Below are 461373 nucleotides of genomic sequence, written 5' to 3'. Positions count from 1 at the left end.
GCCAGTTCCGCGTGCCGATCGGTGAACGGCAGATCCAGCAGGTCCCGCCCGTCCACGGACAGGGCGTCGAAGAAGACGGGGGAGACGGGCACGGTCCGCGCGGCCGCCACCACGTCCACGCGGGACCCCACCCGCGCGGCCGTCTCCTGGAAGGAACGCGGCCGTCCCCGGTCGTCCAGCGCGATCACCTCGCCGTCCAGGATGAACCGCTCGCCCCGCAATTCCATGGCCGCTGCGGTGAGTTCGGGTAGTCGGTCGGTGATGTCGTCGAGGGTGCGGGTGTAGACGCGGACGTCCTCGCCGTCCCGGTGCAGCTGCACCCGGATGCCGTCGAGCTTCTCCTCGACCGCGCAGGCGCCGAGTTTGCCGACCGCCTCGGAGACCGAGGCGGCGGAGTGGGCCAGCATCGGCAGCACCGGGCGGCCGACGGTGAGCCGGAAGCCGTCCAGTGCGCCCGGACCGTCCGCGAGCAGGGCCCGCGCCACCGCCCGCAGGGAACCCGCCAGCATCACCGCCCGGCGTACGTCCCCCGCGGGTGCGCCGGTCGCCTCCGCGAGTCCCTCCACCGCGAGCGCGTCCAGCGCGCCCTGGCGCACCTCGCCGGTGAGCAGCCCGAACAGGAAGCGCTGTTCCTCCTCCGTGGCCGCCTCCATCAACTCGCCCACCAGGCGGGCCCGTTCGGCTTGCGAACCGGTGCCGGAGACCTTGCCGAGCGTGGTGAGCCGGGCGTCCACCTCGCGCACGGTGAGGGTGGGTTCGGCGGCGGGCGCGACCTCTGTGCTCAGCACCTTCCAGCCGACGCCGAGGCGGCCCTGCGGCAGCCGGCCCGCCAGATACGGGATCACGATCGGCGCGTCGTCCGCCTCGGCGTCCCGGAACAGCTCCGCGAGCAGAGCGGTCTTCCGGGACCGCGCCGAGGTGGCGGCGACCTCGTGGGACACATGGGCGAGCCTGCTCAGCAGCATGCAGCCATCGTGCAACGCGAGCGCCCATTTCACACCCGTACGGGATCCGGTGCGCGCCCCCGGCCGACGTGTTTCAGCCCTGCCCGCGCGCGATCGCCGCGTCGAGGTCCGCGAACAGGAGTTCGCCGTTGAGCGTGGCCGCCGCGCGGTATCCGCCGCTCGCCGCGTTCACCACCTGCTCCGCGAAACCGGCGGCGTTGCCGGCCGCCCAGACGCCGGGCACGCTGGTGAGCCCGGTCGGGTCGACGACCGGGTAGCTGCCGAACGGCGTCTCCCGCAGTTCCGCGCCCAGCCGTTCGAGCAGGCCGGTCCGCGGTACCGGGCGCGGCGCCACGAACAGCACCGAGCGGTCGTGCGCGGTCCCGTCCGCGAGCCGTACGCCGGTCAGCCGGTCCCCGGCGACCACCAGCTCCGCCACCTCGCCGGGCACCACGGCGACCCCGGCGGCGGCGAGCCGGCGCAGGTCGTCGTCCGTGAGCTCGTCCTCGGCCACCGTGTGCAGGAACAGCGTGACGTCGTTCGACCACTGGCCGACCATCAGCGCCTGGTGCACGCTCATGGGCGTCGTGGCCAGCACGCCGAAGGCCTCGTCGCGGACCTCCCAGCCGTGGCAGTACGGGCAGTGCAGCACATCGCGCCCGAAGCGCTCGGCGACGCCGGGCACCGACGGCAACTCGTCGGCCAGACCCGTCGTGACGATCAGCCGGCGCGCGTGGACGGTGTCCCCGGACCCGAGCGTGACGTCGAACTCGCCGGCGCCGTCCCGGACGACGTCCACGACGCGGCCCCGGACGATCTCCACGCCGTACCCCTCGACCTCCCGCCGGCCCTCGGCGAGGAACTCGGCGGGCGGCATGCCGTCGCGGGTCAGATAGCCCTGCATGTGCGCGGCGGGCGCGTTGCGCGGCGCGCCCTCGTCGACGACGAGCGTCCGGCGCCGCGCCCGGCCGAGGACGAGGGCCGCGGAGAGCCCCGCCGTGCCGCCGCCCACGACGACGGCTTCGTACGTTCCGGCCGATGTTCCTGTCGTTGTCCCGGTCATGGTGACCACCTCCATGGAGAAGGTCGCCCCGTACCCTCCGGATTGACAAACGTCTTTGCCGATTCTGCAATAGAGGGATGAGTGACGCGGCCCGTGCGGGCGAGAGCGACGGCGGCGGGCGCGGGGTGACCGGCGACGCGGCGACGGACGAGGTCCTGGCCGAGGTGGGTCCGCGGCTGCGCCGGATCAGGAAGGAACGCGGGGCGACCCTGGCCGGGCTGTCCGAGGCGACCGGCATCTCGGTGAGCACGCTCTCGCGCCTGGAGTCGGGGCTGCGCAAGCCCAGCCTGGAGCTGTTGCTGCCCATCGCGCGGGCCCATCAGGTCCCGCTGGACGAACTGGTCGGTGCCCCGCCGGTGGGCGATCCCCGGGTGCGGGCCGAGCCGATCGTGCGCCATGGCCGCACGTACTGGCCGCTGACCCGCCAGCCCGGCGGACTCCAGGCCTACAAGGTGCTCGAACCGAAGCGGACGACGGAACCCGATCCGCGCACGCACGAGGGCTACGAATGGCTGTACGTGCTCTCCGGGCGGCTGCGGGTGGTTCTCGGCGAGCACGACGTCGTGCTGGAGGCCGGGGAGGCGGCGGAGTTCGACACGCGTGTGCCGCACTGGTTCGGGTCGGCGGGGGAGGGGCCCGCGGAGTTCCTGAGCCTCTTCGGCCCGCAGGGGGAACGGATGCACGTACGGGCGCGCCCCAAGGCCCGGTCCAAGGAGCTGTGAGAGGGGGCGGCGGCGCGGCAGCGGGCGCCGGCGCCGGGGCTCGGCGAAGACGCGGGGCGTCCGCTGTTCCCAGGGCGGCAAGCGACCGCTTAGTATGCGATGGACCCCGGTCAGCCGACACAGTCCCCTGGAGGCCCGCATGCAGGCATGGCAAGTGCACCAGAACGGCGAGCCCGCAGAGGCGATGCGCCTCCTGGAGGTGGATCGGCCGACGCCCGGTGACGGCCAGGTCCTGCTCAAGGTGCGCGCCGCGAACATCAACTTCCCGGACGCGCTGATGTGCCGCGGCCAGTACCAGGTCAGGCCCCCGCTGCCGTTCACGCCGGGAGTGGAGATCTGCGGCGAGACCGAGGACGGCCGCCGGGTGATCGCCAACCCCGCCCTGCCGCACGGCGGCTTCGCCGAGTACGCGGTCGCGGACGCCGCCGCCCTGCTGCCGGCCCCCGACGCCCTCGACGACGCCGAGGCCGCGGCCCTGCACATCGGCTACCAGACCGGCTGGTTCGGCCTGCACCGCCGGGCCCGCCTGGAGGCCGGCGAGACGCTGCTCGTCCACGCGGCCGCCGGAGGGGTCGGCAGCGCGGCCGTGCAGCTCGGAAAGGCGGCGGGCGCGCGGGTCATCGGTGTCGTGGGCGGCGCCGACAAGGCCGCCGTGGCGCGCGGGCTGGGCTGCGACGTCGTCGTCGACCGGCGCGCCGAGGACGTCATCGCCGCCGTCAAGGAGGCGACCGGCGGACGCGGCGCGGACGTGATCTACGACCCCGTGGGCGGCGAGGCCTACACCCAGTCCACCAAGGTCGTCGCCTTCGAGGGCCGGATCGTGGTCGTCGGGTTCGCGAGCGGTTCGATCCCGAGCCCCGCGCTGAACCACGCCCTCGTCAAGAACTACGCGATCCTCGGCCTGCACTGGGGCCTGTACAACACCAAGAACCCCAAGCTCGTCCTGCACTGCCACGAGCAGCTCACCGAACTGGCCGCACGGGGCGCGATCAAGCCGCTGGTGAGCGAGCGGGTGCCGCTGAGCGGGGCCGCCGCCGCCGTGCAGCGGGTCGCCGACGGAGTCACCACCGGACGGATCGCCGTGGTGCCCACACTGGAGAACGGAGCCGCCGCATGACCGACGCAGCCGAACTGCGCCGCCGCACCCAGGAGCTGCTGGCCGCGTACCCGCCCGGGGAAACGGACCGGCTCGACTTCCTCGGGGCCCGCTTCGACGCCGGCCTCGCCTGGGTGCACTACCCCGAGGGCCTCGGCGGACTCGGCGCCCCGCGCCGTCTCCAGGCCGTCGTGGACGCCGAACTGGCGGCCGCGGGCGCACCCGACAACGACCCTCGGCGGATCGGCATCGGCCTCGGCATGGCCGCCCCGACCATCCTCGGCTTCGGCACCGAGGAGCAGAAGCGGCGCTTCCTGCGGCCCCTGTGGGTCGGCGAGGAGGTGTGGTGCCAGCTCTTCAGCGAGCCCGGCGCGGGCTCGGACCTCGCCGCGCTCGGTACCCGCGCCGTCCACTCGGACACCGCCGGGGCCGGGAGCGGGGGAGAGTGGGTGATCAACGGACAGAAGGTGTGGACCTCCAGCGCCCACCTCGCCCGCTGGGCCATCCTCATCGCCCGCACCGACCCGGACGTGCCCAAGCACCGGGGCATCACCTACTTCATCTGCGACATGACCGACCCGGGCGTCGAGGTGCGGCCGCTGCGCCAGATCACCGGCGAGGCCGAGTTCAACGAGGTCTTCCTCACCGGCGTCCGCATCCCCGACGCACACCGCCTCGGCGAGGTCGGCGACGGCTGGCGGGTCGCGCAGACCACCCTGATGAACGAGCGCGTCTCCATCGGCGGCATGCGCATCCCGCGCGAGGGCGGCATGATCGGCCCGGTCTCCAGGACCTGGCGCGAGCGGCCCGAACTGCGCACCCACGACACGCACCAGCGGCTGCTGAGGCTGTGGGTCGAGGCCGAGGTCGCCCGGCTCTCCGGCGAACGGCTGCGCCAGCAGCTCGCCCAGGGCCAGCCCGGCCACGAGGGTTCCGGCATGAAGCTCGGCTTCGCCCGGCTGAACCAGGAGATCAGCGGACTGGAGGTCGAACTCCTCGGCGAGGAAGGCCTGTTGTACGAGGACTGGACGATGCGCCGGCCCGAACTGGTCGACTTCACCGGCCGGGACGCCGGATACCGCTACCTGCGCTCCAAGGGCAACAGCATCGAGGGCGGGACCAGCGAGGTCCTGCTGAACATCGTCGCCGAACGCGTCCTCGGCCTGCCGTCCGAGCCGCGCACCGACAAGGACGTCGCATGGAAGGACCTCGCCCGATGAGCCAGGTGAGCACCGAGCCCGATCTGCTCTACACCGAGGAGGAAGAGGCGCTGCGCGCCGCCATCCGCGACCTCCTCACCGACCGCTGCGCCGCGGCGGACGTCATCACCCGCGGCGAGTCCGGCGCTCCGCACGACCCCGAGCTGTGGAAGGCCCTCGCGGAGAGCATGGGCCTCGCGGGCCTGCTGGTGCCCGAGGAGCGGGGCGGCCAGGGTGCCACGCACCGCGAAGCCGCCGTGGTCCTGGAGGAGTTGGGCCGCGCGGTCGCCCCCGTGCCCTATCTGACGAGCGCCGTGGTCGCGACCGAGGCGCTGCTGGCCTGCGAGGGACCGGTCGCGGCCGACCTGCTCGCCGCACTCGCCTCCGGCCGGACGGTGGGCGCCCTCGCCGTCCCGCTGAACGTCGGACCGGGCGGCGCCTACCAAGCCGTACGGCTGGAGAACGGCTCCCTGCACGGGGAGCTGACGGGCATCGCGGACGCGGCGGCAGCCGATGTCCTGCTGGTCCCGGCCGAGGACGGCGGGCTGTACGCCGTCGACGCGGACGCCGTCACGATCGTCCCGCAGGTCAGCCTCGACCAGACCCGGCCGCTCGCCCGCGTCACCTTCGACTCCGCGCCCGCGCGGCAGCTCTCCGCGGACGCGCCCGCGGCCGTACGGCGTGCGCTGCGGGCCGGCGCCGGACTGCTCGCCTCCGAGCAGCTCGGGCTCGCCGACTGGTCGTTGACGGAGACGGTCCGCTACCTCAAGGAACGCAAGCAGTTCAACCGGCCGGTCGGCGGATTCCAGGCGCTCAAGCACCGGCTGGCCCAGGTGTGGCTGGAGGTCGTCAACACCCGTGCCGCCGCGCGGAACGCCGCCGACGCGCTGGCCACCGGCAGCGCGGACAGCGACGTGGCCGTCGCCGTCGCCCAGGCGTACGCGGCACCCGTCGCCGTGCACGCCGCCGAGGAGGCGCTCCAGCTGCACGGCGGCATCGGCATGACGTGGGAGCACCCGGTCCACCTGTATCTGAAGCGCGCCAAGGCCGACTCGATCGCCTACGGCACGGCGGGCGCGCATCGCGCGGCGCTGGCCGAACTGGTCGATCTCCAGGCGCCCTGACACCGCTCCGAGCCAAGCCCGCCCCACCTGGGGCGGGCTTTTTTCGTGCGCCCGCGACACACGCGGAGGGGAGGGGAGGGGAGGGGAGGGGAGGAACGCCCCGGTCCCGCCCGGATCCGGTGAAGTGAACGCGCAGCGTCGGTCCGGCCAACTCCCCTGAGAGCACGGTTTCTTGAGCCCCACCGGCCGCATACTCCCTGAGGTCCCGTACGGCACCCTCAAGGGAGGCGGAGCATGGCCCCAACCACCCGTCGCAGAGCCCTCACCACCTTCGGCGCCGCCCTCGCGGGCTCGGTCGCCCTGCCCGCGTCGCGGGCCCTGGCAGGCGAGGCGAAGCCCCGAACGCGCCCCCAGTGGCGCGCCCACGCGCACAACGACTACGAGCACCCGCGCCCCCTCCTCGACGCGCTCGGCCACCGCTTCGGTAGCGTCGAGGCCGACATCTACCTCGTCGGCGACCAACTCCTGGTCGCCCACGACCCGGTGGACCTCGACCCCACCCGCACGCTCGAATCCCTCTACCTCGAACCGCTGGCCGCTCGCGTCAGGGCCAACCACGGCTCGGTGTACCGGGGATATCACGAGCCGCTGCAACTGCTCGTCGACATCAAGACCGAGGGTTCCTCGACGTACCTCGAACTCGACCGTCATCTGCGCCGCTACCGGCACCTGTTCACGAGGTACGCGCACGGCCGGGTGCACCGCGGCCCGGTCACGGCCGTGATCTCCGGGGACCGCGCCGCGCGCGTGCCCATGGAGGCGCAGACCGAGCGGCTCGCCTTCTACGACGGCCGGCTCGCCGACCTCGGCAGCGCCGCCCCCGCCTCCTTCATCCCGCTGATCAGCGACAACTGGACACTCAACTTCAGCTGGCTGGGAGAGGGCCCGTTCCCGGGCGCCGAGTGCGAGAAACTGCGGGGCATCATGGCGGCCGCGCACGCGCGTCGGCAGAAGGTCCGGTTCTGGGCCACCCCCGATCTTGCGGGTCCGACACGCGAGGCGCTCTGGCGCGAACTTCTCGCCGCCGACGTCGACTACCTCAACACCGATGACCTGGGCGGTCTCGAAGAGTTCCTGGACGCCCACGACCGACGGTAGAAGACCACCCGTTCGGGGGACACGTCAGCCGCCCGGGCGATCCCTCCGCTACGCCACACTTACGGCCGAACGCCGCGAAGTGGACGTGGCGGAGGAGGTTGACAATGGCCATTTCCATCTCTGCGGTGCTGTTTCTCCTGGTGCTGGCGGTGATCTTCCTGCGCAACGGTGGGCTGAAGATGTCCCACGCGCTGATCTGCGCCCTGCTCGGGTTCCTGCTGGCCAGCACGAGCATGGCCCCGACGATCCACAGCGGTCTCACCGCGACCGCGGACATCGTGGGCAGTCTGACGCCATGACGTGCCGCCGTTTCACGGGCGCGTGAACACCCCGATACCGTTCGGGACGGGACGCTCGGCGCCGCCGCTCGGGTGGTTGAGGACGCTGACGGTGTCCGCCCCCGCCTGCCGGGCGACCATCGTGGTGGATCCGCCGCCGTCCAGACTGAAGGCGTCCTGTGACCCCAGCTGCCCCATCGCCGCGGTCACTTCGGCGATGGTGAGACCGCCGCGGAACTCCGGGGCTCCGTCGAGGGCGAGGAGCTGCATCCGGCGCCCGTGGTCGGAGAAGCCCACCGCGGTCCGTACGGCGGAGGTCCTGTCGTCCAGACCCGGCAGCGGCACGCCGCCGGTCATCATCGGATAACCCCCGACCGCGAACCGGTACGGCACCCGGGAGGACTTGGCCACCAGCCGGTGCCGCACCCCGACCCACTCGCCCACGGACAGCTTCCGCAGCTGCTGGGCGCCCGCCTCGCGGCCGACCAGCACGGTGGTGCCGGGTGCGATGGCTCCGCCGCCCGGAGTGCCGGCGGCGGACACGACCCGCCCGCGGCTGACCGTCACCTCGTAGGTGTCGGTGCTGCACGGCGCGGCCCGGTCCGTGTCCGTACCGCAGGTCGCGCGCACCCGCGAGGCGCTGCCCCAGTCCGCGGTGAACGCGCCGACGGAACCGACCGGCAGCGCGTACTGGTTGAACCCGCCGAGCGGCCAGGTGCCGTCGGGGCTGCGGACGGACCCGTCGAGGGCCACGCTGTCCAGCCGGGCCCGGCGGTCGACGCCCACACCGAACACGTCCTCGGTGGTCGTGCCGGGCGGCAGCGCGGGTCCGAACCGCTGGCCGTTCGGGACCGCTGCCTTGAGCCCGCGGCCGCTCGCGATCGCCGGACCCACGGTCGCGCCCGTCGCCTCGACGCCCGGATGCTGGGTCTCCGTGATGTTGAAGAAGTCGCCGTTGACCCCGGCGACCGCGCCCCGGGAGCCGGCCAGCTCGGACACGGGCTCCCGGGACGCCACGGCGCCGGGGTAGAGGAGATCGACGCGCACATGGGGATTGCGCAGATCGACGTTCAGCACATGCGCGTGCGCCACTCCCTTGGCCGCCGGGATGTCCAGCTGCGTGTACTCGACGCCGGGCGCGATGTCCGTCGCGCTCTCCGCGCCGTCGGCCGGTGCCGCCCCCGTCAGGGCCGCACCGGCCAGCGCTCCGGTTGCCGTGAAGACCGTCAGTGCCGTTCTGAACCGTCTGCCAAGACGCGTCACGGTGCCCCCTGATGTCTCGTCAACTGTGCCAGGACCCAGGGGAATTGCACCAGAGACAGGGACCCGGGCCGGTGGCTAGGCGCCGACGACGCGGGAACGGATCAGAAAACGCACTCCTTCGGGTGCTTCGAGGGAGAAGCCGCTGCCCCGGCCCGGCACGACGTCCACGATCAGGCGCGTGTGGCTCCACAGCTCGTACTGGCTCTTCGAGATCCAGAACGTCACCGGCTCCTCGACACCCTCGATCTCCAGCTCGGCCAGCAGCACGTCGGAACCGCCGGTGCGGAACTCGCCCTCCGGAAAGCACATGGGCGCGCTGCCGTCGCAGCAGCCGCCCGACTGATGGAACATCAGCGGTCCGTGCTGGACGCGCAGACGCCGCAGCAGTTCGGCGGCCGCGGGCGTCAGCTCCACGCGCGGGACGACGACGTCCATCGGCTCTCCCCCTCGGGTCTCACGGCTGTCGCGGACCAGCCGACCAGACCGGACGTTGCGAGAGGGTTGCACGCCCCGGACGCACGAGAGGCCGGCCCCCGGTGACACCCCGCTTGGTGCGGGTCGTCACCGAGGACCGGCCTCGGGAGCGTTCGTGCCGGCCGGCGAGGTGTCAGCCGTGGGCGCGGACGCGGTGGGTCAGCAGATGCGCGGAAGCTGCTCGCCGAGCGGCATGTCCACCACCCGGGTGCCGCCCAGGCCGGTGGCCGCGACCACCATGCCGGGATGGTCCGGGACGCATTGGCCGATCGCCACGGACTCCTTGCCCAGCGGGTGGGCGCGCATCGCCGCGAGCACGGCGTCGGCGTGCTCGGCCGCCACGAACGCCACCAGCTTGCCCTCGTTGGCCACGTACAGCGGGTCCAGACCGAGGAAGGCGCAGGCGTTGGCGACCGTCTCCGGGACGGGCAGGGACCGCTCGTCGAGCGCGATGCCGACCCGCGCCGCCGCGGCGATCTCGTTCAGGGAGGTGGCCAGACCGCCGCGGGTCGGATCGCGCAGCACATGCAGGTCGGGGCAGACCGCCAGCATGTCCGCGACCAGACCGGCCAGCGACGCGGTGTCGCTCTGGATCTCGACGCCGAACTCCAGTCCCTCCCGCACGCTCATGATCGCCACCCCGTGCACGCCGATCGGCCCGCTGACCAGCACCACGTCACCGGGGGCCGCGCGCTGCGGGCGGATGTCGACGCCGTCCGGGATCAGGCCGATCCCGGCGGTGTTGATGAAGATGCCGTCGCCGTGGCCCGCGTCGACGACCTTGGTGTCACCGGTCGCGACCACCACCCCGGCGGTCCGGGCCGCCTCGCCCAGCGCCTCGGCCACCCGCCCCACGACGGAGAGCTCGACGCCCTCCTCCAGGATGAACCCGCAGGAGAGGTAGGCCGGTACGGCCCCCGCCATGGCCAGGTCGTTGACCGTGCCGTTGACGGCGAGGTCCCCGATGCTGCCGCCGGGGAAGAACAGCGGCCGTACGACGAAGGAGTCGGTGGAGAAGGCGAGCCGGGCCCCGCCCAGCAGCAGATGGGCGGAGTCGCCGAGCTCGGCGAGCACGTCACTGCCGAAGGCGGGCGCGAACAGGTGCTCCACCAGTTCGGCGGAGAGCGTGCCGCCACCACCGTGCCCCATCACGATCCTGTCGTGGTCGCGCAGCGGCGCCGGGCAGGTCCAGGAGGAGAAGTCGACGGGAGCGTATGCCGAGTCAGCCAACGGAGCTCGCCTCCTTGTCCGGGGTCTCCAGCCGCCGGTAGAGGTAGTAGGCGGCACACGCGCCCTCGCTGGAGACCATGGTCGCGCCCAGCGGATTGCGCGGGGTGCACTCCTTGCCGAACGCGGCGCACTCGTGCGGCTTGATGAGGCCCTGGAGCACCTCGCCGCTGCGGCAGACGGTCGACTCCTCGGTGTCGATGCCGGTCACCGAGAAGCGGTGCTCGGCGTCGTACTCGCGGTACTTGGGCGACAGCCGCCAGCCGCTCTGCGGAATCATGCCGATCCCGCGCCAGGCCCGGTCGGTCACCTCGAAGACGTCGGAGAGCATGGCGCGGGCCGCGGGGCTTCCCTCGGCCTGCACCGCGCGCGGATAGGCGTTCTCCACGGTGTGCTGTCCCGCCTCCAGTTGGCGTACCGCGCGGCGGATGCCCTCCAGGATGTCGAGCGGTTCGAAACCGGTCACCACGATCGGCACCCGGTGGCGCTCGGCCAGTTCGGGGTACTCGCCCATGCCCATCACGGTGCAGACGTGCCCGGCGGCGAGGAACGCCTGCACCCGGCAGTCGGGCGAGTTCATGATCGCGTCGATGGCCGGGGGCACCTTGACGTGCGAGACCAGCAGGCTGAAGTTGCCGATGCCCAGCTTCTTGGCCTGATAGACGGTCATCGCGTTGGGCGGCGCCGTGGTCTCGAAGCCGATGCCGAAGAACACGACCTGCCGGTCGGGGTTCTCCTGCGCGATCTTCAGCGCGTCCAGCGGCGAGTAGACGACGCGTACGTCCGCGCCCTCGCTCTTGACCTTGAACAGGTCGCGTCCGCTGCCGGGCACCCGCAGCATGTCGCCGAAGGAGCAGAAGATCACGTCCGGGCGGGAGGCGATCTCCAGCGCCTTGTCGATGATCTCCAGCGGGGTCACACAGACCGGGCAGCCCGGCCCGTGGATCAACTCGATCTCCTCAGGGAGGAGTTGGTCGATGCCGTGGCGGATGATCGAGTGCGTCTGTCCGCCGCAGACCTCCATGATGGACCAGGGCCGGGTGGTGACCGCCCTGATGTCGTCGAAGAGCCGCTTGGCGAGGACCGGGTCGCTGAACTCGTCCAGGTACTTCATGACCGCGCCTCCTTCTCGGCGCCCTCCAGGGGCGGAAGTCCGGTTCCGGCGGGGCGTTCGGCGCCGGCGTCCCGGGCGGCCTTGCCCCAGGCGTCGCCGAACTCCTCCTCCAGCACCCCGAGGTTCTCGAAGAGTTCCAGGGTCTGCTTCGCCGATTCCTCGTCCAGTCGCTGCAACGCGAATCCCACATGGACGATGGCGTAGTCACCGACCTTCATGTCCGGCACGTACTCCAGACACACGTCCTTGACGACGCCGCCGAAGTCCACCTTGGCCATCCGCGTCGCGTCGCGTTCCTCGATCTCCAGCACTCGGCCGGGTACGGCCAGACACATGACTCGCTCCTGACTCGCTCCAGCGCTCCTGTCGCGCTAGTCCCGTGCTCGGGCGGCGACGATCAGTTGCCCGAGGGCCAGACCGCCGTCGTTGGGGGGAACCCTGTGGTGCCTCAGTACGGTGAAGCCGTCCCGTTCCAGGACGGCGCCGCAGCCCTCGGTGAGCAGGGCGTTGCAGAACACCCCGCCGCTGAGGGCCACCGTGCGGATGCCGGTCCTGACTCGTGCCACCGTGCACACCTCCAGGACCAGATCGACCACGGCCCGATGGAACCGACGGGCCACCGGCCCGGCCGTGACACCGGCCCGGACGTCCGCGACGGCGGCGGCCAGGACCGGCGCCGGATCGGCGATCAGCGGCACCTCGGGGTCCTGACGGACCGCTCTCAGCATGAACCGGTACGCGTCGTTCCGCTCGTCGTCGGCGAGCGGCCCCGCCAGGTCCGCCAGTGCCGCGTTCTCCAGCTCCATGGCCGCCTGCGCCTCGTACTCCACCCGGTGGCAGACGCCCGCGAGGGAGGACACCGCGTCGAAGAGGCGTCCCATGCTGGACGTGGGAACGCAGTTGAACCCCCGTTCCAGCTGCCGTTCCAGCAGCCGCCGTTCCTCCGGGGTGGCCGCCGCCGCGCACGGCAGCCCGTCCCGCCAGGGCAGTCCCGCGGCCCGCAGATGCGACAGCGCCATCCGGTAGGGGTTGCGTACGGCCGCGTCGCCGCCCGGCAGCGGGACATAGCCCAGATGGGCGAACCGCCGGTATCCGTCGTAGTCGGCGAGCAGCACCTCACCGCCCCACACGGCACCGTCGTCGCCGTAGCCGGTGCCGTCGAAGGCGACGCCGATCACCGGCTCCGAACCGTCCAGACCGTGCTCGGCCATCGCCGAGGCGACATGGGCGTGGTGGTGCTGCACCTGGCGCAGGGTCAGTCCGCGGGCCGCGGCGGTGCGCCGTGCCCACAGGGTGGCGCGGTAGCCGGGATGCCGGTCGGCGACGAGCAGGCGCGGCGCGACGGCGGTGAGGTCCGTCAGATGGCCGGTGGCCCGCTCGAAGGCGTTCAGGGTGGCCAGGTCGTCCATGTCCCCGACGTGCGCGGACAGCCAGGCGTAGCGGCCGTCCCCGGCGCAGAAGGTGTTCTTCAGGTCCCCGCCCACCGCCAGCGCCGGGACCACCGGCACCGGCAGCGCGATCGGGAAGGGGGCGTAGCCGCGGGACCGGCGCACCGGCAGCTCGGCTCCCGCGCACACCCGGACCACCGAGTCGTCACAGGGCACATGAACGGGCCGGTCGTGGGCGAGCCAGGCGTCGGCGAGCCCCGCCAGCCGGGTCAGCGCCTCGGCGTCGTCGGTGACGATGGGCTCGCCCGAGCGGTTCCCGCTGGTCATCACGAGGACGGCGGGACCCGGCGGATCACCGGGCAGACCGAGCAGCAGCCGGTGCACCGGCGTGTACGGGAGCATGAAGCCGAGGTCGGGGCTGCCCGGCGCGACCCCCGCCGCGATCTCCTCGCCCGCCCCCGCCCGCCGCCGCAGCAGGACCACCGGCTTGCGCGGCCCGAGCAGCAGCTCCCGCTCCTCCGGACCGGCATGGGCCAGCCGTTCGACGGTCTCCAGCGAATCCGCCAGTACCGCGAAGGGCTTGCCGCCGCGGTTCTTGCGCTTGCGCAGGGTGCGCACGGCCGAGGGATCGCCCGCGTCGCACGCCAGGTGGTAGCCGCCGATCCCCTTGACCGCGACCACGGCGCCCTCGGCCAGCAGGCGGCGGGCCTCCGCGAGCGCCTCGCCGTCGCGCAGCTCGCCCGGATCGCCCGCCCCCGTGCGCAGCGTGAGCCGGGGACCGCACGCCGGGCAGGCGATCGGCTGGGCGTGGAAGCGCCGGTCGGCCGGGTCCGCGTACTCACGGGCGCAGTCCGCGCACATCGGGAAGCCCGCCATGGTGGTGCTGTCCCGGTCGTACGGTAGCGAGGTCACGATCGTGAACCGCGGACCGCAGTGCGTGCAGGTGATGAACGGGTGCCGGTACCGCCGGTCGGCGGGGTCCGCGAGCTCGCGCAGACAGTCGTCGCAGGTCGCGGTGTCCGGGGAGACCAGGGTGCGGCCCGGCCCGCCGGAGGAGGGGCGGATGGTGAACACCGAGCCGTCGTTCTCCAGGGGCACGGCCCGGTGCTCGGCCGACTCGACGACCGCGAGCGGCGGCGGACGCGTCCCGATCCGGGCGCAGAACTCGGCCACGTCGGCGGCCGGTCCCTCCACCTCGGCCTCGACGCCCCGCGCGTTGTTGGTGACCCAGCCGGTCAGCCCGAGTTCCTGCGCGAGGGTGTAGACGAAGGGCCGGAACCCCACTCCCTGGACGACGCCCGTGACGGTGATGTGCCGGCGCTCGCGCCCCGGGGCCCGCTTCACCGCTCCTGCCCCCGGGCCCGCTCCTGCTCCCCGCCCGGCCCGGCCCCGGCCTGTCGCGCGCCGGGGTGCGGGTGGACGTCGGCACGCGGGTGTTCGTGGCCGTTCCCGTGGCTGTGCAGGTAGCGCTCGTGCTGCCGGGCAAGGACCGGTACGTGCGCCTCCTCGCCGGCCGCGCAGCGCAGGACGTGCGCGAGCAGGGCGTCGACCCCCTGGCCGGTGCGCGCCGAGGTCTCCAGGACCGGCACCCCGGGGTTGACCTGCCGGACACCCCCCAGGAACGCCTCCCGGTCGAAGCTGACGGCGTCCGCGATGTCGGTCTTGGTGACCACGACCAGGTGCGCGAGCCCGAAGGCGGTCGGGTACTTGACCGGCTTGTCCTCGCCCTCGGTCACCGAGGCGAGCGCGATACGCAGGGTCTCCCCGAGGTCGTAGGAGGCCGGACAGACGAGATTGCCGACGTTCTCGACGAACAGCAGCCGGGTGCCCTCGGGCAGCCAGCCCTCCAGCCGCCGCTGGAGCATGCCCGCCTCCAGATGGCACAGGCCGTCGGTGAGGATCTGCCGCACCGGCGCGCCGGAGCGGGCCAGCCGGGTCGCGTCGTTCTCGGTCGCCAGGTCGGCGGTGACGGCGGCGGCCGGGGTGCCGCCCGCCACGGCGCGAGCGAGCAGCTGTTCGAGCAGGGCCGTCTTGCCGCTGCCCGGACTGGACAGCAGGTTCACCGCCACCGTGCCGCGGTCACCCAGATAGCCCCTCAGCGCCAGCGCGTTCTCGTCGTTCTTGGCGAGCACGGCCTGATGCAGGTCAACGGTGCGGCACATGGCTCGCCTCCTCGTCGCGTACCGGCAGCCCGGACGGCGCGGGCCGCGGCCCGTCGTCCGCGCCCTTCCCGCCCGGGGGCCCGGCACCCTTCCCGTCCACGGTTTTCCGCGCGTCCAGGGGTTCGTCGGCCAGCGTCACCCGGACGATCTCCAGCTCCCGGCCGCTGAGCAGGGTCAGCGGCCGCCCGCACCCGGCGCACCACAGCACCGGAGGCATCCCGGTCGGCGCCTCGCGGCCGCAGCCCTCGCAGCGGCCCCGTGCCTCGACAGTCTCGATCAGCAGGCGTGCCCCCGCCAGCGCGGTGCCCTCCGTGGCGAGCCCGAACGAGAAGTCCAGCGCCTCGGGCACCACCCCCGCCAGCTCGCCGATCCGAAGGGTCAGCGACGCCACCGCGCGGCCCTGTTCCCGCACGGCCTCCTCGACCTGTTCGACGACCGCCACGGCGATCGACAGCTCATGCACGGCCCTCACCTCCCGCCGCCGACCCGTCGCCCGGCGCCGTCGCGCCCGGATGTGAGGCCCGCGCATGGCTGGTTACCCTGAGAGCACGATGACCGGGCAAGAGGTCGAGCGACGCGCTCTGCTCACCCCGGTGCTGCTCCTGTTGCTGGCCGAACGCCAAGGTCATGGCTATGAACTGGTGCAGCGCCTGGGCGCTTTCGGCTGCGGCGACGCGGATCAGGCGCATGTGTACCGGCTGCTGCGGGGCATGGAGAGCAGCGGTGAGGTCACCTCGCACTGGCGCGCCTCGGAGAGCGGCCCCGCGCGCCGTGTCTACGCGATCACCCAGCAGGGCGCCATGAACCTCGCCCTGTGGTTCGTGCGCCTGGGTGAACTGCACGGCGCCCTGCATCTCTTCCTGGAGCGGTACGTCCAGCTCGAGGACGTCGGCGGCCGCGCGGGCCGCGACGGCGGGAGTCCGCGCGCCGACGGGCGTCCGCCGGATCACGAGCGTCCGCCGGATCACGGGCGTCCGCCCGATCATGCGCGTCCGCCGGATCACATGCGCCGCATGCGCAAGTAGCGGCGGACGTCCGACAGGTTCCTCGCGACTCCGTAGGCCAGTACGAGGCCCGCGGCCAGGCCAACCCATTGCCATTCCATCCTTGCCTCCATCGGTGTCAGCTCCTCCGGGCTACGGAGGGAGCGCGGCGTACCAGGTCGAGCACCAGGTCGGCGGCGGCGTCCACGGCACCGGCCACCGGGGGAGTCAGGCCCATGCCCTCGCCCGTGTCGCGGGGTTCGCAGCCGATGACGTACACCTCCTCCGGGAGGGTGCCGCCCGCGCCGGCGTGCAGATCGTGCAGCAGGGCCAGCACACTGGCCGGGTCCATGGCGTGCGTGTCCAGCGGGCCGGGTGCGGACCGTGCCGTGGGGGGTCCGGGGCCGACGTCGATCGTGTAGAGCGTGCCCGGCGGACCTTCGCGGCTGACGAGGTCCACCAGCACGAGCGTCCGGTAGCCCTCCAGCAGCCGGTAGGCGAGGTGCACCCCGCGGATGCCGGCGTCCATCAGCTCGACGCCGGGCGGCAGTTCGGGCGTGCGGGCGGCGAGCCGTCGTACGGTCTCCACCCCGAAGCCGTCGTCCTGGAGGAACACGTTGCCGACCCCGGCGACGAGAACCCGGCCGGTCCCGTGCTCCTCGGCAGGACGGGACGCGCCGGTGCGGACGGGTCCGGTCATGTCGCCTCCTCCTCCCGCTCGTTCAGCGGTGCCACTTCGTCGGGCTTGAAGTAGAGGAAGCGGCCCTGGGCCCGGCGTACGTCGGTGCCGGGGTCGTCGTCCACGACGACGGCGAGATGCGTCTCGCCGTCGAGGTCACCGACCACGGCCTCGACCGTGGCGCGCCGGCCGCGGAGGAAGGAGTCCTGGGCGTCGGAGCGCCGGGCGCCGGGGGTGAGTCTGACCCTGCTGCCGGCCCGTACCGTCTCGCCGTCGATGACGACGGCGGCGGGCACCTCGGCGGCCCCGGCGTCCTGCTCCGGGTCCCACCAGGGATGCCCCGGGCCCCGGGGCAGACTCGGGCCGGTGTCGGGGGCGGCGGGGAGCGGCTCGCCGGCGCCGTCCTCGCCGGTGATCTCGCGCAGCCCCCGGATCGCCCCGTGCAGCCGCTCGCGGACCGCGTCCGGCATGTCGTCGACCAGGTCGATGACCCCGGCGGCCCGGGCGTCCGTGCCGCGGGCCTCCCGCTTCTCCCGGTCGGTGAGCGCGGCCGTGCGCAGCGAGAGGATCTCGTCGATCTCGGTGGCGTCGTAGAGGGGCCCCGGGCTCTCCTCGGCGACGGCGGGATGGTCCTCCAGGATGATCGGCGAGGACAGCATGACGTCGTCCGTGCCGGGCGGGCCCGCGAGCACGGGCCAGGTGCGGTCGTTGCGGCAGCTCGCGGCGGCCGGGCGGGCCCACTCCGGCGGGTCCGTCAGCGACAGGAACCGTCCCCCGGGGACGCCGAACAGCAGATGGGTTCCGATCAGGCTGTGGGCGAGCGCGGTCTCGCGGTCGGCGTCGGCGTCCTCCGGTACGACGGTGGTGTTGTGCACGCTCACCGTGAGCCGCAGCACCCGGTAGGGCCCCGGCAACTCCTCGACGCGCGGGCGCAGTTCGCCGGTCAGCCGCAGCCTGCGCCGCACGAGTCGGCCCAGCGTCCGGCCCTCGGCGTCGGCCACCGGCTCGTACTCGACGGCGTCGGGGAGGTCGAACCGTACGGCATGGAGCGATGCCTGATCGCCCGTCAGTTCCTCGAGCGACTCATGGATCAGGACGCGTTCCTCGTGCCCTTCGTCCCAGGGCACCAACACCCGGTCGGGAAGGTCGAGTTCCGGAACCTCCGTGTATCCGCCGTCGGCGTCGAGCCGTTCGACCGTGCGCCGCCGGACGTGCAGGAAGCGCAGTTCGGCGTGGAGGCGGTCGCCCTTGCGGGGCTCCAGCAGACACTCGGTGCGCTGGACGGAGTGTTCCCCGGTCGTGGCGGTCCAGGCGGGCGGCACCAGGACGCCGAACTGCCAGCGGAGCTGGTTCTTCGCGGCGGAGGCGCGGTAGGGGTAGAGGACGTATCCCTCGAACAGGACGGCGTCCGCCACCGTGCGGGCCTGCTCGAAGCGGTCCTCCAGGGGATTGCTCATCTCAGTCGGCCCCCTTCTTCGCGTCGGCGGTGGCGAGGAGTTCGTCGAAGACCCGCTCCCAGGACGGCAGGGCGCGCGCGGACCGGTAGCGGCGCAGCGCGTCCAGGACGTCCAGCCGGACGCGCAGCCAGCCCGAGTTGGGGAAGTACTCCTCGATCATGTTCCGCCACACGTCCACCGGCATCCGGTACGACGTCTCCTTGTGCCAGGGCACGGGCTCGGCCCGGAAGCCGTCGTGGCCGGTGAACACCGTGCCGGAGAAGAGGAGGAGCAGCGGGACCTCGCCGCGGGACAGCGCCCGGAAGTACGAGGCGGACGCGACCTCGGTGTCGTAGGTGCAGGGCACCGGGAGATCGACCTCCGTCGAACCGGTGAACCCCGGGACCGTGATGGAGGTGTGGGCGAACTGCAGCGGCTTGAGCGTGCTGCTCCAGCGGCTCGGCTCGCCGAACAGGTCGCCCAGCATGCCGACCTCCTCCGGCTCGTACGAACGTCCGGCGGGCTCGATACGGATCTGGCAGCGCAGCGCGACGGCGTGCACCGGCCGGTGGTCCGCCTCCTCGATACGCAGCCCGAACAGCAGCGTGGGCCCGGCTCCGTACGGTTCGGGGCGCACGCCGGTGCAGGTGAACCGGAGATCGGTCACGGGGCGCCCCCGGAGTTCTCCAGTGGCCGGGCGGCCGTCGTGATCCGTTCCAGGAACTCCGCGATGTCCGCGCGTGCCTCGGCACCGCCGTCGAAGCCCTTCCAGTGCAGCCGCATCCGGCCGACCAGTTCGTAGCAGACGTCGACCGGGACGAGGGTGCAGGTCACCGAGCCGTCCCGGCCGCGGTGCAGCAGCAGCGCCTCCACGTCGGGTTCCAGCAGCTCCGCCAGCCGGCTGCGGCCGAGCACCGAGTCCCAGGTCTGCGGATCGAGTTCGCTCTCGGTGGCGCCCGCCGGGCTCGGATAGAAGGCCGCGAGCCGGCCGAGTTCGGAGTTGCGGAAGAAGAAGGCGAGCGCGACGGGGATCTGGAGCCGGTTCCAGTCGGCCTCGTCCAGGACGAACCCGGGATCGGCGAGATACCGGTCAGGGACCGCCCGGAAGCGGCCCTGCCCCGCGCCCGGCCGGGTGAAGAGCAGATGGCAGGGCGGGCAGGAGCACTTGAGGGATCGCCGGGAGGTGTCGACGAGATGCCGGTGCTCGGCGGGCAGCGGCTCCCCGCACAGGTCGCAGCGCTCGCCCTCGGGCGGCGGCCTGCGGGTGAACTGCCTGAGGACGTCGGCGGTCATGGCCCCGCCCCCAGCAGCTCGCCGGGCAGCGCCACCCGCACCGACCCGTTCTCCTCCAGCAGCGGTACGGGATCCAGGTGGCCCCGGTCGCCCCGGCCGGCCCGGCGGACGTCGAACGCGGCGTCGCAGTCCGCGCAGCGCAGGAGTTCGCCGTCCAGGACCGCGGGCGCGAGGCCCGCGGCGCACAGGGGGCAGCGGTCGCGGTAGGCGTACAACTGGCCGGGCAGACGGACCAGCAGCAGGGCGCGGCCCGAGACCTCGGTGACCCCGGTGGCGCCGTCGTCCGCCGGCAGCGAGCGCGGGCCGAGTTCGTACCAGCGCGCCGCCTCACCAGGTTCCCCGGACGGCGCCGCCTCGCCCGGAGCGTCGTCCGGGCGGTGCGGCAGGATCTGGAGCAGTGCGGGCTGCGGGCTCTCGGCGGCCATGCCCTCGACCTCGATGTGCGCGACCTCGGGGGCGATCCGGGCGACCGCCTCCTCGATGGTCCAGCGCACGGTCTGGGTGGAGGACGGACAGCCGTCGCAGCTGCCGCGCAGCCTGAGCCGCAGCGTCGGGCCGTCGGCGGCCTCCATGTCGAGCCCGGCCACCTCGACGTCGCCCGCGTGCGAGCCGAGGTAGGGGCGGACCTTGTCCAGGGCCCGGCCCACCCGGGTCGCGGTGTCCTCGGGGTGCAGATCGTGCAGGATCAGCAGATCGCTGACCAGTTCGTCGGCGGTGAGGACGGCGAGAGGATCCGCACCCTTCGGGGCGGAGCGCAGCAGGCGTACGGTCCGGGCCAGGCCCTCGCCGTAGAACTCCACGAGACAGCGCACCAGTTCGTCCGCGACGTCGCGCGCCTCCGGTCCCGCCTGCCGCGCCAGCTCGTCGAGCAGTGCGCCTATCCGCTCACCCGTCTCCTGTCCGGCCATCGGCAGGCCCCTCTCCTGAGGAAGGTCGATCGCGAGGAAGGTCGGTCGCGATGAACGTCGGATCCCGGGAAGGTCAGCCGGCCAGTCCGCTCAGCCCCGTCGGCATGTGCGTCTGCTCGACGGTCTTCCCGCCGCCGACGTACATGTGCACGCCGCACGGCAGACACGGGTCGAAGCTTCGGACGGCCCGCATGATGTCGATGCCCTTGAAGTTCTCGGGCGGGTTCTCCTCGAAGATGGGGGTGTTCTGCACCGCGTCCTCGTACGGGCCCGGTGTGCCGTAGGAGTCGCGCACGCTGCCGTTCCACGGAGTCGGCGGGTACGGGTGGTAGTTGGCGATCTTGCCGTCCCTGATCACCATGTGGTGGGAGAGCACACCCCGGACCGCCTCGGTGAAGCCGCAGCCGATCGACTCGTCCGGCACGTCGAACTTCTCCCAGGTCTGGGTGCGTCCGGCGCGCACCTCCTCCATCGCCTGCTCGGCGAAGTGGAGGGCGGCCGCGGCGGCGTAGGCCTGGAAGTAGGTGCGGGCCCGGTTGCGTTCGAGGGCGTTGCTCCACTGCGGGATCTTCCACTCCAGCGCCATCTCCGGCTTGGTCATCGTGCGCGGCAGGTTGATCTGCACGCTGTGCCCGGTGGCCTTGATGTATCCGATGTCGACGAGTCCGGACAGCGCCGTGGACCACAGCCGGGCGATCGGGCCGCCTCCGGTGTCCAGGGCCAGATGGTCGGTGCCGTCGAACCAGCGCGGCGACATGACCCAGCTGTACTTGTCGTCGAAGTCCCGCTTCTGCGGGGCCGGGATGGTGTGCTGGTTCCACGGGTGCCGTTCGTCGATCGGGTTCCCGAGCGGGTCCTGTTCGACGAACTTCTCCATGCCCGACCAGTCCTCGTAGTACGAGCTGCCGAGCAGGATGCGGATGCCGAGGTTGATGTCGACGAGGCTGTTGGTGACCAGCTTGCCGTCCACGATGACACCCGGGGTGACGAACATCCGCCGGCCCCAGTTCTCCATGTTGGCGTACTGGAAGTCGCAGTACTCCGGGTCGTTCAGCGCGCCCCAGCACCCCAGCAGCACCCGGCGCCTGCCCACTTCCTCGTAGCCGGGCAGTGCCTCGTAGAAGAAGTCGAAGAGGTCGTCGTGGAGCGGGACGACCCGCTTCATGAACTCCACGTAGCGGGTGAGCCGGGTCAGGTAGTCGGTGAAGAGCTGGATGGTCGCGACGGTGCCGACCCCGCCCGGGTAGAGCGTGGAGGGGTGCACATGACGGCCCTCCATCAGACAGAACATCTCCCGTGTGTAGCGGCTCACCTGGAGCGCCTCACGGTAGAACTCGCCCTCCAGCGGGTTGAGCGAGCGCATGATGTCGGCGATGGTGCGGTAGCCGTGGTCGGCCGCGTGCGGGGCCTCGGTGCGCTCGGCGAGTTCGAGCACGCCGGGGTTGGTCTCGTGGACCATCCGCTCGCAGTAGTCCACGCCGACCAGGTTCTCCTGGAAGATGTTGTGGTCGAACATGTACTCCGCGGCCTCGCCGAGGTTGATGATCCACTCGCCGAGGTGCGGGGGTGCCACGCCGTACGCCATGTTCTGGGCGTAGACCGAGCACGTGGCGTGGTTGTCGCCGCAGATTCCGCAGATCCGGCTGGTGATGAAGTGCGCGTCGCGCGGGTCCTTGCCGCGCATGAACACGCTGTACCCGCGGAAGACGGACGAGGTGCTGTAGCACTCCGCGACCCGCTTCGCCTTGAAGTCGATCTTGGTGTGGATACCGAGACTGCCCACGATGCGGGTGATCGGGTCCCACGACATCTCCGTGAGGCCGTCACCGGCCGGCTTGTTCGTCGCCGTCGCCATGGTGCCGCGCCACCTTCCTGTCGAGTGTCCTGCTCAGCGGGTAACCGTGGTCACCACGGGGCCTTGTAGCCGGTCGTGAGCTCCTCGCTCCTGCCGCGCCACTTCGGTTCCTTGTCGACGGTCTTCGCGGTGATGTTCCGCAGTCGTCGGATGACGGATCCGTAGATCCCGCTCGCCGTCGCGGACACATGCCCGCCCGGCGGCTCGTCCATGAACGGCATGAACTTGTCGGGGAAGCCCGGCATCGTGCAGGCGATGCAGATCCCGCCGACGTTCGGGCAGCCGCCCACGCCGTTGATCCAGCCACGCTTGGGCACGTTGCACTTGACCACCGGGCCCCAGCAGCCGAGCTTGACCAGGCACTCCGGCGATCCGTACTCGCTCGCGAACTGCCCCTGCTCGTAGTAGCCGGCGCGGTCGCAGCCCTCGTGCACCGTGGCGCCGAACAGCCAGGTCGGCCGCAGCTCCTCGTCCAGCGGGATCATGGGCGCCGCGCCCGCCGCCTGGTACAGCAGGTAGAGCAGCGTCTCGGAGGCGTTGTCCGGGTGTACGGGGCAGCCCGGGATGCAGACGATCGGAATGCCCGCCTTGGACTTCCACTCCCAGCCCAGATAGTCCGGCACTCCCATGGCGCCGGTCGGGTTGCCCGCCATCGCGTGGATACCGCCGTACGTCGCACAGGTCCCGATGGCGACGACGGCGAGCGCCTTGGGGGTGAGCCGGTCCAGCCACTCACTGGTGGTGATCGGCTGACCCGTCTCCGGATCGTCCCCGAAGCCGCACCAGTAGCCCTCGGGCTTGACCCGCTCGTTCGGGATGGACCCCTCGACGACCAGCACGAAGGGCTCCAGCTCGCCCCGGTCGGCCTTGAAGAACCATTCCACGAAATTGTCGGCGCCCTCCACGGGCCCGCACTCGAAGTCGATCAGGGGCCAGTGCACCGCCACCTTGGGCAGTCCCGGCAGGGCACCGAGCGCCAGTTCCTCGATGCTCGGCTGGGTCGCGGCGGTCAGCGAGACCGAATCCCCGTCGCAGCTCAGCCCGGCGTTGATCCAGAGAATGTGGACGGTCGGGTCCTCCTGCGCGTCGTCCTGCGCGGCCGGGCCCGCCGTCGTCGCGGTCGGGGCGTTCATGAGCCCTCCTGGAGTCAGCTCATTCAGGTCATAACTGGCCAAACAGCCTCTCCCATGGTTACCGCCCGGGAGCGTCGGCGGTAAGTGCGAACGGGCCCTATCGCCGCCGCGCACCCTCATGGGCCTGGGCCTGTGCGTGGCCTGTGCGTGGGTGTGCGTCGGCGCCGCCGGGATGGCGCGAAATGTTTGCAAAATTGCTGGGTATTTTGTTAACAATCTTGTAGCGTGCGTGACGCCTTGGGCCCGAGGTGTCAGTGGATCACTCGGTACGCAACAAGACTCGGTACACAACAAGAGGAGACCCCATGCAGTGGCTCTCGGAGTCCTCCGATCGAGCAGCCTCCGCCCGTCCGGCGGGTGAACGGGCACAGCGCGCCCCCGGCCGCGGGCGCCGGGTGAGGGGCATGGCGATAGCGGGCTCCCTCGCCCTGACGGCGCTCGCGGTGCCCTCGTCCGCGGTCGCGGCCCAGGGCCCGTCCGCGTCGCACGCTCATGTCGTGGACCCGGAGGACGCCGCCCTGACCTTCGACGCCGGCGCCTACACGACGCTCACCGTCACGGTCGACGGCCAACCGGTCAAGGTTCGCTCCTACAAGGAACTCTGCTACGTCGCCGCCCCGGTCGCCGCGGCCGCGCAGCAGTCCGGCATGTCCGGTACCACCACGATCAGCAACACCCGCTGCGGCTACCAGAGCATGAACGTCTTCGTGCCCGAGAGCGCCTTCGACGACCAGCGTGCGCCGGTGTACTTCGCGGTGAACAACGCGGGCTGGATGGCCAGTTACATCAAAGCGAGCGTCACCGACGGCTCGTCCTACAACAGCGCGACGAGCAACGTCGGAGCGGCGCTGAAGGCCGGCTTCGTCTTCGTGGACGTGGCCAACCGCAGCCGTGGGCTGATCGGCGCCGACGGCTCCTCGCCGGGCAAGGCCCCCGCCGCGGTGGTCGACGCCAAGGCCGCGGTCCGCTACCTCCGCCTCAACGACGCCACCATGCCCGGCAGCGCGGAGCGGATCGTCGTCAACGGCACCAGCGGCGGCGGTGCGCTCTCCTCGATCCTGGGCGCCTCGGGCAACAGCGCCGAGTACGACTCCTACCTCGCCGCGATCGGCGCGGCGGGCGTCGGCTCCAACGGCCGCAGCACCCTGCGCGACGACGTGTTCGCAGTCGACGCGTACTGCCCGATCACCGACCTCGGCAACGCCGACGCTGCCTACGAATGGCTCTACAACGTCCTCGGCACCCGTGACGCGACCGGCTCGAACGCCACGCCCGGGGACGCCGCCGAGATCGCGGCACAGTTCCCGGCGTACGAGAAGAGCCTCGGGCTCCGCAACCCGGACGGATCCAAGCTCACCGCCGACGCCATGCTGGACACCATCAAGAAGGAGGTCGTCCGCTCCGCCGAGACCTACATGAAGGCCGACCCGGCCAACGCCGTGCCCGCGCTCGGCGCCACCTTCGACATCACCTCCGGCGGGCCCGGCGGGTCCACCACGAAGTCGTACGTGAACGACTGGATCGACGTCGACAACGCGGCGGACAAGGTGCTGTCGGTCGACATGGCGAAGTACCTGAAGTTCGTGGCCACCCAGGCCACGTTGAAGACGACGCCCGCCTTCGACGCCGTGGGCGTGCACGGGAGCACCATCAGCCGGACGGAGACCAACCTCTTCGGCCCGTACACCCAGACGTACATGAACTACACCGAGTGGAGCTGGAACCACAACGACGTCGCCGGTGACGGCAGCGGCCTCGACGACACCGGGCTGACCTGGGACCAGTACACCAGGGAGAAGAGCACGGACCTCGACGACCAGATCCACCTGATCGACCCGATGGACTTCGTCGGCACGAGCGCCGACACCGCGCCCAACTGGTACGTGCGCAACGGCACGCGCGACCGGGACACCGCGTTCATCATCTCGATCAACCTGGACCGGGCGCTGGAGGCGGACAAGCAGGTCAAGAACGTCGACTACCGGCTCGCCTGGAACCAGCCGCACGCAGGCAACTACGACGTGCCGGAGGCCATGGCCTGGATCGCCGACGTGGTCAGGAAGGCCGGCGACCCGCTCGCCACTCCTCACCACGGCTCCGCCGGACGCTAGCGCCGTGGCGGGCGACGTCCGCCCGGCGGTGCCGGGCATCGCCCGCCACGGCGCCGGCCGCACCGCGTGAGCGATCGCCGAGCGCGGGGTCCCGTCCTGGCGGGCGGGGCCCCGCACCGGACGGAGCCGCCGTTCCCGCGTGCCCCTACTCGGGCACGGAGCCGTCGGCTTCCCTCCGCTCGCTGTCCGTCGGGCCCGAGGTCATCGGCTGCGTCCGGATCACCATGTAGCCCTCTCCCTTCCCGGGAGGCCGTGTCCAGGAGCGGGTGGTGAACGTGTGCAGCCGCCCTCGCACGATCGCGTGACGCGGCAGACGGACGCCGAACTCCGCGGCCACCGCTTCGAGCAGCGGCCGTTCCGCCTCGGCGCTGTCCTCCACGGCACCGAAGAACCGGTCCGGGTCGAGCGCCTCCGGTATCTCCCCGCTCCGTCGGACCTCTCCGTCCGTGTACGTGAAGGCGTATTCCTCGGCACCGCCCCGCGCCACCGAGAGATGGAAGAACGGCTCGCCGTGCCCCGTCCTCAGGCCGCTCCACACCACCACCGAGCGGGTGCCCGTACTGGCGCCCGGGGCGGGGGAGACGAAGCGCTGCCGGCCGAACGGGGCCGGAACTCCGTCGAAGGCGAAGCTCCAGCCGCTGCCGGCCCGCCCGACGGCCATGAGGGCCCTGTCGTCGTAGGAGGAGAACTCCCGCTTGCCCCGCAGCGCTCTGCCGCGCGCCTCCCAGAGGGTCAAGGGTTCGGTCAGCCCGGTGCCGTCCCCGCCCCCGGTGCCGTTCCCGTCCCCGCCTCTGGCGCCGGCCCCGTTCCCGTCCCCGTTCCCGTCCGCGTCCGCCAGGCGCCCGGGCAGCTCCTGTGGCTCCACTCCTTCCACCAGGACGAACCGGTACGACGTGCGGTTGTTGCCCCTGTCCGGCTCCGCGAGCCACGCGAGGCCGCCCGGGTCGAGCCCGGGTGTCGGACGCGGTGCCTCACCGGTCTGCCCGCCCCTCGGCGTGGACAGCAGTTCCTGGCCCCGCTCCGGGGTCAGCAGTGGCCCGAGCACGGGGTCGGCCACCCACCCCAGCGGCGCCAGGTGGTCGGGCCCCAGCGGCTCCCACAGCGGCACGGCGTTCATCAGCGTCCGCCACGCCTCGTCGCCGTCTCCCCAGCGCGCCAGCTCCCGCGCCCGCTCGACGGCCTCCCCGAACGGCCCGGCCGGCGCGTACCGGTAGGTGCCGTTCCGTACCTGCTCCAGCGTCGCGTGGGCAAGGGACTCCAGGTCGTCGTCGGCGCCCCGAAGGCGGAACTTCAGCGTGGAGTCGTCGTGGTTCGAGTGCGCCGCGTGTTCGGCGACCAGCGGCGGCAGCAGATCGGGCGCGTACCGCGGATCCGTCACCAGGTCCTCGAAATACACCGTGGAGGTCTTCCCGAGCAGACGCCGTATCTGGTCACCCAGCCCGGCGGCCCCTGGCCTGCCGTACTCCTTGGCCTCGTCCAGCATCTCCACGGCCCGCTGCCAGCCGCCGAGGAGAGCCTCCCGGCGGGCCTCCTCCACCCGGGAGTCCTGCTCGCACGTCGTGTCGTTGACGAACGCCGGCTCGCCCTCGCCCCGTCGTGCCCGCAGGTTGTGGAACTCCCGGTGCATCTCCCGCATGAACTCCAGGAAGTTCGCGTGCCGCTCGGGTGGCTCGGCCCGCCAGCCCGCCCATGTGTACACGGCCCACTCGCCGTTCTCGTCCACGTCCTCGGGATCCATGAGGACGTAGGTGGCGTCGGACTCCACGTCGAGCTGCAGCCCTCGCCGCCAGATGTCCACCTCTCGCCGCTCCTCGGGCCCGGCGTCCTCGTCCAGATACTCCTCGAGCGAGTCCCCGAGGCCCGACGCGTCGTTGTGCCAGCTCGCGTCCTGGGTCCCCGCCAGCAGCCACACGAATCCACCCGCGTGCCGCCACCCGTCGCTGACCTGGAGGAACTCCCGGTACGAAGGGGGCATCCGCCGGCCCAGGCGTGCCTCCATGGCGGCGATGCGCTCCTCGGACGCGGGCGGGAACCCCAGCCACCGTGCCTGCCGGGCGGCCTCGTCGTCCTCGCCCCGCGACTCGTCGTCGGGCAGGGAATCCGCCCACTCCCGGCTGCACTTGAGCAGGAAGGAACGCCAGTCGAATGCCGTGGATTCGCTCATGGACACGATGCTGCCACCCGCCACTGACAACGCTCCGCCCCTCACGGCCGAGCGGCCGCGGAGAACCGGCGGGCCCCGGGCCGACATGGGCGGTGAGCCTTCGGTCACCACCATTGCCGACCGCATCGCACCTCGCTATGTTAATCGAAAATCACATCTGCGTGACATGGTTCATCGCGCATTGATCATGCAACTGGCAAGGCTGTCACGGCACTTGGAACTGTCTGGCCCTTCAGGGAAGCAGGTAAGTCAATGGAGAACCTCAGCAGGCGGAAGGCTCTGTCGCTCGGTGTCGCACTCGGCCTCGTGGGCGTGACGAGCCCGGCCCAGGCGTGGGCGTCGACGGGCTCGGCGACCGGAGCCGCCGCGGCGACCGGTCCCGAGTGGATCTGGGACAGCGCGGCGGACCCTCTGATGGCCTCGATGCTCGACAACGGGCACGTGCCGGCGATCAACTCGGCATGGGCGTCATGGGTGAACAACGACGACCCGCTGCCCAGCGGTGTGCCGGCCGAATTCGCGGCCTATCTTCGGCAGGTCAACGTACTGCCCTCCTGGGCCGACCCCGCCAAGCTGGCCCGTGCCGCCGACTTCAACCGGCGCAGGGACACGTACCTGTTCATGCTGTACGGCCTCGGCAGCGGAATCATGAGCACCGTGATCCCGCGCGAGGCGAAGAGCGTCTACTGGTCCGCCGGCGGCGCCAACATGCAGGACCGCGCCGCCAAGACGTTCACGTTCGGCTACGACCTGTCCCAGCTGGGAGCCTTCGAGCCGACGGGACAGTTCGTCGTCACCGCCAACAAGACACGCGTGGTGCACGCGGCGGTGCGTCACCTGCTGCCGCAGTCGCCGCACTGGAGGGCGGTCACCGACGAGACCACTCCGATCAGCGCCGCCGACATCCTGGTCACCTTCCACAGTCTGGGCACCTACGTGCACCGGAAGCTGCTCGACTGGAAGATCCCGTTCCCGGCCGCGGACCAGGAGGCGTTCCTGCACTCGTGGCAGGTCGCCGTCCACCTGCTCGGTGTGCCGGACGAGCACATCCCCCAGACATGGGCCGCCGCCGAGAAGCAGTCCGCGCAGGTGCTCACCCCGATCCTCACCCCGACGACCGAGGGCATCGCCCTGGCCGAGGACCTCCTCGGCCTGACCGCGCAGGTCGACCTCGGCGTCACGCGCGGGTTCCTGAACGAGTTCGTGCGGTACGTCCTCAGCGACGAGGTCGGCGACTGGCTGGGCCTGGCGCGCGACTACGCGTCGGCGGCCCTGATCCGCACCGCGTGGCCGGCGTACGTCCTGTTCCGTGAGGGCCTGTCGCCCATCATGCCCGGCAGCTTCTACGTGTTCGACCAGTTCATACGCGCCCTGGCGATGCTGTTCCTCAACAAGGGCGCCTCCGGGAGCACCACCCCCATCACGATCCCCACCGCGAACAGGGCGGCCTGAGCCGTCGATCGGGTACCGCCCGGTACCCGCCCCGCGGCAGACGCCCCACGGGGCGGGTACCGGGGGCGCACTCGCAGGAGGAGACCGTTCAGAGGCCCAGAGCCCCCACGACCAGAGCGGTGACGGCCTCACGATGGGCGGGGCCGTCCTGCCACCGCAGTCTGCGTCCCGCCTCGACCACCACGCCGAACCCCGCGTGCACCAGTACCCGGGCCTGGCGCGGATCGAGCTCCGGACGGGCCAGCCGCAACTGCTGCTCCCAGACGGCGATGTGCTCCCGCTGCGCGAGGACCAGGGGCCGCCGCAGGTCCGTCGGCAAGCCGGCGAGCTCCGCCTCGGCGACGCTGTTGAGCTCCGTGCACTCGAAGCTGTAGGCCACATACGTCGAGGCCAGCGCCACGACTGCCTCGTGCGGGCCGGTCACCTCGTGCAGACTCCGCTCCACTCCCTGGGCCAGCAGTCCGGCCGCCTGGAGGCAGGCGGCCGCGAGAATGTCGATCTTGCCGGGGTAATGGCGGTAGAGCGCGGACGGGGTCAGTCCCACCGCCTCGGCGATCTGTCCGTTCGTGACGTTGGCGAACCCGTCCCGGGCGAACAGCGGGACGGAGGCCGCGAGTATCTCCGCGCGTCGCGTGCGCGGCACCGGCCGGGCGGGCAGCTCGACGGGGCGCGCCCCGGCCGGGCCCGCCGCCGGATCCGTCGCGGCCACGCGCAGCGCGGACGCCAGCAGCAGGTCCTCGGCCCGGCGCCCGGCGATGGAGGTGTGATGCATCGTGATGGACCCGATCGCACCGAGGGCCGCCATGGCCCGCAGGCGCCGGTCGGACAGGGGGTGTTCGCGCTGCACGGCCTCCTCGACCCGCTCGACCAGGCGACCGAACTTCACCGCGAGACGTCGGCGGTCCTCGCGGTCGAGGTACCGGGCCTCCCATCGGTACACGCCGCCCGACGCGCGATGAACGACGGTGATCCGGGTGACGGCGGTGAGTACCTCCGTCAAGGACGCCTCGGCCGGCACCTCGTCGAGCGCGGCGACCAGTCCGTCCACCATGACGTGGGCGCACGCGGCGAACAGCGCGTACTTGTTGGGGAAGTGCCGGTACAGAGCGGCCGCCGTGATGCCCACGCCGGCGGCGACCTCCTCCATCGACGCGTTGTGGTAGCCACGCTCGCTGAAGACCCGCCCGGCCGCGTCGAGGATGAGCTGCTTGCGGTTGCGGGGCCGGGTCGCCGCGGCCGGTCTCGCGGTCGCTGCCGAACGGGCGGACGAGGAGGCGGGAGCCATGCGGATCAGTGAATCACACGCCGTCACAAGGCCCGGCCCCCTCGTCGGGCACCGCCGTCCCCGAGCTGGATCGGTGCCGTCGTCGCGGCCACCGGAGAAGTTCCGGTCCCGCGCGGCGCGGCAGTAGGCGGGGTGGTTCCCCCGCGCACTGCTCGCCGGCGCCCGCAGCCGGCGAGGGTGAGGCGTCCGCGTCCCGGACGGTGAACGGGATGCCCGGTGCCTCGGCGATCGCGGCACGGACGCGTCTCACGAGGCATCTCCGGCTCCCGGGCCCCCGCGCGGGTCCCCGGACGGCGCCTCGGGGGCGCGCTCGAGGAAGAAGTAGAAGAAGGGGCCCTCGGCGGGGACTCCCTTGACGTTCATGATCCCCATCAGGGTGGTGTCGTCCACCTGCTTGAAGTGGTCGAGGACCGGCTGGCCGTCGTAGATCATCGTGGCCGTCGGCTCGCCGCGGAACTCGACGGTCCACAGGCCGGCCTCGCCCTTGCCGAGCTCGCGGTTCGAGTACAGGGCGCCCGTGGCGTCACGGCAGATCAGCGGTTGGGCGTCGTACACGGAGTTGAACGTCTTGCCGTACCAACCGGCCTTCTCCAAGGCGCCGTTGAGGGGGTGGCCGGTGCGGAACTCGCCGCCCTTCCACGCGCCGAGTATCTCCTCGGGGCGGACGGTGGCCAACGCCGCCCAGATCTCGTCGAGTTCGGCGGGGTCGACCATGCCGTCCCGCTTCCGGAGTTCACGGAACCGGGCGCGGGCCTCGATCACGTCCATGCGGGTGTCCTCTCGTCGGGGCGGGCACCGTGGAAGGGGAACGTCGGGACGGTGGCCCGCCGCGTCACCCCGAGGTGCGTGGTGCGGACCGCCGGGAGACGGAGGTCCGGACAGCGGAGAAGCGCCGGGGGAACGGCAGCGGAGAGTCGCCGGTGACCGTGCCGGGGTGGCCCACGGTGCCGAGGCTCAGCAGCACGTGGCGTTCGGCGACCTCCTCCGCGGTGAGCGGGCCGTCGTCACGGAACCAGTTGGCGACCCCCTGGCACATGACGAGCACCGAACGGACCGCGTCCGCCGGGATCGGCGTGGTGAACACGCCCTGGGCGCGGCCCGCCTCGACCGTGTCCAGCAGCATGTGCTCGAGATAGTCGCGCAGGGCGACGTAGCGCGCCCGGTTCGAGGGCTCCAGACTGCGGATCTCCGTGTCCAGGAAGGCCAGTTGCCGACGGTGGGCCATAGAGAGAACGATCGACTCGACCATGCCGCAGAACCGCTCCAGCGGATCGTCCCCGGCCTCCCCGGCAGCGGCCCGGCAGCGGTCCAGGACGTCCTTGACGGACGTCTCCAGCAGGGTGGCGAGCAGGGCCTGCTTGTTCTCGTAGTGGTAGTACAGCGCGGGCACGGTGACTCCGACCCGGCCGGCGATGTCGCGGACCGAAGTGCCGTGGTACCCGTGCTCGTTGAAGGCTTCCATGGCGTGCGTCAGGATCGGGTGCAGTCCGAGCGGTCCGTACGAGCGCCAGTGCTCCGCCGGGGGCGTGGTGTCCTGGCTCGGCGCGGTGTTCAACGACTCTCCTCGGGACAGGCGGCGATCGGCGGCATCGTACGGCCGTGCGTCCGGTACGCGTTCTTCGGCCGCTTAGCGATCGATCAGGGAAATCCGGCATCCGGCGTCCGACGTGATGTCCCTTCCCCGGTGTGGATCCCCAAAAACTATTGCTGCACGCAGAGTTGACCGCCCGGTTCGGCACTCCTACGTTCTTTAGCGAACGATCGGTAAGCCGCCGGTCGACGGCAGTGAGTTCGTCCTGTGCCGAGATAAGGAACCCGGACGTTTCCCTTCCGGCCCGCAAGGAGGCCCCGATGACATCGGCACCCCGCACCACCGGCGACCTGCCCGACGACCCGGCCGACCGGACCCTGCCGCAGCTGCTGGTCCGCAACGCGGGGGACCACCCCCGACTCCCGGGTCTGTCCTGGCAGTCGGCGGCCCCGGACGGTGAGTGGACGACACTGAGCTGGGCGGAGATCCACGAGCACACCCGCAGCCTCGCCGCCGGCTACCGGGCCCTCGGCGTCGGCCGCGGCGACCATGTGCTGATGATGATGGCCAACCGGCCCGAACACTGGCTGTCGGACCTGGCGTTGGTCCGCCTAGGCGCGGTCCCGGTCAGTGTCTACGGCACCGCGGCCCCGGAACAGATCACCCACATCGCCCGTAACTGCCGGGCCCGCCTCGCCGTGGTGGAGGGGGCGGCCCAGGTGGCGGTGTGGGAGCCGTTGCTGGCCGACGCCGGAACCCCGCTGGAGCGTCTCGTGGTGGTCGAGCCGGACGCGCAGGAGGGCCACTTCCCGTACGAGGCCCTGCTCCGCGAACCGGTGCCGGAGCAGTTCGCCAAGGAGCTGGACACCGCCCGCCCCGAGGACCCGCTGACCGTCGTCTACACCTCGGGCACCACCGGCGAGCCCAAGGGCGTCGTCCTGACCCACCGCCAGGTGATGTCCAACGCCCTGGCGCTGGACGCCGTGGTGGAGCTGCCCCCGCACGTCGACCACATCTGCTACCTGCCCTTCGCCCACATCGCCGAGCGGATGCTGGGCATCTATCTGCCCTGCCACCGCGCCTCGCACGTACGTCTCTGCGCCGATCCGGCGCGCGTCGGCGAGGTGGTCCGCGAGGTGCGCCCCGCGCAGTTCTTCGGCGTGCCGAGAATCTGGGAGAAACTGTCCGCCGCCGTACGGGCCGTCCTCTCGCTGATGCCCGCCGAGCAGCGGGCGGCCATCGACCGGGCCTTCGAGATCGCCCGCGAGCACGTCGCGTACCGCGAGCGAGGCGAGACACCGCCCGCCGGGCTCGAGGAGCGCTATCTCCGTGCCCGCGAGGACGTGCTGCTGCCCATGCTGGCCGCGGGCGGTCTGGACCGGGTGACCTGGTCGGCCAGCGCCTCGGCGCCGATGCCGCTGGACGTGGTGCGGTTCTGGGCCGGTTTCGGCATCGTGATCATGGACGCCTGGGGGCTGACCGAGACCACGGGCGTGGCCACCGCGAACAGCCCGAAGACCGGCTTCCGGCTCGGCTCGGTGGGACGCCCGGTCGAGTCCGTGGAGATCCGCGTCGCCGAGGACGGCGAGATCCTGGTGCGGGGCTCGACCGTCTTCTCCGGCTACCTCCGTCCGGACGGCTCGGCGCGGTCCGCTCTGGACGCCGACGGCTGGCTGGCCACCGGCGACATCGGCCGGATCGACGAGGACGGTTACCTCTGGCTCACCGACCGGAAGAAGGAGATGATCATCACCTCCACCGGCAAGAACGTCTCGCCGGCCCTGGTGGAGAACGCGCTCAAGGAACACCCGCTGATCGGCCAGGCGATGGTGCACGGGGACAACCGCTCCTACCTGGTAGCCCTTTTGGTGCTCGACGCGGAAGCCGCCCCCGCCTGGGCCGCGGCCAACGGCGTCGAGGCGCAGGGGGGACCGGCCGGGCTGGCGGAACACCCCGCCGTCCGGGCGGAGCTGGACCGCGCGGTGGCCGCCGCCAACACCCGCCTCAACCGCACCGAGCAGGTCAAGCGCTACGCGTTGCTGTCGCAGGAGTGGGGTCCGGCGACCGGCGAGCTGACACCGTCACTGAAGATGCGGCGCCGGGTCATCCGGGACAAGTACACCGACGAGCTGTCCGGGCTCTACGAGGACTGACCTCGGCCACGTTCCCTCCGTACCCCCGCCCCCGTACAGCCCACTGCTTCCCGTGCACCGGGCCGGCCGCCCACCCTCGCCTCGGGGTGGGCGGCCGGCCGCTTTCCCGCCTCTGTGAGTTACAAAGACATGTGGGACGTATCAGAGACTCTCGGGGAATCCTCTGCCGGTATCGTGTGGAGCACCATGAGAGCTGACACGAACGACTCGTGGCTCGCCCGGGCCCTCGCCCAGCCGGAGCCGGAGGACCGTACGGAGCGCCGGATCCTCGACGCGGCCCTGGAACAGTTCACCCTCCTGGGGCTGCGCCGCTCCTCCGTGGACGACGTGGCCAAGCGGGCCGGCGTCTCCCGGGTCACCGTCTACCGGCGCTTCCGGACCAAGGACAAGCTGGTCGAGGACACCCTGCTGCGCGAGCTCAGCCGGTTCTTCCAGCGGCTGGACTCGGCGGTGGCGGCGCTGCCGACCATGAAGGAGCGGGTCGTCGAGGGCTTCGTGGTCGCGCTGCGCCACACCCGCGCCCATCCGCTCTTCGGCGGCCTGCTGCGCCTCGAACCCGAGGTGGTGCTGCCCTATCTGACGGTGCAGGGCAGTTCCTCGCTCTCCGCCACCGTCGAGTATCTGACGGTCCATCTGCGCCGCGCGCAACAGGTCGAGGGGCGTCCCGACGACGACCCGCGTCCGGTCGCCGAGCTGATGGTCCGGGTCGCCGTGTCCTTCCTGCTCAACCCCGCCGGCTGTATCGAGATGGAGGACGAGGACCAGGCTCGGGCCTTCGCCCGCCGCTATCTGGCCCCGCTGCTGGACGCCTGACCGGCCCCCGGACCGGACGGGCCTGCGAGCGGCCGTTCAGCGGCGCTTGTGCAGTGCCTGGGCCAGCCGCACCGCGCGCTCCCGCGTGGCGGCCGGAACCGTGAAGGACGTCAGCACGATCGGCGGGGTGAACCGCTGCACCGTCGTCGACTGCACGGAGGTGAAGGCGCGCAGCCCTTCCTCGCCGTGGATCCGTCCGAAACCGGAGTCCTGCGAACCGCCGAACGGCAGCGCCGGCACCGCGGCGAAGCCCAGCACCGAGTTCACCGACACCGCCCCCGCGCGCAGCCGCGCCGCGATCGCCGCACCGGCGCGCCCGTTGCGGCAGAACACCGCCGCACCCAGGGCGTAGCGCGAGGAGTTGGCCCGCTCCACCGCCTCGTCGACGTCTGCCACCTGGTTGATCGACACGACGGGACCGAAGGTCTCCTCCGCCATCGCCGCCGCGTCCTCCGGAACCCCGGTCAGCACGACCGGCGCGACATACGGGGCGCGAACCGACTCGGGCCCGCCGAGCAGGGCCCGCGCGCCCGCCGAGACCGCGTCGGTCACATGGCGCTCGACGACCGAAACCTGGCCCGGCAGGGTCATCGGGCCGTAGGGGGCGTCCGCCCCGGCACCCGGGCGCAGCGCCCCGGCCCGCTCGACCACCCGCTCGCACAGCGCCCCGTGGATCTCACGCACCGCGTAGACGCGCTCCACCCCCGCGCAGGTCTGTCCCGCGTTGCTCAGCGCTCCCCACACGATCGCGTCGGCGGCCGCTTCCAGGTCCGCGTCCGCGGTGACGATCACCGCGTCCTTCCCGCCGCACTCGGCGAGGAACGGTGTCAGCGTCTCGGCGCACACCGCCATCACCTTGCGGGCCGTCCCCGGTGATCCGGTGAACGCCAGCTTGTCGACCCCGGACCGGGCCAGGGCGTCGCCGGTGGAGGCCGCGCCGGTGACCGTGGTGAGCAGCCCCGCATGCCCGGGCACGGCGGAGTCGAAGAGTTCTGCCAGCAGGACGCCGGTGCCGGGGGTCAGCTCGGACGGCTTGAAGACCACGGCGTTCCCCGCGGCCAGGGCGTAACCGATGGAACCCATCGGGGTGTACAGGGGGTAGTTCCAGGGGCCGATCACACCGACCACGCCCAGCGGCCGGTGCACCAGCGAGGCCCGCTGGTGGACGGCGAACAGCCCGGTGCGGACCTTCCGCCGGCGCAGCACGCGATCGGCGTTGCGGGCGGCCCAGCCCAGGTGCTCCAGCGTGAGGACGACCTCCAGCGCGGCGTCGCCGGCCGGTTTGCCGGTCTCCTCGGCGATGACCCGGGCCACGGCGTCCAGGTCGGAGGCGAGCGCCTTCTTCCAGCGCAACAGGTGGTCACGGCGCCGGGACCCGGGCAGCGCCGCCCAGGCGGCCTGGGCGCTCCGGGCCCGTGCCACGGCGCGGGAGACCTCCGCCGGCCCGTTCACCGGGTGCGAGGCGATCGGTTCACCGGTCGCGGGGGAGTGCGTGGTGAAGGTCGCGGCGCGTGGTGCGGCGGCCGGGGTGGTGTCGGTCATCGGGTCTCCTGACGGGGAGCGGGGGGAGCGGACGACTGCGCCGGAGCGGAGGCCTGTCCGGGCGGCGCCTCGTCCGGGAGCGGGGCCGGCGGACGGGAGTGCGCCCAGTGCGGACCCAGGTCGTCCAGGGTCCAGCCGAAGGGGTAGGTGCGCGCCTTGGGTTTGCGCGGGAACCGCTCCGGACGCCCGGGCAGCAGCCTGATCAGCACGGCCCGGATACGGAACGCGCGGTGGACGGCGGCCCGCACCAGGCGCGGCTCCCGGGGGAAGCCGAGTGCCTTGAGCAGCGGTTCGTCGAGGACGGCGAGGGCGACCCGGGACGCCAGGCGCCGTGCCGGTGCCGGGTACCACGAGGCCATGATCCGCAGGGTGGCGGCGGCGACCCTGCGGTTGGCGGGGTCGTAGGCGAACATCTCCCGCTCGTAGTCGTCGTGGAGTCGCTCGAACGCGGCGTAGGTGTCGGGCACGCCGGAGATGCCCATCAGGTCGCCCATCCGCCGGCCCACCAGTGCCAGACTCTCGGTCTCCTGCTCGGACAGGCGCCGCCAGCCGAACCGGTCGATCCATCGCTTGGGCCCCACCACCGTGGTGGCCAGGACGTACAGGAAGTCCTCGTTGGCGATCCGGTAGCGGCCGTGTATGCGGTTCAGATGGCGGGCTGCCGCCCGGCCGTGCTCGGAGTCCATCCCCTCGCGGACCATCTCGTACGTGATCAGGACCGTGTCGTCGTACCGCTTCTGACCGGCGCGTTCGAATTCCTGGGTCCGGTCCAGGAGCCGTGAGATGCGCGGGATGCCGTAGTCGCGCAGGAACGCGATCGATGTCCCGTGGAGATAGTCGCGGGGGAACTCGTAGTGGATGACCCACCGGTAGATCTGCTCGAAGTCCTGCTGCGGATCCATCTGCCGGATACGGCGTAGCCGGCTGTAGCGGCCCATGGGGGATCCCTCCTGCCGGAATCGCGGCGTGAGCGGTCGGATCTGCGGACTGCTGGCGTTCGGGTCGGGGCGACGAAGCGAGTGCCCCCAGGGTGAGTCGATGATACTGAAACTATTGAATTGTTTCATCGGGCGTCAATACTCCGGACGTAACGGAGGGGCCGAGGTGGCCGTGGGTATGCCGCCGCTTTGGTCCGAGCTGCCAACTTCCTTGCGGGCGAAGGGAGATGGCGGCACGTCCGGGGGTGGCTCAGGTGTTTCCGGCGCCCCGTGAGGGGTGCGCGTCACGCGCCGCGGCCGCTCTCGCCCCGGGGCGGTGACTCGGGAAGGTGCTCACTGGGCGTCAGATCCCACCAGTAACGTGCGATTTGATATATATGACCGAATTATCCCCATGCGTGTCGGACGTCACTGGGCCCGGCCCGACGTGGCCAACTCGGTTGCGGGACAAGAATTTCCAGGGGATATGGGCGCGCTTCGGCGCCGGCAAGGCACTTGCGGATCGAGTTTGCCTCGCGCAGAGTCCATGACCGTTCGGTCCGCCATTGCTCACGTGTTCTACGAATGGTCCAGCTGTCGCATGGGGGCGAAAGGTCACGCGTACATGCCAATGAATTGCACAACTGATAATCGGAAACACCGTCGTCCTCGCGCCATGCGAACAAAATTGGGTGTGCTGGCGGTCACCACCGCCGCGCTCGCCGGAGGCGTCCTTACGCAAACCGATCAGGCGGAGGCCGCCACTCCCGGCGTCGTGGTCGATTCCCTGTCCGTGTCGGCGGCCCCGAACGGACAGTCCAAAGCCACTGCTACCGTCCACAGCGCCAAAACGATCAAACTGCAGGCGCTGACTGTCGCCGTGCGATCCGCCGACGGTGGCAACTACGACTTCCCCGGAGCCGCCGCGGCCACGCTGGGAACCCGGTCCACCTCATACACCTCGGGCTCCCGTGCATTCCCGGCCGGCACCTATACGTATTTCGTGGCGTACAAGTTCCACGACCGCTGGCACAGCCTCTCTCCGGTGAAATCCCTCACCACCGGATCCGACACCGGCGCCACCGCGGCACCGACGCCCACCGCGACACCGACGCCCACCGCGACACCAACACCGACGGCCTCGACTCCCGCGGGCACGACCACACCGCCCGCATCCCCCACACCGGCGGCAACGACAACGCCACCGTCGACTTCGACGCCGACGTCCTCCGCGCCGTCCGCGACCGCCACCGCGCCTGTCGGTATCCCCGGCACCTGGCACCAGGCGTTCAGCGACGAATTCAACGGCACCGCTCTTGACGGTTCCAAGTGGAACTCGAACTGGTTCGGTTGTTCCGGGTGTGCCACCAAGCCGGTGAACTCTGCCGAGGGGTCCGCCTATTCTCCGTCACAGGTCACGGTCGGCGACGGATCGCTCCACCTCAAGCTCATCCAGCAGCCGACCACCGTCGACGGCAAGACGTATTCCAACGTTTCCGGCCTGGTGACCAGCAACGGAAAGGCCCAGTTCACCTACGGCGCTTTCGAGGCCCGCATCTACACACCCTCGTCCGGGACGCAGATGGCCAACTGGCCCTCCTTCTGGCTGGACGGGCAGAACTGGCCGACGGATGGCGAGCTGGACGTCCTCGAAGGCCTGGGCGGCTCCGCCTGCTATCACTTCCATTCCACGGCGGGCGGTCCGGGAGGCTGCGCTTCCGGTACCTACTCCGGCGGCTGGCACACGTTCGGCGCCGAATGGAAACAGGGTTCCGTCACCTACTACTACGACGGCAAGCAGGTCGGTCAGATCACCTCCGGGATCACCTCCGCCCCGATGTATCTGATCCTCAACAACGCCATCAACCCCAGTCACAGCGGAACCAACGTGGTTCCCGCGGACATGATGGTCGACTACGTGAGGGCCTGGCAGCACTGACCCCACCGATATGTCAGGGCGCCGGCCGCATCATGCGGCCGGCGCCCTTCGGGCTGTCGGCCCCCGGGCAGCCGACTCCCCTGTGGCGGCGCGGCTTTCGAGGCGCGCCGTCCTACGTCATGACGGCCCGGCGGCGACGGCCCGCTCCGGCGGTCGCGCGCAGGCCCGCGCCTCCGCCACGAACCAGTCGACGGTGTGCCGAAGCCCCTCTTCCAGGGGCACCCGAGGCTGCCAGCCGAGTGCCTCGCGGGCCCTGGTGATGACAGGACGCCGGCGGACCGGGTCGTCGACAGGCAGCGGGAGGTGGCGCAGCTCGCCGCTGGAACCGGTGATACCCGTCACGAGTTCCGCCAGTTCCCGCACCGTGTGCTCCTCCGGATTGCCGAGATTGATCGGTCCCGGCTCGGCGGAGTCGAGCATGGCCACCAGGCCGCGGACCAGGTCGTCGACATAGCAGAAACTCCGCGTCTGGGAGCCGTCGCCGAAGATCGTCAAAGGCTCCTCGTCGAGTGCCTGCCGGATGAAGCTGGAGATCACGCGGCCGTCGTACGGGCGCATGTGAGGGCCGTACGTATTGAAGATCCGGACGATCCCCACGCCGACCCCGTGGCTGCGCCGGTACGCCATGGAGAGGGCCTCCGCGAAGCGCTTGGCCTCGTCGTAGACGCTGCGGGGGCCGATGGGATTGACGTGTCCCCAGTAGTCCTCGTCCTGCGGATGCACCGCCGGATCCCCGTAGACCTCGCTGGTGGACGCCAGGACGAAGCGCGCTTCCTGGTTCTCGGCCAGCCGCAGCATGTTCTCCGTCCCCCGGCTGCCGACCGCCAGCGTCTCGAGCGGATGGCGGTGGTAGTCGGCCGGGGAGGCGGGAGACGCGAGGTGTGCGACGGCGTCGACGGTCCCGGGGAAGCGGAACCGCTCCGTGACGTCGCACGGCACGCAGTGGAAGCCCGGCCGGTCCAGCAGGCGGGCGATGTTGGCCTTTCGGCCCGAGGAGAAGTTGTCCAGGCAGTAGACGGTGTCACCCCTGCGGAGCAGTTCCTCGCACAGATGGGACCCCAGAAAGCCGCTGCCACCGGACACCGCCACACGCATGAGATTCGTCCTTCCGCTCGGCCGAGCCGTGGACCGCCATTCCGTATATTTACGACGTATACGTACATGGTCGCCCCAGGACGGGCTGAGGTCAACGCGGGCCGAGGACGGATCCATGAACCCGGCGGCCGCACGGCCCGGCCGGTCGCGGACGGAAACGCCCCGTCGGCCATGGCGCCGACCCGGCGCCGGTGAGATCTCCGGTCAGCGGCACCCGGCCGGGCCGGAGCGCTCCGGCCGCAGCAGGCGCCAGGTCACCAGCCCCGTGAACCGGAGCGCCTCGGCCGCGGCCGGCAGGGGATCGTCCCAGGAGAGCCAGGCCCGCTCGGTGGCCCGCACGTGCAGCAGATCGGACGGCAGCCGGCGCTCATGGCGCAGCCACGCCACCGTCGACGCGAAGTCCAGCTGGCCGGCGACGAAGACCCGCCCCTCGGCCTGGGCGCCGTCCGGCACGGCCCGGCCGGTCAGGTCGAGATGCATGGCGCGGACGACATCGACTCCGTGGACGCTCTCGAAGAGGCGGAACTGGGCGCCGGCGCGCGGGTTGAAGTCGACGAGTTTGTACTGTCCGTCCCGGCGGTCGTAACGCCAGTCGAGATCCGCCAGTCCGCTGTAACCGGTACGGCGGCACAGCCGCTCCGCCAGGCGGGCCAGTTCGGGGTTGCGCAGTCCCACCGCCCGGGCGGTCATCCCCGCGTACGGAGGCCAGGAGCGCAGCTTCAGGCCGGTGAACAGAGCGCGCGGAACACCGCCCGTACCGCAGTACATGTGGGTGATCCAGTCCTCCGCCTGCTGTCTGGGGATGTACTCCTGCACGAGGACGGGCGGCGGACGGCCCGTCGGGAAGCGGTCGAGCAGCGCCCGTTCGGTGGGTACGACGGTGGTGGTGCCGCTGACGGCCGGGGTGCGGAGTCTGCTGAACGGCGCCAGATTCTTGAGCACGAGCGGATAGCCGAGCTCGCGGCCTGCGTCGACCAGCTCGTCGCGGCTCTCCGGAGCCCTTGACGACGGCGAGGGCACACCTGCCTCGGCGCAGATCCGGTGCAGGCTCGCCTTGCAGGCCAGCAGGCGCGGCAGGTGGGCCGGCACGGGCGGAATCAGGAAACACTCCTCCAGCCGGTGCGCGTACTCCGCGAGCAGGATCGCCGCCTCGTCGTCGGTCGGCACCGCCACGCACCGGGCGCCGATCGCCCGGCCCATGGACAGCAGACCGTCCGCGAGTTGCTCCGGTTCCTCGCAACCGGTCGTCGGCCACACGAATCTGCTCGTCAGATGGCGCGAGAGGGCGACCGGGGTGAAGCGGTCCTCGACAACGGCGTGGACCGGGACGCCCAGCCGTCCGACCGTGCGCACCACGCCCAGACTGCCGTGGTGCAACGGATAGTTGCCGATTCTGGCGAGGAGTACGGGTACCTCGGTGTCCAGCAAGACGACCACCCGCACCACTCCGGGACGCTTCTCCTGAAAGGAACTAACATGGACGAAGCTCGCAGATCCACTCGACAGTGGTGAATCGCCCGCATTCAGTATCCCCGACAATCAGGGGTCGTGCCGCTGACAGCCCGGCAAGGTCTGGTATGAAGACACCCGCCAAGATGTCCTCGCTCTCCGGTTTGCTGCCCCTCTACTTCCCGCGCGCTCTGGCCGGTCTCGACGACCGCCTCCGGGCTCACTGGCTCGTACCCGGCGCCGGTCCCAGGGACATCACCGTGGTCCGGCGCCCCTCGCTGCCCAAGGCGGGCCTGCTGGTGTTCGAGCTGCGGCACGGCGGGGAGAGCCTGGTGATCAAACACCCCAGGGACGAGGCCGCCGCCGCCGTCACGGCGCGGGAGTGGGAGGTCCTGCGGGAGCTCGCCGCCGACAGCCGGCTCGCCCCATGGCGTGCTCTCCTGCCTCGGGTCGTCGGCTCGCCCGGGCCCGAGGGGACCTTTGCCCAGACCGCGCTCCCGGGCGTCCCGGCGGAGCGGCTGATCCTGGACACCTCCGGGGACCCGTATGCCGCCATGGCGCCCGCCATGCGGCTGCTGGCGGACATACGGTCCGCCACCGGGCGTCCCCGCAAGGCGGCCGACCGGGCCTCCGCCTGGTGCGAATCGCAGCTGACGGCTCTGTCCGCAGGAATGCCCCGTTACCGGTCCGGCCGTCGAGCGGTCGAATTCGAGGCCCTGCGCCACCGGCTGGACGCGGCCCTGACCGGTGCCGTGCTGACGGAGGGCTGGACCCATGGCGACTACCACCCCGGCAACGTGCTGCTCGACCGCGTCCCCCTCCGGGTGACCGGTGTCTTCGACTGGAGCAGCGGCCGCGCCGACGGGCCGTGCGAGATCGACGCCTACTCCTTCGTCCTGGCCCTGCGCAGTACCCTCACCGGCCGCCCGCTGGGTCGCCTGGTCGCCGAGACGCTGCGCGCCGGCCGGATACCGGACGCCGACCGCGCCCTGCTCGCGCTGGCCGGGCTGGACCCGGACGACGGTGTCGCCGATCCGGTGGCCGTTCCCCTGCTGAGCTGGCTGTGGCACGTGGTGAACAACGTCTGCAAGTCTCCGAGGTTCGGCCACAGCTACGGGTGGCTCACCCACACGGTCGCCCCCGTGCTCGACGAATGCGCGCGTTGGGCCGGTACGCGGCCGTGACGGCCGCGGCGCCACCCGAGACGAGAGGGAGCGACCATGCCCATGAACACCCGGTTCGGCGCCCGGCACGGAGCGGCCGGGAGCAGGGGCATCCATGACGCTCCGCAGCGGCTGCCCACGGTCGTGATCGGGGCGGGCCCCTACGGGCTCGCCACGGCCGCCTGGCTGAGCGCGGCGGGGACACCGCGGCGGGTGTTCGGTGAACCCATGGAGTGCTGGCACGCCAACATGCCCGAAGGCATGTTCCTGAAGTCCGTCCCCGCCGCTTCCTCCCTCTCCGCGCCGGAGTCCGGATACCGTCTGGAGGACTTCCGTACCGCGCGGGGACGCGGCCCCGTCGGCGACCGGTACCCCATCCCCGGCGAGGAGATGATCGCCTACGGGCGGTGGTTCCAGGAGCGCCGTGTACCGGAACTGGAGCGCCGCAGGGTCCGTACCGTCGTGCCTGTCGACGGGCTGTTCGGCGTCACCCTGGACTCCGGGGAAGAGTTCCTCGCCGAGAACGTGGTGATGGCCACCGGACTGGTCCCGTTCGCCCACGAGCCCGCGGAACTGGCCGGGCTCCTCCCGGCAGAGCGGGTCTCCCACACCAGCCGGCACCGCGATCTGGGCCGGTTCTCGGGACAGCGGATCGCTGTCCTCGGCGCCGGGCAGTCGGCCCTGGAGAGCGCCGCGCTGCTGCACGAGGCCGGGGCCTTTCCCACAGTGATCGCCCGCGCGGCGTCCGTCGCCTTCGGCAGCCCGCCCGACACCGACCGTCCCCGCGACCGGCCGCGTCCGGTACGGATCCTCAAGCCGGGTTCCCCGCTCGGACCGGGCTGGTCGCTGCTGGCGTGCAGCCACGGCGGCCGCGCGATTCGCCGGCTGCCGCAAGGGCTGCGGCTGCGGCTGCTGCACAACGTGCTCGGTCCCTCCGGCGGCTGGTGGCTGAAAGAACGCGTCGACGACCGGATCCCGGTGCTGTGCGGCCGCACGGTCCGCTCCGCGGGGGTAGAGGACGGCATGGTGCGTCTTGAGCTCGGGGGCATGGACACCGGCGGACGTACGGAGACCTTGCGCGCCGACCATCTGCTGCTGGCCACGGGGTACCGGGTGGACGTCGACCGGCTCGAGCTGCTGGCACCCGAACTCCGCCGCGAGGTCGAGACGTTCCACGGCGCACCCGGGCTGTCGTCCGGGTTCGAGTCCTCCGTGCCCGGACTGTTCTTCACCGGACTGGCCGCCGCTCCCACCTTCGGACCCGTGCTGCGGTTCGTCGCCGGCACCGGATTCGCCGCGCGCCGTCTGGCCGGCTCGGTCGCGGCCGGGACCCGTGCCCGCCCATGACGTCACGGGGCGCGGTGCTCGGCGTGCTCATGCTGTTGCTGGTGGCATGCGGTGCCTGCGGATCCCCGCCCGGAACGGCGGTCCCCCGGCCCGTGGTGCCCGGCGACTGGCGACTGGTCTTCCACGACGACTTCGACGGATCGCGTCTCGACAAGGGCCGCTGGACCACGTGTTACGACTGGAACGAGCGCGGCTGCACCATCAGCACCAACAACGAACTGGAGTGGTACCAGCCCGGTCAGGTCACCGTGAGCGGAGGGAAACTGAGCCTCACCGCCCAGCGCCGGGCCGTCCGCGGCAGCGACGGAAAGGTCTACCCCTGGGTGTCCGGCATGATTTCCACCGGCCGGGACGACTGGTACGCCCAGCCCCGAAAGACCTTCACCTACGGCTACTTCGAGGCGGCGGTCCGTATCCCGGAACAGGGCGGGATGGCACCGGAGTTCTGGATGATGCCCGCGAACCGCTACACCCCGCCCGAGGTCGACATCATGGAGTTCCTCGGCACCACGCGCAGGCTGTCGATGTTCGTGCACTGGAGGAACGCCGAGGGTGCCGAGAGGAAGGAGCGGGGGACCTTCACCGCGTCCGGTTTCCCCGACGGCTACCACCTCTTCGGGCTGCTCTGGGAGAAGGACAGACTCGTCTGGTACGTCGACGGGGTCGAACGGTTCCGGGTGACCGCCCCCGAGCGCATTCCCCACGTGCCCATGGAAGTCATTCTGAACCTGGCCGTCGGCCTCCCCTACACTCCGCCGCCGGGCACCGACTCGGCGCGCATGCTCGTGGACTGGGTCCGGGTCTGGCAGCGTTGACGGGCCGTCAGCGGTCCGCGCGTTCGTGCTCTTTGGCCGGCAGTCGGGTCAGGCGGGTATCGCCCGGTAGGGCAGCCCGGTCATCGCTCTCGTCCGACGGTAGGCACGCCAGCCCCTGGTCCGCAGTCCTTCGGCGAACGGTGCCACAGGTGCCCCCTCGCCGCCGGTCCAGAGCGCGAAGCGGTTGCGGCCGGTGTCGGCCCGGACCATGAGCCGGGCGAACCGCAGCGGGTCGTCCCCTTCCGAACTGAAGGCCGAGTCCGCCCGGATGGCGGCGGCCGAGGTCCAGCCGGCCTCCCGCACCAGCGCGCGAACGGCGCGGCTGGAATAGCCGTGTGGGTAGGCGAAGGCGTCGACACGGTGCCCGAGCGTGTCCTCGATCCGCTGCTTGCACCCGGTCACCTCCTCCCGCACCGAGGTCCGGGGCAGCGTGTCCAGTTGCGGATGCGTCACGGAGTGTCCGCCGATCTCGACCCCGGCCGCGTCCAGCTCCCTGACCTGGTTCCATTCGAGCGTCGCCACGGACGGGAACGGCCCGCCGCCCGACGGCCGGCCGGCGGCGTTCAGAGCGTCCGTGGTCACGTACAGGGTCGAGGGAAGTCCCCGTGCGGCGAGCAGCGGAGCCACCGTGGAGGCGAAGTCCGCGTATCCGTCGTCGAAGGTCAGCACCGCGGACCGCGGTGGCACCGGAGGACCGCCGAGCAGGGCGGCGACCAACTGCCGCAACGGGACGACGCGCAGTCCGCTGTCGGCGATCATGTCCAGGTGCTCCGCGAACGTGCGTGGACTCACCGTGAACGGGGCCAGCCACGGCGGTGGGTCGTCCGACACCGCGTGGTAAAGGAAGACGGGCACGACGCTCATGACGGGGCCGTCGTCGTCGGCGTCGCCACTCCGCGGCGACGCCGGGAGAGGGCCGGGGAGCCCAACGGCCGGATCGATCCGACGAGGTAACCGGTGACGGTCGCGCACACACCTCCGGACAGCGCTCCGATCGTGCGCAGCGCGCCGGGTCGCCGGATCCGGCTCACGTTGCGGGCGAGGGCCCGCGAGATGGTCGACCGCACGTACACGCGCTCGTTGGCCAGGGCCGGCCCGCGGCCGCAGCGCCGTGCCACCAGCGCCTTGGACAGTCCTTCGATGTAGCAGCGGTTGCGGAAGTAGGACCAGCTGGTACGGGACTCGGGGACCCGGTGCCGTATCTCGGCGGCGGGCTCGTACAGCAGGACGGCCTCCGGGTCGCGGGCGGCGAGCCGCAGACACAGGTCCGTCTCGTCGCAGCTCGCCGCCGGACGGCTGCCCACGCGTCCGAGGGCGTCGAGAAAGCCGCCGACGGCGAGCAGTTCGCTTCTGCGGAAGGACATGTTGGCGCCGATGAAGTTGCGGACGGGGGCGGCCTGCCGGGGCTGTCCCCGGTAGGAGCAGCCCACCACCCAGTCGAATTCAGGGGGGAACCACACGGGGCGCGCGGTCGCCCACCACGGCCGGACGAACCCGCCGACGCCCACCACACGGGGGTCGCGGTAGGGCGCCAGCAGACGGCCCGTCCATCCCGGTTCCGCGGTGGCGTCGTCGTCGAGGAAGGCGACCACGTCGGTCCGCGACACCGACACTCCGGTGTTGCGGCCCCCCGACAGACCGCGGCGCCGCTGGTTGGGCACCACGTGGACGCCGGACAGTTCGCGTTCGGCGCGTTCCAGGAGGGCCTGGTTGTGGTCGACCACCAGCACGACCTCGTCGGCGGGCGGGTCCTGGACCAGCACCGACCCGATCGCGGCCCGCAGATCCTCCCAACGGTCGAGGGTGTAGGCGCAGATGACGACCGACAGGGTAAGGACGGTGCGCCCGGTGGAGAGTGCGCTGTTCATGATGACCCTTCAGTGACGGGGACGAGCCAGCGGGACCAGGACACGAGCAGGAACACGGCGATCACACATTGCGCGACGAGCCAGGCGAGGCCCGCGCCCGCGACGCCGAACTCCGGCAGCAGCAGCCGGGTGAGCCCGAGCACCAGGACGCACATCGCCGCCTGCAGCCACACCGCCCAGTGCAGACGCCGCCGCGCCCGGGCCACGTCGATGGCCACGCTCAGCAGCAGGTTCGGCAGCGCGGACAGGGCCAGCAGCCGCAGCAGCGTGGTTCCTTCGGCGGCGTACGAGGCACCGAAGATCGACAGGATCTGCGGGGCCGCGGCGACCAGGACGACCGTGATGCCGCCCAGCAGCAGACCCGAGTGACGCAGGACGCGCAGGGAGTGCCTCACGAGTCGTTCGGGCCCGCGCACGGACTCCGCGAGCAGCGACGTTCCCATGTTGCGGGCGATCAGGTAGGGCACGTACGCGACGCCCCAGGCGACCGAGTAGAAGGCGCTCGCCTCGGCACCGCAGGTGTTCAGCACGATGAGCGGGACCAGGGTGTAGCCGGCGACCCGGAACAGGGAGCCGGCCCAGTCGGCCGCGGCGTACCCGAGCATGCGCGGCGGTGGCGGCGCGGTCGTCGTCGTCCGCTCGTGCCGGGGAACGCCTCTGCGCATCAGGACGTAGTTGGCCACGACCAGCGACACCACGAGAGCTCCCGCCCAGGACAGCAGTATCCCGGAGAAGAAGCCCAGAGCGGCGGCCAGAGCGAGCAGCACTATCTTCACGACGGCGAATATCAGGTTCTCGCCCACGACCCAGCCCGGCATGCGGACCGCGGTCAGCGCGCCGTCCTGCAGGACGAATACGGCGTAGCCGGCGGTCGCCACCACGAAGCAGATCGCGGTGACCGGTGTCAGCAGGAAGCCGAGCTCCGGTTCGACCACCGGTATCAGCGCGAGGAATGCCACGGCCACCACCACGCTGAAGGACGTGCTCGCCGCATAGCAGGTGAGGACCAGACGGCGGGTGCGGCGGCCGGCGGTCGGCACGAACCGCACCAGGAAGTCGTTCAGGTTGAGCTGGCCGATGCCCGTGAGCAGGAGGGACGCCATGAGTGCCGAGTAGCCCAGGCCCACGGTCCGCTCGTCGTACCAGTGCGTCGCGAAGGTCCAGAAGAAGAAGCCGAGGCCCGCGTTGACGAGGGAACTGACCGCGAGGACGTGTCCCGTGCGGAGTACGGGCTCACCCGGGAGCGCGGCGGCGACACCGGCGCGCAGCATGTCCAGGGGCCGTCGTCGCATACCGGCGCCTCCTGCTGCCGATTCGGTCACCCGACGGGTGTACAAGCCGCTCACCTCGTCATCAGGTTCCGGCGCCGGCGCCGGTGAGGCGTCCGCGGAGATAGCCGCAGGGGCCGTAGACCATCCCCCGCACTTCGAGAAGCGCCAGGTGCCGGGACCAGTCGGCCTCGGGATCGGCGCCTCGGTCGCGTGATCGGGTCATGGCGTAGCGGATGCCGCGGGGCAGCCGTCGTAGCAGGGCGGGCAGCCGGCGCGGGTTGCTCAGCAGCGCGCCGGTGAGATAGGCGCCGAGGCCAGCGCCGTAACCGAAGGCCTGTGCGGCCACGGCGTCCATCGTGCGGCGATGACAGTGCCAGACGATGGCGTTCGGCTGGTAGGCGAGTGTGTGACCGGCCGTCAGGATCTCGAAGAAGGCGAGCAGGTCGTCACCGCCCCGGCCGGGGGTCCCGGCACCGGTCGCCGTGTCGAAGCCGCCCAGGGCGCGGAGCACGGTGGTACGGAACGCCATGTTGGCGCCCGAGCCGAAGCGTCCGGCGGTGAACGGGAACAGCGGGTCCGCCGGCGGATCGCACAGGGACCAGGTGCGCGGCACGTACCCTTTCGCGAATCCGCCCTGACGTTCGAGGGCGGTCTGGGCCTGGGTCTCCAGTTCGGCGGGCACGATCAGCCCGGTGACACAGCCGATCCGCGTGTCGTGTGCGAACGTCTCGGCCAGCGCCGAAAGCCATCCGGGGTCGACGAGCGTGTCGTCGTCGGTGAAGGCGACGACGGATCCGCGCGCCCGGCCGAGCCCGAGGTTGTGGGCGCGGGCCAGCCCGGCGACGGGTTCGCGGACGTAGCGGACCCGCCCGGTGAACTCCGAGCGGACCAGGACTTCGGCCGTGTCGTCCGCCGGGGCGTTGTCGACCACGATGATCTCGAACTCGGGATATGCCGAGCGCAGCAGCGAGTGCAGGCAGTGCCGCAGCTTCTCCGGACGGTCGCGCGTGGCCACGACCACGCTGATGACGGGTGTCTGCCGGAGTGTGTGGCGCCGGTCGCCACCGTCCGCGGGTCCGGTCCGGTCCATGGCACGGTGCCGGGCGAGCTGCCCGGCCAGTTCCAGGTGGGCGGTGTCGGCCAGCGCCCGCCACAGGTCCTCGGATCCCGAGGCGTCGGCGGCGCTGACCATGCCCAGGGGGCGACCGTGCAGGCGTACGAGCGCCCTGGCCTGTTCTCTCGGCCGGGCGGGTCCCCGGTCACCGGGCAGCCGGAACTCGCCCGGACGGGCCAGGTCGATGTCGACCACCGGCATCGGGGGCCGGACGAGAGGGGAGCGGACCGGGGCGGAACTCACGATGCGCTCCGCGCGGGTCGCGCGGGTCGCGCGGCGGAGGACCGGGCACCCGGCCGTTCCGAGAACAGGGTGCGCAGCACCCGGCGCCCGTCGGATATGGCGTGGAGGTTCGAGCAGCCGCTGCGCCGGGGCAGTTCCAGGCTCGGGACCTCGGCGATGCGCAGACCGGAGCGCAGCGCGTGCACGATCATCTCGGCCTCGATCTCGAAACCGGCGGCGTGCAGGTCCAGCTGGTCGAGGAAGCTGCGCCGGAAGGCGCAGAAGCCGTAGCACAGATCGGTCAGGCAGGCGTCGTACAGCCGGTTGGCGGCGAGCAGGAGCACCTGGTTGCCCATCTTGCGGATGGGGGTGATGTCGAGCGAACCACCGCCGGCGACGAACCTCGAGCCCTTGACGAAGTCGTAGCCGTGGTCGAGGAAGTGCACGAAGTGGGGGATCTCCGCCGGTGACATGCTGCCGTCGGCGTCCATCATCACCACGTAGTCCCCCTTGGCCTCGAGGAAGCCGGTGCGCAGCGCGTTTCCCTTGCCGGGGCCGTTCTGCCGCACGTTGCGGACGGTTGGCAGGCAGTGCTGTGCCATGGGGACGGTGGCGTCGGTGGAGTTGCCGTCGACGAGGATGACCTCGTCCACACACGCCGGGATCTGTTCGAAGACCCATGCGATGTTGCGCGCCTCGTTGAGGGCGGGGACGACCAGGCTGACGGTGGCCTGTGCCCCGGCTTCACGCTCGTTACCGGTGATCGTGTCGTTGTACATGATCATGCATCTCCGAGTGCGCCCATACGGCATATGTTTACGACGTATATCTACACCTTTACCCGATTTGTGAGCGACGTCAAGCGAGCGGCGGAGTTCTCCGGGCGACTCGGATCCGCCCAGGCCGGGCAGGGCAGGGCGGAGATGGCGTTTCCGGGAGTGTGGGATCGCCGCGAAGCCCCCACCTGGACCGCAGCGGCACCCGGCGAGGCCGCCGCGGCATCTCACTCGGAGGTCGGCGGCTCGGATCGGCCGTTGTCGGCCGTCGGCGGGTCCGGGTCCGGGGCGCCACGCGGCTTCTGGCGCCGGGCTCCGCCGGGCCGGGGCAGCAGGGCCAGGGCGGAGGTGACGGCGGCGAGTGCGAGCAGCGCCCGGGTGACGGTGAACGCGCCACCGAGGAACAGGGGCTCCACGACGAGTACCGCCATCGACAGGCTGAGCACCAGGGCCAGGACACCCGTCTCCAGAACCGCGGTGCGGTCCGTGAGACGCCGGACGCCCGACCGGGCCCACCGCGAGGCCGCCAGGCCGGGGCAGGCGAGCAGGAACGCCGTTGTCACCGTGGCACGCAGGACCAGGGCGTCCGGCAGGAAGGTGATTACGGCCAGGGCCACCCAGCCGGACAGCGCGAGTCCCCAGCGCAGGGAGGCCATGGCCCGCTCAGTTCCTCGCGCCCTGATACCGGTAGACCACCGCGTCCTTGCTCCGGTAGACGGGGATGTAGCCCGGGGTCTTCGACAGGGCCGAGTCCAGGCGCTGCACCGTACCGCCGGGCAGGATCCCCCTCTGGTAGAGGTCGGCGGCCTGAGCCCGGCTCAGGATGATGTAGGCGGGCTGTTGCGGGCTGGCCCGCTGGATGAATCCCTCCAGGCCGTTCACCGGATCGTTCACCAGGCGCCGCCGGTCGCGGATGTCCTGCTCGTCCAACTGCAGCTGGGGGTTCTCGTCGTACCGCAGGTACAGGCCGGGCACGGCCGACGTCAGGGAGACGATGGTGGACCCCGGAGGAGCGGTGGCCGCGACGAAGCGGCCGGCCGCCACCTCGTCCTTCGTGAAGTAGTTCGCCGACTCCTTGCCGTAGTAGCCGAACATGAGTCCCCCGAGCAGGGCGAGCATCAGCGGAAAGACGGCCAGCATCTGAACGCGCAAACGTCTGCTCCGCTCGAGAAGGAGGACGGCGATCAGGAGCGAGGCCGCGGGCAGGGCGAACAGATAGGCGCGAAAGATCATCTCTCCGCCGTAGGCGTTCGCCACCAGCAGCGGCAGCGGAGCCACGACGAGCAGCGGCAGGCCGGTGCGGCGGACCCAGGGATGGGTCAGGAAGGCGACGGCCGCCAGAACGAAGACCGCGGCGGACAGGCCCCGGTCGACCCAGGACACCACGATCTGACCCGGGGCCGCGGCGCCGAGGGCGGCCAGCCCGGAGACGACGTTGGTGTCGGGTTTCAGCAGGGAGCCCACGAAGTCGTTCAGGTTTTCCGAGAGGTAGGGGCGGGCGACGGTGGCGTCCCAGACCACGGCCAGCACCACCGTGCCGGCCAGGACGGGCAGGACGACCCGCCGGTTGCGGCGCGGGAGCGACAGCGCCACCAGTGCGCTGACCAGCATGAGCGGTGTCAGCGGGTGTGAGGAGATGATGACGGCCGCGATCACCATGACCGCCACGAAGCGGCCGACGGGCCATCGGCCCGCGCGTGTGTCGCCCGTCCGGTACAGCGTCGAGGTGGGCAACTGCCCCATGACCAGGGCGATCATCGTCACGAAGAGCAGGAACGCGAAGGCCTGGGGGGCGAAGTAGTCCTGCCCCACCCAGGAGCACGAGTAGTAGACCCATGCCGCCCCCCAGATCAGCCGGCGGTCATGCGTCACCGTCCGGAAGAACAGCAGCAGAGGGGCGAGCAGCACGGCGTTGAACACGGGCGGGGTCCACGTCGCGTAGCCGAGCGCCGAATGCAGACCGGTGGCCTGCAGGAAGAACGCGTTGAGGTCGAAGAATCCGGGCCACTGGTTGTAGATGGCGAGCTTGTCCGCGTGGGGCACCTCGCCGTGATGGCGGATCACCGCGTCGACGACCGCCACGTGTTTCCACGCCCAGCTGTAGCGCAGTGTCGGGTAGAGCAGTGTGGGGGTCGCGTGGATGACAGCGATCAGCCCCAGGACGTATCCCGCGAACCATCCACCGCCGGTTCGCCGGACGGTCAGTGCCAGGCAGAAGCCGAGGGTGAGCAGGACGACGGCGACCCAGAAGAGCACCGGCAGCACCTGCAGCAGACCGTAGTCGCGCATTCCGGCGAGATCCACATGGCGCAGGGACAGCAGCCAGAGGGCGAGGGCCGAGGGAAGGATCAGGCGTGTCGCCCACTGGAGCACTGTGGCCCGGTCGGAGGGGCGCCGCTCGCCGGCGGCGGCACCGGGCCGCCGGGCCACGGCGTTGGTGAAGGACGCCACGCGCCCGCCTGTCAGCGTCTGGAGCTTGCCCATGAAGAGGTCTCCCGGGGAACCCGTGTTCCCGTGACGGCTCTCAAGACGCGGAACGCCGACTCCTCGAAGGGGCCGGCCGTCCTCCCACCGCGGCCGGCAGGGGCGTTGACTCGACGCATGTGGCACCTTCCGGATCCGGCCTGTCGGTCTCCCGCCCCGGCGTGGCGGCCATGGGCGACACGGCCGTCGACTCCCGCTGGTCGGTCCACATCAGCGCTGGATGTCGACCAGGAAGAGGTATCAATACCGATTGTGACGGTATTTCCGATTGCTGCAAGTGGCAGTTCGCGGCGGTCACGCGCGGCGCGCGTCGAAACGGTCCCCGGACAGAGAGCGGAGAAGCACAAGTGAGAGGCGTACGACTGAGGCCGGGCCGTCGTCCGGCGAGACGGCTCCTCGCGTGGGCGGCCGTGATGGCGACGCTCCTGACGACAGCGGGCTGTGACGATTCACCGGCTCGAACCGGGCTTCCCCGGCCGGACCACATCGTCGTGGTGATCGAGGAGGACCAGTCGTACGACGCCGTCATCGGAAGCGCGGAGGCCCCGTACCTCAACCAACTGGCCCGGCAGGGCGCCTCGCTCACCCAGTTCTACGCCCTCACCCACCCCAGTCAGCCCAATTACCTGGCGCTCTTCGCGGGCTCCTTCCTGGGGGTCGACGACGACTCCTGCCCGCACAGGCTCACGTCGCGGAATCTCGGCACTCAACTCCTCCAGTCCGGCCTGACCTTCGTGGGCTACGCGCAGAGCATGCCGCGCGTCGGGTTCACCGGCTGCGCCGACGGCGCCTACGTGCGCCGGCACACCCCGTGGGTGAACTTCACCAACCTTCCCGCGTCCGTCAACCGCCCGTGGACCGACTTCCCTCGCGACTTCACGGATCTGCCGACGGTCTCGTTCGTCGTCCCGGACCTCGAACACGACATGCACGACGGCGGTGTGCGGCAGGCGGACACCTGGCTGCGGAACAATCTCGGCGGCTACGCGGACTGGGCGATGACCCACAACAGCCTGCTGGTCGTCACCTGGGACGAGGACGATGCGAAAGGACCCAACCATGTCCCCACCGTCCTGGTGGGTGAACATGTCCGGCCGGGCGACCATGACCAACCGAACAATCAGTTCGGACTGCTGCGCATGATGCTGGACGCGTACGGCCTGAAACCCCTCCACCACAGCGACGACGTGGAACCCGTCGACGTGGGGTGACCACGGGAGGGAGGCGACCTCAGGGGTCCTGAAAGCGGATCAGGCGTTTGACGGCCGTGCGCAGACGGCGATCGGCCGCAGAGACGGGAAGCCGTTCCCGGAGGAGGCGCGGGGAGGAGAAGCTCTCCGCTCCGAACCCCGCCTTGAACTCGGCGAGGGAGGACCCCGGGGCGGACTCTCCCATGTCGAACGTCCGGCAGCCCGCCTCGCACGCGTCCTCGATCGCCAGCCGGTAGAGCAGGGGGACGGCGCGGACCGGATGAGCCAGTTCCCGGTCCATGGCGCTGCGCCACATCTTGGCGTGACCACCGTGGCGCAGGACGATGGACGCCCCGGCGGGCTCACCGGCGCGCCAGGCCATCCAGATCGCGCACCCGTCACCGAGCCGGGCAGCCACCTCTTCCAGCCGGCTCAGGGGGAACTCCCGCGTTCTGCGCCAGCGGGCCAACGCCAGCGGCTCGTGCTGCTGTTCGGCCCAGCGCACGATCGACTTCCGGTACAGGTGGTAGAAGGCGGGAACGAGCCGGCCGCTACGATCCACCTCGACGTCGACGTCCGAGCGCTCGGCCCGGCGGATCTCCCGTCGCATACGACGTCCGAAGCGCTGCTCCCAGACGGTGCCGAAGCCGCCGTCGAGGTTCACCATCTGCGTCATGTGGGGCTCGAGGCCGAAGCCGGTCGCGGCGCTCGCCCATACGGCCTGGTCCGCCGGCCGAAGCCGCACGCCGACCCGGAGCGCGCGCAGCCGCGCGAGGTCGGCGAAGACCGCGTGTGCCTCCGCCGGACTCACGCTTTCCGGAGACACCGGCCCTCCTATGCCCCATTGGGCGGGCCAGGACTCCTCCGTGCCCAGGATCCGCGGGCGGTGCCTTCTGGCGACCAGGGGGAGTACGAGCCGTCGGCCTCGTTCGAACTCGTAGAGGCGGCTCGCGTCCCGGTACGGCCCTGTGGCGCACAGGCAGTCCAGCCAGAGCGGGGTCTGACTGGGGTTGGTGTCCGGATCCTTGCCCGCCAGCTCCCACCAGACGGCACGTGGAGCCGGGGTGGTGATGTGCGCGAGACCGGCCGGAGTGTCGATCAGGAGCTCAGCAGGTGCGTTCACGGGCCTCTCCCGCCCGGCGCAAGGGCCCCGCGAGGACGACGCTCGCGGACCGAGGACCCACGTGCCCACCACCGATGCTAGGTGGGGCATCCGGGCCGGGCATCTCGGTGGGACCGGGTGTCACTCGTCCTTGAAACCGATGAGACGCTTCACCGCGCTCCGCAGCAGCTGATCGCCCGCTGTCAGGGGAAGCACTTCCCTGCGGTAGCCGAACGACGGGTAGCCGTGAGCGCCGAGCCGTTCCTTGAAAACGCTGACGGAGGAATCGGGGGCGGAGTCGCCGAAGTGGTAGAAGCGGCAACCGGCCGCACAGGCATCCTCGATGGCGAGCTTGTGCAGCAGCGTGGTGGCGCGAATCGGATGAGCCAGTTCTTTCACCATGCCACTTCGCCAGTACTTGGCGTGAGGCCCGTGGCGGAGCACCATGATGGCCGCCACGGGCTGGCCTTGGTACGAGGCCAGCCACACGGCGCAGGACTCCGCGAACGTCTCCGCGACGTTCTGGAACTTGCGCAGCGGGTCGATCCGATTCCTGCGCCAGTGAGCGAGCACCGGCGGCTCGTTCGCCTGCTGTGCCCAACGGGCGACCGAGTGCTGGTAGAGCGCGTAGAAGGTTGGCACCAGGCGCCCGGTGCGGTCGACCTCCACGTCGACCCCCGCCTTCTCGCCCTTGCGTACGGCGGTTCTGACCGATCCTTTGAAGTGCCCCCAGACATCGCCGAAGCCGCCGTCGAGGTCCAGGATGTACGTCGTGTGGCGCGAGGTGGTGAAGCGGGACGGCACCGACGACAGCCACACGGGGTCCGTGTTCGGCCCGAACCGCACGGACACGCGATTCGAGGGAAGCCGGGCCAGATCCTCGAAGACGGCGCGCACGTGCCGCGGGTCGGGCGCCTCGGCGGTGACCGGAGCTCCGATGCCCCACTCGGAGGGCCAGGCGTCCTGGGCGATCAGACGGCCGGGCCAGCCGCGTCGGCGGGCCAGCGGCACGACGATCCCGCCGGAATTTCCGAATTCGTAAAAGCGGCTGGCGTCGTCATAGGAATCCGTCGCGCAAATGCAGTCCAGCCAGCCCGGGGTCTGGGTGATCAGCGCTTTGTCGCTATGGTCGACCAAGCGCTGCCAATTCTCCCGGGGCGCCGGAGTCGTCACGTCGAGAAAATCCCGGCTCGACGAGGTTCGAGAGCCCGAAAAGCGCATGGCGCCAGTTCCTCACGCGTCGCGAACGGTAGGCGTTCTGAACCTTCACCCGTCAAGGGTGCTCTGTCGCTGACCAGGCCGCATCCCGGGGGCGTCCGCAGACCGTCCGACTCCGCGGGGTCAAATTGTGGAACATCGGGGCAAAAGCTATTATTGATTCGATGTGGCAATGCGAGTGCCCGAATATCGCCAGTCGATAGAGGTATCCGTGGACCAGTTGGCCGGAACTCAGACCTCCACGCGCATGGTGCGCGTCCATCAGCGATTCCCCTCGATTCGTTTGATGCGCGGCGCTCGTCGCAAACTCGACGACGGGATCGATCTGCTCCGCCTCAAGCTCGACGCGCTGCCCGACGGCATCTATCAGCCGGTCCCGGGCATACGCGTGCGCAGGGCCAAGCGATCCGTCGGTACCGGGTCGCGATGGGCGGCGATGGAACCGGTCGTCGAGCGGCTCGGAGTCGAGAGCGCGCTGGACGTGGGCGCGAACGTCGGTTACTTCCCGATCCGGCTCGCCCAGCGCGGAGTACCCTCCGTCGCCCTGGAGTCGGATCCGAAATGTGTCCGGACGGCGACGACGGCCGTGCGACGGAACCAGCTGGACAACGTGGCGGTGATGAGCCTCGAGTTCCGCCCCGACACGCTCGCCCTTCTGCCGGCGACCGACTGCACCCTCCTGCTGTCCCTCTGGCACCACCTGGTGCGGGAGCTGGGTTTCGACACCGCCACCGACCTGCTGCGAGGGCTCTGGGCCCGGACCGGCAAGGTGATGTTCTTCGACAGCGGCGAGGACGAGATGCCCGAGTCGTTCGGGCTGCCGCGCATGGTGCCGACGCCTGATGTCTGGCTCACGGAGTATCTGCGGAAGAACTGCAGCGGCGGGCGGGTCGAACACCTCGGCCGGCACCGCGCCTTCGACGCCGGCGGCCTCCCCACGGACCGGGCGTTCTTCGCCGTGATCCGGGAAACGCCGCATGAATAGGCGCTGTTGACCCCTTCGTTCAGGTGGGGCGCAGTCCTCGCCCTCCCGCTGCAGGTCCGCCTCGCGCATCCGCCCGGGGCCGATGGCTTATGGTCGAGTTCGCTACGTATGCGAGGGTCATCGGCGTGGAGGACGAGGCGATGAACGAGGGGGAACGGCCGGCGCGCCGCGCCAGCGACCGTGGGCACTACGGCCGGCTGAGCCGCGAACGGGTGCTCGCCACCGCGCTGGAACTGGTGGACCAGGAGGGCCTGTCGGCGCTCAGCATGCGGCGGCTGGGATCCGAACTCGGTGTTGAGGCCATGGCGCTCTACCGGTATGCGGCCGGCAAGGACGCCCTCCTCGACGGGCTGGTGGAGGCGCTGTACCTCGAGTTGGAGGAGAAGCTGGGGGCCGTGCCGGAGGCCGCGGCCGAGGAGCCGGACTGGCGTGCCCGACTGCACCGGGCCGCACGGGCGACCTACGAGGTGTGCCTCGCCCACCCCCAGGCGGTTCCCCTGCTTGCCACGCGCATGCTGGCGGTCCCGCTGGCGCGACGGCCGGGCGCCGTGCTGCGGGAGCACGAGCGGGTGCTCGCCCTGCTGCGGGCGGCGGGATTCGACCCGGCCCGCACGGTGGCCGTCTTCCGCGCCTACTCCGCCTGGCTGCTCGGTTATGTGTCCGTCGAGCTGCAACCCATGGTCGACAACCCGGACGAATCCGATCCTGCCTTCCGGCTCGGTCTGCACCACCTGTCGCCGCGGGAGTTGCCGACGCTCCGGCAGATCGCGCCCTCGCTCGCCGACCGGGGTGGACCGGAGGGTCTGGCGGCAGGCCTCGACGCGCTGCTCGACCGCTTCATCCTCCCGGAGTAGGGGTGCTGGCCCGCCCGGGGCTACGGGGAGGTGGGCGGGTGCGGGGAGCGGAGTACGAGGAGGGTGATCTCGCTGGGGGCGAAGACGCGGAACGGCGGGCCCCAGAAGCCGGTGCCGCGGCTGGTGTAGAGGAGGGTGCGGGTGCCGTGGTGGCTGAGGCCGGCGACGGCGGGCTGGTCGATGCGGACCAGGTGGTGGAAGGGCCAGATCTGGCCGCCGTGGGTGTGGCCGGAGAGCTGGAGGTCGATGCCTTCGGCTGCCGCCCGGTCGACGAACTTGGGCTGGTGTGCCAGGAGCAGGACGGGCAGGTCGGGGTCGGCGCCGTTCAGGGCTCCGGCGAGGTGGGCGCGGTGGCCTGCCAGGCCGGAGGATTCGGCGGTGACGTCGTCCACGCCGGCGACCACGAGGGTGTCGCCTCCGCGTTCGAGCAGCAGATGGCGGTTGCGCAGCGGCTCCCAGCCCAGCTCGTCCATCAGGTCGACCCAGCCCTGGGCCTCGCTGTAGTACTCGTGGTTGCCGGTGACGTAGACGCGGGCCCGGGTGGCCCGCACGGTTGCGAGCGGGGCGGCCTGGGCTCGGCGGCGTTCGGCCGTGCCGTCCGCGATGTCGCCGGTGTGGCAGACCAGGTCGGCTTCCAGCGTGTTCACCGTCTCGCACACCCGTGCCGACCAGCGGGCGCGATCGAGCGGTCCGTAGTGGGTGTCGGTGATCAGGGCGACACGGAGGCCGTCCAACCCGGCACCCAGCCGCGGGAGTTGAACGTCGAGACGGCGCACGCGTGGCACGCGGCGGGCCTCGGCGTACCCCCAGACGAGCAGCACGGCGGTTACGCCGAGGACGGCCCACGTGACGATTCGGGCCCGGTCCTGACTCTCGCCGACGCCGGCCAGGGTCAGGGCGAGACGCAAGAAGACGCCGAGCAGAACGGACCAGGTGAACAGAACCCAGCCGGCGCCCAGCAAGCTGTCACCGACGATCGCCGCCCAGTCCTGCTGACGCCGGCCGTGGCCGCGCATCATCGCGAGCGGCATCCCGACGAGGCCCAGGGCGAACAGCGCGGTGCCGACCGGAGCGACGGGCAGCGGCCAGTGCTGGCCGGTGTACAGGAGCACCCAGCAGGGCACGGCCCAGAGCAGGACGGGGGCGATCAGGGGGATGTAGCGCATCAGGCGGTGCAGTCGGCTCGGCCGCGGCTCTTGCGCTTCGCTGTCGGCGGGTCGGGTGTTGCTGATGTCGGTCACGCTTCCCCTCCTTGACCAGGCTGCCGTCCCGCGCACTGTATCCGGTCGTCCTCGGGCTGCCCGGAGGGGAGTTCACCGGATGGGCGTTCATGAGTGCGGCCCCAGGTGACCACAGCCGGGCAGGGCGTCCTGCGACGTCACGTGCGGGCGTCCTCGACGGCGACGCGGCGCACTGTCTTGAGGAGGCGTGCGCCGCTGACGCCGTCATCGTCGGGAGCGGTATCGCCACCCGCGAGGAGGAGTACATCGAGCGCGCCTGGCGAAACGTCGCCCCTTGCCTGACGGGGTGACGGGCGGGACGGGCTCGGTCGTGAGGGGGCTGATGGAAAGGCGCCTGACAGGGGGAAACCCCGGTCAGGCGTCCTGTCGTAGACGGCGTCTGCTGGTGGTACGGGGACGTCAAGCCACCCCGACGCCGCCGACGGCCTCCTTGTCGGCTTCCCCATCCGGGGTGGCGGGGGCGGCCGTGCGGGCGAGCCACCATGTGGAGACTCCGCTCAGCAGAACCACAGCGCAGACCAGAAGCCAGCCCCAGGACCTGTACGTCATGACAAGGGCGGGAAGGACCGCCGGCCCTACCACTCGCTCCGCCGTGTTGCTGAGGTTGAACGTGGACAGATACTGTGCGCGATTGCCCTCGGGAGCGAGATCCATGGAGATCTGCCACGAGGACGCCGCCTGCCACATCTCAGCCGCTGTCAGCGCGAGCACGCCACAGAGCAGAACAGGCACTGCGCCGGCCGGATCGTTCCACCACGCGGAGAACGCGAAGAAGCAGCACGCCGCGGCCAGGAGCGCCGCCGACGCGAGTGCGGCTCGCCCCGCCCCGCGAAGACTGACGATGTGCCGCGTAGCCGGTAGCTGCAGGACCGAGACGATCACGGTGTTGAGGATCAACGGGAACGCGACGAACGATTCGGGGATCGCGGGCACCGAGAGGATCCACAGGGGCAGCAGCACGTTGAGAGTGGTGACGTGCAGGGCGAGGAACACGTTCAGGCCCGTGAACGCCAGGTACCGGCGGTCCCGGAAGGCCCATGTCCTCTTGGTCCGGACGGGCACCCGCCCGGCGTCCGCGGTTCTGAGCCGCGCAAGCAGGGCCGCACACAGCACATAGAAGAGTGCGATGCCGAACAGTGTGCCCCGGAAGACCCAGGAACTGTCGATGGCGATCGCGACACCGGCGGCCAGTCCCCCGACCGCGTAACCCACGTTCCGGACGGAACGCATGATCGCCATGAGCCGGACACGTCTGTCGTCACCGGCCACGTCGGCCACAATGGCCTGACCGACCCCGCCGGCGGTCCGGTCGGCGATCGCAGTCAGCAGCACGACGACGAGATAGGCGGGGAAAGAAGTGACGAAGGCGTAGCAGGCGAAACCCGCGGCCCGCCAGAGGTTGAGCACGATCAGCGTCCGGCGTGCCCCGAAACGGTCGCCGACCACGCCGACCGGGATGGTGAGGACGAACCCGACCGCTCCGGCGAGAGAGAGACCGAGCGCGAACTGAGAGGCCGTCAGGCTACTGATCCGTGTGAAGAACACCGCTGCCAGGGCGGCGAAGAGTCCCGTCCCCATGGAGTCGGACAGCGCGCTGACGACGAGCGTACGTTCTGCGGCCGGGCTGCTTCTGAGGGAGGTACCGAGTCTGCTCAGAACCGAACCGCGCGCACCGGGCGTCATCCGACACGGCCCGGTATTGCGACGATGAACTGCAGGTCCGCCACAGCGCTTTGCGCGATGTTCAGCGCGGCCTCGGGGCTCTCCGCGACGGCCCAGACATGGGCCGGTCGGTCACCCGAGCAGGTGATGGGCCCGAGGCGGTCGCCCGGCGCGCTGCGGACGACGACGTCTCTCACGCCCGGACGCGCCTTGATGTCCTCGGTCCCACGTACCTCCAGGACCTCGCCGGCCGCCTGCGGTACCGCGTACCAGATGGCGGCGGACGTGAGGTCGTCGGCGGCCTTCTCCAGTTCGGCGCGTGCGTCACCAAGTGAGGGAACGCCGATGCTCTGCCGCGCGAGGACGGCCACGATGTCGGAACCGCGGGCCGCGCGAAGCAGGTAGGGGATCCGGTCGCCCCCCTGCCTGAGGTGGGTCTCGACGATCCTGACCGCACGGTCGTTCACGATGACCTCGGTGTGGGTGGCGCCCTCCGTGATCCCCAGCGCGTCCAGAGCCGCCGTCACGGTCCGCAGGATCCGCTGTTCGTCGGACACGGAGAGAGGGGCCGGGAGTACGTGGCCCAGCTCCACGAACTGGCCGGGGACGAGGAACTTCTTGGTGACGCACAGCAGGAGGTGCTCTCCGGCCTCGCTCACGCACTCGACGCTGTATTCCTCGCCGTCGTGGAACGGCTCGACCAGCACGTCGGAATGACGTAGTCCAGCCGCTGCCGAGAACGTGGCTTCGAGCTTCGCCGCGACGTCGTCGGGTCCCTCGAGGCGCACCACGCCCTGGCTGCCGGCTCCCTGCCCCGGCTTGCAGATCAGTGGGTAACCCACCCGGTCGGCGAAGGCGGTGACCTCTTCGGCCGTTGTCGCTTCCAGACAGGGTGTGTCGTCGACCCCCGCGTCCGCCAGGCGTTCCCGCATCAGACGCTTGCTGTTGACCGCCCGCACCGTCTCGGGGGAGTGCCACTGCAGGCCGAGTTCGATCGCGATGAACGCGGCGGGCTCTTGGCCCTCCTCGCCGTAACTCACCACCCTGTCCACGGGATCCATCGAGTGGATGAAGCGTGCCGCGGCGACCCACTCGTCGACCGGGGCATCGTCCCCGACGATGACAACCCTGCGGTGGGCATCCGTGGTCCGCATCTTGCGAGCCTCCTGATGCGTACACAGGACGCTGGTCATGAGGTCGGGCTGGAGCTCCCTGGCATACGCGACGATGTCCCGCTCGTCACCGACGACCAGCAGGTGACGGACACGTTCGTGCGCCAGGTGGTTCGAAGACATCTGTGCTGCACTCCAAAGGTGATGTTGACGAGGGACCTCAGAACGAACGCCGTTGTCGCACGGCGCTGATCCGGCGCCCGGTGGCGAAGAGTGGCAGCCCGGCTGCCGGCGCGACCTGCGGGCGCGGCGGATCACCAGAAACTTCTCGGTCCCGGCGGCGTCGGCGACCAGGCAACCGATGGTGACTGTCTGCCACGCGATCCTAGCGACCGCAGGCATGCCCTCCGGCTTCAGGTGCTCGACCCGGCCGGCCATGAACGGGCGACGCCGACGACAGCGAACTGCGTGATCAGGGACGGAATTTGGAGCGGCACCACCGAACACGTCGATCAGGACAGGACTTTGACCAGCCAGTCCTGGTCGCCGTGGGTTCGGCTCCTCACCGCGGACGCGTTACGCCGTGGTCGAGCGCGCGACCGGGCCGGCGGACCCGTCCCGCACCAGGAGCCCGTCCACCGAGGCCACCAGCAGGATCCCCCGGCCGCTGCCCAGGAAGACCGGCTCCGCCGGCAAGAGCTCGGTGCGGGCGGCCTCGCGTTCAACGACCGTGCGGCCGTCTGCCGCAGCGGAGTCGGACACGCGTCACGGGTGAGGCACTCCAGGGTTTCCGCCGGTGGCCGACGGAGTGATCACTTCTCCGTGACGGAGAGGTCCGGCCGGAGTACCCGGCGCAACGCCCCGGTCATTCGCCGCCCTCGGCTTCCGGCCGTATGACAGTGGAACGCTCGAACCAGCTCAGGGCCTCCTCCAGGGCCGTCTCGACCTCGCTGCGGGTGTCTCCGGTGGCCAGCACGGAGCCGATCTTGTCCACGCTCGTGCGGGCAGCCGTGAGGGCGGTTCCCGGCTCGACATGCCGGCGGTACCGGGTGACGCCGGGGACGGGGCAGTCGGCGGGGATCTCGGTCACGGTGCCGGCTGTGGGCGGGAACAGCGACCAGCCGGCGATCTGAACGGGCTCGGCGGGGATCTGCGGCGGCTTGTTGCCGCTCAGGGCTCCGACGTAGACCTCGGGCAGCGTGATGCCGAAGCCCAGCTGCAGCACCCCTTCGATCAGGCCGCCGCCCATCCGGCTGGCGATCTCGTTGAACACCAGTTGACGGTCCGCATCGAGGAAGACCTCGGCGTGGAACATGGAGGTGTCCGGGGTCGGCAGCGCGGCCAGGGCCTGGCGGGTGAGATTCCGTACGGGGGCCAGCAGCGGGTCGGCCGGATCGAGAAGGGAGCTCTGCAGGACTTTCCCGTGCTTGAAGTCCATACAGGTGGTACTGCCATGCGTCGAAGGCCACATCAGCAGTGTTTCACCGGCCACGACGATGCCGTCGACGTGGATGAGCTCGTGCTCGATGTACTTCTCGGCGAGCAGCTGGGCGCCGTCGTCGGTGCCCAGGTCGCGGTGGGTGGTGAGGAGGTCTTCCACGTCCTGCTGGTCGTTCAGGACGTGGACGTCGATGGAGCCGCCGCCCCACCTCGGCTTGACGACGACGGGATATCCCTGCCGGTCGATGAATCCGAGGAGGTCGGCGAGGTTGGCCACCGGAGCATAGGGGGCCAGGGGGACTCCGGCCCGCTCGAGTATGCGTTTCATCGTCAGCTTGTCCCGGAACGCGGTGGCGCTGGCGACGTCCTGCCCGGGCACACCGAAAAGCTGACGCAGGCGGGCAGCACGCATGATGTCGAACTCGGAGAGCGCGACGACCCGGTCGAATTTCCATTTCTGATGGAGCGTCAAAGCCTGGTTCTCCACCAGGGGGTTGAAATGGAAGTCGTCGACGATGTCGACGTGCGCGTAGCCGGCGAGTTGGGCGGAGCGCACCTGCGGGTCGGAAGAGACGGCGGCCGCATCGGTCAGGAGAACGACCTCGTGATCGGCGCCGAGCCAGTCGGGGAAGCGGCGCCCGGTGAGCGGGGTCCGGTTGAGCACCAGGTATCTCATCGGACCTCCACCGTGATGGCGTCGCGAAACTCGTGGAATGCCGCGTCAACGGCCTCAGGGGCGGTGGCGGAGAAGACGATGTGTCCATGGGCCGCCGAGGCGTGCGGCGGAACGAGAACCTGGTCGCCGGGCTGTCCGTACAGCATGATTTCGCTGACCCGGCTGTCGGTCTCCAGCGTGTTCAGGCCCGATACGCCCACCAGTTCACCGGCCCGTTCGGCGAAGAAGAGGTAGAAGCCGGTGGGAGTCGGTTCGTTCGGAAGGTCGAGCCGCGGCTCGCGTCCGGTGGCGACGTCGAGCACGGCATCGACCATGTCGATGCCCGTGCTCAGAAGAACGGACTGGTATACGGGCCCGCCGCCCAGGCGCGCCGCCGTTTCGAGAATGTACGGTTCCCCGTCCGCGGTGATGCGGAACTCGGTGTGGGTGGCGCCGGCGCGTATTCCGAGCGCGTCGTGAGCGGCTTCGACGGCTGTGGTGATGCGCTCGACCAGTTCCGCGGCCAGCCGCGTCGGCGTCGTGTAGTAGACCTCTTCGAAGTAGGGGCCTTCCATCGGGAGTGGCTTGTCGTGGATGGCCACGACCCTGGTCCCGCCGTCGACGACGACCGATTCGACGCTGATCTCGGAACCGGGGACGTATGCCTCCAGCAGCACGGCGTCGTTGTACTGCTCCCGGGTGCGGGTGTGCAGCGGGTCGTGGGTGAAGCCGGTCCAGGCGCCCTTCTGGATGGTCCCGAAATGCTCGGCCAGCTCCGCGTCGCTGTTCACCCGGCGCACGTACTTGCTGCCGCCCCCGATCAACGGCTTCAGCACCAAGGGGTATCCGAGCTGTCCCGCGCCTTCGACGGCTTCTTCCAGAGTTGCGGCGAGGCGGAATCCCGGCTGCACGAGGCCCGCTTGGTCGAATGCGGAACGCATCGCGTACTTGTCGCGAGCGAGATACGCGGCCTTCTCGTCGTTGGACGGAAGGTTCAGTTCCGCGGCCACCGCGGCCGCCGCCGGCACGCTCTGCTCGACGAAAGTCACCACCCCGCGTACGGGTTCGTCCTCCTCGGCGACGAGCGAGCGGACCGCGGCCACTGTCTCTTCGATGCTGGTTGTATCCGCGGAAACCACGCGATCGACGTAGGAGCTTTCCCATGTCGCGTCCTTCATGACCATCAGAAGGCGCTCGCCGTGTTCTCGGGCGTAATCCCGCACTCGAGCCAGGTGATTGCGGCGACTGAGATTCCTGGTATGGAGAAGAATAATGCTCATGATTCCGTCTCTCGATCGGTGGAAGTGCCGCGCGGCATCGAGGTGACGGAAGGGGCTTGGGCCGCCTCGATGATCGAGCGCGTTCAGCTCTGGACGATGCATCGCCGCACAGGCCAACTGAGCGTACGGCAGGGGCAATTGGAGCGAGGCGGATGCGTTCCGGCCATGATCAAATCATGCTAACGTTCGGTCGGTCAATCGTCCGGGGGGCGAGATGTGCACTTTGTCTCGTCGATCGCCCGGGGTAATACGCACGATAGGAAGCGCATACCCATGTCTCGCGATATCACTGTCGGTGGCAACCTCGTCACTGACAGTGCAAGTGCCTACGTCATAGCCGAGATCGGACACAACCATGGCGGTGACGTGGAGAAAGCGGCCGAGCTTATCCGCATGGCCGCGGAATCCGGCGCAAGCGCCGCAAAGCTTCAGAAGCGTGACAACAAGGCCCTGTTCACCAAGGCGATGTACGACGAGCCCTACACGGGCCGGAACAGCTTCGGTCCGACGTACGGTGCGCACCGTGAGGCAGTGGAGTTCGGGGTCGCCGAATATCAGCAACTCGCCTCTCTGTCGCGCGATTTGGGAATAGATTTCTTCGCGACTGCCTTTGATTTGCCGAGCGTTGACTTCCTTGCGGAACTCGGTATGCCCGCCATCAAGATTGCCTCGGGCGATCTGACCAATACGCCCCTGCTCACCTACGCCGCCAAGACGGGCATCCCCCTTATCGTGAGCACCGGCGGTGCGGACATGGACGAGGTCCGCAGGGCGGTCGACACCGTCGCGCCGATCAACGACCAGCTCGCGCTGCTCCAGTGCACCGCGGCCTACCCCGCCACGCCCGACGTACTGAACCTCTCGGTGATCAACACCTACCGCGAGGAGTTCCCGGACGTGGTCGTCGGCCTGTCGGGTCACGACATCGAGACCGAGTCGAGCGTCATCGCCTACGCGCTGGGCGCGCGCGTGATCGAGAAGCACGTCACCATGGACCGCACCCTGCCGGGCAGCGACCACCACTTCTCGCTGGAGGCCGGCCACTTGCGTGAGCTGGTGGACAGCCTGGACCGGACCCGCCGTTCCCTCGGCAGTCCCGAGAAGCGTCAACTGCCCGTCGAGGCACCGGCCCTGCGCAAGATGGCGAAGAAGATCGTCGCTGCCCGGGACTTGAGTGCCGGTCACGTCCTCACCGCCGAGGACATCGCCATCAAGTCCCCCGGAGACGGCCTGCGTCCGTACCTCATCGACCAGGTGCTCGGCCGCCCGCTGCTGGCTCCGCTCGCCGCCGACGGCGCCGTCCAGTTCGACAACCTCGGCTGAGCGCCGGGTGAGTACGCACATCGACCTCAGCGGACAGGTCGCGGTGGTGACGGGCGTGCTGGGCCGTCTCGGCGGGATCTGGACCGATGCCCTCCTCGAGGCGGGTGCCGTCGTGGTGGGCCTCGACCGCACCCTGACGGTTCCCCAGGAGTTCCGGGAACGGCTCGCCCGTCATCCCGGGGACCGCTTCCATCTCGTCGAAGCCGATGTCACGGACACGACGAGCGTGCGCAGGGCCCTGGAGACGTGCCTGGCCGAGGCGGGATCCCCCACGGTCCTCGTCAACAACGCCGGGATCGACCAGCCGCCGAGCGCGACAGGCGGCGGCTGGCTCTTCGGCGACATCCCCACCGAGGTCTCCCAGGCCGTCCTGGACGTCAACGCCCTCGGAGTGCTGCGGGTCTGTCAGGTGTTCGGCGCGGAGATGGCGCGCAACGGCGCCGGGTCCGTCATCAACATCGGTTCCCTGTACGGCAGCATGGCGCCGGATCCGCGGCTGTACGAACACCTGCCGCAGGATCCGCCGTTCCTCAAGCCGCCGGCCTACGGGATGTCCAAAGCGGCCGCCGCCGCGCTCACCCGGTACCTCGCCGCGCTGTGGGGCCCGCAGGGCATACGAGTCAACACCCTTTCGCCGGGCGGGGTGCTGGGAAACCAGGACCCGCTCTTCCGCGGCAAGTTCAGCGATCGTGTCCCGCTGCGGCGTATGGCCGAGGCCGCGGACCTGACCGGGCCGCTGCTCTTCCTCGCATCCGACATGAGCAGCTATGTGACCGGCACCGAGCTGCTGGTCGACGGCGGCTACGTCTGCTGGTGAGCCGACCTGTCGCCCGTACTTCTGGAGAAGTCATGAACATCTCTCTCGCCTGGCTGCCCGCCGACGAGTTCACACGCATCCTGGACGGCATCGACGATCCGCACGATCGCAGTCGAGCCTTCGCGGACGCCTCACGGATCAACACCCTGTACAGCATCATGCGCGCCGGATCCGGGCACCTGGGATCGAGCTTCAGCGCGGCCGACGCCGTCGCCTGGCTGATGCTGCACGAGATGCGCTCGCCCTTCGAGCCCGACGGAGACGTCTACTTCTCCTCCAAGGGGCACGACGCTCCCGGCCTGTACGCGTCCCTGATCGGGCTCGGCGCGCTGCCCGAGGAGAAGCTGCACCAGCTCCGCAGGCTGGGTGGTCTGCCCGGCCACCCCGACGTGAGCATCCCGCACATGCACGCCAACACCGGTTCCCTCGGAATGGGGATCTCCCGGGCCAAGGGCATGATCCTCGCCGACCGGCTGGCCGGGGCGAGCCGTCGTGTCTACGTCCTGACCGGCGACGGCGAACTGCAGGAAGGGCAGAACTGGGAGGCGCTGGCCGGCGCGGTCCACCACGGCATGGGTGAACTGACCGTCATCGTCGACCACAACAAGATCCAGTCCGACACCTGGGTCACGGACGTGAGCGACCTGGGCGATCTGGAGGGGAAGTTCCGGTCCTTCGGCTGGGGTGTCCTGCGCTGCGACGGAAACTCGGCGCGGGAGCTGGACACCGCGTTCCGGTTGCGGCACAAGGAGCACTCCGGATCACCTGCCGTCATCATCGCCGACACGGTGAAGGGGGCCGGTGCCAGCACCTTCGCGGCCACGTCGATGCCCGAGGGGGAGTGGCGCTACCGCTTTCACAGCGGCGCGCCTTCCGTGGAGGACTACCGCAGCGCCCACCAGGAGCTGCTCACTTCGCTGAACGCGCTGCTCGGCAGGCACGGTCTCGTTCCGGTCGAGCCGGCCACGGCCGATGTCACCCTGCCGGCCAAGGCGACGGGCCCCCAGCTTCCGCAGGTCTACGGCCGTGCCCTGGTGGAGCGCGCTCTGCGTGACGAGCGGATCGTGGCCCTGGACGCGGACCTGGTGCTCGACACCGGCCTCATCCCGTTCTCCCAGACGCTGCCGCAGCGGTTCATCGAGTGCGGAATCGCGGAACAGGACATGGTGTCGATGGCCGGCGGTCTGGCCTCGCGCGGCCTGCTGCCTTTCGTGCACTCGTTCTCCTGCTTCCTGCACGCCAGGCCCAACGAGCAGATGTACACCAACGCCTCGGAACACCGGAAGATCGTCTACGTGGGCTCGCTCGCGGGTCTGATCCCGGCCGCTCCCGGCCATTCCCACCAGGCGGTACGGGACATCAGCGCACTGGGCGCCATTCCCGGCCTTGTCGTACTGGAGCCGGCCAACTCGGCCGGGACCGAGGCGGCGCTCGACTTCTGCATCGCCCACGAGTCGAGCACGTACCTGCGACTCGTCAGCACTCCGGTCTCCGCGGAGGCCGAGGCGCTCGGCGCGGAGCCGCTGACGCTCGGGCGCGGCCGCGTTGTGCGCTCTGGCGGCGCGACGGTCGCGATCGGCTCCGGGCCGATCGTCCTCACCCAACTGATCCGCGCCGCGGAGTTGTTGGCGGGACGAGGCATCGAACTGACCGTCGTCGACCTGCCCTGGCTGAACCGCGTCGACTCCGACTGGCTGGCGGACCTGACCGCCGGGGCGGACGAGCTCTTCGTCGTCGAGAACCACTACACCCACGGCGGCCAGGCGGACCTGATCGCCAGGGCACTGCTGGAGCACAGGGACGACAGGATCCCCGCCTTCACCGGAATCGGCCTGACCGAGGTGCCGAAGTGCGGCACCGAGGCGGAAGTCCTCGATGCCCACGGACTGAGCGCCGAACGGCTCGCCGAGCGGTTCCTGGCCCGGATCCGCCCGAACGAGCACCACTGACCCACCTGCCAGGACCGCCTTTTCACCAGAACAGGAAGACCTCATGGACACCATCTACAACGACGTGACCCGCCCCCCGCAGGAGATCGTCGACGGCTTCCGGGAGCTGTTGGCCGAGTACAGCCCCAGCTGTGTGGTCACCGACGGGCAGCGCCGCGCCGGCGCCATCGGCGGATTCCAGGTCGTACGGAACGACCAGAAGATCGCCGGTCCCGCGTTCACCATCAACCTCTCGATCGACGACTGGGTGAACACGCTGCCGATCCTGTCCCGTGCCCAGCCCGGAGACGTCATCGTCATGGCCTGCCACGGTTTGGCCACCACGGCGATGTGGGGTGGCCTGACCGCAACGGTCTCCCACAAGTTCGGCGTGGCTGGGGCCATCATCGACGGCGCCGCACGGGACATCGACGAGATTCGCGACATCGGCTTCCCCCTCTGGTACCGCACCACGTCGCCGCGGCAGTCGCCCGGGGCCGTCCACGACCGCATCGAGCCGGTCCAGGTGAACGTGCCCGTGTCGGTCGGCGGCCAGGTCATCTTCCCCGGCGACATCATCGTGGCCGACGAGAACGGCGTGGCGACAGTGCCGTCGGCGAGCGCCAAGGACGTGCTGGAGAGCGCCCGCGACGTGGCGCGCCGGGAGAACGAGATCCGCGACCGCATCGCCTCCGGTGCGACCGCCGCGGACCTGCGGGCCGAGTTCGGCAACCTCTAAGGAGAAACGGTGCGCCTCTACATAACCGGTGCGGACGGAAGTCTCGGCAAAGCCCTGGCACAGGAGCTGGGCGTCGATGCCCGTACGGTCGACTGGACCGTCCAGGGCGTCTCCGTCCACGACTTCGACATCGCCGACGAAGCCGCGGTCGCCGCATCCATCGACAGCTTCCGCCCCGACATCGTCCTGCATCTGGCCGCCATCTCCATCGTGGCCCCCTGCGAGACCGACCCCGCACTAGCTCTGCGCGTCAACGTCTCGGGCGTCCACCAGGTGGCCGAGGCCTGCCGCAGGAACGGCAGCCGGATGGTCTACATGTCCAGCGACTACGTCTTCGACGGCGTCAAGGCCTCGGCGGACGGATACCGGGAGAACGACGTTCCCAACCCGCTGAGCGTGTACGCCCTGACGAAGCTCGCCGGCGAGCAGATCGCGGCGCATGTTCCTGAGCACCTGGTGATACGTACCTCGTGGCTCTTCGGCGGCGCCGCCGAGAACAACGACGACGTCCTGGCCACCATCAGGGCGGCCGAGCGCGGCGAACAGCAGGAGCTGATCGACGATCAGTACAGCCGCCCGACCTACACGGTGGACCTGGCCCGCGCGATCATCCACCTGATCACACAGGACGAGTTCCCGACCGGCATCGTGCACGCCGCCAACGAGGGCAGGGCGACCCGCTACGAACTCGGCGCCTACGCCCTGATGCAGTACGACCCGAAGCTCAGCGCGGACCACCCTCCGACCGCGATCTCCTTCGACGACTGCGAGTTCGTCGGAGGCCGGCCCAAGGTCTCCGCCTTCAACACCGACCGACTGGCGCAGCTCGGCTTCGCCATGCCCGTATGGCGGGACGCCGTGGACCGGCACTGCACTGTGCTGGCCGGTCGGGCTGCATCCGAAAGGACCACCGCATGAGACTGCTGACCAGGGGCTCACGTGCCACGGATGTGTGGCGCAACTGGGCCGGCTCCGCCCAGTGCACCCCGCATCGTCTGGTTCGTGCGACCGACGAGGGCGACATCGTCGACGCCGTGCGGCAGGCCGCGAGCCGCGGCCTGACCCTGAGGGCCGCGGGGACGGGGCACTCCTTCAACCCCATCGCGACCACCAGCGGTGTGCTCCTCGATCTCACGGGCTACACCGGAATCGTCGCGCTCGACCCCGCGGCGCCCTCCGTGACCGTCCGGGGCGGGACCCTGCTCAGAGAGCTCAACTGGGCCCTGGACAAGGCCGGTCTGGCACTGTCCAACATGGGAACCCTGGAGGAGCAGACCATCGCGGGAGCCATCTCCACGGGCAACCACGGCAGCGGGCTGCACCACCGTCCGTTCTCCGGCCAGGTGCTGGGGCTCACCCTGGTGACCGCGGACGGCAGCGTCCGCTCCTGCAGCCTCGAGGAGAACCCGGAGCTTTTCCGGGCGGCGGCCACCTCCCTGGGAGCGCTGGGTGTGATCTCGACCGTCACCCTGCGCTGCGTTCCCAAGTTCAACCTGCGGGTGACGGAAGGCAGTCAGCCGCTGGAGAGCATCCTTGAAGACATCGAGGCGTACGCCGGCAGCGCGGAGCACGCCACGTTCTCCCTCAAGGGGTGGAGCGACAACGCGTCGACCCTCAAGCTCGAACCCTCCGACGCTCCCGTCTCCGCCGACGCCGCGCGCCGCCGGCGCGCCAACACCCTCGGCGAGGTGCGGTGCGCCACCGCCGGCCTGGTGGGGAGGCTCGACCAGCGGGCCGTACAGCGCGTCATGACCGCTCAGCTGGGCGGCAGTTCGGGACCTGCCGACTACGTCGACGTCAGTTACAACGCGTTCACCTTCCCGCAGCCGGTCAAGTTCCTCTCCCTCGAATACGCCCTGCCGCTGGAGAGGGCCACCGACGCGGTGCGCCACGTCCACGAGGACGTCAAGCGCTTTGGACTGCGGACGCCCTACTCGATCACCGTGCGCTTCGGTGCCGGTGACGACTACCTGCTCAGTCCTGCTCAGGGACGTACGACGGCCTATGTGAACATCACCGTCCCGCGCACCGTCGGCTACACCGAGCTCCTTCGCGTCTTCGAAGCTGCCCTGCGGGAGCACGACGGACGGCCGCATTGGGGCAAGGCGCACACTGCGACGGTGGACACCCTTGCGGACCTGTATCCGGGCTGGAAGGCGTTCCAGGACATCCGAGCCGAACTCGACCCCGAGTCCATGTTCACGAGTGACTACCTCAGGCGTGTGCTCGGCGGTACACGCCACGCGCGTTGATGCCCACCGACACGCTGCTGTGGGACTTCGACGGTCTCATCTGCGATACCGAGAGGGCCGCGTACCGGTCCTGGGAACTGCTCTACGCCCGGCACGGCCAGGTCTTCCCCGACGAGGTATGGGAAGCGATGGCCGGCCGGGCCACCGGGGAGTCGCACGCCGCACAGGACCTGGCCGGACGTCTCGGCCGGGACCTGTCCGTCGAGGAGATGACCGAGCGACGCGCCGTGAAGGCCCGGCTCGCGGATGCCGAACCCCTGCGGCCCGGGGTGGCGCGGCTGCTGGAGAACGCCGGACGACGGGGGATCCGGTGCGCCGTCGTCTCCAGTTCTGACGGGGACTGGGTACGCGGCCACCTGGAGCGGCTGCGGGTGCTCGACCGGTTCACCTTGGTGGTCACGGGCGAGCAGGTCGAGGCCCGCAAGCCCGCCCCGGACCTGTATCTGCGTGCCCTGGACCTGCTGGGCACCGGCCCGGACACGGGCCTCGCCCTGGAGGACTCGCCGATCGGTGTGGCGGCGGCGAAGGCAGCCGGACTGACCTGTGTGGCGGTGCCGGGGGCCCGAGGGGTGCGGACCGAGCTGATCAAGGCCGACATGGTCCTCGACAGTCTGGAACAGCTGGAGCGGTTCGACGTTCCGCGTAAGACGACAAAGGTGATGGACGCATGACGATGGAACAGGAACTCGGCCTTGGAGACATGTCCATCATGGACTCCTTGGTGCGAAACGATCGCGCCCGCCCCGAATGGCTGTGGCGCAGTGGTTCGCTCGTTCCGTGGGCGGAGGCGAACGTCCACATCAACGCGGTGGGCCACGCTTCGGTTGCCGCTGTCTTCGAGGGCATCAAGGCATACGTGTCCCACGACGGGACCAAGTTGCTGGCATTCCGTCTCGACGAGCATCTGCGGCGTCTCTACGAGTCCGCACGCATCGTCCGGCTCGACATCCCGTACGAGTTCGACACGCTGCGCGCCGCGGTGCTCGATGTCCTCCGGGCGAATGCCTATCGGGAGGATGTCTATCTGCGGCCCTGGGCCTTCCCCGCGGGCATCATCCAAGAACAGATGGTGCCCGCGGGCGTGGTGTGCGAACTGGTCGTGGACAGCTGGACGTTCCAGAGCGGACTCGGTACCGAGCGCGGCTGCCGTGCCGCGGTGAGCTCCTGGACCCGCATCAACGAGGCATCGATGCCACCACGGGTGAAGGCGTTCTCCAACTACCACAATGGCCGGCTTGCCATGATCGAGGCACGGGAGAACGGTCATGACTGGCCCATCCTCCTGAACGAACGGGGGAAGGTCAGCGAGGGCCCGGGGGCGTGCATCGCCGTCGTCCGCGGCGGTGTGGTCTCGACGCCTTCCACCACCAGCGGAATCCTCGAGAGCCTGACGCGTGACACGTCGATCACGCTGCTGCGGGAACTCGGGTACACGGTCGTGGAGCGAGACGTCGACCGGACCGAGTTGTACCTCGCGGACGAAGTCTTCTTCATGGGCACGGGATGGGAGATCCTCCCGGTGAACTGGGTCGACGGACTCAAGGTGGGGGAAGGGAGTGCAGGGCCGGTCACCCGCGCGCTGGACGAGGCGTACGCCCGGGTGGTGCGGGGGGCGTCCGAGGACCACGCGGACTGGCTGACGGAGATATCGTTTTGACCGGGCTTCTGCTCTGACCGAGCGGGCGCGGTCCGGGTGCTGCTCCTGGACATGCGACCCCGTGATGTCCTTAGCGATACTTCAAGAGGCCGCCCGCATCCGGGCCCGGACGACTGTCACCCCTGTCGATCAGATGACGTGGAGGTGGTGTCACCGGGCCCGGAGGCGTTGCCGGAGACGCTGATGAGAGGTCCGGTCGCCGTCCGGTCCGGCGCAGTGCCGGGCGGTTCACGGGAGCGGACTTGCTTGACAAAAGGCGTGGAGGCACCCTCGGTCCCCGAGGCGGTACCCAGACCCCGGCTGCCGTTACCTTCGCTCTACTGCAATGATGCTCGCCACTGGTGACTGTCAGCCAGAGTCGTACGTAGGAGAGAACTTTGACCCTCATTGAACCCGAGATGTCACCATCGTGGGCTGAAGAGCCCCCCGTGGAGGCAACACGCCAGCCGTCTCCGTCGAGACTGTCGGTCGCTGATGTGCTGACGCTCGGCAACGCGGTCTGCGGATTCTCCTCGATCTACTTCATCACGACCGCCGTTCTGGTCCCGTACCTCACGAACGGTCGTGGCGACGGCTCGGTGAGGCATGGTGCGGCCGCTGCGGTGATGCTCATTCTGATGGCCTCGCTCTTCGACCTGTGCGACGGGCTGGTCGCGCGGAGATTCCGCAGCTCCGGGATGGGGGCGGAGCTCGACAACCTGTCGGACCTCGTGAGCTTCGGCCTCGCGCCCGCATACTTCGTGTTGGTGTGGGGACTCGTCAGCGACGATGCCCATCTGGGACTCGTGGTCGTGGCCGCCGTCGCGGTGCTGCTGAGTGGTCTGCTGCGGCTCGCACGATTCTCTGTCACCACGATGCAGCACGGCATGTTCCAGGGCATGCCGATCCCGTTCGCCGCGCTTACCGTCGTCTCCATCGTCCTGCTCGAACTGCCCTTCGTGGTCACGCTGATCGCGGTCCTCGGTGTCGCCTGGCTCATGGTGAGCAGGGTCGAGTACCCCAAGCCCACGGGCCCGATGGCCGTCGCGACGGTGGCGTGGGCGGCCGTCAATATCGGTTGCCTGGTTGCCTGGGCCGCGGACATCCCCGGCGCCGAGATCCTCCTGGTGACCGGCTGCGCTCTCCAGCTCACCCTCGCAGCGGTGCTTCCCCTGTTCGCAACAGCGCGTCGCATCAACGGGGTACGCCACGCACGCTCTGCCGGGACAGTCTGACCGAGACGAAGGGGCAGCACGAAACCTCCCCAGGTCAGACATGCTCTGACCTGGGCCCGCCCGGGCAAGACGGCCTCGGTCGTCCTCTGACCTGCGCGAGTGCGCCTGTCAGGGGCTTTCAGCTTCATCTGGTGTCACGCGGTTCGTTCTCCCCATGCGCTCCCCAGCAGCTGTCGTACTCCCCGGATTCTCCCCACAGGAGGTCACACCGGAGACGCGGAGCCACAGATTGTCCGGGGCCGCCTACGAGGCAAGGTGGTCACGATCAGTGCTCGTTGGTAGCGGGAGAGCAGTGGGCCAGTTGACGGTCTCCTGCTGGACGGGGCGCGCTCCTGACCTCTCCGCAGTACTGGCGGGCCACCCCGACCGACTCCTTTCCGCAGTTGGGGAACGACACATTGCCGATCACCCATACCCTCGGCCTGACAACTCCGGTCAGCCGCCGTGCGATCCGCTGCCTGATCGGCAGCGGGTCGCACGGCGCCTGGTATCACGAACTGCTGCAGGACCCGCATGTTCCCGTGCGGCAGACGCTCGGTTGTCGGCTGGATCGACTCGCGCCGACCGTCGTGGCGCAGGTGGATCCCGTGCTCGTGCAGGTGCGAGAGACTCCCACGTCGGTGGGGAGCCGGCGTGCTTGCCGAGCACATCAACGACCGACCCCCACGCTGATGGCAGGGCTCGTGCGTCGGCAACGGCAGCGACCAGTGATGTCTCGGCACTCTGCCCTGTACCCAAGGGAATTCAGACATTGTGCGTAGGTGCGTGACACGGCGCGACATCTGAGGCTCACGTGAAATGAGAATTTCACGTTCCACTTCTTTCTGTGTCCCTGTATGCCGATTCTCAAGATCCGAATGTTTGCGTGGCTGAAAAATCTGGGTGTGCTTGCTGTTCGCATAGTCCAGGACTACCCTCTCGTCATGTCGGACCCGCTGCCGCCCACACCGCTCTTCGAAGCGATACCGGGCATCCTGTTAAAATGCGAATTCCTGCACCCTGGGCGCAGCCATAAGGCGAGGGTTGCCCGCGCATTGATCAGTGACGCGGAAGAGCGCGGCCACCTGAAGCCCGGAGATCGTAAAGTCCTGCTTGAGCGAACCGGAGGGAATCTCGGCATCGGCCTTGCCGCCGAGGCGAGGATCCGGGGATATGAACTCGTCCTTGTCACGGACCCCGGGTACTCCAAGATAAAGAAGGAACTGGCTGCCCGGTTGGGTGCCACTGTGGTAGACCGGGGTGCTTCCTATCCCGAGTGTGAGGACAACGAAGCCGCCGTTCAAATGCTCCTGCGCAAGCAGCCGGGGAAGTTCCTCTACCTGAACCAGTTCGGCAACACGGCCAACCCATTAGCCCACGAACAGGGCACGGGGGCCGAGATCCTCGCGCAGCTCATCGCCCGTGGATACGGGCGGAGCACTCCGCTGGCGCTGGTCAGCGGCCTCGGGACGGGGGCGACCGCTCGAGGTGTCTCCTCTGTGCTCCGGCAGTGGTTCCGCCGGGTCATGGTGATCGGGGTCGAGCCCCCCAACTGTGATCTGAGGGCCGGTCGCCACGGCATCCACGCTCTCCAGGGATTCTCCGTTGGGCAACCCGCCCCATTTTTCCCGAGCGCGGAACTCGACGAGATAATTCCCGTCACCGACGCTGAAGTCGCCGACGCCGGGCGGGAACTCGCCGAAAAATACCGGTTCTTCGTCGGCCCCAGTAGCTGCGCAAATTATGCTGCCGTCCAAAAATTTCGTTCTTCAAGAACCGATGCCTCGCTGTCCGATGCGGTATACGTTTCCTTTCTCTTCGACCGTGGAGAGGACTACGAGTGAAGGGCACGGTACCTATCCGGCGGATCCAGGCGGACATGCGGACGATTCTGCAACCGGTGTCGAAAGGACTCGCTCGTGCCGGACTCACTCCGGCCAGGGCGGTGGAGCTGATGCCCGGCGTTCCGCTGACGGTGCTTGAGGATCTGTACGCACTCACCACCAGGGATCCGGCAGCTCGGTCGAGTGCCGTCTATGCCTACGAGAGTTACCTCAGTTTTCGGGCATTGGTAGCCCACCGCGTTGCTCATGAACTGCACCGGCTCGGTGCCGGCATGCCAGACAGGCAGGGCGTCGGACACAGTCTCGCCACAGCCGCTCGCTGCATCGCTGAGGCGGCGAAAGTGGAAACGGGCGTCGAGATCCATCCGGCTGCCATGATCGGCAGCCGGATGGTCATCGACCATGGCTATGGGACGGTCATCGGTGAGCAGGTACGCGTCGGCGCCGATTGTTACCTGCTGCAGAACGTCGTCCTCGGCGCGCGCGCGATCAGGAGCACGCCCGACCAGTGGACCGGCCGACGGCATCCGCGCATCGGCAACCGGGTGGAGATTGCGGGAAACGTCGCCGTGTTCGGGCCGGTGACGATTGGGGACGACTGTCGTATCGAGGCTGGCGCGCGAATCGTCGAAGACGTTCCCGCGGGGTCTAAGGTCCGAGTCGTCTCCGTGGTCCAGGTGACGACGAGAAGATCCGGCATACAACCCGAGTCCGAGGCGTGCGCTCACGAGGCCGGTCATGTGATGTTGGGAGCGAACGGTGACACGCCTGGTCGCGCTGTCTGACGAGCAGTTGCGGGCCGGGCCGGGCCTGAAATGGGGCCGGGCACGCCCCGAAGTGATCCCGGCGGATGTTGCCGAACTCGACTTCGCGGTGGCGCCGGCCATACGCGCGGCCCTGTGGGATGCCGTGGACCGGTCCGACCTGGGCTATCCCGATTACACGACCGGCGCGCCGACCCAGCTGGCCGAACTATTTGCACATCGCAGCGAAGAGCAATGGGGGTGGCGCGCCAATCCCGCGGCAACGGAGGTCTGCGCGCAGATCACGCAGGCTCTGTGCTGCGCGATTTTGGCATTCACTCGGCCTGGTGACCAGATACTCACACACAGCCCGACGTATCCACCCTTCATCGAGGCGATCCGGTCACTCGGTCGGCGCCCGGTGCTGGTGCCGGCGGGAAACCTGAGCGAGGAAGCTGTGGCGACTGCGTGGGCCAAAGCCGCAGAAGAACGAGATATTCGGATGATAGTTCTCTGTCAGCCACACAATCCGACTGGCCACGTATTCGACTTCGGCACCCTGGAGGAGATTGCCAGGCTGGCCGTGGGTCGCAACGCTGTCGTATTTTCCGACGAAATTCATGCAGATATACTCTATGCCGGAACGGAGTTCCGTTCGATTGTTTCTGTCGGTGCCGCGGCCGACCGGACCATAGTGTTTACGTCCGCCGCGAAGAGCTTCAATATCGCCGGACTCCGCTGCGCCGTAGGGCACTTCGGGACCGCCGAGCTGCATGCGAGGTTCCGGAGGCTGCCGTGGCACCTGCGCAGTGGTGCGAGCGCTTTGGGTCTTGCCGCAACGATCGCAGCCTGGGAATCGTGTGACGAGTGGCTGGAACAACTGCGCACACAGTTGAGCGCGAATCGTGCCCGATTGTTGGAATTCTTGTCGAATTTCGATCAAGTGCATGTTCGGCCGCCGGCTGCTACCTATCTTGCCTGGATCGATCTACGTGCTGCGGGGATCGGTCCTGACGCGGGGTCGTTCCTGGAGAGCGCCGGGAGGATTGCGCTTTACCCTGGTAGCCTCTTCGGAGCCTCTCTGGGTGAGTTTGTCAGGCTCAATTTCGGCACCTCTGCGGCGCGCCTCGAAATCATACTCGAAAGACTGGGTGACGCCCTGGAAGGGTGTCACAGGAAAGGGAGTAAAAGGTGAAGGTCATCGGTTTGCTGGGTGGTATGAGCTGGGAGTCGACGGATTACTACTACCAGCAACTCAACCGGGGAGTGCGGGAGCGGCTCGGCGGCCTGCACTCTGCCAAGATTCTTCTGCATTCCGTCGATTTCGCAGAAATCGAGGCACTCCAGGAGAACGGGGCCTGGGAAGAGGCCGGAAAATACCTCGGCCAGCGTGCACGGCAGCTCGAACTGGGTGGTGCCGACTGCGTTCTGATCTGCACGAACACCATGCACCGTGTCTACCCCGATGTGCAGGACAGTGTCGGTATTCCCGTCCTGCACATCGCGGATGGCACTGCGGACGCGCTGGAGCGGGCCGGCATCGAGAAGGTCGCGCTTCTCGGCACGCGGTACACGATGGAACAGGCCTTCTACCGGGACCGTCTAACGGCGCGGGGGCTCGAGGTTCTGGTCCCGGAGCCGGAGGAGCGGGCACGCGTTCACAAGATCATCTACCACGAGCTGTGTCTCGGGCAGGTACTCGACTCCTCTCGGGACACCTACCTGCGGATCGTCGAATCGCTCGCTGTCCGAGGAGCCGAGGCAGTCATCCTCGGGTGCACAGAGATCGGCCTGCTGATTGACGAGCACACCAGTCCGCTGCCCGTCTTCGACACCACTCTCATCCACGTCCAGTCGGCATTGGACTGGGCCCTGAGGGCATGACCGGGTCGGCTGTCACGGAGTCGCTCGATCGACTGGACGCCACACTGGCAGCCCGCCCGGGACTTCGCCTTCGTGTCGTATGCCCGTCCCAGGAGTTCTCCGCCGAGGAGATGACTTTCGGCCTGGGGCGCTGGCTGTCATCCTCGCGGGGTTTGTGGGAGTCGCTCAGGGTCGCATCGGAGCCTGACGCCGCCCTCGTCGTGCTTCAGGCTCCGCCGGTGGGGAGGGCGGTCGAGGGCTATCTTCTGGGACTCGTGCGGCCGGGTGCCACGTCCCGTGCCGACCGCCGCGCCCGTCATGCCCTGGTGGAGATCGACGATGACAGTGAGCGGCATCTGAGCGAGAAGGTACTTGCGGACGCTCGGCTCGTCGGGAGACTGCGACGAACTATCCAACTGGCCAGGCGGGCAGGCCATAGGGTTGACGGGCTGGCGTGCTTCGCTTCAAGCCGGCGCATGGCGGCCCTGGCCGACGTGCTCGGCCTCGGCCTCCTGGAGGCCGATCCCCGGCTGCTCGGCTGGGGTGACAAGTCGGGGAGCAGGCAACTGTTCCGCGCCGCTGGTGTGCGCCATCTGCCCGGCTCCTACATGGCAGACCGCGACGTCCCGTCTCTGGCCGCGCGACTGGCCACGCTGGTACGCGAACACGGTCCCGGTCAGTGGGTCGTCAAGCTGGATCGCGGATTCGGCTCGGGGCATGGCAACGCCTTCGTGGACCTCCAAAGCAGCTCGCGGGCCGGCATCGAGCAGGAGTTGCTCACCTCTCTGCGCCCAGCCGGCGCCGGCGTCCGCCGTGAGCAATTCCTCGAGTGGCTCCAGAGGGTGGGCGCCATCGCGGAACGGCGAGTGCAGTACCCCCCAGGCACCAGCGTCGGTGCGCCCAGCGCCCTGGGCCATCTCAGCGTCGGCCCTACCTCTGAGGCTCGTATGGTGTTACTGGGGATACACGACCAACTCGTGGGAGCCGCAGGGGACTACCTCGGGTGCCGCTATCCGGCGCGGTTCGACTATCGGGCCCAAGCGGCTGATCAGGCGGCCAAGGCGTTCTCGGCGCTGGCCGCGCGTGGCGTCGTGGGCCACGTGGGCGTCGATTTCATCGCCGCCCCGCCTCTGGACAGGAGCGGGATTCCCGTCCTCTACGCCACGGAGATCAACCTGCGCCAGACCGGCAGCACCCACCCGAACCGCACCGTCCGAGCCGTAGTCCCGCACGCCTTCGGAGCTGCGGGGGAACTCGTGGCGCTGGACGGACATGAGATCTTCTTCAGCGCGACCGACAGTGTCCTGATCCCCTCATGCCGCGGTCTGCCAGCGGCACATCTCATCTCGGCACTGCGTCGCTCCCCACGATTGTCTCTCGACACCAAGCAGGGGCGGGGCGTTGTCCCGCACCTCTGGCCGGCTCTCGACCGCTTCGGAAAGATCGGGGTGACTGCGATCGGCCGCTCGGCCACTGAATGCGATCAGCTCACGAACGAGTTCACCGAACTGCTCGTACGCCTCGGTGAATCCGTACCTCGCTCCCGCATCCTTCTCTGACTGCGCGGCCGTCTTCAACGACGACGCCTCAGTTGTCGCATCACCTCCTGGGCGCGCACAGTTCGGGGATGATCACGCCCCAGCACACGCATAAAGCCGTCCAGGACGGTCTGGTGCTCAGCCTCGGCCTCGGTGACCAAGCCCAGGGAGTGCAGCACAATCGCAAGATTCGACCGGCTCGTCAAAGTCGACGGATGCAACGAGCCGCGCAGCTGCGTGAAGCCGTCCAGAGCTTCGGTGTGCTCCGCCCTGGCCTCAGAAAACCGCCCAAGACCGTGCAGCACCACACCAAGATTGCCGCGACTGGTGAGTGTTGATGAGTGTCCAGGGCCAAGGATCCGTCGAAAACCCTCCAGCACAGCTCGCTGTTCGTTCTCAGCCAGTGCCGTCCTGCCCGACAACAGAAGCAGGGCTGCGAGAAAGTTGCGGCTGGTGAGAGTGGAGGGATGGTCGGGCCCCAGAACTCTGGAGAAGTCGGCTACGACCGCCGTGTGCTCCTTCTCTGCCTCCGTCGTCCGGCCCAGAGCCTGAAGGACGACGGCCAGGTTGGAACGGCTGGTCAGCGTGGACGGATGATCGGGACCGAGCACCCGGGCGAATCCGTCGACGACGGCACGGTGCTCCTCTTCTGCCTCCCCCACCTTGCCGCGTGCTTGTAGCACCACGGCAAGATTCTCGCGGCTGGTGAGCGTCGAGGGGTGGTCGGGGCCCAGCACGCGCGCGTAGCCCTCGTACACCGATCGGTGCATCTCCTCGGCATCGTCCAGGCGTTCGACCGCGTGGAGGACCAGCGTCGGGCTGCCGCGGCTGGTCAGCGCATCTGGATGATCCGGGTCGAAGACCCGCGTGCTCGTGTCGAGGACAGTCCGGTGTTCCGCTTCGGCGTCCTCCAGCCGGCCCAGCGATCTCAGTACCGCGGCGGTATTCGGCGAACCCGCGGTCAGTTCGGCTTCTGCGGTAGTGAGCAGCCGCTGGTACGCCGCCATGACGGCGCAGTGCTCCGCCTCGGCTGCGGCAACCTGCCCGAGGTCGTGAAGGACGAACGCGTGGTTGTTGCGGTTGGTCAGTGTGGCCGGGTGATCCTCGCCCAGGTCCCGCTTGCGGATGTCGCTGACTATCCGATGTTGCGCCTCCGCCTCCTCCAGCCTGTCCAGGTCGTGCAAGACGAGGGCCAGGTTGTTACGGCTCACCAGCGTGGCGGGGTCGTCCATGCCCAAGACCCGTATGCGGGCTTCGAGCACGGCCCGATGTTCGGCCTCGGCCTCCCGCAGTTTGCCCAGCACCCGCAGCACGGCAGCGTAGTTGCCGCGACTGGTGAGGGTCTCCGGGTCGTCCTCTCCCAGCGAGGCGATCCTGGCATTACGAACGCTCTCGTACGCTCTCAGCGCGATGACGTACTTGCCATGGGCGCGGGCGATGGTTCCGATTCGCATGGAATCCGCTGCATCCGCGAAGCCCAGGGCCGCCGTGAGCACGGCGTCGGAAACCGGTGAAGCGGCGGTCCGAGTCGTCTCGTCCACGAGGTAGTCGTAGACATCCACCGAGTCGTGACCCACCGGCGTAAGCAGAGCCGTTGTCGTGCGGACCTCCGTCGCCCACTCCCAGGCCTGGTTCAGCGTTTCGCCCTGGAAGGGAATGCCGCCCCGGTTGGGGACGTAGAGGGCGGCGAGTTCTTCGAGTTGCATCCGCGGCAGGGGAGCGGTTACACCGGCACGGCGGCAGTCGACCGCTGCGGAGACGAGTGCTGCGCCGCGTACGTGCTCTCCGCCGTCCCGTGCCGCGTGCCACAGGTGCAGCAGCTCTGGGCCGGCGGACAGGTACTCTGCGATACCGAATCGGTCCGCCTGGTTCAGCGCCGCCGTGATGCGCGGATCCCAGGTGCGTGTCGCGGCTCGGTCCCGCTCTGCGGGGGAGAACATCCGCGGCAGATCGATGCGGTGGGCCAGCGCCAAGGCATCCATTACATCGCGGTGAAGCGGACGAGAGGCATTGTCCGCCCGCAAATAGGTGTCGAGCTCCGAGGCCCTGATCGTAGCCAGGACGACGCGGTGCTGCCCGTTCGAGTCCAGGAACCTGGTGATCAAGTTGCGTGAGACTCCGCCGTCGCCGAGGAACCGCTCCAGGTCATCGAGCCAGAGCACGGCGCGCGGCGTGCCGCTGGTTTGCTCTATCGCATACGGCAGAGCGGTCCGCTGCTGCGGGGCGACGAGCGTGTGCTGAGGCAAGGTCGCGGTAAGTGCTTCGTAGGCGGCACGCGACTTGCCCGCCGTCGAGTCACCAACGATGAGCACGAAGGCTCCAGCGGCCAACTGCTCCTTCAGTTCATCATCGATATCGCGTGGAACGTAGGGGGGCTGGCTGGTCGTGGTCCGGCCCGTCGTGCGGCGCGCCGCGTGCACACCGAGCCAGGTGGGCTCTACCACTTGACGCACGAGCGGCAGATTCCCCTTGGTGGTGAGGCAGCCGTCTCTTACGAAGGTCGCATTCTCCCGGTCCTGCTGGAACCTTTCGAAAAGGCTGTCCTTCCAAAAACCGGCGAAAACAGCTACCACTGCGGCCAGTCCCAGGGCACTGGCGACGATCACCGGCGACTTGAATCGAGCTGCCGCCAAGATCCCCGGCAGCGCTAGGACGGCAGCTCCTCCCGTGGCGAGTAGAACCAGCTTGAGATGCTTGGCCATATTCCCCCGAAGTGGCGACACTCAGTCGTGGTTTCCGACTAAACCATCGAGCGCCGTTCTTGCCTAGGGCCCCTGCGGGCCCGTCCTGATCCCTTCCGCCGCCCCGGTACCACAAAGCATGTGCTGCACTTTTAGTAACAGGGGCACATTCGAATATCGTGGCCAGGAAATTACATAGGGTTTGGCGTCGATGACGTAGGGACCGCGTCAGATGTCCCCGGCACGCTGCCGGACCCGGGATCGCCGCCGCACCCGCCCCCGGCGCGGCGCCGGTCCTGCCCGTGGGTACGTCCATCGCCGTGGGCCCGGACGTACACGCGGTCGGTCCGGGCCGGGGCGAGGGCTGTCGGGCGAGGCCGGGGAGGGCTACCGGTTCGCGATCTGTGATCGAGGCGGCGGCCGCTCTGTTTCACGGCATCCCGGACCCGCGATCGAACAGCCCACTTCACTGCCGGCCTGCATGGGTTCGGCATTCGCCCGCATGCCTACTTCTGGGGTGAGTGGACGGAACGGGTTCTCGAAGTCCCGTATCGCGGAGGGACGTATGATGCGACCTTCTGGTGTCGCACAGGCAGCGACATACCGTTCCAGCCGAACGGCTGATGGCAGGAACCGGCCGGAACAATCCAACTCCACGTACCCCGCCCCATGGTCAGCTCAACGGCCAACTCGCCATGCAGGACATGGTCCGAGGAAGTTCTCCATGTTTCCAGGGGGCTGACGAGCGAGGGTATGCCCTCGCGGCGTAAGCATCGAGTGTCCGGCATCGCGGGAAGTCCACTCGCTGTCAGGCATCGTTCCCGGGCAGGGCCGAGAGGAACGCGTCGATGTCCTGGCGGACGTAGCGTGAGATGTCGGTCAGGACGGCGACGGTTTCCTTGAGTTCGTGAGCCAGCTCCGGGGCGGTGGCCCAGACCTCCGGCTTCCTGGTGATGGCCGCGTACAGCAGGTCATCGTCGAACCAGCCGCCCTCGGCTTGCTTCGACGCGGTGTCCCGCAGGATTTCCACGGCCAGGAGCAGGAGCCAGGGCAGCCCCGCATCCTGTCCGATCAGCCGGGCCAGCTCGTGCGGCTCCAGGGTTGCGACCGGTCGACGCCGCAGCTCGTACACGTTCCGGACCATGGGGGTCGTGTCCGAGGGAGGAGCCGGCCAGCGCAGGCCCTCCAGCTCTTCGAGGGAGCAACCGCGGTCGAAGTCTTCGGGCATTGTCGGGTCCTTCCGTGCTCCGCAGTCGTCGGTGCGAAGGCTTGACTTCTGGAGTGCGTCTCTGCGTCCGCATTGTTCAGGGTACGGATCGGCGTCATCCGCAGCTGCCCTCACCCATGGCCGATGGACTTCAGGAAGCGGTTCAGCCGTTCGAGCTCGACGATGGCGTCTTCCGCTTCCGGCTCAGCACTTCCATGCCGCGCGGAGTGATCGTCTCCGGTGGCTTCTGCAATTCCTTTGTCAGAATCCTGCGGATGCCCTCCAGGCCATTTCTGGCCTGCTTCAGGTCGCTGATGTGGCCGAAGGGGGTACCGTCGGGCTTTCGGGCCACGACTTCTCCTCTGGCCTCGCGGCGAGCGGCGCTGTAATGGTTGTGATTCGGCTGGGGGTTGATGGACCCGATCGGGTCTTTCTTGATGTTCTCAAGCTTGGTGATGGCATTCAGTGAGTCGTCGCGCGGCCCCAGTTCGCGGCATTCCTCGGGCGCGAACCCCAGGGGGTCGGTCCACCGGTGAGGGTTGTCTACGTACGTGTTGGGATTCGGTGCCGGGACCAGCCCGAGAGGGTCGGGGCTGAGATAGCGGGCGGTCTCGGCGTCGTAGTAGCGGAAGTAGTTGTAGTTCAGGGCGGTTTCGGCGTCGTGATACTGCCCGGGAACCTCAGGGGTGTGCAGGCGGTGCTGTTCTCCGCCCATGCGGTACCGCCCCAGACTGTGGAGCCGTCCGCGAGGGCGGCTATCGGATCGCGCTCCCGTGATGCGCCGCACGCTGCGCGGGCGGCTGACCCTTCTGTACGGCAGCGTGTTCTTCGTCTCCGGCACGATCCTGCTTGCCTTCGTCTTCGGACTGTTCTGGACCGGACGCTCGACGCGCGAGACGGCACCTGTACTGGACGGCAGGCAGGTGCCCGGCGGCGCGGCCATCGCTGACCGCCAGCCCGGCAACGACCTCCACACGCTGCTGGTCTCCTCCGGGATCGCTCTTGCGGTGACGGGTGTGGCCTCGGTCGTCCTCGGCCGGATCATCGCCGGTCGGGCCTTGAGGCCACTGCGTACGATGACGACGACCGCCCAGGCGATCTCGGTCAGCAACCTGCACTCGCGGATCGGGCTGGACAGTCCCTACGAGGAGTTCAAGGAACTCGGCGCGACCCTCGACGATCTGTTCGAACGGCTCGACGCGGTGTTCCAGTCGCAGCGCCATTTCGTCGCCAACGCCTCCCACGGGCTGCGGACACCCTTGACCGTGGAGCGGGCGCTGCTGCAGGTGGCGCCCGCCGATCCGGACGCGAGCGCGGAGGCGCTGAGGTCGACCTGCGAGGAACTCCTGATGCTCGGCGCGGCCCAGGAACGCCTGGTCGAGTCACTGCTGACGCTGGCCAGCAGCGAGCAGGGCATCGAGGAGTGGGAGCCGCTGGATCTCGGCGTGATCGCCGCACCGCCACCACCTGACGGGGGCCGCACCCCCTCGGCTCGTGGACAGTTCCGAGCGGATGTGCTGGCCCGCCCGGGGCTACGGCGAGGTGGGCGGGTGCGGGGAGCGGAGTACGAGGAGGGTGATCTCGCTGGGGGCGAAGACGCGGAACGGCGGGCCCCAGAAGCCGGTGCCGCGGCTGGTGTAGAGGAGGGTGCGGGTGCCGTGGTGGCTGAGGCCGGCGACGGCGGGCTGGTCGATGCGGACCAGGTGGTGGAAGGGCCAGATCTGGCCGCCGTGGGTGTGGCCGGAGAGCTGGAGGTCGATGCCTTCGGCTGCCGCCCGGTCGACGAACTTGGGCTGGTGTGCCAGGAGCAGGACGGGCAGGTCGGGGTCGGCGCCGTTCAGGGCTCCGGTGAGGTGGGCGCGGTGGCCTGCCAGGCCGGAGGATTCGGCGGTGACGTCGTCCACGCCGGCGACCACGAGGGTGTCGCCTCCGCGTTCGAGCAGCAGATGGCGGTTGCGCAGCGGCTCCCAGCCCAGCTCGTCCATCAGGTCGACCCAGCCCTGGGCCTCGCTGTAGTACTCGTGGTTGCCGGTGACGTAGACGCGGGCCCGGGTGGCCCGCACGGTTGCGAGCGGGGCGGCCTGGGCGCGGCGGCGTTCGGCCGTGCCGTCCGCGATGTCGCCGGTGTGGCAGACCAGGTCGGCTTCCAGCGTGTTCACCGTCTCGCACACCCGTGCCGACCAGCGGGCGCGATCGAGCGGTCCGTAGTGGGTGTCGGTGATCAGGGCGACACGGAGGCCGTCCAACCCGGCGGGCGCCGCGGGGGCCAGACCGGGCCAGTCGGGTCCGAAGGGCTCGGTCCCCTCGCCCAGTTCGTCCTCCGCGTTCTCCTCCCAGAACTCCGCGAGCACCTCGTCGGCGTCGTGGTCACCGGGGTAGGACGTCTCCTGCGGTTGCAACTCCCGGTCCGCCGGGCCGCCTTGACTGCCACCGACGTCCACGAGGACCGGCAGCAGCCCGGCCCGGGCGGCCTGTCCGCCCAGAGCGCTCCAGTTTCCGGGCGCGGCGGACTTGCCGGAGTGTCACAGCCGGGGCTTGTCCGACGGGTCGTCCGCCGAGGCCTCGATCAGTCTCCCGGGCGGGAGCCGCAGGCCCAGGGAACGGCCGCTCGGGTCGGTCGCCGGTGTGGGCAGCGGATTGGGAAGAGTCGCCGTATCGGTGACTGTAGGGGCAGGCACTGACAGCGGACGCTGGTCCACCTCGCTTTCGAAGCATTCCCTCCCGCCGCCCGTCGCGGGCAGGAAGCAGGCCTGGACTACGGTTCCCGGGCGGGTCGCCGTCATGGGGGTGTGGACGTAGGTGTCCGCCTCGGCACGGTTGTTCACCCGGGCGACGCGGCCCCGCAGTTCGACCCCGTCGCCGATCCGCGTACCCCACATCCGTGCCCAACTGGTCCCGCACACCCTGCTGTACCGCAGTTGCACCGAGGCTCCCGTGGAGGTGAGGTGCTCGGTCAGGGTCTCGGGCGCGGCGCTGCACTTCGTGACCGCCGGATCTCTGCCCTCGCAGTCGGTGTCCCGGCAGCTCGGGCCGGTGGCGGACGGGGACGCCGACGCCGACGGCCGTGCCGGATCGCTCCGGTGGGGGACGAGGAGAAGGCTGAGCAGGACCGCCCCGAACACCAGGGCGGAAACCGCCGCGAGGACCGCCGCGGCCGTCGCCCCCCGTTGGCCGGAGGACGGGGATGCTTCAGGCGTAGGCGTGGGCGCAGGGGTGGGACCAGGAGTCGGGGGCGGGGCGGTGAGCTGTGGTTGTGCCGGCTCCTTCGGCCCGCTGTTCTCCGACCTCGCGATCTCCCACAGCGCCAGACACCGGCCGTTCGGTTCCCCGGCGAGGCGGCACAGCTCCTGTATCGCCGGGCGCGGTGGCAGCGTCCTGCCCTTGAGGTAACGCTCCCAGGACGACTTGCTGAACGTGGTCTTCGCCGCGAGCCCCGCCAGACTCAGGCCGGTGCGGTCCTTCAATTCCCTGAGTCCGGCGGCCAGTCTGGCACTCTCCGGTGACGGCTCGGGCCTGGTCATCCGCGCAGGGCCTGCCAGGTGCGCGGTCCGACCATGCCGTCCACGTCCAGACCGGCGCGCTTCTGCATGGCCATGACCGCTCGGTGTGTCAGCGGACCGAACATCCCGTCGATGCCGCCCGGTGAGATGCCCGCCCGGCGCAGCAGGCACTGCGCCTCGGCCACGTCGGAACCGGCGCCGCCGTAGGCGAGTTCGGCGTCCCGGGTGCGGCTGATGCCCGCGTACCAGAGACCGTCGATCTGCTGGATCCTGCACGTGTACACGAGCGGTGCGGACGCCGAGGCGGCGGCCGGGACGGGGGAAGTCACCGACGGCCCGTTCTCGTGGGCGTTGAGACGCAGGACGAGCAGGACGGTCGAGGTGACGGCCAGTACCAGGGCGACCGCTCCCGCCACGAGCGCGATGCGCAGCGAACGACCGAGGGAAGGCCTGGGTCCGGCTCTTGTCGCCAAGGTGTCCGACACCACCGGAAACCCGGGTTGCGCCGGCTCCTCCGGCGAAGGCGAAGGCGCTGGAGTCGGCGTGGGTGCACGGCCGCCGTTCCAGGTGTCGGCGGCGACCTCGTGCAGCGCGAGCAGCCGGACCGGATCGACGCCGCCGATCCGGGCGAGCGCCTCCACGGCTTCCCGGGGCGGGAGCGACCTGCCGCCCAGATACCGCTCCCACGACTTCTGGCTGTACCCCGTCTTCGCCGCCAGTTGGAGCATGTTCAGCTCGCTGTGATCCTTCAGCCGGCGTAGCTGCGTCACCAACTGCCTCACACGCGGGTCCAGTTCGGCGGGCAGCGCTTTGCGGCGCGGCATGTTCCCCCCAGATGCGGTCATGACCATGATCAGCGGTCTCCCGCTTCGTCGCATTCTGCATGAGCAGTACGACGTCTGCCACAGCCGTCCCGCCGAACCGTCCCCGTGGATGGCGTTCGCGCAGGTCAGCGGGTGATGTGTCCCAGGTGACCGTCACTTGGGCAGAGGCTGTGGCGGCCGTCGCCGACCGCCCCGCACTATCGAGTCGTCACCTGCTCCTCCGTCGGGCCAGGTGCTCACCCACGATCCGAAAGAGGAACACATGCGATCGCACGTCCTGGCCAGGACCATCGTCAGCCTCACCGCCGTCGCCGGCATCGCGGCCGGGAGCCTGGCCGCCGCGGGCACCAGCTACGCGGCGTCCGCGCCGGCCGCCCAGTCGGCGGTGACCTCTCAGTCCGCTGCCGCCACGACGACCAACCTCGGCCTGTCCACCGCGGAGGCCAAGAAGGTCCAGACCTGGCTGAAGCAGTACTGGGGCTACACCGACGACATCGACGGAAAGCTCGGCACCAACAGCTGGAAGGCGTTCCAGCGCGAACTCAAGCAGTACTGGGGCTACACCGGCGACATCGACGGCATCGTCGGCACCAACACGATCAAGGCGCTTCAGCGCCAACTGGCGAACAACTGGGGCTACACCGGCGACATCGACGGCATCGCCGGATCCGGGACCCAGGACGCGTTCGCGCGGTTCGCCAACGGCTGACTGAGCGGCTGCGGCCCGTCCTCCCTTCCGGGCGGACGGGCCGCAGCCTGTCGTCTCAGAGACGCTCGGGCGTCCGGATGCCCAGGAGTGCCATGCCCTGGTGGAGTGTGCGGGCCGTGAGGTCGACCAGGAGCAGGCGGTTCTCGACGGCCTCCGGCGTGTTGCCGGGGGACAGCACGTGGCACTGGTCGTAGAACGTCGTCAGGTGCGAGGCCGGTCGGTACAGGTACGACGCCGGTTTGTGCGGCTCGTACACCGCGGCGACCTCGTGCACCGTGGGCCCTGACCCCGGAGTTTGGACACCGGAGAGACTTGGATCTTGATGGTCCAGGAGAACGGAGTCCCTGTGGGGATGAAGCACACTACCCCGCCGAGTTCAAAGCGGATGCGGTCGCGTTGTACCGGTCTCGTCCTGGAGCGACGGTCAAGTCGGTCGCCGCTGATCTCGGAGTGAACACCGAGACGCTGCGGAACCGGATCCGGGCCGCCGACGGACGCAGGTCCGGCGCTTACTCCACACCTGCGGTGGCGCCGCGGCCTGGTGATGACACGGTTCAGAGTGAATCGCTGCTGACGTGTCGAAACGAAATCAGATGACATTAAAACCGGGGTGTTCTTTCGGCTCCGGTTCGGATACCGGCCCGGACGGTCCACCTTGGATGCGGTGGGGAAACGGCTCGCGGCCAATGGAAGGCACTTGTGAAGCTGCAGGAAATCGCCCGGCGATATCCTCGCATGTTCGCGCACTGGCGCCTTGCCCCAACAGTGAGCGCCGTACTGGTTTGATGATCAGGACGACAAGAGCTATGTAACGGGAGACTGTTGAGCAAGGTTCTGTGAGGGCCGAGGGGCGAAATCCCCCTCGGTTGCTCGGCGACGTGCTGGTGAACTGCTGCCAGTTCGTTGAGGACCACCAGCACCGGTTCGGCGTCAAGCGGCTCTGCGACATCCTGGGCATCGCCCGCTCGAGCTTCTACCCTGACCCGAGCCGCATGGACGTGTTCAAATCCGGGGTCGAGGCCCGCCGCCGATTTTCCTGTTTCCAAGACAGCGAAATTCGGCCATTTGTGTCGCACGGCATTGTGCGTATGGGGTGGGCTGTCACCGTCGTGCGCGGAATGGAAATTCGATCACGATATTCGACTGCCTCGACTCCGTTGTCGAGCGCGGTAGACGTCGGCTCGCAAATACGCCACTACGGAACGAAACGCCGACTTCGCCATGATTTACCGACCCCGGCCCGAAGGGGGCGTCTGCTGGCGTGTGAAATCTTCCATGACCGGCAAATCCGGCGCCACCGACAATCCGTAGATCCATTGAAGAGGATATTTCGTACCCATGAGAAACACAGTGGTTTCACCTGCCGGTACATTCCATGTCCGGAATCGCCACAGGATCGGGGTTTTCCTCGCTACTGCGGCGGTCCTTTCGACGGCCACTCTGCTCGGTGCCGGTCCGGCGGTGGCCGCGCCGGCGGCGATCAAGCTGACCTCCGCCTCCTGTCCCACCGAGATCCTGCAGGGTCAGTCGAGCGGCTGCGTCACCGAGCTGCAGAACCTGCTCAACGCCCACGGCGCCGGGCTGACGGTGGACGGCAGCTTCGGTGCCGCCACCCTGTACGCGGTCCGCGTGTACCAGTCCTCCGTCGCCATCGCCGTGGACGGGCGGGTGGGCCCCGGCACCAAGGTCAAGCTCTACGCCACCGGCGGCTCGGCGCCCGCGCCGATCAACCTCCTGTCCTCCTCGTGCCCGGCGAACGTCGTCCAGGGCAACAAGAGCGGCTGCGTCACCGAACTGCAGCGGCTGCTCCGCCACTTCGGCTACAGCGTCGACGCGGACGGTGAGTTCGGGGCGGGCACCCTGGCGGCGGTGAAGTCCTTCCAGTCCGGGCACGGCCTGACGGCCGACGGCCAGGTCGGGCCGAGCACCAAGGCCGAGCTCTACAACACCGACGAGTCCGGGTCGACGGCTCTGGACCTGCGCTCGGCGGCCTGCCCGGCGACCATCACGGAGGAGCAGAGCGGCGGTTGCGTCCTGACCCTGCAGGCCCTGCTCAACGGTCAGGGGCAGCACGTGGCCGTCGACGGCCAGTTCGGCGCCGAGACCTTCGTGGCCGTGCAGGCGTTCCAGACCGCGCACGGCCTGGAGCCCGACGGCGACGTCGGCCCGGCCACCAAGGCCGCCCTGTACGCCAACATCAGCGGTGGCGGCGGCAACGGCGCCCCGTCGCCGATCAACCTGACCTCGGCGTCCTGCCCGAACGAGATCGTCAAGGGCCAGAAGAGCGGCTGTGTCACCGAGCTGCAGAGCCTGCTCAACCACCACGGCGCCGACCTCGCCGTGGACGGCGAGTTCGGGGCGATGACCGACTCTGCGGTGCGGGACTTCCAGTCCGAGAAAGGCCTCACGGTCGACGGCAGGGTCGGGCCGGGCACCAAGTCGGCCCTGTACGGGGCGGTCACCCCGCCGGCCACGACCCCGCCCGGCGGCGGCTACAGCAAGATGCTCGACGTGGCCGCGGCCGAGGTCGGCACGCTCCAGGGCAGCGCCCGGGCGAACAGCTACGGCTCCGCCGTGGGCATGTCCAAGTCCACCAACGGCTATGCCTGGTGCGCGACCTTCGTGAGCTGGGTGGCCAAGCAGACGGGGGCCACCACCTTCAACGACACCTACGTCTCGGGCTGGGTCAACAAGGCACGGGCCGGCCAGCGGCACCTCTCGGTGACGACCGACCCGCAGCCCGGCGACATCGTGGCCTATGACTGGAACGGCGGCAACGACTACACCGGCGGGCATGAGCACATCGGCATCGTGCGCACGGTGAGCGGCGGCTCCAGCTTCACCGCCGTCGAGGGCAACACCAGCGATCCCAACGGCAACGGGCCGGACGGTGTCTACATCAAGAACCGCACCACGGCTTCGACCTACGACGTGGTCTTCATCCGCGTCCGCTGACCGGGTACCGGACCGAGGCGCCGTTTCCTCCGGGCACGTGATCCCGTGGCACCGGCAGACAGCCGCCCCGTCGACACGACGCCGGCCCGTGATCCGTCCGGCACGACCGGACGGATCACGGCCTAGGGCCTGTTCCAGGTTCAGATCATCGGTTTCTGGATTTGCCGATGTGCGGCAGCCTGGGCCTGGTGGTTGTCGAGGATGGCGAGTGGTGATCTCTCGGATGCCGAGTGGGAGTTGGTCGAGCCGTTCTTGCCGGTGGGTGAGCGTGGCCCGATCCCTGACCTGCGGCGGCAGTTCAACGGTGCGATGTGGCGGTTCAGGGCCGGGAGCCCCTGGCGTGACGTGCCGGAGGAGTACGGCTCCTGGTCGACCGTCTACGGCGCGTTCCAGCGCTGGGCGGTGGCCGGGACCTTCCGGATGCTGATGGACGGGATGATCGCCGAGGCCGCGGCCCGCGGGCAGGCGGATCTCGACCTGGTCAGCGTGGATTCCATGGTTTCGCGCGCTCATCATCACGCGGCCGGGATGGTGGTCGACCCCGAACTCCTCAAGGACCTGGATAAGGCCGTCGCCGAGGAAAAGGGGCTCCTCGAAAGGGGCAAAGCGCCCCGATAGCCCCGCTTGGAGAGGAGGACGACCAGGCAGCGCGCGAGGAACGCCGCCGAACACGCCGACGTCACAAAGCCCGGCTCCGCGCGGCCGAACTGGGTCGCTCGCGCGGTGGTCTGACCACCAAGACCCACCTCGCGGCCGACCGCCGGTGCCGGCCGCTGTCGTTCGTCGTCACCCCGGGTCAGGCCGTCGACAGCCCCCGCTTCATCCCGGTGCTGGAGGGCGTCAGGGTTCGCGGACCGGTCGGCCGCCCGCGCACCCGGCCCGGCGCGGTCGCCGCCGACAAGGCGTACTCCTCCCGCGCGAACCGCGCCTACCTGCGGCGACGCCGCATCCGCAGTGTCATCCCGGAGAAGGTCGACCAGGCAGCCAACCGCAAGAAGAAAGGCTCGCGCGGTGGCCGCCCGGTCGGGCATGATCCCGACCTGCACAAGGACCGCAACACCGTCGAACATAGAGGACTCGATGCGACGGTGGGAGGGGCCCGATGTCCCACCGCAGGACGTGTGAACCGCGCCTTGGCCCGGAAATGCCCCGGAACAGCTGGTCAGGGGATAGAAGTGGGAGATATCGGGAGGAACCTTGTATCTCACTCCGCGGCCCGGACGTGGGCCAGGAAGGGCACCTGACAGGTGAAGTACCTGTTCAGGCGCCCTTCTTCTGTCTCTAGAAGAACCCCAGCTTCTTCGGTGAGTAGCTCACCAGCAGGTTCTTCGTCTGCTGGTAGTGCTCCAGCATCATCTTGTGGTTCTCGCGGCCGATGCCGGACTGCTTATATCCGCCGAATGCGGCATGTGCCGGATATGCGTGGTAGCAGTTCGTCCAGACGCGGCCGGCCTGGATGGAACGGCCCGCCCGGTAGGCGGTGTTGATGTCCCGCGTCCACACGCCGGCGCCGAGCCCGTACAGCGTGTCGTTCGCGATCTTGATGGCGTCGTCGAAGTCGTCGAACGACGTCACCGAGACGACCGGGCCGAAGATCTCCTCCTGGAAGATCCGCATCCGGTTGTCGCCCTCGAAGATCGTCGGCTGGACGTAGTAACCGCCCTTCAACTCGCCGTCGTGCTCGATGCGTTCACCGCCGGTGAGCACCTTGGCGCCCTCCTGGCGGCCGATGTCCAGGTAGGAGAGGATCTTCTCCAACTGGTCGTTGGACGCCTGGGCGCCGATCATCGTGTCCGTGTCGAGCGGGTTACCGGGCTTGATGAGCTCGGTGCGGGCGACCGCCGCCTCCATGAACTCGCGGTAGTGGCCTCGCTGGACGAGGGCGCGCGAGGGGCACGTGCACACCTCGCCCTGGTTGAGCGCGAACATCGTGAAGCCTTCGAGCGCCTTGTCGCGGAAGTCGTCGTCCTGCGCCCACACGTCGTCGAAGAAGATGTTCGGTGACTTGCCGCCCAGCTCCAGCGTGACCGGCTTGATGTTCTCCGAGGCGTACTGCATGATCAGCCGCCCCGTGGTGGTCTCACCCGTGAACGCGACTTTCGCCACCCGCGGGCTGGACGCCAGGGGCTTGCCCGCCTCCACGCCGAAGCCGTTGACGATGTTCACCACACCCGGCGGGATCAGGTCCGCGATCAGGCTCATCCAGTAGTGGATGGACGCCGGTGTCTGCTCGGCCGGCTTGATGACGACCGCGTTGCCGGCCGCCAGGGCCGGAGCGAGCTTCCACACCGCCATCAGAATGGGGAAGTTCCACGGAATGATCTGCGCGACCACACCGAGCGGCTCGTGGAAGTGATACGCGACGGTGTCGTCGTCGACCTCGCCGAGCGAACCCTCCTGAGCGCGGATCGCCCCGGCGAAGTAGCGGAAGTGGTCGATGGCGAGCGGGATGTCCGCCGCCAGCGTCTCGCGGACCGGCTTGCCGTTCTCCCAGCTCTCCGCGACCGCCAGCTTCTCCAGGTTCGCCTCCATCCGGTCGGCGATCTTGAGCAGGATGTCGGCGCGTGCGGTCACGGAGGTGCGCCCCCACGCGGGCGCCGCCGCGTGGGCCGCGTCCAGTGCGCGTTCCACGTCCTCGGCCGTGCCTCGCGCGACCTCGGTGAACGGCTGCCCGTTCAACGGGCTCGGGTTCTCGAAGTACTGACCGCGAGCCGGCGCCACGTACTCCCCGCCGATGAAGTGGTCGTACCGCGCCTGGTAGGAGACGATCGCGCCCTCGGTGCCGGGTGCCGCGTAACGGGTCATGCTGGTTGCCTCCCGGAGAAGCGCTGCCCGCCGTTGGGCAGCTCTCGCCACGAGGCTAGAAACCCGGACGTTGCAAGGACGTTGCGCGGACCAGGACCAGGACCAGGACCGGGAACAGGACCGGGATCAAGACCGGGATCAGGACCAGGACCGGAACCGGGACCGGGATCTGCGACCGAGCCCGAGCCCGAGCCTGGACCTGGACCCGGACCCGGGACTTGGAACCGGGCCCGGAGTTGAGCCGCGCCCGACTCGGACCCAGGACTTGGGACCAGGCCCGTACCTGGAACAGAGCCCGAACTTGAGCCCGGACCCCGCACCCGGGGCCTGGCTTCGGCCCTGGGCCCGGTCTCGGACTTGGGCCCAGGCATGCCACTCCGCCCCGCCCCGCAAGTGGCCCGTCCCGCTCCGTCAGCGCGGCGGCGGTCGCATCCGGCCGTCGCGCGCGGAGTGTGCCCATCCGGCCGGTGCGGCCTGCTCGGACTCCAGCTCCGCCACCCGCGCGTGTACGGCCGCCGCCGGGCGCAGCGCGGACAGTGCCCGCCAGACGTCGAGATCGTCCTCGCCCCAGGGCGCACGGGCCCAGTCGGCCAGCAGGTCGGGGTCCCGCCGGGCGATGATCGCCGTGCGCAGCCCGTCGGTGAGCCGTCGCCGCAACCGGGTCACCGCCGGTGCCGTCGAGCCCGGCAGCAGCGGTCCGGCGTACACCGCCGCGGCCGCCGTCACCGAGCCGCTGCCGAGCCGCCGTTCCACCACCGCCACATCGGACTCGACCGGCCGGGTGAGCCGGTAGGGACGTGAGCCCAGCAGCCCGGGACCGAGGATTCTGCGCAGCCGCGCCAGCTCGGCCCGCAGAGTCACCGGCGTCACCGACTCGTCCTCATAGAGCGCGCACTGCAACTCGTCGCCCGTCATGCCTTCCGGGTGCCGGGCCAGCAGCACCAGGATCTCGCTGTGCCTGCGGCTGAGCCTGATCTTCCGCCCGTCCGACACCAGTTGAGCCTCGTCGCGTCCCAGCGCGGTCAGTTCGAGGGAGCCGGCCAGGGCCTGCGACGGTGCGAGCAGCGCCAGATGAGCCTCTGCGGCTCGCGCCACCGCCTGCACGAAGCCGAGGCTGTGCGGATGCGCGAGCCCGTCCCCGCCGGTGATGTCCACCGCGCCGAGCACCCGTCCGGTGCGTGGATCGTGCACAGGGGCTGCCGCACAGGTCCAGGGTTGCACCCGCCGGAAGAAATGCTCGGCCGCGAACACCTGCACCGGCCGGTCGACGGCGACCGCCGTGCCCGGCGCGTTCGTTCCGACCGCCGACTCCGACCACCGCGCGCCCGGCACGAAGTTCATCCGTCCGGCCTGCCGTCGTGTTCCGGGATGGCCCTCGACCCACAGGAGCCTGCCCTGCGCGTCGCATACGGCCAGCAGGTGCTCCCCGTCCGCCGCGAACGTCCCCATGAGCTCCCGGAACAGCGGCATCACCCGCGCGAGCGGATGCTCCGCCCGGTAGGAACCGAGTTCCCCGTCCGTGAGTTCCACCCTCGCGGTGCCCTCCGGAACGACGCCCGCCCGCGCCGAACGCCGCCACGACTCGGCGACCACGGCACGAACCGGCCGCGGCACCGTGCCGGCCTCGGTGAACGACTCGTACGCGCGGCGCATCAGCCGAACCCGCTCGGCGGGATCGGCGCCCGGTTCCAGGGCCACCCAAGGATCGGTCAACTCGGCCTCCCGGAAGGCGATGCGAATGGGTCCCATCGTCACTCCCGGTGCGGGCCTGGACAACCCGTGTGACGCTCCCCTTCCGCCCGGTGCCTCGCGGCTAGTCCGTCCGGATCACCGCGAGGCCGCCCCTGGTCAGGCGAAGTTGACGAGCCTGATGTAGCGCGTCCAGTCCCAGTTCGGCCCGGGATCCGTGTGATCGGTGCCCGGTACCTCGTAGTGGCCGAGGATGTGGGCGCGGTCCTTGGGGATCCCGTACTGGTCGCAGATCGTGGCGGTGAGCCTGGCCGACTCCTCGTAGAGCGCGTTGGTGAAGTAGGCGGGCCGGTCCACCCAGCCCTCGTGCTCGATACCGATGCTTCTGGTGTTGTAGTCCCAGTTACCCGCGTGCCAGGCGACATCGCGCTCCCTCACGCACTGGGTGACATGGCCGTCGGCCGAGCGCACGAGATAGTGCGCGGACACCTTCTTCTGCGGATTCTGGAAGATGGACAGGGTCGTGGCATACGTGGCCTGGGTGACGTGGATGACCACATAGTCGAGTTCGTAGCTGTAGGGGCGGTCCGACTCCGTGTAGTTGGAGCTGGTTGCCGGATTCCAGTCAGCGCCCGGATAGTCGACGGCCGCCGGATGCGCGGCCGCCTTGGCATCGGGTAGCAACGCGTAGGGGAGGGCCGCGAGGGCCGCGCCCTTGAGCAGCCGCCGTCGGCTCGGGAACGGCCGTGCTCGTTCCATGGAGAGTTGGCCTTTCGTCGGTGGGGGGCGGGGCCGTGAATCCGCGGCCCGGAGTCGGGCATGTCGGCGCGGACACCGGACGCGGCGGAGTGCCGGTTCAGGTTCCGGACCGCGCGGAGTGCACGATCAGTGCCGGAGTACCGCGGCTGTCTCCCGCAGCCGGGCGTGCAGTCCGCGATGGGTTTCACGCGCGGGCAGCCATTCCTTGCGGAGCTTGGCGACGCACGTGTAATTGGTGTCGCAGACGTTCGCGAGGGGGGACTCGACCGTCTGTGTCGCGAACTGGTACGCGTCCAGCTCGCTGAACCCGTAGTCGCGCACCAGCCACTGCACGAGGTCGAGCTGGGATATCCGGAAGGCATCCTCCAGCGGGCGTGCCGAGCCGGTCGAGATGATGTGGGTGTCGGACTCGATCCGCGGCCAGGGGGTGGAGACGCCCTTGAGAAGCTCGACGATCACCACCGTGTTCATCGCGCATTCGACCGCGACTCCACAGGTCTCGCCCTCACCCTGGCGCGCGTGCCCGTCGCCCAGACTGAGCAGGGCGCCTTCGACGTTCACCCCGAGGTAGCAGGTCACTCCTGCCCGCATCTCCGGCGTGTCCATGTTTCCGCCGTGCGCGTCGGGCACCAGGGCGGAGCGCACCTCCAGGTTCGCGGGCGCCACACCCACGGTGCCGTGCATCGGATCCATCGGCAGTTCGACCTGGAGGTCGCTGTCCCGCGCGCTGAACAGCGCGGTCCGCCGCTGCCGGTCGAGCTGCCAGATCCACACGGTCTCCGGCAGCGGTGGCTGGAGGGACGCGGTGGTGTGCGTGGAGGTCAGGGCACCGAAGAGCGGGACCGTCGTCGACGCCGCCCAGTCACGGGCCGGCTCGATCGAGACGAAGTGGACCGCGACCGTGTCACCGGGCTCCGCTCCCTCGACATGGAAGGGACCCGTCTGCGGATTCAGGAACGGGAACTCGCACACCTCGGAGACCAAGTCCTTCTCGGAGCGAACCCGTCCCGCGAAGCAGTCCTCGGTGTAGAGATCGAGGACCGTGCCCGGTGCGATGCGGGCCACGGGAGGTGCCCCGCCGAACGTCCAGGCGAACTCGTCCGGTGTGGGGCGCACGGTCAGGATCCGGGGGTCGCTCATGACTGCACAACTCCGCTCTGCGAAGGGGCGGGGGTCGAGGTCTCGTCGAGGTGGACACGGGCGGTCTCGGCTATGCGTCCGGGGTGGCGGCGCAGCAGGAAGATCAATATCACGACACCGGCCGACATCCAGACACCCACGACCGGTCCGGCGTACGACACGGGCGGGGTCAGCTCGGTCACGAAGTCGAAGACCGGCAGACCCGCGGCCGTCAGCAGGGCGGGAACGAAGGCGATGATGCCGAGCAGCGGGAACACCAGGTGCCGCACCGGCTTGAGCAACTCGCGTCTGCGGCGCAGGAAGTAGCCCGCGCAGGCGAGATTGACCACGATGTACACGCCGATCACCACGGTGACGATCACGGTCGCGAGGAGCAGGAACGCGGTCACGGGGTCGTACGCGAGGCCGAGACCCAGCATCGCCGCCACCGTCACGGCGGACTGTACGGCCACCCCGGCAGCGGGGGAGCGGTGTCTGGGGTGCACGCGCGCGAAGAGCGCGGGAAAGACCCGGATCCGAGCCAAGGCGAAGGCCGTTCGCGTGGAGACGGTGGCACAGGCGTTGGCGTTGGCGATCGTCGAGTTGACCACCGCGAGGAACACGAGCACCCAGAACAGCCCGAACGAGGTGCGAGCGACTCCTTCCCACGAGGCGGCACCGGAGGCCCCGAATCCCGCGAACCGGTCGGGGCCGAAGTACACCGACATGGCGTACGTCGTCAGGACGTAGACGAGACCGATGGCGAGCGCCGCGCCGAGGACGGCCCGGTGCATCGTGCGGCGCGGGTCCTTGGTCTCCTCCGCGAGCGGGGCCGCCGCCTCGAACCCGGCGAAGGCCAGCACGGTGTACACCGATCCCGCGAACACGCCGCTGATCCCGTCGTAGCCCGTGGCGGTGTGGGACGTGCCGAACACCGACAGCGTGTTGTCACCCCCGGCCTTGACGATCAGCCACACCGCGAAGACGAGGAAGACCAGCACCTCGAAGACGCCGAGGACGGTGCCGAAGCGGGCCGAGGCGCGCACCCCCCAGTAGCCCGCCAACGCGATGACCGCAGCGCCCGCGAGCGACCAGGGCCACCACAGGTCGCCCGGGTACGAGGACCATTCCTGGTGCAGTGTGCCCGCGGTGGTGAACCCGAGCTGGAGAAGGAGCAGAGGCGGCACCAGGGCCTCGACGAACACATAGCCCCAGCCCACGAGGAATCCCGCGGACGGGTGCAGTCCCTGCGCGGTATAGGTGGCCACCGACCCCGCGGCGGGCATCTCCCGCGCCAGTTCGGCCACGCACGACGCGGTGAACAGGCATGCCACCAGGGCGATCAGCACGGACAGCGGCAGACTGCCGCCGGCGAACGCCGCTCCCGACGGGATGGACGCGGCGACGGCCGCAGCCGGCGCCATCGCCGTGATGCTCTGGAACAGGACCTCGCGCAGGCCGATCGCCTCACGCCGCAGACCCGGAACCGCCTCCTCCGACATCTGAACCCCCCGATCCGACCGGAACACAGCCTCCGGCAGGACGGCTGCGCCTCGCGTGAATTACGGTACGGCGCTTGCCGGTTGGGCAGGAAGAGGCGGGCGCGAGTCCGTGGACGGCCCGCGGATTGTGGACAACACGATCACCCACAAGGGGGAACGCCCCCGGCCGATGTCTCGTGTCCATCCGGCCGTTCCGGGCAACGCCTCTCCGGCGTCCCCTACACGGCCGGTCGGCGTGCCGCTTGCGACCGGCCCGCCACCGCCGCCGGGTCGTCGAGCACCGCGCGCACCACCGAATGCGCTGCACCGAGCAGCGGCCCCTCGGATCCCAGACGGGATACGGAAACAGGGCAGGCGGGACCCGCCGTACGCCGCGCCAACTCGTCCTCCAGCGAAGGAAGCAGCCAGGGCGCGAGCCCGGCGAGGGCCCCGCCCAGCACGACCGTCTCCGGGTCCAGCAGGTTGACCGCCCCGGTCAGAGCGATGCCGAGCGCGGTGCCGGCGTCGCGCAGGGCACGGCGCACGTCCGGATCGCCGTCGGCGGCACGCCGGGACAGCAGCCCGACCCGGTCCTCGCCGGGTTCGATACCGGCGGCACGCAGAACGGCCTCCTCGCCCGCGTACTGTTCGAGGCAGCCGCGGCCGCCGCACGGGCACTCCGGTCCCTCCGGACGGACCGGAACGTGCCCCAACTCGCCCGCGAAACCACGGGTCCCGCGCAGGAGCTGTCCGTCCACGAGTACCGCGGCACCGATGCCGATCTCCGCGGACACGTGCAGGAAGTCACGCGGGGTCGTGTCGCCGAGCCAGAGCTCCGCGAGGCCGCCGAAGTTCGCTTCGTTGTCCACGGTCAAGGGCCACTCGGCGGGCAGCAGCTCACCGAGGTCCGTGTCGCGCCAGTCGAGGTTCGGGGCTTGGACCACCGTCCGGGCGTCACGGGCGACGAGCCCGGGGACGGCGACTGCGAGGCCGGCGGGCCACAGCCCTTCCCGGTCGGCCTCGGCGACGACCTGCCGTACCAGCGCCGTCAGTTCCTGGATCACCGGCCCGGCCGCCCGGCCGCGGTTCGTGCCGTGCCGTACGGCACGGGCCCGCACGGCGCCCCGGAGATCGACCGCGCACACCGCGAGATGGTCGACGCCCACCTCGGCGCCGATCCCGGCGGGACCGTGCCCGCTGACGGCGAGCGCCGAGCCCGGACGTCCCACTCTGCCCGGCCGCTCGGGCCCCAGTTCTTCGAGGAGCCCCGTGCGGATCAGTTCGTCCACCAGGGTGGATATGGCCGCCCGGGTCAGACCGATGTGGGAGGCGACGGCGGCGCGCGACAGCGGTCCCTCGTCGCTGACGGTGTGCATGACGCGCGAGAGGTTGCGGCGGCGCATGCCCTGCTGGGTGTCGGGCAGTCGTCGGCCGGAACCGGTCGGATGGGCCTCGTGCAGCGGTGCGGTCATGCTTCCGTCGATCCTCGTCCGGCCGTCCCGTCGGCCTGTCTCGGTGCGGGTTCCCACCGGGCGGTCCCGCGTCGGCGGGGCCACCGGGCCGCCCCGGGCCGGTACCGCTCACGCGCGAGGGGACGCCACTCGCGAGAGCCGGTCACGCCGGGGCGGCACGCCTGGTCCTGGTCAGTTCGTGTTCGGCTCCCGTTCGAGCAGCGGGGCCGCGTCGGAGAGTACCCCGGTGATCCGCGCCAGCGTCTCCTCGTCCCGTTCGATGGCATCGAGCACCGGCCCGCGGGCGGTGTCCCAGCGCCGGGCCACCGCCGCCGGGTCCTCGCCCGTCAGCAGACCGGCCGCCTGCGCGGCGGCGCCGAGTGCGACCAGTTCTCTGGCCTCGGGCACCTGCACGGGCCGACCCGAGAGCCGGCGTACGGTCTGCTGCCAGGCCTTGCCCCGCGCCCCGCCTCCGATCAGGAGCAACGGCGCCGAACGGTCGGCGTCCGCGTCCAGTACCAGGTCGAGGGCGCCCAGCAGGGAGTGCACGGCGCCGTCGTACGCGGCTTGGAGCAGCTGCCCACCCGTCGTGTCGTGCCTGAGTCCGTGCAGCAGCCCCGAGGCGTGCGGCAGGTTCGGTGTGCGCTCGCCGTCCAGGAACGGGAGAAACGTCACCGATGAACCGGGCTCGACGGCCTCGCGGTCGAGGCCGAGCAGCGCGGCGAACCGGTCGACGGCCAGCGTGCAGTTCAGCGTGCAGGCCAGCGGGAGCCAGTCACCGCGCGCGTCCGCGAATCCGGCCACCGTGCCGGTCGGGTCTGCCGGGCGGTGTGTCGAGACGGCGTACACGGTCCCCGAAGTGCCGAGGCTGACCACCGGGGTGCCGGGGCGCAGCCCGAGGCCGAGTGCGGCGGCCGCGTTGTCCCCGGTTCCGGCCGCGACCAGGGTGCCCTTGGAGAACGGCAGTTCTCCAAGGGTATGCACTGTCCCGGCCACCTCGCCCGGCCGGACGACGCGGGGGAGCAGGGCGGGGTCGAGCCCGATGTGGGCGAGGACCTCCTCGTCGTACGCCTCGCTCCCGGAAGCCCACCACCCGGTGCCCGAGGCGTCGCCGCGGTCGGTGGTGGCCTGTCCGGTGAGCCGTTCGGTGAGGTAGTCGTGGGGCAGCCGCACCGCTGCCGTCGCCCGGACGGCGTCGGGCTCGTGCTCGGCCAGCCAGGCCCACTTCGTGGCCGTGAAGGACGCGGCCGGCACGCTGCCGGTCCGCTCGGCCCAGGATTTCGGGCCGCCGAGCTCTTCGACCAGCCGACGGGCCTGGGGCGCCGAGCGCACGTCGTTCCACAGCAGGGCGGGGCGTACGGGCTCGCCCCGGGCGTCGAGCGTCACGAGCCCGTGCTGCTGCCCGCCGATCGACACGGCCGCCGCTTCACGGGCGGCGTCGCCGCACTGGCGCAGCGCTTCGCAGAGCGCGTCCCACCACCGGCGGGGGTCGCTCTCGCGGCCCGCCCCGGTGGTGACGGTGTGCGGCGCCTGGCCGCTCGCCACCACCTGTCCGGTCGACGCGTCGACGACCAGGACCTTCGTGGACTGGGTGGACGAGTCCACCCCGATGACGAGCGGACCCTCGGCTGCTGACATCGGACTCTCCCTCTTCCGCGGCTCCGCGGGATCTGTGCTGGTCATGGGATCTGTGCTGGTCACGGGGGTGTCCGGACCCGCCGCGGCCCGGATCCCGCGGTTCGTCCCCGGACCGATGTGACCAGGTTTCCTACTTCGTCTCTTCCCAGAGATGCGTCCGCATACTAATTTGTAAACTGCCATGACGAAATAGTCGGAGCTAGCAAGGAGCCGCGGCATGAACTACCAGCCCACCCCCGATGACAGGTTCACCTTCGGCCTGTGGACCGTCGGCTGGCAGGGAAGGGACCCGTTCGGCGACGCCACGCGGCGCGCCCTGGACCCGGTCGAGTCCGTACAGCGACTGGCCGAGCTCGGCGCCTACGGAGTGACCTTCCACGACGACGACCTGATCCCCTTCGGATCCTCGGACAGCGAGCGCGAGTCGCACATCAAGCGGTTCAGGCAGACCCTGGACGCCACCGGCCTCAAGGTGCCGATGGCCACCACCAACCTGTTCACGCACCCCGTCTTCAAGGACGGCGCGTTCACCTCGAACGACCGTGACGTGCGTCGCTACGCGCTGCGCAAGACCGTCCGCAACATCGATTTGGCGGTCGAGCTCGGCGCCGAGACGTACGTCGCCTGGGGCGGCCGCGAGGGAGCCGAGTCCGGCGCGGCCAAGGACGTGCGGGTCGCCCTCGACCGCATGAAGGAGGCCTTCGACCTCCTCGGTGAGTACGTGACCTCGCAGGGTTACGACCTGAAGTTCGCGATCGAGCCCAAGCCGAACGAGCCCCGCGGCGACATCCTGCTCCCCACCGTCGGCCACGCCCTCGCCTTCATCGAGCGCCTGGAGCGTCCGGAGCTGTACGGCGTCAACCCCGAGGTCGGCCACGAGCAGATGGCCGGACTGAACTTCGCGCACGGCATCGCGCAGGCGCTGTGGGCGGGCAAGCTGTTCCACATCGACCTCAATGGCCAGTCGGGCATCAAGTACGACCAGGACCTGCGGTTCGGCGCGGGCGATCTGCGGTCCGCCTTCTGGCTGGTCGACCTCCTGGAGACCGCCGGCTACGCGGGCCCGAAGCACTTCGACTTCAAGCCGCCGCGGACCGAGGACTTCGACGGCGTGTGGGCGTCGGCGGAGGGCTGCATGCGCAACTACCTGATCCTGCGCGAGCGTGCGGCCGCGTTCCGTGCCGACCCCGAGGTCCAGGCGGCACTGCGCGCCTCGCGTCTGCACGAGCTGGCGCAGCCGACCGCCGAGGACGGCCTCGCGGGGCTGCTCGCCGACCGTGTCGCCTTCGAGGACTTCGACGTCGAGGCTGCGGCCGCGCGCGGCATGGCCTTCGAGCAGCTGGACCAGCTGGCGATGGACCACCTCCTGGGCACGCGCCGCTGACCGGACCGCTCCCGTTGGGCCGGACCCGCCCTCCGGCGGGTCCGGCCCGCACGCCTCGGTGTCCGATCCTCGTGTGGAGATTCCCGGAATCATGCGATCCAGGGCATGAGTCCGTATCAACTTCCGCACAGGGGTCGCGCGATGACCGGATTCGAGTCGACTCTTGGTGGTATGGCCATACCGCCCGAACCGCCTCAGTCTCCACGGTCGCAGCGAGACACAGACCCTTTTGGGAGTGATGTCCAAGGCTCACGTTCAGGGAGCTACGGGCCTCCATCATCAGGGGGTTACGGTCCTCAGGAATCCGGGGGGCACGGTCCTCCGTCGTCGGGTGGCTATGGCTCTCCGTCCTCTGGGGGGTACGGACCTCCACCGAGTGGCTTCGGCCCTCCTCCGGGGGGTTACGGCCCTCCGTCCGGGGACCACGGTTCGCCGGATCAAGGCGGCGGCCTGCCTCCTGGGCAGAGCGGTGGCGGATGGCCGCCACCTCCGCCACCTGGACCGCCGCCCGGACCACCGTTCGGGCCCGGTGGTCACCGCGGAGGGCGGCGGCGCAACAGCCTGCTCCTCGTCATCGCGGTGATCGTCGGCGTCGGCATCATCGTGGCCGTGGCCGTTGCGGCCGCAGGTGGCGGCGGCAAGGGCAAGAAGTCCCCCACCGAGAGCACCGAGCGGTCTCCCGGTCCCTCGCTGAGTCTCCCGTCCGGATTTCCGTCGCTTCCCTCGAGCCTGCCCAGCGTCGTGCCGTCGCTTCCCTCGGACCTGCCGACCGGGTTGCTGCCCAGCGACCTGCGGTCCCTCTTCCCGTCCCTCGCGGACGACGAGGTGCCCTATTACCTGCTCCGGAAGGGCGATTGTTTCGACACGGACGACGCCCTGCCCGGACAGGCCGCCAGACGCGAGTGCACCCGGCCGCACGACGCCGAGGTCGTGAAGGTCACCGAGCTCGACGGTACCTACACGACGGAGGCGGCCCTCAAGAAGGCAGCGTCCGCGCTGTGCAAGGCCCCCTTGGAGCAAAAGGCGTCGTATCAAGCGGCCGGTACGGTGCGCGAGACACTCGTGCAGTACCCGGACACCGGGAGCTACGAGACCGGCATCGACAAAGTCGCGTGCAGCCTGGCCGCGGGCGTCGGCGAGGGGACCCACAGGCTCACCGGGCCGCTGAAGTGAGAGGCACGCGTGCGTGTCTGTCCATCGTCCACGCGCGCGTGCCGCCCTGAAGGGTTTCGGGATCAGATCCCGCGCGGCAGCCGCACGTAGGTGACGGTCGTCTCGATACCGCTGTCCACGAGCCGCCCCTGTGCGTCGAAGGCGCCCGTCCCGTCGGTCATCCCGAAGTCGTTGTCGTTGATGAGGGCGAGGGTGTCGTGGTCCACGCGCGCGACGCCCTCGATCTTGCCGGGCACCCCGGCGACGGTCCCCAGGTCGACGACCAGACGCTTCGCCGGCACCGGAACGCCGGCCGACGCCGGGTCGCCCAGCTGCTCCAGCGACGGCGACGTGGTGTCGCTGTCGTACGGGCCACCGAGGATGTTCGCGTCCCGGGTGAGCCGCACCGACTGCAGCCGGGCCGCCTTGTCGGTGCGCTCCTCCACGAGCAGCCGGTCGCCGCCGATGGCCACCACGGAGGAGATCTTCAGCTCGGACGTGTCGTCCTCGCTCGGGTCGACCACGTTCACCGGGTCGAAGCGGTACGCGTACTCGGCGGTCACGGCGTGCTTCCTGGGGGAGAAGCGCAGCAGCCTCGTCGTGCGCGACGCCTCGCCCGCCGCCGTGTCGGGCAGCGAGAGAGGGCTCTGCAGTGCCATCACGAGATCACCGTCGGGGAGCTGGGCGAGCCCTTCGAGACCGCGGTTGGTCTTGCGGTGGAGCAGCACGGCCGGCAGCGCCTCCACGACCGGGTAGTCCGTGCCGGTCAGCTTGAGGCCCTTGGGAACATAGCGCGTGAGGACCTTCCCGCGCGCGGAGACATGCACCAGCGACGGGCTGTACTCGTCGACCAGCCAGAACGAGCCGTCCTTCGCCCGCACGATGCCCTCGGTGTCCAGACCGTTCGCGTTGTACGCAAGGGAGGTCTGGGCGTCGTAGGAGTACGGCGCCTCGTCGCGTCCCGCCTGGTTGGACAGCCCGGTGACCGGCTTTCCCGACGATGTGGTGATCGGGATCGAGTCGATGACCTTCACGCTGTCACCGCACACCCGGATCCTCACGATCGCCGGGTCGAAGCCCGGGACCGGGAACGTCCGCCGCTTCGTGCCGGCCACCTTGATCTGGCCGTTGGGCCCCCGGTCGGTGACCGTCCAGAACTCGCCCTTGCGTCCGGCCGGGTAGATGTCGCTGCCGATGCCGCCGAGGTCGACACCGCGGTCGTCGCCCACGGTGCCGGGCAGCAGCGCGTTGCTGAACGTGCCGAGCGGGATGTTCCCGAGCGTCGAGGTGTGCGTCACGCGCGGCTGCGCCGGTCCGGACGTGGCGTCCGCGGTGCCGGCCATTACGAAGGCGGCCAGCACGGCGAGCGGCACGCCCAGGGTGACGGACCGGTGGATGCGGTGCTTGCCGGCGACATGCGGGGACATCAGGCCTCCTGAGCCACAACTTCGTTGACAGCGGCCAGAGTTGGCCTCGATGCCGAACGGATTGCGACGTGAGGGTGAACGCCGCGCGTCAACCAATGATCGGGTCTCCCTCGAACGCCGCGCGTCCAGTCATGATCCTGTGCACCGGGCCCGATGGCCCCGGTGCGCGGGGGCCACCCGGGGTCCTCTCAGGGTTGAGTAGGGGGTGCGCGTCAGGGACGTATCAGGGTCGCGGTCCGGAACCGTGGGACGCGGGGACCCGTTCTCAGGACAGAGAGCGCCAGCAGGCGCGGAGGAGGCGACACATGTCGAAGAACGCGAAGATCGCCGCAGGAGGTGTGGCGGTCGGCCTGATTCTGTGGATCTGGCTGCCCTGGTGGGCCGCCTTCCTGATCGTGCTGGGAGTTCCGGCGGCCGCGTATCTGGCGCTGGATCCCTCGCAGCGGCGCAGGCTGCGCCGTGTCACCCGTAAGGAGCTCGGCCGCTGAGGTGTGGCCGCCCGGAGCCAGATGTTCCGTCGGCGGTCCCTCCGGCTCTCGCTGTGGCCGGTGAGAGCCGGAGGGCCCGACGCGACTGACGCAGGGAAGCGGGCAAGGCCGCGTCACCGGGATTCCGTGTGACGCGGCCACTCAGCTCGGGCGCACCGCCATCTTGTCCAGGGCCTCCAGGAGGCCGGGCAGCTCCGGCCCGCGTCCGACGGGCAGAACCTCGCCGGGTTCCTCGTCGAGCAGGACGAAAGCGATGTCGTCGGTCCTGGCGACCAGTGACCAGCCGGGGCCGTCGGCGCGCAGGGTACGAGCGTCGCCCGTGGCGAAGGACGAGCGGACACGGCCCAGCGGGGGCGGTGTGTCCACGTACGAGCGGGCCTCGGCGAGAACGCGGCGGATCCCGGCACGGTTCACGCCCTTCTCGTCCTCGCCCTCCTTCCCGTCTCCGTCCTGGGAGTCCTGAGCGTCGTCAGAAGCGTTCTCGGCGCCCTCCGAGGACGCGAACTCGCTGTCGTCGATCTGGTCGCGCCACGTGGCCCACTGGAGCGCGATCTCGTCGGCGCCGAGGCGTCGCTGGGCCGGCCCCCAGGAGCTGGTGTCCGGCGGGCTGAGCGGAGGCCGCTCCGTGAGTTCGGCCGAGGGGTCGTGCGGAGCCGGCACCCCGGGGGCCGAGACGGCGACATCGAGGGGCCAGCCGGGCAGCGCGGCCACGACCGTCCGCTCGTCCGGCGACAGCTCGTGCTCCATCCCGCAGTCCCAGGACGCGATGGCGACGGCGACCAGGGAGACGTCGTCGATGACGACGGTCCAGCGCGCGCCCTCCCCGTCCTGGCCGAGCACCAGCCCGTACCCCTCCGCGAGAGGCGCGAGGTCGAGCGTCGCGCAGGCCTCCGGGTAGTCGTCACCGAGCACGCTGGGGAACTTCGCCGGTGTCAGCAACACCGCCGTCAGCACATACAGCGCGTCGTCGTCCCCGGTGGCGACGGCGTCTTCGTCCGTCCCGGCCATTCCAGCCTCCCGATCGCTCCATCTGTCGGCGCACCCTAAGCGACGGGAAGGCGCTTGTCACGGGCCCGAAACCCGTGTGGAGCTGCAGCTATCCGGCTGGACGGGGGCGAAACGCCCTCGCGGACCCGCCCTGTCAGGCCGCGGGCAGTCCGAGCAGGGTGCGGGCGACCGCCTGCGGCGACTCGTCGCGTTCGCGGGCGAGAGCGACAACGGCCCGGCAGGCCAGCTCGTTGACCCCGAAGGAGAGCGCCTCCGGCGACACCCAGGCGGCTGCCTCGTCGATCTGCTCCTGGTCGTCCTCCGCGTACGCGGCCACGTACACCGCGGCCGCCTCGAACAGGTTGTATGTGCGCTTTCTCTCTTTCCGGGCCGGCTCCCGCGCGGACCCCTCGGGCCGCTCGGCCGCGGTCCTGCGCCCGATGGAGCGGAGCCTGCCGAATATGCCGGACATCCGGTCACCATCCCCTGCGTGATCGCCGATCGTACGGTTGCTGCTACTCAACGTAGAGATGGAGCTGCGGCGGCAGAAGAGGGGCGGCCCGGTGAACCGGGATCCGGTGTCAGTGGCCGGCCGCGTCGAGGGAGTCGAGGGTGGTCCGCAGCCAGGCCAGTTCGGCCTGGCTGGTGGCCCGCGCGATGGTGAGGATGCCGCGCCGGAAGGGGTCGTCCAGCTCCTCGGCTCGCAATGGCCGGTCGCCGTCGTAGAAGAAGCTCGCGGGCTCCTCCAGGAAGGCCAGCCTGCGGCGCAGCACGGCGGCCTGCGCCTCGGGGTCCTGCAGATGTCTGAAGAAGGCGAGCACCGCGAACCAGCGGTTCTCGTCCGTGATGTCCCGCCGCGACGGCTCCGCGAGCCTGCGGCGCAGCTCGCGCCGGCCCTCCTCGGTGAGCGTCAGGACGTGACGGGGGGCGGCGACGGAGCCGGGCTGTGTGGCGCGTTCCAGCAGCTGCGCGTTCTCCAGCCGCTTGATCGCGGGATACAGCGTGCTCTCCGCCACCGGCTTCACGTGCCCCGTCAGCGCGGTGATGCGCTTTCGCAGCTCATAGCCGTGCAACGGGGCGTCGTACAGGAATCCGAGGATGGCCAGCTCCAGCATGACCACATTCTGCCGCACCAGCGTTGTACATCGCTCCATGCATACATCGGAACCGATGTATGCTCTTCGGGCTGTGGAAAACGAAGCAACTGCGACAGGGGAGAGCGTTATGCGGCAGGCGGAGTTCGACGGCAGGGGAAGCATGATCCGCTGGACGGAGGCGGCGGGCGGTGGACCCGCGCGCGTGTACGTGCACGGCCTGGGGTCGGCCTCGACGGTGTACAACGCCCACATCGCGGCCCGGCCCGAACTGGCGGGGCGGCGCACCTTGTTCGTCGACCTGCCCGGCCACGGCATCAGCGACCGGCCCGCCCGCTTCGGCTACACGCTGGAGGACCATGCCACCGCTCTGGCGGCAGCCCTGGAGGCGGCCCATGTCGCCGGGGCTGAACTCGTCGCGCACAGCATGGGCGGCTCCGTCGCGGTCGTGCTCGCCCATCGCCGCCCCGAGCTCGTCTCACGGCTCGTCCTGGTGGAGGCCAATCTCGATCCGCATCCCCCGGCCACCGCGGGGAGCAGCGGCATCACCTCCTATGAGGAGCACGACTATGTCGACAACGGCGGTCACGCGCGCGTGCTCGAAAAGATCGGCCCCCTCTGGGCCGCGACCATGCGACTGGCCGATCCACGCGCCCTGCACCGCTCGGCGACAGGACTCGCCCAGGGCAGCACCCCGACGATGCGTCAGATGCTCGTGGGACTGACGGCGGAGCGCGTCTTCCTTCAGGGCGAGCTCAGCGGTGAACTGCCGGGTGCCGATGGTCTGGAATCGGCGGGGGTGCGTGTCGTGACCGTGCCGGGTGCCGGACACAACATCATGTTCGACAACCCCGACGCGTTCGCGGCGGCCGTCGCCGGTACAGCCTGACGACTCATCACCGGACCCGGCCGGCGGTCGTCCCCGGTGGAGGGCCCGCGGTCTCCGGCGAAGGGCCGGCGGTCATACCCTGCGTGCGGCCAGCGCGAGGAAGCGGGCGTCCTCGTCCACGTACGAGGTCATGTCCCAGCCCGAAGCGGCCAGCAAGGGGCCCAGGTTGTGTTCGGCGCGCAGGTCGTCCGGAGAGATCTGCCGGCCCTGGCGGGCCGCGAGCGCAGCCCGGCCGATGGGGTGGAAGAGCGCCAGTGCGCCGCCGGGCCGCACCACCCGGGCCAACTCCACCAGATTCTCGGCGGGGTTCGGCAGGTGCGCGACGAGCCCGGCCGCGAACACCGCGTCCAGCGACTCGTCGCGCAGCGGCAGCGCGGTGACATCGGCCAGCAGCAGCCTCCCGTCGTGGTCCCGTCCGGCCCGGACCGCGGCCTCCAGCATGGCCGGGGTCAGATCGGCTCCCACGACCACTCCGGTGCCGCCGACGGCCGCTCGCAGCGGGGGCAGGGCGCGCCCGGTGCCGCAGCCCGCGTCGAGCACGCGGTCACCCGTGCGCAACCGCATACGGGCCACCGCTGCCGCGTAGGCGGGTCCGTCGTCGGGGAAACGGCTGTCCCAGTGGGCGGCGCGCGCGCCGAAGAACTCCTGGACGTGTGTGTGGTCGTCGCTCATGTGCCGCATGATCTCTCACCGACACGAAGGACGACGCGGTGCACATGTTCGAGCCTGTCGCGATCGCCCGGGCGCACACCTTCGTCACTTTGCAACAGCTTTCGAAACGCGCCCCAGTTGTGCGCCCCAGCGCGCACTAGCGTCCCGGGGTCATGGGACACCTGGACCACGCCGCCTTCGGCTGGCTGACCCCCGTACTGTCGTACGCGATGGCGTGCACAGGCTCCGCACTGGGCCTGCGCTGCACGGTCCGCGGACTCGACACCACCGGAAGGTCGCGCCGCAACTGGCTGCTCGCGGCTGCTTCCGCGATCGGCACCGGCATCTGGACGATGCACTTCGTGGCGATGCTGGGCTTCGGCGTCACGGGCACGCAGATCCGCTACAACGTGCCACTGACGATCCTCAGTCTGCTGGTCGCCATGGCCGTCGTCGGCGCGGGCCTCTTCGCCGTCGGCTACGGTCGCGACCGGCACCGCGCACTCGTCTTCGGCGGGCTCACCACCGGGGTCGGCGTGGCGAGCATGCACTACCTGGGAATGGCGGCACTGCGGCTGCACGGCCAGGTGCGCTACGACCCCGCACTCGTCGCCCTCTCCGTCGTGATCGCCGTGGTGGCGGCGACCGCCGCGCTGTGGGCCGCGCTCTCCATCAGGTCCCCCGCGGCGGTCGCCGCCGCCTCCCTCGTCATGGGCGGCGCGGTGAGCAGCATGCACTACACCGGAATGATGGCCGTGAGCGTACGCGTCACCCCCTCCGGCGTACCTCTGTCCGGTGCCACGGCGATGCAGTTCATCTTCCCCCTCGCCGTCGGCCTCGGCTCCTACCTCTTCCTGACAGCGGCCTTCGTCGCACTGTCCCCGATGTCCGGCCGAACCGAAGCGTCCCCGCCGGCCCGGCGCCCGGTGGAGGGCGCCGCCCGTTGACGCCGGTACCGGAGCCGCACGGCCCGGACGGCACGCCCCTAACCTCTCCGATCGAGGAGGCCATGCGTACACCCCGCAGGACCATCACAGCAGGCGCCCAGCCGCCGCCCCCGCGGCGGGGCCGGCGCGCGCACGCCGGTCCGCCGGCGGACGAGGGAGACCTTGGCGACCTCCTCGCCGGACCCTCGCCCGAAGCGCTCGCGCGCGCGGGACGGTGGCATGTCCGGCCCCGTACCGTCCGGGCCAAGATCGTCAGCCTGCTGATGGTGCCCATCGTCTCCTTGCTCGCCCTGTGGGCCTACGCCACCGTGAGCACGGCGCAGGACGTCGCGCGGCTGCGGCAGTCGCAGCGCGTGGACTCGACGGTCCGCGCCCCCGTGGACGCCGCGGTCGCCGCGCTCCAGGCCGAACGGGCGGAAGCCGTCCGCTACGCGACCGGCCCCGCCGCGTCGTCGCCGAGCGACTTCAGGGACCTCTCACGACTCACCGACCGCGCCGTGGCGAGGCTCCGCCTGGGAGACCACAACACCGTCGCCGACGGCGCGGACCTGCCGGCCGGAGTCGCCGGGCGCCTCGCCGCCTTCGTCGCCGACACGGAGCGACTGCGGGCGCTGCGCACCGGTGTGCTGGAGCGCCGTACCGGATGGGATGAGGCGTACGCCGAGTACACCAGGGCCATTTCGACGGCATTCGGAGTCGATGGAGCGCTCACCGGCATCTCCGGAACGGGCCTGCGCACGGACGCACGTGTCCTCCTCGAATTCTCCCGGGCGCGAGAGGCGCTCGCCCAGGAGGACGCCGTGCTCGGCGGGGCCCGGCTCGCCGGGACCCTCGACGGTGAACGGCTACGGCTGTTCACGGGGGCCGTGGACACGCGCCGTACTCTGACGGACGCCGCGACGCCGGACCTCGGCGGGCCCGAACGAACCGCCTGGAACGACCTCGTGCAGGGGAGCGCCTACGACGACGTGCGCGCCGTCGAGGACAAGGTGCTCCTCTCGCGCCCCGGCCGCAAGGCCCTCGATGCCGCGCCGGAGGCCGCCTGGAGCATCGCTCACGAGCGGGTGAGCGACGGAATGCGTACGGTCGAGGCCGACGCGGGCCGTCGCGCCACGGACGCGACCGACCCGCTCGGGCACGCCCTGCTCACCCCGGCCGGCGCCGCGGTCCTCTTCGGTCTCGCCGCCGTCATCGCCTCGCTGATCATCTCCGTACGCATCGGACGCGACCTCGTCGTCGAACTCGTGGGACTGCGCGACGGCGCCCTCGACATCGCCCGCCGGAAACTCCCCGAAGCCATGCGCAGGCTGCGCGCGGGAGAGCCGGTGGACGTCGACGACGAGGCCCCGCCGGGACGGCCCTCGGACGACGAGACCGGGCAGGTCGCCCAGGCGCTGAACACCGTGCACCGGGCCGCCCTGCGGGCCGCGGTCGAGCGCGCGGAGCTGGCCGGCGGCATCTCCGGAGTCTTCGTCAACCTGGCCCGGCGCAGCCAGGTACTCGTGCACCGCCAGCTGAATCTCCTGGACGCCATGGAGCGCAGGTCCGACGACCCGGACGAGCTGAGCGACCTGTTCCGCCTCGACCACCTCACCACGCGGATGCGCCGTCACGCGGAGAGCCTCATCATCCTTTCCGGAGCCGCGCCCGGACGGGCGTGGCGAAGGCCCGTCTCGCTCACGAACGTGGTCCGGGCGGCGGTCTCCGAAGTCGAGGACTACGCGCGCGTGGAGGTACGGCAACTCCCCGAGGCGGCCGTGGCCGGCGGAGCGGTCGCCGACCTCACCCATCTCCTGGCGGAACTCGTCGAGAACGCCGCCCAGTTCTCACCCCCGCACACCCGGGTGCGGATCACCGGCGAACCGGTCGCGAACGGCTACGCGATCGAGGTCGAGGACCGGGGACTGGGCATGGGCAAGGAGAGGATCGCCGAGGCCAACCTGCGTATCGAGCGGTCCGAGGCCCTCGACCTGTACGACAGCGACCGGCTGGGCCTCTTCGTGGTCAGCCGGCTCTCGGCCCGGCACGGCATCAAGGTGCACCTGCAGACCTCGCCCTACGGGGGTACGACCGCGGTCGTACTGCTGCCCACGGCACTGCTGCAGGACGGCCCGATGGAACGTTCCCTCCAGGAACACGACACGGACCTGCCGCCGGAGAGGGAGTACGCGCGCGTGCCGGTCGCCCCGGTGCGCGACGCCGTCCGGTCCGTCACCGATCGCCCCGCGCTGGTCCCACCGCGACCGAGGGCTTCCGAGGAGCCGGCGAACGGATCACGGGGAGCACCGCCCCAGGCGAACGGTACGAAGGAGACCGCGCTTTCGGGAGTGGCGCCGCTGCGCCTGCACCGCCCCGAGGAGGACTCCGCGGACTCCGGCGCACTTCCACGCCGGGTGCGCCAGGCGAACCTCGCCCCCCAACTGCGCGGACAGCGTTCCGACGAGCCGGCGGAACCCCCGGTGTCCCCGGAGGACGACGAGCGCACACCCGAACTCGTACGGGCGCGCATGGCCGCGTACCGGGCCGGATGGGCACGTGGCGGCGGCCGGTCCCCCGGCGCCGGAGCAACCGCCGGCCCCGAAGCGGGCGGCGACAGCAGCGAAGGAGACCCCTCATGATCCAGGACCCGAGCACGGGCAGCGCCCAGCGGTCCGGCGAACTCGACTGGCTGCTGGACGACATGGTGCTGCGTGTGACCGAAGTACGGCACGCCGTCGTGCTGTCGAACGATGGACTGGCGGTGGGCGCGTCCACCGCCCTGCGGCGCGAGGACGCCGAACACCTCGCGGCCGTCGCCTCCGGATTCCACAGCCTGGCCAAGGGAGCCGGCCGCCACTTCGGCGCGGGCGGGGTGCGCCAGACCATGGTGGAGATGGACGAGGGCTTCCTGTTCGTGGCCGCGGCGGGGGACGGCTCGTGCCTCGCCGTCCTGACCACCGCCACCGCCGACATCGGACTCGTGGCGTACGAGATGGCGCTTCTGGTCAAGCGTGTCGGCGAGCATCTCCACGCCCCGCCCCGGGTCGGCGCACAGCCGCCCGCGGCAGGATGACCGAGGACGGCCGGTACAGATGACCGAGGACGCACCGGGCACCCCGCCATTGCCGGGCAGCCAGTGGTACGACCAGGAGGCGGGCCCACTCGTCCGCCCCTACGCCGTGACGGGCGGGCGCACCAAAGCCGGCCCCGCCGGGACGCATTTCGATCTGATCGCCCTGGTCACGCTCGACAGGGCAGCGCCGGGAGCCGATGGGGACAGCTCGCTCGGCCCGGAGCACCGAACCCTGGTCGAACTGTGCCGTACAGAGACCCTGTCGGTCGCCGAACTGGCCGCGGGCACCGGCCTTCCCGTGGGCGTGGTCAGGGTGCTTCTGGGCGACCTCCTGGAACGCGGCTGCGTCATCGTCAGCCGGCCGGTGCCGCCCGCGTACCTGCCCGACGAACGAATCCTCCGCGAGGTGATCGAGGGGCTGAAGGCGCTCTAGACGATGAACATCGGTCGGTACAACGGCCCTTCGAGCTCACTCCTGGGCACGGAACGGGCGTGTTCCGGTCACAAGGGGCAATGTCCGGTCCAAGCCCGCCCGACGGAACCGTAGTTGTCATGATGCTGGCTTCGTTCACCCGTACCACACGCACCGATGCCGGCGGCCGCCGGCACTCCCGAGAGAAGTGATCCATGGTCTCCGAGCACTCCGACGCCACGGGTGGCGACCCGTCCGCCATGGCGCTGAAGATACTGGTCGCCGGCGGCTTCGGCGTCGGGAAGACCACCCTGGTGGGCGCGGTCAGTGAGATCCGGCCGCTGCGTACCGAGGAACTGCTGAGCGAGGCCGGCCGGTCCGTCGACGACACCGGGGACGTGGGCCAGAAGATCACCACGACCGTGGCGATGGACTTCGGACGCATCACCATCCGGTCCGGGCTCTCGCTCTATCTCTTCGGAACACCCGGTCAGGACCGCTTCTGGTTCCTGTGGGACGAGCTGTCGACGGGCGCTCTGGGTGCCGTCGTCCTCGCCGACACCCGACGGCTCGAGGACTGTTTCCCGGCGGTGGACTACTTCGAGCACCGCCGAATTCCCTTCGTGGTGGCGGTCAACTGCTTCCCGGAGGCTCGTACGTACGGCATCAAGGACGTCTCCCGCGCCCTCGACCTCGACCGCGGTACGCCGGTCGTCCTCTGCGACGCCCGCGACCGGGAATCCGGGAAGGAGGTGCTGATCCGGCTCGTCGAATACGCGGGGAGAGTGCACACCGCCCGGCTGCTCGAATCCGTCAGCTGAGGCTGCCCGTCATCCGGGTCGGCCCCGCCCGGCGCCACGGCTCACGTCTGCTCGTCGGCCATCTTCTCTGCCATGCCACCCATCCGCCTTGCCCGGACGGCGGCAGTGGGGAAGGGTTGCTGGTCGAATCCTCCGGCCAGGGGGGAATACCACACGGGGAGACCGGATCATGGAACAGAACACGGGACTCGGCTGGTTGCTGGACGACCTCACCGAGCGCGTCGAGCACGTTCGGCACGCGCTGGTGCTGTCCAACGACGGGCTGGTGACGGGCGCGAGCACAGGACTCCGACGCGAGGACGCGGAACACCTCGCCGCAGTCTCGTCGGGACTGCACAGCCTGGCCAAGGGCTCCGGCCGTCATTTCGGCGCCGGGCAGGTACGGCAGACGATGGTCGAATTCGACGACGCGGTGCTCTTCGTCACCGCGGCCGGCACGGGGAGCTGTCTGTCCGTCCTCAGCGGGGCGGAGGCGGACATCGGCCAGGTCGCCTACGAGATGACGTTGCTGGTGAACCGCGTCGGAGAACACCTTCGCGTGGACGCTCGACAGCCGGAAGGCAAGCCCGTTTCGGACCTCTGACGCGTAAATAGGTCCAGGTCAGGGGTTGTTTGGGCAGGGCTGGGTGTCCGGTGGCTGCAGAGGCTTGCGGGTGTTTGGTCGTGGGACGGTCAGGCTGTGGCTTCCGCGGGTTGAGGGTGACGGTGTAGCCGAGCTGGTTGAGGACGTCGATCGCGCGGCGGGTGGCGCGTTCGGGGTCGCGCTGGGTGAAGTAGGCGCCGCCGAGCTCGCGGTGGATGACGTTGTCGGTGAGCATGTGCCAGATCACGGTGATGATCGAGTGCTCGACGGCGACCAGGGCCCCGAGCGAGCCGCGGCGGGCGGCGATCCGCTTGTAACGGACTTGCAGGCAGGTTCCTTTGGTCCTCACCGCGCCGAACGCCGCGAGCCCGAGTGTTCCCTTCAGGTAGGGATTGCCGGGGCGGACCCTGGTGCTCTTGGTGCGGCCGGCGGACTCGTGGTGGCCGGGGCAGACCCCGGCCCAGGAGGCGAGGTGCCGGGCGGAGGCGAACCGGGCCGTGTCGCCGCCGGTCTCCGCGACGATCACCTCGGCGACCGCGCGGTTGATCCCGGGGATGGCGTCGAGCAGGTCGAGGGCGCCTCGAAAGGAGCCCTCGCCTCCTCGATCCGCACATCCAGTTGCCCGACCGCATCCGTGAGCTGGTCGTAGTGGGCCAGGTGCAGCCGGACCAGGAAGGCGTGATGATCGCGGAAGCGGCCGGTCAGGGCCTCGGCGAGTTCGGGGATCTTGTTGCGGAGCTTGCGTTTGGCCAGCTCCGCGAGGGTCTGCGGTTCGCGTTCGCCCAAGACGAGAGCCTCCAGCATGGCCCGGCCGGAGACGCCCATGATGTCGGAGGCGACCGCGGCGAGTTTGATCCCGGTGTCCTCCAGCAGCTTCTCCAGGCGCTGGACGATCTGGCCGCGCTCACGGGTGAGCTGGGTTCGGGCGCGGGTCGGATCCCGCAGTTCACGCACGGGCTGGTCGGGCACGAACGACGGCCTGACCAGCCCGTGGGCACCGAGCCGGGCGAGCCAGGCCACATCGAAGACGTCGGTCTTACGGCCGGGCAGGTTCTTGACCTGCCGAGCGTTGACCAGGACCACGGCCAAGTCCTCGCACAGCAGGTGGTGGAACGGCTTCCAGTAGTCGCTGGTTGCCTCGATCACCACCAGGGTGACCTCGGCGGCTAGCAGGTGATCCCGCAGCGCGAGGACCGCGTTCGTCATCGAACCCCACGTCGTGATCTCGGTGCTGAACGACCCCCGCCGTTTCGTACTCGGCGTGCGAACACACACCTCGGCATCCTTCTTGCTGATGTCCACACCAGCGCAGCGTTCGTGCAGTTCCCGTGGACGGCCCTCAGCGCCACGCTGACCTGCGAGCTCACCGGCATCACAGAGACATCGGCTTCGTCCGGAACGAACCCCTCCAGCGTCCCGGACCGACATCACCCCATGTCAGGGCAGACAGAAGCACCTTCGGCGCGTGCCACGGGATTTACCACGCCCCCGGCACGCACCGAAGGTGCGCTGGTTCGCTGACCTGCAGAGACTGTGCCGGGGCTGAGGTTTTCCACAGGCTCGCCACGAAGTCCGACAAGCCGGATACGGTTTTTCCCGAGGCGAGCGCACACCGGCGCGAGCCTCCCACACCTCAGGGGAGACCGTCATGTCCGGAACCACCGTCACACAGTCCGCCACCCTCTCGCTCAGCCGGGCCGCACGGGAACTGGAGCTCAGGCGGGGCGAGTTCGACCTGGCCCTGAACCTCGGCTGTGTGCGCTCGGTGCCCGACGAGGGAGGCGGGGGACGCCGGATCCCACGCGCGGAGATCCACCGAGTGCGAGCCGAATCCGGGTTCCCGGAAGCGCTGCGCGAGCGGATCAAGGCCGTCGGCACCACGGAGGGCGCCGCCCTCGTGGGCGTGACGAACGCCCGCTTCACCCGCCTCGCACGCCTGGGACTGGTGGTGCCGGTCAAGGTCTACCTCAACCGCTACAGGATGGTCGTCTGGCTCTACCTCGCCGCGGAACTACGGCAGTTCGCGACCGACGAGCACAACGCGCCGCTCCTGAGCGGCCGGACACCGGAAGCCCTTCGGGACCAGCTGAGCGAAGGACTGGACCTTCGCCCCCGCAACTGGCGTGGCCGCCACCTGGGGTTCCTGCTGAGGCAGACACAGGATCCCTGGGCCCGTGCCGCGGTGGTGGCGTCCCTGCTCGACCCCGTCCACGTGGCCGAGGTCGTCAAGGATCCCTACGAGCGCGCACATCTCAACCGCCTTCGTCCCGCGCCTGTTTCACAGGCCGCACCGGACTCGCCCGGAGCGCTGATCGTCGAACGCATCACAACGGCGGACGACCCGGACGAGATCGGCTGGCTGAGGGCCGACCTGGGGCAGAGCGTTCTGGAAGCCAGGGAGGACCGCCCCGTGCCCCGTCCGGCACCGGACCCCTCGACCGTCCCGGCGCCGGCCCCGGCACACGCGTCGTCGCCAAGCCGGCCGGCCGCGGCTCCACCGGCGGCCGCCCGGCTCTCACCGACCGGTGCTCCGCGCGCCGTGCGAGAGCGCCTCACCGCCACGGACGCCCCGCTCACGCCGCCGGAGTCCGCGCGGTCGCGGAAGCTGCTCGCATGGCTGCGCCGAAGGAGCCCGGACGAGTCCGCCTACAGCGCTCTGAACAGTCCCTCCTGCACGACCGAGACGAGCAGGCGTCCTTCGAGGTCGTAGATGCGCCCGCGGGCCAGACCACGGCCGCCCGTCGCGATCGGTGACTCCTGGTCGTACAGGAACCACTCGTCCGCGCGGAACGGCCGGTGGAACCACATGGCGTGGTCCAGCGACGCCATGTCGAAACCGCGCGGTCCCCACAACGGCTCCACCGGGATCCGGACGGCGTCCAGGAGCGTCATGTCGCTCGCGTAGGTGAGGGCACAGGTGTGCACGAGCGGGTCGTCACCCAGCGGCCCGACAGCACGCATCCATACGGCGCTGCGCGGCTCGGCGTCCTTGGTCTCCTCGGGCGTCCAGCGCAGCCGGTCCACATAGCGGATGTCGAACGGCTGGCGCCGTGCCATGCGTTCCAGCGTTTCGGGCAGAGCGCCCAGATGCTCCTTGATCTCCTGCGTCACCGTCGGCAGGGACTCGGGATCCGGCACCTCGCGGGCCGGCGGCAGCTGGTGCTCGAAGCTCCCTTCCTCGGGCTTGTGAAAGGAGGCGGTCAGATTGAAGATCGTGCGGCCCTGCTGCACGGCGGTGACGCGCCGTGTGGTGAACGACCGTCCGTCCCGCACCCGTTCGACCTGGTACACGATCGGGACGCCGGGCCGGCCAGGACGCAGGAAGTACGCGTGCAGCGAGTGCACCGGCCGGTCGCCCTCCGTGGTGCGGCCGGCGGCGACCAGCGCCTGGCCTGCGACCTGGCCGCCGAAGACCCGCTGCAGCGACTCCTGCGGGCTGAGGCCGCGGAAGATGTTGACCTCGATCTGCTCCAGGTCGAGCAGGTCGACGAGCCTTTCGGCCGGGTTCGTCATCGGTGGGATTCTCCTGTGCTCACAGCTGTCCGACGTCGGTGACCTTGACGATGGCACGGCCCTCGGCGTCCGAGGCCGTGAGGTCGACCTCCGCGCTGATGCCCCAGTCGTGGTCGCCGTTCGGGTCCGCGAAGGTCTGACGGACGCGCCACAGACCGTTCTGCGGCTCCTCCACGATCGAGAGCAGCTTGGGGCCACGGGCGTCGGGACCGGTACCGAGGTCCTCGTACTCGTCCCAGTACTTGTCCATGGCCTCGCCCCACGCGTCGGCGTCCCAACCGGAGTCGCCGTCCAGCTCGCCGAGTTCGTCGACGTTGTCCAGAGCGGCCAGCTCGACCCTGCGGAACATCGCGTTGCGGACGAGGACACGGAAAGCTCGGGCGTTCGAGGTGACCGGCTTGACCTGGTCGGCCTTCTCCTGAGCCTCCTCGGCCGTCATCACCTCGGGGTTGGCGAGCTGTTCCCACTCGTCGAGCAGGCTGGAGTCGACCTGTCGCACCATCTCGCCCAGCCAGGCGATCAGGTCCTCCAGGTCCTCGGACTTCAGGTCGTCCGGGATGGTGTGCTCGAGGGCCTTGTAGGCGCTGGCCAGGTAACGCAGGACGATGCCCTCGGTGCGGGCGAGTTCGTAGAAGGAGACGAACTCCGTGAAGGACATGGCCCGTTCGTACATGTCACGGATGACGGACTTCGGCGACAGCGGGTGGTCGCCGACCCACGGATGGCTCTTGCGGTAGGTGTTGTACGCGTGGAAGAGCAGTTCCTCCAGCGGCTTGGGGTACGTCACGTCCTGGAGCCGCTCCATGCGCTCCTCGTACTCGACGCCGTCGGACTTCATCGCGGCCACGGCCTCACCACGGGCCTTGTTCTGCTGGGCCGCGAGGATCTGCCGCGGTTCGTCCAGCGTGGACTCCACGACGGACACCATGTCGAGGGCGTACGACGGGGAGTCGGGGTCCAGCAGGTCGAAGGCGGCGAGCGCGAACGTCGACAGGGGCTGGTTCAGCGCGAAGTCCTGCTGGAGATCGACGGTGAGCCGCACGACGCGGCCCGTCGGGTCGGGCTCGTCGAGCTTCTCCACGATGCCGCCGTCGAGCAGCGAGCGGTAGATCGCGATGGCCCGGCGGATGTGCCGCAGCTGCTGCTTGCGCGGCTCGTGGTTGTCCTCCAGCAGATGCCGCATCGCCTCGAAGGCGTTGCCGGGCCGTGCGATCACCGAGAGCAGCATCGTGTGCGTCACGCGGAAGCGCGAGGTCAGCGGCTCGGGATCGGAGGCGATCAGCTTCTCGAAGGTGTTGTCGGTCCAGCCCACGAAGCCCTCGGGAGCCTTCTTGCGCACCACCTTGCGGCGCTTCTTCGGGTCGTCGCCCGCCTTGGCGAGCGACTTCTCGTTCTCGATGACGTGCTCCGGCGCCTGAGCGACGACGTAGCCCGCCGTGTCGAAGCCCGCGCGTCCGGCCCGTCCCGCGATCTGGTGGAACTCGCGGGCGCGCAGCGTGCGCACCCGAGTGCCGTCGTACTTCGTGAGCGCGGTGAACAGCACCGTGCGGATGGGGACGTTGACGCCGACACCGAGCGTGTCCGTGCCGCAGATGACCTTCAGGAGACCGGCCTGGGCCAGCTTCTCCACCAGTCGCCGGTACTTGGGCAGCATGCCGGCGTGGTGCACACCGATGCCGTGGCGTACGTAGCGGGAGAGGTTTTGGCCGAACTTGGTGGTGAACCGGAAGTTGCCGATGAGCTCGGCGATCTGGTCCTTCTCCGCACGCGTGCACATGTTGATGCTCATCAGCGCCTGCGCCCGTTCCACGGCCTGCGCCTGGGTGAAGTGCACGATGTAGACCGGGGCCTGCTTGGTGGCGAGCAGCTCGGTGAGGGTCTCCGTCAGCGGAGTGAGCACGTACTCGTAGGAGAGCGGGACGGGCCGGGTCGCCGAGCGGACCACAGTCGTGGGCCGGCCGGTGCGGCGCGTGAGGTCCTTCTCGAACATCGAGACGTCGCCGAGGGTCGCCGACATCAGGATGAACTGCGCCTGCGGAAGCTCCAGGATCGGGATCTGCCAGGCCCAGCCCCGGTCGCCCTCGGCGTAGAAGTGGAACTCGTCCATGACGACCTGACCGACATCGGCGTGTTTGCCGTCCCTCAGCGCGATGGACGCGAGGACCTCGGCGGTGCAGCAGATGACCGGAGCGTCGGCGTTCACGGAGGCGTCGCCGGTGAGCATGCCGACGTTCTCGGTGCCGAACATCTTGCAGAGCTCGAAGAACTTCTCCGAGACGAGCGCCTTGATCGGCGCCGTGTAGAAGGTGACCTCGTCCCGGGCGAGCGCGGCGAAGTGCGCACCCGCGGCGATCATGCTCTTGCCCGAGCCGGTGGGCGTCGAGACGATCACGTTCGCACCCGAGACAACCTCGATCAGCGCCTCCTCCTGATGGGGGTAGAGGGTGAGACCGCGTTCCCCGGCCCACGACTCGAAGGCTTCGTAGAGGGCGTCGGGGTCTGCGGTCTGCGGCAGCTGATCGATAAGGGTCACGCCCCCATCTTGCCTGTCGATGCACGTGATGGGGGAATCGGATGTTCGGGCAAAGATCACGACCGCTACGCTGTGGCGCCGGTGACGCGTCAGCGTGCACGGGCAACTGGACAGCGTTACAAGAGGAATGGGGCGGGGAACGGCCATGATGGGACCAGCACACTCACTGTCGGGGGCCGCGGCCTGGCTCGGCGTCGGAGCGGCGGCAGCCGCGGCCGGCCATGCCATGCCCTGGCCGGTCCTGCTTGTCGGCGCCCTGATCTGCGCGGGCGCCGCTCTCGCCCCGGACCTGGACCACAAGGCTGCCACGATCTCCAATGCCTTCGGACCGGTGTCACGAAGGCTGTGCGAGATCGTCGACAAGCTCTCCTACGCCGCCTACAAGGGGACCCGAAAGCCGGGCGACCCCCGGCGCAGCGGCGGTCACCGCACGCTGACGCACACCTGGGTGTGGGCGGTGGCGATCGGATCGGGCACGGCGGTGCTGGCGATCACCTGCGGTCGCTGGGCGGTCCTCGGCATCCTCTTCGTGCACATGGTGCTCGCCATCGAGGGTCTGCTGTGGCGGGCCGCCCGCGGTTCGAGCAGCAACGTCCTGGTCTGGCTGCTCGCCGCGACGAGCTCGTGGATCCTCGCGCAGACTCTGGACAAGCCGGGCAACGGCTCGGACTGGCTGTTCACCGCGCCGGGCCAGGAGTACCTCTGGCTCGGGCTGCCGGTCATTCTCGGTGCCCTGGTGCACGACATCGGGGACGCGCTGACGGTGTCCGGCTGCCCGGTCCTCTGGCCCATCCCGATCGGCCGCAAGCGCTGGTACCCGATAGGCCCGCCCAAGGCGATGCGCTTCCGAGCGGGCAGCTGGGTGGAGCTCAAGGTGCTGACGCCGGTGTTCATGGTGCTGGGCGCCGTGGGCTGCGCGGCCGCGCTGAACTACATCTGAGTCCGGAGTCTCCCGGATCGCGCCACCGTCGCGCGACTCCTTCGTGGCCGTACCGGCGCCCATGGCTTGACGCGGGGCGCCCGTCACGGTCAGCCGTCGTCCCCTGTGCCGGACCCCTGGTCCCCGCCTCCGAAACGCCGCTCGAACTGGGCGATGCGGCCCTCGGAGTCCACCGTGCGGGCCTTGCCCGTGTAGAAGGGATGACTCTCCGAGGAGATCTCGACGTCCACGACCGGGTAGGTCTCGCCGTCGTCCCAGTCGATGGTCCGGTCGCTCGTGGCGGTGGAGCGCGTGAGGAAGGCGTATCCGGCGACGCGGTCGCGGAACACCACGGGGCGGTAGTCGGGCTGCTTGTCCTGCTGCATGGCGACTCCTTGGGGGAGAAGCGGGACGCGTGCCGGTCAGCCGGACACGGCGTCCTCGTCGACGATGTGCATCGCGGCTTCCTCCGCCGAGGCCGCGGCGCCGTCGATGCCGATGTCCGTGGCGATGAGCCCGCTCTCCTCGTCCTCGTGCGCGCCTTCGTTCGGGGCCACCAGCCGGCCGGAGCGCAGGGCACCCACCTCGTTGTCGAGGGGCTCTCCGTCGGTGCCCTCGCAGTCGCCGATGCCGTCTCCGTCGGATGCGGCGATGTCGGGCAGCTCGTCGGCGAGGCGCTCGTCCAGGGTCTCGCCCGCCCGGCGTTCCGAGGCGGTCACCCCACGGTGCTCCACCGCCCACGGCCGCTCCGGCGGGGACCAGCCGCGGTCCAGGGGGTCACTGACGCCGTCCGTCACCAGTGTGTCCTCGGCGTCGAGCAGCCCCGCGTCGTCCTGTACCTCGGATCCGTCGGGCTGGTAGACGTCGTCTCCCCATCCGTCGGCGCTGTCCACGGGTACCTCCAGGGGGTGCGGACGGGACCGGAGCCGCCGTGTTCGACGGCGGGCGCGCGGACCCGAGGACACGGTCGTCGCTCCCCGCGAACCGGTTGGTTCGCGGGAGTCCCCCGAGCGGGTGCCCACGTCCAGCCTTCCACCCCCCTTCGGCACCGCGCAACGCCACAGGGGCCGACCAGCAGCGTCGCAGGGACCGACGCCCGCCCGCCGGGCCCCTCGCGGGGTGCGGTGAACGTGGGAACGGACCGGTGCGACGCCTGTCGCATGGCCTGGCAGTCCTGGCCGCCCCGGCCGACACCTACCCCACGCGTCGCGGGCAGGTGGTCCCGCTCGGCAGCCGGCTTGCGGAACGGTGGCCCCGGCCGGGCATCCCGCTCACCCGTGCCAGGACCTCCACAGCGCCGCGTACGCGCCGTCCGCCGCGACCAGTTGTTCGTGGCTGCCGAGTTCGCTGATGCGGCCGTTCTCGACCACGGCGATGACGTCGGCGTCGTGAGCGGTGTGGAGGCGGTGGGCGATGGCGACGACGGTGCGGCCGTCGAGGACACGGGCCAGCGAGCGTTCCAGATGGCGGGCCGCCCGCGGGTCCAGGAGCGAGGTCGCTTCGTCCAGGACCAGGGTGTGCGGGTCGGCCAGCACCAGCCGGGCCAGCGCGATCTGCTGGGCCTGGGCCGGCGTGAGCGCGAACCCGCCCGAGCCGACCTCGGTGTCCAGACCGTCGTCCAGCGCTCGCGCCCAGCCGGTCGCGTCGACCGCGCCGAGAGCCGCCCACAGCCGGGCGTCGACGGAAGCGGCGCCATCGCCCGCAGCCCTGGCACCAGCACCAGCCTCAGCGCCAGTGCCAGCAGCCGGAGCCTGTTCTTGACGCTGATCCTGCTCGTCGTCCTGATGCTGCCGGGAGCGGGGGACGGCGAGCAGCAGGTTGTCGCGCAGGGAGCCCACGAACACATGGTGCTCCTGGTTGACCAGAGCCACGTGCGCCCGGACCTCCTCCGCGGGCATCCGGGACAGCTCGGCGCCGCCGAGGGTGATCCGGCCGTCCCGGGGCGCGTAGATCCCGGCGAGCAGCCTGCCCAGGGTGGACTTCCCCGCGCCGGACGGGCCGACCAGGGCGAGCCGCGTGCCGGGCGGCACCGCCAGGGAGACCTCCCGCAGCACGTCGACCCCCGCGCGGTAGCCGAAGTGCACCCGGTCCGCGTGGACGTCGCGGCCCTCCGGCTTCACGGCCGGGTCGCCCGCGTCCGGCTCGATGTCCCGGACACCGACCAGCCGCGCCAGCGACACCTGGGCTACCTGGAGCTCGTCGTACCAGCGCAGGATCAGTCCCACCGGGTCGACGAGCATCTGGGCGATCAGCGCACCCGTCGTCAGCTGGCCCACCCCGATCCAGCCCTGGAGAGCGAGCCACCCGCCGATCATCAGGACCGAGCAGAGCACCGTGACATGCGTGATGTTGACGACCGGGAAGAGAACCGACCGCAGCCAGAGCGTGTAGCGCTCCCACGCCGTCCATTCCCGGACCCGGCGGTCCGACAGCTCGATGCGGCTCCTGTCGAGACGGTGCACCTCGATCGTGCGCCCGGCGTCGACCGTCTCGGCGAGGACGGCGGCGACGGCGGCGTAGCCGGCCGCCTCCGAGCGGTAGGCGGCGGGCGCCCGCTTGAAGTACCAGCGGCAGCCCATCACCAGCACCGGAACGGCGACCAGGACGGCGGGAGCGAGTACGGGGGCTGTCACGGCGAGTCCGCCGAGCAGCAGTGCCGCCCACACGACACCGATGGCCAGCTGTGGGACGGCCTCGCGCATCGCGTTGGCCAGCCGGTCGATGTCGGTGGTGATGCGGGACAGCAGGTCGCCCGTCCCGGCCCGTTCCAGGACGCCGGGCGGCAGACCGACCGACCGTACGAGGAAGTCCTCGCGCAGATCTGCCAGCATCCGCTCGCCGAGCATGGCACCCCGCAGCCGCACCTGCCGGACGAACACGGCCTGGATGACGAGCGCGACGACGAAGAAGGCGGACGTGGTCTCCAGATGGAGGTCGTCCGCGTGGTCCGAGACACGTTCGACGACCGAGCCCAGCAGATAGGGCCCGGCCATCGAGGCCACGACGGCCACGGTGTTGACGGCGACCAGGAGCAGGAAGGCCCTGCGGTGCCGTCGGAACAGCTCGCTCACGTAGGCGCGTACGGTCGCGGGCGCGCCGACGGGCAACGTGTTCGCCGTCGTCGGGGCGGCCGGGTCGTACGCGGGTGGTGCCACGCCGATCATGCGGTCTCCTCGATCTCTTCCAGTACGCCGTCGAGAACGGCCTCGTCGTCCACGGTCACCGCGCCGAGAGCGGTCCGGTCCGCGGCTTCCGCGGCGGCCTCTTCCTCGGTCTCGCGGGTCACCACGGCCCGGTATCGCGGCTCGCTGTGTACCAGTTCGCGGTGCACGCCGACCGCGACGACCTCGCCCTCGTGGATGAGAACGACCCGGTCCGCGTGGTCCAGGAGCAGCGGTGAGGAGGTGAAGACCACGGTCGTGCGCCCAGCGCGCAGGGAGCGCACTCCGTCGGCGATCCGGGCCTCGGTGTGTGAGTCGACCGCGGACGTCGGCTCGTCCAGGACGAGTACCTCCGGGTCCGTGATCAGGGACCGGGCCAGTGCGAGCCGCTGGCGCTGGCCCCCGGACAGGGAGCGGCCGCGTTCCGTGACGCGGGCGTCCATCGGATCCTCGGTGTCGAGCGATCCCTGGGCGAGCGCGTTCAGCACATCGCCGCACTGGGCCGAGGACAGGGCTGCCTCGGCGCTCACGAGACCCGAGGCCGGCACATCGAGCAGCTCGCGCAGGGAGCCCGACAGCAGCACCGGATCCTTGTCCTGGACGAGGACGGCGGTGCGGGCGCACTCCAGGGGCAAATCGTCCAGCGGCACGCCCCCGAGGACCACCGAGGTGCTCCTCGGCCCGCCCTCGGCGCGCGCCGGCTCACCTTGCTGGGAGGCGTGGCCGCCGAGCCGCTCGGCCAGCAGTCCCGCCGCGTCCGGGTCCCCGCACACCACGGCTGTGAACCTGCCCTCGGGAGCGAGCAGACCGGTCACTGGGTCGTACAGATCGCCGCCCGGCACCTCGGCGGCGCGTGAGCCGCCGCTGTCCATGGCCCGTTCCAGGGACAGCACCCGGGCGGCTCGCCTGGCCGACGGACGCGAGAAGGAGTAGGCCATCGCGATCTCCTCGAAATGTCGCAACGGGTACGTGAGAAGCATGACGGCGCTGTACACGGTGATCAGTTCACCGACCTCGATCCGGCCGTCCCGGGCCAACTGCACACCGCGCCAGACGACGGCGATCATCAGCAGACCGGGCAGCAGCACCTGGATCGCCGAGATCGCCGACCACATGCGCGCGCTGCGTACGGCGGCCCGGCGCACCTCCTGGGAGGCGCGGCGGTAGCGGTCGAGGAAGAGCTCCTCGCCGCCGATGCCGCGCAGTACCCGCAGGCCCGCCACGGTGTCGGAGGCCAGCTCGGTCGCGCGGCCGGCCTTCTCCCGCTGGAAGTCGGCGCGCCGGGTGGCGCGGGGCAGCAGCGGCAGTACGGCCAACGCCAGCACGGGCACGCCCACGGCGACGATCACACCCAGGGCCGGCTGGTAGACGACCAGGGCCACACAGACCACCACGACCGTCACGGCGGCAGCCGAGAACCGCGACACGCTCTCCACGAACCAGCCGATCTTCTCGACGTCGCCGGTGGAGACCGCGACCACCTCGCCGGCCGCGACGCGCCGCGTGAGCGCGGAGCCCAGCAGCGCGGTTCTGCGGGCCAGCAGTTGCTGGACGCGCGCGGCCGCGGTGATCCAGTTGGTGACCGCGGTGCGGTGGAGCATGAGTTCGCCGAGGGCGATGCACACGCCGCACACCGCCATCAGCGCGCCGGTCAGGGCGAGCCGGGTGCCGGAGTGGTCGACGACGGACTGGACGGCCAGACCGACGCAGAACGGCAGCGTGGAGACGGCCAGGAAGTGCAGCAGACCCCAGGCCAGGGCCTTGAACTGTCCGCCGAGCTGATTACGCCCGAGCCACCACAGGAATCGGGGACCTGAGCGCGCGTCGGGCACACCCGGGTCGGGATACGGAAGGTCTTGGATCTGCATGACGTCCCAGTGGCTCGTGTCAGGCGATGGAGAGTGCTCCGGATTTCGGCAGCCGTCCGGCCGGGGGGCCGACAGCAAACCGTGAAAGGTTCGCTTCGGAGCGTGGTCGAAAGCAAACGGTTTTCCGCCCTGCCGCAAGGAACCGGACCGCGAACCGGACCGCGGCGACCGCGACCGGCCGGAACGGGAGGGAAGGGCGATTCGCCCGATACGTGGTGCGAGGATGGACGGCATGCGAAAGAACGGCGCGATGCGCACGGGGCTCGCGGCCATGGTCTGCGGAGCCGTCGCGGTCACTCTCACGGCCTGCGGCGGAGTGGAGGGCGGAAGCGGCAGCGGGGCGAAGGGTCGCGCGGGAGCCCCCGGCGCTGTCGCTCGTACGAGTGCGCCCGCGGTCGACCCGACACGCATCCCCGACGTGGGCGACCGGCTCCAGCGGCGGATCCCCTCCGATTCGGGCCAGGTGCTGGCGGTGTACGGCGAGGGCAAGGACTCCGCGGAATCCACGGCCGTGCTGTACACGAAGTCCGGTACGGCCTGGGAGAGGACGCGCAGCTGGGCGGCGCACAACGGGACGAAGGGCTGGACCACCGACCATCACGAGGACGACAAGCGCAGCCCCGTCGGTGTGTTCACGCTCAGCGACGCCGGTGGCGTGCTCGACGACCCGGGTGCCCGGTTGCCGTACACGCAGTCGGAGACGTACCAGGCTCCCCACGACTGGCCCGAGTCGTACTGGCACGACTTCGACTACGTCATCGCCATCGACTACAACCGCGTCGAGGGCGATCCTCCGGACGATCCGACCCGGCCCTGGGGCGATGACAAGGGCGGCGGCATCTGGCTGCACATGGACCACGGCAGCGGCACGTCGGCGTGCGTGAGTCTGCCCAAGGAGGGCATGGAGTACCTCCTGCGCACACTCGACCCGGAAGAGCACCCCGTGGTGGTGATGGGGGACAAAGCCGACCTGAACGCTTAGTGGTCCGGCGCGCCCCGGCCGCGCCGCCGGGCCCCGGGCGGGGTGGCCGGGGGTCGCCGGTGCGCCATTGCGGTCGGCGCGACCGCCCCGTAGAACACCGCACATGAGTAGACCGGCCATCATGTCCATGCTCGCCGGAGTGATCCTCGTGGCGAGCGCCCTCCTCGGGGCGGGCCCGGCTCCGGCGGCCACCGCGTCCGTCGCGGCTCGTGCGTCCGCGGCCTCCACCGCGTCCGTCGCCCGATCGTCCGACGTGCCCGTCGAGTTCGGCAGCGACTGGCACGATCCCGTCACCGCCGCCCCGCCCGTCGCCAGGCCGTCCGCGCCGTCCTGTGAAGTGACGCTCGCCGAGGCACAGTTCCGCGACTTCACGCCCTACACGGGCACGTACACCCCGCCGTCGGGCTGCGGCGACCGCTGGAGCGAGGTCGTGCTCCGGCTCGAAGGCAAGGTCAAGGGGCGCCAGTTCGACCGTCTCGGCTATCTGCACGTCGGCGGGGTCGAGATTCTCCGTACGTCCACCCCGGAGCCGTCGCCCGACGGGATCGAGTGGTCCGTCGAGACGGATGTGACGCGCTACAGCGACACGTTCCGGCGGAGTCACGACGTCGAGATGCTGATCGGGAACGTCGTCGACGACACGTACACCGGGGTTCTCGACGTCAAGGCCACGCTGACGTTCTACGCGGGCAGGCCCGCCGTGACCCCCGACCGTGTCCTGACCCTCAAGGACGGCACCCTGACCACCCCGCGCAACAGCGAACGCGTGATCGCCGAGGTGTACGCGACCGGGTCCGGCGGTGGCTGTGAGGAGGTCTGGTATCTGACGGTCCCGGACGCGGCACCGTACTCCTGCAAGGCGGACAACGGCCCCTACCGTGAGGTGCAGATCGAGGTCGACGGCCGACTCGCCGGTGTCGCCGAACCGTTCCCGACCGTGTGGACCGGCGGCTGGTCCAATCCCTTCCTCTGGTACGTGATTCCGGGGCCCCGTGCCTTCGCCGTCAAGCCCATCGAGTACGACCTGACCCCGTTCGCCGGACTGCTCAACGACGGGCGTCCGCACCGGATCGACGTCTCCGTCGTAGGCGTACCGGAGGGGCAGTCGGGCTGGAGCCTGCCCGTCAACGTGCTGGTCCGGCAGGACGCCCGGCGCGGCCATGTGAGCGGTGCGCTCCTGCGGGCCGAGGCGGGCGATCTCGCCGACTCCTCGACGTACACACCCGGTTCGGAGCACCGTGTCGAGACCGCGGGACGGCACCGGCTGACGGTCGCCGGGTACCTCGACACCTCGCACGGCAGAGTGGTGACGACGGTCAGCCGCACCCTGGCGAACAACTCCACGCACCGCTGGACCGAGGGCGAGAACACGGACGGCCTCGAGGCGACGTGGACCGACGACGAGGTGGTGACCGTCGACGGACGCGGACCCGCCACGACGACGCGCACCCGGCGCGCGTACACGATGGACGGCACGACGACCCTCGGCGCGGACGACCGGCTGCGGACCGTGCTGACGCTCGGCGACCGGGCCTCCGTGGCCGAGGACTCGGGCGGCCGGCCCACCACGTGGTCACGGCTCGACGACACCTACACGGGCGACGCCACGTACACGGCCGGCGTGCCGCGCGACCAGCGTCACGCGGTCGCCACGACGAGCGAGCGCTACCGGCGCCACGGTTCGGCCGGCTGTTACGACCGCTCCCTGGTCACCGTGCAAGGGACGCTCACGCAGGACCGCGCCCGCTGCTGAGCCCGGGCGACGGGCCCGACGGCGGGGGTGACGAGTGCGGCCGTCCAGGGTGAGGACGAGGAACGGACGCGGGCCGGCCGGGTCACCGGGACCGGGTCATCGGGACCGGTCGGCCCGTCCGGCGCCCGGGCGGGTCGCGTGCTCCAGCGCCAGGAGCGCGGAGTAGTAGCCGCGTCCCGTCGCGTGATCCATGCCCACCTCGCACATGCGATTGGCCGACAGATGCGCGTCGAAGTCGCGGGAGGTCACGAACGCCGCCTCCTCGCGGGTGGCCGACTCGGTCAGTTCCCTGTGGAGCATGCCGCGGTCGCCCGCGAAGGCGCAGCATCCGGCGTCGTCGGGCACCACCACCTCGTCCGCACACGCCTCGGCCACGGCGCGCAGTTGCGCCTCGTCGCCCAAGTGCCGCATGGAGCAGGTCGGGTGGAGGACCGCGGAGCCCAGGGTGCGACGCACGGTGAGGTGGGGGAGGAGTTCCTCCGCCGCCCACACCAGTGAGTCGACGACCAGCAGCTCGGCGTGCAGCTCCCGGTTGTCGGGGGTCAGATACGGTACGACCTCGCGCGCGATGCCGAGCGTGCACGACGAGGCGTCCACGACGAGCGGCAGTCTGCCGCCGGCGGTCCAGCCCCAGGCCGCCTCGACGACACGGTTGGCCATCACGGCGTTGCCCGCGTCGTACCCCTTGGAGTGCCAGATCGTCGCGCAGCACGTCCCCCGGACATCGTCCGGAATCCACACCGGCTTTCCCGCTCGCGCGGAGACCGCGACGACGGCCCGCGCGAGCGAGACGTCCCCCGGACCGCCGAAGACGCGGTTGACGCAGGCCGGGTAGTAGACGGCGACGGCCCCCACGCGTGCGGTGCGGGGCATGGCGGAGGGGGCGGCTCCGGGCATCCGCGGCAGCCACTCGGGCACGAGATCGGGGCGTACGGCCCTGCGGACCGCCCGCGTCACGGTGTTCACCCGCCGGTCGCCGATCCGGTCGGCGACGGCGACGGCCAGCCGCGCGGAGGCTTCGAGCACACGGAAGTGCCGCGCGGCCAGCGCGGCCGCCTTCTCCTCGCGCGGAGTGTGCCGGGCATGCCGGAACGTCTTCATCAGGGCGCCCGTGTCGATGCCGACCGGGCAGGCCAGCTTGCAGGTCGAGTCGCCCGCGCAGGTGTCCACGGCGTCGTATCCGTACGCCTCCAGGAGCCCGTTCTCGACCGGCGAGCCCTCGGGCTGGCGCATCATCTCGCGGCGCAGCACGATCCGTTGGCGCGGTGTCGTCGTCACGTCCTGGCTGGGGCAGGTCGGTTCGCAGAAGCCGCACTCGATGCACGGGTCGGCGATCGCCTCGACACGAGGGATCGTCTTCAGGCCCCGTACGTGCGCACGCGGATCCCGGTCGAGCACGACGCGCGGTGCGAGCACGCCGTCCGGATCGACCAGCCGTTTGGTGCGCCACATCAACTCCGTCGCTCTGGACCCCCATTCGAGCTCCAGGAAGGGTGCGATGTTGCGCCCTGTGGCGTGTTCGGCCTTGAGTGAGCCGTCGAAGCGTTCCACCGTGAGCCGGCAGAACGCGTCCATGAACGCGGCGTACCGCTCCACGTCGGCGGGCCTGGACGCGTCGAAGGCCAGCAGGAAATGCAGATTGCCGTGGGCGGCATGGCCCGCGACGGCGGCGTCGAAGCCGTGCCGGGTCTGGAGTTCCAGCAGCGCCTCGCAGGCCTCGGCGAGCCGCTCGGGCGGTACCGCGAAGTCCTCCGTGATCAGTGTCGTACCGGAGGGGCGTGCTCCGCCGACCGCCGTCACGAACGCCTTGCGGGCCTTCCAGTAGCCGGCGACGGTCCGCTGGTCCCGGGTGAGGGCGTTCGTCACCGAGGGCGCGGGCGACACCAGAGGAATCCCCTCCAGTACCGCGCGGGCGCGCTCCTCGTACGCCTCCTGCGTGGCCTCGTCCGGGGCGCGGAACTCGACGAGCAGAGCGGTCGTCGGACCCGGAAGACCGGCCCAGTCACCGGGCACCCCCTCCACGGCCACCGAGGCACGCAGGGTGTTGCCGTCCATCAGCTCGACGGCCGAGGCGCCCGCCGCGGTGAACAGGGGCACGGCGGCGGCCGCGGCGGGCAGTGAGCCGAAGAAGAGCAGCGCGGCGGACACCCTGCGGTCCAGCGGCAGAGTGTCGAAGACGACCTCCGAGATGAAGCCGAAGGTGCCCTGCGATCCGACCATCAGACCGCGCAGGATCCCGACGGGCGTCGAGCCGTCCAGGAAGGCGTCCAGACGGTAGCCGTTGGTGTTCTTGATCGTGTACTTGGCGCGGATCCGGTCGACCAGCGCGGCGTCCGCCTCGATCTCCGCCTTGAGCTCCACGAGTCCGGCGCACAGGGCCGGTTCCGCACGCGCCAGCCGCTCGTCGGCGTCCGGTTCGGCCGTGTCCACGACCGTGCCGGACGGCAGGACGAACGTGAGCGAGGCGAGGGTGACGTAGGAGTTGCGGGTGGTGCCCGCCGTCATGCCGGAGGCGTTGTTCGCGACCACGCCGCCGACCGTGCAGGCGACCGCGCTCGCCGGGTCGGGGCCGAGCACGCGCCCGTGCCGGGCGAGCGCGGCATTGACGCGGGCGACGGTCGTGCCCGGAGCGATCCGGACCCGCGCTCCGCCGTCGAGGACCTCGACGCCCGTCCAGTGCCGCCGGACGTCGACGAGGATGTCCTCGCCCTGTGCCTGGCCGTTGAGCGAGGTCCCGGCCGCGCGGAACACCACCTCGCGGCCCTTGCCGTGGGCGTACGAGAGCACCGCCGAGACGTCGTCGATGTCCTCGGGGACCACGACGACCCGCGGCACGAAGCGGTAGGGGCTGGCGTCGGACGCGTAGCGCACGAGGTCGGAGATCCCGGTCAGTACCTTCTCGTGGCCGAGCAGGGCGATCAGGTCGCCGCGCAGCGGCTCGGGAGTCCCGCCGGCCCGGTCCTCGGGCACCCGGTCGGCCGCCGGGACCTCGGGGCGCGCGTCGGGGCGCAGGGCGTCGGGATCGGGCTCCAGCAGCGGCATCGCGGACCACTCCTCACATGCTCGGCCGACCGGCGGCGGCGCGGTGTGCCGTGCCCGACCGGCCCAGAAGCGCCCACTCCGCCCTGAGTCGGCTGGGCCGCCTCAGCGGCGACGCACCGCCCGGAACCGGCCGAGTCGCCTCAGCGGCGACGTGCCGTCCCCAAACGGCTGGGCTGCCTCAGCGGCGATGCACCGCCCTGAACCGGCTGAGCCGCCTCAGCGGCGACGCACCGCCCCGAGCCGGCTCAGCACCGGTGTTCCACCTGTTCCACCCTCGGCATGCCGTCCACCAACGTGTCCAGCAACCCGCCGAGCACCTCGCGCTGCTCGTCCGTCAATGGAGCCAGGATCTCCTCCGCGGCGCCGCGGCGCGCGGCGCGCAGCTCGCGCAGCGCCTTGCGCCCCTCGTCGGTGACCTCGATACGGATCACCCGGCGGTTGGTGGGATCGGGCGCCCGGCGCACCTTGCCGCTCGCCTCCAGTCCGTCGACCAGCGTGGTAACGGCACGCGGCACCACTTCGAGGCGCTCCGCGAGATCGGCCATACGGGGAGGTGAGGCGTAGTGCGCGAGGGTACGCAGGAGCCGGGACTGGGCGGGGGTGATGCCCAGCTCGCGCTGCTCCAGATGGCGCTTCTGGATGCGGTGCACGCGGCGCGTGAGACGCAGCAGCTGCTCGGCGAGCAGGCCGTCGGCATCGGGGGTGGTCATGCGGGAACAATATCAGGATGCCGTTCATTGTGAGTATAGGTAACAATGAGCTAGGGTCCGTCAGTCGTCGGATCCTCATCGATGTCCCTGTCCTCCCGTTTTCCTAGGAGTCCATTGCGCCCCGAACTGTCCGCCTGGAGCCCGCCACCCGCCGACAGCCAGCAGCCACGGCAGGTGCGCCGCATCCTGAGTCTCTTCCGGCCCTACCGAGGCCGCCTCGCGGTCGTCGGCCTGCTGGTCGGCGCCGCGTCCCTCGTGGGCGTCGCCACACCCTTCCTGCTGAAGGCGATCCTGGACACCGCGATCCCTCAAGGGCGTACGGGCCTGCTGACCCTGCTGGCGCTCGGCATGATCGCGAGCGCCGTCCTGAGCGGTGTCTTCGGCGTCCTGCAGACGCTGATCTCCACGACCGTCGGCCAGCGCGTGATGCACGACCTGCGCACGGCGGTCTACGGCCGCCTCCAGCGCATGTCGCTCGCCTTCTTCACCAGGACGCGCACGGGCGAGGTCCAGTCCCGCATCGCCAATGACATCGGCGGCATGCAGGCGACCGTCACGTCCACCGCGACCTCGCTGGTCTCCAACCTCACCAGTGTGGTCGCCACGATCGTCGCGATGGTGGCCCTGGACTGGCGCCTGACCCTCGTCTCCCTGCTCCTGCTGCCGGTGTTCGTGTGGATCAGCCGCCGCGTCGGCAGCGAACGCAAGAAGATCACCACCCAGCGTCAGAAGCAGATGGCGGCGATGGCCGCCACCGTCACCGAATCGCTCTCCGTCAGCGGCATCCTGCTCGGGCGCACCATGGGCCGGGCCGACTCGCTGACGAAGTCGTTCGCGGAGGAGTCCGAGGGCCTCGTCGATCTCGAGGTGAGGTCGAACATGGCGGGACGCTGGCGCATGTCCGTCATCGGCATCGTCATGGCCGCCATGCCCGCCGTCATCTACTGGACCGCGGGCGTCGCCCTCCAGCTCGGCGGACCTTCGATATCGATCGGCACGCTCGTCGCCTTCGTCTCGCTCCAGCAGGGCTTGTTCCGGCCGACGGTCAGCCTGCTGTCCACCGGTGTGCAGATCCAGACCTCGCTCGCGCTGTTCCAGCGCATCTTCGAGTACCTCGACCTGCCCATCGACATCACCGAGCCCGAGAACCCCGTCCACCTGGACCAGGTCAAGGGTGAGATCCGCTTCGAGGACGTCGAGTTCCGCTACGACGACAAGGGCACCCCGATCCTCGACGGCATCGACATCACCGTCCCGGCCGGCGGCAGCCTGGCCGTCGTCGGTCCGACCGGCTCCGGAAAGTCGACGCTGAGCTATCTGGTGCCCCGGCTGTACGACGTCACGGGCGGGCGGGTCACCCTCGACGGGGTCGACGTCCGGGACCTGGACTTCGACACCCTCGCGCGCGCGGTCGGCGTCGTCTCCCAGGAGACGTACCTCTTCCACGCCTCGGTCGCCGAGAACCTGCGCTTCGCCAAGCCGGACGCCACCGAAGAGGAACTGCACGCGGCGGCGCGGGCGGCCCAGATCCACGACCACATAGCGTCGCTGCCCGACGGGTACGACACGGTCGTCGGTGAACGCGGTCACCGGTTCTCCGGCGGCGAGAAGCAGCGCCTCGCCATCGCCCGCACGATCCTGCGTGATCCGCCCGTGCTCATCCTCGACGAGGCGACCAGCGCCCTGGACACCCGCACGGAGCATGCCGTCCAGGAGGCCATCGACGCCCTGTCGGCCAACCGCACCACGCTCACCATCGCGCACCGGCTGTCCACGATCCGCGGCGCCGACCAGATCGTCGTCCTCGACTCGGGCCGAGCGGTCGAGCGTGGCACGCACGAGGAGTTGCTGGCGGGGGAGGGGCGCTATGCCGCTCTCGTCCACCGGGACGCCCAACTGACGCCGACAAGATGACGATATGCCGGGTTTGTTGGCAATAGCGCGTTACCGTGCCCGTTATGCAGATGAACACTCCGCCACGGAGCACGATTCGACTGACGCGCCGGGGCCGGGTCGCCCTCATCGCGACCGGCGCCGTCGTGGCGGCCACCGCCGTGGCGGTGCCGCTGCTGAGCATGGGGGACGACGACGCCCGCCCGACGTCGTTCGTCGTTCCGGAGGGCTGGCGCTCCGGACAGGTCTACGCGGCCGTCGACAAGGCCCTCCGGGTTCCCGCGGGAACCACCAGGAAGTCCCTGGCGAAAGCCCACCTCAGACTTCCGGACGACGCCAGGGGCAACCCCGAGGGCTATCTCTTCCCGGCGACCTATCCGATCGGCGGCAAGGCGACTCCGGAGTCCTTGCTGACGTTCATGGTCGACACCGCGAACAAGAGGTTCAACGGGGCGCCGATCGCCGCCGGAGCGCAGCGCAACGCGATGAACGTCTATCAGGCGGTCACCGTCGCGAGCATCGTGCAGGCGGAGGCGGCGACCGCGACGGACATGGGCAAGGTGGCCAGGGTCATCTACAACCGCCTGCAGCGCGGTATGCCGTTGCAGATGGACTCGACCATCAACTACGCGCTGAACCGTTCCACGCTGAGCACCAGCGAGGCGGACACCAGGCTCAACAGCCCGTACAACTCGTATCGGAGGATGGGCCTGCCGCCCACGCCGATCGCCAACCCCGGCGAGGAGGCGATGCGCGCCGCGGTCAATCCGCCGCCGGGCGACTGGCTGTACTTCGTCACGGTCAAGCCGGGCGACACGCGTTTCACGGCCGACTACGAGGAACACCAGCGCAACGTGGCCGAGTTCAACCGGCGGCACCGCAAGAGCGCGCCCCCCACGGCCGCACCGCCCACCGTGTCCGCCTCGTCCACCGCGCCCACTGCGTCCGCCTCGTCCAAGCTTCCCCAGGCGGCCTCTCCCGCGGTCACGTCCCCGGCTTCTCCGGCGGTCACGCCCGAGACCTCTGCCGCAGCCCCTCCCGTGGCTTCTCCCGAAGTCACGCTCTCGGTCACCCCCGCGGGCACCTCCGCGGTGACTCCCACGGTCATTCCCACGAACTGACAGGCGTACGGGCATCACACGGCGACCGGCGCGTTCGCCAGCAACTGCCTGATGTCCCGTACGGCCGCCCGGCCGGCCCGGTTGGCGCCGATGGTGCTCGCGGAGGGCCCATAGCCGACCAGGTGGATGCGCGGGTCGGCGACCGCGCGCGTTCCCTCGACCCGGATGCCGCCACCCCGCTCGCGCAGCCGCAGCGGCGCCAGATGATCGATGGCCGCCCGGAAACCGGTCGCCCACAGGATCACGTCCGCGTCCACACGCGTAGCGTCCGCCCACTCCACACCGTCCGGGGTGATCCGGTCGAACATCGGCCGCCGGTCCAGCACGCCGTCGGCCAGCGCCTGGCGGATCGCGTCGTTCAGCGGCAGCCCGGTGACCGAGACCACGCTCCGTGGCGCCAGCCCCTGCCGGACCCGCTCCTCGACGAGAGCGACGGCGGCCCGCCCGAACTCCTCGGTGAAGGGGCCCTCGCGGAAGACCGGGGGACGCCGGGTGACCCAGGTGGTCCCGGCCGCGTGGGCGGCGATCTCCATCAGATGCTGGGTCCCGGAGGCGCCACCGCCCACGACGACCACGCGGCGCCCGGCGAACCACTCGGGGCCCGGATACTGCGCCGTGTGCAACTGCCGCCCACGGAAGGTCTCCTGGCCCGGATAGCGAGGCCAGAACGGGCGGTCCCAGGTACCCGTCGCGTTGATCAGCGCCCGCGTCGACCACGTACGGTCGCCGGCTTCCACGAGCAGCCGGCCGCCGGTCCCCTCCCTGACGGTCCTGACGTCGACCGGCCTTTGCACGCGCAGGTCGAAGGTTCGCTCGTAGGCGGCGAAGTACGTCGAGATGACCTCGGAGGAGGGGCGGTCCGGGTCTGCGTCCGTCAGGTCCATGCCCGGCAGGGAGTGCATCCCGTGCACCTTGCCGTACGTCAGCGACGGCCAGCGGAACTGCCAGGCTCCGCCCGGGTGGGGCGCGTGGTCGAGCACGACGAAGTCACGCTCGGGCTCGAAGCCCGTGCGTCGCAGGTGGTAGGCGGCCGCCAGACCGGCCTGACCGGCCCCGACGACGACCACTTCGACCTCACGCGCGCTCACCCCGGTGCTGTTCACCCTTCTACGAACCGGACCGGGGTCCGGGATCTTCCCGCCGGGTACCTCGCTGTGAGCCACCTGACGAACGAATCGTGCCGCGTGCCGCGTGCCGCGTGCCGCGCGCCGTGAACCGCCGGTGGTCGGCAGCCGGTCGTCCACGACCCGCGCCGAGCCCCGTCGCCGCAAGCCGGGAGCCCCCGTATGGGAGAGGATTGAGGCATGTCCGATGCCTTCACCACGCAGGTCCTGAACATCTCCTCCGGCTCGTCGGAGACGGTCGTCGACCTCACCCGCGACTGCGAGGCCTTCCTCCGCGAGGTCGCGGCGGGCCGTGACGGCCTCCTGAACGTCTTCGTCCCGCACGCCACCGCCGGGATCGCCCTCATCGAGACCGGCGCGGGCAGTGACGACGACCTCCTCACCGCGCTCCACTCCCTGCTCCCCGCTGACGACCGCTGGCAGCACCGGCACGGCAGCCCCGGGCACGGCCGAGACCACGTCCTCCCCGCCATCGTCCCGCCGCACGCGACCCTGCCGGTGGTGGACGGGGCTCTGGAGCTGGGGACATGGCAGTCGGTGTGCCTGGTGGACACGAACCGGGACAACCCGAATCGCCAGGTGCGGCTGAGTTTCCTGGGCTGAGCGGTCGGCCCCGACGGCTGTGGTCGCGACGCCCGTCACCCGGGCAGGTCGGCAGGTCGCCGCGACCTCAGGAGCACAGGACGTGCACGAGCGCGTTCAGGGCTGTGTCGTCGAGTACGTCGCGGTGGGCGAGCTTGTTGCGGGACAGCCACAGGGTCCGCAGCCGGTCGGCCTCCGGCAGGGTGAGCCGCACGTGGCCCTGAAGATGAGCCCGCCACATCGCGCCGAGTTCCATTTCGGTCTGCCGACCGTAGAGAGCGGCGAGTTCGCTCCCGGAGACGCGTGAGCGGATCCCGATCACCTCGGCGAACTGCTCACGGGCCTCGTCCAGCAGGGGCAGCAGAGCGTGATTCTGCGCCAGCCAGATCCGGGTGCGCACGCTGTGCTCGTGATCGCTCCCGCCGTCGGGACGGCGGCGCAGCCGCTCGTCCCACCTGTCGAGCGTGCCCAGGTTCCATTCGGGGCGCAGGGCGGCGTTCGGATGGAGCAGGGCTGTGGTCGGCTCCGTCCTCCGAGGCCCGGGTACGGGGACCCGGCCGGGCGCTGGTCCGGCCGCGGTGAGCCGCAGCAACTGTGTGGGGAGGCTGTCAGGGAGTCCGTCCCACTCCACCGCCAGCCGCTCGGCCAGATCGAGGAAGGGCCCGCACACTTCGACCACGGTGGCCTGCGCCACCGCTTCGAGGAGTTGGTGCCGGGCGGCCGGACCGGACAGGCGGGGCCGGGCCATGGCGACCACTGTGGCGGTGTCCAGCCGACCGAGGGCACCCCACCACCAGTGCACGCCGATGTCCTCGCGCGCTATCTGCTCCGGCAGTTCCACGGGCAGCCCGTGTGACGTGGCCAGCACCAGCAACCGCGGGCGGCTTCCCGGAGGCAGGCCGGCCGCCTTGACCGTGGCGGACAGCCGCCGCAGCAGGTCGGTCGCCGCGGTCGGAGCCGGTTCCTGCCAACCACGCACCACGATCACCCGGGTCCCGTCGGGGCGGCCCGGAGCGGTGGTGAGGCGTTCAAGGAGTCCGTCGATTCCCGTGTGCTCCGGGCCCGTGCCGGAGGCCGGGTCGCCGAGCTCTTTGACGATCCGGTCCCCCAGGGTGTGGAGGCCGGGTTCCTCCGGCCGGCTGTCCTGTGCCGAGGCCGAGCGCGCTTGTGCGACCGTCGAGTTCTTCGTCGCCACGGCTGAGAAGGCGGACAGCCCGTCGTCGTAGTCCAGGATCGGGTCCATCCCGCCCCAGGGGTCCGCGGGCCCGGGAGGCGGTGCGGCCGGGCCGAGGCTGCCGGGCGCCACCCCGTCGCCGGGTCCGGGGACGAGGACGAAGTCCGCCAGCTCGTGGAGCAGTTCGTCCAGCAGGACTTCGGCGACGGCCGGTACACCGGTCGACCGGGCCTGGGGGAACAGGCAGAGGCAGCTCCTTCCCGACCGGAGGTCGCCCAGCAGCCGTCGCATCCACAACCGCACTCCGGGCAGGGTGGTCACCAGGTTCCCGGAGAGAGCGTGCGACACGAGAGTCACGACGACTCCGACAGGACCTGGAGCGCCCGGAAAGTGATCCTGTCCAGCGAGCAGCCCTCCGGGCCGTCGTCCAGCACGCCGTGTTCGAGCAGCCGGCTGACGAGCGATCCGACCTCCTCGATCCGCATCCCGGTGACCGCCGCGATGTCGGCATAGGCGCATCCCTCGCCCGGTTCCACGTACTGGCTCCACTCGGGCAGCACCTCTGTCAGACCGGTGTCGATTCCGACCCGCTCCAGGTGCCCACGGGCGAAGTCACGCTGCCCGATGAAGTACCGGGCGTCCTCCAAGGCCGCTTCCAGCGTGGAGCCCTCCCGGGTGATGCGGTGCACGGTCCGTTCCAGCAGGTGGGGCCAGCCACCGGTGAGTTCGATGACCCGCCGCCGTTTGTCCGGGGTGTCGAACGGACACTCGGGCCAGGCGCGGAGACTGTCCGCGGTCCAGCGTTCGGGACGTACCACACAGGTGATGAGGTCGTCCTTCTCGCCGAGCTCGGCCGGGTCCACCAGCAGGACGGCTGTCCGATGAGGCACTCCCCCCTCAGGCGGGGAGGTGTGGGCGTGCAGGGCCTGGGCCCAGTCGGCGGCCTCGGCGGCCCCGCGCCCCCGGACGTCGGCCAGGATCAGGAACGGTCGTCCCTCCGCGTCCTTCGTCAGAGACTGGGGCACGGCTCCGGGCGCCGCCTCCCGGAATTCCAGTCCGCGCGCGGTGGAGTACGACTTCACCGCGCCCTTCACGAGCGCGGGGCCGTGGGCCTGGGTCAGGCACACCGCGGCCACTCCCGGCGCCGTCACCTGGTGAAGCTGATGCTCCGTCAGGGGGCTGTAGCGGGCGATGCCCTCGCGGTCCGGCCCGACGAAGCGCCTCGAGAAGCGCGGGTTGTAGTCGTAAGGGAGGTCGAACTCGGTTTGCCGCAGCTCGAGTTCGAGGTCCTCTCTGGTCCCCAGCATGCTGACGACGTTCGGGCTGCGGACGGCGTAGCGACGCGCGTCGGCCAGCTGGATGAGCAGGCCCAGGCCGACCATTTCGTCCAGGTAGATCCGTACGTCGCTCGCGGTGAGCGAACTGAACCCCTCCCGCCAGCGCTCCTTGGCCGCCCTCAGCAGTTCGTCGGCGTCGTAGCCACCCCGATAGCGGTCCTTCTGGCTGCGCAACGCGATCACCAGGGCGAGGACCCGGTAGCGGTCCTCGAGGTTGATGGTGATGCGCAGCCGTTCGGCGATGTGCCGGTGGACCTGCGCGGATCCGGTCACGGACCGGACGTCCTCGTCCGTGACCGTGATCGGCCACTTCGCCGAGGCCAGGGACTTCCCGCGGAGGGTGGCGACGAGCCGTTCGCAGAAGATCTGGACCAGGCACGCCTGGTAGTTCGTCGCCGCGAGTACCCGCCAGACCAGCTCGGGCCGTTCGAAGCGGTACCCGAAGGCCGCCATCGGCTCGACGACCAAGCGCTGCGCCTCGGCCGGTTTCAGTGTACTGATCAGTACATCGGGGCCACCGTGTGTCAGGGGCACATTGGAGAGATGGCTGAAGCGTTGGACTTGGTGCAGACCCGCAAAGACGATCTTGAAGCGACGGTCGGTGCGGTCCATCAGCCCCTTGAGCCGGAGCACGTTGGAGAAGGTGGCGTCCCCGCCCTTCCCCCGTACGGCCTTGGAGTCCGCGGTCAGGAAGGCGTCGGCCTCGTCGGCGAGCACCAGCACCCGCCTGTCGTGGCTTTCCTCCAGCCACCGCTCCACCCTGTCGAGCATCGTGTCCGGGGTGTGGCCGGAATCCGCGGACTCGCTCAGCACGCCCACGCGCTTCAACTCGTCCTCGAGCACGGCCCAGATGCGTTCCGCCGGTTCGGCCTCACCCACTCCACGCGCTTTGAGGTCGACGTAGATGGCCTTGTGGCCGGGAGTGCCGGGAAACGACGCCTGCACCTTGCGCAGGAGAGCGGACTTGCCCAACTGGCGTCCGCCGTAGAGGAACAGAGCGCCGAGCGGGTCGGTGACGGCGGCGATCTCCTCCTGCCGGCCGTAGAAGATCTCCGGTGGGACGAGCCCGGCCACGAAGGGCGTGTACGGGTTGTACGCCGTCCAGGGCAGGGTTACCCGCTGAGTGGCCCTGAAGGATCTCGGGGAGCGCGCCGCGACCCAGCCGAACACGGCGGGATCCACCACGAGCGCCTGCTGGGAGGAGGCGGTGCGCGCGCGTGCCGCCATCTCCCGGCGCCCGTTGAGCCCGAGCGGATACAGGTAGAGGATCAGGCAAGCCCCGGAGTCACTGCTGTCCAGCAGTTCCAACGGGCTGCGGCCGCGCTGTTCGTCGGAGACCACGAGGATCGTGTACGAGGATGCGGCCGACCCCAGTGCGGCCACGTAACCGGGAGCCGTTTCGCTCGCCCGCGCTCGGGCGCTGAGCCGCAGAACACCGCGCACCTCGTGCCGCTGGTCCCGGACAGGCGTCTGGGGGCATTCCAGCCCGAGCACGCGAAGGACCGACGGGATGTGGCGCTGCCACTCCGAGCCCCGGGTGGCGGGGCGGCACAGCGCTTCCCACGAGTCCAGTCCGCTCTTGGCGCCCTCGGTGAGGGGCTTCCCGTCCAGGTAGTGGTCGGCCCAGGGCCGGGCGGAGTAGCCCTGGGCGCCGGCTTTGCGCCCGACGGTCAGCTCGATGCCGGCGGTGAAGCGTTCCAGCTCCGCCCCCGAGTCGGTGATGCTCCAGTCGAGAAGGGGTTTGCCCTCGCGCAGCAGCGCCAGACACTCCTCGGCGGTGACGGTGTCCCCGGCGTCGAGCCGTGAGGTGAGGGCTTGCAGTTCCTCGGCCGGAGGGTTCAACGCCGTCAGGCTTTCGCGGAGGCGCTCCACGTACCGCTGGACCATCGCCCGCATCTCGCCGTCGAGGACGCCGATTCCGGCGCAGGCGCGGCCGAACGCGCCCTCGGGGGCGGGCCGGCGCAGCTCTTCGAGGCGGCCGACGAGCTCTCGCTCCGTCTGCATGTCGAGCTGCTGGATGCGCAGTTCGGCGAGAAGTGCGCTCGCTGTGGCGTGCGCCGTGCGGTGAACGGCGCGCCAGCGCGTCCACTCGGGGTCGCGCAACTGCCGCCAGTCGCGAGGAACGGCTTCCAGGCCCTCCGGGACGGCGGGGACGAGGTCCTGTTCCAGCGAGGAGACCAGGGCGTCGGCGAGATGCAGGTCGCCCCGCTCGAGGTACCTCCGGAGGACCGCGCGCACGTCGACGGGCTCCAGCAGCGTGAGCATCGCCTTCCCGAAACCCTCCTCGTCGGGCAGGGGAGCCCCTTCGGCCGACCGCGGGAGTTCCGGCGCCGCGAGGAGGGCCTCCGTCCGAGGCTGGTCCGTCACCCGCACGGCGTCGGGGTCACGTGCGGGGACCGCGGTGCCGGGTGACCGGTCGCCCTCGAGCAGCCAGGTGCGCAGCCGCAGCAGAGCCGCCCCTTCGACGCCCCGCGGGGGCGCTTCGTGACGTACCTGGTCCAAGGCGTGGCGGAGGCCGGTCGTACTGTCCGCCCGTTCGTCGACGGCGGGGGCGGCCAGCGCCCGGGCACGGGACAACAGATCGGACACCTGCTCGATGCTGCGCAGGAGAGCCCGTTTGGCGGCGGCCTCGATCGGTTCCTTGGCCTGCTTGGGCGTGCGGATCTCGGCGTCGGCCTCCTCGATCATGCGTTCCGCGGAGCCACGCTTGCGGAAGAGCTCCCAGATCTGGTCGAGGGCGGCCGCTCCGGCAGTGCCGTTCGCCCAGTCGCTGACTCCGTCCAGGGCCTTCCCCAAGGGCTGGTCCGAGCCGATAAGCCGGGTTCTGACCTGGGTCGCGCGGGTGTAGCCGATGCGCTGGCGTCGTAGCGCGTCACGCAGCGCGGCGGCCTCGGAGGCGAGTTGGTCCGCGGTGAGTCCCACCATGCTGTCGGTGGTCAGGCGGGTCGCGGTCAGGTCGAGGCGGTGGTAGCGGCGCAGTGCGTGGACGGCCCGCTCGAGGAGCTTGCCCCAGTTCCCGGGCACGGTGGAGGCGAGGTCCGTCTGGATCAGGAGGTCGTTGGGCCAGCCGGCCAGCAGACCGGCTCGCAGCGAGGCCACGGCGGCGAGAACCAGAGCGGGCCGGTCGGCCTGGAGCAGATGGACCTCCGGGTCGAAGCCGGTCATCACGGCCACGGCCTCCCCCTCGTCACCACAGGCGAAGGCGGCCTCGGCGAAAGCGAGGCAGGCGGTGCGGTGCGGGAGCTCGGCCGAGCCCAGCGTCGTCCAGTAGGCCTCCTGGAAACGGCCCTGGCCGATCAGCCGGGCCACTGCGGCTTCGCCGTCGCCGGGCGTCGTCAGCGGCTTCCAGGGCAGGAAGGACGACTTTGCCGTGGCCGCCGGATCGAGGCCAGGGTCGTCCGCGGCCGCCGGAGCGGCGGAGGCTTCGGCGTCGGTCCCGTCCGGCAGCGGGGCCTGCGCCCCTGCCGCGAGCGGACCGGTTCGGTCGGTGGCAACCGGCTCGGGAACGTTCGCCGCCTCGTACGCGGGGTCGGCCTTCACCTCCGGAGCGGGGACGGGTTCCTCCGCAGGCTGCACCGGCGCGGATGCCGTGGCCGGGTCGGCCTGCGGCGATCGGGCGGCGGCCGGCACCACGTCCGGGACCGCTTCGGGCTCCGGCTGCGAGTCCGACTGCGACTGCGAGTCCGCATCCGAGTCCGAATCCGTATCCGAGGGTTCGGTCGGCACCACGATCGGGGTGCTCTCGACCGTGGGCTCCGGGACCACGTCAGGAGTGTGGTCCCGCTCCGCTGTGGGATCCGCAGTCGGTTCCGTCGCCGGCCGGGGTCCCTCGCCCGGATCGATGGCCCCTGCCTGTTCGGGTATCGCGGCGAGCAGAGCGCGGTCCGGCGGAAGGGCGGCATGGGCCCCTGCCGCGGCGAGTTCGCTGATGCGCGTCTCCAGCGCGGTCAGCGACTGTTGCAGCGGTATGCGGTGCGGTGCGTCGGACGCTGTCCTTTCCAGTAGGACGAGAAGGTCCTCGCGGTCCTCGTTCAGTCCGCGCAGTTCCTTGGCACGCTCTGCCGCGGCGTCCCGCAACTCCTGCACGATCTCGTCGAGTTCGGCGAAACCCGCTTCCCCGGCCCACTCCAGGCCGTTGACAGCGAGCCTGTCCGTGATCCTGGACCGAACCTGCCGCCATTCCTCCAACTGCACGGCCAGCAGGCCGGGAACGCCCCGTCCCGCCCGGACCTGCCGCAGTGTCTCCTCCAGCACCCGGCCCAGTTCCGCGGACCGCTCGCTCAGCACCTGGCGCGACGCGAGCAGTTGCTCGGCGGTGATCTCCAGGGTCAACGACTCGCCCCTTCCCGCGGGTGTGGCATCCGGCTCGGTGGTCTCCTCTGCGGCGTCGGATCCGTCCTCGGTCCCGGCAGCCGGGCGGCACGCTCCGTCGCCCCGCTCGCACCTGCAAGGTGCCCCGGCGGCCGACGCGGCCGCCCACAGGTCGTCCCAGTGGTCCCCGACCGAGCCGCCGTCGGCGACGGGACTGTCGGAGAGGCCGTACAGGGTTATCTGGGCGAGCACGGAATCGACCTCTCGCAGCACCTCTCGCAGATGCTCCGTGGCGGGTGCCGACAGTTCTTCCGCCGGATGTCCGTAACACCGCTCCAGGCGGAACAGCGTCCAGTCCGTCGCGTGTTGCACGATCGCCGCGAGGCCGGCTGCGCCGGTGCGGCTGAGCCAGGTACGAGCGGCCAGGATCTCGCGGCGCCTCAGACGCGGCGGCTGCCCGTTCAAGGCGGTCGCGATCCCCGGAATGCGCGCCAACATGCCCGGAATCATGAGCAGTTCTCGGAGGGTGCGGTCGTCCAGTCCGGTCACCCAGGTGCGAAGTCCGTCCCCCTTGGTGTGCATGGACGGATCTTGCCAGAAACGTCCTCAGCCGCAGGCGATTTCGGCAGGATCCGGCAGTTTTGTTGAAAACCGCGACATTCGCCTTCGCCTGTCGCCTTCGCCTGACGGCTGGGCGGCCTGTTGCCGGAGCCACGGTCCGCTGGTCACCGGGGTGTGCCCGGTGACCCGTGGGACCAGGAGAGCGAGTGCGTCGGCGTTGCGTCCCGGCCACGACCACATGCCAACGCTCCGTGGATTCAGGCCCCGTAGGCCACGAGCGCCATCATCCCGGCCTCACTGTGGTAGGCGTTGTGGCAGTGCAGCATCCACAACCCGGGGTTGTCGGCGTCGAAGAGGACGGACACCTTCGACCTGGGCAGCACGATGGTCGTGTCCTTGCGCGGTCCGGTATCACCGAGCTGGTACGTGTGGCCGTGCAGGTGCATCGGATGCCACATGTTCGTGGCGTTGACGAAGTCGAGCCGGACCCGCTGGCCTTCCTGGACCAGCAGCGGGTTCGCGGTCGGGTTGGCCATGTCGAACCGCTTGCCGTTGATGGCCCAGTCGTACGCGCCCATGCTGCCGGTGAGCTTGACGCGCACGACCTGGTCGGGATCCTTCGCCTCCAGCCGTACGCCGTCGCTCGCGCGCAGCTGCCCGGCGGTCACCGTGCGGCCGTCCAGTTCCTTCGGTCGCACGGCCGGATCCGGCAGGCCTCCCGATCCGGTCCGCACGAGGGCCATGCCGGTGACGTCCTTGCCCTCGGCGAGTGCGACGAGCGGGAAGACGCCGGCGTCGAGGGTGACCAGTACGTCGTACCGCTCGCCCATGGCGACCAGCAGGGTGTCGACCTCCTCGTGCTCGACGGGGAAGCCGTCGGTGTGGGTGACGGTCAGTTTGTGGCCGCCGAGCGCCACACGGTACGCGGTGTCCGCGCCCGCGTTGACGAGCCTGAGGCGGACCCGCCTGCCGGGCGTGCCGTTGTAGACGGCCGGGTCGGTCGGCACGCGTCCGTTGATCAGGTGGTACGGGTAGTTCACGTCCCCCGCGTCACGGCCGAGCAGCGGACTGGCGGTGTCGCTGAGCCTGAAGCGTGTCGACGGGCCGTCGCCGGAGGACGCGGACGGGGACCCGGGGGTGGACGCGGACATCGGCATGGACGGGGACGGCGACCGCGAGGACGTCGCCCGGCTCGATCCCGTGCTGTTCATGTCCATGCCGGACATGTGATGGCTGAGCTCGGCGAAGACGTCGTCGGGCGTCCCGGTCACGCCGTCGAGCCAGTCGTCGAGGACGACGACCCACTCGTCGTCGTACGACAGCGGCTCCTTGGGGTCCTCGATGATCAGCGGCGCGTACATGGCGCGGTCGACCTGGACACCCACGTGCGGATGGAAGAAGTATGTGCCGGGCTTGTCGGCGACGAAGCGGTACGTGAAGTTGGAGCCCGCCCGCACCGGGTCCTGCGTGACCGGCGGAACGCCGTCCATGTCGCTGCGCAGCGAGATGCCGTGCCAGTGGAGGGACGTCGTGGTGGCACCGGGCAGCTGGTTGGACAGCTCGGCGGAGAGCGTGTCGCCGGCGGAGATGCGGATCTCCTTGCCGGGAACCTGGCCGCTGAAGGCCCAGGACTTGGTCGTCACGCCGCCGCCCAGGTCGAGCGTGGCGGGCGCGGCGGTCACGTTGAGGCTCACGACCCTGCCCGTGGCGCCGCGCTTCTTCTCCACGCGGGCGACCTGGGATCCGGTGGGGCTGAGGAGGGAGGGCGTTTCGGGGACGTCCTTGCCGCAGGCGGCGAGCAGGCCGGTACCTGCCGCTCCCAGGCCCGCGAGGACGGTGCGACGGTTGATGCTGTTCACGAAGAGTCCTCTTCTCGATGCGCGACAGGCGTTTCGGGACGGTCCACACGGCTGGACGGACGGCGTCAGGCGACGCGGAGAGCCGTGGGGACGTTGCCTATGTGCGCGACGGGAAGAGGAACTGCGGGCCGGGCGACCGATCCCGGCAGGGCGTGCGGTGGAGCCGGCCGCATCGCGCCGGCGACCGTGCCGGGGATGTCGTGACGGAGCGGTACGGCGGCCACGGGGCACGGTGTGACGACCGGGCCGCGAACCCGGCGGGCGGCGCCGTCGAGCCTGGCCCGGGGCAACCTTCGTACCGTCATCAGGGGCGTCCGCACTTCCTGCGAGCTAGGACCTGTCGTTCGGATCAGGCCCCGCGTCCCGTGGCATGATCCGAACGGCAGGCCCTAGGACCGCCACGATACCCTGGCCGGGTATGCGCGCCCCGGAACCGTCGATCAGGAATCGGTCGAATGGGACCGGAGCGGCCGCTACTTCGCCGGGATCTTCTGCTCGAACCAGACGACCTTGCCGCTGCTCAGGCGTGTCGCGCCCCAGCGCAGGGCGAGTTGATTGACCAGGAACAGGCCGCGACCGCTCTCGTCCCCGAAGCCGGCCTGCCGCAACCTGGGCACCTGGGGCGAGTCGTCGGTCACCTCGCAGCGGAGCACGTCGGTGCGCAGCAGCCGCAGCGAGAGGGGTCGCGAGGCGAACCGCACGGCGTTCGTCACGATCTCGCTGACCATGAGTTCCGTCGGGTCGACCAGGGATTCGAGACCCCAGCGGCGCAGGGCCCTGCGGGTCAGCCGGCGTGCCTGGCCCGCGGTCATCGGGTGGGGAGCCAGGTACCAGTAACCGACGCTGTCCGGCGGGAAGCCGTCGAACCGGGCGGCGAGCAGGGCGATGTCGTCGTCGCGGGACCCCGGGCCGAGGGTTCCCAGCACGTGGTCGCAGAGCACTTCCAGTGAGGCGAGTCCCTGGGCGGTGCTCTGGAGACGGATCCGCAGTGCCTCGACGCCGCTTCCGATGTCCGTGTCGCGGGACTCGACGAGTCCGTCGGTGTACAGCACCAGGGTCGCTCCGGTGGGCGCGGCCATCTCCACCGACTCGAAGACGACACCGCCGACGCCGATCGGGGCACCGGGCGGAACGCCCAGTACCTCGGCCCGGCCGTTCTCGTGGAGCAGTACCGCGGGCGGGTGGCCGGCGTTCGCCATCAGCAGGCGGTGCGAGATCGGGTCGTAGATCGCGTAGAGGCAGGTCGCGATGTGGTCGCTGCCCAGCCGTTGGGCCTGCTCGTCGAGATGGTGCAGGACCTCGTCGGGCGGAAGATCGAGACCGGCCAGGGTCTGCACGATGGTGCGCAGCTGGCCCATGATCGCGGCGGAGGTCATGGAGTGGCCCATGACGTCGCCGACGATCAGTGCGACGCGGTTGCCGGGAAGCGGGATCGCGTCGTACCAGTCGCCGCCGACCTGGGCGGTCTTCGAGGCGGGCAGGTAGCGGCTGGCCAGCCGGATCCCGGTGGGTTCGGGCAGTGACGACGGGAGCATGGTGTGCTGGAGGGTGTCCGCCACGGCGGCCTCGTGGCCGTACATCACCGCCTTCTGGACCCCGAGTGCCGTGTGCGTGGCCAGCTGCGAGGCGACGAGCAGATCGTCGCTGGTGAAGTCCGGGCGTTCGGCGCCCCGGAACAGGACGACCGTGCCCATGACGTGATGGCTGCCGCGCAGCGGCGCGATGATCAGACGGTGGCCCGGCGGCAGGGTGCACCGTGGGCCGGTCCCCGCGGCGAGCAGTTCGGCGACGGCGGGCGCGTTGCCCGGCGCGTCACCGAACGCGGGACGCCCGTCCCGCAGCAGCTCCGCGAGCCGGCCGCCGCCGGCCGGATCCACGCGCTCGGCGACCTCGGGGAACGGCGGTGGAGGCGGAGCCGAACCGGCGTGCGGGGCCGCGTCGGCGTGCGGCGGCGCCGCCGGCGCCCGTTCGGAGCTGTGCAGGCGGAGTACGACGGGTGCCGTCGACCGCTCCCTGCCCACCGGCAGCGGATCGTCGAGGTGGATGAAGACCGCGTCCGCGAACGCCGGTACGGCCGCCTGCCGCAGTTCCCGCAGCGTCTCGTCGAGGTCCATCCCGCGGGCGATCCGCCGCGTCGCCACGTCGAGATACCGGAGGCGGTCGGTCTGCGGCGGGCCGCCGTCCGCCGCCACGGCAGGCGGGAGCAGGCCCTGTGCCGGGGCGGTGCCCTCGTGGTGGGTGTGATGCTCGGTCACGCGTTCTGTCCCGTCCGGTGGGTGGCGCGGGTCCGCGGCTCGGACTCCGCCTCCTCAGTCACATCGCCGGCAGCACAGGAAGACCTGTTCCTCGGGCGGGACATCGGTCACCGCGGGGGCGTACGTGTACGAGGTCTCCTTGACGATCTCGAAGCCCGCCTCCTCGATGACCCTGTGCAGGTCCTCCCGCAGATAGCCGGAGACCCTGATCGTGTTCCCGAGGAACGGGATCGCGAAGTTGTCCACATCGGCCTCGACCATGGACAGGACGAACCGGCCGCCGGGCACCAGCAGATGACGGACGGTCCGCAGAGCGAGGGGAATCTCCGCGCGCGGCAGCATCAGCAGCGAGAAGAAGGCGGCGACGGCGTCGAAGCGGCCGAGGTCGCGCGGTCCGCCCGGGCGCAGGTCGGCCAGGTCCAGCTGATGGAACGTCGCGTCGGGGACGTAGGCGCTCGCGAGGTTCACCATGTTGCCGGAGAGGTCGACCCCCACGACCTCGAACCCGGCGTCCGTCAGCTGGCGTGCGGTCGGTACGCCCGTGCCGCAGCCGAGATCCAGGACCCGCGCCCCCTCGCCCAGTGATCCGATCAGCCACTCGCCCGCGGTGACCTGGCCTTCCTTGTGCGGAAAGGCTTCGTCGTAGCGGTCACCGATGGCGTCGAACGCTTCGGCCTGGCCTTCGCGGTCGAGCAGGATGCTCTCGTAATCAGTCCCGGGATTGCTGTTGATCACGAAAGGAACCTTTCATGGGGGGCTGTCGAAGTGGTCCGTGATGTGGATGAAAACGGCCATGACGGGATCTCCGAGCCATGTCGGTCGCTCAGGAGACGTCAATTCGAGACGATAGTCGTTCAGTGTTCGGCAGGATGCCTAAGTGTCCAAAAATGTTCGGCCCGCGGAACCGTTCCCTTGCCCTCTGCTCCGCCGCTGACAGCACCCGAACGGGCCGCGAACGGAAGCGAGTCGCCGCACCCGATGGCGTCGATACGGCTGGAATCCGTCCGGAGGAAACGGGTGACCTGATGCGGCTTCTGGCGCCAACTTCTGCCTGTAGGCAGGTGGAATGACGAAGTCGGCGCTCCATGCGCCGAGTTGTGAGGCTCTGGGCATTCGCACGTCCCGTTCTTCGGTGCCGGACCGTGCGGCCGTGGCGTGGGTGGCGGAGGCCGGTGTCCCCTCGCCCCTCCCGCCCGCGAAGTGACGCCCGCACGGCGGCTCCCCTCGGTCTGACCACTCTGCGGGACGCCCGGGCGTTCCGACCACTCTGCGGGGCGCCCGGTGCGGCCGGACGGTCCGTCTGCCCGTCTGCCCGTACCGAAATGTCGTATTCGTGGAAGGATCGAGTCATGCCCCACGTGGACCTGGAGGTCGCTGTGTCCGTGCACCGTGTCGGCCTGGTCGTCCACCAGGGGCGGACGGCGGCCCGCGATGCCGCCCGCGCCGTGCACGACTGGTGCGACGCGCGAGGAATCCGGTGCACCGAGATCGACGTCTGGGCCAAGGACCAGCGGCGTCGCGGCGGACGCGAGGAGGCGGAGGCGGCCGGCAACCCGGACCTCGTCGTCACGCTCGGTGGCGACGGCACCTTCCTGCGCGGCGCCCGGATCGCCGTCAAGAGCGGTGCGAACGTCCTGGGCGTCGACCTCGGCAAGGTCGGGTTCCTCACCGAGGTGCCGGCGGCCGACGTCACGCGGGCGCTGCAAGCGGTCCACGAGGGGAAGGCCATCGTCGAGGAACGGATGACGCTGACCCTGCGTGCCTCCCGGGTCCTGGAGGTCCCCGGATCGATGGAGGCCGTGCTCTGCTACGGGCGGGGGCCCGCCCTGCCGCCGCCGCAGGTCAGAGCCGACACGACGGAGGGTGACGGCTGGGGGGTGGCACTGGACGTCGCGGCCCTGAACGACGTCGTCCTGGAGAAGCTGGCCCGGGACCGTCAGGTCAGCGTCGGTGTCTATCTCGCCGGACGGCGGCTGGCCTCCTACTCGGCGGACGCCTTCGCCGTCGCCACCCCCACCGGATCGACCGCCTACAGCTTCGCCGCCGGCGGTCCCGTGCTCTCCCCGCACATGGACGCGGTCGTCTTCACCCCCATCGCGCCCCACATGACCTTCAACCGCAGCGTCGTCGCCGCGCCGGACGAGCCCGTCGCCCTGCGGGTGCTGCCCCACTCCGGCCAGGCCGCCGTCAGTATCGACGGCCAGCTGCGCGGAGTGCTCGACCCCGGCGACTGGATCGGGGTCTTCCGGGCTCCGCAGCGGGTCCGTCTGATCCGCCTGCACCCCACCGACTTCTACGGCAGGCTGCGCGACCGCTTCCGCCTCACCGACGCGCCGGCCACAGCCGCCGACGCCGAACCCGCCCCGTTCTTCCGCCCCGACACCCCCATCCCCCCGGACCTCGCCGAACTGCGCCTGCCGCCCCCTTCGGCGGCTCGCTGACGGAGGGGCGCGTCGCGCACGGGCGGGGGACTTTCCGGAAAGCCGTCGATCCGGGCGCGTCCCGTTCGACGTACGGGCGAGAGCGGGAAACCACGGACCCAAGGAGCACGGTCATGCCCAAGCTGCGCGTACACAACATCACGGTCTCGGTGGACGGTTACGCCGCCGGACCCCGCCAGTGCCTCGAGCATCCGCTCGGCGAGGGCTTCGAGGGCATGCACGAGTGGATGTTCGCCGCGATGCGCGACCTGGCCGACGGCAAGGGGGGAATCGACGTCGAGTACGTGGAGCGCAGCGAGGAGAACATCGGTGCCACCATCATGGGCCGCAATATGTTCGGGCCTCGGCGCGGACCGTGGGAGGACGAGTCGTGGACGGGCTGGTGGGGCCCCAACCCTCCCTACCACAACGACGTGTTCGTGCACACGCACCATCTGCGGCCCTCGGTCGTCATGGAGGGCGGAACGACCTTCCACTTCACCGACGAACCCGTGGAGACGGTTCTCGCCCGTGCCTTCGAGGCGGCGGCGGGCAAGGACGTCCGGATCGGCGGCGGACCGGGCACCGTCCAGCAGTACCTGCGCGCGGGACTTCTCGACGAACTGCACCTGGCCGTCGTCCCGCGGCTCCTGGGCCGGGGAGAGCGCCTGCTCGACAACCTCGGGGACGGGATCGACGGCTACCGGGTGGCGGAGCTGGTCGGATCACCGGCCGCGACGCACGTCCGGCTGGTCCGCCGCTGACCTGGTCGCCTTCCAGGCCCGGCCAGCGCCTGGGCCAGCGCCAGGATCAGGGCCAGCGCCAGGGCCAGGATCAGGCCCGGGTGCGGTGACGGGCGGTACGGCCGGCCTCCGTGGGCGAGCGGCGGGCTCAGTCCTTCCGCGCGGGCCTGCCCGGTCCGGGTGCGCCGACGCGCAGGCCGTCCGTCACCAGGTCCAGCAGACGGCGGGCGTGCGCCTGCCAGTCCCCGTGGCGGTCGAGCTGCCAGAGTCCGGCGACGGCGAGCAGGAAGTCGTCGGCGGTCACACCGGGCCGGATGGTGCCCGCTTCCTCGTTGGTCCGCAGCAGGAGTGCCACGGCCGAGCTCAGGGGCTTGTGGTCGAGCCTCGTGAGAACGCCCCGAGGCGTGCCGGTGCTCGTCCGCAGCGCTTCGGCCAGGCCCGCCTTGGCCATGGCGAACCGTGCGAGCCGGTCCGTCCACTCCCGCAGTGCCCGATCCGGTGGTCGGGTGGCGAGCAGATGCGCCGCCGCGTCGGTCACCTGCCGCACCTCGTGGCGGTGGATCTCCAGGATGAGGGCCTCGCGATGGTGGAAGTTGCGGTAGAAGGTCCCCTGACCGACCCCCGCCTTCCTGGCTATCGCGCTCAGCGGCGTGTCGGCGGAGCGGGTCAGCTCCGCCAGGGCCACGGCCAGGATGCGCTCGCGATTGCGTCGCGCGTCCGAACGCAGCGGTCCGTCCTGATCTGCCGGCGCCCCCGAGCCCGCGGGTGCGTCCTTGTCGGGGTGCACGCCTACTCCTTCCGGAACGACGGCCGGATCTCTCCCGGTGACACGGCCGGACCGCCCTCGGCGACGGGACGGCCGGCACGAGGCGGGCGATCGCGGACAACCGTGTGCCCAGCGCCTGCCGAAGCGGCCGGCCCGCCCCCGCGGTGGCCGAACCGCTCCGCGCGGTGTCCGGAACCTCTCGCCGACCGGCATTCTGGCGCACCCGGCGGAATTCCGGCCGGAGACTTCCGAAATGGCCGACGACGGGTTCCGGTTCAGGAACGCGGGGCCCCGCTCGCCAGCCAGTCGTACGCGGCCCGCGCCGTGAACCCGGCCTGGCCGCCGCGCACGAGCAGATCGGCCCGGGCGAAGGCGGGATCGTCGGCCTGCCCCGCGAGATAGGGGACGGCGATGCAGCGCATACCGGCCGCGCGCGCGGCGACAGCGCCCGGCGCGGCGTCCTCCAGCACCACGCAGTCCGCCGGGGCGGCACCCAGCCGGCGCGCCGCTTCGAGGAACACGTCCGGGGCGGGCTTGCCGTGCGCCACCTCGTCCGCCGACACGACGGTCGTGAGCCGGGAGTCCAGGCCCGTGCCGGCCAGGATCGCCTCGATGGCCTCGGGCGAGGAACCGGAGGCGACCGCCATCGGGACGCCGGCCGCGGCCAGCAGTTCCACGAACGCCCGCATCTCCGGGTACACGCGGGTGGAGGCACGGGCCAGTTCCAGGTAGCGGCGGTGCTTCTCGGCGAGCAGGGTTTCGAGCGGGGCCGTCAGACCGTAGCGCTCCTTCCAGAGCGCGACCGTCTCCTGGGTGCTGATGCCGACGTACTTCTCGTGCTCGGCCCAGGTGAAGTCGGTGACGCCCTGCCCGGCGAGGGTCCGGCGCCCGGCTTCGAAGTAGTTCGGCTCGCTGTCCACGAGCGTTCCGTCAAGATCGAAGATGACCGAAGTGCCGCCGAGGGTGCTCATGAGGCCAAGGATGCCCGGGAGTGATCCCACCGCGGCGCGGTCAGCCCTGTGCCGCCCGGCCGATCGACTCCACCAGCGGCAGCAGCCGGTGCGGGACCCGTTCGCGCAGTGCCACCTCGGTCCGGGTGCGGACCACGCCCGGCAGGCTGATCAGGGCCTGGATCACATCCTCCAGGTGGGCGTTGTCGCGCGCCGCGACCCGGGTGATCAGATCGCCGCCGCCGGTGATCGAGAACGCCTCGATGATCTCCGGTACGGCGGCGAGCGCGTCGCCCACGTCGTCCAGATGGCCCTGCGTGACCTCGATGTGCACGAACGCGAGCACGGGATGGCCGAGGGCCGCGGGGGACAGCGAGGGTCCGGTCCCGGTGATCACCCCGTCCCGCTCCAGCCGGTCGAGGCGGGCCTGGAGCGTGCCGCGGGCGACACCGAGGACGCGGGCGTATTCACGGACGCTGGTGCGCGGCTGCTCCAGGAGCAGCCGCAGGATGCGGGTGTCGAGCTCGTCCACGGGCATGGTCCGTTGGCCTCCTCGCGGCCGACAATGTTCCCCTTCGACTGTACCAATGGCGCAGTCGAAACCGAGCCGGTTGAGCCAGTTCCGGGCTGCCGCGTACCTTGTCCGTATCGATGGCGCTGCGCAGCGCCGGACGGCAAGGACGCCGTACCGGACCCGCGGCGCCTTTCGCATGTGCGCCGCGCATGCCGAAACCTGTGTTGAACTGCGAAGTGGGGGCGGGACGCCGAAGGTGAAGAAGATGTTCATGGCGCCGGATCCGGGACTTTTCCGGCTGCGGGTCTCGATCCGGGCGGTGCTCGGCATCGGCCTGGCGGTCACGCTGTGCCAGTTGGCCGGACTCTCGCTCCCCGCCTCGATCGCCGGCGGGCTCGCGGCGCTCCTCGCGATGTTCACGGTCGGCGACCCGACCGTGCGCGGCCAGGCCGGCACCACCGCGCTGCTCCCCGTGGCCGGTTTCCCGGTTCTCGTGGTGGCGACCTCCCTGCACGGGGCGCCGATGCTGCGGGACACGATCTGGCTCGCCGTGGTTTTCGCCGGGGTGTACGCCCGCCGCTTCGGCCCGCGCGGGCACGCGCTCGGCATCTTCGCGTTCATGATGTTCTTCACGACCCAGTTCCTGCACGCCGTGCCCGGCCAGCTCCCGCAGCTGTACGCCGCCGTCGCCCTGTCGCTCGCGGCGTCCTCGGCCGTGCGGTTCGGCGCCTGGTGCATCGAGCGGCGCAGCCCCCTGCCGGCCGCGCCCCTGCCGTTGGAGGGGCGCGGGCTGGCGCGCCCCGCCACCCGTCAGGCCTTCCAGGCGACCGCGGCCTGCGCCTTCGCGCTCGCCGCGGGCCAGTTGCTCTCGCACGACCGCTGGTACTGGGCCGTCGGCACCGCGTGGTGGATCTTCGTCAACACGGCCTCGCGCGGCGAGACGCTGGTCCGCGGCTTCCGGCGCGTGGTCGGCACGTTCGTCGGGATCGGGGCCGGGCTCCTGGTCGCCGTACCGCTGCACGGCGCGCCCGTGCCCACCGCCGCCCTCGTCGCGGTGAGCGTCTTCGGGATCTTCTACACGGCCGCGCTCTCGTACAGCTGGATGATGTTCTTCGTGACCGTCATGGCGGGCTTGCTCTACGGGCTGCTGGGCGTCCTGCATCCGGGACTGCTGGCCCTCCGGCTCGCCGAGACCGGTGTCGGCGCGCTCGGTGCCGCACTCGCGGTGGCGCTCGTCCTGCCGATCACCACGCACACGGTCACCGACCGCTGGATCGAGCGCGCCCTGCGTGCCGTGCACGGCTGTACCTCGGCGGCCGCCCGGCGGCTCGCGGGTGACGCCCAGGCCGACCCCGCGCCGCTCGCGGGGGAGCTCGAAGCACTCCTGGGGCGTGTACGGATGGCTCTCGCACCCCTGGTGCATCCGCTCAACCCGATGCGGCAGCGCAAGGAGCGGGCCCGCGCGATCCTCGCCCTGCTGGACGACTGCGCCCGCGAGGTACGAGGTCTCGCCGCCGTCGCCGCCGACCCGGACGCCTCGCACGACGCCCGCCTCACGGCGGCCTGCCGACGGGTCGAGACCGCGATGGAGTCCCTGGTCGGCGCCGTGCCGGGGGGTGCTTCGGCAACCCACCACGGCGTCCCCGGCCACCACCCCGGTGCCGAGCAGGCGCTCGTGCACCTGCACGGACTGGAGCGGGCGCTCGTCGCGATGGCGACACCGCTGCGCGGACCGCGACGCGGCTCGCGGCTCGTCGGCGCCTGACGCCGTCGGGCTCTTCTCTCGGCCCCCTGGGATGCTCTCCGGCACCTCAGGGGGCCGTTTTTTCGTCTGTGGACACCGATGTGGACACCGATGCGGTGAGCTCCGCCGGCCACAGGCGCCCTCAAGATCCACAGAGAGGGCGTGGGTGCCCGCTGGACGGCCTCGCGGCGGTCTGTGGCGCCCAGCCTCCGACGCGCGCCGAGGATGCTCGTGGTGGCCGCCTCACGGGCTCCACGCACCCTCGTGTCCCCGCCGGCCGCCCGGCCCGCTTTGGTCTAGACCGCAGCGTCGTGACTGCTACCGTCGCCCCGACGACGCGGGACCGAGAGGGGACAGAAGTGGCGTACGGCGGCAGACGGCGACAGCGGGCGTTCATCGGGTCGTTCACGGCGGCGGGAGGCCTCGGTGTCCTCACGGCGGCCGTGGACCCGGACACCGGGGCACTGACCGTGCTGAGCGCCGTCGACGACGTACCCGACCCTTCGTATCTCGCGTTCGCGCCCGCGCACGACGTCCTGTACGCGGTCAGCGAGACCGCCGAGGGTGCGGTGGCCGCCTTCCGGGCGCACGGCGACAAGCCGGAACTGACCGGTCCGCCGACCCGGACCGGCGGCAGCGGCCCCACCCACCTCAGTGTCTTCGACGGACACGTCCTGACCGCGGACTACGGCTCGGGCAGCGTCAGCGCGGTACCCGTCCGCCCCGGCGGCGGACTGGCGCCCACCGCTTCCAGCGTGCTGCGGCACACCGGTTCCGGTCCGCACACACAGCGACAGCAGGGACCGCACGCCCACCATGTGCAGCCCGACCCCACCGGCCGCTGGGCGGTCAGCGTGGACCTCGGCACGGACTCGGTCCGGGTGTGCGCCCTCGACGGCGGAACGCTCACCCTGCACCGCGAGATCGCCCTGCGCCCCGGCTCCGGGCCGCGCCACCTCGCTTTCCACCCGCGGGGCGGGCACGCGTACGTCCTCAACGAACTCGCTCCGACCGTCACCGTCTGCCGCTGGGACGCCGCGGAGGGCTCGCTGCGACCCGTCGGCGAGACGCCGCTCCTCTCCGGTGTCCCGGACGGCGACGCGTACCCGTCGGGCATCGTCGTCTCGCCCGACGGCCGCTTCGTCTGGGCCGCCGTCCGCGGGCAGGACAGTGTCTCCGTGCTCGAAGTCGACGCGGGCGCCGAGGGGCTCACGCTCGTCGCCGAGGTGCCCTGCGGCGGCGTCTGGCCCCGTGCGCTGGCCCTCGACTCCTCGGGGCGCTTCCTCTACGCGGCCAACGAGCGCTCCGGCGACGTGACCTGGTTCACCGTCGAACCGGACACCGGCGTTCCGCGCCGAGGCGGCTCCGTCCAGGTGCCCGCCGCGTCCTGTGTGATCTTCGCCTGATCAGGCGGCTGATATCAGGCCGGGTACGCCCCGCGCCAACGGGAAAGGGCCCCTCCTGGTTCAGGAGCGGGCCCTTTCGATGTGCGGGCGGTACGGGTGGTGCGGGTGGGCGGCGGCCGACTAGAAGGCCGGCGCTCCCTGGGTCTGCGGCGGCGCGATGCCCAGCGCCGACGTGTACTGGGAGAGCGCGAGCTTGCCGATCGCCGGGTACGGGCCGAGGGCCTCGGCGGCGCTGCAGCCGGCCTCCTTGGCGGCCGCGTCGAGCAGACCCGCGTCGAGCTCCGGACCGATCAGGTACGGGGCGAGCGCGAGCTGCTGCGAACCGGAGCCGCGCAGCTGCTCGGCGATGGCCGCGATGGAACCCTCTTCGTCGAGCGCCGCCGCCATGACCGGCACGGCGAGCCGCGCGGCGAGCAGCATGCCGGTGATCCCGGCCGCCTGCACCGCGTCCTCGCCGCCGACGGTGGCGAGGACGATGCCGTCCGCGGCGGTCGCCACGGTGAACAGCCGGGCGCGGTCGGCGCGGGCCAGACCGGCCTCGGAGAGGCGCACGTGCAGGGCCTCGGCGAGCAGCGGGTGCGGACCGAGGACATCGGTCAGTTCGGCCGCGACACGGCTTTCCATGACCGCCTGGCGGATCCGGCGCAGCAGGGCGCCGTCAGGACCGGCGAGCAGCGGCACCACGATGCCGACAGGGCCGTCGGGCGCGGAGACGTCGGAACCGGCGGCGCGGGCCTGCTCGAAGCGCGCGGTGCGCTCCTCGGCGGCGTGGGTCAGCACGGACTGCAGCGTGGGGAACTCGTCGTTCCCGTCCAGGTAACCGATGCGGGCATCGAGGCCGGGGAGCTCGGAGCGGGCGATGCTCACGACCTCCTCGGCGAGGCTGCGCGTGGCGGCGCTGGGGGTGCCCGGCACCGCGAGGACGAGCGCGGGCGCGCCCTCAGGAGCCGCCAGGGGTTCCGGACGGCGGTGCCGCCCGGCTTGGCGGGGTCGCGGCATTCGTACTGGCAGGCCGGACGCGGGCCCAGTGGGGGAGCTCATGGCGCCGCATGTTACTGGTTTCTCGGGTTCCCCTGTTCGGGGAGGGTGCAGGTGAGCGGTATCCGTCCGCTTTTGTCTGATGAGTTACGTACGGGGCAGAAGTGATCAGTAGTCGACGACTTGTCGGCCCTACGGAGAATTCGGGCCATAGATTTCCCCGTACGGCTTTTCGGCCACCACGGACAACATCCGGTCGTCCGGGGGCAGTGCGAGCCGGCCGTCCGCCAGGTCGGCCGCGATCCGCAGAGCGCCGTCGAGCGGGTCGCCCAGGGCCGGCACGCGCCAGGCGTGCGGCAGCCGCTCGCCCAACTCCTCGGTCAGGGGCCCGAGGATCGCGGCGCCCATGTTGAACACGCCCCCGGTGAGCGCGAGATGGGGCTCGCCGTCGGCGGGGCACACCGCGGCGGCCGACTCGGCCATGTGCCGTGCGGCGGTCTGCAGGATGCGCGAGGACACGGGATCGCGCCCGCAGAGGCCGGCCACCTCGGGGGCGAAGGAGGCGAGCACGGCGGCCCGGTCGCTGCGCGGATAGAGCAGGCCGGGCAGTTCCGGCATCGGCCCGAACATCTCCGCCGCCCGTGCCAGCAGCGCGGCCGAGCCGCCCGGGCGGCCGTCGAAGGCGCGCAGGGCCGCCTCCAGGCCCGCGCGGCCGATCCACGCGCCGCCGCCGCAGTCGCCGAGCAGATGTCCCCACCCGTCGGCCCTGCGCCACGACGTGAGATCGGTGCCGACCGCGATCATGCCGGTGCCCGCCGCGATCACGGCACCCGCCCGGGCACCCAGGGCGCCCGTGTACGCGGTCACGGCGTCGGCGGCCAGGGCGAGCCGCCGTACTCCCAGTTCACGGGCCAGGGCGGCCGGGAGCTCGTCCCGCAGTTCGTCGCCGAGCGTGGCCAGGCCGGCCGCGCCGACGGCGACGGCCCCGAGCCGTTCGGCGCCCGCCTCGGCCATCAACCGCCGTGCCATCGGCAGCAGTTGTTCCAGCAGATGACCGGCCGAGATCCCGCGCGGCCCGGTACGGACCGGCTCCCTTGAGGTCAGCGGGGCACCGAGCGGGGCCGGGTGAGGGTGCGCCGGGGCCCCTCGGCGTACGGGAGAGCGGTCATCGCCCGGCACCGCGTGCGCGGCGAGAGCCACGCGCAGTCCCGAGCCTCCGGAGTCCACGGCCAGCACCACGGCAGGGCTCTGCCCGTCGTGCGGTCGGCCGTGTCCTCCGTCGAGTGTCACGGCAGGCGCCAGTCCACCGGCTCGGCTCCTTGCTTCGTCAGCAGGTCGTTGGCGCGGCTGAAGGGGCGCGAGCCGAAGAAGCCGCGGTCGGCCGACATGGGCGAGGGGTGCGCGGATTCGACCGAGGGAAGGCTGCCGAGCAGGGGGCGCAGATTGCGGGCGTCGCGGCCCCACAGGATGGACACCAGCGGCCGGCCGCGCGCGGCCAGCGCCCGTATGGCCTGTTCCGTGACGTCCTCCCAGCCCTTGCCGCGGTGTGCGGCGGGGCTGCGGGGTGCCGTGGTCAGCGCCCTGTTGAGCAGCAGCACGCCCTGATCGGCCCAGGGGGTGAGGTCCCCGTTGGACGGCTGGGGCGCGCCGAGGTCGGTGTTCAGTTCGCGGAAGATGTTGATCAGGCTGGGCGGCAGCGGACGGACGTCCGGGGCCACCGAGAAGGACAGACCCACCGCGTGTGCGGGGGTTCCGAGATCTAGGTACTCGGAACGAGAGGCTGACCAGGCGTGATGACGGCAAGTGAGTGGGTTGACTACTGGACGCAACGAGCCTCCCTCATCCCGGCGGAACGTCTGCGCGAACTGCTTGACGTCCTCGCTGAAGCCGAAGAAGGCGAGCAGGTTGCATGACTAGCGTAATAAGAGGAAGGGGCGAGCGTGTCAGACCCCGCCATTAGAGTGATGTTCGTGGCACCACGACCCCTACATGAACTCGTAGAAGCAGGCTGGGCGAAGGCCCTCGAACCGGTGGCCGGACGCATCGCCGAGATGGGCGACTTCCTTCGCGCCGAGATCGCGGCCGGACGCACCTACCTGCCTGCCGGCCCGAACGTACTGCGGGCCTTCCAGCAACCCTTCGACGACGTCCGGGTCCTGATCGTCGGACAGGACCCATACCCCACCCCAGGCATGGCCATCGGCCTCAGCTTCGCTGTCGCCCCCGAGGTACGGAACCTCCCCGGCAGCTTGGAGAACATCTTCCTGGAGATGCACCACGACATTGGGACACCTCGTCCCTCCAACGGAGACCTCACCCCCTGGAGCAGCCAGGGGGTACTCCTCCTTAACAGGGCGCTGACCGTGCGCCCTCGCGGCGCAGGCTCGCACCGCGACAAGGGATGGGAGGTGGTCACTGAGCAAGCGATCCGAGCCCTTGCCGACCGCGACAAGCCCCTTGTCTCCATCTTGTGGGGCGCTGATGCACGGAAGCTGCGCCCGCTGCTCGACAAGTACCCGGTCATCGAGTCGGCCCACCCGTCACCCCGGTCCGCCGACCGCGGGTTCTTCGGATCGAAGCCCTTCAGCCGGGCGAATGACTTCCTTCTCCGCCAAAGCGCCGAACCGGTGAACTGGCAACTGGCGTAATGCAAGGGTCCTCGGGCGCGGACCGAGGGCCCTTGCCGTCCCATCCTTAATGTGGGAAGGAACTCCCTTACCTGAGCGCGCAGTTGTGTGCAGATCCAACGCTCAGCTGTCCCGGGGTCGGGTAGGGGTCCTGCCCGACGATGAGGACGCGGACCTCGTCGAAGGGCTGCTGGAAGGCCCGGAGGACATTCGCCCCGGACGGTAGATAGGTGCGTCCCGCGGCGATCTCCGCGCGCAGGAAGTCGCCCATCTCGGCGATCCGTCCGGCGACGGGTTCGAGGGCTTTCGCCCAGCCCGGTTCGACGATCTCATGCAACGGTCGTGGTGCCACGGGCGTCACCCTACTGCCGTACACATGGCCGAGATCAAACTGGTGGCCGTCCAGCGTCCGGGGATGACCGATTCGTTGCCGAATCGGTCGTCTCCGGGCACAAGACGCCTACCGCCGAGGGCCATTGGAGTTCCCGGGTGACCACGCTCAGGCCATGACCGCCGCGCGGACGCAGAGGACGTCCGGGAGATGCACTCCGACCTCGGGCTGCCCAGGCCGTCGAACGGCGATCTGACGCCGTGGACGCAGCAGGGTGTGCTCTTGCTCAACAGGGCGTTGACGACGGCTCCGCGCAAGCCCGCCGCGCACCGGGGCAAGGGCTGGGAAGAGGTCACGGAGCAGGCGACACGGGCGTTGGCCGCGCGCGGCAACCCCCTGGTATCCATCCTGTGGGGGCGTGACGCGCGCAACCTGCGGCCGCTGCTGGGGGATCTTCCGGCGATCGAGTCCGCGCATCCGTCTCCGATGTCGGCGGACCGGGGCTTCTTCGGTTCGCGTCCCTTCAGCCGGGCCAACGACCTGCTGCTGCGGCAGGGAGCCGAGCCGGTGGACTGGCGACTGCCTCAGGGCACGGGGCGCGGTACGGCTCGGAGGGCAGGGGTCTCCTGCCCGGGGCGCCCGGCTCGCGCCGGGCGCCTGCCTCGACGCCGGTCGAGCGGGAGCCGTCGCCGGCCAAGCCCCGGAAGGGCCGTCGGACGGGGCACGGCCCGCGGTGGATGCAGCGTCGGCCACCGTCGGCCGCCGACTTGGAGGCCGACGACCGCGCGAACGCGAACTCATCTGGGGTGAGGGCGGGTTCACGGGGCGGCGGCCGGAGGATCATGCCTGCTTGACCGCCGGGGTCCGCGCGGTCCAGCCCACCACGGCGCTCAGGAGGATCACCAACGGCACCAGGACGATTGCCGTCCTGCTCCCCTGGACCACGGCGAGGTGCGCGAAGACCGCCGCTCCCACAGCGCCGCCCGCCATGTCCAGGCTGGTGAGCCAGGACATCGTCTCGGTGATCTCGCCCTTCCTCGCGAGGTCCCCGCCCACCGTACGCAGCGTGCCGAAGACAGAACCGATGACCAGTCCCGCCACCGGACAGAGGAAGAGGACCGCCAGCGGGGAGAGCCGGGTGGCCAGCGCCAGCGTGCCGACTCCCGCCGCGAAGACACAGAGCAGCACCGAGAGCTTGGGGCCGCGGGCCAGGAGGTTGGGCATGGCGCCCAGGGCGAGGCTGCCCAGCACGCTGCCGACGGACAGGGCCCCGATGTATACCCCGGTGAACACCGCGGCGTCGTACTCCTTGGCGTAGATCGGCAGGATCACGTCGGTCGCGGTCACGGCCAGGACGAAGAGCCCGTCGGCGATCAGCAGGCGCCGCAGGGGCGCGGAGGTCAGCGGTCCCAGCCAGTGCCGTCGCCTGTCCGGCTGCGGTGAGGCCGGAGTGTCGAGCAGGAGGCACACCACCAAGGTGGTCAGCACCACGATGACCACCAGCGGCGCGGCACCCGAGAACGACAGGCTGAGCCAGCCGGCCAGCACGGGGCCGGTGACCAGCGCGGTGCCCATCATCGCCGAGTCGAGGGCCATCGCGGTGTTGAGCATGGCCTGGTCGGCGGCGTTGTACCAGACGGTCCGCATCAGGACGGCGATCGGTGGCGCCGTCGCCCCGAGGGCCGCCGATGTCACGAGGACCCAGGCGGTGGGCCCGTGGTCGGACACCACCAGGATCAGCAGGCCGGTCGCCACCCCGTAGCCGGCGAGACAGCCGAGCAGCACCACGCGGGGGGAGTGCCGGTCGATGAGCCGGCCGCGCAGCGGGGACGTCACACACGTGCCGACCGCGAGGCAGGCCACGGCAAGGCCGGCTGTCGTGTACGAGTACGCCCGGCCCACCATCAGCAGCAGGCTCAACTCGACCATGCTGTTCGGCAGTTTCGACGCCATGCCGACCGCCACGATCCGCCAGAACCCGGGCACCTTCCTCAGTTCCCGGTAACTGTGCAGCGGACCGCGCGGGGTCGTCTCCCCTAAGACTTCGGGCTCGGCAGACATCCTCTGGGCTCCTTGCTCTGTGGTGCGGCGGGCATCCGACGGCGGGGCCGGTAGGGCGTTACGGCTCTCGGGCGTCACGCGCGGTGGGTTCGCGCGGTACGTCGTGTGCCGGTTCCCCGACGCCCTGAGACCGTCCGGCATGCTCCGAGTCCGGGGACAGCGGGGCAGGTGCGGTGTCCGGTCCGGGCCGGTCGCCGGGAGGCAGCAGTCGCTTCAGGACCGGGCCGGTGGACATTGTAGTGAGCACGGCCATGGCCACGAGCAGCGTGTAGCGGGTGCCGTCCAGCAACCCCATCTCGCGGCCCGCGGTCAGCACGATCAGCTCGGTCAGCCCGCGCGTGTTCATCAGGGCACCGATCGCCGCCGAGTCCCTCGGCGTCATCCCGCAGAGCCGGGCGGCCCCGGCCGCGGCGAGGAACTTGGCGGCCACGGCGGCGGCCAACAGCACAGAGAGGTCGAGGAGTTGGGACGGACCCAGGCTGGACAGGTCCACGTTCCAGCCGGCCACCACGAAATAGACCGGCATGAAGAGCCGGCTGCTCAGCGACCCCAGACGCTGCCGCAGCCGGACATCCACCTTTTCCGGCAGCCCGCGCCGGGCGCTGGTCCGCACGATGCCGAAGACGAAGGCGCCGAAGATGAAGTGCAGCCCCATCCACTCGGTGGCGGCACAGGACGCGAGCACTCCCACGAACGTGACGACCAGATCGGCCTCGCCGCTCGCCCTGCGCATGAGCGCACGGAGGGCCGGCCGTACGACGCCGATCATCAGGATCAGGTACGGGACGAAGCAGAGGAGGCGCCAGGGTGCGCCGCTGCCGCAGAGCAGCATGACCGCGCCCAGCAGCACCCACGCGAAGATGTCGCAGAGCGCGGCGCTGGCCACCCCCAACTGCCCCAGCGGCGTTCGGGAGAGGCCACGGTCCTCGACGATTCGGGCGAGGACGGGAAACGCGGTCACCGACAACGCGATTCCCATGAACATGACCTGCGGCAACCTGCTCGCCGAGGATTCGCCCGGCCCCCACCACAGGGCGAGACCCGCTCCCACCGTGAACGGGACCGCCATCGCGCTGACGGCGATGGCGAACGAGGTACGCCGGACCGAGCGTTTGGCGGACCACTCGAACTCCGTACCGAGCGCGAACATGAACAGGGCGAGACCGATGTCGGCGAGGGCACTGAGCTCGCTCCGTACTTCCATCGGGAAGAGGGCCTCGGTGAACGACGCGTGCAGCAGCGTGGGCCCGAGGAGGATTCCGGCCACGATCTCACCGATGACGGCGGGCTGGCCGCACCGTCGCGCCACGGTGCCACCTACCCATGCCAACCCGGCGATCAGCGCGACGTCGAGGAAGAAAGCTGTGATCTGGCTACTGGACACGTCAGACAGGTCCCGTCCGAATTCAGATGAAGAGGGCCGGGCGCGCGTTCCTGCGCGCGGCCTGGCCCTTCGGGAGCGGCGCCGCGGCGCGGCGCCGCATCCGCACCTCCAGGTCGGCAGCCGGCCTTACATCATCGACTGCGCGGCCTTCGCCTCCGGGTCCTCCCACCAGCGGTCGTTGCCGATCAGCGGCTTGTCGAGGTCACGCTCGCCGGCCCAGGTCATGTTGAGGATGGTGCGGGCCGCGCCGTCCTCGGTCAGCGGAACGGTCCGGTGCAGCGTGGTGTCGGTGCGCTGGAGGTAGAGGTCCCCGGTGACGAGGCCGTGCGTGTCGATCCGACGCTCGCAGAGGGTCTCGTTGATACGGGGGTCGGTCTTGTCCCAGTGGGTGTGCGGGACGGCCTGGAGCATGCCGCCGCACGAGATGGGAGGCATCCGCAGGGCCCAGATGAGGGCGAAGCTGTAGTCGCCCCAGTGCCATCCGTGGGTGTCCGCCTTGAACTCCTGGTGGGTGATCAGGTAGCGCTCGTCCTCGGAGACCTGGGGAATGACGGGCTCACGGGCCACGCGCCCGAGGAAGCCGAGGAACGACTCCGACGTGGCGATGGTGCGGATGAGCTCGCTCTGCTCGATGTCCTCGCTCTTGACCACACTCATCTTGCGCGGGGTGTTGCCCGTGGTGCGCAGCAGCAGGTCCCGGCGCTCCTTGTGCTCGCCGATCAGCTGATCGGCCTCCGCGCGGACGGCGGTCATTATCTCCTCGGGCACGAGCCGCGCGTCCTTGTCGAACTTCACCACTCCCTTGTGGTGGAACCGGTCCGCCAGCTGCTCGATGCGCTCAGGGGTGTAGTTCTCGGCCAGGAACTTGCCGAGTGTCTCGTCGATCTTGCTGATGTCCATGCTGAGTCCTTCTTCCTGTGCTGATGGGATGGGATCGCGAGAACCGCCCGGGAACGGGGGCGGACGCAGTCAGACGGCCGGCGTGTCCGGCGTGATCTCCAGGTCGACCATGGCCCTGATCTCCGCGAGCACCCGTACGACCGATTCCTGGTCCGGGCCGGAGACCCAGGCGCCCAGCGGGATCGACAGGATGTCGCGGGTGAGCGGCACATGATCGCCCGGCTGGTAGGAGACCAGGACCTTGTCGACACCGGGGTGGTTTTTGACCTGCTCCAGGCCGTGCATGGCCACGAGGGTGCCGGGGCCGACCTCGTTGTGGAGGGCGATCGCCCCGAACATGGCGCGGCTGTTGACCGGCTTGTCCATGACGGCGGGTCGCCGCCCGAGGTAGCACTCCAGGGTGTCGTGGAACGGACGGATGTCCGTGAACTCCGACCACTGGTCGGTGGCGGGGCCGCCGGGGAGCCGGGCGGCCACCTCCATCAGGAAGACGCCGTCCGCGTTGACCTTCACCTCGGTGTGGCTGGGACCGCGGTGCACCCCGAACGCGGTGAGTACCCGGACGACGTACTCCTCGATCCTCGCCCAGTCGGGATCGTCCGGCACGGCCTGGACGTTGTCCCAAAGCGGGAAGTCGTAGTCCCGGTCGTCGGGCCTGCGGTACTCCCACATGTCGATCACCCGGTGGTCGCCGTCGCTGCTGAAGGCGTTGACCGCGAACTCACGTCCCCGGATGTACTCCTCGACCAGCCAGGCGTCGACCGTCCAGCCGAAGTAGTTGGTCTTGTCGACGACTTCGAAGTTCTCGGCGCTCGCGGTGTCGGGCACCAGCGTGGCGCCGATGGAGCCGGCGCCCTCGCGCTGCTTGACGATGACCGGGTAGCCGATGCTCTCGGCGGCCTCGCGGACCTCGGAGGGGTCGCGCACCAGGCGGTAGGCCGGGATACGGAGCCCTTGCGAGGCGGCGTGGTCGCGCATGAGGGCCTTGTCGTGCCTGGCCCGTGCCAGCTCGACGTCATTGCAGGGCAGGCCCAGTTCGTGCGCGATGACACCCGCGAGGTGCACCCCGGACTCCGAGCCCGGGACGACGGCCTTGATCTCCTGGTCGAGCCCCGTGAGAGCGGTCAGGACCTCGGCCGCCTCGGTGGCGTACAGGGAGGCGTCGTCGCCCTTGGCGTGGTCCGGCCAGGTCGCCCTCAGGTCCGCCGGTTCGTTGGTGAAGAGGGACACGACGTCCATGCCCATGTCCCGGACCGCCTGCTTGTAGCCCGCTCCGACCGACACAGGGTCGACCAGGAGAACGGCCGGCTTGCGGTTGCTCAACTGCTTTGCTCCTTCGGGAGAGTGCTGCCGGGGCGTGGTCCGTCCGACCCTCACTGGCCGGCCGCGGTCAGCAGATCGGGGTGGTGGCGGGCGATCAGTTCCGGGAACCCCCGGGTCAGGCCCTTCATCACGTTGTCGCCGTAGCAGGCGAACAGCGGATTGTCCGGGTCGACGACCACACCGCCCGCCTCGCTGACGTGGCGGCTCGGGAGCGGCCGCATCGACGCTTCGAGGCGAGGGCTGTAGAAGAACGGCATGGAGTACCGGTCGACCCCCGGCGCCGGGCGGACGACCCGGTGGACGGTGGCCCTGAGATAGCCGCGCGTGGCGACCTCGAGGAGTTCGCCGAGGTTCACCACGAACGCGTCCGGGACCACCGGCACGTCCACGAAGTGGTCGTCCTCGACGGCCACTTGGAGCCCGCCCACATCGTCCTGGACCAGCAGGGTGAGCAGCCCGAGATCCTTGTGGATGCCCGCTCCCTGGTCCGAGGGGTCGATGTCCACCGACTCGGCGGGACCCGGGTAGTGCAGCAGCTTGAAGTGGACCTGTGGATCGGGATCGACGACCGTGTCCAGGAAGTCCGCAGACGTCTCCAGCGACTCGAGAATGAGGTTGAGCAGTCGGTGGGAGACGCCCGTCAGCTGGTCCATCCAGTCGATGACGGCGGGCCGCAGGCCCGGCAGGCCGGCCGGCCACTGGTTGGGGCCGACCAGCCAGCGATACGCCGGCTCACCCGGGGCCGGGCGTCCGCCGGGCCGTTCGGGCCCGATGTCGAGCTGTTGGCGCTGATCGGGCACACCGCGTGTCCGTTCCCGGCCGAGCTCGGAGTAGCCGCGGAAATGAGGGGAGTTGAGGATGTCCAGCTCGCGGCGCTCCTGATCCGGCAGCGCGAAGAACTCCCGGGACAGGTCCAGCAGTTCGGCCGCACCGGTCACGCCGTGCCCGACCAGCTGGAAGAAGCCGATGTCGTGGACGGCCCGTCGTAGACGGTCCAGGAACTCGGCCCGTGCCTCAGGGCCGCGTTCGGCGTCCCGGAGGTCGATCACAGGAAACGTGTCTGACATGAAGGTGTTCCACTCTCTTGACGCGACGACGAACTGACGTTGCGCAGGCCGTCCGCGGGAACCGACCGGGCCCGGGAATCCCACGGCGGCCCGATCACTGCCGGGACTTCAGACCCCGCGCGCGAGGGACAGCAGCTCGGACCGGGCGGAGCTGTCCTCGGCGAACACCCCGTGGAACGAGGTGGAGGTCATCAGGCCGACGGTCTTGATCCCGCGCATGGTCATGCACAGGTGCTCGCCCTGGCCGATGACGGCGACGTCCGGTGCTTCGGTGATGCGCATGACGTCTTCCGCGATGCCCGACACCAGACGCTCCTGGACCTGCAGCCGGTGGGCGTGCTGATGAGCGATCCGGGCGAACTTCGACAGCCCGAGCAGCTGTTTGGCGGAGCGATAGGCAATGGTCAGCGAGCAGTTGAAGGGCAGCAGGTGGTGCTCGCACAGCGACCACACCTTGATGTCCGAGACCACCACCATCTGCCCCGAGGACGTCGTCTCGAAGAGCGTGTCGATGGTGCCGGGGTCGTAGTTGGTGAACTCGCGCCACCAACGCGCGTAGCGTGCCGGCGTGTCCCGGAGACCCTCGCGGTCCGGGTCTTCACCTATCTCCGTGAGAAGTTCCCGGGCCAGGCCCTCGAGCGGATCCGGCACGGCCTCTTCGGCGATACCGGGACGGACGGTAAGGACCTCATCCTCGATCATCTTGTCGAGCACTCTCAGACACCCCTCTTCTGTCCCCAGACCAGAGTGTGCAGCCTGGTTGTGGTGTTCCAGCCACGGTCGATGACGGTGGACACCAGCTTTTGCATGTGGCCGTTTACCTCTTCGCTGGTCTGCCCCTCCGGCATGATCCAGACCGAGGTGATGCCGAACGCGTCCGCCACTTCGGCCACTTCGTCGAGGTCGGCCAATTCCCGGCAGACGAACTTGAATGTGCTGGAGGGAAGCCGGGCCAGGCTCCGCAGGGCATCGGGAACGATGCGCTGTTCGACAGGATCTCCCGCGTGCGAAAGCTTCGGGGAGACGTTGAAACGTACGCCGGCTTCGATCAGACGCTCGTCGGGAACCCGCGTGCCATTGGTCTCGATCTCGATCTCGACGCCGTGCCGCATCAGTTCATCGACGAGCGGAACGAGTCGATTCTGCTGGTTGAGAGGCTCTCCGCCGGAAATGACGACCAGCTCGACACCGTAGGCGAGCAGTTTCTCCGCGACCGTGCCGACCGGCATCCGGTGGAGTTCTTTCTTGGGGTCGAACTTGATTCCCGTGTCACTGGATCCTGTCCAGTCCCAGGTGTACGGAGTGTCGCACCACCGGCAGGAGAGATTGCAGCCGCCCAGTCGCACAAATGCACATCGACGGCCGATCGAGCGCCCTTCGCCTTGAAAGGCGCTAGGTGGGGCCGAAGATCTCATTGACTACAAGCTCCGGTTCCACAAGGCACCACCCCCTTCACTGAATTCTGTTGCAGGTGACGTGCGCGATGGAGAATCAGGGACGGTATTCGGCCCAGGTCTTCGGCGTCTCGGAGACGCGTACGGCTGTGAGTTCCGGATAGACCGTGTACCACTGCTCATAGATCCACACGGCGAGATTCTCGGCCGACGGATTCTGTTCCTTCACCACGTCGTTCAGGTGCCGGTGGTCGAGGAATTCGTCCATCCACCCTTTGAATCCGGCCAGATCGCCGTAGTCGCGCACGAATCCGGGTGCGGTGAGCTGGTCCCGCTGGGCGCTCAGCTCGATCTCCACCTGGTAGTTGTGGCCGTGCAGGCGACCGCACTGGTGTCCGTCGGGCAGGCCGTCCAGCTGGTGGCTGGCCGAGAAGGCGAACTGCTTGGTGATACGGAGAGTCATCCTCTGTTCCCTTGGTAGGTGGTCGGGTCGTCGACTCCGGCGTCGGTGAAGGCTTCCTGGCGCTCCCAGCAGGCCGCGCAGCGGCCGCAGTGCGCCTCTTCGCCGCGCAGACACGTCCACGTCCGGGTCCACGGGACGCGGAGCTGTTCGCCGAGCAGGACGACATCGCTCTTCTGCAGCCCCGCCAGCGGAGCGAGCAGGTCGAGTTCGGGATGTGCGTACCCCTTGGTCGCGAGTCGCTCCATGGCGATGAAGGAGTCGAGGAAGGCGGGGGTGCTGTCGGGGACCGACGTGGCGTCGCCGGCCATGATGCCGATCGCCACCGCTTCGGCCTTCTCCACGACCGCGATCGCGAAGGCGACGGCGAGCAGCAGCGCGTTGCGGTTCGGCACGATGTTGGGGCTCTCGCCGTACCCGTCCCAGGTCTGCTCGGGCACATCGACCGTGGGGTCGGTGAGCGAGGAGCCGCGGAACATGGCCCCAACGGCGCTCAGGTCCGCGATCTGGTGCGCCGCTCCGAGCCGCTCGGCCGCAGCCGCGGCGAAGTCGTGCTCCTTGCGGTGGCGCTGGCCGTAGTCGACCGACAGCAGGTGGACATCGTTGCCCTGCTCCTTGAGCTGGTGAGCCATGGTCACGGAATCCATGCCACCGGACACGATGGCGATGATCCTCGGCACTGTGCTTTCCCCCAGGATTCGATGGTGGGTGGTGCGAACTGCTGCTCTCTGGTGTCAGGAGAGCGGGACGCCCGTGGCCGTCACCGCCGCGGCCGCCTCGTCCAGGGCGGCAGCGCAGTCCTTCTCGGTCTCGGCAACGGCGATGACCAGGGCGTAGCGCGAGCGCGCGTTGTCCACGGGCGGGAGCCAGAGCTCCCTGCCCGGGTCCGCCAGGGGCGTCACTTCATGGATCGACGCGGGCAGCTTGGCCTCGTCGATCTCGATGGACTCGAGCTTCAGGTCCCGCTCGGGGTAGAGGAAGCGGACGCCGGCCGTCGCCGAGCCGGTGGTCCGCGGGATGTCCGGCACCACGTCGGCGGCGAGGTCCGCGGCCACCAGCCCGATCTCCATCCCGGTGACGAGTCCGCCCAGGTAGGGGATCCGGTCGCCGCCGATCCGGGCATTGATCTCCACGACCTTCGGTCCGGCCGCGGTCAGCCGGAGTTCGGTGTGGGTCACGGTGTCGGTGAGGCCCACCGCGGTGTGGGCGTCCTGAAGGACCTTGAGCAGCGTCTCGTCGTGCAGGAGCGGGTCGTCCGCCCGGACGGTGTGGCCGACCTCCTCGAAGCCGGGGGCGTAGCCGAGCTCCTTGCGCGCCACGAACAGAGCGGTGACCTGCCCGTCGCGGCAGAGGGCCTCCACGCTGATCTCCGGCCCGTCGAGGAACTCCTCGACGAGGATGGGCGCTTCGGAGCGAGGTACCTCGTCGAACCAGATCCTGCCCGCCTCCTGGTAGGCCTCCTCCAGCTGCTGCGGCCCGGGCACGAAGGTCACTCCGCAACTGGCCGAGAGCGCACGGGGCTTGACCACCACGGGGTAGCCGATCCGCTCGGCGGCTTCCTGGGCCTGCGCCAGATCGGTGACGGCGATGGACTCGGCCTGCGGCACGCCCCTCTCCTTGAGGGCCTGGCGGCCGAGGTACTTGTCGCGGCAGGCGCTCACGGCCGCTCGCGGACTGGTCCGCAGCCCCAGCGCGGTGGCCAGCTCGGCGGCGGACTCGACGCGCGTTTCCTCATAGGTCAGCACGCCGGCGAAGCTCTCGGTGCGCGCGCGGGCGATGTCGTCCATCGCCGGGGCGTCCAGCGTGTCGACCACGGTGTACCCGTCGATGTACGGCTTCTCCCAGGAGGGCGGCGCGGGGCACAGGAGGTGCAGCCGGTACTTGGTCACGATGGCCCGCAGCACGTACTCGCGCCATGTCCGGCCTCCGCTGCCCACCAGGAGCAGGAGCGGCTTCTCGGGTGTCGGCGCGCCGGCGGGTGTGGGGTTCGTCGTCATGTCTGCTCGTTTCCTTGGTTCTTCTGTCGGAGGGACGTCATGAGGCCGGCCGGGACTCGGGCGGGGCTGGCCGACACTCCTGGTGTCAGCCCTGAACCGGGTCTCCCGCGGGGTTGAGCGGCTCGACCTCGACCAGGAACCGGGCCACGGCTTCCCGTGCGTTCCGCAGCGCGCTGTCCGCGTCCTCGCCGACAGCGAGCGCTTCGCCGTGCCGGTCGGCGGAGCTGCGGACCTCGGAGATCACGTCACCCACGGCCGCCGAGAGCGAGGCGAACTGAACTCCCTCGGACGTCCGGGCCTCCGTCTCGCCCCCGGCGGCCGTCACCCGGCCCTGCTCGGCCGTGAGGAACCAGATGGCCGCACCCCCGGCCAGCGGCTTGTGCGACACGTCCGCGCGCTCTCCGGACAGCCAGGAGAAGGTCATCTCGTGGATGTCGTATCCCGCCACGATCCGGATCAGTTCCACGATCGCGTCGCCCCCGGGACGGGTGTGCGTCTCGACGAGGCCGGGGCCTTTGGCCGTGAGGATCAGTTCGGTGTGGGCCGGCCCTTCCTCCACGCCGAGGGCGGTCAGGACGGCCTTCGTCTCGTCGGTGAGCATGGTGTGTTCCTCGGCGGTGATCCGCGCAGGCACCACGTGGCCGATCTCGACGAAGCTCTCGGTCTTGAACTTCTCGGTGACGGCGAGGATCTGGTGTTCACCGGCGGCACTGTGTGTCTCGACGCTGAATTCCCGCCCCTCCAGGAACTCCTCGGCCACCCAGGGCGCCGCACTGTCGGAGGAAGCGTTCCCGGCGGACTCCAGCCCGGCGGCCACGTCGGCGAGTTCGGTGGCGTCGGAGATGATGCGGACGTCTTCGCTCGCGCTGCCCCGAGTGGGCTTGAGGATGAGCGGGAAGCCGTTCGACGTGACGAATTCCTCAAGGTCGAGCCGATTGCGGATTTTCGCGGACGCAACCTGGTGCACGCCCGTGTCGCGCAGGATGTCCCGCATAAGAGCCTTGTCGTTGACGGCGGAGACCGTGCGCAGCGGATTCGATTTCAGGCCGAGTTCATGATTGATCCGTGCGGCCGTCTCCAGGTACGGGTCGCCGGCGGTGTACGCGATGTCGAACGGAATGAGTTCCCGCAGCGCGATGGCGGCACGCAGGGCGAGTTCGGGAGAGAACTCAGGGAAGAGGAACGCCGCGTCGACCAGTTCGTGATGCCGTGCGGTCATGTCGGTCTTGGGGCCCACGTAGATGACCTGCAGACCGGAGTTCCGGGCTGCCTCGAGTGCCTCGGTCCGCTTCCCTCCGACAAACAGCACGCTCTTGACAGCGGAAGTTCGCATCAGTAAGCCCTCCGTTAGGGAAACGCCGGCGGCGATAGGTGGACTGCATCGGGGTTGCCGATACAGAGGGGGTGGCCGCAACTCCCGTTCGATGGAGGTGCCGTTGCGTCGGAACCGGCTGCGGCAGGACGGACGGTGGACCACCGACCAGTCGGGGACTGCGCGGCGTGCTCACCCCGGTAATCATCACGTGGCTGGTGCGGTGTTATCCACTGCCGTCTTTTACTCCCAAAAGACAGCTGGGTTATTCGCTGCCTCACGGAGGAATAAAAAGGAGGCGCGACGATACGGTTCCCGGGTGGTGGGAGAACCGTATCGCCGCGCCTGGCCGAAGTCGTCCGCCGTTCTCAGGCGGGTACCTTCACCTGCTCAATGAGGGAGATGGCCGACTCCTGGCTTCTGGGAGCAGGGCCGGGGGAGTGGCCGACGGGCGTGAAGATGAGGATGCACAGACGTGCTCCGGGGGACGACAGGGGCTGTGCCACGCACATGTTGATCGAACCCGGGCCGAGCCGGGCATGCAGCAGGGGGCGCTCCACCTCATAGGGGTGGACGACCACGCCGGCCGATTCGTAGAGCTGCCCAGCGGTGGGGTCCGCGATGACGGCCGATTCGAGCCGGCGCAGAACCTCGTCCTCGGGGCGGGCGGCCAGGTCGGCGCGCAGAAGGGACAGGAGGTGTGGCGCCCAGGCGGTGGTCCAGTTGGAGAGCAGATGCCGGCCGTCGAACAGCATCCACTGCATCGTGTTCGTGGGGCATTTCCCGGGAGGGAAGATGTCTTCGAACGGCCGGTTGTGGGCAAGGATGTTCCACGAGGCGCTCATGACGCATGCCGCGTGGGAGATGCCCTTGACGGCGTCGTTCCAGAGGTGGGGAACCTGTTCGCCGGACTGTGGAGTGAGAGGACAGGGTGGATCGCCGATGCCGGCGTAACGGCACAGCGTGATCCATTCCAGCTCGGAGAGGTCCAAGAGGCGAGCGAGGTCGTGCAGCAGGTCGACGGGAGGGTTCCTGTACTTCCCCGACTCAAGGCGCTGGTAGGTTCCCGGGCCGCGGTTGAGCAGGAGATCGACTTGATGCTGGGCGAGTCCGGCCGCGCGTCGGCCCTTGCCGCTGGGGCGCCTGAGCCCGTGGGCTTCCGGTGCCACCGAGGCTCGTCGTTTTGTCAGGAGCACCCGCAGTGCTTTCGCGTTCATCGAAACTTCCACATGTGTTACCGACCCCCGTGAATCGTGGTGTGCGGTGGTGCTCGGTGCATGGTTCGGACCTGGGACGTCGAGGTGCGGCGTCCAGGTCCATCTCGGTTGGTGGAACGGCTGGTGGAACGGCTGGTCAGGCGTGGTCCGGTGCCGTTGGCGATATCCGCAGGGGGTGTCATGCCCCTGTGTTGGCGTAGTCATGGTGGTGCCAGTTCGTGGTCATCTTGCGACGGAACGATCTCACATTGTGATCACTTGAGGGAGACTTGAGGTTCGCTTTGCGTGTGCGTGTGTGACCGGCCTTCCGTGGTCGGTGGCCAGGACGGGCCCCTACGCGTCTCCTGGCCCGCTCCACGGCAAATGCCCGCTCACCAGCGCAAGTTCAATAAAGGCATGCCGTTCTTGGGTCAAAAAGCTGTGGGTGGATAAAGCGGTGCCGGTCGCAGCATGATGGCTGTGTCCGGGATCGCGAGCGTGACCTGATTCCGTGGGCTCCGGAGCCGGCCGCCCCAACGGGGGACGCCTCGACGCCGGGGGCGTCATCCACGGCCGGGTGTCTCCTGCCGGACGTGGTGCGGGAACGGCGTCCTGGGCGCAGTGGTGACGGCACGACATTCCTCGGTGTGACAGTCCATTCGCGCAATGGACTGTCCGGAGTTCCCGTACGACCGCATTCCGCAAGGTGAAGGGACCAACATGCTCTCAGCCGAGAAGAACCAGATCCTGTCGGAAGTGGGGCCCGGTACGCCGATGGGCGAACTGCTGCGCCGGTACTGGCATCCGGTCGCGCCGATCCTGGAACTGAGCCGGCGAAGAGTCAAACCCGTCAAGCTGCTCGGCGAAGACCTCGTGCTGTTCCGCAAGCCGGACGGAAGCCACGGTCTGATCGCCCGCCACTGCCCCCACCGGGGCACCGACCTGAGTGTCGGATGGGTCGACGGCGACGTCATGCGGTGCCCGTACCACGGCTGGGCGTTCGACTCGGAAGGACGGTGCGCCAGCCAGCCGTTCGAAGAGGCGGGCCCGTCAGGAGGGTTCCGCGACAAGGCCGGCGTCACCGCCTACCCCACGGCCACACTCGGCGGTCTGATCTGGGCCTACATGGGTCCGGACCAGGCGCCGCTGCTGCCCGACTTCGAGCCTTTCAGCTGGGGTCACGGCTTCGTCGAGATCATCATGACCGAGCTCCCCTGCAACTGGTTCCAGTGTCATGAGAACGGCATGGACCCCGTGCACTTCGAGTGGCTGCACCTGAACGGCAACGCCGTACGAAGCAACCCGGATGACCCCGAGTACGTGCCCAGTCACTTGTCCATCGACTTCCTGGAGTTCGAGCACGGCTTCGTCAACGGCCGGGTCGTGGAGACTCCCGTCGTTCCGCCCAAGGGAACGTACGCGGGCACGAACGATGTGACCGAGGGTGGCATCCTCTGCCTCTGGCCCTACACGCTCGCCTCAGGAAACACGATCGAGTTCCGCGTCCCGATGGACGACCGGCGCACGCTCAACATCACGTGGCAGTACTCGGTGCTGCCGGACGACGTGCCTGCCGGGAAGCAGGAGCAGGACAGCATTCCGTTCTGGTACGGCCCGCTCACCGACCCGGTGACCGGCGAGATCCTCACCTCGCACACCGGGAACCAGGACTTCGCCGCATGGGTCGGCCAAGGGGTCGTCGCGGACCGGACCACGGAGAGTCTGGGGCGCAGCGACAAGGGCATCACCCTGTTGCGGCGCAGGTATTTCGAGGCGATGCAACAGGTCGAGAAGGGCGAGGACCCGCCGGGCACCGTGCGTGAACCCGAAGCCAATGTGCGGATCCCGCTTCCGCTCATGGGCAAGTCCCTCTACACCAAAGGGATGCCGCGCCCGGTCTTCGAGGAGAAGCTCGCGGCCCGGAAGAACAGCGGCCTGTTCGGGATCGGCGGATTCCTGACGGTCCAGGCGGGGCGTCCGGATCACCTGCAGAAGGAGTACGACGAGATCGCCGGCGTCGCTCGGACGCAGACGGCCGATGCCGATTGACAGCAGCCACGCGGAGTGTTCCCGGCCTGGCCTCACAGGGGAGGCCGGGGCCTCCGGTGCTTGGACGGTCGTCGGCCGCTCTCCGCACCCGATCGAGTGCGGAGAGCGCGCTCGACGCCTGTGAAGCCATCCAGCCGTCGGACGTCGGGAGGTCCCGACTCTCCGGTGAGCCGGGCCGGCACCCTCGGCCCCAGGCACCCTCGGCACCGGGCACCCCGGCAGGCGCCCGTCGCGGTGGGCCGTCGGAGCCTCCCGGGTCTCAGGCCACGACCGCCGCGCGGACGCACAGGACGTCCGGGAGATGCGAGGCGAGCTGCTGCCAGCTGTCGCCGTCGTCCGCGGACGCGTACACCTCGCCGTTTCGGTTGCCGAAGTACACGCCCGCCGGGTCGGCGTCGTCCGTGCACAGGGCGTCGCGCAGCACCGTGCCGTAGTGGTCCTCGGAGGGGAGTCCCGAGGTCAGCGGTTCCCAGGTCCTGCCGGCGTCGTCCGTACGGAAGACCCGGCACCGCCGGTCGGCCGGGACCCGGTCCGCGTCGGCGTTGATCGGGAAGACGTAGGCCGTGTCCCCGCGGTGCGGATGCGCCGCCACCGCGAATCCGAAGGTGGACGGCAGGTCCGCGCCGATGTCGGTCCACTGCCCGGCCCCGTCGTCGCTGCGGTACACCCCCCAGTGGTTCTGCAGATAGAGCCGGTCCGGGTTCGCCGCGTCACGCGCGACCTTGTGCACGCACTGGCCGAACTCGGGGTTCGGATCCGGCAGGAACACGGCGGAGACACCGGAGTTGGCGGGCTCCCAGCTCGCGCCGCCGTCGGCGGTGCGGAAGACCCCGGCCGTGGACACGGCCACCGTCACGGCCCGCGCGTCGCGTTCGTCGGTGAGGATGGTGTGCAGCCCCTCGCCGCCGCCTCCGGGGACCCACTTCGAGCGGGTGGGGTGTTCCCATAGGGGGCGGACGAGTTCGAAGGACTCGCCCCGGTCCTCCGAGCGGTACAACGCGGCCGGTTCCGTCCCCGCGTACACGACGCCCGGTTCGGCGGCCGCCGGATGCAACTGCCACACCCGCTCCAGCGAGGCGCCCGTCTCCTTGGGGAACTTGACCGCGGGGCGCTCGGGTTCGGTCCACGTACGGCCCAGGTCGTCGGAGTGGAACACGGACGGGCCCCAGTGGGCGCTGTCCCCGCCGACCAGCAGCCGCGGCCTCTCGCCCCGCGAGTCGATCGCGACCGAGTACACGGCCTGCGCGTTGAAGTACGGACTCTCGTCGAACTCCCAGGCGCCGCCGCGCCGTCGCCCGATGAAGAGACCCTTGCGGGTGCCTACCGTGAGCAGTATGTCGGCCATGACCGGCCACCTCCGCGACGTCGTTGTCTGCGCTACGGGCCAGTCTGCACCCCGGCACTGACAGTCACCCCTCGGCCTGGCGTCTGCGCAGGTCGGACGTGCCGTGTCGGCGGACGGCAAGGGTGCGCCGCGCCGCTCTCCGGGCCGCTCGCGGGAGAGTCCCGCGGCCGCAGGCACGCCGTGCCGTTGCCCGCCGGCCCCCGTGCCCGACGAGCCGGCGGGCACGGGGAGTGAGCATCGCGCGGAGTGCGCGCGTAAGGGAGGGGGACGTGGCGTGTCCGTGCGGTCGTGAGGAGGATGCCCTTGATGGCGGCGTTCCGTGGTCCGAAGGTCTGGCTGTGGCGGTGGCGGCGCAACCCGCTGCGGCGGCGAAGCGATGTCCTGGAGGCCTGGATCTTGCTCGCCGCCTGGGTGTTCACGGTGCTCGGCGGTGTGGTCTCGGGCCTGGTGACCGTCGACGCCGTGGAGAACAGTCTCGCGCGGGATCGTGCGGAGTCGCGCACCGTCACCGCTCGGCTCGTCGAGGACGCGCCGGACGCGGGCACGAACGGGCTCACCGGTCGCGTCGTGTGGACGAAGGTCCGCTGGACGGCGCCGGACGGCACCCTTCGCTCCGGCCAGGTACGGGTCGCGGCGGGCACCTCGGCGGACACCCCGGTCCTGGTGTGGACCGATCCCGACGGGCGTCTCGTCAACCAGCCCACCACCGTTGAGGTGGCCCGGCTGCGGGCCTGGCTGATCGGCATCTTCGCGGGCGCGGGCGTGGCGGGCGTCCCCTTCGCCGCCGGCCGTCTTCTCCGCGGCAGCCTGGAACGCCGGCGCATGGACCGATGGGACGAGGAGTGGGACCGGATCGGACCGCTGTGGGGCCGGATGACGAGCTGAGCGGGCGCCGGCTCGGGCCGCTCGCCCGCGTCACACCCCGGCACCCCGTGCCCCTCGGCCGCGACCACGGACCGAGCGCCTCCGCGCGCGACCCCACTTCTCTGCCGGGGCATCCGGGCTACGGCTTCGTCGCCCTCGGCAGGCTGTGCCGGCTCCGCTGCTGCGGATCCCCGGCTTCGTCCTCTTCACCTTCGGTACCCCGTGCCGACACCACTCCGGGGATCCCCGGGTCTGCGGATCTCCGGGTCCGCGGTCTCGTCACGAGGCCTCCAGCGCCGTCCGGCAGGCCCGCAGCAGCAGTTCGTCATCGAGCACGTCGTGGCTGCCGTGACCGCCGGAGCGGGCCCGGTGCCGACGGGGTGAGGCCAGTTCCGTACGGACGAGGTCGTGGACGGGCGCGCCCGCGACGCCCATCCGGACGAGGCACGCGGCGATGCTGCCCCGGGTGTACGGGTTGTGCCGCCAGGCTTCACGGAACACCGGCAGGACCGGTTCCGGATCTCCGGCGATGTCCCACAGGGCGCAGGCGGCGGCCGTCCGCTCCCACACTCCGGCGGAGTCCGTCAGGCGGCGCAGTCCGGGGAGCGCGGGCGCGGCCGCCGCCCCCATACGGCCGAGAGCGTCGGCCGCCGCCCGGCGGCTTCCCGGGTCCCCCTCCGGGGCCAGTGCCCCGAGCAGCACCGGAAGGACGGCCTCCGTGTCCCCCTCCACGGACCGCAGCGCGTCGGCCGCCGTCACGGCGTTCTCGCCCGTCAGCAGGTCCCGCAGCGCCGGTACGGCCTCACGCGCCCGCGGACCGAACGCGCCGAGCGTCCTGGCCAGCGCCTTCACCAGAGCGTCCCGGAGCCGCAGCTCGCGTGGTGTGCCGTGCAGCAGCCGCAGCACTTCCGGTACGGCAGGGGCGTATTGCAGTGTGCCGAGACCGCGGAGCAGCGGCGCGGCGCGGTCGTAGGTGTCCGGGGAGTCGAGCGGGACCTCGGCCAGCCGCTCGCGCAGCAGCGGAGCCAGCGGCGCCGCCGCCGGGCCCAGATGTCGGATCGTGTCACCTGTCTCGTTCGGCACGACCGGGTGGCGCAGCACTTCGGCGAGGGCCGGTATCGCCCGCGCGTCCCCGCAGCGGGCGAGGGCTTTCAGGGGGCGGTCCAGCGTCGCCGTGCCTCGCCCCCGGGAGTCCGTGCCCGACTCCACGAGGGCGGCCAGCCGGTCGGCCGCCGGAGCCGCCAGAGTGAACAGGAACTCCAGGACGGACACCGCGGCGGAGCGCAACCGCTCCTCGTCCGAGTCGAGTTGCTCACCGATCAGCGCGACCGGCTCCTCGTAGGAGGCCCGCCATTCACGGAACAGGACCGCCGACATCCACACGGCATTGCACCGGTCGGCCGTGTTCCGGCTGCTCAACTGTCCCTTGAGGAGGGCGATCCGGTCCGTGGTGCGGGCGCCGAGCGCCTTGTGGAGCGTCCGGAGCAGCTGAGCGCCCTCCTCGTCCGCGGGGCGCATCCGGCGCAGACTGCCGATGAGGGTGTCGGTCGACGTCCGGACGGGCTCTGTGGACGGCCGGATCCGCTGTGACCTGGTGTGGAGCAGTGCGACGACGGTGGGTACGAGGTCGGCGGGCAGCCGGTCGGGGGCGCACGAGGCGAGCTGTCCGAGCGCCGCGAGCCGCAGTCCCGGGTCGTGCGGCGAGCCGCACAGCGACACCAGACAGTCCACCGCAGCGGCCCTGGAACCGCCGTGCAGCCGGGCGAGAAGCCCCAGGCTCTCGACCAGTGCCAGCCGGACACCGTCCTCCTGTTCGTCCCGCAGCCGCTCGCTCAACAGGGCCAGGACGTGCGGCGTTTCGTGGTGGAAGCGTACGAGCGCCGACGGCGCGGCGCGGCGCACCTCCGGGTCCGCGTCCGTGACGAGGCCGAGGAAGACCGCGGCACCCGCCCGGACCGCCGCCTGCGCCATCGCGTAGTTGTCGTCCTCGGGGTCTTCCGCACCCTGTCCGCCTCCGGCCCCGTCCTCGCCGTCCCCGAAACCGTCCCCGAGGATCTCCCCGTCCTCCGATCCCCCGATGCTGGCGAGCAGCTCCACGATTCCGCCCCGGTCGGGAAGTCCGGGGTGTCCGGCGAGCGCGAAGAGGAAGGGGATGGACGCGAGCGTCGAGTCGTACACATCGCCCTGGTGGTGCACGGCTCCGTACATCCCGTCGAGCGCGGTCTCCCGGTCCTGGGGGAGCGGCGAGGCGAGTCCCCGCAGCAGCTCCGGCACGTCCGCGGCGCTTCCGTAGGCATGCTCCATCGAGGCCCAGTCGACCTCGTCGATCCCCCTGAACACGGTGTCCTCCCCAGGCGTACGGCCATTGATCGTGAGTGTGCACCACGGCACTGACAGTGACGCCCGGGAGCCGTCCCGTCGACGGCGTCGGTCCGGCCAACTACGGAGCGAACGGCCGTTTCCCGACGGTCGGCCGCAGCGACGCCGCCGACGGGAGGACCCGGCCGGGGGAGGTGCGAGTCGTGAGACAGCGCCGCCGGGCACCCTCCTGGGTGCCCGGCGTGCGTGTCGGCGGAACGCGGCGGCCGCTCGCGCCGATTGTCCGGGACCTGTCCTGCCTGTCCTAGTCGCGCGGTGCGGACGACATGGGACGACCGGAGCCGGCCGAGGATGCCGCCGGGGGCGGTTCGGGGGACCGCCGGTCCGGGTGCGCCGGGCGCCGGGAGGCGAACCGGGGCAGGGCCGGCGGGGCGAGGAAGCCCTCCGCGCGGGCCGCCGCGATGCCGATACGGGGAAGGTCTGCGCTCTTCTCGAACAGGAGATAGCGAGGCTCCCAGACCGGCCGGTACTTGGCGTTGGCCCGGTAGAGCGATTCGAGCTGCCACCAGCGCGAGAGGAACGTCAGCAGCGAACACCACAGCCGCAGCACGGGTCCCGCGCCCAGCCGGGTACCGCGTTCGAAGACGGACCGGAACATCGCGAAGTTCAGGGAGATCCGCTCGACGCCGAACTCCTCGGCTCGCAGCAGCAGTTCGATCACCATGAACTCCATGAGCCCGTTGTCGGAGTTCCGGTCGCGGCGCATCAGGTCCAGTGAGAGCCCCCGCTCACCCCACGGCACGAAGCTCAGCACGGCCCGGGGCTCGCCTTCGCTGTCGTGGCACTCCAGCATCAGGCACCGTCCGTCGGCGGGGTCTCCCAATCGGCCGAGCGCCATGGAGAAGCCGCGTTCGGTAGCTCCGTCGCGCCACTGGTCCGCCTTGTCGGTCACAGCGGCCATCTCGGCTTCGGGGATGTCCTCGTGCCGTCGTACGCGGACCGTGTAACCGGCGCGCCGGATCCGCTTGTGCGCCTGTCGGACGCCCCGCATGGCGCGTCCCTCCAGGGTGAAGTCGGACCGGTCCACGATGGCTTCGTCGCCGAGCTCCAGGGCGTCCAGGCCATGCCGGGCGTAGACGGTCCCGGCCTCCTCGCCGGCGCCCATCACGGCGGGTGTCCACGCGTGCCGCCGTGCCTCCCGCAGCCACGCCTCGATCGCGCCGGGCCAGGCCTCCGGGTCGCCGATGGGATCGCCGGAGGCGAGGGTCACGCCGCCGCCGACGCCGTACGCGATGGCCGCCTTGCCGCTCGGGGACCAGATGACGGCCTTGTCGCGGCGCAGGGCGAAGTAGCCGAGCGAGTCGCGCTCCCCGTGCCGGGCCAGCAGGGCTCGAAGCCGGGTCTCGTCCTCCTCGCCGAGGAGTTCGAGACCGCGCGGCGAACGGAAGCACGCGTAGAGCACCAGCAGGAACGTGGCGGCCACCAGGGCGTTGACGAGGATGTCGACCCAGCGCGGGGCGACGACGCTGTCGAACCGGTCGGCGAGCGGGCCGACGCTGATGCCACGCAGCAGGGTGTACGCGATCCGGTCGCTCAGCGGTGTTCCCGTGACGCGGTTGGTGGCGCTGACGAGCAGGGTGCCGAGGGTGGCGCTGACGACCAGACCGCCCGCGCCGACGGCCAGCGCGAGACGGGGATTCGAGCGGTCCCCGACGGCCTGGAACTCCTTGCGCCCCAGCAGGAGGGCGAGGACGAACAGGGCGGTGAGCAGGACCGAGATCCAGTTGAAGACGTGCTGTTGGTAGCGCTCCTGGGTCAGCGCCGCGGTGTAGAGCGCCAGGAGCGGTCCGGCGAGCAGCAGGTTGAAGATCCAGGCGGCTCGTTTGCGGCGCCGCATCACGAGCGCGAGAAACAGGGCCAGCGCCGCCGAGATCAGCCCGGCGGTGGCCAGATAGGGCGTGAAGAACTCGCCTCCGTTGTGTTCGTGCACCTCTTCGCGGAAGGGCAGCGAGATCACGGCGACGATGTTGAGGACGGCGAGCAGCCGCAGATACCAGACCGTGAACGCGGCGGCTCGTGGCCGGATTCCGTCCCCTGCTCGTGCGGACCTGGCCCCGCGGCGCGGGCTCGCGTTCCGCTGTTCCGGGATGAGCACTGACTGTTGTACGGACACCGTGGAGCATCACCTTGGGGAGAGGCCGGGAGAACCGGTGGGGACAGAGGCCGGAACACTACATCTTGTAGGGAAGAGAGAGGTTATGGCCAGTCAGAGGCGGGGTGAAGAGGTAAGGAGGTGTTGAGAATGCGGGGAGCGGGTCCGCGTCGGGCCGGCCCGACGGACGTCGTTCGGCGCCGACTGCGGGCCGCGGCTCGGTCTTGGCGATGGCCGGGCCGGTGCTGGCGGGGGAGAGCCGGTCTCGGCAGGGGGCAACCGGTCTTGGCAGGGAGAGCTGGTTCGGCAGACGAGGGCTGGTGCCGGCGGGGGTGAGCTGGTGTGGGCAGGGGTGAGCCCGGTGGCTCCATGACGCTCGTCCCTCTCGACGGCGCCAGTCGCGGTTCCTCAGCGGTGGCGCGAGACGCCCTGGTCGCCGCCGGAGCTTCCGAACGGTCCGCCCGGACGCGGCTTTCCGTCGTCGCAGAGCGGGCGGTCGCGCGTGGTCGCCCACCACAGGAGGTCACCGAGCGCCGCGCCCGCCGAGACCAGGGCCGTGATCACCCCGGCCATGGTCAGTCCGTCGCCGAGGTGCGGGCGGCCGTGCAGCGCGTGCGCGTCGAAGCCGCACAGGTGGTAGACGCCCAGCGCGGCGACCCCGAGGCTCGGTACGAGCAGTGCCAGCACGGACGCCGGTCCGCGTGCCGCGCGCCCGGTGTCGCGATCCTTCACGGGCTCCCCCTGCCGTACGACGCTCACCGCCGGGACCCTACAGTACGTAGGGTCTTGCTGTCCTGGCCGTGCTTCCACGGTGCTGCGGCGACTACCCCGGACGACGGCCGCCATGCGGGGCAGGGGTGCCCGGACCGCGTGATCCGGATCACGGGTGCGCCCCCCGTCCCGCGCCCGCGGATTTCCGTACCCGTTCATGACGTCCGGGCCCCGGATGCGAGGATGAGGCCGTCATGACTGCCGGGTGGTGTACGCGCATGCTGCGGGCCGTGATGTTCGCGGCCGTCTGTGTGGTGCTCGCCGCCCTCGGTCACGTGATGATGTCCGGCTCTCCGGTGGCCTGGTGGGCGCTGGCGGGCGCGGGAACGGGGACGGCCGGAGCGGGCTGGTGCCTGGCCGGGCGTGAGCGCGGCCTTCCGTTCGTCGTGTCCGTCGTGGTGCTCGCCCAGGGCGCCCTCCACAGCGCGTTCTCGATGGCCCAGTCCCTCGCGTTCGCCGCGGACGCGGGTACGGGCTCGGGTGCCGGACCGGCTCGATCCGGCAGGGGCGCCATGGGCGTCATGGACGGCATGTCGATGGACGCCATGGGCTCGATGGACATGAGCTCGATGGACGTCATGGGTATCGGGTCCATGGGCATGGGCTCCACGGGTTCCCTGACCATGGATTCCGGGACCATGGGGTCAGGGACCATGGCGCATCTGTTCCCCTGGGGAGCCGACGCGGGCTCGCCCTCGTCGTTCGGCATGTTCGCCGCCCACCTGCTCGCGGCCCTGCTGTGCGGCCTCTGGCTCGCGCACGGCGAGCGCGCCGCGTTCCGTGTCCTGCGGGCAGTGGCCGGCCGACTGGCCGCGCCCCTGAGGCTGTTGCTCGCCCTCCCGGTGCCGCCGTACAGGCCGACACCGCGGGTGCGCCGACGCTCGTCGGACCGCGCCCCGCGCCTTCTCCTTCTCGTTCACGCGATCACTTCCCGGGGTCCGCCCGTGGGGACCGCTGTCGCCTGAGACAGCCCGCTCCCCGAAGCGCCACCTGTGCGCTTCGGGCACCGGTCGTACCTCCTGTACGGCCGCACCCCACCACCGGACCCATGGGCCTCGCGCCCGTCCGGATCACGGATGACCCGAGAAGGACACCTGGTGATCACTCCTGCCCTGCCTGTTTCCCGCCCCGGACACGAGAGGCGGAACGAAGACGGCCGAGCGGTGTCGGCCGACGAGTCGGCGACCGCCTGGGCACTGGCCGCCCGCGCCGGTGACCCGGTCGCCGTCGAGCGCTTCGTCCGCGCGCTGCACCGCGATGTCGTGCGCTATGTCGCCCATCTGTCCGCCGATCCACAGGCCGCCGAAGACCTCGCCCAGGACACGTTCCTGCGGGCGCTGGGCAGTCTGCACCGGTTCGAGGGGCGCTCGTCGGCGCGGACCTGGCTGCTGTCCATCGCCCGTCGAGCGGTGATCGACAGCCTGCGGTACGCCGCCGTCCGGCCACGGTCGACAGGTACCGGGGACTGGCAGACCGCGGTGGAACACGCGCAGCCGACCGGTCTGCCAGGCTTCGACGACGGCGTCGCCCTGCTCGAACTCCTGGCCGCGCTTCCGGGCGAGCGGCGCGAGGCGTTCGTCCTCACCCAGATGATGGGTCTGCCCTACGCGGACGCCGCCCTGGTCAGCGGCTGTCCTGTCGGAACGGTCCGCTCCCGCGTGGCACGGGCCCGCGCGACCCTGATCGCGCTGCTCGCCGAAGCGGAGGCGGAGGTGACGGCCGAGGTGACCGCCGACAGGGCCGCGCCGAGCGCCGCCTGACCGGGCGGGGCAGGGGCCGGCCTTCGGCACGGATGGTGGCGCGGCACGTCGACCACCCTCACCGAAGGCCGCCCCCGCTCCGCCGTCTCCGCGCCGGCCCCTGCCCCGCCGTCTCCGCGCCGGACGACGCCTACACGGACCGGTGGTACTGATCGGGCACGTGGACCTCGGCATCGAGTTCGTGTGCCGCGAGCCGGGCGAAGGACGGGTTGCGCAGCAACTCCCTTCCCAGCAGCACCGCGTCGGCCTCCCCGTTGGCGACGATCTTCTCGGCCTGCTCCACCCCGGTGATGAGACCGACGGCGGCGACGGCCAGCGGGGTCTCCCTCTTCACCCGTGCGGCGAACGGGACTTGATAGCCGGGGCCGACGGGAACGCGCACGCCGGAGGCGTTCCCGCCCGTGGTGACGTCGAGCAGGTCCACGCCGTGCTCGTGCAGCTCGGCGGCGAAGCGGACGGTGTCGTCCACGCTCCAGCCCGCGTCCTCCAGCCAGTCGGTCGCGGAGATGCGGAAGAAGAGCGGCTTGTCCTGCGGCCAGATCTCCCGTACGGCGTCGACGACTTCGAGGGCGAACCGGGTGCGGTTCTCGTACGAGCCGCCGTACGCGTCGGTGCGGTGGTTGGAGTGAGGGGAGAGGAACTCGTTGATGAGGTAGCCGTGGGCGCCGTGGATCTCGACGATCTCGAAGCCGGCCGCCAGGGCGCGGCGTGCCGCGTCGGCGAACTGGCCCACGATCTCCCGGATCCCGTCGACCGTCAGCTCGTCGGGAACCGGGTGCTTCTCGTCGAACGCGAGCGCGCTCGGGGCGAGCGCCCGCCAGCCGTGGGCGTCCGGGCCGACGGGGGCGCCGCCCTTCCAGGGGCGGTCGGTCGAGGCCTTGCGGCCACCGTGGCCGAGCTGCACGGCCGGCACCGTTCCCTGCGCGGAGAGGAAGCGCGTGATGCGACGGAAGGCCTCGACCTGGGTGTCGTTCCAGATGCCCAGGTCGTACGGGGAGATCCGGCCCTCGGGCGAGACGGCGGTCGCCTCGACGATGACCAGTCCCGTCCCTCCGGTGGCGCGGGCCGCGTAGTGGGCGAAGTGCCAGTCGTGCGGGGCGCCCGCCGAGGGGCCCTCGGGCGCGGCCGAGTACTGGCACATCGGGGGCATCCACACCCGGTTGGGGATGGTGACTTCGCGCAGGACGCAGGGCTCGAAGAGAGCGCTCACGACCGACTCCATTCGTGGCGGGACCGGTGTATGCCTCGTACGATAGGCCTCGTAGTACGGCGAGTGTCAAACTACGACGTCTCTCGTACAATGGCGGTGTCGGGTGAAGCCGCCGGACGATGCCGAAGGTGACGGGGCGAAGGCCGAGGTCCCCGGACGAAGTGGAGCCGCCGTGACGACCGCCGCCACCACCCCGAGCGGCCGTGATCTGCCGCATCCCGCCCGTGAGGAGATCCGGCTGGAGTCGGTGCTGCACGCGCTGTCCGACCCCATGCGGCTCCAGATCGTCCGTGAGCTCGCCGCCGAAGGCCGTGAACTCTCCTGCTCGGACTTCGTCCTGCCGGTCACCAAGTCCACGACGACGCACCACTTCCGGGTGCTCCGTGAGAGCGGGGTCGTCCGTCAGGTCTACCGCGGGACGGCGAAGCTCAACGGCCTGCGGGCGGACGACCTCGACGCACTCTTCCCCGGACTCCTCGGCCGTGTCCTGGAAGCCGCCGCACAACAGGCCGCGCGCCCGGCGCCGTGACGTCTCACGGCGCCCGCTTCCGCTGCCTCGCGGAGCCGCTTCCGCTGCCTCCGGGTTCCGGGCAAAAGAAAAGGCAAGGGGGAAAGTCATCCCTTGCCACTCTCAACTTATAGCGCACCAGGGGGCTTGCGGCAAGGCCCCGGTGGTCCCGCAGAATCACTGGCCGAAGCCAGAACCTGCGGAAAGTTGACATGAGCCCTCTGACCACCAGCGCGTTCCGCCTTCCCGGCCGGCTCTCCGCCAAGGCGGACCCGGCACTGACCGCCGGAGACGAGCGGCACTTCGCGGCCGTCGCGGAGAGCCTCGAACGCGCGATCGGTGAACTGTCGGACCGCCTCGACGCCGAGCGCAGGGCGCCCGGCGGCCTCGGCCGCGAGGCGATGGAACGAGATCTGGAGATCCACCGGCTGACCGGCCGGCTCCGCGCTCTGCGCCGCTTCGGACTCGACCTGTGCCTTGGACACATCGTCGCCGCGGACGGCTCGGGACCCGTGTACATCGGACGTCTCGGCCTCACCGACAGCGAGGGCCGCCGACTGCTCACCGACTGGCGCTCTCCCGCCGCCGAGCCGTTCTTCGCCGCGACCCACGCCCATCCGATGGGCCTGGCGAGCCGCCGCAGGTATCGCTGGACCGGCGGCCGGATCAGTGACTACTGGGACGAGGTGTTCACCGCCGACGGGCTGGAGCGGCACGCCGCGCTCGACGACCAGTCCGCCTTCATCGCCGGTCTCGGCGGCAGCCGGTCGGCGCGGATGCGGGACGTGCTCGCCACCATCCAGGCCGACCAGGACGCCGTCATCCGCGCGGGATCGCGCGGCGCTCTCGTCGTCGACGGCGGTCCGGGCACGGGCAAGACGGTCGTCGCACTGCACCGTTCCGCCTACCTCCTCTACTCCGACCCCCGGCTCGGCCACCGACGCGGCGGCGTGCTGTTCGTCGGTCCGCACCAGCCCTATCTGGCCTACGTCGCCGACGTCCTGCCCAGCCTCGGCGAAGAGGGCGTACAGACCTGCACCCTGCGCGACCTCGTCGCCGAGGGGTCCGGAGCGACGGTCGAGCCCGACCCGGACGTGGCCCTCCTGAAGTCGTCCGCGGACATGGTGAAGGCGATCGAGACGGCCGTCAGGTTCTACGAGGAGCCGCCTGCCCGGGGGATGACGGTCACGACCCCGTGGGCCGACGTCCGGCTGAGCGCCGACGACTGGGCCGAGGCGTTCGAGGCGGCGGAACCGGGCACCCCGCACAACGAGGCACGCGACCAGGTCCGGGAGGCGCTGCTCGCGATCCTGACGGACAAGCACGACGAGGGCGTCCCGCCCGAACTGCTGCGCAGGTCGCTGCTGCACGACCAGGAACTCGTCGGCACCCTCGACCGCGCCTGGCCGCTGCTCGACGCGGCCGACCTCGTCGCGGACCTGTGGTCCGTACCCGCCTACCTGCGGTTGTGCGCCCCGTGGCTCGGCCCCGACGACGTCCGCAGACTCCAGCGTCCGGACGCCCAGGCGTGGACGGTGTCCGACCTGCCCATCCTGGACGCGGCACGGCAGCGGCTCGGCGACCCGGAGACGTCCCTGCGAAGGCGCCGCCACGAGGCCTCCGCGGCCGCGGAACGCGAGCGCATGTCAGGCGTCATCGACAACGTGCTCGCGGCCGACGACGACGGCGAGGGCGCGGTGACGATGCTGCGCGGACAGGACCTGCGGGACAGCCTGATCGACGAGGGCGGACTGCCCGTCGCCGAACCGGACCTGCTCGCCGGGCCGTTCGCGCACATCGTCGTCGACGAGGCCCAGGAACTGACCGACGCGGAATGGCAGATGCTGCTCCTGCGCTGTCCTTCCCGGAGCTTCACCATCGTCGGGGACCGCGCCCAGGCCAGGCACGGTTTCGCCGAGTCCTGGCAGGAACGGCTCGGGCGGGTCGGACTCGACCGGATCGACGTGGCCTCGCTGACCATCAACTACCGGACGCCCGAAGAGGTCATGACGGAGGCCGAGTCCGTCATCCGGGCCGCGCTTCCGGACGCCAACGTGCCCACCTCCGTGCGCAGTTCCGGCATCCCCGTGGTCCACGGCTCCGTCGCGGACCTGGAGTCGGTGCTCGACACCTGGCTGCTCGAACACGCCGAGGGGATCGCCTGCGTCATCGGCGATCCCGCGTTCCGGGCGACCTCCCGGATCCGTTCGCTGACACCGGAGTTGTCGAAGGGGCTCGAATTCGATCTGGTCGTCCTCGTCGACCCGGAGAAGTTCGGCACGGGCGTGGAAGGCACGGTCGACCGCTATGTCGCGATGACCCGGGCGACGCAGCGACTCGTCATCCTCACGAGTACCTGACGCCAGCGGACACGGTGCCGGCGGACAGGTGCAGGCGGGCACGGGTGCCGACGCGTCTCGGGCCGGCGCGGGCGGTGGAGGCGCGGGGTGTGGCTGATGCCGTGCCCCGCGGTACCCGCCCGCTGCCGGGACGCGTCACGCCCCCGCGACGGCGGCCGGCCCCCAGCCGTTCGTGCCGACGTCAGAATCCGGCCATTCGTCCCGACGTCAGAACCCGACCATTCGTGCCCTCGTGAAGACACGTGCGTCCGCGGTCGTGAGGAGCCGCCGTCCGTGCGGTCGTCGGGAGTCGGCCGTACACGCTGTTGTCGGGAATCGGCCGCACGGCGAGCCGCCGGAAGGCGTCCACCCGGGCCGCGTCAGAACCCGGACGTTCGTGCCGCCGTCCAGAGTGCGTCCCAGTCTGGGAGCTTGACCACCTCGCGGCCCAGCCGTGCTCCCAGCTCCGCCTCGGCTCGCTCGATCGCCTGCCATCCGGCCCATTCGACCGGCCGTATCCCCTCGGTCCGCAGCGCCGCGAGCGGATCATCGGCGGCCTCTCGCCTCACGAGGCCGGGGGCGTCCTCCAGCAGGGAGGTCACCGTCTCCTTCGCGCACGGGCGATTGGTCCCGATGACACCGGTCGGGCCCCGCTTGATCCAGCCCGCCACATACTCGCCCGGCGAGACGACGCCGTCCCGCAGGACCCGTCCCGCCCGCTGCGGAACCGTGCCACGGTCGGCGTCGAACGGCAGTCCGTCCAGCGGCACCCCCCGATAACCCACCGAACGCAATACCAACTGGGCCTCGATCTCCTCGAACCGGCCGGTTCCCGTCACCCCGCCCGCCCCGTCAGGCACCGTCCGCTCGAAACGCACCGCGCCCACCCGGCCGCCGTCGGCGAGGAGCCCGACGGGCCGCAGGAAGAACCGCGGGCGGATGAGACGCGGCCGGCCCTGCGGCGCCGCCGCCGCCCAGCCCCGCAGGACCTCCACGTTGCGGCGCTGCGCGGCAGGCAGCCCCGACGGATCGAGGTAGGCCGGATCGAGCGCCAGCTCCGCCTCGTCCACGCTGATGTCCGCCTCCGGCAGGCCGCCGAGCTCGCGCAGTTCCTTCGTGGTGAAGCGGGCCTGCGACGGTCCGCGCCGCCCGACCATGCTGATCTCGGTGACCTCGCTGGCGGCCAGCGCGCCGAGCGCCGCCTGCGGTATGTCGGTGGGGCTCAGTTCGGGCGCGGTGCGGGCGAGGATCCGGGTCACGTCGACGGCGACGTTCCCGACACCGATGACGACGGCCGAGCGTGCGCCGGCCACGAAAGCGCCGGCCGCGGCGTCGGGATGCGCGCTGTACCAGGAGACGAACTCGGTCGCCGACCAGCTGCCGGGCAGATCCTCGCCGGGCACGCCGAGATGCCGGTCGGTGGAGGCGCCGACGCAGTACACGACCGCGTGGTACAGCTCCCGCAGCCGTGCCACCGGCACTCCGCGGGGTCCCACCTCGACGCCGCCGAGGAAGCGCACCCGTTCGTCCTCCAGGACGGTCCGCAGATTGTTCTGGAGCGACTTGATCTTCTCGTGGTCGGGTGCCACGCCGTAGCGCACCAGCCCGTACGGGCAGGGCAACCGGTCCAGGACATCGACGCGGACGTCGGGAGGTCCGCTCCGCTGGACAAGACCCTGTGCGCTGTAGACCCCGCTGGGCCCCGAACCGACGACGGCGACACGCAGCACTGCGGAACTCCTTACCCGAGGGATCAGGAAGATCGCTGACAGGACATCGCTGGTGCTCCCAGGATCGCACCACCCGGTGCTCCGCTGACAGGGTGCGGACCGTGCCGGTCGCGCGCGTGTCCGTTCGAGGGAATGTGATGATGCGGTTACGTTCCGTTTTGTGCTAGACGCATCGTTCCTCAATCTGTCCGACCGCTGCCGCGCGGACGGCGACGTGTCCGTGTGGCCCGCCTGGGAAGTGCGGGAGTCCGCGTCGGGCGTCACGTCCTGGTTCAACGTCCGGCTGGCCTTCACCGACGGTGCCCGAGTCGATCTGCTCGCCGTGCTGTCGGAGGAGGCCCTCTCCATCGAGGACGTACGAGCCGAGCCGCCCCTCTCGCTGGACGACCTGGCGGTGGTCGCCGAGTGGATCGAGGAGCCACTGTCCGAGGCGTGCCGCGGCCGCCTCGGCTCCGGCCACGACCAGGACCGGGAGAGTCAGGCCCGGCGCGCCCGCCCCGCCTGGCCGCGTGGTGTCGAGGGCAGGATGCTGGTTGCGGAGGAGTACCGGGCGGCGCAGAAGGAGGGCGCGGACCCCGTGCTCGCCGTCATGGACGCCACCGGCCACAGCCGCCGCAAGTCCCTGAGACTGATCGCCGGGGCGCGGGACGCGGGGTTCCTGACACCTCGTCACGCCCGCCGCTGACCCCCGGGAGCGGACGCCCGCTCGCGCTTCCCTCGCGCGAGCCCGGCGTCCGGACCCGGCGGCACACCGCGCTCGCCCCCCCGCGGCCCGGCTACCTGGACGGACCGGCCTAGGGCTCCGGATCGGTCGCGAAGAAGCGGGACAGATCCGTCGCGCGGGGGCCGTCCGACGCCTCGGCGTCCGGCGGCACCCCCATCTCCCAGTCCAGCCGGTAGCGCTTGAAGAGTTCGGCCCGCAGCACCGGGACCTTCATCGGCACACCCGGCACCAGCGCCGCGTAGACCGCGCCCATGAGCAGGGCGCGCAGCATCGGGTAGTCGGCCGAGACCTGCTGCGACCCGTAGCGTGCCACGGTGTCCCCGAGCACCTCGGAGAGCCGCATCTGTTCGGGGCACTGGACGAAACCCTCGGCCTGGAGCAGCCCGGCCATGTGCTGCCGCATCAGCACCGGCTGATCCCGGGTCAGGCCCAGGATCGCGTCGATGACCCGCGCCATCCGCTCCCGGCCGTCCTCGCTGCGCGGTTCGCGTTCGAGGGCTTCCTCCAGGGTGCGATGCATCAGCCGGTGCACCGCGGACTGCAGGAGCTGGCGTTTGCCGGGGAAGTAGTACGAGACGAGTCCACGCGCCGATCCCGCGCGATCCGCGATGTCCCCGAGCGTCGTGGCGTCGTAACCACGCTCGCTCACCAGCTCGACCGAGGCTTGCAGCAAACGTTCCCGGGAACGCCGCCGCAACTCTTCATTGACCGAGGGGCTTCGCGGGGACATGCTGTAACTCCTGCGTTGACTGGCTGCCAGCCAACTATACTCAACGCGTTCGGATCCAGACCCTTCGCGGGTCGGTTCCGGGCTGCCGCCGACCTGGGGCGACGCGGGGGATCGCCTCAGGTCGGACGTGCGGCAGCGAGCGCCGGGGGAGTGCTGTTCGCTCCGCGGCCGTCCACGGGCTTCACGGACCGTGGTTCCCCGTACCGGGCGTCTCGCCCATGACGCCCTGATGCGGGCGCCGGTGCGCGGAGCGGTAGGCGCGTCGCCAGTTGGTGACCATGTACCAGCCGACCGACAGGCTCAGCAGCACATTGCCGACGAGGGTCTCCCTGTCGTCGCTGCGAACCGTGTTGAGGAGACCGGCGGCGGTGACACAGGTGAGGAAGCCGGCGAGGAGGATCCAGAGCGCTGTCTTCATTACGGACCTCGGGACTGTATGACGGGGGCGCCAACTTAGCCACGGATCCCGAATTGCGAGGCGTTTGGCCTGTGTTGGCCAAAACTTGACCACATCGGCCCGCCTGGGGCCAGAAGCCACCAGTCTGACGAACGGTGCCCGGGCCCGCGGGTGTCCGGAGCCCGTGGCGCCGGTACGTCAGTCCGTGTCCACCAGGTCGAGCACCGGCCGCAGTCCGTCCGGGCGGTCCGTCGCCGGCAGGTGGTCGACGAAATGCAAGGCGCAGCCCAGAGCCGCAGCACCGCCGTCCGCCGTGCGGTCGTCGCCGACCATCAGGGTGTTCCCCGGGGCGATGCCGAGTTCGGCGCAGGCGGTCGCGAAGAGCCGCGGATCCGGTTTCTGGACGCCGTGCTCGTACGACAGGACATAGGTTCCGACGAACGGGTCGAGGCCGTGTTCGCGGAAGACGGGCCGCAGGTCCCAGCCGATGTTGCTGACCACCCCGACGGCGAGGCCCCGCTCGCGGAGCGCGCCGAGCACCTCGGCGGCGTCGGGGTAGGGCTTCCAGGCGGCCGGTCGCATCTGGCGCTCGTACAGCGCGTCGTGCAGCGCGGGATCGGGCAGCGGCACCTGCCGGGACAGACCGGTGAACGCCGCTCTGTGCTGCTCGGCACCGCGGTCGCGGTTCTCCCACAGGGCGACGAGGTGATCCGGCACCGGCCGCGCCGGGCGGGCTCCGCCCGCGAGCGCGCCCGCCGCCTCCAGGGCGCGCGCCTTCTCGGCCAACTCCGGCTCCGGGAGCGGGTGACCGGTCTCCGCGAGCACCGCGCGCAGCCATGATTCCGTGTCCTCGACGCGGAAGAGGGTCCCGGAGAAATCGAAGAGCACACCGTTGAAGGTCATGCGGGAGATCTTTCGCGGGGTATCCCGCGGTGGTCAAGGAGCCCCGGTCCCGCGAACCCCGCACGGGAGTCCGAGGTGCCGCCGACCGGGCCGACGAACCCGGCGGAACGGACGGGGCCTAACCCAGTGCTCGCAGGCCCGGTACGAAGGCCACGAGGACCGGGACCACCGGTACCAGCGCGGCCGCCGCCGTCAGTTGCAGCCGACGGGCCGCCGTGAGCCGGTCCCGGGGGGTGAGGAGGCGGTCCACGCGCTGGGGGACATGGGTGCCCGGGGCCTGTCCGGGTCCGAACACGCCCCGGTCCTCGTTGAGTTCGACCAGGGCGAGAGCGATCGTGAGCCGGCCGAAGCGACGCGACGCCACGTCGTCGGCGGCGAGTTCGACCAGCCGGTGCATCTCGTCACGGAACGCGGCGAACACGGGAACCTGCGGGAACCCGTTGGCCAGAGCGGCCGAACAGTGCAGCAGCCAGTCGTGCCGCGCCCGCGCGTGTCCCTGCTCATGGGCCAGTACGGCATCGAGCTGACGTCCCTTGAGACGGCGCAACGCGGCGGTGGTGATGACCAGTTGGGGAGCCGTGCCGGGCAGCCACCAGGCGTCGGGGCGCTCTCCCTCCAGTACCACCAGACGATCTTCTCCGGATTCCTCGCCGGGCAACAGCGGGGACCGCACCAGGAGTTCGGACCGGCTCCGCCGACGGCGCAGCCGCGCCCGTACGATCTCGCGCGCCAGCATCGCCGCGGTCCAGGCGCCGCCGCACGCGAGTGCCACGGCCGTGGCGGCGGCCCAGGGTCCGCCGGCGCCCGGCGCGTAGGCGTCGACGACCGACGCCGGTGCGCCGCCGAAGACATGGCCGCGCACGGCCACCCAGGCGGCGGACGCGCTCAGCGTCATCGACAGGGCGCAGCACAGCAGCACGGCCGCCACCACGCACTGCCACACCCACAGGGCGACCACGGGTTCCCGGTCCGGCCAGTCGGCCCGTGCGAGCAGTCGCGGAGCGACCACGGAGGCAAGGGCGCCGAGCAGCAACAGTGCCGCGGGGACCATCATGGCCGAAGCCTATGAGCGGGGCCCGCCGCTGGATACGGTCAACGACTCCAAGTGACGTACGCCACGGGTTCGTACCGTGCCCGGACTCCCTCCCGGGCACCCCCGGCCTCGGAGCGTGACCGCGCGTCAGGGGTGCGGCCCCGGGTCTCCGGAAGCCGGAGCGTGACCGACGTCAGAGCGTGACGAGCATCGCCAGCATCGCGATCCCCATCGACAGGCGGCAGGCCTGGGAGAGTTCGGGGCGGTCGCCCCAGCCGACGGCGCGTGCCGTCGGGCCCGACGCTACGGCCGCCGGCAGGAGACGGACGCCCGAGCGGAGTACGTAGCCGGTGAAGTACAGCAGGAGCGCGCCGGTGAGGACGGGGGCGCCGGTGCCGCCGTGGACGTGGTGGGCCGGGGCGGTGGTCATCACCGCGGCCATGTAGACCATCGCGAGGGTGCCCATCAGATGGTGCAGATGGTGTCCGCCGCCGCGGGCCGTCAACAGCGCGCGCAGCGCGGCGACGCCGAAGACGGCCGCGCAGGCGAGCCAGGCCCAGCGCGGCGGCGTCACCACGGCCGCCGGTACGGCCATCGCGGCCATGCCGAACCCCATGAGCGCCTCGCCGCCCGCGGTGCGGCGCTGTTCCTCGACGGGGCTGCGCATGCGCAGCAGGCAGTAGGCCCCCGTCGCCGCGCACAGCGCGACGAGCAGCCAGCCGGGTGAAGCCGGTCCGTGCACCCGCGTACCTCCCCGCAAGACGATGTCGGACGCGCGACGCGGGACACGCGATGCCGGGCGGAGGGTGCCGGGCAGCGGTGCCGGACATCGGACGGTCGGTCAGGGCATGCCCCGGGCGATCGGTGCGCATACGGGCGCAGGGTTGTACACGGGGGAGCGTGCGGGAGTGCACCGCAGGTGGGAGCCGCTTCGAGAAACTATTTTACAGATAAAACACCTGCTAAGGTTATCGTCATGAGCAGTGCGCCCCCTCTCCGTCCCCCGCGCGTCCGGCGGCTTCCGCTGGCCGGCGTGCTGCGCCTCGGCAGGCCTTCCGACATCTGGTTCAAGCCCGCCCTGAGCGTCGTCGTCGCGGTCGCCCCGCCGAATCTGACGCTGCTGGCGCTCGGCCGGCTGGACCTGGCGATGTACACCATGGCCGGGTCCCTCTGCGCGCTCTACGCCCACAGCCGCCCGTACGCTGCACGGGCCCGAGTCCTCGCCTGGGTGGTCGCCGGAATGCTCGGCGGACTGGGCGTAGCGCTCGTCGCGGCCTCGCTCACCACGAACGCCGTCGCGCTGGTCACCGTCGGCGCGCTGCTGGCCGCCGCTCAGAAGGCCCTGTGCGACGCCACGCGCATCGGCCCGCCGGGGCATGTCGTCCTCGCCTTCATCTCCTCGGCGTCCCTGTTCGCACCGCAGAGTCTCGGCCAGGTGCCGGGCCACCTCGCGCTGGGCGCGGCGGCGGGAGTCTGGGCCTGGATCGTCGGCATGGCCCCCGGGCTCGTACGCCCGCACGGCCCGGAACGGCGTTCCACCGCGCACGCGCTGAACGCCGCCGCCGTGTCCGTCGGGGCCCCGGACGACGCCCGTGCCCGCGCCGCCGCGGCCGCCGCCGTGCACACCGCCTGGCAGTCGCTGCTGTCCACGGGAGCCCGTTCCGAGCCCCGACGCGCTCTCGAACGGCTCGTCGTACGGGCCGAGGTCGCGCTCGCCGCACCCTCCGGCACCGATGCCCGGCGGCTGCGCGGCTGGGCCCGCGAACTGTCCGGCACCGGACCCGTCCCGCGCCCCGACGGACTCGGCGACGCCGCGGACGAACTCCTCGGCGTCGAGGCCGCCCTCGCCTTCGGGGAACCGCCCCTGCTCGCCCGACTCGGCCCGCTCGCCCCCATCGCCCTGCGCACCGCGCTCGGCTGCGCCCTCGCCGGATACGCCGCGCTCGCGCTCGGCGTCGGCCGCCCCTACTGGGCCCTGGTCACCGCCGCCTCCCTCTACCAGGCCAACGTCACCCTGACCTGGAGCCGCGGCGTCCAGCGTGTGACCGGGAACCTCCTCGGCGTCGCGGCCTTCGCCGTCCTCCTCCCGCTCGCCCACGCCGGCCGGGCGGCCCTCGTGCTGTGCTGCCTCGCCCTGAACTTCGGCGCCGAGGCACTGATCGGCCGCAACTACTGGCTCGGCAGCGTCTGTGTCACCCCCATGGCCCTGCTGATCACCGAGTTCGCGCACTCCCAGCAGCCCGGAGAGCTGATGACCGACCGGGTCCTGGACACTCTCGTGGGCGCGCTGGTCGGCTTCCTCGCGGCCGTCGCCGTGACCAACAGGCGGGCCGGCGACCGTATCGAAGAGGCGCTCGCCGCAGTGGGGCGGGCCCAGGAACACGCCGCCGGACTGCTCGCCGAGGAGCGGCCCGAACCCGGCGCCCTGGAGTCGGCCCGCCGCGGTCTGTCCGCGGCCGTCGTGCACCTGCGCTCCGCCGCGGACGCCGCGTCGGGCGAATGGCGGAGGCGCGCCCTGCCGGAGGAGCGGGTGATGCGGGCCGAACAGGCCGGACATCGTACGCTCGCCGCGACGGTACGACGCCAGGGACTGCACTGCCGGGAGGGCGCACAGGCATGACGACAGCGGACGGGCGGAGAGCGGCGGACGGCGACCCGACGCCGGACGATGATCCGACGCCGGCCCCCGGTGACAAGGTGGTAGCCGACACGGTGGCGGCCGTCGTTCGTCAGTGGGAGAACGTGCGGCCCGATCTCGACACCGGGCCCATGGAGGTGATCGGGCGGGTCAACCGCTGTGCCGCGCTGCTTCAGCAGGCCGAGGACGCGCCGCTGCGCCGGGCCGGGCTCACCCGCCCCGAGTTCGATGTGCTCGGGACGCTGCGCCGCACCGGCCACGAGCTGACCCCCAGCGACATCGCCCGCGAGACCTTCTCCTCGGGTGCCGCCGTCACCAAGCGGCTCAAGCAGCTGACCGAACGCGGCCTCGTCGAGCGGCGCGGCGACACCCGTGACCGCCGCGTCGCACACGTCCGGCTGACCGAGGCCGGACGGGACCTGGTCGACTCCGTCCTTCCCGACCAACTCGCCTACGAGACCGGGGTCCTGTCCGGCATCGAGCGGGAACGTCAGCGTGAACTGGCGGGCCTCCTGGGCGAGTTGCTCGGGCAGTTGGAGGGCCGGCTGAGACTGCCGCGCGCCTGACGCCGACCGGAGGGGCCGTCGGTGCGGGGTCCTGGTTGCCGTGGCGGTCGGCCCCCGCGCGAGGCGTACCGCTTACTGCGGCTGTGTCGCGATCTGGATCAGGTTGCCGCAGGTGTCGTCGAAGACGGCGGTGGTGACAGGGCCCATCGCCAGGGGCTCCTGGGTGAAGCGAACACCGAGGGCGTGCAGTCGCTCGTACTCCGCCTCTACGTCGTCGACGGCGAACTGGGCGAGCGGGATGCCGTCCTTGACGAGCGCGTCGCGGTAGGGCTTGACGGCCGGGTGGCCGGCGGGCTCCAGGAGGAGTTCGGTGCCGCCGGGCTCGTCGGGCGAGACCACGGTCAGCCACCGGTGCTGCCCGCCCAGCGGGACGTCGTGCTTCTTCACGAACCCGAGGATCTCGGTGTAGAAGTGCTCGGCCTTGGCCTGGTCGTCGACGAAGACGCTGGTCAGATGGATCTTCATGGAGTGCTCTTCTCCGGTCCGGATGGGTCGGGCGTGGGCCATCGCTCGGCTATCTGCCGCAGCGGGGCTGTGTTCAGGTCGTGGAACTTGTAGCGGCCCTCGCGTCTGGTCTCGACGAGCCCGGCGGCCTCCAGCAGGGCGAGGTGCTGGGAGATGGCCTGGCGCGAGATGCCGAGCCGGTGCTTCATGCTCAGTCGCGAGCAGATCTCGAACAGCGTCTGTCCGGACTTCTCCGTGAGCTCGTCGAGGATGATGCGGCGGGTGGGGTCGGCCAGGGCTTTGAACAGGTCGTCGGCCACGACCACAGGATAGGCAAGTACTGACTTGCCTATCAAGCCGAGGGCTGCGGTCTGCGGGGCGGATCGTCTGTCAGCGGACGACTTCGAGGTTCGTCCCCACGAGTAATACGAGTAGGGCGCGCGGGAGGCGGGTCCGGCTCCGTCGAACGATCTACTCCGCGGACTGCCGCCCACGACCGGCGCGCGCACCCCGAGCACCGGTCACACAGTCCTTTGACCTGCGACTTCAAGGTGGCGGAGGCTCAGTGCTTCGCGCCCTCCGAGTAGAGGCCGAAGGCCGCGCCCTGTCTGTCCCGGGCGACGGCCAGGCGGCGGTGGCCGCCAGGCTGGGAGACGGGCTCCATCAGCAGGTGGCCGTCCGCCATGAGGACCGCGTTCGCCGTTTCGTCCACGTCCTCGACGGCGAAGTAGGGCAGCCAGTGCGAGGGCACCTCGTGCGCGAAGTTCTCGTCCATCGTGACCATGCCGCCGAAGTCGGCGCCGTCGACGCCCCACTGCGGGTAGTCCTCCGAAGGCCTCACGGTCCAGCCGAACACCGTCGTGTAGAACTCGGTCACCCGGTCCGGGGCCCGGGTCAGGAGTTCCACCCAGCCGAGCGCGCCGGGCGCGTTGAACAGCCCCGCACCGGGGAAGGCCCGCGCCTGCCACATCTGGAACACGGCGCCGCCCGGGTCGAAGGCGACCGCGAAACGGCCCACGTCCAGCACGTCCATCGGGGCCAGGGCGAGGGTTCCGCCGGCGGCCTGCACGGCCGCCGCGGTCGCGTCCACGTCGGTGACGGCGAACGACACGTTCCAGGCGACGGGCTGCGACTCCTGGTAGATCGGGGTGATCGCCGCGACGGCCAGGTCCCCCAGGTGCGCGACGGTGTACCCGCCCGCCTCCTGGCGCGGGTCCGTCTCCGGGCGCCAGCCGAACAGGTCGGCGTAGAAGCGCTTGGCGCCCTCCAGGTCGTCGGTGCCGAGCTCCGTCCAGCAGGGTCCGCCGGGCACCGGCCTGTCGAGCTTCATGACGTTCCTTCCGCAGCGGACCCCCTCAGCACGCTAATCCTGCGGTGCGGCACCGGCCATCCGGACGCCGGTTCCGGATGCCGGTTCCGGATGCCGCGACGGACCGGTGGCTCGTCCCCGTGTGCCGGGCACGCGCCGGGAACCCCTGGCCCGTACACCGGTGGTGCGGGACGAGCCGCGGGTCCGGCGGGCCCGTTCGGCCGGCCGGGGACTCAGGGCCGGTAGCGCAGCGGATGATCGGCCGGGATCTCGACGATCACGATCTCGGTCCCGTCCGGGTCCGCGATCCACATCTCGATCAGCCCCCACGGCTCCCGCACCGGCCCCCGCAGCACCTCGACACCGGCGGCCGTCAGCTCCTCGTGGGCCGCCGCCATGTCCGCGACCTGGAGCCACAGCTTGAGCGCCGGGGAGGGCGGCGTCCCGGAGCGTCCGGCGACCTCCAGGAAGCCACCGCCGAGGAAGTACACGGTCCCGCGCTCGGGTCCCGTACCGAACTCGCGGTAGACGGCGAGGCCGAGCTGTTCACCGTAGAAGACGCGCGAGCGTTCCGGGTCGCTCGGACGCAGAAGAGTCCGGCTGCTCAGTACATGCACCATGCGCCCGGAGCCTACGGCCTGTGTGGGGTGTGCACATTGCCGTGGTGCCGTCCGGGGCACGGCGGCATCCCCCGCGACCGGCAGGCCGGACGGTCCCGAGGGGCGCGTTACGCTCGGGCGTGCCCAGCCGCGTCACCGATCGGAGAACCACCGCCATGGAAACCGCCGCCGCCACCGCACTGACCTTCCGCGACGCCGTCGACAGCGATGTGGACGCCCTGGTCGCGCTGATCCAATCGGCGTACCGAGGGGACTCCAGCCGGGCCGGCTGGACCACGGAAGCGGACATCCTGGCAGGTCAGCGCATCGACGCCGAGGGGATCCGCGCCGTCGTCGAGGCACCCGGCAGCCGGCTCCTGACCGTGGAGCGGGACGGCGCGCTCGTCGCCTGCTGCCAGTTGGAGCACCGCGGCGACCACGCGTACTTCGGCATGTTCGCGGTCAGCCCCGCGCTCCAGGGCGGCGGGCTCGGCAAGGTGATCATCGCCGAGGCGGAGCGGACCGTCCGCGAGGTGTGGGGTGCCACGGAGATGCACATGACCGTGATCTCCGTACGCGAGGACCTCATCGCCTGGTACGAGCGGCGCGGTTACGGCCGTACCGGACAGATGACGCCCTTCCCTTACGGCGACGAGCGCTTCGGTGTTCCCCAGCGCGACGACCTGTGCTTCGAACTGCTGGTCAAGCCGCTCTTCTAGGACCTGTCCGGGCCCGGGCCGCTCGGCGGGAAGGCACCCGCCGTCGGCCGGGCCGCTCGGCGCGTCCCCGCCGAACGGCCCGTGCGTGTCGCCGCGGACGGCGCGGCGCGCTTCGTCCGGCTACGCCGTGAAGCGGCCGGTGCGCTTGATCTCGGGGTAGTCGGTCGTGGCGCCGTCCAGCTCCAGGGCGCGTACCAGCCGGAGGTGGTCCTGGGTGTTCACCACCCAGCCGATGATCTTCAGGTCGGCCTTGCGGGCGTGTTCGACGACCTCCAGGCTCAGCCTGCGGATGTTGAGGCAGACGGTCGCGGCGCCGGCCTCGACGGCGCGGTCCACCACGTCGGTGTCGTAGCGGCTGGCGATCAGCGCGGTACGGACCCCCGGCACCAGCCGGGCGGTCTCGGCGATCGCCTCGTCGTGGAAGGACGACACCTCGACGCGCCCGACCAGGTCCTTGCGGTGCATCACCTCGGCCAGCGCCCTGGCCGCCGCCACGTCCTTGATCTCGGCCTGCAACGGCGTCCTGACCGCCTCCAGGACCTCCTCGAAGACGGGGACGCGCTCGCCGTGTCCCGCGTCCAGCGCGCGCAGCTCCGCGAGCGTCTTGTCGGCGATCGGTCCCGAGCCGTCGGTCGTACGGTCCACGTCGGCGTCGTGCATGACGACGAGGGCGCCGTCCTTGCTCAGATGCAGATCGAGTTCGATGAGGTCGAGGCCCGCGTTCTGGGCGGCGATGAAGGAACGGAGGGTGTTCTCGGGCTCGACGCCCATCACTCCGCGATGACCGATGGTGAGGAAGTTCAAGATTCGACTCGCTTCCGTCGACGGCGGCTCGGCGCGCGCGTGGTTCCGGCGGGGCGGCCACGCGCCAGGCCGCAGCCTAATGGCCTGGCTGTGCTGTGTACCCGTTCCTACGCCGTCCAATGGGAGTGTCGGATTCACACGGCGCGGCGCGAGTCCCGCCCCGGGCGCCGCAGCGGGGGTACGGACGCGCGAAGCGACCCCGCGATCCCCTTCGTGACGAGGGCCACGCGTGCGCCGCCAGGGTGAGGGAAGCCGGAGGACCGGGCGGCGACAGCCGTCGGCCGACGGGTCGCTGTGGTGCATGTCTCGCATCGACAGTGTCGAACAGGAAAAAGAGCGGTGAAGGTGGGGGGTGCGCAGGATAATCTCCCGGGTTCGCACTTGCGTAACGGAACCTCGCATACATACGGTGTCCATACGCGAGGTTTTCCTGTGGAGGATGGGACATGACGGAAGTTCTTGTGCAGGTGGGTTCGGAGGAGCGGGTTCCTCCCGTGGCCAGGGTGGTGGAGCACCCGGCGTGGCCCGTGCTCAAGGCTGCCGTGGAGCAGATCCGGCCCTGGCAGTCCAAGGACGGCTCCATCGCCTTCGAGGCGGACGGCGCTCCCGCCGCCGCCGACGTCGAAGCCGTCGTGCGCCGTGCGACGGAGGCGATAGACGAGCTCTCCCCGCTGCTGCCCCACGACGTCGCCTACCACGAGGCGCTCGTGAAGGACCTGCGCCGCTGGGCCGACGGCGGCTTCCAGGTGCCCGACTTCCTCGACTCGCTGCTGGCCTTCCAGCCCGCCGCGAAGCGTGAGGACGGCCTCCAGCACCTGGTCGTCTTCCCGATGTACACCCAGAACGGCAACCCGGACCGCAACCTCGAAGCGGTCGTGCTGCGCATGGTGTGGCCCGAATGGCTCTCCGAGCTGGAGCGCACCCGCTACGACAACCCGCTGTTCTGCGGCATCACCTTCGAGGACTTCACCGCCGGGTACGACACCAACTCGGCCGTGCTCTTCCCGGAGACCATCGCCGTACGCGAGGCGCCGGAACGATTCTCCTGGGGTGGCATCTTCTGCGACCGTGAGGCCGCCCGCTTCCGCGCCGTCACCGAAGCCGCCGTGGACACCCTGGGCCTCGAACTGCCCGAGGACATCGCCGCCATGGTCCACGACCAGGAGCGCTGCGAGAAGGCCTTCGTGCTCTGGGACATGGTCCACGACCGCACCCACAGCCACGGCGACCTGCCGTTCGACCCCTTCATGATCAAGCAGCGCCAGCCGTTCTGGATGTACGGCCTGGAGGAGCTGCGCTGTGACCTCACCGCCTTCAAGGAGGCCGTGAAGCTGGAGTCCGAGGGCAACGAGCACGGCCGCGACGTGCAGTACGCGGTGCTCTTCGACCGGATGTTCCGCTTCCCCGTCACCGGCGACCGTGTCCGCAACTACGACGGTCTCGGCGGCCAGCTCCTCTTCGCCTACCTGCACAAGCACGACGTCGTCCGCTGGACCGACAACAAGCTGCACATCGACTGGCAGCGCGCCCCGCAGGTCACCAACCAGCTGTGCTCCGAGATCGAGGACCTCTACCGGGCCGGCATCGACCGCCCCAAGCTCGTCCACTGGTTCAAGGCGTACGAGCTGGTCTCCACCTACCTCGCCCCGCACCCGGGCTCCCGCTGGGCCAAGGGCCCGGACGCGCTCGACCTGTCGCAGCCGCCGCGCAAGCTCGTGGACGACGTGCTTCCGGACGAGTTTCCCCTGAGCATGTTCTATGAGGCGCTCTCCAAGAAACTGAAGAACGTGATCGCCTCCACCAAGGGCATCACCGCGGCCGGCTCCGAGCGGGTCGCCGCGTGACCGACCGCGGTAGCGAGAACATTGCTCAGGAGGCGAAGACCATGGGGAACGGGGCTCTCAGCGGTGCGGTGATCGCGGTGGCGGGTGCGGGTGGACCCGCCGGCCGTGCGGCGCTGCTCAGGCTCGCCGAGGCGGGCGCGACCGTGATCGGCGCGGACAACGACCCGGAGCGGCTGGCGGAGGCGGTCGACGCGGCCCGTTACGCGCACGGCGGCTCCACCGTCGTCGGTGACACCGTCGATCTGCTGGACCTCCAGTCGACCCGCGACTGGGCCGCGCGCATCCAGAAGGACTTCGGCCGGGTGGACGGGCTCGTCCACCTCGTCGGCGGCTGGCGCGGCAGCGAGACCTTCACCAAGACGGTTCTCGACGACTGGGACCTGCTCGAACTCCTGCTGATCCGCACGGTGCAGCACACCACGCTCGCCTTCCACGAGGCGCTGCAGGCCAGCGACCGCGGCAGGTACCTGCTGATCAGCGCCGCCGGCGCGAGCAACCCCACCGCGGGCAACGCCGCCTACTCCGCGGCCAAGGCCGCGGCCGAGGCGTGGACCCTGGCCATGGGGGACTACTTCCGCAAGGCCGGCATCGCCGAGGGCGCGGAGGGCGCGACGTCCGCCGCTGCCATCCTGGTGGTGAAGGCGTTGGTGCACGACGCGATGCGCGCCGAGCGACCGAACGCGAAGTTCGCGGGCTTCACGGACGTCACGGAACTGGCCGAGGCCATCGTCGGCGTCTGGGACCGGCCCGCCGCCGAAGTGAACGGAAAGCGCCTGTGGCTGACCGAGAAGCCGTGAACCCTCCGAAGACCGACGCCCGCCGTCATCACGACCCGGCCGTCCGCGGTTTCGCCAGCGACAACTACGCGGGGACCCACCCCGAGGTGCTCGCCGCACTGGCCCTGGCCAACGGCGGGCACCAGGTCGCGTACGGCGAGGACGCGTACACGGAGAACCTCCAGGGGATCATCCGCAGTCACTTCGGTGCCGGAGCGGAGGCCTTCCCGGTCTTCAACGGCACCGGCGCGAACGTCGTCGCGCTCCAGGCGGTCACCGACCGCTGGGGCGCGGTGATCTGCGCCGAGAGCGCGCACATCAACGTCGACGAGGGCGGTGCCCCCGAGCGCATGGGCGGCCTCAAGCTGCTCACGGTGCCCACGCCGGACGGCAAGCTCACGCCCGAGCTGATCGACAGGCAGGCGTTCGGCTGGGACGACGAGCACCGTGCGATGCCGCAGGTCGTCTCGATCACCCAGAGCACCGAACTGGGCACGCTGTACACGCCCGCGGAGATCCGTGCGATCTGCGACCACGCCCACGCGCACGGCATGAAGGTGCACCTGGACGGGTCCCGGATATCCAACGCCGCCGCCTCCCTGGACGTCCCGATGCGGACGTTCACCAACGCGGTCGGCGTGGACATCCTGTCGCTGGGCGGCACCAAGAACGGCGCGCTGTTCGGCGAGGCGGTCGTCGTCCTCAACCAGGACGCCGTCAGCCACATGAAGCACCTGCGCAAGCTGTCCATGCAGCTCGCCTCGAAGATGCGCTTCGTGTCGGTGCAGCTGGAGGCGCTGCTGGCCAAGGATCTGTGGTTGCGCAACGCCCGGCACGCCAACGAGATGGCCCAGCGCCTCGCCGAGGGCGTCCGCGCCGTCCACGGAGTCGAGATCCTCTACCCGGTCCAGGCCAACGCGGTCTTCGCCCGGCTCCCGCACGACGTCAGCCTGCGGCTCCAGAAGCGCTTCCGCTTCTACTTCTGGGACGAGAGCGCGGGCGACGTCCGCTGGATGTGCGCCTTCGACACGACCGAGGACGACGTCGACGGTTTCGTGGCGGCGCTCAAGGAAGAGATGGCTCAGCAGTAGCAGGACCAGCAGGAGGACCGCACAGCATGCATGGGTATGCGGCCAACCGAAAAGTTATTGCTTTCGGGTGGCCGCATTCCTATGCTCTGCGGGTATGGAGCTGATCCAGAGAACAAGCGACCTGTCCGCCTATCTGGCCGCCGACGAGGTTGTCGACCACGGTCATCCCCTCGTCCGCGAGACAGCCGCGCGACTCGCCAGGGGATCCGTCGACTCGTATGCCTATGCGCGATCGGCGTTCGCATTCGTGCGGGACACCATCCCGCACTCGGCCGATTCCGGCGATCCGCGGGTCACCTGGCGTGCCTCCGACGTCCTGGAGCAGCGCACGGGCATCTGTCACGCCAAGGCGCACGCGCTGGCCGCGCTGCTGCGGGCCGAGGACATTCCGACCGCGTTCTGCTACCAGAAGTTCGAGGTGCTGCACGGTCTCGTCGCCGTACGTCTCGACGGCGCCTGGCACCGGCAGGACCCCCGGGGCAACAAGCCCGGTGTGGACGCCCGGTTCTCGCTCGACGGCGAACGGCTCGCCTTCACGCCCGACCCGGACGGTGGCGAGCTGGACTACCCGGAGCTGTACGCCGAACCTCACCCGGCCGTGGTCGGCGCCATGAAGGCCGCCCCGGGCCGGGAGGTCCTGCTCCGGACGCTTCCCCTCGTGCTGTGAGGCGGGAGGAAGCGTCCCTCGCGGTGAGGGGAAGGGGTCAGCGGGCCTCGGCCGCGCGCACCTCTTCCGGGGTCGGTGCGGTGCCGCCGAGGTGGGCGGGCATCCACCAGGTGTCGTCCGGCCCCTTGGGGCGTACGGGATAGGCGCGCTGGGCCGATTCGAGCAGCTCCTGGACCCGCTCGCGCAGCCGCCGGGTGATGGCGCCCGCGTACTGGTCCTTCGGGGCCTCCACCGCCTCGCCGACCCGGATGGTGATCGGGGTGTGGCTGCGCTTGAAGTTTTTCGGGTGACCCTTGGTCCACAGCCGCTGCGTGCCCCACAGGGCCACGGGGATGAGTGGCACGCCGGCCTCCTGGGCCATGCGCGCGGCACCGGACTTGAAGCTCTTCAGGGTGAAGGACTGCGAGATGGTCGCTTCGGGGAAGACGCCGACGATCTCACCGGAACGCAACGACTCCAGCGCGTGCTGGTACGCCGTCTCGCCCTGCTGGCGGTCCACGGGAATGTGCTTCATGCCCCGCATCAGCGGACCGGAGATCTTGTGCCTGAAGACCGACTCCTTCGCCATGAAACGCACCAGGCGCTTCTGCGGCAGAGCGGCCAGGCCGTCGAAGATGAAGTCCAGATAGCTGATGTGGTTGCTGACCAGCACGGCGCCGCCCGAGCGCGGAATGTTCTCCGATCCCTTGCAGTCGATCTTGAGGTCCCACGCCTTGAAGAGCGTTTGGGCGAGGCCGACGACGGGACGGTAGACAAGCTCTGCCATGGACGGGGTGGACCCTTCTCTCTGCCTGGGAAGGGGTCTCCCGGCGGGAAAGTTACGCTGCCGTAGGTTTACGGCAATGCGCAGATCGTGCCCGAAGAACGGACGGGTGGCCAGCCCTGGTGCCGTGGAACGGCGAGATCCTCGTCACGTCGCCCCTTGATCCACCTCGGGGTTTTAACTCACCTTTACTTTGCTCGTACCGTCACGCGTCGTACGACCAGGTACATCTCACACCCGAGGCAGTACCCGAACGCGGCATTGAGAAACGCCGCGCCGAGGGCGCACGCGGTTGCCGCCGAACCCAGCCACGCGGGCCCCACGGTCCAGCCGATCAGGCCCACCGCCGCGAAGGCGAGGCCGACCGCCTGCGCGAACCGCGGGGGCTCCGGCGGCTCGAACTCCGCCGGCGGGCCGAGCCGCGGCCGTACGGCTTTCCTGAAGACCCAGCCGTACGGCGAGCGGGTCACACCGCCCGCGGCGCCCAGGGCGAAGGCGAACGTCTGCCACGCCAGCAGCCAGACGCTTCCGGTGATCAGCGTCACCGCCAGCACGACGCTCGTCACGGCCGCCCCGAACCGCGGCCCTCTCACATCGATGTCCATCTCTCTCCTTGTGCGGGAATCCCGGCCGGAGCCGCGAAACGGCGTAGTACGCTTTGCATCTGCCTTCGGCAGCGGTCAGGGCTCGGCCGTCATGAAACTCCTTGGAGCCGAGTGGGAAGCCCCCTCGTTACGAGGGGGAGGAGTCACGAATCAAGCATTCCGTATGGAGTACGCCGGGTGGCCCCGGGAATCTTTGCGGTCTCATGAATGCTTGTGCATGTGATGAACGGACTTGTGGTGTGTGTGCTGGTGCTCGCGGCGGCGAGCGTCTACGGAGTGCTGCACCGGCGGCGGAGCGGGAGGGTCCGCGTGCGCGGACGTGACGGCGGAAAGCGGCTCGGCGCGGCGGAGCTGGGTCAGGCACTCGGGGAACGGGCCACGCTCGTGCAGTTCTCCAGCGCCTTCTGTGCCCCCTGCCGGGCCACCCGGCGGGTTCTGGGCGAGGTGGCCGGAATGGTCTCCGGCGTGTCGCACGTGGAGATCGACGCCGAGGACCACCTGGACCTCGTACGCGATCTCGGCATCCTCAAGACACCGACCGTGCTCGTGCTCGACGCCGGCGGGCGCATCGTGCGGCGGGCGACGGGGCAGCCGCGCAGGGCGGACGTCATCGCGGCGCTCGGCGAGGCCGTCTGACCCATGGCGATCATGGTGAGGCATCTCCCACATGCCGGTACGCCCTTGACTGCGCCCGTCGCCTCTCGTCAGCCTGACCGTATGTCACCGGAAATCCTTCTCCCCGAGCTCGTCGACGTGGACCCGGCCCGCACCGCGGGTGCGCGCGGTCCGGGCCGTTGAGCGGCCACGGACCGCTTCCCGCTCCCGGTTCCGCCCGAGCGGCGGGAACCTCACGTCGGCTCTCGCAGAAGGACAGCTCCATGACGGCCATGCCCGGCCTCGGTACCCCACGGCCCGCCTCACCGGATCTGCTGCGCTCCGTGTTCCGGCGGCACGCGGCCGGTGTGGCCGTGATCACCGCCTCGGGTGCCCGCGGTCCCGTCGGTTTCACCGCCACCTCGCTCACCTCGGTCTCGGCCGAGCCCCCGGTCGTCTCGTTCGGCATCGGCACCGGCGCCTCCAGCTGGCCCGCGATATCCGAGGCCGGCCATGTCGGCGTGCATGTGCTCGGCGAACACCAGCGGGAGCTGGCCGCCACCTTCGCCCGCAGCGGCGCCGACCGGTTCGGGGCGCCCACCCGTTGGCGTAAGGGGCCCGAGGAAGTTCCCGTGCTCGACGACGTCCTCGCCTGGCTGGTGTGCCGTGTCGTGGCCCGGGTGCCGGCGGGCGATCACCGCATCGTCCTGGCGGAGGTCGTACTGGGCGATCACTCGGGTGCCGGCGGACCCCTCCTGTACCACCAGGGCCGGTTCAACGGCCTGCGCGACTGAACCCGCAGGCCGGGGGCAGTGGGTTTGCTACTGATCGGTTCTACTCACTGGTTACACAGCGTTGCGAAGGTCACAGTCCAAAGCGCTTGCTTAGTGTGCGCCCAGTGGGTGTACTGGTGAGTAATATTTCGTTCGGAGCGCGGGCCGCCCCGACCGGGATCGGCCGCTTCAGGCGCCTATGCTGCCTGAAAGAAGGCAGCCCAGAAATGACGATGCAGTAGGAGAGCCGGCGTGAGCTTGAGGATCGTTGTCACTGTGAAGTACGTGCCCGACGCCACTGGCGACCGGCACTTCGCCGATGACCTGACCGTCGACCGTGACGACGTGGACGGCCTGCTGTCCGAACTCGACGAGTACGCCGTCGAGCAGGCGCTGCAGATCGCCGATGACGCGGACGACGCAGAGATCACCGTGCTGACCGTCGGCCCCGAGGACGCGAAGGACGCGCTGCGCAAGGCGCTGTCCATGGGCGCCGACAAGGCCATCCACGTCGAGGACGACGACCTGCACGGCACCGACGCCGTCGGCACCTCGCTGGTGCTGGCCAAGGCGATCGAGAAGGCCGGCTTCGACCTGGTCATCTCGGGCATGGCGTCCACGGACGGCACCGCGGGCATCGTCCCGGCGCTGCTGGCCGAGCGCCTGGGTGTCCCGCAGGTCACGCTGCTCTCCGAGGTCTCGGTCGAGGACGGCGTGGTCAAGGGCCGCCGTGACGGCGACACCGCCTCCGAGCAGCTGGAGGCCTCCCTGCCCGCGGTCGTGTCGGTGACCGACCAGTCGGGCGAGGCGCGTTACCCGTCCTTCAAGGGCATCATGGCCGCGAAGAAGAAGCCGGTTCAGTCCTGGGACCTGGAGGACCTGGAGATCGAGGCGGACGAGGTCGGCCTCGAGGGTGCCTGGACCAAGGTCGACTCCGCGACCGAGCGTCCGGCGCGCACCGCAGGCACGATCGTCAAGGACGAGGGCGAGGGCGGCAAGCAGCTCGCCGAGTTCCTCGCTGGCCAGAAGTTCATCTAGTCGCCGACGGTCCGGGGCTCTGTCCACGGCCCGGCGCAGTGATCACGGCCACCCCGCTTACCGCCCCTCAGACTTCGCAATCCGCAGGAGATCATTCCCATGGCTGAAGTTCTCGTCTACGTCGACCACGTGGACGGCGCCGTCCGCAAGCCCACCCTCGAACTGCTGACGCTGGCCCGCCGCATCGGCGAGCCCGTCGCCGTCGCCCTCGGCTCCGGCGCCGAGAACACCGCCGCCGCGCTCGCCGAGCACGGCGCGGTGAAGGTCCTCACGCACGACGCCGCCGAGTACGCCGACTACCTCGTCGTGCCGAAGGTGGACGCGCTCCAGGCCGCGTACGACGCCGTCTCCCCGGCCGCCGTGCTCGTCCCGTCCTCCGCCGAGGGCAAGGAGATCGCGGCCCGCCTCGCGGTCCGCATCGGCTCGGGCATCATCACCGACGCCACCGACCTGGAGGCCGGTGACGAGGGCCCGGTCGCCACGCAGTCCGCGTTCGCCGCCTCCTTCACCACCAAGTCCCGTGTCTCCAAGGGCACCCCGGTCATCACGGTCAAGCCGAACTCGGCCGCCGTGGAGGCCGCCCCGGCCGCCGGCGCCGTCGAGGCCCTCGCGGTCACCTTCTCCGACAAGGCCACCGGGACCAAGGTCACCGCCCGCACGCCGCGCGCCTCGACCGGCCGCCCTGAGCTGACCGAGGCCGCGATCGTCGTCTCCGGCGGCCGTGGCGTCAACGGCGCCGAGAACTTCTCGATCATCGAGAACCTCGCCGACTCGCTCGGTGCCGCCGTGGGTGCCTCGCGTGCCGCGGTGGACGCCGGCTGGTACCCGCACACCAACCAGGTGGGCCAGACCGGCAAGTCCGTCTCGCCGCAGCTCTACATCGCCTCCGGCATCTCCGGCGCCATCCAGCACCGCGCCGGCATGCAGACCTCGAAGACGATCGTGGCGATCAACAAGGACGCCGAGGCGCCGATCTTCGACCTGGTCGACTACGGAGTGGTCGGCGACCTCTTCGACGTCGTCCCGCAGCTCACCGAGGAGATCAACACCCGCAAGGGCTGATCCCCGCAGCGCTGACGAAGGCCCCCGCGACCGCACCGGTCGCGGGGGCCTTCGCGCATCCGAGGAGCATCCCGCCACCGGCCCCCTTCATCCCAGGGTCAGCGAGGCCCGCACCGGCAGATGGTCGCTCGGGAACTGGCCGTGCAGCGAGAAGGTGTCGATCGACGCCCGGTGCACCTCGACGCCGGGGCCCGCGAGGATCCAGTCGATGCGGTCGCCGTCCGGCGTCAGCGGCGCGTAGCCGTGGAAGGTCGCGTAGAGCCTGCTCCGCGAGGCGGCCGTGTCCCAGGTGTCGGCGAGTCCGGCGCCCAGCAGGATGTCGTAGACCTCGTTCCGGTGCGCCGGCGCGTTGAAGTCGCCGGTCACCAGGCACGGCAGGGACGGATCGAACTCCGCGATCCGCTCGGCGACGAGAGCGGCCGCCCGTACCCGCGCGTACTGGCTTGCGTGGTCCAGGTGGGTGTTGAGGACGTGGAACTGCCGTCCCCCGTCCGCCAGGTCGCGGAAGCGCACCCAGGTGGCGATGCGGGGGAGCGCGGCGCCCCAGGTGTTCGAGCCGATCACCCGGGGAGTGTCGGAGAGCCAGAACGTGTCGTGCTCCAGCGGGGCCAGACGCCGGGTGTCGTAGAAGAGCGCCACGGACTCGTCGCCGCTGCCGCCCTCCCTGCCGGTGCCGATCCACTCGTAGTGCGGCGCGAGGTCGGCCTCGATGTCGAGCAGTTGCTGGTAGAGGCCTTCCTGGGTGCCGATGACGTGAGGCCGCGTACGGCGCAGCAGCTCGCGCATCACCGGACGGCGTACCGCCCAGCTGTTGGGCTCCACGGCGCTCGCGAAGCGCAGGTTGTAGGTCATGACGTCGAGACGGGGGCGGGGGCGTCGGGTGGCGGAGGCCCGCGCGGTGGTGAGCAGGGGCAGGGCGACGGCGGCGGCCACCGCGTTTCTGAGCCCCGCGCGTCGGATCACTCTGCTGGAGTCGGGCACGTGTGCTCCTTCGCTCGCGAGTCAGGACGGGGCGCGCACCACGGGAGGGGAAGAAGGAACCGGGAAAGTCTGTCCCGGGCGGCCGGGACGGGATTCTGTACCGGGCGACCGGTGCGGGAGTGAACGCGGCGGGGCCGTGGCGTGTCCCGCGGTCCAAGAAGGTGTTGACCCGCGGGAAGCCCGCCGGATAACTTCATTCAACGGATTGTTGATTCCGTACTGCGGAAAACAGGAGGGTGCCGGATGGGTCAGGGTCAGCAGGAGAAGGTGGCGACGACCCTCTCGGGCGCCGTCACCGAAGCGGTCGGCGCCTCCCTCGCCCCCGTCGACGCCGAGCTGGAGCGCCGCTATCCAGGAGACCCCGGCACCCGCCAGCCCGTCCATACCGTGTACGTCCCCGGAGACGCGTTCGCCGCCGACACCGTCCGCGCCTGGGGCGACCGTGCCCTCGCCGCCCTCGACGAACACGCCCCCGACGCCGCGTCCTTCGCCGCCGTCCTCGGCCTCGGCGACGAACTCGCGGGGCCCGTCCACGACCGCGTACGCGCCAAGCTGGAGCGCGAACCCGTCGAGGACCTGCGCGTCGACTTCGAGGACGGCTACGGCCCGCGCCCGGACACCGAGGAGGACGCGACGGCGGCCCGCGCGGCCCGGCTGATCGCCGAGGCGTACGAGAACGGCACCGCGGCCCCGTACATGGGCATCCGCATGAAATGCATGGAGGCGCCGGTCCGCGACCGGGGCATCCGCACCCTCGACATCTTCCTGACGGGCCTGATGGAGGCGGGCGGCCTGCCCGAGGGCCTCGTCCTCACCCTGCCCAAGGTGACGTACGCGCGGCAGGTCACCGCGATGGTCAGGCTCCTGGAGGAGTTCGAGAAGGCCCGCGGCCTGGCACCCGGCCGGATCGGCTTCGAGATCCAGATCGAGACCAGCCAGGCCATCCTCGCCACGGACGGCACCGCCACCGTCGCCCGCATGATCCAGGCCGCCGAGGGCCGCGCCACCGGACTGCACTACGGCACCTTCGACTACAGCGCCTGCCTCGGCGTCTCCGCCGCCTACCAGTCGAGCGACCACCCGGCCGCCGACCACGCCAAGGCGATCATGCAGGTCGCGGCCGCCGGCACCGGCGTACGCCTCTCGGACGGCTCCACCAACGTCCTGCCCGTCGGCCCCACCGAGAAGGTCCACGACGCCTGGCGCCTGCACTACGGTCTCACCCGCCGCGCCCTGGCCCGCGCCTACTACCAGGGCTGGGACATGCACCCCGCCCACATTCCCACCCGCTACGCGGCCGTCTTCGCCTTCTACCGGGAGGGCTTCGAACAGGCCGCCGCCCGCCTCTCCCGCTACGCCGGCCACGCCTCCGGCGACGTCATGGACGAACCCGCCACCGCCAAGGCCCTCAGCGGCTACCTCCTCCGCGGCCTGGACTGCGGCGCCCTGACGCCGACGGAGGTGACCCGCGAGTCGGGCCTGACCCGACACGAACTGGAGGGGTTCGCTCGGCCGCGGCGTGGGGATCTGACCACGTCGGGCCAGTAACGACACGTCCTGGCCGGTGACTCGTCCCGCCGTCGTGGTTCCCGGGGAACGCGCGTGGGGGGCTCAGGCACTGCCTGGGCCCGAGCGGACGGGATCCCTGGGCCCGAGCGGGCGGGTCCGTCCCCCTGTTCGGCCGGAGGTCGTAGCTCAGCGCGCCGGCGGCAGTTCCCCCGAGCCTCGGGTGATCAGGCGGGTCGGGAGTTCGATGCGTTCCGGGGCGATGAGGCTGCCGTCGAGCTGGCGGAACAGGCGTTCGGCGGCGGTGCGGCCCAGGGCGGCGGCGTCCTGGGCGACGACGGTGACCCCGGGCTCCAGGAGGTCGGCGAGCTCGATGTCGTCGAATCCGACGAGGGCGACGGAACGGCCGCGCTCGGCGATGACCCGGACGACGGTCACGGTGACCCGGTTGTTGCCCGCGAAGACCGCGGTGACGGGGGAGGGGCCGGACAGCATGTCCTCGGCCGCCTTGCGCACCCGCTGCGGATCGGTGACGCCGAGGGACATCCAGTCGTCCTCGACCGGTATCCCGGCGTCCTCCATCGCGGCCCGGTAACCGCGCAGCCGCTCGGCGGCGGTGTGGATGCGGGGCATGTCACCGATGAAGCCGATCCGGCGGTGGCCGTGGGCGATCAGGTGGGCGACACCGTCCCGGGCGCCGCCGAAGCTGTCCGATAGGACGACGTCGGCGTCGATCCGCCCGGCCGGGCGGTCCACGAAGACCGTGGCCACGCCCGCCTTTATCTCCGGCTCCAGATAGCGGTGGTCGTCGCCGGCCGGGATCACGACCAGCCCGTCCACTCGGCGCGCGCACAACGCGAGGACCAGTTCCTGCTCCCGGTCCGGGTCCTCCGCGCTGGAACCGTTGATCAGCAGGGCTCCGTGCGCCCGGGCCACCTCCTCGACCGCGCGGCTCAGCGGCCCGTAGAACGGGTCCGCGAGGTCCTCCAGGACCAGCCCGATGCTCGCCGTACGGCCCTTGCGCAGCACCCGGGCGCTGTCGTTGCGGCGGAAGCCCAGTGCCTCGATGGCCTCCTGGACGCGCCGCTCCGTGTCCGGGGTGACCCCGGGCTCGCTGTTGACCACGCGGGAGACCGTCTTGAGACCGACTCCGGCACGCGCCGCCACGTCCTTCATGGTCGGACGGTTTCCGTAGCGGTTCTCGGATCGGCGGGCGGTCTCGGCCACGATGTGCTGTCCTGTCCTGTCGTCCACGGGGATGCGTAGGTCCATGGGGTTGTATGAGGATGTGGCGTCGAGCATAGAGCCTGGACAACGTTGTCAGATGCGGGAGACACTGTCCACCGCAATCTCCGGCCTGCGTCTCCCCAGGGCGCACGGTCCCCGTGGTCCGTCGGCGCACCCCGCGCGGCGTACGACGGGGTCCGATCCTGAACCTTTCCCGGCCGGAGGCCCCGGACCCGCGGCGCGGCGGGCCCGTCACGACACCCCATGGGAGACCTGAAACTGATGCACACCGACCTCGTGGCCGCGCTCGACATCGGCGGCACCAAGATCGCCGGAGCGCTGGTGGACGGCCACGGCCGGATTCTCCTGCGCGCGCAGCGCCCGACGCCGGCCAAGGAGGACGGCGACACCGTGATGCGCGCCGTCGAGGACGTCATCGGTGAGCTCGCGGTCTCCCCGCTGTGGAGCAGGGCCGGAGCCCTGGGCATCGGCAGTGCCGGGCCGGTGGACGCCTCCGCGGGCACGGTGAGCCCGGTGAACGTCCCCGGCTGGCGGGGCTACCCGCTGGTCGAGCGGGCCTCCGAGGCCGCGGGCGGGCTGTCCGTCGAGCTGATCGGCGACGGTGTGGCGATCACCGCGGCCGAACACTGGCAGGGCGCCGCCCGGGGCCACGACAACGCGCTGTGCATGGTGGTGTCCACCGGCGTGGGCGGCGGGCTCGTCCTGAACGGGCAGCTGCACGCGGGTCCCACCGGAAACGCGGGCCACATCGGGCACATCAGTGTCGACCTGGACGGCGATCTGTGCCCGTGCGGCTCCCGGGGCTGCGTCGAGCGCATCGCCAGCGGCCCGAACATCGCCCGCCGTGCGCTGGAGGCGGGCTGGCGGCCCGGTCCCGACGGCGACACCTCGGCCGCGGCGGTCGCCGAAGCGGCCCGCGCCGGTGACCCGGTCGCCGTGGCCTCCTTCGAGCGGGCCGCGCAGGCTCTCGCGGCGGGCATCGCGGCGACCGCGACCCTGGTCGAGATCGACATCGCCGTGATCGGCGGGGGAGTGGGCAAGGCGGGCGACGTGCTCCTCGCACCGCTGCGCCGGGCCCTGGCCGACTACGCGACGCTGTCCTTCGTCCAGCGGCTGACCGTGAAGCCCGCCCTGATGGGCACCGACGCCGGGCTGGTCGGCGCGGCCGCGGCGGCACTCACCCGCAGCTCGCGCTCGGCTGCGGCCCGCGTCTGATCCGGTGGCGTCGAGCCTGCCATGCCTCTGATTCGGTGGCCTTGAGCCCGTCACGCGTGTGGTGCGGTGGCGTCGGGCCTGTCACCCGTCTGATTCGGTGGCCGCCTTGAGCTCGTCACGCCTGCCGTGCGGTGGCCTCGGGCCGGGCACGCCTCTGATCCGGTGGGGTGGGGCGTGACCTGATGGTGCCGGGTTGGGCTCGGGCGTGAGCGGGAGGTGTCGGGTTGGGCTCGGGTCTGACCTGGTGGTGCCCAGGCACGGTCCGCGGTGGAGGTGTCCGGATGAACGTGGCCGGTGCACCGTGACTCCGTCCGGCCTTCGTAGTTGAACCGGGCATGAAGAAGCGCAGCATGCTCGCCATCGCCTCCCTCGCCACCGGGTTCGTCGTCGCGGCGATCACCCCGTCCCACGCCCTGAGCGGGGACACCCTGAGCGATCTGAACGCCAACGACACGCTCAGCTCGGTCGATCACACCGCCGGTACCGACAGCCTGGCGGTCGCCGAGGGCACCCTCGGCGACCAGAACGGCTGAAGGACCGCCGCGTCACGCCGGTGTCCCCGCCACGGGGGCACCGGCGTCGCCTTGCCGGTGCCCTCATCAGCGGCTGGTTTCCGTGGCAGGGTGGAGCGGGCAAGCCTCAGGGGTCCAGCAGAAGAGGGGGAATCGTGATCGTCTGGATCAACGGTGCAACCTGGAAAGTCGCTGGTCAGCTGCTTTCCTGCTGGAACGTCTTGCACGCATCTAGCCTGAGTTAGCTTTACTTGGCCCTGATGGGCAAGATCGTTCTCCCATTCGTCTCCCATGGAGGCAGGAGCGAGCCCCGGCGCTAGCTGTGCTGTCCCGGGATGTTGGTGACACGCGTGCTGGGTGCTTGAACAGGTGAGGGCCTTCTGGGTTCGGTGTGGATTGCGACATCTACGCCTGACCGCAGGAGGCCCTCGTGTTCCACCGTAATGTCCCGCTGACGCCGACCGGAGCCTGGTGTGGGCAAGTACCTCAAGCGTTGGGGGCTGTCCTTCCAGCGGCCGGACAAGCGGGCCATCGAGCAGGATCCCGAGGCCGTCGCGCACTGGCATGCCGAGACCTGGCCGAGGATTCGCGCGAAGGCGAAAGCCGAGGGCGGCGAGGCCCTCTTCGCCGACCAGGTCACCGGACGGACCTGGGGCGAGAAGGGGAAGACGCCCGTCGTGCGGCGCACGGGCAACCGGTTCTCGGTGAACGCGATGTCGGCGATCAGCACCAAGGGCCGGATGCACTTCATGGTCTTCACCGAGAGCTTCACCTCCGAGGTGATGTGCCGTTTCCTGGACCGGCGCGCCGGCCACTTCGACCACAAGATCCACCTCGTGGTCGACGGGCACTCCGCCCACCGCTCGCGGAAAGTCCGGGCCTGGCTCGCCGCTCACCCCAACGACGTCGAGCTGCACTTCCTACCGCCGTACTCACCCGAGCTGAACCCCGACGAACTGGTCAATGCCGACCTCAAACACAGTCTGCCCAGGCAGCACCGAGTCCGGGATCAGGCCGAACTCGCCGCAGAGACCCGTCGCTTCTTCCGCAGACGCCAACGCCAACCCCACATCGTCCGCGGCTACTTCGGCGGCCCACACGTCCGCTACGTCCTGGACGAGAACCCCATGAGTTTCTGATCAATAGCTAGTTGGCTTGACGCACTGCTACGAGGTCGTAACACGATCATGCGACCCAGTCCCCCCGCCCCCGCGATTCGAGGAGCGACTGCAGGCCCTTCGTATATTCGCGGGACGGGAAGGGCACGGCCGTCCCACCGGCACCCATTGGGAGGGCGACTGCGCGTTGGGCGGGTGGGTCATGGAACAGCGGCGCCTGTACCGCGCCGGGAAGCTTCCCCCAGTGCAGATCCAGCTACTCGAAGCGGTACCCGGGTGGGTGTGGGACTGGAGTGCATTCCGCTGGCAGATGTTCACCGATGCCCTGGATTCGTTCGTCGCCCGAACCGGCCATGCCCGCGCCCCGTACGGACACATGGAGGACGGGTATCCGCTCGGGGCCAAAGTCGCTTCTATCCGTGCCGCCTATCAGCAGGGAAAGGTCCCGGCTACCCGGGTCGGGGAACTCGAAGCGCGCCCGGGGTGGAAGTGGCGGCCGGAGCGGACCGAACAACCTGATCAGCAGGACGACGCGCGGCTGTTCTGACAACAGCTGCGCGAGCGCACCCCCTTGAGGAGAGGTCGCGAACTCCGAGACCACGCCTGGGCAACTCCCCACGCCACGGGAAGCACACAATCGACGGTTGTTTTCCGAAGAAGGCGAGGGCAGCCACCATCGGGTCGGACCGTCAATGAAGCCTGTCTCTGACCGGTCCAGCCGACCATGCAGGGACCGCAATCCACTACCCGTACTCCGTTACGAGCAGGGGAAGTTCGACTTCCGACGGTCCGCCGACGAGGAGTCCGGTGCGACCGGGTACACGTGGGCCGCTGTCGAGATCAAAGCGTGCCTGAAGAACGGCTTCGCCGTGGTCACCCGCAACTCATGGGTGCTCGCGTACGCGGACGGAGTGCGCGTCAAGCTGGTCGGCGTGACGTACGACGACTTCCCGCGGCCGGAGTATCCCCGCATGGCGACCGTGAAGGCCGGCACGTGCGTTCGCGGGAAGACGGTGTTCGCGGTGCCGGCAGAACGACGGCCGGTACGGGTGCTGTACACCTCGAAGACGCCGCAGACACCGGCGGAGTGGACGGTGCCGAAGGCCCAGCCGCTGTCATGACGCGCGGAGGCTCGTCGCTTCCGGTCCGCCTTGACGGGGGAAAGGAATCCGGACGGATCCTGAACTTCAATGCCTCGCGCTTGCCCACCCACGTGCTGTGACAATGGCCCGATGAGCGAAGCCCCCACCGCGTCGATGCCCGTCATCCTCGGGATAGACGACCTTCGACCGCTCCCCCGATGCACAAGGATCGCCCGCACCAGTGGTGAAGGTGTCCGGCTCCTGGAAGAGCATCGCGACAGCTTCATCGACGAGCTGTGGCTCGACCACGACCTGGGCGGCGACGACACCATCATGCCGGTGGTCACCCTCCTCGAAGAAGCCACCTTCAACGGACGGCCCTTCGAGATCGGAACGGTCTTCGTCCACAGCGCCAACCCCATCGGGGCCGAAACCGTCATCCGGTCACTCGCGCACTGGAGCTACCGCGTGCAGCGGGCAACGACATAGACAGCTCCCGCAGTCCGCCGACGCAGGCCGCTCGGCAGCCAGGTGACCGCGCCGAACAGCGGAAGGGCGGCGGCGAGGGCCGCCGTGAACGCGCTGTGCACCTTGAAAGATCCACTCACATTCCGGCGAGTCGTACACACACCGACCCTCGCCGCCCCGTTCCGGAACTGATTCCTGCCTGCGGATCTCAGCCCCAGACGTCGTACCACTGGAAGCCGTTGCCGACCGAGACCCGGGCGGAGAAGATCTCGCTGGTGGCCTTTCCGGTGCCCTTGTAGAGATAGAGCGTGCCGCCGGGGGTGCGGGCCAGGAAGTCGGCCTTGCCGTCACCGGTGATGTCGCCGACCGCGTCGAAGGCGTTGTAGCCGGTCCAGGCGCTGCGCACCTTGATGCGGGAGGAGAACGCCTCGGAGCCGGTCTTGCCGGTGCCCTTGTACAGGTACAGGTCGTCGCTGCCCGACTGGCGGGCGAGCAGGTCGGCCTTGCCGTCGCCGGTGAAGTCACCGTGACCGCGTACCGAGTTGTACTGGTTCCAGCCGGTGCGGACCGAGTAGCGGGTGCCGAAGGTGCCGTTGCCCTTGCCCGGGTAGACCCACATGGTGCCGCCGGAGTCGACGGACAGGAGGTCGGGCAGGTAGTCACCGTTGACGTCACCCGGCGTGATGATCCGGGTGCGGGTCTTCCAGTTGGTGGCGATCTTCGTGTCGGTCCATGAGCCGCCCGTACGGGCGCTGTTGAGCACGAAGTGCTCCCAGTACACGTCACCGCTGGAGCTGACCCGGTAGATCAGATCCTGGAAGCCGTCCCGGTTCAGGTCCGTCTGGACGACCATGTTGACGCCGCCCCAGTTGCCCCAGGAGGCACGGGCGCCGAAGCCGGTGCCGTTGGAGTCCTTCTCGTAGCCCGTCTTCGTGGAGGCCTCGCGGACGAAGAGGTCGGCCTTGCCGTCGGGCTTCTTGTTGAAGATGCTCAGGCTCACGTCGTCGACATGGGCGTAGGCATCGCCGACGTAGTAGACGGCAAGCTTCGTGAAGACGCTGGAGTAGCCCTTCGCCACGCAGTCCTTGACGCCCCAGGAGACGATTCCGGCGAGCCGGCCGCCCACCACGAGCGGGCCACCGGAGTCGCCGTTGCACGCCGCGGTGGTACCGCTGTCGCTGCCGCTCTGTGTGCCGGCGCAGACCATCTGCTTCGAAGCGAAAGAGGTGTCGTAGAGGCCCGAGCAGGTGCTGTCGGCGTGGAGGGTCAGCGAAGCCGTCCGCAGGGTCTGGGAGAGGTCCTGGATGGTGGAGCTGGTACGGCCCCACCCGTAGACCTTGGCCTTCGTGCCGACGGCGTACGAGGCGGTGTCGCCGGCCTCGACCATGCGGATCGGTGTGGCCTTGACCGGAGCGTCGAGGGTGAGCACACCAAGGTCGCCGGCGTTCTCCGCCACCTCCTTGTCCATGGGGGCGTACTCGGAGTGCTTCCACTGGCGCAGCACGGCCGTGACCTGGCCGCCGTGCAGGTCCGTGGTGCCGGCGGACGTGGTGGGCAGTTGGTCGGTACCGGTGACGACGGCACCGTGGGCCTGCCAGTCGTACATCTGGTTGTCTTCGTTCATGAGGCAGTGGGCTGCCGTCAGGATCTTCGTCGGCGCCACGACGCTGCCACCGCAGAAGAAGCTCACGTCGTCGGCGGTGGTGTCGGTGGTGCCCCGGTCGTCGTGGTACCAGAGCTGCGCCATCCAGGGGGCGGTGGTGATGGTGGTCGTGGTGCCGCCGATGACCTTGGGGTCGACGCCCGAGGTGACGGTGCCGCCACTCAGCGACGACTTCGCGGTCGCGCGGGCCTTGGCGCCGTCGTCGGCCATGGCGCCCGCGACGCGCTTCTCCAGGGTGGAGAGCGAGGTCGAGCCGATGGCCGGCGCGACCGTCGGGGTCGGCAGGGCGGTGGCCGCGCCGGCGGACGAGGTCATCATCGCGGCGGCTAGGGCCGCGGCGACGCCTGCGGCGGCGACGGGCAGGGCAAGGCGTATCCGGCGACGGTGACGGCCGCCGGACCGTTTCGTGATCAAGAGAATTCCCCAGAGGACATGATTCGGAAGGGGCTCGGAATGCGCCCCTCCACTCAGCGCCTAGGGGCAGTTTTGCGTCACCGGAAGTTCACCGGCCATCCATAGGATGGACACCTTGACTGCGATCCTCAACGGACATCACGGCGCACCTCAGGAAGCGCAGGTCGCTGTCGGACATTTCGCAGTATCAAGGGACGTTGAGGAACGCCCTCCGAGGACGCGAACCCGGCAACTCCCCGCAGTGGGTGACAAGTTTTCGGCATTGCGCCGGCGACGCGATGGTCGAAGTGCGCGACGGATGGGTGAGCGACGAGAAGCCTGATGTGTTGCTCACAGCCGACCAGGTGGCGCATTCCTGGGCTACTGACGTGTTCCCCGAAGACCTGAATGCGGCCGACCACGTGCGGTTGGCCTTGGGATGAGTGGACCTCCTCGACGACTACTTGGTGACGTGCGAAATCCGGTTCGCGGAGGCCGGCCGTCCAGCGCACCGGGCCCGAACACCGCAGAACCCGACGGGCTCGGAGCAGCAGGGTTTCCAATCGCTCGGCCACCACGAAGGAGTCGACGTATCGCACCGCCCTGCGGCTTCCCACCCTGCACTCAGCCGTCTTTCTCGGTCTTCGGGCGAGCTTCCACGGCGTCTACTGCGACTTGGAACCGGCTGCCACGCTGGCCCTGCTCGACCAACTGGATCTCTCCTCAAACACCTGGCACCTGGCACCTGGCCGAAGTGCGCCACGTCCTCGCCGCGGGGCACAAGAACCACCACCGCAGTCCCTACGCCTGGGAGGAGGCAGTTCGCTCATCCTCATACGTCGTGGGCCTGGCAGACCGCGCGCTCGTGGGGTCCATCGACGCGATCAAGGTCGAGGTGCGGGGCCAAGGCCGACCTGGAGCGGACTCCGAGCTGGGTGAAAATGTTGCGCAGGTGGTACTCGACCGTGGGAGTGCTGATCGACACCTGGCGTGCCACTTCGCGGTTGGTGGCGCCTTGGGCCACCGACTGGGCGCTGCTGCGGGGTAAGCTCGGCCAGCCGTCCTGTCTCGGATCGAGGGGAGGTCACGGCGGTGGGCGCCTCTCCGGCCGCCCTGAGCTCGGCGTCGGCCTGCTCGGTCCACACGTCGGCACCGCACTGGTCGAACCCCATGACGGCACTGCGTAGTTGGGTACGTGCCTCCACCGGACGGCGTCGTCGTCGCAGCCACCGGCCTAGCCGGCCACCGCCAGTCGGTTGAGAACCCCCTGGGGGGTGAAGTCCCAGCCGATCAGGCGTGGCCCACTCCAGTTGATGCCGATCTTGAGGCCGTCCCTGGCGCAATCGGGCATTTTGCGATCGCGCCAGGTGTCCAGCGACAGGGATTCAACGCGTAGGCCGTTCCCCCAGATCTTCGCTGCCCTCTGGGCGCGGGCCGAGGTCGACCAGAAGGGAAGGCTGCGTGTGCCGTCCGCGGCGAGGCGAGTCGGCGATCCGTCGTCATCCCGGACGAACCAGACCACCCTGCTTCGACTGACGTCTCGGAAGAATGCCGCCGCTTGCGAACCGCTGTGACTCATGGCAACTCAGGCTAAGGGTTCGCCTCCACTCATTCGCCGCCAGGACCCGAATGACGCCGGCCCGCGGAGTCCGGCACGTACACGTGGACGACCCGGCTTACGTGGCCACCTATGGTCAGAGATCGATGATCACGTCCTGGTGGGGCCGCGAGCAGCAGATGAGAACGTTGCCGTCGGCCGGGGCGTCGATAGGGTCGGGGGAATAGTCGACCCGGCCGGAGACGAGGGCGGTCTCACAGGTGTGGCAGACCCCGCTGCGGCAGGACCACCGGACGGGAACGTCGCAGGCTTCGGCCAGATCGAGGAGAGTGCCGTAGCCGGAGTCCCAGGGCACGGTGAGGCTGCTGCGGGCGAACGAGACGGACGGCCCGGTGCCCGGCCCGGGCGGCGAGGCGGGCGCGTGGGGAGCGCGGGCGTCGGCCGGCAGCACGCCGGGCGTGATCGCGGAGACCGACCCGAAGATCTCGGTATGGATCCGCGACGGCTCCAGCCTGCAGCCCACCAGGGCCGCGGTCATGTCGTCCATGAACGCGGTCGGCCCACACACGTACGCCCGCGCCTCCGGCGGCAGGTCCAGGCCGGTCAGGACCGCGCCGGACAGCCTGCCGACACCGTCGTAGTCCTCGCCGAGGCGGTCGTCGTCACGCGGACGGCTGTAGGCGATGTAGCGATGGCCCGCGGGCAGACCCGAAAGCAGGGCGCCGACCTCCCGAGCGAACGGATGTTCGACTCCGTCGCGTGCTCCGTGGATCCACCACACCTGATGGGGGTGCTTCATCGCGGCCAGGCTGTGCAGCATGGCCAGGACGGGAGTGACTCCTACCCCCGCCGAGATCAGCACCACCGGCGCCGAGGTCTCACCGAGCACGAAGGCCCCTCGGGGCGCCGCCACGTCCAGGGTGTCGTGGACGGCGGCGTGCCGCCGCAGATAGGCGCTGCCGACGCCGTGTGGTTCCTGCTTGATGCTGATCCGGTACGACGGGTCACCGGGCTGCCCCGACAGGGAGTAGCTGCGGATGAGGGAAGGGCCCTGCGGGTCCGGCTGCATGCGGACCGTGACGAACTGGCCGGGCAGGGCGGCGGGGAGCGGATCACCGTCCGGGGCACCGAGGAGGAGCGAGAAGACGTCGGAGCTCTCCGGGACGATCGCGGTGACCGTGAGAGGCCTGAATCCCTGCCAGGCCGGTGGGGGAACCGCCCCCGCGCCGGTCAGCCCGGCATTGCCGGTGGACGCCCCGGTGCCGTGGGCCTCATCGAGGAGCAACTGCATGGAGGCCCGCCAGCCGGGGCTCAACGCGGTGATGCGCAGGGCCCGTTCGAGATGCGCCTGGGGGTGGTCGGCCTTGTACAGGAGGGCATCGATGTCCGCCACGGTCATGCCCCCCGGACCGTCGGCGATCTTGATGATGTCGTCACCCGCCTGCACGAGTCCTTCGGCCAGCACCTTCAGATAGAAGCCGGGACGGCCGTGGGCCACGAGCAGAGCGGGCATCCGGGGTTCGTTCATGCGCAGGCCCACGCGGTAGCACGTCACCCGAGGCTGTGTGACCTCGAACAGCGCGTCCCCGATGCGGTACCGGTCCCCGATGCAGACCTCGTCGTCCGGCAGGCCGTCGACCGTGAAGTTCTCCCCGAACTGACCGTGGACGAAGTCGTCCCGCCCCAGATGGTCCTGCCAGTACCGGTAGGAGTCCAATTGGTAGACCAGGACAGCACGGAAGGGGCCGCCGTGACCGCCCAGGTCACCCTGCCCGTCACCGTCGATGTTGAGCCGCCGGACCATGCGCGGTCCTTCGACCGGCCGCTTCCAGATGCCTGTGCGAGTGGTGCGGCCCTTCCAGGCCACATCCTGGGGCAACCCCACGTTCACCGCGATGAGTGTCGCCATGCGCGGCCGTCTCCCGTCGAGTGGTGTTCCTTCTCGCGCCGGTATCCCGAGTCTCCACGGCAACGCGGCGCCGCGCATCCTCGGCGACAGCGGGGCACGGGTCCGCCCCGGCCTGAACAGCCTGGGCGCGCGGGATACTCGTTCGCCGGATCAGCCCTTGGCCCAGGTCGCCTCCGCCAATTGATCTCTGCGAAACTTCGGTGTCTGAGACCGAGGGAGAGGTCATGGGTATCGAGCTGGAGCTGCACTCCGGGCGTCCAAGGCGAAAGGGGTCGTTCCGGGACACCCTTCTGCCGGGCTCGTACGAGCACGGTGAAGCGTTGGCGAGGATGCTGAGCACTCTCGACCGAAACAGCTCGGGCAAGCTCGGCTGGGTGGATCCGTACGGGGACACGCTGTTCAACGAACAGGAAGCTCAAGTCGCCCCGCCAGGAAGTCGTCGCCCTGGCACAGGGGTGTACTGACGACCGGCAGAAGGCAGCTCAGCGCGACCTCGCCGAGCTCTGTACAGCTCGTCGAGCGGTCTCAGCACCACCAAGAAGAGCGTCCTGCATCAGAACAGCTCGGGCGTTCCGGGCGCCGCCGAGGCCGGTGACGGGTTCGGCGGCGCCGTGGCCTCCGCAACCGCGTCCACTCGGCATCCATCAGAGGTCGTTTTCTCCCGTTGTTTCATCCCGGAATCTGGTGTTTGGTCTGTGGTGTTGGGTCGCGCCAGGAGATGACGCTCTCACCGGTGAGGCGGCGGGCCATGAGGTCGGTCATGGCGATGTGGATCATGGCTTCGGAGCGGACGGGCAGGGTCTCGTAGTCGCGGGCCAGGCGGCGGTGGAGCATGAGCCAGGCGTAGGTCCGCTCGACCGCCCAGCGTTTCGGGATGGGGGTGAATCCCCTTTTCCCGGGCCTGCGTTGAGTGGTTTCCATGTCGATGCCGAGGGTGGCGGCGTGCTCGACGAGGTGCTGGCGGTAGCCGCCGTCGACCCAGGTCTTGCGGACGGTCGGATGCTCTGCGGCCACCCGTTCGATGAGGATCTGGCCGGCCACCGAGTCCTGCACGCTCGCAGCGGTGACCAGCGCTCCGAGGAGAAGCCCGACGGTGTCGATGACGATGCTCCGCTTCCGCCCGACGATCTTCTTCCCGGCGTCGATACCCTGCCCGGAGGCGGGGACGTTGGCAGAGGTCTTGACGCTCTGGGAGTCGATGACGCACGCGCTCGGTTCTTCGCTCCGGCCTTCCTGCCTGCGGACTTGTCGGCGCAGGAGGCTGTTGAGCTGGTCGAAGACGCCTTCCTCCTGCCATCGGGCGAAGTAGGCGTAGACGGTGTTCCAGTGCGGGTAGTCGTGCGGCAGATAGCGCCAGGGGATCCCGGTCCGGTTCACATAGAGGACCGCGTCCAGCAGGCTCCGCAGGTCGTGATCGGGCGGCCGGCCGATGTCCAGGCCGCGGCCGCGACGCTCGGACCGCCAGGCGGTCAGGACCGGCTCGACCAACTTCCAGCGGGCATCGGACAGATCACTGGGATAACGGCGACGTTCAGGCACGATTCCGGGCTACCCACCCACGACCCGGCAGGCCCGGGCGCACACATCGGCGCCCGAAGCACACGGCGCACAACCCGGCGTCCTGGGATGAAACAGGAGAAGCCGGGCCAACGCGACGCCGGAACGGCAACTCGTGCACCATCACTCACGCCAGCCTCAGCACTCCCAGACAAGCCGAGATCCAAACCGCCGTATAACAACCTAAATAGGCGCTAAACACCCTCTCAGAGGGCGTTTATGCAGGTCAAGCCCTATATGCGGCTCTCGCTCCTGCCCTGCTTCAAGGGCTTTCATCCCGTAGGCGTCGAATGACCTTCTCCGGGGCGGAGGCTTGGTCATGCGTCTTGTTCGCTTCTATACCCGGAAGTCTGTCTGGTTTTAAGATGCCACGGAATCGCCTGATGGGCAGCGGAACCAGGCCCTCCGCCTCAGTCGTGATCACGCTACGCCGTGAGCGAGCGCAAGCCGTACCCCAGCGACCTGTCTGACGCCCGATGGGCCCTGATCGAGCCGACGTTGACGGCCTGGAGAAAGGCCCGGCTCGACCGCAGGCCGACCGGGCGGCCGGCCAAGGTCGATTTACGCGACGTCTTCAACGCGATCCTCTACGTGAACCGCACCGGAATCCCCTGGAAATACCTCCCGCACGACTTCCCGAACCATGGCACCGTCTATGCCTACTACGCCGCGTGGCGGGACGAAGGAATCTTTGCCCAGCTCAATTACGACCTGACGGGACTGGCCCGGGTGAAGGAGGGGCGCAAGCCCGAGCCGACCGCCTCCGTGATCGACACTCAGAGCGTGAAGACCTCCAGCAACGTACCCCTGACCAGCCAGGGAACGGATGCGGCCAAGAAGATCGTCGGGCGGAAGCGAGGCATCCTCACCGACACGATCGGCCTCATCCTTGCCGTAACCGTCACTGCGGCTGGCCTCTCGGAGAACGTCCTGGGAATGCGCCTCCTCGACCAGGCGAAGGAGAAGTACCCGACCATTTCCAAGAGTTGGGTTGACACCGGCTTCAAGAACGCCGTCGTCGAGCACGGCGCCCGCCTCGGAATCGATGTCGAAGTCGTCAACAGAAACCCGGGCACCCGCGGATTCCACGTCGTGAAAAGACGCTGGGTGGTCGAGCGGAGTATCGGTTGGATCATGATGCACCGCCGCCTGGCCCGCGATTACGAGACCCTCACCGCCAGCTCCGAAGCCATGATCCACATCGCTTCCGTTGACAACCTCACCAGGCGCATAACGGACGAGACCACCCCCACCTGGCGAGGCACTTACTAGGGCATAAAGGGCAATCCGCCTACTTCAAACGCCCTCTGAAAGCCGCCCGGACATTCCAGCTTGCCGCGCGGCACCTCGGCCGCCGCCACCTCCCGCACCGTTGCGGTACAGCTTGCCGAAAACCAAGGCTCAAGCACGTACGACGCTTTCTCTGCGACCACGTACAACCGTTCGACCCCATCGTTGGTCTCCTGTTCGCAAACCCCACGCGTCACCCGGGCAACTTTCGGTGAACGACGTGGCGCCCCCACGCACCCCGGGCCACGCATTCCGCTTCGGCGCCCAGATCACCGACTGACCCACCGCCTCCGCGACTCACAAGGAACCCCAACGCCCATGCCCAACCGCACAGCGACCACGCTCGCCACTTTCCTGGTAGCGGGCTTAATCCCCCTCGCCCTGCCCGTCACGACAGCGAGCGCCGCGCCCGCGAAGCACGGCGACGACTTCAACGGCGACGGCTACCGCGACTACGCGTACTCAAGCTTCAGCGCCAGAGGGGGCGGCGGCGTCACCGTGGTCTTCGGGACTGCCACCGGGCCCGGCTCCACACAGCAGCGCATCACCCAGTCGAGCGCCGGCGTGCCCGGCTCCGACGAGGCCGACGACATGTTCGGCGAGGTGCGGGCCGCCGCGGACTTCGACGGCGATGGATACGGCGACCTCGCGGTGGCGGCGGTCGGCGAGAACGGCTCCCACGGCGCCGACCAGGGCGCCGTGACGGTTCTCTGGGGCTCCGCCTCCGGCCTGTCCACGGGCACGACTCTCCCGAACAAGAACCCGGGCCGCGGCAACTACATGGGCAAGGATCTGGCGGCCGGCGACTTCAACGGAGACGGCAAGCAGGACCTGGCCGTCATCAACGAATCCATGACCTACGTCTACCGCGGCCCGATCAAGCGCTCCGGCACCACCGGCACCGTGACCAAGCTCGACAAGACAACGTCCTTCTACGCCACGGCCCTGATCTCTGGCAAGGTCAACGGCGACACGAAGACCGACCTCGCGATCATCGGTGACGTGACCGCCCGCGACTACGTCGCGTCCGACGTCTGGTTCATCAAGGGCGGCGCGAGTTCGCTCACCCCGGGCAGCAGCCTTCGCCTGGAGTCCCAGTCCGGTGACGGAAGCGGCGTCGAGCGCGGAGGCGACGGTGTCATCGCCGACTTCGACAAGGACGGCTACGGCGACATCGCCGTTGGCACATCCATCTACTCCAAGCACAAGGGCCGCGTCAGCGTCTGGTACGGCTCCTCCGCCGGCCCGTCCCGAAACACCCGCCTCACCCAGGCGACCAGTGGCGTCGCCGGAACCCCGGAGAACTACGACGAGTTCGGCTCATCCATCTCGGCCGGCGACGTCAACGGCGACGGCTACGCCGATCTCGCGGTCGGCGTGCGGGACGAGAAGATCGACGGCCAGGACAACGCGGGCGGCGTGCACATCTTCAAGGGACGGGCGAGCGGCCTGTCCGGTACCGGTTCGCAGTGGTTCGCCCGCAACACCCCCGGCGTGCCCGGTGCGTTGACGGCCTACGATCAGTTCGGTGGCCTGGTACGGCTGCGCGACACGAACGGTGACAAAAAGGCTGACCTCTACGTGAGCGCCACCAGCGGTCTGCGGCTGCCCGGCTCAGCCGGCGGCATCACCACGACCGGCGCGACGGAATACAACGAGGTGCCCATCGACGGCTTCCTGCAATAACTCCCGTTGCTGAGTCCATAGTCAAGTCTCAGCATTCCGGGCATTTAGGCCCGGGAGGTCCGCCGCATCACCAGAGTTTCAGGGACTCGGCTTGAGGACGGTCTCTCGTTTCTTCCAACCGCTGGTGCGGCAGGGTTGCACGACCAGCCCACCCCGCCCCCGCCTTGCGGCGGGGGCGGGGTGGGCCGCCAGAGCGGGGCCGACTTGGCACGGTGCTCTTGCGCCAGGCCAACGGCGGTGACCTGCTCGCGCCACGCCGCCCCCTAGTCGGCGGCGCCGCCCAGGGCGTCCACGCACACGATGTCCTGGGCGGAGCCGTCGGGCAGGCCGGTGCGCTCCAGCTCACCGACGCGAAAGAGAGCGCGGTCGGCGCGGGGCCGAGGAAGTGAGCATGCCGGGCAGCGGCCGGGGCGGCTCGGTCTGACTGCGTCGTCTGGTCGAAAATCAACCCTCATCCGGATGCTTCGGGAGGTGCTGATCCGTGCAGCACGGCGTTGGCCCTGGCGACGAACGCGTCGCATGCTGCTTGAGCTGCACTGCCATGCTGGAGCATCTCTGTTTTGTCATCGGTCCGGATGATCGCGCTGGTGAGCTCCAGCACGGTGTCGGCCTGATCGGCAAGCTGCTGAACGTCTCCCTGGCCGCTTATGAGCTTGAGGCGCGAGGCGCTGCTGCGTGTCTCCACATAGAGCCGGTAGGACTCGGCCCGGGCAGCCGCAGCATCTTCGCTCCCCGGGTCGGCATCCCAGCGTGACCATCGGTCGTACTGCGCGCGACGATAGTCCTCGGCGAGGGCGATGAAGGCAGCGCAGCTGTCGAACAGGCGCTGTTGTCGCTGTTCGGAGCGGGCGCGGGTCTCGGCCCGGCGGGCGGACTTCTCCTGGTAGTGGTGCGCTATGACAGAGCCCAGCAAGGTGCCGACCACGGCTATGGCGCCGGCGATGATCCCCTCCACACCTGGTAGCGCATCACGAGGGCCTCCGGCCGTGTGAGCTGTCTTTCGGTCGTTTCTGCCGCACGGCCGAAGCTGTCAATGACGGAAGTCGAAGCTCCGGTCCTGGAAACAACGGGGTCTGCAACCGTCCAAGGGATGTCCTTGACGACACCGTTCAGGCAGTAGGCCAGGACGCTACAGCAGCGTATGTGGCTTTAACAGGTCATCTCATTTGGCCAAGTAGGCTGCTGCCGTGGCGGGAATCGTTGAGCGGCTGGTGCCGGATGAACTGTGGGAGCTGTTCCAGCGGGTGGTACCGGAGGCGCCGTCGCGGCCACAAGGCGGCGGCCGGCGTCGCCACGGCGATCGGGAGGTCCTGGCCGCGATCGTGTTCGTCGCGACCTCGGGCTGTACATGGCAGCAGTTGCCTGCGGCGTCGTTCGGGCCGTCCGGTGCGACGGCCCACCGCCGGTTCACCGAGTGGACGAAGGCCCGGGTGTGGGCCAAGCTCCACCGCCTGGTTCTCGACGAACTCGGTTCCCGCGGCGACCTGGACTGGTCGCGTTGCGCGATCGACTCGGTGAACATGAGGGCCCTGAAAAGGGGGATCTGACAGGTCCGAATCCTGTCGACCGGGGCAAATGCGGGTCGAAGATCCATCTGATCACCGAGCGGACCGGTCTGCCCCTGTCCGTCGGCATCTCCGGCGCCAACGTCCACGACAGCCAGGCCCTGATCCCTCTCGTGAAGGGCATCCCCCCGATCCGGTCCCGCCGAGGACCCCGCCGGCGCAAGCCCGGCAAGCTCCACGCCGACAAGGGCTACGACTACCGCCACCTGCGGCAATGGCTGTCACAGCGAGGCATCCAGCACCGCATCGCCCGCAAGGGCATCGAGACCTCACAGCGACTGGGCCGACACCGCTGGACGATAGAACGGACCATGGCCTGGCTTGCCGGCTGCCGCCGACTCCACCGCCGCTACGAACGCAAGGCCGAGCACTTCCTCGCCTTCACCAGCCTCGCCTGCACCCTCATCTGCTACCGCCGACTCAAGACAACTCCGATAGCTGCGCCATGATGGCCCGCGTGAGCAAAGAAACCGCGTTTGAGACCGTCTCGCGCCTGTACCAAGAGTTCATGAAACTGCCCTTTCCTCCCAGATTGGCTGGCGCAGACCGGGCCGGCTTCGACCTGGTGATGCTGGACTCGGACACCGCAGCCTGGGTCTTCATCTGGATCAAGAACGGCGGCGAACTCGAAGCGCAAGGTCGAAGCGGCCTGCTTCGCTGCATCGCCCGCCTGGACCGGGTCATGCCTGTACTCAGCGAAGCGGACGACCCTGAGTACTGGCACCGGCTGCACGAGATGGCTCGGCTTGTCGCGGATTCGTAGCCCCCAAATGAGATGACCTCTAATCACGAGTCCTGGTTCTGGCTCAGGTTTTGTGGCGAGTGACGTTCTGTCATTGTTCGACATCGAACAGCGGGATGGACGGTGGAGGCGGGGCAAGGACTGTGCGGAGGCGGGTGAGGTTGGCTCGCCACTGCTTCCAGTCTGCCGGGTCGACCCAGTTCGAGGCAGGCCCTGCCTCGTCGCTGATGACGCGGGCGAGGGCCTCGTCCGCGAGCGTCCGAAGATCGTTGGGAAAGGCGGGCATGGGTTTCTCAGGGCCGTAGGGTGTGTCGATTGGGTCGCCGCCTGGACATTGGGTCGCAATCAGTGCGGCGGCGGCCACCGCTTCTTCTCCTTCGTCGAGCCAGCCGATGGCGTCGACGGTGCGCGTGAGGACGCCACGGATCAGCGTCTCGCGCTCCTCGGGCTTGGCGTCGTCGAGCGTGTTGGCGAAGTCCGCGGCCGTGTCGTTGTCGAAGGGGCCAGTGTCCCAGGTGCCCATGTTGATCTCCTCGTGTCGCCGGGATCCTCGCATCAGCCGCTGACATTGCGATCACTGTGCGAGCAGGACGCGCTTCCGCAGAAGGGCGAAGCCAGCACGCCCGAACATCTGGCGCTTGAGCATCTTGATCCGGTTGACATGCCCCTCGACCGCGCCTGAGCTCCAGGGCAGGGTCAATCCGGCGATGACGGCGTTGAGGTCGCGGTCGATGCCGGCGGCGAGGGTGTGGAGGCTGGGCAGGTCGTCCTGTCAGACGGCGTCGGGCCACTCCGGGAGACGCTCGCCCTGGCGGTCGGTGAGCACGGTCGCGAAGGAGCGGACGTGGCGGGTGAGGGCGTTGAGCTCGGGGTATTGAGTGCGGACGGTCTTGAGCTGGAGTTGTTCATGCAGGTAGGCGCGGAGGCTGCCTCCAGGATCACCGCCCCGTGGCTCACTTCAGCACCAACAGCACCGCCAGAGCAACGAGGAGGGAGTCGATCCGGTCGAGGATGCCGCCGGAGCCGGGCAGCCACCGGCCGGCGTCCTTGGCGCCGGCGCCCCGCTTGATCATCGACTCCAGCAGGTCCCCGAGCGGGCCGCCGACCGCCACGGCCACCGCCGTCTGCCACGTCAGGGAGGACAGCACGGCCAGCGTGAGGAGACCGGCCGCGGCCCCAGCCAGCGTGCCGCTCCACCGCTTGGCGGGCGACAGCCGGGAGAGCCGGGGGCCGCCGATTCGGCGACCCGCCGCGTACGCGACGATGTCGGCGATCGACACGGCCACGAACAGGACGAGGCCGAGGGCGCCGGACGATACGAGGCCGGCCAGGGCGCCCAGCCACACGAGCCCCAGCAGGCCCGCCCCCAGGCGGCGGAGCCCGTGCTCCGCGTCGCCCGAGAACAACGGCACCCCGGCGATGGCAAGCGCCCCGGCCGCCGCCACCCGGAGCACCTCCCCGGGGGCCAGCCAGGCGGTGAGGACGAGTCCGACGATCGCCGCGTCCAGCACTGCCCGGTCCACCGGACCCAGCAGGAGCAGCCCGCCGAACTCCGCCACGGCGACCACACCGACCACAGCCACGAGCACCGCGATCCCTGGTGGACCGAGCCAGAACGCGGCGGTCACCAGGGGCACTCCGAGCGCCCACACGCACCAGCGGACCATCAGTTCACGGCGCCGGGTCGCCGCCACGGTGACGCCTCCGACCGCCAGTGCCCCGCCGAGGTACGGTACGAGATCGGCGACCGTCGTCACCGGGAGGCCCGTCCCGGCGCGGCCGACACCCGTGCGGTCGGCGTGCGCAGCGCGTCCAGGGCGCTCTGGCACGCCGCCACGATTCTCGCGTTCTCCGCCGCGTCGCGGACGGCGATCCGGACGGTCCGCCCCTCGTACGCCGGGGACATCGGCGACAGGTCACGCAGGAACACGTCGTGCCGCCGGCACTCGCGCACCAGCCGCGCCGCGCTCGGTCCGTCCGGCGGCAGGGTCACCGTGAGGAAGTTCGCCACCCCCTCGTCGACCGAGGAGAACCCGTCCAACTCCTCGAGGTCGTACGCCAGTCCCCGGCGCAGCACATGGGTGCAGGCCCAGCGCTCCGCGTAGTACGCGGGGTCGCGCAGCGCCGTCACGGCAGCCAGCTGGGCCGGCAGGCTCACGGGCCACGGCGGCGTCCAGCGCCGCAGATCCCCGGCCGTCTCCGGACCAGCCACCAGGTACGCGGCCCGCATCCCCGACAGCGCGTACATCTTCGACAGCGAGGTGCAGACCACGACCCGGGCGTCGACCGCGGCGAGCCCGGCGAGCGAGTCCGCCGGATTGACATACCCCAGGTACGCCTCGTCGATCCACCACCGGGTCCGCACGGGCGAGGCTTCGATCACCGCGCGCAGCGCGTCGGCCGGGGCGTGGCGGCCGGTCGGGTTGTTCGGATTGACCACCACCACGAGGTCGTACCGTCCGTCGCCGGTCGCGGTGGCGAGCCGGGCCGGGTCGAGCAGCCAGCCGTCCTCCCGGCGCAGCTGGAGCCGGTCGACCCGGCAGCCGATCACCCGCTCGGTGACATGGGCGTACTCCCCATAGCCGGGATCGAGCAAGAGCACCCGGCTCCCCGGCGTCAGCCACCGGCCGAACGCGCGGAAGATCAGATCGGACGAGCCCGCCCCGACGACCAGCGACTCCACCGGGAGCCCGCGGACCGCGGCGATCTCCGCGAGCAGTCCCTCCGCGCCCGTCGGTGGCGAGGTCCGGGCCACCCACTCGGGATCCTCTGAGAGGACCGCGCGGACGCCTGGGGACGGTGGGAACCAGGCGTCCAGCACATCCGCCGCGACCACCTCGTGACGGCGGGTCAGGGTCCGGAAGTCCGTGCCGATCGCCGAGAAGAACGCCCCGCCGTGCTCACAGCCGTCCGCACGCGGCGCGAAGGGCACGTCGAGCCGCCAGTCGAGGCCCGTCCTCAGCCGCTCCAGGATCCGGCCGTGGCGCTCCGCGACCGTCCTCGTCAGCTCGGCCACGGAGCCGCTGAGGACCTCGAACGAGATCGCGCCCGAGCGGACCGTGCGTCCCACCGGCCGCAGCCCGGCGGCGAGGTACATGTCGAGCAGTTCCGTGCGTCCCATCGCCACCACCCGGCGGCCGCCCCGCGCCGCGACCCAGCGCAGCGCCGCGTACATGAGGAGTGGCGCCACCGCGGTGGACCGCCAGTGTTCCTCGACGGTCAGGACGCGGACCTCGAACGGCGCCTCCTCGGTCAGGACCGGCAGCTCCTCGCGCGTCAGGTACTTGTCGAGGGAGTAGCGGCCGACCCACGGCGGGGTAAGGCTGACGAAGCCGATCCGCGTCTCGCCGCGCGCGGCCACGAGATAGATGTTGTCGCCGTCGAGTCCGTCACTCAGCCTTCCCGACGGATCCACCGGATGCTGACCGAGCTCCTCCGCGTACACGCGGTGGCGCAGTTCGTGGATCCAGTCGTGATCCCGAGGCGTGGCAGTGCGCAGCTGCAGGGCCTGGTCCATGCGTACGTCCCCCTGAGACGGTCCGGCGTTCGCGCCCCAGCATGGAGGAGTCCGGCAGCCAGCACCTGAGTACGCGTACTCAGCCGGACAGCAAAGGAGTTGGAAGCGGTCCAGGTCAGGGCCGAGTCCATGGGCAGGTGCCGAACCACCGGCGCCGGCCGTGCCCGGCACAGATGTTCGGCCACTCTGGCTCCCAACTCCTGCGGAACAGAGTCCTGTCGTCGTGACGGGCAGTGATGGCGTCACAGAAGTCGTGCCAGAACCAGAAGGGGCTCTGGCACAGATTTCGTGATCGGTTACGGTGCGTGCTGGCCACTGGTACCCGGCAGTGGTGCATTGATGGCCAGATCTTCGTCGAGTCTGGCTGCCAGGTCCTCGGCGAGAGTCGGAACATGGTGAGTGGCCCACTGCTTGGTGAGATAGAGAAAGCCTTGCAGTCCCTCCTGCACGGTATGCAGGATCCCCGGTAGGTCACCCACCACGATCTCGATGGGCTGCCCGGCAGGAGTTTCTTGAGCGTCGCCGATGTCCGGCCAGAGCTGCAAGACCTCGCCGGCATGCTCAAGCCTTGGTGAAGGGTCATGTCCGAGCCACAGGGTCTCGCCGTCTGCGATGTCGAGCCACTCGCGCCAGTCCTCCAGGCCACAACAGCATCCTGGCCGGACGGTGACGTTGGTTCGGGTGTCGTGGACGCGCAAGCCTCCTGGTGCGATGACCTTGTCTGTCTCCAGCAGGCGGCGGATCGCCTCGCTGGCGTCCGTCAAGGGGCGATCGTCGTCACCTGTCTGCGAGTTGCAGTCAGCAAGCATCGCCAGCGCGCTGCCGACTTCGAGCGGGGACATACTGCCTGACAGGGCCATGAACTGGTACGGAGGCAGGCCAGCCACTGGCCAGAAAGAGAAGTCAACGGTGTCTGGGGTTTCCAGGACGGCATTCACGATCAACACCGCGTCATTCTCGCCTCGGGCGGTCCAGCCCGCCTAGCAATTTCTCCCGGGGCTCTTCACGCCAAGAGAACTCGCTTCCGGAGGAGGTCGAAGCCGGCTCGGCCGAACATCTGGCGTTTGAGCATCTTGATGCGGTTGACGTGCCCTTCCACGACTCCGGAGCTCCAGGGAAGGGTGAGGCCGGCGACGACGGCGTCACGGTCGCGGTCGATGCCGGCGGCGAGGGTATGGAGACCGGGCAGGTCATCTTGGCGGACGGCATCGAGCCACTCGGGCAGCCGTTGGCCCTGTCGCTCAGTGAGGATCTGAGCGAACGAACGGACGTGTCTGGTGAGGGCTTCCAGTTCGGGGCAGTGGGCCAGGACGGCCTTGAGCCGGAGCTGTTCGCCCTCGGAGAGGGGCTCGGGGTGCCGGAGGATCCAGCCGGCGAAGGTGCGGGGTGCGGGCGGGGGTGCGGTGACCGGGTCGGCCGAGAGGCGCTTGGTGCGGAAGTAGGCGCGAACTCGCTGGTAGCTGCCTTTGTAGCCGAGTGGCACGATCTCCTCCCATGCCTTCCAGGCGTTGGTGCAGCCCTGGTTCCAGCGGTCGTCCAGGTAGGGTCTGAACTCGTCGAGGACAGAGGGTCGGCCCTGCCACTGGCCGTGGAAGAGGTCCTCCGGGGTGGTGGCGTCGGCAAGGAGTTTGACCGTGCGGTAAGTCATGCCGAGCTGACGTTGGATTGAGCGGCGGCTGTTACCAGCGGCGAGCAGCGAATGGACGGCGGCGTGGTTGGCCCGGGTTCTGTCGGCGAACCGGTGGCCCGTCGGCCACGGCGAGCCGGTGGGGTCAGCCGGCTCTTCCGGTTTCTTGACCTGTTGGGGCGGGTCGGGCGCGCTGCCACGCAAGCAGCCCCGATGCTCGGCGACACAATGTTCGGCGGCTTCGCTGAGGTTGTGCCAGAGGTGCCAGCGGTCCGCGACCTGCACCGCTTGGGGTGCGCCAACGGTGGCGCCTTCGGCAAAGAACGGGGCTCGGTCCCGGCAGACAATCTCGATCCCTGGCCTTTCGGCAAGCCAGGCGGCAAGGCTCGATGCCTCCCGGTCCGGCAGCAGGTCAACCGGCCGTCGCGTCTCAACGTCGACCAGCACGGTGCCGTAGTGGCGGCCCTTGCGCGTCGCGTACTCATCGACGCCGACCACTCGCGGGGCAGGCAGATCCGGTTCGGGCAGCGCCTCGACCATCCGCAGCACCGTGCTGCGGCTGACGGATACCCCGAACACACCCGCCATCCTGGCGCCCGCACGACCAGCAAGGGCGAGTCCGACCGCCGCCAGCGTCGAACGCAGACGCTCGGTCCACCGGCCGTACCTCCGGGTCAGTCCCGGTACCTGCTCAACGAACGTCTGCCGCGGGCACGAGGCGACCCGGCAGGCGAACCGTCGGACTCGCAGACACAGCACCACCCGAAGCCCCGCGCTGGGAACATCTGCCGGAAACCGCAGGTAGGAGCTATGAGTTCGACTCGACCAGCTCCCGCAGCCCGGACACGCCCAGCCGTACGCTGTACCGCGGGCCTCGACCCGCACCGTCTTGTTGCTCACGTCCACCGCCACCACCGCCACGTCCGCGATCGACGGGAACAGCAACTCCTCCAGCTGGAGGACTACTTCTTCCACGGCCTCGAACTGTCAGCTACCCGAGATCACCTCTGATCATTTTCGGGCGACTTCCCAGAGGCCGGTACGACCGCGAACCGTCACTCAGCGGGCCCGCATCACGGAATTTGAGCCAGAGCCTGAGAAGGAACAGCGCTGGAGAGTGTCCCCGCGGCGGCCGCGCACAGTCGGCCAGGTTTCCGCAGCCCCGGTCCGAGATCGGCCCGCCCGGATCCGTTCGAGTGAACGCAGCGTGCGCGCGGCATGGCGTCGGGCCGTCAGTTGATCATGCCGGTGGACTTCGACCGGGTTCGGTGAGCGGCTTGCGCGCTGGAGTCGCCGCCCGATGCCCGGTAGCAGGCTGACGATCCGTCTTTAGAAGTCATCTCATTTGGTGAGTCGGCGGTAGCAGATGAGGGTGCAGGCGATGGCGGCGAAGGCGAGGAAGTGTTCGGCTTTGCGCTCGTAGCGGCGGTGGAGTCTGCGGCAGCCGGCGAGCCAGGCGACGGACCGTTCTACGACCCAGCGGTGGCGGCCCAGGTGGGTGGAGGACTCGATGCCGCGCCGGGCCAGGCGATGGGTGATGCCCCGGCTGCGGAGCCATTGCCGCAGGTGGCGGTAGTCGTACCCCTTGTCGCCGTGCAGCTTGCCGGGCCTGCGGCGGCGCGGACCGCGTCGCGAGCGGATCGGCGGGATGCCCCGCACGAGCGGCTCCAGGCCCTGACTGTCGTGCATGTTCGCACCCGAGATGCCGACCGACAGGGGCAGCCCGGTCCGTTCGGTGATCAAGTGGATCTTCGACCCGTACTTGCCGCGATCCACAGGATTCGGACCTGTCAGATCCCCCTTTTCGTGGCCCGCATGTTCACCGAGTCGATCACACAGCGGGACCAGTCCAGTTCCCCGCGGGAACCGAGTTCGTCCAGGACCAGGCGATGGAGTTTCGCCCACACCCGGGCCTTGGACCACTCGGCGAAACGCCGGTGGGCTGTCGCTCCCGAAGGTCCGAACGAGGCGGAGGGCAGCTGCTGCCACGTGCAGCCCGACGTGGCCACGAACACGATCGCGGCCAGCACCTCCCGGTCCCCGTGCCGACGCCGACCGCCTCCCTGAGGCCGACTCGGCGCCTCCGGTACCACCCGCTGGAACAACTCCCACAACTCATCCGGCACCAGCCGCTCAACGATCCCCACACCGGAAGCCTACCGAACACTCCAAATGAGATGACTTCTTAGTGGGAGATGCAGTGGCTGAAACGATCAAGATCGCAATCGCCGGTCCGAAGACCGGCCCGGTTACGCAGTACGGCGACATGCAGTTCATCGGCGCCAAGCAGGCCATCAAGGACATCAACGCCAGGGGCGGTGTCGACGGCAAGATGCTGGAGGCCAAGGAGTACGACGACGCGGCCGACCCGAAGCAGGCAGTCGCCGTCGCGAACAAGGTCATCAACGACGGCGTGAAGTTCGTCATCGGCCACATGGCGTCGTCCGCGACCCAGCCGGCCTCGGACTTCTACGAGGACGAAGGCGTCATCATGATCACGCCTGCCGCCACCAGTCCCGAGATCACTGCCCGCGGCTACAAACTCAGCTTTCGCACCATCGGCCTCGACAGCGCCCAGGGCCCGGCGGCCGGCGCTTACATCGCCGACCGGGTGAAGCCGAAGACGGTCGCGATCCTCCACGACAAGCAGCAGTACGGCGAGGGCCTGGCCACCGCGGTCAAGCAGACGCTGGAGGGCAAGAACGTAAAGGTGGCCGTATTCGAGGGCGTCAACGCCGGCGACAAGGACTTCACCTCGATCATCCAGAAGCTGAAGCAGAACAACGTCGACTTCGTGTACTGGGGCGGCTACCACCCCGAGCTCGGCCTGATCCTCCGTCAGGCCCTGGAGAAGGGCCTGAAGGCCGGGTTCATGGCCGGCGACGCCTGCGCCAACGACTCGATCTCCCAGATCGCCCAGAACGCATCGGAGGGGCTGCTGGTGACCACCCCCGTGGCGTTCGACGAAGACCCCGCCAACAAGGCCATCGTCGAGGCGATCAAGGCTGACGGCAAGGACCCGAGCGGCCCCTACGTCTTTCCCTCCTACTCTGCGGTCCAGCTGATCGCCGACGGCATCAAGGCTGCCGGGACATCGGACGATGCCGAGAGGGTCGCGGCGGAGATCCACAAGGGCACCTTCAAGACCCCGACCGGTGACCTGAGCTTCGACGATCAGGGCGACCTCAAGAGCTTCCGCTTCGCCGTCTACGAGTGGCACGTCAACAAGCCGAAGACTCCGGCGTTCTGATAGAAGCCAACGCCCGTATCTACGGTGCCCCGCAGTCACTCCTCAACTGCGGGGCACCCGGGTCTGCTGCACGATCGGGTGACATCTGAAGTGGCTTGCCCTGTGGGGCGGGTGGGAAGGATGTCGCTGTGCCCAAGCCTTATCCGGAAGAATTCCGCCAGGACGTCGTGCGGGTCGCGAGGAACCGCGGCCCGGGCGTGACGGTGGAGCAGGTGGCCGCCGACTTCGGAGTCCACGCGATGACGCTGTGGAAATGGATGCGCCGCGCGGACATCGACGACGGGACAAAGCCCGGGACGACCAGCCAGGAGAGCGCAGAACTGCGGGAAGCACGTCGGCGGATCAAGCTGCTGGAGCAGGAGAACGAGGTCCTGCGCCGGGCCGCGGCCTACCTGTCGCAGGCACATCTGCCGGGAAAAGGATCTACCCGCTCGTGAAAGAGCTGGCCGGGGACGGTGTGCCCGTCACGGTGACGTGCCGGGTCCTGAAGCTCGCCAGACAGCCCTACTACCGCTGGCTGGAGCGGCCGGTGACCGATGCCGAGTTCGAGCAGGCCGCTCGCGCGAACGCGCTGTTCGACGCCCACCGTGAGGATCCGGAGTTCGGCTACCGCTTCCTGGCCGACGAAGCCCGCAGCGCGGGATCCGGCATGGCGGACCGGACCGCCTGGCGGATCTGCCGGGACAACCGCTGGTGGAGCGTGTTCGGCAAGAAGCGCGGCCGGACCAAGAAGGCCGGCCCGCCGGTCCACGACGACCTCGTCCGCCGGGACTTCACCACCGACGGCCCGAACCGGCTGTGGCTCACCGATATCACCGAACACGCCACGGGTGAGGGGAAGTTGTACCTCTGCGCGGTCAAGGATGTCTTCAGCAAGAGGATCGTGGGCTACTCCATCGACGCACGGATGAAGTCCCGCCTGGCCGTCGCAGCCTTGAACAACGCCGTGGCCCGCCGAGAGAACGTCGCCGGGTGTGTTCTGCACAGCGATCGTGGATCGCAGTTCCGGTCACGGAAGTTCGTCCAGGCGCTCGACCGGCACCAGATCACCGGTTCGATAGGGAGAGTCGGGGCGGCAGGCGACAACGCGGCTATGGAGTCGTTCTTCAGTCTGCTGCAGAAGAACGTCCTCGACCGCCGGGCGTGGGCCACCCGCGAGGAACTGCGGATCGCGATCGTGACCTGGATCGAGCGGACCTACCACCGACGCCGCAGACAAGCCTCCCTCGGCCGGCTGACCCCCGTCGAATTCGAGACCGTCATGACCACACCGGCCCTCCAGGCCGCGTGACCCAACCTGTCACCCAACCCTGCATCAGACCCGGGTTTTGAGCTTCGGTGTAAGCGTGCTTGGCCTGGTGATCGGGATCGCCTCATTGGCCGTTGCGTGGGAGGCATACAAGGCAGACCGCCGGGATGCGGCGGACAGCGTCCAGTTGGCCGGCATCGCCAATGACCTGGCGCGCAAGGTCAGCCAGGGCTGGGAGGCCGAGGCAAAAGTGCGAGGGCTGGACGAAGATGGATCTTTGACCGTCTCGTGGCAGCAGGCCCCTGCGGGTTTGACCGAGCCTTGGGCGAGCATCTGTGCGGCGGCCGAGAATTGGCCTACGGGCGGCGCGCCGAACCGGGATGAGTGGGCTGCTGACTCCGCCGGTCTGGGGGGAGCCGGTGCCGAGCGGATCACGGAGGTGTTCTCCAAACAGGTCCCCACACACCGCCTGGTTGTCTTGGGGCGAGAGGGAGCGGGGAAGTCAGTGCTGCTCGTCCAGCTGTTACGGAAACTCCTTGCACTGCGCGGTCAGAACAGCGAGCAGCCCGTCCCGGTTCTCCTCTCCCTGGCGTCCTGGAATCCAGTGGAGGAGGGTGATCTGTTCGCCTGGATGGACCGCAGGCTGTCGATCGACTATGAACTCCTGGGCCTGGCCGCCCCGGCACCGGACGGCTCGATCAGCCGTGCCAGAGCTCTGCTCAACGATAGGCGGATACTTCCTCTGCTGGACGGCTTCGATGAGATCAAACAAGGCTTTCGGATGGAGGCGCTGCGGAGAATCAACGCGGCGCTGCTGGCTGGCCAAGGAATCGTTCTCGCTTGCCGCACCGAGGACTACCAGAACGCCCTGTCGTACGAGCCGGCTGACTCGGGGACCCGGCCGTTACCACTCGCGCAGGCTGCTGGCATCGAACTCCAGGACCTTGACGTAGAGACAGTGCGGGCCCACCTGTGCGCAGGCGCCAGTGACGACTTCCTGTCACAGCTTTGGCGGCCGGTCATGGAAGAGCTGTCCGACGCAACCAGGCCCGTCACTCTCGCACTCCGCACCCCCCTCATGGCCTCACTGGCCGCCGACATCTACAGCATCCGTCCTGGTGAGGCCGTTGCAGGGCGCCCGTCCCCCGTTGATCTCATCATCGACCCGGCCACCGGCACACCCCGCACGCGCGCCGAAGTCGAGGACCAACTTCTCGCTGGCTTTGTGCCATCCGCATACGACCCGGGTCGCCCGGGTGCGACCCGGTGGACGGCTGAGGAGGCCGAGAGAAGCCTACGATTCCTGGCTGGTCATCTGAGGGACAACGTGAGCGGCACGACCGACATCGAATGGTGGAATCTGCGTCGGGCCGTTCCACGTGTTATCCATGCCGTGGTAATCGGGATGCCGTTCTGGGTAGCGATCGCAGTAGCCACCCCGCTGGCCATCGCTTCTTCCGCGCCTGCTTGGCTGGTCGCCACGGCTGGCGTCGTGACCGCTGGTTGGGTCCTGGGCACCCTTTACGCCTTCTTGGAGCCTAAGCCGGAGCCCGCCGCGCGGATCCGTGTTTCTTGGCCGAGCGCCGCGATGGTGGTCGCGATCAGCTGCTTCGCGGCTTACCGGGAAGATGTGGGGACCGGGGTCCTGATACTTCCTGTAGCCGTAGTGATCGTCTTCTTGGGGTTCGGCCGTAAGGCGACTCAGGACGCCGACACAGTCGTTGCTATGGATCCCCTCTCCCTCCTGGAGCGCGACCGCAAGACCGCACGCACCATCATCCTTGGCCCTCCGCTCCTGGGCCTGATCGGCATCGCTGGGCTGCTCATCTTCGGGCTCGTGACGCAGGGGCCAGCTGCTTTCGCTGGTGCTTCTGCCGAGCTCCCTTTGACGGAGGTGGCCCTGACCACGTTGGGCCTGGTTGGCCTCAGCCTCTACGGGGGCCTTGCGGTGGCCTTCCGGCATACAGCTTCGCCGGCTCTGACGATCACGTGCTGGTACCTGGCCCTCCGCCGCAAGGCACCCCGCAACATCATGAGCTTCCTCGTCGAAGCCCACCAGCAACACGCAGTGCTTCGCCGCGTCGGAGCCGTGTACCAGTTCCGGCACCTCGACCTTCAACGTCACCTAGCCGACCGTCAGTAAGAAGTCATCTCATTTGGTGAGTCGGCGGTAGCAGATGAGGGTGCAGGCGATGGCGGCGAAGGCGAGGAAGTGTTCGGCTTTGCGTTCGTAGCGGCGGTGGAGTCGGCGGCAGCCGGCGAGCCAGGCAACAGATCGCTCCACGACCCAGCGGTGGCGGCCCAGGTGGGCGGAGGACTCTATGCCGCGTCGGGCCAGGCGGTGCGTGATGCCCCGGCTGCGGAGCCATTGCCGCAGGTGGCGGTAGTCGTAGCCCTTGTCGCCGTGCAGCTTGCCGGGCCTGCGACGGCGTGGACCGCGTCGCGAACGGATCGGCGGGATACCCCGCACGAGCGGCTCCAGGCCCTGACTGTCGTGCATGTTCGCACCCGAGATGCCGACCGACAGGGGCAGTCCGGTCCGTTCGGTGATCAAGTGGATCTTCGACCCGTACTTGCCGCGATCTACCGGATTCGGACCTGTCAGATCCCCTTTTTCGTGGCCCGCATGTTCACCGAGTCGATCACATAGCGGGACCAGTCCAGTTCCCCGCGGGAACCGAGCTCGTCCAGGACCAGGCGATGGAGCTTCGCCCACACCCGGGCCTTCGACCACTCGGCGAAACGCCGGTGGGCTGTCGCTCCCGAAGGTCCGAACGGGGCGGAGGGCAGTTGCTGCCACGTGCAGCCCGACGTGGCCACGAACACGATCGCGGCCAGCACCTCCCGATCCCCGTGCCGACGCCGGCCGCCTCCCTGAGGTCGACTCGGCGCCTCCGGCACCACCCGCTGGAACAACTCCCACAACTCATCCGGCACCAGCCGCTCAACGATCCCCACATCGGAAGCCTACCGAACACTCCAAATGAGATGACTTCTTATGGATCCGCAGGTCGGTGCTGGCGAAGCCATCCCTCCAAAGGAGCTACACCCTTCCCGGATCGCGGACGGTCGAAGCCCCTTCGGTGGTGATGTCGGGGCAAGGGCCCGTGACCCCATGGGGAAACGCTGATTCGTGAGGGAAGGGAGCGTGCGATGGTCTCGACTGCGCTGGTGGCGACTGGGGTTGCCCAACTGCTGCTCGCCTGGGCCGCGTTACGGAGGCGAGGCGGTCCAGGATGCTGGATCACTATCCTCGGCGTCACCCTGGCGTACGACTCGCTGGTCGTGGCCATGGGGGCGGCGATGGGGGAGGGGGAGGCTCTGGAGGCACTCAACACGGGCTGGTTCCTGGTGCACGCGGTCCTGACGCCGCTGGCCGTCGTGTGCGGGGCGCTGCTGCTCGGACCGGACCCGCGTACGGCTCGGTGGGCCTGGGCGGTCGCCGGAGGGCTCTCGGTGCTCGGGGTGCTCACCACCCTGCCCGGCCTCGAACTGGAGCCCCGCACCTGGGCGGACACCCTGCGCTACACGGACGCCGGCGACGCGGGGGCTCCCGTCGCCGCGGTCCTCGCGATCCTGGCGCTGCTGGTGATCGGTCTGGTGACGTGGAGACGTCATGGGATGCCGTGGGTCGCGCTGGGCGCCCTCGCCGTCCTCGTCGCCTCCGCGCTCGCGTTCAGGGTGCCGCCCCTGGGCAACCTCGGTGAAGGGCTCATGCTGGCGGGTCTGCTGGCCGCCCTGCGCGACTGGCGCCTCGACGTGAACGGGACTCCCGTGCCCGCGTCGGCCGCGCGCTGAGCCGCCGGGCCACCCGGGGTGACAGTCGGCCGGTGGAGCCGTGCCGCAGCGGTACGCGCGGTCCCGCGGCAGACCGGTGCCCCCGCCCGGAGGACGGGGGCACCGTGCGACGCCCGCAGGATGCTCAGCAGGCGTTGGTCAGGAAGGAAGAGATGGCACTGCCGGAATATCCGCAGGTGAACGGGGTGAAGCGGGTGTCGTTGTTCAGGTAGCGCTTGAACCAGGACACCATCACCCGGGAGGTGGTGGTGTTGGACGCCGCGGGCGCGCCGTGCGAGGCCCCGGACATCTCGACGTACTCCTTCTGCCCGGCGAGCGTGTTGTAGAAGGGGATCGCGTGGCTGCTCGGCGATGCGACGGTGTCCGACTGGCCGCCGACGATGGCCACCGGCTCACTGACGTTGTTCCAGGTCTTGTCACTGTCCCAGGGGGCCAGCGGTACAGCGGCCTTGACCAAGCCGGTGGTGTCCGCCGCCAGCGCCTCCAGGCTGCCGCCGCCACCCATCGAGTGACCCATCACCCCGCGCCGGGTACCGTCCGCCCGTGACCGGACCGCGGTCGGCGCGGAGTTCACCGCCCAGTTCAGCGCGGCCAGTAACTGGGTTCCCCGGCTGGCGGGCTGGTCGTAGACGGAGTTGGTGTTGATGCCGACGACCACGAATCCCCAGGACGCCAGTCGGGGGCCGAGCCAGCTGATGCTGGACCAGGAGGCGGTGAAGCCGGGGGAGACGGCGACGACCGGGTAGGCGCCGGCCGTGGAGGGGTAGTAGACCTGGCCCCCGCCGAAGCCGCTCTGGCCGGTGACGGCGGCGCTGGTCACGGTGAAGCTGCCGCTGCCGGTGATGTTGGAACTGGTGGGGGCCTGGCCGATCTCGTCGGCCGTCGCCGTTCCGGAGGAGCCGAACATCAGACCTGTCGCGAGGCCGAGCGACAGCATCAGCGTCGTCAGCGCGCGCATCAGGCGGGAACGCCCGGCCCGGGCGGGCGCGGGCGGGGCGGAGGGTGTGGGGGAGGTCTGCCGATTCACAGCTCGTCACGTCCTTGGTAGAGGTGTGGGGGATGTGGGGGATCCGGAGCCGGGCGGCGGTGCTTGGCAGTGCTTGCCGGTACTTCCGGTGACTGCTGGGACTGTTCGCGCGCCGCCGTGTCCCGTCACTGTCGTCGTCGCGGCTCTTCGTCGCGGTTCGGTGATGGGGTGGTTGGCGGGTGGGGTGACGGTACGTCGGGAGGTGCGTGGGGCAGGTGTGGCGCCTCTCGTCGCCGTGAGGTCATTGTGGGACCGGGCGGACCGGCGGGCATCGGCGAAATCACCGGTGTCCGGCGGGCGGCCGCGTGCGCCGGACGGGCGCGAACGACCTGATAAGGTGTCATATCCCTCCATGGTGATGGGTGGTCAGGTCACGCTACTGCTCTGACCGGGATGGTTCACCGGGTTGTGGTTGGCGGTGAGGGGCCGTGGGCCGGTTGGATGTGGGGACACATCCGATCTGGTGCATGGAGGGGTTGTGGCAGAGGACTCTGCTGCGCAATTGCGTGCGGGGTGATGGTGGGCGCGGGATGATCGTCCGTGCGGTCGTTGTCCTGTCGTGCGGCCGTGGGGGTGATGCGGTTGTCGATGCGGCCGGAGGGGTTGCCGGAGGTTCCGGCGCAGACCGTGGCAGCACCTCGTGCAGTCGCTGCCATACACCGGCCTCGTTCGGCCATACGGCGTTGGCCACTGGCCGCCGTGCAAGCCATGGGCACGGGATCTCCGTGCGGGTTCGCCATCCCGGTTCACCGGACCTGGCGGACCGTCACCGGATTGACACTGATCCTTACTTTCGCTGGTGAATGTCTTCATTAGGCCGCGCGGCCGGCTTGACGAGCGGCGCGAGGGGGCATGGCCGGATGCTCCAAAGTCACTCCCAGCCGACCTCCGGAGGCGTCGCCTGCAGGGCGTCGATGGCAGCAGTGGAGGGCACGCATATTGACGGGTCTTCGAAGTTGGTGGGGGTCGACGGCCGGGCCGTGCTCCTCCGCGACCAGTCGGACGACGGTCAGCCCTTGAGCGTTTTCAGCGTGGCCACTGATCGGGTGACGGCGGTGGCATGAGGTGGATGCCCGCAACACACAGGGCTCCCGCGCCGTTGAGGGAGGTGTTCGAAGTCTCACCCACCGACACAGGAGCCCTGTTGGTTCCTTATCCTGCCGCACTCGACCTCCTTCACGCCTTGGTCGAGTGGTCACGATGCTCATCGTCACCCGTGAGGGTGACCGACGGTGCGAACTCCCGCCGCACCAGCGCGCCCTGGTCGCACTCGTGCACCTACGTCGTCACGACAGCCTGGCGAGGATTGCGCACGGCTTCGGGATATCCGTGGGCACCGCCCACGCCTACGTCACCGCCGTCGTCGATCTGCTTGCCGACCATGTCCGGGCCTGCTGAAGACTCTGCGCCAGGAAGATCCTGCCTTCGTCCTCCTGGCGCGAGACCGGAACGCTCTTCAGCACTACGGATTCCAACACAACGTGCGCGCGGTCGAATCTCGCGCAGCCATCGTCCTCGACTTCCTGATGAGATTCCTCGACACGGAGCTACTTCCAAAACTTGGCCCCGACGAACTGGTGACGATCCAACCGGACCTCGACACGGCTCGGGGGAGTCTCAGCGACATCAAGTCATTCGTCCGCCACCGCATGAACAGGCTGCGCGGCAACGAACTGGCTGGTGTTGAGCACCGAACCGCCCACTGCACCGAATGCCGCCAGGATGCGCTAGGGCGCGTATCGGGTCGTGATCACTCTGTGGGATTCGGATTCGAGTCAGGATTTGATTCAGCAGTTACTCGGGAACCGTGGGCTGGTGGCTCTGCTGAAGGATGCCGGGGCCGCCGCGCTGAACAGTGCCTCACCCCGGGCAGGCGCCCTCGATCGTTCGCCGTCGGCATGGTGTGTTCAGGTGTGCAGGCGGTCGAGTTCGTCGGCGCGGCGATGATCCTTCGGCCGTCCGATGGCCCGCCGCATTCGGATCAGGTCGTCAAGCGACGCATAGCGGATCGTGAAACCGGAGGAGTCGTCGGCGCCTTGTGCTCGGGCCAGGCAGTCGGTGACATCAAGGTCGCCCCAGGACAAGGCAGGCGTGCACAGATCCCCGGCGGCACCGGTCACCTGGTATCCCACCTGGGCTCGGTCGAGGTCGGGGAGATCGGTGCGGCCAGCCGCGGCGAGGGCATCTCGCAAGGCTCGGGCCTGCGCAGGTGTGCCGTCCCACAGCAGGTCGAGGTCCCCGGTCAGCTCGGCGGATCCGTGCATGATGCCAGCGACCTGGCCGATGACCATCGCGTGCGAGCCGGCCTCGTGCAGGGCGCGCAGGAAGGGGATCGGGTCAAAACCGAGTGCCCCGTCCGTGGCGAACGTTCCGGTGAGGTCATCAGCGTCCTCCGGTCGGCACCCTGTGGCGGTACGGTCACGAGTGGCCTCTTCGATACGGCGGATGGCCTGACGAAGTCGCACTGCAGCATGCTCATTCATGCTGCTCATCCAACATGATGACCAGCCCAGCTTCGACCGGGTATCAGTCGGCCACGTGCGGCCAATACAGGCATCGTGACACCTTGCTGGATCAAGGAGCGGTCCGCGTGAGGTCCTTGATCCAGATGATCGAGGCGCGAAGGTGGAGGCCAGCGAGGTAGCTCTCGGGTGTCTTGTCGTAGCGAGTGGCGATACCTCGCCAGGCCTTCAGCTTGTTGATCAGGCGCTCAACGGTGTTGCGCTCTTTGTACAGGTCAGCGTCGTGGGTGACTGGCCGACCGCCCTTGTGGCCCTTCTTCTTCCGATTGGCAGCCTGGTCCTTCTTCTCCGGGATGACAGCCTTGATCTGGCGTTTCCGCAGGTAGGCGCGATTGCCTCGGGACGCGTAGGCCTTGTCCCCGGCAACCGCGTTGGGTCGGGTGCGAGGACGGCCGACGGGCCCCCGGACACGCACCTTCTCGAGCACGGGGATGAACTGCGGGCTGTCCGCGGCCTGTCCTGCAGTCAGGACGAACGCCAGCGGGTGGCACCTGCGGTCGGCGGCAAGGTGAACCTTGCTTGTCTGCCCGCCCCGCGAGCGTCCCAGGAGGGCAGCTTGCAGTCGGAGCTTTCGGCGATGCAGGACGCGTCGTCGCAACTCCCGCTCGGGATCCGCTTCGGCAACCTGCCCGTTTCGCTCCTTGAGGCTGCCCCCTTTGACCTGGCCTTCTTCTCCTCGGCGGCCGCCTCCTCCAGGACAGTGATCACATCTTGGCCCAGGTGCATCCCGGCCGCGTCATGGTGGGCCCGGGCGGTGGTGGAGTCGATGCTGACCAGGGACAGGTCCACCTCACCCCTCTTCGCTGCTTCCGCGATCAGGCCCTCCAACAGGACCTCGAAGACGCCGGCGTCACGCCACTGCCGGAAGCGGTTGGAGACGGTCGACCAGGCACCGAACTCCTGCGGCATCTCCCGCCACTGCCCGCCCGTCTTGAACCGCCAGATCACGCCCTCGAACTGCTGTCGCAGCCGCTCGGGGTACGGGCCGTACTCGCCGATCGGCAGGTACGGCTCGATGAACTCCCAATCTGTGTCTGCCAGTTGCACTCGAGTCACGCAAGAGGATCTATCGGATCAGGCTTCGGAGTGAGGGCGAATCCCAAAGATTGATCACGACTCGATACGCGCCCTAGTCGTCGACTCTGATGGAGCGCAGTGCCATTTCTGCTCCATAACCTGGACCGTGAAGGAGCTACTGGCTGACGTCTGGCGCGACCCCGACCCTCAAGGCAGCCCGGGTATGGACTGCCCCTCCTGCCATGCCCACGCACTCCTCGATTGCGCTGTGTTCGTCAAGCCGTCGAGTAGCACCGCGATGTACTGCCTCGCTTGCACCAAGGAGTTCGACAATCTCAGCGTGTGCGTGGGTTGCGGCTGCTTCTGGCCCAAGAATGACGAGACGTTCAAGGCTGCCGGGCAACTACTGTGCGACGACTGCCAGTACCGAATTCGCCTAGAAGAAGACGAGCGGTTCTGGAAGTAGCCCGCGCAGCCGCCATTGTCGCTGCGGCTGCATCCCGTCTGCCGTCGGCCTGCACACCGTATAGCGGGCGTGGTTCTCGCCGCGTGGCAATGCGCCTGTCTTCAGCCCCGAGCAAGGAGCACAAGTGCCCGTAGTACCCGACGATGCCCGTCTTCCCGACCGTGAGGCGGTTCTCGGTCAGGCGATCCCTTTCGACCGGGCCCGCTGGATCTCTCAGCTCCCGGATTCCACCTGGTGGCCGGACGCGCTCGACGAGTGTCCGCAGACGGGTCGTTGGCCCCGTGTGGACCGGCGGACCGTGTTCAGCATCGCCCGCCAGGCAGACACCGCGGAAGGCCGACGTCACCTCCTGGTCGCCGCCCTGGTCTGGGGGAACGGCACCAAGGCGCGATCAGTCCGGCGCAGCGCACGCGTCTTCCAGAACTCCACCCGCGCGGACTTCGACGCCCGACTGTACGAGGCGCTCGACGTTCTCCGAGAACAGGGTGCCGTCGCCGCATACCGTGCCTTCAACAACGAGCAGCACATCCCTTATCTGGGGCCGGCGTTCTTCACCAAAGTGCTCTACTTCGCCGGGCACGAGAACGCTGCGGCGCACCACCGTCCGGTCATCCTGGACAGCGTCGTGTCACGGGCTCTCAGGGCCGTGGGCGCGGTGGAGGCCGGCTGGCCGGACAACGGATGGACCACAGCCCAGTACGACCGCTATGTGACCATGGTGCACGACTGCGCGGGGGCCCGTGGCGTCCTGCCTGACCAGGTGGAGGCAGCACTGTTCTCGTACGGCAAGCGGCTGTAGGGACTCGCTATGAGTCCTTCCAGTCCGGAGGAAGCGGCTGCCGCGACCGCCGACCTCGCGGGCAGGCTATCGATCATGGTCTCGGGGCGGAGCCAGCTGGAGTAGGGTGGGGTCATCCGACGCGGGGTGGAGCAGCTCGGTAGCTCGCTGGGCTCATAACCCAGAGGTCGCAGGTTCAAATCCTGTCCCCGCTACTGATGTGTGAGGGGCCAGCACAATGTGCTGGCCCCTCACACGTGTTCAGCCCCCCGTGCGTGCGGCGTGGCAGCTGGAGCTACCGAGAACGGTTCACGGACGGACACGGTGGTGGGGTGGACCGCAGCTATTGACTGCTCCCCGCGCACGCGGGCGTAGCGGTGGTCGGTGGCTTGTACGGCAGGCGGAGCTGCCTGCGTCTCTGCAGGTTGGCGTGGTCAGCGCTCTCGACTCCTACCGGAATGATAGGTGGCTGGTATCATTGAGTCATGCTGTATAAGACTCCCGCGCTCGACGCCGCGGACCTCAAGGTTCTGCACGAGGTGGACGGCCTGCGCGAGCACCTGCGTGACGCGGTGCAGCAGGCGCCGATGAAGTGGACTCAGGATCTGCGTAAGGCGCTGACCGCGAGCGCGATCGCGGCATCGAACACGATCGAGGGCTATCAGGTTGACGCGAAGGACGTCGCCGACCTGATGGACGGGGAGCGTGAGGTCGACGCCAGCGAGGAGAACAAGGCGGAGACCCTCGCCTACCAGCAGGCGATGACGTACATCCAGTCCCTCCACGACGTCGCCGACTTCCGGTACAGCAAGGAACTCCTCAACGCGTTGCACTGGATGCTCCAGGGCCACCACCCGCTGCGCATCGCCGGGCAGTGGCGTAAGACCTCGATCCGGATCACCGCGCCCGGTGACGAGCTCGCCACCGACTACGACGGACCCGACCAGGATCTCGTGCCCGGCCTGATGGCCGAGCTGGTGGACTGGCTTAATGACGGCGACACCGAAGCGCACGTCCTGATCCGGGCGGCGATGGCGCACCTGAACCTGGTGAAGATCCATCCGTGGTCCGACGGGAACGGCCGTATGTCCCGTTCCCTGCAGACCCTGCTGATTGCCCGCGGCGGCGTTCTCGCACCTGAGTTCTCCTCGATCGAGGAATGGCTCGGGATGCCCGGCAACACCTGGGAGTACTACAAGGTGCTCCGCGAGGTCGGCGGCCCTGTGTACTCGCCCGAACGCGACACCCTGCCTTGGATCAAGTTCAACCTGCGCGCCTACCACGAGCAGGCGCAGCGGGTGCAGCACCGGGTCGACCGCTCGAACCAGGTCTGGATCGAGCTGATGGAGCACGCCGACACCAACGGGATCAGCGAGCGGCAAGTGACCGCCCTCCACGAGGTCGCGATGGTGGGGCGGGTACGCCGCTCGCGCTACGAGCGGCAGGAAGCGATCAACACCCAGCAGGCAACCCGGGACCTGCAGGCCCTCACGAAGGCCGACGTCCTCACCGCGATTGGGCAGACGAAGGGCCGCCACTACGTCGCCGGCCCCCGCTTCCCGCAGAACGTCATGGCGACCTCACGCCGACCGCACCGCATCATCAACCCCTACGCCACCGCATAACACCAAGGCAGCTGGACTCGGGCTGATCGAACTGCGGCGATGACGTCCACAAGACGGCCCTGACCGCCATGGTCTCCTTCGATATCGTCCAGCAGCGGCCCGCCCGGATCAGCGAAGACCAACGCGACTGCCTGAACCCGCTCCTGGGTGCGTGACCCCCCTGACGGATGATCCGCACCCATACGGCGCGTTCCACGCCAGGGAGCGGGGCACGGTTCGCGAGCATCGGCGATCGACCGGAGCTGGCGGTCGCCCCTCTGGATGAGGCATGGGGCACGACGGTCCGGCTACAGCGGCCCGCCGGAGGCAGGACCTGCTCGGCGAGCTGTCCGTGCAGCCTGCCGCCGGCTGTGTCGGCTTCGGTGAGCCAGTCGGCGGCAACCAGCAGCGCGGCGTGTTCGGCGACTTCCTCGGGTATCAGGGCGCAGAACACGGTGGCCTCATCCAGGAGGAGACCATCGTCTTCAGGGTGTCCGAGGCGGCCGTCGGGGCGGGTGTGGGCGGCGGTATACAGGGCCAGAAGTCACGTGGCGGCGCCAAGCTTCTTCTTGCGCAACTTCCGGTCACCGACGATCTTCTGCGCCCAGCCGGAGATCTTCGCCCGGGTGGTCTTGCCGAAGGAGAACGGGCGGGGCTGCTCCGGCAGCAGGCTGGGGACGGTGAGCGTTTTCCAACCTCACGCTGACGCGTGGTGGAGGACGAGGACAGCCTTCATGACGTCGGTGATTCGGTTGGTGCTGCAGCGGAGCTTCCGTAGGAGGCGCCAGCTCTTGAGGGTGGCCATGGCCCGCTCGCCAAGGCAGCGGATCTTGGCGTGGCTGCTGTTGTGACGGCGCTTCTATCTCTTCAGCCGGCGGCCCCGGAATGGGACCCGGACGGGCCCACCGGCTCCTTGGTACGCCTTGTCCGCCCAGCATTTGAGCCCCGCATCTGCGAGGGCTTCGATGATCCCGTGCTGTCGCGCGGCTGTCAGGTCGTGAGTCGAACCGGGCAGAGTCGGCGAGGCCCAGAGCAGCCGTCCGAACGGATCCGTGAGGACCTGGACGTTCATGCCGTGGCGTTTGTATTTTCCGGAGTAGTACGGGGTGTCGGCGGCGATGCGGTCGATCGGCAGCAGGGTGCCGTCGAGGATGACGAACGCCTTCGCCCGGATCGTCCTCATCGCCTCGGCCAGGGGCGGGGCAAGGGCGGACAGGGCATCGACGGCTTCACGTATGTAGCGGTAAACGGTCGCGATCCCGATGCCGAATTCGGCGGCGAGTTGGGCGTAGGTGTCACCGCACCGTAGATGGGCCAGGGCGAGCAGGGCCTGACGTGCGGCGGAAAGGCGTCGCCACCGCGTCCCGATCTCCTGCCGCTTGGCTGTCAGTTGCCCGGTCAGGAATCGCAAGGTGCGGCTGGACAGATCAATCGAGGACGGGTAGACAAGCACGCGAAGCTCCTGGCGGACACGGGTGATCTTGGTCGAGAATCCGTCTACCAGGAGCTTCGTCGTTGCGCAGGACTGTCCAACTCGCGGTCAACACCGCCAGCTTGGAAAAGGCTCAGTATCTCGGTGTCCACGCCGGTCATCATGCCGCAGAGCACCGACACAGGGTGACGATCGACCGACGGCTACGGCGAATACGCGACACCTGAACATGCGGGCCTACCAGTCAAGGTCGTCCTCGCCGAGCGGGATGGTGCCCCACGCCGGGCCGCCGACTGGTCGGTCAGGGATCTTGTGACTGAGCACTTCAGTTGGCCGAAAGGGCCAACTGAAGTGCTCAGTCACGCGGGGGAGCCCCAGCCGTGTGGAACCGAGCGCTCGGAGCCGCACGTCTCCCGTGCATGCTGACTATCCTGGGGATACTCTTCGCCGTCGCGCCCACCGTCGTTTGGGTGACGATCGCCCGCACCCGCTCCGTCGGCTTCGCGATCGGCGGCGCGCTGCTCACCGGAGCCGGTCTGCTGATCAGCGTCCAGCAGGGCTGGATCAACGCTCCCAGGCCCGACGCCCATCTCGTGTTCACGGCTCTCGCGCCCCTGCTCATCGCCTGCGGCGCGGGACTGGAAGGACGGCACGAGGACTCCCCTCCCCCGGAATGGATCCCCCGCCGCAATGGAGCGATCGGCTTCCTGGGGACGCAGTTCGCCCTCACCCTCGTGGTCGGCCTCCTGTACGCCCTGATGATCAGCGAAGGCTCGGACGCCCCGTCGTCCAAAGCCCTCCCCTCATTACCGCCAGGCATCACCATGATTGACGAAGGCACCAGCTGCGGTTCCGGCGGCTGCTGGCGCGCCGCGACGGTCACCAGCAAGGACGGCCTGTCCCACCCGGAGATCATCCGCGAACTGGGCCTCCAGCAGGAAAGCTGCCACTCCAACGGCTGGCTGCTCGACTGGCGTGACGTGTGCATCGGAGCCAGGGACAACGGCGAGAACGTCATCATCTACGCCAACTGGGGATACTGAAAGAGCGCCGCGTCCGCCAGTCACAGCGAATTGCGAGTCGCCATCGGGCCGATTCTGAGCACCAGTGCTGCCCATCCGGGCCAGATGTAATGCTCAGTCACAGATCTGGGCAGGCGGCTGCCCGATGTGCTCTACCGGCGGTAGAATCACGGGTATGGGCAAGGCGACGAGCATCAAGACCAGCGAAGAGGTGCGCGACCGGCTGCGCACCCTGGCCGAGGAACGCGGCACCACCATCACCGACCTGCTCGAAGAACTGGCTTCCCGTGAGCCGACCGCTGCCGAGAAGGAGCAGCGGGCCCGCGAGGCGGCCCGCGAGCTGGGCGTCGACTACACCGAGCAGGCCGTGCAGGCCGGCCAGGATGCCTGGGCCAGGATCCGCGCCCACCAGGACGGCAGGGCTGCGTGAGTCTGACAGCGGTCCTCGATCACACCGCACTGACGGCCCTGTACCGGGCCGATCCTTTCTTCGTCGGTTTGTACATCGAGGCCTCCCGCGGGACGGGGCGCGTCCTTATCCCGTCCCTGTCCCTTCTTGCCGCCGAGCGTGCGGTCCCGGGAGCGGGCCGGCACGCCGCGTCCCTGCGGTTCACGGAAAGTGTGCCGTTCAGTGCCGCGCACGCCGTGGACGCCATGGACTGGCCCGCGATCGAGGAACCCGTCGCCCATGCCGCCGCCATCGCCTGGCAGGCCGTCAAGGCGGGTGAGCCCCTCACCGTCCTCTCCCTCGAACCCGCCCTCTACACCGGAACCGGCATTACCCCGCTCGACCCCACCTGACCGGCGGGCTCTGCCAGTGCCCGCCGGTCCGCCCACCGCACCCCCTCTTCATCTCCGGAAGTCGGGATCCTGGACGGCGGCATCGGCGACGTCGCCCGCGTCGTCGACCTGGGCGTCCGACCGCTCGACGAGGGAGCCGGGCGGCCCCCCACCGTGAAGGTCGAGACCTTCCGTCTGCGATACACGGCCGAGCGGCTGCGCAACACTGCCCCGGATGCGCAGAAGGCCAGCGAGTAGGGCCCCTGCCCTCCATCCTCTCGACAGGCCCTCCCTGCAGGAGAGCGGCAGCCTGCCGGGGGATGGGAAGCAAGCACGAAGGCGGGGAGCGGCGCCATGGAAATCCGGCACCTTGCCCGGTTGCAGTTCGAGCAGGACGGCCGCGTCGTCGAGGGCGAGTGGGCTGTCCTGGGTACCGCGCGGGACCGGTATGGGACTGTCAAACGAGTGGGTCTGTTCCGTAGTCGGTGGTGACGGTGAGTGCTCGCCTGTGATCATTGAGCGTGCATGATGCGAACACGCTTGTGGGAACGGTGTTTTCGGGGTTGTCGGCGTTGGTCATCGAGGATGTGGCGGACGATGGCGAGATAGTCCGGGTTGCGGCTCGGACCCGGGATGTTCCCGTTCCCTGTCCGGTGTGCAGGGTGGTGACGGGGAGGGTCCACGAGTATCACGGCCAAACGGTGCGGGATGTGCCGATCGACGGCCGGCAGGTCGTGGTCCGGGTGAGGATGCGACGACTGGTCTGTCCGGTCCTGGGCTGCAGGCGGCAGACCTTCCGAGAGCAGGTCCCCGGGCTCCTGGAGCGCCATCAGCGCCGCACCACACGTCTGACCGGCCAGCTCTCCGAGCTGGTCAAGGAGTTATGCGGCCGGGCGTCCGCGCGAGTCGCCCGATCCCTGGCCGTGCCCGTGTCGTACGCCTCCGCCCTGCGGCTGCTGCGGCGGGTGCCCGTGCCGGAGGTGCAGATCCCGCGGGTGATCGGGGTCGGCGACTTCGCCCTGCGGCGCCGACACAGCCACGCCACGATCATCATCAGCGCCGAGACCGGTGAGCGGATCGAGGTACTGCCCGGCCGCGAAGCCGCCACTTTGGAGGCCTGGCTGCGCGGACATCCGGGCATCGAGGCCGTGTGCCGGGACGGATCGGCCACCTACGCAGAGGCGGTCCGTCGAGCTCTGCCCGATGCGGTCCAGATCAGCGACCGCTGGCACCTGTGGCACGACCTCGCCGAGGCCGTCCGTAAAGAAGTCGCCGCGCACAGCACCTGCTGGGCGAAAGCGGGCCCGCCCCCGGCCAAGGGGAGACAGGCCGCAACCACCCGCGAGCGCCGGCAGCAGGTCCACGCCCTGCGCGAGCGCGGAGTCGGCCTGCTGGAGTGCGCGCCGCCTGAACCTGGCTCTCAACACCGTCAAGCGCTACGACCGGGTAGCCGAGCCCGAACGCCTCATCCCCGCCCCCAAGTACCAGTCCACCCTGGTGGATCCCTACCGCGATCACCTGCGCAAGCGCCGGCTGGAGGATCCGGCCGTCCCCGTCACCCATCTCCTCCAAGAAATCAGAGAACTGGGCTACACCGGCAGCTCGAACCTCCTGGTCCGCTACATCAACCAGGGCCGTGTCGAGGCCGACCGGCCCGCGCTGTCGCCTGGCCCGCTACCTGCTCACCCGCCCCGACCGCCTCAAGAATCACCAGCGGGAATGTATCGAGGCCGCCCGCGCTGCCTGCCACGAGATGACCGCTCTGACCGACCTCATCCACCACTTCGCCGTACTGCTGGACCCCGCCGACGGCAATGCCTCCCTGCTGAGCACCTGAATCACCTCGGCAAAGGCCGAGGACCTGCCCCACTTGCATGCCTTCACCCGGGGCCAGGAGAAGGACCGCGCCGCAGTCGACGCCGCCCTCACCCTGCCGCACCACAACGGCGGCACCGAAGGCGTGAACAACAAAACCAAGCTGATCAAGCGCCAGATGTACGGCCGCGCGAGCTTCCCCCTCCTCCGCCACCGCATCCTTCTGGGCTGACCACACCCTCCGTCACCACCGACTACGGAACAGACCCGAACGTCTTACAGTCCCGCTCGTAGCGGCGGTGCAGGCGGCGGCATCCGGCCAGCCAGGAGACCGTTCTTTCGACGACCCAGCGGTGTCGGCCGAGCCGGGTGGAGGATTCGATGCCCTTGCGTGCGATGCGGTGGCGGATGCGACGCTCGCGAAGCCATTTCCGCAGGTGGTCGTAGTCGTAGCCCTTGTCGGCGTGGAGCTTGGCCGGGCGTCGGCGGCGGGGTCCGCGGCGGGAGCGGATGGCTGGGATGCCGCGCCCGAGTGGCTCCAAGCCCAGGCGCTCGTGCATGTTGGCACCGGAGATGCCCAGCGACAGCGGCAGCCCGTTCCGGTCCGTGATGAGGTGAATCTTCGATCGCAACTTGCCGCGGTCAGTCGGATTCGGTCCGGTCAAGGGCCCCCTTTTGCCGCCCGCACGCTGACCGAGTCGATCGCGCAGCGCGACCAGTCCAGCTCACCACGGGCACCGAGCTCGTCGAGGATGACGCGATGGAGCCGGGCCCAGACCCGGGCCCGGCTCCATTGCGCAAAGCGTCGATAGACCGTGGGCCAGGCCGGACCGAACACCGGGGGCAACTGCCGCCAAGTGCAACCGGAGGTCGCCACGAAAATAATCGCCGCCAGCGTCTCCCGGTCGCCCGCCCGACGCCGCCCCCCGCCCTGCGGCCGCCTCACCTCCGTCGGCGGCACCACCGCCGGAACAATGCCCACAACTCATCCGGCACCAGCCGCTCCACCAAATCCACCACGAACGGCCCAACGAGCCATCCAGCCAAAAGAAACGGCGTCTGGGGCAGGGGGCGAACACCCCCGGAGGGGCTGGTCGTTCTCCGCCTGGGTGGGGCACAGACAAGACGCTGGGTGTCGTACGCATTCCGCGTGCAGCTGCGGTGGCACGGATCCACTGCCTAGCCCCGGGTGCCTCGCCAGTCCAGGCAGACCACGGTGGCGTCGTCGTGCAGGACGCCTTGCTGGGCACGCAGGACGGCCTGCGTAAGCACATGAACAGTGTCGCGAGGGTGCAGGTCGCGGGTGCCTTCGATCAGGGCGGGAAGATCCTCGGCGATGGCGTTGCGCTCGAGCATCCCATCGGTGACCAGAATGAGACGGTCGCCCCGTTGCAGTTGGCGAGTCTGAACGCGGTGTGGGTGCGGCAGGGGGGCGCCAAAGGGCGGATCGACCTCGGGAGTGAGGCGATTAAGACGTCCCCCACGCAGAAGCCAGGGCCATGGGTGGCCGGCATTGACGAAACCGACACTTCCCGTCCGCAGATCGATCCGCAAGAGCTGGCCGGTGACCAAAGAGCCGACTGCGCCGTGGTCGAGCAGAGTCTGATGGGCCTGTCGGGCCTGTTCGGCCAGGTCAGCACCAGTGCGGCGGGCCATGCGCAGAGCGCCGACAAGCAGAGTGGCCAACAGGGCGGCCCGGACGTCGTGGCCCATGGCATCGGTGATGGACACATGCAACGTGTGGCGGTCCAGGGAGTGATCGAAAGTATCGCCGGCGACCGTTTCGGCGGGGATCAGCTCGCCGGAGACCGTGAACTGCGGCGCCTCACAGGTAAGGCAGTCAGGAAGGAGAGTGTTCTGGATCTCAGCGGCCAGGACCACAGGGAGGGTGCGCCGACCCCACTGGTACAGGTCGGTGAAGCGGCGGTTGGCGATGAGGATGTACGCCAGAGCGTGGGCTGCTTCCACGATGGTCTGCACCGTTGCCGGTTCGGGGGCTTGAGGGAGGAAGGCTTCGAGAAGCCCGATGGCATCCCCCCGGTTGGTCACCGGAGCCACGATCTGGACCTGCCCGTCCTGCCCCTCCCGCACGGACACCCGCTGGTCGCGCAGTACCTGCTCGTAGACAGTACCGGGCAACCCGATATGCTCCCGCTCCTCTCCGGCGTCGGCGTTGCTCAAGCGCACAACGGCGTTGCCGGTGAAGTCACTGATCAAGAAGGACACGGACCGGGCGCCCAGAGTCCTCGCCAGCTCGACGGCGACCACCTCAGCCGACTCGACAGGCATCCCGGCCTCCGCCGCGGTAAGCAGTCCCGCCAGGCCCACAGACCCTTCAACCATCCCCGGCTCCTCTCGGCCGGATCCACTCAAAGATCCACTCACGTGACGGGTGCACCCACGGGCTGGGACCCCTCCTCCGGCGCAACACAGAGTCACCCTGCCAGCCAACGTGGCACCCCCATTACGCCACCAGCGGCATGTCACACCCAGTCCGGTCTCGGGCCCTCAGCTTGAGCCCGGCCCCGTGCCATCTGCGGGGCCGGGCTACTTGCTTTGCTTGGGGCTACTGCTGACGAGGCTGTAGGCGCCGTCGTCATCGACGCGAGGGCGCCTAGCGAATCGCTCCGCTCTCGCCGCCGCCCGGTCCTAGACTCCGCCAGCCTTTCCGTCCACGGCTGGTGTCCTGCGGAACGTCCCACGGCTGCGCATTGGGCTCGACCCGCTCGATGGCCAGAAGCCGCGAACTCGGATTTGTCGTGGGTGCGTTCGTGGCGATATTCGGGCCAGGGCCAAGGAGGCGTCGCGTGCTGCTCATGATCGAATTCTCCCCTGTACACGGTGCCCAGCGCAGCGGCTGACGGACAGAGGTCATCGGGTTCGTCGGCGGCTGAATATGGCCTGGCGCAGGGTCGGGTGCTGCTGGCTGAGGTCGGTGCGGCATTCCGGGCAGCTCCGGCCGTCCCCGGGCGGGGCGGACTGGTGGTCGTGGCCGGGCTGGCCGGTGATCGGCTGTCCGCACCGCTCACACGGCGCGATCACAGGTTCCGGCTCGGGATCCGGGGCCGGCTCCGGTGCCCAGCGTTCTCTCTGCGCTGCCCACTCCTGCTGCCGTGCCTGCTCTGTTTCCTTGTGGCGCAGGCGGCGCTGCTCGTCGCGGACGTGCCAGGCGGTGTGGTCGGCGGGGTTGGCGAGGGCGTCAGAGAGGGTTTCCCACCGGCCGTGTCCGCACCGCCACCACACCCTTCCGCGGGGACCGCCGGCCTGGAGACGCTCGAGAGTCGTGAACAGCACGGGGATGGCGTCGGGGTAGTCGTAGTACCCGTCCTTCTCCTCCAAGCCGTATCCCCGGTCGGCGTGGTACTCGCCGGACCAGACCAGCCGGGTCTGCTCCAGGACGGTGTTCATCCGGTTCTTCAACGCCTGCGGGCCAGGCCGGTGCCAGGGTTGAAGACGACCACGAGAGGCGGGTGTCCGTCCCTGTCGCTAGGCCGGTACAAGGAGCGCCACGCCGGCATCTCCCCGCCGAGGGAGTTTTTGGTCTTCGACCGGAAGTAGCGCAGGTACTTCTCGAACTTCGCCGCGAGAGTGTCGGCGGACTCGGTGCAGTTGTCGACCTCAACAAACAGCACCGGCAACCCGGCCTCCGGCGCCTGCAGTACCGCGTCCGCACGGACACCAGTCCTATTGCCTCTGCTGCTGGAGAGGTTGAGGGGAATCTCGGTCGACCAGGAGCCGATCCAACCGAGCAATGCTCAGGACCTGTGGATCGGGGCTCGGGAGGCGCGCGAAGGGCGTACCTTCCCGAGTGATCGATTGATGGTCACCGAGTAGGCCGACGCTGCGAACGTCGGTCGGGAAGGCACGCCTGTGCTGAGCGTAGTCAATGCCGATGGCTCCACCCCGAACGGCTCCCTGATTGATGAGATTGTCCGGGAGGGCGCGCGGCGGATGCTGGCCGCCGCGCTGGAGGCGGAAGTCAACAGCTACATAGCCGAGTTGGCTGACGAGCGGGACGAGGCCGGTCGCCGCATGGTGGTGCGCAACGGCTTTCACCAGCCGCGGAAGGTCACTACCGCGGCCGGGTCGGGCGAGGTCAAGGCGCCGCGCGTCAACGACAAGCGCGTCGATGAGGGGACTGGCGAGCGTCGGCGGTTCTCCTCAGCGATTCTGCCGCCCTGGTGCCGCAAGTCTCCGAAGATCGCAGAGGTGCTGCCGCTGCTCTATCTGCACGGGCTGTCCTCCGGCGACTTCGTGCCCGCACTCGAGCAGTTCCTCGGCTCCGCCGCCGGCCTCTCGCCCGCGACGGTGACGCGGCTGACCGCTCAGTGGCAGGCTGAACACACCGCCTTCCAGGACCGCGACCTGTCGAGCACCGACTACGTCTACGTCTGGGCCGACGGCGTCCACCTGCGGATCCGCCTGGAAGAGGCAAAGGCCGCGGTGCTGGTGTTGATGGGCGTGCGGGCGGCTGGCACGAAGGAGCTGATCGCGATGATCGACGGCTACCGGGAGTCGTCCGAGGCGTGGGCCGGCTTGCTGCGCGACTGCGCACGCCGTGGCATGCGTGCCCCAGTGCTGGCCGTCGGCGACGGTGCACTCGGCTTCTGGAACGCGTTGAGCGAGGTCTTCCCCACCGCCCGCCACCAGCGGTGTTGGGTTCACAAGACAGCCGATTGCCTGGACGCCCTGCCCAAGTCCGCGCAGCCCGCGGCCAAGCGCGCGATCCAGGACATCTACAACGCCGAGGACAAGGAGCACGCGGTCAAGGCGGTGATCGCCTTCGCCAAGCAGTACGGCGCGAAGTACCCCAAGGTCGTCAAGCGGATCACGGACGACGAGGACGAGCTGCTGGCGTTCTTCGACTACCCGGCCGAACATTGGATCCACCTACGCACGACAAATCCCATCGAATCTACCTTCGCCCCCGTGCGGCTCCGAACGAAGGTCACCAAGGGTGCCGGGAGCCGGGCCGCCGCCCTCGCGATGGTCTTCAAGCTCATCGAGTCCGCCCAGGCCCGCTGGCGAGCGGTGAACGCACCCCACCTCGTCGCCCTGGTCCGGGCCGGCGCCCGCTTCGAGCGCGGCCACCTGGTGGAACGGCCCGAAGGGATGGCCGCATGACCGACCCGCAGCACGACTCCGAACCCGCCGAGCACCTGCGTTACGCGCACTACCTGCAGGCTCTCGACGCTGTCGCGGAGCCGGAGGAGGCCGATCTGGTGGCCGCGGTGCTGCGCGACCAGGACGTGGCGATGGCGCAGGCCGCGGTGGTCCACCACCTGGACCGCCGGGCCTCCCAGCTGCTGACCGACACCGAGTTCACCGCCTGGGCCCACCGCATGGCCGCCATCATCGGGGACCGGGACTACCTCAGCCGCCGCCTGCGCGAGTGGACCCTTCTCAGGACCATCGCCATGAACGAGCCATGGGCGGCCGAGGAGCTCACCGCCGCATCCGACTGGTTCCAACGCACGGCCACGACCGCGCGGATCATTACCTCATCCGACGCCCTCGGCTTGCTCGCGGAACGGGGACGCACCCGCCGCGTCCGCAACGCGGCAAGCCGACGGATGGAACGACCGGAGCAACCACCGAACTGACCTGATCCACAGGTATTGACTATTCCTCTCGGCTTAGCAGCTCGCCCAGGCTGCGACGAAGGACCTCGTCGCCCGGATCGATGAGCTGACCAGCCGTAACCACGAACTGTCCACCCAGCTCCAGCAGGTGCCGCAGGACAACACTCAGCTCAGTCAGCGTCTGGAGGAAGCCGAAGACGACCTCGCGGCGGCTCGTACCAGCCTCCGCCGTATGATCCGGGGCGAAAGCCGTACCAGTGACCGTTGACGCCGCCGAGTCCTGTCTGTTCTGATTCCGAGCCCGGCGGCGGTGTTGGCCAAGTGCCCTCCGCCCCCGGGCGCCTCTGCTGAGGTCCTACTCCTGATCGGTCGATTCGTGGGAGTCGAGCCCGTGAGCCCAGGCTGTGGCTGCTGCGAGGTCGGGGGCAGTGCCGACGGGGACGTAGACGAAACCATTCCACTCCTCCAAGGCCCTGGGCTCTTCGGGCCGAAGGTGGCCGGCACCGCCGTGCAGCGGTCGGTGACGCCGGTACTGGTCCATCGGGGGACGGCGCCGCTTGGTGTACGCGGCGAGCGGGTCGTCGGCATCGACGCGCGGGAGAGCGCGCGACGGCTGGTTCGGCGGTCCGGGACGGCTGTGCTTGCCCATACGCTCGATGGTCTCAGGCCGCGATGGTGGTCAGCCGAGCGGCGGCGAGATCTTTCGCCCTCGTACGCACCTCGTCGACGGCGGCTATCTCGTAGGCGCGGGCCGCGTCGAGCAGGGTGTTGAGCCGGGAGGCCACCAGTGTGGAGTCAACCCGAGCGGCGTCGTCGAGCGCCTGCTGGGCTGCCGCGGCGCCCCTCTCGGCCTCGCCCTCGTCGAACAGCGCGGCGGCGAGCCCAATGCGGTCCATGACGCGGACGCGGTCGAACCCCGGCTTCCTGAGTCTCAGCGCATCCTCGAAGTGGGTGCTCGCTCGTTTGCGGGGACGGCCAAGCCAGGTGAGGTCCCGGGCGGAGACCGCGCGGGCACCGGCGTGCTCGGCAGCGTCAAAGTACGCGACCCATTCGGGGACGTCCTCGCCGAGCCCGTCCGCCACAAGCTCATCGGCGCCACCGCCGACTTCCAGAGCCTGCGGATCGTCTACGAGACCCGGGTCACCGGCGGCGACCTGCGTCACGAAACGGACGGCTCCACCGACATGGCAGCCTGGCACCCGCTGGAGGAGGTACCCGCACTGGACCGGGTGGGGCTCGTCGACATCGGGCTCACACTCTGGCGGAAGCGGCCGGCGGTCGGCCGCTCCCCGGGGATCTCCGAGCCACCCCCAGCACCCCTACCGGCGGGATGAATAGACCCTGACTCCTCTCCCCGCCTGGAGCGCACAGCATCTATGCGAGGCCTCCGGGAGGTACGCACCGCCTTCATGACCATCGTGGAGGCGGTCCGGTGGTGGGCCGCGTACGCCTACCTGGAGCTGGCCGAAGAGGACTGGAGCATCGGCGAGGCCTGGCCCAGGCCGAGGAACGTGTCGCTGGCCAGAATTTTCGAAGACTGGGAGACCGAGACCATGCACGCCCACGGCTGGACAACGCTCTCCCCAGGCCGAAGCGTCCCCCGGTCCGCCGCCTCACCTGAGCCTCGTACCACCCGACCACGACTGACGAGCAGACGGCGAACTGACCGGGGCTATCGCATGCATTCCATACGGCAGACACGCTCCCGGCCCGATGATCCTGCCCTCCCGTCGACGGGGCCCGTGCAGGATCACCGCGAAATCAGAATCTTCGTAGCGCGCGGGCCCTGACCTGACCAGGCCGTCAGGGTGCTGGTCAAGGTGAGCTTCGGTGTCGTGGGTGAGGACCCAGTGCCGCCACGGTCCCGGGTCCTCACCCTTCGCGCATCGACCGGTGCGCCCTGCCCGATGTACGTGGCCGGGGGCAACGGATACGTGGTTCGGGCCGGAGCCGGCCACAGGGATCGCGTCGGGCCGACTGCACTCCACAGTGAGCCCGTTCGGCAGGCGCCGCACGCCGCGTCCGTACGTACGAGTGAGGCCAGCATGTGATTCCACCTCTGTGGTGGCATGGGGCGGGCCAACGGTCATAAACGGTCATCTCGCGCCGCGCGGAGGACAGCGACGTGAGCGACTGAGACGTAGAGCGCTCAGGGAGATGACGGCGAGTGTTCCTCGGGGGGCGGAGGAGCGGACCTGGGCCGGCAGCTCGGCGACCAGGGACTGCGGGGGACAGGTAGCCGCGTTCCCGGGCTGCTTTGATCCAGTCCTTGATGGTGGGCTCTGGCCGGTCGAACAGGCTGGCCAGGCGCCGGGTAAGCACAGGTCCGTTGATGGCTTCGCGGAGATATGCGTGGGCCACCCTGTGCAAGAGGCTTTCGTCGAGCTGCGGTCGTTCTCGCTGCGCCGGTGTGGCGAGGAGGTGTGCGTTCTCCAGTGCTTGCACGGTTCGGGGCGCCAGGTCTGGTCCCGCCGCCCGGGATCGCCCGAGGACGGTTCAGGACAGGCACATGCCGGTTTCCACGTTCCAGCTTCTGGGTAACTCGCTGTTAGCGCTCGGTGACCGCGATGCGCGCTGTCACGCTCTCCGGTGAATCGAGGTGCCAAAAGGGGCAATCTAGGAAAATGTTGGTGACGCGGGAAACGGCGCTCTCCTAAAAAAACGCCTAAAACGGAGAGTGTCCAAAGTGTTGCCCACTTTTCCTTCGAAGTGGCTGCTTGTAGTTCTTAAAACGCTGCCACTCATGGTGATTGTCCTCCTCTCGGCGCCAGCATGGATCTGTTGGCCCTTCCTCTCCGAGCGCCGCCAAATGGTGGTGCTCGACATGGTTAGGGCCCTCGAAGAGTGGTCGCTCGGTGCGGCCGTAGAACAAGCCCGACCACCGGCAGGGAAGCCAAAGAAGTGATGTCGAGACGGCTGCGGTTCCTGCAGCCGTCTCGACACTCCCATCCGATCGGTCTACGCCCCGGTGCTTCGCCCAAGATGACGCCCTCGTCTCTCCAGGACTGGTCAGCCAGTTCGGCTTGGGCTCGGGCGAGGATCTGGCCCACAGGGATGCGACGCAGCATGTCGCCGGTGATCGGCACCAACACTGCCGGCCGCTCATCCTGGTCCGGCGCGTCTTCATCGTTTTCTGGCGGACCGACGAAGTCTCCGAAGCCGTCCCAGTACCCCCAACCCGGGCGCCACAGTTCCAGTTCGATCACGCCGAGTCCGGAACCCTGGTTGGCCAGGATTCCGTGCGCCGTGACCGGCAGATCGGCTGCCTTGTAGAGGAAGTCCACGACGTAGCCTGGCCCGCGGCTGCGCTCTTTGATGAACAGGGTGAGCGACGGGCCCGGTACGACATCCTTGCGGAACTCTTCCGGATAAGGCTTGGGCACAGCGGCATCCTTCCCACCCGCCCCACAGGGCAAGCCAGATCAGACGTCACCCGTTCGTGCGGCAGACCCATGATCCAGTCCTCGTGCTTGTCCAGCAGCTTGAGGAGTTCCTCGCGTTCGCGCTCACGTTGCAACTCAGCCCTTCGGTCCACTATCTCGCCTGGGAAGTCGGCGGGAGTTTTGAGTCTGGGCACGCGCTGCTGCTCGCGCTTGCGTCGCCGCTCAGCCTCGTGGGCAAGCCACCATTCGACGTTCACGGGGGCGATAGGGCCATCGGGCAGGTATCGCGTGTCCCTGTCGTATGGCAAGCGCAAGGCTCGTTGGAGTTGTTCACCAAAGTACTTTCGCTCGTCCTTGTCGCCCATCGTCTGCTCCCACCTCGTCGTCACCAGCGTGCGCAGGTGTTTTATGTAAAGGCAAGGCTTTGATGACGGTTTGGTCACGGTTGCCTTGAGCGAGTAAGTCGGGTGGGGGCGTGGCCGGACCGAGCAGCGGCACGATCCGCAGGAGGTTCTCCCCGACTTCGGCCCACAGCCCCATCGATCGTTCCGCGCTCCGCTCGAAGACCACGTCGCCGTCCGGGCCTTCGCTGATGCGGACCCGGGCCAGCGTGCCGACGCCTTCCTCGGGATGGTCGGGCATGAACGCCAGGACGGTCCTGCATCCAGGCCCCTCGGTCACGCCGAAGACGTGGCCGCGCCCGGCAGCGAGGGTCGCGCCCACCGCGTTGAGCTCAGGTGACCTGCCCCCAGGGCAGCCGATGCGGGACGGCTCCCGGTCCCGGAGTGATGGCGCTCCTTGAAAACGGCCAACCGCTGCTCGGCGGTACCCCAGACTTGCTCGCTGGATCTCTCCACCGATCGACAGGAGCGGCCGGCATCTCGTTGACATCGCTGTCGTAGGGATGGTGTCAGGGGTCCAGGTACTGCGCGACCAACAGCCGGGCCAGACAGGTGCCTCGGGGGTGAGGTGAAGGACATTGGCGCCTTCGGGCGTTGCCGTGGACGCGACGGGCGGGTAAGACCGGGACGACGAGATGTGGCCGCGAGGCGCGGCGGGCGCCCCGTACAGCTGGGTTCTGTACGGGGCGCGTCCGGTACCGGGCGCAAAGGACGTATCGCGACGTGGGGGAATCGGCATGACGGCAAGCGCACCAACGGACGGGACACCGGAACCGCAGCCGAGCGCCGACGGAGACAGCGCTTCGGAGCCGACGGGGCAGCAAGCAGGCTCGGACGCGCCCGCGCCGTCCGCCGCTGATCAGCCCCCGCCGCAGAGGTCCGCCGATACGGGAGGCGGAGCCGATGAGAGCTTAGGGGCGATCACCTCCGAAGTTCTCGGAGTGGACCCTGCTGCCTCCCGGCGTAAGAAGATCCTTTGGGTGTCGGTGACGGCGACGGTCGGTCTCCTGAGCGTCCTGGGCGGAGCGCTCCTTGGCTACTACATGATCAAGCCGAGCGTGACCAGGGAGAATGATTCCAACAAGGGGTACGACGCTTCCCAGGCGCCTTTCACGGCGTCCGTGCAAACCGAGTTGGGCGACCCCCGTCAGGACTGGGTCATGGTCCTCGACCGCGAACTGACCGAGGGCGAGACGCGGAAACTGACCTCCAGCGATGACGCCGCCGCCTTCGCGTACCTCAGGTCACTCGGCGGCCGCCTGCTCACTTACGCGTCCTACCTGGAACATGCCCCGAAGCGGTACACGCAGGGGACGTCGACCGGCAACATGGAATTCTCCCGCACCTTCAAGCTGAGACTGCTGAGCACCCGGTCCGCCGCCGTGGTCATCGACGGCTGGAAAGCCACCGGCGTCACCTGCCGGCCGAGCACCGCCAAGACGGTCGTCGGTTATCCGTCGCAGGGCGGAGTCGCCTACCAGGGGATCCGGGTCCACGTCCCGCCCCGGGGCGGCGAGCCGGTGCTGACCGATGACGACGAGGGACAGGGCGAGCCCTACTTCGACACCCACAATATTGAGGTCGGGAACGGCCAGTCCTCGGGCGCCATGCGGGTGGAGGCGATCGCGCCACAAGGACAGTCGTGCGAGTGGGGGATCAAGGTCCACTACGTCGACGCCTACCAGAAGGCGCGGTGGCTCCAGTTGAAGGACAGCGCCGGGAACGCGCTGCGTATCCGCACGGAGTCCGTCCCAGCCGACCCCCGGCAGAAGTGGGTCTTCGGGGCCGTCCCCTGGACGGCGTGCCACCAGAAGCCCGAGGAGGCGTCGTTGTGCGACATGGTCTAGCTGGAAAGGCCGCGGTCCTCGCGGCCCTCGGGGTCCTGTCCCTTCAGGCCTGCACACCTCAACCGAGCTCGGAGAAGCCTGCATCCGGGTCTTCGGCGCGCTCGGCACCCTACCTGGGCAACCGCGGATACGCTCTTCCGGACAGTCCTTTCACCCGCAAGGACACGGTCGTCACCGCCGGGTGCGACATGGGCGCCCGCTACGTCGGCGTCGTGGTGACGGCGTGGGATCCGCAGAGCTGGAAGCCGCGCGCGACACGGTGGTTCGCCGTTCCCGAGGACGCAGCGTTCAACAACTATCCCGGCGCCAAGAAGGTCCACAGCCCACTCGTAGACCTCTGCGACGGGAAATCGGACGCACCGGGTGCCTATCCCATGGACAGCCTGGAACACATCGCTCCCCGGGTCCGCGCGCTCTTCGACCTGTCGTACACACGCATGGCAGTGGTCCTCCGCGACCCCGGAAGCAAGACCGTCTCTCACGTCGGTTTCGTGAAGAGCGACGCAGAACAGGATGACTTCGTGCACCTGAGCGGTGCTGCGGGCGACGACGAGCAGAACGCCGTGATGTCGCCGGACGGGCGCACTGTGTGGTTCACCTACACGGACCGGGAAGGCCGGAAGAGGATCGGTTCCCGGTCCACCGAGGGCGACCACCACCTGTCGGCCGAGAGCCCGGGCGCGGGGAACGACCTGCCCCTGACCATCACGGGCAAGCCCGCGCGCGCCGTCCAGGCCAACATGGTGCACCTCGCGCCGGACGGCCGCCGGCTCACAGCGACCGCACCCAAGGTTTTCGGCACCGTCTTCGACACCTGGAACTCCTCAGGCCCACTCAGCGGGACGTCGGCACGCGAGGCCGTACTGCTCAGCGGATGCGCCGCCGTCGTCGGCTGGGTCGGCGACGACCGGGTGTTGTGCCGCACATCGTCCAGTTCATTCCGGACCATGAACGCCCGCACCGGTCGCGCCGCGGGCGCCCCGATCAGCGTGGTCGGCCCGCAGGACGGCACCGTCGCGGAGGGGATGCTGGTATCGCCCGACGGGACGAAGTTCATCGTCTCCGTCCACCAACTCAATGCCGAGCAGGACCCCGACTATGGGTACAACGCGCCCGACTTCCGGGTGGTGCCGGCCACACGGGGAGGAACGGCGACCGATCTCGCCGACGCGGAACTGGACGTACACACGGTGTTCCTGAGCTGGTCGTGAGCGGCTGTGCGGGCCCGGCGCCGGTGCGGTCGCGGTGACTGTGCGGAGGCACTCGACGCTCGCTGAAGCTCCCCACTCCGTTGACCGCCGGAGCATGTGAGGCGACGAGCGCCCCTGGTCGAATTCAGAGATTCCCATCAGGAGCAGTGCGGCGATGGCGGCTGGCACCGCGATGAGTACCCAGTTGATCACCGCCATGATCACGGCCGTCCCGGTGTCCCAGATGCGACCGGATCAGCCGGAGTTGTAGCCCTATCGTCGGCAGGGGGCAGTCACCGCAGACGTGGAGGTAGCGATGAGGGTCGTGTTCGTGCATGGGGCGTGCGTGCGGGACGGGTCGTGGTGGTGGCACCGCACCGCCGAGCTGCTGCAGGAGCGAGGAGTGTCGAGCGTGGCCCCGGCGCTGCCGAGCTGTGGCGAGGCGGGCCTGCCCGGCGGCGTCGGCGGTCCGGGACTGCTTGAGGATGTTGCCGCGGTGCGGCAGGTGCTGCAGGACAGCGACGAGTCGACCATCGTGGTCGCCCACAGCTACGGCGGCATCATCACCGCGGAAGCCGCCGCGGGAATCGGGTCAGTGCGCCACCTGCTGCTGGTCTCCAGCTACCTGCCCGAGGTCGGGCAGAGCCTGTCGGAGTTCGGGGACGGCAGCCCCGCCCCGTTTCTCGACGTCGACCCCGGCGCCGGCACATTCGGGGTCCGCCCCGAGCTGCTCGTGGATACATTCCTGCAGGACTGCGACCCCGAGGTCCAGGCGCAGGCGGCGGCTCACCTCACCCGGCAGAGCGTGCAGGTGACCGGGCAGCGGGTCGGGGCGGCCGCATGGCAGCAGTTGCCCTCGACGTACCTCATCTGCGCCCAGGACCGGGGCACCCCGCCGCGGCTGCAGCGCGAGTTCGCCCGCCGGGCCGGCAGCGTCGTCGAACTCGACGCCGGCCACCACCCGTTCCTGTCCCAGCCCGTCGCGGTCAGGGACCTGCTTCTGAGCCTGTGACCGCAGCCACGGACGAGCCGGGCCGGCGATCCGAAGGCCAGGAGACCGTCGTGGGTGCCGAGGAAAACCTGCTGTCGAGGGCCTACCTGGCCGGCAACGGGCAGGACGTCGACGGCCTGCTACTCAGCCGTATCCGCCCGATTTCCGGGCTGAGCGCAGTCGGCTGGGGGCGCCCGTTGCCCCAGCCCCCTGAGCTCGGTTGGCCGCGCCTCAGTTGAGACCCGGTGCCGTTTTTTCGCCCAGTACCAGCCGTGGGCGGCCATGCCTTCCTTCGTCCACTCCATCAGCAGCTGCGCACCTTCCGCAGAACGACTGGTGTCGTGGCCCCCGCCGTCGGTGAAGAAGCGGATGAGTGACGCGGCCGCAGGCTGGTTCGCATCGCAGATTTTGCACAGCTCCAGATGGATCGGCTGACCGAACGTGTCCTTCTGCGGCATCACCGCCGTGGTGAGGAGATGGTCACCACCGCAGCGTGAGCAGTGCGGCAGTTCCTGGGATCGCACAATCTGGTTCATACGGCGCCCCCTTGCAATTGCATGGAGCCTTCACCCAAGACCCCGGTGATCCATTCCGGCAATCCCTCGAACAGGGAAAAGTCGGGTGAGGGCCCACTCCTTTCGACGGAGCGGGCCCTCGCGGGTGCGCGTCGGCGCTGCACGGCAGGCCGGTGCCGCGGGACTGACGCTCCGCTAGCCCCAATGTCGTGACTCTGGTGGTGATGTTGGAGGGGTGCTGACATCTGGTCCGGTGGGTGCTTGTCTGGTGGGAGCGGGGCGGCGTCGAGCTGAGTGCCGGGCCGTGCTGGACGGTCCCGGTCTCGGAGCAGTGCGGTGATGGCGGATGGCACCGCGTTGAGTGCCGGGATGATCACCGCCATGACCACGGCCGTCCCTGTGTCCCAGGTGTGACTGGATCAGCCGGAGTTGTAGCCCCACCGGGCCCGGCCGTCGCTGCCCATGAAGCACTTCGCGGGTCGCCCGTCGGCGGTGGTCGCGATGGCGCCCACGGGAGAGCAGTACCCCCCGAACTGGATGCCGGGCTGACTTCCCGTGCCACCGGTGGTTCCGCCCGAGGTCCCGGAAGAGCCTCCACTGGACCCACCGCTGCTGGAGCCGCCGCCTGACGTGCCACCTCCCGTGGTGGAGCCGCTCGTGCCCCCGGTGCGCGGCCTTGGCTCGGGTTGGGGCTTCGGTTTGGGCTTCGGCTTCGGCTTCGGAGTGGGCTTCGGACTGGGTTTGGTGCAGGAGTTGCCCTGACCGATCAACCAGAGGTCGGCCGAGGTCGACAGCAACACCTCGTGGTCGGCTTCCGGCTCCTGGCGGCACACCTGCCAGTCATTCACGTCCTGAGCGCCGTAGTACAGGCGCTCACCCGTGTGGGCGTTCAAGGCGCTCGTGTGCGCAAGCCCGAGGTCGTCCAGGGCACGTGAGGCCTCGTCGAACCGATAGCCGACGACGTCCGGCATGATGATCCGTCGTGGGGCGAGCAGCCGCGACGGGCACGCCTCATTCTCGGGGACTGCGTAGAGCTTCAGCGCGCTCACGGACGAACGAACCGTCTCGTCGTGGGAGGGCGTCTGGAAGCAGACCCGCCAGCCGGGCGCCCTGTCGGCCACCGGCCGCGTGGACGATGAGGCATCGGCGGTCGACACCGTCATCCAGGACTGGCGTCGCGCGTCCGCGACGGCCGTGGTGAGAGCAGCTCCCGCGAAGTCCGGCACCACCACGGAACGGTCTTCAGTACCCACGAGGGCGGATATCTCGTGTCCCGCTCCCCAGGCGGCGAAGACCAGGGTCGCCACGACCACGGAAGCGAGGACGGAGCGTCTGCGGACCCATGCGGACAAACGGGCCCTGCCGCGGGGGCGTGCGGAGGAGTCGGCGGGCAGGACTTCCCCGGCCGCCGCGGTCAGGCGCGGATCACCGGCAGGGGAGCCGGATCTCGCCTTTCGGGTCCCCTGCAAGAGCGTGCCGGAACCGTCGATCCGCGATCCCCACAGGGTGATCCGTCGTCCGTCCACGGACACGTCCACGCGTGACGCGTCCACGCGTGACGCGTCCACGCGTGACGCGTCTTCGTACGCGGGGCGCAGAATCACCAGAGGCCTCGCGACCCGCGAGGGCGCCCCCCCCCGATGCTCAGGAGAATGAGCGCCTTCTCGGTGAGCGCCGCGTACCCCAGTCCGTGGTAGTAGAGGGCCAGCACCCGCTCCCTGGGCCGAAGCGTACGGTGCAGAGCCTGCGCCATGTGGAACGGAGGGAGGACGACCTCGCGTGTGGCCACAATGGCGGTGCGCGGGTCACTACGCAGCAGCCACTGCGCATCGTATGGGGACATACGGGGAGAATAGCGGCTGTCGATCTTCGGCCGCGGTCCACTCCCTGAACCGATGTACGGCCGTGACCTGCACAGATGATGTCTCCCCGGGGTCGTTGGCGCAACCGTCGCAGCGAGCGCTGATCCTACGGAGGGCAGCTGGCGCTGCCAGCCGGCCCAGGGTGATGGGAGCGGCACCGCCTCCCTCGACGAAACCCCGGGCAGACGAACGCCACCTACGTCAACGCGTCTTCGCGCTCCACGCGTCAGGGCCCGAGTGGGACGGCTCCCGCGTGAGATCTCTTTGAAGACAGCCCCTGGACGTTACGGGCGCTGACCGGTCAGGAGTACTCCGTTGCTCAAGAGCTCACGGGTCACCATCGAGCAGGCCGCCTTGCAGTGCGGCGCGGCCTTCTCCTTCGGCGCCCATGAGGGTGAGGAGGTGAGGAAGTGCGAGGCCGTGGAGCGGTTCTCCTTTGGCCAGTACCAGGCGAGGGCGGCGCCGGGCGGGTGGTCCCAGTAGGACTGGAACCAGCAGCGTTTGCCGCGGTGGATGCCCGAGCGCGGTATCGCGGGCGTGCAGGGCCTCGAGGTGGTTGCAGTCGTAGCAGCGCAGGCCTTATCCGAACTAGCGCAGCTGACGACCTGACAGGGGCATGAGCGGGTCGAGTCACGGAGGGTAGTGGTCAGAAATCTCGGAGTCTTGGAGTGTCCGGGCGGGTAACGCGCCGCTGCGTCCTGCATGGTCACCTGTGACAAGGCGCCCAGGACCAGGCGACAATCCAGCACATGAATGACGTGTTCACACTCCTTCGGCGAGCTGCCGACCTGCTGCCCGAGGACGCCGTGTCAGAGTTCGGCCAGACGGTCGGAGATGTTCGAGAGGAGATCGAGCTCCAGGAATGGGAGATAGCGCTCGACGTGCTTTTCGATATCGCGGAGGTCCATCCGGTCTCCGTCACCTTCTGGGAGCTGCTCTCCGAGGCTGCTCGGCAGATGATGCTCGACCACAGCCGCCGTTGGTGCGAGTGGCGGGGCTGGGAGGTCCAGCACGGCACGATCCGTGCGACCCTGACCCTGCTGGGTGCGGAGGAGGGCGGATGCCAGAGTGCCTTCTCAGGAGACGGCCGGCTCAGGCCTCTGTGGGACATCGGTCACCGCACCGCAGCCGGACAGCAAGATCTGAACATCGCGCGACTTTGGGTGGAGTTCGCGCCGCAACTCGCCCCGGGCGAGACAGCCGACGTCCGTCTGGCTCCCCTGCTGCCCGAGCAGTGGCAGCATCTGAAGCCCGGTGATGTGATCACCATGCACGAGACCCAACCCGCCGTCGGCATCGCCGAAATCATCGAGGTCCTGCCGCCTCGCGTCTGAGGCCATTGGTCGGCCAGGCGCGAAGAGCCCGCGGCCGGATGGCCGTCAGCTGCCGTCGGTAGCCGGGGGCGGGCACCACCGGCCGGGCCGACTCGGCGGCCCTCCTGGCGTGATGCGCCAGAACGTGCGCGACGACCTCACGCCGAGTCCGAGCTGCGTAGTGCTCGCCCGGTACTGCTTGCCAGTCACCGGGTTGATCGATCCGGGCGAAGGAGCATCCGGCCGCCGGGGCTGCAGCGGCTTCTTGACCGTCTTCAGCCACAGGGCGAAGTCCCTGGCCTCCACCCGGCTCGCACGCTCCCACGAAACCTCGACAGCCCACAGGAACCGGAACCAAGCCAGCAGCTCGTACGCGTACGAGCGTAGAGAGGCCGGACTGTCGTCGTCGGCGAGCATGTCGAGCAAGAACTCGCTGACCGCCGCTACCTCGACCCCGTCCCGGTCGAGCAGCCGATACGGCCTCGACGGATCCCCTGTCTCCTCGGTCGTGTCCCGCGTCGTGGTGTAGGGGATCAAGCATTACGCGTTCCGGTACGAGGCTCCTGACGATCTCGGCAAACGCAGCGGTCCACGAGGCACCCTGCCGAGGCGAGTTGGACACCCGACCGGACTGAGCCACCGTCCCCGACCTGCGGATTCCGTCGCCTTGATCGGCTGCACCACTCGGCGGGACGCCATCTCCGCGCCTGCCAGACTCCACGCAGCGAACACACGGACAGAGCTGTTGAGGGGCAATTCCCAGCGCGTCGACCGGTTCGACGGGACTCCGCCCAACATCGCCACAGGGCCCTCGGGTCGACATCGTCAGCAGGTGTTTCTGCGGGGCCTGCAGGTCCCGAGCTTCACCTGGCCGTCGTGGGTGAAGGTGACCAGTTCGTCTCCTGGTGGACCTTGGCCTCTCCACCGATGATCTGCTTGAGTCTTGCGGACACGCCCATGGCATTTGCCGGCCTGGGCGGGCCGGACCAACTCATTTTCCCGCACGTTGAGGAGTATGGAACGTTGGACGCGGCACTGATAGCGGTGCTCGGCACCCTGCTCGGATCGGTCGTCACACACTACTTCCAGGAACGCGCGGCCGTGCGCAGCGCGGAACTGGCCCGGGCGGAGCAACTGCGCCAGGAACGCATCTCCACCTACAGCGAGTTCGCGGGCGTCCTCTTCGGCTACCGACGCAGCCAGAACACCCGGTGGATCCTCGCCCGCGAGGACCCGCCGGCGCCCGCGGCGGAGGAGGCGCGCTTCGCTTCATACGAGTCCCGTGTCGCCGCCCGCCAGGCGCTGGTCCGCGTCCAGCTGGTCTGCGACGACACACGACTGCGTCAACTCGCCGACACTGCATTTGAACTGGCGAACTGTCTGCATGAGTCCTCCGACGAGCCCGAACGGCACCGCCGCTCGCAAGACTGCAAGGCGGCGCTGAACGCGTTCGTGGAGGCCGCGGCACCGACCGTGCGCTAAGGGCTGTCCCGTAAATGATCTCTGAGTGGCCTCGGGCATGTGGGCTGCTGTACGGCTTGGCGGTCTATCCGGCGAGTGAACTTTCCCCGTGATGCTGGACACTCGTTGCTTACGCTGCGAGGGTGTGTCCTTGCTCGTGTCGCTGTCGGATCTCCAGCGGGGTGAGGTAGCCCCAGGCCGGGTGCTTCCGCAGTCGTCTGCGGTTGTAGAAGGTCTCGATGAAGGCGAAGATCTCCGCGCGGGCAGCGGTCCGGTCGGGCCAGCGGCGGGTGCCGATCTCCTCTTTGAGCAGTGCGAAGAAACTCTCGGCGGCGGCATTGTCATAGCACGAGCCGGTTCGGCCCATGCTCTGCCGCAGGCCCAACCGACTTATTTCTCGGCGGAGTTCGTCAGAGGTGTACTCCGATCCGCGATCGGAATGTGCAATGCAGCCGGGCTGGAGCAGGCCGCGTCCGGCGGCCATCGTCAGCGCGTCGACCACCAGGCAGGCCCGGTGGTGGTCGGCCATCGAGTAGCCGACGATCTCGCGGGTGGCCAGGTCCAGCCAGGTCGCCAGATACAGCCAGCCCTCGCCGGTGGGGATATAGGTGATGTCACCGACCAGTTTCCGGCCCGGGGCGTCGGCCGTGAAGTCGCGGCCGATCAGGTCCGCGGCGGGCACCGCCCTCTTCGCCGGACGGGTCAGCGACCGGCGCTTGCGCCGGGTGACCCCGCATATGCCGCGCTCACGCATGATCCGTTCCACCCGCTTGCGGTTGACCTGCCGGTCCAGCCTGCGCAACACGGCATGGATACGCGGCACTCCGTAGGTGCACCGGGAGGCGATGTGCAGCAACGTGATCTCGTGGGCCAGGGCGTCGTCGGCGGCCCGGCGGGCGGCGCGGGCCTGGTGCCCGGCCTGCCAGGCGTAGAAGGAAGACCGGGCGACCTTCAGCAGCCGCCGCAACTCCTCCCGCTCCGCGTTCGTCAGCTCCCCGGATGTTCCCTGTCCCCGGTCGACCGTGTCCTGCCTCACCCAGTTCCGCAGACCCTCGGCGCTGACCCCGATCCCCCGGGCCACCTCGGTGACGGTCTTCCCGGAGGACCGGACCAGCGCGACTGCGTCGCGCTTGAACTCCTCCGTATACCGCCTGCTGCGGTTGCTCTTGCTTCCCACCTGGCACTACTTCCTCTGGAACCTCACGTCCCAGTCTCCAGGTGTCCAACATCAAGGGGAAGCTTCAACTGCGAGGCCTTCCGCAAGTTCGTCACGGGCAAGTACTCGCACAACTACAGCAAAAACGTTCTCGGCCTGTTCAAGATGCTGATGGACGACGCGGTGGTGAAATACAAGCTCCGCGACGAGAGCCCGATCGTGGAGCAGCGGCGCCGCGGCCTGTACAAGAAGCGGCAGACCCGCCGGGTCAAACGCAAGCTGTCCATCGAGGCGATCCACCAGGCCGCCACAAATGCCCACATGGTGTGGGGCTTCACAGGCTGGACGTACATCTGGACCGTCGCCTTCACCGGCGCAAGGCCTCCCGGCGAGATGTTCGGCCTCCAGCGTGGCTACTGCTCGCCTCACTGGCCGACGTCCGAGCCGGACCCGGAGCTGCGTGAAGAGTCTTTGCAGCGGTACGAGGTACTGCACGCTATGCGCGTGCAGTACCAGACGTACGCCGAGAGTAGGCGGCAGGTTCTGGCGGCGCCGAAGTACGACTCGTGGAGAACACTGGTGATACCGCCGTTCCTCCATGACATGCGTGGGGAGCTTCTGGCGTCCCACGACAAGCCGTGGGCGTTCCTGACTGTGCTCGGTAAGCCGATGCTGGGATCCGACTTCGAGCGGGACTACTGGTATCCGATTCGTGATGGTGCGCCGGAGCGCGACTCGGGGGTGCGGTACAAGCGGTGGGCGCGGCCTGCCATGCCGGCGGTAGAGGAGCTGGCCGGCGAGGACATCTATCGCCTGCGGCACTGGCACAAGGCGAAGCTGGACGAGCCCGGCGACATTCCGCGGGTGGCTGTCGAGGGCCGGATGGGGCATGAGCTGCCGGGGGTCGAGGGGACCTACAGTGAGGTGACTGTCGCGATTGAGGAGCGGATCGTGGTGTACCTCCAGCGGGTGTGGGAGAAGGAAGTAGTGGGCGCGGGCCTGTGGACTCCTTCTTTTCCCACGCCGCTCCTAGATGACCTTGTGAAAGCGGCTCCGCCGCTGTTCAGCGGCCTTCCTGTCCTGGAGTACGAATGATCGTCTGGATCAACGGTGCGTTCGGTGCGGGGAAGACCACCACCGCACGGGAACTGATCGAGCTGATCCCGAACAGCACGCTCTTCGACCCCGAGGTCGTCGGGGGCACACTCACGCAGTTGCTCCCGGCCAAGCACCTCGCCGAGGTCGGCGACTACCAGGACCTGCCGGTCTGGCGCCGGCTCGTGGTCGACACCGCGGCCGCCCTGCTCGCCGAGCTCGGCGGCGTCCTCGTCGTCCCCATGACCCTGCTGCGCCAGGAGTACCGCGACGAGATCTTCGGCGGGCTCGCCGCGCGCCGGATTCCCGTACGCCATGTGCTTCTCGCCCCGGCGGAAACGATCCTGCGGGAGCGAATAGCCGGGCGGGAGGTGCCCCCGGACCTGCCCGACGGCGAGATGCGCGTGCGCCAGTGGTCCTACGACCACATCGAGCCCTACCGGGCCGCGCTCCCCTGGCTGACGGCCGACGCCCACCCCGTCGACACCAGCACGCTCACCCCGTACGACACCGCCCTGCGCGTCGCCGAGGCCGTACGCACCGGGCAGGCACCCGTCTGCGACATCGTGCAGACTCCCGAACCCACCGCCGAGACGGTCGCCGCCGGAGTGCTCCTCTTCGACGACAACGACCGGGTCCTGCTCGTCGACCCCACCTACAAGGCGGGATGGGAGTTCCCCGGCGGGGTCGTCGAGGCCGGGGAGGCCCCCGCCCGCGCGGGCATGCGCGAGGTCACCGAGGAGACCGGCATCACCCTCGACGAGGTGCCCACGCTGCTCGTCGTCGACTGGGAATCGCCCGCACCGCCCGGATACGGCGGTCTGCGGCTCCTCTTCGACGGCGGACACCTCGACGAACAGGCCGTCCGGGGGCTCCTGCTGCCGGGACCGGAACTCCGTGGCTGGCGCTTCGTCACCGAGCAGGAGGCGGCCGACCTGCTGCCGCCCGTGCGCTACGAACGGCTCCGCTGGGCTCTGCGGGCCCGTGAGCGCGGCGCGGCGCTGTACCTGGAGGCCGGAGTGCCGCTCGGCTGACACCGGCCCGTACCGCCGGCGCGAGGGGTTCCCGCACTGGCGGTATGGGTACCGCGGCTTTCATCGGCGTGGCCCCATCGGGCTCAGCGCCCCATCCGCGGACGCCGAGCCCACTTCCGCCGAGGCGCCCTTCACCGGGCCGACTTCCGCCGAGGTGACCCATGGGTCCTTCGCGGGATCTCTCGCGGTGAACGACCGTACAGGGCAAGGGCCCTCGCGCGCCGACGAGGGCCCTGGCTGCGTCCCGGGACGATCAGCCCGCCGCGTAGTTCCGCAGGAACAGCGCCTCGGCGACCGACAGACGTTCCAGCTCGTCCGGCGAGACGCTCTCGTTCACCGCGTGGATCTGCGCCTCCGGCTCGCTCAGGCCGATGAGCAGGATCTCCGTCTCCGGGTACAGCGAGGCCAGCGTGTTGCACAGCGGGATCGAGCCGCCCATGCCCGACGACTGCATCTCCTGGCCCGGGTAGGCGACCGCCATGGCCTCGGCCATCGACGCGTACGCGGGGCTGGACGTGTCGGCGCGGAACGCCTGGCCCTGTCCGATCCGCTCGGTGCTCACCCGCGCGCCCCACGGCGTGTGCGCCTCGACGTGCGCCTCCAGCAGCTTCGTCGCCTCGACCGCGTCCACGCCCGGCGGCACCCGCAGGCTGATCAGCGCACGGGCACCCGCCTGTACCGACGGCGTCGCGCCGACGACCGGCGGGCAGTCGATCCCGAGCACCGTGACGGCCGGACGCGCCCAGACCCGGTCGGCGACCGTGCCGGAGCCGATGAGCTCCACCCCGTCGAGGACCTTGGCGTCCTCACGGAACGCCTGCTCCTCGTACTGCAGCCCGTCCCACGCGGCCTCGCCCGCCAGGCCGTCCACGGTCGTCGAACCGTCCTTCGCCCGCAGCGAATCCAGGAGGCGGATCAGCGCCGCCAGCGCGTCGGGCGCCGCACCCCCGAACTGGCCCGAGTGCAGGTTCCCTTCGAGGGTGTCCACCTGCACCCGTACGAGGGTCATGCCGCGCAGGGTCGCGGTGACCGTCGGCAGGCCCGCCCGGAAGTTGCCGGAGTCGCCGATGACGACGGTGTCGGCGGTCAGCAGCTCCGGGTGCTCCTCGGCGTACCGCTCCAGACCACCGGTGCCCTGCTCCTCCGAACCCTCGACGATGACCTTGACGTGCACCGGAACGCCGCCGTTCGCCTTCAGGGCACGCAGCGCCAGCAGATGCATGACGACACCGCCCTTGCAGTCGGCGCTGCCCCGTCCGTACCAGCGGCCGTCGCGCTCCACCAGCTCGAACGGAGGCGTCGTCCAGGCCGCTTCGTCCAGCGGCGGCTGCACGTCGTAGTGCGCGTACAGCAGGACCGTCTTCGCGCCCTCGGGGCCCGGCAGGTAGCCGTACACCGACTGCGTGCCGTCCGGGGTGTCGAGCAGTGCCACGTCCTGGAAGCCCTCGGCGCGCAGCGCGTCGGCGATCCAGTTCGCGGCGCCCTCGCTCTCGCTCCTCGGATACTGGTCGAAGTCCGCCACCGACTTGAAAGCCACCAGCTCGGTGAGTTCCGCCTTCGCCCGGGGCATGAGCGAGGCGACGGTCTCGGCGACCGGATTCGACGACATGGGCACGCTCCTTGTAGGTGCGACGTTGTACTTCTGTGTACAGATGATCGAGTGATGCGGACTGGTGTACAGGACGCATCCGCTGCCGATCCTCCCACAGCGGCCTGCGGTGACGCCCGCCGTAGGATGCGGGGGACAGGTGCGGCAACGGCTGGACTGGGAGCAGTAGACCAACGTGAGCAGCGAGAACTCTTCGGCGGACGACGAGCGGCGTACGGCGGACGACGAACAGCGGGTGTGGGACGTCGTGGTCGTCGGTGGAGGGCCGGCGGGTGCCTCGGCCGCCTACGCGGCAGCGGTCGCGGGACGCAGCGTCCTGCTTCTGGAGAAAGCCGAACTGCCCCGCTACAAAACATGCGGCGGCGGCATCATCGGTCCCTCGCGCGACGCGCTGCCTCCCGGCTTCGAGCTGCCGTTCAGGGACCGGGTGCACGCGGTCACCTTCTCGATGGACGGCCGGTTCGCCCGTACCAGGCGGTCCCGGCACATGCTGTTCGGGCTGATCAACCGTCCGGAGTTCGACCAGCAACTCGTCGAGTTCGCGCAGAAGGCGGGCGCCGAGCTGCGTACGGGTGCCACGGTCTCGCGCGTCGAGCAGCACGGTTCGGCGGTGCCTGACCGGCGCACCGTGGCCGTGGTCCTTCAGGGCGGTGAGACCGTCCTGGCGCGGGCGGTGGTCGGTGCCGACGGCAGTGCCAGCCGGATAGGAGCGCACGTCGGCGTGAAGCTCGACCAGGTCGATCTCGGCCTGGAGGCCGAGATCCCGGTGCCGGAGACGGTCGCCGAGGACTGGCGGGGGCGCGTCCTGATCGACTGGGGCCCCATGCCCGGGAGTTACGGATGGGTCTTCCCCAAGGGGGACACGCTCACCGTCGGCGTGATCTCCGCGCGTGGTGAAGGCGCCGCCACCAAGAGGTACTTGGAGGACTTCATCGCCCGGCTCGGCCTGGCCGGCTTCGAACCGTCCATCTCCTCGGGCCACTTGACGCGGTGCCGTGCCGACGACTCGCCGCTGTCGCGGGGCCGGGTGCTCGTCTGCGGTGACGCGGCGGGACTGCTCGAACCCTGGACCCGTGAGGGCATCTCGTTCGCGCTGCGCTCCGGGCGGCTCGCGGGCGAGTGGGCGGTACGGATCGCCGAGGCGCACGACGCCGTGGACGCACGGCGGCAGGCACTGAACTACGCCTTCGCGATCAAGGCGGGGCTCGGCGTCGAGATGAGCGTCGGCAAGCGCCTGCTCGGCGCCTTCGAGCGCCGCCCCGGCATGTTCCACGCGGGGCTCACCGGCCTGCGCCCGGTGTGGAAGGCCTTCACCGGGATCACCCGCGGCTCCACCACGCTCGGGGAGATCATCCGGACCCACCCGACGGTCGGGCGGGCCCTGACCGCCCTCGACCGCCGGCCTCAGGTGGCTGAAGGAGCCGAGGACCAGGAGGACTAGGAGGACTGGCCCAAGGGCCTGTCCGACGATTCCCGTCGTCGCCCGAGGAGTGTCGCGAACCGAGGGGCGTCGCGAAGCGGACGGGAATCGTCGAACAGGCCCTTGGGGCGTGGCCGGTGTCAGCTCGTGACCGTGATCCGGAAGACCGGGTGGTCGGGGGCGATGCGCCGCAGCTCCTCGTCCGACGAGCCGGGGCCGACGCCGCCGAAGAACACGCCGACCTCGGCCTTCCAGCGCTTGAGGTAGGCGCGCAGCAGCGACACCTTGTCGTCGTCGGTCACCTCCACGGCGGTGAAGGTGTCGACCTTCTTGCCGAGGCGCAGCTCGCCTCCGCCGGCCGCCCGCATGTTGTGCGTCCACTGGACGTGACCGCGGGGTGCGACGAGGTACTGCTCACCGTCCACGATGAGCAGATTGACCGGGGTCGTCCGCCACTCGCCGCTCTTGCGGCCCCGGACGGCCAGGACGCGTGAGCCCCAGACACTGAGTCCGCGCCTGGTGATCCAGGCCACGGCACGGTTGAAGACGTTGACGGTGAACCAGCCGGGCTTCTGGACGTGTGTGGACACGGTTACCTCTCGGGGCGTGTGTTGAGAGCGCCGATCTGTTTTGTGAGCACCGCTCTCGCTTGAGAAGAGTCTGCATCGAATCGATGATCCAATGCAAGAGCAGTGCTCTCGTTTTTGTTCGCCGCTCTCGTTTGTTGCTGCCGATCATGAAGTGGAGCATCGATCCACTTTCGGATCGCTGCTCTCGTTTGTGTGCACTGCTCTGAAATCATGGGACACTGCACCGTATGAGTACCGCGCGAGGGGCACGTGCCCGAGCCAGGATCGAGGTCACGGCGGCCATCAAGGACGAGGCGCGCAGACAGCTCGCCGCGGAGGGCGCCGCCAAACTCTCCCTGCGGGCCGTCGCCCGCGAGCTGGGGATGGTCTCCTCCGCGCTCTACCGGTACTTCCCCAGCCGGGACGACCTGTTGACCGCGCTCATCATCGACGCCTACGACTCCCTGGGCGAGGCGGCCGAGTCGGCGCACGCCGAGGTGGCCGCCGAGGGCCCCCGGGAGCGCTGGATCGCCGTGTGCACGGCGGCGCGACGCTGGGCGCTGGAGCATCCGCACGAGTACGCGCTCATCTACGGTTCGCCCGTCCCCGGGTACGTCGCACCGCAGGAGACCGTTCCGTCCGCCTCCCGGGTCGGCCTGCTCCTGATCGGAGTCGTCCGGGACGCGTACCGGGGCAAGGGTGTGGCCCGTACGCCGCTGCCTGTCGGACTGAAGGCCGAGGCACAGCGGATGGCCGCCGATCTCGCGCCCGATCTGCCGGCCGAGGTGGTGGTGGCGCTGGTGGCCTCGTGGGCGCAGCTCTACGGGCTGATCGGGTTCGAACTGTTCGGCCAGTTCAACCGGGTCGTGGAGGACCGCGAGCCGTTCTTCCGTCACGCCGTGGGACGGCTCGCTCACGAGGTGGGCCTGGTGTACCCGGAGCCGGGCGGGACCGCCGCCGGGTCGCCTCCGGCGTAGAGGGGGGCCTCCTTCGGCGTTGCCAGGGCCGTCACAGGCGCTGACCGGCCGCCCTCGACGGAGACCCGGTCGCCCTCGGTGCGGCCCGGTTCGTCGCCTTCGGCGCAGCAAGCCGCCTTCGGCTCGGCGCAGGACGCGCCTCGACGGCGTCGTACTCCGTGGGGAGTACGGGTGATCACCTCGCCCGGCGGACGCCGCCGCCGCGGTCGGCCGTCTAGCGTGACGGCCATGGAAGAGCAGCACACACCCGCGGCACCATCGTGGGGCGGTCCGTCGCGATGGTGGCACGGGCCGCACGGGCGGGACCGCTGGGACGACGAGGAACGCCGCGCGCGATGGCCGTGGCGTTCCACGCTGCTGCTGACCGCCTTCGTGCTCATCGGCTCCAACTTCGCTGCCCACGCCCAGCACGGCGACCGGCTCGCGTTGGACGCCTTCTCCCGGGCTCTCCTTCTGGTGGGTTCCGGCCTGCTGCTCTGGCGACAGCGCCACCCCGTGTTCGTCGTGTTCGGCACGGCCGCGGTGGCCTTGGTCTACGTGGCCGCGGGCTATCCCTACGGGCCGGTCTTCCTTCCCGTCGCGGTGGGCTGCTTCAGCGCCGTGGTCGTCGGGCACCGCAGAGCGGCCTGGACGGCGCTCGGCCTGCTGTGGGCGGGGCATCTCCTGGTCGCCCACTGGCTGTACCGCCGGCTGCCCCCGACGGGCGACCACCCTCCGTCCTGGATGCAGGAGATCGGCATCGCCACCTGGGTCGTGGCGGTGGTGGCACTGTCGGAACTGGTGCGCGTGCGCCGTGAGCAGTGGAGCCGTGAGCGGGCCGAGCGCGCGCAGGCCGCCCGGCGGCGCGCCGACGAGGAACGGCTGCGGATCGCCCGCGAACTGCACGACGTGCTGGCGCACAGCATCTCGGTGATCAACGTCCAGGCGGGCGTCGGCCTCGCGCTCCTCGACTCCGACCCCGAACAGGCGCGCACGGCGCTCACCACCATCAAGGCGGCCAGCAAGGAGGCGCTCGGCGAGGTCCGGCAAGTGCTCGACACCCTGAGGACACCGGGGGAGGCACCGCGCGCGCCCGCTCCCGGGCTCGACCGGCTTCCCGAACTGGTCGAGCAGGCGGCGAGCGCCGGTCTCACGGTCGAGATCGAGGGTGAGGTCCCGGCACCTGCGCCCGGCACGGACCTCGCCGCGTTCCGCATCGTCCAGGAAGCGCTCACCAACGTCGTACGGCATTCGGGGTCGCGCCGGGCACGGGTGCGGTTCGATCACGAGCGGGGTGTGCTGCGGCTGCGGATCGACGACGACGGTCCGGCCACCGGCGCGGACGCGGGCGGAAGCGGAAACGGGCTCGCGGGCATGCGCGAGCGGGCGGCCGCGCTGGGTGGCACGATCGAGGCTGGTCCGCGTGACGACGGAGGGTTCCGGGTGCTGGCCGTACTGCCGTGGAAGGCCAAGGAGGAGAACCGGTGATCCGCGTACTGCTCGCCGACGATCAGTCGCTGGTCAGAGCCGGTTTCAAGGCGCTGCTCGACGCGCAGCCGGACATCGAGGTGGCCGGGGAGGCCGCCGACGGCGAGGCGGCGGTGCGCGCGGTGCGTGAACTGCGCCCGGACGTCGTCCTGATGGACATCCGGATGCCCGTGCTGGACGGCCTCGCCGCCACGCGCCGGATCACCGGCGACGCGGCCCTCGGGGACGTGAAGGTGGTCATGCTCACCACCTTCGAGCTGGACGAGTACGTCTTCGAGGCCATCCGCTCCGGTGCTTCGGGCTTTCTGGTCAAGGACACCGAGCCCGATGAACTGCTGCGCGCGGTAAGGGCGGTGGTCGAGGGCGACGCCCTGCTCTCGCCCGGGGTGACGCGCCGGCTGATCTCCGAGTTCGCGGCACGCTCGAAGGAGCCGGAGTCGGACGCGACCCTGGCCGAACTCACCGAGCGGGAAAGGGAGGTGATGGCGCTGGTCGGCATCGGGCTCTCGAACGACGAGATCGCCCGCCGCCTGGTCGTCAGCCCGCTCACGGCCAAGACCCATGTCAGCCGGACGATGGTGAAACTCGGGGCACGCGACCGCGCCCAACTGGTGGTACTCGCCTACGAGTCGGGGCTGGTGCGGCCCGGCTGGCTGGGCTGAGGCGCGGCGGCCTCGCGGCGGAAGTGGAACAGTACGGTGGCGACCCGTAGCGCGAAGAGGACGGTTGCCAGGGTGCCGCCCACGGCCATGAGCGCGTGCACCGCGCCGGACGGCAGGTCCAGGAAGAGGGCGGGCCCGGTGACCACCCCGAAGGCGACCGCCGCGACGAACACCGCGCTGGCCAGGGCGTATCCGATCTCGACGGTGACGGCGTCGCGCTGCGCCTGGGTGCGCCGCGCGCGCGTTGCTCCCGTACTGCCGCCGTAACTGCCGGGGTGTCCACCGTTGTTGCTCATGGACCAAGTCAACAGCCGTGTGCCCGGCGAGGCAAGGACCCCGCCGGGCACACGCCGGAGGTGTTCACCGATCGTGGACGCCGACCCGCTCCGCCCCCGGCTCGCCCACCGTCCGGCCGGACCGGTCGGAGCGAACGGACCGGCTGGACAGGCTCGTCGGGGCGGACGGGCCGACCTGGTCGATCTGTTCCGACCGGGCGACGACGACGGACTCCCGCGGCCGCCGGGCGCGCAGGCCGGGCAGTGTGATCAGCAGTCCCGCCAGCGCTATGCCGGTCACCACCATCAGGCCGGTCCGGTAGCTGTCGAGGACGTCCTGGGGCGAGGACCCCTCGGAGGAGTTCGCGGTGACGACGGCCGTCACGACCGCGAGGAAGATCGCGCCGCCGACCTGCACGGAGGTGTTGAGCAGGCCCGAGACCATGCCCTGCTCGTGGTCGTCGACGCCGTTGGTCGCCTGGATGTTGAGGGACGGGAAGACGAGGGCGCACGCGGCGCCGATCAGCAGCATGGTCGGCAGGATGAGCGTCGCGTAGACCGGGTCGAGGTCGACGCGCAGGAAGAGCGCGTACCCGGTGACCATCAGGGCGAAGCCCGCCGCGATGAGCCGCGGTGTGCCGAACCGGTCGACGACGGCTCCGACCTTGGTCGAGGACAGCGCCACCAGCGCGCCGGCCGGCAGGAAGGCGAGCGCGGTGTGCAGGGCCGACCAGCCGAGCAGCGACTGCATGTACAGCGTGACCAGGAACTGGAAGCCGACGTACGAGCCGAAGAACGCCATCGCGCCGAGCTGGGCCCGGATCTGGCTGCCGGAGCGCAGCACGCCGAGCCGGACCAGCGGGCTCGGGCTGCGTCGCTCGATGGCGGTGAAGACGCTGAGCAGCACGGCGACGGCGAGGAAGGACAGCAGGGTCCGGGCCGATCCCCAGCCGGCTTGGGGCGCCTGGACGACGGTGAAGACGAGCAGGAGCATCGAGGCGGTGCCGACGACGGCGCCGGGGATGTCGTAACCACCGTGGTTCTTCTCGCGCTCGCTGCGCGGGATGAGCTTCAGGCCCGCGAACAGGGCGACGACGGCGATGGGCGCGGGCAGCAGCATGGTCAGCCGCCAGCTCGCCTCGGTGAGCAGACCGGACAGGACCAGGCCCATCGAGAATCCGGTGGCCGCGCAGGTGGTGTAGATCGAGAGCGCGCGATTGCGCAGCGGACCCTCGGCGAACGTCGTGGTGATGATCGACAGGCCGGCGGGTGCGGTGAACGCGGCGCTCAGACCCTTGATGAAACGGCTGGCGATCAGCAGCGGGCCCGAGTCGACGAGTCCGCCGAGCACCGAGGCGAGCGCGAACACCGCGAGGGCCACCAGGAAGACCTGGCGGCGGCCCAGCAGGTCGGCGGCGCGTCCGCCGAGGAGCAGCAGCCCGCCGTAACCCAGGATGTAGCCGCTGACGACCCATTGGAGAGTCGAGGTGGAGAGGTCGAGTTCGGAGCCGATGGACGGCAGTGCCACGCCGACCATCGACACGTCCAGCGCGTCCAGGAACATCGCGGCGCAGAGCACGAGCAAGGTGCCCCACAGCCGGGGGGTCCAGCGTCCCGGCACGGGGTGGGTGAGCGGAGAGGTCATGCCGCCGACGGTACATGCACATGCATTGAGTGCAAGCGCATTTAATTCCGATGCAACAAAGTTGATTCTTTGCTACGGTGCGTGCATGGCGGCCGAGAATGCCGAGCAAGGGCTCGTGGACCAGTGGCGCGACATCCTGACGGTGCATGCCCGCACCCTGTGCGAGCTCGATCGCGAGCTGCATCCCCACGGCCTGGGAGCCAGTGACTTCGAGGTCCTGGACCTGCTGGTGGCGGGTACCGCGGCGGACGGCGGCCCCAGCTTCCGGGTCCAGGAGATCTCCGAGCGCGTCCACCTCAGCCAGAGCGCCCTGTCCCGGCTGATCGGACGCCTGGAGAAGGACGGCCTCGTGACGCGCGGGATGTGCGCCGAGGACCGGCGGGGTGTACGCGTGTGCCTCACGCCGAAGGGGCGCGAACTGCACGGCGAGGTACTGCCGTTGCAGCGCGCGGTCCTGTCCCGGATGCTGGCGGGCGGTCCGGCGCCGTCCTGCGGTTGACCGGACTGCCCGGTCGCCTTGCCCGCTGCTGCGTTCACGGGGTCCATGTGCCTGGAGCCGGCCGCCCCCTGGGGGCGGCCGGCCGGTTGTGTCCTCAGCTCCAGGTGATGGCGGACTTCTCCCGCCACAGGGTGGCGAGCGAGGCGTCGCCCGTCACGCCCGGGAAAGGCGCGCGGTTCCACAGGGCCAGGTAGAGGCCCGCGGCCGGTCCCGCCAACTCGCAGTCCACGTCCGCGTTCTCGTCGGTGTCCGGACCTGCCTGACCGCCGCGTTCAGCGATCGGTGCTTCGGACGACAGGCGTACGGTCCACACGGCGTCCGGGCGGTCCGTGGCGCGTACGCGCAGTACGCGGGGCTCTTCGGTCCGGACCTTGCTCCTGTCCCGCGCGTGGAATCCGAGCAGTAGCTCGTCGATCCCGTCGACCGCGAAGTCCGGCGGGACGGCGGTGGGTTCGACGCCGAGCGCCGACTCGGCGTCGACCCGGTGCACGGTGGTCTCGTGCGCCTGCCGGCGTGCCCAGAAGGCCAGCGGCGAGGGTGCCGGCAGGAAGCTCCAGCACCGCACGTCCGGCGAGGCGCCGGCCAGGGTGTCCACGAGCCGGGCGTGCCCGTCGCGGAACCAGGTGAGCAGCTCGTCGTGGTCCAGATCCGGCAGACCGCCGTCGGGGTGGTACGAGGTGTGCCCCTCGGCGACGAACGCGGTGGCCCAGCGGTGGACCATGCCCGTGTGCCGCACCAGATCCCTTACCTGCCAGCCCGCGCAGGTCACGACCTCGGCGTCGACGCCCGCCTTCTCCGCGGCAGCGGCCAGCGACCGGCCCTCCCGGTCCACGGTTTCCACGAATTCCCGAATCTCCATGCCGGGAATTGTGCCCGACGCGGGCCGGGCACGCGGAGTGCGAGGCCGAAGTGCGGGGGAGGGGGGCCGAGTTCGGGCTTGCCGCTGCTCGCTCCTGCCGCTGTCCCCGTCAGCCCACCGCGGCCCGGCGCGTCGCGAATCCGATCAGAGCCGCCACGGCCGCCAGCGCCGCCACGCTCGTGAGTGCCGTCGGCAGGGAGTACCAGTCGGCCATGAACCCGATCGCGGGCGGCCCGATGAGCAGGCCCCCGTACCCGAGGGTGGACGCGACCGCGACCCCGCTCGCTCCGGCGAGCGCGCCGGCCCTGTCGACCGCCACGGGGAAGTTGTTGGCGAGGCCGAGCCCGGTGACGGCGAAGCCGACGAGGGCCAGCCAGACGGAGGATGCGAGGGAACCGAGCAGCATGCCGAGCCCGGCCATGGTGCCGCCCATGACCAAGGTGCGGGTCCGGCCCAGTCGTTCGAGCAGTGCCGTCCCGCTCAGCCGGCCGATCGTCATGGCGAGGGCGAAGCACGAGTATCCGGCGGCGGCTGTCCCCGGGTGTGTGTCCAGGTCCTGCTGGAGATGGAGCGCGCCCCAGTCGGCGAGCGCGCCCTCGCCGTACGAGGTGCACAGGGCGATCAGTCCGAAGACCACCACCAGGCCACGGGCGTGGGAGCCGACAAGGGGTCGTCGACCCTCGGCGGTGTCACCCCGTGGGCGATCCGGTGACACCGGGGCGTCCTCGCGAAGCAGCGCGCGTCCCGCGATGCCGGTCACGAGCAGGCCGATGACGGCGATGCCGAGCAGGTGGCGTGTCGGTGACAGATACCCGGCCACCAGCCCGCCGAGACCCGCTCCGAGCATGCCGCCCAGGCTGTAGGCCGCGTGGAAACCGGGCATCACGGGGCGTCGCAGCGCTGCCACGAGATCGACGGCCGCGCTGTTCATGGCGACGTTGATACCGCCGTAGCCGACGCCGAAGACCAGCAGGAACAGTCCGAGAACCGGTACCGAGCCGGCGAGTGGGGGCAGGACGATGCTCAGGGACAGCAGCACCCCGCAGACCACGGTCACCTGGTGACTGCCGAACCGTCGGCACAGCCGTCCCGTGAGCATCATGGTGATCACGGCGCCGGCGGAGACGCCGAGAAGCGCGAGGCCGAGAGCGCCGGCGGAGGCGCCGGTCTGGTGCTTGATGGCGGGGATCCGGACGACCCAGCCGGCGAAGACGAAGCCGTCGAGGGCGAAGAAGGCGGTGATGATCACGCGGAGTCGGGTGAGGGAGCGATCCGGCACGACGCTGTGCGAAACCGTTTTGTTTATTTGCGGCACAAATTCACGTTAGACGGCTGCCATGCTCGGGGCAAGGGGGCGTCGGGGCGGGACGTGAGAGGCGCCGCCGTACGAACGTGCTGGTGGGAGCGGGGTGGAGCCCCGTTCGGGCCTCCGTCGAACCCTGGTCCGGTCCCGGTCGAGCCCTGGTCTGGCCCCGGTCGAGCCCTGGTGGGGCAGGCGTGGGCCGGGGGCAGCGGGTGTGGGTCGGGCGAGGGGCGAGTGGGGCGCCCCCGGGGCGTGGGGCGGCCGGCGCTCAGTGACCGGCGTCGCGCAGGATGGATGTCACGCAGCCGGCCCCGACTCGGCGGCCGCCCATAGGTCCCCGCCGGGCTGCACCTCCAGTCTTCCCGGCGGCACCTGCTTGACCAGGGCGATGATCCGGGACCGCTCGGCCTCGGTGATCCGCCGCTTGCCGCCCTGCCCGCCCAGATCCTCCAGCCCCTCCAGCCCGGAGCGGTTGAAGCGGTGCAGCCGACGCCGCACCGTCTTCCGGCTGCAGCCCACCTCGTCCGCGATCGCCGGAACCTGCCGCCCGGCCCGGCTCGGCTCGACGATCCGGGCCCGCATCCCCACATCCCGTGGCGCCTCGCGGGCCCGCGACAGCCGACGTATCGCTGCCCGCTCATCCTCATCACGGCTTGGCCGTGCCCGTGACACCACCGCCCAGCACCCGCCCACGAGCACCCGAACCACCCCGCCGCCAGCACGTGTACGCACGGAAAGCGGAATCCAGCACAAGGCGTTGACCGCCGCGGTGCCCCAGAATTCTGATGCTCCTGAGCCGCCGGCCGGCCATGGTGCTCGCAGCCGGCCGGACGGCGTTCCGGGTGATCAGGTCATCCGGTCGGCAGATGCACGCTGCCGTACAAGGTCCAGTGATCCGAGTGTCCCGTGGTGGCGGAGACCGTGCAGTCGGAGATGGGTGCGTTCTTGGGCGAGAAGATGTAGTCCAGTTTCCTGGTGGGGTGCCCATCGGCCCCGTTGGCTGTCGGCTTGCCACCGCGCAGCGCCCCCGGGTCGCCCAACTGCCCGCATTCCTGGTAGCTGTCGTAGACCACGTTCAATGTGTCGCTCGGCCCCCCGTGCGCCAGGTCGGCATCGGGATACGGCGGAACGAGGTTGAAATCGCCTCCGAAGACGACCCGGTAGCCCTGCTTCTCGTATGTCTTGGTGATCTCGACGAGCTTCTGTGCCTGCTTGGAGCGGTACGTCGCGTTGGGGTCGTCTTCCGTGTAGCCCGAGCTGAGGTGCGCGGAGCAGGTGGCGAGTGCCTGGGCGGGCATGACGGCACAGACGGCCGTGCGCTTCTCGAACTCCGGGGAGGGCAGGTCGTAGCGCTTGTACCAGGTGTTGGTGTCCGGGACGGCGATGGCCACGCCGTAGGCGCCGCGGTCGGCGATGGTCTGGCCGTCCTTGTCCGTGATGGAACACTGCTTCTGGATCAGCGGCCCACTGCCCGCCTGCTGGTGAATGGGTGCGAACCGGACATCCCAGCCGCGTCCGGTTCCGCCTTCCGAGACAGGCTTCTCCAGCATCCACTCGATGCGCTTGGCGTGCTTCTCGCAGAACTCCTGGAAGAAGATCACGTCCGGCAGCTCGTTGTTACCCGGATTGCGCAGCCGTGCCTGGATCCCGTCGGCCAGTTCCTCGTAGCCGGCCAGTCCTCCGCTCCACGTGCACTGCTTGGCGTTCGCGCAGACGTTCCAGGTCATCACGTTGACCTTGTCGGCAGGCGCTGCGGTGACGGCCGGAGGATTTTCCGACTCGTCGGCCGCTCCTTCTTCGTTCGGGACGGGCTCCAGGACGAACTTCTCCCAGGAGCCGATCTTCGATGCGCGGGATCGCAGCCGTCCGTCGCCCGACGCACTCAGGTCGGCGGACACGTATTTCACCGCTGGGTCCGTGTCGGCCTCCTTCGTCCCGAGGGCCACCACGACCGAACCCGGTGGGGAGCCGGGCGGCGGGGCGTCGTTCAGGTATTCCGGGTAGAACTGCTGCCACTGGCCCAGCCGGATACCGCGGGCGCGGAGCAAGCCGGTCCGCGGGTCGACGTCCGAGAACTCAGAGGACGCGAAGAATCCCGTGGCGATGAACCGCATGCCGATCGTGTAGCCGGCGTGGTTGGTGTGAAGAGTGAAAAGCTCCCACTTCTTCGGAGCGGCGCCCTGCGCCCGCAGAATCCACTCTTCCTTTTCGTCAGTCTCGTTCATGCCCACGGACACGTACTTACCGGTCAGAACGGTCTTGAGTGCCCACTTCTGACCTGCTGACTTGCTGACGGCATCGGCGTCCTCGGAGATCTCGGACGCGCTGGCCGGCATGACGGTCAACGCATTGATTCCTGCCAACAGAGCGCATAGCACTGCCAGCAGTCTTATGAAGCGACGCATGATTCCCCCTTCTTCGTAGTGCGCAATCACTTGCGACCGGAGAGCGCATCACTTTGGAGTGGTCACGGACGCGGCTGCACGAAGTGCGACCAGGCGTCAGGCGGATTCCTCCGCTCACGGCCCGTGTCCCGCCTCCTCTGCGTCGTTCACGCAGATCCCGCCCCGTGTTCAACTCCCGGCCGTGAGGCGGGATCATACTGGAGTTGATCTTCCGGTGCCCGGGCTCGGACCGCCCGATGCGGTGCTCAAGTCCCTCCAGGGCGGGGCCTCCCCCTGAGTGGTGGACACGCTGATACGGGTCTGCTTGATCCGGAGGAAGCGGGACGACCGGCGATGGCGATGAAGGGCTACTCGGACGGGTTCAGGGCCGATGCTGTGGCCCTGTACGAGTCCACACCCGGGGCGGTGTGCATGGGCATCGCCGCCGACCTGTGCGTCGGCCGGGGAAGCCGGCGCGAGTGGGTGCTGCGGAACCGTGAACGCCGTGCTGTCACCGCTGCCCCTGCGCCGTCCGGATCGAGGCCGGCCCGGAGCGGCAGGACGCCACTGTCCGCCGGTGCGGACGAACACGAGGGGACGGCAGCGGCCGTCGGCAGCAAGACGGATCTTCGTTGCAGGTCCCCGCGCGACCGGCCGATGGTGTGGTCGTGCGGCTCCGCCACCGGCGCCCTTTTTTTGCGGGCCCCGGCTGATGAGCGCGCACGATTGTGGAGTTCACCGAGAGTCCCGGCCTTCGGCGCTGTCAGTGGCGGATGCGACGATCTGCCCATGGGTGTTCTCTACGGCTACTTCGCCGCCGCTGATGACGACGACGCTGTTCGAGCCGTCGTCCGGGACGACGGTGAGCCCAGCGGGACCGGCTATGACCAACTGGTGATCAAGGGCATCGATCCGGTGGTGGAGCTGACGCCCGCCGAGGCGCTCATGACGGGACGGTCCGCCGCCGATGTCCGGTCCGACCCCCGACACGGCGGCCTCATCGGGATGCCGGGGGACGGTGAACTGGTCGCGGTGTCGCTGACGGACACCTTCCGGGACGCGCTCGCGACCTGCGAAGCCACTTCTCTGCGCGACGTCGCCTCCGACTGGTCGAGCACCGAGGGCACCTTCTACCACCCGGCTGATCCAGGGGATCTCGCCGGCTTCCTGGAACGGCTGTCCGAGCTCGCCGGCCGAGCGGTCTCGCGGGATGCCCGCCTCTACTGCTGGATCTGTCCCTGACCCCGTCGCCGCGCCGGCAGGCCCGCGAGTGGAACCCAGGTCACCTGAGCCCCGAGGACTCCCTCGCCGTTCGTGCGAGCACTGAGGGCCGCCACCCGGAACACGGATGGCGGCCCTCAGTGTGTAGCGGCCCTATAGATTGCGCTGGTCAGGCGCGTGCCGCTACAGCCCAGGTACCCCCTCGCCGACCCGAGGGGAACCGTTGGGCAGACCGGCGGTTCAGACCGCCGGAGCCGGGAACGTCGGGTACTCCACGCCGGAGACGTGCTGGACGACACGGATGACCTGGCAGGAGTAGCCGAACTCGTTGTCGTACCAGAGGTAGAGGATCGCGTTGTCGTCCTCGACCTTGGTGGCGCCGGCGTCGACGATCGAGGCGTGGCGCGAGCCGATGAAGTCGCTGGAGACCGCGTCGGGGGCGCTGATGAAGTCGATCTGGCGCTTGAGCGGGGAGGTCAGCGAGACATTGCGGAGGTAGTCGAGGACTTCCTCGCGGGTGGTCGCGCGGCCCAGGCGCAGGCTGAGGATCGCGATCGAGACGTCCGGCACCGGAACACGGATCGAGCTTCCGGTGATGGGCGCCTTGAGGTCGGGCAGCGCCTTGGCGACCGCGGAGGCGGCACCCGTCTCCGTGATGACCATGTTCAGCGGCGCGGAGCGGCCCCGGCGGTCGGAGCTGTGGTAATTGTCCAGCAGGTTCTGGTCGTTGGTGAACGAGTGGACGGTCTCCACGTGGCCGCGCAGAACGCCGTACTCCTCGGCCATCGCCTTCAGCGGCGGCACGATCGCGTTGGTGGTGCAGGAGGCGCAGGACAGGATCTGCTCGTCCGGCTTGATCGTGTCGTGGTTGACGCCGTGCACGATGTTGGGGACGTCGCCCTTGCCCGGAGCCGTGAGGACGACCTTGTCGATCCCGGGGCGCAGGTGGTTCGAGAGGCCCTCGCGGTCACGCCACTTGCCGGTGTTGTCGACGAGGATGGCGTCCTTGATGCCGTACGTCGTGTAGTCGATCTCGGACGGGTTGCCGGCGTAGATGACCTTGATCTCGTTGCCGTTGGCGATGATCGTGCTGTTCGCCTCGTCGACGGTGATCGTGCCCTGGAACTGGCCGTGGATGGAGTCGCGGCGCAGCAGCGAGGCGCGCTTGACGATGTCCTGGTCGCCGCCCTGGCGCACCACGATGGCGCGCAGGCGAAGGCCGTTGCCGGAGCCGGTCTTCTCGATCAGCAGGCGGGCGATGAGGCGGCCGATGCGGCCGAAGCCGTACAGGACGACGTCGCGTCCCTCGCGGCGCTCGATCTTGTTGTCGCCGGTGGCGCCGGAGACCGCCTCGGCGGTGAACTCCTCGACGGACAGGCCGCGGTCGTCGGCCCGGTACGTCGCGGCCAGCATGCCGATGTCGATCTGGGACGGGCCGAGGTCGAGCGTGGTGAGCGTCTGGAGGAACGGCAGCGTGTCGGTGACCGAGAGCTCCTCGCCGGCGATCTGCCGGGCGAAGCGGTGGGTCTTGAGGATGCTCACCACCGACTTGTTCACCAGGGAGCGGCTGTGCAGGAGGACGGTGACGTCCTGCTCCCGGTGCAGCCTCCCGATGATGGGGATCATCGACTCCGCGATCTCTTCGCGGGTCTTCCAGTTGGTGAACGCGTCGTCGTTGACAGTCACAGGAATCATCTTTCGAGCTAGGTGGCGCTCATATGGTAACCGGACCCTCCTTTTGATGTTCATGCGGTGTCCACTCGTGGGGAGGCAGGCGTCCGCCAGGCCTCCAGGGCAGGGGGTTCCGGCCCTTCGGGAGGCGTGTGCGCCGTCGGTTCAGGCGCGGGTGACCGGCCGGAAGAGGTGCCGGAGGGTCATACGGCCCTGACCTCGACCCCGGCGTCCTCGAACCGTCCGATCATCTCGGGTCCCGCCGCCGCGTCCGTGACGAGCGTGTCCACCGACTCGGCCGCGCAGATACGGGCGAACGCGCGCTGCCCCAGTTTGCTGGAGTCGGCGGCGACGATCACGCGTTCGGCCCGCTCGCACAGGAGGCGGTTGATCGCCGCCTCCGCCTCGTCGTGGGCGGCGGCGCCGTGCGTGGCGTCGAACGCGACCACGCCGAGCACGGCGACGTCCAGGGTGATCTGCTTGAGTACGCCGTCCGCCAGCGGCCCGATCAGCTCGTACGACTGCGGCCGGGCGACCCCGCCGGTCAACACGATCTTGAACTGGGGGCGCACGGTGAGTTCGTTCGCGATGTTCAGCGCGTTCGTGACCACGGTCAGTGCGGGGGAGCCCGACGCCAGGTCCGGGCGTACGGCGAGAGCGCGGGCCACTTCGGTCGTCGTGGTGCCGCCGGTGAGGCCCACCGCCTCGCCGGGGGCGATGAGGTCCGCCACCGCCTTCGCGATGCGCTGCTTCTCCGAGGCGTGCCGGGCGGTCTTGTAGCGCAGGGGGAGTTCGTAGGAGACGCCGTGCACGACCGCTCCGCCCCGGGTGCGCACGAGCATCTGCTGCTCGGCGAGCTGGTCGAAGTCGCGCCGGATCGTCGCCGCCGAGACCTCCAGTCGTGCCGCGGCCTCCTCGACGTCCAGGCGGCCCCGCTCGACGAGCAGTTCCAGCAGTGCCTTCCACCGGGCGTCCCGCGACATCAGCGCCCTCCATTCCTCGGTCCTTCGCGACCTTAACGCACCCCCAGCGCGTTCAAATGCTTGATTGTGCTCGAAACCTCGCTATATCTTGCAGAAACAAGCATCGGTGGGAGGGGTACGGCATGACGCATGTCGAGGAAGAGCTGAGCAGCCAGCCCGAGTGCTGGATTCGCGCCGCCGACGAGGCGGCAACGCACGAAGCCGCGCTGCCGGAGGCGGGGGAACGCGTCGCGATCGTGGGGTGCGGCACCTCGTTCTTCATGGCACAGGCCGCGGCCGTGCTCCGTGAAGAGTCCGGGCAGGGGGAGACGGACGCCTTCGCCGCCTCGGAGTTCCCCGCGGGCCGCTCGTACGATCGCGTCGTCGCCCTGACACGCTCCGGGACGACCACCGAAGTGCTCGACCTTCTCGGACGACTGCGCGGACACACGCGTACGACCGCGGTCACCGCCGATCCGCACACGCCCGTGATGAAGTGCGCGGACGACCTCGTCGTGCTCGACTTCGCCGACGAGCGCTCCGTCGTGCAGACGCGATTCGCGACGACCGCGCTCACCCTGCTCCGCGCCCACCTCGGCCTGCACGGCGAGACCGTCGTCGCGGACGCGCGCACCGCGCTCGGCACCCCGCTGCCCGAAGGGCTCGTCGACTGCTCGCAGTTCACCTTCCTCGGCCGTGGCTGGACCGTCGGGCTCGCCAACGAGGCCGGGCTCAAGATGCGGGAGGCCTCTCTCGCCTGGACCGAGTCCTACCCCGCGATGGAGTACCGGCACGGCCCCATCAGCATCACGACCCACGGCACCGCCACCTGGATGCTCGGCGAAGCACCCGAGGGGCTGGCCGAGCAGGTCCGGGAGACCGGCGGGCTGTGGGTGGACGGCGGCCTCGACCCGCTCGCCGAACTCGTCCGCGCCCAGCGCCTCGCCGTCGCCGTCGCCGCCGCGCGCGGCCTCGACCCCGACCGGCCCCGCCACCTCACCCGCTCGGTGATTCTCGGCCACTGAAGCTACTTCAGCCGCTGAAGCTGCTGCGCCCCTGAGCCCGTTGCCGACGCCGACGCATACGCCGTTGCCGCCGCCGAAGTCGCCGAACCGGCTCGATCCCCCATGGAGCAGGAGGAGTTGTGCCCCTCGCCGCAACCGGTGAGCTGGTCGTCCGGACCGCCGAGGCCCGGACCGCCGTCGCCGCGTTCAACGTCATCACGCTGGAACACATAGAGGCCGTCATAGCGGGGGCGGAATCGGCCGGCGCGCCAGTCGTCCTCCAAGTCAGTGAGAACGCGGTCAAGTTCCGCCAGGGGCGACTGCTCCCACTGGCCCGTGCCGCGACCGCCGCCGCCGAACGGGCTTTGGTGCCCGTCGCGTTGCACCTCGACCACGTGCAGAGCAGCGAACTGCTGCGCCAGGCGCCCGAGGCCGGGTTCAGCTCCGTCATGTACGACGCCTCGCACCTGCCCTACGAGGAGAACCTCGCCGCGACCCGGGCCGCCGCCGACTGGGCGCATGCCCAAGGCCTTTGGATCGAGGCGGAGTTGGGAGAGATCGGTGGCAAGAACGGTGCACCCCCGCGGGACGCGCACGCGCCCGGTGCCCGTACCGACCCGGGGGAGGCCCACGCCTTCGTGGCCGACTCCGGTGTGGACGCGCTGGCCGTGGCGATCGGCAGCTCGCACGCGATGACCACCCGGACCGCGGCGCTCGACCACGACCTGCTCAAGCGCCTGGCGGCCTCTCTCGGCGTCCCTCTCGTCCTGCACGGTTCCTCCGGGGTGCCCGACGCGGAGCTCCGAGCGGCCGTCCAAGGCGGTATCACCAAGGTCAACGTCGGCACCGCGCTGAACATCGCGATGACGGGCGCCATCCGGGAGTTCCTCACGGCCAGCCCCGACGCCGTGGACTCACGCACGTACCTGGGCGTGGGACGGGAGGCGATGGCGCGGACGGTGGCGGGGCTCATCGGTGTGCTGCGGGGGTGAGCCGTCCAGGTGCCGCTACAGCCGGATATGCGCCCCCAAAGCGGCCGCTCGGCGGGTACGGGTCGTGTGGAAGCCGGTTTCCACGTATGTGCTTTTGCACCGACGGCAGTTCGAGCGGGTGACAAGGTGGCTAGGGTGAACCACCATGAGGAGGCCGAAAGGGCACGGTACGCTCGCGGGTGAAGCTTCGCCCCGGAGGTCACTCGGGCGCGCGTCCGTATGCCCCATGGACGCTGGGATCAGGGGTTTGCGGTGTTTTCGGGGCAGGGCCGACACCGGGCCGGGCGCAGGACGGAGAAGGCCTTGAGCGGTCAACTTCTGGCTGGTATCCGTGTGTCGGCGCGCGACGACGGGGTGTATGCCCCGGTGAACGAGGCGCTGCCCGGAACCGGCCGGCACTCCAGCGTGCGTCGGGGACTGTGCCAGTCCCCCGGCGCGCACCGGGAACCCGGCCCACGCGTACCTCTGGGCCCGATGTGAACGGACTGATCTACTACCTGGCCGCGGCCGTCCTCTGGATGGGACTCGCCGCCCAGTTGCCCGACCTGCGCCGCCACCGCAGAGACCCGCTCAAGCGGTCGTTCTGCGCCGTCATCCTGCTGTCGGGACTCTGTTTCGTGCTCGGTGCGCCGCCCACCGTCATTCTCGTCAACAGGCTCACGGGCATTCCGAACATCGCGGCGCCGCTGACGTACGGCGCGGTGACCGCCTTCGGCGCGGCATCCCTCATCCTCATCGTGCACTGGCGGGGCAACGACCCCGCCCAGGTACGCCGCACCGCCCGGGCCTGGCTGTTCAGCTATCTGGGAGTGATCGCCGCCGAGGGCGTGCTGTTCTCGCTGGGCGACGCTCCGGTCGAACGCCGGGCCGACTTCGACACCTACTACGCCTCGACGCCGTTCATCCGGGAGATGATCGTGCTGTACCTGGTGGCGCACATGGTGGCCGCGGTGACGACGACCCTGCTGTGCTGGAGCTGGATACGGAAGGTGAAACGCTGGACCCGGGGCTCGCTGGCCCTGCTCGTGCTGGGCTGGCTGTTCACCAGCGCCTACGGCATCGTCAAGTCCGTGGCGCTGAGCGCTCATTGGCTCGGGCACCGCTGGGACAGCCTCAGCACCAGCGTCGCACCGCTGGTGGCCGTCGGTTCCTGTCTGGCCTCGGCCGGCTACATCCTCCCCCTCGTCGGTCCGCGCATCGACTCGGCCGTCGCGTTCGTGCGGCTGCGTCCGCTGTTCCGTCTGCTGGCGGGACCGACCGGCCGCCGGCGCTGCGTCACCGCACTGTCGTGGCGAATGATCGGCGACGTCGAACTGCAGCTCACCACACGGGAGACCGCCATCCGGGACGGCCTCAAACGGCTCGCCGGGCAGCTCGACGACCAGGTACGCAGCCGTGCCTGCCGGGACGCGCTGGCCGCCGGGTTCTCGGCGGCGGAGGCCGAGGTGATCGGGATGGCCGCGATGGTCGCCGTGGCCGCTCTGGCCGAGACGCCGACCCCCATGGCGGAGACCGGCACCATCGGCATCGTGGTCGGCGACGTCGATGTGGTGGTCTCGGTCAGCGCGCGCGTACGACGGCCGGCGGGCTGTTCGCGGTCGCTGGACACGGGTCAGCCGTCCTTGCTGAGCCTGTCCAAAGCGGTACGCACGCCGATCGTCGACGCCGCGATCCAGTCCCGGAGGACCGCGGTGCGACAGCTGTCCTGACCGCGCCCGACGCGGCGGCGCGCGCAGTGGGCACTGCGGGCGCTCCGGACGCTCGTACGACGGCGGGGCGGAGGCCGGGAGCGTGCGTCCGGTCGGACGCACGCCCGTACGGCACGCGCCGTCACACGGCGAGCGGGCCCACGGAGTCGAGGAAGTCGCTCTCCTCGGCGGTCAGCGGAGGCCCGGTCAACGGCTCCATGACAGGGCCCTTCAACGTGGCCACCAGCAGCTCGGTGTGCAGCAGACGGCTCGTGTCGGCCTGGAGCGTCGCGACCTTGCACCTGGCCGCGGACACGGCGTACGAGGTGGTCGCCACACGTGCCATCCGGCCCATGTACTGGCTGAGAAGCCGGTCCGCGAGGCTCGGAGCCCTGCCGACGACCTCCGGGAACCACTGGTCCTGGGACGTGCTCATCGTGTAGGCGGCCGAGACGGACTTGGCGGCCGCCCGCTGGACGTCGCGGGCGAAGCCCGGGGCGGTGACATCGGTCTGCCGCAGCTGCCGGCTCAGCGCCTGGGCACCCAGGGCCGCGACGGACATGCCCTGCGCGTACACGGGGTTGAAGGTGGCGACGGCGTCACCGAGCACCACCAGGCCCTCGGGCAGCACGGCCTTCTCGAAGTCACGGCGCCGGTTGCGGGTGCTGCGGCTGAGGAACACCTCGCCGAGCGGCTCGGCGACGGAGACGAGCTGGCCGATGAGCGGGTGGCGCAGGCGGAGGGCGAAGTCGGTGAAGTAGTCGGGGTCGGCGGTGGGTTCGCCGCCGCGGGTGCCCGCGAGCGTGACCAGCCAGCGGCCGTCCTCGATCGGCACCAGCGTCCCGGAGCGCCCCGGCCGGGAATCCGTCGGGTCCGCCTCGACCTGGGTCAGCGGGAAGTCCTCCGCGCCCCACGGGACGCGGAAGACCCGGCTGGCGCAGACGAGCCCCGAGTCGACCTCGTCGGTGGGTATGTCCGTCACGCCGAGCCCCTCGAGCCAGTGCTCGACGCGTGAACCCCGTCCGCTCGCGTCGACGACGAGATCGGCGCGCAGTTCCTCCTCGAGGCCTTCGGAGAGGACCCGTACACCGGTGACGCGTTCCGCCGTTCCCACCAGGGACAGTGCCTCGGCACGGCGGACGACGACGGGAGTGGTGCTCAGAACCGCGTCACGCAGGGTCCAGTCGAGCAGGTCACGGCTGCAGCAGGTGAGCAGGAGGTCGTCGGTCACGGTCGGCCAGCGTCGCTGCCAGCCCTGCGGGCCAAAACCCAGCATGTCGGTCATGGGCTGCTCGCGCGCACCCGCGGCGAGCAGGCGCCGGTGCACGTTCGCCACCGGAAGCAGTTCCTGGATGGCGTCGCGTCCGCTGGGCAGCAGGACGTGGGCGTGCCGTGCCTGCGGGATCCGCTTGCGCGGGGACGGTCTGTCGGGCAGCTCGTCGCGCTCCAGGACGATCACTTCGTCCATGGACCGGAAGAGGGCCGCGGCGGCGAGCATGCCGGCCACGCTCCCGCCGATGACGACAGCGCGGCGCGACATGGTTCCCCCAGTTGTCATTGGTGATCGGCATCACTTTACGGTTGTAGGCGCAGGTGTCCAGAGGTGATCAAAAAGTGATCGGATTCTGTCCGCGGGGTCGAGCGCGGGCGTCCCCCGGGGCAGCCCCGCCCCGGTCGGACGGCCTCGGACGAGCCCTATCGCCCGGCGTCCTTCTTCACGGCCCGGAGAATCACGAACTTGGCGTCACCCGCGACCAGTTCGCTGTTGCCGAAGAGGCGGCGCAGCTTCAGGTGGTAGCCGAGATGGCGATTGCCGATCACCCACAGCTCGCCACCCGGCCGCAGCGCGCGCCGGGCGTCCGAGAACATCCGCCAGGCGGTCGTGTCCGTCATCGCCTGGTGGGAGTGGAACGGGGGATTGTTCAGGACGAGGTCGACGCTCCCGGAAGGCACTCCCTCCAGCCCGTCGGCGACGAGGAATTCGGCCTTTCCGTCGGCGTTCGCCCGGTACGTCGCCTCCGCCGAGGCCACCGCCTGGAACGACTCGTCGGCGAACAGCACCTCGGCCTCGGGATTGGCGAGCGCCATGGACGTACCGACCACGCCGTTGCCGCAGCCCAGGTCCACGACCCGCTCGGGGCCCCGGCTGCTCGGCAGATGCCCGAGGAAGAAGCGGGTGCCGATGTCGAGGCGGTCGGCGCAGAAGACCCCCGCGTGGTTGACGACCGTGCGGCCGGAGACCGGGCCGACGTCGTCGGGCAGCAGATAGCTGTACGGCCAGGGGTTGGCCCTCCGGGCGATCCCCTGGAGCGGGGTGCAGAAGATCAGGCGGGCCTTCTTCTCGGCCAGCGACGTGCGGGTCGGACCGAGGATCCGCTCGAAGAGGTGCAGCGTCGAGGTGTGGATCTCCTTGACCATCCCGGTGCCGATCACCACCGTTCCCTCGTGCACGCCGGGTGCCAGCCGGTGCAGTTGGTCCTCCAGCAGGGCGAGGCTTTTCGGCACCCGTACGAGCAGCACGTCGATCCGCCCGGGAGGCGGGTCCTGGGTCGTGAGGAGCCGGACCGCGGACTCCTCGGCACCGGCCCGCGCCAGATTGGAGCGGGTCGCCTCCCGCGCCAGGTGGGAGTCGGTGATCTGCGTCGGCCGCCGCTCGGACAACGCCGTGGTGAGGGCGCCCCAGCGGTCGCCGACGATCACGACCGAACCCGTCAGCGGGGTGCCGCTCTCCGCGAGGTGCCGCAGTAGATAGGTGTCGGCGGCGTCCCAGGCACGCAGCCGGTCGCGCGGGTCCTCGGGGAAGCGGGCGAGTTCGTGCTCGCCCCAGGGTGTCGTCATCCGGTCGTTCATCGTGGGTCAAGGCTAAGCGACCCGGAGGGCCTGAGGTGCGCGACGATGGGGGTATGTCGATGGACGCGGAGCTGTTCCCGCGCGGCAGGACGGAGATCGCGCCGGGCGCCGTGCACCTTCCGGACTGGCTGGACGCCCGAGGCCAGCGCCTGATGGTGGACGCCTGCCGCGCCTGGGCCCGGCCCCCTGCGGGCCTGCGCACCGTCCGTACCCCCGGCGGAGGCACGATGACCGCACGCCAGGTCTGTCTGGGCCGGCACTGGTACCCGTACGGCTACGCGCGCACGGTGGTCGACGGCGACGGTTCGCCGGTCAAGCCCTTCCCCGACCGGCTCGGCCGGCTGGCCCGTGACGCGGTCACGGACGCCCTCGGCGCCGACGCCCCCGGCTCGGATCCGTCCGCCGCGTACGACATCGCGCTGATCAATTTCTACGACGCCGAAGCCCGTATGGGCATGCACCGCGACAGCGACGAATCGTGCGACGCCCCGGTCGTGTCGCTGAGCCTGGGCGACACCTGTGTCTTCCGGTTCGGCAACACGGAGTCCCGGACTCGGCCGTACACCGACATCGAGCTGCGCAGCGGCGATCTCTTCGTGTTCGGCGGCCCGTCACGGCTCGCGTACCACGGAGTACCGAAGGTGTACGGGGGCACGGCGCCCCCCGAGTTGGGACTGACCGGGCGGCTGAACCTCACGCTCCGCGCCGGCGGCTTCCCGCCGGAGCCCGCCCCGTAGAGCCTGTCCCGGAGATTCCTGTCTGCCGTGCGACGGGCGACGACGCGAATCGTCGGGCAGCCCCGGGCGGCGGACGCCGTCACGGTCGCGCGGCGGCCGCGACCGGACGGGCCCCGCGGGAGCGGATCATGGGAGACTCGCCCTCATGAACGGCAAGGCGGGCCCCCGGACGGCGGGGGATGGCAGCACGCGGACACGGCTCGACCGGGGGCGCGGAGCGCTCGGACCGGCGCTGGAACTTGTGCACACCGGGCGCGCCCCGACGCGTGCCGTGCTCACCGCCGAACTGGGGGTCACCCGGGCGACCGCGGGCGCGGTGGCCGCGGAGCTGGAGGCGCTGGGGCTGATCCGCGTCGACGCGCGGCCCGGTGCCGCCGCGGGTTCGCAGGGGCGGCCCTCGCACCGGCTGGAGGTCGCCGACGACGGGCCCGTCGCGCTGGCCGCACAGGTGCACGCCGACGGGTTCCGGGCCGCCCTGGTCGGCCTCGGCGGCCGGATCGTCGCGACCGCGCCCGGTTGCGAGACCGTCGACGCCGATCCGGCGAAGGTGCTCGGCTCGGTCGTCGACGCGGGCGCCGAACTGCTCCGCGAGACCGGGCGCCGCTGTGTGGGCGCCGGGCTCGCCGTACCGTCGGCCGTCACCGAACCCGAAGGGCTCGCGCTCAATCCGCTGCACCTGGCCTGGCCCGCAGGGGCCCCCGTCCGGGAGATCTTCGCGGAGCGGGTGCGCGCGGCCGGGATCGAGGGGCCGGCGTTCGCCGCCAACGACGTCAACCTCGCCGCCCTCGCCGAGCACCGGCACGGAGCGGGGCGAGGCGCCCGCGACCTGCTGTGCGTGGCCACCGGACACCGTGGCGTCGGCGGTGCCCTCGTGCTCGACGGGCGTCTGCACACCGGTAGTTCGGGGCTCGCCCTCGAAGTCGGCCACCTCACCGTCAATCCCGAGGGCCGCCCCTGCCACTGCGGAAGCCGCGGCTGTCTCGACGTCGAGGCCGACCCGCTGGCCTTCCTCACCGCGGCCGGCCGGGCCCCCGGCCCCGAGGTGTCGCTGCTCCAGCAGTCCAACGAGCTGATCCGCGACGAGAGCCACGATCCGTCCGTCCGCACGGCCATCGAGGCGCTGATCGACCGCCTCGGCCTCGGCCTGGCCGGTCTCATCAGCATTCTCAACCCGGACCGCATCATCCTCGGCGGACTGCACCGCGCCCTGCTGGACGCCGACCCGGACCGGCTGCGTGCCGTCGTCGCCGACCGCAGCCTGTGGGGACGCAGCGGCGGGGTACCGATCCTCGCCTGCACCCTGGACCACAACAGCCTGGTCGGAGCGGCCGAGTTGGCCTGGCAGCCGGTCCTGGACGATCCGCTGAAGGCGCTGCCCGTCTGACCCTCGGGAGTGCCGGGGGACGGCGAAGTCGCGGCCCGAGAGACGGCATCCCCGGGCCGCCGTCGAACGAGCGAGCCGCCGCGGGAAGCAGCCCGGGTCGCCCGGCGTACTCCCGCGGAGGTAGGCGCACGGCCGCTGGCCGTACGACGACTTGACCCCCCTGCCGGGGCGAGTCTCGAGACATCACCAAGAGATCCCGCGCAGACGCGTGGTTCCACCGAGGAGATGACTCGAGATGCAGACCCTGGCGCACTGGGACGGCGGCCCCGGCCCGTGGATCCTGTTCTTCCCGCTGATCTGGGCGGCCGTCGTGATCGGCGTCGTCACCGTGCTGCGGCGCACCGCCTGGCGCGGACGCCGTGGCCCCTGGCGGGCGACGGGCGGCTTCGGCCCCGGCGGGTCCCTGCCGACCGGTGACTCGCCGATCGCCGTGCTCGGCCGCCGCTTCGCCTCCGGAGAGATCGACGAGGACGAGTACTGGCGCCGGCTGTCCGTCCTGGACGAGCAGTTCGGACGTACGGGCAAGGGCGGTGCGGCATGACCACCGCGACCGCCCGCCCGGACGCGGCACGTGTCGTCGACGCCGTGAAGATCTACGGCAGCGGCGACACCGCCGTCCGGGCCCTCGACGGGGTGAGCGTGGGCTTTCCGGCCGGCCGCTTCACCGCGATCATGGGACCCTCGGGCTCGGGCAAGTCCACCCTCATGCACTGCGCGGCCGGTCTCGACACCCTCACCTCGGGAGCCGCGTACATCGGCGACACCGAGCTCGGCACCCTCGACGACCGCCGTCTGACCCTGCTGCGCCGGGACCGCATCGGCTTCGTCTTCCAGGCGTTCAACCTGATTCCGACGCTCACGGTCGCCGAGAACATCGCCCTGCCCATGGACCTCGCCGGGACCAAGGACTCCCGCGCCTGGACCGACACCCTCGTCGATGTCGTCGGTCTGCGCGACCGGCTCCACCACCGGCCGAGCGAACTGTCCGGCGGGCAGCAGCAACGCGTCGCCGTGGCACGGGCGTTCGCCGGAGAACCCGACGTCGTCTTCGCCGACGAACCCACCGGCAACCTCGACTCCCGCTCCGGCCAGGAAGTCCTCGGCCTCCTCGGCCGGGCGGTGCGCCGGATGGACCGCACGGTCGTCATGGTCACCCACGACCCGGTCGCCGCCGCGCACGCCGACGAGGTGGTCTTCCTCGCCGACGGACGCCTCGTGGACCGGATGGAGAACCCGACGGCCGACAAGGTCCTCGACCGCATGAAGGCCTTCGACAGCAAAGGCGCGGCCGTATGAACGCCGCACTGCGCCTCAGCCTCTCGTCGCTGCGCGGCCACGGACGCCGCTTCGCCGGGACGTTCTTCGCCGTGTTCCTCGGCGTCGCCTTTCTGGCCGGCACCCTTGTCATGGGCGACACCCTGCGCGCCGGGTTCGACACGATGTTCGGCAACGCGACCCAGGGCACCGACGCCGTCGTCCGCAGCGCCGGCGTCATCACCACCCCGGGGGAGAGCCAGGGCGTCCGCGCGCCCGTCGGCACCGGTCTGGTCGGGACGATCGAGCACGTCCCAGGAGTCGCGGCCGCCGCGCCCGACATCCAGGGCGCGGGCCAGCTCGTCGGCTCCGACCGGAAACCCGTCGGCGGACAGGGCCCGCCCACCCTCGCGGGCAACTGGATCGACGACCCGAAACTCAACGCGTACCGGCTCGCCGAAGGCCGCGCCCCCGCCAAGTCCGGCGAGGTTGTCGTCAACCGGGGAGCCGCCGAGAAGGGCCACCTGAAGATCGGCGACACGACGGTCCTGCGCACGCCCGACCCCGTCCGCGTGACGATCGTGGGCCTCGCGACCTTCGGCGGCGAGGACGGCATGGCCCAGGTGACCTTCACCGGGATGACCCGGGCCGACGCGGAGAAGTACCTGACCGCGAGGCCCGGCGAGGCCGCCGGCATCCGGGTGCGGGCCGGTCCCGGGATGAGTCAGGACGAACTCGTCTCCGCGCTGACTCCCGTACTCCCGAAGGGGGTCGAGGCCATCACGGGACAGGAGTCCGCGCGGGAGAACACCGACATGGTCTCCAGCCAGTTCCTCACCCTCTTCACCACGCTCCTGCTCGTCTTCTCCGGCATCGCACTCCTGGTGGCGACCTTCTCCATCCACAACACCTTCGCGATCGTCGTCGCCCAGCGCACCCGTGAGAACGCGCTGCTGCGCGCCCTCGGCGCCTCGCGCAGGCAGGTCACCGCGTCGACCCTGGCCGAGGCGAGCGTCGTCGCCGTGGCCGCCTCGGCGGTGGGGATCGCCGGTGGCATCGGGATCGCGGCCGGACTCCAGGCCCTCTTCCCGGCCATCGGGTTCCCCTTCCCGGAAGGGGGCCTGGTGATCAGCGGTCTGTCCATGCTGCTGCCCTTGGGTGTCGGCGTCGTCGTCTGTCTCGGCTCCGCCCTGCTGCCCGCCGCCCGTGCGGGACGCACCGCTCCGCTCGCCGCCCTGCGGGAGACCGCGGTCGACGAGTCCGGTGCCTCGCGGGTACGGGCGACGGCGGGCGGGGGACTGGCCGCCCTGGCGGTGGGCGTCACCCTGACCGGAGTCCTGCTGACCCCGTCGCTGTGGCTCGCCGGACTCGGCGCCGTACTGGCCCTCGCCGCCTTCGTCGTCCTCGGTCCGGTCGCGTCCTCGGCCGCCGTACGGGTCCTCGGCGCGCCCCTCGACAGGCTGCGCGGCGTCACCGGCGGGCTCGCCCGGCGCAACGCGCTGCGCAGCCCCAGGCGGACCGCCGCCACCGCGGGCGCCCTGATGATCGGCGTCGCCGTCGTCTCGCTGTTCACGGTCTTCGGCGCCTCGCTCAAGGCCACCATGGACCAGACGGTCTCGCGTTCCTTCGCCGGTGACGTCGCCGTCAGCACGCCGTCGTTCGGAGCGGGCGGCAGCGGTCTCAGCCCGAAACTGGCTCCGGCCCTCGTGCGTCAGCCCTCGGTCGAGTACGCGGTGGGACTGGGCAAGGGGGTCGCCGAGGTCAACGGTCAGGGCCGTGCGCTGACGGTCACCGACCCGGTCGCGCTCGGCAAGGTCTTCGACCTCGGCCAGGTACAGGGCTCCCTGAACGGCCTCGGCACCGACGGCATCGCCATCACCCGTACGGAGGCCGACAAGCAGCACCTGGCGACCGGCGACACGGCCCGGCTCGCCTTCACCGACGGGCGGAAGGCCGACTTCACCGTCCGTGCCGTCTACGGCCGGTCGGAACTCGCGGGCGACTACGTCATCACCCGCGCCGCCTGGGCCCCGCACCGCACCCAGGACGCCGACACGGTCGTCGCCGTCTCGTTCAAGGACGGCGTGAGCCCGGCGGAGGGCAAGGCCGCGGTGCAGAAGGTCGCCGAGCGGTACGGCAACCCCGAGGTGCAGACCCGGGACGAGTACGCGCAGTCCTCGGCGGCCGGCATCGACATGATGCTGACCCTGGTCTACGCGCTGCTGGCCCTCGCGGTGCTCATCGCCCTGCTCGGCATCGCCAACACCCTCACGCTCGCGGTCCACGAGCGCACTCGGGAACTCGGTCTGCTGCGGGCCGTCGGACAGACCCGGGCGCAGCTGCGCGCGATGGTCCGCTGGGAGTCGGTCCTCGTCGCCGCGTTCGGCACGGCGGGCGGGCTCGCCCTCGGTGCCTTCCTCGGCTGGGTGCTGGTCGAGGCCTCCGACGGAGCGTCGGACAGCGCCTTCGCCTTCGCGGTCCCGCCGCTGCGTCTCGCGGTGGTGGCGCTGGTGGGTCTCGCGGCCGGGGCCCTCGCGGGACTGCGTCCAGCACGGCGGGCGGCCCGCCTCGACGTGCTGCGGGCCATCGCCACGGAGTGAGCCACCCGATGCCGTACGGCGCCCGTGAGCGAGCGGCGCACGAGAGGGGGGTCACCGCCCGGTCAGCCGGCAACGGCCGACCGGGCGGGAGCGTGTTCCGGCCTGAGTACGTCGACGGTGTGCCGGAGCGTGACCTCGCTCGCGGTCTCGTACGGCGGACGCAGTGAAGCCGCCACCACGGGGGTGGACGCCGGAAGCGTGAACCATACGACCTTGCCCGACTCGCCGTCGGGGCGCACACCCCAGCTCTCGCTGACCGCCGCGACCATGGCCAGGCCGCGTCCGCAGGTGGAGCCGGGGTCGGCTTCGCGTATCACGGGAAGCCGGGGATCGTGGTCGTGCACGGAGACCGTGAGCCGGTCGAGCAGCAGCTCGATCTCCACGGTGCAGAGTTTGTCCGGCTGGGCGTGCCGGTGGACATTCGACAACAGCTCGGTCACCCCGAGCGCGGCCCGGTCTATCAAGGGGTCCAGATGCCAGTAGCGCAATTGCGCAGAGACGATTCTGCGGACCTGGCCGATCCGCGACGGCAGGGCTTGGAGCTCCACCGTGCAATGCCTGCTTGGCTGGCTGATCACGGCTGCGACTCCCCGAATTGAGGTCCGGAAGAAGGCGGAGATCGGATCCAGCAGAGTGGCTGAGTTGAACGGCCGCCTGCTGTGACGACCGGCGGGCTGGTTCGCAGCGTTATCGCCGGTGAACCCAGAGTGATGTGACATCAGAGTGACTCAGGGGCCACGGTCCCGCAACTCGCGGTGCTTCAGGACGTGGGGCCGGCGCGGTCGGCGCACCTCAGCGGCTGCGTCCCGCCGCCTTGCGGACCGCCTCGATGAAGCGGCGCGCCGACGGGGGTCCCGGCCGGCCGGGTGCCGGATCGTGCTCGCCGAGCGTGAGCGAGTAGCGCGTGCCATTGACATCCGCCAACGCCCGGTCCTCGTGAGCGAACCAGGGTTTCGAGGCGCGCACCGCCTGCACCGGCGCGCTGTCGATCTCGCTGCCGTAGCTGGTGAGCAGTTCCAGCCTGCCGTCGCTGATCCGGACCTGTCCGGCCCGGGTGAGCGAACGCAGCCTCTTCCCGATCCGCACGCCCGTGGCCGTGAACTCCGGCTCCGCCATGATGCTCCGCCCCCTTGTGCGCTCCGGCTGTGCCCTGTCGTGACCCAGTGTGCATCCACGTCGGGAGCGACCGCCCCGCGCGGTGCAGTCTGCCCGCAGGTCGCGCCGAGCACCAGTGCGTACGGCGAGGTGGTGGCGGTGACGGGAGCAAAGGCCGGGATGCGCCCCCCTGAGGACGGGTTCCCTGATCCCGGATGCGGATTCCCTGCGTCCCCCCAGGGACGGCTTTGGGGCGCTCAAAGGTGTGTTTATGCAGGTGAGGAGCGTGCGGAAGGTGCTTATGATCGAGGCGTCCGACCAGCCGAAGCGGTGTCGGCGCCATGCGTTAGGAGCCTTCCCGTGAGCACTCCCCAGCCGATCCGGACCGGTGAGACCCTCGATGTCGACCGCAGCGACCCGGAGTACCGGAGCTGGCTCAAAGAGGCCGTGCGCAAAGTCCAAGCGGATGCGAATCGCTCGGCGGACACCCATCTGCTGCGCTTCCCGCTCCCCGAGGAGTGGGGTGTCGACCTGTACCTGAAGGACGAGTCGACCCACCCCACGGGCAGCCTCAAGCACCGTCTGGCCCGCTCGCTCTTCCTGTACGGCCTGTGCAACGGCTGGATCCGGCCCGGCCGCCCGGTGATCGAGGCGTCCAGCGGCTCGACGGCCGTGTCCGAGGCCTATTTCGCGGGCCTCGTCGGTGTGCCCTTCATTGCGGTCATGCCGCGCACGACGAGTGCCGAGAAGTGCCGGCTGATCGAATTCCACGGCGGGCAGTGCCACTTCGTGGACGACTCGCGCAAGATCTACGCGGAGTCCGTCGCCCTCGCGGCCGAGACCGGCGGACACTACATGGATCAGTTCACCTATGCGGAAAGGGCCACGGACTGGCGCGGGAACAACAACATCGCCGAATCCATTTTCCGCCAACTGGCCCTCGAACGGTTCCCGGAACCCGCGTGGATCGTCGCCACGGCCGGCACCGGCGGCACCTCGGCGACCCTCGCCCGCTACGTCCACTACATGCAGGCGGACACCCGCATCTGTGTCGCCGACCCGGACAACTCGTGCTTCTTCGAGGGCTGGACCACCGGCGATCCGGACGTCACCTGCGACCGCGGCTCGCGCATCGAGGGCATCGGCAGACCGCGCGTCGAGCCGAGTTTCGTGCCCGGGGCGATCGACCGCATGATGAAGGTGCCGGACGCGGCGAGCGTCGCCGCCGTCCGCGCGCTGGAGCAGGCCATCGGCCGCAAGGCGGGCGGCTCGACCGGCACCGGCCTGTGGAGCGCCCTGAAGATCGTCGCCGAGATGGTGGCCGAGGGGCGCAGGGGAAGCGTGGTCACGCTGCTGTGCGACCCCGGCGACCGCTACCTCGACAAGTACTACTCCGACGCGTGGCTGGCCGAACAGGGCCTGGACATCGCGCCGTACATGACGGCGATCAACTCCCTGCTGGAGACGGGCGTCTGGCCTGCCTGACCCGGGACGGGCCCCTCATGTGCCCTCGTCGCGCGCCGGAGCAAGGAGCAGCACCCCTCCCACTATCGGGCCTTCCAGTTCGCATTGTCGGGGATCGTCTTCTCAGGCACGCGTACCTGGACGATGGACGGACCGGTCGAGTTCCCCAGCGCATCCGTCACGGCATCCTCCAGCTCGCCGTACGTGCCGACTTCCCATCCCCGGCAACCGAAGACCTCTGCCAGCCTGCTGTAGTTCCACCGGTGCAGCTCGCAGGGCTTGTAGAACGGTTCGTCGGAGTGGAACACCGATGCGTCGGCGAGCCACTGCTCCACGGCGTAGACGCCGTTGTCGATGACGAAGATGATCGGATCGAGCCCCAACCGGGTCTGGGTCGAGAGGCATTGGGCCGTCATCTGGAAGCCGCCGTCACCCGAGAAGACCATGACCCTTTGCTCGGGACCCTTCGCCAGGCAGATACCCGTCGCGGCCGGCGCGCTGTAGCCGATCGAGGAGTAGGACGACTGGACGATGAAACCTCCCGGGCTGGGCACATCGAGCAGCAGGCTCCCGAAGTAGTTCATGCTCGCGTCGGCACCGACGATGGTGTTCCTGTCGACGTACCGCTGGATGTAGTCGTAGAACCCCTGGTACGTGATGAGCTCGGCCTTTTCCATGGTCGGCGCGCTGCGAGCCGGGATTTCCGGGAGTTTCCGTTCTTTGGGCGCGATCTTTTCCGCCAGGATGCCGTCGATCAGGTGCTCCAGCGCGACCTGCCCGCCGAAATAGGTTCCGAACTTGACCGCGTCGAACGACGCGAACGCGGTCTTGTCGTAGTCCGGGTCCCAGCCCAACGAGTTGATGTCCGTCAGCCACACCCCGAGCGCCAGGACGAAGTCGGACGTGTCGGCCAGATCCGTCACGACCTTCGACGACGCCTGGCCGTCGAGCACGCCGACGAACAGCGCGTCGTCCTCGGAGAGGACGGCCTTGCTGAGAAGTTCCGTGACGAACGGGACGTTCAGCTGCTGGATCAGACGCATGGCCTTGTCCTGAAGGCCGAGACGGTCGATCTCCACGCCGAGCCATACGAGAGGATTCTCGGCGCGTTCGAGCTGTGCGCCGATCCGGGCGACCGACTGTTCCAGGCTGGTCTCGTCCGACAGAACCCTGACCGGCTTCAGAGCGCCTTCCGGCGGCTCGCACTCCAAGTCGACCATGTCCTGGAGCAGTTCGATGTAGATCGGGCGCCGTTCGCTGATGCACCGGGTCAGTGCGTAGTCGATCAGCGTCGGCGCGAGGTCGGGATTGTCGATCCGTACGGCCGCCACCGTCAGGTGCTCGAACGACTGGAGATCCGTTTCCCGTCCGCTGATGAAGTGATGCGCGCTGAAGCCGGTCTGTTCGAAGGTGATGGTCTTCTTGACGCTCGGTGTTCCGTTGATCAGTACGAGGGGCACCCTCTCGACGTAGGCGCCGGCGACCGCGTTCACGGCGCACAGCGCGCCCGCGGAATAGGTGACACAGAGCGCGCCGATTCCCCTCAGTCTCGCGTATCCGTCCGCCGCGTAACCGGCGTTCACCTCATTGACTTCCTCGATGATCTTCGTGCCGCTCGGCGCGACGTACCGGTTCAGCCATTCGATCGAGTAGTCTCCCGCGATGGCGAACAGGTGCTCCAGCCCCAGTTGGCGGAGCCGGTCCACCAAGTACTGTCCTACAGTGCAGCTCTCGGTCATGGTCGAGGCACCTCCGTGGTCAGTAGTCGCTCGCGCCGCCGAACAGCCGGGGCAGGTAGATGTCGAAGATCCCGGGGCACTTGCGCTCCGGATACCGCTGCAGCATGAAGCTCTTGAAGGCGTCGCCTGTCAGCCCGTCACCGATTGCCTGCCGAGCGGCGGAAAGGTACTCGATGTTGCGGGCGACTTCGTTCTTGTCGGCCGGGAGACCGTGGCCCGGCAGGAACAACTCGTAGTCCGACAGCAGCATGTCGCGCAGCACCCGGATCCAGTGGGCCATGTGTTTCGTCAGGTACAGATGGGTGCCGCTGTAGACCAGATCCTGAGTGAAATACACGCCCAGATCGGGAAGCCTGATGGTGAGGTGGTAGTCGATCTCGGTGTCCGTCACCCGGTCGAAGACGTACCTGACCCCGTCGATCTTGTCTTCGCCGGCACTGGCCACTTGTTCCGGAACCACGATGCGCTCCGGGGCGAGGTCACCGAGTTTCCAGTGGTCGCTTCGCGAGTCCTCACCATGATCGTGGATGAACGTCATGGTCTCGGACAGCGCGTGGACCGTGACGTCGGTGAACGCGGTCCCGAGGCCGAACCAGTGGTCGGGGTGCCTGTGGGAGATGTACAGCCTTTCGATCGGCTTGCCCAGGCTGTCCGCGTAGTCCCTGAAGGCTCTCGCGTAGGGGGAGAGGAACTGCGAGTCGACGAGAACGAGCTGGTTCCTGGTTTCGATGACATGCGTGGCGTTCGCGATGTTGCTGCCCGTGAAGGACGCGACGAAGGTGTGAATACGGACGTCGCCCGTCTGCTTCACGACCATGGTGATGGGATCCGACACCTGAGCCGGCACGGGAGTCCCCTTTCCTCGATTAGGCGGTCTTCTCTCGCAGTTCCTCCAACGCGGCCCGCGCGACGTCGTAGGCGCTGTCCCTGCCGGGCACCGGGTCGTCCTCGCCGGGCCGCCAGAAACGCCGGCGTGCCATGCGCATGGAACGGTCGAAGGGCGGAATCGCGTTGAACACCTCGATCAGGTACGGCCCGCGGTACACCGGCTCGATCTCGCGCGAGAGGACGTCCCACGGGACCCAGCTGTCCTTCACCGCTCCCCGGTCGGGTGCGGAGATGTGGACGTAGTAGAGCCGGTCCTGTCGTGTCGCTCTCGCGACGTTCTCCTTGAGGACCGACGGACCCTGGCTCTCCATCACGACCTGCGCCGTGTCGATCGTCACGCCACCCCCCGGGTGGTCGAGGCCCTCCAGGAAGTCCAGCACCTCCGAGACCATGTTGGGCGGCGGCGTCTCCCAGCTCTTGACGGGCTCGACGGCGAGCCTCACCTCGCGCGCCGCGGCGTACTCCAGCAGTTCCTCGAAAACGGAACGCGCCGCGTCGTAGCGCGGCTTCATCCAGTCCTGCAGGGCGTCGCTCCAGATCGGCTCATCGGTGTCCGTGACCGGAAAGACCCCGTAGGGGTAGATGAACGGCCCGGACATGATCGAGTCGCCGCCCAGGACGCGTGTGATGTCGACGCGTGACTTGAGGTAGGACAGGGCCTGCCCGCGCTGTTCCTCGTAGGGAGAGGTCGGGTCGAAGGTGCGCGTGGTCCCGACGTTGGTGGTGAACTTCACCTCCCCGAGCCCGGCCCGCTCGAACGCCTTCTTGAGGCCCGCGTAACGGTCGACCTCGAGCTTGTGATCGACACTCGTGGGCTGAGCGGCGATATGCACGTCGAAGCCGTCGTAGCCCATGTCGGTCAGGACCTTCAGGTGATCGATCAGTACCCGGCTGTACCCCGTGTCCTGTGGCCGCAGATCAGCCGTGAACATGAAGAAGCTGAAGAAGACGTCTCGTCCGAGTTTCGCGTTCATGGTCACCAGCCCAGGATGTCGGCGAGGTAGGCACGGGCCTTCTTGGCGTACTCGAGCGGCACGGCCTTGTTCGGATCCTGCTCCGCCTCCACGACCAGCCACCCCTCGTAGTGGGCGGCGGCCAGCACTTCGAGGATGGGCCGGAAGTCGATCCCGCCGTCTCCGGGCACGGTGAAGACGCCGCGCTGGATGGCCTCCTGGAACGACAGGCCTTCCTCCCGCACCAGGCTCACGATCTCGGGCCGGACGCTCTTCAGGTGGACGTGGCCGATGCGGTCGGCGTAGGACCGGGCCAGGTCCAGCGGATCGTCGCCGGCGAAGGCCATGTGGCCGGTGTCGAGCAGCAGATGGACCAGCTCCGGATCGGTCGAGGCCATCAGCCGGTCGACGTCGGCCCGGGTCATGACGCCGGTGCCCATGTGGTGGTGATAGCTCAGCTTCAGCCCGGCCGAGGCGGCGATCCTGCCGAGCTCGTCCAGGCCCGAAGTCAAGGCGTCCCACTGGGAGTCGGTGAAGACGGGGCGGTTGGCGAACACGTCCACGGGAAGCAGGTGCGACGAGGCGCCGAACTCGGCCACGACCAGCTCGGTCCCGTCCAGGGCCTTGATATGGGCCAGTGTCTCCTCGAAGGCGGCGACCGTCTTCTCCCGCATCCTGCCGATCGTGAAGTACGTGCTCGTCCAGGGCTCGGACACACTCAGACCGCGGAGATCGAGGGCGGCCTTGAGTTCGTCGGCGTCCGAGGGGTACTTGTGCCCGATGCTGCAGCCCTGGAAGCCGGCGAGCGCCATGTCGCTCACGGCCTGGCCGAAGGAGATGCCGGCGTCGATGGCGGGGAAGTCGTCGTTCCACCACAGGGTGCAGCAGACGCCGAGCTTCACCTTGTCCGGGCTGAGACGGTGAAGGGTGTCCGTCATCTCGTCGCCCCTTTCAGGTAGCGGTCCGCGATGCGGGGTGGCTGAGCCCAGGAGCCGTATCCGGGTGCCTTGGCACCTGGGGGATTGGCCCCGATGGCCCGCCACAGCAGCCCCTCCTGGTATGCCGCGGCGGTGACCGTGGAGGTCTCCGCCGCCGGCTGGGCCCCGTAGCGGTCGGTCCACTCGGCGGGCAGCGCGTACCACGTCCCGGCGTACCAGAGCTTGATCACGTTGCGGGCCACCGGGCCGAGCCGTTCGTCGCCGAAGATCCGGTGGCGCAGGGCCCGGTCGAACAGATCCCGGTCGAGCGGGCTCCGGGCATGGCTTCCGGCGTCGCCGGCCGCGTCGTCCCGGGCCGCCCCGTGGGCGTCCAGGAGGGCGGTGACGACCTCGTCGCCGCAGGCGGCCCGCACTTTCGCCAGGTACTTGTGGGCCATGCCGGTGCCGAGCAGATCCGTCTCCTCGAAGGCGGTGAGGTCGACCGACAGGAAGAGGAACTTCTCGAACGACGGGGCAGTCATCGCGTCACCGTCCGGGTTGTCCCGTCGGCGCCGACGCCGGCGCCGGGCGGGGCCTGCGGGCCGGGTCCGACCGCGGCCGGAATCTCGAAGGTGGGACCGGCGTGCAGGCCGCCGCTGCCCGGCAGGGGGTTGCACACCAGCCGGTTGAACCCGTCGCGCAGGCGGAACATCTCGCAGACGCCCTCCTGCAAGAGGCCCGGCCGTCCGTTGAACGCCTCCGTGAGCAGGGCGAGGAAGGCCCCGTAGTCGGCGTTGAAGTCCCGGGCGACACGGGCGAGTTCCGATCCCGGCGGGTAGTCGGCCAGCCGGACGCTCACCTTCACCTTGTACACGTCGTCCCAGGAGATGCTCAGCGAAGGCCCCGTAGGCGCGTCGGGGCGGTCGCCCACCTGGTAGTAGCGCCCGAGCTGCAGTTGCCGGAACCGGTAGTAGTGGGCCAGCTCCCCTTCCGCGTCGTAGATCCCGGAGTCGAGGCCCTCGCCCTGGCCGGCGATGAAGCGGAGCGCCTGCTGCGCCGATTTCAGGTCGGAGACGACGGTCACCTCCCCGCCGCCGGAGTAGAAGTACTCGGGCCCCACCTGACGGGCCGGATCCCCGCGGAAGAGCGTGGGGTCGTTGGCCGCCACCTTTTCGAGCCCTTCGATGATCTCCTCGTAGAACTCACCGATGCTGTAGAAGCGCACCGCCTCGGCCGTGGGGCTGGAGACCAGGAACCGGGCCCTGCTGTCCGTTGTCCTCACCAGCCGCGAGTCGGCGCTGGGGGCCTTGCCCGGCCGCTCGATCAGGCAGAAGGTCTCCACCGCCTCGGGGGAGAAGGGCCGCAGGTCGACGGTGAAGTCGTCCTCCCCGTCCGGCAGATGGGCCGGATAGGACGGCACGAAACCGGGGCGGGTCAGGTCGGGCTCCCCGCCGACGGCGTTCAGGACGTTGGCGACGAGGGTCAGGTGCAGCATCTCCTCCACAGCGGTCACCCGGATGATGTGGGCGGCGTCGGAGTTGGTGCTGGAGTGTATGGAGTAGTACGCGGTCAGGTACGGCGGGATGGTCGCGTGCTCGAGCGACATCGCCGCGTTCAGATAGCTGAGCAGGTCGTCACGGTTCTCGATGGTGGGCGCGATCATGAGGCCGCCTCCCCTGAGGTCGGCGCCGCCTGGTGCCGGTCGGAGGCCACGTTGATCGGTGCGGTCTCGGAGTCGAGCTGGGCCAGCATGGCCCGGACGCTGCGCAGGCACAGGGCGGCGAGCGTGAGCGTCACGTTCGAGGTGCCCACGGTGGGCATGCTTCCCCCGCCGACCATGTAGAGGTTCTTGTGATCCCAGCACCGCTGATCCGCGTCGACCACCGAGGTCGACGGCTCACGGCCCATCACGTGGGTGCCGGCGAGGTGGTTGCCCCCGCGGATCTCGTACCCCTCGCCGTCGTGGACGGCATAGCCCCAGAAGCCCGGGTCGTACGCGGTATGGTCCTCGGCCCCCAGCCGGGCGAAGATCCGCCTCGAGAGCTGCCGGGCGTACGCCACGCCCCGCATCGTGTACTCGGGGATGCTGTAGGTGAGAACGGGCCGCATGTTGCCCAGCTTGTCGGTGTAGTCCGGGCTCACGGTGACCCGGTTGCTCGGGTCGGCGGGGACTTCGACCATGAACGCGAGCTGCAGCTGACGGGACACGCGGTCCACCAGGCCCTGGCGGAGGGATTCGCCGTAGCGGCCACCGGAGTCCACCAGGCCGATCAGGTCCGTCATCGGCGCACCCCGCGCCCAGCCCCAGCCGTCGTTGTGGATGTCGACGGTGAACGCCGCCTGGCGGCTGCGGAAGCTGCCCCCGCGCAGGTCGGCGATGCCGCCCGTGCAGATCGTGCCGCGGAAGGTGCCCGCCACCTCCGGCAGCAGGCTCCACGCGAGCAGGTAGGCGTGGTCCATGAAATTCCGCCCCATCAGGCCGCTCGAACCACGCAGACCGGAGGCCAGCATCAGCCGGGGGTTCTCCACCGCGTTGGCGGCCAGGACGAACAGCCTGCCGCGGGCTCTCATCGTCGTGAAGCCGGGGCTGTCGGGCCGGTCGTAGCGGCGGTACTCGATCTCGGTCACCCGGTGCGTGTGCTCGTCGACGTGCACCTTGTGGGCCACCGCCTGGGCCACCAGGTCGACCCGCCCGCTCTGGAGGGCCAGAGCCAGGGTCTTGCCGGCGTTGTACTTGGCCTGCACCGGGCAGATGGGCACGCAGTTGTTGTTGCCCTGGCACCGCTCGCCGACCTCGACCTGGTACGCGCTGACCGCCCCTCGCGGCACATAGCCCTGCCCGCCGTCGTAGGCCGGGTTCGGTATCCCGTTCCGGCCCTGGGGGAACGGCCGGACCCGCAGCTCTCTCCGCTCTCCGTCGAGTTCGACCGGCATCCCGTCCAGGTCCCTGGCGACCGTCCGGTCCAGGTAGGACAGGGGCAGCCCTTTCATGGGGAAGACGTAGTCCTTGTCGAAGGCGATCCCGAGGTAGGCCTGGTCCTCCACGTCGGCGGAGACGCCGATCTCGCGTTCGGCCTCGTTGTAGAACGGGGCGAGGTCCTCGTAGGTGAGCGGCCAGTCCGCCCCCTCGCCGTAGAGCGTTCGCATCCGGAAGTCCTCGGGCAGCATCCGCAGCGCCTTGCCCTCCCAGTGCATGGTGGTGCCGCCGAGGACCCGCGTATAGGTGGTGTCGGTGGCGAAGGGCCCGCTCTGGACCAGGTAGGCCGAGGCGTCGGGCGCGCCCGGGGTGATGCGCCGTACGTCGGTGCCGCGTGGCATCGGGGCATTGGCGACGGCCGGATAGGGGGCCTGGTTGTCCTTGCCGACGGCTGAGTAGAACCGGTCGAGGTAGCCCTCGTAGCCCCTCAGGGTGAGGTCTTCGGCCGGGCCCGCTTCGAGCAGCAGCACTCTCCTGCCGGCTTCGCTCAGCCGCAGGGCGACAAGAGCGCCGGAGATCCCGCCGCCGACGACGACGGCGTCGTAGAGAACCTCGGCCGCCGCCCCGGGGTCGGTGCGGTTCGCCGCCCCCTTGGGAAACTTCGCATACATGGGCAGTCACTCCTCCGCTGCCAGGCGCAGCCGGGACCGGCGTGGCGGCCTGCGTTCGAGTCGGCCGGCCGCGCTCACACGGCCTCGGCCCGAACGTGAGTGGCGGGACACATGGGAAACGTCGCCGACGACCGAGGATCGCTGTGGACGCCGAGTGCGTCCATGGGCTGCCGCCGCGGGTAGGTGTGGGGACTCTGCGAGCGAGCCGATGAACGGCGCAAGAGAGCGCAGAGTGTTCATGGCAACTTCGATGGTCGAGCTGCGTGTTGGTGTCGCTGCTGCTGACGGGGCGCACAAGCCACTGTCGCGTCAGCAACGATACGCGCGAAGCCTCAAGATCGCTGCATGTGCCGCGGGCCCCTGCCGCACGCCGCGCCCCCAGGCGAGAGGGACCTGAAGGAGCCTCAGGAAACCTTTTCCGCGCACAATTTCCTGGACGCCGCGATGGGTCACCATGGGCAGCCACACGTTCGGCACGCCCAACACGCCTGTTCTGCGCGCCTGATGGACGCTCGCCGCGTTCGCCACCCGGCAGACGGTCAACGGCGATCGGCCGGCTCTCGCGACCCAACTGCGCGCCCCTGCCCTGGAAAAGACCTCCTCGCGCAGCATCACGCCAGGAGCCGGGCGCTGCCGGTCCACGGGTCGGTCGCACTCCGGTCCGGAGACGGTCCCCGCCTGTTTCCCCGGTTGCGCGGGAGCCCGCCCGCGGCCGACCGGCGGTCGTGTTGCGATCTTCCCCACCAGTGCTTTCATGGAAATGAAGGCCTGCGTGCCAGTGGAATATTCGCGGGGCAGGCGACCTCGACGTTCGCGGGCAGATGACCTCGACGCGGGGCGGCGATATCGCGCTGTGGCGGTGTGGGGCGGAGAACACGCTTGTGATGCGTGGTGCCACGAGTACGGCTCGCTGGTTTCCCTGTGCGTCCGCACCCGGCGCTCGTATGACGTCCCGTCAATGAAGTGCAGCCCGGAGGGAACGGCCTCATGCCCACCAAGGTGATCCGCCGTCCGGAAGGCAAGGAACGGCCGCACAACGCCCCCTGGTACACGTTGTACCCGAGGCGATGGTGGTCCCGGCTCTCAGGGGCGACGCGCAAGGAATGGCGCACCTTCAGGACGAAGAGGGAGGCGCACAAGAGTATCGCCGCGGCTCGCAGTTGGCGCCCCGGGCTGTTTTCGCTCGGACCTCTGCTGCGCGCGTACGCTCTCATCGGGACGGTGCTGCTTTTCATTTGGGTGGCAGCGGCTGTTTATGATTTTGTGGAGGACGGTAAATCGCAGTTCCATGAGGTGCTGGGATCCGATTGGTTTGACGCTGTAAACCACATCGCGGGGCCAGTCCTTACCGGTTCCCTGATACTGACTTTCTTCCTTCTCTACTGGTACCACAAGACCAAGAAGCCGCTCATCGACAAGGCGCGTTCGCGTCCGCATGAGCTGGTCTCCACCGCCGGGACCTTCGGCAATCGGATCGTCGGGCGCCGCGAACTGTCCCAGGTGATAGCGCAGACACTCCGCAACGGGAAAACCCGAAAGCCCTATCTGCTCGTCGGTGGTGTGGGCGTCGGCAAAACAGCCGTTCTGGTGGAACTCACCCGGATGCTGGCACAGCAGTCGGCCGTTCCCGTGCCCATAAGTCTGCGCGACATGAAGGGTGACGGTGAGCTCGACTTCGAGGAAATGGCACGGCGCCGCTTCCAGGAGGAAGCGGACCAGGGAGTACTCGCCGGCAGCAACATCGACAAGACCTGGCGGCAGCTTCGACTCGACGGCAAGGTCGTCGTCATCGCCGACGGGCTGGAAGAGGCCCTTCTCGACGAGAAGTACCAGGACGACCGCGACAACATCATCCGACGGGCGATAGAGCGAGCGGACCGGCAGAAGCTGCCCCTGGTCATCGCCTCGCGCCCGCACACGCCCCTGGAGGGCACCCGGGCGGCGATCGCCGACATGGAACCGCTGAGCGAGGAAGCGGCCCTGGAATACCTGGTACGGGAACCGGGCGAGCTGGACGAACGCCGCCTCGACTGGGTGGTGGAGACCGCCAAGGTCGTGGAATCACCGATCTATCTGCGGATCGCCCGCCTGCTGCAGCAGTGCGGGCTGCTGGATCACCTCACCCTCCGCGACGAAAAGGACCGCCTGGACACCCGGAGCAACGACTGCTCCACTCTCAGGCTCGGATTCCTCAACACCTATCGTCAGGCCATTGAAGACGGTCGCATATTCGACGATCTGGTGATGGGCCGCGAGGAACGCCGGGAGACCATGTGGGTCGTGTCCGCCATGGCCTGCCTGGGACTTTTGCAGGACAGCATCGAGGTCACGTTCGACGACTTCGTCAGCGCACACGCGAACGACCTTCGCGGCCGCGCGCAATCCCAGGGAAATCACCAGGAATCGCCGGGCGCCGCCCAGCGGTATGGAACCCGCCTTGCCATTTCCCCGGCGCAGCGCGACGAGATCTGGGGTGTGATGTGCCGAAAGATCGGCGGGTCGGCGCACTGGCTCAACACCTTGGACTACCCCAACGAGTGCCGGACCGAGCTGGCGAGACACACCGCCAACGGACAACTCCTCGGACTCGTGTACGGCCGCAAGAACAAGGTTCGGTTCCCGCACAGCATCCTCCAGGCGTACATGGGTTATCGCCTGCTGAGGGAAGTGCCGGACGACAAGATCGCCGCGGTCGTCGAACCGGCGCTTCACAGCCCGGGTCCGTCGCGGGAACTTCTCATCGCTCTCGTACTGCTCTCACGTCACCGGGCGGCCCCTCTCGCTTCCCGGTCGGCCGCCGTGCGGCGCGCCACTCCTCGTGCCCGGAACCGTCATGGAACGTCGCCGAAACTGGCCGAGCTGCTCAGCAACGCCGCCGCGGCCCGGCATGACGCGAAGTACTTCGACCTGTACGCCGCGGCCCTGGAAATAGACTGTGTCGATCCGGTACCGATACAGGACAAACTGGCCCACGAACTCGATGAACAATGGGCGGGCCTGGACATCAGAGGCGATCAGCGGACCATCGAGAGCGCGAAACTGAGGCTGGTGCGGAACTTCGGATCCGCACTGCGGGAACGGGATCGTCGCAGCAATGCGAGTCGTCCCCTCCCGGAATGTCCGGGACAGGATCCCGCACGCCCGACTCTTCCCTACAAGCACCTTTTCCAGATCGGCACGCACGAGCCCTCTCATACGGTCCGGATCGCGATCGCCCATCAGATTGCCGCCGGTGGTGACGCGGCCTTCCAGGAACTGCGCACGGAATTCCCCCTCGGATCCGATCCCATATCCCAGTACCTGGGAAAGATCCGTGACGCCAAGCAGAAACTCGACCGCGACTACACCGCCTGGCTCAATGAAGAAGATCCGGACCCCGCCGCCGGCCCGGAGGCGGCGGAAAAGAGGCAGCGGGAGCACGACTGGATCGTGAGGGAGTACGAGCAGTGCCGGACCACATGGTGGCGCCACTTCACCCTCCGGGCCTGGCTCGTTCCCATGGCCGTCGGGTCCGTCTCCGAAAAGTACCGTGACGAGGCCAAGGAGCGGCTGAGCCTCTGGTTGCGCAACCTGACCGCCCAGACCGGACAGCAGAGTCCGCCCATGCCGCTCTCCCTGGAGAACGCTCTGGCCCAGGGCTTCAAGAACGCGGCGAACCGCAGGAGACGGCACCCGGCGGCCTACGAGGAGACCCGGGCCCACCTGGTGGAGCAGGCGGAGAAGATGCTCACCTGCAGTCGCTACTGGTACGCGCAACTGAGTCTGCTTCAGGCGCTGTGCCTCTGGGAGCTTCCCGACGCGATCGGACGCACCGCCGGGTCCGGCGCGACGAACCGGCGGAGCCGTTCCACGCCACCGGCCACCAGCCTCACGAAGGACGACGACGTGACATCCAGTGGCCCCGTGGAGCCCATAAAGTCGGTCACCCGGTGGCTCGCGATGGCCGGCAGCGCACACGAGGAGACCCCGGCCCACATCGGCGCCGCGTACCGGCACCACGGCGAAAAGGTCCTCCACCCGTTCATCGCCGAAGCCGGGGATCTGGTGACCCTGGCCCTGGAGACGGGACACCCCGAGCGGTTCATCTGGATCGACGAGAACGAAGTCAGCGACAGCGTCGGTTCCACCCCGGCCGACCCGGACCGCTACCGCAAGCACAACCTGTGGATCTCCCCGTCCGTCGGCTGGAGCAGCCTGCACCCTCGGGCGCAGCGCCTCCTCGCCGACGTCATGGTCCTGCTCAACCTCACCGAGGGCAACGGGAGCCCGGACGACATCGAGGAACGTCTGAAGCTCTCGAACAAGGCCGGCCTCCCGCACTGTCTCACCCACGACCGCAGCCTGCTCCACCCCGAACGCAGCATCGGCCGGGCCGACAAGGGCGAATCCCGCACCACCTGCACGTCCCCGTGCGAGTTCCGTCTGTGCCCCTATCCCCCCAAGGCCGGAAACGCGCAGGCGGAGATGGCGGAGCTGTTCTGCCGGCAGCAACAGGCGCTCCTGCACAGCCGCTTCCGCTGGCATCTGCCGGCCGTCAGCCGGCACACCGCGCCATGGGTCAGCGTCCCCGTCAGGGAGTTGCACGCCTTCTGGGAGGAAATGGCCAACCGGAACCGCAAGACCACCGAGGACGACGAACACCTCTGACAACCGGAAGGGGCGCTGTGATGGACGGCTATCCACTGATCGAGAACCACGGTCTCATCGGCGATCTGCAGACCGCGGCGCTGGTGACCACCGAGGGTACGGTCGACTGGTTCTGCTCCCCGCGGTTCGACTCGCCCAGTGTCTTCGGGGCGCTGCTGGACAAGGAGAAGGGCGGTCACTGCACGGTCCGGCCGGTGCATCCGACCCATGCGACCAAGCAGTTGTACCTGCCCGGCACGGCGATCCTGGTGACACGGTTCATGACCGGGGCGGGCGCCGGCGAGGTGGTCGACTTCATGCCGGTGACGGGCACGACGGTCACCTCCCGCCACCGTCTGGTGCGTCTGATCCGCTGTGTGCGCGGCAGCATGACGTTCGAGGTGGAGATCGCCCCGCGGTTCGACTACGGACGCGCGAAGCACGGGGCGCAGATCACCGGGCACGGAGCGGTCTTCGCCGCGGAGGACGGCACCGAACTCACCATGCACCCCATCCGCGAACCGGAGGACGAGCGGCTCCTCGACGTTCTCACGGACCAGGACGGCGCCCTGCGCCTGTCGGTGACGCTGCGGGCCGGTCAACAGCGCGGGCTGGTGCTGGAGATGGGCGCCGAGGGGCCGCCGGCCGAGATCCGCCTGGACGCGTACCAGCGGCTCTTCGACCGGACCGTGGCGTTCTGGCGCTCGTGGCTGGCGCAGTCCCGCTACACCGGGCGCTGGCGCGAGACGGTGGAGCGTTCCGCGATCACGCTCAAGCTCATGACCTTCGCACCGAGCGGCGCCCTGGTGGCCGCGCCCACCACGGCTCTCCCGGAGCAACTGGGCGGCGAACGCAACTGGGACTACCGCTTCACCTGGATCCGCGACGCCTCCTTCTCCGTGTACGCCCTGCTGGGGCTGGGCTTCACCGAAGAGGCCCGGGCGTTCATCGCCTGGCTGAGCGACCGGGTCAAGGAGAGGGCCGGCGAGAGCGGGACCACGGGCCCGCTCAACGTCATGTACAAGGTCGACGGCTCGTCCGACCTGGAGGAGCAGATACTCGGCCACTGGGAGGGCTATGCGGGCTCCGCGCCGGTACGGATCGGCAACGGCGCCGCGACGCAGCTCCAACTGGACATCTACGGCGAGGCGCTGGACAGCATGTACTTCGCGCACCGGCGCGGATTCCAGATCGGGCACGCGGGATGGACCTCCATGCGGGAGAACCTGGACTGGCTGGCCGACCACTGGGACCAGGCGGAGGAGGGGATCTGGGAGACCCGCGGAGGCCGCCAGGACTTCACCTACGGCCGGGTCATGTCATGGGTGGCGTTCGACCGCGCCCTGCGCCTCGCCGAGGCGAAGGGCTGGCCGTCCTCGTACGGACGGTGGCAGACCGAGCGGGACGCCGTCTACGACCAGGTCATGGCCAAGGGATGGAGCGAGGAACAGCAGGCCTTCGTCCAGCACTACGGCAGCGACGTACTGGACTCCTCACTGCTGCGCATGTCCACCGTCGGGTTCCTCAGCCCCGAGGACCCGATCTGGGCCTCGAGCCTGGACGCCATCGAGCGGAAACTGGTCAGCGACAGTCTCGTCTACCGTTACGACCCGGAGGCTTCGCCCGACGGCCTGCGCGGCTCGGAGGGCACCTTCTCGCTGTGCACGTTCATGTACGTCGACGCCCTCGTCCGGGCGGGGCGGACGGACCAGGCACGACTGGTGTACGAGAAGATGGCGGGGTACGCCAACCATCTGGGCCTGTACTCGGAGGAGGTCGACCCGACGGGCCGCCAACTCGGCAATTTCCCCCAGGCGTTCACCCACCTCGCGCTCATCGACGCGACCCTCACCCTCGACAAGGCGCTCGACGGGCGGTAGTCCGGGCCCGGTTCACCCGGCCATCGGCGCTGGGCCCCGGGAGCGCGTGCGTGACCTCTGCCCGGCGGCGACCGTGAGCATGGGTCCTTCAACCAACCAGTCACGGCCACGGCGGTCCTCCCGCCCCGGGTGCGGCAGGCGCCGCTGGCTTGTACACCGCGGATGGCCGGGGTCCGGTGCGGTTGTGCGCAAATGGACGCCTTTCAGCATGCCTCAAGCCCGACGTCTCGGACCCCTGCGGTTCAGGCCGGTGCCGATGCCAGTCGCCGGTCCAGCGCCGACGCCGCGCCGCGGAAGGCATGCCCAAGGCCGCTCCGCCCCACGGTGAGTGCCGCCCGGAACAAGGCCGTTCCGTCGGCGGCGAAGGTCCATTGCACGCGCGTCCCCGTGCCCGCGGGCGTCAGCCGCCACTCCTCGGCCAGAGCGCGGAGCCCCGGCGCGTTCGTGACGTCCGCCCGGTACGTGTACACCTCGGGTCCCTGGCTGACCAGGACGGTCTCCTCGAAGCGCGTTCCGCCGCGGAGTCGTACCTCGCGCCCGGCGCCGTCGGCGGTGGGCCGGACGAGGGTCACCGCCGAGAACCACTCGCTCCAGCCGGACACGTCCTCGGCGAGCGCGGAGAAGACGGCCTCGGGAGGCGCGGCGATTTCCCGCGCGAACACCAGACGCAGCGGAGCGGTCTCGACGAAGTCGGGTCCCACCGGACGCAGTCGACGTGCCATGAACGAACCCCCTCACCGGAACGGGGTTCCGGTCTCGGTCTCCATGTACGCGGAAAACACCTGTCACAGCCCGCTCGCCCCCCCCGCGAACCCGGTCCGGTCCGACCCGCTCACGGCACCGGACTCGGTGGCGGTCTCATGAACCGGACTCGACAGGCCGTCCGTTGGAACCGGCCGCGAGCGACGGCCGGGCGCACCCGCGCCACGGACGGCGGCGCGGGCAGCGTCACCATAGCTGGCGGGCCGTCAGATGTCTGTATCGTCCTCGGGTTCACCGGCCACCACCAGGCGCAGGTGGTCCGAGATCTCCGCGCGGGCCGCGGCGGGCATCCCGGCGTCGGTCACCAGCGTGTCGACCTGGTCGAGCGTGGCGAACGAACTGAGGCCCACCGTGCCCCACTTGGTGTGGTCCGCCACCACGACGACGCGTCGCGCGGACTGCACGAGCCGCCGGTTGGTCTCCGCCTCCGCGAGGTTCGGCGTCGACAGCCCGGCCTCGGCCGATATGCCGTGCACACCGAGGAAGAGGACGTCGAAGTGCAGGGCCGCGATGGCCTGATCGGCCACCGGTCCGACGAGCGAGTCGGACGGCGTGCGCACCCCACCGGTGAGAACGACGGTCGCGGCGCCCTGACGCTGACCCGAGGTGCGCTGCGCCGAGTGGAACACGTCAGCCACACGCACCGAGTTGGTGACCACGGTCAGGTCCGGGACGTCCACCAGGTGATGAGCCAGGGCGTACGTCGTCGTACCGCCGGAGAGGGCGATCGCCGAGCCCGGTGCGACCAACTCGGCCGCGGTGCGCGCGATGTCCTCCTTGGCGGTCAGCTCCAGACCCGACTTGGCCTCGAAACCCGGTTCGTGTGTGCTCGCCTCGACCACCGGCACCGCGCCGCCGTGCACCTTCTCGACGACACCCTGACGGGCCAGCGCGTCGAGGTCACGGCGGACCGTCATGTCGGAGACACCGAGTCTTCGCGTCAGCTCGTTCACGCGGACGCCACCGCGGCGGCGCACCTCGTCGAGGATCAGAGCGCGACGCTGCTCCGCGAGGAGGTTCTGATTCTCACTCACGACCGCTCAGGTCCTTTCGTCGCTGCCTGCCCGACACTCCGCCCGAACCCGCTCCCACGTGGACATTCTCCTTGCCCGAGGTCTGGAGGACGACCCATCCTCGCACGGGACACCCTCGGTCGCGCCACTGCCCGTGCGCCCGCTGTGCCCCTCCTGTGCCACCGTATTCACACGTATCGGGGAGATTCCGTGCCTTCGGGTGCGCAGGAGGCCCGGAGCGCGAGACCCTTGTGCCTGCACATGACACCTGAGACACGCGTGGCACGGGGAAGTGCGGAACAGTGGAACGTGCACGGGAACATGCCGTCGACGGGGAGCCCGGCAGCCCCGCACCACGGCCCGAAGCAGCAGGCAGCGCCCTGGAACTCCTGGTCCACGGAGTCGGCGGCACCACGCCGGAGGAGATGCTGAACGATCCGCGGACGGTCCGGATCACCGGCGACGCGACGGCGGCCGTCTTCCGGCGTGCCGACGACACCGACGCCGAGGAACGCCCCGGTGACCACCGTGGCGGGCCGGTGCGCGAGGCGTACGTATGGTGCAACCTCACGTCCGGCAACGGAGCCCGCGCCCTGTGGCTCCTCCTCCTGCCCTTCATGGTGGTCAACCTCGCGCACTGGATGCGTCCGGCCTCGCACGGTCACGGGCGGACGGTGCGCCTGTACGGGCTGCTCGTCCGTCTCGCCGGTCTCACGCTCACGGTCCTGCTGGTCGCCGCCGCCTGCGAGGTCGCCCTCGACCTGGCCGCCTGGCAGTGCGCGGGCACCCGTGCGTGTGTGCGCAACCACTCCTGGCTCGGATTCCTCTCCCCGGACGGGCCCGACGCCGGCTGGTGGAGCCTGCCGGGCCGCCGCCTCGCCCTGGCCGGACTGGTGCCCGCGGCGCTCACCACGCTCCTGTGGTACCTGTCCCACCGCACCTGGAGCGCTTACGAGTCGCAGCAGCCGATGGCCCGCGCGGCCGAGACCGACGAGGAGACCGACGGCACCGGACTCGGCCGCCCCGGCTTCTGGTACGGGCGCCGCCTGGTGGCCCGGCTGCGCGCCGCGCACACCGCCGCGGGATTCCTGACCGTCGCCGCCGCCGTGGGCGCTCCGGCCGCCCGTCACGACCGCGCGCCGGGCGGGTCCGCCGTACTGGAAACGCTGGGCGTGCTCCTGAACGCAACGCTCGTCGCGGGCGGGGTTGTTGTGCTGTGGGTGGTCTGCCGTCGCGGCCGCAGCGAGAACCGGATCGACCACGGACGCGACCTGGCACTCGTGCGCCGGCTGCCGCTCGGCGCGGTCGCCCTCCTCGCCCTCGCGCTGGTGTACGCCGGCTGGTCGCGGCCCCACTGGCACTCGGCGGGGCGTCTGCCGGGCGACGCCACGTTCGGCGGCCTCACCCTCGTGCAGGGCCTGCTCGTGATCGCACTGTGCGTGGTCGCCCGCATTCTGTACGGCACCACCCCGCAGGTCCTCGAAGCGCCCGGGACGGCGGACGGTACCCCCGGCCCGCGCACCGCGATGCGCGGCTTCGCGGGACCCGCCGTCGCCATGCTCGGCTGCGCGCTCGGCGGCGTGATGTCCGGAGGAGTGTCCCAGCGGGTCGCCGACTGGCTCGACGGCACCCGTCACTCGATCCCCGGCCCGCCCGTCCTGCTGACCTGGCAGGCCTCCGTGATCCCGCCGCTGCTCCTCGTCCTGCTCGCTCTCACCGGCTGGCTCGCCCGCCGCACCTGGCAGCTTCGCCGCCAGGAGATGACCGCCGTCGACCGCGAGTACGCGGGCGAGCCCAAGGACTCCGCCCGCACCCGTCGTATCGCGAGCACCCGCGCGATGGCCGCGCTCACCGACCGCGCGCCGCTCATCGTCGGCGTCCTGTCGTCCGTGACCCTGCTGCTCGGAGCCTGTGCCCTGGCCGGAGCCCTCGCCACCGGTGACGCTCCCAGCGAGGCGGCGCGCGGGGCGAACGGGTTCGTTCACGGCGCGGCCGAGACCGCGCAGGCCCTGGGCTCCTGGCTGATCGGCCTCGGCTTCATCCTGTTCGTCACCTGGGGCCGCCGCGCCTACAAGGACCCCGCCGCGCGCCGCACCATCGGCATCCTCTGGGACGTCGGCACCTTCTGGCCGCGCGCGGCCCACCCCTTCGCACCGCCCTGCTACGCCGAGCGCGCGGTGCCGGACCTCACCTGGCGGATGGCCACCTGGACCCGGGCGACCGGCGGACGGCTCGTGCTCTCCGGACACTCCCAGGGCAGTGTGCTGGCGGCCGCCGCGGCCTGGCAGCTCAAGCCCTCGGTGCGCGGGAAGGTCGCGCTCCTCACCTACGGCTCACCGCTGGAGCGCCTGTACGGACGCTGGTTCCCGGCCCACTTCGGCCCCGCCGCGCTGGCGTCGCTGCACCGCGAAGTCGCCTGCTGGCGCAATCTGTACCGTCGCACCGACCCGATCGGCGGCCCCGTCAGGCTGCCCGGCGACTGCGGTCCCGAAGTCGACCACGAGCCCTTGAAGGACCCGCTCGCCTACGGGCGCACCGACCGGCAGCCGCTGCCCGCGCCGGTTCTCGGCCACTCCGACTACCAGGCGGACCCGGTCTTCGCCGTCGAGCGTGAACTCCTGCTGGAGCGGCTGCTGCCCGAGGTGCCGGACCAGCGGCCCCGGGAGGACGCTCAGGGCAGCTCCGGCAGGTCCTCCGCGTAGAGCAGGGTCAGGTCGTCCGTGCTCGGCTCGGTCAGCTTGGCGACCCGGCCCGCGTGCCGTTCCACCATCGCCTCGAACGTCTGTCGCGCCGTGCGGCCGTTGCCGAAAGCGGGCCCTCTCGGGACGGAGGCGAAGTACTTCAGGACCGCCTCGGGCGCGCCCGGACCCAGCCGGTACTCGTGCTCCTCGGCCTGTTGCTCGACGATTCGCAGCAATTCGGTGGGGATGTAGTCGTTGAAGGTGATCGTCCGTGAGAAGCGGGACGCCACCCCGGGGTTGACCGACAGAAACCGCTCCATCTCCGCGGTGTACCCGGCGACGATCACCACCACTGCCTCCCGGTGGTCCTCCATCAGCTTCACCAGCGTGTCGATGGCCTCGCGCCCGAAGTCGCGGCCCGAGTCCTCCGGGGACAGCGCGTACGCCTCGTCGATGAACAGCACACCGCCGCGCGCCCGGTCGAACGCCTCCTGGGTGCGGATCGCGGTCGACCCGATGTGCTCACCGACCAGGTCCACCCGGGACACCTCGACCAGGTGCCCCTTCTCCAGCACACCCAGCGAGGCCAGGATCTCGCCGTACAGCCGGGCGACGGTCGTCTTGCCGGTGCCGGGGGAGCCGGTGAAGACGAGATGGCGCCGCGCGGACGCCGCCTTGAGACCCGCCTGCTGCCGGCGGCGGCCCACCTCGATCATGTCGGTGAGGGCCCGCACCTCGCGTTTGACGTTCTCCAGGCCTACCAGCGTGTCGAGTTCACCGAGGACGATCTTCGGTCCACGGGCCGGCTGGGCGGTCTCCGCGCCGGTGACGACCGGTTCCCGCTCGGTGCTGCGCTGACCGGGGATCGTCCCCAGCAGACTCACGGCCGAGGCCGAGGTCTCGACCGCCGCCTCGTGCGCCGGGGTGCGCAGCGACGCGCTCTCGTCACTCGCGCAGTCCTCGACGACGGGACCCGAGCCGGGAGCCGAGCCCGCGTCGGCGAATTCGTAGCCCCCGCGCGCGCATCGCTCCGTACGGCACTTGCGCAGGGTCGACCGGCAGCCGTCGATGACGTGGAAGCCGTAGCCCCCGCTGTCCGCCACCCGGCAGTTCGTGAAGCTGCCCCGGCCGTCCGCCGAGACATAGAAGCCCGCCTCGGCGGGGGAGGTGACCGTGCAGCGCTCGAAGGCCGGATCGGCGCCCTTGGTGACGATCACGCCGGTCTGTGTGCTGTCGATGACGCAGCTGGACAGCGTGCCGCCGCTGCCGTGGTCGCGGAACCAGGCTCCGGTGGCGGCGTCCCGGATGCGGCAGTCGTCGAGCTGCGCGGTCGCTCCGTCGCTCACCGACACCGCGGTGTTGCGTACCTGGGAGATGTCGCAGTCCACGACGTCCGCGCGTGAACCGCGGTCGAGGACGAACAGCGCGTCCGGCACGTCGTGCACCCGGCACGAGTCCAGTATGGCGGTCGCGCCGTCGCTCACCCAGACCGCGGGATAGTCGCCCGTGCTGTCGAAGATCTCGCACTGGTTGGCGTCCACGCGGGTGCCCGGGTCCCAGACCGACAGGCCGTTGCGCCCGAACTGCCGCACGCTCGTACGGGTCAGGGTGAGCACCGAGCGCGAGCGGAGATCGACCGCGTTCTCCGGGATGTCGTGGATGCGGCAGTCGGCGAGCGTGAGCACGGCGTCGGTGTCGAGGGTGACGCCGTCCGCGGTCGTCCGGTGCACGTCGCAGTCGGTGAGGTGGGCCGTGGCCCGGGCGGTGATCTGCACCCCGGAGCCCTTGACCTCGTACACCTCGCAACCCACCGCCTCCAGCGAGGAGTTCTCGCCGGTCGCCGACAGCCCAGGACCGGAAGTGTGGTGCACTCGGCAGCGCTCGAGGCGCGGACGCGCGCCCCCGCGGACGACGACCCCCGACTGACCGGCCGCCACGACCTCGCACTCCTCGAACACCCCGCCGCCGCCGTCCAGTACGGCGATGCCGACGCCCGCCGGGTTGTCGACGGTGCAACGGCGCACCGTGGGCCGGGCGCCCCCGCGGACCTCGATCCCGGCCGCGGAGCGCGTGACGACCCGTATGTCCAGCAGTTCCGGTGTGCCGTCCTCGACGAGCAGCGCGGGCGAGGCCGAGTCCTGGCCCTCGACGTGCAGGTCCTGGACGACGGCCGAGGCGCGTACGGTCAGGGCCACGCCGTCGACCGGCGCGATGCGCACGGAGCCGGGGGAACCCTCGGGGCCGCGCAGTGTCACCGCGCGCTCCACCACGAGGTTCTCCCGGTACGTGCCGGGAGCGACGGTCAGCACATCACCGTCGGCCGCGGCTTCCAGGGCGGCGGCCAGCGATGCGTACTCACCCGTGCGGCGCCGCCACCGCGAGGTTCCGGTGTGCGTCACCTGGACCGTGCCCTGTGCCATGGCGCTGTTGTGCCCCCACCTCGTCGTACGCGGGTCCTGCGCGGTCGTGCTGATGCCCCGTCGGTCGGGATTCCCGGCCCCTGCCGGACAGCCTCTCACGACGGTGCCGATCGGTTCGGCCGGTCCACCGTAGCGTGCGCGGGGGTGCCCGGTTGACCGGAGCGGGAAGGCCGTCAGCTGCCGGTGTCTGCCTTGCCCCAGTCAGGACCCGCCTTGGCCCAGGCCCGGTCCCATCGGGCGTGACGCCGGCGGATCATGTGCCACAGGATCAACCGTCTGCCGCCCTCCAGGAGTCCGGCCGACAGCACCGCCGCACCGAAGCCGGCCAGAGCGGAGTGCGCGGTCGCGGTGGCGGCGTCCAGGGGACGGCCCATTATTCGGCCGTGCCGGTCGGTCCAGATCGAGAACCGGTCCCCCGGGAGCGGCGACTTCAGGTCGGCGATCACGGTGCCGCGGCGCGGGGTGCCGTCGGGCGCGGTCCAGTCGGCCACGACCCGGCTGCGCGCGTCCCGCCCCGACGGGGTCTCGGGGTCGGGCGCCAGCGGGCCCCGGGACAGTTTCCTGACGACGACGGCCGCCACATGGTGCCGGTCCTTGCGCTGGTCCCGCACGGCCTTCTGCAGTGTTTCCTGCACAGAGACGCCGACGGCCGCTCCGGCCAGGGGTGCCGCGAACAGGACGAGCAGGAGCGCGGCCAGGGCCAGCCAGGCCTCCACGAGATCTGTCGTACGGCGCAGCGGATTGCGCCGCCAGCGCCAGAGACCGATGATCGCGCGCATCGTCCCGCACCCCCTTCCGCCTCCGTCATTACCAGCAGCGGAGCCGTTCACGCACGATGCCCGGAAGAGAGGCCGACATCACCCTCCCCCAGGGCCCTTCAGGAACATCTCACGCGGACTCAACGATCCCGCCCGGCCGTAGGGTTCCCGGTGGCCCGGCTCTGGCGGAATGTCATCGGGCGGGCTACGCGAGGACCGTGACCGGGTCGCCGACCCGCAGCGAGCCGCGGGTCTCGGGCACCAGGTTCTGCCCGAACACCAGCTTTCCGGCGAAGCGCCGGTGCCGGGCGAGGGTCCGCAGGGGCTCCTTGCCGCGTCGGGCGGTGTCCTGGTCGGTCGTGGTGACGACGCAACGGCCGCACATCTTGGTGACCCGGAAGGTGACCTCGCCGATGGCGATCCTCGACCAGTCGTCCTCGGCCCAGGCCTCGGTTCCGGAGACGACGACGTTCGGCCGGAAACGGCTCATCGGCAACGGGCCCTCCTCGGCCCGGTCGCCCCGCGCGATCAGGGAGTTGAGCGCGTCCAGCGATCCGAGCGTGGTGACCAGCAGCGGATAGCCGTCGGCGAAGCTGACGGTCTCGCCCGGCAGCGCGAAGTCCGGGTCGACGGGCCGGCGGGAGGCCGGATCGTCCATGTGGGCGAGGCGCACGCCGGTGCCCAGGTACGTGCTGCACCAGTCGTGCGCGGCCCTGTCGGCGAGGACGGCTTCCACCTTGTCGCCGAAGATCTCCACCGTGGTCGTACCGATGGGTTCGGGCACGGGAACCGTCACGGGCTCGCGGTTCTCGGCGGACAGGCGCAGGCCGCCGCCGGAGAGTATCTCGGCGGCGGCCAGCGCCAGACGCGGCTGCTCGCGTTGCGTGACGACCTTTCCCCCGTCGTCGATCAGGATCCAGCGTCGATCTCCGGCCAGCCCCCAGGGCTCGACCTCGGCCTCCTGGAGCGTTGTGCTCCGGAAGGCTTTGACCGGATGGACGTGAATCGAGTGCAGTACCGCGTTCCCCATGACCGCCATGGTGCCAGGGAGTACCGACAATGCGGTTCGAGGGTGTCAGTACCCGCGGTACTGCTGACCGTTGTACGGGTCCTGGTAGGGAGCGGGGGCGGGGCGGGGAGCCGCGGGGCGCATCGCCTCGAAGCCCGTGCCGGCCGCCATCGGGCGGGGCTGCTGCGGCTGGGGGCTGGGATAGCCCCGAGGCGCGCCGACCTGCTGCGGGATGTACGGCGCGGGAGCCTGCTGCAGCGGAGAGGGCTGCTGGGCGGGCTGGTACCCGTAGGAGGACGGGCCGGCCGGCAGCGCGGGGAGCGCGGACGGCAGTGCCGGGAGGTTGTTGCTCATGCCCGGGTCGTAGGCGGAAGGGACCCGGATCGGGGCGATCTGAGGGGTACCCCGCTCGGCGACGAGGGAGTCGTAGATCGGGGTGTCCTGGAAGGCGGAGTAGTAACCGCCGCCATAGGTGGAGCGGGGGGAGGTCATGGCACATAAGTTAAGCCCACGATGTGCTGGTTGGGGAGACCGATAAGAGGGTTGTTTTCCGTGTGCGGGGTGACGCGGGATCCCCAATGCGAGCGAACTTGGCAAAAAAGGACGTCAAAGATGGTTGAGATCGTGTAAAGGCCGAGCTTCGGACGGGTTACCGGCGGTTGACCAGGATCTTCCTGCGCAAGTCATGGGTGCGGGTGGACCTGGGGATTAGGTTTGGCGGGAACGGAGCCGGCGGTCCGTTCGGGACTCGCACCGGCGCGGAGACACGTGATGGGGGCGTACATGTCAATGCCTAAAGGATCTAATGTTCCTGTCCCGACGAGCGCACTCAGGGTGGAATTGGGGTGGCGTTCAGGACAGGGGGTGCCCGACGTCGATGCGTCCGCCCTTCTGCTGGTGGCCGGAAAGGTTCGTTCGGACGGAGACTTCGTCTTCTACAACCAGCCGGCGCACTCCTCCGGCGCCGTGCGCCACGAGGGCAAGCGGAACGACGGCGGCCAGGTGACCGACGCGCTGGTCGTCGACCTCACGCGCGTGGAACCCGTCGTCGAGACCGTGGTCCTGGCCGCGTCCGCGGACGGCGGCTCCTTCGGGCGCGTTCCCGGCCTGTCCATCCGGGTGCTCGACGCACGGCAGGGCACCGAGATCGCCCGCTTCGACAGCACCGACGCGACCGTGGAGACCGCCTTCGTCCTGGGCGAGTTCTACCGGCGCCAGGGCGCCTGGAAGTTCCGCGCCGTCGGCCAGGGCTACGGAAGCGGCCTCGAAGGGCTGGCCACCGACTACGGGATCACCGTGGACGAGCCGCAGCGGGCGGCGCCGCCCGCCGCCGCGCCCCCGGGGCCCGCCACCCTCGTGCAGGGGCCCCCGCCCCCCGTGGCGCCGCCGGTCACCGTGCCACCGCCGGTCACCATGCCGCCACCCATAGTCCCGCAGCCGCCCGCGGCCCCTCCGGCACCCGTCCGTCTCTCCAAGGTGACGCTGACCAAGGAGGCGCCCTCCGTCTCGCTCTCCAAGCAGGGGGGTACGACCGGTTCCATGCGCGTGAACCTCAACTGGGAAGTGCGCAAGCAGTTCTCGGGGTGGGGCAGCAAACGCGGCCGGGCCGTCGCCATGCACGCGGACCTCGACCTCGACCTGTGCGCGTTGTACGAACTGTCCGACGGCCGCAAGGGAGTCGTACAGGCACTCGGCAACGCCTTCGGGGCACTGCACCAGCCGCCGTTCATCCATCTCGACGGGGACGACCGCACCGGGGCCGTGGCCAGTGGAGAGAACCTCACCGTCAACCTCGACCACAAGCAGAGTTTCCGGCGCATCCTCATCTTCGTGACCATCTACGAAGGCGCGCGTTCCTTCGCCGATCTGCATGCCACGGTCACCCTGCAGCCGCAGAACGGCGCGCCCATCGACTTCTCGCTCGACGAGTGCACGGTGCCCTCCACGGTCTGCGCGCTCGCCCTCATCACCGGCGACGGCGCCGACCTGGTCGTCCAGCGCGAGGCCCGGTACCTGATCCCCGCGCGCGGGGTGAGTCCGCAGCGCACCGTCGACCAGGTCTACGGCTGGGGCATGAACTGGACGCCCGGCAGGAAATGACGCGTCCGCCGGGCGGGAGGTGTCCCTCCCGCCCGGCGGGAGACCGAAACGGAAGCAACGACCATCCGCACGCTCCGTCTCTCAGCTCTCGTCGAGGGCGGCGCCGGGACGTGAGTAGGTGCGGCCCTTCCAGGCCGCGCCGCGTCCCCTGTAGTGCTGCACCGCGGAGTCGACCGTCATCAGGAGATAGAGGAACGCGGTGACGGGCAGCAGGGGAGCGAGCGCCAAGGACTGCCGGTAGTAGCGGAGCATCGGTACATAGGTCGCCGTCATCACCAGCCAGGCCAGCCCCCCGGCGGCCGCCGCCCAAGCGCTCCCCGCGGCCAGGCCCGCCACGAGGGCGACCGGCGGCGCCAGGTACACCACGGCGAGCCCGGCGACCGTCCCGGCGAGCAGCGGCGGACTGTGCCGCAGCTGCGCGTACGCGCTGCGCGAGACCATGCGCCACAGGTCACGCAGCCGCGGATAGGGACGCACGCTGTCCACCCGCTCGGCCAGCCCCAGCCAGATGTGGCCGCCGCCCCGCTTGACGGCACGGGCGAGCGCCACGTCGTCGATGACGGCATCCCGGATCGCGTCCGGGATCCGCGCCCGCTCGGCGGTGTCCGCGCGCAGCAGGACGCATCCCCCCGCCGCGGCCGCCGTCCGTGAACCCTTCACGGCGATCCGGCGGAACGGGTAGAGCTGCGCGAAGAAGTAGACGAAGGCGGGCACGACGAGCCGTTCCCAGAGGCTCCCCACCCGCAGCCGTGCCATCTGCGAGACGAGGTCGAAGCCACCTGTGCGGGCCGCCGCCACCAGGAGCCGCAGGCTGTCCGGGGCGTGCGCGATGTCCGCGTCGGTCAGCAGCAGGAATTCGGGTTCCCGCGCGCGGGCGAGGCCGATGCCGTGGCGTACGGCCCAGAGCTTGCCCGTCCAGCCCGCCGGGGGTTCTCCCGGCGAGCCGACGGTGAGCGGCAGCCCGCCGTGCTGGCGCGCCAGTTCGCGGGCCAGCTCGCCCGTGCCGTCCGAACTGCCGTCGTCGACGAGGAAGATCTCGGCCCGCCCCGGATAGTCCTGGGCCAGGAGCGAGGGAAGGCTCTCGGGCAGGACGGCGGCCTCGTCCCGGGCCGGCACCACGACGCAGACGACAGGCCAGTCCGACGGCTCACGGCAGACGGGCAGTCGTACGTCCGTACGCCAGAAGAAGCCCTGGCAGAGCAGGAGCCACAGCCACGCTGCCAGTGATCCGACGGCGATCCACACGAGGGCGCTCACCCGCCGCAGTCTGCCCCACCACGGTCTCCCGTAAAGACGGATCGTCTATGGTGACCGGGTGAAGATCGCGCTCATGGACTCCGGAATCGGACTGCTCGCTGCTGCCGCCGCGGTGCGTCGACTGCGGCCCGACGCCGATCTCGTCCTCTCCTCCGACCCCGGCAGCATGCCCTGGGGACCCCGCACGCCGGAAGGCGTCACCGCGCTCGCCCTCGCGGTCGCCGAGGCCGCCGCGCTGCACCGGCCCGACGCCCTGATCGTCGCCTGCAACACCGCTTCCGTACGTTCCCTGCCGGCCCTGCGCGCCCGTCTCGAGCCGGAGGTGCCCGTCATCGGCACCGTCCCGGCCATCAAGCCGGCCGCCGCGGGCGGCGGACCCGTCGCCATCTGGGCCACGCCGGCCACCACGGGCAGCCCGTACCAGCGGGGCCTGATCAAGGAGTTCGCCGACGGAGTGGCGGTCACCGAGGTGGCCTGTCCCGGGCTCGCGGACGCCGTCGAGTACGCCGATCAGTCGGCCATCGACGCGGCGATCGAGGCCGCCGCCGCGCACACCCCCGAGGACGTCACGACCGTCGTCCTGGGATGCACCCACTACGAGCTCGTCGCCGAGCGCATCCGCGCCGCCGTGCAGCGTCCCGGGCGCCCGCCGCTAGTCCTGCACGGTTCCGCCGAAGCGGTCGCCGCCCAGGCGCTGCGCCGGATCGGCCAGCTTCCGGACCCCGGAGCCCCCGCCGACTCCACGGTCACGGTGCTTCTGAGCGGACGCGAGGGCGCGCTGCCCGCCACGGCGCTCACCTACGAGGAGGGCCGCATTCTGTCGGCGGTCAGCTCCGCACGCTGAGCGACGGGGCTCGCGTCCGCTCCAGGGCACGCCAGGGGAGCGCGGAGACACCCTCGGTGGCATTCTCGCCCGCCCGGCGGAGTGACGCTCCGCGACCCGGTGCCCGCGCAGCGGAATCTGAGTAGTCTCAATGGCATGAGGGACCACCCCCACGGCGAAACCTCCCCGCACCCGGCGATCTGGACCGGGCGTGCGAGGAACCGCGTCCAGTGGCTGCCCGCCCTGGGCGGCGTGGCCTGTCTGGCGCTCGGGATCGAGCTGGCCGTGACGTCCGGCTGGACGTCGGGAGCGGCACCGCTGATCATGTCCGTCGTCGGATGCATCGCCGCCGGACTGCTCATCCTCTTCGGCACGCTCGCGTTCGTACACGTCGCCGTGAAGGTGTACGAGGACTGTCTGGAGGTGCGCTGCGGCCACATAGGAGTGCCGCGGCGCCGCATCCCGCTCTCCACGGTCGTCGGTGCCGACTTCGCGCCCCAGGTCAACCCGCGCCAGTGGGGCGGCTGGGGGTATCGCTGGCGGCCCGAACAGGGAACCGCCGTCGTCGTCCGGCGGGGCGAGGGCGTGGTGCTGCGCCTGGGCGACGGCCACACGTTCACGATCACGGTGGACAACGCCGAGGCGGCGGTCCGGATCATCCGCGGCCGTCTGCGCCCGGACACGACCCGCGTCGCGCGCTGACGGCCCGGCGGCCAGGCCGTCCCTCCCGTACCGAGGTGACTGCCGGGGTGCCGTTCACATAGCGAGGTGATCGCCGGGGCGCCGGTCCGGGACAGGGACGGTGTCCGGCTCCTCCGGGGTGAGCGGCCGTGCGGTCGCGAACCCGGCCAGCAGTCCCGCACCCGCGGTCACCGTCATGAAGCTCAGCGCGTTGCCGATCGACGCGATCGCGGCCACCGCCGTCAGGGCCGCGCCCGCCGTCAGCGCGATCGGCGTGGTACGCGGCGAGCGCAGAAGCGCGTACAGGACCCAGCAGAACGCCACCGCGAGCAGGACCACTCCGGTCAGACCCTGTTCGGCGGCCTGCTGGAGGGGTGCGGAGTGGGGTTTGCCGTCGGGCAGCAGGGACTGGGTCACCGTCGGGCTGAGCTCTCCGTAGCGGCCGGGTCCGACCCCCAGCTCGGGGTCGGCGCGGGCCATGCGCAGGGCGTCGTGCCACAGCAGGACGCGGTGCTCGGTGAGCTGGCCCTCCAGGGAGGCGGTCAGCCCGGCCGGCAGCGCGTCCTCGCCGACCGCCCAGGTCGCCCCGGTCACCAGGGCCGCGGCGGCCGCGAATCCCGTCAGGCCGAGGGCCCGGCGGCGTACCCGGGCGGTGGCGAGCGAACACAGCAGGACCCCGGTGCACATGACGACCGCGGTGGTGGAACCGAGGAGTGCCGCCGTCACCGCGGTCCCGGCGGCCGACAGACGCAGCGCGAGCCGCAGGGCGGGCGGGCGCGCGGCCCAGGCCGCGCAGCACGCGGCGCCGCAGGAGAGGGTGAGCAGCGCGGCCGTGGCACCGGTGTGGCCGAGCTGGAGGCTGATCTGCGGGCCGGGCGTGGCGATCGCGAGGCCGAGTCCGGCCGCCGCCGCGGCGCAGGGGGCCGCCACCGGCAGGAGCGCTCCGGAGATCCGTCCCGCGGCATAGCCGGCCGCCACGGCGAGCACCGCGAGGAGCATGCCCTCGGGCCGGCCCTCGTGAGCCGCCGCCGTGATCAGCGACCAGGCGGCGCAGGCCGCGAGCACGATCATGCCGGCGACGTCCGAAGCGTTGCGTCTTTCGCCCGTGGCCACCGCTTCGGCCGTGGACGTCGTCCCCGCGGAACCCACCCCCGTCGCCCCCCGACTCTGCCCGGCCCCGGGCGCCGTCACCGCATCAGGCCGCACGTCAGAGGCTCGGCCACACCGTAACGGGTGATGCGCCGGTTTGGGGACCGGTTGTGCAGGAACGTTGCGGCAGGCCCGTGCGCGGTGACCCGGCGAGCGCTGGGACCGCGCGGGCCGAGCTGTCCGCGCCCTGGTCAGGCGCCGTACACTCCCCGAGTGACCGCCACCGCAACCACCGTAGACGAGCCGGAACAGCTCGAACCCCAGGCCGTGCCCGCCCCGCGCGGGTCAGCCCTGGTGCGTCGCCTCGTCCCGGCCGCCGCCGCGGCGCTCTCCGGAGTGCTGCTGTACGTCAGCTTCCCGCCACGGACCCTGTGGTGGCTCGCCCTGCCGGCCTTCGCGGTCTTCGGCTGGATCCTGCGCGGTCGCTCCTGGAAGGCCGGACTCGGCCTCGGCTATCTGTTCGGCCTCGGATTCCTGCTGCCGCTGCTGGTCTGGACCGGCGTCGAGGTCGGCTCCGGTCCCTGGCTCGCGCTCGTCGCCGTGGAGGCGGTCTACGTCGCACTGGTCGGCGCGGGGATCACCTTCGTCTCCCGGCTGCCCGGATGGCCGCTGTGGGCGGCGGCCCTGTGGATCGCCGGGGAGGCGGCACGCGCGCGTGCGCCCTTCAGCGGCTTCCCCTGGGGGAAGATCGCGTTCGGCCAGGCCGACGGCGTGTTCCTGCCGCTCGCCGCGGTCGGTGGCACTCCGGTGCTCGGCTTCGCCGTCGTCCTGTGCGGCTTCGGGCTGTACGAGATCGTCCGTCTGGCCGTCGAACGGCGCGACACCGGCGTCCTGCGCCGCGGCGCGGCCGTGGTGGCGCTGCTCAGCGTCGCCGTCCCCGTCGTCGGAGCGCTCGCCGCGCGGATGCTCGTCAGCGACAAGGCCGAGGACGGCACGGCGACGGTCGCGGTCATCCAGGGCAACGTCCCGCGCGCGGGACTCGACTTCAACGCCCAGCGGCGTGCCGTCCTCGACCACCATGTGCGGGAGACCGAGCGCCTGGCCGCCGAGGTCAAGGCGGGCAAGAAGCCCCAGCCCGACCTGGTGCTGTGGCCGGAGAACTCCTCCGACATCGACCCGTTCGCCAACGCGGACGCCCGCTACGTGATCGACCAGGCGGCCAAGGCGATCGGCGCCCCCGTCTCCGTCGGCGCGGTCGTCAAGCGGAGCGGCAAGCTCTACAACGAGCAGATCCTGTGGGACCCGGACAAGGGTCCGGTGGACACGTACGACAAGCGGCAGGTCCAGCCGTTCGGCGAGTACCTTCCCCTGCGTCCGCTGCTCGGGGCCATCAACAAGGACTGGACGAGCATGGTCCGCCAGGACTTCAGCCGCGGCACCGAGCCGGGTGTGTTCAAGATGAACGGCACCGGTATCGGACTCGTCACCTGTTACGAGGCGGCGTTCGACTGGGCCGTGCGCAGCACCGTCACCGACGGCGCGCAGATCATCTCGGTGCCCAGCAACAACGCGACCTTCGACCGCAGCGAGATGACCTACCAGCAGCTCGCCATGTCCCGCATCCGCGCCGTCGAGCACAGCCGCACCGTCACGGTGCCCGTGACGAGCGGTGTCAGCGCCGTGATCATGCCCGACGGGAAGATCACCCAGAGGACCGGCATGTTCGTCGCCGACTCGCTGGTCCAGAAGGTTCCGCTGCGTTCCTCCGAGACCCCGGCCACGAAGCTCGGCATCGTCCCGGAACTGATCCTGGTGCTCGTCGCGGCGGGAGGCCTCGGCTGGGCCGCCACGACGGCGGTCCGATCGCGGCGGAACACCCTTCAGGCCGGTCTCCGTGCCCGCGCGGAGGCGGACGAATCGCGCGGATAGGGTCGGGGACATGCCTACTCCCGACTTCATCCGTGAGATCCGGGCCTTCGCGGGCCACCAGCTCCTCTGGCTTCCCGGGGTCACCACCGTGGTCTTCGACGACGAAGGCCGTGTTCTGCTCGGCCAGCGTTCCGACAACCACAGGTGGGCGCTCATCTCCGGCATTCCGGAGCCGGGGGAGCAGCCGGCGCTCTGCGCGGTCCGCGAGGTGTACGAGGAGACGGCGGTGCGCGTCGAGGTCGAGCGCGTCGTCATGATCGCGGCCGGGGAGCGGGTGACCTACACCAACGGCGACGTCTGCCAGTTCATGGACACCACGTTCCGGTGCCGGGCCATCGGCGGGGAAGCCCGCGTCAACGACGACGAGTCGCTCCAGGTGGGCTGGTTCGCCGTGGACGCCCTGCCGAAGCTGCAGGACGACGCCCTCATCCGGATCAAGCAGGCGCTGCTTGACGAACCCACATGGTTCGAGTCCATGACCTGAGGGCGAAGTGTGTGTGCTGACCACATCGGTGGTCGCCTGGGCACTGCCTAGGGTCGAGGCATGACCGCGCCCAGCGCCCTCCCGGGCCCCCACGCCTTCGCACTCGACCTCGATGGCCGCACCGCCCTCGTCACCGGCGCCGCGGGCGGCATCGGCCGCGCCTGCGCGCTGCGGCTCGCCGCCGCCGGGGCCAAGGTGAGAGCGGTCGACCGGGACGCCGAAGGCCTGGAAACCCTGGCCGAGCGGACCCACGGCCTGGCCGGCACGGTCGAGCCGCACGTTCTCGACCTCACCGACCTCGACGCGGCGGAGCAGGCCGCGGCCGGCACCGATGTCCTCGTGAACAACGCCGGTCTGCAAATGGTCCGCCCCATCGAGGAATTCCCGCCCGACGTGTTCCACACGGTGCTGACCGTCATGCTGGAGGCGCCGTTCCGGCTCATCCGCGGGGCACTGCCTCATATGTACGGGCAGGGCTGGGGCCGCATCGTCAACGTCTCCTCGGTCCACGGACTGCGCGCCTCGGCCTTCAAATCGGCGTATGTCGCCGCGAAGCACGGACTCGAGGGGCTCTCGAAGACCGCGGCCCTCGAAGGCGCCCCCCACGGAGTCACCTCGAACTGTGTGAACCCCGCCTATGTGCGCACCGCACTCGTCGAGAAGCAGCTGGCCGATCAGGCGCGTACGCACGGCATCCCGCGAGAGCGCGTCCTGACCGAGGTCCTGTTGCGGGACAGCGCGGTCAAGCGGCTCATCGAGCCGGAGGAGGTCGCTGAGGCGGTGGCCTATCTCTGCGGTCCACAGGCGGCTTTCATGACCGGAACGTCGCTGGCGCTGGACGGGGGCTGGACCGCGCACTGAGCCCGAGCCGGCCCCGCTCGAACCGTGCCGCACCCGGGCCGGGGACGCGTTGTCCACAGGTCCGAGGCGTTGCCCTGCGGATAGTTGTCCACAGGGCCGGGGCGCCGGCCCGCTTCTGCGCGATCCTGTTGCCATGTCTCGCGATCACCTGCCATCAGCCGAGCGCTCCGCCGACAGCGCGGAAGCGCCGTTCCTGGAACTCCTGGCCCGGGGAGCGACCGCCGACGCCTACGAGCAGCCGGTGCTGCTCGCCCGCGCCGAGGGTCTGCCCGACGGACGCGTCGCCGCGCTCGAACAGGCCAAGCTGCTCGCTTTGCGCGTACGCACGGAGATAGAGGGACGGCGCCGCCGCGAGGCCGAACTCTCAGCGCTCTTCGAGACCGCGCACGACCTCGCGGGCCTGCGTGACCTCGACGCCGTACTGCGGGCGATCGTGCAGCGGGCCCGGTCGCTGCTGGGCACGGACATCGCGTATCTCAGTCTGAACGACGCGGCCAGGGGTGACACCTACATGCGGGTCACCGAGGGCTCGGTCGCCGCACGCTTCCAGCAGCTGCGGCTCGGCATGGGAGAGGGCCTCGGCGGACTCGTCGCACAGACCGCCCGCCCGTACGTCACCGACGACTACTTCAAGGACGAGCGCTTCCAGCACACCCGGACCATCGACGCGGGCGTACAGGACGAGGGGCTCGTCGCGATCCTCGGAGTGCCGCTGATGATCGGGCCCCAGGTCATCGGCGTGCTGTTCGCGGCGGACCGCAGGGCACGGGTCTTCGGCCGGGAACAGATCGCCCTGCTCGGCTCGTTCGCGGCCCTGGCCGCGGCGGCCATCGACTCGGCGAACGCACTCACGGAGACACGCTCCGCCCTGGACCGCCTCGGCCGGGCCAACGAGATCATCCGGGACCGCAGCGCGGTGATCGAACGCGCCTCGGACGTCCACGACCGGCTGGCCGAACTCGTGCTGCGCGGCGGGGGAGTCCACGACGTCGCCGCCGCGGTGTCCGAAGTCCTGGACGGCACCGTCGAGTTCACCGAGCCGGGCGGCACACCGCCCATGGCCGTGGAAGCGGCCCGCGCCGACGGCCACGCCGTACGGCACGGCGACGACTGGGTCGCCGCGGTGGCGGCGGGAGGCGAACTGCTCGGCGCGCTCGTGCTGCGCGGGCATCCCGGCCTCGACCCCGTCGACCAGCGCACGCTGGAGCGCGCCGCGATGGTCACGTCATTGCTCCTGCTGGCCAGACGCTCGGCCTCGGAGGCCGAACAGCGGGTGCGCGGCGAGCTGCTGGACGACCTGCTGGACACCCGGGACCGCGATCCGGGGTTGCTGCGGGAGCGGGCGGCGCGGCTGCACGCCGATCTGGACGGTCCCCATGTCGTGCTGGCTGCCCGGCTCGACATCGTGGCCGCCGACGCCGGCCAGGAGGCGGGTGCGCGGCGACGCCTGTGGTCGGCCGCGTCCCATCTCGCCGCCACCCGCCATGGACTGGCCGCCGCCCGCGACGGCGGCACCGTCCTGCTGCTCCCGCTCGGGCCCGGCGACACGGCGACGACACTGGCCCGCCGCACCGCCAAGGAGCTGGGCACCGCCGTTCAGGAGGCGGTGACCGTGGGCGCCTCCGCACCCCTGGACCGGCTCGCGACGCACCCGGAGGCGGTGGCCGCGGCATACACCGAGGGGCAGCGCTGCCTGGAGGCGCTGCGTCTGCTCGGCCGGGCCGGCGACGGCGCGGCCGCCGAGGACTTCGGCTTTCTCGGACTGCTGCTCGCCGGGGACCGGGACATCTCCGGGTTCGTCGGCCGGACGATCGGCGGAGTTGTCGCCTACGACGAACGGCGTGGTACCGACCTGCTGCGCACCCTCGACGCCTACTTCGCCAGCGGTATGAGCCCGGCGCGTACGAAGGACGCCCTGCATGTGCATGTGAACACCGTGGCGCAGCGGCTGGAGCGGGTGGGGCGCCTGCTCGGGGAGGACTGGCAGAGCCCGGCCCGCATATTGGAGATCCAGCTCGCTCTGCGGCTGCACCGGTTGTCGTCGCACGGACCGCGCTGATCCCCGCACACGGCATCGCGTACGGGGATCGGGGAGCGCCGACGCGCGGTCAGACCGTACGGGCGTCCGCCGGCGCGACCGGGGCCGGCTGATCGTCGGTCACGTCCTCGACGGCGGACAGGTCGCGGTCGCGGGTCTCCTTCGCGAAGCCCACGGCGATCAGGGTCAGCAGAACCGCCCCGATCACGTACAGGGAGACGGGAGTGGAACTGTCGTACGAGGAGAGCAGGGCCGTCGCGATGAGAGGTGCGGGCGCGCCCGCCGCCACGGAGGCGAACTGAGCCCCGATGGAGGCACCGGAGTAGCGCATCCGGGTCGCGAACATCTCGGAGAAGAACGCGGCCTGGGGCGCGTACATGGCGCCGTGGAGGACCAGGCCGACGGTGACGGCGAGGATCAGGTTCGCGAAGCCGCCGGTGTCGATGAGGGAGAAGAACGGGAACATCCAGAGGCCGACACCCGCGGCGCCGAGCAGATAGACGGGGCGGCGGCCGATGCGGTCGGAGAGGGCACCCCAGGCCGGAATGACGGCGAAGTGCACGGCCGAGGCGATGAGAACGGCGTTGAGCGCGGTCTGCCGGGAGACGCCGGCGGAGGTGGTGGCGTACACGAGGATGAAGGCGGTGATCACGTAGTAGCTGATGTTCTCGGCCATGCGGGCGCCCATCGCGACCAGTACGTCACGCCAGTGGTTGCGCAGGACGGAGACCAGCGGAAGCTTCTCCGGCTCGTCCGCTCCGGCCGCCTTGCGGGCCTCGGACCGCGCCAGCGCCTCCTTGAACACCGGTGATTCGTCGACAGACAGACGAATCCACAAACCGACGACGACCAGCACACCGGAGAGGAGGAACGGGACGCGCCAGCCCCAGGAAAGGAAGGTGGCGTCCGACTGCGTGGCGGTGAGCAGTGACAGGACGCCCGTCGCCAGGAGCTGGCCCGCGGGAGCTCCGGTCTGCGGCCACGACGCCCAGAACCCCCGCCGCTTCGCGTCGCCGTGCTCGGACACCAGCAGGACCGCACCGCCCCATTCGCCGCCCAGCGCGAAGCCCTGCACCAGACGCAGTGCGGTGAGCAGGACGGGGGCCGCCGCACCGACGGTCGCGTGCGTGGGCAGCAGACCGATGGCGAAGGTCGCCCCGCCCATCAGCAGCAGACTCAGTACCAGCAGCCGCTTGCGGCCGAGCCGGTCGCCGTAGTGTCCGAAGACGAGCGCGCCCAGCGGCCGGGCCGCGAATCCGACGGCGTACGTCAGGAAGGAGAGCAGCGTGCCGACCAGCGGGTCGGAGTCGGGGAAGAACAGCTTGTTGAAGACCAGGGCGGCGGCCGAGCCGTAGAGGAAGAAGTCGTACCACTCGATGGTGGTGCCGATGAGGCTGGCGGCGACGATGCGCTTGAGGCTGGCGGGGGGTGGGGGAGCGGTGGTTCCGGAGGCCATGTGCGCCACTTCCTCGTGTGCGGTGGGGACGGGTACGTGTTGGCACACGGTAGGAAGACGCACGTCAGGGGCACATGTGGTGGGGCGACATAGTTCGAGGGGTGGCTATGCGTGCGGCCACCATGCCAGCTCACGGAAGGGCGGTTCAGGGGCTCGAAGTTGGTCGAAACGAGCGCCGTCCGGGACGCGCAGTTCGGGGTGATTTGGCGGTGCGGTGCTGACTCCCGTGCTGGTTTGGTGCTGACTAAAGCCCATGTCATCACCCGTCTTCACCTGTCCCGTGCTGACTTGGTGCTGACTACGCTCCGTTGAACTCGGGCATCTAGGGTTGATCGGCTCAGAGTCGTTGCGTGCTGGTGTTCTGTCTCGGGAGGCTGTGGACGGGTGAGCCAGGTCTCGGCTGAGGGATCTTGAACAGGTGAGGGCCTTCCGGTTCGGTGTGGATTGCGACGTCTACACCAACAGAAAGGCCCTCGTGCCCCACCGTAATGCACCTCTGACCGGGACCGGCCGTCTGCGTCTGGCCCGCTGCGTGGTCGAGGACGGCTGGACCCTGCGCAGGGCCCCGAACGCTTCCAGGTCTCGCCGACCACGGCCCAGCGCTGGGCGGACCGCTACCGCAAGCTCGGCGCGGCGGGCATGAGTGACCGCTTGTCCAGACCGCATCGCAGCCCGAGCCGGACCCGACCCGCCCCGAGCGGCGGATCATCAAGGTCCGTGTCCTGCGCCGCTGGGGACCGGCCCGCATCGCCTACCTGCTGCGATTGAACCCGTCCACCGTGCACCGGGTCCTGGCCCGCTACAAGCTGGCCCGTCTCACTCATGTCGACCGCGCCACCGGACGGGTGATCCGACGCTACGAACGGTCCGCGCCGGGCGAGTTGGTGCACGTGGACATCAAGAAGCTCGGCAACATCCCCGACGGCGGCGGACACAAGACCCTGGGCCGCCAGGCCGGCCGCAAGACCCGCTCCGGCATGGGCTACAGCTACCTGCACAACGCCGTCGACGATCGCTCCCGCCTCGCCTACAGCGAGATCCTCACCGACGAGAAGAAGGAAACCGCAACCGCCTTCTGGGACCGGGCCCAGACGTTCTTCGCCCAGGTCGGGATCACCGTCCAGCGGGTGCTGACCGACAATGGCTCCTGCTACCGCTCACGCGACTGGCGCGATGCCCTCGCCGCAGCCGGGATCACCCACAAGCGAACCCGCCCCTACCGGCCGCGGACGAACGGGAAGGTCGAGCGCTTCAACCGCACCCTGCTGGACGAGTGGGCCTGCGCTCGCCCCTACCGCACGGAGACCGAACGACGCGACGCCTACCCGCAGTGGCTGCAGACCTACAATCACCACCGCGGACACACCGCGCTGAAAGGCCAACCACCCGCCAGCCGCGTCCCCAACCTCACAGGGAAATACAACTAGGGCGGCCGACGGCGGGGAGACCGAAGCCGAAGGAGCGCCTCTGGCCGGCCAAGCCGCTGGGGCGGGCGACGGCGGGGCTACAGGGCGGCGATGACGTCGGCAGAGGCCATCGGCAGCGAGAACATCGAGAAGTTGTAGGCGATGGCGTTGTCCTGCTTCTCCTACGAGGTGACGGTGACGCAGTCGGTCAGAGTGATCACCCGGAAGCCGTGCTCGTAACCGGTGCGCATGGTCGACTCCACCTTCAGCGCGGCTTCCCAGTGAGGGGGCAGGTCTTGAGAAGGAGGGCCCATCGCACCGTCGCGCTTCTGGCCACGGTGCGCGGTTTCACTCTGTACCTCACGGACGCATCCACCGCGGCTGCCGCAGCACGGCCGGCAGGGATTCTCACCACGCTGGTGAACAAGACCGGCACCACCATCACCGTCACTTCCGGGGTGGGGCGGGGCAACGGCATCACCGTTGGGCAGACCGGCAACAGCACCAGGGACACCGTCGCACCGTCCGGCGACTGCACTCCAAGGGACCCGGCAACGACACCCTCGACGGCGGCCTCGGCTTCGACACCTGCAACCGTGACACAGGGGACTCGGCTGTCAACTGCCCCTGAACAATTGCCCCTCGACCGGCACCGCTGGATGGCCGGAAGGTGCTGGGCCGTGCGGCTGCGCGGTCCGGCACCCTGACCCCGGTGCTCACAACCTGGCCGCGTGCTGCGTGATCAGGGTGGTGTTCCGCAGCGTCGACGCTGATGCGACTGCTGCCGCCGCGTCGGCCCCGGCAGTCTGGCGCGCCTCACCTCCATGCCGGTAAGTGCTCAATTCTGGTTGCCCTCCCACGGTCTGGCAGGTCTCGAAGGTGGGAGCAGACTCGCGGCGGCCGCCAAGACGACCGGCTGTGGTCGCAGTGCGGTTGCTGCTGCCCGTGGGACTCTCCTCAGCCTGACCACCTTGCCCCAGGGCATCGCAGGAGCGAAGAAAATGCGCCCAGGGGACGTCGAGCCGTGGGAAGTGAGCAGCACTCGGCCCGGATCGAGCCGCAACCGTTCGGCTCGTACGCCGAGGCTGCCGCGCCGTCCCGGTCATCAACGTCCCTTCCCGCAGAGTTACATACCCCACTTTTCAGCCTGCGGGTGAGTACTCATTCGATGCGCCCCGTTGAACCCAGTAACCGGTGACCCACCTATAGACCGGTAAGTGAGGTTCGTACATGTCAAAGATCGGTCCGAAACAAACCAAGCGGCGTCTCCCCGCCGCTGACTGCTGCCCGGGTTGGGTGCATCTTTGCTCCCGTCAACTCAAGGACTGAGGACGGTCGCTTCATGGACTACTGCATCCCGTGCAGCCGCACGCTCAACGGCGCCGTTACCTGCCCAGAGTGTGGGGCATACGACCCCGGCATGACACAGCCGAGCGATCGGAGAGGCGGTGCTCCGGCCGTCGAGGCCGCGATGCCGGAGGTCCGCTCGAGTCGGGGACCGAGTTCCTCCGGGTCGCCCCTTCCCGGGTCACCGACTGCCTCGCAAGACCTGTCGGCTGACCGGTACGACCGTCCGGCGCGACTGAAGAAGTATGCCGTCCGGTCTCTTGCCGCAGCCGCCTTCACCCTCCTCGGAGGCCTGGCCACCGCATCGGTGTTTCCCCAGTCGACGGCCCCACGAGCAGCCTCGATCCCGGAACAGCCGTCCCCCGAAGAGCCCGGGGTCCGCGTTCCCGATTCACAGGCTTCACCGGAGCGTGTGACCACGCACCCGGCCCGAAAGGGCGTCCGGGACCGAAACGGTGACGGGATCCGGCGTCCTCTGCCAACGGCGACTCGCAGCACGTCACCGGTCTCTCGGCCTCCCACCACCAGTGCGCCGCCACCAGTGAAGGCGAAGCCGACCCCCCGAGCCTCCAGCGGCCGCCGCCCCAGCTCGCCCTCGCAGACGGCAACCCCTTCCTCGAGGCCCTCCGCCAGTTCCTCCGCCAGTCCTTCCGTCAGTCCTTCCGGCAGCATCAGCGCCTCTTCTACCAGTTAGTGGCTCGCCGAGCAGTAAAGGGGAAGCCGGTGGCTGAAACACTGGCAGGGCTCCCCAGCGCAGAAACCTCCACCTGGTCCGCGCACGGCATCCGCCTGATCGGCAGCGGGCTCGCCGGCGCCAACAGAGGCCACAACCACGCACCCGTCTGCCGTCAACGACGTGCGGCACGTGGACTGTGGCCAGGAGTTCAACGGTGGCGATGGCGTCACCCTCACCGGCCCGGGCGCCGGCGACGAGGACGCGAACATCGGCAATTCTGAACGGTGATCGATTGCCCCAGTGCGCCGTGAAGAGGTGGGTCTCGCGCTTCCAGTGGTCATGGGGTTGCGGCGGCCGCCCAGCGCGCGGCACACCAGGTTGGCAGGGCGGCTTGGTGGCAGGTGGTGCAGACACCGGTCCAGCACCTCGGAACGTCCCGGAGGGTGTCGAGGATTTGGTAGAGGGTGAGACCGGTCCGGGTGCTTTTGGGGCGAGGCGCTGTTCGGTGAGGAAGACGTGGGCGGCGGTCACGAGGGTGACGTGGTGGTGCCGGCCGGCCAGGATCGGCTTTCGAAGTGCTCCGGGCCCAGGCCGTGTTGAGTTCGCGGTAGTCGTGCTCGATGCGCCGGCGGACCTTGGCTGGACAGACCAGGTGGTGACTGGACTGCTTGCGGGGGCCGTTCATTTCTGTCCGTCGTCCCTCTGCGCTGCACCCCACGCACTGGGCACTGACGAGTAGCCGGCACCGACGATTCGGTGCTGGGAACGTGTGATCGCCCACAGTTACGTTGTGCACAATTAAATTGCGTAATAGCGTCTGTGCGCAGTACACCACGAGAGGGAGGCGGCGCAATGAATCCTGTTCGCTACGAGGACTACCGGCCCATCGAACGCCCTTCCTACCAGGAGGAGATGGAAGCAGTCATCGCCCAGGTGGCGCGTCGTACTCGCGCCTCGGTCGAGCGCGAGACCGTCGGCCGCGCTGTCCGCACGGCCCACGGCAAGACCTACGGCCTCCTCAAGGCCACGGTCACGGTTGGTGACAATCCTGGCTTCTACCGGCAGGGAATCTTCGCACGGCCGACCGCGTACGACGCCGTCGTCCGCTACTCGAACGGCTTGGGCCACGACCGCCCCGACCACCAGCTGGGCGCGGCTTGCGGAATGGGCATCAAGCTGTTCGGAGTTGCCGGCCCCTCGCTGCTGGACGACGAACGAGACAGCGGCACCTTCGACCTCAACCTGATCAACAACGATGTCTTCTTCGCGAACACGGCCTACGACTACATGGTGATCGAGGATTTGTTCGCCGAATTGCCCGAGGCCCTCGTGGACCCAGCACGCCGCAAGACCTGGATGGCGGAGTTCCTGACCCGTCGGCTGACGCTCACCGATCCCGACAGTTGGCTGTGGGACGAACTGCTCGCCATGCTGTCGTTCACCGGTGTCCCGCGCAGGAACCTGCTGTCGTACAGCTACAACAGCATGGGCGCCTTCCGGTACGGCGAACACATCGCCAAGATCCGTACCGTGCCGACCGCCGCGTCCCTGGCCTCCATCACGCAGCAGATCGTGGACGTGCGTGCGGACAATGAGGCATTCCGCCGCACCCTGGTGGCCGAGGCCGCGGAGCGAGACCACTCCTTCGAGCTCCAGGTCCAGCTCAACACCGATCTGGCCCGTATGCAGGTGGACAACACGTCCGTCAAGTGGCCCGAGGACCTGTCCCCCTGGGTGACGGTCGCCCGGGTGGATCTCCCGCGCCAGGCTATCGGCGGGGACGACAACCTGGCGGCCGCCGACGCCACGTCGATCACGCCGTGGCGTTCACGCGAGGACCACCGGCCCATCGGCGAGATTCAGCGGGTGCGGCAGGAGGTGTACCGGCGCTCGTCCATCGAACGGCACCGCATCAATGGGCAAGAGCGGCGCGAACCGGCCGGCAGTGCTGAGCTGCTGGGCTGAGCTGCCTCGGTCGCGCCCGCCGTCGCGCAGGTTAAGTGGGCACGGCACCGTCGTCCACCGGCTCGCTGGACACCCAGGGGCGCGGCAGCCAGGTGGTGGCCGGCGGATCGGATGGCCAGCAGGTGTGTGGTGCCCCGGAGGCCGGCGGCGACTCCCGTGGCTCGGACCGGTTGAACCCGTGCACGAACTGCTCGTGCCCAGCATCCAGTTCACTCGCCCACAACCTGACGTCAGCAAGGTCCCCATCCATAACCACGCACGTCATCTGCAAGCACCTGCGACTTCAAGACCCTGGGCGTCGACTTCGCAGGGCTGCCTGTCTTTGACAGGATCGGGCCCGGCCAGTCGAGTCTGACCTAACTGGTACGAGACCAGGAGGGCCGCAGGTGGGTGCTGCGATGCCCACCGCTGGGTCGCCTACCGGCGTCGGCGCACGACGTGGCCCGCGAGGCGCGGATTCTGGCCGCACTGGAGGGCGCTGCCCTCTCAACCCCGTGGATGCTCGGGCCGACCGACGGTCTGTGGGCGAGCAGCTCGTCGGCGCCACCTGCCTGTACGCCGTGTACGACCCGGTCTCCCGGCGCCGGTCCGTGGCCCCCGTCGGCCACCCGCCGCCGGGGGTGACCGCTCCGGATGCACGGGGGTGGCTCCGTCGACTGCCCGCCGGCCCACCGCTCAGCCTGGCCGGGCTGCCGTTCGAGGCCCGGGAGATCGACAAACTGCGACCTCCAGCGGCCTCCAGATCCCCGTCCTCTCTGCCCCGAGCTCCCTCCGCCGCCCTCACCAGCACGGTTGAGCTCCGGTGCTGGGTGCGCGCTGACTTCAAGGCCACCCATGAGGTAAAACCGTAGGTCGGGTCTACTGCAGGTTTGGGTGACAGGTTCGGTCACGCGACCTGGAGGGCCGGTGTGGTCATGACGGTCTCGAATTCGATGAAGGTCAGCCGGCCGAGCGAGGCTAGTGCCGTGGCGGGCAACGTTTGCCCGTTAAGGAGCGGCGTCATGGGGGTCCCCCCTGCTCGAGCGAAGCTGAGAGCTTGGGGGAGCGTGCCGGGCGTCGCGACGGTGCGAACGTTGCCTGCTGCGGCACCAGGACCTGGCCGGCCGATCACGCCGCGGACACAGCGCCGGACAGGCGCCGTCCCTTTCCTGCGACTTGATCGGCCGGACAGGTCCTGGCCCGGACCGCGTCGCGATCGACGCCGAGGCGTACACCCCCGTGGCCGCTGTTGCCCTGAGGCAGTTCGGTGAGGAGGTCATCGGCGTGGAGGCGGCGGGCGAGGTCGATGGCGGCGCTCGGCGCGGGTTGTCCGGGGAGTGAGGCGTCGTCGGGCAGGGGCCGCTCCTGTCGCTTCCGCCCGGTGCCGGGCGTTTCAGCCGGGCGGCGCCGACAGATGGATCAGGATGCCGCACACCTCGTCCACGATCTCGCGGGCTTCCGTTTCGTCCCCGCAGTCACCCAGCTCGCGCGCCGTTCCTCCGATGACGGTGGTCAGCACGCTCACCCTGACCCGGCCGGCGCGTCGCCGCTCGTCGATCTCCAGGAGCCGGGCGTTGCGCCGTACCCATGCGCGGTCCCACTGTCGGCGCAGCGCGTCGAAGCCCGCGGGACCGTCGTCCTCCACGAGGAGTCTGCCGAGCCTCCGGTTGTCCCAGGCACCCTCCAGGTAGGCCCTGGCTCCCGCCATGAAGAGGGCGGCGGGGTCCTCCACACCGCGGTTGCGCTCGGCGGTCAGTGTGGCCGCGGTTCGACGCTCCTGCTCCTCCCGGAACTCCTCCCACAGGGCGAGATACAGCCCCCGCTTTCCGCCGTAGTGCTGAAAGAGGCTGCCCACCGGGATGCCGCAGCGCGCCGCGATCTCGGTGAGACCGGCGTCGGTGTAACCGCGCTCGGCGAACACCTCCAGCGCGGCGTCGAGCAGCGTGCGCCGGAGGCTTCCGTCCTGCCCGGCGGCTTCCTCAGGCAGGCCCGTGTCCCCCTGCCCGCCCGGCAGCTGACGTGCCGCCTCGGGCCCGGCAGATTCCCCGATGCCGCTCACTCGCAATCCCCGCTTTCCTCGGCCCCGTCGCGGATGGCGAGGGCGACCAGTAGTTCCAGGAGGTCGGCGATCCGGCGCGGATTGCGGCCGCTGCGTTCCTCGATCCGGCGCAACCGGTAGTGCGCCGTGTTGTGGTGCACCCGCAAGCGCTCGGCGGCCAGCCGCAGGTTGAGGTCCGCCTCCGCGAAGGCCCGTATGGTGGCGGCCAGCGTGTCGCCACGTCTGCGGTCCTCCTCCAGCATCAACCGCACTCGGGGATCGACCAGTTGGCGTGCGAGGTCGTCGGCGCGCAGCGCCAGGTAGTCGAACGGGGACAGCCGTGGCAGCGCTGCCACCCCGCCCCCGTCCGGCACCAGGTCGAGGGCGGCCCGCGCCTCCTGGTAGGCACGCGGAAGTTCACCTGCGCCCTGGGCGACCGTACTGATTCCCATGGAGAGCATGGTCCCGGCCCGCGCGAGCCGCCGCTGCACGGTCTCGAAGTGGGCGCAGATGTCCTCTGCGTCCATGCCGGCCCGGACCACGGGAACGGCCACCACCTCGCCGTGGCGCACGACGACCAGCGTTCTGCCGGCCCAGGGCCCGGCGACGCTGATCGACGCGCTGGCGGCATACCCGTTCTCGGCCGAGGTCGGGTCGCCGGTGCGGGTGTCGCCGACGCACACCGCCACGACCGCCATCATCGGTGAGCGCGGTCCGACGCCGTACGCCTGAGCCGCGGCCATCAGCGGACCGCGCGTGGGTGCCACCCCGGCCAGGAGCTGGTCCAGGAGATCGCGGCGCTCCCGGTCCGCGTCCGCCACCACGTGCTGCTGGTACTCGACGTAAGCCTGCGCGGCATGGGTGCTGGCGTAGTCGACGTACCGCATCAGCGGGGTGACGAGGGACAGCGCGGCCTGCTGGGCCTCGGCGGACGTGCCCGCGCAGTCCAGCAGCGCGTCCCACAGCACCTGCCGGCCGACCCGGAAGGCACTGATCCAGTCCTCCAGGGCGAACCCGGCACGTGCTCGGCGCATCGCCGCCGCGCGGCTGAAGACCAGGTCCTCGGGGGTCATGTCCCGATCGCCGGCCAGCGCCGCGAGCTGCATCTGGTAGTGCTCGAGCACCTGGTCCCGTACGTCGCCGAAGAACCGTTCGTCCTGCAGTGCGTACGACGGGATCTCCGCGCGCATCACCTCGACGGCGGTCTCCGCCACCTCCTCGACCCGGTCGTGGACGGCGTGCAGGATCCGCCGCCGCTCGCGGCGGAGCGGTTCGGAGAGTCGGGGATTGCCCAGTGCGGGACCGCGCGGCATGGGGCCGATCGTCGCCGCCCTCCTCGTGCTTCGTCAACAGGTTCCACGTGAGACATCTCCCGGCACCTGTGCGCGGCGCACAGTTCGGCCACCGAGAAGTTGGGTGCTCACACCCAATGTGCGCCCGCGACGCCCCCACCTACTGTGACGCTCGCCCACCCCCCAGCACATCGGAAAGGGCGTCACTCATGCTCGCGGTCGAAGACATCACCGTGCGCTTCGGCGGGATCACGGCATTGGACGGTGTCGCTTTCACCGTCGAGCCGGGCACCGCCGTAGGGCTCATCGGGCCGAACGGAGCCGGCAAGACCACCTTGTTCAACTGCCTCACCAGGCGCTGCGCTCCCGACGGGGGAGAGGTGCGGTTCGAGGACGAGGACCTGCTCGCCCTCCCCCCGCACGCCGTGGCCGGGCGCGGCATCGCCCGCACCTTCCAGAACCTGGGCCTGTTCCCGCAGCTCACGGTCCGGGAGAACGTCATGGTCGGCGCCCACAGCGGGGGGCGCACCGGACACCTCGCCGCGGCGCTCCGGCTGCCCCGCGTCCGGCGGGAGGAGAGAGCACTACGTGACCAGGCGGACGACTTGCTACGACGGCTCGGCCTGGCGGACGTCGCCGACCGTCCCGCCTCCGGACTGCCGTTCGGCACGCTCAAACGCGTCGAACTCGCCCGGGCCCTCGCGGTACGGCCCCGGCTGCTGTTGCTCGACGAACCCGTCAACGGGCTCAGCCACGGCGAGGTGGACCAATTCGCGGATCTGGTCCGCTCGGTGCGCCAGGAGTTCGACCTCACGCTCGTTGTGGTCGAACACCACATGGCCTTCGTGATGGGCCTGTGCGACAAGGTGGTCTGCCTCGACTTCGGCCGCAAGATCGCCGAGGGCACGCCGGAGGAGATCCAGCGCGACCCGGCGGTCGTCGAGGCGTACCTGGGGGTGGCCGCGTGAGCGAGCCCACCACCGGCAGCACCGAGTCCGCGGCGGGTGCGGAGCCGGACTTCCTGAAGGTCTCCGACCTGCACGCCGGATACGGCCAGGCCCGCGTGCTCCAGGGCCTCGACTTCTCCGTCGCCCGCGGTGAGGTGTGCGCGATCCTCGGACCCAACGGCGCGGGCAAGACCACGACGTTGCGGGCGCTGTGCGGCATGGTCCGCGGTCGCGGGTCGGTCACCCTGAACGGCACGGAACTCCTGGGCCGCTCGCCCGAGCAGGCCGCCAGGCTCGGTGTGGCGCATGTGCCCGAGGGCCGAGGCACCTTCAACGACCTGACCGTCGAGGAGAACCTGCGCATCGGCGCCCACCTGCGCACCGGCCTGCGGCGGCGGGGCCGCACCGAGCGTGCGGCCGTGGTGGCCGACCTGGAACGGATCTACGACTACTTCCCCAAGCTGCGCCAGCGGTCGCGGCAGGCCGCCGGCAGCCTCAGCGGCGGCGAGCAGCAGATGCTCGCCGTCGGCAGGGCGCTGATGCTGCGGCCCTCGCTGCTGCTCCTGGACGAGCCGTCCCTGGGGCTCGCGCCGCTGGTCACCCGCGAGTTGTTCGAGATCGTCCGTGCCGTCAACGAGGAGGAACGCACCACCGTGGTCGTCGTCGAGCAGAACGCCCAGCTCGCGCTGGATATCGCGCACAGAGCCCATGTACTGGAGGCCGGCCGGCTGGTGCTGTCCGGACCGGCCGCGCAGATCCGCGAGGACGGGCAGGTCGCCGAGGTGTACCTCGGGGTCTCCGTCCTCTCCCGGAAGGCCGGGTGAGCGCCGTGACCGATCTGCTCCAGCAAGTGGTGGAAGGACTGGGCTCCGGCGCCGTGTACGCCAGCCTGGCGCTGGCCCTGGTACTGATCCACCGGTTCACGGGGATCGTCAACTTCGCGCAGGGCGAGCTGGCCATGCTCTCGACGTACGTCGCCTGGCAGCTGGTGGCGTCCGGGATGCCGTACTGGCTGGCACTGCCGGTCACCCTCGCGGTGTCCTTCGCCGGCGGCATGCTGCTCGAGCGGATCGTCATCCGCCCCGTACAGGGCGCGCCCGAGCTGACGGTGGTCATCGTCACGGTCGGCCTGTTCATCTTCGTCAACGCGCTGGCCGGCCTGATCTGGTCGTTCACCGTGAAGGACTTCCCGCAGCCCTTCCCCGACGGCGGACTCGACCTGTCCGGTGTGCGTATGGACTGGTCGACGCTCGGGATCATCGGTGTGGTGGCCGTCGTGATGGGCCTGCTGTATCTGCTGTTCCAGCACACCTCCATCGGCCTGGTGATGCGGGCGGTCGCCTGCAATCCGGCCTCCGCCCGGCTGTCGGGCATCCGGGTGGGTTGGGTGCTGATGCTCGGCTGGGGCCTGGCCGCGACGGTCGGCGCGGTGTCGGGCGTGCTCGTCGCCCCGGTGCTGTTCCTGGAGCCCAACATGATGGGCGGGGTGCTGATCTACGCGTTCGCCGCGGCCACCCTCGGAGGCTTCGACAGCCCGGTCGGCGCGGTCGTCGGCGGCCTGTTCGTGGGTGTCGCCGAGACCCTGACCGGGGCGTACGTGGACGTGATCGGCGCCGATCTGAAGGTGGGCGTCCCCTTGGTGATCATTCTGGCGGTGCTGCTGGTGCGGCCACAGGGCCTCTTCGGACGGGCGGCGGTGGAGCGCGCATGAGCACCATCACAGCGTCACTCGGCACCGACCGGGTCCGGTGGCTGCGGCCCACGCTCACCGTCCTCGTCGCGGCGGCGGTCGCCGTCGGCGCACCGTTCTACTTCGCCCCCTTCCAGGTCTTCCAGCTGACCATGGTGCTCGTGTACGCCGTGGCGCTGTCCGGCCTGAACCTGCTGACCGGCTTCGGCGGGCAGATCTCGCTCGGACACGGCGCGTTCTTCGCGGCGGGCGCCTACACGGCGGCGGTCATGCTCGACCGGTACGACACCGGCCACCTGGCCACGCTGCCGGCCGCGGCCGCCGGATGCTTCCTGCTGGGCCTCGGGTTCGGCGTGCCCGCGCTGCGACTGCGCGGGCTGTACCTGGCCCTGGTCACCCTCTCGTTCGCGGTGTTCCTGCCGCCCCTGCTCAAGCGGCTCGAACCGGTGACGGGCGGCTCCATGGGGCTGACCGTGAACAAGCTGCAGCCGCCGGCGTGGAGCGGGCTGGCCGAGGACCAGTGGATGTACTTCGTCGTCCTCGCCGTCACCGCGGTGGCCCTGCTGCTCGCCCGCAACCTGCTGCGGTCCCGGGTCGGCCGGGCCCTGCTGGCCGTGCGGGACAACGAGAGCGCCGCCGAGGTCATGGGCGTGCGGCTGGCGCTGCACAAGACCCTCGCCTTCGCGTGGAGCGCGATGTTCGCGGGTGTCGCGGGGTGTCTGTACACCTGGGTGATCGGCTTCGTCTCGCCCGACTCCTTCAGCTTCGTTCTGTCCATCACCCTGCTGGCCGGCCTGGTGGTCGGGGGTCTCGGCTCGCTGTACGGACCCCTGCTGGGGGCGGCGTTCGTGATGTACGTGCCGAGCGTGTCCCAGGACGTCAGCGAGGCGGCGCCGGGAGTGGTGTTCGGCCTGCTGATCATCACGGTGATGTTCGTGGCCCCGACGGGACTGGCCGGTCTGCCGGGCCGTGTCCTGGGCGTAGTCGCCCGTCGCCCGCCTCGCACCACCGCTGCCCTCGACCGGACGCCGGAGGCCGAATCCGCGCCCGATGCGGAGCCGGAGTCCCAGGCCCTGTCCGGACCCTCCGAGACCCACACTCCTGCGGACCCCGCAGTTGTCGACGCCGAACCCGTGGGCGCACCGCCCCGCACGGAAAAGGAATGAACCACATGCGCAAGACGACCGCTCTGCGGGCGGCCGCGGCCGCGACCGCCGCACTGCTCACCGCGACCGCCTGCAGCAGCCAGCGAGGTCAGGACGCCCAGGACACCACCGCCGGTGGCGCGTGCAAGGGCCAGCAGACCACCGGCATCACCGACAAGACCATCAAGCTGGGTGGGATCTACCCGCTGTCGGGACCTGCCTCCGCGTACGGCACGATCAGCAAGGGCGTGGCCGCCTACTTCAGTCACGTCAACGACAAGGGCGGCATAGACGGCCGCAAGGTCGAGTTCGTCGTCCGCGACGACGGCTACCAGCCGCCCAAGGCGGTCGAGGAGGCCCGCAGACTCGTCGAGCAGGAAAAGGTCTTCGCGGTGTTCCAGACCCTGGGCACCCCGTCCACGGCAGCCGTGTGGGACTACCTCAACAAGCAGAAGGTGCCGCAGCCCTTCGTCGCGACGGGCGCCTCCGCCTGGGGCACGGGCGACCAGCACCCCTGGACCATCGGCTGGCAGCCCAACTACGTGGCCGAGGCACGCGTGTACGCCAAGTACCTCAAGGACGCGAGGCCCAAGGCCAAGGTCGCGGTCCTCTACCAGAACGACGACTTCGGCAAGGACCTGCTCGGCGGGTTCAAGAAGGCCGTCGCCGGCAGCGGCGTCAAGGTGGTCGCCGAGGAGAGCTACGAGGTCACGGACCCCTCCGTGTCGGCACAGATGGCGAGCCTCGCACGCTCCAAGGCGGACGTGCTGCTGGATGTCACCACCCCCAAGTTCGGCAGCCAGGCCCTCGCCGCCGACGCCAAGAACACCAAGTGGAACCCGCTGCACATCGTGAACAACGTGGCCTCGTCCGCCGCCGTGCTCAAGCCGGTCGGGTTCAAGAACGTCCAAGGCGTGGTCTCGGCCACCTACTTCAAGGACCCCGCCGACCCGCAGTGGGCCGCCGACCCGGAGATGAAGGCGTACAAGGACGCGCTCCACAAGTACGCACCCGACGCCGACCCGGCCAACCAGTTCAACGCCTACGGCTGGGCCGTCGCCTCCAGCCTGCACCAGGCCCTGGACGCGATGAAGTGCCCGACCAGGGAAGGACTGCGGGACGCGGTGCGCAGCCTGAAGGACGTGAAGGTGGGCATGCTGCTGCCCGGGGTCACCATGTCCACCGGCCACGGTGACGCCTTCCCGCTGGAGACGATGCAGCTGATGCGGTTCAAGGGCGAACGGTGGCAGTTGTTCGGCGAGCCGGTCGACACCCGCAAGGAGTTCGGCCCGACGGCGAAGTGAGCCGGCGGGGCGGTCCGCGTCGATGCTCCGACGCCTGGGGACCGCCCTCGCCCCGTCACGGGAGCCCGGAGCCGTGCGTGCCTGCGATCCGACGTCCGCCGGGCACGGCGGCGCCGGACCGGGCCGCCGGCCGTGGAGGAGGCTCGCTGTCCAGCGGACGCGCAGGAGCCACACCCGGCTGGGTGTCCGCGGGCCGCTGACAGCGGCCCGGCGGGCCTGCCGTGATCACCCGCGCCGGCCGCGGTCGGCGCGCGCGCGGCCCCACCGGGTTCACTAGGCTTAGGTGTATCAGCGGGTCAGCCGGCGGTGGAGATGCGGATGACGGAGCTCAGCGCAAGCCACGACGATCCGTTCGCCCCGCACTTCGCCGCCCTGGCGGTGCTCGACGACCGGGGAGTCGTGGTCGGATGGAACCGGCGGGCCCAGGAACTGCTCGGCCATCCGGACGCGGCCGTGATCGGGCGTCCGGCATTCGAGGTCCTTGTCGATCCTCGTGATCTGCCGACTGTCACGGAGGCCGCGGCAAACTGCAGGAGAGCCGGCGGCTGGTTCGGCGTGCTCAAGGTGCGGCACCGCGACGGGACACTCGTCGAGATGGGGCTCAGGGCCCATGCGCTCTCACGCCATGACCGGGTCCGTGAGTGGATTCTTGCCGGGGCACTCGCGGCTGACCTCCTGGAGTGGCAAAGAGACCGCGCGGTTCTCGACGGGTTGTACCGCCGGAGCCCGGTCGGCCTGGTCGTCCACGGGCCTGACCTGACCCTTCTCCGGGTCAACCGGGCCATCGAACGCGTCACCGGCGTCCCGGCAGCGGACTTCCGGGGGCTGCCCACGGGCTGTTTCCTCGTAGCCGATGACGCACGCAAGGCCGTGGACCGTGTGCACCAGGTGATGGAGACCGGAAGACCGTTGGTCTACTCGGAGCAGTTCGTTCGCCTGGAGCGGGACCCGGCACAGGAGCGGGTCGCGATGGTCTCGTCCTTCCGGATGGAGGACCCCTCCGGCCGCATCCTGGGTGTGGCCGAGATGATCGAGGACATCACCGAACGCCATCGGGCCCAGCGTCGGCTCGCGCTCCTCGACCAGGCCGGCAGCCGTATCGGAACCACCCTCGACGTGGCAGAGACCGCTCGTGAACTCGCCGAGGTGATGGTGCCTCACCTCGCCGACCATGCGTCAGTGGACCTGCTTCAGCCGGTGACGCGCGGTGAGGAACTGGCGCAGGCCATCGCAGGGCCTGTGGTACGAGTGGGTGCCTGCAGCGTCGGCGCCCAGCAACCCGGCCCGTCCCACCCCGAGGGGGAGCCGGTGGAGTTCGGGCCCGACACACCCCAGGCCAGATGCCTGGCCGAAGGGCGGCCCGTCCTGGAACCGGTTCTTTCGCCCGACTGGTTCTCAGTGAAAGGCCACCAGGGGGTCCACGCTCCGGACCTGGGCGTCCACTCGCTGATCGTGGTACCTCTTGCCGCGCGTGGCCTGGTGCTGGGTGTGATGACCCTGTGGCGTTCGCTCCGCCCCGATCCCTTCGAGGCGGACGATCTCACCCTCGCCCAGGAACTCGCCTCGCGCGCCGCCGTTGCCGTCGACAACGCCCGGCGCTTCACCCAGCAGCAGCAGACCGCGTTCACCTTGCAGAGCAGCCTTCTGCCCCGGGCGGTTCCGGACCAGTCGGCCGTCGAGGTGGCCCTGCGCTACCTGCCGGCCAGCGCGGCACCGGGTCTGGGCGGCGACTGGTTCGACGTCATTCCGCTGTCCGGGGCCCGGGTCGCCCTCGTCGTCGGCGACGTGGTGGGACGCGGCATCCATGCTGCCGCCACCATGGGCCGGCTGCGTACCGCCGTACATACGCTCGCCAGCCTCGACCTGGAACCGGACGAGGTCCTCTCCCGCCTGGACGACCTGGTCACCCTGCTGGCGGCCGAACAGGAGGGGGCCGGCGAACGGCCCGTGGGCGAGCAGGTAGTCGGCGCCACGTGCCTTTACGCCGTATACGACCCGGTATCCCGGCGCTGCTCCGTGGCCCGTGCCGGCCACCCGCCGCCGGTGGTGACGGCTCCGGACGGACAGGCGGCACCGCTCGACCTGCCCGCCGGCCCGCCGCTCGGCCTGGGCGGGCTGCCGTTCGAGGCTCGGGAGATCGAGCTGGCCGAGGGAAGCCTGCTGTGCCTGTACACCAACGGAGTCATCGGCGAACGCCACATCGATGCCGACGTCGGCCTGACCAAACTGTGTGCGGCGCTCTCCCGCCCTGCGGACGCACTGGAACGGACATGCCAAGCGGTGGTCGACTCGCTCGTGCCATCGCGCCCCATCGACGATGTCGCTCTGCTGATCGCCCGCACCCACGTCCTGCCACCGGACGATGTCGCCTCGTGGAGTCTGCCGCTGGAGCCTGCCAGCGCCGCCCGGGCCCGGGCGTTGACCTCGGCCAAGTTGACGGAATGGGGGCTGGAGCACTTGGCGTTCACCACCGAGTTGATCGCCAGCGAACTGATCACCAATGTCTACCGTTACGCCAGCGGCCCTGCGACCCTGCGGCTGATCCGTGAACGGTCTCTGGTGTGCGAGGTCAGCGACACCAGCCACACCTCACCACACCTGCGCCGCGCCCGTACCACCGACGAGGGCGGGCGCGGTCTGTTCCTGGTGGCCCAGATGACCGAACGCTGGGGCACCCGCTACACCCGCGAAGGCAAAACGGTGTGGACCGAGCAACCGCTGGCCGGCATGCTCACCTGACCGTCGCAGGCCATTTCGGTCGCCGCCTCACACAGCGGCGTGCGTGTCGGCATCTCGCTGCCCTGGGGCCCCGTGTGAGGGCCTGGGCCCCAGGGCGGACTGTGGCGGCGCCGGGGCGGCCTGCCCGGTCCGCCCCCGCCACCTTGGTCATTCGGCTGCGGCGAGCAGACGTTCCTCGCTCTCCTCGTACAGCCTCCGGCTCTCCCGACTGCCGGCGGCGCGGCGCCGGTGGTCCAGACGGCTGCCCAGCCAGCCCGCCAGGTATCCGAACGGGATGGAGACCAGTCCGGTGGACTGCATGGGGAACCAGTGGAAGTCGGCGTTCGGGAAGACGGCGGACGGCGTGCCCGAGACGGCCTTGGAGAAGACCATCAGCACCAGCGCGCAGGCCGCGCCGCCATAGAGGGTGGCGAGCAGGCCGGTGCGCGTGAATCCTCTCCAGAACAGGGAGTAGGTCAGCGCGGGAGCCACCGCGGATGCCCCGATGCAGACGGCCAGAGTGGTCAGCACGCCGACGTCCCATTTCTGGACCAGGGTGGCGAGCCCGATGGCCACGGTTCCCACGGCCACGCTCGTCCACGCCGCCACCGTCATCTCCGTACGCGGCTCCGCCTGTCCCCGTCGCGCCGCATGGGCGAACAGGTCGTGAGCGAGCGACGAGGCCGCGGCCAGCGTCATTCCCGCGACCGAGGACAGCAGAGTGATGAACACCATTCCCGCCACGGCCGAGTAGAGAATCGTCGCACCCGCGGAGGCGGGGGCCCCGCCGAGCACCTGCGACAGCATGAGCACCGCCGTCCTGCCGTGCGGGTCGACCGCAGTGATGGACCGCGATCCCACCAGGGCTGCCGCGCCCGTGCCCAAGATGATCACGAGCAGGCAGAAGGTGGTGACCGTGCCGACGGCCCACGACATGGAGCGACGCACGGCCGGTGCGTCCTGCGCGGAGTACAGACGCATGGTGATGTGGGGCAGGCAGGCCACGCCGAGGACCACGGTGATCTGGAGACCGACGAAGTCCAGCCGGTCACCGGCCGAGGTTCCCAACTGAAGGCCCTGCTGAAGGAAGGCGGGGCCCGTGCCGCTGCCGTGCTGGGCGGCCCTGAGCAGGTCTCCGGGGTTCCAGCCGAAGCGGTGCAGGACCAGGGCGGCGACGACGACGCTGGTGCCGAGCAGGATGACGATCTTGATCATCTGAAGGAGCGCGGTTCCCCGCATACCGCCGAGCGCCGCGTAAATGATCATCAGGCTGCCGACGATGACGATGCATGCCGTCCTGGCGCCCGCCCCGTGCGGGATGTTCAGGATGAAGGTGAGCAGCGACCCGGCCCCGGAGAGCTGGACGACCAGGAAGGGCAGGGTCGCCGAAAGCGTCACGACGCAGGAAGCGATGCGCACGGCCCGCCCGGGCATGGTGCGGGCCAGGACGTCGCCCATGGTGAACCTGCCGGCGTTGCGCAGAGGTTCGGCCAGCAGGAACATCAGCAGAACCAGAGACAAGGCGGTGCTGACCGTGAGGACATAGCCGTCGTATCCGGCGAGCGCGATGATGCCGCTGGTACTCAGCACCGTGGCCGCGGAGATGTAGTCGCCCGCGATGGCCAGGCCGTTCTTGAACGGGGTGAGCGAAAGGTAGCCGGTGTAGAAGTTCGTCAGGTCGTCGCGGTCCGGTCCCGTCATCACACACATCAGCAGCGTGACGGTGACCAGGGCGGTGAAGAGGACGAGGACGGTGGCCTGCGACCCGGAGTCGAAGTCGGTCATCTCGCCACCCCCGCGGGCCGGTCGGCCGCCCGCTCCCTGACGACGCGGGCCAACGGGTCCACCGAGCGTCGTGCGCTGCGCTCGTACGAGAAGACCGCCGCGAAGGTGACGACGAGCTGAAGGATCCCCAGGGCGATTCCCAGGCTCAGCTCCCCGGTGATCCGGGCCCCCATCAGCTCCGGTGCGTAGCAGGACAGCAGCACGTACACCACGAAGGAGCCGAGTGCGGTGATCGTGGAGACCCGGCGGAGCACGCGGTAGGCCGAGCGAAGGGCGGCGAGGTCGGCGCTGTGCCGATGCGTCTCGTGCGCGTACGGTTCCTGCCGGGTGGCTTGCCCGTACCAGTCGTACGGGGCGTCGTCGTATCCGGACGGGAAGGGCTCCTGCCCCGGATCCCGCCCGTACGACTCGTACCCGGGGGCACGGCCGTACGGCTCGGTCCGCGGCTGCGGCCATTCCTCCTGCGGGTACCGCTGGTCATGGGGATATGTCATCGCGTGGCCTTCCGGCTCGGCTCGGCTCGGTTCCGTGGAGGGCTGGGGGGAGGGGTGGCGGCGCACGATACCGACTGGTTGGTACGCCGGACAGTCTGTGGGGCGTCACGTTTTGGGCTCGACGTGACATCCGGCCGGCGCTGTCGGTCGACGGCTCGACGGCCCGCGAACCATGGGTGCCCGCCGGGCGGGGCGGCCTGTGGCGCATGTCACGACCACCGGCGTACCTACTGGTCGGTATGGTCAGGGGGAGCCGCAACGACAGGAGGCGCGATGTCCGCGACCAACCGCCAGATCCGTCTGTCAGCCCGCCCCGTGGGCGAGGTGCAACCCGATGACTGGGAGCACTGTGCGGGGCCCGTCGAGGAACCGGGCCCGGGCCGGTTCGCGGGCCGCACGCGCGTCATCTCCCTGGACCCGGCGATGCGGGGCTGGCTGGACGACCGTCCCTCCTACCTGCCGCCGGTGGCCATCGGTGAGGTGATGCGCGCCGGATCGGTCATCGAGGTCACCGCCTCCAACCACCCCGACTTCCAGCCGGGTGATCACGTGGTCGGAATGTTCGGCGTCCGGGAGCACGTGGTCTCCGACGGCGAGGGCGCCATGAAGATCGACACCGCCCTCGCTCCGTCCTCGACGTATCTGGGCGCACTGGGCATGCCCGGTATGACCGCCTATTTCGGCCTGCTGGACGTCGGGGCGTTGAAGGACGGCGAGACCGTCGTGGTGTCGGGGGCGGCCGGCGCGGTCGGTACCATCGCGGGTCAGATCGCGAAGGCCAAGGGCTGCCGGGTGGTGGGCATCGCCGGGGGGCCGGAGAAGTGTGCGTTGCTCACCGACGAACTGGGATTCGACGCGGCGATCGACTACCGCGCCGACGACGTCAGGAAGGCGCTGCGCCGGCACGCCCCCGACGGCATCGACGTTTACTTCGACAACGTGGGCGGCGACATCCTCGACGCTGCCCTGACCCGGCTGGCGATGCACGCGCGCGTCGTGGTCTGCGGTGCGATCAGTCAGTACAACAACGCCACCCCGGTCGAGGGCCCCTCGAACTACCTGACACTGCTGGTGCGCCGCGCCCGGATGGAGGGATTCGTCGTCTTCGACTATGCCAAGCGCTACCCGCAGGCCGCGCAGGACATCTCCGCCTGGATCGCCGACGGCCGCATCAAGGTCAGGGAACACGTCGTGAGAGGCAGCGTGGACGACTTCCCCGAGACGCTGCAGATGCTCTTCCGTGGCGGGAACGTCGGCAAGCTCGTCCTGGAGCTGGCATGACGGCCGCCGGGAGCGGGGCCGCGCTTTGAGGGTCGGCGAGGCCACCGCGGTGGCCTCGCAGCAGTTTGACTCTCTGCAGTGGTCAGCAGATAGGGCCGCTCGCCGTGGTCGGCCTCGGCCCGGCGGACCCGTCGCGACAGGGCTTCCTTGTGGATGCCCAGGTCCCGGACGGCGTGCGAGACGGGGCGGCCTGAGGTCCTCACCTCGCGGACGGCTCGCTCACGCAACTCGTCGGGGTACTTCCAAGGCCGCGTGGTCAGGGCGAGTTCACGGTTGTCAGCGCCCCGGAGACGGGGTCGTGCCGGCAGCCGGACGTTTTCACTCGTCGTCAAGCCCGTGGACGCCGCGGGCGATCCTGCGGAGGATGCCCTCGTGGACCCACCGGCCGAGTTCGGCACGCAGTCCGAGTGCGTCGTCCAAGCCGACCCCCGGGTGATCTCGCAGGCGCGCCAGGAACGTGCCGGGTCGGTCCCCATCAACTGCAGCGTCCGGTCACGTCGACCCACCGGGCCTGTTGACTCTGGTCCACGGTGATGGTCACGTCGCTGATGCGGGCCGCGCCGAGGACCTGGGCCTGGTCCGGTGGTGACGGGTGCCGGGAGATCGGACACTTGACGCGGCGCGGGGCGATTCGCGGCCGACGCGACGGCAACAGGTTCTCCGGAACAGCCTGTCCAATCCGGCCTGGTTCTCCGTCAGGCAGCACGCCACGGCGATGTGCGCGTCGATGATCCGCAGCCGGACCCCCGTTGATCCGTGTCGGATACGTTCCGTCGGGCAGCGGCGCCCAGTGGGCCGGGGTGCGGGCCCCTTTGAGCCGGACCAGCGGCTGGGCGGGCGACCGGCCCCGATCTGTGGGCCATCTCGACCATGTCCGAGGGCTTTTGCCCCCCCCGTGGCCGCAAGGTCGGCGGACAGCGGGTGGGTCCGTGGGCTCATGACCCGCGCAGCCAGTCGTCGGCCATTCCGTGCTCGGTCGGTCCGCGGGCCTGTGTGTGCCTGTCGTCGAAGCGGCAGGTGAGGTCGTCCACGACGTCGACGACACCGTCCAGCGGGCGCGTCGGACCCACCGCGACGGCGGCGCTGCGCCGCTTTCCGGCTGCCCGGTGAGCGTGACCGCACCGTCGTGGACGGCGACTTCGGAGATCTGGGGGCTGACCTGGAGCGCGTCGGCGAACGCCTCACGTCGCACGGCCTGCCAGATCTCCTCGGCGGAGCAGAGGAAGACCTGGAGCAGGTCACGGCGGCTGACGATGTCGACGAGCCGGTCCTTTTCGTCGACCACCGGGAGTCGTTCGATGTCGTGTCGCGTCATCAGCCGGATGGTCTCCGGCAGGGCCGCCTCCGAGGGACCGTCACGGCGGGCGCCGACACCAGCCCGCCGGCGGTGCGCGCCCGGACCTGGCAAGCCCTCTGGCTGACGGCTAGTCAGGTAAGACCTGTGGACCGCTCTGAGGGCCCCTCTGTTTCGGCGGTGTGTGCCGTATCACGCCCTTCAAAGCCGCCCAAGTTGGCTTAGTCACAGCGGAAATGTCCCTTTCGTGTCCATGCTCGACCTGGACAGCGACTCCCGAAGCGGAGCCAGTCGGCATGGGCGCGAAGTTCCGAAGCGGCCCATGGCGCAGCCCTCGTGACGTTCCTCCTCGTTCCTCTGGAAAGGTGCCCCTCATGGCCGCTTACCTCTGCCCTCCTGCCGTGATACACGGCGAGCACGCCGTGGAGACCAGCCAGATCGTGGCGGAGGTGCGCGACCGGCACCCGCATGCGGCGTGGGCGCCGCGGATCGACGGCATCGCGGCCAGTACGGGCATCGAGACCCGCGGGTGGATGCTGCCGCTGGAGACCGCCGTCGCGCCCGGCGACGGCAGCGGCCTGCAGGCTGTCGGCATCGGGACCGCCCAAGAGGCGCTGGCACGCGACGGGTTCACCCAGCAGGACGTGGACCGCGTGATCGCCGCCCTCGAGGCGATACCCGCGCCGCAGACCGTCCAGGAGCGCACCGCGCCGGCCTGGGAGGCCGTGCAGTCCTACGGGGAGCGTGCGGCGCGCGGGGCCCTGCAGATCGCCGGGCTGGACGCCGCAGACATCGACTGCCTGATCACCAGTCACTCCACCACCCCGGCGCTGCCCGGTCTGGACATCGCCCTGGCCAACAAGCTTGCGCTCCGCGACGACGTGATGCTGCTGCCGGCCACGCAGTGGGCCTGTGTCGCGGGGACCCGCTCCCTGGCCCTGGCGGCTGATCTCGTGGCCGCGGACCCCGATCGGGTGGTCCTGGTCGTGATCGCGGAGGCGCTGAGCACGACCTACCAGCCCGCGGACGACACCCTCGAGTCCCTGATCGTCCGGTTGCTGTTCGCGGACACCGCGGTCGCCGCGGTGGTTACGGGCCGCCCGAGGCGCGAGTCGGTCCTGCGGCTGGACGCGGCCTGGCACCACACCGTGCCCGACACCCAAGACCTGCACTGCCTGGAAACACGGGCGGACGGCACCCACTTCGTGATGGACCGGCGCGGGCCGCGCGCCGTACAGGAGACGGTCACCGCGATGTGGGAGTGGCTGCGTCTCCGTTACCAGGACGACCCCGACTCCTGGCACCCCGACGTGCTGCTCGCGCACCCCGGCGGGACCCGGGTGCTGGAGTACATGGAGCAGACGATGCCCGACGCATGGCCGTCCGGGCTGCTGGACTACAGCCGGGACAGCTACACCAGCGGCAACCGCGGAGGCGCCGCCGTGTTCGACATCCTGAGGCGGGCGCACGACGCCGGACAGAAGTCGGGCAGTCGCGCCGTCCTGTACGCGGCGGCACCGGGCCTCACCGCCACCGCCCTGGAAGGGGAGTGGCTGTAGTGAGAGCCCGCGCCACCCGTAGCAGCGAACGGGCCGCCCGCATCACCGGTCACGCCACCCGTACCGCTGAGGGCGCCGTCCGTACCGTCGGTGGCGCCGGCTGACGCGCACGCCGTCCCTGCCCTTGCCGCGCTCGCGTACGCCCGGCCGCGCCCCGCAGCCGCGTCATCTTGCGACTTCCGCCCAGACCACCTTGCCGGTGTCCGTCCACCGCACCCCCCACCGGGTGGTGAGCCGGTGCACGATGTGCAGGCCACGCCCGCCGTCGTCGAGGAGGCCGCCCCGGCTCAGACGCGGCCTGCCGTTGCCGGTGTCGCCCACCTCGCACAGCAGGCCGTGACCATTGGCCCTGATCAGTCGTATCGTGATGGGACCGGCGGCAAAGCGCACCGCGTTCGTGACCAGCTCGCTGACCAGCAGCGCCACGTCGTCCTGGGTGTCGCTCCTGGTGTGCCATTGCCGCAGCAGTGCGGAGACGTGCGCGCGGGCACGGGCGGGCGCGTCGTCGCGAGCGGGTAGCCGCCAGGTCGCGGTGTCCCCCTTGCGGTAGCCGATCATGCGCGCGAGCAGCAGGGTCACGTCGTCGCGCTGGCGCACGGGCGCCAGCGCGGAGACGACGTGCCGTGCGGCCTGCTGCAGGGCATCCCAGGGGTGCACCGTGGAAACGGCATCCGCCAGCCTGCTGATGCCCTCGTCGATCGACAGGGCCGGATCCTCCACCAGGCCGTCGGTGTAGAGGGCGAGCAGGGAGCCCGGGGGCACGCCGAACGTGTGCACGTCGAACGGCTCCCGCAGCGCGAACTCTGCGCCCAGTCCGGGGTGAGGGCGGACCGCGAGCGGGCCTGCGTGCCCGTTCGGAAGCACCAGGACCGGAGGGAGGTGGCCCGCGCTGGAGAGCGTCACGTGGTGGCTGACCGGGTCGTAGAGGGCGATGCAGCAGGTGGAGCCGAGGGCGCTGTAGCCGGCCGCCAGCCCGGACTCCGCGTCGTCCAGCAGCGTCACGGTCTCGTCCAGGTGCTCCAGCACCTCGTCGGGTGCCATCCCCGCGGACAGCAGCGCGCGGGCCTCCATGCTCAGCTGGCCCATGGTTGCCGCGGCTCCCAGGCCGTGCCCGACGACGTCACCGACCACCAGCGCGGTACGGCCGTCCGGGAGAGGAAAGCTGTTCACCCAGTCGCCGCCGACGCCCGCGCTGTCGGGGGTGGCGGGCTGGTAGACGCTGGCGATCTCAATGGTGTGGCCGCCGGTCCGGGGCAGCAGCCGGCGCTGCAACGCCAGCACCTGCGTATGCTCGCGCTGGTGTTGACGGGCCAGGTCGACGTGATGGGCGGTCCTGGCCACGAGTTCTTGCAGGTCGAACAACTCGCTGTCGCGGAAGGGGCGGTCCGCCCGCCGCCAGACCTCCGCCAAGCCCAGCACGACGGGTGGCGCGCCGTCCAGGACCAGCGGTACGCACGCCACACTCGCCGACCGGTCACCGGGCACCAGGGCACGGATCACTCGCTGACTGCCGAGCAGCCGCTCGACCGCCTCCCGGTCGGGTATGACGATGGGCTGCGGCGCATCGTCCCGCCGTACCGCCTGTGCCAGCAGGCGACTCGCGTCGCTCGGAAGATCGCCGCCCGGAGTCACGTAACCCTCGGGCCACGCCCGGTCCGGCACCAGGGCTGCCCGCCGTAGCCGGATGCGCCCCTGCGCATGCTCGGTGACTCCCTCGCCCGTCCACACGGCGAAGTCGAGGTCGACGGCGGCCACGTCTCCCCAAGCCAGCAGGGACTCCGCCAGCGACTGCGCGGTCTCGCCGATGTCCAGCGAGGTGCCGATCGCGGTCTCGGCGGCGTACAGGTGCAGCCTCCTGGCCATGGCGATCACGGAGACGGTCAAGCCCTCCTGAGGCGCCGCGGCGGGAAGGATGCTCAGCGAGACCACCAGCTCCGACCCGTCGCCGCGCCGCAGGCGCTGGATCCGGGCGACGTGCGCCTCACCGATCTCCAGGACCTGCCGCAACCGCCGTGTGACCGTCGGTACGTCCCCGGCGGGCAGGAGATCGGCGAAAGGACTCCCGGCCACGGCGTCCAGACCCGCGAATACGGGGGCGTCCAGATTGCAGCCGATGATTCTCAGATCCCTGTCCAGGTTGACCACGCCGAGAATCTGATCCTGACGGTCGGCTGCCGGGTTGTCGGGTACGCGTTGGCGGGTGGCGCGGTCGCCCTGCGCGTTCGCAGGACCGACTGCCGCTGCCGCTCCGCCGCGCGGGATGTAGCGCCCGAGGGCACTGCTGACCATGTCAAACGGCGAAGGGGACGAGGGGGAGGGTGTGGAGTCCATGCGGCTCTCTCGCAATCCCCGGCGCAGCGCCGGGGCTGCACTCGGACCCGTGCGTCGGGGCTGCACTCGGACCCGTGCGTCGGGGCTGCACTCGGACCCGTGCGTCGGGGCACCGAGATCCCTGACCGCACACCTCATTGAATAACACCGGGGGTCGCTTCGCCCACATCAGCGGATCGCGCGGTGAACGCTGACCATGAGGTGCAATGCCGCGGCCGGTGGGGCCGTGCTCACCTTGCCGGGGGCGTCGCCCGCCAGGATGCGACGACCGCCGCAGGACCACCGGGCGCCGGCGCCGACGGTGATGGCCGGTCCGAGATCGCTGTAGAGGCGCGCACAGGAGCAGCATGATCAGGCCGCCCCCACGTTATGCAGACCTGCCGCCCGGGGGATGCAGGGCATTGCGCTCGGCGGGGCGGTAGCCGGACCTCTCATCAGCGTCTCCGACAACGCCTCTCGGGACCGGTGACACCACCCCCTGGGTCATCCGCTCCAAGCCGTTGCTTTGGGGTGCCGGTGGTGTTGAGCCATGCGTGTCGGTGTTGCGTCTGGAGCGGCTGATCCAGGACGACCGGACCCGCGCGTGGCTCTGTGACTTCCTCTCCTTCGCAGCGAAGGAGAACCTGTTCGCCGCTTTCTGACGCCGTCGTCCGTTGGGGGGAGGGGGAACCGGACAAGCGGTGGGACACCGCCCGGATCGCCGCGCTCAACGAGTTCCTGGGCTTCTACGGCCTGGACCACTGGTACGCCTGGCAGGGTCACGATCCTCGGCCTCGGTCCGATCTGGCAGAGCGACCACGCCGCCGCCCGCTCCCGCACTGCGGGACTCCTCACTCAGAGAGAGGTCTTCGCCTTCGGTCTGTTCGAAAAGACCCACGGCGCCGACATCTGCTCCACCGACATGCTGCTCGAACCCGACGGCAACGGCGGCTTCCGGATCGATTGGCATCTGCGAGCACGCGATGTACGACGCCGTCACCCATGCCCACAACCGCATCCTCTACGGCCGTTCCGTCACCGGCTTCCCGCACGTGCGGCGCGAGCTGACCGACACGTACGTCAGGCTCGTCGGCATGAAGTCGTTCAGTGACCGCGCTGTCGACTACTTCCGCTCCGCCGGCCCCGCCGACCGACGCTACCTGCTCTTCAACCCTATGACGCAGATGAAGGTGACCACGGAGAGCGAAAAGGTGCTTGGTCCTGAAACACGGTCTCTTGACTCACGAGCGCGCTGGGTCGCACGTCATCAGTGAGCAGGCAGCGTACCCGTGCTGGTTCGGTGCTGACCAAAAGCCCATGTCATCACCCGTGTTCACCCCTCCCGTGCCGACTTGGTGCCGACTACGCTCGGTGGAATTCGGACATCTGGGGTTGATCGGCTCAGGGTCGTTGCGTGGTACGCGACCGGGCTGAGGGACCGAGCCCGGCCTTGCCGCCCAGCCGCCGTGGGTATGGGCAAGGTGCTGCGCCTGGGCGCGGTGCGCGTTCGTCCCAGAAGATTCTTCGTCTGCTGGTGGCACAGGGGTAGCGCATCGCTGAGCAGCGCACATGGCGCCGTCGAGAAGTGGGGGCAGGATCACCGGCCCGGGAACGGTCCGGACCTTGGCCGACGCGCTCCCTCGGGCTGGGTCTTTGTCTGGAGGGATCTTCGGGTCTTACCCAGATTGGCGGCCGGTGTTGAAGAGTGCCGTTCCTGCTGGACCGCCTGCCCGGCGCTATGAAGCGATTGAAGCCTGATGACGGGCATCCTGCCGCACCGCTCGCGCTCCGGTGTGGTCTTACGGTCCTCCCGATCGGCCGGCGTCGGATAATCCGCGCCTGCGCGGGGACCATGGAGCTCGGAGGGGGTCAGTGCCTGTCCAGGATTGCCACCATCGGTTGAGGGTGATGGCGGGGTGAGCCAGGAACGGATGGCTCGTAATGCCCTGGGCCAGCCGGGCTGTTGGGGCTCGTGGGACGGGGGCGGTCCCCCTCCCCGGCCCCTCGTCGGGGCGGGGGTCCGGCGCGGTGGCGTCCAGTGGGTCCACGAACCATTGGTCCCAGCAGAAGTAGGGTCGGCCCGCGGGGAGTCGTCGTCGAATGCGGGTCAACGGCTGGTCGGGGGACCCGGCGTGTGCTGGTTGTAGCGGCGGGCGGCCCGCGGCCCGGTGGTTGAGCAGGCTCCCCCCAACTGCGTACCTTTTTCCGTCAACGTATGGGCGGCACGGCGATGCCGTGTCCATGCGCGATGCCGTCTCCGGCTGGGCCGTCGGCGTCGCCTTCACTGCCCGGCGCGTGTGCGAGCAGCCGGGCAGCGAACCCGCTGAGCCGGGTGACGGTGACGGGCGCCACGCCGTGCGCCACCGACGCGGCACGCGCTGCGGGAGTGAGAACCGTGCGCCGAGGTGGAGCGGATCGCTGACCTGTCGGAAGCCCGTCCGGAGGCGGCAGGAGAGGCGATCGCGGCCTTCAACGCGATGACCGGGCACGACTACGTGGCCCTCGACTTCGCTGAGTACTACGGCAGCAGGAGCCTGGAGGAGTTCGGCAGGGAGGCGGCCCGGCCGGCTCGCCCCATGGTTGCGGACATCGCCCGGGACGAGCTCGTGGAGATCGTTCGCAGACTCCTGAAAGCCGACCCGGAGAGTGACTGCTATCTGCGGCTCCTGGAGACGAACGTGTCGCATCCCCGGGTGAGTGACCTGGTCTTCCACCGTTTGGACAACCTTCGGGCATCGTCTGCGGAGCAGATTGTCGATGAGGCTCTGAAGTACCGACCGATTGCGCTTTGAGCTGCGTGGGAGGTCAGCTGGCGTGCTGGTCCACCCGTCGTCGATCGATCTGTCCAGCCGGACGCTGCGGCACCTGGCCAGGCAACCGGCCGATCACCGGCGGGAGATCGCCACGCGATGGCGGCGCCTGCCCGTCGGCTGGCAGGCCCTGCTCGCCCTGGCCCACCTGCGATGCGGCGACACGTACCCCGACCTCGCAGCCGATCCCGGGGCCGTGGGGCAATGCCCCGGGATCGGCTGACTGGCAGCTTCACCTGCACTGACCTGGTCCTGGGCCTCCGGGGCCCAGCCGGTGGGGGAGAATCGAATCGGCCCCCGTTTGACATGCTTCGAACGGATGGCAGGGTTGTATCCGGGGCCAATGTTGGGAGGCTCGGCATGGCATTCGGTTGGGCACGATCTTCCGCGGCTCGGCAACTTCCGCTCAGGCTCACGAGCGGCGCGTTCTTCCTGAATTCGGGGCTCTCGAAACTCGGTGCGGACGAGGCCACCGCCGAGAGGCTGCAGCAGTTCGCCGCCATGACCTACCCGTTCCTGGGCAGGCACGACTCCCACAAGTTCGTACGGCTGCTCGCCGCCGGTGAGCTCGCCATTGCCACGACACTGCTCCTGCCGGTCGTCCCTGCCGCTGTCGCCGGGGTTGCGCTCACCGCATTCTCCGTTGGCACCCTCGGGCTCTACCTGCGTACGCCGGGGATGCGACAGGAAGGCAGCCTGCGCCCGACCGAGCAGGGAATCGCGCTGGCCAAGGACGTCTGGATGCTGGGCATCGGCGTCTCTCTCATCGCCGAGGGTGTGTACGAACACCCGTGACGCACCACGAGCGCGTCAGCCCCCACGGCTGCCGTACGCGCTCCGTGACCGTCATCGGATCCGTCCTGGTTGAAGGGGGGTAGGTCAGGGGAGCATGTGGCCATGGCCAAATGGTTCTTCGAGCCCGGTCATACTGCGGCGGAGTTCCGCGCCAGGCACATGATGGTCACCTACGTGCGGGGGCAGCTCAAGAACGTGCACGGCTTGCTGGAGGTCGATGCCGACGAGCCGGAGAAGGCGCGCGTCGAGGCTACGGTTGACGCGACCCAGGTGTACACCGGCCGGTCAGCCCCAGCGCGACGCCCACCTCCGCAGTGCTGATTTCTTCGATGTCGAACACCACCCGACCTGGACGTTCGTCGGGTCGCGTGTTCATCAGGTGCAAGCGGACGGGTTCTCTGTGGCGGCTGGTCGCCGCGGTGGGGCAGCCCGGGTGCCGACGGATTCGGCAGTGAGAGGAGCGCTGAGCAGTGTCTACCTCGTCTACTGTGACCGTTGGGAGCCGGCGGGTCGCGGTCGTAACCCGCGGCGCTGGTGCGATCGGCGGTGCGATCGCGGCGCGGCTTGCGGTCAACCACACCGTGGTCGTGCTCGACCGCACCGGCGATGTCCCGGTCGATCTAGGTGATCCGGCCGATGTGCGCCGGTCCGCGCAACTGGTGCTGGACCGCTACGGCAGGTGCGATGTCCTGGTTCACTCGGCTGCAATGGTCGCCTTCGGACCGTTCGAGGACTTCGAACTCGACCTGTGGCGTCCGGTCCAGGCAGTGGACGTCGAGGTGGCGCTGCTGCTCAACCAGGCCTTCCCGGCGGGGATGCGTGAGCGGGACTTCGGCAGGGTGGTCTTCATCGTGTCCAACACGTTCTGGCGTCCCCCGGGCGCGCACATGCGCGCGTACGTGGCGTCCAAAGGGGCGTTGATCGGCATGACCCACGCCCTCGCCGTCGGGCTCGGCGGCCACGGGATCGCGGTCACGGCTGTGACCCCGGGGCTGACTCGCACTTCGGCTACCGGCGTCGTGCCGACGGCGGAGTTCGAGGAGTCGCGGCGCTCCAGGCGCTGCCCCGGCCGCTCACCCCCGACGACACCGCAGCCGTGGTGGCGATGCTCGTCGAAGAGGACGCCGCCGTGCTGACGGGCCGGTACTCACGGTCGACGGTGGCCTGGTGATGCGTTAGGAACGGGCGAGGCGGGAATCCGAACAGGGACTCCCGTGCACGGATCGCTTAGCGCCGGCCCCGACGTTACTGGGAAGGTCTCGGGGCCTGGGCATCGGCGCTGGTCTCGTTGTGCGTGGCCAGCAGCCATCCGTGCTCCTCGGGGCATCGCCGGGCGTTTCCCACGAGACGTGCGACGGCGGCGGATTGGGTGCGCGCGGACCACAGGATCGACACTCCACGCGGACCTCCGGCTGGACGATCCGGCGCGCGGCGTATCCGTGGTCGGCCGCGGCGGTGGGATAGGTGAACGAGGCGGCCGGCAGGCCGACCTCCCGGTTCGCCCGCAGTCGGGCGACCATGGCCTGGGGAGGCGGGTCGGTGAAGGCCTGGGATGTCTGGAACACCCAAGCTTGAACTGATTCCCCGTCAACGGAGAGGAAGGCGACTGCGAGCACCGGCCGTAACGCCGGAAGTCGCGACGGGGTGGATCAACCATCCCGGGTCGTTGCTCTGGTCGACGAGACGTCCATGTCATCCGGTCAGCGCCGCGGATCGATCGGTCAGGGCCCGCAGTCACCGTTATGCGCTTGGCGAGGTTGAGGTTGTCGCGCGATGTGGATCATGGCTTCGGAGCTGGCGGTGAGGGTCTCGTGGTCGCGGGCGAGGCGTCGGCGCAACATGATTCATCCCAGACTTCGCTCGACTACCCAACGCCGTTTCACGATATGGAAGCCGCGAACTCCGGGGTTTCTGTCGACGACTTCGACTTCGATTCCGAGGCGGTCGCCGTGCTCTACGACAGCGTTCTTGGAGCCGGTGCCAACCCGGCTCTTGGAGGCGGTCGGGTACGTCTTGTATCGAGCCCCTGAGCGGCCCGAGCAGAATGTGCCGCAGCACTTCCACCTCGACTTCGGTGCGCCGAAACTGGACGAGGCCGAGGAGAAGGCTCTCGCGCTCGGCGCGACCAAGGCCGCGGTTCGGCTCAGTGTCGGTCGGCTCCGTCGCGGATTCGTACGACAACGCGATGTCCGAGGCGCCGAAACGGCATCTTAAAGACTGAGCCGATCGAAATGCGTGACCGTGGAAGGGTGTCGGCCAGATCGAGTGGGTGATCTTCCAGGAGGTCACGCGGCAAAACGAAGAACGTCTCCACTCCGCCCCCAACTCGACTACGTACCGACTGCAGAGTACAGACACTGCAGGACCACTGGCGGATTCCGGAAGCAGGACTGCTGACCGCTTGAAACCGTGACCGGCGGACTCTGTGGAACTCGGGGCAGCTCAACCGGCCCGCCGCGATCGGCCGCGAGGTAGACGAGCTGAGGTCCAACGGTCTGGCCGGATTTCCCCCCAGGTCGTCGGGAACACTGGCCGCTACGCCGAGGCCGGCTCCCGGCGCTTCTGTCTCCAGATCCTCGACCTGCACGACCTGCACGACCTGCACGACCTGGACCACTTGGAGCTGGTCTCCTCCCAGGTGTAGGCGCACGGAAGGGAAGGATCCGGATGCCGCGCCGTCTCTTTCCGGTGCATGTCTCGATTACTTACGCCCACCGTCAGAAAAAACGGCACCGGGTTCTTTTGCAGCGCATCCGGAAGCGGCGATGTGACGGGCAGGTTGCTTGGATCGATGGTGCGCAGGTCAGAAATGGGACGCCTTTGTCGATTTTCCGCAGAACTCCGTCCTGTCGGTGTGTTCTCCCTCACGTCCAGTGAGGTTTGGCGGGCTTTTTTCCTCGTTTCTGGCACTTTCTGCTTCCCCTTTTAGCCCTTTGACAAGCCCGACCGCCGGTTCTTATTCTCGGCGAATATTCGGAGCCCCGATGCCGTGGCTCCGGCTCCAGGGGCCGGCCTGGTCGGCGGGGGACGATGAACAGGTGCTTGCCCAATCGGCCGGCGGAAATCGGATCCGACCCTTCCGCTTACTAGCTCTCTGGAGGGGCCGCGCCCGCCGCGCCGCCCTGCTTTCCCGGCCGCTGTCACCGCCACCCTTTCCGCACGCGTTCGAGCGTGACTCACCAGCACGTCCGAACGACTTTCCGCTTTCCGTACACCGTTCGGCACGCCGTTCCGGTGATCCCGGGCGCGACGGCCGACACAGAGGAAGAAGGCATCCCGCATGACCACAGCCGTGACGAGGACGCGGACCATCGTGGACCTGTTACGCGACGCCGCCCGGGACCACACGGAGTCCGGGTTGCGCTACCCCCGGGGCGCGGACGGCCAGGACGCACCCTTGCAGAGCTATTCCGGCCTCCTCGACGAGGCCCGCTCGGTCCTCACCGGCCTGCGGCAGCGCGGCCTCGCCCCAAGGGACAAGGTCGTCCTGCTCCTGGAGAAACCGCGGGAGTTCCTCGCCGCGTTCTGGGCCTGCCAGCTCGGCGGGTTCGTGCCATGCCCGATGGCCGCCCTGGGCGGCGACCCGGAGCGTTGGGCGGCCCAGCTTACGCACGTCGACACCCTTCTCGGCCATCCGCTGATCGTCACCAGCGCCACCCTCGCCGCCGAACTCCCGCGTGCCAAGGGCCTGTCCATCGTCCCGCTGGAGGATCTGCACGCCGAGCACCCCGCGGACTCCTTCCACGAGGCCGATCCCAAGGACACCGCCGTCCTCGTGCTGACGTCCGGCTCCACCGGCAATTCCAAGGCCGTGATGCTCAGCCATGCCAATCTGCTCGCCTCCATGGCCGCCAAGAACGGCTACCACGGGTTGACCGCCCAGGACATCAGCCTCAACTGGGTCTCCTTCGACCATGTCGCCGCCCTCCTCGAATGCCACCTGCTGCCGCTGTACGCGGGCAGCACCCAGCTGCACGTCGAAGCGCCCGTGGTGCTCCAGGAGCCGCTGAACTTCCTTCGGATCATCTCCGGCTTCGGCGTCACCATGACCTTCACCCCCAACTTCCTGCTGGGGCTGATCAATCCGCAGGCCGACCGGCTCGACGAGGAGGACGGCGACGAGATCGACCTGTCCCGGCTACGGCACGTCATCAGTGGCGGCGAGGCCGTCGTCCGCACCACCGGCGAGACCTTCCTCAGCCGCTTCGCGCCGTACGGGCTGCGTGCTGACGCCCTGTGGCCCGCGTTCGGCATGTCGGAGACCTGCGCCGGCAGCATCTACTCCGTCGATTTCCCGGCTGCCGACCAGGCCCAGGAGTTCGCCAACCTGGGACGGCCCGTCGAGGGGCTGTGCATCCGCGTCGCCGACGAGGCGCACCGCGAACTGCCCGCGGGCGGGGTGGGCGAGCTCCAGCTCAACGGCCCGATGATCACAACCGGTTACTACAACAACGAACAGGCCACGCAGGACGCCTTCACCCCCGACGGCTGGTTCCGCAGCGGTGACCTCGGCCGGATCGACGACGGCCGGCTCACCCTCGTCGGGCGCAACAAGGACAGCGTCATCGTCAATGGCGTCAACTACTTCAGCCACGACATCGAGACCCTCCTCGAAGGCCTCGACGACGTGGCCCACTCCTTTGTCGCCGCCTTCCCCACCCGCGCCCCCGGCAGCGACACCGAGCAACTCGTGGTCGCCTTCCATCCGGAGTGCGCCGACGGCGACGAGCTCGCCCTGTACCGGGTGCTGAGCGCGGTGCGCAGCAGCGTCGTCATGCACTGGGGCTTCCGGCCCGCACTCATCCTTCCGCTGCCGAAGGACGCCTTCCCCAAGACCAGCCTCGGCAAGATCCAGCGCGCGCTGATGCGCAAGCGGCTGGAGGCTGGGGCGTACGACGAGGTGAAGGGCGTCGTCGACGACCTGGTTCTGCGTCGGCTCGGCGGCTATACCGCGCCCAAGGGCGACACGGAGAAAGCCCTCGCCGGCATCTACGCAGAGATGTTCGACACCGGCCCCGACCGGATGAGTGTCACCGCCAACTTCTTCGACTTGGGCGGCACCTCACTCGACATCCTGCGCCTGCGTTCCCTGGTCGCCCAGCGCCTCGGCGCGGACGGCCTGCAGATCATCACCGTGCTGCGGGCCCCCACCGTGCGTGCCCTGGCCGCCCACCTGGACGGGGCCGCGGACGGCGAGGGGGAGTACGACCCGATCGTGGCGATGCAGGTCACCGGCGACAAAACCCCGCTGTTCTGCGTCCATCCGGGCGTCGGCGAGGTCCTCGTCTTCGTCAACCTCGCCAAGTACTTCGTGGGCGAACGGCCGTTCTACGCACTGCGTGCCCGCGGCTTCAACCCCGGCGAGAAGCCCTTCGAGAGCTTCGCCGAGATGGTCGACACGTACGTCAGAGCCATCCGCTCCCGCCAGCCGCACGGCCCGTACGCCGTCGCGGGGTACTCGTACGGCGGCGCGGTCGCCTTCGAGATAGCCAAGGTACTCGAAGCGCAGGGCGAGCGCGTCGACTTCGTCGGCAGCTTCAACCTGCCGCCGCACATCAAGTACCGCATGAACGAGCTGGACTTCGTCGAGACCGCCGCCAACCTGGCGTTCTTCCTGGAGCTGATCGACAAGAAGCAGTCGCTCGAACTGCCCGCACAGCTGCGGTCGTTGTCCAAGGATGAGCAGCTCGCACACTTCATCGAGCATGGGCCCGAGGGCCGCCTCGCCGAACTCGACCTCACCTTCGAGAGGTTCAAGGCATGGGCTGAACTCGCAGACGGCCTCACGAACCTCGGACGCGGCTACTCGCCCGGCGGCAGAGTCCGCTCGATGAGCGTCTTCTACGCCATCCCGCTGCGCGGCACCAAGGAGGACTGGCTGGACAACGAGCTGCGCCGCTGGGACGAACACGCCACCGGCGAGAACCGCTACATCGACGTACCCGGCGAGCACTACACGCTGATGGGCCCGGCGCACGTGGCGGCCTTCCAGTCGATCCTGCGCAAGGAGCTCGACCGCGCCCTCGGCGACGCCTGAACCCCACAGACCACCGACCCCCGACCCCGAGGAGGGGCAGTACGTGAACGGCAAGAAGATCCTGGTGACCGGTGCCACCGGACAGGTGGCGGGACCGGTGGCCGAGGCGCTGGCCGACGGCAACGAGGTGTGGGCGCTGGGCCGCTTCGGTGCCCCCGGGGCCGAGGAGAAGCTGACCCGGCACGGCATCCACACCTTCCACTGGGACATGGACGACACCGGCGCTGGCTCCCTCAAGGGCCTGCCGGAGGACTTCACCCACGTCTTCCACTCAGCGGTGCGCCGCGGCGAGGACGGCGACTTCAACGCGGCCGTCGAGGTCAACTCGGTCGCCGTGGGGCGCCTGATGACCCACTGCCGTACCGCGGAGGCGTTCCTGTACGTCTCCACCGGCGCCCTGTACGCCCGCCAGACCCTCGACCACAAGTACACCGAGACCGACCCGCTGGACGGCAAGGCCGACTGGCTGCCCGCCTATCCCGTGGTCAAGATCGCGGCCGAGGGTACGGTCCGGGCGTTCGCGCAGACCCTCGGCCTGCCGACTGTCATAGCCCGCCTCAACATCGCCTACGGGCCGGGCGGTTACGGCGGCGTGCCCATGCTCTACTTCAAACGGATGCTCGCGGGCGAGCCGATCCCGGTCCCGCTGGAGGGCCAGAACTGGACCTCGCTGCTGTACACAGACGACCTCGTCGAGCAGGTCCCGCACCTGTGGAACGCGGCGAGCGTCCCGGTGACCCTGACCAACTGGGGCGGCGACGAGTCCGTCGGCGTCACCGACTGCGTCCGCTACCTGGAGGAGCTCACGGGGGTCGAGGCGAAGCTCGTACCGAGCGAAGTCACCCGCGAGACCTACCAGTTCAACCCGACGCTGCGCCGATCGCTCACCGGACCGTGCAGGGTGCCGTGGCGCGAGGGCATCCGGCGCACCCTCGCGGCCCTTTACCCCGAACACCTCAAGAAGTGAGAGGAGCGGCTCCCGTCATGACCGACAGCACCGATCCGCTGGCACCGATCCACGCCGCCTACGCCGCCTTCGCAGCCCGCGACGCGGGCGCACTCCTGGACGCCTTCGACCCGGACATCGAGTGGGTGCATCCCGAGGGGATGGACAAGTACGGCCTCGGCGGCGCCAAGTACGGGCACGCCGGCGTCAAGGAGTTCCTCGCCCGCGTGCCCACCGTCCTCGGCGGCATGCGGCTGCACCCGGCCGAGTTCGTCCGCGAGGGCGAGCGTGTGGTCGTCTTCGGCCACCGGGACATCACCTCCCTGAGCGGGTACACGGAGACTCAGCCGTTCGTGCACTCCTGGGTCCTGCGCGGCGGACGGGCCGTCCGCATGGAGGACATCTTCGACACCGTCGCGTTCCACCGTGTGATCGAGAGCTGACGGGCGACGATGACGTACGCCTACCTCGGCCCGGAGGGGACCTTCACCCAGACCGCGCTGCGCCGGCTCCTGTCGGCGGTCCCTCCGGGCCGCGAACCGGCGCACCGCCCGTTCCCGAGCGTGCCCGCCGCACTGGAGGCGGCCCGCCGGGGTGAGTGCGAAGCGGCGGTGGTGCCGCTGGAGAACTCGGTGCGCGGCGTCGTACCCGCCACCATGGACCAGCTGGCCTCGGCGGAGATGCACATCAACGCCGAGGTCGAGGTGCCGGTGTCCTTCGCGCTCATGGCCCCCGAGGGTGTCGCGGCGGAGGAGGTGACCGTGGTGCACAGCCACCCGCACGCGCTGGGCCAGTGCGAGGACTGGCTGCGCACCCGGCTGCCCGGGGCCCGCACCCGGACCGCCGCCTCCACCGCCGCGGCCGCCCGGGAGGTCGCGGAGGCGGGCGCCCCCGCCCACGCGGCCATCGCGGCCGCGCCGGCCGCCGGCCTGTACGGGCTGCGGATCCTCGCCACCGGCCTGGGCCGGGAGGCGGGGGCCGTGACCCGGTTCGTGTCGGTGGCCCCCCGCTGGTCCCACCCGGCCCGGACCGCACGCGAGCGCACTTCCCTGCTGGTGTCATTGAGTACCGCGGGCCCGGCCCTCGTCCCCAACGTCCTCAACGAGTTCCGCACCCTCGGCATTGCCCTGTCCTGGATCCAGTCCTGGCCGACGGGCCGGGCACTCGGCAGCTACGACCTGTTCCTCGACGTCGACGCCCACATCGACACCCGCCCGCTGCGCCTGGCCATGGCGGCCGTGGAGGCTCGGGGCCTGGAGGTGCGCTTCCTGGGCAGCTATCCACGCTGGTCCGCCGCGCCCGGATGAACGGTCCGTCGCCGGGGCGGGAGCGAACCGGTCGCCGGGGCGGAAGCGGCTGGTCGGTCGGCGCGGAGGCAGTCGTCAGCCGGCGGCTGACGAGGCCCTCATGCCGTGGGCCGAGGAGGTTCTTCGGCCGCCGGCAGGCGCGACTCGTCCGCTGCGGGTCGGGGGTGCAGGCCGGCCTCGCCTCGGCACAGCTCGTCGGCCCCCGGCGGGTGGAGCTCGTCTGTCGTGGGGTGGCGGATCGGGCCCGCCGAGGACCGACGCAGTTCGTCGGCCGCCTCCCGTACGGCCGGCAGCAGGGCCGCCACCGGCGGGCTGTCCAGGGCGCCCTCGCGCACCACGAGGGTGATCCGGCGGATGGGCCGGATCCTCTTCAGAGCGATGCGGGCGACCGGATGCCCCGGCCGCTCGGGCACCAGGTCGGGGACGAGCGCGACGCCCCAGCCCAGCGAGACCAGCCCGAACACGGCCTGCATGTCCCCGATGTCGGAGACGATGTCGGGGACGAAACCGGCGTCGGCGCACAGATGCAGGACCAGCTGCCCGAGCCTGGACGTCCGGTCCAGCAGCCACGGCTGCTCCGCGAACTCGGCGAGGTCACGTGGCCCCTCGCTCCGGGCGAGCGGGTGACCGGGCGCGATGGCCAGGCGGATGCGGTCGCTGATCACCTCCTCCTCGTACAGCCCCGGCACCCGCGGCTCGGGCACCTGCGGGTAGCCGGAGGCCAGGACGGCGTCGAGACGCCCCAGCCGGACCGTCTGCCGGCCCTCGTCGGGATCGACGCCGTGCAGGGTGATGCGCAGTTCCGGATGACGTGCGCGCAACCGGTTCAACGCCGGCACCAGCAGGGCCGGCCCCTCGTGCAGCGGTACGCCCACCCGCAGCTCGCCGGTGACCTTGCCGTCTCGGGCGAGCAACTGCGCCTCCGCAGCCTCAAGTTGGGCGAGGACGCGCTCGGTGTGCGCCACCAGCAGTCGTCCGGCGGCGGTGAGTTCGGCCCGTTTGCTGCCGCGGTCCAGCAGCGCGGCGCCGGTCTCCGACTCCAGGGCGGACAGCTGCTGGGAGACCGCGGAACGCGTGTAGTTGAGTGCCTGCGCGGCCGCGGCGATCGAGCCCCGGGCCCCCACCTCGCGCAGCAGCACCAGTTTCCGTACGTCCAGCACCGTCATCCTCGCTAACGCTTCTGGTTAAGAAGTATCACGCCAGATTACGAGACAACGGTCCTGGCGGCGACTTCAATGGAGATCGACTCCTCCAACGCGCCAACCGGACAAGGGACTTCCGCCATGCCCACACTGCTCCATCTCGACTCCAGCCCCCGTCAGGGCTCGGTCTCCCGCCAGATCTCGGGCGAGTTCGCGGAGGCCTGGCGCAAGACCAACCCCGACGGCAGTTACGTCTACCGTGACCTGGCCGCCGACCCCGTACCGCACGTCGACCACGCGCAGATCGAGGTCATGCACCGCCTGGAGGCGGAGGGCGTGCGCGACCTCGAGGCGGCCCGCGAGGCGGCGCGGACACCCGAGGAGGTGGCGAGCTGGGCGGTGACCTGGCCGCTGATCGAGGAGCTCCTCGCGGCCGACACGATCCTGCTCGGCGTGCCGATGTACAACTTCTCGGTGCCGTCCACGTTCAAGGCGTGGTTCGACCGCGTCCTGATCGCGCCGCTGATCGCCGACCCGGCCACCGGCCAGGGCCCGCTCTCCGGCAAGAGGGTCGTCGTGGCCTCCGCGCGCGGCGGCGCCTACGGGCCGGGCACGCCCCGCCACGACTTCGACCACCAGGAGCCGTACCTGAAGGCGGCGCTCAGCATGGTGGGCCTCGCCTCCGACCTGACGTTCCTGCACGCGGAGCTGACCAAGTCGGCGCACGTGCCCCGGCTCCTCCAGTTCAAGGAGATGGCGGCCACGTCGTACCAGGCGGCGATCGACGGCGCCCGCACGCACGGCGAGGCCTGACAGCCCCGGTAAGTCCCCGGAAACCGCTCTCACCGGCTCTCACCGCAGCGGGAAGTTGCGGTCGAAGACGTTGTCCGGGTCGTACCGCGTCTTGAGCGCGCGCAGCCGGGTCAGGGCCGGCTCGGGGAACGCCTCGGCGAGGACCTCGGGGGAGCGGCGGGTGTCGAAGCTGAGGTACATGCCGTTCACCTCCGGGGCGAGCCGTGCCCAGTGGGCGTCGAGGGAGCGCACCCGTTCGGGCACGGTCGCGGAGAGAAGCTGGAAGTTCTGGGTGCGGTGGGCGTAGGCGGTGGCCGATGGACTGACGTCGTTGACCGCGCCGCCCACCGAACGGAACTGCCCCATCAGTACCTGCCCGGACGCCAGCGCGTCCGCGTGGGAGCGCGCGGTGTGCGTGGAGACGCGGTCGAGCAGTCCGGAGCGGGTGGCGCCCAGGCCCTGCCCGTGGTGCGGGGCGCCGCCGACCGGCAGCAGCGCCGGGTACGGGGCGAGCATCGCCTCCTGGCGCAGCAGCGGGCCCAGCCCCAGCAGGGGAGTCAACACCCGCTGGGCGGCGTCCGGTCGGTCTCCTGCGTAGACCGCGGCGACGTGGGCCATGGCCGGGCGGCCCGGTGCGGCGGGCATGAGGGTGAGGAAGCTCGTGAGCTCGCGGGGCGCGGCATCGAGGACGGCTCCCCACTCCTCGACGAGCGACGCGGTGTCCCGCGCGTCGAAGACCAGGTTGGCGAAAACGACATCGCCGGTCTCGGACGCCTCCAGCTCCACCGCCGTTACGACGCCGAAGTTGCCGCCCGCGCCCCGGACCGCCCAGAACAGGTCGGGGTGGTGCTCCGCGTCGGCGCGGACGAAAGTGCCGTCGGCCAGGACGATTTCGACGGCCGTCACATGGTCGATGGTCAGCCCGTCCCGCCGCGCGAACCAGCCCATGCCGCCCGCGGTGACCAGCCCGCCCACGCCCACGTCGCCGGTGTCTCCGGAGCTGATGGCGAGTCCGTGCGGGGCGAGGATCTGTGCGACTCTCCCCCAGCGGGCACCCGCGCCGATCCGGACCCGGCGTCGCGTCCGGTCCAGCACCGCGACGTCGTCGAGGCGGGAGACGTCAACGACGACACCGCCGTCGTTGGTCGACCGTCCGCTGATGCCGTGCCCGCCGCTGCGCACGGACACCACCGTGCCCCTGGTGCGGGCGTACGCCAGTGCCACGGCCGTCTCCTCCACGCTCTCGGGGAAGATCACCGTGGCCGGGGCGCCCCGGTGCACGTATCCGTGGCGCACCCGCTCGTAGCGGGCGTCGGACGGCAGGACCGTCCGGCCGGTGAGGGACGGGGGTAACGCGACGTGGGTGAGGCTCTGTTCCGTCATGACGGGGAGGTCCCTTCGGAGGACTCAGGAGGACCGACGGGCTCGAGGAGGCGCCGGAGAGTGCGCGTCAGGTACGCCACGAGCCGCTCCGGCATGGTCTCGGGCGGGCCGGGCAGCAGTTCGTGCAGGTCTCGGGGTCCGGGCACGGCCATGAGGAACAGCTGTTCCTTCGAGCCGAAGTGCCGCATGAGCAGACCGTGAGTGACACCGGCCCGCCCCGCCTCCAGAATCGCCTCGCGGTGGGCCTCGGGGGCGCGGACCCGTTTCCTGACTACGGCAGGGGTGCCGGGAGGTTCCTTACTGATCCTCTTAATGTACATCTGGTCATTGGTGCTGCCGATGGCTGCCCCGCTCGAAATGACCAGTTATTCGGTACCCCTTGAGGGATCCTTTCTGTGGGGCCGTACCGTGCTCGTCGTCGGCGCAGGCGGTGTCAGCGGGGAAGGGGCGACGCGCGCACTCCTGGAGCTGGGCGCCATCCCGGTCGCGGCCTGCCGCAGCGAGGCCCGGCCGCACGGCCTCGCCGGCCAGGTGGCCGACGCCGCGGAGGCCACATCCGTGGCGAAGTGCCGTTCGGTGACGCGCAGGACCGTGTCCCGGCTGACCGCGCGGTTGAACTTCTCCCCGTCAGGCTGTCGAAGATCGTGGGATCGAAACGCCGGCGTTGAACAGCGCGCATCCTCACAGCAGTTGCGCGGTGCCGACGAGTACGGATGCCGGCGCGAAGGTGACGAGGAGCGTGGGAGCGGAGTCGATGGTCTCGCCCCCGGCCGGTGCAAGGAGCACAGGTCCGCGGGCACATGGGGTGCGACGACGCGGCACCATGCCCGTGGGCGGTGACCACGGCCGAGTCGGATCGGCGAGGTCGACGTCTCCGCTGCCGCGAAGGCGAGCCGGTGACGGGCGTCGTGAAGTTGTCTGCTCTCGGCAAGCCCGTGCGGTTCGGCGGCGCCGCTGCCGGTAGGGCGTCTTCGGACGGATGACCGAGTGGCGGGGCGTCGCATGGGCCGGACGTGGTCCGGGCGGGTGGTCGGTGGGTTTGCCGTGCTGTGGCTCGTGGGGTGCCTGACCGTGGGCTGGCTGCTGTTCGGCGCCCGGCCGGCCGCGCTGACCGGCATCGCAGGGCCGACCGGCACCTTCGTGGTCGCCGGCTGCTTCGAGGGGCCGGAGGACACCGACGCCCACTGGGAAACGGGCACGGCACGCATGGCGTGAACACGTCCTCGTAACGGCTCTGTCGTGAGCGGACGGTGCGGCTTCCGAGCGGTCCGGCGGTCACTAAGATTGTGGCATGCGCACGCAAACGGGGAGAGTTCTCAGACTGACGGCTGTGACGGCGACGGTGGTGATGGCCCTCACGGGGTTCTCCGACGCAAGTCACAAGACCCGTCACGGCAACGACGGCGGGGGCGGTGGGTGCAGCAGCTCCAGCCAGGACCACGACGGCAGTTCGACGTCCACGACAGGTGGCGGCAGGTCTTCGGGGTCGAGTTCCGGCTCGACGGCCGACTCGGCGCAGAAGCCCGCCCAGAGTGCCTCGGCGATCCTGGTGAGATGCGCGTCGCCCGGCAATCCGTACGCCACCGTCGAGGTCCAGAATCCCAACGACCGTGAGGTGACCTTCATGGCGTACGTCACCTTCCTGTCGGAGCAGGGGATCCCGCTCGCCGAGCGCTTCGCCCCGATCACCGCCCCCGCCTACGGCGTGGGCACCGGGCAGATCGCGGTCGGTGACGAGGCCCTCGCTGAGCAGGTCTCCCAGTGCCAGGCCACCCAACAGGCCGAGCCGATAGGCTGACGAGGGCCGCTCGCGTCCTCGGCCGCGACAGCAGACCATCGCGAACCGTCCGGTCTACGTCGTGATGGCGGTGACCGTGGACGGCACCCGCGACATCCTCGGCATCCGGGCCGCCGACGGCGGCGAGGGCGGAACTCGTTCCGTTACGCGGCTCCTCAGGACTGGGACAAGGTCGCCAAGGCCCTCAGGCCGCCCGTCTACACCGCGCCCAGCAAGGACGCGGCGACGGAGCGGTTCCTGGAGTTTCAGGAAGCGTGGGGTCTGAAGTATCCGGCGATCGTGAAGCCGTGGTCGGACGCCTGGGACGAGTTCGTGCCCTTCCTCTCCTTCGACGTCGAGATCCGCAAGGTCATCTGCAGCACCAACGCGATCGAGAGCGTCAACGCCCGCATCCGCAGGGCTGTTCGTGCCCGTGGGCACTTCCCCGACGAAGCCGCCCTCAAGTGCATCTACATGGCACTGATGAGCCGGGACCCGACCGGGAAGCGGATCGCGCGCCAGATGCACGGACGAGCAGGCTTCATCCTCCTTCGCCACCGCGTCCTCCTCGGACAGCGGCACGCTCCGTCACCACCGAATGCGAGACAGGGCCCGGCTCCGACGGGCCCGGAGGACGTCTCCGGCGACCGGGTCAGGGCCGAGCCGCAGTTGTCGGCGCCGGTGTGCTGCAACTGCCGCCATGGGATCGTGCCGGTCCGGTGGCAGCCGACTGCTCCGTACGACGGAATTCGTCCCTCCGGCGGCGGCGCCCGGCGAGGCACCACTCCTGCTGCCAGGGCACCGTGGTGAGCCAGGGGACGGTGCCGCGAAGGGAAGTTCGAATGTCGCACTTGAGTCGGCGCGGTCTGCTCATAGCCGGTGGGGCCATGGCGTCCAGCACCACGCGGAAGTCCCGCGCCCTTACCGGGGGAGGGAGCGGTTCGAGTGGCACCGGGGGAGGTGACGACGCCTGGCGGGCGAAGATCGACGTGCACCACCATTTCACCGCACCGCAATGGGTGGACTGGGCGGAGCGCGAAGGGGTGGTGCGACGGGAGGAGCTGCTGTGGTGGGCGCGCTGGGATGTGGACTCCACGCTCGCGCTCATGGACCGGGTGGGGATCGCGACCGCCGTTCTCAACCCCACCATGCAGGACCGGTATCGCTCCGCGGAGCAGGCCAGGGAGGGGCTGTCCGTCGTCTTCGAGGCACTGACCGACTTGATGCACGAACACCCGGGCCGTTTCGCCTTCCTCTGCCCTGCCCTCCTGGATCACCCCGAAGTCACCACGTGGGCCCTCCGGCGGGCCTTCGACGAACTCGGTGCCGTCGGAGTCGGTGTGAAGGCGAGCTACAACGGCGTGTACCTGGGTGATCCCTCGTACGACCGCTTCCTCGCCGAGGTCGACGAACGTTCCGGGGTTCTCGTCACCCACCCACTCGATCTTCCGGGGAAACCGCCGGGGGTGCCCACGGTTCCCGGCATCCCGAACTTCATGTGCGACTTCCTGCTGGACACCACGCGTGCCGCTGTGAACATGATCCGCACAGGAACACTCGACCGGTATCCCCGCCTGTCCGTCGTCCTGCCGCACGCCGGCGGATTCCTTCCCCAGATCGCCACCCGCCTCGAGGCCTTCGGCGACTTCTGCACCCCGCCTCTCGACGCAGCCCGTGTGAGGGAGGCCCTCCGCCGTTTCCACTACGACACGGCGGGCCCGCTCGCTCCGGCGTGCACTCTGGTGGAGACGGCCGGTGCCGAGCGGATCCTCTTCGGCACGGACTGGCCTGCCGCCTCCGCCGAGATCATCACCGACTTCACGGTGCCTGCCGTCGAGGCCGACCATGCGTTCACCGAGCACCAGCGTCGCGGCATCTACCGCGACAACGCACAAAGACTCATGCCCGCATTGAAGCGGGCCGACCACACCGGTCCCCGGGGCAAGGACAGGCAGAGTGCGTATCGCGAACGGGGGGACGGAGCCGGTTCACCCCCGACGCCGGGGGCGTCCGACACCTCGGCCTCATCTCCCCGCGCCGGCTCGCCCGGATGCCGCTGACCAGGCCCGACAAGCTCAAGGCCGGGCATCACGAGCTCCTGGCCAAGCTCACCGCCGCCTGACGGCGAGGGCCGGATATTCTGACGGAATGATCGAAAATCTTCCTCCCTGTCCGACGTGCTCGTGCGAGTACACCTACGAGATGAACGCCCTGGTGGTGTGCCCGGAATGCGGCCACGAGTGGGTTCCCGCCGAAAGCGGTGCCGAGGTCGGGGCCGCCACCGGGGAGCGGGTCGTCAAGGACGCTGTCGGCAATGTGCTGCGGGACGGCGACAGCGTGGTCGTCGTCAAGGCGCTCAAGGTCAAGGGAAGCCCCTCGGGGATCAAGGCCGGTACCAAGGTGCGAGGTATCCGGTTGGTCGACGGCGTCGACGGCCACGACATCGACTGCAAGGTCGACGGCTTCGGGGCCATGCAGCTCAAGTCCAGCGTGGTGAAGAAGGCCTGACCTGCGGCTCGGGCGGCCCTCCCGAAGGCGACCGGTAGCCACGGCATCGCCGGCCGCCAGCTCGTAGACCACCTCGGCATGGGTGCCTCGCGGCCGCGCGGGACCCTGCCACTCCCGTCATCCGTTCATCCTGATCGGCTACGTGTGGAGATCCGCCCTGACCGGTGGCCAGTTGCTCCCCACGGTGCGGCGACGCCCGGGAGAGCGCCGCCGCAGGACGTGTCCGCCGTACCGGTCCTTCTCGCCTTTGCCCACGCGCATTCACTATTGAGATCATGCCGAATTGAGATCATGCCGATATGGCGACTTGAAGAATTCTTCATATCGTGGGCGCGGGTCGGCCCAGGGCTCCGGCCGGTCTAGATCTCCAGCTGTCCCTCGACGCGCTTGAGGTGGTGGCGGGCCATTGCCAGGTTCGAACGTCCCCTGTCGAGCACGAGGTACAGGAACAGGCCGTTGCCGCTGCGCCCGGTAACCGGCCGGATGAGGTGGTACTGGTTTCCGAGGGTGATCAGGATGTCCTCGATCCGGCTCTTGAGGCCCAGCTGCTCCATGGTGCGCACTTTCGCGCGGACGACATCCGTATTGCCGGCAGCGGCGATCGTCATGTCCAGATCCTTGCCCCCTCCCAGGGTGCCCAGGGCCATGCCGCTGGTGTAGTCGACCACGGCCGCCCCCAGTGCCCCCTCGGCCTCGGTCATCATTTCCTTCAGCGACACTTCCACACTCGCCATGGCGTCTCCCCTTGGTTGTCGGTCACGCGGCACGACGGGCACTGCCGGTACTGCCGCGTGACCGCACCGTATGCGCATGCCCGAGTCGCCAACGGAGCATCTCCGAGGCTGACATCCAGTGACCATGTGTAAGCGCAAGAGAACCGCTTATCGACTGCTCCTGCCCAAATTGAGCACCAGGGGTGCACTCAGAGCTCGCCCAGCACGCGCTCCTGAGCGCCTCCGGCCGGCCTCCGCGGAAGCCGCCGACTGCCCCCTGGACGATGCCGCCGCCGGCATTGACCTGCCCCACCATTTGGGCTCCAGGCTGACCTGCCCCACCTGACACCGCACACCCGCCACCGCGTAGCGAAGAGGGCCGCCCGATCCACGGCCGGGCAGCCCTCGACGAGATCTTCAGCAGCCTTCTAGCCCATCAGCTTGCGGATCTCAGTGATGAGACCGACGAGCGCCTCGCGCTCGGGGACAGTCGTTTCCGGGTGCCACAGGTCCACGAGGAGACAGGTGCGCGGCCTGGCGCCGTTGTTCCACGCCTCGTGCACGAAGGAGTAGTCGAACAGCAGGCACTCGCCCTCCTGCCAGCGCCGGGTTTCGTCGGCGACCGTAATGCCACACCCCTCGGGGATGTCGACCGCAAGGTGCAGATTGATGCTGAAGTTCCACAGGTCGCAGTGCGGGGCGATCGAGGCACCGGGAAGCAGCGTCGAGAAGTGGCTCTCCAGGAGGGGGCAGAGCTTGCCCTGCTCGATGACCTCGCGGGTGAGGATGGTGTACGCGGTGGGCACCAGGGCGGCCGAGGACTCGACCGGCCCGCCGTCGCGGAAGAGGTACAGCGCCTGCCAGTTCTCCTGGCGGCTCAGATAGTGCTCGTAGTCGGAGAAGGCGCTCTTGCGACCGGACCACGCGTCCGCGAGCTCCCGCTTGATGGCGCCGTGTCCGGCTTCGAAGGCGCGGACAACGGGTTCGATCTCGGGGTGCTCGTAGGGATCGTGCCAGGGTGTCCGGGATATCCCGGGCATGATCCACTTGGCGTCCTTCTGCAGCGGATGACGCTCCTGCCGCTTGGCGTACACCATCTCCTCGACGCGCGTGATGGAGCCGGCGCCGTGCCGGTCCTTCACGTCCTGGAAGATCTGATCTATTTCGGGTGTCATGTCTCCCTCTTTCTGGCCACGCGTGCCTGCTCCCCGCCGACTCGTCCGTCACCATGACAGGCGGATCCGCATCCATCCTTGAATACCTACCGTCCGCCCGCCCGAGCGATGTCCTGCCATATTTCGGTTAGCGAGTCGGGGCGAGTCATTTCCGCATGACTGCAGGCGACGCGCGCGACTTCGAGTCGGCCTGATATGTGCGATTTCCATGCAGTCGCAGCGCACACGTCGGTGGGCCTTCCATGGTCCGCCTCGTAGAATTGGACAGCGCCATCGAATTCTCCGGGAATGTGCTCCAGCATGATCCGGTGATTATTCCTGTATATCGCAGCGATTTCTGCGAGATACTGCTCGGCGAGTTCGGTGAACAGGCTGCGATCCCGGCGCAGTGCCGCCACGATCCCTGCCATCGTGAGTGGCTCCTCGCCGTTCTCGGCCTGCACTCCAAAGAATTCGGCAAGTCCCGCCGCTACTTCCTCCTCCGTGATCGGGAGCGGCGTCGCGGTCTCGTGCGCAGGGTAGGAGTCCAGCAACGCGAGGGTCTCTACCTGCTCGCCTTGTGCCCGTAGCTGGACGGACATCTCATGGGCGACGACACCGCCGAAGGACCAGCCCATCAGGTGGTACGGACCCGATTCCTGTACAGCACGAATCTGTCGGACGTAGTCGGCCGCCATCTCCCGTATCGAATCCGGGAGCGCGTCCTTGCCGTCCAGGCCTCGCGCTTGGAGGGCATAGACAGAGTGTTCCGGGGAGGCGATTCCAGCCAATGGCGAATAGCACCAGCCGATACCACTCACGGGGTGGACGCAGAAGATTGCCGAGCCGCCCCCGTTGTCCTTGATGGGCAGGAGCACGTCGAACGCCTCCCCGACCGAGGATCGGCCCAGCTGTTCAGTGAGAGTGGCAACGGTGGGCGCGGCAAAGAGAGCTCGAATGGCGAGCTCGTCGCCAAGGACATCCCGGATGCGACCGATCAGCTGAACTGCAAGCAGGGAGTGGCCGCCCAGCTCGAAGAAGTTGTCGTCGATGCCGACCGTGGGCACGCCCAGGACCTCGGCGAACAGTCCGCACAGGATCTCCTCCCGCGGGGTCCGCGGACCGCGCCCGGCCAGGTTCGCTTCGTACACGGGTGCCGGCAGAGCCCGCCGGTCCAGCTTGCCGTTGGTGGTCAGCGGGAGCCGGTCGAGCACTACGAACGCGGAGGGCACCATGTACTCCGGCAACAGGCCGGCCGCATGGGTGCGCAAGGCCTCGGTGTCCACCCCGTCGTTCCCGGCCCCGGCGACCACGTAACCCACCAGGCGCTTGTCGCCCGGCTGGTCCTCGCGGGCTGTGACCGCGACCTGGGACAGCCCGGGGAAGCGGCCGAGTACGGCTTCGATCTCGCCGAGTTCGATGCGGAAGCCGCGGATCTTGACCTGGTCGTCGGCCCGGCCCACGAACTCCAGCAGGCCTTCGCCGGACCAGCGGGCCAGGTCGCCGGTGCGGTACATGCGGCTGCCGGCCGGGCCGAAGGGATCGGCCACGAACCGCTCCGCCGTCAGGTCCGGACGCCCGAAATACCCCCGGGCCAAACCCGCACCCGCGATGTACAGCTCCCCGGCTACTCCTGCCGGAACCGGCTGCAGATTGCCATCCAGGATGTAGGTCTGCGTGTTGTGCAGCGGGCGGCCGATCGAAGGCGCCTCCGTGACGGGGGCATCAGTGGACCAGGCAGTGGCGTACACCGTCGCCTCGGTCGGGCCGTAGATGTTGTATACGCGGCCGGCTTGGAGTCCGTCCTTGACCTCGGCGGCTGCTTGGGCGGTCAGGGCCTCGCCGCAGAACACCACGGTCTCCGCAGTGGTGCGTACGTCGCTCTGGGAAACGATCCGGGCAAGCGCGGACGGAACTCCACTTACCAGGACCGCCGAACGGTTGTCACCGTTCCGGGCGCCCAGGGCCAGCAGATCGCGAAGCACTTCGATGCGACCACCGGTCAGCAGCGGGCCGAACATCTCGAACACGGAGACGTCGAAGTTGAGTGACGTCGTGAACAAGACGTGAGCCAAAGACCGTTCACCGAACTCGGCGCGAACCCAGGCGACCAGGTTGGCCACGTTGGCATGGGTGACGACAACACCCTTGGGGCGGCCGGTGGAGCCCGAGGTGTAGATGATGTACGCCGGGTGCAGCGGTTGCAGGACGCTGATCCGGTCACGGTCGGTCGGATCGGTGGCAGGCCGGCTTTCCAGGGCGGCGACGACCTCGGGAGCGTCCAGGATCAGGCGCGGAGTCCGGGAGCCGTCCGGGAGCATGCGCGCGGTCTCCTCGACCGTGAGGACAAGCGCTGGATCGGCATTCTGCAGCAGGTAGGCGATCCGGTCCGCCGGGTACGTGGGGTCGAGGGGCATATACGCAGCTCCCGCCTTGAGTACGGCGAGCAGCGCCACCAGCGTCTGCGCGGTACGCGGCAGAGCGAGAGCGACGAACTGCTCGGGGCCGACCCCGTGCGCGATCAGGTGGTGGGCCAGGCGGTTGGCCCGCTCGTTCAGCTCGCCGTAGCTCAGATCGGCGTCCGAGGCCAGGACCGCCGGGCGCCGTGAGCGTGGTGAGGAATCGTCGGCAGGTGCCGCTGTGGGCGACAGCGTCCATTCCGGATGCTGTTGGTGCAGATCCGGCCCGCGCCGGGCGTCTTCATGCCGGCCGACCGTCTCGCCGGGGCCGGGGCCGGGGTGAGGGCGGTCGGTGCGTGCCGGCGTGTACCGACCCTTCGCCTTCGAGAAGTGGATCGACAAGGCCGGCGGCCAGTTCTCCTACATCGCCGAGTCCAGCCCGACCAATGACATGGTGCGCGGCAGCGACTATCTCGACGGCGGCAGCGACGGCGAGATCGCCGGCCACCCCGCCTCCGGTTACTTCGGACTGCGTTATGTGAACATCGCGGGCGGCAGCAAGACGGGACACGACTTCACGGGTGACGGGGTCGACGATGTGGCGGGCGTGACTGCGGACGGTGTGTTGCGTATCTACCGCAACAACGCCGGTTCCCTGTCCGGTGATGACGTCGGTCCGGGCTGGACGGCGATGGACAAGGTCGCGGCCGGTGACTTCAACGGCGACGGTGACGCCGACATCGTTGCCACCAACGGTTCCACGGGTGAGCTGTTCCTCTATCTCGGCAACGGCGGCGGCGGGTTCGAGTCCACCACGAAGATCGGTTCCGGCTGGACGGGTATCTCGCAGATGGCGGCCGGTGACTTCACCGGTGACGGCAAGGCCGACATCGTCGCTGCCAACAACACCACCGGCGACCTCAACCTCTACACCAGCAACGGTTCCGGCATCAGCAGCACCACCAAGATCGGCAGCAACTGGGGCGGTATCACCAAGCTCACCCTCTCCGACATCGACAACGACGGCAAGGACGACGTCGTCGCCATCAGCGGCTCCACCGGCGACCTGCTCCAGTACACCAGCACCGGCACCAGCCTGAAGTCCGGCGTCGAGATCGGCCACGGCTGGAGCACCATGCAGCACCTCATCTGACAAGCGCGCACCTCATCTGACAAACGCTGCTTCCTGGTCCCGCAGGCCTTTCCCGGTCCGCGGGACCAGCTGCATGTGAGGGCGCGGTCTTCGCAGGCCGGCCCGGACACGGCCCCGGCCACCCGGCTGAGTGAAGACCGCCAACAGCATCCGGAAAGTGAGCCGGAACCGAGAACGGAGCGCTTCTTGGCGGAGACTGGCACCGCTTCGTGATCGAGCTGTCCGGGAACGTCGATGCGAACTGGCAGCACGTAGGCAGTGCCAGATGTCTCGCTGCGGGGCGGCGGTCCTCGGCGGCGTGAAGCTGGACGGTCAGTTGTGCGTAGTAACCGCAGGATCGTTCGGCTGAGTGGAAGGATGGGCGCGTGTCGTTGCGACTGCCGTTCGGGGACGAGCTACGGGCCGAGCTGGGAGCGCCCGGGCGCTCTCACAGACTGGGCAGCAGCCCTCGCTCGCGTGTGTGGCGCGTCGAGTTGCCGGAGGCGACGGCGGTGGTGAAGCAGATCGTCGACGGTCCTGATGCCGACGAGCGATACGCCCGCGAGGTTGCCGCCCTGCGTCTCGCCGCCCGAGCTGAAACTCCCGTGGTGCCCGCGTTGCTGGCGACGGATCCCGGCGAGCGGATCCTGGTCCTGGAGCATCTGGATCACCGACGCCCGGCCGGCGACTGGATCGTCGACTATGCGGGCGGGTTGGCACGGCTGCATGCCACCGCCCGTCCGGAGGACGTTGGGGTACTTCCCCGGTGGCAGGGCCCGGACCAAGCCGACGTCGACTCTTTCGTGCGGCTGGCCGAGGCTCTGGAGGTTCCTGTCACGCCTGGCGTGTCCGGCGAACTCGATGACCTCGTGAACCGGCTCGCCCAGGCATCCGGGTATGCCCTTCTCCACGGGGATCCCTGTCCTGGTAATGATCTCCACACCGCCACGGGGATCAGATTCATCGACTTCGAGCAAGCGTCACTGGGCAGCGGCTTGATGGAACTGGCCTACCTGCGCATCGGGTTTCCGACCTGCTGGTGTGTCACGTCAGCATCGGAGTCACTGCTGGAACGGGCGGAGAGCGCATACCGCGACGAGTGGCGCACCCTGACCGGCTCCGACACCCAAGACGGGCTCGCCGACGCATGCGCCGGCTGGCTGCTCCGCGGCGACGCGCTGGTTGAGCGGGCACACCGCGAAAGCACGGATCACCTGGCCCGGATTCCGCACCGGGACTGGACGTGGGGCACCGCGACCGCCCGGCAACGGCTCGTCCACCGTCTCGGGGTCGTCGGCCGGATGACGGCCGACCACACCTCCCTCAGCGGCCTGAGCAGCCTCAGCACCGCCATGCGCCAACGGATGCTCGCTCGCTGGCCCGGGCTTCAGCCCGTTCCGACAAAGCGACCGTAGAGGTCGGCTGACACCCCCAGGATCGTCGCCGAGTCGAGGCGGTCGTAGTGGAGCACATTGATGACGTATGCGTCCTTCACGCGCGCCGTCGGCCCTGTCCCCTACGTCAACTCCCGTACAGCGGCCGCCGGGGCGGCTTCGCCTGTCTCGATGCGGCCCGCGACAGCCCCCCAAGCTCCGGGTCGAGCGGCCCAGCAGGACCCGGCCGAACGTGTCGATGACCACCGCCGCGGTACCGAAGACGGCCTGCGGCTCGGGCCGCGGTTTCTCCTACGCGCTGAACGACCCGGCCGGCCCGCGCAGGACCAGCACCGCCAGACCTTCTGCGTCAAACCGCTTGACCTGCTCGAACCCGTCGGTGAGCGCGGCGAGTTCGTTCTCGTCCAGCGCGACGTGGCGCCGCTCTTCCGCGGTGTGCCCCACGACCGGCGTGATGATGACGAGCACCCCGCCCTCGCGCAGCCGTGCGGCCAGACGGCGCAGGACACGAGCACGATCGCGGATGAAAACCACGGACAGCCGCAGGACGACCAGGTCGTAGCCGTCCTCGGCGAGGTCGTCCAGGTCGTCGTGCTCCACGTCCAGACACAGCCAGCGCACTCCCTCCGCCTCGGCCTGCTCCGCGCGGGCCCGCACCAGCGCCCCTTCGGCGAAGTCCACGCCGTCGACGGTGTACCCGAGCGAGGCGAGGTACGCGGCCGTCTCGCCGGTCCCGCAGCCGACGTCGAGAGCGCGGCCGCCCTCGGGCGCCGGCGCGTGCTCGACGAACAGGCGCTTCTCCTCGTCCCCGAGCCGCCGGAAACCGCGGCCGTCGTTGTAGTGCTCGGACCATTCGGCCGGGGTGTGTCCCACAGATCGCTCCTCGTTGGTGAAGGCGGGCCGGTGGTGCGGCGTCACGGCAGTTCGACGGGGCCGTAGAGGGCGGCCGGCTGCTGGGTCTGCAGCGCCCAGTACCGGTCGCCGAACGACCAGTGCCACCACTCCGTGCCGTAGTTGATCAAGCCTGCGACGGACAGCGCACCGCCCAACGTGGCCCGGTTCGTGCGGGCCCGGTCGCCGAGCCCGGGTGCGTCGGTGTAGCAGGCGCCCTCGGACTCCTCCGGGGAGGCGTTGACGCGCGTGCCCATGTCCAGCTCGCGGCCGAGGTGGTCGATCAGCGTCACGTCGACGGCCGCTCCGGCGGAGTGCGGTGCGATCTCCGGAGGCGAGACGAAGCGGCTGGCGGCCGCCCGGAGCTGGGCGGCCTGCCAGTCCGGATGGGCGCGGGCCAGCTGGTCGGAGTACTCCTCGAAGTACCGCCGCTGCAGGGTCGGGGGCCGGAAACCCTCGACGAAGAGGAGCATCACGCCGGTGGGCAGCAGTGACTGGGCGTGCAGCAGCCGGGTGAGGACGCCTTGCCGGACGTGGGCCCAGGCCCCGGCCTCGTCGCGTTTACGGTCGTCGATCTTCAGGCCGTTCATACGGACGTCGACGAGGTCCTCGCCGCAGTCCTGAAGGGGGATGGCGGCCACCCTCCGGTCGGACATCAACACGATGGCGCTGCTCATTCGTTTCCCCAGTCCCAGGTGCCGAAGTACGCGGCCTCGCCGGTGCGGCGGGCCTCCTCCACCGCGCTCAGGCGCGCGAAGTCGCGGGGCGGCATCAGCGCCTTCCACCCTGCCAGGGGCAGGACGCGGACCTCGTCGTGCTCCTGCGGATCCAGGGTGATGCCGCGGATCTGTGCCGCGGTGAGTCGGCCGCCGTCGAAGACCATCCCGATCGTGCTGTAGGGCCACTCGGCGCCGGGCAGCCCGTACACGCTGGCCAGCAGCCGGGGCGGGCCGGACACGGTCAGGCCGGTCTCCTCCCGGCCTTCGCGCACGGCCGTCTCCCAGGGCCGTTCGCCCTTGTCCATCGTCCCGCCGACCAGCTGCCAGGGATGCGCGGGGGAGTAGACGGAGTGCAGCTGGAGGGGCCGGTCGTCCTCGTCGGTGAAGTACAGGCAGGCGAACGCGGTGGCCTTGAGGACCGTCTCGGCGTACTGCTCGGGAGGCAGCCAGGTGGGGCTGCTCTCCGTGGCGCTCGCGGGAGCAGGTTCTGCGAGACGCGTCATCCGCATGAGCGCCGGGCTGCCCGTAAAGCCCAGCTCACGGTAGAGCGGTTGCGCTTCCCCGCTGGCGTGGAGCTCGAACAGCGTGACGTGCTCGACGCCGGAGAGGTGGTCGAGCAGTGTCGAGACCGCGGCCCGGGCGTAGCCGCGGCGCCGGAAGTCCGGGTGTGTGGCGACCACGTGCACGCGGGCGGCCAGGCCCCGGGGGTAGGCCGGTGCCGGGAGCACGGGATGGATCAGGCCGAGGGCGCAGGCGGCCATCGTGCCGTCCGGGGTGTCGATGACGAAGGCCCGCGCGTCCCCCTGTTCGGTCAGCCGCGGTGCCAGCTCGTCCGTGCACCGCCGGATCCACTCCTCGCTCAAGGGCGCGGACAGGACGTGCTCGGAGCGCATCCGGATGACGGCTTCGGCGTCAGCGGGCGTTGCCGCGCGGACCGGCGGTCGCCCGGCGGCATCCTGGGGTCCGGTCGCGGCGGCGGGTGCCGTGTCGGCTTTCACGGGACATCTCCTGTCGAAGAGAGTGGTGCGTGGTGCTCGGCGCGCAGCCGGGCCAGTGTCCGCCGGCCGCGCTCGACCAGCTCGGGATCACCGTGGGCAGTGCCGAAGGCGATCCCGCTCACGGCGTCGAGGGCCATGTCGATGACCAGTCGTGCCTCCTCGGCGTCAGTCAGGAACCTGCCGTACCCGGCCAGGAACGCTTCGAACAGGTCGGGGCGGCCGACCCAGGCGTCGGACAGACGGACCAGATCCCGTACGGCCGGCCCGGGCTCACTGCGCTCGAGGTCGATCACCGCCACGAAGACGTCGGGATCGTCGGCTCCGTATCCCGCGTCGGGGTTGGCAGCGTCGGCGACACAGAGGATGTTGCGGAGCTGGAAATCCCCGTGGGTCTCCACCCACTCCAGCGGCCGCAGGCCCTCGGACTGCCGGACGAGCTCGCGGACGAACTCCTCGTCGCCCGGACGCAGATGAGACCGCGCCCCGGCCAGATGCCGGTCGGCCTTGGCGACGGCCGGGCCGCTGCCGGCAGGAGCAGGCCGCGGGGGAGAGGACTGGTGGATGCGGCGGGCCAGCGCGCCGATCCGGTGGAAGACAGCCCTCTCCCGCTCCGGGGTGAGGACAGCGCCGTGCAGCGGACGGCCCGGCACCGCGGTGAGCACCACCGCCCTCAGCTTCCCGTCGGCGGCCACCAGCCGGGGCGCCGCCTCCCCCAGCGCCGGTGCCCACGTCCGCAGCCCCCGTACTTCCCTGCAGTGGAACCTGTCGCTCCGGTGGACCTTCACGTACCAGGTGCCGCCCTGCGCGCCTTGGGCCCGCCACACGCGGCTGTCCTCGCGCGCCCACGACGTATCCGTCCACTCGGTGATCCGGCCGACCGCCCGCTCCGCGAACTCCACGACCGGGACGTCGGGACGGCGGTCGAACGCCCGGCCGGTCACGTCCGGGACGAGACGCAACCGATCGGCGTCGGGGTCGAAGGCGATGGGGTCGCCGGGCAGTTGGAAGTGCACGGCAAGGTGCGCGCCGGCGGTGTAGGCGTCCAGGCCGGCGCGGCAGTACGCCACCATCCCGGCGGGCAGAGCGTCAAGGGGCGCCCAGTCCATGGCATCGCAGACGTCCGGCTCCCTGATCCGGGGCTCGCCCTGCCACCGTCGGACCTCGAAGAAGTATCCGGAGCGGGAGGAACCGCCGGGGCTGCGATGGTGCACGGTCACCGAGGCCCGTACGTCGGCCGGGTCGATGACGACACCGGTCTCCTCCCGCGCCTCGCGTACCAGCGCGGTGACGATGTCCTCGTGCGGACCGTCCAGATGCCCCGACGGGAGATGCCACAGGCCGGCGGCGTACACCTGCCCGGCCCGCCGCGACAGCAGGACCTCCGGCCCCTCGGCGGTCTCCCGGCGCAGGACGAGATGGACGTCCACCGGCTCGGTGTGCCGCTGCCCGCTCACTGCGCACCACCCGGACGCCGGGCGAGCAGGGCCGTGAACACGGTCTCCTCCACCAGCGATCCGCCTGCCGCGACCATCACGTCCGACCGGGCGCTCATCCCCGCACCACCGACCGGCCGGGGCAGTTCAGCGGCTGCCGCGGCGCTCGGGCGTCCGCCTGCAGTTGCTCCTCGTTCTGGCGCCCGAGATCGAGCACGCCGAAGGGCACCGGTCCGCCCGGTGCCTCGGCCTCCCGCTCATGCGGAGGCCGGGCCGGGTACGCCTCGGCGGTCGCACGGATGTGGGGACGGGTGGGCGGCACGTCATCTCCTCGGGACAGCGTGGGAGGGGCGGAGAAGTCCGTGGCCGTGGGCTCGGCCGTCACGGCGGGGCCTGCCGAGGTGGCACCGCGGCGGCTCATGCGGGTGTCCCGTGCTTCTCGCCGTCCGGCTCGGACGTGATCTGGTAGGACAGCAACTGCCGGAATGGGCCCGGCTGTTGAGCGAGCTGCGCGTAGGTTCCCTCCTGGACGATCCTGCCCTCGTCGAGGACCACGATCCGGTCGGCGACGGCGACGTTGGTGATGCGGTGGGTCACCAGGAGCACCACGCGGTCCTGGGCGAGACCCCGCAGCCGCTGGAAGATGGAGTACTCGGCGCGGGGGTCGAGGTTCGCGGTCGGCTCGTCCAGGACCAGCAGCCCGGCCTGGCGGAAGAAGGCCCTCGCGAGGGCGATGCGCTGCCACTGACCGCCGCTGAGTTCCTCCCCGTTGAGCCACTCGCGGGCCAGGAGGGTGTCCAGTCCGGCACCGAGCCTGTCGACGACCTCGTCGGCACCGGACGCCTCGCACGCCTCACGTACCGCCGCGTCGCCGCGCGCCGTGGGCTGTCCCTGGGTCACGTTCTCGCGCACGGTCAGTGGCCAGTGCGCGTAGTCCTGTGGCACCAGGGCGACCTGCTGCCACAGAGCCTGCGGGTCGGCGTCGCAGGTGGGGGCGCCGTCCCACAGCACCTGACCGTCCGTGGGCAGGTACAGGCCGCTGACCAGCTTCGACAGCGTCGACTTCCCCGAACCGTTGAAGCCGACGAGAGCGGTGACCTCGCCGCGGCGCAAGGTGAGGGAGACGTCGGACAGCGCGTCGCGGTCCTTGCCGGCGTACCGGTGGGTGACCGACGTGACCTCGATGGTCTCCGGCGGCGCGGGACGGTGCGGGCCCCGGCGCATGCGGAAGCCGCCGGCCTTGTCCAGGAAGCCGCTCCAGTCGTCCATGTACAGGCCCGTGCGCATGGCGCGCGCGCCGACCGACACCAGACCGCGGACCGACATGCCTGCCGTCTGCAGAGCGAAGACAGCCGTTCCGGCCCGCCCGACGGTGATACGGCCGGTCGCGAGCAGCCACACGACCGCCGCCCACACCACCGCCGATCCCAGCCCTCCGCACAGCGCGCCGAACAGGGACATCCGGGCGCCCTTGTCAGCCGCGGCCCGGTCCTCACGGTTGATCCGGGCGACCGTCTGCCGGTACCGGCCGGACAGGAAGCCGGCCATGGTGCCGGCGCGGATCTGATCGGCGGCGTCCTTCGTGTAGATGTGCCAGCGCAGCACACTCAGCATGCGCTGGTCACCGTTGCTGCGCAGGTTCGCCAGGTAGCGCACACGGGCGGCACTGACCTGGGCCAGGGCCTGGGGAAGGCCGGCCGCCACCAGAAGCGGGAGAAGGACCCAGTGCACGCTGGCCAGTACCACCGCCCCGGCGAGGAAACTCGCGCCCGAGGCGATGAGGTCCTGGCCCTCGTCGATCAGGTCACCGGTGACCTGCGCTCCGCGGTCCGCGGCCTCGCGGTCGCGGTTGAAGTCGGGCTCGTCGTAGGCGCACAACTCGACCTCGGCACAGCCGGTGAGCAGCATCTGCTCGGCCTCGCGCGACATCAGCGGGCCGAGCCGGGAGGACAGCCAGCTGACGGTGATCCCCAGCAGGGCACGTGCTCCGGAGGCTCCGGCCAGAAGGGCTACGGACGGCCAGGCTTCGAGGAGCCGGTGGTACACGTCTCCGCCGGTGAAAAGTGCGGTGAGGGTGCCGCTGATGGCGACCAGGCCGAGGGCCTGCATCACGCCCGCGGCGGCTTGGCACAGCAGGAGACCGGTGGTCGCTCTCCGGTCGACCCGCCAGGCGAGAGCCAGCGAGCGGCGCACCAGCCGGGGCAGGCGCCGGGCCATGTCGCGCATCCGGATGGACCGGCCGGCCGCTTCGCGGCTGCCGGTCAGGTCGACGTAGCGCATCTGCGGCTCCGGGGCGGCGCCCGGCTCGTTCCGCGGTTCGGGAGGCGGTGTCGCGGCCGGGGGCGCCACGGGGGTGGTGCGCGGGCCCGGGACGCTGTCGGCTGATGCATCGCTGGGCTCGCTCATGCCGCCCACCCCGATGACGGTCGTGATGCGCGGGCGAACAGGGTGCGACGCACGTCGACGGGACGCCGGAACGCGGTGGCCCGGGCGACCTGGGCGGGGGGATTCTCGAACACGGGGTGAAGGGCGGTAAGCACGCGGACGGGATTCACGGATTCTCCTCGGTAGCGGGAAATGAGCGGAGCACCAGCACAACGTCCCTGATCAAGGGGCGGATACGGGCAGCCCCGGGCGACTGGTCGAGTGCAAGTTCGATGCCGGGCGGGGAGGGCAAGTGCTGTCGGCCCAGGCGCGAGGCACCTGCCCGTTCGATTCACTCGTCAAGGGGACAGTGGAGCGGTCGTAGCCCGAGCGGGGGATTGCGTGACGGTGTCGACGGCACCGGTCTCCTTCGGGGAGGTGTGGGTGTGCTCTGCGAATGGCACCCTCGCCCACGCCACCGACAATCAGCGGGGCAGGGCACCGTGATCCGGACAATCCGACCCGGCGGTGTCTCCAGGCCCGTCCGCACTGCTGCGGGCCGATGACCTGGGGCGAAGCAGGAAGAAAGGATTCTCGAACTGCCGTGGCGCAGCCCGGAATCGGGCGCCCGACAATGTGGCTTGAAGTGCCTTCTGGCCAGGACGTCGACCGGAGCGGCGTCCCGTGAACGGGCCCGGCGGCGGCTAGCATCGGCACCTTCGAGGCCAGGCTCCTGCGCGGATCGTGTTTGCACATCCGCGGGATCAGACGGGTCCGGGACACCTCAGCCATGTGCCGGGCTGGGTTCCGTCCACGTTCCGGCGATGGGCCGACGCACCCTCGGCGGAGGGTGCGCGCGCTCCGGCACATCGCCCGCGCACTGAGCGCGGTGATGAGGGCGGCGCCGAGGTGCTCCCGGCGCGACCTCAGACGCGGGGCGTTTCCGTGACGCTGTCGTGAAACGCCGGAGCAGCGGGACGGGCGTCCTTCTCGGTCGGCCGATGAGGGGCGTGGGCGGGACGGACCGAGGCGAAGGCTGTGGCGAGCTGGTCGAGCAGGAGCGCTGAGGAGGGATGGGGATCACGACGTGGTGTGATCGCGTAGACGCCACGGGTCGGAGGGTCGACGAGGGGCGTGGTGGTGACGTCGGTCCGCAGGGCGCCCGTCAGCACGCCGGGTATCAGCGCGATGGCGTGACCGGTCGCGACCAGGGCCAGCTTGCCGGCCAGATCGGCTGCGGTGAGGTCGATGCGGGCGCTTACCCCGGCGCGGGCGGCGTGTTGGCGCAGCAGGGCCGCCGAGCCGTCGTTGTCCTCGACCCAGGTCCGGTCGGCCAGCGTCTGCATGCGCACCGGGCCGCGTCCGGCCTGCGGATGGCCGACCGGCAGTGCGACGACCATGTCGTCCAGCCCGAGGAACCGGCGTTCGACCCGGGGGTCATGGGGCAGCCCTGGGGGTGCATCGGTGACAACAGCGATGTCGAGATCGCCGGCGATCACGCGGCTGTGCAGTTGCGCGCTCAGGCCCGGCAGCAGGTTCCACCGGATGGATCCGGCTCGCTCGAGCAGACCCCGGATGGCCTCGGGAACGATCCCTGCGGCCAGAGACGGTGTCGCGCCGACGGCCAGTGGCCGATCGAACGTCCCGTCACGAACGTCTCGTACGGCACGAACAGCGCGGTCCGCCTCGTTCAGCGTGGCCACGGCGTGGTGCCGGAACACCTCGCCGGCAGGCGTCGGACGCACACCGCGCGCATGGCGTTCCACCAGAGGCACGCCGAGTTGCCGCTCCAGCCCGGCGATCTGCCGTGAGACGGCCGACTGCGTGTGATGGAGCTCGGCGGCCGCCGCCGACAGTGACCCGAGTCGGCACACGGCGCGGACACCTTCACCGACATCTTCCTGCTGGTCCGAGTCGACGACGGGTGGCGCATCGCCAACAAGGCCTATCACCGACACTCATGAGAGAGCGAGAAGCAGTCCCTTGCCGGGTTCACCGTCGCGTCGGGATCAGCTGTCCCGGCCGGTGAAGTCGGTGCTGCCGCATTGCGCCCGGAAGGAAGAGCGGCGGCGTTCTGCACGGACGGCGCAGGGCCGGAGCGTCACCGCCCCGGCCCCTGTCCGTTCCGCCCGCTCTACGGCTCGGTGCCCCAGACGAGGGTGCCCGACACGTACACGGTCACCTTCGCCGCGTCCGCGTAGGAGGTGCCGGCGCCCCGGCTGTAGTCGTTCGACTCGTCGAAGTTCGACCAGTCCGACTTGGCCATGCGCAGCTGCAGATCACCGCTGTCCGCTCCGGCGGTCAGCGAACCGGAGGTGAAGCCCACCTCCAGGTAGTGGTCCGCGCCCGTGCGGCTTGGGGAAACGGCGCTCACCGAGGTCTTCACCGTGGAGCAGCCGAGCTGCGCCCAGTCACAGAACGTCTGGTAGCCGGCGGAGGTGGACTCCCCGGTGAACCAGTAGCGGATGGTCACCTTGGACAGATCGACGGCGCCGGAACCGCCGTTGACGAGCTTGAGACCGGGCCTGATCCCGTTGTCACCGGTGGAGGAGTCGTTGTTCTTGTACTGCGCCTTGAGGCCCGAGGTGCCTCCTCCGCCGCCCGATGCCTTGGTGGTGGCGGACACCGCCGTGGACGAGGCCGAGACGTTGCCGGCCGCGTCCTTGGCCTTGACGGTGTACGTGTAGGTGGTGGAGGCGGCGAGCCCGCTGTCGGTGTAGGACGTGGTGGTGGCGCTGCCGACCTTGGTGCCGTCGCGGTAGACGTCGTATCCGGTGACCGCGGTGTTGTCCGTGGACGCGCTCCAGCTCAGGGTGGCGCTGTTGCTCGTCGTGGAGCCGACCGCGAGACCGCCGGGAACGGTCGGGGCCTGCGTGTCACCGCCGCCGCCACCCGATCCGCTCAAGGGCGGGTTGGCGTTGGCGAGCAGCTGGCGGAACTGGGCGGAGAACCAGTGCCCGGCGAGCGGGGAGTTGGCCAGTGCCCCGGTGAGGTTGTTCCCGTTGCGCCCGTTCCCGGTGTACGTGGGGTCGCACATCCGGTCGAAGCCCTTGCCCTCGTCGTTGTCGACGGCCTGGCTGGCCCCGTCGGACTCGCCCGGCGGCTTGGCCCACACGTAGGCGTCGATTCCGGTGTCGGGTGCCGTCGCCGGGCGCTCGCCGAGACCCGCCCCGCTCTGGTTGCACCAGTTTCCGGCGTGGATGCGCCGGTCGATGCGACCGCCGTCCACGTAGGCGTCGACGCTGGTCGTCGGGCCGGGACCGGTCGGCCGGGCCGAACCGCCCCAGCCGTTGCGCGAGGTGTCGATGAGCATGCCGATGCCGGCGTCGAAGCCCTGCGCGACGAGCGCGGTGCGCAGGCCCTGCGCGTACGAGCTCTCGTCGTCGTACTGGTTCCAGTCGATCCACTTCGACTGGCGCACCGTCTGCCCGTTGACCGTGTCCGTCACCTTCACGTACGGCTCTTTGGTGGCGGAGTAGTTGGCGGTGTTGACGATGAAGCCCGTCACGTCGTTCACGGTGGCGCCGTTGGTGGTGGCCGCCTTCTTGAACTCCTGGGCCGACGGAGTGAGGTTGCTGTCCCAGCCGAGCCAGCCGTGGTGGCCGGCGTCGATGTAGTTGTAGGCGTTGGGCAGAGCGCCGAGCTTGTGGAGGGCGTAACCGACGCCCTTCTCGTAGTTGCCGTTCGCCTTCATGGTGGCGCACTGGGCCGTGGAGCCTGCGGTGCCGCCCGCGTTGGTCACGAGGTTGGGCAGCGAGTCGGGCTCGATGAGGTTGACTATCCGCAGGCTCGCGTAGGCCGGGTCGGCGAGGATCGCCGCGATCGGGTCGATGTAGTCACTCTGGTAGGTGGCCAGGTCGTCGGGGCCGAGTTCGCCGTTGGAGGCGAGAGCCGCGCAGTCCCGGCCCGGCAGGTCGTAGATGACCAACTGGACGAGGTTGGCGCCCTGCGCCTTGGCCGCGTCGAGGTGCGCCTTCAGACCACGGGCGTCGGCGGTGCCCTGGATCGCGGCCATCCGGTCCAGCCAGACGAAGGTGGGCTGGTCGGAGATGGCCGAACCGCCCGGCTCGGCAGCGGCCTTGGCCGACCAGTCGGGATTCACGTAGGCCTTCGCGCCGACGTAGGGATTGTCGAGTTTGGCGGCCGCGGTCGCGGTGGCCGGAAGGGCTGCGACGGACAGGGCTCCGAGAAGGGCACCGACGGCCAGAGCGGCGGTCCGCTTCGGTCCGCCTCGGCGCACGGTGGAGTCGGGTCTACGGGAAGGCATCGGCCATCTCCTGGGGAGAGCAGGCGGGTACGGTCGGCGAGCGGGTGCGCCGGCGGCCCCCGGTGCGCCGCGGCTCGGGCACACCGGACGGAACTCCGCCGGACGGGCGTTGCGTTCAGGCATGACGAAGGTGCGACCGCGTGCGTCGCGCGAGCTGGAGGCCGCCGAACATGAGCGCGCCGCGGCGTCGTCCGGACGTGGACCCGGCATCTGGCCGGCGCGCGTGGACGGTGCCCGGCCACTGATGTGAAGGCGGGGACATGGGGGTGCGGGTGGGAGCGCTCCCAAGGTGCGGCGTTCGACCTGTGGATGTCAACACTCGTGCGAAAGATGCCCTGCTGACGATCCGTCACTTATCGGTGCCGTGGCCTGGCTCGCTCGTGGACCGCGAGGGTGCGCGCCGGGTTGCAGGGGGCGCGAAGGCGTGCGGACCCAGGGAGCGGCACGCGGAGAATCCGGAAAGCGGGGGCGCGCCCTGCGCGGCCGCAGTGGTGCGCGGGCGGGCGTTGAAGGGAGCGTGCCCGCGGTCGGCAACTCCGCGGAGGAACACGATCATCGCGTGAGGTATTGACGCGAACACGCTTAGTGGCTTCCATGTGCGCAGTCCGGCTTCGACGAGCCGGCCGTCGGGAGCGGGACACTCCTGCCGGTCCGCGGGAGCAGCCATGCCGGATGCCCATCCGCCTGCCCGCCCGGAGACGTGCGCCCAAGAATGGGAGCGCTCCCACCCGGAGAGGACCCCCACACCATGCGTCACCCACCCTCATTCCGCGTCAGGCGCACCCTGGTCGCGCTCCTCACCGCGGCCCTCGCGGCTCTCGTTCCGTTCACGGTGGTGGTGCCCGCGCAGGCGGCCGTCGCCCCCTCGTCCCCGTCGCCCGCGGCAGCCGCGTCCGGCGCCGGATACTGGCACACCGAGGGCCGCCGGATCCTCGACGCGCAGAACCAGCCGGTGCGCATGGCAGGCGTCAACTGGTTCGGGTTCGAGACGTCCAACTACGTTGCCCACGGCCTCTGGTCGCGTGACTACAAGTCGATGGTCGACCAGATGAAGTCCCTGGGCTACAACACCATCCGCCTGCCCTACAGCGACGACATCTTCAAGGGCACCCAGCCCAACGGCATCACGTACGCCAACGGTCTGAACTCCGACCTGCAAGGCCTCAGCTCGCTCCAGGTGATGGACAAGATCGTCGGCTACGCGGGCTCGACCGGCCTCAAGGTCGTACTCGACCGTCATCGGCCCGACTCCTCGGCCCAGTCGGCGCTCTGGTACACCTCCGCCGTCCCCGAGGCGACCTGGATCGCCGACCTCAAGGCCCTGGCAGGGCGCTACCAGGGCAACACCGCCGTGATCGGTATCGACCTGCACAACGAGCCGCACGATCCCGCCTGTTGGGGCTGCGGCGACACGAGCACCGACTGGCGGCTCGCGGCGGAACGGGCCGGCAACGCGGTCCTGTCCGTCAACCCCAGCCTGCTGATCTTCGTCGAGGGCGTTCAGACGGTGAACGGTCAGGGCACCTGGTGGGGCGGCAATCTCTCCGGGGTCGCCACCGCGCCGGTGCGGCTGAGTGTCGCCAACCGCCTGGTCTACTCGGCCCACGACTACGCCACCAGCGTCGCGCAGCAACCGTGGTTCAGCGACCCGTCGTTCCCGGCGAACATGCCGGCCGTCTGGGACAAGAACTGGGGCTACATCTTCAAACAGAACATCGCCCCTGTCTGGCTCGGCGAGTTCGGCACCACCCTGCAGTCGACGGTCGACCAGAAGTGGCTCGCGGCGCTCGTCGACTACCTGCGCCCCACGAACACGTACGGGGCCGACAGCTTCAACTGGACCTTCTGGTCGTGGAATCCGAACTCCGGCGACACGGGAGGCATCCTCAAGGACGACTGGCAGACCGTGGACACCGTGAAGGACGGCTACCTGGCAGCCATCAAGGCCCCGGGCTTCGCCGGAGGCGGGGGAGGCGGAGATACGACCGCGCCCTCGGCGCCGACCGGACTTGCCGTGACCGGTACCACCGCGTCGAGTGTGTCCCTGTCGTGGAAGGTCTCCACCGACGACACCGGGGTGACCGGTTACGACGTCTACCGTGGCACCGCCAAGGCCGGTGAGGCCACCGGTACGTCCTTCACCGACACGGGCCTCACCGCGGGGACCCGCTACGACTACACCGTGCGGGCTCGCGACGCGGCCGGCAACACCTCAGCGGCGTCCGCGTCGGTCACCGCGACGACCGCCGGCACCGGGGGCGGCTCCAGCGGATGCAACGCCACCTACAAGGTGAGCAGCGACTGGGGCAGTGGCTTCAACGCCGACATCACGGTCACCAACACGGGCTCCTCGGCGACCAAGTCGTGGCAGGTCACGTGGGAGTGGCCGGGCGGCCAGACCATCTCCGCGATGTGGAACGCCTCCTACAGCCAAGTGGGCAGGACGGTGACCGCGAACAATGCCGACCACAACGGCGCCATCGCGGCCGGCGCCTCCACCGGCTTCGGGTTCGGTGCGACGCCGGGTGGCGCCGGGACGCCGGTCCTGAACTGCCGGGCCGGCTAGAGGGATTGCCCGGGCCTGTCTCGGCCGGACCGCGGCACGCCGCATGGTGCGGCGGACGACATGGTCACCCCTGACGGACTCGCGACTCGTGTCCTGCGCCAGTGCGCCAGTGCGCACCGGCGATACATCGAAGAGCCTCACCGCTGAGGTGCTGCCCTTCGATGTACCCGACCTCGGTTCACACAGGGTCTGGAGCCAGGGAAGGAGGAGGCTTCTGCCGGGGGCGGTGAGCCTCCTCCCTCTCATGCCAGGGCGAACTTCTGGGCGCCGGAGGTGTTGCAGTCCCAGATCTGGAGGCGTGTGCCGTTCGCGGTGGCACCCGACGGCGAGTCGATGCACCGGCCGCTGGCCGGGTTGGACATCGAGCCATCGGCGTTGGAGACCCAGTTCTGGTAGGCACCGCCGTTGCAGCTGGCCAACTGGAGCTTTGTGCCTGCCGTGTTGACACCGCCCGCGATGTCCAGGCACTTGCCCAGCGTGCGCAGGGTCTGACCGTTCCACGTCCATTTCTGGTCGAGCGCGGTCGCCTGCTGGCAGTCCCACAGCTGGACCGCGGTGCCGTCGCCGCCGGTGTCGTCACCCGCCACGTCCACGCACTTGCCGCCCGGTCCGTAGACCGGGGTACCGATGGCGAAGTTCTGGGCGCCGGAGCTGTTGCAGTCCCAGATCTGGAGGCGTGTGCCGTTCGCGGTGGCACCCGACGGAGAGTCGATGCACCGGCCGCTGGCCGGGTTCCTCAGCGAGCCGTCGGTCTGCCGCACCCATGCCTGGTAGCCGCCGCTGTTGCACGTGGCGAGCTGCAACTTCGTACCCGCGGCGCTGTTGCCGCCGGCGATGTCCAGGCATTTGCCGAGGGTCTGGAGAGTCTGGCCGCTCCAGGTCCAGTGCTGGTCCTTGGCCGCCGACTGACAGTCCCACAGCTGGACCGCGGTGCCGTCGCCGCCTGTGTCGTCACCCGCCACATCGACACACTTGCCGCCCGGTCCGGTGATCGTCTGGCCGGTCGACGAACCGCCGCCGCCACCTCCGGAGCCAGGCCCCTTGTTGTAGACGGCCACGGAGTCGACGACCAGCTTGCCGCCGGAGACCGTCGACGCGTTCGGGCCCCCACCGAAGGCGTCCGGGAAGCCTCCGCCGATCGCCAGGTCGTAGATGATGAAGAAGGGGTGGTCGACCGCGTCGGCCCAGGTCGTCGCGTCCACCTGGTTGGCGCTGACGGTGAAGAAGTTGTTCCCGTCGAGGTAGAACCTGATCTGCTCCGGCGACACGGAGCGGTCGATCTCCGCCGCGTAGTCGTGGAACCCGGTCTGGCAGCCGGCGCAGGCGCGTTCACCCGAGCCGATGCCGGTCGACTCGTTGCACGGCCCGCCCGGGTTCACGCCGCAGTGGAGGGTGCTGAAAACGGAGCTGCGGCCGTTGATGTCCTCCATGATGTCGATCTCGCCGGACTTCGGCCAGGTCACACCGTCGCGCAGCGGCGCGCCGAGCATCCAGAACGCCGGCCAGTAGCCCGCGCCGTTGGCAGTGCTGACGTTGGGCTGCTGGAGGACGGACTCGATACGTACGACTCCGCCGGCCGGGGCGCCGAATGCCGCCGACTGGGTCTCCACACGCCCGGAGGTCCACCCGCCTCGCGGGTCGGAACCGGAATGCAGCGCTTGGAGAACCAGATGCCCCTGGCCGTCGTAGTAGACGTTCGAGGTGCTGTTGGTCATGGTCTCGATCTCACCGGTGCCGAAATTGCTGCCCGGCCCGGTGTCGTACTTCCACAGGCTCTGGTCGATGCCGGTGCCGGACGCACCGCTGAAGTCGTCGCTCCAGGTGAGCGTGAAGCCCGACGGCGTCGGGGGCACTGCCGCTTCGGCGTTCAGCGTCCCGGTGACGGTGGCCGCCATCGTCACGACGGCGACGGGAATCAGGGTCAGCGCCCTCTTCCATCCGCGGCGCCGTGATCTTGCAGAGGATAATTGCATATGTCCGACCTTCGAAGAAAAGGCGTGATCGTGTTTGTCCGCTACGGCGCCCCGGTGATCTCCACCAACGGTGAGCAGTGCACGCGCGCTTGAGGATCTGGATGACGACGAACAAGCGAGGACCGGCACCTGGGCTGCCGTGGACAGGCAGGCCCACAGCGGGCGGCCGGGCTCCCGTCCCTTGGCCGGCGGACACACCATCAGCGCAGGTGACGGCTGCGGGTGTTGAGCCGTGTGGAGTTCTGTGCGGGGTGACGTTATTGGACCGGACCAATGCAGTCAAGGCTGTGCGACGGACCTCGACTTGGAGGAACCGATCGCCCCGGTTCTGTTCTGAGAGGGCGGTTCATGCGAGGCAGCCATGACAGGCCTCCGAGTGTTCCTTACTTCGCGACGGGTGCGGTCACCGGAACGGCGCTCTTGAAATCGGTCAGCGTGAGTGTGTTCTGAATGTCGGAGTCGGACGCGAAGTGGATGGATTGGCGTATGCGTACGATCCGGCCTTCCTTGTCGACCCATACGTCGGTGTCGATCGCGGTGGCGGATCGCAGATTACGTCCACTGATTCTGTCGATCGACTCGATGTCCTTCGGAGTGAGGCGAGCGGAGACCCTGACAGGCTCGCTCCCGCGGTGCACCAAGCCGCCACGCTCGAGGACGAGGCGCACGTACTGTGGAAGCCGGTCCACGGGAATGGCGCCCTTGGCAGCCGACGCGGGAAACTCCTGCCACACCCCGTGGGAGCCGGAAGCACGGCGGTACACCTTCTGCCGGGTGATCACGACGTCCTCGGTGTACTGCTCGGTCTCATCCGTCGTGCGCCCCGTCAGAGGCGCATTGAGGTTGATCCGTCCGGCCATGTGTTGCAGACGTCTGGTCCCGGTCTGGGTGACGGAGTCGAGGGCGGCCGAGTAGGGGGCGTCGTCGGCTGCGGCCAGCCGGTCGCGGACCGTTTGCCGACCGGTTTTCGGTCGCGCAGCCGAGCCGTCGGTGCATGCCGAGAACAGCAGCCCCGAGAGTGTCAGAAACACGGTCGCCGACCGGTAGCGAATCAAAGGTGAATCCTCGGAATGTCGGGCCTGATGGGAGATCCGTGCTCCGGGCCGCAGGGTGGGCGACCAGCCGCTGTCGGTTCGTTGCCTATTTGGTGTCGACGTAGTCGCCCGCGCCCGCGCCCGCGACCGTGGCGGAGGCCGTGGTCGCGGTACGGAGGCACGTCCACCGGCATGATCCATGACGACGGGTGAACAGGTCTGCGGAGTGTAGAGGCATGCGCGCCGGCTGATCGCGGCGGGGCCGCTCCGGACGCTGATCAGCTGGGTTTTGTCGCACTCAACCACGTTGACCCGATTCGGCGTTGTCCCCTATGCCTGTCGCGCTCGTGGAGCGGCGCCGTGTTCTTCGGCATCACGGTCGCCGCTCGGCGTCGCGAATGAAGTGGAGGGGCCGTCAGCCACATTGGCGTGAACCGAGTACGCTCCTCGCACAATTCTGACGCCTGCGGCGTCAGCTGGACTTCGACCGCTGATTGGAGCGGCTCGTCACCGACGACACCACCGGTGCCCGCGCCGCAAGGCCTGGCGGCCGTCCCCGGGGGCCACGGCCGATCGCCGCGCACCGATCGCTAGCATCTCTTCGCATGACGAAGCGGGGTTGGCGGCTGGGTGCCGTGGCGGTGCTGGCGGCGGTCTGTGTCTCCGGTCCAGGACGGCCGGAGGTCATCCGTACGGCGTCGGACCTCGGCCCCCTGCCTGCCGACCGCTACGACTACACGCCGCAGGACTACCAGCGATGGCATCGGGCATCGGCGTTGCTGGTCCGGCGGTGCATGGCGGAACGTGGTCACCCGGACTTCCCGCTCGACCCGCGCTACCCCAGCGATCCCATCGTCGCCGTCGCGGTCAGCACCGACTACGGCGCCCTGGATCTCGCCACCGCCCGCCGCTGGGGCTACGGCTGGGACCCGGCAAGGCCCCTGGCCCGCCAGCCGAAGGGCCGCCGGATGACCAACGCCGAGTACGCGGAGCTCCCTGCCTGCAACGCCAAGGCGAACCGGCGGCTGATGCGCGGCATCGACCTCAAGCGGGACTGGCTCTACGCAACCAGACGGTCGATCGAGGTCGACAAGGCGGTCAAGCGCGACCCGCGCCTCCGCTCGGCTTGGGAGATATGGTCCCGCTGCGTGGCAGAACAAGGATTCACGCGCTATCCCGACCCCGTCGCGGCGTACACGGACACAACCTGGAAGCGGGACGGGAACGGCAACACCCGGCATACGCAGCGGGAGCGGTCCACCGCCGTCGCGGACGTCACCTGCAAGCGCCGCCACCATACGGCCGAGCTCTGGCACACCGTACGGGCCCAGAAGCAGGCCGTGGACATCACACACCACCGCGACCGCTACGCCGCCGGACTGCAGGCGCTGCGGACGTACCGGACCACCATCGCCGAGGTGCTGCAAAAGCTCGGCTAGTGTCCTGCGCCGGAGATCCGTTGGCAGAAGCGGGCGAGTGAGTCGAGGATCTCTTCGGCTGTCTTGGTCCAGGTGAATGGGGTCGGGTTCGCGTTCCATTCCTTGACCCAGGCGCGGATGTCGGCTTGCAGGGAACGCACGCTCTTGTGTGCGCCGCGGCGGATCTTCCGGGCTGCGAGGAAGCCGAACCGGTGCCCCCTATTCCCTGGCTCCGGCCGCGTGTTGGTGAGCCCGGCAGACGGTGGAGTCCACCGACACCGTCCAGCCCGCGTCGTCATCCCCGTCCGCCGCGGAAAGGACGGCCGCAAAGATCCGCTCCCACGTGCCGTCCACGGCCCACCTGGCCAGGCGCTTGTGGGCGGTCCTGAAAGAGCCGAGCTCCTCGGGCAGGTCACGCCAGGTGAGCAGGTGCGGACCACACGATCGCCTCGAGGGTTCGCCGGTGATCGGCCCACCGTCGTCCACGGACCGGACCGGCCGCCGTCAACGGCTCGATCCGGTCCCGCATCGCATCAGTGATCACTGACCGGACAGACACATCCGATCAACTGACCGAGCCACCAAAGAGATACGCTCCAGGCATCAGGCGGATTTGTGGCGGGCGCCGCCCTCGATGTGGATCGTCTCGCCGGAGACGAAACCCGCACGCAGGAGCCACATCACCGTGTCGACGACGTCGTCGGTCTCGCCGTGGCGTCCGACGAAGGTCCCGGCCGCGCTCTTGCTCAACAAGCCGGTCTTGTTGTCACCAAGGCGATCCCACGCGCCCGAGTCCACGACCCCGGGCGAGACGGCATTGACCCGTACCGGCGCCAGATCCGCCGCCAGGTGGCGGGCGGCGTACTCGACCGCACCGTTCGTGACGCCCTTGACGAGTGATCCCGGCCCAGGGCGCCAGCCGACAACACCGGAGAACAGCACCATCGACCCGGTCGGCCGCAGGACCGACGCGAAGTGCTTGGCGACCAGCATCGGGCCGACCACCTTCGCCGTGAACGCGGCCAGCAGCTTGTCGCGATCCAGCTCGGTCGCGCGAACATCGTGCGGTGCCGAACCGGTCGTCACGATGTGGTCGATTCCGTCCTTCAGCCGTTCCGCCGCGGCCGCGAGTGTCGACTCGTCCTGAAGATCGACCCGCACCGCTGTGGCGCCGATCTCGCGCGCCAGCCCGTCGGCCGCAGCCAGGTCGCGGCCACCGACAACGACCTCGTACCCGTCCTTCGCCGCACGCCTCGCGACGGCCGCGCCGAGCGCCCGTGCACCACCGATGACCAGGATTCTTTCCATGTGTCTCGACTCCCTCTCGTAGGATCGAGCACCACGGTATGGTTTTGATACCGGTATCTTCAACGAAACTGGGAGCAGCGATGGGCAAGGCGTACAACGTGATGGCGGCGACCTGCCCGAGCCGCACGGTGCTGCACCGTATCGGCGCCCGCTGGACGGTGTTCGTCGTCAACGCCCTCGACGACGGACCTCGCCGCTTCACCGAACTGAAGGGGCACATCCAGGGCATCACCCCGAAGGTCCTGACCGAAACCCTGCGCGCCCTGGAAGCCGACGGTCTGATCAGCCGCCACGAGTACGACGAGAACCCACCCCGAGTCGAGTACGCCCTGACACCCCTGGGCCGCTCTCTGCTCATCCCGCTCCGCGCCGTACGACTCTGGGCCGAAGAGCATGTCCCGGACATCGAGGCGGCCCGAGCCCGCCGGCCGATTCTGTGACCCATGAGTCGACTGCCGGCACGAACCGGAGCGGCAAGACCACCGCCACCGCCCTCGACGAGGCGGATCACGTCGCCCACCGGATCGCCGACCGACTCGGCCGGGCCAAGGTCTCCGTCACCCAGGACCAGCTCAGCCCTGCCCTGGAGCTCCGGAGGCGTAGAAGGGCACGTAGACCGGGTGAAAACGTTCAAGCGAGCCATGTGCGTGACGATGCGGGCAGCGCCCTGGCGGGCAGCCCGCAACGGTGGGCCCACCGCATTGCGCAGTACCTCATCGACTGGCCCGGCAGCCCGTTGCACGAGGGTCGGTGGCTGCTCTCGTGTGAGAGCCCGCTCCGGCGCCACGCCGATGCCTCACGCGCCGAGTACTGCCGCCGCGCCGCGAAACGCGGGAACCGGTCAGCGTGGAGTCCCGGCGTTGACATCTTTACAGGCGGTCGCTTTACTCGCGGACAACACCGGAGTCGTGCTCCGGTTCAGAGACACGCCCAGCCGGTATGCAGGCCTCGCGCCACGAGCCCGGCCCAAGTCGCCAGGACGTCCTCACGCGTCCGAGGCGGGGACGTGCCCTCTTCCCCCTGGGAGCTCATCCACATGAGCCGTTTCAGCCCCCCTTCCCGCAAGCTCACGGGCACCGTCATCGGCGCGGCAGCGCTGGTCGGCGCTCTGGTCGTCCCGGCGGCCACCGCGCAGGCCGCATCCGTGCCCCTGCCGCCCACACACGTCGGCTTCGACTATCAGATCGGCGGTGCCTACACCCCGCCGGCCGGGGTGAAGGTCGTCACCCGGGACAACGCCGCCTCCCCGGCGGCAGGCCTGTACAACATCTGCTACGTCAACGCCTTCCAGGCGCAGCCGGGTGCCGAGAACGAGTGGGACTCCGACCTGCTGCTGCGCGACGCGTCCGGCAAGGTCGTCTACGACGAGGACTGGGGCGAGGCCTTCCTCGACATCAGCACCGACGGCAAGCGGCAGCGGATCGCCGGCAAGATCGGAAGCCTGATCGACAGCTGCAGGACCAAGGGATTCCAGGCGATCGAGCCCGACAACTACGACAGCTACACCCGTTCCGGGAATCGCCTGACGGCCGGCAACGCGCAGGCGTTCGTCAAGCTGCTCTCCGCCCGCGCCCACGCGGACAACCTGGCCATCGGCCAGAAGAACACTCCCGAGCTGGCAGGCAACCACACCGCCAACGGCCTGGACTTCGCCGTGGCCGAGGAGTGCGGCCAGTACGACGAGTGCGGCGACTACACCAGCGCCTTCGGAAACAACGTGATAGTGATCGAGTACACCAACTCCGGCAGGTCGAAGGCCTGCAACGGATGGGGCAGCACGCTGAGCATCGTCCAGCGAGACGTGGACGTCAAACCGGCGGGCAGCAGCGGTTACGTCCGGAAGACCTGCTAGACCTGCTCGACCGCAGGCCGAGTCGAGTCGGCTGCCGGCCTGCGGCGGCTGGGCGCCGTCGCAGGCCGGCACAGTGACCGGGCCGCCGGGAGATTCAGTGCTCGCAGAGGGAGAACTCTCGTTCGTAGAGCTGCTCGTTGTGTTCGTCGACGAAGAACTTGCGTTCCTGCATGAGCTGTTCGCGGTGGCTCTTGGCCTGTTCAAGCGTCATGGTCGAGGCGTCGGACCATGGTTGTTGCGGTGGCACGTCGGACGTCGAGGTGATCTCTTCCGACGGGTCGACCAGGAAGAAGGCGAGAATCTTGCGATGTCCCGGGCGGGTGTGGTCCATGAGGCGGAATGAACCGACGCGGTGCTGCAGGATGTTCGGGAACGCCAGACAGCGGCCCTCTGGGGTCGACGCCGATCCCAGCATCTGGTTCAGTGCGTCTTCGTTCTCCAGGCCATAGACCTCACGCAGCCCGTTGTCGTCATTCTGCTCGTAGTTCGGGTCGTCGAGCGCCGCCCGGAAGCTCAGCCGGCTTTCGGTGATGTTCTCGCTGTCCCAGTAGTAGATGCCGGTCGAGACGATCCGCTCGTTCAACATCCCCTCGACATGCCAGGATCCGCCGGCGTACTCGGGCTTGTCCGGGGTGAGATGAATGGTGGCGAGCTTGACGATGACCTGGAGACGGCGACCGCGCAGGTCGACTCGGGCGGATTCATCAGGCAACTCGGGCGGGGTGAAGGCCGGGGCGTCCGGGATGGTCGGGCGGCGGGTCTCCCACCAGAGGTCATGCGCCTCTTCCCATACACGGAAGGCTTCTTCGTAGGCCTCGCCGTCACTGTAGGAGGACTTGTCCGGATACTCCGGCTCCCGCGACTCGTACCACCTGTAAGGATCGGCCTTGATCCGCAAGGGCCGCGGATGGCGCAGATCGGTGAGCACGTTCTCCAGCAGCGGGCGCATGCCTGCGAACAAGTCCGGCAGGACGGAGGCCAGTTCGCGATGAGTCTCGGGGTGGACGTTGTTGACGTACGAACGGAAGGTGACATCGCCGTCGTCACTGACGTCGACGTCCGTGGGGAGCCACTGGAATTTCTCCGAGAATTCGTACTTCGAGTAGCGGCTCGTCGGGTTCTGCCATGCCCGCTCGGGCCCGCCGCTCACCCCTCTCACCAGGCAGAACAGCGAGGGATGAACCAGATCCAGTACCTGGCCGTCGGATCCGGGATGCCAGTCCCGTTCTGCCTCGGGGACCTGTTCCAGAACCTGAACCGCTTCGCGCAGTCGGGCTCTGAGCTTGTCGTCGACCAGGGTGTCCGACTGCCACACCCCGTCGACGTCGGACACCTCGACGCCGGTTCGTCCGTCCCGCAGCGCGGCGTAATGCGCGAGTTCGGCAAGCACATACGAGACTTGCGCTTCGGTGAGGCCCTGGGCGACCGCCTCTTGCGTCCACCGGGCCACGATGTCGGCGTCGTTCATTTTGTCGAACCACGCCGGCTTCGCCCGAATGTGTGCGCTGCACTGCATCATCTCAAGTTCCCGCAGCGTTCGCGGTGTCGCGAACGATATGGAACGGGCAGCATGAAAGGGCAGTGGGAAAGCAGCCAGGCCAGTCAATTCTCTCGGTCCTCCCAGTCGGTGTGCGGTGGCGGGAAGGATACTTCAGCAGACTGACACCGCGGCCGTGCCCCCTGTCGCCGCTGGTCAGGGACGCAGGGCCTCGACGTGGCGCGCGATGCCCGGACTGCCGCCACCTGCCAGGAAGTCGCACCCCTGTCGCCGAGGATGAAATTCGTTCAATGACCAAACAGGGCCGACGAGTTCATCCATGGACTCTGAAACGTCCATGAACCTGTCCTCAACGCCTTTCACTGAGCGTTTTCAACGTGGCCACCGATCGGGTGACGGAGGCGGCATGAGTGAAGTGTTCGCCACTTGCTCCGACCTGCCCATACTCAGCCTTGTGCAACACCTTTTAGAGCTCGTAACAGGATCTTGCCGATGGGCCCTGGTCGGGCGTGACCGATGTGATGATCTGGCCGCTCACGTCGTGTGACGACTCGGGGCCGCCTGAACGATCGGACTGTGGTGGGTGGTCTGATCTGCACCAGTGTCAGTGGCTGCTGGCAGTATCACCCGCCATGAAGATCACGCGTACTACGCCGCCGCGGCCACTCGACGTGACCGCGCTCTTTCCCCAACTGGCCCCGCTGGCACGAACGGCGACCCGGTTGCACCCCGTTCCCGCATCCCCGTCCCCGCGTCACAGCTCGGTCGGCGGTCCGCTGCTGTGGCCCGCCGATGAGCCCTGGCCGCACTGCGAAGGACCACACGAGTGGTACGGAACGGACCCGCTCATGCCGCTGGCGGACTTGAGACTGCTACGCCGGATCCGCGCCGCCGCGCAGGGCCGGGACTTCACCCCGCAGGAACGGGAGACCCTTGCCCGCATCGAGCCCCCGAGTACCTATCCGAGACCGAAGCCGAGCCTCCGACCGTATGACGGGTCGATAGCGCTGTTGCCGCTGGCGCAGCTCTACACACGGGACATCCCAGACCTGCGCACGCCCGCCGGCACGGATCTGCTCCAAGTGCTGTGGTGTCCTTTCGACCATCCTCCGAAGAGCTACATGCCCAGGACCGTGCTGTTTTGGCGGTCCGCAGCCGAGGTCACCAGCGTCCTCGCCGCGCCCCCGGAGCCGCCCGCGGTGCAGTACCAGGGCTATCTGCCCGAGCCGTGTCTGCTCCTCCCGGAGCAGATCACCGAGTACCCTCACCCTTCGGATCTGAGCCCGGACATACTGAGCCTGCTCGATGACCGGGGCAGGTGGGAGTCCGCCGGTGACGCGGTGGACAGCCGCTACGCGTCGTACCCGGCGGAGTTCTACGGGATCAACCTCTCCGTGGCGCCGGGCTGGAAAGTTGGCGGCTGGGTCTCCTGGGGCCTGACCGACCCGATCCCTCAGTCCTGCCCTACATGCGACACCGAGATGAACCCCCTGTTGACCATCCCCTCGCACGAATGGGGCAGCAGCGACCGAAGCTGGATCCCGTACGAACTGCAAGAGCCAATGATTCCCGCCAGGGGCGGTGAGCCTCGCCCCGCTCAGCCCGCCGCCATCCAGATCGGCCGCGGCTACAAACAACAGCTCTACGTCTGCCCAGCCTCACCCGAGCACCCCCACACCGAGCTGATGCAGTAGACGCCCCAACAGCAAACCCATCGCACGTGGTCTGGATCTGCAGCGCGATCGGGTGACATCTTGACCTGCCCCACCATGTGAGCTCCTAACGTGATCATGATTCGGCCTTCTTGAGGCGCCGCCAGCAGATAAGGCTGCAGCCCAACGAGACGAAGGCGTCGTGGAGTTCGAGGCGTCGTTCCCATCGGATGGCCAGGCGTTTGAACTGGTGGAGCAGGGCAAACGTCTGCTCGACGACGTAGCGCAGCTGGCCCAGACCCTTGATGTTCGGGGCACCCTTGCGGGAGATCACCGGCAGGATCCTGCGGCGCCGCAGCTGTCGACGTACAGCCTTGGAGTCGTACGCCTTGTCGCCCAGGACAGACTCGGGGCGCCGTCGTGGGCGGCCGGGCCGTCCGGCGACGGGCGGGATGCCGTCGACCAGGTCGACGGCCTGGGTGATGTCGTTGACGTTCGCCGCAGTGGTGACGACATGCAGCGGGGTGCCCTTGCCGTCGCAGATCAAGTGGTGCTTGCTGCCCGTCTTCCGCCGGTCGACCGGCGACGGACCAGTCGCAGCTCCCCCTTTTTGCGCGGACGTGAGAGCCGTCCACGCACGCACGGGACCAATCGAGTTCGCCGACCGCGTTCAGCTCGGCGAGCAAGAGGCGGTGCAGTTTCTCGAAGACTCCGGCCTGCTGCCATCGACCCAGACGCCGCCAGCAGGTCTGTCCGGAGCCGAACCCCAGCTCCAGGGGCAGGAGTTGCCAGGCGATGTCCTGATGCAGGACGTACAAGATGCCCTGCAAGCACAGCCGGTCGTCCACCGGCTTCGGCCCCGGTGACCGCTCAGGCCAGGGCGGGAGCAGCGGTTCAATCCGTGCCCACAAGCCGTCATTCACAATCCAAGGCCGCGTCGTCACACGACGCGAACGGCCGAATCATCACATCGGTCACGCCCGAGCAGGACACATCGGCAAGATCTTGTTACGAGCTCTTAGGATGACCGGCGCCGACGGGCCCGCCGCTGCGAGGCGATGCTGTGACGCCGTGTCGCCCAGGGTGCCGCCGTGCCGGCGGCGAGCAGAGCAAGGGCCAGAATCCAGAACCCCGCTGATGTGCCTACGAAGAAGATGGCTACGCAGCCGACCAGCGCACCAACTGGGAAGCCCAGCGTTGGACGCCAATCGGCAGCGTAAAGATCCAGTTTGAACGGCACCACCAGCAGCCACGGCGGTACAAAGAAGGCTGTGAAGTACCAACCGCCACCGTCAGGTACTCCGCAGGCTGTCCTGCCGTTTGACCGGTGCCAGTCGCAACCTAAGTCGACCAAGCCAGCCAGGCCCCATCCGACAGCCGCTAGCCCCACCGCGTTGGCCACGGCCCCCACCCATTTCCACTTCACACTCGGATCATAGGAGCAGACTTGGCGGCGTGGCTCTGGGTTGGAGTTGCCTTGGCATCAGTGGGCGTTTTCAGGGTGGCTACCGATGGAGTGACGGCGGCGAGAGCGCAACGCACGAGGCACCCGCGCCGTTGAGGGAGATGTTCGAAGTCTCAACTCATCAGCACGGGTGCATCGTTGGTCTCCTATCCTGCCGCACTCGACCTGCCTCACGCCTTGGTCGAGTGGGTCACCATGCTCATCGCCACCCGCGAGGGTGACCGCCGCTGCAAGCTCCCACCGCACCAACGCGCGCTCGTCGCTCTGGTGTACTTGCGCAAGCACGACACCCTGGCCCAGATAGCCGTCGGCTTCGGGATCTCGGTCGGCACCGCCCACGCCTACACCGCCGCGGTGATCGACCTCCTGGCCGCCCGGGCGCCCGGTCTGCTCAAGGTCCTGCGCGAGCATAAACCGGAGTATGTACTGCTCGACGGGACCCTCTCCGAGTGCGACCGGTGGGTGACGGCCGGGCCGACTACTCGCACAAGCACCGTCGCCACGGCGTGAACGTACAGGTCGTGACCGACCCGACCGGGCAGATTCTGTGGATCTCTCCGGCCTTGCCAGGCCGGTACCACGACCTGACCGCGGCCCGCGCTCACCGGATCATCCGGATCTGCGAACGCCAAGGTGTCCCCGCCCTGGCCGACCGCGCCTACCAGGGCGCCAGCCCCTGGGTCACCACCGGGCGCAGACGGCCGCCCGGCGGGCAGCTTTCCCCGACACAGCAGACGGTCAACCGGGCACTGGCCACATTCCGGGCACCCGTCGAACGGGGCATGGCACTGCTGAAGTCCTGGCGAATCTTCCGAAGATCCCGGATCAGCCCCAACCGCATGACGTCAATCGCCAAGGCCGTACTCACCCTGGAGAGGCAACGCTGAAAATGCTCAGTGAGCTTTTTCAGAGTGGCCACTGATCGAGTGATGGCTGAGCCGGAGCACGCTAGTTGTCACATAGACAGGCTTGCTGTCGCTGTGGCCGAGGCTGCATGCGTTGGACTTGACCAGCTGAACACCGATGCCACCGAAGCTGGTTGAGGCGGCCAGGGGTTGTCAGTGGATGGTGGCAGGATCACCGGCATGGTCTTCGTACGTACGACTCCGCCGCGGCCGCTGGATGTGACCGCGGTCTTTCCCGAGCTGGCGCCGTTGGCGCGTCCTGCGATCCGGCTGCATCCCCGTCCCGGGTCGCCTTCGGTCGAGGAGAGCTCGGTCGGGGGGCCGTTGTTGTGGCCGGTGGACGAGCAGTGGCCGCACTGTGAAGCCTCGCACCTGCACTATGACAGTGGGTTCCGCCAGTCACCGGCCGACGTCCGGCTCATGAGGCGCAGGGCGGCCCGGTGGCACGGTGATCACAGTGGTCCCGGGATGACGCCCGAGGAGCAGGCGGTCAAGGAGCGGAACGCCGCGGTGCTCGCGGAGCGGCTCGGCACCGGCGCTCCGTTGCCTGCGGACTGCTCGGTCCCCATGCTGCCCGTGGCCCAGCTGTATCTGCGCGACATACCCCTGTTGCGGCCGCCCGGCAAGGCCGATCTACTCCAGGTTCTGTGGTGCCCCTACGACCACGAACCGTATTGCAAGCCGTTGACCGCGCTGTTCTGGCGGTCCGCCGCCGAGGTCGTCGATATCCTCGCCGCACCGCCCGAGCCGTACGAGGTGAACGATGACGGCTATCTGCCCGAGCCGTGCGTGCTGGCACCGGAAGCGATCACCGAATACCCCAACAGCCTCGATCTGAGCCCGCAGATGCAGCTGATGGTGGAGGACTGGAGCAGATGGCAGGCAGCCGGCGCCGATGTGGACAGCTCCTATGCGGACTATCCACGGGACTTCTATGACCCCGTCCTGGCAGACGCGCCCGGCTGGAGGTAGGCGGCTGGCCTCCGTGGGGCCGCACCGACCCCAAGCCCCTATTTTGCACTGTCTGCGACGCGCAAATGGTGCCGCTGCTGACTATCGCCTCCTTCGAATGGGACGGCGACGAGGGACTCAGCTGGGCACCCTGCGAAGATCAGGCCGCCGCCCACGCCAGCGGTCATTGCTGTGGCCAGGACCCCTCGCAGCCGACCCAGGTAGAAGTGGGCAGCACCGACAACATGCAGATCTACGTCTGCCCGACCTCCTCCGAGCATCCCCACACCGACCTGATCCAGTGAGCTGCCAGGCCTGTTACGTACCCTCCCGCAGCCGGTGACAGAAGTGCCGCCGAGCCAGGGTGTGACAGGCCGCTCGCCTCACGGCGGCGGGACCCGCAACGCACGAGGCTCCTGTGCCGTTGGGGGAGGTGTTCGAAGTCCTAACCCGTCGGCCAAGGAGCCTCGTTGGTTCCCCATCCTGCCGCACTCGACCTGCCGCACGCGCTGGTTGAGTGGGTCACCATGCTCATCGTCAGCCGTGAAGGTGACCGCCGCTGCAAGCTCCCGCCGCACCAGCGGGCCCTGGTCGCGCTGGTGCACCTGCGCAAGCACGACACGCTCGCGCAGATCGCCGCCGGCTTCGGCATCTCGGTGGGCACCGCCCACGCCTACATCCGAAGCGTCGTCGACCTGCTTGCAGCCCGAACCCCCGGCCTGCTCAAGGTCCTGCGTGAAGCCGACCCGGACTTCGTCCTGCTCGACGGCACCCTCGCCGCATGCGACCGCCTGGGCGACGGCCGGGCCGACTACTCCGCCAAGCACCGCAGCCACGGGGTGAACGTCCAGGTCGTGACCGACCCGGCCGGCCGGGTCCTGTGGTTCTCGCCCGCCCTGCCAGGTCGGACCCATGACCTGACCGCGGCCCGCACCCACCGGATCATCCGGATCTGCGAACGCCAGGGCGTCCCGGTCCTCGCCGACCGCGCCTACCTGGGAGCCGGCCCCTGGGTGACGACACCGGTCAGACGCCCACCCAAACGTGACCTGTCACCGACCCAGCGCACCATCAACCGCGCGCTGTCGACAACACGGGCACCGGTCGAGCGAGGCGTGGCGCGCCTGAAGTCCTGGCGGATCTTCCACCACGCGCGCTGCAGCCCAAATCGAATGTCGTCAATCGCGGCTGCGGTCCTCACCCTGGAGCGGCAACGCTGAAAGAGCTCACTGGCTGATCCACCATCTCGCCCCAGAGGCGGAACATGTATGGAACCCGACTCGCCCCGACGACACCCCGCAAACAGCCTCAGGAGGCACTCACTGTCCCGTCGGCCGGCGCCGGCACTTCGTCCTCGGGGAACAAGCCGCTGGCCCGCATCGCCTCGGCGGCTCGTGGATCCATCAGGAGGACGAGTCCATCATTCCCACCCGTGTAGAGGGTGTGAGCACGCAGCGCGCTACGCCCGGCAGCGGCGAGCAGTCGGTTGACGACAGTCAGGGGACGGACGGTTGCCAGAGCCCACGGACTTTCGCTCTCCCAGTCCGCGGGCCTCAAGACCACGCAACGGATCCCGTTGATCGAGACGGTGTAGTCGTCGACATCCCGGACTGTCTCGACCTCCAGCACCACGCCGTATCGCACCAGTGCCGGTGCCAGCTCTCGAAGGAACCTCTCGACCCCGCCCTCGGCCAGTCCCTCTCCGTCCGCGGAGAACTCGACCTGCTCGAAGTAGAGGTCGAAATGCAGCGGATGGCAGCCGGTCGCGGTCTCGGTCATCGCGGACTCACGCAGCTCAGCCGACAGGTGATCCCACAATCCGTAGCGGTTCAGCGCCTCGGCCATCACACGATGACGCTCATCACCCCGCCAAGGATCGTCGTCCGCATCCCTGGACCGAAACCGCCTGGCCGCTCCGCCGTCAAACGTCACGGCCCGACGGTACTGCGATGATCTGACAGTGCCGTCGGCGCCAAGAAGGTAGGCCAACCGGTGCCAGACATGAAGCCATACTTGATCCGGGCCTCAGGTCAGGCGCCCAAGCTCAGGCAATCGGATCCCCGGAAGGCGCGACGGCGCCCAATACTGCAGGGCGGCCGTCGCACCAGTAAGGAAGGTTGTCGCTCAGTGGCCGGCAGACGCCGGTGTTCATGGGCCGGTCGGGTCAGAACGGCGGATCTTCGCTCCAGCCTTCGGTGTCGCTCGTGCCTGAACGCCACGAAGAACCGTCCGGGGACAGGTCGGTGTCGCAGAACAGGAACGGATTCCGCCGGCCCTCCACCCCTGAGGAGTCCTCGCCCCATGCGTCGAGGGCGTCCATCTGCCACGACCAAGCGGGTCACCTTCGCAGCGTACGGGTTTCCCTGCTGCAGCTCACTCCATGGTGGCTACTGGCTGCAGCCACTGAGGAGTCCTGCTCTCGCCGCGTAAGGGCACGATCATCAGCCTGGCCGCGGCTGAAACCGATCCGCTCCTATGACCTTGGTGTGCTGGCCCAGCGCCACGTGGTGAGACGAGGGTGCCCCGGCAGCTCGGCGCGGCCGGTGGCCCACAACAGGGTGAGCCAGGGATCCGCGCCGCCCGGAGCCTCTGGAAACAGACGGTTGAGCACCCGCGAGCAGAGAGCGGAGGGTGGGGTCCAGGCAAGCCCGAAGCCTTCCGCCACATCGTGCATGTGCACCAGCGTCTCTACCACCCCCATCGCCGCGAAGCCTTCGGGGTCCGACACCCCGGCGGCGTGGTGGGCGCGGACCCGGGGCGGCGTCGTACGCACCATGGCGACCAGCAGCGCGCCGCTCGCCTCCAGCACCTGCACCAGGCCGGCCGGACCCGCATCACGGTCCGCGAAGAGGAAGTTCGCGGGTCCGTCCGGCCTCTTCCGGCTCAACACGAAAGGCACATGGGTGTCCAGCGGCGGGCTCTGCGGCCCCAGCTGCACGGCGTAGTAGAACAGGTCGTCGGCGAGATGCTCCACGGTCTCCCAGCAGTCCCACTCCAGCGAACCGGCCTTACCGCCCCACCCCTCCGGGGGTGCGTCCCGAAGGACGCCCACGGCGAGCCGCACGGCAAGGTCGACGTCGTCCGCGGTGACGGGAGACAAGACTGATCCGGTTTCGACTGATCGAGACATGGCAGGACCGTATCGCGAGGGAAGAGGGCAACCCCTTCCAGCTCGTGCGTTGTCCGTGAGGGTGCGCCAGTTGGGGTGATCAGGCTGCTCGGGTGCGCGGGCGGCTCCAGCGGATGCCCTTCTCGCTGCGGAGGCGGATGCGGCGCGTTCTCGGCGCTGGACGGCGACGGCCGACCCAGCGCCATCGGCCGCTGCTGGGCCACCGCGACGATGTACGCCTCGTTGTCCGCGGTGATCCGGCGCGGGCGGCCGCCCGCCCACTTCGGATCAAGGCGCAAAAGCCCGCGGTCGTTGAACGCGTGGATGACATCGCGGACGGTGTCGGGGCCGGCGGCCACCAGCGCGGGAATCGCCTCGTCGGTGTTCCCCGACGCCGAGGCCAGCACCATCATCGCGCGGCGTACCTCAATCGTGCCGTGCCGGCCCCGTCCGGTGTGCTGGCGGTGCCGTCGTTGGAACCTTCCCGCCGTATCCGTGGGCTGACGTGGATTCAGTTCCCCAGCGACGACAGGGCTGCCGCCACTCGTTCGGAGGCCTCCGGCGGGGTCGAGGCGTGCGGGGAGAGCCGGAGCGAGTCGGCGCGTACCGTCGGGGTGACGCCCTCGGCGTGCAAGGCCTTCGCGACGACGGACGGATCGTGGTCCGGCACGGTGAAGGAGAGGATGCCCGCGCGCCGTGCCGGGTCGGCGGGGGAGAGGACGCGGCCGCCGTGTTCCTCGACTGTCTCGGTGAGCTCGGCGATCCGGGTGGCGATGGCGGCCTCGATCGCCGCGACGCTGTGCCGCTCGACGAGTTCCAGCGCGGCCGCGAACGCGGCGGCCGTCACCGGGCTGAGATTGGTGATCGACCATCGCCGCGCGTCCACCGACGGCGGGTGTTCCGCGCCGTCGAAGAGACCGACGTCCTCGACGCCCGTCCAGCCGGTGAGGACCGGTTCCAGGGACTCCAGCGCGCGGTCGGACAGTGCCGCGAAACCGGTCGCCCAGCCCGCGCGCAGCCATTTCTGACCGCCCGCCACCACCACGTCGGCCGCGTCCCAGTCCATCGCGGCCACGCCGAACGCCTGGATGGCGTCCACGATCAGCAGCCGGTCCGGTCCGATCGTCTCGCGCAGTGCCGCGAGGTCGGCGCGGAATCCGGTACGGAAGTCGACGGCGCTGACGGACAGGGCGACGACGTCGTCGGTCAGGGCGGCACGGACCAGTTCGGGGGTGACCCCGCCGCCGGTCGCCGGGTCGAGCCAGCGGGGTGTGGCCCGGCCCAGGCCGGCCGTACGGCGCCACGGATAGTGGTTGGCGGGGAAGTCGGAGCGCGGCGCGAGGACCACACCCTCCGGGATGCCGAGGGCGGCGTGGAACAGTCCGGTGGAGGCGTTGGGGAGCAGCACGGTGTGCCGGCCGTCGGTGCCCGCGAGGCGCGCGGCCGTGTCCCGTGCGACCGCTTCCGCGCGCATCAGGCCGTCCACGGTGGTGTGATCGGCGCGGGCGGCCTCCTGCATGGCTCGCGCGGTGGCGGCCACGGCGTCCCGTGACGGCGGGCCGAACCGTGCGAAGTCGAGATACCCGGCGGGTGTGTCGAAGTGGGCTGCGTACGACGTGAGCACGGGCTCGTTCCTCCGGGACGGTGCGGGTAGTTCGAGATGGTTCGGGACGGTGCGGGGCGGTTCGGGACGTTCGGGACGGGCGCGTCGGCCGGGTGTGACGGCGGGTCCGCCGGGTGAGCGGTGCCGCGGGGGTGACGTGCCCGGATCACCTCTTCCCGCCGTCCCGGGCGCGTTTTCACCCGCTTGCACGGTACGCGTCGCGCTCCGCGCGCACCGGCTCGGGGGTTGGCCCCGGGTGTCGGCCCGGGGGTCGGCCCGGGGGTCGGCCGCACAGGGAACGGGACGGCCGGGCACCCCTGGGGAGTGCCCGGCCGTCCCGTTCACCGATTCCGTTCACCGATCCCGTTCGGAAGCCGAAGCCGAAGCCGAAGCCGAAGCCGTCGGCGTCGCCGGGGCTCAGTGTCCAGCGGATTCCTCGGGGCGCGCGCGGCGCGGCAGGAGGAACGCGAGCAGGAACGTCAGGGCCAGCATGCCGTCGACGATCCAGAGCAGCGTCTGCATGACGGAGCCGAAACCGCTCCGGAAGGCCGACGACGCGGTGGCCTGCAGCGCGGCGGGTATCCGGGCGCCGTCCTCGGGCGAGGTGACGGCGGAGCGGGTGTCCTTCTCCAGGCGCGCGCAGGACGCCGGGGTCGCGGCCGGGTCCTTGGCCGTGGCACGGTCCGAGGTGCAGGTGCGCAGGCCGGACACGATGCGTTCCTGGGCCGCGGGCGCGACATGCGCGGCGGTCAGCTGTCCTCGCAGGCCGTCCGAGCGCTGGTCGACGGCGGTGGCGATCCCGCCGCCCAGCAGACCGAAGAACACCGTGCCGAGGATGGCCACGCCGAAGGCGCCGCCGAGCTGCTGGACCGCGGTCATCGTGCCGGACGCCGACCCCGTCTCGTGCTGTTCCACGCTGGCGAGCACGATGTCGAAGAACGGAGCCATGAGCAGGCCCATCCCGATGCCCGTGACGAGCAGCGAGGGCAGGAGCTGCCAGGGTCCGACGCCGGACCCCGCCTGGTCGAGGGTCAGCCACACGCCGAAGACACCGAGGGCCATGACCAGCGCGCCCGCCTGGAGCACGGTCCGGCCGAACCGGACCACCCCCTGGGCGATGCCGAAGCCGACGATCATGCCGCCCGACCAGGGCACCATCACCAGGCCCGCCTTGAGCGGCGAGTAGCCGAGGCCGATCTGGGTGTACAGGTTGAAGACGAGCATGAAGCCCTGCATGGTCGAGAAGAAGACCAGCCCGAGGATCATGCCGCCGCTGAAGCCGCGCTTGCGGAACAGGCTCGGGACGACCAGCGGGTCCAGGCCGGCCCTGCTGCGCCGCGACTCGTACACCGCGAAGGCGACGAAGACGACGACGGAGGCGCCCATCATCAGGAACGTCCACACGGGCCAGTCGTACTCACGCCCCTGGACCAGCGGGAAGATGATGAGCAGCGCGGCCAGGGAGACCAGGATCATGCCGGGGATGTCGAGGCGCGGCTTGCTGTCGGACCTGCCCCTCGGCAGGTAGCGCACGGCACCGAGGATCGCCGCGGCGCCCAGTGGCAGGTTGATGAGGAAGATCATGCGCCAGCCGGTACCGAAGTAGTCGGCGTCGACCAGCCAGCCCGCCAGGATCGGTCCGCACACCGCGGACAGGCCCATGACCGGGCCGAACATGCCGAAGGCCTTCTGCGACTCCTTCGGCGGGAACATCTCCTTGATCATGCCGAGGCCCTGCGGCAGCATCACGGCGCCGAACAGTCCCTGGACGACCCGCGCGCCGATCAGCATCCCGGGGGACACGGACACCGCGCACAGCAGCGAACCCACGGTGAAGCCGGCGGCTCCGACCAGGAACATCGTGCGGCGCCCGTGAATGTCACCGAGCCGTCCTCCGGTGACGAGCCCGACGGCCATCGAGAGGGTGTACGCGGCGGCGAGCCACTGGAGTGTGGAGGCGCCGCCGCCGAGGTCGGCCCGCATGGAGGGACCGGCGATGTTCGTGACGACGGCGTCGAGGAGATCCATCACCTCGGCCGCGAGGATCACGAACAGCGCAGCCCAGCGCCACCGGTAGGGCGCTGGTGAGTCGATGGGCGTCTCGGCGGACGCGACACCGGTGGTGGACATCGGGAACTCCTCGCGAAGAGGCCGCGCCGGGGTACGGCCGGGGCGCGGTGGGGCGGATGGATGTGGCTGCCCGGCTTGACGTCACGAGGGAGAAGCAGCAGACGAGCGCCGGTGAACGCCGTTCACCTTAACAGAACAGTGCTCATCAGGAGAACGGCGTTCATTAAGATATAGCGCAACTCTGCGACGAGGACAAGATATATCGCGTTGCGTGGTGGTGAACGCCGCTCTCCAGGGGAGAACGCTGCTCTCCGGCGCCTAGACTGACGTCATGAGTGACGCGGCCGCCGGCACCCCCGAATCACCCCCGCCGTCCCCCTGGGAGCGCGAGCGTCCCGTCCGCGCCCGCGTCACCCCGGCGCGTGAGCCGCTGTCGCGCGAACGCATCGTCGAGGCCGCCTTCGTCGTGCTGGACCGGTCCGGTCTCGACAAGCTGTCGATGCGTCAGGTGGCGGCCGAACTGGAGGTCGCGGTCTCCGCCCTCTACGCCTACGTCCGTTCCAAGGACGACCTCCTGGAGCTGATGTACACCCGGCTCTTCGCCAGCTTCACGCTGCCCGAGCCCGACCCCGAGCGGTGGCAGGAACAGGTGCGGGACTACGCGCGCTCCTGGCGGTGGCGTCTGCTGTCCCACCGTGACATGGCCAGGATCTCCATGGCGCACGTCCCCTTCACCGCCGAGCTGCTGCCGTACGTCGAGTCGTTGCTCGCCATCTTCCGGACCGCGGGACTGCCCGACCGCATCGCGGCGGAGGCCGGTGACCTCATCTCCACCTACATCGACGGGTTCGTCCTGGAGGAGGGCATGTGGCAGGACCGGGCCGCCCAGCACGCCGGCGGCGGCTCGATGGCCCGCCCCGACTGGCGTGAGATGGCCGACGAGATGCAGAACTACTTCGCGTCCCTGCCCGAAGAGGACTTCCCCCATCTGCGAGCCCTGTCCGGGACGATGGTGACGGACTCCTCCGACGAGAGGTTCGACATCGGTCTGGAGATCATCCTGCGTGGCCTGGCGAGCTATCTCCCGGACCGCAAGGCCTGAGCCCGGGGCGGACCGTCGTGGATCCGCTCCGCCCCTCTCGGCTCAGTTGTTCCAGCTCTCGTCGTACGGATCGTGCGGCGTCGGGACCGGCCTCGCCGAGCTGACGTCGAGGTACGGGATGAGCCCGCCGTTGACCGGGTCCTTCGTGCGCTTGGGCGTGTAGCGGCCGGTGACTTCGAGCCAGGTGTCCGGCCGCAGGACGGGCGGTGTCCGTCCGGACAGGCCGATCTTGACCGGCTGGGCGTCGGCGGCACAGCAGTTGAGGGCCATGCGGACGAGATAGGGAGCGCCGGCGCTGTCGAGCGCGACGAAGCCGGTGATCTTGACCTGCCGGCCGTCGAGGGAGCGGCCGTGGCCGTACGCCGCCCTGCTCGCGTAGTCGACCAGCCCGAGGGGGACCGGGTCACCGGCGGGCAGCTTGGCGTAGCCGAAGGGGGCCTGGAGTGCCGTACCGGTGCGCATCGCGCTGTAGGAGCCGAGGGCGGGCGGGGCGACCAGGATGAGCGCGAGCAGCGGGAGGACGAGGAGCCACGAGATCCGCGGTTCCCGATGCGCGTGCCCGTGCCCGTCCTCGGCGTCCTGCGCGTGTCCGTGTCCGTGCCCGGTGTCCTGCTCCTGCCCGTGGCCGTGCTCGGCGTCTTCGTGCCCGTGCCCGTCCTCGGCGTCGTGTCCGTCGCCGGACCGGTCGGCGGAGGCCTTCCGGTGTTCGCGTACCTCGTACCAGACCGTGGCGAGGGCCGTGACGATGAGCACCACACCGGCCGCGAGCAGCAGGGGCCGCAACCCGGCCTTGACGTACCGCAGATAGAGATCCGTGACGCTCGCGTGCAGCACCGCCGCGCCGAGGAGGAAGAGCACGGCCGCCTGGGCCTGCCTGTTCACAGGAGTACCGCCCCGATCAGTACGGACATGAGGATCGCCAGGGCGAAGGTGGTGGGTGCGAACCGTGCCGCGAACCCGCGGCCGAACGTGCCGACCTGCATGGCGAAGAGCTTCAGGTCGATCATCGGGCCGACGACGAGGAACGCCAGCCGGGCGGTGAGCGAGAACTGGGTCAGCGAGGCGGCCACGAACGCATCGGCCTCGGAGCAGATCGACAGGAGCACGGCCAGGATCGCCAGGGCCAGGACAGACACCACCGGATTCCCGGCCGCGGCGTGCAGCCAGCTCGCCGGTACGACGGACTTGAGCGTGGCGGCGGCCATCGCGCCCAGCACGAGGAACCCGCCCGCGTGCACGACGTCGTGCCGCACCGAGCCCCAGAACGCGGCCCCCTTGCCGAGGCCGTCGTGCGCGGGGCGGGCCGGCGGACGCAGCCAGTCGGTGCGGCCCAGACGCTGCCACAGCCAGCCCATCGAACAGGCCACGAGGAGACTGGCCACGAAGCGGGCGAGAACCATCTCGGGGTCGCGGGGGAAGGCGACGGCCGTCGCGGTCAGCACGATCGGGTTGATCGCCGGAGCGGACAGCAGGAACGCCAGGGCCGCGGCCGGAGTGACCCCGCGGCGCACCAGCGCCCCCGCGACCGGTACGGACGCGCACTCGCAGCCGGGCAGGACCGCCCCGGCCATCCCCGCGACCGGCACCGCGAGCGCCGGCCGCTTCGGCAGCGCGCGGGCGAAGAACGACGGCGGGACGAACACCGCGATGACCGCGGACAGCAGGACGCCGAGGACGAGGAAGGGCAGCGCCTGGACCACCACCGCGACGAACACGGTCATCCAGCTCTGCATCACCGGTGCGGACAGCGCTCCGCGGATCGGCCCCTGCGACGCGACGACCAGCAGCAGGAGCATGGTCAGGGCGAGCGGGGAGTCGAGGTGCCAGCCCTGCCGGCCCTGGTCGTCCGCGTCCCGCCGCCGGACCGGCGGCGGGGCTTCCTTGGTGACGGTCATGCGCGAGGTACCTCCGGTCGGGGAAGGGCGCGGCCGAGGATGCCCTCCCGCTCTGAATACGCCGGTCCGGCCACAGCTTCTCACCGCGTGACGAGGGGATTGCCCGCGCCCGGGGGTTTCTTGACCTTCACCGGACCGGGGGCGCCGGTGCGCACCGCGCGTGGAGGTCGTGTCACATCTCTTTACGTGGCTGTCATGGACCTGTAGCTTCCGGGCCGCAAACCCTTTCAGGAACTTGCCGGTTCTTCTTGCAAGGCAACTCCCCTTCCCCTCACCCGCATTGGAGCCGCACCATGCGCCGCAGACGTCAACGACCACCGCTGAGAGTGCTCATGGCGCTCCTGGCGGTGACCGGACTGTTCGGACTCACCCCGCCGGACACGGGGGCCGTCCCCGTGGAGAGCACGGCCGCCACCTCCACGACGGCGACCGTCTTCTACTACACGAAGACCAAGAACTGGCCGACCACCTACCTGCACTACGCCCCGGACGGCGGTTCCTGGACCACCGTGCCGGGAGTGCAGATGGAGGCGGCCTGCACGGACTGGGTGAAGAAGACCGTCGACCTCGGCTCGGCCACCGGGCTCCAGGCCACCTTCAACAACGGAAGCGGCACCTGGGACAACAACGGCGGCGGCAACTACGCGCTGGGCACCGGCACCATCACCGTCAAGGACGGTGTCATCGCCCACAGCGACCCGTGCGCCGATACCGGTACGGGCAGCGGCAACCAGGCCACCGTGTACTACTCGACCGCCACCTCCGGCTGGACCACGGCCAACATCCACTACGCGCCCACCGGCGGCTCCTGGACCACGGTCCCCGGCGTCGGCATGGAGACCGCCTGCACCGGCTGGTGGAAGAAGACCCTCGACATCGGTACGGCGTCCTCGCTCAAGGCGGCCTTCAACAACGGCAACGGCGTCTGGGACAACAACAACGGCACCGACTACGCGATCCAGGCCGGCACCACGACGGTGAAGGACCGGACCGTCACCGCCGACGCCAAGGACCCGTGCGCCGCCGAAGAGCCCGACACCGAGGCACCGACCGCGCCCGCGAAGGTCACGGCGACCGCCACCAACACCTCGGTGGTCGTGAGCTGGGACCCGGCGACCGACGACACCGCCGTGACGAAGTACCAACTCACGCGTACCGGCGGCACCAAGGGAAGCGTCGTCACCGATGTCGGCTCGACGGTGTACTCCGACACGGGGCTTGAGGAGAAGACCCAGTACACCTACACGGTGAAGGCCGTCGACGCGGCCGGGAACACCTCGCCCGCCTCCGCCGCGGCCACCGTCACGACCGGGGAGAAGGCTCCCGCACCGGCCTCGGGGACGCCGCTCGGCACCGACCCGCGCAAGGACCCGATCTACTTCGTCCTCACCGCCCGCTTCTACGACGGCGACAGCTCCAACGACCGCGGCGGCAGCCAGGACGTCAAGTCGGGCAACGCGGCCAACAACGACCCGATGTTCCGCGGCGACTTCAAGGGTCTCGTCGGCAAACTCGACTACATCAAGGCGCTCGGGTTCTCGGCCGTCTGGATCACCCCGGTGGTCCTCAACCGCTCCGACTACGACTACCACGGCTATCACGGCTACGACTTCTACAAGGTCGACCCGCGCCTGGAGTCGGCCGGCGCCTCCTACCAGGACCTGATCAACGCGGCCCACGCCAAGGGCATGAAGATCTACCAGGACGTCGTCTACAACCACAGCTCCCGCTGGGGCGCCAAGGGCCTGTTCACCCCGACCGTCTACGGCGTGCGCGACTCCCAGTGGAGCTGGTACTACGACGAGAAGAACGAGGGCTTCGAGTACGACGGCCTCACCGTCGAGCCCAAGTCGGGGAAGTCGTACTACAACGGCGACCTGTGGTCGACCGCCGAACCCTCCGGCAACACCTGCCTCAACTGGGGCAAGCCCACCGGAGGCAAGAGCGCCGAGGGCTACACCGTGTACAACTGCCAGTGGCCCAGCCCCACTTCGGGCATGTTCCCGAAGGCGTACTACCACCAGTGCTGGATCGGGAACTGGGAGGGCGAGGACTCCCGTTCGTGCTGGCTGCACGAGGACCTCGCCGACTTCAACACCGAGAACGCCACCGTCCAGAACTACTTGATCGGCGCGTACGACAAGTACATCGACATGGGCGTCGACGGATTCCGAGTCGACACGGCCGTCCACATCCCGCGCGTCACCTGGAACCGCCGCTTCCTGCCCGCCATCTACGACCGGGTCACCCAGCGGTTCGGCACGGACGCCGCGAAGAACTTCTTCGTCTTCGGCGAGGTGGGCGCCTTCGTCAACGACAAGTGGAACCGTGGCTCGGTGAACCACTCCGCGCAGTTCTTCACCTGGAAGGAACGCAAGGACTACAGCGCCGACGACGAGACGGCCGCCATCGAGCAGTACAACTACGAGGAGCAGCTCGGCACCGGCAGCCAGCCGACCTCGGCCAACGCCTTCCTGAGCGGGAACAGCTACCACACCCCGGACCGCAGCCAGTTCTCCGGGATGAACATCATCGACATGCGCATGCACATGAACTTCGGTGACGCGCAGAACGCCTACAGCAACGGCAAGGACTCCGACGACTCCGTCAACGACGCCACGTACAACGTCGTCTACGTCGACAGTCACGACTACGGACCGAACAAGTCGAGCACGCGCTACAGCGGCGGCACCGACGCCTGGGCCGAGAACATGTCCCTGATGTGGACCTTCCGCGGCATTCCCACGCTCTACTACGGATCGGAGATCGAGTTCCAGGCGGGCAAGCAGATCGACTGCGGGCCGACCTGCCCGCTGGCGACGACCGGGCGCGCCTACTACGGCGACCATCTCGCGGGGAGCGTCACGGCCTCCGATTTCGGCAAGGCCGACTCCGCGAGCGGTGAGGTCGCGACGACCCTCGCGCAGCCGCTGGTCAAGCACCTCCAGCGGCTCAACCAGATCCGCCGGGCGATCCCGGCCCTCCAGTCGGGGCAGTACTCGACGGACGGCATCAGCGGCTCGATGGCCTTCAAGCGCCGCTACACCAGCGGGTCCACCGACAGCTTCGCCCTCGTCACGGTCACCGGCGACGCGACGTTCACCGGCATCCCGAACGGCACCTACACGGACGCCGTCACCGGCGCGGTGAAGACCGTCACCGGCGGCACGCTGTCGGTGGCCGCGCCGGGGAAGGGGAACCTGCGGGTCTACGTGCTGAACGGTCCCGGAAAGATCGGAACGGACGGGCCCTACCTCAAGTAGCCCGCGACCGTCGGACCCGTACGGAAGCGGCGGTCACCGTGGTCCCGCCCGGGCGCCCCACGCCCGGGCGGGACACCCGGCCCCGCCGCCACCGCAGCCGGCGGGGCCCAGGATGAATGGCGTGCGGAGCGCTGGGTACGCGACCGTCGACATGCCCGGGAGCGAGACCGGCCCGGGTGGCCGCCCGCCCGCCACGATCCGGGGATCTGCCATGGACACGCCCTTGAACAACAACCACCCCACCGCACCCGCGGCGACACCCGCACAGGAGGCGCTGGACACCCTCGCCGTGGACACCGACGACACCGCCGCGCTGGACACCCTCGCCGGCAGCGACGTCCTGGTGCCCGTGCCGGACGACGCCTCGGACGAGGACATCGCCGACCCTCACGCCGTGGCACTGCCCGTCCTGGACGACCCGGAAGGCGGACAGGTGGTTCCGGTGTTCACCTCGGAGCTGGAACTGGCCGAGCTCCTGCCCTCCGTCTCCCGCTACCGTCTCGTGCCCCTGGCCGCGCTCGCCTCCCAGTGGCCCTCGGGCGATCTGGACCTCGTCATCGACGCGGCCTCACCGCACGGCCTCACGCTCACCTCCGAGGGAGTGCGCACGCTGCTGGCGCGATAGCGGCGAAGGGCGGGGCGGGCGGATCAGCCGTTCAGCATGCGGGCGAGCGCGGACCGCTGAAGGGGGAGTACCTCGGCGTGCAGCTCGCGGCCCTTTCGGGTGAGCGCGACCCACACGCCGCGGCGGTCCTCCTGGCACATCGTGCGTTCCACCAGGCCGTCCTTCTCCAGCCGGCCGATGAGACGGGACAGCGCGCTCTGGCTCAGATGGACCCGGTCCGCGATGTTCTGCACCCGGCAATGCTCGCCGGGCTCCGTGACCGTCTCCGAGACGAGGATGTCCAGGACCTCGAAGTCACTGGCTCCCAGGCCGTGCGGGTGCAGCACGCGGTCGATCTCGCACATCGTGCGGGCGTGCACCGAGAGGATGTCCCGCCACTGGTCCTCCAGCCGGGAACCGGGCGTCTTCGTTGCCATAACTGAACGGTAACAGAGATCCGGCCACTAGTTGAGTGTGCAATTAGTGTGCCTGCATCCAGTCGCCCCGCCCGTTTCCGGCCCGCGCCCCCGTCAGGTGGTGGGGTCCTCGATGAGCCCGTACTGGTTGCCTTCCGCGTCCTTCACCGACGCGACCAGTCGGCCGTTGCCCACGTCCTGGAGCTCCTGGAGCGTCTCGGCGCCCGCTGCGAGCAGGGCCGCCAGGGTCGCCTTGATGTCGTCGACGTGCCAGTAGGGGACCGGCCCGGTCAGGCCCTTGGAGTGGCCGTTCGGGTCGAGGCCGACATCCTGGCCCGCGTCCTTGAAGCCGACGTAGTACGGCTCGTCCACATAGGGCTCCACCCCCAGCAGCTGGGTGAACAGGGCCTTCGCCTTCGCGATGTCCTTGACGGGGTAGATGATGGTCTTGACTCCGGCGGTCATCTCGACTCCTGTGCGGTGCGTGGCGGCCGTGGCGGCCGGATGTGGTGCCGTCGGCGGTCCGGCGGCCCTTTCACGCTAAGCCGGGGCAGGCGGGTACGGCTTCTCGAATCCTGACCGGTGCGGCTCTCAGGTGGACTCGCGGCGCACCAGCTCCGTCGGCAGGATCACCGCCGCCGGATCCTCGCCGCCGATCTGGGCGAGGAGGACCCGGACCATCTCGGAGCTGATGCGGTCCCAGGGCTGGCGGATGGTGGTGAGGGCCGGGGTCGCGGCCGTCGCGGCGGGGGAGTCGTCGAAGCCGCCGACCGCGACGTCCTCCGGGACCCGGCGGCCCGCCTTGCGCAGCGCGGTCAGCACGCCCTGGGCCATCAGGTCCGACGCGACGAACACGGCGTCCATGTCCGGTGCGCGGTCCAGGAGCTGTTCGGCGCCCGCCTCGCCGCTGGCGCGACTGTAGTCGCCGGAGGCGATGAGACGGTCGTCGGCCTCGACGCCCGCCTCGGCGAGCACCTCCCGGTAGCCCGCCAGACGCTCGACACCGCCGGGGGTGTCCAGCGGGCCGGTGACCATGCCGATCCGGCGCCGCCCGAGGGAGAGCAGGTGCGTGACCATGTCCCGGGCGCCGTCGCGGTCGTCGGCGGCCACGTAACTCACCTTGGAACCGAGGCCGATGGGCTTGCCGCAGGCGACGAGCGGCACGCCCGCCTCGCGCAGTTCCTCGGCGACCGGATCGCCGGAGTGGCTGGAGACCAGCAGCACTCCGTCGACGTGGCCGGCCGTGATGTACCGCGTGATGCGCCGCCGCTCGTCCTTGGTGCCGGCGAGCATCAGCAGGAGCGGCACGTCGTGCGCGGCGAGTGCCTGGGTGCAGCCGCGCAGCAGGACGTTGAAGTTCGGGTCCTCGAAGAACCGCTCCTGCGGCTCGGTCAGCAGGAAGCCGACCGAGTCGGACCGTCCGGTGATCAGGGAGCGGGCGTGCCGGTTCACGACGTAGCCCGTCCTGCGGATGGCGGCGTTGACCGCCTCTGCCGCCGAGGGGCTGACGTAGTGCCCGCCGTTGAGGACGCGTGAGACGGTGCCCCTCGAGACACCCGCCTCGCGCGCGACGTCGTGGATCGTCGGCGGCTTGCGCCGGCCCCCCGTGTTGCTCATGGTCATGACTTTACGGCTCCGGACAGCAGGTCGAGGCTCCAGAAGCGCTGGATGACCAGGAACAGCGCGACCAGCGGGATGATCGCCAGCAGGGCGCCGGTGATGACCAGGGTGTACAGGGCCGGGGTGTTGGAGCCCTGTTCGAGGAGCGTGAACAGGCCGAGGGTGATCGGGAACTTCTCGTCGTCGCTGAGCATGATGTAGGGGAGCAGGAAGTTGTTCCACACGGCGACGAACTGGAACAGGAACACCGTCACCAGGCCGGGCACCATCATCGGCAGCGCGACCCGGGTGAAGATCCGCCACTCGCCCGCGCCGTCCATCCGGCCGGCCTCGACCACGTCACCGGGGACGGCCGCGGCGGCGTAGATCCGGGCGAGGTAGACGCCGTACGGGGACAGGACGAGCGGCAGCAGCACGGAGGCGTACGAATCCGTCAGGTCCGCCTTGGCGAGGAGCAGGTACTGCGGGATCGCGAGGATCACCGGCGGCATCAGCACGCCCGCCAAGAGGACGCTGAAGATGGTCTCGCGGCCCCGGAAGCGGTAGATCGCGAGCGCGTAGCCGCTGATCGCCGAGACGGCCGTTGACAGAAGGGCGCCGAGCCCGGCGTAGAGGGCGGAGTTGCCCATCCACTTCCAGTAGATGCCGTCACGGTAGGCGTTGAGGTCCGTGACGTTCTGGGTGAAGCCGGTGCCCGGCAGGAACGTGAACGTCGAGAACAGCTCGCGGCCCGACTTGGTGGCCGCTATCACCACCCAGGCGACGGGCAGCAGACAGTAGAGCGCGCCGAGCAGCAGGGTGAGGGTCGGTACCAGGGCGATCCGGCCGCGCAGGGGCGGCCCTTGGGCGGTGCCGGGGGTGGTGCCCGCGGCCGGAGCGGCCTTGCGGACGGCAAGAGAACTCATCGTGCTTCCTCCTGCTTGGTACGGGAGTTCGCGGCGCGCAGGAAACCGAAGGACAGCACCAGCGTGACCGCGGCGATGATCACTGCCTCGGCGGCGGCCGCGTAGATGTCACCGGTGTTGAACGCGTCCCGGTAGACCTTCATCAGCGGACTCCAGGTCGTGGAGACGGAGTTGGTGAGGGGTTTGAGGGTGGTCGGCTCGCTGAACACCTGGAGCGTGGCGATGATCGAGAAGAAGAAGGTGAGCACCAGGGAGGGCGCCACCATCGGGATCTTGATCCGCAGGGCGGTCTGCAGCGGGGTGGCGCCGTCCAGCTTCGCCGCCTCGCGCACCTCGGCCGGGATGGCCTGGAGCGAGGTGTAGATGACGATCATGTTGAAGCCGGTGCCGCCCCAGACCGCGATGTTCGACAGCGCGAGGAACAGCGGGCCGCCGTCCAGCAGGTTCGGCTGCGGCAGTCCCAGCCTGTCGAGGACGAAGTAGAAGGGGCTGACGTCCGGGAGGTAGAGGAACCCCCACAGCAGGGCGGCCACGACGCCGGGGATGGCGTACGGCAGGAAGATCGCGAGCCGGGTGAAGGGGGCCAGGCGTACCTTCTCCGCGTCGAGCATCAGCGCGAAGAGCAGCGCGAGGCCGAGCATCACCGGCACCACGATGGCGCCATAGCCCGCCACGCGCAGCGCACCGGCGACCAGTTCGCTGTCGGTCAGCGCGTCGGCGTAGTTCCCGATGCCCGCCCAGACTTCTTTGCGGGCACCGGCGCCCAGGCCGAGGCCCTTGACCTGGACCTTGTGCAGGCTCAGCCAGATCGCGTAGCCGATGGGCAGCGCGAAGAAGAGGACGAAGAGGATCGCCGCGGGGAGGAGGAAACCGTACGGGGCCCCCTTGACCCCGTACGGCTTCCGGCGTGCCTTGGTCACTGAGCGACCCCGAAGCCCTGCTTCTTGAGGTCGGCGACGGTGGCGTCCTGCATGGTCGTCAGAGCGGTACCGAAGTCCGACTTGTTCTTGGCGGCGGCGCCGAAGGCGTCGTTGAAGGTCGTGTAGGCGACGTTCACGTTCGGGCCCCACGCGGACGGGGCGGTGGTCTTCGCGATCTCCGAGGCCTTGGTGTAGAAGTCCGGCTGGTTGGAGAAGAAGGCCGGCGGCTGCGCGAACGCGTCACCGCTCTGGGCGCTGGTGGACGCCGGGTAGATGCCGCTCTCCTTCGCCAGCGCGGCCACCGCCTGCGGGTCGGTGTTCAGCCAGGCGGCGAACTTCGCGGCGGCCGCCTTGTGCGGGGAGTCCGTGGTGACGGCGGTCGAGGAGCCGCCCCAGCTGCCGGTGACGTTCTCGCCGGCCGACCACTGCGGCAGCGGGGCCATCGCCCACTTGCCCGTGGTCTGCGGGGCCGCCGTGGTCAGGGTGCCGGGCGCCCACACCGCGCTGACCCAGGCGATCTGCTTGCCGGTGTTCAGCGCCTTGTTCCAGGCCGGCTGGTACATCGGCTGGTTGTCGATCGCGCCCTCCTTGACGAGACCGCCCCAGAAGTCGGCGACCTTCTGGGTGGCCGCGTCGTCGATACCGACCTTCCACTTGTCGCCGGAGGTGGTCCACCACTTGGCGCCGGCCTGCTGGGCCAGACCCGCGAACAGGCCGGAGTCGTTGGCGGAGAAGGTGGTGAGCGCCTTGTCCGGGGCCTTCTTCTTCAGTGCGCGGGCGGTCTCGGCGAACTGCTCCCAGGTGGTCGGAACGGTCAGGCCGTACTTCTTGAACAGGTCCGCGCGGTAGTAGAACATCATCGGGCCGATGTCCTGCGGGATCGCGTAGACCGCGTCCGTCCCCAGCGTCGTCTGCTGCCAGACGCCGTCGGCGAACTTGGACTTGGCCTCCTTGGACTCGGCGGCTATGTCGGCGAGCGCGTCATTGCTGACCAGGGTCGGCAGCGCCTGGTACTCGGCCTGGACCAGGTCCGGTGCCTTCTTCGCCTTGTGCGCGGTGAGGATCTTGGTGACGAGCGTGTCGCCGGACGCCTGCTTCTTCACCGTGACGGTGATCTGCTGCTTCTTCCCCGGCCCCTTGTTCCAGAGGTCGACGACCTTGTCCATGCCCGGCGCCCAGGTCCAGAACGTCAGTGTCGCGGGTCCGGACTGGGATTCGCTCTTGTCGTCGTCGGACGAGCCGCAGGCGACGAGTGAGGTGGCGCCGAGGACGACGGCGATGGTGCTGGCCACGAGGCGGTTGTGCTTCGTGTTGGGCATGGAACGTTCTCCCCTGACCTGGGCCTCCGCCTGCTGCGGAGGCCTGCCCTGTTCTTGCGCGATTCGCTTGCGGGGGTGCGCCGGCCGGTACCGGTGACCGCGAGCGCACGCCGGGCCCTGGGGCCTTCACGCGCTCGCCTGCCGACACCTGAGCGTCCCTTCGGCTCACTCGCGGTGCTTCTGTGAGCGTTCACAGTAGAGAAACATCCCGGACACTTGTCAATGGTTGTTGCTGTGCGGTTATGTTGGACTCACGCCGCTGGCGTTGTGTGTGCACGTTCCCAAATGATCGATTACATGGGAGAGATCCATGCCGGAGACCAACCCCAAGGGCCTCACCGGGCTCGCCTTCGGTGGGGACTACAACCCCGAGCAGTGGCCGGAAAGCGTCTGGCCCGAGGACGTCCGGCTGATGCGGGAGGCGGGCGTCACGATGGTGAGTGTCGGGATCTTCTCCTGGGCCCTGCTCGAACCGGCCCGGGGCACCTACGAGTTCGGCTGGCTGGACCGCGTCCTCGACCTGCTCCACGAGAACGGCATACGCGCGGACCTGGGCACCCCGACCGTCGCACCGCCCGCCTGGTTCTACCGCGAACACCCCGAGGCGCTCCCCGTGGCCGCCGACGGCACGCGCTACGCCTTCGGTTCACGCGGCGCCATCTGTCACAGCAACGTCCACTACCGCGCCGCCGCCGCCTCCATCACGACCCGGCTCGCGACCCGGTACGCCGACCACCCCGCACTCGCCCTGTGGCACGTCCACAACGAGTACGGCGTCCCCGTCTCGGCCTGCTACTGCGATTCCTGCGCCGCGCACTTCCGCCGGTGGCTGACCGGCACCTACGGGAGCGTCGACGAGCTCAACGAGGCCTGGGGGACGGCCTTCTGGGGGCAGCGGTACACCGACCTCGACCAGGTCGACCCGCCGCGCCTGACCCCGACCGTCGGCAATCCGGCCCAGGCGCTGGACTACAAGCGGTTCGCCGACGCCACCATGCGCGAGAACTTCGTGGCCGAACGGGACATCCTCCACCGCCTCGCGCCGGGCATCCCCGTCACCACCAACTTCATGACGGCCCTCAGCCAGTGCGACTCCGTGGACTACTGGGCCTGGGGCCGCGAGGTCGATCTCGTCACCAACGACCACTATCTGATGACCGACGGCCGCCGCACCCACGTCAACCTCGCGATGGCCGCCGACCTCACCCGCTCGGTCGCCGGCGGCGCGCCCTGGCTGCTCCTCGAACACTCCACCTCGGGCGTCAACTGGCAGCCCCGCAACCCCGCCAAGGCGCCCGGCCAGATGGCCCGCAACTCGCTGTCCCACGTGGCCCGCGGCTCCGAGGGTGCCATGTTCTTCCAGTGGCGGCAGTCCCGCAGCGGCGCCGAGAAGTTCCACTCCTCGATGCTGCCGCACGCCGGCACCGACACGCGGGTGTGGCGCGAGGTCGTCGAACTGGGCGCGTCCGTCGACTCGCTGGCCTCCGTCAAGGGCACCCGCACGGTCGCCGACGTGGCCGTCCTGTGGGACTGGCAGTCCTGGTGGGCGCAGAGCCTGCAATGGCGCCCGAGCGAGGACCACGACGCCCGCGAGCGCGCCGACGCCTTCTACGAGGCCCTCTACGACCGTCACCTCACCGTCGACTTCGCCCACCCGGAAGCCGACTTGTCGGCCTATCCCCTTGTCGTCGTACCCGCCCTCTATCTGATGACCGAGGCCGCGGCGGACAACCTCAGGGAGTACGTCGACAGCGGCGGCACCCTCCTCGTCTCCTACTTCTCCGGCATCGTCGACGAGCACGACGCCCTCCACGAAGGCCCCCATCCCGGCGCCCTGCGGGACGTACTCGGCCTGACCGTCGAGGAGTTCTCCCCGCTGCTCCAGGGGGAACTCGTCCGGATCACCGGGCCCGACGGCTCCGAACTCACCGGTGACGTGTGGACCGAGTTCGTGGTGCCGCGCGGTGCCGAGACCGTGTGGACGTACGCCGACGGGCTCACCGCCGGGCATCCGGCGGTCACCCGGCACCAGAGCGGCGCGGGCTCGGCCTGGTACGTGTCCACGCGCCTCGCGGCCGAGGGACTGGACGCCCTGATCGGCTGGGTGGCCGACGACGCGCGTATCGCGCCGCGCGCCGATCTGCCCCGCGATGTCGAGGTGGTGCGCCGTACCGGCGAGTCCGGCACCTACGTCTTCGTCGTCAACCACACCGCCTCCGACGCCAAGGTGCCGCTGGACGCGCACGGCACCGAGCTCCTCACGGGCGAACGCGCCGCCGGCCGGCTCGCGGTCCCGGCGGGCGCGGTACGGGTCGTACGCCTCGACGGCTGACCGGGGCGCGGTCCGCAGGGTTTCGTTCTCCCCTGTGGCCGGGCCCAACCAGCCCGTCCTGCACGCGCCTTGACCGGGTCCCGGCGCGACCGGAGACGGGTTCGGGCCTCACCCGGGCCTTGGGATGACCGGCCGCCCCGGACGCGGGTCTGTCCCGGGGGATCAGGTCAACCGGCCTTCACGACACGGGTTGTGCCCGGATCCGTGTCCAACCGGGCGCGTTTGCAAGAACGTTGACCAGGCCGATCCATCGGACACCGGTCGGCGCCCGTTTCGACCGCACCTACCGCACCAGCCGTGCCGGCTGCACGAGCCGTACCTGCCGCACCCGCTGCGCCGGTCGTCCGGAGCGGTGCGGGGCACGCCCGATCACCTTCCGGGCCCGCACTCCCGGCGCCCGCACCGAGTCCTCCGGGTCACCACCCGGCGATCCCCCCATCCGGAAGGGCCGCACGGCCCGCCGGTCGCTTCAACCGCCGCCCGCGTCACAGCACTCGGCGGCGCCCCGACCCCCCTCCGCCCGTGCGAGCCGTGAAGCCGCGGGCGGAGGGGTCCGCCCCCGGATCCACCCCCGGATCCGCCGGGCACCTCTCCCCACCACGTCGAAGGGACGACGGACGATGATGTTCCATCCCAGACGCACACTCAGGGCTCTGCTGCTGCTGCCGCTCGCGGCCGGGCTCGCCCTCACCGCCCTCCCCGCGCAGACCGCGCAGGCGGCGAGCACCCTGACCAACGCCGGATTCGAGGCCGACGGGACCGGCGCCGCCGTTCCCAGCGGCTGGTCGGAGTCCGGCACCACCGCCGCCTCGTACGTCGAAGCCGGTGGCCACGGCGGGAGTTACCGCCTCAGTCACTACTCCGCCTCGGCCTACAAGGTGGAGACCTACCAGTACCTCTCCGGACTGACCAACGGGAACTACAAGCTCACCGCGTGGGTGCGCTCGGGCGGCGGACAGAACTCCGCCTACCTCGCGCTGAAGAACTGCGGCGGCACCGAGCAGCGCACCGATCTGCCGGTCTCCGCGAGCGGGTGGATCCACCTGGTCGTGCCCGTCGCCGTGACGAGCAACCAGTGCACGGTCAGCGTCTACTCCGACGCCAACGCCGGAAACTGGATCAACGTCGACGACCTGACGTTCACCTCCGGCACCACCGGACTGACCGTCAAGGGCTCCGACATCTCCTCCCTCGCCAAGAGCGAGGCCTACGGCGGGGTGTACAAGACCAGTTCCGGCACCACCGGCGACGCGCTCGCCATCCTCAAGTCCTCCGGGATGAACTACGCGCGCCTGAAGGTCTGGGTGAACCCGGCCGACGGCTACAACAACAAGGCCCGGGTCCTCGCGATGGCCAAGCGCATCAAGGCGCAGGGCATGAAGCTCCTGGTCGACTTCCACTACTCGGACACCTGGGCCGACCCCGGCACCCAGACCAAGCCCGCCGCCTGGGCCGGACACTCGTACAGCCAGCTGAAGACGGACGTCTACAACCACACGTACGACGTCCTGAACGCCCTGAAGGCGCAGGGCACCACGGCCGACATGGTGCAGATCGGCAACGAGATCAACGGCGGCATGCTCTGGTCCGAGGGCTCCACGGACAACTTCGCGCAGCTCGCGGGACTGCTCAACTCCGGCTACGACGCGGCCAAGGCCGTCAGTTCCTCGACCGTCGTGGCCCTGCACCTGGCCAAGGGCGGCGATCTCACCGGTACCCGCTGGTGGTTCGACACCGCCCTCGCCAACGGCGTGAAGTTCGACGCCATCGGCCTGTCCTACTACGGCTACTGGCACGGCTCGCTCTACGACTTCCAGACCACCCTGGACGACGCGGCCTCCCGCTACGCCAAGCCGGTCTTCCTCGCCGAGACGGCCTACCCCTTCCGTCTCGACAGCGACGACGCGCTCGTCAACCAGATCGACACGACCGCCGAACTGGTCTCCGGCTACGCGGCCACGACCGCCGGGCAGTCCAACTGGCTGCGTGACGTCATGAACGTAGTGGAGGCCGTGCCGAACGGCCGCGGTCTCGGCGTCTTCTACTGGGAGGCCACCTGGACGGCCGTCACCGGCAACGGCTGGGACCCGGCCGACTCCGCCTCCGGCAACGGATGGGAGAACCAGGCCCTGTTCGGCTTCGACGACAAGGCGCTTCCGGCCATGTCCCTGTTCAGTCACCGCTGAGCCGTGACGGGGTCCGGCCGCCGGTGCGGCCGGGCCCCGTGCGTCTTGTGATGCGTTCGGCTCCGGCCACGGTCGCGGGAAGACCGTGCGTGCCCCCGCCGGCTGCGGGACAGTGGCGGGAGACCGTCACGACGGAGGGGGACGACATGCTCAAGGGGCCCGGCAGCGGGCAAAGGCTGGACATCCTGGAGTGGTTGCGCGACCCCGTGGCGCACTTCCCGCACCGGCGCCCCGCCGACCTCCTCGAGGACGGCGTCACTCCCGAGGCCCTCGCCGTCAAACTCGGAGTGAGCCGGGCCGTGGCACGCACCCACCTCGACCTCCTCACCGGAGTCGGTCTGCTGCGGGCCAGGAAGGTGGGGCGACGGACCTACTACCGCCCGGACGAGTACCGTATCGCCGAAGTGAGCCACTACTTCGAGAAGGGCTGGTAGACGCGTGGGAGACGGGTCCAACACCGCGGCGGTCACCGCCCTTTCGCCCCGGCGCGCGGTGTCGCTCGGCGGCCGCGGCCCCGAGGACGTCGTGGCCGACTCCCGGGGCGGGGTGCTGACCGGTCTGGAGGACGGCCGCATCGTACGCGTCGAAGGCCTCGGCGACCCCGACCGCACAAGTGTCAGGGTCGTCGCCGAGACGGGCGGCAGGCCGCTCGGCCTCGAACTCCTACCGGACAACGCCCTGTTGGTGTGCGATGCCGAACGCGGACTGCTGCGGGTCGGGCTGGAGGACGGAGTGGTCCGCGTCCTTGCCGACAAGGTCGCCGGAGTACCGCTGCGCTTCTGCAGCAATGTGGTCGCCCTCTCGGACGGCACCGTGTACTTCACCGTCTCCAGCCGGAGTTACCCCCTGAAGCAGTGGATCGGCGATCTCGTCGAACACACCGCATCCGGCTGTCTGCTGCGTCTGGCGCCGGGGGAGACCGAACCCGAAGTGCTCCTGGAGGGGCTGCAGTTCGCCAATGGCCTCGCCGCCTCGGCCGACGAGTCGTTCCTCGTCGTCGCGGAGACCGGCGCGTTCCGGCTCGTCCGCTACTGGCTCACCGGACCGCGAGCGGGCCGGTCCGAGACCTTCGCCGACGACCTCCCCGGCCAGCCGGACAATCTCTGGCGTGCCCCGGACGGCCCGATCTGGGTGGCCCTGGCGGGCCCCCGCGTCGGTGCCCTGGAATATCTGCACCGTCGGGGCCCGGCCGTCCGGCGCGCCGCGGCCCGGATCGCCGTGCGCGCGCCCTTCAGACCACCGGGCACCACGGGTGTCCTCGCGGTCGACGACGACGGCGCCGTCCTGCACCACCTGGAGAGCCGCCGGGCACGGTTCCGGATGGTGACCAGCGTCTGCGAGTGCGACGGCCGGCTGATCCTCGGGAGCATCTGGGAACGGGGCCTCGCGGTCTGTGACCTTCCGGGCGCCACCGGCTGAGCGTCCGGGCCTTTCGGGGGAAGGGCCAGGTGTGCGCGGCCCGCGTGCCCGGCGTTACCCTGGTCACCGGCCGCGATCTTGCAGCGCGGCGCGGCGGTGGGGCCCGCCGTACCCGAACCGCGGCACGGATGTCGCCAACGGTCCCTGCTTGCGATGCCGTGCGCCCGCACCGGCCCGGCGAGTAGGAGCCCGGAAACATGACAGTCCCGCATCCCGAGCGCGTCGGCGAGTCCGGCACCCCCGCCCGCGCGCCCGCGCGCCCGGCGTCCCCCTGGCACGGCCAGGGCCCGGTCGTCGCGGCGGTCTCACTGGGCGGCGCCATCGGCGCCTCGGCCCGCTACGGCGCGGGACTGCTGTGGCCCACGCCGGACGGCGCCTTCCCCTGGACCACGTTCACGATCAACGTCGTGGGCTGCGCCGCCATCGGCGTGCTCATGGTGCTGATCACCGACATGCGGGCGGTGCACCGCCTCGCGCGCCCCTTCTTCGGCACCGGAGTCCTCGGCGGCTTCACCACCTTCTCCACGTACGCCGTCGACATCCGGAACCTGGTCGGCACCGGCCACCCGGGCACCGGGCTCGGCTATCTCGCCGCGACCCTGTGCGCGGCCCTCGCGGCGGTGTGGCTCGGGACGACGACGGCCCGCCGCGCCCTGGTACGGAGGCAGCGATGACAAGGCTGACCGGCGGCGCCCTGAGGCTGACGGTCCTCGTCGGCGAGAACGACACCTGGCACCGCAAGCCGCTCTACGCCGAGATCGTGCACCGCGCCCACGCCGCGGGCCTCGCGGGTGCCAGCGTCTTCCGGGGCATCGAGGGATTCGGCGCCTCCTCCCTCGTCCACACCTCGCGGCTGCTCTCGCTGAGCGAGGACCTGCCGGTGGCCGTGATCGTCGTGGACACCGAGGAGCGGGTCCGGGCGTTCCTGCCGGAGCTCGACGAACTGGTCACCGAGGGTCTGGTGGTCCTCGACCCCTGTGAGGTGATCCGTTACACAGGCCGCGGCGCCGCAGCCGACGACGACTCCGGCCCGACCGGCGGTGACCCGGCAGGGGAAGGCGGGACGCCGCTGTGAACTGGCTGCTGGTGATCATCGGCGCCGCGGTCGGCGCACCTCTGCGGTATCTGACCGACCGGGCGGTACAGCGGAAGCACGATACGGTCTTCCCCTGGGGCACCCTCGTCGTGAACGTGACAGGGTGCCTGATCCTCGGTCTGCTGACCGGTGCCGTCTCGGCGGGGCAGGTGTCCGGACACCTGCAACTGCTGATCGGGACCGGCCTGTGCGGGGCGCTCACCACGTACTCGACGTTCTCGTACGAGACCCTGCGGCTGACTGAGACGGGGGCGGCGTTCTACGCTGCCGCCAACGTGATCGTGAGCGTGACGGCGGGCCTGGGCGCGGCGTTCGCCGGGGTCTCGTTTGCACAAGCTTTGTGGACCTAGGTGTCGGGCGTCCTCGTGGATACGTAACACTGTCTCCTGCACCGTCTACAGCACTGTCGACCAACTTTCAGAACTGGATCCCATGAGCGTCATCAACGTCGGTCAGGCCGTCGTCCTCGGAGTCGTCGAGGGGGTGACCGAATTCCTTCCCGTCTCCTCGACCGGCCACCTCAAGATCACCGAGGGCCTGATGGGAATCCCCGTCGACGACGACGCCGTCGTCGGCTTCTCCGCGGTCATCCAGGTCGGCGCGATCGCCGCCGTGCTCGTGTACTTCTTCAAGGACATCGTGCGGATCGTCTCCGCCTGGGGCCGTGGCCTGCGCGACAAGAACGAGCGACACAGCCACGACTACAAGTTCGCCTGGTGGGTCATCTACGCGACGATCCCGATCGTGGCCGTGGGTCTCGGTGCCAAGAAGCTCATCGAGGGTCCGCTGGCCTCCCTGTGGGTGGTGGCCGGTTCGCTGATCGTCGGCAGTGGCGTGATGTGGGCGGCCGACCAGATGGGCCGTCACAAGCGCGGTGAGGACGACGTCTCGTTCAAGGACGCGATGCTGGTCGGCAGCTCCCAGATCCTCGCCCTGCTCTTCCCGGGCTTCTCGCGCTCCGGCGCCACCATGTCGACGGGCCTCATCCTCGACCTGGACCGCGTCGCCGCCACCCGGCTCTCCTTCTTCCTCGGCATCCCGGCCCTGACCGGCGCGGGCATCTACGAGCTCAAGGACGCCCTGGGCACCGGTGTGGGCGCCGCTCCGCTGATCGCCGGCACCCTCGTGTCGTTCGTGGTCGCCTACGCCTCGATCGCCTGGCTGCTGAAGTTCGTCGCCAAGCACTCCTTCAACGCCTTCGTGATCTACCGCATCGTCATCGGCGTGCTGCTCTTCGGACTGCTCGGCGCGGGCGTCATCGACAGCTGACACCGCTCCGGGCGCCGGTGCGAACCGGCTCCGGGCACGAACGGTCCGCTCACAGGGGGCGCGAAGCCGGATTCCGGCTCCGCGCCCCCTGTGCTGTTCCCCGCGCCCCGTCCGACCAGGACGCCGGGCCGCGGGACGGGGCGGACGGCACAATGGCGATCATGCCCGGGAAATCGCCGTACCCGTCCTCCCACACCTTCCAGCCGATCCTGGAGCGCGTCGCCACCGAGATCGCGCAGACGCCGGGACGCGGGAGACCGGCCGACTACATCCCGGCGCTGGCCGCCTGCGACCCCCGCCGCTTCGGCATGGCCGTCGCGGAGCTCGACGGCACGGTGTACGGCGTGGGGGACTGGCGGCAGCCGTTCTCGACGCAGTCCATCACCAAGGTCTTCACCCTGGCCCTCGACCTGGCCCGCGAGGGCGACGCCCTGTGGGAGCACGTCGGGCGGGAGCCCTCCGGCAACCCGTTCAACTCCCTGGTCCAGCTCGAATACGAGAACGGCATCCCGCGCAACCCGTTCATCAACGCCGGAGCCCTCGTCGTCACCGACCGGCTCCAGACCCGGACCGGCGACGCGGCCGACGTCCTGCTGGAGTTCCTGCGGGCCGAGAGCGGCAACGCGGAGCTCGGTTTCGACCGGGGCATCGCCGCCTCCGAGACCGCGAACGGCGACCGCAACGCGGCACTCGCCCACTTCATGGCCTCGTACGGCAACATCGACAACCCGGTGCCGGACCTGCTCGACCAGTACTTCCTCCAGTGCTCGATCGCCGCCTCCTGCGCCGATCTCGCCCTCGCCACGGGATTCCTGGCCCGGCACGGCATCCGGGCCGACGGCGGCCGGCTGCTCTCCCGCAGCCAGGCCAAGCAGATCAACGCGATCATGCTGACCTGCGGGACCTACGACGCCGCGGGCGACTTCGCCTACCGGGTCGGGCTCCCCGGCAAGAGCGGGGTCGGCGGCGGCATCATCGCCGTCGTGCCCGGCCGGTGCACCCTGTGCGTCTGGAGCCCGGGTCTCGACGAACGCGGCAACTCGGTGGCCGGTGTGGCGGCCCTGGACCGCTTCACGACCCTCACCGGCCTGTCGGTGTTCTGAGGCGCGCCCCACCACACGGAGGTCACGCTCCTGACCCCGCCCGGAGAGCGCCACGTCGCCTTCCGGCCACCCGGCGTTGACACGCTTGCGGAGTGTTGGCCATGGCTTTCCCCGTCGATCTCCGCCGCTGCCAGGCCCTGGGCCTGGCCGGTTCCGCCGTCCTCGCGCTGGGCGGCGAGACCGCGGGGGCCCTGCCCGCGCGGGACCTTATCGCCCCCGGGTCCGGGCGGGCCGTACTGGGCCTGGTCGGGGTGTACTTCGGTGTCGTCCTGCTGATAGCCGCCTGGGCGCTGCTGGGCACCGTCGTGCGCGGGCCGAAACCGCCGACCCCGCGTTCCCTGCTGCTCGTTCTGGCCACCTGGGCGGCACCGCTGCTGCTCGCGCCGCCCCTCTTCAGCCGGGACGTCTACAGCTATCTCGCGCAGGGCGCCATGGTCGACGCCCACATCGACGTCTACGCCTACGGCCCCGCCCGGCTCGGCGGCCCGCTCGCCGACGAGGTGGCGCCCGTGTGGCAGACGACGACGACCCCGTACGGCCCGGTCTTCCTCGCCGTCGCCCGCGGACTGTCGTCGCTGACCCGCGGGGAGATACCGGCCGGACTCCTCGGCATGCGCGTGGTCGCCCTGCTCGGTGTGGCCCTGATGGCGGCCGCCCTGCCCCGCCTGGCCCGGCACAGCGGCGCCGATCCGGCCGCCGCGCTGTGGCTGGGCGCGCTGAACCCGCTGGTCCTGCTGCACCTGGTGGCCGGTGCGCACAACGACGCCATCATGCTCGGGCTGCTCGGCGTCGGCCTGGTGGCCGCGCGCGGCCGATGGCCCCTCGCGGGCATCGTCCTGGTCACCCTCGCGGCCCTCGTCAAGGCGCCCGCCGCGCTCGGCCTGGTGGCGGTGATCGCGCTGCGCGGGCGCGGACAGGGGCACCGGGGCATCGCGCGGGCCACGGCGACCACCGTCGTGGTCGCGGCCGCCACGACCGTCGCCGCGACGGCGGTGGCCGGTACGGGCTACGGCTGGATAGCCGCCCTGAAGACCCCTGTCTCACCGCACAACTGGTCCCCCACCAGCGTCCTCGGGCGCGCCACCGGCGCCCTCCTCCAGAAGCTCGGCAGCGGACTCGCGCCGTTCGCGATGCCCGTCTGGCACGCCGCGGGACTCGTGGCGACCGTGGGACTGCTGCTGTTCATATGGCTGCGGCTGCGCCCGCACCCGGTCTACGCGCTGGGCCTGAGCCTGGCCGCGGTCGCGCTGTTCGGTCCGGCGATCCGGCCGTGGTACGCGCTGTGGGGCCTGTTCCTCATCGCGGCGGCGGCGCCCACGGGTTCGGTGCGCGGGCGGGTCGCGGCCGCCAGCGCGGTGCTCGCGCTCGCGGTGCTGCCCAGCGGCTCGCCCGCGGACGCCGGACAGGTGATCCTCGCCGTCTCCGGAGGCCTGCTCGCCCTCGTCGTGCTCCTGCAGGCCCGCCAGGCGGCACAGCCGCAGGCACCGGGACTGGAGCGGACGGCATGACGGACGGCACGGAGCGCGGCACGGACCCGGGCGGGACGAGTGGTACGGGGGAGGCGAGCGGGGCGATCGGGACGAGGGCGATGAGCACGAGCGGCACAAGCAGCACGAGCGGCACAAGCAGCACGAGCCGCACGAGGAGCACGGTGAAGGGCACGACAGGCACGACGGGAGCGAGAACGCCGGGCGCCGGGCGGGTTTCCGGCGGCATGGCGGCGCTGCTCGCCACCGACCGTCGGCGACTCCTCCTCGTCCTCGGACTGGCCGTCGTCGTCGGCGTGTTCACGGCCACCGTGCCCCTGCTGCGCGACTGGTTCGACCTGCGCGTGTACTACGGGGCGGTCGACACCTGGGTCCACCACGGCG

386 protein-coding genes, 1 tRNA gene and 33 pseudogenes (2 of these 420 running past the window's edge) are annotated in these 461373 nt (G+C 69.9%); 197 read left to right on the top strand and 223 right to left on the bottom strand.

Annotated elements, in window-relative coordinates:
- Together OG485_RS08685 and OG485_RS08680 are read right to left on the bottom strand one after the other, a co-directional pair.
- Positions 1 to 965, bottom strand: partial view of an ATP-dependent DNA ligase gene (locus OG485_RS08685; RefSeq protein WP_328665542.1) — the 5' portion only. 574 nt of this gene lie to the left of the window's left edge; only the first 965 of its 1539 coding nucleotides appear in the window; its start codon is at positions 963 to 965; its stop codon lies beyond the left edge, outside the window.
- Between the two features lie 73 nt (positions 966 to 1038).
- Positions 1039 to 2022 (bottom strand): NAD(P)/FAD-dependent oxidoreductase, encoded by a 984-nt coding sequence (locus OG485_RS08680; protein ID WP_328665541.1) that lies wholly within the window; start codon positions 2020 to 2022, stop codon positions 1039 to 1041.
- A 62-nt stretch (positions 2023 to 2084) separates the two neighbouring features.
- Between OG485_RS08680 and OG485_RS08675 the strand changes: the two genes are divergently transcribed.
- From OG485_RS08675 to OG485_RS08650, 6 genes are all read left to right on the top strand, one after another.
- Positions 2085 to 2729 carry a helix-turn-helix domain-containing protein gene (locus tag OG485_RS08675; protein ID WP_328455010.1) on the top strand — a complete coding sequence of 215 codons (645 nt, stop codon included), beginning with the start codon at positions 2085 to 2087 and terminating at the stop codon, positions 2727 to 2729.
- A 139-nt stretch (positions 2730 to 2868) separates the two neighbouring features.
- Positions 2869 to 3846 (top strand): NADPH:quinone oxidoreductase family protein, encoded by a 978-nt coding sequence (locus OG485_RS08670; protein WP_328665538.1) that lies wholly within the window; start codon positions 2869 to 2871, stop codon positions 3844 to 3846.
- A complete protein-coding gene (locus OG485_RS08665) occupies positions 3843 to 5045 on the top strand; it encodes an acyl-CoA dehydrogenase family protein (RefSeq protein ID WP_328665536.1) in 1203 nt (400 codons plus the stop codon). Before OG485_RS08670 ends, OG485_RS08665 begins: the two co-directional genes overlap by 4 nt.
- On the top strand, positions 5042 to 6148 hold the full coding sequence (locus OG485_RS08660) for an acyl-CoA dehydrogenase family protein (protein ID WP_328665534.1): 1107 nt from the start codon (positions 5042 to 5044) through the stop codon (positions 6146 to 6148). The genes OG485_RS08665 and OG485_RS08660 overlap by 4 nt, the downstream gene beginning before the upstream one ends.
- A 234-nt stretch (positions 6149 to 6382) precedes the next feature.
- Entirely contained in the window at positions 6383 to 7246 is an 864-nt protein-coding gene (locus tag OG485_RS08655) for a phosphatidylinositol-specific phospholipase C/glycerophosphodiester phosphodiesterase family protein (protein WP_328665532.1), read from the top strand.
- A 104-nt stretch (positions 7247 to 7350) separates the two neighbouring features.
- On the top strand, positions 7351 to 7545 hold the full coding sequence (locus OG485_RS08650; protein ID WP_326789170.1) for a hypothetical protein: 195 nt from the start codon (positions 7351 to 7353) through the stop codon (positions 7543 to 7545).
- A gap of 12 nt (positions 7546 to 7557) precedes the next feature.
- Here the strand turns inward: OG485_RS08650 and OG485_RS08645 are convergent, their stop codons facing one another.
- From OG485_RS08645 to OG485_RS08610, 8 genes are all read right to left on the bottom strand, one after another.
- On the bottom strand, positions 7558 to 8787 hold the full coding sequence (locus OG485_RS08645) for a phosphodiester glycosidase family protein (protein WP_328665530.1): 1230 nt from the start codon (positions 8785 to 8787) through the stop codon (positions 7558 to 7560).
- 75 nt (positions 8788 to 8862) lie between these two features.
- Positions 8863 to 9222: a DUF779 domain-containing protein gene (locus tag OG485_RS08640; protein WP_328665528.1), complete on the bottom strand. Its 360-nt coding sequence runs from the start codon at positions 9220 to 9222 to the stop codon at positions 8863 to 8865.
- A 198-nt stretch (positions 9223 to 9420) separates the two neighbouring features.
- The gene (hypE, locus tag OG485_RS08635; RefSeq protein ID WP_328674283.1) at positions 9421 to 10410 is read right to left on the bottom strand and encodes a hydrogenase expression/formation protein HypE; all 990 of its coding nucleotides are present in this window, start codon (positions 10408 to 10410) and stop codon (positions 9421 to 9423) included.
- A gap of 73 nt (positions 10411 to 10483) precedes the next feature.
- Positions 10484 to 11602: a hydrogenase formation protein HypD gene (gene hypD / locus OG485_RS08630; RefSeq protein ID WP_328665526.1), complete on the bottom strand. Its 1119-nt coding sequence runs from the start codon at positions 11600 to 11602 to the stop codon at positions 10484 to 10486.
- Positions 11599 to 11937 (bottom strand): HypC/HybG/HupF family hydrogenase formation chaperone, encoded by a 339-nt coding sequence (locus OG485_RS08625; protein WP_328455029.1) that lies wholly within the window; start codon positions 11935 to 11937, stop codon positions 11599 to 11601. Before OG485_RS08625 ends, hypD begins: the two co-directional genes overlap by 4 nt.
- A 36-nt stretch (positions 11938 to 11973) precedes the next feature.
- Positions 11974 to 14334 (bottom strand): carbamoyltransferase HypF, encoded by a 2361-nt coding sequence (gene hypF, locus OG485_RS08620; protein WP_328665521.1) that lies wholly within the window; start codon positions 14332 to 14334, stop codon positions 11974 to 11976.
- On the bottom strand, positions 14331 to 15152 hold the full coding sequence (gene hypB / locus OG485_RS08615; RefSeq protein WP_328665519.1) for a hydrogenase nickel incorporation protein HypB: 822 nt from the start codon (positions 15150 to 15152) through the stop codon (positions 14331 to 14333). Before hypB ends, hypF begins: the two co-directional genes overlap by 4 nt.
- Entirely contained in the window at positions 15136 to 15615 is a 480-nt protein-coding gene (locus OG485_RS08610; RefSeq protein ID WP_328665517.1) for a hydrogenase maturation nickel metallochaperone HypA/HybF, read from the bottom strand. The genes hypB and OG485_RS08610 overlap by 17 nt, the downstream gene beginning before the upstream one ends.
- Before the next feature lie 88 nt (positions 15616 to 15703).
- Here OG485_RS08610 and OG485_RS08605 point away from each other — a divergent pair, with 88 nt between their 5' ends.
- Positions 15704 to 16177 carry a helix-turn-helix transcriptional regulator gene (locus OG485_RS08605; RefSeq protein WP_328665515.1) on the top strand — a complete coding sequence of 158 codons (474 nt, stop codon included), beginning with the start codon at positions 15704 to 15706 and terminating at the stop codon, positions 16175 to 16177.
- On the opposite strand, the gene OG485_RS43995 is transcribed toward OG485_RS08605, so the two are convergent.
- The 8 genes from OG485_RS43995 to OG485_RS08570 all read right to left on the bottom strand — a co-directional run bounded on the left by OG485_RS43995 (position 16153) and on the right by OG485_RS08570 (position 23439).
- On the bottom strand, positions 16153 to 16257 hold the full coding sequence (locus tag OG485_RS43995) for a DUF6893 family small protein (RefSeq protein ID WP_443048906.1): 105 nt from the start codon (positions 16255 to 16257) through the stop codon (positions 16153 to 16155). The two genes, OG485_RS08605 and OG485_RS43995, sit on opposite strands and share 25 nt — an antisense overlap.
- Positions 16258 to 16274: 17 nt before the next feature.
- A complete protein-coding gene (locus tag OG485_RS08600; RefSeq protein WP_328665514.1) occupies positions 16275 to 16835 on the bottom strand; it encodes a hydrogenase maturation protease in 561 nt (186 codons plus the stop codon).
- Complete coding sequence (locus OG485_RS08595; RefSeq protein WP_328665512.1) at positions 16832 to 18271, bottom strand: hypothetical protein; 1440 nt, start codon at positions 18269 to 18271, stop codon at positions 16832 to 16834. Before OG485_RS08595 ends, OG485_RS08600 begins: the two co-directional genes overlap by 4 nt.
- A gap of 1 nt (position 18272) precedes the next feature.
- Positions 18273 to 18917 carry a DUF6084 family protein gene (locus OG485_RS08590; RefSeq protein ID WP_328665510.1) on the bottom strand — a complete coding sequence of 215 codons (645 nt, stop codon included), beginning with the start codon at positions 18915 to 18917 and terminating at the stop codon, positions 18273 to 18275.
- Positions 18914 to 19543, bottom strand: coding sequence for a DUF5947 family protein (locus OG485_RS08585; protein WP_328665508.1), 630 nt, complete (start codon positions 19541 to 19543; stop codon positions 18914 to 18916). Before OG485_RS08585 ends, OG485_RS08590 begins: the two co-directional genes overlap by 4 nt.
- Positions 19540 to 20451 carry a NifU family protein gene (locus OG485_RS08580; RefSeq protein WP_328665506.1) on the bottom strand — a complete coding sequence of 304 codons (912 nt, stop codon included), beginning with the start codon at positions 20449 to 20451 and terminating at the stop codon, positions 19540 to 19542. The genes OG485_RS08585 and OG485_RS08580 overlap by 4 nt, the downstream gene beginning before the upstream one ends.
- Before the next feature lie 73 nt (positions 20452 to 20524).
- Positions 20525 to 22306 carry a nickel-dependent hydrogenase large subunit gene (locus OG485_RS08575; protein ID WP_328665504.1) on the bottom strand — a complete coding sequence of 594 codons (1782 nt, stop codon included), beginning with the start codon at positions 22304 to 22306 and terminating at the stop codon, positions 20525 to 20527.
- 50 nt (positions 22307 to 22356) lie between these two features.
- Positions 22357 to 23439: a hydrogenase expression protein HypE gene (locus tag OG485_RS08570; RefSeq protein ID WP_328455046.1), complete on the bottom strand. Its 1083-nt coding sequence runs from the start codon at positions 23437 to 23439 to the stop codon at positions 22357 to 22359.
- Between the two features lie 305 nt (positions 23440 to 23744).
- Here OG485_RS08570 and OG485_RS08565 point away from each other — a divergent pair, with 305 nt between their 5' ends.
- Positions 23745 to 25550 (top strand): subtype B tannase, encoded by a 1806-nt coding sequence (locus OG485_RS08565; protein WP_328665502.1) that lies wholly within the window; start codon positions 23745 to 23747, stop codon positions 25548 to 25550.
- Between the two features lie 145 nt (positions 25551 to 25695).
- On the opposite strand, the gene OG485_RS08560 is transcribed toward OG485_RS08565, so the two are convergent.
- A complete protein-coding gene (locus OG485_RS08560) occupies positions 25696 to 27714 on the bottom strand; it encodes an SMI1/KNR4 family protein (protein ID WP_328665500.1) in 2019 nt (672 codons plus the stop codon).
- 252 nt (positions 27715 to 27966) lie between these two features.
- Between OG485_RS08560 and OG485_RS08555 the strand changes: the two genes are divergently transcribed.
- Positions 27967 to 29166 carry an oxygenase MpaB family protein gene (locus OG485_RS08555; RefSeq protein ID WP_328665499.1) on the top strand — a complete coding sequence of 400 codons (1200 nt, stop codon included), beginning with the start codon at positions 27967 to 27969 and terminating at the stop codon, positions 29164 to 29166.
- A gap of 88 nt (positions 29167 to 29254) precedes the next feature.
- Here OG485_RS08555 and OG485_RS08550 read toward each other — a convergent pair whose 3' ends face one another.
- The 3 genes from OG485_RS08550 to OG485_RS08540 all read right to left on the bottom strand — a co-directional run bounded on the left by OG485_RS08550 (position 29255) and on the right by OG485_RS08540 (position 32006).
- Positions 29255 to 30451 (bottom strand): TetR/AcrR family transcriptional regulator, encoded by a 1197-nt coding sequence (locus OG485_RS08550; RefSeq protein ID WP_328665497.1) that lies wholly within the window; start codon positions 30449 to 30451, stop codon positions 29255 to 29257.
- 246 nt (positions 30452 to 30697) lie between these two features.
- Entirely contained in the window at positions 30698 to 31219 is a 522-nt protein-coding gene (locus tag OG485_RS08545; protein WP_328665495.1) for a DUF4334 domain-containing protein, read from the bottom strand.
- A gap of 64 nt (positions 31220 to 31283) precedes the next feature.
- Entirely contained in the window at positions 31284 to 32006 is a 723-nt protein-coding gene (locus tag OG485_RS08540; protein WP_328665493.1) for a TetR/AcrR family transcriptional regulator, read from the bottom strand.
- Positions 32007 to 32302: 296 nt separating this feature from the next.
- Here OG485_RS08540 and OG485_RS08535 point away from each other — a divergent pair, with 296 nt between their 5' ends.
- Together OG485_RS08535 and OG485_RS08530 are read left to right on the top strand one after the other, a co-directional pair.
- The gene (locus OG485_RS08535; RefSeq protein ID WP_328665491.1) at positions 32303 to 34135 is read left to right on the top strand and encodes an AMP-dependent synthetase/ligase; all 1833 of its coding nucleotides are present in this window, start codon (positions 32303 to 32305) and stop codon (positions 34133 to 34135) included.
- A gap of 186 nt (positions 34136 to 34321) precedes the next feature.
- The gene (locus OG485_RS08530; protein ID WP_328665489.1) at positions 34322 to 34948 is read left to right on the top strand and encodes a TetR/AcrR family transcriptional regulator; all 627 of its coding nucleotides are present in this window, start codon (positions 34322 to 34324) and stop codon (positions 34946 to 34948) included.
- Between the two features lie 36 nt (positions 34949 to 34984).
- Here OG485_RS08530 and OG485_RS08525 read toward each other — a convergent pair whose 3' ends face one another.
- Positions 34985 to 36490 (bottom strand): aldehyde dehydrogenase family protein, encoded by a 1506-nt coding sequence (locus OG485_RS08525; RefSeq protein WP_328665487.1) that lies wholly within the window; start codon positions 36488 to 36490, stop codon positions 34985 to 34987.
- A complete protein-coding gene (locus tag OG485_RS08520) occupies positions 36487 to 37428 on the bottom strand; it encodes an oxygenase MpaB family protein (protein WP_328665485.1) in 942 nt (313 codons plus the stop codon). Before OG485_RS08520 ends, OG485_RS08525 begins: the two co-directional genes overlap by 4 nt.
- Positions 37429 to 37981: 553 nt before the next feature.
- Here OG485_RS08520 and OG485_RS08515 point away from each other — a divergent pair.
- Positions 37982 to 39346 (top strand): glycoside hydrolase family 16 protein, encoded by a 1365-nt coding sequence (locus tag OG485_RS08515; RefSeq protein WP_328665483.1) that lies wholly within the window; start codon positions 37982 to 37984, stop codon positions 39344 to 39346.
- Positions 39347 to 39463: 117 nt separating this feature from the next.
- Here OG485_RS08515 and OG485_RS08510 read toward each other — a convergent pair whose 3' ends face one another.
- Positions 39464 to 40441: a UDP-glucuronic acid decarboxylase family protein gene (locus tag OG485_RS08510; RefSeq protein WP_328665482.1), complete on the bottom strand. Its 978-nt coding sequence runs from the start codon at positions 40439 to 40441 to the stop codon at positions 39464 to 39466.
- Positions 40442 to 40645: 204 nt separating this feature from the next.
- Positions 40646 to 41878 (bottom strand): carboxylate--amine ligase, encoded by a 1233-nt coding sequence (locus OG485_RS08505; protein ID WP_328665480.1) that lies wholly within the window; start codon positions 41876 to 41878, stop codon positions 40646 to 40648.
- A gap of 140 nt (positions 41879 to 42018) precedes the next feature.
- On the opposite strand from OG485_RS08505, the gene OG485_RS08500 reads away from it, so the two are divergent.
- From OG485_RS08500 to OG485_RS08490, 3 genes are read left to right on the top strand one after another with little or no spacing between them, the layout of a single operon-like run.
- Positions 42019 to 43074: a phosphotransferase family protein gene (locus OG485_RS08500; protein ID WP_326789201.1), complete on the top strand. Its 1056-nt coding sequence runs from the start codon at positions 42019 to 42021 to the stop codon at positions 43072 to 43074.
- A 36-nt stretch (positions 43075 to 43110) separates the two neighbouring features.
- A complete protein-coding gene (locus OG485_RS08495; protein WP_328665478.1) occupies positions 43111 to 44400 on the top strand; it encodes an NAD(P)-binding domain-containing protein in 1290 nt (429 codons plus the stop codon).
- Positions 44397 to 45215, top strand: coding sequence for a glycoside hydrolase family 16 protein (locus OG485_RS08490; protein WP_326789203.1), 819 nt, complete (start codon positions 44397 to 44399; stop codon positions 45213 to 45215). The genes OG485_RS08495 and OG485_RS08490 overlap by 4 nt, the downstream gene beginning before the upstream one ends.
- A gap of 48 nt (positions 45216 to 45263) precedes the next feature.
- Here the strand turns inward: OG485_RS08490 and OG485_RS08485 are convergent, their stop codons facing one another.
- From OG485_RS08485 to OG485_RS08455, 7 genes are all read right to left on the bottom strand, one after another.
- Positions 45264 to 46079, bottom strand: coding sequence for a polysaccharide deacetylase family protein (locus OG485_RS08485; protein WP_328665473.1), 816 nt, complete (start codon positions 46077 to 46079; stop codon positions 45264 to 45266).
- The gene (locus OG485_RS08480) at positions 46076 to 47083 is read right to left on the bottom strand and encodes a glycosyltransferase family 2 protein (protein ID WP_328665471.1); all 1008 of its coding nucleotides are present in this window, start codon (positions 47081 to 47083) and stop codon (positions 46076 to 46078) included. The genes OG485_RS08485 and OG485_RS08480 overlap by 4 nt, the downstream gene beginning before the upstream one ends.
- The gene (locus OG485_RS08475) at positions 47080 to 48375 is read right to left on the bottom strand and encodes a lipopolysaccharide biosynthesis protein (protein ID WP_328665469.1); all 1296 of its coding nucleotides are present in this window, start codon (positions 48373 to 48375) and stop codon (positions 47080 to 47082) included. Before OG485_RS08475 ends, OG485_RS08480 begins: the two co-directional genes overlap by 4 nt.
- Before the next feature lie 61 nt (positions 48376 to 48436).
- Positions 48437 to 49711 carry a glycosyltransferase gene (locus OG485_RS08470; RefSeq protein WP_328665466.1) on the bottom strand — a complete coding sequence of 425 codons (1275 nt, stop codon included), beginning with the start codon at positions 49709 to 49711 and terminating at the stop codon, positions 48437 to 48439.
- On the bottom strand, positions 49708 to 50469 hold the full coding sequence (locus OG485_RS08465) for a glycosyltransferase family 2 protein (protein WP_328665464.1): 762 nt from the start codon (positions 50467 to 50469) through the stop codon (positions 49708 to 49710). Before OG485_RS08465 ends, OG485_RS08470 begins: the two co-directional genes overlap by 4 nt.
- Positions 50470 to 50693: 224 nt before the next feature.
- Positions 50694 to 51122: a hypothetical protein gene (locus OG485_RS08460; protein ID WP_328665462.1), complete on the bottom strand. Its 429-nt coding sequence runs from the start codon at positions 51120 to 51122 to the stop codon at positions 50694 to 50696.
- Between the two features lie 7 nt (positions 51123 to 51129).
- The gene (locus OG485_RS08455) at positions 51130 to 52950 is read right to left on the bottom strand and encodes a glycosyltransferase (RefSeq protein ID WP_328665459.1); all 1821 of its coding nucleotides are present in this window, start codon (positions 52948 to 52950) and stop codon (positions 51130 to 51132) included.
- 491 nt (positions 52951 to 53441) lie between these two features.
- Here OG485_RS08455 and OG485_RS08450 point away from each other — a divergent pair, with 491 nt between their 5' ends.
- Positions 53442 to 54161, top strand: a complete 720-nt coding sequence (locus OG485_RS08450; protein ID WP_328665457.1) for an alkaline phosphatase family protein — start codon at positions 53442 to 53444, stop codon at positions 54159 to 54161.
- Between the two features lie 19 nt (positions 54162 to 54180).
- Here OG485_RS08450 and OG485_RS08445 read toward each other — a convergent pair whose 3' ends face one another.
- Both OG485_RS08445 and OG485_RS08440 read right to left on the bottom strand, forming a co-directional pair.
- Positions 54181 to 55263 carry a GNAT family N-acetyltransferase gene (locus OG485_RS08445; RefSeq protein ID WP_328665455.1) on the bottom strand — a complete coding sequence of 361 codons (1083 nt, stop codon included), beginning with the start codon at positions 55261 to 55263 and terminating at the stop codon, positions 54181 to 54183.
- Between the two features lie 120 nt (positions 55264 to 55383).
- The gene (locus OG485_RS08440; protein WP_326789213.1) at positions 55384 to 56463 is read right to left on the bottom strand and encodes a GNAT family N-acetyltransferase; all 1080 of its coding nucleotides are present in this window, start codon (positions 56461 to 56463) and stop codon (positions 55384 to 55386) included.
- 283 nt (positions 56464 to 56746) lie between these two features.
- Between OG485_RS08440 and OG485_RS08435 the strand changes: the two genes are divergently transcribed.
- Positions 56747 to 57445, top strand: a complete 699-nt coding sequence (locus OG485_RS08435) for a hypothetical protein (protein WP_326789214.1) — start codon at positions 56747 to 56749, stop codon at positions 57443 to 57445.
- A 140-nt stretch (positions 57446 to 57585) separates the two neighbouring features.
- Positions 57586 to 58299 (top strand): TetR/AcrR family transcriptional regulator, encoded by a 714-nt coding sequence (locus OG485_RS08430; protein WP_326789215.1) that lies wholly within the window; start codon positions 57586 to 57588, stop codon positions 58297 to 58299.
- Between the two features lie 20 nt (positions 58300 to 58319).
- Here OG485_RS08430 and OG485_RS08425 read toward each other — a convergent pair whose 3' ends face one another.
- Complete coding sequence (locus OG485_RS08425) at positions 58320 to 59540, bottom strand: metallophosphoesterase (protein ID WP_328665452.1); 1221 nt, start codon at positions 59538 to 59540, stop codon at positions 58320 to 58322.
- An 11-nt stretch (positions 59541 to 59551) separates the two neighbouring features.
- On the opposite strand from OG485_RS08425, the gene OG485_RS08420 reads away from it, so the two are divergent.
- Positions 59552 to 59830: a hypothetical protein gene (locus OG485_RS08420; protein WP_328665450.1), complete on the top strand. Its 279-nt coding sequence runs from the start codon at positions 59552 to 59554 to the stop codon at positions 59828 to 59830.
- A 109-nt stretch (positions 59831 to 59939) separates the two neighbouring features.
- Here the strand turns inward: OG485_RS08420 and OG485_RS08415 are convergent, their stop codons facing one another.
- The 5 genes from OG485_RS08415 to OG485_RS08395 form a co-directional block, all read right to left on the bottom strand.
- Positions 59940 to 61223, bottom strand: a complete 1284-nt coding sequence (locus OG485_RS08415; RefSeq protein WP_328665448.1) for an MFS transporter — start codon at positions 61221 to 61223, stop codon at positions 59940 to 59942.
- A complete protein-coding gene (locus OG485_RS08410) occupies positions 61220 to 62497 on the bottom strand; it encodes an ATP-grasp domain-containing protein (RefSeq protein WP_328665446.1) in 1278 nt (425 codons plus the stop codon). The genes OG485_RS08415 and OG485_RS08410 overlap by 4 nt, the downstream gene beginning before the upstream one ends.
- 393 nt (positions 62498 to 62890) lie before the next feature.
- Positions 62891 to 63076, bottom strand: coding sequence for a hypothetical protein (locus OG485_RS08405; protein WP_328665444.1), 186 nt, complete (start codon positions 63074 to 63076; stop codon positions 62891 to 62893).
- 103 nt (positions 63077 to 63179) lie between these two features.
- Entirely contained in the window at positions 63180 to 64430 is a 1251-nt protein-coding gene (locus OG485_RS08400) for an ATP-grasp domain-containing protein (protein WP_328665442.1), read from the bottom strand.
- Complete coding sequence (locus tag OG485_RS08395; protein WP_328665440.1) at positions 64427 to 65791, bottom strand: ATP-grasp domain-containing protein; 1365 nt, start codon at positions 65789 to 65791, stop codon at positions 64427 to 64429. The genes OG485_RS08400 and OG485_RS08395 overlap by 4 nt, the downstream gene beginning before the upstream one ends.
- A gap of 114 nt (positions 65792 to 65905) precedes the next feature.
- Between OG485_RS08395 and OG485_RS08390 the strand changes: the two genes are divergently transcribed.
- The 9 genes from OG485_RS08390 to pssA all read left to right on the top strand — a co-directional run bounded on the left by OG485_RS08390 (position 65906) and on the right by pssA (position 75619).
- On the top strand, positions 65906 to 67012 hold the full coding sequence (locus OG485_RS08390) for an N-acetylneuraminate synthase family protein (RefSeq protein WP_328665438.1): 1107 nt from the start codon (positions 65906 to 65908) through the stop codon (positions 67010 to 67012).
- Positions 67013 to 67019: 7 nt separating this feature from the next.
- Positions 67020 to 67829, top strand: coding sequence for an SDR family oxidoreductase (locus OG485_RS08385; RefSeq protein WP_328665436.1), 810 nt, complete (start codon positions 67020 to 67022; stop codon positions 67827 to 67829).
- A gap of 32 nt (positions 67830 to 67861) precedes the next feature.
- Positions 67862 to 69778, top strand: a complete 1917-nt coding sequence (locus tag OG485_RS08380; protein WP_328665435.1) for a transketolase family protein — start codon at positions 67862 to 67864, stop codon at positions 69776 to 69778.
- A 43-nt stretch (positions 69779 to 69821) separates the two neighbouring features.
- A complete protein-coding gene (locus tag OG485_RS08375; protein WP_328665434.1) occupies positions 69822 to 70496 on the top strand; it encodes an RraA family protein in 675 nt (224 codons plus the stop codon).
- Between the two features lie 9 nt (positions 70497 to 70505).
- Complete coding sequence (locus tag OG485_RS08370) at positions 70506 to 71414, top strand: SDR family oxidoreductase (protein ID WP_328665432.1); 909 nt, start codon at positions 70506 to 70508, stop codon at positions 71412 to 71414.
- Positions 71411 to 72748, top strand: a complete 1338-nt coding sequence (locus OG485_RS08365) for a D-arabinono-1,4-lactone oxidase (RefSeq protein WP_328665429.1) — start codon at positions 71411 to 71413, stop codon at positions 72746 to 72748. The genes OG485_RS08370 and OG485_RS08365 overlap by 4 nt, the downstream gene beginning before the upstream one ends.
- Entirely contained in the window at positions 72748 to 73419 is a 672-nt protein-coding gene (locus OG485_RS08360) for an HAD family hydrolase (protein ID WP_328665427.1), read from the top strand. Before OG485_RS08365 ends, OG485_RS08360 begins: the two co-directional genes overlap by 1 nt.
- Complete coding sequence (locus tag OG485_RS08355) at positions 73416 to 74405, top strand: branched-chain amino acid transaminase (protein WP_328665425.1); 990 nt, start codon at positions 73416 to 73418, stop codon at positions 74403 to 74405. Before OG485_RS08360 ends, OG485_RS08355 begins: the two co-directional genes overlap by 4 nt.
- 398 nt (positions 74406 to 74803) lie before the next feature.
- A complete protein-coding gene (gene pssA / locus OG485_RS08350) occupies positions 74804 to 75619 on the top strand; it encodes a CDP-diacylglycerol--serine O-phosphatidyltransferase (protein WP_328674282.1) in 816 nt (271 codons plus the stop codon).
- Between the two features lie 268 nt (positions 75620 to 75887).
- Here pssA and OG485_RS43990 read toward each other — a convergent pair.
- Positions 75888 to 76188: pseudogene (locus OG485_RS43990) on the bottom strand (transposase); the annotation flags it as partial.
- A 267-nt stretch (positions 76189 to 76455) separates the two neighbouring features.
- On the opposite strand from OG485_RS43990, the gene OG485_RS08340 reads away from it, so the two are divergent.
- From OG485_RS08340 to OG485_RS08320, 5 genes are all read left to right on the top strand, one after another.
- Positions 76456 to 77442 (top strand): PLP-dependent cysteine synthase family protein, encoded by a 987-nt coding sequence (locus tag OG485_RS08340; protein WP_328665423.1) that lies wholly within the window; start codon positions 76456 to 76458, stop codon positions 77440 to 77442.
- Positions 77439 to 78227: a serine O-acetyltransferase gene (locus tag OG485_RS08335; protein WP_328665421.1), complete on the top strand. Its 789-nt coding sequence runs from the start codon at positions 77439 to 77441 to the stop codon at positions 78225 to 78227. Before OG485_RS08340 ends, OG485_RS08335 begins: the two co-directional genes overlap by 4 nt.
- Positions 78202 to 79380: a MalY/PatB family protein gene (locus tag OG485_RS08330; RefSeq protein ID WP_328665419.1), complete on the top strand. Its 1179-nt coding sequence runs from the start codon at positions 78202 to 78204 to the stop codon at positions 79378 to 79380. Before OG485_RS08335 ends, OG485_RS08330 begins: the two co-directional genes overlap by 26 nt.
- Positions 79377 to 80069: an aspartate/glutamate racemase family protein gene (locus tag OG485_RS08325; RefSeq protein ID WP_328665417.1), complete on the top strand. Its 693-nt coding sequence runs from the start codon at positions 79377 to 79379 to the stop codon at positions 80067 to 80069. Before OG485_RS08330 ends, OG485_RS08325 begins: the two co-directional genes overlap by 4 nt.
- 455 nt (positions 80070 to 80524) lie before the next feature.
- On the top strand, positions 80525 to 81607 hold the full coding sequence (locus OG485_RS08320; RefSeq protein WP_328665416.1) for a hypothetical protein: 1083 nt from the start codon (positions 80525 to 80527) through the stop codon (positions 81605 to 81607).
- 14 nt (positions 81608 to 81621) lie between these two features.
- Here OG485_RS08320 and OG485_RS08315 read toward each other — a convergent pair whose 3' ends face one another.
- The 4 genes and pseudogenes from OG485_RS08315 to OG485_RS43980 form a co-directional block, all read right to left on the bottom strand.
- The gene (locus OG485_RS08315; protein WP_328665414.1) at positions 81622 to 84288 is read right to left on the bottom strand and encodes a tetratricopeptide repeat protein; all 2667 of its coding nucleotides are present in this window, start codon (positions 84286 to 84288) and stop codon (positions 81622 to 81624) included.
- Positions 84289 to 85075: 787 nt separating this feature from the next.
- Positions 85076 to 85495, bottom strand: a complete 420-nt coding sequence (locus tag OG485_RS08310) for a contact-dependent growth inhibition system immunity protein (RefSeq protein WP_328665412.1) — start codon at positions 85493 to 85495, stop codon at positions 85076 to 85078.
- Between the two features lie 142 nt (positions 85496 to 85637).
- A complete protein-coding gene (locus OG485_RS43985; protein WP_443048905.1) occupies positions 85638 to 85991 on the bottom strand; it encodes a polymorphic toxin type 28 domain-containing protein in 354 nt (117 codons plus the stop codon).
- Positions 85971 to 86212, bottom strand: a pseudogene (locus OG485_RS43980) (RHS repeat-associated core domain-containing protein); the annotation flags it as partial. The gene OG485_RS43985 and the pseudogene OG485_RS43980, both read right to left, overlap by 21 nt.
- Here OG485_RS43980 and OG485_RS43975 point away from each other — a divergent pair.
- Positions 86188 to 86829, top strand: a pseudogene (locus OG485_RS43975) (HAMP domain-containing protein); the annotation flags it as partial. The pseudogenes OG485_RS43980 and OG485_RS43975 overlap by 25 nt on opposite strands.
- A gap of 177 nt (positions 86830 to 87006) precedes the next feature.
- Here OG485_RS43975 and OG485_RS08295 read toward each other — a convergent pair.
- From OG485_RS08295 to OG485_RS08285, 3 genes and pseudogenes are all read right to left on the bottom strand, one after another.
- A pseudogene (locus OG485_RS08295) lies at positions 87007 to 87738 on the bottom strand (metallophosphoesterase); the annotation flags it as partial.
- A gap of 258 nt (positions 87739 to 87996) precedes the next feature.
- The gene (locus OG485_RS08290) at positions 87997 to 88995 is read right to left on the bottom strand and encodes a helix-turn-helix domain-containing protein (protein WP_328665408.1); all 999 of its coding nucleotides are present in this window, start codon (positions 88993 to 88995) and stop codon (positions 87997 to 87999) included.
- Positions 88992 to 89819, bottom strand: a complete 828-nt coding sequence (locus OG485_RS08285) for a peptidoglycan-binding protein (protein ID WP_328665406.1) — start codon at positions 89817 to 89819, stop codon at positions 88992 to 88994. Before OG485_RS08285 ends, OG485_RS08290 begins: the two co-directional genes overlap by 4 nt.
- 241 nt (positions 89820 to 90060) lie before the next feature.
- On the opposite strand from OG485_RS08285, the gene OG485_RS08280 reads away from it, so the two are divergent.
- Positions 90061 to 90507, top strand: coding sequence for a peptidoglycan-binding domain-containing protein (locus OG485_RS08280; RefSeq protein ID WP_328665404.1), 447 nt, complete (start codon positions 90061 to 90063; stop codon positions 90505 to 90507).
- A 55-nt stretch (positions 90508 to 90562) separates the two neighbouring features.
- On the opposite strand, the pseudogene OG485_RS08275 reads toward OG485_RS08280, so the two are convergent.
- Positions 90563 to 90793: pseudogene (locus OG485_RS08275) on the bottom strand (DALR anticodon-binding domain-containing protein); the annotation flags it as partial.
- Positions 90794 to 90819: 26 nt separating this feature from the next.
- Between OG485_RS08275 and OG485_RS43970 the strand changes: the two are divergent.
- The 3 genes and pseudogenes from OG485_RS43970 to OG485_RS08265 form a co-directional block, all read left to right on the top strand.
- The gene (locus OG485_RS43970) at positions 90820 to 91104 is read left to right on the top strand and encodes a transposase (protein WP_443048672.1); all 285 of its coding nucleotides are present in this window, start codon (positions 90820 to 90822) and stop codon (positions 91102 to 91104) included.
- 864 nt (positions 91105 to 91968) lie between these two features.
- On the top strand, positions 91969 to 93462 hold the full coding sequence (locus tag OG485_RS08270) for a peptidoglycan-binding protein (RefSeq protein WP_328665402.1): 1494 nt from the start codon (positions 91969 to 91971) through the stop codon (positions 93460 to 93462).
- Positions 93463 to 93663: 201 nt separating this feature from the next.
- A pseudogene (locus OG485_RS08265) lies at positions 93664 to 94529 on the top strand (transposase); the annotation flags it as partial.
- A 214-nt stretch (positions 94530 to 94743) separates the two neighbouring features.
- On the opposite strand, the gene adh reads toward OG485_RS08265, so the two are convergent.
- From adh to xylB, 7 genes are all read right to left on the bottom strand, one after another.
- Positions 94744 to 96267, bottom strand: coding sequence for an aldehyde dehydrogenase (gene adh / locus OG485_RS08260; RefSeq protein WP_326789238.1), 1524 nt, complete (start codon positions 96265 to 96267; stop codon positions 94744 to 94746).
- A 411-nt stretch (positions 96268 to 96678) separates the two neighbouring features.
- Positions 96679 to 98016, bottom strand: a complete 1338-nt coding sequence (locus OG485_RS08255; RefSeq protein ID WP_328665398.1) for a GAF domain-containing protein — start codon at positions 98014 to 98016, stop codon at positions 96679 to 96681.
- A 99-nt stretch (positions 98017 to 98115) separates the two neighbouring features.
- Positions 98116 to 98715 carry an N-acetylmuramoyl-L-alanine amidase gene (locus OG485_RS08250; RefSeq protein ID WP_328665396.1) on the bottom strand — a complete coding sequence of 200 codons (600 nt, stop codon included), beginning with the start codon at positions 98713 to 98715 and terminating at the stop codon, positions 98116 to 98118.
- A gap of 126 nt (positions 98716 to 98841) precedes the next feature.
- Positions 98842 to 99855: an acetamidase/formamidase family protein gene (locus OG485_RS08245; RefSeq protein WP_328665395.1), complete on the bottom strand. Its 1014-nt coding sequence runs from the start codon at positions 99853 to 99855 to the stop codon at positions 98842 to 98844.
- Entirely contained in the window at positions 99852 to 101336 is a 1485-nt protein-coding gene (locus OG485_RS08240; RefSeq protein WP_328665392.1) for an APC family permease, read from the bottom strand. The genes OG485_RS08245 and OG485_RS08240 overlap by 4 nt, the downstream gene beginning before the upstream one ends.
- 218 nt (positions 101337 to 101554) lie before the next feature.
- Positions 101555 to 102787 (bottom strand): ROK family transcriptional regulator, encoded by a 1233-nt coding sequence (locus tag OG485_RS08235; protein ID WP_328665391.1) that lies wholly within the window; start codon positions 102785 to 102787, stop codon positions 101555 to 101557.
- A 171-nt stretch (positions 102788 to 102958) separates the two neighbouring features.
- Positions 102959 to 104404: a xylulokinase gene (gene xylB, locus OG485_RS08230; RefSeq protein ID WP_328665389.1), complete on the bottom strand. Its 1446-nt coding sequence runs from the start codon at positions 104402 to 104404 to the stop codon at positions 102959 to 102961.
- Positions 104405 to 104621: 217 nt separating this feature from the next.
- Between xylB and xylA the strand changes: the two genes are divergently transcribed.
- Together xylA and OG485_RS08220 are read left to right on the top strand one after the other, a co-directional pair.
- Positions 104622 to 105788: a xylose isomerase gene (gene xylA / locus OG485_RS08225; RefSeq protein WP_328665387.1), complete on the top strand. Its 1167-nt coding sequence runs from the start codon at positions 104622 to 104624 to the stop codon at positions 105786 to 105788.
- A 579-nt stretch (positions 105789 to 106367) separates the two neighbouring features.
- On the top strand, positions 106368 to 106961 hold the full coding sequence (locus tag OG485_RS08220; protein ID WP_328665385.1) for a hypothetical protein: 594 nt from the start codon (positions 106368 to 106370) through the stop codon (positions 106959 to 106961).
- 62 nt (positions 106962 to 107023) lie between these two features.
- Here OG485_RS08220 and OG485_RS08215 read toward each other — a convergent pair whose 3' ends face one another.
- Positions 107024 to 108367, bottom strand: coding sequence for an esterase-like activity of phytase family protein (locus OG485_RS08215; RefSeq protein WP_328665384.1), 1344 nt, complete (start codon positions 108365 to 108367; stop codon positions 107024 to 107026).
- Positions 108368 to 108672: 305 nt separating this feature from the next.
- Between OG485_RS08215 and OG485_RS08210 the strand changes: the two genes are divergently transcribed.
- Entirely contained in the window at positions 108673 to 108855 is a 183-nt protein-coding gene (locus OG485_RS08210) for a hypothetical protein (protein ID WP_103553378.1), read from the top strand.
- Between the two features lie 141 nt (positions 108856 to 108996).
- Here OG485_RS08210 and OG485_RS08205 read toward each other — a convergent pair whose 3' ends face one another.
- From OG485_RS08205 to OG485_RS08195, 3 genes are all read right to left on the bottom strand, one after another.
- Positions 108997 to 109863, bottom strand: a complete 867-nt coding sequence (locus OG485_RS08205; RefSeq protein ID WP_328665378.1) for a hypothetical protein — start codon at positions 109861 to 109863, stop codon at positions 108997 to 108999.
- Positions 109864 to 109996: 133 nt separating this feature from the next.
- Positions 109997 to 110314, bottom strand: a complete 318-nt coding sequence (locus OG485_RS08200) for a hypothetical protein (RefSeq protein WP_328665375.1) — start codon at positions 110312 to 110314, stop codon at positions 109997 to 109999.
- A 109-nt stretch (positions 110315 to 110423) separates the two neighbouring features.
- Positions 110424 to 110957: a PadR family transcriptional regulator gene (locus OG485_RS08195; RefSeq protein WP_328674280.1), complete on the bottom strand. Its 534-nt coding sequence runs from the start codon at positions 110955 to 110957 to the stop codon at positions 110424 to 110426.
- Positions 110958 to 111066: 109 nt separating this feature from the next.
- On the opposite strand from OG485_RS08195, the gene OG485_RS08190 reads away from it, so the two are divergent.
- A complete protein-coding gene (locus OG485_RS08190) occupies positions 111067 to 111825 on the top strand; it encodes an alpha/beta fold hydrolase (RefSeq protein ID WP_328665374.1) in 759 nt (252 codons plus the stop codon).
- Positions 111826 to 111897: 72 nt separating this feature from the next.
- On the opposite strand, the gene OG485_RS08185 is transcribed toward OG485_RS08190, so the two are convergent.
- A complete protein-coding gene (locus tag OG485_RS08185) occupies positions 111898 to 112506 on the bottom strand; it encodes a class I SAM-dependent methyltransferase (RefSeq protein WP_328665373.1) in 609 nt (202 codons plus the stop codon).
- A 143-nt stretch (positions 112507 to 112649) separates the two neighbouring features.
- On the opposite strand from OG485_RS08185, the gene OG485_RS08180 reads away from it, so the two are divergent.
- The 6 genes from OG485_RS08180 (at position 112650) to OG485_RS08155 (ending at position 118291) form a co-directional block, all read left to right on the top strand.
- Positions 112650 to 113423 (top strand): MHYT domain-containing protein, encoded by a 774-nt coding sequence (locus tag OG485_RS08180; protein ID WP_328665371.1) that lies wholly within the window; start codon positions 112650 to 112652, stop codon positions 113421 to 113423.
- A gap of 62 nt (positions 113424 to 113485) precedes the next feature.
- The gene (locus OG485_RS08175; protein ID WP_328665369.1) at positions 113486 to 116041 is read left to right on the top strand and encodes a sensor histidine kinase; all 2556 of its coding nucleotides are present in this window, start codon (positions 113486 to 113488) and stop codon (positions 116039 to 116041) included.
- Positions 116038 to 116475 carry a roadblock/LC7 domain-containing protein gene (locus tag OG485_RS08170; protein ID WP_326789255.1) on the top strand — a complete coding sequence of 146 codons (438 nt, stop codon included), beginning with the start codon at positions 116038 to 116040 and terminating at the stop codon, positions 116473 to 116475. Before OG485_RS08175 ends, OG485_RS08170 begins: the two co-directional genes overlap by 4 nt.
- A gap of 19 nt (positions 116476 to 116494) precedes the next feature.
- On the top strand, positions 116495 to 116908 hold the full coding sequence (locus OG485_RS08165) for a DUF742 domain-containing protein (protein WP_328665365.1): 414 nt from the start codon (positions 116495 to 116497) through the stop codon (positions 116906 to 116908).
- A gap of 194 nt (positions 116909 to 117102) precedes the next feature.
- Positions 117103 to 117708 (top strand): GTP-binding protein, encoded by a 606-nt coding sequence (locus OG485_RS08160; RefSeq protein WP_328665363.1) that lies wholly within the window; start codon positions 117103 to 117105, stop codon positions 117706 to 117708.
- Positions 117709 to 117877: 169 nt separating this feature from the next.
- Complete coding sequence (locus OG485_RS08155; RefSeq protein WP_328665361.1) at positions 117878 to 118291, top strand: roadblock/LC7 domain-containing protein; 414 nt, start codon at positions 117878 to 117880, stop codon at positions 118289 to 118291.
- A 106-nt stretch (positions 118292 to 118397) separates the two neighbouring features.
- On the opposite strand, the pseudogene OG485_RS08150 reads toward OG485_RS08155, so the two are convergent.
- Positions 118398 to 119614 (bottom strand): annotated as a pseudogene (locus OG485_RS08150) (IS110 family transposase); the annotation flags it as partial.
- Between the two features lie 325 nt (positions 119615 to 119939).
- Here OG485_RS08150 and OG485_RS08145 point away from each other — a divergent pair.
- The gene (locus tag OG485_RS08145; protein ID WP_328665360.1) at positions 119940 to 121001 is read left to right on the top strand and encodes a DUF6397 family protein; all 1062 of its coding nucleotides are present in this window, start codon (positions 119940 to 119942) and stop codon (positions 120999 to 121001) included.
- Here the strand turns inward: OG485_RS08145 and OG485_RS08140 are convergent.
- Together OG485_RS08140 and OG485_RS08135 are read right to left on the bottom strand one after the other, a co-directional pair.
- Positions 120938 to 121804: an acyl-CoA thioesterase gene (locus OG485_RS08140; RefSeq protein ID WP_328455147.1), complete on the bottom strand. Its 867-nt coding sequence runs from the start codon at positions 121802 to 121804 to the stop codon at positions 120938 to 120940. The genes OG485_RS08145 and OG485_RS08140 overlap by 64 nt on opposite strands.
- Before the next feature lie 19 nt (positions 121805 to 121823).
- Positions 121824 to 124337 (bottom strand): DEAD/DEAH box helicase, encoded by a 2514-nt coding sequence (locus tag OG485_RS08135; protein WP_328665356.1) that lies wholly within the window; start codon positions 124335 to 124337, stop codon positions 121824 to 121826.
- Positions 124338 to 124482: 145 nt separating this feature from the next.
- Here OG485_RS08135 and OG485_RS08130 point away from each other — a divergent pair, with 145 nt between their 5' ends.
- Positions 124483 to 125277 carry a metal-dependent hydrolase gene (locus OG485_RS08130; RefSeq protein ID WP_328665354.1) on the top strand — a complete coding sequence of 265 codons (795 nt, stop codon included), beginning with the start codon at positions 124483 to 124485 and terminating at the stop codon, positions 125275 to 125277.
- An 89-nt stretch (positions 125278 to 125366) separates the two neighbouring features.
- On the opposite strand, the gene OG485_RS08125 is transcribed toward OG485_RS08130, so the two are convergent.
- From OG485_RS08125 to OG485_RS08110, 4 genes are all read right to left on the bottom strand, one after another.
- Positions 125367 to 125642, bottom strand: coding sequence for a type B 50S ribosomal protein L31 (locus OG485_RS08125; RefSeq protein WP_328665352.1), 276 nt, complete (start codon positions 125640 to 125642; stop codon positions 125367 to 125369).
- Between the two features lie 36 nt (positions 125643 to 125678).
- Positions 125679 to 126149 (bottom strand): DUF5709 domain-containing protein, encoded by a 471-nt coding sequence (locus tag OG485_RS08120; protein ID WP_328665350.1) that lies wholly within the window; start codon positions 126147 to 126149, stop codon positions 125679 to 125681.
- Between the two features lie 378 nt (positions 126150 to 126527).
- Positions 126528 to 128420, bottom strand: coding sequence for an ABC transporter ATP-binding protein (locus OG485_RS08115; RefSeq protein ID WP_328665347.1), 1893 nt, complete (start codon positions 128418 to 128420; stop codon positions 126528 to 126530).
- Positions 128417 to 130285, bottom strand: coding sequence for an ABC transporter ATP-binding protein (locus OG485_RS08110; protein WP_328665346.1), 1869 nt, complete (start codon positions 130283 to 130285; stop codon positions 128417 to 128419). Before OG485_RS08110 ends, OG485_RS08115 begins: the two co-directional genes overlap by 4 nt.
- Positions 130286 to 130517: 232 nt before the next feature.
- Between OG485_RS08110 and OG485_RS08105 the strand changes: the two genes are divergently transcribed.
- Together OG485_RS08105 and OG485_RS08100 are read left to right on the top strand one after the other, a co-directional pair.
- A complete protein-coding gene (locus OG485_RS08105; RefSeq protein ID WP_328665343.1) occupies positions 130518 to 131267 on the top strand; it encodes a L,D-transpeptidase family protein in 750 nt (249 codons plus the stop codon).
- A 103-nt stretch (positions 131268 to 131370) separates the two neighbouring features.
- Positions 131371 to 133020, top strand: a complete 1650-nt coding sequence (locus OG485_RS08100; RefSeq protein WP_328665341.1) for a peptide-N4-asparagine amidase — start codon at positions 131371 to 131373, stop codon at positions 133018 to 133020.
- Positions 133021 to 133116: 96 nt separating this feature from the next.
- Here the strand turns inward: OG485_RS08100 and OG485_RS08095 are convergent, their stop codons facing one another.
- Both OG485_RS08095 and OG485_RS08090 read right to left on the bottom strand, forming a co-directional pair.
- Positions 133117 to 136062, bottom strand: a complete 2946-nt coding sequence (locus tag OG485_RS08095; protein ID WP_328665338.1) for an FAD-binding and (Fe-S)-binding domain-containing protein — start codon at positions 136060 to 136062, stop codon at positions 133117 to 133119.
- Between the two features lie 245 nt (positions 136063 to 136307).
- Positions 136308 to 136772 (bottom strand): MarR family winged helix-turn-helix transcriptional regulator, encoded by a 465-nt coding sequence (locus OG485_RS08090; protein WP_328665336.1) that lies wholly within the window; start codon positions 136770 to 136772, stop codon positions 136308 to 136310.
- 114 nt (positions 136773 to 136886) lie between these two features.
- Here OG485_RS08090 and OG485_RS08085 point away from each other — a divergent pair, with 114 nt between their 5' ends.
- The gene (locus OG485_RS08085; RefSeq protein ID WP_328665335.1) at positions 136887 to 138686 is read left to right on the top strand and encodes an ABC transporter ATP-binding protein; all 1800 of its coding nucleotides are present in this window, start codon (positions 136887 to 136889) and stop codon (positions 138684 to 138686) included.
- 44 nt (positions 138687 to 138730) lie between these two features.
- Positions 138731 to 139558 (top strand): annotated as a pseudogene (gene mltG, locus OG485_RS08080) (endolytic transglycosylase MltG); the annotation flags it as partial.
- Positions 139559 to 139800: 242 nt separating this feature from the next.
- Here the strand turns inward: mltG and OG485_RS08075 are convergent.
- Positions 139801 to 140889, bottom strand: a complete 1089-nt coding sequence (locus OG485_RS08075) for an NAD(P)-binding domain-containing protein (RefSeq protein ID WP_328665332.1) — start codon at positions 140887 to 140889, stop codon at positions 139801 to 139803.
- Positions 140890 to 141090: 201 nt separating this feature from the next.
- Here OG485_RS08075 and OG485_RS08070 point away from each other — a divergent pair, with 201 nt between their 5' ends.
- Positions 141091 to 141513: a secondary thiamine-phosphate synthase enzyme YjbQ gene (locus OG485_RS08070; protein WP_328665330.1), complete on the top strand. Its 423-nt coding sequence runs from the start codon at positions 141091 to 141093 to the stop codon at positions 141511 to 141513.
- 67 nt (positions 141514 to 141580) lie between these two features.
- Here OG485_RS08070 and OG485_RS08065 read toward each other — a convergent pair whose 3' ends face one another.
- The 5 genes from OG485_RS08065 to OG485_RS08045 all read right to left on the bottom strand — a co-directional run bounded on the left by OG485_RS08065 (position 141581) and on the right by OG485_RS08045 (position 153724).
- Positions 141581 to 143023, bottom strand: coding sequence for a hypothetical protein (locus OG485_RS08065; protein WP_328665328.1), 1443 nt, complete (start codon positions 143021 to 143023; stop codon positions 141581 to 141583).
- Entirely contained in the window at positions 143020 to 148896 is a 5877-nt protein-coding gene (locus tag OG485_RS08060) for a hypothetical protein (RefSeq protein ID WP_328665327.1), read from the bottom strand. The genes OG485_RS08065 and OG485_RS08060 overlap by 4 nt, the downstream gene beginning before the upstream one ends.
- Before the next feature lie 236 nt (positions 148897 to 149132).
- The gene (locus OG485_RS08055; RefSeq protein ID WP_328665325.1) at positions 149133 to 150734 is read right to left on the bottom strand and encodes a multicopper oxidase family protein; all 1602 of its coding nucleotides are present in this window, start codon (positions 150732 to 150734) and stop codon (positions 149133 to 149135) included.
- A 473-nt stretch (positions 150735 to 151207) separates the two neighbouring features.
- Positions 151208 to 152848 (bottom strand): ATP-binding SpoIIE family protein phosphatase, encoded by a 1641-nt coding sequence (locus OG485_RS08050; RefSeq protein WP_328674279.1) that lies wholly within the window; start codon positions 152846 to 152848, stop codon positions 151208 to 151210.
- A 195-nt stretch (positions 152849 to 153043) separates the two neighbouring features.
- The gene (locus OG485_RS08045; protein ID WP_328665324.1) at positions 153044 to 153724 is read right to left on the bottom strand and encodes a class I SAM-dependent DNA methyltransferase; all 681 of its coding nucleotides are present in this window, start codon (positions 153722 to 153724) and stop codon (positions 153044 to 153046) included.
- Positions 153725 to 154365: 641 nt separating this feature from the next.
- On the opposite strand from OG485_RS08045, the gene OG485_RS08040 reads away from it, so the two are divergent.
- Entirely contained in the window at positions 154366 to 155430 is a 1065-nt protein-coding gene (locus OG485_RS08040) for an NAD(+)/NADH kinase (RefSeq protein WP_328674278.1), read from the top strand.
- A gap of 113 nt (positions 155431 to 155543) precedes the next feature.
- Positions 155544 to 156173, top strand: a complete 630-nt coding sequence (locus OG485_RS08035; RefSeq protein ID WP_328665322.1) for a dihydrofolate reductase family protein — start codon at positions 155544 to 155546, stop codon at positions 156171 to 156173.
- 127 nt (positions 156174 to 156300) lie between these two features.
- Here OG485_RS08035 and OG485_RS08030 read toward each other — a convergent pair whose 3' ends face one another.
- The 3 genes from OG485_RS08030 to OG485_RS08020 form a co-directional block, all read right to left on the bottom strand.
- The gene (locus tag OG485_RS08030; protein WP_443048671.1) at positions 156301 to 156939 is read right to left on the bottom strand and encodes a TetR/AcrR family transcriptional regulator; all 639 of its coding nucleotides are present in this window, start codon (positions 156937 to 156939) and stop codon (positions 156301 to 156303) included.
- Between the two features lie 254 nt (positions 156940 to 157193).
- The gene (locus OG485_RS08025) at positions 157194 to 157889 is read right to left on the bottom strand and encodes an HAD family hydrolase (protein WP_328665320.1); all 696 of its coding nucleotides are present in this window, start codon (positions 157887 to 157889) and stop codon (positions 157194 to 157196) included.
- A gap of 40 nt (positions 157890 to 157929) precedes the next feature.
- Complete coding sequence (locus tag OG485_RS08020; protein ID WP_328455179.1) at positions 157930 to 158406, bottom strand: Lrp/AsnC family transcriptional regulator; 477 nt, start codon at positions 158404 to 158406, stop codon at positions 157930 to 157932.
- A gap of 241 nt (positions 158407 to 158647) precedes the next feature.
- On the opposite strand from OG485_RS08020, the gene OG485_RS08015 reads away from it, so the two are divergent.
- A complete protein-coding gene (locus OG485_RS08015; RefSeq protein WP_328665318.1) occupies positions 158648 to 160147 on the top strand; it encodes an FUSC family protein in 1500 nt (499 codons plus the stop codon).
- A gap of 338 nt (positions 160148 to 160485) precedes the next feature.
- Complete coding sequence (locus OG485_RS08010) at positions 160486 to 161532, top strand: lactonase family protein (RefSeq protein WP_328674276.1); 1047 nt, start codon at positions 160486 to 160488, stop codon at positions 161530 to 161532.
- Between the two features lie 120 nt (positions 161533 to 161652).
- On the opposite strand, the gene OG485_RS08005 is transcribed toward OG485_RS08010, so the two are convergent.
- The 3 genes and pseudogenes from OG485_RS08005 to OG485_RS07995 all read right to left on the bottom strand — a co-directional run.
- Positions 161653 to 162573 (bottom strand): sirohydrochlorin chelatase, encoded by a 921-nt coding sequence (locus tag OG485_RS08005; protein WP_328665316.1) that lies wholly within the window; start codon positions 162571 to 162573, stop codon positions 161653 to 161655.
- Between the two features lie 129 nt (positions 162574 to 162702).
- On the bottom strand, positions 162703 to 163800 hold the full coding sequence (locus OG485_RS08000; protein WP_328665314.1) for an N-acetylglucosamine kinase: 1098 nt from the start codon (positions 163798 to 163800) through the stop codon (positions 162703 to 162705).
- Positions 163797 to 164261, bottom strand: a pseudogene (locus OG485_RS07995) (uracil-DNA glycosylase); the annotation flags it as partial. The gene OG485_RS08000 and the pseudogene OG485_RS07995, both read right to left, overlap by 4 nt.
- A gap of 219 nt (positions 164262 to 164480) precedes the next feature.
- Between OG485_RS07995 and OG485_RS07990 the strand changes: the two are divergent.
- Complete coding sequence (locus OG485_RS07990) at positions 164481 to 165158, top strand: uracil-DNA glycosylase (protein WP_328665312.1); 678 nt, start codon at positions 164481 to 164483, stop codon at positions 165156 to 165158.
- A gap of 76 nt (positions 165159 to 165234) precedes the next feature.
- Here OG485_RS07990 and OG485_RS07985 read toward each other — a convergent pair.
- A pseudogene (locus tag OG485_RS07985) lies at positions 165235 to 165489 on the bottom strand (uracil-DNA glycosylase); the annotation flags it as partial.
- 183 nt (positions 165490 to 165672) lie between these two features.
- On the opposite strand from OG485_RS07985, the pseudogene OG485_RS07980 reads away from it, so the two are divergent.
- Positions 165673 to 166053, top strand: a pseudogene (locus tag OG485_RS07980) (uracil-DNA glycosylase); the annotation flags it as partial.
- 255 nt (positions 166054 to 166308) lie between these two features.
- Here the strand turns inward: OG485_RS07980 and OG485_RS07975 are convergent.
- The 12 genes from OG485_RS07975 to OG485_RS07920 form a co-directional block, all read right to left on the bottom strand.
- Positions 166309 to 167529: an MFS transporter gene (locus OG485_RS07975; RefSeq protein ID WP_328665311.1), complete on the bottom strand. Its 1221-nt coding sequence runs from the start codon at positions 167527 to 167529 to the stop codon at positions 166309 to 166311.
- Between the two features lie 58 nt (positions 167530 to 167587).
- Positions 167588 to 168913, bottom strand: coding sequence for a cation:proton antiporter (locus OG485_RS07970; protein WP_328665308.1), 1326 nt, complete (start codon positions 168911 to 168913; stop codon positions 167588 to 167590).
- A gap of 126 nt (positions 168914 to 169039) precedes the next feature.
- A complete protein-coding gene (locus OG485_RS07965; protein ID WP_328455198.1) occupies positions 169040 to 169813 on the bottom strand; it encodes a HalD/BesD family halogenase in 774 nt (257 codons plus the stop codon).
- 69 nt (positions 169814 to 169882) lie between these two features.
- Complete coding sequence (locus OG485_RS07960; protein WP_328665305.1) at positions 169883 to 171136, bottom strand: ATP-grasp domain-containing protein; 1254 nt, start codon at positions 171134 to 171136, stop codon at positions 169883 to 169885.
- Positions 171137 to 171186: 50 nt separating this feature from the next.
- Entirely contained in the window at positions 171187 to 172203 is a 1017-nt protein-coding gene (locus OG485_RS07955) for an isopenicillin N synthase family dioxygenase (protein ID WP_328455202.1), read from the bottom strand.
- Between the two features lie 108 nt (positions 172204 to 172311).
- Positions 172312 to 172917 (bottom strand): GTP cyclohydrolase I, encoded by a 606-nt coding sequence (gene folE, locus OG485_RS07950; RefSeq protein ID WP_328665303.1) that lies wholly within the window; start codon positions 172915 to 172917, stop codon positions 172312 to 172314.
- Positions 172918 to 172919: 2 nt separating this feature from the next.
- Positions 172920 to 173618 (bottom strand): 7-carboxy-7-deazaguanine synthase QueE, encoded by a 699-nt coding sequence (locus OG485_RS07945; protein WP_328665301.1) that lies wholly within the window; start codon positions 173616 to 173618, stop codon positions 172920 to 172922.
- 76 nt (positions 173619 to 173694) lie between these two features.
- On the bottom strand, positions 173695 to 174060 hold the full coding sequence (locus OG485_RS07940) for a 6-pyruvoyl trahydropterin synthase family protein (RefSeq protein ID WP_328455208.1): 366 nt from the start codon (positions 174058 to 174060) through the stop codon (positions 173695 to 173697).
- Positions 174057 to 174716 (bottom strand): 7-cyano-7-deazaguanine synthase, encoded by a 660-nt coding sequence (locus OG485_RS07935; RefSeq protein ID WP_328674275.1) that lies wholly within the window; start codon positions 174714 to 174716, stop codon positions 174057 to 174059. The genes OG485_RS07940 and OG485_RS07935 overlap by 4 nt, the downstream gene beginning before the upstream one ends.
- A gap of 75 nt (positions 174717 to 174791) precedes the next feature.
- Positions 174792 to 176054 (bottom strand): ATP-grasp domain-containing protein, encoded by a 1263-nt coding sequence (locus OG485_RS07930; protein ID WP_328665299.1) that lies wholly within the window; start codon positions 176052 to 176054, stop codon positions 174792 to 174794.
- A gap of 85 nt (positions 176055 to 176139) precedes the next feature.
- Positions 176140 to 177387 carry an ATP-grasp domain-containing protein gene (locus tag OG485_RS07925; protein ID WP_328665297.1) on the bottom strand — a complete coding sequence of 416 codons (1248 nt, stop codon included), beginning with the start codon at positions 177385 to 177387 and terminating at the stop codon, positions 176140 to 176142.
- A gap of 347 nt (positions 177388 to 177734) precedes the next feature.
- Positions 177735 to 178583 carry an MmyB family transcriptional regulator gene (locus tag OG485_RS07920; protein WP_328665295.1) on the bottom strand — a complete coding sequence of 283 codons (849 nt, stop codon included), beginning with the start codon at positions 178581 to 178583 and terminating at the stop codon, positions 177735 to 177737.
- A gap of 699 nt (positions 178584 to 179282) precedes the next feature.
- Here OG485_RS07920 and OG485_RS07915 point away from each other — a divergent pair.
- A complete protein-coding gene (locus OG485_RS07915) occupies positions 179283 to 180611 on the top strand; it encodes a Rieske 2Fe-2S domain-containing protein (protein WP_328665293.1) in 1329 nt (442 codons plus the stop codon).
- A gap of 259 nt (positions 180612 to 180870) precedes the next feature.
- On the opposite strand, the gene OG485_RS07910 is transcribed toward OG485_RS07915, so the two are convergent.
- On the bottom strand, positions 180871 to 181956 hold the full coding sequence (locus tag OG485_RS07910) for a WD40/YVTN/BNR-like repeat-containing protein (protein ID WP_328665291.1): 1086 nt from the start codon (positions 181954 to 181956) through the stop codon (positions 180871 to 180873).
- A gap of 306 nt (positions 181957 to 182262) precedes the next feature.
- Here OG485_RS07910 and OG485_RS07905 point away from each other — a divergent pair, with 306 nt between their 5' ends.
- Complete coding sequence (locus OG485_RS07905; protein WP_328665289.1) at positions 182263 to 182841, top strand: Rv1733c family protein; 579 nt, start codon at positions 182263 to 182265, stop codon at positions 182839 to 182841.
- A 258-nt stretch (positions 182842 to 183099) separates the two neighbouring features.
- On the opposite strand, the gene OG485_RS07900 is transcribed toward OG485_RS07905, so the two are convergent.
- The 3 genes from OG485_RS07900 to OG485_RS07890 all read right to left on the bottom strand — a co-directional run bounded on the left by OG485_RS07900 (position 183100) and on the right by OG485_RS07890 (position 188050).
- Positions 183100 to 185160, bottom strand: coding sequence for a HEAT repeat domain-containing protein (locus tag OG485_RS07900; RefSeq protein WP_328665287.1), 2061 nt, complete (start codon positions 185158 to 185160; stop codon positions 183100 to 183102).
- 283 nt (positions 185161 to 185443) lie between these two features.
- Positions 185444 to 187312, bottom strand: a complete 1869-nt coding sequence (locus tag OG485_RS07895) for a phosphatidylglycerol lysyltransferase domain-containing protein (RefSeq protein WP_443048670.1) — start codon at positions 187310 to 187312, stop codon at positions 185444 to 185446.
- 387 nt (positions 187313 to 187699) lie between these two features.
- The gene (locus OG485_RS07890) at positions 187700 to 188050 is read right to left on the bottom strand and encodes a hypothetical protein (RefSeq protein WP_328665285.1); all 351 of its coding nucleotides are present in this window, start codon (positions 188048 to 188050) and stop codon (positions 187700 to 187702) included.
- A gap of 206 nt (positions 188051 to 188256) precedes the next feature.
- Here OG485_RS07890 and OG485_RS07885 point away from each other — a divergent pair, with 206 nt between their 5' ends.
- Both OG485_RS07885 and OG485_RS07880 read left to right on the top strand, forming a co-directional pair.
- Positions 188257 to 189027: a hypothetical protein gene (locus tag OG485_RS07885; RefSeq protein ID WP_328665283.1), complete on the top strand. Its 771-nt coding sequence runs from the start codon at positions 188257 to 188259 to the stop codon at positions 189025 to 189027.
- A gap of 132 nt (positions 189028 to 189159) precedes the next feature.
- Entirely contained in the window at positions 189160 to 189822 is a 663-nt protein-coding gene (locus tag OG485_RS07880; protein ID WP_328665281.1) for a sigma-70 family RNA polymerase sigma factor, read from the top strand.
- Positions 189823 to 189952: 130 nt separating this feature from the next.
- Here the strand turns inward: OG485_RS07880 and OG485_RS07875 are convergent, their stop codons facing one another.
- Positions 189953 to 191032, bottom strand: a complete 1080-nt coding sequence (locus tag OG485_RS07875) for an NADH:flavin oxidoreductase/NADH oxidase (protein WP_328665279.1) — start codon at positions 191030 to 191032, stop codon at positions 189953 to 189955.
- Between the two features lie 172 nt (positions 191033 to 191204).
- Between OG485_RS07875 and OG485_RS07870 the strand changes: the two genes are divergently transcribed.
- Both OG485_RS07870 and helR read left to right on the top strand, forming a co-directional pair.
- Complete coding sequence (locus OG485_RS07870) at positions 191205 to 191561, top strand: ArsR/SmtB family transcription factor (protein ID WP_328665277.1); 357 nt, start codon at positions 191205 to 191207, stop codon at positions 191559 to 191561.
- Between the two features lie 191 nt (positions 191562 to 191752).
- Complete coding sequence (helR, locus tag OG485_RS07865) at positions 191753 to 193900, top strand: RNA polymerase recycling motor ATPase HelR (RefSeq protein WP_328665275.1); 2148 nt, start codon at positions 191753 to 191755, stop codon at positions 193898 to 193900.
- A gap of 359 nt (positions 193901 to 194259) precedes the next feature.
- Here the strand turns inward: helR and OG485_RS07860 are convergent, their stop codons facing one another.
- On the bottom strand, positions 194260 to 195609 hold the full coding sequence (locus OG485_RS07860; protein WP_328665273.1) for an FAD-dependent oxidoreductase: 1350 nt from the start codon (positions 195607 to 195609) through the stop codon (positions 194260 to 194262).
- 214 nt (positions 195610 to 195823) lie between these two features.
- Between OG485_RS07860 and OG485_RS07855 the strand changes: the two genes are divergently transcribed.
- Positions 195824 to 196294, top strand: a complete 471-nt coding sequence (locus tag OG485_RS07855; RefSeq protein ID WP_328674273.1) for a DUF6214 family protein — start codon at positions 195824 to 195826, stop codon at positions 196292 to 196294.
- Between the two features lie 109 nt (positions 196295 to 196403).
- On the opposite strand, the gene OG485_RS07850 is transcribed toward OG485_RS07855, so the two are convergent.
- The 5 genes from OG485_RS07850 to OG485_RS07830 all read right to left on the bottom strand — a co-directional run bounded on the left by OG485_RS07850 (position 196404) and on the right by OG485_RS07830 (position 200138).
- A complete protein-coding gene (locus OG485_RS07850) occupies positions 196404 to 197063 on the bottom strand; it encodes a TetR/AcrR family transcriptional regulator (RefSeq protein ID WP_328665271.1) in 660 nt (219 codons plus the stop codon).
- 181 nt (positions 197064 to 197244) lie between these two features.
- Positions 197245 to 197481: a hypothetical protein gene (locus OG485_RS07845; RefSeq protein ID WP_328665269.1), complete on the bottom strand. Its 237-nt coding sequence runs from the start codon at positions 197479 to 197481 to the stop codon at positions 197245 to 197247.
- A gap of 177 nt (positions 197482 to 197658) precedes the next feature.
- Positions 197659 to 198363: an HAD family hydrolase gene (locus tag OG485_RS07840; RefSeq protein ID WP_328665266.1), complete on the bottom strand. Its 705-nt coding sequence runs from the start codon at positions 198361 to 198363 to the stop codon at positions 197659 to 197661.
- A 118-nt stretch (positions 198364 to 198481) separates the two neighbouring features.
- On the bottom strand, positions 198482 to 199417 hold the full coding sequence (locus OG485_RS07835) for a M56 family metallopeptidase (protein WP_328665264.1): 936 nt from the start codon (positions 199415 to 199417) through the stop codon (positions 198482 to 198484).
- 172 nt (positions 199418 to 199589) lie between these two features.
- Positions 199590 to 200138, bottom strand: a complete 549-nt coding sequence (locus tag OG485_RS07830) for a DUF5134 domain-containing protein (RefSeq protein ID WP_328665262.1) — start codon at positions 200136 to 200138, stop codon at positions 199590 to 199592.
- A gap of 234 nt (positions 200139 to 200372) precedes the next feature.
- Here OG485_RS07830 and OG485_RS07825 point away from each other — a divergent pair, with 234 nt between their 5' ends.
- Both OG485_RS07825 and OG485_RS07820 read left to right on the top strand, forming a co-directional pair.
- Positions 200373 to 202016 (top strand): FUSC family protein, encoded by a 1644-nt coding sequence (locus tag OG485_RS07825; RefSeq protein WP_328665260.1) that lies wholly within the window; start codon positions 200373 to 200375, stop codon positions 202014 to 202016.
- Positions 202013 to 202600, top strand: a complete 588-nt coding sequence (locus OG485_RS07820; RefSeq protein WP_328665258.1) for a MarR family winged helix-turn-helix transcriptional regulator — start codon at positions 202013 to 202015, stop codon at positions 202598 to 202600. The genes OG485_RS07825 and OG485_RS07820 overlap by 4 nt, the downstream gene beginning before the upstream one ends.
- A 72-nt stretch (positions 202601 to 202672) precedes the next feature.
- Here the strand turns inward: OG485_RS07820 and OG485_RS07815 are convergent, their stop codons facing one another.
- From OG485_RS07815 to OG485_RS07800, 4 genes are all read right to left on the bottom strand, one after another.
- The gene (locus tag OG485_RS07815) at positions 202673 to 203065 is read right to left on the bottom strand and encodes a VOC family protein (protein WP_328665256.1); all 393 of its coding nucleotides are present in this window, start codon (positions 203063 to 203065) and stop codon (positions 202673 to 202675) included.
- A complete protein-coding gene (locus tag OG485_RS07810; protein ID WP_328665254.1) occupies positions 203062 to 203364 on the bottom strand; it encodes an ArsR/SmtB family transcription factor in 303 nt (100 codons plus the stop codon). Before OG485_RS07810 ends, OG485_RS07815 begins: the two co-directional genes overlap by 4 nt.
- 242 nt (positions 203365 to 203606) lie before the next feature.
- Entirely contained in the window at positions 203607 to 204374 is a 768-nt protein-coding gene (locus tag OG485_RS07805) for a VOC family protein (protein WP_328665251.1), read from the bottom strand.
- Between the two features lie 212 nt (positions 204375 to 204586).
- Positions 204587 to 204973, bottom strand: a complete 387-nt coding sequence (locus tag OG485_RS07800; protein WP_328665249.1) for a VOC family protein — start codon at positions 204971 to 204973, stop codon at positions 204587 to 204589.
- A 155-nt stretch (positions 204974 to 205128) separates the two neighbouring features.
- Between OG485_RS07800 and OG485_RS07795 the strand changes: the two genes are divergently transcribed.
- Entirely contained in the window at positions 205129 to 205671 is a 543-nt protein-coding gene (locus OG485_RS07795) for a GNAT family N-acetyltransferase (protein WP_328665247.1), read from the top strand.
- 120 nt (positions 205672 to 205791) lie between these two features.
- On the opposite strand, the gene OG485_RS07790 is transcribed toward OG485_RS07795, so the two are convergent.
- Complete coding sequence (locus OG485_RS07790; protein ID WP_328665245.1) at positions 205792 to 206475, bottom strand: glycerophosphodiester phosphodiesterase; 684 nt, start codon at positions 206473 to 206475, stop codon at positions 205792 to 205794.
- Between the two features lie 446 nt (positions 206476 to 206921).
- Between OG485_RS07790 and OG485_RS07785 the strand changes: the two genes are divergently transcribed.
- The 4 genes from OG485_RS07785 (at position 206922) to OG485_RS07770 (ending at position 210853) form a co-directional block, all read left to right on the top strand.
- The gene (locus OG485_RS07785; protein ID WP_328665244.1) at positions 206922 to 208319 is read left to right on the top strand and encodes a DUF6421 family protein; all 1398 of its coding nucleotides are present in this window, start codon (positions 206922 to 206924) and stop codon (positions 208317 to 208319) included.
- A gap of 41 nt (positions 208320 to 208360) precedes the next feature.
- Positions 208361 to 209116 (top strand): SDR family NAD(P)-dependent oxidoreductase, encoded by a 756-nt coding sequence (locus OG485_RS07780; RefSeq protein WP_328665242.1) that lies wholly within the window; start codon positions 208361 to 208363, stop codon positions 209114 to 209116.
- Complete coding sequence (locus OG485_RS07775) at positions 209113 to 210186, top strand: threonine aldolase family protein (RefSeq protein WP_328665240.1); 1074 nt, start codon at positions 209113 to 209115, stop codon at positions 210184 to 210186. Before OG485_RS07780 ends, OG485_RS07775 begins: the two co-directional genes overlap by 4 nt.
- 94 nt (positions 210187 to 210280) lie before the next feature.
- Positions 210281 to 210853: a transglutaminase domain-containing protein gene (locus OG485_RS07770; RefSeq protein WP_328665238.1), complete on the top strand. Its 573-nt coding sequence runs from the start codon at positions 210281 to 210283 to the stop codon at positions 210851 to 210853.
- Between the two features lie 37 nt (positions 210854 to 210890).
- Here the strand turns inward: OG485_RS07770 and OG485_RS07765 are convergent, their stop codons facing one another.
- Both OG485_RS07765 and OG485_RS07760 read right to left on the bottom strand, forming a co-directional pair.
- On the bottom strand, positions 210891 to 211619 hold the full coding sequence (locus OG485_RS07765) for a lysophospholipid acyltransferase family protein (protein WP_328665235.1): 729 nt from the start codon (positions 211617 to 211619) through the stop codon (positions 210891 to 210893).
- Positions 211620 to 211804: 185 nt separating this feature from the next.
- Positions 211805 to 212221, bottom strand: a complete 417-nt coding sequence (locus OG485_RS07760) for a DUF4395 domain-containing protein (RefSeq protein ID WP_328665233.1) — start codon at positions 212219 to 212221, stop codon at positions 211805 to 211807.
- A 222-nt stretch (positions 212222 to 212443) separates the two neighbouring features.
- Between OG485_RS07760 and OG485_RS07755 the strand changes: the two genes are divergently transcribed.
- The 4 genes from OG485_RS07755 to OG485_RS07740 all read left to right on the top strand — a co-directional run bounded on the left by OG485_RS07755 (position 212444) and on the right by OG485_RS07740 (position 215688).
- Positions 212444 to 212857, top strand: coding sequence for a TlpA family protein disulfide reductase (locus OG485_RS07755; RefSeq protein WP_328674272.1), 414 nt, complete (start codon positions 212444 to 212446; stop codon positions 212855 to 212857).
- Between the two features lie 242 nt (positions 212858 to 213099).
- Positions 213100 to 213609 (top strand): flavin reductase family protein, encoded by a 510-nt coding sequence (locus OG485_RS07750; protein ID WP_328455271.1) that lies wholly within the window; start codon positions 213100 to 213102, stop codon positions 213607 to 213609.
- A 231-nt stretch (positions 213610 to 213840) separates the two neighbouring features.
- Positions 213841 to 214626, top strand: coding sequence for an electron transfer flavoprotein subunit beta/FixA family protein (locus tag OG485_RS07745; RefSeq protein WP_328665229.1), 786 nt, complete (start codon positions 213841 to 213843; stop codon positions 214624 to 214626).
- A 99-nt stretch (positions 214627 to 214725) separates the two neighbouring features.
- The gene (locus OG485_RS07740; protein ID WP_328665227.1) at positions 214726 to 215688 is read left to right on the top strand and encodes an electron transfer flavoprotein subunit alpha/FixB family protein; all 963 of its coding nucleotides are present in this window, start codon (positions 214726 to 214728) and stop codon (positions 215686 to 215688) included.
- Between the two features lie 87 nt (positions 215689 to 215775).
- On the opposite strand, the gene OG485_RS07735 is transcribed toward OG485_RS07740, so the two are convergent.
- The gene (locus OG485_RS07735; protein ID WP_328665225.1) at positions 215776 to 216669 is read right to left on the bottom strand and encodes an endonuclease/exonuclease/phosphatase family protein; all 894 of its coding nucleotides are present in this window, start codon (positions 216667 to 216669) and stop codon (positions 215776 to 215778) included.
- A gap of 243 nt (positions 216670 to 216912) precedes the next feature.
- On the opposite strand from OG485_RS07735, the gene OG485_RS07730 reads away from it, so the two are divergent.
- Complete coding sequence (locus tag OG485_RS07730) at positions 216913 to 218217, top strand: DUF6986 family protein (protein ID WP_328665223.1); 1305 nt, start codon at positions 216913 to 216915, stop codon at positions 218215 to 218217.
- A 147-nt stretch (positions 218218 to 218364) separates the two neighbouring features.
- On the opposite strand, the gene OG485_RS07725 is transcribed toward OG485_RS07730, so the two are convergent.
- Entirely contained in the window at positions 218365 to 219447 is a 1083-nt protein-coding gene (locus OG485_RS07725) for a LacI family DNA-binding transcriptional regulator (protein WP_328665222.1), read from the bottom strand.
- Positions 219448 to 219684: 237 nt separating this feature from the next.
- Here OG485_RS07725 and OG485_RS07720 point away from each other — a divergent pair, with 237 nt between their 5' ends.
- The 6 genes from OG485_RS07720 (at position 219685) to OG485_RS07695 (ending at position 223839) form a co-directional block, all read left to right on the top strand.
- A complete protein-coding gene (locus OG485_RS07720; RefSeq protein ID WP_328674271.1) occupies positions 219685 to 220638 on the top strand; it encodes an ROK family protein in 954 nt (317 codons plus the stop codon).
- Between the two features lie 335 nt (positions 220639 to 220973).
- Positions 220974 to 221171, top strand: coding sequence for a hypothetical protein (locus tag OG485_RS07715; RefSeq protein ID WP_328665220.1), 198 nt, complete (start codon positions 220974 to 220976; stop codon positions 221169 to 221171).
- A 452-nt stretch (positions 221172 to 221623) separates the two neighbouring features.
- Entirely contained in the window at positions 221624 to 222289 is a 666-nt protein-coding gene (locus OG485_RS07710; RefSeq protein ID WP_328665218.1) for an IS630 family transposase, read from the top strand.
- 16 nt (positions 222290 to 222305) lie between these two features.
- A complete protein-coding gene (locus tag OG485_RS07705; protein WP_328665217.1) occupies positions 222306 to 222815 on the top strand; it encodes a helicase associated domain-containing protein in 510 nt (169 codons plus the stop codon).
- A 145-nt stretch (positions 222816 to 222960) separates the two neighbouring features.
- Positions 222961 to 223389 carry a hypothetical protein gene (locus OG485_RS07700; protein ID WP_328665216.1) on the top strand — a complete coding sequence of 143 codons (429 nt, stop codon included), beginning with the start codon at positions 222961 to 222963 and terminating at the stop codon, positions 223387 to 223389.
- A 111-nt stretch (positions 223390 to 223500) separates the two neighbouring features.
- A complete protein-coding gene (locus OG485_RS07695; RefSeq protein ID WP_328665215.1) occupies positions 223501 to 223839 on the top strand; it encodes a cyclic-phosphate processing receiver domain-containing protein in 339 nt (112 codons plus the stop codon).
- Between the two features lie 187 nt (positions 223840 to 224026).
- Here OG485_RS07695 and OG485_RS07690 read toward each other — a convergent pair whose 3' ends face one another.
- The 4 genes from OG485_RS07690 to OG485_RS07675 all read right to left on the bottom strand — a co-directional run bounded on the left by OG485_RS07690 (position 224027) and on the right by OG485_RS07675 (position 229341).
- On the bottom strand, positions 224027 to 225799 hold the full coding sequence (locus OG485_RS07690; protein WP_328674270.1) for a trypsin-like serine protease: 1773 nt from the start codon (positions 225797 to 225799) through the stop codon (positions 224027 to 224029).
- 907 nt (positions 225800 to 226706) lie between these two features.
- Positions 226707 to 226871, bottom strand: coding sequence for a LuxR C-terminal-related transcriptional regulator (locus OG485_RS07685; protein WP_328665214.1), 165 nt, complete (start codon positions 226869 to 226871; stop codon positions 226707 to 226709).
- A gap of 237 nt (positions 226872 to 227108) precedes the next feature.
- On the bottom strand, positions 227109 to 227453 hold the full coding sequence (locus OG485_RS07680; protein ID WP_328665213.1) for a DUF2750 domain-containing protein: 345 nt from the start codon (positions 227451 to 227453) through the stop codon (positions 227109 to 227111).
- Between the two features lie 115 nt (positions 227454 to 227568).
- Positions 227569 to 229341, bottom strand: a complete 1773-nt coding sequence (locus OG485_RS07675) for an MOSC and FAD-binding oxidoreductase domain-containing protein (protein WP_328665212.1) — start codon at positions 229339 to 229341, stop codon at positions 227569 to 227571.
- 224 nt (positions 229342 to 229565) lie between these two features.
- On the opposite strand from OG485_RS07675, the gene OG485_RS07670 reads away from it, so the two are divergent.
- Positions 229566 to 229805: a hypothetical protein gene (locus OG485_RS07670; RefSeq protein WP_328665211.1), complete on the top strand. Its 240-nt coding sequence runs from the start codon at positions 229566 to 229568 to the stop codon at positions 229803 to 229805.
- 205 nt (positions 229806 to 230010) lie between these two features.
- Here OG485_RS07670 and OG485_RS07665 read toward each other — a convergent pair whose 3' ends face one another.
- Complete coding sequence (locus OG485_RS07665; RefSeq protein WP_328665210.1) at positions 230011 to 230880, bottom strand: IS5 family transposase; 870 nt, start codon at positions 230878 to 230880, stop codon at positions 230011 to 230013.
- Positions 230881 to 231330: 450 nt separating this feature from the next.
- Here OG485_RS07665 and OG485_RS07660 point away from each other — a divergent pair, with 450 nt between their 5' ends.
- The 3 genes from OG485_RS07660 (at position 231331) to OG485_RS07650 (ending at position 234263) form a co-directional block, all read left to right on the top strand.
- Entirely contained in the window at positions 231331 to 232170 is an 840-nt protein-coding gene (locus OG485_RS07660) for an IS5 family transposase (RefSeq protein ID WP_328665209.1), read from the top strand.
- 336 nt (positions 232171 to 232506) lie between these two features.
- Positions 232507 to 233874: an FG-GAP and VCBS repeat-containing protein gene (locus OG485_RS07655; protein ID WP_328665208.1), complete on the top strand. Its 1368-nt coding sequence runs from the start codon at positions 232507 to 232509 to the stop codon at positions 233872 to 233874.
- A 212-nt stretch (positions 233875 to 234086) separates the two neighbouring features.
- Complete coding sequence (locus tag OG485_RS07650) at positions 234087 to 234263, top strand: hypothetical protein (protein ID WP_328665207.1); 177 nt, start codon at positions 234087 to 234089, stop codon at positions 234261 to 234263.
- 62 nt (positions 234264 to 234325) lie between these two features.
- Here OG485_RS07650 and OG485_RS07645 read toward each other — a convergent pair whose 3' ends face one another.
- A complete protein-coding gene (locus tag OG485_RS07645; protein WP_328665206.1) occupies positions 234326 to 234829 on the bottom strand; it encodes a hypothetical protein in 504 nt (167 codons plus the stop codon).
- 241 nt (positions 234830 to 235070) lie between these two features.
- Here OG485_RS07645 and OG485_RS07640 point away from each other — a divergent pair.
- Positions 235071 to 235888 (top strand): IS5 family transposase gene (locus tag OG485_RS07640; RefSeq protein ID WP_328674269.1). Its coding sequence is split into 2 segments (ribosomal slippage): positions 235071 to 235410 and positions 235410 to 235888, totalling 819 coding nucleotides; the frame shifts between segments, so codons are not numbered across the junction.
- An 8-nt stretch (positions 235889 to 235896) separates the two neighbouring features.
- Positions 235897 to 236202, top strand: a complete 306-nt coding sequence (locus OG485_RS07635; RefSeq protein ID WP_328665205.1) for a hypothetical protein — start codon at positions 235897 to 235899, stop codon at positions 236200 to 236202.
- A gap of 70 nt (positions 236203 to 236272) precedes the next feature.
- Here OG485_RS07635 and OG485_RS07630 read toward each other — a convergent pair whose 3' ends face one another.
- The 6 genes from OG485_RS07630 to OG485_RS07600 form a co-directional block, all read right to left on the bottom strand.
- Entirely contained in the window at positions 236273 to 236704 is a 432-nt protein-coding gene (locus OG485_RS07630; RefSeq protein ID WP_328665204.1) for a DUF4259 domain-containing protein, read from the bottom strand.
- Positions 236705 to 237134: 430 nt separating this feature from the next.
- Positions 237135 to 237938, bottom strand: a complete 804-nt coding sequence (locus tag OG485_RS07620; protein WP_328665203.1) for a phosphatidate cytidylyltransferase — start codon at positions 237936 to 237938, stop codon at positions 237135 to 237137.
- On the bottom strand, positions 237935 to 239698 hold the full coding sequence (locus OG485_RS07615; RefSeq protein ID WP_328665202.1) for a histidinol-phosphate transaminase: 1764 nt from the start codon (positions 239696 to 239698) through the stop codon (positions 237935 to 237937). Before OG485_RS07615 ends, OG485_RS07620 begins: the two co-directional genes overlap by 4 nt.
- A 296-nt stretch (positions 239699 to 239994) precedes the next feature.
- Positions 239995 to 240645 carry a hypothetical protein gene (locus OG485_RS07610; protein ID WP_328665201.1) on the bottom strand — a complete coding sequence of 217 codons (651 nt, stop codon included), beginning with the start codon at positions 240643 to 240645 and terminating at the stop codon, positions 239995 to 239997.
- A 56-nt stretch (positions 240646 to 240701) separates the two neighbouring features.
- Positions 240702 to 242300, bottom strand: a complete 1599-nt coding sequence (locus OG485_RS07605; RefSeq protein WP_328665200.1) for an ISL3 family transposase — start codon at positions 242298 to 242300, stop codon at positions 240702 to 240704.
- A 366-nt stretch (positions 242301 to 242666) separates the two neighbouring features.
- A protein-coding gene (locus OG485_RS07600) for an IS5 family transposase (protein WP_328674268.1) occupies positions 242667 to 243466 on the bottom strand; the annotation gives its coding sequence in 2 pieces (ribosomal slippage) (positions 242667 to 243128 and positions 243131 to 243466; 798 coding nt in all).
- A gap of 59 nt (positions 243467 to 243525) precedes the next feature.
- Here OG485_RS07600 and OG485_RS07595 point away from each other — a divergent pair.
- The 3 genes from OG485_RS07595 (at position 243526) to OG485_RS07585 (ending at position 247967) form a co-directional block, all read left to right on the top strand.
- Positions 243526 to 244575, top strand: coding sequence for a high-affinity branched-chain amino acid ABC transporter substrate-binding protein (locus OG485_RS07595; RefSeq protein WP_328665199.1), 1050 nt, complete (start codon positions 243526 to 243528; stop codon positions 244573 to 244575).
- A gap of 128 nt (positions 244576 to 244703) precedes the next feature.
- A protein-coding gene (locus tag OG485_RS07590; RefSeq protein ID WP_328664961.1) for an IS3 family transposase occupies positions 244704 to 245866 on the top strand; the annotation gives its coding sequence in 2 pieces (ribosomal slippage) (positions 244704 to 244988 and positions 244991 to 245866; 1161 coding nt in all).
- A 55-nt stretch (positions 245867 to 245921) separates the two neighbouring features.
- The gene (locus tag OG485_RS07585) at positions 245922 to 247967 is read left to right on the top strand and encodes an NACHT domain-containing protein (protein ID WP_328665198.1); all 2046 of its coding nucleotides are present in this window, start codon (positions 245922 to 245924) and stop codon (positions 247965 to 247967) included.
- 9 nt (positions 247968 to 247976) lie between these two features.
- On the opposite strand, the gene OG485_RS07580 is transcribed toward OG485_RS07585, so the two are convergent.
- Positions 247977 to 248776, bottom strand: a protein-coding gene (locus tag OG485_RS07580) for an IS5 family transposase (RefSeq protein WP_328674267.1) whose coding sequence is annotated in 2 segments (ribosomal slippage) — positions 247977 to 248438 and positions 248441 to 248776 — 798 coding nt in all. Because the reading frame shifts where the segments join, the coding sequence is not laid out codon by codon here.
- Positions 248777 to 248977: 201 nt separating this feature from the next.
- Here OG485_RS07580 and OG485_RS07575 point away from each other — a divergent pair.
- Complete coding sequence (locus tag OG485_RS07575; RefSeq protein WP_328665197.1) at positions 248978 to 249622, top strand: hypothetical protein; 645 nt, start codon at positions 248978 to 248980, stop codon at positions 249620 to 249622.
- A gap of 124 nt (positions 249623 to 249746) precedes the next feature.
- Here OG485_RS07575 and OG485_RS07570 read toward each other — a convergent pair whose 3' ends face one another.
- Entirely contained in the window at positions 249747 to 250649 is a 903-nt protein-coding gene (locus OG485_RS07570; protein WP_328665196.1) for a poly(ethylene terephthalate) hydrolase family protein, read from the bottom strand.
- A gap of 1144 nt (positions 250650 to 251793) precedes the next feature.
- Between OG485_RS07570 and OG485_RS07565 the strand changes: the two are divergent.
- Positions 251794 to 252085 (top strand): annotated as a pseudogene (locus OG485_RS07565) (helix-turn-helix domain-containing protein); the annotation flags it as partial.
- A 471-nt stretch (positions 252086 to 252556) separates the two neighbouring features.
- Here OG485_RS07565 and OG485_RS07560 read toward each other — a convergent pair.
- Both OG485_RS07560 and OG485_RS07555 read right to left on the bottom strand, forming a co-directional pair.
- The gene (locus OG485_RS07560) at positions 252557 to 253141 is read right to left on the bottom strand and encodes a hypothetical protein (protein WP_328665195.1); all 585 of its coding nucleotides are present in this window, start codon (positions 253139 to 253141) and stop codon (positions 252557 to 252559) included.
- A gap of 82 nt (positions 253142 to 253223) precedes the next feature.
- Positions 253224 to 254227: pseudogene (locus OG485_RS07555) on the bottom strand (IS5 family transposase).
- Between the two features lie 127 nt (positions 254228 to 254354).
- Between OG485_RS07555 and OG485_RS07550 the strand changes: the two are divergent.
- The 5 genes from OG485_RS07550 to OG485_RS07530 all read left to right on the top strand — a co-directional run bounded on the left by OG485_RS07550 (position 254355) and on the right by OG485_RS07530 (position 257742).
- On the top strand, positions 254355 to 254654 hold the full coding sequence (locus OG485_RS07550) for a hypothetical protein (protein ID WP_328665194.1): 300 nt from the start codon (positions 254355 to 254357) through the stop codon (positions 254652 to 254654).
- Between the two features lie 124 nt (positions 254655 to 254778).
- Positions 254779 to 255453, top strand: a complete 675-nt coding sequence (locus OG485_RS07545; protein ID WP_328665193.1) for an 8-oxoguanine DNA glycosylase OGG fold protein — start codon at positions 254779 to 254781, stop codon at positions 255451 to 255453.
- Between the two features lie 120 nt (positions 255454 to 255573).
- A tRNA-Met gene (locus OG485_RS07540) sits at positions 255574 to 255647 on the top strand.
- Positions 255648 to 255917: 270 nt separating this feature from the next.
- Positions 255918 to 257057, top strand: a complete 1140-nt coding sequence (locus tag OG485_RS07535; RefSeq protein WP_328665192.1) for a Fic family protein — start codon at positions 255918 to 255920, stop codon at positions 257055 to 257057.
- Positions 257058 to 257325: 268 nt separating this feature from the next.
- Positions 257326 to 257742 (top strand): hypothetical protein, encoded by a 417-nt coding sequence (locus OG485_RS07530; protein ID WP_328665191.1) that lies wholly within the window; start codon positions 257326 to 257328, stop codon positions 257740 to 257742.
- On the opposite strand, the pseudogene OG485_RS07525 reads toward OG485_RS07530, so the two are convergent.
- Positions 257734 to 258489, bottom strand: a pseudogene (locus tag OG485_RS07525) (transposase family protein). The gene OG485_RS07530 and the pseudogene OG485_RS07525 sit on opposite strands and share 9 nt — an antisense overlap.
- 449 nt (positions 258490 to 258938) lie before the next feature.
- Between OG485_RS07525 and OG485_RS07520 the strand changes: the two are divergent.
- The 4 genes and pseudogenes from OG485_RS07520 (at position 258939) to OG485_RS07505 (ending at position 262317) form a co-directional block, all read left to right on the top strand.
- A complete protein-coding gene (locus OG485_RS07520) occupies positions 258939 to 259511 on the top strand; it encodes a hypothetical protein (RefSeq protein WP_328665190.1) in 573 nt (190 codons plus the stop codon).
- Positions 259512 to 259665: 154 nt separating this feature from the next.
- Entirely contained in the window at positions 259666 to 259920 is a 255-nt protein-coding gene (locus OG485_RS07515) for a hypothetical protein (protein ID WP_328665189.1), read from the top strand.
- On the top strand, positions 259917 to 260291 hold the full coding sequence (locus OG485_RS07510) for a hypothetical protein (protein ID WP_328665188.1): 375 nt from the start codon (positions 259917 to 259919) through the stop codon (positions 260289 to 260291). Before OG485_RS07515 ends, OG485_RS07510 begins: the two co-directional genes overlap by 4 nt.
- A 500-nt stretch (positions 260292 to 260791) precedes the next feature.
- Positions 260792 to 262317 (top strand): annotated as a pseudogene (locus OG485_RS07505) (ISL3 family transposase).
- A gap of 22 nt (positions 262318 to 262339) precedes the next feature.
- Here OG485_RS07505 and OG485_RS07500 read toward each other — a convergent pair.
- From OG485_RS07500 to OG485_RS07485, 4 genes and pseudogenes are all read right to left on the bottom strand, one after another.
- Positions 262340 to 263105, bottom strand: a pseudogene (locus OG485_RS07500) (IS5 family transposase).
- A 159-nt stretch (positions 263106 to 263264) separates the two neighbouring features.
- Positions 263265 to 264428: a PP2C family protein-serine/threonine phosphatase gene (locus tag OG485_RS07495; RefSeq protein ID WP_443048669.1), complete on the bottom strand. Its 1164-nt coding sequence runs from the start codon at positions 264426 to 264428 to the stop codon at positions 263265 to 263267.
- A 528-nt stretch (positions 264429 to 264956) separates the two neighbouring features.
- Positions 264957 to 265493, bottom strand: a complete 537-nt coding sequence (locus tag OG485_RS07490) for a hypothetical protein (protein ID WP_328665186.1) — start codon at positions 265491 to 265493, stop codon at positions 264957 to 264959.
- Positions 265494 to 265501: 8 nt separating this feature from the next.
- Positions 265502 to 265837, bottom strand: a complete 336-nt coding sequence (locus OG485_RS07485) for a replication-relaxation family protein (protein ID WP_328665185.1) — start codon at positions 265835 to 265837, stop codon at positions 265502 to 265504.
- 118 nt (positions 265838 to 265955) lie between these two features.
- Here OG485_RS07485 and OG485_RS07480 point away from each other — a divergent pair, with 118 nt between their 5' ends.
- Entirely contained in the window at positions 265956 to 267209 is a 1254-nt protein-coding gene (locus OG485_RS07480) for an IS256 family transposase (protein ID WP_328665184.1), read from the top strand.
- Positions 267206 to 267688 (top strand): hypothetical protein, encoded by a 483-nt coding sequence (locus tag OG485_RS07475; protein WP_328665183.1) that lies wholly within the window; start codon positions 267206 to 267208, stop codon positions 267686 to 267688. Before OG485_RS07480 ends, OG485_RS07475 begins: the two co-directional genes overlap by 4 nt.
- 334 nt (positions 267689 to 268022) lie before the next feature.
- On the opposite strand, the gene OG485_RS07470 is transcribed toward OG485_RS07475, so the two are convergent.
- Together OG485_RS07470 and OG485_RS07465 are read right to left on the bottom strand one after the other, a co-directional pair.
- The gene (locus tag OG485_RS07470; protein WP_328665182.1) at positions 268023 to 268316 is read right to left on the bottom strand and encodes a DUF6087 family protein; all 294 of its coding nucleotides are present in this window, start codon (positions 268314 to 268316) and stop codon (positions 268023 to 268025) included.
- 13 nt (positions 268317 to 268329) lie between these two features.
- Positions 268330 to 268563, bottom strand: a complete 234-nt coding sequence (locus OG485_RS07465; protein WP_328665181.1) for a hypothetical protein — start codon at positions 268561 to 268563, stop codon at positions 268330 to 268332.
- Between the two features lie 192 nt (positions 268564 to 268755).
- On the opposite strand from OG485_RS07465, the pseudogene OG485_RS07460 reads away from it, so the two are divergent.
- Positions 268756 to 269001: pseudogene (locus tag OG485_RS07460) on the top strand (hypothetical protein); the annotation flags it as partial.
- A 1494-nt stretch (positions 269002 to 270495) separates the two neighbouring features.
- On the opposite strand, the gene OG485_RS07455 reads toward OG485_RS07460, so the two are convergent.
- A complete protein-coding gene (locus OG485_RS07455) occupies positions 270496 to 271050 on the bottom strand; it encodes a hypothetical protein (RefSeq protein WP_328665180.1) in 555 nt (184 codons plus the stop codon).
- A gap of 330 nt (positions 271051 to 271380) precedes the next feature.
- Positions 271381 to 271773, bottom strand: a complete 393-nt coding sequence (locus OG485_RS07450; protein WP_328665179.1) for a hypothetical protein — start codon at positions 271771 to 271773, stop codon at positions 271381 to 271383.
- Between the two features lie 658 nt (positions 271774 to 272431).
- Between OG485_RS07450 and OG485_RS07445 the strand changes: the two genes are divergently transcribed.
- The 3 genes from OG485_RS07445 (at position 272432) to OG485_RS07435 (ending at position 275500) form a co-directional block, all read left to right on the top strand.
- Positions 272432 to 273298, top strand: coding sequence for a hypothetical protein (locus OG485_RS07445; protein ID WP_328665178.1), 867 nt, complete (start codon positions 272432 to 272434; stop codon positions 273296 to 273298).
- Between the two features lie 188 nt (positions 273299 to 273486).
- Positions 273487 to 274509, top strand: a complete 1023-nt coding sequence (locus OG485_RS07440; RefSeq protein ID WP_328665177.1) for a hypothetical protein — start codon at positions 273487 to 273489, stop codon at positions 274507 to 274509.
- A gap of 295 nt (positions 274510 to 274804) precedes the next feature.
- Positions 274805 to 275500 carry an alpha/beta hydrolase gene (locus tag OG485_RS07435; RefSeq protein WP_328665176.1) on the top strand — a complete coding sequence of 232 codons (696 nt, stop codon included), beginning with the start codon at positions 274805 to 274807 and terminating at the stop codon, positions 275498 to 275500.
- A 119-nt stretch (positions 275501 to 275619) separates the two neighbouring features.
- Here the strand turns inward: OG485_RS07435 and OG485_RS07430 are convergent, their stop codons facing one another.
- The 3 genes from OG485_RS07430 to OG485_RS07420 all read right to left on the bottom strand — a co-directional run bounded on the left by OG485_RS07430 (position 275620) and on the right by OG485_RS07420 (position 277837).
- A complete protein-coding gene (locus OG485_RS07430; protein WP_328665175.1) occupies positions 275620 to 276015 on the bottom strand; it encodes a DUF6300 family protein in 396 nt (131 codons plus the stop codon).
- Between the two features lie 398 nt (positions 276016 to 276413).
- Complete coding sequence (locus OG485_RS07425; protein ID WP_328665174.1) at positions 276414 to 277547, bottom strand: hypothetical protein; 1134 nt, start codon at positions 277545 to 277547, stop codon at positions 276414 to 276416.
- A 47-nt stretch (positions 277548 to 277594) separates the two neighbouring features.
- A complete protein-coding gene (locus OG485_RS07420; RefSeq protein WP_328665173.1) occupies positions 277595 to 277837 on the bottom strand; it encodes a hypothetical protein in 243 nt (80 codons plus the stop codon).
- A gap of 334 nt (positions 277838 to 278171) precedes the next feature.
- Between OG485_RS07420 and OG485_RS07415 the strand changes: the two genes are divergently transcribed.
- Both OG485_RS07415 and OG485_RS07410 read left to right on the top strand, forming a co-directional pair.
- A complete protein-coding gene (locus OG485_RS07415) occupies positions 278172 to 278339 on the top strand; it encodes a hypothetical protein (RefSeq protein ID WP_328665172.1) in 168 nt (55 codons plus the stop codon).
- A gap of 266 nt (positions 278340 to 278605) precedes the next feature.
- On the top strand, positions 278606 to 279190 hold the full coding sequence (locus OG485_RS07410; RefSeq protein ID WP_328665171.1) for a hypothetical protein: 585 nt from the start codon (positions 278606 to 278608) through the stop codon (positions 279188 to 279190).
- 45 nt (positions 279191 to 279235) lie between these two features.
- Here the strand turns inward: OG485_RS07410 and OG485_RS07405 are convergent, their stop codons facing one another.
- Positions 279236 to 279706 carry a hypothetical protein gene (locus OG485_RS07405; RefSeq protein ID WP_328665170.1) on the bottom strand — a complete coding sequence of 157 codons (471 nt, stop codon included), beginning with the start codon at positions 279704 to 279706 and terminating at the stop codon, positions 279236 to 279238.
- Positions 279707 to 280192: 486 nt separating this feature from the next.
- On the opposite strand from OG485_RS07405, the gene OG485_RS07400 reads away from it, so the two are divergent.
- Complete coding sequence (locus OG485_RS07400; RefSeq protein ID WP_328665169.1) at positions 280193 to 280651, top strand: hypothetical protein; 459 nt, start codon at positions 280193 to 280195, stop codon at positions 280649 to 280651.
- A 109-nt stretch (positions 280652 to 280760) separates the two neighbouring features.
- Here OG485_RS07400 and OG485_RS07395 read toward each other — a convergent pair whose 3' ends face one another.
- Positions 280761 to 281807, bottom strand: a complete 1047-nt coding sequence (locus OG485_RS07395; protein ID WP_328665168.1) for an IS3 family transposase — start codon at positions 281805 to 281807, stop codon at positions 280761 to 280763.
- Positions 281808 to 281951: 144 nt separating this feature from the next.
- Here OG485_RS07395 and OG485_RS07390 point away from each other — a divergent pair, with 144 nt between their 5' ends.
- Together OG485_RS07390 and OG485_RS07385 are read left to right on the top strand one after the other, a co-directional pair.
- Positions 281952 to 282881, top strand: coding sequence for a hypothetical protein (locus OG485_RS07390; RefSeq protein ID WP_328665167.1), 930 nt, complete (start codon positions 281952 to 281954; stop codon positions 282879 to 282881).
- Positions 282878 to 283915, top strand: coding sequence for an NUDIX hydrolase (locus OG485_RS07385; RefSeq protein WP_328665166.1), 1038 nt, complete (start codon positions 282878 to 282880; stop codon positions 283913 to 283915). The genes OG485_RS07390 and OG485_RS07385 overlap by 4 nt, the downstream gene beginning before the upstream one ends.
- Positions 283916 to 284168: 253 nt before the next feature.
- Here OG485_RS07385 and OG485_RS07380 read toward each other — a convergent pair whose 3' ends face one another.
- Positions 284169 to 285524: a dipeptidase gene (locus tag OG485_RS07380; protein WP_328665165.1), complete on the bottom strand. Its 1356-nt coding sequence runs from the start codon at positions 285522 to 285524 to the stop codon at positions 284169 to 284171.
- 175 nt (positions 285525 to 285699) lie between these two features.
- On the opposite strand from OG485_RS07380, the gene OG485_RS07375 reads away from it, so the two are divergent.
- Positions 285700 to 286965 carry a geranylgeranyl reductase family protein gene (locus OG485_RS07375; RefSeq protein ID WP_328665164.1) on the top strand — a complete coding sequence of 422 codons (1266 nt, stop codon included), beginning with the start codon at positions 285700 to 285702 and terminating at the stop codon, positions 286963 to 286965.
- A gap of 119 nt (positions 286966 to 287084) precedes the next feature.
- Here the strand turns inward: OG485_RS07375 and OG485_RS07370 are convergent, their stop codons facing one another.
- Positions 287085 to 287534, bottom strand: a complete 450-nt coding sequence (locus OG485_RS07370; RefSeq protein ID WP_328665163.1) for a nitroreductase family deazaflavin-dependent oxidoreductase — start codon at positions 287532 to 287534, stop codon at positions 287085 to 287087.
- 227 nt (positions 287535 to 287761) lie between these two features.
- Here OG485_RS07370 and OG485_RS07365 point away from each other — a divergent pair, with 227 nt between their 5' ends.
- The 3 genes from OG485_RS07365 (at position 287762) to OG485_RS07355 (ending at position 290619) form a co-directional block, all read left to right on the top strand.
- Positions 287762 to 288490, top strand: a complete 729-nt coding sequence (locus tag OG485_RS07365; protein WP_328665162.1) for a TetR/AcrR family transcriptional regulator — start codon at positions 287762 to 287764, stop codon at positions 288488 to 288490.
- Positions 288491 to 288718: 228 nt separating this feature from the next.
- Positions 288719 to 289957, top strand: coding sequence for a sensor histidine kinase (locus tag OG485_RS07360; protein ID WP_328665161.1), 1239 nt, complete (start codon positions 288719 to 288721; stop codon positions 289955 to 289957).
- Positions 289954 to 290619: a response regulator transcription factor gene (locus tag OG485_RS07355; protein ID WP_328665160.1), complete on the top strand. Its 666-nt coding sequence runs from the start codon at positions 289954 to 289956 to the stop codon at positions 290617 to 290619. The genes OG485_RS07360 and OG485_RS07355 overlap by 4 nt, the downstream gene beginning before the upstream one ends.
- Here the strand turns inward: OG485_RS07355 and OG485_RS07350 are convergent.
- Together OG485_RS07350 and OG485_RS07345 are read right to left on the bottom strand one after the other, a co-directional pair.
- Complete coding sequence (locus tag OG485_RS07350; protein WP_328665159.1) at positions 290580 to 290915, bottom strand: DUF6332 family protein; 336 nt, start codon at positions 290913 to 290915, stop codon at positions 290580 to 290582. The genes OG485_RS07355 and OG485_RS07350 overlap by 40 nt on opposite strands.
- Positions 290916 to 290979: 64 nt before the next feature.
- Positions 290980 to 292539, bottom strand: coding sequence for an MFS transporter (locus OG485_RS07345; protein ID WP_328665158.1), 1560 nt, complete (start codon positions 292537 to 292539; stop codon positions 290980 to 290982).
- Between the two features lie 85 nt (positions 292540 to 292624).
- Here OG485_RS07345 and OG485_RS07340 point away from each other — a divergent pair, with 85 nt between their 5' ends.
- On the top strand, positions 292625 to 293038 hold the full coding sequence (locus OG485_RS07340; RefSeq protein ID WP_328665157.1) for a MarR family winged helix-turn-helix transcriptional regulator: 414 nt from the start codon (positions 292625 to 292627) through the stop codon (positions 293036 to 293038).
- A gap of 94 nt (positions 293039 to 293132) precedes the next feature.
- Here the strand turns inward: OG485_RS07340 and OG485_RS07335 are convergent, their stop codons facing one another.
- From OG485_RS07335 to OG485_RS07320, 4 genes are all read right to left on the bottom strand, one after another.
- Positions 293133 to 293897: a maleylpyruvate isomerase family mycothiol-dependent enzyme gene (locus OG485_RS07335; RefSeq protein WP_328665156.1), complete on the bottom strand. Its 765-nt coding sequence runs from the start codon at positions 293895 to 293897 to the stop codon at positions 293133 to 293135.
- A gap of 109 nt (positions 293898 to 294006) precedes the next feature.
- Positions 294007 to 295176, bottom strand: coding sequence for an MFS transporter (locus tag OG485_RS07330; RefSeq protein ID WP_328665155.1), 1170 nt, complete (start codon positions 295174 to 295176; stop codon positions 294007 to 294009).
- A gap of 321 nt (positions 295177 to 295497) precedes the next feature.
- Positions 295498 to 295782 carry a helix-turn-helix domain-containing protein gene (locus tag OG485_RS07325; protein ID WP_328665154.1) on the bottom strand — a complete coding sequence of 95 codons (285 nt, stop codon included), beginning with the start codon at positions 295780 to 295782 and terminating at the stop codon, positions 295498 to 295500.
- Positions 295783 to 296051: 269 nt separating this feature from the next.
- Positions 296052 to 297536: an endonuclease/exonuclease/phosphatase family protein gene (locus OG485_RS07320; RefSeq protein ID WP_328674266.1), complete on the bottom strand. Its 1485-nt coding sequence runs from the start codon at positions 297534 to 297536 to the stop codon at positions 296052 to 296054.
- A gap of 837 nt (positions 297537 to 298373) precedes the next feature.
- Between OG485_RS07320 and OG485_RS07310 the strand changes: the two genes are divergently transcribed.
- On the top strand, positions 298374 to 298826 hold the full coding sequence (locus tag OG485_RS07310) for a hypothetical protein (protein WP_328674265.1): 453 nt from the start codon (positions 298374 to 298376) through the stop codon (positions 298824 to 298826).
- Positions 298827 to 299045: 219 nt separating this feature from the next.
- On the opposite strand, the gene OG485_RS07305 is transcribed toward OG485_RS07310, so the two are convergent.
- The gene (locus tag OG485_RS07305; protein WP_328665153.1) at positions 299046 to 300491 is read right to left on the bottom strand and encodes a glyceraldehyde-3-phosphate dehydrogenase; all 1446 of its coding nucleotides are present in this window, start codon (positions 300489 to 300491) and stop codon (positions 299046 to 299048) included.
- 188 nt (positions 300492 to 300679) lie between these two features.
- Positions 300680 to 301459 carry a DeoR/GlpR family DNA-binding transcription regulator gene (locus tag OG485_RS07300; RefSeq protein WP_328665152.1) on the bottom strand — a complete coding sequence of 260 codons (780 nt, stop codon included), beginning with the start codon at positions 301457 to 301459 and terminating at the stop codon, positions 300680 to 300682.
- Positions 301460 to 301581: 122 nt separating this feature from the next.
- Between OG485_RS07300 and OG485_RS07295 the strand changes: the two genes are divergently transcribed.
- The 3 genes from OG485_RS07295 to OG485_RS07285 all read left to right on the top strand — a co-directional run bounded on the left by OG485_RS07295 (position 301582) and on the right by OG485_RS07285 (position 305143).
- Complete coding sequence (locus OG485_RS07295) at positions 301582 to 302463, top strand: SIS domain-containing protein (RefSeq protein WP_328665151.1); 882 nt, start codon at positions 301582 to 301584, stop codon at positions 302461 to 302463.
- 119 nt (positions 302464 to 302582) lie between these two features.
- Positions 302583 to 303434 (top strand): class II fructose-bisphosphate aldolase, encoded by an 852-nt coding sequence (locus OG485_RS07290; protein ID WP_328665150.1) that lies wholly within the window; start codon positions 302583 to 302585, stop codon positions 303432 to 303434.
- A gap of 476 nt (positions 303435 to 303910) precedes the next feature.
- A complete protein-coding gene (locus tag OG485_RS07285) occupies positions 303911 to 305143 on the top strand; it encodes an MAB_1171c family putative transporter (protein ID WP_328665149.1) in 1233 nt (410 codons plus the stop codon).
- Positions 305144 to 305264: 121 nt separating this feature from the next.
- Here OG485_RS07285 and OG485_RS07280 read toward each other — a convergent pair whose 3' ends face one another.
- Both OG485_RS07280 and OG485_RS07275 read right to left on the bottom strand, forming a co-directional pair.
- The gene (locus OG485_RS07280) at positions 305265 to 306662 is read right to left on the bottom strand and encodes an FAD-dependent oxidoreductase (protein WP_328665148.1); all 1398 of its coding nucleotides are present in this window, start codon (positions 306660 to 306662) and stop codon (positions 305265 to 305267) included.
- Positions 306663 to 306817: 155 nt separating this feature from the next.
- Positions 306818 to 307972: a methyltransferase gene (locus OG485_RS07275; protein ID WP_328665147.1), complete on the bottom strand. Its 1155-nt coding sequence runs from the start codon at positions 307970 to 307972 to the stop codon at positions 306818 to 306820.
- 59 nt (positions 307973 to 308031) lie between these two features.
- On the opposite strand from OG485_RS07275, the gene OG485_RS07270 reads away from it, so the two are divergent.
- The 5 genes from OG485_RS07270 (at position 308032) to OG485_RS07250 (ending at position 313947) form a co-directional block, all read left to right on the top strand.
- Positions 308032 to 308709, top strand: a complete 678-nt coding sequence (locus OG485_RS07270) for an alpha-ketoglutarate-dependent dioxygenase AlkB family protein (RefSeq protein WP_328674264.1) — start codon at positions 308032 to 308034, stop codon at positions 308707 to 308709.
- 145 nt (positions 308710 to 308854) lie between these two features.
- On the top strand, positions 308855 to 310093 hold the full coding sequence (locus OG485_RS07265; protein WP_326789343.1) for an ROK family protein: 1239 nt from the start codon (positions 308855 to 308857) through the stop codon (positions 310091 to 310093).
- Positions 310094 to 310328: 235 nt separating this feature from the next.
- Positions 310329 to 310634 carry an SHOCT domain-containing protein gene (locus tag OG485_RS07260; RefSeq protein ID WP_328665146.1) on the top strand — a complete coding sequence of 102 codons (306 nt, stop codon included), beginning with the start codon at positions 310329 to 310331 and terminating at the stop codon, positions 310632 to 310634.
- Positions 310631 to 311389 (top strand): ABC transporter ATP-binding protein, encoded by a 759-nt coding sequence (locus OG485_RS07255; RefSeq protein WP_328665145.1) that lies wholly within the window; start codon positions 310631 to 310633, stop codon positions 311387 to 311389. Before OG485_RS07260 ends, OG485_RS07255 begins: the two co-directional genes overlap by 4 nt.
- Positions 311386 to 313947 carry an ABC transporter permease gene (locus tag OG485_RS07250; RefSeq protein ID WP_328665144.1) on the top strand — a complete coding sequence of 854 codons (2562 nt, stop codon included), beginning with the start codon at positions 311386 to 311388 and terminating at the stop codon, positions 313945 to 313947. Before OG485_RS07255 ends, OG485_RS07250 begins: the two co-directional genes overlap by 4 nt.
- 62 nt (positions 313948 to 314009) lie before the next feature.
- Here OG485_RS07250 and OG485_RS07245 read toward each other — a convergent pair whose 3' ends face one another.
- Both OG485_RS07245 and OG485_RS07240 read right to left on the bottom strand, forming a co-directional pair.
- Entirely contained in the window at positions 314010 to 314525 is a 516-nt protein-coding gene (locus OG485_RS07245) for an ATP-binding protein (RefSeq protein ID WP_328455322.1), read from the bottom strand.
- Positions 314526 to 314739: 214 nt separating this feature from the next.
- On the bottom strand, positions 314740 to 315063 hold the full coding sequence (locus tag OG485_RS07240; RefSeq protein ID WP_326789348.1) for a hypothetical protein: 324 nt from the start codon (positions 315061 to 315063) through the stop codon (positions 314740 to 314742).
- Positions 315064 to 315402: 339 nt separating this feature from the next.
- On the opposite strand from OG485_RS07240, the gene OG485_RS07235 reads away from it, so the two are divergent.
- Entirely contained in the window at positions 315403 to 316527 is a 1125-nt protein-coding gene (locus tag OG485_RS07235; protein ID WP_328665143.1) for a PLP-dependent cysteine synthase family protein, read from the top strand.
- Between the two features lie 62 nt (positions 316528 to 316589).
- On the opposite strand, the gene OG485_RS07230 is transcribed toward OG485_RS07235, so the two are convergent.
- From OG485_RS07230 to OG485_RS07200, 7 genes are read right to left on the bottom strand one after another with little or no spacing between them, the layout of a single operon-like run.
- Positions 316590 to 318245, bottom strand: coding sequence for an alpha-keto acid decarboxylase family protein (locus OG485_RS07230; protein ID WP_328665142.1), 1656 nt, complete (start codon positions 318243 to 318245; stop codon positions 316590 to 316592).
- A gap of 19 nt (positions 318246 to 318264) precedes the next feature.
- Positions 318265 to 319092, bottom strand: coding sequence for an MBL fold metallo-hydrolase (locus tag OG485_RS07225; RefSeq protein WP_328665141.1), 828 nt, complete (start codon positions 319090 to 319092; stop codon positions 318265 to 318267).
- A gap of 19 nt (positions 319093 to 319111) precedes the next feature.
- Complete coding sequence (locus OG485_RS07220) at positions 319112 to 320107, bottom strand: sugar phosphate isomerase/epimerase family protein (protein ID WP_328674263.1); 996 nt, start codon at positions 320105 to 320107, stop codon at positions 319112 to 319114.
- Between the two features lie 2 nt (positions 320108 to 320109).
- On the bottom strand, positions 320110 to 321024 hold the full coding sequence (gene iolE / locus OG485_RS07215; RefSeq protein WP_328665140.1) for a myo-inosose-2 dehydratase: 915 nt from the start codon (positions 321022 to 321024) through the stop codon (positions 320110 to 320112).
- On the bottom strand, positions 321021 to 321545 hold the full coding sequence (locus OG485_RS07210; protein ID WP_328665139.1) for a hypothetical protein: 525 nt from the start codon (positions 321543 to 321545) through the stop codon (positions 321021 to 321023). The genes iolE and OG485_RS07210 overlap by 4 nt, the downstream gene beginning before the upstream one ends.
- Positions 321542 to 322666, bottom strand: coding sequence for a ferritin-like domain-containing protein (locus tag OG485_RS07205; RefSeq protein WP_328665138.1), 1125 nt, complete (start codon positions 322664 to 322666; stop codon positions 321542 to 321544). The genes OG485_RS07210 and OG485_RS07205 overlap by 4 nt, the downstream gene beginning before the upstream one ends.
- Positions 322663 to 324591: a GMC family oxidoreductase gene (locus OG485_RS07200; RefSeq protein ID WP_328665137.1), complete on the bottom strand. Its 1929-nt coding sequence runs from the start codon at positions 324589 to 324591 to the stop codon at positions 322663 to 322665. Before OG485_RS07200 ends, OG485_RS07205 begins: the two co-directional genes overlap by 4 nt.
- A gap of 1263 nt (positions 324592 to 325854) precedes the next feature.
- On the opposite strand from OG485_RS07200, the gene OG485_RS07195 reads away from it, so the two are divergent.
- Together OG485_RS07195 and OG485_RS07190 are read left to right on the top strand one after the other, a co-directional pair.
- Entirely contained in the window at positions 325855 to 329238 is a 3384-nt protein-coding gene (locus tag OG485_RS07195; RefSeq protein WP_328665136.1) for an ATP-binding protein, read from the top strand.
- Positions 329239 to 329258: 20 nt separating this feature from the next.
- Positions 329259 to 331097: a glycoside hydrolase family 15 protein gene (locus OG485_RS07190; protein ID WP_328665135.1), complete on the top strand. Its 1839-nt coding sequence runs from the start codon at positions 329259 to 329261 to the stop codon at positions 331095 to 331097.
- A 242-nt stretch (positions 331098 to 331339) separates the two neighbouring features.
- On the opposite strand, the gene OG485_RS07185 is transcribed toward OG485_RS07190, so the two are convergent.
- Positions 331340 to 331819, bottom strand: coding sequence for an SRPBCC family protein (locus OG485_RS07185; protein ID WP_328665134.1), 480 nt, complete (start codon positions 331817 to 331819; stop codon positions 331340 to 331342).
- Between the two features lie 246 nt (positions 331820 to 332065).
- Positions 332066 to 332893 (bottom strand): DeoR/GlpR family DNA-binding transcription regulator, encoded by an 828-nt coding sequence (locus OG485_RS07180; protein WP_326789360.1) that lies wholly within the window; start codon positions 332891 to 332893, stop codon positions 332066 to 332068.
- A gap of 281 nt (positions 332894 to 333174) precedes the next feature.
- Between OG485_RS07180 and OG485_RS07175 the strand changes: the two genes are divergently transcribed.
- Positions 333175 to 335574, top strand: coding sequence for a hypothetical protein (locus tag OG485_RS07175; RefSeq protein WP_328665133.1), 2400 nt, complete (start codon positions 333175 to 333177; stop codon positions 335572 to 335574).
- Here OG485_RS07175 and OG485_RS07170 read toward each other — a convergent pair.
- From OG485_RS07170 to OG485_RS07155, 4 genes are all read right to left on the bottom strand, one after another.
- On the bottom strand, positions 335544 to 337973 hold the full coding sequence (locus OG485_RS07170) for a right-handed parallel beta-helix repeat-containing protein (RefSeq protein WP_328665132.1): 2430 nt from the start codon (positions 337971 to 337973) through the stop codon (positions 335544 to 335546). The genes OG485_RS07175 and OG485_RS07170 overlap by 31 nt on opposite strands.
- A gap of 173 nt (positions 337974 to 338146) precedes the next feature.
- Entirely contained in the window at positions 338147 to 338752 is a 606-nt protein-coding gene (locus OG485_RS07165; RefSeq protein ID WP_328665131.1) for an Rv1733c family protein, read from the bottom strand.
- A gap of 184 nt (positions 338753 to 338936) precedes the next feature.
- Positions 338937 to 339761 carry an MOSC domain-containing protein gene (locus OG485_RS07160; protein ID WP_328665130.1) on the bottom strand — a complete coding sequence of 275 codons (825 nt, stop codon included), beginning with the start codon at positions 339759 to 339761 and terminating at the stop codon, positions 338937 to 338939.
- A 45-nt stretch (positions 339762 to 339806) separates the two neighbouring features.
- Positions 339807 to 340232: a DUF6643 family protein gene (locus OG485_RS07155; protein WP_328665129.1), complete on the bottom strand. Its 426-nt coding sequence runs from the start codon at positions 340230 to 340232 to the stop codon at positions 339807 to 339809.
- A gap of 291 nt (positions 340233 to 340523) precedes the next feature.
- Here OG485_RS07155 and OG485_RS07150 point away from each other — a divergent pair, with 291 nt between their 5' ends.
- The gene (locus tag OG485_RS07150) at positions 340524 to 341840 is read left to right on the top strand and encodes a TerD family protein (RefSeq protein ID WP_328674262.1); all 1317 of its coding nucleotides are present in this window, start codon (positions 340524 to 340526) and stop codon (positions 341838 to 341840) included.
- Between the two features lie 81 nt (positions 341841 to 341921).
- On the opposite strand, the gene OG485_RS07145 is transcribed toward OG485_RS07150, so the two are convergent.
- Complete coding sequence (locus tag OG485_RS07145) at positions 341922 to 343097, bottom strand: glycosyltransferase (protein ID WP_328665128.1); 1176 nt, start codon at positions 343095 to 343097, stop codon at positions 341922 to 341924.
- A gap of 58 nt (positions 343098 to 343155) precedes the next feature.
- Here OG485_RS07145 and OG485_RS07140 point away from each other — a divergent pair, with 58 nt between their 5' ends.
- Together OG485_RS07140 and OG485_RS07135 are read left to right on the top strand one after the other, a co-directional pair.
- Positions 343156 to 343941: a glutamate racemase gene (locus OG485_RS07140; RefSeq protein ID WP_328665127.1), complete on the top strand. Its 786-nt coding sequence runs from the start codon at positions 343156 to 343158 to the stop codon at positions 343939 to 343941.
- Positions 343942 to 344076: 135 nt separating this feature from the next.
- Positions 344077 to 344622 (top strand): hypothetical protein, encoded by a 546-nt coding sequence (locus tag OG485_RS07135; RefSeq protein WP_328665126.1) that lies wholly within the window; start codon positions 344077 to 344079, stop codon positions 344620 to 344622.
- 54 nt (positions 344623 to 344676) lie between these two features.
- Here OG485_RS07135 and OG485_RS07130 read toward each other — a convergent pair whose 3' ends face one another.
- Positions 344677 to 345672: an O-antigen ligase family protein gene (locus tag OG485_RS07130; RefSeq protein WP_328674261.1), complete on the bottom strand. Its 996-nt coding sequence runs from the start codon at positions 345670 to 345672 to the stop codon at positions 344677 to 344679.
- 291 nt (positions 345673 to 345963) lie between these two features.
- Between OG485_RS07130 and lnt the strand changes: the two genes are divergently transcribed.
- The 4 genes from lnt (at position 345964) to OG485_RS07110 (ending at position 351023) form a co-directional block, all read left to right on the top strand.
- A complete protein-coding gene (lnt, locus tag OG485_RS07125) occupies positions 345964 to 347619 on the top strand; it encodes an apolipoprotein N-acyltransferase (RefSeq protein ID WP_328665125.1) in 1656 nt (551 codons plus the stop codon).
- Between the two features lie 10 nt (positions 347620 to 347629).
- Positions 347630 to 348103, top strand: a complete 474-nt coding sequence (locus tag OG485_RS07120) for an NUDIX hydrolase (protein ID WP_328665124.1) — start codon at positions 347630 to 347632, stop codon at positions 348101 to 348103.
- A 60-nt stretch (positions 348104 to 348163) separates the two neighbouring features.
- Positions 348164 to 348964, top strand: a complete 801-nt coding sequence (locus tag OG485_RS07115; RefSeq protein ID WP_328665123.1) for a 3-hydroxybutyrate dehydrogenase — start codon at positions 348164 to 348166, stop codon at positions 348962 to 348964.
- Positions 348965 to 349097: 133 nt separating this feature from the next.
- On the top strand, positions 349098 to 351023 hold the full coding sequence (locus OG485_RS07110; RefSeq protein WP_328665122.1) for a helix-turn-helix domain-containing protein: 1926 nt from the start codon (positions 349098 to 349100) through the stop codon (positions 351021 to 351023).
- A gap of 49 nt (positions 351024 to 351072) precedes the next feature.
- On the opposite strand, the gene OG485_RS07105 is transcribed toward OG485_RS07110, so the two are convergent.
- Positions 351073 to 352458, bottom strand: coding sequence for an MFS transporter (locus OG485_RS07105; RefSeq protein ID WP_328665121.1), 1386 nt, complete (start codon positions 352456 to 352458; stop codon positions 351073 to 351075).
- A gap of 475 nt (positions 352459 to 352933) precedes the next feature.
- Here OG485_RS07105 and OG485_RS07100 point away from each other — a divergent pair.
- A pseudogene (locus OG485_RS07100) lies at positions 352934 to 353885 on the top strand (IS481 family transposase).
- A gap of 161 nt (positions 353886 to 354046) precedes the next feature.
- On the opposite strand, the gene OG485_RS07095 reads toward OG485_RS07100, so the two are convergent.
- Positions 354047 to 354178, bottom strand: a complete 132-nt coding sequence (locus OG485_RS07095) for a hypothetical protein (RefSeq protein WP_328665120.1) — start codon at positions 354176 to 354178, stop codon at positions 354047 to 354049.
- Between the two features lie 1028 nt (positions 354179 to 355206).
- Between OG485_RS07095 and OG485_RS43965 the strand changes: the two genes are divergently transcribed.
- On the top strand, positions 355207 to 355905 hold the full coding sequence (locus tag OG485_RS43965; RefSeq protein ID WP_443048668.1) for an SCO2400 family protein: 699 nt from the start codon (positions 355207 to 355209) through the stop codon (positions 355903 to 355905).
- A 414-nt stretch (positions 355906 to 356319) separates the two neighbouring features.
- On the opposite strand, the pseudogene OG485_RS07090 reads toward OG485_RS43965, so the two are convergent.
- Positions 356320 to 356539: pseudogene (locus OG485_RS07090) on the bottom strand (IS701 family transposase); the annotation flags it as partial.
- A gap of 200 nt (positions 356540 to 356739) precedes the next feature.
- On the opposite strand from OG485_RS07090, the gene OG485_RS07085 reads away from it, so the two are divergent.
- Both OG485_RS07085 and OG485_RS43960 read left to right on the top strand, forming a co-directional pair.
- Entirely contained in the window at positions 356740 to 357852 is a 1113-nt protein-coding gene (locus OG485_RS07085) for a catalase family protein (protein WP_328665119.1), read from the top strand.
- A gap of 524 nt (positions 357853 to 358376) precedes the next feature.
- Positions 358377 to 358568 (top strand): annotated as a pseudogene (locus OG485_RS43960) (SpoIIE family protein phosphatase); the annotation flags it as partial.
- Between the two features lie 656 nt (positions 358569 to 359224).
- On the opposite strand, the gene OG485_RS07075 reads toward OG485_RS43960, so the two are convergent.
- Together OG485_RS07075 and OG485_RS07070 are read right to left on the bottom strand one after the other, a co-directional pair.
- Entirely contained in the window at positions 359225 to 359890 is a 666-nt protein-coding gene (locus tag OG485_RS07075; protein WP_328665117.1) for a TetR/AcrR family transcriptional regulator, read from the bottom strand.
- Positions 359887 to 361182: a PucR family transcriptional regulator gene (locus OG485_RS07070; protein ID WP_328665116.1), complete on the bottom strand. Its 1296-nt coding sequence runs from the start codon at positions 361180 to 361182 to the stop codon at positions 359887 to 359889. The genes OG485_RS07075 and OG485_RS07070 overlap by 4 nt, the downstream gene beginning before the upstream one ends.
- Before the next feature lie 188 nt (positions 361183 to 361370).
- Between OG485_RS07070 and OG485_RS07065 the strand changes: the two genes are divergently transcribed.
- From OG485_RS07065 to OG485_RS07040, 6 genes are all read left to right on the top strand, one after another.
- On the top strand, positions 361371 to 362129 hold the full coding sequence (locus OG485_RS07065; RefSeq protein WP_328665115.1) for an ABC transporter ATP-binding protein: 759 nt from the start codon (positions 361371 to 361373) through the stop codon (positions 362127 to 362129).
- Complete coding sequence (locus OG485_RS07060) at positions 362126 to 362932, top strand: ABC transporter ATP-binding protein (RefSeq protein ID WP_328665114.1); 807 nt, start codon at positions 362126 to 362128, stop codon at positions 362930 to 362932. Before OG485_RS07065 ends, OG485_RS07060 begins: the two co-directional genes overlap by 4 nt.
- Positions 362929 to 363819: a branched-chain amino acid ABC transporter permease gene (locus tag OG485_RS07055; RefSeq protein ID WP_328665113.1), complete on the top strand. Its 891-nt coding sequence runs from the start codon at positions 362929 to 362931 to the stop codon at positions 363817 to 363819. The genes OG485_RS07060 and OG485_RS07055 overlap by 4 nt, the downstream gene beginning before the upstream one ends.
- A complete protein-coding gene (locus OG485_RS07050) occupies positions 363816 to 364964 on the top strand; it encodes a branched-chain amino acid ABC transporter permease (RefSeq protein ID WP_326789389.1) in 1149 nt (382 codons plus the stop codon). Before OG485_RS07055 ends, OG485_RS07050 begins: the two co-directional genes overlap by 4 nt.
- 5 nt (positions 364965 to 364969) lie before the next feature.
- On the top strand, positions 364970 to 366247 hold the full coding sequence (locus OG485_RS07045; protein WP_326789390.1) for an ABC transporter substrate-binding protein: 1278 nt from the start codon (positions 364970 to 364972) through the stop codon (positions 366245 to 366247).
- Between the two features lie 318 nt (positions 366248 to 366565).
- A complete protein-coding gene (locus tag OG485_RS07040; protein ID WP_328665112.1) occupies positions 366566 to 368986 on the top strand; it encodes a SpoIIE family protein phosphatase in 2421 nt (806 codons plus the stop codon).
- A gap of 147 nt (positions 368987 to 369133) precedes the next feature.
- On the opposite strand, the gene OG485_RS07035 is transcribed toward OG485_RS07040, so the two are convergent.
- A complete protein-coding gene (locus OG485_RS07035; protein WP_328665111.1) occupies positions 369134 to 370750 on the bottom strand; it encodes a sodium/solute symporter in 1617 nt (538 codons plus the stop codon).
- On the bottom strand, positions 370747 to 371244 hold the full coding sequence (locus OG485_RS07030; protein ID WP_328665110.1) for a DUF485 domain-containing protein: 498 nt from the start codon (positions 371242 to 371244) through the stop codon (positions 370747 to 370749). The genes OG485_RS07035 and OG485_RS07030 overlap by 4 nt, the downstream gene beginning before the upstream one ends.
- A 273-nt stretch (positions 371245 to 371517) precedes the next feature.
- On the opposite strand from OG485_RS07030, the gene OG485_RS07025 reads away from it, so the two are divergent.
- Positions 371518 to 372525, top strand: a complete 1008-nt coding sequence (locus OG485_RS07025; protein ID WP_328665109.1) for an NADP-dependent oxidoreductase — start codon at positions 371518 to 371520, stop codon at positions 372523 to 372525.
- Positions 372526 to 372626: 101 nt separating this feature from the next.
- On the opposite strand, the pseudogene OG485_RS43955 reads toward OG485_RS07025, so the two are convergent.
- The 3 genes and pseudogenes from OG485_RS43955 to OG485_RS07015 form a co-directional block, all read right to left on the bottom strand.
- Positions 372627 to 372785: pseudogene (locus OG485_RS43955) on the bottom strand (transposase); the annotation flags it as partial.
- Positions 372782 to 373360, bottom strand: a pseudogene (locus tag OG485_RS07020) (hypothetical protein); the annotation flags it as partial. The pseudogenes OG485_RS07020 and OG485_RS43955, both read right to left, overlap by 4 nt.
- 100 nt (positions 373361 to 373460) lie before the next feature.
- Positions 373461 to 373595: a hypothetical protein gene (locus tag OG485_RS07015; RefSeq protein WP_328674857.1), complete on the bottom strand. Its 135-nt coding sequence runs from the start codon at positions 373593 to 373595 to the stop codon at positions 373461 to 373463.
- Between the two features lie 598 nt (positions 373596 to 374193).
- Here OG485_RS07015 and OG485_RS07005 point away from each other — a divergent pair.
- Positions 374194 to 375378 carry a type III polyketide synthase gene (locus OG485_RS07005; protein WP_326789396.1) on the top strand — a complete coding sequence of 395 codons (1185 nt, stop codon included), beginning with the start codon at positions 374194 to 374196 and terminating at the stop codon, positions 375376 to 375378.
- 165 nt (positions 375379 to 375543) lie between these two features.
- Here the strand turns inward: OG485_RS07005 and OG485_RS07000 are convergent, their stop codons facing one another.
- Positions 375544 to 377709 (bottom strand): ATP-binding SpoIIE family protein phosphatase, encoded by a 2166-nt coding sequence (locus OG485_RS07000; protein WP_328665108.1) that lies wholly within the window; start codon positions 377707 to 377709, stop codon positions 375544 to 375546.
- Positions 377710 to 378263: 554 nt separating this feature from the next.
- Between OG485_RS07000 and OG485_RS06995 the strand changes: the two are divergent.
- Positions 378264 to 378905, top strand: a pseudogene (locus OG485_RS06995) (hypothetical protein); the annotation flags it as partial.
- 582 nt (positions 378906 to 379487) lie between these two features.
- On the opposite strand, the pseudogene OG485_RS43950 reads toward OG485_RS06995, so the two are convergent.
- Positions 379488 to 379757 (bottom strand): annotated as a pseudogene (locus OG485_RS43950) (IS701 family transposase); the annotation flags it as partial.
- A 336-nt stretch (positions 379758 to 380093) separates the two neighbouring features.
- Here OG485_RS43950 and OG485_RS06990 point away from each other — a divergent pair.
- The 5 genes and pseudogenes from OG485_RS06990 (at position 380094) to OG485_RS06970 (ending at position 382429) form a co-directional block, all read left to right on the top strand.
- Entirely contained in the window at positions 380094 to 380480 is a 387-nt protein-coding gene (locus tag OG485_RS06990) for a hypothetical protein (protein WP_328665107.1), read from the top strand.
- Positions 380481 to 380502: 22 nt separating this feature from the next.
- Positions 380503 to 380691 (top strand): annotated as a pseudogene (locus OG485_RS06985) (IS5/IS1182 family transposase); the annotation flags it as partial.
- Between the two features lie 167 nt (positions 380692 to 380858).
- Entirely contained in the window at positions 380859 to 381293 is a 435-nt protein-coding gene (locus tag OG485_RS06980) for a hypothetical protein (protein ID WP_328665106.1), read from the top strand.
- Positions 381294 to 381395: 102 nt separating this feature from the next.
- Positions 381396 to 381614, top strand: a complete 219-nt coding sequence (locus OG485_RS06975; RefSeq protein ID WP_328665105.1) for a YceI family protein — start codon at positions 381396 to 381398, stop codon at positions 381612 to 381614.
- Positions 381615 to 381781: 167 nt separating this feature from the next.
- On the top strand, positions 381782 to 382429 hold the full coding sequence (locus OG485_RS06970) for an SDR family NAD(P)-dependent oxidoreductase (RefSeq protein ID WP_328665104.1): 648 nt from the start codon (positions 381782 to 381784) through the stop codon (positions 382427 to 382429).
- A 587-nt stretch (positions 382430 to 383016) separates the two neighbouring features.
- Here the strand turns inward: OG485_RS06970 and OG485_RS06965 are convergent.
- Positions 383017 to 383308, bottom strand: a pseudogene (locus tag OG485_RS06965) (IS5/IS1182 family transposase); the annotation flags it as partial.
- Between OG485_RS06965 and OG485_RS06960 the strand changes: the two are divergent.
- From OG485_RS06960 to pheA, 6 genes and pseudogenes are all read left to right on the top strand, one after another.
- Positions 383271 to 383507 (top strand): VOC family protein, encoded by a 237-nt coding sequence (locus OG485_RS06960; protein WP_328674260.1) that lies wholly within the window; start codon positions 383271 to 383273, stop codon positions 383505 to 383507. The pseudogene OG485_RS06965 and the gene OG485_RS06960 overlap by 38 nt on opposite strands.
- Before the next feature lie 233 nt (positions 383508 to 383740).
- Positions 383741 to 383937: pseudogene (locus OG485_RS06955) on the top strand (LLM class F420-dependent oxidoreductase); the annotation flags it as partial.
- A gap of 636 nt (positions 383938 to 384573) precedes the next feature.
- Positions 384574 to 387330 (top strand): non-ribosomal peptide synthetase, encoded by a 2757-nt coding sequence (locus tag OG485_RS06950; protein WP_328665103.1) that lies wholly within the window; start codon positions 384574 to 384576, stop codon positions 387328 to 387330.
- 43 nt (positions 387331 to 387373) lie between these two features.
- On the top strand, positions 387374 to 388297 hold the full coding sequence (locus OG485_RS06945; RefSeq protein ID WP_328665102.1) for an NAD-dependent epimerase/dehydratase family protein: 924 nt from the start codon (positions 387374 to 387376) through the stop codon (positions 388295 to 388297).
- Between the two features lie 17 nt (positions 388298 to 388314).
- Complete coding sequence (locus OG485_RS06940) at positions 388315 to 388719, top strand: nuclear transport factor 2 family protein (protein ID WP_328665101.1); 405 nt, start codon at positions 388315 to 388317, stop codon at positions 388717 to 388719.
- 9 nt (positions 388720 to 388728) lie between these two features.
- A complete protein-coding gene (pheA, locus tag OG485_RS06935) occupies positions 388729 to 389583 on the top strand; it encodes a prephenate dehydratase (protein ID WP_328665100.1) in 855 nt (284 codons plus the stop codon).
- 98 nt (positions 389584 to 389681) lie between these two features.
- On the opposite strand, the gene OG485_RS06930 is transcribed toward pheA, so the two are convergent.
- The gene (locus tag OG485_RS06930; RefSeq protein WP_328665099.1) at positions 389682 to 390749 is read right to left on the bottom strand and encodes a LysR family transcriptional regulator; all 1068 of its coding nucleotides are present in this window, start codon (positions 390747 to 390749) and stop codon (positions 389682 to 389684) included.
- A gap of 117 nt (positions 390750 to 390866) precedes the next feature.
- Between OG485_RS06930 and OG485_RS06925 the strand changes: the two genes are divergently transcribed.
- Complete coding sequence (locus OG485_RS06925; protein WP_328665098.1) at positions 390867 to 391538, top strand: FMN-dependent NADH-azoreductase; 672 nt, start codon at positions 390867 to 390869, stop codon at positions 391536 to 391538.
- Between the two features lie 39 nt (positions 391539 to 391577).
- Here the strand turns inward: OG485_RS06925 and OG485_RS06920 are convergent, their stop codons facing one another.
- Positions 391578 to 392900 (bottom strand): FAD-binding oxidoreductase, encoded by a 1323-nt coding sequence (locus OG485_RS06920; RefSeq protein ID WP_328665097.1) that lies wholly within the window; start codon positions 392898 to 392900, stop codon positions 391578 to 391580.
- The gene (locus OG485_RS06915; RefSeq protein ID WP_328665096.1) at positions 392897 to 393220 is read right to left on the bottom strand and encodes a TetR family transcriptional regulator; all 324 of its coding nucleotides are present in this window, start codon (positions 393218 to 393220) and stop codon (positions 392897 to 392899) included. Before OG485_RS06915 ends, OG485_RS06920 begins: the two co-directional genes overlap by 4 nt.
- A gap of 724 nt (positions 393221 to 393944) precedes the next feature.
- Here OG485_RS06915 and OG485_RS06910 point away from each other — a divergent pair.
- Positions 393945 to 394115 (top strand): hypothetical protein, encoded by a 171-nt coding sequence (locus OG485_RS06910; protein WP_328665095.1) that lies wholly within the window; start codon positions 393945 to 393947, stop codon positions 394113 to 394115.
- A gap of 174 nt (positions 394116 to 394289) precedes the next feature.
- Here OG485_RS06910 and OG485_RS06905 read toward each other — a convergent pair whose 3' ends face one another.
- Positions 394290 to 394526: a hypothetical protein gene (locus OG485_RS06905; RefSeq protein ID WP_328665094.1), complete on the bottom strand. Its 237-nt coding sequence runs from the start codon at positions 394524 to 394526 to the stop codon at positions 394290 to 394292.
- Here OG485_RS06905 and OG485_RS06900 point away from each other — a divergent pair.
- The 4 genes and pseudogenes from OG485_RS06900 (at position 394525) to OG485_RS06885 (ending at position 397185) form a co-directional block, all read left to right on the top strand.
- Positions 394525 to 394698, top strand: coding sequence for a hypothetical protein (locus OG485_RS06900; RefSeq protein WP_328665093.1), 174 nt, complete (start codon positions 394525 to 394527; stop codon positions 394696 to 394698). The genes OG485_RS06905 and OG485_RS06900 overlap by 2 nt on opposite strands.
- Before the next feature lie 129 nt (positions 394699 to 394827).
- Positions 394828 to 395250 (top strand): annotated as a pseudogene (locus OG485_RS06895) (transposase); the annotation flags it as partial.
- 269 nt (positions 395251 to 395519) lie between these two features.
- The gene (locus tag OG485_RS06890) at positions 395520 to 396737 is read left to right on the top strand and encodes an amidohydrolase family protein (RefSeq protein WP_328665092.1); all 1218 of its coding nucleotides are present in this window, start codon (positions 395520 to 395522) and stop codon (positions 396735 to 396737) included.
- An 88-nt stretch (positions 396738 to 396825) separates the two neighbouring features.
- A complete protein-coding gene (locus tag OG485_RS06885; RefSeq protein WP_328665091.1) occupies positions 396826 to 397185 on the top strand; it encodes a zinc ribbon domain-containing protein YjdM in 360 nt (119 codons plus the stop codon).
- Between the two features lie 359 nt (positions 397186 to 397544).
- On the opposite strand, the gene OG485_RS06880 is transcribed toward OG485_RS06885, so the two are convergent.
- The 3 genes from OG485_RS06880 to OG485_RS06870 all read right to left on the bottom strand — a co-directional run bounded on the left by OG485_RS06880 (position 397545) and on the right by OG485_RS06870 (position 401853).
- The gene (locus OG485_RS06880; protein WP_328665090.1) at positions 397545 to 397919 is read right to left on the bottom strand and encodes a hypothetical protein; all 375 of its coding nucleotides are present in this window, start codon (positions 397917 to 397919) and stop codon (positions 397545 to 397547) included.
- Positions 397920 to 398326: 407 nt separating this feature from the next.
- Positions 398327 to 399073 carry an aspartyl/asparaginyl beta-hydroxylase domain-containing protein gene (locus OG485_RS06875; RefSeq protein ID WP_328665089.1) on the bottom strand — a complete coding sequence of 249 codons (747 nt, stop codon included), beginning with the start codon at positions 399071 to 399073 and terminating at the stop codon, positions 398327 to 398329.
- 86 nt (positions 399074 to 399159) lie between these two features.
- Complete coding sequence (locus OG485_RS06870; RefSeq protein ID WP_328665088.1) at positions 399160 to 401853, bottom strand: amino acid adenylation domain-containing protein; 2694 nt, start codon at positions 401851 to 401853, stop codon at positions 399160 to 399162.
- Between OG485_RS06870 and OG485_RS06865 the strand changes: the two genes are divergently transcribed.
- Positions 401816 to 402604, top strand: a complete 789-nt coding sequence (locus OG485_RS06865) for an FG-GAP repeat domain-containing protein (RefSeq protein ID WP_328665087.1) — start codon at positions 401816 to 401818, stop codon at positions 402602 to 402604. The two genes, OG485_RS06870 and OG485_RS06865, sit on opposite strands and share 38 nt — an antisense overlap.
- Positions 402605 to 402969: 365 nt before the next feature.
- Positions 402970 to 403998 (top strand): phosphotransferase, encoded by a 1029-nt coding sequence (locus OG485_RS06860; RefSeq protein ID WP_328665086.1) that lies wholly within the window; start codon positions 402970 to 402972, stop codon positions 403996 to 403998.
- 270 nt (positions 403999 to 404268) lie between these two features.
- Here the strand turns inward: OG485_RS06860 and OG485_RS06855 are convergent, their stop codons facing one another.
- From OG485_RS06855 to OG485_RS06825, 7 genes are all read right to left on the bottom strand, one after another.
- Positions 404269 to 404850: a class I SAM-dependent methyltransferase gene (locus tag OG485_RS06855; protein WP_328665085.1), complete on the bottom strand. Its 582-nt coding sequence runs from the start codon at positions 404848 to 404850 to the stop codon at positions 404269 to 404271.
- Positions 404851 to 404891: 41 nt separating this feature from the next.
- The gene (locus tag OG485_RS06850; protein WP_328665084.1) at positions 404892 to 405545 is read right to left on the bottom strand and encodes a M15 family metallopeptidase; all 654 of its coding nucleotides are present in this window, start codon (positions 405543 to 405545) and stop codon (positions 404892 to 404894) included.
- Positions 405542 to 406585: a GNAT family N-acetyltransferase gene (locus OG485_RS06845; protein WP_443048667.1), complete on the bottom strand. Its 1044-nt coding sequence runs from the start codon at positions 406583 to 406585 to the stop codon at positions 405542 to 405544. The genes OG485_RS06850 and OG485_RS06845 overlap by 4 nt, the downstream gene beginning before the upstream one ends.
- Entirely contained in the window at positions 406582 to 408039 is a 1458-nt protein-coding gene (locus tag OG485_RS06840) for a phosphotransferase (protein WP_328665083.1), read from the bottom strand. The genes OG485_RS06845 and OG485_RS06840 overlap by 4 nt, the downstream gene beginning before the upstream one ends.
- Before the next feature lie 94 nt (positions 408040 to 408133).
- Positions 408134 to 408340, bottom strand: a complete 207-nt coding sequence (locus OG485_RS06835; protein WP_328665082.1) for a hypothetical protein — start codon at positions 408338 to 408340, stop codon at positions 408134 to 408136.
- 95 nt (positions 408341 to 408435) lie between these two features.
- On the bottom strand, positions 408436 to 410298 hold the full coding sequence (locus OG485_RS06830) for an ABC transporter ATP-binding protein (RefSeq protein WP_328674258.1): 1863 nt from the start codon (positions 410296 to 410298) through the stop codon (positions 408436 to 408438).
- A 1010-nt stretch (positions 410299 to 411308) separates the two neighbouring features.
- Positions 411309 to 412256: a LysR family transcriptional regulator gene (locus OG485_RS06825; RefSeq protein WP_328665081.1), complete on the bottom strand. Its 948-nt coding sequence runs from the start codon at positions 412254 to 412256 to the stop codon at positions 411309 to 411311.
- Between OG485_RS06825 and OG485_RS06820 the strand changes: the two are divergent.
- Positions 412254 to 412346 (top strand): annotated as a pseudogene (locus tag OG485_RS06820) (nuclear transport factor 2 family protein); the annotation flags it as partial. The gene OG485_RS06825 and the pseudogene OG485_RS06820 overlap by 3 nt on opposite strands.
- A 170-nt stretch (positions 412347 to 412516) precedes the next feature.
- Here OG485_RS06820 and OG485_RS06815 read toward each other — a convergent pair.
- Entirely contained in the window at positions 412517 to 414649 is a 2133-nt protein-coding gene (locus OG485_RS06815) for a glycoside hydrolase family 6 protein (protein ID WP_328665080.1), read from the bottom strand.
- Positions 414650 to 415397: 748 nt separating this feature from the next.
- On the opposite strand from OG485_RS06815, the gene OG485_RS06810 reads away from it, so the two are divergent.
- Entirely contained in the window at positions 415398 to 417215 is a 1818-nt protein-coding gene (locus OG485_RS06810) for a cellulase family glycosylhydrolase (RefSeq protein ID WP_328665079.1), read from the top strand.
- A gap of 242 nt (positions 417216 to 417457) precedes the next feature.
- On the opposite strand, the gene OG485_RS06805 is transcribed toward OG485_RS06810, so the two are convergent.
- Together OG485_RS06805 and OG485_RS06800 are read right to left on the bottom strand one after the other, a co-directional pair.
- Entirely contained in the window at positions 417458 to 419110 is a 1653-nt protein-coding gene (locus OG485_RS06805) for a ricin-type beta-trefoil lectin domain protein (protein ID WP_328674257.1), read from the bottom strand.
- Positions 419111 to 419571: 461 nt separating this feature from the next.
- Positions 419572 to 420243, bottom strand: coding sequence for a hypothetical protein (locus OG485_RS06800; RefSeq protein ID WP_328665078.1), 672 nt, complete (start codon positions 420241 to 420243; stop codon positions 419572 to 419574).
- 584 nt (positions 420244 to 420827) lie between these two features.
- On the opposite strand from OG485_RS06800, the gene OG485_RS06795 reads away from it, so the two are divergent.
- Entirely contained in the window at positions 420828 to 421661 is an 834-nt protein-coding gene (locus OG485_RS06795; RefSeq protein ID WP_328665077.1) for a hypothetical protein, read from the top strand.
- Positions 421662 to 421862: 201 nt separating this feature from the next.
- Here OG485_RS06795 and OG485_RS06790 read toward each other — a convergent pair.
- Positions 421863 to 422199: pseudogene (locus OG485_RS06790) on the bottom strand (transposase); the annotation flags it as partial.
- Positions 422200 to 422243: 44 nt separating this feature from the next.
- Entirely contained in the window at positions 422244 to 422948 is a 705-nt protein-coding gene (locus OG485_RS06785; RefSeq protein ID WP_328665076.1) for an SDR family oxidoreductase, read from the bottom strand.
- Between the two features lie 80 nt (positions 422949 to 423028).
- Here OG485_RS06785 and OG485_RS06780 point away from each other — a divergent pair, with 80 nt between their 5' ends.
- Positions 423029 to 423388, top strand: coding sequence for a winged helix-turn-helix transcriptional regulator (locus tag OG485_RS06780; RefSeq protein ID WP_328665075.1), 360 nt, complete (start codon positions 423029 to 423031; stop codon positions 423386 to 423388).
- Between the two features lie 596 nt (positions 423389 to 423984).
- Complete coding sequence (locus OG485_RS06775; protein ID WP_328665074.1) at positions 423985 to 424800, top strand: endo alpha-1,4 polygalactosaminidase; 816 nt, start codon at positions 423985 to 423987, stop codon at positions 424798 to 424800.
- Positions 424801 to 424894: 94 nt separating this feature from the next.
- On the opposite strand, the gene OG485_RS06770 is transcribed toward OG485_RS06775, so the two are convergent.
- Positions 424895 to 426406, bottom strand: coding sequence for a DUF4246 domain-containing protein (locus tag OG485_RS06770; RefSeq protein WP_328665073.1), 1512 nt, complete (start codon positions 426404 to 426406; stop codon positions 424895 to 424897).
- 524 nt (positions 426407 to 426930) lie between these two features.
- On the opposite strand from OG485_RS06770, the gene OG485_RS06765 reads away from it, so the two are divergent.
- Entirely contained in the window at positions 426931 to 427992 is a 1062-nt protein-coding gene (locus tag OG485_RS06765; RefSeq protein ID WP_443048666.1) for a hypothetical protein, read from the top strand.
- A gap of 94 nt (positions 427993 to 428086) precedes the next feature.
- On the opposite strand, the gene OG485_RS06760 is transcribed toward OG485_RS06765, so the two are convergent.
- Positions 428087 to 428894, bottom strand: a protein-coding gene (locus OG485_RS06760; RefSeq protein ID WP_443048665.1) for an IS5 family transposase whose coding sequence is annotated in 2 segments (ribosomal slippage) — positions 428087 to 428560 and positions 428562 to 428894 — 807 coding nt in all. Because the reading frame shifts where the segments join, the coding sequence is not laid out codon by codon here.
- A 659-nt stretch (positions 428895 to 429553) separates the two neighbouring features.
- On the opposite strand from OG485_RS06760, the pseudogene OG485_RS06755 reads away from it, so the two are divergent.
- The 3 genes and pseudogenes from OG485_RS06755 (at position 429554) to OG485_RS06745 (ending at position 432491) form a co-directional block, all read left to right on the top strand.
- Positions 429554 to 430302: pseudogene (locus OG485_RS06755) on the top strand (transposase).
- A gap of 198 nt (positions 430303 to 430500) precedes the next feature.
- Positions 430501 to 431576 (top strand): annotated as a pseudogene (locus tag OG485_RS06750) (hypothetical protein).
- Between the two features lie 165 nt (positions 431577 to 431741).
- On the top strand, positions 431742 to 432491 hold the full coding sequence (locus OG485_RS06745) for a transposase family protein (RefSeq protein ID WP_328665071.1): 750 nt from the start codon (positions 431742 to 431744) through the stop codon (positions 432489 to 432491).
- Between the two features lie 88 nt (positions 432492 to 432579).
- Here the strand turns inward: OG485_RS06745 and OG485_RS06740 are convergent, their stop codons facing one another.
- The 6 genes and pseudogenes from OG485_RS06740 to OG485_RS06720 form a co-directional block, all read right to left on the bottom strand.
- Positions 432580 to 433203 carry a hypothetical protein gene (locus OG485_RS06740; RefSeq protein ID WP_328665070.1) on the bottom strand — a complete coding sequence of 208 codons (624 nt, stop codon included), beginning with the start codon at positions 433201 to 433203 and terminating at the stop codon, positions 432580 to 432582.
- 232 nt (positions 433204 to 433435) lie between these two features.
- Positions 433436 to 433591, bottom strand: coding sequence for a hypothetical protein (locus OG485_RS06735; protein WP_328665069.1), 156 nt, complete (start codon positions 433589 to 433591; stop codon positions 433436 to 433438).
- A 153-nt stretch (positions 433592 to 433744) separates the two neighbouring features.
- Positions 433745 to 434401 carry a hypothetical protein gene (locus OG485_RS06730; protein ID WP_328665068.1) on the bottom strand — a complete coding sequence of 219 codons (657 nt, stop codon included), beginning with the start codon at positions 434399 to 434401 and terminating at the stop codon, positions 433745 to 433747.
- Positions 434402 to 434631: 230 nt separating this feature from the next.
- Positions 434632 to 434790 (bottom strand): annotated as a pseudogene (locus OG485_RS43945) (helix-turn-helix domain-containing protein); the annotation flags it as partial.
- Positions 434791 to 434891: 101 nt separating this feature from the next.
- Positions 434892 to 436004 carry an aminotransferase class V-fold PLP-dependent enzyme gene (locus OG485_RS06725; protein ID WP_328665067.1) on the bottom strand — a complete coding sequence of 371 codons (1113 nt, stop codon included), beginning with the start codon at positions 436002 to 436004 and terminating at the stop codon, positions 434892 to 434894.
- Between the two features lie 396 nt (positions 436005 to 436400).
- Complete coding sequence (locus tag OG485_RS06720; RefSeq protein ID WP_328665066.1) at positions 436401 to 438113, bottom strand: MFS transporter; 1713 nt, start codon at positions 438111 to 438113, stop codon at positions 436401 to 436403.
- Between the two features lie 271 nt (positions 438114 to 438384).
- Here OG485_RS06720 and OG485_RS06715 point away from each other — a divergent pair, with 271 nt between their 5' ends.
- Positions 438385 to 439155, top strand: coding sequence for a TetR/AcrR family transcriptional regulator (locus OG485_RS06715; protein ID WP_328665065.1), 771 nt, complete (start codon positions 438385 to 438387; stop codon positions 439153 to 439155).
- A gap of 42 nt (positions 439156 to 439197) precedes the next feature.
- Here OG485_RS06715 and OG485_RS06710 read toward each other — a convergent pair whose 3' ends face one another.
- Together OG485_RS06710 and OG485_RS06705 are read right to left on the bottom strand one after the other, a co-directional pair.
- Positions 439198 to 440037 carry a TIGR03943 family putative permease subunit gene (locus OG485_RS06710; protein WP_328665064.1) on the bottom strand — a complete coding sequence of 280 codons (840 nt, stop codon included), beginning with the start codon at positions 440035 to 440037 and terminating at the stop codon, positions 439198 to 439200.
- Positions 440034 to 441050: a permease gene (locus tag OG485_RS06705; protein ID WP_328665063.1), complete on the bottom strand. Its 1017-nt coding sequence runs from the start codon at positions 441048 to 441050 to the stop codon at positions 440034 to 440036. The genes OG485_RS06710 and OG485_RS06705 overlap by 4 nt, the downstream gene beginning before the upstream one ends.
- A gap of 293 nt (positions 441051 to 441343) precedes the next feature.
- Here OG485_RS06705 and OG485_RS06700 point away from each other — a divergent pair, with 293 nt between their 5' ends.
- Entirely contained in the window at positions 441344 to 444313 is a 2970-nt protein-coding gene (locus tag OG485_RS06700) for a carbohydrate binding domain-containing protein (protein ID WP_328665062.1), read from the top strand.
- 211 nt (positions 444314 to 444524) lie between these two features.
- The gene (locus OG485_RS06695) at positions 444525 to 444938 is read left to right on the top strand and encodes an SseB family protein (protein WP_328665061.1); all 414 of its coding nucleotides are present in this window, start codon (positions 444525 to 444527) and stop codon (positions 444936 to 444938) included.
- Between the two features lie 23 nt (positions 444939 to 444961).
- Here OG485_RS06695 and OG485_RS06690 read toward each other — a convergent pair whose 3' ends face one another.
- The 6 genes from OG485_RS06690 to OG485_RS06665 all read right to left on the bottom strand — a co-directional run bounded on the left by OG485_RS06690 (position 444962) and on the right by OG485_RS06665 (position 450097).
- Positions 444962 to 445354: a MarR family winged helix-turn-helix transcriptional regulator gene (locus OG485_RS06690; RefSeq protein ID WP_328455567.1), complete on the bottom strand. Its 393-nt coding sequence runs from the start codon at positions 445352 to 445354 to the stop codon at positions 444962 to 444964.
- Between the two features lie 93 nt (positions 445355 to 445447).
- Positions 445448 to 445798, bottom strand: a complete 351-nt coding sequence (locus tag OG485_RS06685) for a VOC family protein (protein ID WP_328665060.1) — start codon at positions 445796 to 445798, stop codon at positions 445448 to 445450.
- A gap of 126 nt (positions 445799 to 445924) precedes the next feature.
- A complete protein-coding gene (locus OG485_RS06680) occupies positions 445925 to 446956 on the bottom strand; it encodes a LacI family DNA-binding transcriptional regulator (protein WP_328665059.1) in 1032 nt (343 codons plus the stop codon).
- Complete coding sequence (locus OG485_RS06675; protein ID WP_326789429.1) at positions 446953 to 447858, bottom strand: carbohydrate ABC transporter permease; 906 nt, start codon at positions 447856 to 447858, stop codon at positions 446953 to 446955. The genes OG485_RS06680 and OG485_RS06675 overlap by 4 nt, the downstream gene beginning before the upstream one ends.
- Complete coding sequence (locus OG485_RS06670; RefSeq protein ID WP_328665058.1) at positions 447855 to 448778, bottom strand: carbohydrate ABC transporter permease; 924 nt, start codon at positions 448776 to 448778, stop codon at positions 447855 to 447857. The genes OG485_RS06675 and OG485_RS06670 overlap by 4 nt, the downstream gene beginning before the upstream one ends.
- Entirely contained in the window at positions 448775 to 450097 is a 1323-nt protein-coding gene (locus OG485_RS06665; RefSeq protein ID WP_328665057.1) for an extracellular solute-binding protein, read from the bottom strand. The genes OG485_RS06670 and OG485_RS06665 overlap by 4 nt, the downstream gene beginning before the upstream one ends.
- 310 nt (positions 450098 to 450407) lie before the next feature.
- On the opposite strand from OG485_RS06665, the gene OG485_RS06660 reads away from it, so the two are divergent.
- From OG485_RS06660 to OG485_RS06610, 11 genes are all read left to right on the top strand, one after another.
- A complete protein-coding gene (locus tag OG485_RS06660; protein ID WP_328665056.1) occupies positions 450408 to 452429 on the top strand; it encodes a beta-galactosidase in 2022 nt (673 codons plus the stop codon).
- A gap of 623 nt (positions 452430 to 453052) precedes the next feature.
- Entirely contained in the window at positions 453053 to 454615 is a 1563-nt protein-coding gene (locus OG485_RS06655; protein WP_328674255.1) for a glycoside hydrolase family 53 protein, read from the top strand.
- Between the two features lie 146 nt (positions 454616 to 454761).
- Positions 454762 to 455049 carry an ArsR/SmtB family transcription factor gene (locus OG485_RS06650; protein WP_328665055.1) on the top strand — a complete coding sequence of 96 codons (288 nt, stop codon included), beginning with the start codon at positions 454762 to 454764 and terminating at the stop codon, positions 455047 to 455049.
- 4 nt (positions 455050 to 455053) lie between these two features.
- Positions 455054 to 456034 carry an SMP-30/gluconolactonase/LRE family protein gene (locus tag OG485_RS06645; RefSeq protein ID WP_328665054.1) on the top strand — a complete coding sequence of 327 codons (981 nt, stop codon included), beginning with the start codon at positions 455054 to 455056 and terminating at the stop codon, positions 456032 to 456034.
- A gap of 197 nt (positions 456035 to 456231) precedes the next feature.
- Positions 456232 to 456708, top strand: coding sequence for a fluoride efflux transporter CrcB (gene crcB / locus OG485_RS06640; protein ID WP_328665053.1), 477 nt, complete (start codon positions 456232 to 456234; stop codon positions 456706 to 456708).
- Positions 456705 to 457109, top strand: coding sequence for a DUF190 domain-containing protein (locus OG485_RS06635; protein WP_328665052.1), 405 nt, complete (start codon positions 456705 to 456707; stop codon positions 457107 to 457109). The genes crcB (OG485_RS06640) and OG485_RS06635 overlap by 4 nt, the downstream gene beginning before the upstream one ends.
- Positions 457106 to 457480 (top strand): fluoride efflux transporter CrcB, encoded by a 375-nt coding sequence (gene crcB / locus OG485_RS06630; RefSeq protein WP_328455587.1) that lies wholly within the window; start codon positions 457106 to 457108, stop codon positions 457478 to 457480. The genes OG485_RS06635 and crcB (OG485_RS06630) overlap by 4 nt, the downstream gene beginning before the upstream one ends.
- Before the next feature lie 82 nt (positions 457481 to 457562).
- On the top strand, positions 457563 to 458399 hold the full coding sequence (locus tag OG485_RS06625) for an undecaprenyl-diphosphate phosphatase (protein ID WP_326789437.1): 837 nt from the start codon (positions 457563 to 457565) through the stop codon (positions 458397 to 458399).
- Between the two features lie 161 nt (positions 458400 to 458560).
- Positions 458561 to 459502, top strand: coding sequence for a glutaminase (locus tag OG485_RS06620; RefSeq protein WP_443048664.1), 942 nt, complete (start codon positions 458561 to 458563; stop codon positions 459500 to 459502).
- 101 nt (positions 459503 to 459603) lie between these two features.
- Positions 459604 to 461010, top strand: a complete 1407-nt coding sequence (mptB, locus tag OG485_RS06615) for a polyprenol phosphomannose-dependent alpha 1,6 mannosyltransferase MptB (RefSeq protein WP_328665050.1) — start codon at positions 459604 to 459606, stop codon at positions 461008 to 461010.
- 206 nt (positions 461011 to 461216) lie between these two features.
- Positions 461217 to 461373, top strand: the start of a protein-coding gene (locus OG485_RS06610) for a glycosyltransferase 87 family protein (RefSeq protein WP_328674254.1). It continues 1319 nt past the right edge of the window; only the first 157 of its 1476 coding nucleotides appear in the window; its start codon is at positions 461217 to 461219; the stop codon falls past the right edge of the window.

The sequence above is a fragment of the Streptomyces sp. NBC_00328 genome, assembly GCF_036139655.1.
Classification (GTDB): Bacteria; Actinomycetota; Actinomycetes; order Streptomycetales; family Streptomycetaceae; genus Streptomyces.
This window is presented reverse-complemented; position numbering and strand designations above follow the sequence as displayed.

What these genes read in the sequence shown, in the direction of transcription:
- OG485_RS08665 (WP_328665536.1), top strand. Translation starts at nt 3,843, where the DNA reads ATGACCGACGCAGCCGAACTGCGCCGCCGCACCCAGGAGCTGCTGGCC.
- OG485_RS07740 (WP_328665227.1), top strand. Translation starts at nt 214,726, where the DNA reads ATGGCTGAAGTTCTCGTCTACGTCGACCACGTGGACGGCGCCGTCCGC.
- OG485_RS06975 (WP_328665105.1), top strand. Translation starts at nt 381,396, where the DNA reads ATGGCCAAATGGTTCTTCGAGCCCGGTCATACTGCGGCGGAGTTCCGC.
- OG485_RS08400 (WP_328665442.1), bottom strand. Translation starts at nt 64,430, where the DNA reads ATGAGATACCTGGTGCTCAACCGGACCCCGCTCACCGGGCGCCGCTTC.
- OG485_RS08500 (WP_326789201.1), top strand. Translation starts at nt 42,019, where the DNA reads ATGAAGACACCCGCCAAGATGTCCTCGCTCTCCGGTTTGCTGCCCCTC.
- OG485_RS07065 (WP_328665115.1), top strand. Translation starts at nt 361,371, where the DNA reads ATGCTCGCGGTCGAAGACATCACCGTGCGCTTCGGCGGGATCACGGCA.
- OG485_RS08025 (WP_328665320.1), bottom strand. Translation starts at nt 157,889, where the DNA reads ATGAGCACCCTCGGCGGCACTTCGGTCATCTTCGATCTTGACGGAACG.
- OG485_RS07345 (WP_328665158.1), bottom strand. Translation starts at nt 292,539, where the DNA reads ATGACCTCTCCGCTCACCCACCCCGTGCCGGGACGCTGGACCCCCCGG.
- OG485_RS06850 (WP_328665084.1), bottom strand. Translation starts at nt 405,545, where the DNA reads ATGAGCAGCGCCATCGTGTTGATGTCCGACCGGAGGGTGGCCGCCATC.
- OG485_RS08005 (WP_328665316.1), bottom strand. Translation starts at nt 162,573, where the DNA reads ATGAGCTCCCCCACTGGGCCCGCGTCCGGCCTGCCAGTACGAATGCCG.
- OG485_RS08560 (WP_328665500.1), bottom strand. Translation starts at nt 27,714, where the DNA reads ATGAGCGAATCCACGGCATTCGACTGGCGTTCCTTCCTGCTCAAGTGC.
- OG485_RS06635 (WP_328665052.1), top strand. Translation starts at nt 456,705, where the DNA reads ATGACAAGGCTGACCGGCGGCGCCCTGAGGCTGACGGTCCTCGTCGGC.
- OG485_RS07755 (WP_328674272.1), top strand. Translation starts at nt 212,444, where the DNA reads ATGAACGGACTTGTGGTGTGTGTGCTGGTGCTCGCGGCGGCGAGCGTC.
- OG485_RS07560 (WP_328665195.1), bottom strand. Translation starts at nt 253,141, where the DNA reads ATGAGCAGCATGAATGAGCATGCTGCAGTGCGACTTCGTCAGGCCATC.
- OG485_RS06680 (WP_328665059.1), bottom strand. Translation starts at nt 446,956, where the DNA reads ATGACCATGAGCAACACGGGGGGCCGGCGCAAGCCGCCGACGATCCAC.
- OG485_RS06775 (WP_328665074.1), top strand. Translation starts at nt 423,985, where the DNA reads ATGAGCCGTTTCAGCCCCCCTTCCCGCAAGCTCACGGGCACCGTCATC.
- OG485_RS07040 (WP_328665112.1), top strand. Translation starts at nt 366,566, where the DNA reads ATGACGGAGCTCAGCGCAAGCCACGACGATCCGTTCGCCCCGCACTTC.
- OG485_RS08600 (WP_328665514.1), bottom strand. Translation starts at nt 16,835, where the DNA reads ATGACCGGACCCGTCCGCACCGGCGCGTCCCGTCCTGCCGAGGAGCAC.
- OG485_RS07095 (WP_328665120.1), bottom strand. Translation starts at nt 354,178, where the DNA reads ATGGGCCCTCCTTCTCAAGACCTGCCCCCTCACTGGGAAGCCGCGCTG.
- OG485_RS07975 (WP_328665311.1), bottom strand. Translation starts at nt 167,529, where the DNA reads ATGTCTGCCGAGCCCGAAGTCTTAGGGGAGACGACCCCGCGCGGTCCG.
- OG485_RS08200 (WP_328665375.1), bottom strand. Translation starts at nt 110,314, where the DNA reads ATGTCCGGCATATTCGGCAGGCTCCGCTCCATCGGGCGCAGGACCGCG.
- OG485_RS07910 (WP_328665291.1), bottom strand. Translation starts at nt 181,956, where the DNA reads ATGGCCGACATACTGCTCACGGTAGGCACCCGCAAGGGTCTCTTCATC.
- OG485_RS08675 (WP_328455010.1), top strand. Translation starts at nt 2,085, where the DNA reads ATGAGTGACGCGGCCCGTGCGGGCGAGAGCGACGGCGGCGGGCGCGGG.
- OG485_RS06925 (WP_328665098.1), top strand. Translation starts at nt 390,867, where the DNA reads ATGCCCACACTGCTCCATCTCGACTCCAGCCCCCGTCAGGGCTCGGTC.
- pheA (WP_328665100.1), top strand. Translation starts at nt 388,729, where the DNA reads ATGACGTACGCCTACCTCGGCCCGGAGGGGACCTTCACCCAGACCGCG.
- OG485_RS08495 (WP_328665478.1), top strand. Translation starts at nt 43,111, where the DNA reads ATGCCCATGAACACCCGGTTCGGCGCCCGGCACGGAGCGGCCGGGAGC.
- OG485_RS07260 (WP_328665146.1), top strand. Translation starts at nt 310,329, where the DNA reads ATGCAGACCCTGGCGCACTGGGACGGCGGCCCCGGCCCGTGGATCCTG.
- OG485_RS08165 (WP_328665365.1), top strand. Translation starts at nt 116,495, where the DNA reads ATGACCGAGGACGCACCGGGCACCCCGCCATTGCCGGGCAGCCAGTGG.
- OG485_RS08455 (WP_328665459.1), bottom strand. Translation starts at nt 52,950, where the DNA reads ATGGGCAAGCTCCAGACGCTGACAGGCGGGCGCGTGGCGTCCTTCACC.
- OG485_RS07265 (WP_326789343.1), top strand. Translation starts at nt 308,855, where the DNA reads ATGAACGGCAAGGCGGGCCCCCGGACGGCGGGGGATGGCAGCACGCGG.
- OG485_RS08285 (WP_328665406.1), bottom strand. Translation starts at nt 89,819, where the DNA reads ATGACCGCATCTGGGGGGAACATGCCGCGCCGCAAAGCGCTGCCCGCC.
- OG485_RS07335 (WP_328665156.1), bottom strand. Translation starts at nt 293,897, where the DNA reads ATGGAGATTCGGGAATTCGTGGAAACCGTGGACCGGGAGGGCCGGTCG.
- OG485_RS08360 (WP_328665427.1), top strand. Translation starts at nt 72,748, where the DNA reads ATGCCCACCGACACGCTGCTGTGGGACTTCGACGGTCTCATCTGCGAT.
- OG485_RS07035 (WP_328665111.1), bottom strand. Translation starts at nt 370,750, where the DNA reads ATGACCGACTTCGACTCCGGGTCGCAGGCCACCGTCCTCGTCCTCTTC.
- OG485_RS07475 (WP_328665183.1), top strand. Translation starts at nt 267,206, where the DNA reads ATGACCGACCCGCAGCACGACTCCGAACCCGCCGAGCACCTGCGTTAC.
- OG485_RS06885 (WP_328665091.1), top strand. Translation starts at nt 396,826, where the DNA reads ATGATCGAAAATCTTCCTCCCTGTCCGACGTGCTCGTGCGAGTACACC.
- adh (WP_326789238.1), bottom strand. Translation starts at nt 96,267, where the DNA reads ATGACCCGTTACGCGGCACCCGGCACCGAGGGCGCGATCGTCTCCTAC.
- OG485_RS07105 (WP_328665121.1), bottom strand. Translation starts at nt 352,458, where the DNA reads ATGGCCTCCGGAACCACCGCTCCCCCACCCCCCGCCAGCCTCAAGCGC.
- OG485_RS08215 (WP_328665384.1), bottom strand. Translation starts at nt 108,367, where the DNA reads ATGTCCCCGCATGTCGCCGGCAAGCACCGCATCCACCGGTCCGTCACC.
- OG485_RS06830 (WP_328674258.1), bottom strand. Translation starts at nt 410,298, where the DNA reads ATGCGCTACGTCGACCTGACCGGCAGCCGCGAAGCGGCCGGCCGGTCC.
- OG485_RS06665 (WP_328665057.1), bottom strand. Translation starts at nt 450,097, where the DNA reads ATGCCCAACACGAAGCACAACCGCCTCGTGGCCAGCACCATCGCCGTC.
- OG485_RS06765 (WP_443048666.1), top strand. Translation starts at nt 426,931, where the DNA reads ATGAAGATCACGCGTACTACGCCGCCGCGGCCACTCGACGTGACCGCG.
- OG485_RS07885 (WP_328665283.1), top strand. Translation starts at nt 188,257, where the DNA reads ATGACTGCCGGGTGGTGTACGCGCATGCTGCGGGCCGTGATGTTCGCG.
- OG485_RS06900 (WP_328665093.1), top strand. Translation starts at nt 394,525, where the DNA reads ATGGCGTACGTCACCTTCCTGTCGGAGCAGGGGATCCCGCTCGCCGAG.
- OG485_RS07470 (WP_328665182.1), bottom strand. Translation starts at nt 268,316, where the DNA reads ATGGGCAAGCACAGCCGTCCCGGACCGCCGAACCAGCCGTCGCGCGCT.
- OG485_RS06780 (WP_328665075.1), top strand. Translation starts at nt 423,029, where the DNA reads ATGGGCAAGGCGTACAACGTGATGGCGGCGACCTGCCCGAGCCGCACG.
- OG485_RS08465 (WP_328665464.1), bottom strand. Translation starts at nt 50,469, where the DNA reads ATGTACAACGACACGATCACCGGTAACGAGCGTGAAGCCGGGGCACAG.
- OG485_RS08435 (WP_326789214.1), top strand. Translation starts at nt 56,747, where the DNA reads ATGCGCGGCGCTCGTCGCAAACTCGACGACGGGATCGATCTGCTCCGC.
- OG485_RS08035 (WP_328665322.1), top strand. Translation starts at nt 155,544, where the DNA reads ATGCCCAAGCTGCGCGTACACAACATCACGGTCTCGGTGGACGGTTAC.
- OG485_RS07835 (WP_328665264.1), bottom strand. Translation starts at nt 199,417, where the DNA reads ATGATGGTCCCCGCGGCACTGTTGCTGCTCGGCGCCCTTGCCTCCGTG.
- OG485_RS07295 (WP_328665151.1), top strand. Translation starts at nt 301,582, where the DNA reads ATGACGCATGTCGAGGAAGAGCTGAGCAGCCAGCCCGAGTGCTGGATT.
- OG485_RS08310 (WP_328665412.1), bottom strand. Translation starts at nt 85,495, where the DNA reads ATGCCCGAAGACTTCGACCGCGGTTGCTCCCTCGAAGAGCTGGAGGGC.
- OG485_RS43965 (WP_443048668.1), top strand. Translation starts at nt 355,207, where the DNA reads ATGGACTACTGCATCCCGTGCAGCCGCACGCTCAACGGCGCCGTTACC.
- OG485_RS06890 (WP_328665092.1), top strand. Translation starts at nt 395,520, where the DNA reads ATGTCGCACTTGAGTCGGCGCGGTCTGCTCATAGCCGGTGGGGCCATG.
- OG485_RS07240 (WP_326789348.1), bottom strand. Translation starts at nt 315,063, where the DNA reads ATGGCGGAGCCGGAGTTCACGGCCACGGGCGTGCGGATCGGGAAGAGG.
- OG485_RS08510 (WP_328665482.1), bottom strand. Translation starts at nt 40,441, where the DNA reads ATGCGTGTGGCGGTGTCCGGTGGCAGCGGCTTTCTGGGGTCCCATCTG.
- OG485_RS08430 (WP_326789215.1), top strand. Translation starts at nt 57,586, where the DNA reads ATGAACGAGGGGGAACGGCCGGCGCGCCGCGCCAGCGACCGTGGGCAC.
- OG485_RS08210 (WP_103553378.1), top strand. Translation starts at nt 108,673, where the DNA reads ATGTCGAAGAACGCGAAGATCGCCGCAGGAGGTGTGGCGGTCGGCCTG.
- OG485_RS07655 (WP_328665208.1), top strand. Translation starts at nt 232,507, where the DNA reads ATGCCCAACCGCACAGCGACCACGCTCGCCACTTTCCTGGTAGCGGGC.
- OG485_RS07920 (WP_328665295.1), bottom strand. Translation starts at nt 178,583, where the DNA reads ATGAACGCGAAAGCACTGCGGGTGCTCCTGACAAAACGACGAGCCTCG.
- OG485_RS06930 (WP_328665099.1), bottom strand. Translation starts at nt 390,749, where the DNA reads ATGACGGTGCTGGACGTACGGAAACTGGTGCTGCTGCGCGAGGTGGGG.
- OG485_RS06915 (WP_328665096.1), bottom strand. Translation starts at nt 393,220, where the DNA reads ATGTACATTAAGAGGATCAGTAAGGAACCTCCCGGCACCCCTGCCGTA.
- OG485_RS08145 (WP_328665360.1), top strand. Translation starts at nt 119,940, where the DNA reads ATGTCCGGAACCACCGTCACACAGTCCGCCACCCTCTCGCTCAGCCGG.
- OG485_RS07210 (WP_328665139.1), bottom strand. Translation starts at nt 321,545, where the DNA reads ATGACTGCCCCGTCGTTCGAGAAGTTCCTCTTCCTGTCGGTCGACCTC.
- OG485_RS07135 (WP_328665126.1), top strand. Translation starts at nt 344,077, where the DNA reads ATGAGGGACCACCCCCACGGCGAAACCTCCCCGCACCCGGCGATCTGG.
- OG485_RS07850 (WP_328665271.1), bottom strand. Translation starts at nt 197,063, where the DNA reads ATGTCCCCGCGAAGCCCCTCGGTCAATGAAGAGTTGCGGCGGCGTTCC.
- OG485_RS06700 (WP_328665062.1), top strand. Translation starts at nt 441,344, where the DNA reads ATGCGCCGCAGACGTCAACGACCACCGCTGAGAGTGCTCATGGCGCTC.
- OG485_RS06695 (WP_328665061.1), top strand. Translation starts at nt 444,525, where the DNA reads ATGGACACGCCCTTGAACAACAACCACCCCACCGCACCCGCGGCGACA.
- OG485_RS08380 (WP_328665435.1), top strand. Translation starts at nt 67,862, where the DNA reads ATGAACATCTCTCTCGCCTGGCTGCCCGCCGACGAGTTCACACGCATC.
- OG485_RS06795 (WP_328665077.1), top strand. Translation starts at nt 420,828, where the DNA reads ATGACGAAGCGGGGTTGGCGGCTGGGTGCCGTGGCGGTGCTGGCGGCG.
- OG485_RS06810 (WP_328665079.1), top strand. Translation starts at nt 415,398, where the DNA reads ATGCGTCACCCACCCTCATTCCGCGTCAGGCGCACCCTGGTCGCGCTC.
- OG485_RS07730 (WP_328665223.1), top strand. Translation starts at nt 216,913, where the DNA reads ATGGGTCAGGGTCAGCAGGAGAAGGTGGCGACGACCCTCTCGGGCGCC.
- OG485_RS08205 (WP_328665378.1), bottom strand. Translation starts at nt 109,863, where the DNA reads ATGGCCGGGACGGACGAAGACGCCGTCGCCACCGGGGACGACGACGCG.
- OG485_RS07360 (WP_328665161.1), top strand. Translation starts at nt 288,719, where the DNA reads ATGGAAGAGCAGCACACACCCGCGGCACCATCGTGGGGCGGTCCGTCG.
- OG485_RS07795 (WP_328665247.1), top strand. Translation starts at nt 205,129, where the DNA reads ATGGAAACCGCCGCCGCCACCGCACTGACCTTCCGCGACGCCGTCGAC.
- OG485_RS07535 (WP_328665192.1), top strand. Translation starts at nt 255,918, where the DNA reads ATGCTGTATAAGACTCCCGCGCTCGACGCCGCGGACCTCAAGGTTCTG.
- OG485_RS07940 (WP_328455208.1), bottom strand. Translation starts at nt 174,060, where the DNA reads ATGACTCTCCGTATCACCAAGCAGTTCGCCTTCTCGGCCAGCCACCAG.
- OG485_RS06705 (WP_328665063.1), bottom strand. Translation starts at nt 441,050, where the DNA reads ATGACCGTCACCAAGGAAGCCCCGCCGCCGGTCCGGCGGCGGGACGCG.
- OG485_RS07720 (WP_328674271.1), top strand. Translation starts at nt 219,685, where the DNA reads ATGCACACCGACCTCGTGGCCGCGCTCGACATCGGCGGCACCAAGATC.
- OG485_RS07770 (WP_328665238.1), top strand. Translation starts at nt 210,281, where the DNA reads ATGGAGCTGATCCAGAGAACAAGCGACCTGTCCGCCTATCTGGCCGCC.
- OG485_RS08160 (WP_328665363.1), top strand. Translation starts at nt 117,103, where the DNA reads ATGGTCTCCGAGCACTCCGACGCCACGGGTGGCGACCCGTCCGCCATG.
- OG485_RS06920 (WP_328665097.1), bottom strand. Translation starts at nt 392,900, where the DNA reads ATGACGGAACAGAGCCTCACCCACGTCGCGTTACCCCCGTCCCTCACC.
- OG485_RS07220 (WP_328674263.1), bottom strand. Translation starts at nt 320,107, where the DNA reads ATGAACGCGAAACTCGGACGAGACGTCTTCTTCAGCTTCTTCATGTTC.
- OG485_RS07275 (WP_328665147.1), bottom strand. Translation starts at nt 307,972, where the DNA reads ATGAACGACCGGATGACGACACCCTGGGGCGAGCACGAACTCGCCCGC.
- OG485_RS07340 (WP_328665157.1), top strand. Translation starts at nt 292,625, where the DNA reads ATGGCGGCCGAGAATGCCGAGCAAGGGCTCGTGGACCAGTGGCGCGAC.
- OG485_RS07690 (WP_328674270.1), bottom strand. Translation starts at nt 225,799, where the DNA reads ATGATGACCTCGTCCGCCGGCGCGGCCACCGCCCTGCCGACCCCGACG.
- OG485_RS07150 (WP_328674262.1), top strand. Translation starts at nt 340,524, where the DNA reads ATGTCAATGCCTAAAGGATCTAATGTTCCTGTCCCGACGAGCGCACTC.
- OG485_RS06940 (WP_328665101.1), top strand. Translation starts at nt 388,315, where the DNA reads ATGACCGACAGCACCGATCCGCTGGCACCGATCCACGCCGCCTACGCC.
- OG485_RS07680 (WP_328665213.1), bottom strand. Translation starts at nt 227,453, where the DNA reads ATGAGTCACAGCGGTTCGCAAGCGGCGGCATTCTTCCGAGACGTCAGT.
- OG485_RS07530 (WP_328665191.1), top strand. Translation starts at nt 257,326, where the DNA reads ATGGGGCACGACGGTCCGGCTACAGCGGCCCGCCGGAGGCAGGACCTG.
- iolE (WP_328665140.1), bottom strand. Translation starts at nt 321,024, where the DNA reads ATGACGGACACCCTTCACCGTCTCAGCCCGGACAAGGTGAAGCTCGGC.
- OG485_RS08190 (WP_328665374.1), top strand. Translation starts at nt 111,067, where the DNA reads ATGCGGCAGGCGGAGTTCGACGGCAGGGGAAGCATGATCCGCTGGACG.
- OG485_RS07380 (WP_328665165.1), bottom strand. Translation starts at nt 285,524, where the DNA reads ATGTCGTCGAATCCGGTCGCCGAGACCGTCGCCTCGCTCATGCCCCGG.
- OG485_RS07840 (WP_328665266.1), bottom strand. Translation starts at nt 198,363, where the DNA reads ATGACCTTCAACGGTGTGCTCTTCGATTTCTCCGGGACCCTCTTCCGC.
- OG485_RS08240 (WP_328665392.1), bottom strand. Translation starts at nt 101,336, where the DNA reads ATGTCGGAGGAGGCGGTTCCGGGTCTGCGGCGTGAGGCGATCGGCCTG.
- OG485_RS06730 (WP_328665068.1), bottom strand. Translation starts at nt 434,401, where the DNA reads ATGTCTCGATCAGTCGAAACCGGATCAGTCTTGTCTCCCGTCACCGCG.
- OG485_RS08650 (WP_326789170.1), top strand. Translation starts at nt 7,351, where the DNA reads ATGGCCATTTCCATCTCTGCGGTGCTGTTTCTCCTGGTGCTGGCGGTG.
- OG485_RS08110 (WP_328665346.1), bottom strand. Translation starts at nt 130,285, where the DNA reads ATGCAGATCCAAGACCTTCCGTATCCCGACCCGGGTGTGCCCGACGCG.
- OG485_RS08640 (WP_328665528.1), bottom strand. Translation starts at nt 9,222, where the DNA reads ATGGACGTCGTCGTCCCGCGCGTGGAGCTGACGCCCGCGGCCGCCGAA.
- OG485_RS08555 (WP_328665499.1), top strand. Translation starts at nt 27,967, where the DNA reads ATGGAGAACCTCAGCAGGCGGAAGGCTCTGTCGCTCGGTGTCGCACTC.
- OG485_RS08130 (WP_328665354.1), top strand. Translation starts at nt 124,483, where the DNA reads ATGATGGGACCAGCACACTCACTGTCGGGGGCCGCGGCCTGGCTCGGC.
- OG485_RS07030 (WP_328665110.1), bottom strand. Translation starts at nt 371,244, where the DNA reads ATGACATATCCCCATGACCAGCGGTACCCGCAGGAGGAATGGCCGCAG.
- OG485_RS07000 (WP_328665108.1), bottom strand. Translation starts at nt 377,709, where the DNA reads ATGGACTCCACACCCTCCCCCTCGTCCCCTTCGCCGTTTGACATGGTC.
- OG485_RS06690 (WP_328455567.1), bottom strand. Translation starts at nt 445,354, where the DNA reads ATGGCAACGAAGACGCCCGGTTCCCGGCTGGAGGACCAGTGGCGGGAC.
- OG485_RS06905 (WP_328665094.1), bottom strand. Translation starts at nt 394,526, where the DNA reads ATGAAGGTCACCTCACGGTCGTTGGGATTCTGGACCTCGACGGTGGCG.
- OG485_RS07780 (WP_328665242.1), top strand. Translation starts at nt 208,361, where the DNA reads ATGGGGAACGGGGCTCTCAGCGGTGCGGTGATCGCGGTGGCGGGTGCG.
- OG485_RS08155 (WP_328665361.1), top strand. Translation starts at nt 117,878, where the DNA reads ATGGAACAGAACACGGGACTCGGCTGGTTGCTGGACGACCTCACCGAG.
- OG485_RS07130 (WP_328674261.1), bottom strand. Translation starts at nt 345,672, where the DNA reads ATGATCGTGCTCGCGGCCTGCGCCGCCTGGTCGCTGATCACGGCGGCG.
- OG485_RS07905 (WP_328665289.1), top strand. Translation starts at nt 182,263, where the DNA reads ATGGCGGCGTTCCGTGGTCCGAAGGTCTGGCTGTGGCGGTGGCGGCGC.
- OG485_RS07385 (WP_328665166.1), top strand. Translation starts at nt 282,878, where the DNA reads ATGATCGTCTGGATCAACGGTGCGTTCGGTGCGGGGAAGACCACCACC.
- OG485_RS07045 (WP_326789390.1), top strand. Translation starts at nt 364,970, where the DNA reads ATGCGCAAGACGACCGCTCTGCGGGCGGCCGCGGCCGCGACCGCCGCA.
- OG485_RS07715 (WP_328665220.1), top strand. Translation starts at nt 220,974, where the DNA reads ATGAAGAAGCGCAGCATGCTCGCCATCGCCTCCCTCGCCACCGGGTTC.
- OG485_RS08050 (WP_328674279.1), bottom strand. Translation starts at nt 152,848, where the DNA reads ATGGACCTCGACGAGACGCTGCGGGAACTGCGGCAGGCGGCCGTACCG.
- OG485_RS07615 (WP_328665202.1), bottom strand. Translation starts at nt 239,698, where the DNA reads ATGGACCAGGCCCTGCAGCTGCGCACTGCCACGCCTCGGGATCACGAC.
- OG485_RS08245 (WP_328665395.1), bottom strand. Translation starts at nt 99,855, where the DNA reads ATGAGCGACCCCCGGATCCTGACCGTGCGCCCCACACCGGACGAGTTC.
- OG485_RS06880 (WP_328665090.1), bottom strand. Translation starts at nt 397,919, where the DNA reads ATGGCGAGTGTGGAAGTGTCGCTGAAGGAAATGATGACCGAGGCCGAG.
- OG485_RS07170 (WP_328665132.1), bottom strand. Translation starts at nt 337,973, where the DNA reads ATGGCACAGGGCACGGTCCAGGTGACGCACACCGGAACCTCGCGGTGG.
- OG485_RS07915 (WP_328665293.1), top strand. Translation starts at nt 179,283, where the DNA reads ATGCTCTCAGCCGAGAAGAACCAGATCCTGTCGGAAGTGGGGCCCGGT.
- OG485_RS07115 (WP_328665123.1), top strand. Translation starts at nt 348,164, where the DNA reads ATGACCGCGCCCAGCGCCCTCCCGGGCCCCCACGCCTTCGCACTCGAC.
- OG485_RS07120 (WP_328665124.1), top strand. Translation starts at nt 347,630, where the DNA reads ATGCCTACTCCCGACTTCATCCGTGAGATCCGGGCCTTCGCGGGCCAC.
- OG485_RS07050 (WP_326789389.1), top strand. Translation starts at nt 363,816, where the DNA reads ATGAGCACCATCACAGCGTCACTCGGCACCGACCGGGTCCGGTGGCTG.
- OG485_RS07925 (WP_328665297.1), bottom strand. Translation starts at nt 177,387, where the DNA reads ATGCGAACTTCCGCTGTCAAGAGCGTGCTGTTTGTCGGAGGGAAGCGG.
- OG485_RS08575 (WP_328665504.1), bottom strand. Translation starts at nt 22,306, where the DNA reads ATGGCGACGGCGACGAACAAGCCGGCCGGTGACGGCCTCACGGAGATG.
- hypD (WP_328665526.1), bottom strand. Translation starts at nt 11,602, where the DNA reads ATGAAGTACCTGGACGAGTTCAGCGACCCGGTCCTCGCCAAGCGGCTC.
- OG485_RS06655 (WP_328674255.1), top strand. Translation starts at nt 453,053, where the DNA reads ATGTTCCATCCCAGACGCACACTCAGGGCTCTGCTGCTGCTGCCGCTC.
- OG485_RS07270 (WP_328674264.1), top strand. Translation starts at nt 308,032, where the DNA reads ATGGACGCGGAGCTGTTCCCGCGCGGCAGGACGGAGATCGCGCCGGGC.
- OG485_RS08490 (WP_326789203.1), top strand. Translation starts at nt 44,397, where the DNA reads ATGACGTCACGGGGCGCGGTGCTCGGCGTGCTCATGCTGTTGCTGGTG.
- OG485_RS08170 (WP_326789255.1), top strand. Translation starts at nt 116,038, where the DNA reads ATGATCCAGGACCCGAGCACGGGCAGCGCCCAGCGGTCCGGCGAACTC.
- OG485_RS07785 (WP_328665244.1), top strand. Translation starts at nt 206,922, where the DNA reads ATGACGGAAGTTCTTGTGCAGGTGGGTTCGGAGGAGCGGGTTCCTCCC.
- OG485_RS08020 (WP_328455179.1), bottom strand. Translation starts at nt 158,406, where the DNA reads ATGCCCGTGGACGAGCTCGACACCCGCATCCTGCGGCTGCTCCTGGAG.
- OG485_RS07930 (WP_328665299.1), bottom strand. Translation starts at nt 176,054, where the DNA reads ATGACGACGAACCCCACACCCGCCGGCGCGCCGACACCCGAGAAGCCG.
- OG485_RS07165 (WP_328665131.1), bottom strand. Translation starts at nt 338,752, where the DNA reads ATGCGCGCGATCATCGGTCTCTGGCGCTGGCGGCGCAATCCGCTGCGC.
- OG485_RS07515 (WP_328665189.1), top strand. Translation starts at nt 259,666, where the DNA reads ATGGGCAAGGCGACGAGCATCAAGACCAGCGAAGAGGTGCGCGACCGG.
- OG485_RS08105 (WP_328665343.1), top strand. Translation starts at nt 130,518, where the DNA reads ATGCGAAAGAACGGCGCGATGCGCACGGGGCTCGCGGCCATGGTCTGC.
- OG485_RS07365 (WP_328665162.1), top strand. Translation starts at nt 287,762, where the DNA reads ATGAGTACCGCGCGAGGGGCACGTGCCCGAGCCAGGATCGAGGTCACG.
- xylB (WP_328665389.1), bottom strand. Translation starts at nt 104,404, where the DNA reads ATGTCAGCAGCCGAGGGTCCGCTCGTCATCGGGGTGGACTCGTCCACC.
- OG485_RS08125 (WP_328665352.1), bottom strand. Translation starts at nt 125,642, where the DNA reads ATGCAGCAGGACAAGCAGCCCGACTACCGCCCCGTGGTGTTCCGCGAC.
- OG485_RS07750 (WP_328455271.1), top strand. Translation starts at nt 213,100, where the DNA reads ATGACGGCCATGCCCGGCCTCGGTACCCCACGGCCCGCCTCACCGGAT.
- OG485_RS08060 (WP_328665327.1), bottom strand. Translation starts at nt 148,896, where the DNA reads ATGCACACCAAGGGGGACGGACTTCGCACCTGGGTGACCGGACTGGAC.
- pssA (WP_328674282.1), top strand. Translation starts at nt 74,804, where the DNA reads ATGTCACCATCGTGGGCTGAAGAGCCCCCCGTGGAGGCAACACGCCAG.
- OG485_RS07760 (WP_328665233.1), bottom strand. Translation starts at nt 212,221, where the DNA reads ATGGACATCGATGTGAGAGGGCCGCGGTTCGGGGCGGCCGTGACGAGC.
- helR (WP_328665275.1), top strand. Translation starts at nt 191,753, where the DNA reads ATGAGCCCTCTGACCACCAGCGCGTTCCGCCTTCCCGGCCGGCTCTCC.
- OG485_RS08565 (WP_328665502.1), top strand. Translation starts at nt 23,745, where the DNA reads ATGCAGTGGCTCTCGGAGTCCTCCGATCGAGCAGCCTCCGCCCGTCCG.
- hypB (WP_328665519.1), bottom strand. Translation starts at nt 15,152, where the DNA reads ATGTGCCGCACCGTTGACCTGCATCAGGCCGTGCTCGCCAAGAACGAC.
- OG485_RS08175 (WP_328665369.1), top strand. Translation starts at nt 113,486, where the DNA reads ATGCGTACACCCCGCAGGACCATCACAGCAGGCGCCCAGCCGCCGCCC.
- OG485_RS08670 (WP_328665538.1), top strand. Translation starts at nt 2,869, where the DNA reads ATGCAGGCATGGCAAGTGCACCAGAACGGCGAGCCCGCAGAGGCGATG.
- OG485_RS06980 (WP_328665106.1), top strand. Translation starts at nt 380,859, where the DNA reads ATGGCATTCGGTTGGGCACGATCTTCCGCGGCTCGGCAACTTCCGCTC.
- OG485_RS06875 (WP_328665089.1), bottom strand. Translation starts at nt 399,073, where the DNA reads ATGACACCCGAAATAGATCAGATCTTCCAGGACGTGAAGGACCGGCAC.
- OG485_RS43995 (WP_443048906.1), bottom strand. Translation starts at nt 16,257, where the DNA reads ATGGAATGGCAATGGGTTGGCCTGGCCGCGGGCCTCGTACTGGCCTAC.
- OG485_RS07325 (WP_328665154.1), bottom strand. Translation starts at nt 295,782, where the DNA reads ATGCGGGCCCGGATCGTCGAGCCGAGCCGGGCCGGGCGGCAGGTTCCG.
- OG485_RS08680 (WP_328665541.1), bottom strand. Translation starts at nt 2,022, where the DNA reads ATGGAGGTGGTCACCATGACCGGGACAACGACAGGAACATCGGCCGGA.
- OG485_RS07190 (WP_328665135.1), top strand. Translation starts at nt 329,259, where the DNA reads ATGGACGGCTATCCACTGATCGAGAACCACGGTCTCATCGGCGATCTG.
- OG485_RS08320 (WP_328665416.1), top strand. Translation starts at nt 80,525, where the DNA reads ATGGCGGCCCTGGCCGACGTGCTCGGCCTCGGCCTCCTGGAGGCCGAT.
- OG485_RS06650 (WP_328665055.1), top strand. Translation starts at nt 454,762, where the DNA reads ATGCTCAAGGGGCCCGGCAGCGGGCAAAGGCTGGACATCCTGGAGTGG.
- OG485_RS08595 (WP_328665512.1), bottom strand. Translation starts at nt 18,271, where the DNA reads ATGAGCAATCCCCTGGAGGACCGCTTCGAGCAGGCCCGCACGGTGGCG.
- OG485_RS08015 (WP_328665318.1), top strand. Translation starts at nt 158,648, where the DNA reads ATGTTCATGGCGCCGGATCCGGGACTTTTCCGGCTGCGGGTCTCGATC.
- OG485_RS08195 (WP_328674280.1), bottom strand. Translation starts at nt 110,957, where the DNA reads ATGCTGGAGCTGGCCATCCTCGGATTCCTGTACGACGCCCCGTTGCAC.
- OG485_RS06950 (WP_328665103.1), top strand. Translation starts at nt 384,574, where the DNA reads ATGACCACAGCCGTGACGAGGACGCGGACCATCGTGGACCTGTTACGC.
- OG485_RS07815 (WP_328665256.1), bottom strand. Translation starts at nt 203,065, where the DNA reads ATGAAGATCCATCTGACCAGCGTCTTCGTCGACGACCAGGCCAAGGCC.
- OG485_RS06785 (WP_328665076.1), bottom strand. Translation starts at nt 422,948, where the DNA reads ATGGAAAGAATCCTGGTCATCGGTGGTGCACGGGCGCTCGGCGCGGCC.
- OG485_RS07945 (WP_328665301.1), bottom strand. Translation starts at nt 173,618, where the DNA reads ATGAGATCTTCGGCCCCACCTAGCGCCTTTCAAGGCGAAGGGCGCTCG.
- OG485_RS07185 (WP_328665134.1), bottom strand. Translation starts at nt 331,819, where the DNA reads ATGGCACGTCGACTGCGTCCGGTGGGACCCGACTTCGTCGAGACCGCT.
- OG485_RS08530 (WP_328665489.1), top strand. Translation starts at nt 34,322, where the DNA reads ATGAGAGCTGACACGAACGACTCGTGGCTCGCCCGGGCCCTCGCCCAG.
- OG485_RS07230 (WP_328665142.1), bottom strand. Translation starts at nt 318,245, where the DNA reads ATGACCGAGAGCTGCACTGTAGGACAGTACTTGGTGGACCGGCTCCGC.
- OG485_RS08185 (WP_328665373.1), bottom strand. Translation starts at nt 112,506, where the DNA reads ATGCGGCACATGAGCGACGACCACACACACGTCCAGGAGTTCTTCGGC.
- OG485_RS08395 (WP_328665440.1), bottom strand. Translation starts at nt 65,791, where the DNA reads ATGCATCGTCCAGAGCTGAACGCGCTCGATCATCGAGGCGGCCCAAGC.
- OG485_RS06675 (WP_326789429.1), bottom strand. Translation starts at nt 447,858, where the DNA reads ATGAGTTCTCTTGCCGTCCGCAAGGCCGCTCCGGCCGCGGGCACCACC.
- OG485_RS07310 (WP_328674265.1), top strand. Translation starts at nt 298,374, where the DNA reads ATGGGTGTTCTCTACGGCTACTTCGCCGCCGCTGATGACGACGACGCT.
- OG485_RS07825 (WP_328665260.1), top strand. Translation starts at nt 200,373, where the DNA reads ATGAGCAGTGCGCCCCCTCTCCGTCCCCCGCGCGTCCGGCGGCTTCCG.
- OG485_RS07695 (WP_328665215.1), top strand. Translation starts at nt 223,501, where the DNA reads ATGAGCGAAGCCCCCACCGCGTCGATGCCCGTCATCCTCGGGATAGAC.
- OG485_RS08520 (WP_328665485.1), bottom strand. Translation starts at nt 37,428, where the DNA reads ATGGGCCGCTACAGCCGGCTACGCCGTATCCGGCAGATGGATCCGCAG.
- OG485_RS07700 (WP_328665216.1), top strand. Translation starts at nt 222,961, where the DNA reads ATGAAGCCTGTCTCTGACCGGTCCAGCCGACCATGCAGGGACCGCAAT.
- OG485_RS07575 (WP_328665197.1), top strand. Translation starts at nt 248,978, where the DNA reads ATGGTCTCGACTGCGCTGGTGGCGACTGGGGTTGCCCAACTGCTGCTC.
- OG485_RS08460 (WP_328665462.1), bottom strand. Translation starts at nt 51,122, where the DNA reads ATGGCCTCCCTGCGCTGGGGACTCGCGCTGTCCGGCTGGGTGGCCCTG.
- OG485_RS08580 (WP_328665506.1), bottom strand. Translation starts at nt 20,451, where the DNA reads ATGGCCGGACAGGAGACGGGTGAGCGGATAGGCGCACTGCTCGACGAG.
- OG485_RS07300 (WP_328665152.1), bottom strand. Translation starts at nt 301,459, where the DNA reads ATGTCGCGGGACGCCCGGTGGAAGGCACTGCTGGAACTGCTCGTCGAG.
- OG485_RS07350 (WP_328665159.1), bottom strand. Translation starts at nt 290,915, where the DNA reads ATGAGCAACAACGGTGGACACCCCGGCAGTTACGGCGGCAGTACGGGA.
- OG485_RS06715 (WP_328665065.1), top strand. Translation starts at nt 438,385, where the DNA reads ATGAGTGACGCGGCCGCCGGCACCCCCGAATCACCCCCGCCGTCCCCC.
- OG485_RS07490 (WP_328665186.1), bottom strand. Translation starts at nt 265,493, where the DNA reads ATGAACACCGTCCTGGAGCAGACCCGGCTGGTCTGGTCCGGCGAGTAC.
- OG485_RS07250 (WP_328665144.1), top strand. Translation starts at nt 311,386, where the DNA reads ATGAACGCCGCACTGCGCCTCAGCCTCTCGTCGCTGCGCGGCCACGGA.
- OG485_RS08095 (WP_328665338.1), bottom strand. Translation starts at nt 136,062, where the DNA reads ATGCCGCTGCTGGAGCCCGATCCCGACGCCCTGCGCCCCGACGCGCGC.
- OG485_RS07845 (WP_328665269.1), bottom strand. Translation starts at nt 197,481, where the DNA reads ATGAAGACAGCGCTCTGGATCCTCCTCGCCGGCTTCCTCACCTGTGTC.
- OG485_RS07820 (WP_328665258.1), top strand. Translation starts at nt 202,013, where the DNA reads ATGACGACAGCGGACGGGCGGAGAGCGGCGGACGGCGACCCGACGCCG.
- OG485_RS08140 (WP_328455147.1), bottom strand. Translation starts at nt 121,804, where the DNA reads ATGACGAACCCGGCCGAAAGGCTCGTCGACCTGCTCGACCTGGAGCAG.
- OG485_RS07800 (WP_328665249.1), bottom strand. Translation starts at nt 204,973, where the DNA reads ATGGTGCATGTACTGAGCAGCCGGACTCTTCTGCGTCCGAGCGACCCG.
- crcB (WP_328665053.1), top strand. Translation starts at nt 456,232, where the DNA reads ATGACAGTCCCGCATCCCGAGCGCGTCGGCGAGTCCGGCACCCCCGCC.
- OG485_RS08250 (WP_328665396.1), bottom strand. Translation starts at nt 98,715, where the DNA reads ATGGAACGAGCACGGCCGTTCCCGAGCCGACGGCGGCTGCTCAAGGGC.
- OG485_RS07320 (WP_328674266.1), bottom strand. Translation starts at nt 297,536, where the DNA reads ATGCCGGCCAGCGCGTCCGAGATCTCCGAGGACGCCGATGCCGTCAGC.
- OG485_RS06735 (WP_328665069.1), bottom strand. Translation starts at nt 433,591, where the DNA reads ATGGACGCCCTCGACGCATGGGGCGAGGACTCCTCAGGGGTGGAGGGC.
- OG485_RS07410 (WP_328665171.1), top strand. Translation starts at nt 278,606, where the DNA reads ATGAATGACGTGTTCACACTCCTTCGGCGAGCTGCCGACCTGCTGCCC.
- OG485_RS07495 (WP_443048669.1), bottom strand. Translation starts at nt 264,428, where the DNA reads ATGGTTGAAGGGTCTGTGGGCCTGGCGGGACTGCTTACCGCGGCGGAG.
- OG485_RS08100 (WP_328665341.1), top strand. Translation starts at nt 131,371, where the DNA reads ATGAGTAGACCGGCCATCATGTCCATGCTCGCCGGAGTGATCCTCGTG.
- OG485_RS08235 (WP_328665391.1), bottom strand. Translation starts at nt 102,787, where the DNA reads ATGACCGCACCGCTGCACGAGGCCCATCCGACCGGTTCCGGCCGACGA.
- OG485_RS06620 (WP_443048664.1), top strand. Translation starts at nt 458,561, where the DNA reads ATGCCCGGGAAATCGCCGTACCCGTCCTCCCACACCTTCCAGCCGATC.
- OG485_RS08290 (WP_328665408.1), bottom strand. Translation starts at nt 88,995, where the DNA reads ATGACCAGGCCCGAGCCGTCACCGGAGAGTGCCAGACTGGCCGCCGGA.
- OG485_RS08355 (WP_328665425.1), top strand. Translation starts at nt 73,416, where the DNA reads ATGACGATGGAACAGGAACTCGGCCTTGGAGACATGTCCATCATGGAC.
- OG485_RS08315 (WP_328665414.1), bottom strand. Translation starts at nt 84,288, where the DNA reads ATGGCCAAGCATCTCAAGCTGGTTCTACTCGCCACGGGAGGAGCTGCC.
- OG485_RS06720 (WP_328665066.1), bottom strand. Translation starts at nt 438,113, where the DNA reads ATGTCCACCACCGGTGTCGCGTCCGCCGAGACGCCCATCGACTCACCA.
- OG485_RS07670 (WP_328665211.1), top strand. Translation starts at nt 229,566, where the DNA reads ATGGGTATCGAGCTGGAGCTGCACTCCGGGCGTCCAAGGCGAAAGGGG.
- OG485_RS07200 (WP_328665137.1), bottom strand. Translation starts at nt 324,591, where the DNA reads ATGTATGCGAAGTTTCCCAAGGGGGCGGCGAACCGCACCGACCCCGGG.
- OG485_RS08605 (WP_328665515.1), top strand. Translation starts at nt 15,704, where the DNA reads ATGACCGGGCAAGAGGTCGAGCGACGCGCTCTGCTCACCCCGGTGCTG.
- OG485_RS08625 (WP_328455029.1), bottom strand. Translation starts at nt 11,937, where the DNA reads ATGTGTCTGGCCGTACCCGGCCGAGTGCTGGAGATCGAGGAACGCGAC.
- OG485_RS08280 (WP_328665404.1), top strand. Translation starts at nt 90,061, where the DNA reads ATGCGATCGCACGTCCTGGCCAGGACCATCGTCAGCCTCACCGCCGTC.
- OG485_RS07070 (WP_328665116.1), bottom strand. Translation starts at nt 361,182, where the DNA reads ATGCCGCGCGGTCCCGCACTGGGCAATCCCCGACTCTCCGAACCGCTC.
- hypE (WP_328674283.1), bottom strand. Translation starts at nt 10,410, where the DNA reads ATGGGGCACGGTGGTGGCGGCACGCTCTCCGCCGAACTGGTGGAGCAC.
- OG485_RS08585 (WP_328665508.1), bottom strand. Translation starts at nt 19,543, where the DNA reads ATGACCGCCGACGTCCTCAGGCAGTTCACCCGCAGGCCGCCGCCCGAG.
- OG485_RS08180 (WP_328665371.1), top strand. Translation starts at nt 112,650, where the DNA reads ATGGGACACCTGGACCACGCCGCCTTCGGCTGGCTGACCCCCGTACTG.
- OG485_RS08090 (WP_328665336.1), bottom strand. Translation starts at nt 136,772, where the DNA reads ATGACCACCCCCGATGCCGACGGCCTGCTCGCCGAGCAGCTGCTGCGT.
- xylA (WP_328665387.1), top strand. Translation starts at nt 104,622, where the DNA reads ATGAACTACCAGCCCACCCCCGATGACAGGTTCACCTTCGGCCTGTGG.
- OG485_RS07025 (WP_328665109.1), top strand. Translation starts at nt 371,518, where the DNA reads ATGTCCGCGACCAACCGCCAGATCCGTCTGTCAGCCCGCCCCGTGGGC.
- OG485_RS07675 (WP_328665212.1), bottom strand. Translation starts at nt 229,341, where the DNA reads ATGGCGACACTCATCGCGGTGAACGTGGGGTTGCCCCAGGATGTGGCC.
- OG485_RS07160 (WP_328665130.1), bottom strand. Translation starts at nt 339,761, where the DNA reads ATGGGGAACGCGGTACTGCACTCGATTCACGTCCATCCGGTCAAAGCC.
- OG485_RS08480 (WP_328665471.1), bottom strand. Translation starts at nt 47,083, where the DNA reads ATGAACAGCGCACTCTCCACCGGGCGCACCGTCCTTACCCTGTCGGTC.
- OG485_RS07805 (WP_328665251.1), bottom strand. Translation starts at nt 204,374, where the DNA reads ATGAAGCTCGACAGGCCGGTGCCCGGCGGACCCTGCTGGACGGAGCTC.
- OG485_RS08070 (WP_328665330.1), top strand. Translation starts at nt 141,091, where the DNA reads ATGTCCGATGCCTTCACCACGCAGGTCCTGAACATCTCCTCCGGCTCG.
- OG485_RS07390 (WP_328665167.1), top strand. Translation starts at nt 281,952, where the DNA reads ATGCTGATGGACGACGCGGTGGTGAAATACAAGCTCCGCGACGAGAGC.
- OG485_RS06625 (WP_326789437.1), top strand. Translation starts at nt 457,563, where the DNA reads ATGAGCGTCATCAACGTCGGTCAGGCCGTCGTCCTCGGAGTCGTCGAG.
- OG485_RS06805 (WP_328674257.1), bottom strand. Translation starts at nt 419,110, where the DNA reads ATGGCGGCCACCGTCACCGGGACGCTGAACGCCGAAGCGGCAGTGCCC.
- OG485_RS08655 (WP_328665532.1), top strand. Translation starts at nt 6,383, where the DNA reads ATGGCCCCAACCACCCGTCGCAGAGCCCTCACCACCTTCGGCGCCGCC.
- OG485_RS08340 (WP_328665423.1), top strand. Translation starts at nt 76,456, where the DNA reads ATGCCGATTCTCAAGATCCGAATGTTTGCGTGGCTGAAAAATCTGGGT.
- OG485_RS07005 (WP_326789396.1), top strand. Translation starts at nt 374,194, where the DNA reads ATGGCCGCTTACCTCTGCCCTCCTGCCGTGATACACGGCGAGCACGCC.
- OG485_RS08410 (WP_328665446.1), bottom strand. Translation starts at nt 62,497, where the DNA reads ATGTCTTCGAACCACCTGGCGCACGAACGTGTCCGTCACCTGCTGGTC.
- OG485_RS08415 (WP_328665448.1), bottom strand. Translation starts at nt 61,223, where the DNA reads ATGACGCCCGGTGCGCGCGGTTCGGTTCTGAGCAGACTCGGTACCTCC.
- OG485_RS07430 (WP_328665175.1), bottom strand. Translation starts at nt 276,015, where the DNA reads ATGAACCAGATTGTGCGATCCCAGGAACTGCCGCACTGCTCACGCTGC.
- mptB (WP_328665050.1), top strand. Translation starts at nt 459,604, where the DNA reads ATGGCTTTCCCCGTCGATCTCCGCCGCTGCCAGGCCCTGGGCCTGGCC.
- OG485_RS07630 (WP_328665204.1), bottom strand. Translation starts at nt 236,704, where the DNA reads ATGGGCACCTGGGACACTGGCCCCTTCGACAACGACACGGCCGCGGAC.
- OG485_RS07765 (WP_328665235.1), bottom strand. Translation starts at nt 211,619, where the DNA reads ATGGCAGAGCTTGTCTACCGTCCCGTCGTCGGCCTCGCCCAAACGCTC.
- OG485_RS08535 (WP_328665491.1), top strand. Translation starts at nt 32,303, where the DNA reads ATGACATCGGCACCCCGCACCACCGGCGACCTGCCCGACGACCCGGCC.
- OG485_RS07085 (WP_328665119.1), top strand. Translation starts at nt 356,740, where the DNA reads ATGAATCCTGTTCGCTACGAGGACTACCGGCCCATCGAACGCCCTTCC.
- OG485_RS06815 (WP_328665080.1), bottom strand. Translation starts at nt 414,649, where the DNA reads ATGCCTTCCCGTAGACCCGACTCCACCGTGCGCCGAGGCGGACCGAAG.
- OG485_RS08550 (WP_328665497.1), bottom strand. Translation starts at nt 30,451, where the DNA reads ATGGCTCCCGCCTCCTCGTCCGCCCGTTCGGCAGCGACCGCGAGACCG.
- OG485_RS08660 (WP_328665534.1), top strand. Translation starts at nt 5,042, where the DNA reads ATGAGCCAGGTGAGCACCGAGCCCGATCTGCTCTACACCGAGGAGGAA.
- OG485_RS06660 (WP_328665056.1), top strand. Translation starts at nt 450,408, where the DNA reads ATGCCGGAGACCAACCCCAAGGGCCTCACCGGGCTCGCCTTCGGTGGG.
- OG485_RS07465 (WP_328665181.1), bottom strand. Translation starts at nt 268,563, where the DNA reads ATGGACCGCATTGGGCTCGCCGCCGCGCTGTTCGACGAGGGCGAGGCC.
- OG485_RS08475 (WP_328665469.1), bottom strand. Translation starts at nt 48,375, where the DNA reads ATGCGACGACGGCCCCTGGACATGCTGCGCGCCGGTGTCGCCGCCGCG.
- OG485_RS07965 (WP_328455198.1), bottom strand. Translation starts at nt 169,813, where the DNA reads ATGGACATCAGCAAGATCGACGAGACACTCGGCAAGTTCCTGGCCGAG.
- OG485_RS07255 (WP_328665145.1), top strand. Translation starts at nt 310,631, where the DNA reads ATGACCACCGCGACCGCCCGCCCGGACGCGGCACGTGTCGTCGACGCC.
- OG485_RS08440 (WP_326789213.1), bottom strand. Translation starts at nt 56,463, where the DNA reads ATGCGCTTTTCGGGCTCTCGAACCTCGTCGAGCCGGGATTTTCTCGAC.
- OG485_RS07440 (WP_328665177.1), top strand. Translation starts at nt 273,487, where the DNA reads ATGGGCGCCCGCTACGTCGGCGTCGTGGTGACGGCGTGGGATCCGCAG.
- OG485_RS07435 (WP_328665176.1), top strand. Translation starts at nt 274,805, where the DNA reads ATGAGGGTCGTGTTCGTGCATGGGGCGTGCGTGCGGGACGGGTCGTGG.
- OG485_RS08485 (WP_328665473.1), bottom strand. Translation starts at nt 46,079, where the DNA reads ATGAGCGTCGTGCCCGTCTTCCTTTACCACGCGGTGTCGGACGACCCA.
- OG485_RS08115 (WP_328665347.1), bottom strand. Translation starts at nt 128,420, where the DNA reads ATGATCGGCGTGGCACCACCCGCGTACGACCCGGCCGCCCCGACGACG.
- OG485_RS06685 (WP_328665060.1), bottom strand. Translation starts at nt 445,798, where the DNA reads ATGACCGCCGGAGTCAAGACCATCATCTACCCCGTCAAGGACATCGCG.
- OG485_RS08545 (WP_328665495.1), bottom strand. Translation starts at nt 31,219, where the DNA reads ATGGACGTGATCGAGGCCCGCGCCCGGTTCCGTGAACTCCGGAAGCGG.
- OG485_RS07420 (WP_328665173.1), bottom strand. Translation starts at nt 277,837, where the DNA reads ATGTCCCCATACGATGCGCAGTGGCTGCTGCGTAGTGACCCGCGCACC.
- OG485_RS08525 (WP_328665487.1), bottom strand. Translation starts at nt 36,490, where the DNA reads ATGACCGACACCACCCCGGCCGCCGCACCACGCGCCGCGACCTTCACC.
- OG485_RS07110 (WP_328665122.1), top strand. Translation starts at nt 349,098, where the DNA reads ATGTCTCGCGATCACCTGCCATCAGCCGAGCGCTCCGCCGACAGCGCG.
- OG485_RS07205 (WP_328665138.1), bottom strand. Translation starts at nt 322,666, where the DNA reads ATGATCGCGCCCACCATCGAGAACCGTGACGACCTGCTCAGCTATCTG.
- OG485_RS08375 (WP_328665434.1), top strand. Translation starts at nt 69,822, where the DNA reads ATGGACACCATCTACAACGACGTGACCCGCCCCCCGCAGGAGATCGTC.
- OG485_RS07280 (WP_328665148.1), bottom strand. Translation starts at nt 306,662, where the DNA reads ATGTCGCGCCGCGCTGTCGTCATCGGCGGGAGCGTGGCCGGCATGCTC.
- OG485_RS07155 (WP_328665129.1), bottom strand. Translation starts at nt 340,232, where the DNA reads ATGACCTCCCCCCGCTCCACCTATGGCGGCGGTTACTACTCCGCCTTC.
- OG485_RS08365 (WP_328665429.1), top strand. Translation starts at nt 71,411, where the DNA reads ATGAGACTGCTGACCAGGGGCTCACGTGCCACGGATGTGTGGCGCAAC.
- OG485_RS08255 (WP_328665398.1), bottom strand. Translation starts at nt 98,016, where the DNA reads ATGGGACCCATTCGCATCGCCTTCCGGGAGGCCGAGTTGACCGATCCT.
- OG485_RS07955 (WP_328455202.1), bottom strand. Translation starts at nt 172,203, where the DNA reads ATGTCAGACACGTTTCCTGTGATCGACCTCCGGGACGCCGAACGCGGC.
- OG485_RS07725 (WP_328665222.1), bottom strand. Translation starts at nt 219,447, where the DNA reads ATGGACCTACGCATCCCCGTGGACGACAGGACAGGACAGCACATCGTG.
- OG485_RS08570 (WP_328455046.1), bottom strand. Translation starts at nt 23,439, where the DNA reads ATGAACGCCCCGACCGCGACGACGGCGGGCCCGGCCGCGCAGGACGAC.